We start from the raw sequence: 461373 nt of genomic DNA, 5'->3' as shown, positions 1-461373 counted from the left end.
CGGTTGATGGGATGGCCCTTGCCGATGCGGTCAAGCACGTCGGCAAGCCATTCCTGCGGATTGACGCCGTTGAGCTTGGCCGTCTCCAGCAGCGAATACATGGCGGCGGCGCGCTCCCCGCCGCAGTCGGCTCCAGCGAACAACCAATTTTTGCGGCCTATGGCTATGCTCCTCAGGGCATTCTCCGCCGGATTGTTGTCGATCTCCAGCCTTCCGTCCTCGGTATAGGCAAGCAGTTGCGACTTCAGCTTCACGGCATAGCGCAGCGCCTCGGCCAGCGGTGACCGGGCTGAAGCCCTGGACAGCACCTCGTCGGCCCAGACGAAGAAATCCAGTGCCTTGAGCTTCGAGAGCTTGCGAGCCTTGCGGCGGAAATCCGCTGGTTCACGCACGATCTGCCGCTCGACGTTGTAAAGCTCGGCGATCATCTGCAGGCCTTGGAACGCGGCCGAGTTCGGATCCGCCTTGTAGACATCGTTCAGCTTGCGCCGGGCATGCGCCCAGCAGGCGACAGGCGTAATCGCCCTCGGCTTGCGATCGGGTGCGTAGAGCTTCTCGAAACCGGCATAGGCGTCGGCCTGCAGGAATCCTGCGAAGGTCGCGAGGTGCTCGCGCGGGCGCTCGCCCTTGCGATCGGGACTATAGTGAAACAGCGCCGCCGGTTTGTCGAGCGGGCTCCATCGCCGGTTGTCGCGCAGATAGACCCATAATCGTCCGGTCTGCGTTTTGCCGGTGCCCGGCGCCAGGACCGGAACGGGCGTGTCGTCGGCATGGAGCTTGGGGCTGGCCATGACGTGATCGGCGATCCGGTCAACCAGCGGCTGCAACAGCCAGCTTACCTGGCCCAGCCAGTCGGCCATGGTCGAACGGCTGATCTCCAAGCCCTCTCGGGCATATATCTGTGACTGGCGGTAGAGCGGCAGGTGGTCGGCGAACTTGGAGACGACGACATGGGCGAGCAGGCCGGGGCCAGCACGGCCGCGCGGCACGGGAAGTGCGGGAGCTGGCGCCTGACTGATCGCATCGCAGCGATTGCAGGAAAGCTTGGGGCGGACATGGCGCACGACGCGGAAACGGCCGGGGACATACTCCAGCACTTCGGTCACGTCCTCGCCGAGCTTGCCCATCGTGCCGCCGCAGACGGAGCAATCACCGGCATCGGGGGCGGCGTGGACCACCTCATCGCGGGGCAGGTGTTCTGGCAGTGGCGCGCGGCGCGGCTTGCGGGCCGGAGCCTTGCCCGGCGCATCCTCGGGCACATTGCCCTCGATCACGCACTCGGTATGGGCCTGTTCGGCTTCCAGATCCTCCAGCGTCAGTTCGAGCTGATCGGCCTGCGAGGCAAGCCGTTCAGAGGACTGGCCGAACTTCATGCGCCGAAGACGGGCAAGCTGGACCTTGAGCTTCTCGATCTGCAGTGCGGTCAGCTTGATCGAGTTGTGGGCCGTCTCAAGCTGTTCGCGGGTCTCATCATGGGCGGCCCGCTCGGCTTCGAGCGCCTGTTCCGAGGCAGCCAGGCGCGCTTGCATCGCTTCGAAAATCGCGCGCAGTTCAGCCGGATCGGTAGGGAGTTCGAGATCGCCGGGAGACACGCTTCTCCCTAGCAGAATCGCTTCACCGCCCCTAGTAAAAAGCCCAGAATTACTCCGATTGTTGCCTCAAATCTGCACCGGCAGGCGCGGTGGTTCAGGCGCCACCGTGCGCCGCCAATCCATCGCCTCGATCAGCAACGCGAACTGCGCCGGAGTCAGCACGACACCGCCCTCCAGCAACGGCGGCCAGACGAAACGATGCCGCTCCAGGCGCTTGGCGAAAAGGCACAGGCCCGTGCCGTCCCAGTGCAGCGCCTTCAGGTAATTGCCGCTCTTGCTGCGGAACAGGAAGACGTGACCGCCGTAAGGCTCGACCGCAAACAGCGGCCGTACCAGCGCTGCCAGGCCATCGAAGCCGAGCCGCATGCTGACCGGCTTGCTCGCGAGATAAATCTTCGTCCCCGGCGCCAGCGAGATCATGAGACATCCCGCAACGCACGCAGCACGCGTGCCAGCGCCTTCTCGTTGACATAGCTGTCCACTGAAAGGCGCGTGCCCCCGGGCAGGTCGATGTCTATCGAACCGGGCCGGGCACCTGGATAGGGGCGAACAAGTTCTTCCGCAGGTGTCGGCGTCAGGGGCGATGGAGGAGGTGTCGATAACGGCGGAGCCACAGGGCTACCGGTGCCTTCGGGCACAGTGCCATAGGAAATGAACTGGACCGGTTCGCTGGCAATCTTCTCTGCCTCCCGCCGCATCCGCCTCCAACCGTGGATCAGGCTCGGTGAAATCCCCAGCAGCTTCGCAACCCCCACGATTGTCGCGCCGGGCTCATCACACTTCGCCAGGATCGCCGCTCGTTCCTTGTCCGAGTATCGCCGCTGCCGCTCAACACCCGTGATGACCTCGATCCTGTCCAACGCACTCTCCTTACGCAGTGCCGAAGGACACTCCTGATGGAAAGCTCATCGCGACCGGGCACTATCGACGCAACACGGCCCAGACCGAGCGCTTACGAACATATAGCAAGCCCCTTGCGATACCCAGGCGCCCGCGACATGGACGATCCCCTTGGCAATACGGGGGAATAAAATGAGCGACACGTGCGGGAATTGCGGCGCGGAAATCACCGACGGCGGGATCCTCAAGGGTCCAAACCGGCGCTACGGCCCCAAGCAAGTCGAGACCCTCAACTTCGTATCCGGCACCCAGTACACCGATTTCTGCGAGAAGTGCGGAAAGCGCGACTACGAGGCGGCGATCCTGGGCCTTAAGGCCGAGCGGCAGCAATGCCAGGACTACATGACGGCCAATGTCGTCGACTTTCCGATGATGACGATCTCGCAGGTTCCGCCGGGAGCTGACTGCCGGATCAAGTCGATGGTGACCGCCAACGTCACGGTCGGCACGGGCATGTTCAGCGAACTCAGCCAGGGATTTTCCGACATGTTCGGCGCAACCAATGTGAGCTCGGGCATGGCGCTCAAGGTCAATAGCGGCGAGGCGACAGCCCGCTCGATCCTCGTCACCAAGGCCGTCGCAATGGGCGCGAACTGCATCGTCGGCGTCGATGTCGACTACGGCACGACGGCGAACAATGCCGCCACCGTCAACATGCAGGGCACCGCGGTCGTCATCCGCAACCTCGATGCGATCATCGATGCGGACGTGCTCGAACGGTTCGCCCAGTTCGAAGCAAGACTGGGCCGCGCGCAGGAAATCTCGCGCTGGCTGGCGGGCGATTTCACAGCGGATTGAAGCCGCCGTGAACCGTGCCGGGGCTGGCCGAGTTTCACTTCAGCAATGCGGCGCCGATCGGCGCTGCATTTCCTCAATGGAGCGATGCGGCAACGAGCCGATCGGCGAAAAGCCGCATGTCGACAGTCACATCGGTCGACAGACGCGACCGCTCGGACAGGCGTTCGATGACGTCGGCAAGACGGCGCAATTCGCGGGCAGCGGCGATCGCATCGTCGTTCGCAAGGCGATGGGCCTCGGCATGGCCACCGGTGCAGGTCGCGATCAGGCGCATCGACGTGCCAGCCATAACCACTGCCGTGGCAAGCAACATGTCCAGGTTCATGGGGATCCTCGTAGTTCGATCAGGAGACGCGCATCCGCAAGGCGCGGCATAGGCGATTCGCATCGTGAGCAACCGTGAGATCGATCACGCGTGGAACCGATGGATTCCTCCCAGTCCGTATTCGTACCGGTTCGAAGTTGCAAAAACCTGCCCAAATCTTTTGAAATCCAGGCGCAAGCTGGGCATCAAGGCGGGCTGAGTTCACCCCATCGATTTGCCCAGGCTCCGGATTGTCCCCGACGCATAAGCAAACGATATCCGCCCGCCGCCATCGACCGCGCTTCGCGGATCAGGCGGCGGGTCCTGGATTTCAGGGAAGCCGAACCCCGCCTGGTATCGAGATCGAGTAATTCGGCCCCGAACAGCTCTGCCGTGATGGTGGTGATACTGGCGCCGCCGACAAGCGCATCGTGTACTCTAAGCGCATCGATCCAGCGTCTCATCCTCGGATCCGGCGGAAACAGCGAAGCGATAAAGCGCTTGTGACTGCAGAGCGCCAGTAACCGGCGAAGCGGCAGCATTCTCGGCTCCGCGGAATGCGTCCCTGCCAGACGGTAGTGAAGCACGACCGGCCCTTTCCTCAGCGATCCGGCCAGAACATCGAGACGAATGCGCCGGCGCCCATCGGCAAGCACGGCGTGCTCAAGGCCGTCAGGCCCCTCGACAAGTCTCAGCCAAGGGCCAAACCACGCTGGATCGATGGTGTCAGGATCGCCAGATCGCGCAGCGCAGGCATCGACCTCGAGCGCCCCGGGATCGAGCCGGGAACTCCAGATAAGATTTGCCCCGCAGGCACCGACTGCGGGGTCCTCGGCGAAAGTGCAGTCCCCATTTTAGGGCTGCCTCCCCGTCCCATCCCCCTCGCGTCGCTTCGCTCGCCTGCGCATACCACTGCGCATAACCGGGATCGCGGCGCAGCCATTCCCACATCAGGGCGGCGCGGTCGAGGCTTGCCAGCTCCCGATAACCGGCCGAATTCCGCCAGTCGATGAACGTCCTGCCATCGGTCATACGGCAAGATCCGACAACCGGGACAATAATGACAGTTGTGTGACACAGATCACATTGCCGCATAGCGGCCTATGGGTAGTAGGCGAACTACGTAGAAACGCGGATCGACAAGGGAATGAGGGCCCGAAGCGATTTCGCCTGTAAGCGGAAAGGACGGCTCGACGCGTCCTGGCGGCTTGAGACGCCGCGAAGAGCCGTGTCAGCGTATGGGCGTCAAAACTGCATATGAAAAATTCAGGGAACTGGTGCGGGCAACCAAAGATCTCGCCGACCTTGATCTTGCCCTCAACCAGATCACCCAGGCGGTCGGCTGCGACTACTATGCGATAGGTCATCACATCGACTGGGTCACCGGCAAGCCGCAGGCCTTCCGCCTGCTGAACTATCCCGCAGAGTGGATCGACTTCTACGACCGCAACGGCTTCGTCGGCCGGGATTTCGTGCACCGCGCATCCGGAAGAACGCAGAACCCGTTCCTTTGGCGGGAGGCTCACGAACTCGTGGAATACAGTGCCTACGACGAGCGCTTCCTCGATCTGGCTAGACAGCACGGCCTCTACGACGGATTCACAATTCCCTCGAATGTCCCTGGAGAATTTCTCGGATCGTGCACTTTCGCGACGGCGCCGGGCCGGCCGCTCGACGAGGACGGCCTCATTCTCGCCAGGCTCGTCGCGCCGGAAGTTTTCGCGGCAGCGCGCCGGCTGGTCGGCCTCGCCGAAGTCATGGAATGCATCGAGTCCGCCCCACTCACCAAACGCCAGCGCGAGTGCCTGATCTGGATGATGGCCGGCAAGAGCGATCGGGACACCGGGCAAATCCTCGGTATCAGCGAAGCGACAGTTCGGCGCCATGTCAACGACGCCTGCATAAAGCTCGGAGCGCTGAACAGACCATTGCTGGCTTTCCTCGCGTGTCGGAACGGAGTGATCAGTTTTCCAGAAGTTCCGGCCGGCTCCTATACACGGAACCGTGAATAGACCTGGTTCTATTCCCGAAGGCAGATTTGCGAACCTTTTCAAAGGAGGTTCGCCATGATCCACTGCCTGTCCAACACCCCTGCCGCAAACGAGCACCTCGTGCTTCGAAACATGTTCGAGGCACGAAAGCGCGTCTTCATCGACCTGCTTCGCTGGGACCTGCCACCTCTTGCCGAGCGGTTCGAACTCGACCAGTTCGACAACGAGGCGGCCATGTACATCGTGCTGTCCGACCAGCATGGCGCTCACCGCGCCTCGGCCCGCCTGCTGCCGACGACCCAGCCGCATATCCTCGATACGCTGTTTCCCGCGCTGTGCGACGAGGCAATCCCACGCGGCCCGACTACGATGGAAATCACTCGGTTCTGCCTCGAACGTCGTTCTACCGCGGCCGAGAGGCGCGAAGCGAAAAACGAACTTGTGCACGCGCTTGTCGCCTTCGCTCTCGCCAACGGCATCGAGCGGTACACCGGCGTGGCCGACCTCTCCTGGCTGCGCCAGATCCTCACGTTCGGCTGGAGATGTCGTCCACTTGGCGTGCCCAAAGCCGTGGACGGCAAGACCCTCAGCGCCATGCTCATCGAGATCGAGGAGGATACGCCAACCCTGCTCGAACGCGGCGGCGTCTGCGCGCCTGCCCCGGCGCGCGCACCATGTGGTGAGACCAATCATGTTCACTGAGCCTTTTCCCCACAAGGCAGGCCGGAGGCTGCTTTCATGAACGCCGGCACCACCGCGGAACGGGTCTACGACAGGCTGAAGCGGGCCCTCGCCAACGGCACTTTTAAGCCGGGAGCGCGGCTGGAGCCTGCGAGACTGGCCCTGGAATTCGCCAGCAGCGCAACGCCGATCCGCGATGCCCTGCACCGGCTCGCAGGAGAGCGGCTTGTCGAGACGCGCTCCAGCGAGGGCTTTCATGTCCCCGCCGTCAACGAGATCGGCCTGCGCGATCTCTACCGCTGGAACGACGAACTCGTGCGTATGGCGCTTCGCATGAGCCGCGGATCCCCCACGCCCACCGGCAACCATACCGAACCGATGGATGCAGCCGATCTGTTCTCGTACATCGCGGCGCGTTCGCGCAGCGCCGAGATCGTCGTGCAGGTCGCTTCGGCCAATTCCCGACTTGCCTACATCCGCCAGATCGAATCGGCGGTCATCGAGAACGGCATCGACGAGATTCGGGCTATCGCCGCTTCGCTAGAGCAAAGCCCAGGGTCCACCAAATTGCTCATACAAGAGTATCACAAGGAGAGATTGACGATCGTTCCAAAATTAATAATCACGGCGTTTCAAAACATCAACAAGCACAAATAACATTCGTTATATATTTTCAATATAAATTTCATATATTCTTATCGACGCCATAAAATCCTCGCTGCCGCAATGTCGCGGCGATTAACGAGGAAACTGTCATGGAACGAAATGACGACGTGATCGAACTGGGCACTGCCAGCACCGAGACCCAGGGCCTCGGGGGCAAGAACCCCGATGTGGGCATCGGCCAGGATGTCGCCGGCCTCTCCGACGACTGAGCAATGGGGATGCGCGATACATCGCGCATCCCTTTGTCTTTCCTCTACTGTCGGAACATCGCCATGGCCTATACACTGCCCGGCGGCCTGTCCTTCTGCGTTGTCGGGGACAGGCTTGTTTTCCTCGATCTGCCTTCGGATCGGTATTTCTGCCTTTCACCTCGCCGCGAGGCTGATTTTCGGGACCTCATCGAGGGGCGGACACCGAGCGGTTCGACTTCTAACGGGCTGCAATCCGGAAACCTGCTGATCGGCAATGCAAGCGCCAACGAAATTACGCGGTGCGTCGTCCCCACGGTCACCGGCGAACTCTGCGGCGAGGCAAGGAACCTGGCGGCGCTGGACGGGATGGCCGCTATCGGCTGGATTTTGAGAAGCCGAACGGAGCTGAGACTGCGGGGGCTTGCCGCGACGATCCAGCATCTGATCGATAGAAAGGCATCCATCCGAAAGCCGCACGCGATGCCTGCTGCTGACACTGCTCAAGAGCGGAAGCTCATCCGGGTCGCCGGGTCTTTTGCAAGGGCCTCCGGGATTATCGATACGCATGGCAGATGCCTGCCCTGGTCTCTTGCAATCGCGCATCGGCTGCTCTCGGTCGGGATCACCCCGCTGTTGATCCTCGGAGTCCGGCTCACTCCGTTCGCTGCCCACGCCTGGGTGCAGGTGGGCGGAACCCTGATCAACGAACACCGAGAAAGGACGGACGTGTTCACGCCGATCCTCGTCGTATGAAGAACGATCGGTTTCTCGCCGGGATCGGCCTTTCCGAAACCGACCGCGCCGAGCTGCTGGCTGCTGCAAGCCAGAACGAGCTCGCGGTCGCATACGAGACACCGGGGGTGATCGTCGCGTGCAACGATCCGGCCGCAACCCTTCGGCTGGATAACGACGGCCTCGTCATCGGGCCGGTTTATCAGTCCGGCTACGATAACCGCCTGAGCTCGCTGTCTGAAGACGCACGCCGCGCGATCCTGAAATCCGGAGGAACGCGTTTGTTCGAGACATTCTGGGGCGCCTACGTCGGCATTCTACGCACTCCGAACGGCACGTCTCTGGTTCGGGCACCTTTCGGCCGCCTGCCTTGCCTGTTTCAGCGCAAGGGTCCCGGCACCATTGCCGCGTCCGACATCGACCTCGTCCGGTCCGCAAGCGGCATCCCATTCACCCTCGATTTCGAAGAGATCACGCGGCAGCTGGTCCTTGGCGACATGCGCCTTGCGACGACGTCGCTCTTCGGGATCGGGGAACTCCGGGGCGGATCCCGGCTGCTCGTCGAGTCTGCCGGGATCCGCCTTGAGAATGTGTGGTCACCCTGGACCTTCGTCACGGCCAGGAGAACCATCGACAATGCAGAGGATGCGGTTCGCCGGCTGCGCCAACAATGCATTGCCTCGGTCGCGGCCACGACATCGCACCTTTCCCACCCACTGCTGATGCTGTCCGGGGGCCTCGATTCCTCAATCCTTGCCGCAACCCTTGCCGCAAAGGACCGCACTTTCTCGTGCCTCAATCTGGCGACCCGGGACCATGCAGGTGATGAGAGGACGTTTGCACACCGCGTCGCACAGCACGTCAAACGTCCGCTCGAGGAGCGGGCCATGGCGGTCGCGGAATACGACTTTGCGCGCATCGGCGCCGTACGCACGCCCCGGCCCGTAGCCCGAGGATACCAGCAGCTGGTTTTCGAGACGGCATCTGGGGTCGCGGAAGAATTGGGATGTGATGGCGTCGTCGATGGCGGCGGCGGCGACAATGTGTTCTGCTCGCTGCGCTCCGCCGCATTCGCCGCCGATTGCCTCATCGATCCCGACGGCATCCATCGTTTTCGGCAGGTCCGCGACGACATCGCCCATCTCGCCGGCGCGGCGCGCTGGCGGGTGAGCTGGAAGGCACGGCGGCGCGCGTGGCAGGGCGCACGCCCCTATAAGCTGCAAGTTGACACCCGCCTGCTCGCGGCGGACGCGCATCCGCTCGCCTCCAAAGCCGCTACGCATCCGTGGTTGCCGCCTCCCGAATTCGCACTGCCCGGACGCGGCGCGCACATCGCAATCCTCATCGCGGCGCAAGGCTATGTGGAAGATGGCCCGCATGGGACGAAGCCGAACTGTATCGCTCCCCTGGTTACCCAGCCCCTGATCGAGCTGTGCCTCGCCATTCCCAGCTGGCACTGGTTTGCCCGCGGCAACAATCGCGCCGCGGCAAGGACGGCGTTCGAAACCCTCCTGCCCCCGGAAATCGCATGGCGCCGGGGGAAGGGTAATCCCGAAAGCTTCCTGTTTTCACTACTCGAGCGAAACAGAGCCGCCATCACCGATCACCTCCTGGACGGCATTCTGGCGAGCGCGGGCGTCATTGACACGACCGCGCTCGCCAGGGCGCTCAGGGACACAGAGCGCCTTACGGGAACCACCTACGGCAGGATCCTGCATCTGTTGGACGCAGAAACCTGGGCGCGAGGTATCATGGCAAATTAACGGCGAGCGCCTTGTCTCGCAGCGCGCGAAGCCCATCCCACCGGGCATATTGGTCCTGCTTCGCCGGATCGGGATCGCGTGTCCCCTGAAGCCAATACGAAAACCAGTCGATGCCGCGCTGGTACACTGCAAGGCGATGCGCCGGCTGCCATTTGTCGTGGTATTCGTCAGGATAGACGAACATCTCGGTCGGCTTGCCGGCCTCTCGCAGCGCCCCGAACGCAGGAAGAGCAAGGAGGGTTTCGCGGTCGGCGAGCTGCATGAGAATGGGGGTGTCGATCTTGCGCGCGTTCACCGAAAACGAGACCGGACGCCAATAGTCGCGATCGTTATCGACCGAAGGCGGCAGCCCGATCTTGATGTTGTGCTCGCCCCACGCGAAGCCGCCGAGCACCATGGAGCTGAGCATGTCGTCGCAGCAAGTGCTCATGGCTGCCGCCGCAAAGCGCCGTGAATTGACGAGCGCGAACTCGACCGTCGAAGCGCCGTCGCTGAGCCCAGTGATGCCAATGCGCCCAGGATCGACGAAGCCCGTCGCGATAGCCGTGTCGATACCGCGATCCAGCGAGGAGAAAAGGCTCCGCCGCTCGGCCCAGTCCTTGAACTGCACCGCCAGGGCCTCATCCCAGTCGGCCACGCCGGGAGTGATCGATGAAACGGTCGGCGGCCGCTCGAAGCTCAGGACAGCGAAGCCCTTGGCGGCGAGCGGGAAGACCGGATAGTCGTCACCCGTCCCGCCCCGCAAAAAGCCCTGGCTGTGGTACTGCGTGATGACCAGAGGCAGACGCGACTTCCCATCGTATCCCGGCGGGAGCACAAGATCGCCCCAAGCCCCCAGACCACGATCGTTGGTCCAGCGCAATCGCCGGACCTTGCCCAGCCTGAATTGGTTGAATTCCGGATTGGGATCGAAGATCGTCCGGCTACGTCCCGACACAAGGTCGATGACGACAACCCGTCTGGGTGTGATCGAGTTCTCGCGGCCGCATACGAGTTGCTCCCCCGCGCGAATGCAACCGGTGAGGGCATCGAAAGTGCGAACGATGAGGGACAGCTTGTCGCTTCCCGGGGCCCATCGGTAGAGTGCCCATTCCTCCCGGTTCCATCCCTGCCTTCGCAGGAAAACAAGCGAATTGCCGGCCGCATCCCACCACGCCTGAACAATCCGGCCGGTGCACTCCGCGTGAGTGCACGCCTTTTCCCTGTTACCGGCAAGCCTGACCCAGAGACGCTGGTCAGCGTCCGGATTGACATTCAAGCGTTTGGTCAACGCCTCCGCGCCGTCAGAGGAGCGGGTTCCCAGTTCATAGAACGTCCCGGTCGGAGGCGCCGGGACGACGCGCAGGCGTTCATCCTCGGTTGCTGCCCTCGCCGCTCCCGTCGCAAGATCGACGGTGAACGCCTTGAGAGGAATGTCCTCGACCCAGGCCCGCGGATCCAGGGATTCGTTGGGGAGTACGCTCGAGTCATAGAGCCACCCGGAGCGACCAGCCTCCTCCGTCCGGCGTCTAGACTCGAGCTCTCCTGGTCTCGCGAGGTAAGTTACTTGCGACCCGTCGGGCGACCAGGAGAAATCTTCGATTTCCGTCTCGGAACGTGTGGCGGCGCCGCCTCCGCTGCCGTCCACGTTGACCCGATAAACCTGCACGACGCCGCCGACGTTCTTGCGGTAGGCGATGCTCTTGCCGTCGGGCGACCAAGCCGGTGTTATCAGCGCGGAGATACCGGATTTGATGAAAAGGCCACGATAGACGCCTCTCGAGAAGGGAAGCGCACCGCCGATATCCAGGACACGCGCCCTCCCCTTTCCCTCGACAGATTTGCCATCCAGCGGCGCGACCACAAGCGCGCTGCAGATCGTATTGTCGGTAGGCTCCGCGCGTGTGACCACGAAAGCTATGAGGCGCCCGTCCGGCGAAAACGCGAAAGGACTGACCTTACCGGAAACGACGTCCGGGAAACCAATGTCCCGCAGTCGCACCAGATCCGCTGGAGTTATATCGCGGCGCTCCTGCGCGGCTGCCATGCCCTGCTCTGGCAACACGTTGTCACAGGCAGCAATGGCAGGCTGCGCTCCCATGCACGCGACCGCAATCGCGAGCAGGCTGACCATCGTCCTTACCATTTCTTGGTCACCGACAGGCTGACGACGCGGCCGAACGGCGAGTAGTTGGTACTGTCGTAGGCTGTGTCTGTGAACGATGTCGTGGCGATCGTATCCGGCTTGTCATTGAACGCGTTCTGCAGCGAGAAAATCACATCGATGCCGCCAAGCAGGCCGCCTTCCTCACCCGTCCGGTATCTTACCGTGAAGTCGACCGGCATCATGCTGCCGACTTTCACCGGGACTGCCGCGCGCTTGTCCTCAACCGAACCGATGTAGTTCATTGCGGCAGTGAGGGTCACACCGCCCTTGGCCCAGCCGAGCTCTCCCCGGCCCCGGAAATGCGGCGGATTGAACAGGGTCCCCGCCAGCTGCGTGAATGACTGTCCCGATTGCAGCTGTTGTTCGCTGTGGAGATAGCTGCCGTTGAGCCCGGCGCTCAGACGTCCATTGGCAAGGTCGAAGCTGTAACGACCAAGCACGTCGATGCCGTAGATGTTCTGCCGCCCGGCGTTGATGTTGGAGTTGTCGACGATCGCGACCACGCTGCTCGGATCGTAGGCGGTGGTCGTCAGGTTGGTGAACGACACCATCCGATCGATCACCGAATTCTGGGTGGCTTCGTCGGGATCGAGAGTGACGTAGTCCGCGTAAGCCGGATTGGTCAGGGCCTGACGGGGATAGGCCATCGGCGTGACAATGCGGTCCCGGTAGTGGATGTTGAAATAGCTGACCTCGAGTTCGGCGCCTGCCAGCGCTGCCGGATGGAATGCCATGGTCGCCGACCAGTTGGTCGATCGTTCCGGCTTCAATTCCGGATTGCCGCCGACGACATAGATGACCGTACCCGTCGTGCCCCCGAACGTCGTCGCATTGTAGAGATAGCCAGGCATCGGCATGTACTGTTCGTAGAAGGTCGGTGCGCGGAATGACTTGCCCCAGCTTGCCTTGAGCGTGACATCGGAAACCGGCGCGTAGATGAGCCCGAACTTGGGCGTCGTCACCGACCCCACATTCGAATAGTGCTCGTAGCGCGCCGCCATGCTGAGATCGAGGCTCTTGCCGAGCGCAGATTCCTGGTCCGGTGAGATCACCGGCACGCTGAGCTCGCCGAAGGCGTAGAGGCTGTCCCTCGCCTGATCGACAAATTCCGTGAGGCCGCGGTAGGTCTGCCGATTGAACATGTCGCGGCGGAATCCACCGCCGCCGGCGATCTTGGCCGCACCGGCCGGCAGATCGATGAGCTTGCCGTTGCCGCTCAGTTCCACGTTTGCGGTCTCGTTGCGATAAAAGCCGTAACCGGCATTCGTCGCCACCGCGCCGTAAGTGGTGTCAACGCTGTAATAGACCTTATTCCAGCCATAGCTGCCGGCCAGCGAGACCTGCCAGTTGGCGGGTAGATCGAAGGTCAGCGATGGTGCGACCGCCCAGGATTCGGTCCGCTGGAACGAGTCGTATCGGCTTACCGACAGATCGCCCGCGGCGTTGAGCGGTAGGGTCTGTTCGCGGCGGCGCTTGTTGTAGATACCATCGAGATCAAGGGTCAGGCCGGGTGCCAGCTCCTGCCTGACCGTAACAGCGGCGTTATGATGGCGCATGGAGGGGTAGACCTCGACGCCCGGCGTGCGATCCTCGAGATAGGAGCGCTGGCTCGACCAGATACCGGAATTGCTTCCATATTCGGCAGAAACGAGAGCACTGCCGGAGGACCACACCTTACCAAGCGTTGCGCCGTACTGCTGCTGGAAATAGCCTCCGTCGGTCGAGCTGCCGATCCGCGCCGTCGTTTCGAGCCCATCGAATTTCCGGCGAAGAATGATATTGGCGACGCCCGCTACGGCATCCGATCCGAACAGAGCCGAAGAGCCGTCGGGAACGACGTCGATGCGCTCGATCGCACCGAAGGGAATGGCGGAAACATCGACGCTCTGAATCGCCGCGTCGAAGCTGAGGCGGCGACCGTCGAGCAGCGTCAGCGTGGCGTCGCTGCCGAGCCCGCGCAAGTTGATCGATGAGCCGCCTCCCATGTCGACGCTCTTGCCGCCCGTGACATTGGCTCCGACCCCGGGATTCTGGCCGCCCGAAAAGTTCTGCGGGATGGCGCGGATGACGTCGGCCGCGCTGGCCTGACCCGCATTCCGCATCTCTTCGCGGCCGTAGGTCAGCCGGGTCGAGGCGACCGGTGCGCCTCGAATGCGCGAGCCGGTCACGACGATGCCGCCCTCATCGGCATCACCCTGCGTCCGTTTGCTGACGACAACCCCGCCAGCGGAAGGGCTGAATTTCAATCCGGTGCCGGACAGCGCCGCCGCGACCGCCTCCTCGAAAGTCAGATTGCCATCGACCGGAGCCGCCATCCGGTCCCGGACCAACGCGTCATCGGCACCGACATTGCGGCCGAATATCCTCCCGATGTCGCGCAGCGATGCGGAAACCGGCTGCGCCGGGAGGTGCACGGCAATCCTGGCCTCATCCTTGGCTGAAGCCGGCGCACAGATCATCGTCGCGGCGGCAGCCAAGCTGCAGCACGCCAGTAGTTGGTATCGCACTTATGAACCTCCGTCCCCGAGGCCCGCTCTCAGCGGGACCTTTCGGAGACGGATCAACGTCTTTGAAAAAACACCCTACGCTGCGCGCAAATATTTTTCCCGACTGCCTAACAGGGCGCAAATCCGCGCTTTTCACCGTCGCGGCAGCAAGCCCGCCCGCCGCGACATCTGTTATGAGGGCCTGCTACTTGCCGCCCGACTTACCCAGGCGGTTCTCGCAAATCGCTTTTACTTCCGCCTCGAGCAGTTCGATCCGCTCGACGAGCCACTCGAGTTCGATATCCCGGATGACATAATGCGGAGAATATCTGCCTTTGACGTAGGCCTGATAGAGCAGCTCCCAACACCGGTTCCCGAACTTGGTGTCGCGGGGCCAGATCGGGATCAGATCGCGGGCGATGTCTTCTGCCCGACCGCGCAAATACTTCAGGTTATGCGACTTCGGGCTGTAGAGCTTCAGTACCAAAAGCACGGTATGGTAGAAGTTCTCCGTCGCCTGATGGAGCAGGAAAGCGGATTGGTTGTTCCAGCCTTGCTGCACACCCATTTTACCGAATGCAAGGAAGCGGCTGGCGCCCTCAAACCACTGGTTGAAGTGGTTCTCAGCCTCGATATGGGCCAATCCGGTATCCAGCGGCTTGGGTAATTCAAACTGCGGGGCTTCCAGTTCGTAGAGAACGACGCCCTCGCGCACGACGTCGACAAAGAACGGCCTGCCGCGCGATAACTGGAAGTTCGCGTCCGCCATCGAATGCACGGTGAGGCCAACCGGCGCCGAGATAACGTGCGTGATGTCGTAGGCGCGGTTCAGGTGGTCTTTTGCCTTGCCCCAGTACTCCGCCTCGTCTGCCAGGCGCTCGTCGTTGACGACGACGAGGATATCATAGTCCGAAAAATAGCCACCGACCTGATCGGCGACCCAGTCGCCGCGCGCATAAGAGCCGTAGAGGATCACTTTCATGATCCGTCCCTGCTTTTTCCATCCTTGCGTTGCGAGCGCCAGGACATCCGCGAACTCGGCAAAGACGATCTCCACCACGCGCTTGAGGTCCGCACGCTTCTCTTCGGGCAGGTGATCGAGATCGGTCTTCATAATCCGCTGATTCTAGACGAGTTGAGGGGCAGGACAACACTTTCATTACGCCTCGGGCCGATGTCGTGCCGGCCACTCCACCTGGCATGCCGGCCATGCCAAGCTGGGCGAAATTGTCCGCATTCAAATTCACTATTGCGAGCGCGGACCATTTACGAGCGCAAAGCTGCCATCCTCGCGCGCCTCCACTCCAAGCCCGAAAGTCGCGCCCAACTGACGCGCGAAGGCTTCGGGATCCGACCGCCTGAACGCCCCGGTCACTTTCATCACCCTGGTGGACTGCACTTCATAGAGGACAGGCGCCGGAGTGGTTCGATTGAATTCTGCGACGGCTGCACCGATTTCCACACCGTCAAGAACCAGCATGTCGTTTGGCCATTGGCTTTGGGCGACAGCTATCTTTGAGGGCTCGCCGACTGATCCCTGCTCGATTGCCGTTGCCTGCCCCGCAGCCAGTTCAAGCCGTTTGCGCCCTTGGCTCGCGCCGGCTTCGCGCACTTCCACCGCTCCCTGCAACAGAGCGACGCGTACACTGGCCTGGGTCAGTTCGACATCGAACAGGGTGCCATGGGCGATAATCCTCCCCGCTCCGGCCTCGACGATGAATGGACGGATCTCGTGTGCAACCGAAAAGCGGGCCCTGCCGACCAGTAGTCGCAGCCGGCGCTGGCTTCGATCGAACGAAACCTGCATCCGCGATCCTCTGTCCAAGATCACCGTCGATCCGTCTGGCAACGATATCCGTCTGGGCGCCTGCTCCAGCGATGCGACTTCCATTCGGGAAAGCGATTGAGGGCTGCCGGAACCACGTTCCGCAACGATGAGGACGATAGCCCCTGCCAACATCAACCCGATGGTCGCGGCCGCGTATTTCCGAAACGCAGTTTGGAAGACCCACGGCCGAGCGGCGCCCAGATTTCGGTTCCTGACCGTTGCCGTGCTGGCGAGGAACATAACGGTGTCGAACGACCTCACCCGTTCCTCGTAGGCTTCGGCATGAGCGGGAACTGCATACCATGCTTCGAACCGCGGGCGAGCCTCGATAGCACCGGGTCCGCGCATTCGAGTGAACCAGTCATCTGCGTCTTGCTCCAGACTCATTCGGTCCCCATGGCCTTTTTTATCCTCCGTCATTGCTCAAGCGGCGGGTTACGTGCCCGATCGCACGGCTCATGTGCTTTTCAACGGTCTTGACGCTAAGACCGGTACGCGTCGCAATTTCTCCATAGGTAAAGCCATCGAAGCGGTGCGCGAGGAAGATCTCTCGGGTTCGGGGCGCAAGCTCCGCCATGATTTCCTCCAACCTGACCAAAATGTCGCGGGCCTCGGAAGCTGCGACGCCGTCGACGCCCATGATCGGAACGTCATCGGAGCATACGTGCAGGTTAACACAGCGACGTCGGCCATAGCGCGCTTCGGTGCGGATCAGGTTGATCGTCGCTTGCCGCAAATAGGCATCGGGAAATTCGACAGCCAATGGATTGCCGTCTCGCCTGACTGCCAAGCGGGCGAAAAGTTGCTGCACAATATCGGGAGCGTGTTCTCGCTGGATATGCCGAGTGGCAAACCGTACGAGCTTATCGCGGTGCGACCTATAAAGTCGGTCCAGCCAATCCCCTTTGCAGATCGGAACGCGATCTTCCGGAGGCAGCGGATCACCTTCGTCAAGAACTCGAACAGCCGAAGGGTCGTCGTCGATCTTCAGGCACATGCTGGCACCCCACCTACCTGAGGAAGGGCGTGAACTACGCGCATGGCGTGCGCGCTCATCTTGCCCATGACCATGGGCTATTCTCCTGACGGAGACCGCTCGGCGAATGCCGAGCGGGACCAACCACTTGGAATCGATTACCGGCGTCTTTAGCCCGGAGGCCTGGACATTCACGCCGGCGGCCCGGATGCGTACACCGAGCGATTTTTCCTGAAAGGCGGTTGGTTCACCTTCACGCCGAATAGCGGCGTGCCAAGAGAATACGGATCAACGCACTCAAAGCAAGTGGCCGTTTCCACAAAGATGAGACGCAAAGAAGACCGGGCGTGAGGGTTACCGATGGCTTGAGCCATGGGCCGAGGCCTTTAGTCATGATCAACCTGGACATGCGCTTCAGCCACCCGGACAGTTCCAGTTCGCCGGCCACGACAAAAGCGACAACTGTTGTCGCGTCCAGTGGAAGCCGAACCATTGGTTCCGTCGCGTTAAACATCGACTGCCGGCACAATCCCGTTGCTTATGACAAAGCATTGGACCGAAGTCCCATTAAAATATGTTCAGATCGGCTCCTGCCGAAAAGAGCTGCCTTGCATTGAAATCAACGCCGTATTTTAAAAAAGCCCATTCCCCACGACAATAGGCCCGCAACTGCGATCTAACGATCCCCGCATGCCGACTAAGGTTTTGGGCCGGTCTGCACGGCTGCGAAGATTTCGGCTAATACCATCGCGGCTGCTTCTGTCACACAATTCGGCTATCCCAGGGCCCGCTTCATGCAGCTTCAGACGGTGTCGTCAAAGACAGAATCTAGGCGACAACACAATAACCCTCGTGGCGAGGAAAATAGCACGAGGCATCAAATCTCGGAACGAGAAGCATCGCTCCGCCCCCGACGCCTGAGATTTAACATACTTTGTGTTATCACTTCGAACTGCTGTTCCCGGGTGGATTCTAGAGCAAATTGCGGGACGGATGCGCCTGACTGCACGGTGTCCGCAAGCATCGAAGTGTTCACATCCCGCTGGTCAACGGTATCAAGCAACATCCGCTCGAAATCTCGCTGCGCGCCACAATTGGCCACTGGAACGGCCATCTCGTCACCTTCCGCGGCTAACCTCACCACGCTGGTCGAACGAACGAGCCGGTTTACGGGGCTTTGGCGATATTCGAACCGTGGCTCGGTTGCGATCATGGGAAGGAGTTGTGCTCAGCTCGGCTCCTTCCCTCCATACTACGCCGGACCGTCACGTGTGATCGCCGCACGGAGTTTGCAATCGTCAGGAAGCTTCTGACTGAGGTCGGAATGGACAGCTATTCCTGCGATCCGAAAGCCCGCGGGCGGAACGGCGGCGTTGAGCATTCCAACGGCGCCCTCGACATTGTGCGACATTATAACGCATAGAGTTGCAGCCAGTGCAGCTTTAGGATAGGCGAGAATTCGATGAACGACACCTTGAAGCGTAGAGATTTTCTAGGCGCCGGAGCCGCCGTATTGGCCGCATCCGCACTGCCCTCGCGTAGCGCGCAGGGTCGAGCCAGGAAATACAGCAATGACTTCCTTTTCGGGGCCGCCACGGCGGGACACCAGATCGAAGGCAACAATACGAACTCCGACATTTGGTTTCTCGAAAACATCAAACCCACCCGTTTCGGTACTCGATCGGGCGATGCGTGCGACAGCTACCATCGGTATGAAGAAGACATCAGCCTGCTAAAGTCCTTCGGGCTGGACACCTACCGCTTCTCTGTGGAATGGTCCCGCATTGAGCCGTCGCCGGGCCAATTCTCGAATGCCGAACTGGACTACTACAAGCGCGTTATCGAAGCATGCGATAAGAACGGTGTCCGCCCCGTTGTCACGTTCAATCACTTTTCCTGCCCTCAATGGTTTTCCGCTTTGGGTGGCTGGACAAAGCCGCGATCCGTCGACCTTTTCGCGCGTTATTGTGACCGTGTTGCGCGGCAACTGGCCAGCGGCATGCACATGGCAACGACGCTTAATGAACCCCAACTGCGGCGCATTCAGCACTGGATAGCCGGCCTTAACTCGGCGGCCAGTCGCGCCACGCTCGATCGCCAGCGCGAAGCCGCGCGCACCGCAAGCGGTTCGCCCGAATACATGGCCTTCCATCTTGCGGATGACGATGCGGTACAGGCCAATCTCATCAATGCCCACAAGCAAGGTTATGCTGCAATCAAGGCCGTTGCCCCCACCCTCCCGGTTGGCGTCTCTCTCGCCGTGGTCGATTATCAGGGCATCGGCGATGGAAGTCGGGTCAACGAGATTCGCGAATACGTTGATGGCGCATGGCTCCGGGCCGCGGCCGAAACCTGTGATTTCGTGGGCGTTCAGAACTACGGTCGCGACCTCGTCGGTCCAAAAGGCTTAATTCCCGCGCCTGCCTCGGCGGAGCGGAATATGCTAACGCTTGAATATTACCCCGCCGCCCTGGGAAATACGGTTCGTTACGTATTCGAGGCCACACGCAAGCCAGTGCTGGTCTCAGAAAACGGGATCGCGACCAGCGATGATGGTCAGCGAATCCGCTACATCGACGACGCGCTCGCAGGCCTACGGTCTGCAATGGATGAAGGCGTCCCTGTGCTTGGCTACATTCACTGGACACTGCTCGACAACTTTGAATGGTCGCTTGGCTACTGGCCGAAGTTCGGACTGGTTGCCGTCGATTTGAAGACCTTCGCGCGCACACCTAAGCCCAGTGCATATCATCTGGGACGACGCGCAAGAGCGTGGAAATAATCGCAGAAGTGAAACGAGGTAGTAGACCGACCACCGCCATCTGACAGTGGAAGCCCGGAATTGGCCGTCAAAATTGCCTATTATCCATGCACGCCGGTATCGGTTGATCACCAAACCAAGCCCGATAGCACCGCCATTCGGTTGAACGGGCGGAACATCGTCGCCAAATGCGCGCATTGGCGCCCGAAGATGGCGGCAGCGGGCTCGTGGAGCTCGAGGGAATGGCAACACCTGCACTAGGTTCCGAACAATGTCATCGGAACCTATGTAGCCTGCTCAAGCCGTAAGAATGCACTTTTCATGCCTCGATCGCAATGCGTCGCATGACGATGCCGCCCCGCCAATTTCGTCACCAAAATTGACGCTGAGCAGTCGCTCAGTTTCGCTGGACACGATGTGCGTCATTCTATAGCACAAGAGACAGTCTGAGGCACCAAGCACTCAGGCGTTACAGGGGAGGATTCATGATTGCATCTCGTGCTTTCGTGATTGGGGGAACGAGCCTGATCGTCCTGGCCAATTCGGTATCCGCTTACGCACAAGACAAACCCACCGAACCGTCAAGCGAACTCCGCGCAGAAGACGTGATCATCGTCGAAGCGAGACGTCGCGACGAGAACCTTCAAGACGTTCCACTGGTCGTAAATGCCGTGACGTCCGATCAGATCGACAAGCTGAACATTCGTGATTTTCGCGACATTACAGGGGTGGTGCCTGGCCTTTCCCTTACTCCGAACGCGAATGGAATCGGATCGAGCTCGTCGATGCGCGGCGTCAATCATGACGTCAACGTCAGCGGCAACAACGGCACGATTCAGTATTACTACAACGACGCGCCTGTAGCATCGAACCTTGTACTTCAAGCCATGTACGACATCGGCCAGATCGAGGTTCTGCGCGGTCCTCAGGGGACACTGCGAGGAAAAGCAACGCCATCCGGCTCGATCACAGTCGGTCTACGAAAGCCCGACCTCTCCCAGCCCGGAGCCAATGTCAGCGTTTCTGCGGGGTCTGCTTCCGCAAAGAACGTCCAGGCAGCGATAAACGTGCCGATCATTGCCGACAAACTCGGTGTTCGCATAGCCGGCCTTTACGACTACAATCGCGGAAACCGGGTCTACAGCCTTAACAACGACACCGATCCGATGCGTCGGACGCGCTCCATTCGTGCAAGCGCTCGAGCCGAGCCGACCGACTTCCTCAAATTCGACTTCGTGTATCAGGCGCTGCAGGCCAATGCCGTGCAATTTGACCAGATGGAATCGACCGATCTCTTCGATCCCTCGTCGGTCCCGTCGTCCAACGCGCAGGACTATGGTTCTATCACGCTGAAAGACCGCGCTTCAGTCATGGCCTATCCGCGCAATCTCTCCCAGAACTTCAAGTTCTACGGGTGGGATGCGCAAGCGGATCTCTTGGGGCAGAGCCTGATTTACGTTGGATCGCACCAGACAACGACGTTCCACGCGCTGACGCCGCAGGATACGACGAACTTCTTTCCCAGCCTTGCGCCGACACAGCGGACCACCACACGCAGCGATGGGACGACCCACGAAATCCGCCTGCAGAACCAGGAGCGCATCGCGGGCATTTTTGACTATGTCGTAGGATTTTTCCGAAGCGAAGGCTCCTCGAACACCGTCAACTACAGCCCGACTATCCTGCGCTATTTCGGCAGAATTCCGCCATCCACCACTTTCCCGCTACCGATTGCGCCGAGTATCAACAACACGGCGATCTATCTTCCGCCCGCAGGAGAAACGGAGAGTTCGTTCTTCGGAAACGTGACCGTGCACCTCGGTGAAGCCACGGAAGTAGCCGGAGGCCTGCGCCGCATTAAGTACGTCAACGATGCATCGGGCCTCTATATCGGTTGCACTCCCGAGACATTCGCGACCGGAACTTGCGTCCAGACGCCGGGGACCGAAAACGATGCGCGCGTCCATAAGACCATTTACAACGCGACGGTTCGGCATCGGTTCAACGACAGCCTGATGGTCTATGCCGCCACCGGATCATCATGGCGCCCACCAGTTCGTGCAATTGGTGACTTCTCTGTCGCCTATTCTCCAAACGAGATCGAGCATACGGCATTTGGATCGGAAACGTCCAAGTCGTACGAACTCGGATTCAAATCCGACTGGTTCGATCACAGCCTCGTCTTCAACGTGACCGGCTACCACCAGAAATTCAAGAATTACCCCTACCGCGCCGGGACGGGCATCTATTACATCAATGTGGATTCGACGGGCGCCCTCACCCGAGGGCAATTCAATTTCATCAGCGCAGTTCCGGTCAATGTGAACGGTGTCGAAGCCGAACTGTCATACAGGCCGTCCAGCCGCTTCAACCTTTCGACGACGCTCAACTATTCGAAGAGCAAAATCGGCAATGCCATGGTCGCCTGCACCGACGCCCTCAACAATGCGACCGGCGCAGTGGGATCGGACGGCATCCCGGATGTCGTCGTCCCGACCCTTGCGCAAATGCAGGCGGCATATGGCGCCGAACATCTTGCCGTGTGCCCCTCATCGCGAGGATCGGCAACGTTCCTTCCGCCATGGAGCGGTTCCCTCCAGGCAGAGTACACCATGCCGGTTGACCGCCGCGCGGACGGCTACTTGCGTGGTCTGCTCGCCTGGCGCGGAAAATCCCAGAATGATCCCGACAATCCTTTCGACAACGTCGGGGCTTACGGGCTGCTCAACCTCTTCGTCGGTGTGCGCGATCCAGGAGGAGCCTGGGAACTCTCCTTCTACGGAAAGAACATCACCGACATCACCAAACTTCTTTCGCGCGACAGCAGTCCGATCAGCACCGGTACCGTCGACATCCTGCTCGGCGCCCCGACATTCAGAACGCCGGTGGGAACAGCATCATCGACGTTCACCAGCCGATACACGAATGTGACCACCACCCCTGCCCGCGAATTCGGCGTGAATTTTCGCGTAGCTTTCGGCTCGAGGTGATTGGGCCGCGCCCGGGCGTCCCCACTACTGCCGGATTCTCGGGCGCGCCGCTCAATCGTTCCGCAAACCAGCCAATGAGAACCTTATGCAGATCGACAGACGAAGACTGATTTCGGGCCTGGCGCTTTCAGCATGTGCAGCAGGGCTCCCCAAGACGCTCTATGCCAGGACGAACGCCATGTTTTTCGATCGCAGCGGACCGCCGATCGGCATTCAGCTCTACTCGCTTGGCCCTGAAGCCGGCAAAGACCTCGACGCCACATTCGCGCAAATCGCCGAGATCGGATACCGCGAAATCGAACTCCCAGGCCTGTACGGCAAGACACCGGCCGCCATCAGGCAAGCAGCGCAGCGTGCCGGCCTCTCGGTAAGCAGTGTGCACCTGCCTCTCGTACCCTCAGGAGGCTCGGGATTGTCCTTGGGGAGCGATCCACAGCGCATTGCCGAGGATCTCGGTGCCATAGGAGCCCGTTGGGCAATTGCTCCTCTGCTCATGCTTCCTCAAGGGTTCAGGCCGCAACCCGGCGAGACGATGGAAAATGCGATCTCCCGCTCGGTGGTTGAAGGCGGCGCCGATGTCTGGAAAAAAACCGCCGCAGCCCTCAACGAGAAGGCCGCCGCTCTCAAGGCCACCGGAATTCAGGTCGCCTATCACAATCACAACCTCGAATTCGCTCCGATCGGGGATACCAACGGCTGGGAAATTCTCTGGCGTGAAACCCAGCCCGGCCTTGTACACTTCGAAGTCGACGTGGGCTGGGTCGCAGCGGCCGGCCTTGATCCCGTGCGGTTCCTTAATTCGGCAGCCGGTCGGGTGAGACTGATCCATCTCAAGGATGTCGCAGCCGACAATGTACCTGGCTATCGCATAACCATGAAGCCTGCGAACCTGGGCACGGGAAAGCTCGATTTTCCCGGCATTCTCGCAGCTGCACGCAAGGTGGGATGCCAACACTTCCTGTTTGAGCAGGAACCACCCTTCGCAATTCCCCGCATCGAGGCCGCACGAATTGCCTTCGCGTTTCTGAAGGGAGTGCGAGCATGAGGACAGGACGCTCTGGAGAACAGACATCGTTCCTTCTCGCAGCTTCGGAAAACCGGGCTCTCCACCTCCGCATCTTTGCTGCAGTTCTGGTCGGCGTCGCAGCACTCTCTCCGCTATCGGCGGCGCCCGTGGACGCGGTACGAATGCGGGTAGCTGGGTTTCGAGACCTAGGTGCATCCTTCAAGTCGCTCAACGACGCGCTGCGTCGAGGTGATGCCAACCCGGCCGCCATGGCGCAGGCCACACGGCGCATCCGGGAACTATCGCGCGCGCAATACGCATGGTTTCCGAAAGGCTCTGGCCCTGCCTCGGGCACCAAGACAGCGGCAAGGCCGGAGATCTGGACGGATCCTGCGAAATTCAAAAGCGCGCAGGATGCATTCGCTGCCCAGGCGCTGGCTTTGGACACCGCCGCGAGCTCCGCAGACAAGACGAACATTCAATCGCAAGCACGGCGGCTCGGCGCGACCTGCAAGGCCTGCCATGACAGTTTCCGCAATGAGGACTGAAGTCGACATCGCTGACCATTTGAACCCGCAACAACGAACCTGAGGCCCCTACCATGACGATGAGCACCAGAAGAGGCTTCGTCGGTCTGATGTCCGCCTTTGCCTGCACGTCCCTTGCCAGCAGAGGGTTGGCTCAAGCACCGGCCGTATGTTCCGATCCAGCGACACTCCCTTTGTCGCAGCGCAGCCGTCGCCGCGCGCTGGGCTACACCTCTCCGTCCAATGATCCCCAAAAGCACTGTAGTCTATGCGCCTTCTTTACCGCTGGCGCAGGCGCGTGCGGAACCTGTCAAATGCTTTCAGGTGGGGCCGTGGAAGCGACTGCGGTCTGTACATCGTTCACGAAGAAGAGCTGAGGTCCAATGAAGGCGACCGTTCGGGTTTGGGACTTCCCTACTCGCCTTGGACACTGGTCTATGGTCTGCCTGTTCGCGCTTTCCTGGTGGAGCGCGGAAAGGCGGATGATGGATTGGCACTACAGCTTCGGAGTGGGATGGGTCGCTCTTGTCAGCTTCCGACTGATCTGGGGCATCATCGGACCCAGCACCTCCCGTTTCGGCAATTTCGTTCGCGGCCCGAAAACCATCCTTGCCTATCTGCGCGGGCGAAACCATGCGCCGATCGGGCACAATCCGGCCGGAGCATACAGCGTGATCACCATGCTCCTCGCACTCGTCGTACAGATCGGCAGCGGCCTGTTCTCAACTGACACCGATGGACTGGAATCCGGCCCCCTCTCGTTCCTCATTTCATTCGATGCAGCGCGGCTCGCCGCCAGGATCCACGCATGGAGCTTCAATGTCCTGATCGGGCTGATCATGCTGCACATCGCCGCGATCGTCGCCTACCGGGTTCTTGGTGGCCGCAACCTGGTTGCCCCGATGATTTCGGGACGTACACACCCATCTCCTGGTCGCGGCGACGAGATGCTCCCTGCCGGCCTGCCGAAACTGGCACTGGCGACGCTGATCGCCGGGACGCTGGCATGGGAAATCGGACGAGGATTCGGCCTCTAGCGTCCGGGAATATTGGCCGCGAAGCCTTCGGCTGGCCTTCTGTCGGCAGGGAGGTTAACAATCGCCCGCGATGACATCGAACAGAAGAATTGGGACCGAGAGCTCCGACACGCGCCGCCAGTTGCTCATTGCAGCCGGCGAACTCATGCGCGAGGAAGGGTACGCGGAAGTAACCTCGCGCAAATTGGCGCAGCGCGCGGGACTGAAGCCACAGCTCGTCCATTACTATTTTCGTACGATGGGTGAGCTCTTCGAAGCCCTGTTCAAATTCTCGACCGAGCGATATCTCGCCCAGCTCGATCGCATTGCAACGGGTAAGGATCCTCTGGCCCGCCTGTTCGAACTGAACAGCGATCCAACTGGAGCCACAATGCAGCTCGAATTCCTCGCTCTGGCAAACCACCGCAAGGAAATGCATGAGCTGATCGCCGAATTCGGACAGGAACTTAACAACCGGGTTGCCGCCATCGTTCGCGCAGAGATGGCCGATCATGGCTTGCCCTTCCCACAGGTTTCCCCGGAGGAAATTGCAGCAATTCTCGAGGCTGTCGCCCGTGGACTAGCTTTCTCCGGGCGCTTCAACGAGGATCGCTTTGCAAGCACACGCAAAGCCATATCGACATGGCTCGAAACGATTGCGTCGAGCCGACGCACATAAGGTTTTCGCGACCCGCTTGAGATCCTAGGTCCTTCCTCAGGGCTTCTTGGGCGCCCTGTAGAGGTCGTGGCACTGTTTGCACGGCAAGGCATCGATCATCAACGCAGTCACGCCAGCCATGTCTCCGGTTTCTCCGGCTTTGGCCATGGCTTCGCTATTGCGCGCGAAATCCTCCATGCGCTTCATGAAGTCTGCATTGTTCGACCAGACTTCCGGCTTGCTGCGGCCACCTGGAACTTTCTCGCGAAAGCTGCCGAGCGAATCCCTCGCCCCATCGGCGAGCGCGCGGGTCACTTGAGGCAACTGACTTCGCGGCTGGGTTCCAGCGACAATGCTCCCCAGCGTTTCGCTGTCTTTTGCCAGTTTCTGCATGACCTGCTGCCGTTCGAAAATGATCGCCTGGGCGTCGTCGCCGGTGACAGCTGGAGTCTGGGTATCGGCCGGAGCGAAAGGCCCGCCTGCCGCTCCCTGAGCGCCCACAGCTCCCGCCAGAATTGATCCGAGCATAAGCGATGCTGCCGCGAGCAAGGCTCCGCGCGATAACGTTGGCTGCAATTTCATCCTCTTGCCCCTCCTGCAACGGGACGCATTCACCGCGCCCCTCGTGATCGCTTGACGATACCGCAATCGACGCGCTAAGCAACTGCTCAGCATTTGCAGGCACGGCATTGACTGCGCGTGTCGAAATGCTGCGCGAGCCGGCGCAACGACCGGACGTGAAATGGGAGGCCCGGCTTGAAATCAGGTCACGAAAACGGTTCCGTCAAAGGAACTCAGCGCCGACGGAATTCTCGGAAACGCCGAATGATAACCAGTTCGGCCTGGGTGACAGCGATAGCTGCAGGAGCGATCGGCACGGCCGGTCTTATGTCCGCTGAAAGAGTGACGGCACAGGCCGAAGCCGAAACGGAGGCAAGTGGAACTCAGCCCGGCTTCCGCCGCCTGAGCGAGGCTCAGTACATCCGCGCCATTGATCAGGCATTCGGCCCTGGCATCAAGGTGCCGGGCCGTTTCGAGCCGCCGCTGCGCGAAGCGGGCCTGCTCGCCGTTGGCGCCGGGCATGTTGCCGTCTCTCCATCCGGCGTGGAACAATACGAATTGAGGGCCCGGGAGATTGCCGCCCAGGTTCTTGCACCAGACCGGCACGAAACCCGTATTCCTTGCGACACCGCGGCGGCTTCCACTTTCGATCGAAACTGCGCCGCGCGCTTCTTCGCCGATTATGGACGCCAACTCTATCGCCGCCCGCTCGAAGATGGCGAAATGAACTCGTTGCTCGCACTCGCCGCCGAAGCAACCCGGATCGGCGGCAGTTTTCGTAAAGGCCTTGAAATCGGGCTGGCACGAATACTGATCTCGCCCAACTTCGTTTTCCGGGTTGAAAGAGCTCTTCCCGATCCGCGGCGGGCTGGTGCAATGCGCCTCGACGACTATTCGCTCGCTACCAGGGTGAGCTTTCTCCTGTGGGATGCCCCGCCCGACGATGCATTGCTGGATGCGGCCGGTCGCGGCGACCTCTCCAACCCCGAATTGCTCGAAAAGCAGGTCGATCGCCTGCTCGCCTCGCCACGGTTTGAAGAGGGCGTTCGCGCCTTCTTCTCCGACATGCTGGGATACGATCAGTTCCAGGGCCTTGCCAAGGACCAGGCCCTTTATCCCAAGTTCAATTCGGACCTCGCGGGCGATGCACGCGAGCAGACGCTGCGTACGATCGTACAACTCCTGATCTTGGATGACGGTGACTACCGGGATCTTTTCACGACCCGCAAGACCTTCATGAACCGCTCGCTTGGAGCGCTCTACAAGGTTCCGGTCAATGTCCAGGCTGTGGGAGGCTGGGCGCCCTACACCTTCCCCGAAACGAGCCATCGCGGCGGAATATTGAGCCTGGCCGGATTTCTCATGCTCGACCCGACCCATGAAGGCCGCAGTTCGCCCACCATTCGCGGCAAATCGATCCGTGAGCAACTGCTGTGCCAGCCGGTTCCCCAGCCGCCGCCTAATGTGGACTTCGCGATCGTCCAGGATGTGTCGAACCCGCTGTACAAAACGGCTCGCCAGCGCCTGACGGTGCACCAGGAAAATCCGGCCTGCGCAGGCTGCCATGCCCTGACCGATCCGATCGGGCTGTCGATCGAAAACTACGATGCCATCGGAAATTTCCGCAGTCACGAAAACGAGGCCCCGATCGATGCCAGCGGCACATTCGACGGGAAACCCTACGTGGGATTGGCGGGCCTTTCGCAAGCGTTGCATGACAGTCCCGACATTCCAAGCTGTCTTGTTCAGCGCGTCTACGAATACGGGGTCGGGCGCGAAGCAGCGCCGCAGGACGCATCCTGGCTGGAACAGGCAGCCACTCGCTTCAGCGCAGACCGGTACCGCCTTCCCGGCCTGATGCGTCGGATAGCGACAAGTTCGGCCCTTTCCGCAGCGAGGACCGACGCATCAGCCCCCAGCAAGGTAGCTGCACGATAGTCTGATCAAGGAAGAGGACAAACGCGATGACCGACTGGAACAGACGCACGGTCTTGAGGGGCATCCTGCGCGGCTCGGCCGTTGCTATCGGATTGCCGCTTCTGGATATTTTCCTCGACAGCAAGGGCGAGGCCCTCGCCACTGGCGCCCCGATACCGGTGCGTTTCGGGACCTGGTTCTGGGGATGCGGCGTCAACACCGCCCGGTGGTTCCCGGACAAGCTGGGCCATGGCTACGATCTCAAAGCGGAGCTCAAGCCGATTGAACCCTTTCGCGACAAGGTGAGCGTCTTCTCCAAGTTCAACTGCGTATTGGATGGAAAGCCCAACCTAGTTCACTGGTCGGGTGTCATGGGCACGCTTTCCGGCTGTGCACCGCTGAAGGGCGGCGTGTCGGGCGGGACGGCAGAGCTGCCCACTCTGGATTGCCTCGTCGCTGACCATATCGGGAAATCAACCCGGTTCCGCTCACTCGAGCTCGCATGTACCGGTCAGTCGAGTGTCAGCTACAGCATGCGCGCCGGCTCCACGGTAAACCCGAGCGAAGTCGATCCCGTCCAGTTCTATCGGCGGCTGTTCGGCCCGGAGTTCCAAGATCCCAACAAGGCAGAATTCCGGCCCGATCCCGAAATCATGCTGCGACAGAGTGTTCTGAGTTCAGTGAAGGAGGAGCGGGATGACCTCGTCAGGACGCTTGGAAGTTCTGACCGGCAGCGGGTGGACCAGTACTTCACTTCCGTGCGGCAGGTCGAGCAGCAGCTTGGACAACTCCTGCAAAAGCCGCTGCCGGCCGAAGCCTGCGTCGTGGCGGCAGAGCCCGCCAAGGGCGAGTTGGGCCCGACCTGGGATATGGCCACGCGCAGCCACGATCTGCTGGGCCAGCTTCTGGTCATGGCGCTCGCCTGCAACCAGACACGCGTTTTCAGCATGGCCCTGTCAAACGCTGGCTCCAACCTGCGCAAGGCGGGGGAGCCGGTATCCTTCCATGAACTGACCCATGAGGAGCCGGTCGACGAGAAACTCGGCTATCAGCCGCAGGCAACGTTTTTCATCGAGCGCAGCATGGACGTCTTGGCAAGCATGCTGAAAATGATGGACGGGGTGAAGGAGGGTGATGGCACCCTGCTGGACCATAGCCTGGTGCTGGCAACCTCGGAAAGCAACTTCGCGAAAATCCACTCGGTCGACAATCTTCCAATCCTCGTTGCGGGCAAGGCTGGCGGGAAGTGGAAGTCGGGCCAGCACATCAACGGAAACGGCGACCCGAGCTCGCGTGTGGGCCTCACCATTCAGCAGGTCCTGGGGATGCCGGTAACAAGTTGGGGAGACGGCGCCATGCACACCGCGACACCGATCTCGGAGGTAATGGTATGAGCATGAAGCCGATCCTTTCAGCAGCCATCGTCGTGCTGTGCGGTGCGGCGACAAGCCCCATCACCTCAAGTTCCCCAGCAGCGTCCCCCAAACCGCCGATTTCCTCCGATGCCGGGGAAGTTTCTGGAATCATGGTGGGGCCTGCCCTTTATGTCTCCGATCCAGCCGCTTCGGCCCGGTTTTATACCGAGGGCCTGGGCATGAAAGTTCGCCTGCGGTTCGGCCCCCCGGATCGCCCTGACCAACTTGTCGGTTACGGAAATGGACCTGCGCAGCCCTCGATAATGCTGCTGAGCGAGAAGGCCGGGGCAGCCGCGCGGATCGAGCATGGTCATGGCTTCGATCGTATCGCCTTCCAGATTTCGGGCCTGGAACCGCTGGAGAAACGATTGAGGGCAGCGGGCTATCAGCCCGGACCGATCGAAAAGGCCCATGGGACGATGCAAGTGATGATGGTCACCGACCCTGACGGATACCGCCTGGAACTGGTTGATCCTGCCCCGCACCCGGTATCGCCGAACAATGCGAACTCCGCGCGAAAAGAGGAGCGCTGAGCATGGGCGCGATTTCGGAGTTGGGCGGTTTCGTTCGCAGCAGAGCGTGGGCCAACGCTCTGCGCAGGCCACGCATCTATGCTGGCCTCCTCCTGGCCGGAGCTTCGCTTGGCGTTTCGCAGCCTGCCGCCGCCTACTACATCGGCCCCAGCTACCTGAAGATACCGGGTATCAAGGGCTATGCAAAATCCAGCGCCCACAAGGGCTGGATCCGGGCTGAGGCAAACTACTGGAGCGATCGGCCTGCCTTGCGCGAAATCCGGGGGATCAGCGGCAAGGAGAGCGGTCTCAAGTTCTCGGGACCAATGACGCCGGCCACCGGGCCATCGTCACTTTCGCTCGCGATCGACAAAGGCAACCCAGCCCTGCCCGGACTGATGGCGCTTTGTCATTCGAATGCCCCGATCAGGGAACTCGCATTTGCCGAGTCTTCCGAAATGGAGCGCCATCCGCAGGAGCATGGCCCCCGCCCCGGCGACGTACCGGAATTCTACGAATACACTTTGCGCGACGTAAGGCTGACCTGCCCCGTCGTCGACGGCGCACCCGAACAGGCCTTCGGACTTCATTTCCAATCAATCGAGTGGCTCAACTACAAGCCGCAACCGGCTCCACGCCCCTTGACCACGCTTCCTGCAAACCTCCCCGCTGCGCCGCGCGGCGGCCATAGCCGTGCATTCGTCATCTCATGGTTCGCGCCGATTGCGGACGCCAATGACCGTCAGTGCCCGCAGATGAACCGCAAGCCCACCCAGGACGAATACTATGCTTTGATGCCGCCGGCACGCGCAGCGCAGCAACGTGCTGCCCTATCTGGCAAGGGCGGCGCCAACACCACGGTTCTCCCCTTCAGGGGACCCGACGAGATGAATGTGACGATGCTCCCTGGAATAGTGGCCGACCCGGGCTTCATCACGCCAGCAGCCGACATCGTCAGGGGGTTCGATCTCGATGGAAACGACGGATCCGGCTCTCCTCCTTCGCGCACCCGCGCTCACCAGAACTTCACGTCGCCCGACGGCCGGAAGGGCATCGATAATCAGCTTTTCGTCGTTCAGGGCTGTATCGAGGGCTGGCGGCGAAACGGCTTTCTTCCCATGATTGGTAATGAACTGCGCCGCGCCGGCGGGCTCTCGATCCTCGTGGAAGTCAGCGGCATAGACGACGAGCAAAACGACAATGATGTGGCGGTGACCATCCTCTACAGCGCCGATCCCATGCGCCGCGATGGCACTTCGAAAACCGTCCTTCCCGACTACACATTCCGTGCCAACGACGACCCGGAGTTCACGCAGGATTTCGCACGGTTGAAGGCTCGGATTGTAAACGGCGTGGTGATCACGGACCGGCTGGACAAAATCGTCATGCACGAGGGACCCGCAACCACATGGACGCTGGCCGATGCTCGCATGCGCATCGAATTCCAGCCGGACGGAGGCATGAAGGCCACGCTGGGTGGCTACCGTGACTGGCGCGAATACCTCGCGGCCGCTTTCTTCCGCTCCTCCGACTACGAAAACACCATCGGGTTCAATTCCCCCGGCATGTACAACGCAGTCCGGCGCGCCGCGGATGGCCTCAGGGATCCTCAGACCGGCGAGTTCGACGGAATATCGGCTGCTTACGAAATGGAGGGCGTAAACGCCTATCTTCCACCCGAGCAAGAGGCACGGCTGGCCGCAGGTGGACGATTTACGAAAGATGCCGGACACCTTGCCTCGGCCCAATGAGGGCGGTCCTTGATCAGTCACGCCGCGTCGCTGGCTCGAATACCAAGGACTGCAAAACGTCCGCTATTGATGAATGCGAATGGTCCTGTGCCTGGCCAAGCCACCAGGCAAGGACATCGAAGACACCATGTGCGAGGAATGTCGTCGCCATTGCCCGCGGCAGATCGCAGCTGAATGCTCTGGCCTCGATGTCCATTGCAGCAATCGATCGGCAGAATTCACTCCGCAGGGAAGTTGCCGCCCCTCCGGTGAGCAGCAAGTTCCAAATCTCCCTCTTCTCGTCGACAAGTGCACAGAGCTCCAGCAAAGGCCCGGTTCTGTCGTCCTCTGCGATGGCCAGGCGGACATGGTCGAGCACGAGCCCTATCTCAACGTCTGCAATCTCGGAGAGCAAGGCCTCTTTGGACGAGAACTGGCGGTAAAATACAGGGACCGTCACCCGGGCTTTGCGAGCGATACCCAGTATCGAGATATGCTCCATCGGGTTCGATTTCAGGAGCTCGAGAAAGGCATCGCGCAGTGCGTGGTATGACTTCGCGACGCGCAGATCCTCAGAGCGGCTCTTTTGCACATTGCGCTGCGCCCTGGTCGCAGGCTTCCGAGAACCATCGAAGCAGCCGGTTGCCCTGATGTGCCCGTCCGAACTTGCGCGAGCCTTCACGGTACAATTGCTACCCCGTCTCCTCCTTTGCCGACTTCAAATCGCCGCAAGACCTTGCCGTTGTCCAGTTGCACCTCGGCCACGGTGTTACGGCCCGTTTCCGCCACGAGGACACGATCGTCGGAATCAGCGAAAATCGCCGTTACCTGGATGGCATCCGTTGCGCCGCTTACCGGTATTGTCCGCAAGAGTTGCCGCTGGGTAACCGAGTAGAGGCTGATCGTGCCCGCTCCGATGTTGGAACTGATCGCCATCTTGCCATTGCGGCTCATCGCGACGCGGATGGGAACCGGATCTGAAGGCAGAACAGCGACCGTCTTGCCACTTGCAAGATCCACCACGCGCACATGGGGTGCCGAATTGTCGCCAACCCACAGTTCCTTCCCATCACGGGTCAATGCAAGCCCTTCCGGATTGCCGCCCACCTGAATGTCCGAGAGCTTCTTCATCGCTCGAAGGTCAACAACACTTACCGTACCAGCAGCGACATTAGACACATAAGCGGTACGATAATCGGGGGACAGAACCACCATGTGCGAGCCGGCCTGATCGAGCGCCACCGGCTGAACGGTACCTTTGTCGACATTGACGACAACAAGGCTTCGTGACTTCTCAGCCGCTAGCAGGAGAACTTGATCCGACACCCAGGCAATCCCGTGCGGCGCCTTACCCGGCGAGATATCGATTGTCTTGATGCGTTTTGCGGTTCGCGTATCGAACAGGTCGACTGTCGATCCCCCATAGGCCGCTATTGCTGCAAGTTTGCCGTTGGGAGATACACTTACCTCGTGCGGGGAAGGGCCAGTCGCCTGCCGGGACCATTCCTTTCCCGTCTCCATTTCGATGAAGCTCGCTGTATTCTCCCCCTTGTTGGCGACAATCATCGTACGGGCGAAACCCGTCACGCTACCGGCTGCGAACGGCAAGACAAATGCAACGGCCAACAGGCGCGGTAAACATCCCAAGTTTCATCTCCGAAAGGAGGCCCCGCTCCCCTCGAGGATCGGGGCCATTGAGCATCACTTTTGGGCGGGAACCTTTGCAAGCTCTGCATCAATCTTCGCGAGGACTTCGTCCGTAACCGAATCGGAAGAGTACGACTGGATCTGTTTGAGGGTCATTCCCCGCGCCATCTCGATCTGCGGATTGCTGACGAGATCGGGGAGGTATTTTGTGAGAATGGCCTTGGTAGCAGCATTATCGAGCAAGCTGCCGATCGAGCTCGTCGAAGTGGAGTACGCTGCAGCCGGTGCCGAGGCGGTTGCCGGCTCAGCGGCGCTGACCGAAAACGGCGCGGCAACGCCGGCTGCGAAAGTTCCGACGATCAAAATCTGACGAAGCATAAATGCAATCCTCTCTTCGATGATATCGGCCTGACCTCTTGCGATCAGCCCGTTGGCCGTTCCCTTGGCCTTGAGGTTTGACCGGTACCCGCTTGCGCTGACCGGCGCTTTTGCGTCACACACGATAGGATGTCCGAGAACACTAAGCCGAATCGCACGATGGGCGATACAGTATCGCATAAAGCCGAAACTTTGGCATCATCTAGATCGACCGATGCTCGCGCTTTGCGCTCGGGCCGAGCACTGCAGGACGCCTTGCTGGAGCTGCTGCAACGCAAGCCCTTCGATCAGATCACCGTGCGCGACATCTGCTCACAAGCCAAGATTCACTACGCCACCTTCTTCCGCCATCACGAAACCAAAGAATCGCTGCTCAACGCCGTCGCGAAGGGCGAAATCGCACACCTCAACAAGTTGACGCTGTCGATCCGCGATGCGGAAAGCTACGAAGCGGGCTTCGAGGCGCTGTGCGCCTATGTCGCCGAACATCGTGTACTCTGGTCCATCCTCCTCAATGGCGGAGCGGGCGGCGCCATGCGCGAGGAATGGCTTCGGGTCTCCATGGTCGTTGCCAGAGAAGAGCGGCCGATCAATGCATGGCTTCCTACTGAGCTAGGAACGATCTGCGCGGCCTCCCTCATTGCAGAAACTCTTGCCTGGTGGGTCGGCCAACCGGAGGAAGCCTACAGCGTACCTGAAATCGCCAGCATCCTTTATCGCCTCCTGTCCACCTCCATCATGGCGCCGGACTGATCTTTTCGCCCGACAAAACCCGCAGCAATGCCGACATAGAGTTTTGATCAGGCCTGCGAGTAACGAGACGTGCGACAAACTACCGTTTGCCACCGTTCCGATCGCGTCTCGTCCAGGTCAGCTGGATCGGTCTGGACGAGGGTCAGCAACCGCTCAATCGGCCTGAGAACCCGCGTCACGGCATCACCTTGATCCGTGCAGACAGCCTGATCGATGAACGGGATCATGTATTGTGCTGCGAAAATCATGCTGAGGATGGTGAAAGCGGCAAATTTGGGAGCTCCCAGGTCGCCATTTCCATAACGCTCGGCGTCTTCAATCATGGGTAAAATGGAATCGAAAAACGGGCTCCAGACCTTTCCCAGAATATAGTCCTGTCGTTCACCGGGTTGAGACATTTCGCCTACAAAGAGCGGCGACAGTTCCGGTATCTCGATACTGAGCAAGACGAAATGGCGCAGCGCGGCGCTCGCTCTGGCTGGAAACGGCTCCTGCGATGCGTACGACGCTTTGATTGCGCAGCAAGCCTGATCGACTCTCTCTCCCAGGGTGTCGACGATCGACTTCCACAGCCCCAGTTTTGAACCATAGCGATAGAGTATCAACGTCGGCGCGATTTCAACCGATGCCGCAAGTTCGCGCAGTCCAACGCTCTCAAACCCACGACGAGAAAAGGCTGTCAATGCACACCGTTCCAACTGCTTCAGATCCGGTCCCTGCCCCTTCCATGGGCCTGAACGCCCGCGTCGGGCGACGCCCGAGAGATTCTGTCCAGTTTCCATCGCGGCTACATCCGCCACAAGCTTGTATGCCCGGCCTTCATCGACCGGCAACAATACATAGCAATCCCGAGCCGGAAGGACTGCGGTTGGGAGAAACCACAGCCCTTCCGTTCGGATTTCCTCACCGCGAGCCGAACGCTGCGCGGAAAGTCACGCCGAATTCACGCGGAGCGGTGACCGACACACCCGCATAGCGGCTGCTGTAGACTGTCGATCCGATGCCCGAGACGCTGTAGGTCGGCGGCCTGAGGTAGACATCGGTGACCGACGTGAACTGGGCCAGGTCATCCTGGCTGATCAGCTTCGTCGTATCGAAGATGTTCTTGGCGTAGACCGACACTTCCCAAGCCCCGTCCTGTGATCGCAGCCCGCCGAACAGGTTGAGTATGCCGTAAGCCTTGACGTCGTCGTAGGGATTGTTCGGATCGGTCTTGGACTTGCCCTTCCAACTGAACAGTCCGCGTACGTACCCATCCATCTTGTTGCCGACCGGCAAGGTGTACTCGGCCCTGAGCACACCTGACCACTCGGGCTGGAAGGTCGCCGATTGCCCGCCTCCCGGACACTGCGCTACGCGTTCACCGCCGTAGGCCTGCTGCATCTGTGCAAGCGTGGGTGTGATGGTATCGGGAATGCCATCCGAACCCACGGCTCCGGTCTGATTGTTGAGCGCATCCGTACAGGCCAGCAGGGCATTACCGATGCGGCTACGAGCGAAATTGACCGTTGCACCCAAGTTCCACCGCGACGTTGGCGTAAAGGCGAGTTCAGCCTCGACGCCGTTGACCTTGATCGGCACCGCGCTCACGAAATTGAAATTACCGATGGTCGGCGCACCTGCCGAGTTGATATTGATATAGGCAATGCCGGCACCGCCAGCCCGATACGGATAATTTTTGTAGTCCTGGTGATAGGCGGTGAGGTTGAACTGCAGCCGGCGGTCCAGCCAATCCGACTTCAGACCGATCTCATAGGACTTCGAGCTCTCCGAGGGCAGCGAGATATGCGCGACTTCGTTCGGCGTATAGTCAGCATGCGTAAAGTCGCCGATGGCAACGACTGGAGGACGCCACGAGCTGCCGGTCGACGCATAGACCATCAGCCCTGGCGTAAAGCGATGCTTGATGCTCGCACTGTAGATCGTCGTGTTTTCGTTGACATCCGACTGCGTGCCGTTCTGCCGCGTGCACTGACCAGCCGCATACATATCAGGCGTACAACTGATGAATAGCCCATCACGATTGTCCGTGAAGTGGATACGACGCAATCCACCTGAAAGCTCGGTGGACTCCGCAAGATGGAACGTCAGGTTGCCGAAGAACGAATCTTCCGTAGGAGTGCCTTTGGCGATGTAGATCGGCGTATCGGTGACGCTCGGTGCGGCGATAGGAATGCCGAGGCCTGCAAGGCGAAGCTGCGTAATGCTGAGGTCATGGAGATTGGTCTGCGAAGGAACCGAATAGCGGAAATATCCAACCACGTAGTCGAACATCCCGGCAACCCGATCGAGGTTTTGCAAGCGCACTTCATGGCTGCTTGTCGTCCCCTTCGTATCTGCGATCTGTGCGATTTCGAGATCCGGGAAGAAATTCGCCAGATCGCGTACACCGTCGCTGTGGTACTTTTGCGACGTCGCCGAACCTACGTAAATGAGGCGCTGCCCCAGGAAGTCGACTTCGGCATTCCAGTTGTAGAACTGGAATTTCTGCTGGGTCGTGCTTGGACGCGACTGAACCGACAACCGGTCGCTCAGACCGATATTCCCATAATCAGGCGCATTCGCGCTCGGAACATAGTCGGGGTCGTATTCGCTGACGGAGCGGACCCGGTCAAAGCGCGTCCCGTCATTCTGCATGCCTTCGTAAAGGAAGCCGAGACGAAGCCACTGTGTCGGCTCGAAGCGGACCGCTGCTCGGATGGCATTGGTCTCGTTGCGCGGTTTCTCGTCACTGTTGACGCTGGTAACACGGTTGCCGCGGTCAAAGCTGTGAATGCCCGCCACGCGAATGCCCAGCACATCCGAGATGATCGGAATGTTCAGCGCGCCGTTGAAATTGGTCGCAGCCGCCGAACCCAAAGTGCCGGCAAGATAGCCTCCCGCTTCGACAAGGTCCGGCTCCCGCGTCGTCACCGTGATCGAGCCCGAAGGTGTCGAACGACCGCGCAATGTGCCCTGAGGACCGCGCAGCACTTCGATCTGACCCACGTCGTACATCGTCTGCATGACGAAGTTTGAAGGAACCGGTGCATCGTTGCGGTAGTACTGGATCGTACCGTTTTCAGCGCTCACGTTGACGTCGTGATTGACGCCGCGGATCGAGGACGAAGTGCCGATGCCGTTCGCATTCGGCGTCATTTGAAGACCCGGCACGACCGAACTGATTTCGGTGAAATTGCGGATATTCAGTTTTGAGATCGTGTCAGAGGTAACCGCGTTCACGACCAGTGGAACGTCCTGGAGACTTTCATCACGGCGCCGGGCCTGAACGATGATTTCGTTCGTGACCGCTGCGTCCGCAGAATCTGCTGGTGTCGCCGGTTCCGCCTGTTGTGCGAGAGCAGGCGTGGTCATCGCCAGCGTGCTCGCTCCCAAAAGTATGAACGCGTTCTTTCTACGCATCGAATCCTCTTCCCTCATGCTTATTCTGTGAGAGGATTTGTGCGCCACACTATCGCAATGGTCAATCCATTTACTCTAACTGGACTGTCCATTCGCCCGGGCGATTACGGGCTCTGGCTTTTAGGATGGGCTGGCACACACGCGTCGATAGTGTGCCAGCCTGACCCTCAAATTGCCGGCCTCAAACGACCGGATTCAGTCTGCCGGCAATACGGCCAGATCCCGATCGACAGCATCGAGGGCTTCGTTCGTAAACTGGCCAGGCGCGAACTTCTGGATAGCGCGCAGGGTCATCGACTTGGCCATGCCAATACGCTTGTCGCTCGTGATGCCGGGGAAGTGCTGATCGAGCACGGCTTTGGCGCCCGGGTTCCCCAGGAGCACCGCAAGCTTGGTCCCCGCGGTCGAATATCCGGAAGCCGAGGCCGAAACCGGCGCTGCGGGAACTTCCGGCGATGGCGAAACCGCCGCCGACTTCTGGATCACCGAAGAGCCACTTGGCGACAGATCGATACCCGCGGCCGGCGTCAACTTGAGGTGAAGTTCCGCCAGACCGCGAATGATGAAGCTCGGCTCGAAATTGAGCTTGCGTGCGCCGCGCGGTCCATGAATTTCGGCATCAAGATCGATATCGGATGTGTACTTGAGCAGCTTTTCAAGAATGACCCGAACTTCCACGCGGGCAAGCGGTGCGCCCGCACAGGTGTGCGCGCTGCGTCCAAAGGCCACGTGTTCGCGGATTTTGGGACGATCCAGCTTGAATGCCTGCGGGTCTTCCCAGCGCGCCGGATCGCGGTTGGCCGCGGCAATCGACAGCATGATCTTCGTGCCCGCCGGCACCGGAATATCGCCGATTTTGGTGTCCCGCCGCGCCAGGCGAGCCGTCTGCTTGGTCGAGCCTTCGAGCCGCAGAACCTCTTCGATCAGCGCGGGAATAAGCTTGGGATCGGCGCGAAGCTTGTCCTGCAAACCCGGCTGATCGACAATGTAGCGCATGGCGTTGCCGAGAAGCTTCGCGCTGGTGTCCTGGCCTGCGCCAAACATGAACATGCCAAGCTTGACGATCGCCATTTCGTCCGGAAGCGTTCCGTCGGGATAGAGAGCATTCGCCAGTTCAGAAAGGATGTCCTCCCGCGGATTGGCACGGCGATCGGCTACATATTGGGCGAAGTAGCCGCCCATGATCATGAATGGGTGATCTTCGGCATTGAGATCCAGTTCGCCATCCAGATTGCCGGGGGGCGGTGCGTCCTGGATGATGTCCATGAACTTCTGGCGATCTTCGGCAGGAATGCCAAGGAGGTCTGCAATGACGAGCGTGACGAAAGGTGTCGCGATCGTCCTGACCAGTTCGACACTGCCATTCGCCACCGCTTCGCGCACCAACTCATCCGAAAAGGCCTGGATGAATTCCTCATTCGCCTTGAGGCGCGACGGCGTGAACAGCCGGTTGACAAGTGACCGCAATTGGAGATGCGGATTATCGTCCAGGTTGACCAGCAAGTCTCCGCCGTGGAATTCGTCACGGTGAGCTTCGATCTGCTGGGTGATGTCGGAACCGTGCGGGGTAAACGGAAGCGGAGCCGATGCGCCCTGAAGCCCGATAATCGCCGAGAAGTCTTCCGAGTTCCGCATGATTTCCAGGGTTTCCTCAAACCCCATGACCATCAGATAGTCCTTGCCCTTGGGCTGATAGACCGTGCCCTTGCCCCTCACCGCCTCGAAATAGGCGTAAGGATCGACGAGGATTTCATGGTCGGTGAAGTAATCCCGATCAGCCAGTTCAGTCATTGTTCCCACTCCTGCTCCCTGCCCCCGCCCTTGGCGGACGAAGGGATATTCGTTTCTCAGTCTTCCGGTGCGATCCTCACCCGCAGCCCGTCGAGGGCATCGGTAATCTGCAGCTGACACGATAGGCGCGACTGGCTGCCGCGATGGCTAGACGAGTCCAGAAGGTCGTTCTCGTCCTCGCTCATGCCCGCGAGCGCATGGGCAGGGCCGCCCTCGACGTGCACATGACAAGTCGCGCAAGAACAGCACCCTCCGCACAGCGCCAGCAACTCATCAAAGCCAGCGTCGCGAATGACTTCCATAACGGTTTGCCCGATGCGCGCGTCCAAAACTCTTTCCTGCCCGGACGTGCCTACCACGGTAATCGATGCCATTTTTCAGCCCTCTTTCAGCTTTCGGCCTATGTGCGTTTTTGTCCGCGAACTGCGCCAAGCATGCTTACCGCCGGTTCGGTAAGCGACAGGCCACAAGGCCGCATCGTTTTATGCGATATAATGTCGCATACGTTCATCTGCCTGCAGGCGTCAACCCAGAAGAGAGCTCGTAGGAATCTGGCCGGTATGACGTGCCAATTTGCAACCGACGCGAAACGCTTCGGCACAACCGTATTCGAATGCGATTATTTGCTTGGAACTGCGTTGGGAAACAGCCGCAGACGCCGCTGGTCCTGGCACGGTACCGCGGTGCGGCGCTCCGGCCTCATGAAGTTCGGGTGTCGCTTTTGATCGCTACAGCGTTTTTGGTAATCGGTAATGGGCCTGACCAAGACATTCGAACTATACCAAAATCCCTATCGCAGGACCGGCCTTCATACAGTTTCGCCAAATTGGTCAGACCGACTTGACACTACCGATCCGCGATTATAGGCGACATAATGTCGCACAAAGAGGCGATACACGGAGAGATGTCTGAGGCCCTTCGCGACAAGTGCCTCGACTGATGCGAACGTCGGGCGAAAGCATGTCTATGCCAAAACGAACACCCTTTCGAGCCAGCGCCGCAGTAATGAAGCTCGCTCTCTTGCTTACCGTCACAGGCCATCCAGTCCTGGCCCGGGCGGATGATAAGCAAACATTGCCCCGACAAACCTCCAGCGATCTCCAGGCCGAATTCGCCGATCCGCCAATGGATGCCCGTCCGCGCGTGTGGTGGCATTGGATCAACGGCAACATCACCGAAGACGGACTTCTCAAGGACCTTGCCTGGATGAAGCGCATGGGCATTGGCGGGGCGCAATCGTTCGACGTCAATCTCCAGAGTCCGCAAATCGTGGATCAGCGCCTGATCTACATGACCCCTGCGTGGAAATCGGCGTTCAAGGCTGCAGCGGGCGAAGCGGATCGCCTTGGGCTCGAACTGGCGATCGCGTCGTCGCCAGGCTGGTCTGAAACCGGAGGCCCATGGGTCCCGCCTGCCGATGGCATGAAAAAACTCGTCTGGAGCGAGATCACCGTTGTCGGAGGAACGCGCATTACCCGCGCCCTTCCCTCGCCACCCTCGGCTACCGGACCGTACCAGTCGATAGCTGCCACATCCGGGACCAATTCGACGATCAACGAGAAGGCGCCCGATGTCCCGGCACCGTTCTACCGTGATACCGTGGTCGTTGCAGTCCCCGCTCAGGCACACGTGCTTTCGGCCCTTGCCACATTCGCCGACGCCACAGGAAAAGCCATCGATGCCAAGGTATTGATGGATGGCAACCTTGAAACGGGCATTGACCTTTCCAAGGCGTCCAAAGGACCCACGCTTCTCGACGTGCGCTTCTCCGGCGCCCGAACGATCCGGGCACTGACCCTGTTCGTCCCGGGGGGCGCGGGCAAATTCATCGGTGCAAACCTGAAGGCAAGCCTGGAAGCCGAAGTTCCTGACGGGACGTGGAGCACCGTAACCGACATTCCGCTAGGCCGCGTGCCGACGACGCTCGGCTTCGCGCCCGTGACGGCACGGAACTTTCGCATCTCGTTCAAGGAAGTGAACAGCCTTCCCAATATCGCGCCGCCCCCTGCCGGCGTCGACCTGTCGGCGCTTGCCGCCGGCTTTTCCGGCGGCAAGCCAAGTCCATCCATTCGCATCGCCGAGTTCGATCTCACCAGCGAAGATCGGGTCAATCGTGTCGAGGCCAAGGCGGGCTTCGATGTCGTTCCCGATTACTACGCACTTGACGCTGGCCTCACCAATTCCGCCGGTGTGGCTCCGGACAAAGTCATCGACCTGACCAATCGTCTGAAGCCAGATGGGACACTGGACTGGACGCCCCCCGCCGGTCGCTGGCGCATCATTCGCTTCGGCTACTCGCTCGTCGGCACGATGAACCACCCCGCCCCGCTCGAGGCGACCGGCCTTGAAGTGGACAAGTACGATGCCGATGCGGTCCGGCGCTACATGGACCACTACCTCACGACCTACCGCCAAACGGTCGGCCCGGACCTCATGGGTGCCAAGGGTATCCGGGCCATCCTTACCGATAGCATCGAGGTCGGCGCGGCGAACTGGACGCCGCAGATGATTGCCCAGTTCAAGCGATTGCGCGGATATGATCCTGTTCCCTGGATGCCCGCGCTAACGGGGATGATTGTCGGATCGCGCCAGGATAGCGAGCGCTTCCTTTATGATTTCCGGCGGACTTTGGCCGACCTTCTGGCAAGCGAGCATTACGGTACGATAGCCAAGGCTGCGCATGACAATGGTCTGGCCGTTTATGGCGAAGCGCTCGAGGATCATCGCCCGCAGCTCGGCGATGACATGGCGATGCGGAAATGGGCGGACGTGCCGATGTCGGCCACGTGGTCGTTTCAACGCGACCGCGGCCCCAAGCCGACCTATCTGGCGGACATGAAGGGTGCAGCGTCGGTCGCGCACATTTACGGGCGCAAATATGTTGCCGCTGAATCCCTGACCTCGATGCTCTCTCCCTGGGCTTTTGCTCCCAGCGACCTCAAGCGCATGATCGATCTTGAATTCGCGAGCGGCATCAACCGCCCCATCATTCATACTTCGGTCCATGTCCCGGTCGATGACAAGAAACCGGGCCTGCGCCTTTCCATTTTCGGGCAAGACTTCAATCGCAACGAAGCCTGGGGCGAACTTGCCCGGCCGTGGGTGGACTACATTGCGCGTAATTCCCTCATGCTGCAGCAGGGAACCAACGTTGCCGACATCGCCTATTTCTACGGTGAGGAAGCGCCGTTGACGTCTCTGTTCGGAGACAAACCGGTCGCAGACGTTCCTGCCGGCAACGCATTCGATTTCGTGAATGCCGACGCCCTGTTCGACGCGCTTTCCAACGATGGACCCGATCTGGTGAGTTCCGGCGGAGCGCGTTACCGCGTGCTCTATCTCGGTGGCTCCGCCAGCCGCATGAGCCTGCGCGTACTAACCAGGATTGCCGAGCTGGCGGAGGGCGGTGCCACCATCATCGGATCCCGGCCGATCGGCGATCCAGGCCTTTCGGCAGATGCGCCCCGCTATCAGGCGCTGGTGGCAAAGCTCTGGCCCGGATCACCGCTAACCCCGATCGGGCGCGGCCACGTCATCGCGACAAGCGATCTGGCAGCGGCCCTGACCCAAGCCAAAATCGAACCAGATTTCGCCTTCGAGGGCGCGCAACAGGGTGCCGCGCTGCTCTTTGTGCATCGCAAGCTTCCGGTTGACGACGCTTACTTCGTCGCCAACCAAAAAGACCGGACCGAAACCATTCAGGCACGCTTCCGTGTATCCGGCAAGGTGCCCGAACTCTGGCACGCGGAGACGGGTCGATCGGAACCGATCAGCTTCACAATCCGGGATGGCGTGACCACCGTTCCCCTGACCCTCGGCCCCGACGAATCCGTGCATATCGTCTTCCGCAAGGATACGGCAGCGGGCGCCGGCCAAATCGCGCCTGTCGCCCTATCGGAAGTGGCGCGTCTTGCCGGACCGTGGGATGTGGCATTCGAAGCCGGCCGGGGCGCACCGCCACAAACCCGCCTCGCCGAACTGGCCCCGCTCAACGAAAACTCGGATGCCGCCGTCCGATATTTCTCAGGGATCGCAACCTACACCAAGGATTTCGCGGCTCCGCGCGGATGGAAGAAGGGCACGCCGCTGATCCTTGATCTGGGAGAGGCGCGAGAGATCGCAGAGATCCGCGTGAATGGGCAGCTGGCAGGCTATGCCTGGCACACCCCTTACCTCGTCGACATCGGGAAGCAGATGCGTGCCGGCAAAAACCGGGTCTCGATCCGGGTAGCGAACTTGTGGGTCAATCGCCTCATCGGAGACGCCCAACCTGGAGCGACAAAGGTGACTTGGACGGCCACGCCGACTTACCGAAAGGACGCCCCTTTGCGTCCGTCAGGATTGCTCGGCCCCGTGCGCCTCCTCGAACAACGATAGACCTCAAACACCATAATCGGCCCGGCACATAGCCGCGGCCAGAAGCAAGCGGGAGAGTGACGGGTGGGCGATATGAAACGGCTTCTGACGACAATGATGCTGGGCTCTGCTATCGCGGTCGCCTCATTGGCATCGCCGTCTTTCGCGGCGCCCGATCGGAACGCCACGGAGGCGATGGCCGCTCGGTCTGCCACCGACCTTTCACGCGGCTGGCGATTTCGTTTCGGGCAGGAACCCGCCGCCGTCACCGAGACCGCTTTCGACGATCGGGACTGGGAACAGGTCTCGGTCCCGCACAGCTGGAACCACATCGGCGCTTACGCGCTGACGCGTGGCAGCGAGACCGACAACAGGCAAGGGGTCGGATGGTATCGCCTCTGGGTCGACGCGCCCAAGGCGAGGCCCGGCTATCGCCAATATCTGGACTTTGCCGGAGTCGGGAAACTGGCCGAAGTCTGGGTGAATGGGCATCTTGTCGGCACGCACAAAGGGGCATTTGCCCGCTTCCGCATCGATGTGACCGACGCATGGAAGCCGGGGCAGCGCAACCTCGTGGTTGTCAGTGCCGACAACAGCAAGGTGGAACCCGGCAGCTCGACCTCCGAAGTACTGCCCCTGTCGGGCGACTTCTTCGTGCACGGCGGCATTTACCGTGAAGTTTCGCTGCTCCAGCTTCCCGACGCCTCGATCGATCCGCTCGATTACGGCGGTCCGGGAGTCTACGCCCGCGCCACGAAAATTACGCCGGAACGTGCGGCGATCGAAGTCCGCACCAAACTCCGCAATGCAAGCGCAGCGCCCCGCAACCTGACGCTAGCGACCGAGATCCGCGACGCACACGGCAAAATCGTGGCCCGTACCATCCAGCCCCTCACCCTTGCACCCGGTGCCAGCGAACAACGCGTTGAATTGAGCGTGGAGCGTCCGCACCGCTGGAACGGCCGGTCCGATCCCTATCTCTATTCGGTCACCTCCATTCTTTCAGACGCAAAAGCCACGCTTGATCGCGTGTCCCAGCCGCTAGGCCTGCGCACCTTCCGCTTCGATGCCGATGCCGGATTTTTCCTCAATGACCGCCATGTGAAGCTGCACGGTGTTTCGCGACATCAGGACGCACTTGGTTCCGGCTGGGCGCTCACGCCGCAACAGCACGCCCAGGACATGGCGCTGATCGAGGAACTGGGCGCGAACACCGTTCGCCAAGCGCACTACCAGCATGCGGATCAATGGTCCGATCTGGCCGACAACGCCGGAATGGTTGTCTGGGCCGAACTGCCTTACGTCACTACTCCGAGCGTATCCGGCGGCGAGGGGTCGCAGAGCCTGTGGCAGAACGCCGAGCAGCAACTGCGTGAGCAGATTAGGCAGAGCTACAATCATCCCTCGATCCTGATGTGGTCGGTCGGTAACGAAGTCGATTCCGCCAAGGGTTTTGGCCAGAAAGGAGCGCCGCCACGCCCCCTTGCACTACTCCAGCACCTGAACGCCATCGCCAAGCAGGAAGACCCCGATCGCCCAACCACATTCGCCGACTGCTGCGAAGGGCTGACCCTGGTTCAGACTGCCGGCGAGAAGCTGGCCGGGACGACGGACCTCATCGGTTATAACCGCTATTACGGCTGGTATTATCCCAACCCCCTCCAGGCCCGGAAAGATCTTGGAGATGCGGTCGACAAGTTCCATCGCGATCACCCCGACCTACCGTTGTCGCTGACCGAATACGGAGCGGGCGGCGCGATCAGCCAGCACAGTGACGATGTGCTGAGCGGCTTCGTCAATTTCGTCGGCCGCCCTCACCCGGAGGAGTATCAGGCCTGGGTCCACGAACAGACGTGGCCTGCCATCAACCAACGCGATTTCGTCTTCGCCAGTTGGGTCTGGGCCATGTTCGACTTCTCCAGCGACTTGCGCGACGAAGGCGACACGGTCGACCTTAACGACAAGGGGCTGATGACCGCGGACCGCAAGGAACGCAAGGACGCCTTCTGGTTCTACAAGGTCGCGTGGAGCGAGAGCCCAGCCCTGCATTTTGCCGGCAAGCGCTATGCGGATCGCGCCTATCCGGTCATGGACGTGAAGGCCTATTCCAATGCCCCATCGGCCAGCTTGACGATCAACGGGAAGCCGGTCGGTTCGACGTCTTGTGCCGATTTTGTGTGCGAATGGAAGAATGTCGCGCTGCGGCCCGGACCCAATGCGGCGGTGGTCACGGCGAACGCCGGAGGGAAGACGCTACGCGACACGGCGACCTGGAATGGGCCGGACGTCGAGCGGAACGGCCTGCGCATCAATTCGGGCAGTCTTGCCGGTCTTGATCTCGCCGGGCCTGACCTTCGCGCACGTCATTTTGGCTCGGACACTTTCGTCAAAGGCGGAAAGCCCGTCGTGCTCAACCTTGTCGGTTTCGGCGGGCGTTCGATGGCACCGATCCGACAGGTCGAGGCGGCCGATCCGGCTCTGTTCGACTATTGGCGCGATGGCGAGGCCTATACTTACGACATTCCCCTGCCGAGCGGCCGGTGGACCGTAACCCTGCATCTGTTCGAACCGCGCAAGACCTCGTCGCCCGATCAGGCACTCACTGTGAAAGCGAACGGCCAGTCCGTCATTGGCGGTCTCAACATTTTGAAGGAAGCCGGAGCACCGCTCAAGGAACTGGTCCGCAGCTTTCCCGTCACCGTCACCGATGGCCACCTGACACTCGAATTTTCGAGCGTCTCGGGCAACTCTGCGCTGGCGGGAATTGAGATTACCCGGTGAAGCGCAAAATTGCGAACCTGCGTTGGTGGATGATCGGGCTCGTTACGCTGGGCACGATCCTCAATTACCTCGCACGCTCGACCCTGTCCGTTGCCGCTCCGACGGTGAAAGCCGAATTCGGCATGACGACCGAGCAATACAGCTGGATCGTCATGGGGTTCCAGGCGGCTTACACCGTCATGCAAACCGTCGCCGGCGCAGTTCTCGATGCGCTGGGAACCCGGCTGGGCTTCTTCCTCTTCGCTCTCGCCTGGGCGCTATCCAACATGGCGCATGGCCTTGCCACCGGATGGCAGAGCCTGGCGATCTTTCGCGGATTCCTTGGCGCGTCGGAGGCGGCGGCAATCCCCGCAGGCACGAAGACGGTTTCGGAATGGTTCCCCGATCGGGAGCGGCCATTGGCAACCAGCGCGTTTCAAATGGGAACGAGCGTGGGCAACATGATCGCTCCGCCGCTTGTGGTGTTTTGCATCCTCAGTTGGGGATGGCGTTCCGCGTTCATGGTGACCGGCGTGCTAAGCCTGCTCTGGGCAGGGCTATGGTGGTTTGCCTATCGCGCGCCGGAGCAGCACCCCTGCCTTGGCGGAGGCGAGAAACGCCTGATCACAGACGGGCAGATCGGAGGCCGGCAGGCCGGCGATCGCCCCGTCGGACGACCAGCGAACCGCCGCGAAGTCCTGCGCTCACGTGAATTCTGGTCGATCGCACTGCCTCGCTTCCTCGCCGAACCCGCGTGGCAGACGTTCAACTTCTTCATTCCGATCTACCTCGTCGCGACATGGCAGCTCGATCTCAAGTCCATCGCTCTATGGGCATGGCTACCGTTTCTGGCTGCCGACTTTGGATCGCTCGCCGCTGGCCTGTTACCGCCGCTGCTCATGCGCCTCGGTGCAGGAATGGTCCCGTCCCGGAAAATTACCATGACGCTTGGCGCGCTCCTGATGGCAGGGCCCGCCTGCATAGGGCTGGCCACAACTCCAACCGCGGCGATCGCGTTGTTCTGCATCGGCGGATTTGCCCACCAGATGCTCAATGGTGCCTTGATCACGCTTTGCTCCGACCTGTTCGATAAACGCACCGTTGCCACTGCAAGCGGCATGGCGGGCTCCATCGCCTGGATCGGCGGCCTGCTCTTTACTTTCGCAATCGGTCAAAGCGCCGACATCTTCGGCTACTCCCCTCTCTTCGTCGCGCTGGCTTTGCTGGATTTCCTCGGGGCGGGTTTACTCTGGATGCTCCTTCGTCCTCGCCTTGCCGTTCATAAATCTCCTGGAGAATACCATGATTGATCGCCGCACATTTCTGGCATCGAGCGCGGCAGCAGCAGCGCTTTCGACCAAGGGCGTAAGGGCCGCCGACATCGCGAACGAAACAGTGCGGGTCGATACGCGTGCGATTACCGGCGCGTTGCCGCACGTCTGGGAAGAATGTGTCGGGTCTGACCGCGCGGCGATCACCATGCGCGAGGAATGGCGGCAGGATATGCGGATCGGCCACAACGAAGCCGGTTTCAAGCGCGCCCGCTTCCACGGTATCCTCAACGATGAACTCGGTGTCTTCGGCAAGAGCATTCTGGAAATGCGGCGTAACGGCGGGCCAAACTGGCTAAACGTCCACCGTGTCTATGACGGCCTGCTCGACATCGGAATCTCACCCTATGTCGAACTGAGCTTCATGCCGGGGAAGCTCGCTTCCGGCAAAACCCAGTTCGGATTTTACGGCGCGAATATCACGCCGCCGACATCGGACGCAGAGTTTGCCGGCTTCATCAAATCGTTCACGGCTTCCATGATCGATCGCTATGGGCTGGAAACCGTGCGCAGTTGGCCGTTCGAAGTCTGGAACGAACCCAACCTGTCGTTCTTCTGGTCTGCCGACAAGCAGCGTTATTTCGAGATGTACAAGGCCGTTGCCACAGCCATCAAATCGGTGGACCCGCGCATTCAGGTTGGTGGCCCGGCGACCTCGAAAACCGCATGGATCGGCGATTTCGGGCAGTGGTGTGCGGCTAACAACGCTCCGGTCGATTTCTTCGCCACCCATGTCTACGCTGGCGATGATCAGGATGATGTCTTCGGCAAGGGCAGTCCGCGGCGCAGCATCAACGACGTGATCCCCGATGCCTTGGCCAATGCCCGCCGCACGATCGATTCCGGCCCCTTCGCCGGCAAGCCCATGTGGCTCTCTGAGTGGTCGTCCGACAGCCCGGCAATGATTGCCCATGTTATCGCCAATGGCATGCCCCATTGCGCGGGCATGTCACAATGGACGCTCAGCGGAATGTATGAAGAACTGGGCGTCGACGATTACATGCTCAAGGAAGGCTCGATGGGCTGGAGTATGATGATCGACGGCATCGCCAAACCCTCGTTCAACACTTATCGCCTGCTCCATCGCCTGGGAACACAGCGCCTTGCCGCGCAAGGGCCGGCTCTCGCCTCACGGGACATCAACGGGCGCATTTCCGTGCTGATGTGGAATCTTGCGGAAGTCGAGCAACCGGGCGGAATTCCGGGCATGACCTCCGAACGCAAGATCCTGGGCAGCACCAAGCGGCTGACCTTGCAACTGGACGGCATCAAAGGCGGCAAGAACGCCGAAGTCCGCTTCGTCGATTGGCAGCGAGGATCCCCCATGCCCGCCTGGCGGAAGATGGGCTCCCCTCAATACCCCTCGCGTGCCCAAATCGCCCAGCTCCGCCAGGCATCTCAACCTGTGGTGGAAACACGCCGCCTGGGCGCGGACGGTACATTGACGCTAGAGCTTCCCGCCGAAGGGCTTGCGCTGGTCGAAATCGCTTGATCCGATGCAGCCCGTCGCCTGCCAATCCGGCCTTTGGCCGCGCGAGCATGGCGCCGGGCTGCCGCATCAGGCTTCACCAGTTCCACATGGTCCCGTCATCCAGGCGAGCCACCGGCAGATAAGCGGGCTTGTAGGGATATTTCGCGGCCAATGTCTCGTCGATATCGACGCCATGGCCGGGAGTTTCGCCGCAGAACAGCTCGCCTTGCGCGAAGTGATAATCATGCGGGAAAACCGCATCGGTCTCTTCGGAATGGCGCATGTATTCCTGGATGCCGAAATTCGGTACCCAAGTATCGAAATGCAGTGCCGTCCCCATGGTGACGGGCGAGAGATCGGTGGCGCCATGGCAGCCGGTGCGGATCTGGTAGAGGCCCGCAAGGTCCGCGATCCGCCGCAGATGGGTCAATCCCCCGGCGCCGACGATGGTGGCGCGGATATAGTCGATCAGCTGGTTCTGGATCAGATCCTTGGCATCCCAGATCGTGTTGAAGACCTCACCTACGGCCAGCGGCGTGGTGGTGTGCTGGCGCACCAGCCTGAACGCTTCCTGGTTTTCGGCGGGGGTGCAATCCTCCAGCCAGAACAGTTGATAGGGCTCCAGCGCCTTGCCCAGCCGCGCGGCTTCCATCGGCGTGTAGCGATGGTGCCCGTCGTGCAGCAGGTGATGATCGAACCCGTATGTCTCGCGAAGCTTTTCGAACAGCTTCGGCACATAATTCAGCGCCTTGTGCGTATCCCACCCGGTTACCGAGGGCAGCGCCGCGTCGGCGGGCTCATAGTAGAGCTTGCCCCGGCCCACGCCATAGGCATCGCGGATCCCAGGCACGCCGGTCTGCGCGCGGATCGCCTTGTAGCCCATGTCGATATACTGGCCGACCGCTTCCACCGTTTCGGCGATGTCGCTGCCGTTGGCATGGCCATAGACCATCACGCCATCGCGGCTGCGCCCGCCCAGAAGCTGGTAGAGCGGCATACCCGCCATCTTGGCCTTGATGTCCCACAAGGCCACGTCCACCGCCGCGATTGCGCGCATCGTCACGGGGCCGCGCCGCCAATAGGCACCCCGGTAGAGATATTGCCAGATATCCTCGATCCGGCGCGGGTCCATGCCGATCAGGCACGGGACGACATGGTCCTCCAGATAGGACACGACCGCTTTTTCGCGCCCGTTCAGCGTCGCGTCGCCGATGCCGTAGACACCCTGATCCGTCTCGATCTTGAGCGTGACGAAGTTCCGCCCCGGACAGGTAACGATCACTTTTGCAGATTGGATTCTCATGTTTCAGCCTCAATGGAAGGATCTTGTACGTGAAATTTGAATTACCAATTACCAATTATTGGCCTTACCAAAAAGACGAGACTTGAGGCTATGAAAAGGATCACGGGAGCGAAGGGAGCATCCGAGCTCGTTCCGCTGGCTGAAGAAGACGGCCGCCTCTACCGGCGAGTGGCGAAGGCTATGATCGCCGAAATGCATTCCGGCTCATATGCCATTGGGGACCGCATGCCGGCGGAACGCGACATAGCCGTCAAGATGGGCGTGAGCCGTCCCGTTGTGCGTGAGGCCATGCTGGCGATGGAAGTGCTCGGCCTTGTCGAGGCGCGGTTGGGCTCAGGTACGTTCGTGATCCGGCTTCCGGGCGAGACGGACGAACCGGAATTCGCAGTCAGCCCCTTCGAACTCGTGGAAGCCCGAATGTTGATCGAGGGAGAGGCTGCCGCTTTGGCGGCTCGTCATATCACCGATGACGAAATTCAGCGGCTCGCACACCTTGTCACGGCGATCCGACGAGAGAATGCTGAAGAAGGCGGGGGCGACAATGCCGACAGGGCATTTCACATGACGATCGCCAATGCCGGTCGGAATACGGCTATCTCCAAGGCCGTCGAGCAACTCTGGACCCTGCGGTCAACCTCGCCCGAATGCCGACTGCTGCTTGAAAAGGCTCGTACTGCCAACGTCAAGCCGATGGTGGAGGAGCATCGCGCAATTCTAGCTGCGCTCGAGCGGCGCGATCCTGCCGCCGCACGCGATGCCATGCATGCCCATCTCAATGCCGTGCTTCAGCATCTTCTCTTTGCGGTTGAGGAAGAAGCCGTAGCAGCCGCGCGCCAATCGGTGGCGGCTGCCCGAGAACGCTTTACACCTCTCACCGAGAAGGACTGATACGGGCAACGGTCCCTGGTTTGATATCTCCAGGGACCGCCCGTTATCAGGCTGCGATGCCTCCATCGAGCAGCAACGTGCTGCCCGTCATGAACATCGCCATGTCCGATGCACAGAAGAGAATGGCGCGGGCGATATCATCAGCAACGCCGACCCTGCCGAGACGGCTGGCGCCAATGCCAGGGATCGGGCAGCTTTTGACAGTCTCCTCATCCCAATCGGCGATGAACATGGTCTTCTCGGTGAGCGAGAAACCAGGTGCGACGCCGAGCACGCGGATGCCCTGCGAACCCAGTTCGATCGCCAGCTGCTTGGTCAAGCCGACCACACCGTGCTTCGAGCTGCAGTAGGCCGCCTGCCCTTCGGAAATTCCCATGACTCCGGCAAGCGAAGCCACGTTCACGATCGTGCCGCCCTGTCCCTTCGCAATCATCCTGCGGGCGGCTTCTCGCGCGCCTACGAAGGCACCGCGCAGATTGATCGCCAGGACGTTATCGAACTCCTCAACGTCCAGATCCAGCAAGGGCGAGAACGAGGGAATGCCTGCATTGTTGACCCAGATGTCGATCTTCCCGAACCAATTTTCAGCTAGATCGGCAATGGCCGTGATCGACGCGACATCGGCGGCATCCAGGTGCGCCGCGCTCACGTCGACAGAATACCTATCTGCCAGTTCCTTTGCCGTAGCCGTAGCCGCTTCTTCGTCGATATCGGCGATGAGAACGGCCGCGCCCGCCTCTGCAAGCCGCCTTGCCGTGGCTTTGCCAAGCCCCCAAGCCGCGCCGGTAACAACCGCGCTCCTGCCCTTGAGTGAAATTAGCTCCTCGATCGAGCGCCCCGAAACGTCCGGTACCGGCATCCCCAATTCTCCTGTTCTGTCGACCTGAACTCACTGCGTCGCCGCTCTTGTTCAAAGCGGTGGGTGCTCTGCGAATTCCGGTCGTGGATGGCATCGCGAATTCGAGTCGCAACGCCAGCTTGCCTATCTGGAGGCTGGACAGGTTGCAAGTTGCGCGCCACATTATCGCACAAACAAGTATGTGTGGTCGCCGACATGAAGGCGAAGGCAGCGGCCCACCAAACGTCACAATGGGAGAGAAGGAATGGTTGCCAATCGCGTCGTCGTCGTCACAGGCGGAGCATCGGGTATTGGGCTTGGCGTCTCAAAGATGTTCGCAGCCAAGGGGCATCCGGTTGCGGTTCTCGATGTTCAGGAAGAGGCACTCGAACGGGAAGGCGACACGCTCCGCGCACAGGGCGCTCGCATCCTGACTCGCAAGGTCGACGTTTCCGACCGCAACAGTATCGAGGCCACCTATGCCGCCGTGCGCGAGGAACTTGGCCCGATCGCCATCGTGGTCGCCAATGCCGGAATTTCGGAGGGCATCCGCTTCCAGGATGTGACCGTCGAAACCTGGCAGCGCATGGTCGACATCAATCTGACCGGTGTATTTCATACCGTCCAAGCGGCCTTGCCTGACATGATTGACGCCAACTGGGGGCGGATCATCACGATCTCGTCGCAGGCAGCGCAATCCGGCGCCGCCGATCGGGCCCACTATTCGGCTGCCAAGGCCGGCGTGATCGGGCTGACACGCGCGCTTGCTCGCGAATTCGCGGGCCAAGGCATCACCGTCAACACCATCCCCCCTTCCGTCGTCGCCACGCCGATGGCCGAAGCGGGCATCGCCGCCGGCACCTTCCCGCCGCTGGAAGTAATTGCCCAGCACATCCCGATCCCGCGTCCGGGCACGCCCGACGATATCGCAGCGGCCTGCGAATACCTTGCATCGGACGGTGCCAGCTACGTCACCGGCCAGGTTCTGGCGGTAAACGGCGGCATGTTCATCGGCTGATCGACGCCCGCCGGTTCGGGCCAGCTTTCCGCGTTTCAGGAGCAAATGCAATGACCACGCCATCAAAGGCCGGCAGGCTGCGCATCGTGCAATGGGCAACCGGCACAGTCGGCTCAGCCGCCATGCGGGCCGTCCTCACCCACCCCGACATGGAACTTGTCGGGGTGAAGGTCTACTCGCCCGGCAAGGAGGGCATGGACGCCGGGGAACTGTGCGGGATGGAGCCGACAGGCATAACTGCGGTTCGGGATCGCGAGTCCATTCTGGCGCTGAAGCCGGATTGCGTACTCTACATGCCCGAACACACAGACTACAACGATGTCTGCGCGCTTCTCGAAAACGGCATAAATATCTCATCCACAAGGGCGGAATTCTTCCATCCGGGCAGCATGGACCCGGCCATCCGGGCAAGGATCGAAGCAGCCTGCACCAAAGGCGGGGCCACGCTTCACAGCTCGGGCAGCAGTCCGGGCTTCATCACCGAAGCGCTGCCGCTGGTCCTGCTGTCGCTCGCGCGCCGCCTCGATCTGCTCACCATCGACGAATTCGCCAACTGCATCGATGGCTGCTCTGAAGAGATGCTCATAAACATCATGGGCTTCGGAGAAACACCCCAAGCCTTTGCACAGCGGCCGTTCTACGAGCGGGACGAAGTCTTCAACCACTCCTTGCGGGCTTTGGCGCAGGCACTCGGCATCGTGATCGACCGGTTCGAAGTCACCAGCGAAGTTGCGCTCGCGAGGCGACCGGTCAAGCTCCACAAAAGCACCATTCCTGCCGGCTCCGTCGCCGGGCAGCGCATGACGACCACTGGCTATTGTGACGACAGACCGGTCATGCGTTTTCGTTGCAACTGGTTCGTGACCGAAGACCTCGAGCCTGGCTGGGACCTTCGCTCCGATGGTTGGCGGGTAATGGTCGAGGGAGACACGCCGCTGGATATCAGCATAGGGTTCCCCATCCCGCAGGCCGAACGTCAGGCAACCCTTCCCAACCTAACCGCTCATCGTCCGGTTAACGCAATACCCGCCATCTGTGCAGCGCGGCCGGGAATACTTACGACGGCGGAGTTGCCGACAATATTGCCACGCCTGGACTGACGGGCTGCGCGAATACCGAACAACGCACCTCTAACGTTAGCAATGACAAAAATCCTGGAGAGAACTGAAATGCTCACCCCCGCCCTCGCGGGCCTACCTCGATGGGCCATCCACACAGCGGGCATCGCAATCGCGCTTGTCTCGCTGGGTGGAGGGATTGGATCAAACGCCACTTTTGCGGGAGCCAGACAGGACACCAGCCCGCCTGCTCCCCAACCGGAAACCGTTTCCGTATCCAGCTTGCCGCTTCCGCCAGTGGCGCCATCCGAAACACCAGGCGCGTGCACGACAACGATCAACCCCAAGGGCACCGGCTGCATGACGGCTGCAGATGATGGCATCGTCGAAGGTCCTGCCTACATGGGCGATGCCAAGCACGTCCTCTTGACTGTCCAGTTCGCCGGCGCTCCCCACGCCCCCGATCCGGCAGCCATCTATGACGGCCCGCAGGTTGTTGTCATCAAGACCGACGGCACCACTTTCCCCAACGGGGACGCCTGGAAATGCATCACTTGCGGCGTTCCCGTCGCCGCGCGCCGCGATGCCAACCCTGCATCGACGAATGAACATGGTCGCCGCGTGCCCGATGGAGCCGCGTGGCTCAGTCTTGACCACCCCCAAGCCTTCCCCGGTGATACCAGACTGATTGCCGGTACCAATGTCGTCGACTGCGGCAGCTACAAGCTGGTCGACGAACATTGCACGCCGGATCGCATTCGCATTTATCCCATCCGCTGGAATGCGACGGCCGACGGGTCAGGGCCTGGAGGCTCAATGCGCGAACTGCGCCTTAATCCCGACGGCCAGCATCTGATGTGGAGCCACATGAATGCAACCGGTGCCGATATCGATCAGCACGGTCTGGTCGGCAAACTCAGATTCAATCCAGCCCCGCGTGAGGGCCTGCCACTGGCCCCTCGCTACGAACTCGACGACGTGTGGATCCTGACCAACACCGCCTTACCGGACTTCGCGCCCTTTCGTGCGGACGCGAAAATACCGGACCGGATGATCCACAACCCGCCAAAGGGGGCTATCGGAGAGGCCCGAGGCTGGACGCGCGATGGCAGAAACGCGGTTGGCATGGGGATGCCCGAATCCGGCAATGTGGACATGTTCATCACAAGCCTGCAATCGGGCCAGTCGAGGCGGCTTACGTCGGCACCTGGCTACGCGGATCCGATCCTCATGTCCCCCGACGACCGATGGTTCGTCGTCTTCGACAATCGCACCGTCGATCGGCACATGTATTACGGCGCCATGCAGGGCATTCCGCCGTTGACCGATGAGCTTACCCGTATGGTCATGCTCAGCGCACGGTATGGCTATCGCAACGGAATGCGGCGCTTCTTCCAGCCTATCCTGATCGACAGTCGGGGTGATCGAGGCACCTATCGTGGCCAGCAGCTCAACATTGGAGATGGCGCGGCCGGAAGTCCCAGCGATCCGAACTGGAACGCCCGCGCTGATCCTGCCTGGTCGCCGGACGGAACGAATGTCGTCTATTGGCAGGCACTGGTCACCGCGCCGGATTGCGGTGGCATCACCCCCCTGCCCTGTCCCGTCTCGAACGAGCAAGGCGGCAGGCATACCCGCCTGATGATCGCGCGCCTGCCAAGCCGCGCGCCGCTGGCAATCGGACGCAAGGTTACGCCCAGCCCCATTACCGTTCCATGGGGCACGCGCTATCTTCCCGGCGCTCCGATGCCCAAACGCTACCCCTCCGCCCCTGCCGGCAAGTTCACGATGATGGGGTGGAAAGGCGGGAAGGCGGCTGTCGATATCCGCAAGGCTCCAAACGGTCGAATAACCTATGTGTCGGCGAGCTATGCCGATTTCACGGACGACGGAGCCCATGTCATAAACGGGACCGAAAGCGCCGAACTGCTGGGTGCTGGAAAGGACACACGGATCGTGTGGCATTCCGATTTGCGTTCAAGCGGTGCACAGATCGGAACAAAGAAGACCTCGGAACCGGGCGGCTTTGTCATCACCCCCCTGGGTCAGCCCCTTGAAGGGAATCTCGTCACCGTGATCGACGGCAAGGAGTACCGGCCACCACTACCGGGGAGCTGAACACGATATCCGATCTGCTTGCCCTTTCAACAGTTGGCCCGTGCTCCTGCGCGGGTCAACCATAAGTCAAGCTGACTATCTTCGTGAAGGAACACCGCCATTGCAGGTTCCGGCCAGCACTCCGGATCAAAGTTCCAGCAAGATGCCAGCGAGGTAAACTCGGCAATTCACGCTTGCACTGCCGCTTGCATCCTGCCCCAAGCAGCTCCATCCAGGACTTCAGGCCAAATCGACCACGCGCGGCCGCGCCGTCGTATCAACTACCAGAATGTCGATCAACTTGGCCACGTTGCCGGTTGGATAGTCGTCTGGCTGCTTCATCCACCAGGCGAGAATTTCAAAAATTCCGCTCGCGACAAAAGGCACCGCCAAGTCCACTGGAAGCCAGGGATTCACACGGGGATGACTGGCAGCAAACTCGCGCGAGAGACGCATGAATTCATGCCGCATGGCATCGGCGCCGCCGCCGGTTAGGAGAGTGCGCCACAATACGCGATGGGCCTCGACATATTCGCACATCCCACTGCCGGAGAAACCTCCGCCGGGTCGTTCGATGGCCGAAAAGCCAAGTGACAAAAGCCGCCGCACTTCCTCGGTGGCAATTCGGGCAAGCAGTTCCTCCTTGCCCGAGAACCGGCGATAGAACGTTGGGTAGCTGAGCCCGGCCTCATCGCATATCTCCTTGATGGAGATATCATCCAGCAAGCGCGTGTCGAGTAAAGTGAGGAACGCTGTGCGCATAGCATCAAGCGAGCGTTTTGCGCGGGCGTCTGCGGGTATACGAGGAGTAGTCGTGCGAGGTCTGGCCAAGGGTCTTCCGATCTTCGCATCTGCACTTAACGTCTAGTGCAGATGCGATCAATCGATACAGAGCTCAATCTTCGTCTTCGCACCCATCCTCGTTAGCCATCCAATGCACAAATCGGTGCAGCGGATACATGGCATCGTGCGGGTTGCCTATCGCACTGGGTCCAGCCTCCCCCAGCCGTACGACACGCTGCGCGCCGCTGCTGGCCAGACTGTTTCGCAAATCCTTCATCCGATGGAAGGGCCAGACGCCCACCGTCTGTGTGGCGACATTGACGAACTTCACCGCGTCTTCCAGCGAAGCCACGCACACGACGTTTGATGTCTTGCGCAGCGGATGGAAATCAACCGGCTCCTCCGATCGGATCGCCACGCCGCGCCCGTCGCTAGCGCCAAAAACCGCGTAATCCTCATCCATCATGCGCAGCACGTCGATCTGTTCGCGCAAATCCGCCTCCAGCGGGCGCGGTGTGCCTTCGCCCATATGATCTACGCGGATTTCGCGCGCCAGCGCTTCGCAGTAGCGATCGGCCTCTTCCGGGTTTGCCTCGATAAACGTGAAGCGGCTGCACACGCATGCTTCCTGATTGGCCATCGCCACATCGGCTGCATTGCGCCGCGCGGCCTCGTTCAACGTGTCATCGGACGCGAATGCCTCGCGCCCGACCATCGAGATCGAAGTCTTGGGGTCGAACGAGACGAGTTGGAAGCCCGGTCCGATATACTTCATGACGTTGTTGATCGCATCGCCCCCGCCCCAGGCGACCAGTTTGTCGAAGTATTGCGGGCGAAACAGCACCCGCTCGACCGTTTCATCACCGCCGCGCCAATAGACAGCAGACATCGAACGCACCACCGGGTGATCTGGATCGATATCCGCCATCGTTCGCAGGAAAGCGACCGTCGAGAAAGGATCCGCCGATGCCATCTTGAACACATTGACCGCCTTCACCAGCGCACCCTGCGCGATTGAGCGGATACCCTGCGCCGGCGCATTGCCCGGCAGAACATGGATCAGGCGCGGAGCATAAGCGCGGATGAAACTGCGGCGCCCCTGGTGGTCAGTATGGGCAATCCATTCGTCCAGAGCACGCGGATCAGGGAAGTTCTGCTCGACCACTTCGCGCAGCGACCGGCGATCGAGATACTCGGCAGCGTTGCGCATGATGTAATCGATCGCCGCGCGCGGCTGGAGACTTACCTTGGCCATGCGCTCGATACAGGCGCCGACGTAAGGGTTGTTGGGATCGACCAGCCGCTGGCCCGTTTCCGCCAGGAAATCGATGATCTCTGAGAACGGCGGAGCAATATTCGGCCACGCTAGCGGCGGGATAGTCCCGCTGCGGGCGGCGTAAAAGTCGTCCACCTTGAAGCCTTTCTGCCAAGTCAGGGAGGTGTGGGGATCTACAGCGTGGAACTTTATCTTCAGGTCCGTTTGGCTTGCGCGGATGGCATGAGCCAACGGGCGGCGGCGAAGCGTTTCAACGTGTCGCGCGATACGGTGCGCAAGATGCTGTCGTTTTCATCGCCGCCGGGTTATCGGCGTCAGTCTGTACCGCCGCGCCCGAAGCTGGACGGGTTTGTGGCGATCATCGATGGATGGCTTGAGGGGGATCGCGGCGTCCCGCGCAAACAGCGGCATACGGCGAAGCGGGTATTCGACCGCTTGCGCACCGAGCATGGTTTCACTGGCGGCTATACGATCATCAAGGATTACATCCGGGAGCGCGAGCAGCGCAGCCGGGAGATGTTCGTGCCGCTGGCGCACCCGGCGGGAGATGCGCAGGCCGATTTCGGGGAAGCGCTGGTGGAGATCGGCGGGGTGGAGCAGAAGGCCTACTTTTTCGCGCTCGATCTGCCGCACAGTGATGCCTGCTATGTGCGGGCCTATCCGGCGGCAGTGGCGGAAGCCTGGGTGGACGGACACGTTCATGCCTTTGCGTTCTTCGGCGCGGTGCCGCGCTCGATCGTCTACGACAACGATCGCTGTCTTGTGGCGAAGATCCTGCCAGACGGCACGCGTAAGCGTGCCACGCTGTTCAGCGCTTTTCTGTCGCATTACGTGATCCGCGACCGCTATGCCCGCCCGGGCAAGGGGAACGAGAAAGGCAATGTGGAAGGGCTGGTTGGTTACTGCCGCCGCAATTTCATGGTGCCGATCCCGAAGTTCCCGACCTGGGAGGCCTTCAACCTGTGGCTGGAGGAGCAATGCCGCAAGCGCCAGCAGGACAAGGTGCGCGGGGAGAGCGAGACGATCGGTGAGCGCTTGCAGCGCGATCTCGCGGCCATGCAGCCTTTGCCCGCTACACCCTTCGAGGCCTGCGATCAGACCGGTGGGCGGGTCTCCTCGCAATCCCTGGTGCGCTACAAGACCAATGATTATTCGGTTCCGGTGGCCTGGGGCCATCAGGAGGTCTGGATCAGGGCCTATGTCGATGAGGTGGTGATCGGCTGCCGCAGCGAAGTCATCGCCCGTCATCCTCGTTGTTATGCCCGCGAGGAGGTTATCTTCGACCCGCTCCATTATCTCCCGCTGATCGAGCAGAAGATCAACGCATTCGACCAGGCTGCCCCTTTGCAGGGCTGGGATTTGCCCGAAGCGTTCACGACACTGCAGCGGTTGATGGAAGGCCGTATGCACAAGCATGGCAGGCGTGAATATGTACAGGTGCTGCGCCTGTTGGAAACGTTCACCGTCGCCGATCTCCAGGCGGCGGTGGAACAGGCCATTGATCTTGGCGCCATCGGCTTCGATGCCGTCAAGCACCTCGTCCTGTGCCGGGTCGAACGCGTACCGCCCAGGCTGGACCTGGACGTATATCCCTTCCTGCCACGCACAACGGTCGAGAAGACCTTTGCCAGAGCCTATCTGAGCCTGCTCTCCGACCAGCAGGAGGCCGCATGAGCGATCAGACCCCGGAGCTTCTTCTCGCTCACAATCTCAAGGCACTCAAGCTGCCTACGTGCCTGCGAGAGCACCACAAGCTCGCCAGGCAATGTGCCGCTGAAGGCGTCGATCATATCCGCTTCCTCGCCCGCCTTGTCGAGATGGAGATGATCGACAGGGAGCGTCGTATGGTCGAGCGGCGCATCAAGGCCGCGCGCTTCCCCGCCGTCAAAAGCCTCGACAGCTTCGACTTCACCGTCATCCCCAGGCTCAACAAAATGCAGGTGCTCGAGATGGCGCGCTGCGAGTGGATCGAGCGGCGTGAGAACGCCATCGCTCTGGGGCCATCGGGCACCGGAAAGACGCACGTAGCGTTGGGGCTCGGACTGGCAGCATGCCAGAAAGGGCTGTCGGTGGGCTTCACCACTGCGGCGGCGCTGGTCAGCGAAATGATGGAGGCGCGCGACGAGCGGCGTCTCCTGCGCTTCCAGAAGCAGATGGTCGGATACAAACTGCTCATCATCGACGAACTGGGCTTCGTACCGCTCTCCAAGACCGGCGCCGAACTGCTGTTCGAGCTGATCTCCCAGCGCTACGAACGCGGCTCCACCTTGATCACCAGCAACCTGCCCTTCGACGAATGGACCGAAACCTTCGGATCCGAGCGTCTCACAGGCGCGCTCCTCGATCGCCTGACCCATCACGTCAGCATCCTCGAGATGAACGGCGAAAGCTATCGCCTCGCTCACAGCCGGGCCCGCAAGGCTAAAATCAGACCCTGAAAAGCAAGCCAATGCCGGGGGGAGTGGCCCTCGGGCTACGCCCTCACGCCACTCCCCCCGGCGTGTAACTCGATGGCCTGGTTTTACGCCGCCCCATGGCCGACTTTTGCTCCGCCGTTGACACCCTCTCGGTCAGCTTGGCAACCTGCCCCCTCGCCCACTGCTGGCGATCGCGTTTCACCTCGCAATCATTCAGCAGCCCAAATGCCTGCGCAACGGCATCCAGGAGCTTTTGGCGATCGCAAGGCTTGACGAGAAAATCGACTGCCCCCGCCTTCATCGCGCAGACCGCCAGATCGATTTCGCCGTGGCCGGTCATGACTACGACCGGAAAATCGAAGCCTTCCGCAGCCATTGTGCGCTGGACTTCGAGGCCATCGATACCCGGCATACGCACATCCATAAGCACGCACGCCGGAACATTCTTATCGGCGTTCCTTAGAAAATCCTGCCCGTCCGACCAATGCTCGACCCGATATCCTGCCGCACGCAGCAAGAAGTCCATGGAGCGTCGAATGCTCGCTTCGTCATCAACTATATGGACGACACTCCCGGACGATTGGATGTCACTCACACTGACCTCCAGAAATGATGTCAGCACCCGCGATAGCCTGCCAGAGGGTTCTCCCTCGGCTGCCACGCTTTTGCAATGATTTCCTAAGAGCCACGCCGTTTCAATGCCCTGGGTCATATACGTAGAGAAATTTTGCGCTCGAAGTCGCATTCTCCCAGAATCGATTCTGCCTTGCACGAAGGCGAGCCTGGTTGGCGTCGCAAAAAAATTCAACGCAAGGGCTTGAAATAATTGAACAATGAGAGGATCTGTCATGATTTTCGAGGATCGGGAGCGCGGAGAGGAAGAGCGGTTCCGCCTTGCTGCTCAGACCCGGTTCCGCGTTGTCGTCCATCGCGATCGCTTGATGGGCTTATGGGCGGCCGAACGAATGGGGCTTTCTCCAGCACAAGCCGAGGATTACGCCGATAAGGTCGTCATTGCCGATCTTGAAAAGCCGGGCGATGAAGATCTGCTTCATAAGGTCTCCTGCGATCTGGCCGCAGCCGGCGTCGATTGCGCGGATACAGAACTCCTAAGGGTACTGACGGCAAAGGAAGCTGAAGCCAGACTGGCTTTCACCGACGCATCCCCGGGAGCGACGCGCAGCGGCGCATAAAAATCGCCAAGATGAGAAATCCCGGAGTCTTTGTTGGAAATCCTGGGATCCTTTCACTTCACTTCCCGGCCCCATGACGATGCCCCAACACTCCGCGCATCAGGACCATACCGGGAACAAGCGGCAGCCAGAGCGTCAGGACGCGAAACATCATCGTGCCTGCAAATGCGGCCTCGAACGGAACTCCAAGCAAGTGGAGAGTCGCGGTCGAAGTGGCCTCGAAAGTCCCCAGCCCCAACGGAATAGGCCCAAGCGTCACAACGATCGACGCCATGATCACGGCAATGAAGCAGGTGGAAAACCCAGGGGAAGTCCCCAGTGCCCTGAGACAAGCGAAAAGCGTACCCGCATCCGCGAGAAAGATCATCGCGTTGCAGAAGGTAACCCGGACTAGCAGCGCATGATTGCGCAACAGATAGTCAGGCGCTTGCGCAACGGTTTCCAGCAGTTTTCGGGCGAAACCGATCTTTTCGACGATTTCGGGCGGCCTCTTGCTTCCCTTGTCCCGAAGCCAAAGCGCAAGGCCGGGAATGGCCACCGCGACGCAAAGAAACACCGTCACCAGGCCGGCCACAATCGGTGTCGCGTGGTCGTGCCGCCACAAGAGAGCGAGCATCACGACCGCGAAGAAAGCGTAGGCTGCGTAAAATCCTATCATCGAGATGAGCAGGGCCGCGACAGCCGCTCCCCGAGCCACCCCGATCCCGCGCAGCTGGTCTACCAGCAGGACGTTGCCGCCCATTCCAGCGCTGGGAAGCACTTGATCTGCGAAAAGTTTCGTAATCGCTATGCGCATCAACTCCGCCAACTTTCGCGGTGTTCCCGCTGCCGCCAGGACTTGCGACCAGCCGAGGGCAAGGCTCGCGTAAGTTGAAATCTGGAAGGCAATCGCAAGCCCGAGCCAACCGGGCCTTGCCTGATGAATCAAGGTTCCGAAGGCCGTGACCTCACCCCAGTGCGCAACCGTACCCACGAGCGCTGCGATGACAACAATCCCGAAGAACCAGCTTCGCCAGGCGCCGGCCGGACGCCCATGTTGATCCGACAAGCGCAGTCTCCCCATTTTTCGAGGCCGAACCGCCGACGATACCACGCCAGCTCAACCACTTCCTTGCCAAGCGCGAGTCGCCACGCTCGCGCACTTTGGCGATCGGAGCATCACCCATAGCGCAAATTCCCGCAGCTTGTGCCGGAGTGTCCGTGAGTTTGCACATCGCGTGTCATGGGCCACGTCACCGTTCCGAGTCGCGACTGACCTGTCAGTTGGGATTTATGACGGGGATGGATGTACCGGCACTGGGAAAGCTACGTACCATAACGGATGCGATGGCTGGCGCCCCGGGCTCAAGAAGGCAATTCAGATTCGGAGTCCAACGCGTGGCTATTCGTTATCTAGACGGCCAGACCAGTTCGCCATTGGAGTGCAGGATCGCTTCCCGCGCCAGGTTCATGAACTCCGTTTTCCTCCAGATGGCGTTCAGCGTAGGCCTTTCAGCTGTCGCAGCCTATTCATTGGTGCGCCTCCCCTCACTCGAGGATGCATTGGTCGGCCCTTCCGGTCTCACGATGGCAGGCTGGATCATTTTCCTGAGCCCGCTTGCGCTGGTTCTCCTGATAGGTGCCGGCGTGAGCCGAATGTCTGGCGGCACCGCACGCGCCTTGCTTGCACTCTACGCAGTCCTCGTGGGGTTTTCGTTGGCAACTGCCCTCTCGGGCATATCCGTCGCTGGCCTGTTTCTTGCCTTCGTTGCCTCTGCCGGTGCCTTCATCGCCTTGGCAATGCTGGGCGGCATGCTTCGGCATGATTTTTCCGGCCTTGGCAACTTTCTCATGATCGCACTGGTGGGGCTCATCGTGGCAATGACTGCCAATCTGATCATCGGCTCAAACGGATTCGACATGATGATCTCGGGCGCGGGAGTTGTGCTGTTCGCGGCGTTAACAGCCTACGATACCCAAAGACTCAAGCGAATGTTCGATAGCCAGATTCATGATCCCGACGATAGTAGCGCCAGCGTCGGTGCCCTTACGCTCTACCTCGATTTCCTAAATCTGTTCCTCTCGCTTCTTCGCTTCACAGGGCGCCGGCGGTGAAGGAGGCTACGGCCGATTTCTGGAAAAGCTCGCTCGAGGAGGTGAAGACCTCACTCGGTGCCGATAATCAAGGCCTGACGAGTGTTGAGGCTTCACGCCGTCTTGCACTGTTCGGCCCGAACAGGATCGCCCAGGCCAGACGAAAAAGCATGGTGCGCGATCTTGCTCGCCGACTGTCCAATCCCCTGGTCGCGATCCTGCTGGTAGCCTCGGCAATCGCCGGCTTCACCGGCGATATGGCCAGTTTCATCATTATCGTCACAGTCGTGTTCTTGTCGACCGGTCTGGATCTCGTCCAGGAACGCCGTGCAGAAGCGACTGCGGAGGCGCTGAAACGCTCGATTGCGCTCAGGGCCAGCGTTTTCAGAGACGGCAAAAGGACCGAACTGCCGGTCGAGGATCTGGTCCCGGGCGACGTCGTTTCGCTTACCGCAGGCGATCTTGTACCGGCCGATGGCATTGTCATCACTGCCAACTCCCTTCAAGTCAATCAGGCCGCGCTAACCGGTGAACCATATCCGGTATCCAAGGAAGCGACGGCCAGCCAAGCGGACGACATCGGCTCGGCGACCAATGCCGTGTTGCACGGCAGTTCAGTGATCGCAGGCTCTGCAACGATGCTCGTTGCGACCACAGGATCCAAAACGCAGTTCGGCCAGATCGCCGGATCACTTGCCGACAACCAACCGCCCACTGCATTCGAGCGCGGCCTCCATAGGCTGGGAATCGTAATCGTTCGGCTGACGGTATTTCTGGTCCTGTTCGTCCTGCTCACACACCTCGCTCTCGGCCGGCCACCGCTGGAATCGTTTTTGTTCGCAATGGCGCTTGCAGTCGGTCTGACACCAGAGCTTCTGCCGATGATCGTCACCGTGGCGCTCGCCCGAGGCGCCTTGCGCATGGCGAAAGCCAAAGTGGTGGTAAAGCGCCTTTCGGCGATTCACGATCTTGGCGAAATGGATGTCCTGTGCACCGACAAGACCGGAACCTTGACCCGAGCCCAGATCGCCATGGTGGCCCACCCAGGGATAGACGGACAGGACAGCGAACGCGTAGCCGAATTGGCCGCCGTCAATGCCCGTTTTGAAACCGGCCTCAAGAGCCCTCTCGACGATGCGTTACTGACCCACCTTGCAACGTATCCCTTCGATGGCTGGAGTAAGCTCGACGAGCGCCCCTTCGATTTCGAGCGCCGCAGGGTCTCGGTCCTTGCAGAGAGAGAGGGCTGCCGGATCGAGATCGTGAAAGGCGCACCGGAAACCATCCTCGCTCTGTGCACGCAGGCCGAAAATCCCGATGGAACGCTCGTTCCGATGGACGCAAAACTTGTGGAGGCCATCAAAGGTTTTCACGACAACAATGCCGCGCAAGGGTTGCGCATGCTGGGAGTGGCATGGAAGCCCGCAGCAAACCGTGAGCATATTGAGAGCGATGATGATGCAGGCCTCATTTTCGCAGGCCTTTGTGTCTTCATCGATCCCCCAAAGGAAAGCGCAACAAGCGCGATCACCAGACTTGTCTCGGCGGGGATACGTATAAAGATAATATCGGGGGACGCGGGTGTTGTGATCGACCATCTGGTGGCTCAATTGCGCTTGCCGGTATCCGGCATGCTCACCGGTGCCGAAATTGCAGGCCTCTCCGACGATGCGCTGGCCGCTCGCGTAGATGCTGTCGATCTCTACGCCAGGGTCGCTCCTGACCAGAAGCTGAGGATCGTGCGGGCATTGCAGTCGCGAGGGCATACTGTCGGGTTTGTTGGAGACGGCATCAACGATGCACCCGCCATTCGGGCTGGTGATATTGGTCTTTCCGTGGACGACGCCACCGATGTGGCGCGCGAAGCTGCCGATATGATCCTGCTTGATCAGGACCTCAATGTGCTGGCGGACGGGGTCGCCGAAGGGAGACGCACGTACGCAAACATCATGAAATACATTCGGATGGGCACCAGTTCCAACTTCGGAAACATGCTGACAATGGCGCTTGCCTCGGTATTCCTGCCCTTTCTGCCGCTGACAGCGGTGCAGGTTCTGCTCAACAACATGCTCTACGACTTGTCCCAGGTCGGCATCCCGTTTGACCGCGCCGACCCTGCGGACCTCGCCGAGCCGCATGGTTGGGATATGCGGGCGCTTGTGCGCTTCACTTTCATCATGGGGCCTCTGTCGTCTGTGTTCGATATCGCAACGATGGCTGCGCTCGTCCGATTGTTCCATGTCGATGTGCCGGATTTCCGTGCGGCTTGGTTCGTCGAGTCGATGGCAACGCAGATCCTGGTGGTATTCATCATCCGCACCAGGCAGCGGTTCTGGCAGAGCCGGCCCGATCCGGCTCTCATCATTTCAGCCAGTGCGTGCCTCTGTCTGGCGCTCACCCTACCATATCTGTCCTTTTCCGCACTGGTCGGATTCGAAGCACCGAGAGAAGCGGTGATGGCCCTCATTGCCGGGCTCGTTGGGATTTATCTCGTCTCTGCCGAGATATTGAAAAAGGACGCGATGAGATAGGAAACAATGTTCAGAACACCCAGTTTTGTTGAAACCAGATGACAGCCGAGCAGGCTCCGCTTGTACGCGTTCTGCCAATACGATTTCTGGCGCATTCCCGATCAACTCAGCTCTCAGGCAATGGGAAGAGGAGGTCTCGATGACCCGCAAACTTACACTCACGTTTAACGGGGCCGCACGGACCGTCACCGGCTCGTGCCATCTCTTTGATCTGGGAGGTCGGCGCCTCCTCGTCGATTGCGGATTATTCCAGGGTTCTCGAACGCTCGAGGGCCTCAACGCGGCGCCGCTTCCTTTCAAGCCCAAGGAGATCGATGCTGTCATCCTCACGCACGCGCACATAGACCACTCCGGTCTCCTGCCGAGGCTGGTTGCCGAAGGATTTACCGGGCCCATCTGGTGCACGGGCCCGACCGCCGACTTGCTCGAATTTATGCTCGCAGATGCCGGTCGCATTCAGGAAGCGGATACTGCGAGGCGCAACCACCGCCGCGACAGGGCAGGCGAAACGCCATTTCAGCCGCTCTACACGGAGGCCGACGGTCTTGCCGCGTGGAGCCAATGCCGAGCCGTTGAGTTGGAGACGCCATTTAGCCCTGCTCCAGGATTCAAGGCCCGCCTGTGGAACGCCGGCCATATTCTTGGATCAGCCTCGGTGGAGCTCGAGGCGGACGGCGTGCGCGTGCTGTGCTCGGGCGACATTGGGCCAGAGAACAAGGCTTTCCACGCCGATCCCGAAGGCCCATCCGGCTTCGATCATGTGCTTTGCGAAAGCACTTACGGGGACCGCCGACGGGAACCTGTAACCATTCAAGCACGGCGACATTTGCTCGCCGCCGAAATCCGTGCTGCACTCGATCGCGGCGGCAATCTGGTGATCCCGACTTTTGCGCTGGAGCGGACGCAGGAACTGCTGGCCGACATAGTCGCGCTGCTGCGCGAAGGTGCTATTCCGCGTGCCCCCGTGTTCATCGACAGTCCGTTGGCCAGCCAGGCCACGGATGTGTTCCGCCGCCACGCCGCCGAACTGGAAGACATTGCCGGCCCATCCACATTCGACGATCCGCAATTGCACTATGTGGAAAGCGTAGCGGAATCGATCCGTCTCAATTCGGTCAAGGGCGCGATCATCATGGCCGCTTCCGGCATGTGCGAAGCCGGACGCATTCGCCACCACCTGATGCACAACCTCTACCGGCGGGAAGCAACGATCATGTTTGTCGGCTTTCAGGCAGCAGGCACGCTTGGCCGGGTGATTCTCGACGGCGCGAGCCGCGTGCGCATCTCTGGCCAAGATGTAATGGTGCGGGCTGCCGTGCGCCGTATCGATTCCTATTCCGCTCATGCAGACCAGGGCGAACTGCTGGACTGGATCACCGCCCGTGCGCCAGTCCACGGCACCCTGTTCCTTGTTCACGGTGAGGACAGCGCACTGACAACGATGCGCGAATTGGCCGCTACCAGGGTGCCAGACGCGCGAATATGCATCCCCGAAATCGGCGAGCGCTGGGAATTGTCCGCCGGCGTGCCCGCCTGTCGCTTGGAGACAGGCCGCGAGGATGTCGTTCATGCGCTGGGACAGGACTGGCAGAACCATTATGCCCACCTCGTTACGGGATTGAGAAAAGACCTTGCCCGGATCGAAAGCGAAGCCGCACGCGAGGAAGCGATCGCGGCGATGCGCAAAGTGCTCGACGAATATGCAGCGCATCATGAGGCGAAACTTGGAAAGCAGCCAGCGACGTCATAGCAACCGGGACTGGTATCCTCTCGAAGCACGCCTCTGGTCTCCCGCTATCGCTCATCGGAGCTCTACAATGCGGACGAAATTGCAAACATGATCCACTAGCTGCGGCATCTCTGCTCGGCCCGGCGAAAACTGTAGCGTTCATGAAGCGCCGTATATCCCCGTCGCACCCGTAACATTGCTGATTTGCCTCATGCACCATGACGATAGTGTCACCCCCGGTGCGACCGGAGACGATAGTCATGAAGAACATTCTACTCCCCGTTCACGAAGACTCAGGTCAGGAAGCGCGACTGCTGGCGGCGCTCGCCGTAACCCGCGCGGTGGCCGGCCACCTCATGTGCCTTGATGTCATTGTCCCGCCGACGCCTCTCGGTTTTGGCCTTTTTGGCGATTACCAAGGCGCAGCCTCCATGATTGCCCTCGATAGCCAGCAACGAAGTGCAGCCAGAAATCGTGCGCGGCTCGAACCCCGCCTCGGGTACGAAGACATCGAATGGAGTTGGCAGGAAACCATGGACTTCCCTGCGCACGCGATCAGGCGTGCCGAGATGCTCGCCGACCTCGTCGTCCTTTCGGCACGACTTGACAAGGCCGGTTCCTTTGAATTGAAGCACTTGTGTCAACGATTGGCCGGTAGCACAGGCCGTGCGATCCTTGCCGTTCCGCCGCCGGCAAGAGAACTGAATCTTGCCGGAACCGTTGTGATTGCCTGGAATGGTTCTTCCGAGGTTCAGCGGGCGTTGCGGGAGGCGGTCCCGTTACTCAAGCTCGCCAGCGAGGTTGTTTTGCTCAGCATCGTTGACCCAATGGGGCCATTCGCAGCGAATGACGCTGCGACCTACTTGTCGCGCCATGGCATTCGACCCCAAATATACGCGGCAGACCGTTTGGCGGGAGAACACGTCTGTGAAGTCCTTCTCACGCATGCACAAAACCTCGGAGCATCGTACATCGTATTGGGCGCGTTTCACCATCCGCCAACACTTGAGGCACTTTGGGGCGGCGTAACTCATTCGATGCTAGCCAGTTCAGATATGCCACTGCTCTTGTCGCATTGAGTTGGTTGTCACGGTCGGGCGTGAAAGCCAGCGTCAGCGAGCCAAGACTAGTCTGAAATAGCGGTGCGGGAAGGTACTTGACCTATTCCCCATGGCATTTCTTCAATCTTCGAGATTTGCCGAGCAGGCGGGAAACCGAATATTGCGAGTATCATATCGACAACGAAGACGGCGACGGAAACCGTATGGGGTTGCAAATGAAGCCAACGCTGGCCTTGGGCACAGACCGTCCACCACCCAACCGAGCTGCAAAAGAGCGTGGGGGAGAATCGGCGACCTCGATGTCTTTTCTCTTTCTTGAGCACGGCGGGCTCAAGCGAAAATGAGATCATCCCCAAGCACGAACCAGAAGACCGTCTATCCCGCTACGAAACCTCATTTGCTTGATCTCGACCCGGTCGTTCGCAAACCCGGCCGCGAGGAAAGCGACACCTAACTGCTCGGCATCATAAAGACGATGGAGGCCCCGCTGCGCAAAGGGCCAGCCCTCCATCGTTCGCCGTTCGGTGACGTACGCCACCAGCCGCCCACCTTCACGCAGCAATCTGCGTAAAGAGCGTAACATGGCCTGTTCTGCATCGTCGAAATAGAGCACATTGAGCGCGAGCACCGCGTCCAAAGATGCCGGCGCCAACGGCACTTGCACCAGCGGTGCCACCAGGCACTCGGCTCGGTGTTGGAGGCGGCGACGGGCCACGGCGATCATTGTCGGCGAGAGGTCCACTCCAATCAGCCGGCAATCGGCGCGCCGGGATATTCTCATCATGGCCGCCCCTGTGCCGCATCCGGCATCAAGGATCACTTCGCCATCCGAGGGCGCAAGCCATTCCACGGCAAGGCTCGTAGGGCGCTTGTTTGCGAGGTCCATAACCCGGCCCAGCCAGCGCCCCGAAAGGCCGCTGGGCCGGGCCAGTTGACGGGCGAGCTTATCCGAAAGGCTCACTATTTGGCCCGGCTCTGAGCGAAATGCTTCATGCAGCCTTGGCGAGCAGGGCCTGCACTTCACGGCGCCGCCCTGCATCCCACACCGGGCGCGAGCCATCGTGCGGCGCACGCAGGGCCTTTTGCAGGTAGGCACGGGCTCCGGCCTTGTCTCCCTGCTTGAGCAGGTAATCGCCGTAAAAGTAGTTGGAATCGAGACCATTCGGATCCACGGACAAGGCTTGTTTCAGCAAGCGGCCCGCCTTCGCATCATCACCCCAAGCGAGCGGCGAGCCAGGGACCTTGTAGTAAAGCACGCCGAGACTGAGCGCCGCGCCGCCCTGCGCTGCGCGAGGGTCGATGGAGTAGGCCCGGGCGATCAGGTCTCGCGCCTGGGTGGCGAGACCAAGCTTATGGAAGAAGTTCGCGCGGTTGGCCTGTTCGCTGGTGATGATCCCCTGCCACAGCAGCGGCTCCGCCCGGCCCGGATAGCGCGCGGCGACAGTCGCCGCCTGATGTGCCAGTTGGTCGAGCGCCTTGGTTTGGGTGCTAGAGCCCCGCACTTCGTACGTGATATGGGCCCAACCATCGTTCACCGCCTTCACATCAGATGCCATGTCGGCATGGGCGGCGAAGGGCATTGCTGCGACCACGATTGGGGCGAGCAGGAAGCTCATCACGATATGCTTGCGCATCGGAACGTGTCCTTTCTTTTTTCGGATTTCAGTCAGCCGAATTCGACCCGGGCTTTGCGGATCTGGGCCGCAAGGCCGGTATCGATAAGCCTGGGAGAAATGGCATTGAGTGCGGCGTAAATGGGTTCCAGTGCGCCGATAGTTACGGTCTCCCGTTGCCTGACGATTGCCGCGACAATCCGCCGGGCCACCCATTCCGGCGCGTCCGCTTTCATCCCGGTAAGCGTGAGAAAGCGGTTCACTTCGCCATTGTTGAACGCTGTGCGCGCAGCGCGGGGATTGATGTGGGTTACCGTGACGCCACTGCCCATCAGTTCCCGCCGCAACCCCTGGCTCAGGGCAGCCAGCCCGGCCTTGCTGCTCGAATAGGCGGCAAACCATGGATAAGGTATGGCTCCCAGCACGGAGCCGATATTGACGATCTGACCCGATCCCCTCGTCCGCATGGGCATAGCGACAGCACGAGCCAGCACCGCAGGAACCAGCAGATTGACCCTGTAGCACAGCGACAACGCCTCGATCGGCTGATTCTCATGCAAGCCAAAACGCATGATGCCGGCGATATTGACCAGAATGTCGGGACAATCCGCTGCCACTTGCTCGGCCAGAACCGCTAGCGCGCCTTCGTCGGACAAGTCCGTCACGATCGAGGCATCGCAGTTCGGGCATGGCGCGCGATCAATTCCGGTGACGGTGGCTCCGAGCTCGCGCAGCAGACGCGTCACCGGCATACCGATGCCGCCCGCCGCGCCGGTAATGAGAACATGCTTTCCCTCAAGCCCTGACATGATCGTCCTCCAGTGCAATCGAGGCGAACACGGCGCCAAACAAACCGAACATGTCGCGTGCCATCGTCACGATTGCTGCGCGATCCACCTCGTCATCCAGGCCGTTCACCAGACCGGCGAAGAACGTCATATGGTCTTGATCGAGCGCGCCGTGCGAAGTGAGATAGGTGAAGGCTTCGGGCGGCAGTCCGAGATTGGCAGCAACCGCGCTGGCACCGCGCTGCGCTAGCGCCACGCTCACGCTTTCCAGCACATAGACCATCCCGAAGAAGCTTACCGGATTACCTGCGGAAATGGCGGCATAGGCATGGTCCACCATCGCCGCCGTGGCGGTATTGGCCCTGCCGGCACGCACTGCATCCGCATTCCCGCCCGCAGCTGCGATGTCGGCAAGTATCCACTCCTCGTGGCCGGTCTCCTCGTCGATGTAGCCGTCCAGCGCGCGGACAAGGCGCGGCCGCTTCAACAAGCCGGCCCGAGCTTCGCGCATCAGTGGCACAGTGTGCCGCACATGATGGTAGGCCTGTGTCAGGTAATCGATGTAGGCGCGGCGGGTAATCGTCCCTGCAAGCCCTGCCTTCACTTGCGGAATGGCCAGGAACCGCAGACGATCCCGCCAGGTAAATGCTTCGAGCTCGTCGAAAAACGCAGGCATGCGTGCGAGCCAGACTTGTGCGATCGCCTTGCGCCGAATTCTACCATGGCCGGTCAGGAGACCATTGGTCGGGGTGAATGGCGACACCTCACGCCACGACGCGATGCGCGCATAGGCAGGGAGCGTGGCATTCGCGGCGAAAACGGCCCCCGCCAGATCAGCATCGGGATGTGCGGCAACCAGCAGCGCTTCGGGCTGCGGCTTGCCCTCGCCGTGGACCATCGCCTGAGCCACGCCGCGCTGCGCCAGAAGGACATTCTCCAACCATTCGGGCGAGACATTGCGACCGAAGCTGGTGACGATGAGCGCGGACTTGCGTCCCTCTATCCAAAGCCGCCCTTTATCGTCGATCCGTCCGATATCGCCGGTCGCCAATGGTCCGGAAACGCGCGGCTCGCCGATGGTACCGAGGAAAGCATCCCCCTCCAGGATGATCTCGCCATCTGCCGCTATCGAAGCACGCACGTGGCCGAGCGGTCTTCCCGCCGACCCGGTGACTTCCTCGCTCTCCTCCTCCAGCGAAACTACTGAAGCACATTCCGTCAGGCCGTACCCCTGTCTGACGGGCAATCCCAATGCACTGGCACGACCCAACAGATCGACCGATACCCGCGCCCCTCCCACAGCTACCAGTGTCAGGTCTGGCAACGCTCGGCCGCTCGCTTCCAGTGCTGCCACCAGACCGGCGAGATACTCGGGAACCAGGATCAGCGACGTAATTCGCAACTTCGCTATCTGATCGACCATAAGCCCGAAATCCGGACGGAACGGATCTCCAAGGCCGATGTCGGCCTGCGGCGGACAGACATAAGTGCCACCCGCGATCATCGTCGCGAAATAGCCGGCGACGGTTTCAAGCAGGATGCCCGGTGGCAGTACGGCGCAATGGCGCCCCGCATGGGCATGTCCCACAGTCCCGACAACGGCCCCGGCCACTGCGAGCATATGCGGCGCCGAAAGACAGACTCCTTTGGGCCTCCCGGTTGATCCGGAGGTGAAAGTGACCCGCGCCGTCCCATGGGGCAATGGCGACGGCGCGGGCTGCGGCAAGTGGGCATTTTCGCCCTCCAAACCGCATGCGGATAGCGCATGGTCAATCTGGTCCTGCGTAAAGAACGTCGGCAGCGAAAGAACTGGAACGCCTGCTTCGAGCAGGGCCAGTTCGAGCACGGCCATGTCAACGCCGTGATCCCCTGCCATCACGTAGAGAGAGGTGGCTTGGGGACCTTCGAGAGTTGCAACCTTCGCCGCGACGAGATTGACCAGATCCGCCCAACTGAGCGGCGATGCCACGCAAGGGTCAATCGCGATCGCTTCCGGGGCGCGGACGGCGTGACCGCGCAGGATTTCGAGCAGACCACTCACAGCGCCGCCCTCCGCCGCCGGGCAAAGAAAGCGGAAATCGCCCGTTGCCCTTCCTCGATTATCCCTGCGCAAACCCAGGGATCACAATCGTAATAGCGCCCCCAGATTGCGGGATCGTCGACCCGACAGATCTTGGCTGGTGCCAGAAAGTGCAGGGGAACGCCGATTCTGACGAACATGCTGCGCAACCCCGCGGTCAGCGTCGCCACCGCCACCTCGCACTGCCCGCCTAGATCGTTAGCCACGGCTCCCCACAGCGAGATCAACGACATGGCGTCGTCCGCGGCAAGATTGCCAATCTCCAGAACCGAATCCCTGCGCACATCCTGAGCAAGGACGTCGGAAAGAACCTGCTCGATCGGAGCCTCCAGATAGCGCTCCAAAAACAGTGGCATTTCTCCGGCGCGGCGATAGCCGAGCGCGGCCTTGACCACGCCAGCGCGCGATTTTGCCATCATGTGCTCGTACGTCGGCTTTACGTGTGCCCCATGGGCCGCCAGATACTGGCGACGAACCAGTTCGGCAGGCGCTGTGTCGTTCATCGACCGCTCCTTGGTGTTCGAAATCTAGACGCCAACAGCAATCGCTATCCGCACCTGGAGGTGATTTTTTCCTACGGCTCCGGCGCGGTGCAATTTGATCGACCGCACTGCGGGCTCGACCCAACTGGTTCCAACTGCCGCCATGACCGACAAGCTTACGCTCACCCGCAACGGTACCGCGTACCGTTATCGGTTCCTGCCGTCGCTTCTCGCTGGGCACCCCGCTTCCGGTCGCTTGCGGGATGTTTCCAGGCTCCACTCGCAGGAGGGGCTGGATAACGAGCGATTTCCTTTCGATCGGCAAGCGATGGCTTCCGCCATCCTTACCCATGACCACATCAATCATTTTGGCCTGCATCCCTTGCTTAGTCGCAGAAGTCGCGGAAGGCTCAGCGGCCCGATCTGGCGTACCCGGCCAGCGGCCGACCTACTGAAGTTCATGCTCGCAGATGGGGGGCGCATTCAGGATCCTGGTGCATGGCGTGGATGGATCGCTCAGCGCCATGCGCGACCTTGCTGCCAGCCGGTCCCCGACACGCAGATCGGCCTTCCCGAGACCGGCGAGCGCTGGGAACTGCCCGCCGGCGCTCCCGTACGCAGGCTAGACACCGGGAGGACTTTGTCCGCGCAATGGGTCAGAACTGGCAAGACCAGTATGCCCGCTTCTTTACCGAGCTGAAGGAAGATCTTGCGCGTATCGAGAACCAAGCGTCACTTGACCAGGCGATCGCGGCCATGAACAAGGTGCTGGACGATTACGCCGCGCGCCGGGAAGAGCGACGAACCGGTTCAAAATGACGAACCCTGGCCTGACACGCCCAATTGCGCTTTCGAGGGGGCGCAGCCGCATCCGTGTCTGCCCCCCTCTCCCATTCCGATTGCCGTGACGCGAAACAAGTAGTTAACCTTATGCGCGGACAACGAGATGGCGAACGTGTAATTGCACTCTAAAACTGGCGAGGATCGCGATGAGCAATACAATGCAGAAAACTGCTCAACAGGGGGATGCAGTACTCTTCTTCGCTAATGACTTAACGCTGATCGGTTGCACGGAAGTTCCTCTGGGTGAGGAGCTAGCCAGGGGAGCAATTGATGCGCTCGTTCAACGCGTGCTCGACTCTGATCCCGCTGACATGTGGCGCTATACCATCGTCACTGACGGCAAAATTCTAACCGCATATCAGATTCGGCTTATTGCCGATGCTTTCGGCATCAAATGAACTCGAACCATAAGCACATTCTGCCTCGTCTCATTGCATCGCCCACTGACGGGCGTGAGCCCTCCCTTGTCTTGAACCGGTCAGCAGTTCCCGATCCGAATGTATCGATTCGGCTGCTCGGAGTTTTAGGTTTGTCGCGTTTTCAGAACCATCGGGTGATTGCACCTCATTCAGGAGGGGGCCCAGTTCTATGTGTCGGTACCGGCCCAGTTTTGCATGGCGCCTGACAAGGGTATCAGACTTGGCGATGTCTGCTAGGGCAGCTGCGCGCAATCGCGCCTATCAGTGGGTCGGCAGCCGAAACCGGTGAGGGAAAAAGCGGCCAGGGTTGCACGCCCCCTGTCCGACTACCAAGGATCAGCCGACAGCTGCTTCGATCGAAGCCCCCGTTCCTTCCCGCGCTCGCGAATGGCGAAAAAGTCGGCAGACCACGAGACCCACAAGCGGCGGCGGATGCGGCGGCGGAAGCGGCGGCGGAAGCGGCAGCGGAAGCGGCAGCGGAAGCGGCAGCAAGCAGGTCAGAACATGACATTCTAAAATCAACTTGGGTAGGGTAAGTCGGGCCGGAACCAGAAAAATGTGACGAAGCAACAGCCAACCCGAGAGGCGCTCATTTACATCGGTAATATCCGATGGAATGTTGACCAAAAGAAATGCATCGGATAATCACGATGCATGGACACTGGCGACGCCCTTTCGATTCTCTCGGCACTCGGCCATCCGACCCGGCTCGATGCCTTTCGCCTATTGATCCGCCACGAGCCTGACGGTCTACCGACCGGCTCGCTGGTTGAGGCTTCAGGGCTGACCCAGAGCACGTTTTCGACGCATCTGGCCGTGCTGGCGAAGGCTGGGCTCGTGCTGTCCGAGAAGCGCGGTCGCCATCAGATCCAGCGCGCCAACCTCGACGCGCTGCGCGGGCTGATGATCTACCTTGCTAAGGATTGTTGTGAGGGGCGCGCCGAGCTTTGCGAACCGCTCCTGGCCGAACTCACCTGCTGCTGAAGAGAGAGCAATGACCGATATCGTCATCTATCATAACCCGCAGTGCGGGACCTCTCGTAATGCCCTGGCCATGATCCGGGGCGCCGGCATCGAGCCGCATGTCATCGAGTACCTGAAGACGCCGCCGAGCCGGGCGCAGCTGACCCAGCTCATCGAGCGGGCAAGGATGACGCCGCGCGAACTGCTGCGTGAGAAGGGCACGCCTTATGCGGAACTGGGGCTTGCCGACGAGAACCTGACCGACGAGGCATTGATCGATGCGATGATGGAGCATCCCATCCTCATCAATCGCCCGCTGGTCGTGTCACCGCTGGGGGTGAAGCTCTGCCGCCCCTCCGAAGAGGTACTCGATCTCCTGCCGGCACCGCAGTCCGCCACTTTCGTGAAGGAAGATGGCGAGGTCGTGGAAGCGACACGCCGATGACGCTCACGGTCCGCCCCGCGACGCTCAAAGATGTAGGCGCGATCGCCGATATCTATGCACACCATGTCCTCCATGGCACCGCCACTTACGAGGTCGTGCCGCCGAGCCTCGCCGACACCGAGGCCAAGATCGAGGCTGTCACCGGCCGAGGCTGGCCGTTCCTTGTCGCTTGCGACGGGCTTGAAGTGGTGGGCTACGCTTACGCCACGCAGTTCCGCGATCGTCCCGCCTATGCATACGCCTGCGAGAACAGCATCTACATTGCCCATGACCGGCGCGGCGCCGGTATCGGCAAGCTGCTGCTCGTGGCCTTGCTTCAAGCAGCCGAGGCTCACGGATTCCGCCGGATGGTTGCGGTCATCGGCGGCGGAGAACCGGCATCGGTTGCCCTCCACGGCTCCTGCGGCTTCGAGCACGCCGGACGGCTGACCGGCATGGGCTGGAAAGCGGGCCAGTGGCTCGACACTGTCTACATGCAGATCGCGCTCGGAGATGGCACCGCCACTGCTCCCGACGCTCTCGGTACAGACTGAGCGCATGTCGCTGTTCGAACGCTATCTTTCGCTATGGGTTGCGCTTTGCATCGTCATCGGCATTGGGCTGGGCCACATGATGCCCGGCGCATTCGAGGCGACTGCCGCGCTTGAGGTCGCCAACGTCAACCTGGTGGTGGCCGTGCTGATCTGGCTGATGATCATCCCGATGCTGTTGCGGGTAGATTTCGGGGCACTGCACAGCCTGCGCCAGCACTGGCGGGGCATCGGCGTCACGTTGGTGGTGAACTGGGCTATCAAGCCCTTCTCGATGGCGCTGCTGGGCACGCTTTTCCTCGGCTATCTGTTCGCCCCGCTGCTGCCCTCAGGAGCGTCGTCTTCGTACATCGCAGGCCTGATCCTGCTGGCGGCTGCGCCTTGCACGGCGATGGTCTTCGTCTGGTCCAACCTTGTCGAGGGCGAGCCGAACTACACCTTGAGCCAAGTGGCGCTGAACGACCTGATCATGGTCTTTGCCTTCGCGCCGCTCGTCGGGCTGTTGCTAGGTGTGGCCTCGATCACGGTGCCGTGGAACACGCTGGCGCTATCGGTAGGCCTCTACATCGTCGTGCCGGTGGTGATCTCGCAACTGCTCCGCCGCGTACTGCTTCGTGACGGTGAGAACCGGCTTCAGCATTTCCTGTCCACCATCGGTCCGATCAGCCTATCGAGCCTGCTGCTGACGCTGGTGCTGCTGTTCGGCTTCCAGGGGGAGCAGATCATTCGGCAACCACTCATCATCGCGCTAATTGCCGTGCCGATCCTGTTTCAGGTCTACCTCAATGCGGGCATCGCCTACTGGCTCAGCCGCCGCTTCGGCGTCGCCTGGTGCGTGGCCGGTCCGTCAGCGCTAATCGGCGCTTCCAACTTCTTCGAACTGGCTGTGGCCGCCGCCATCAGCCTCTTTGGCCTCAGTTCCGGCGCCGCGCTGGCAACGGTCGTGGGCGTGCTGGTCGAAGTCCCGGTGATGCTGTCGATTGTCGCCTTGGTGAAGCGGACCCGGCCCTGGTACGAGAAAGGCATTCCAGCATGAGACTGCGCGAACTTACCGCTCCCGATCACCTCCCGGCTCTCGACAAGGCCTTTGCATTTGAGCACCCGGCAATCGGCCTTGGTGCCGATCAACCACCGCCCCGCATCCTCCTGCTCTACGGTTCGCTAAGGGAGCGATCGTTCTCGCGCCTCGCCGTTGAGGAAGCCGCGCGCATCCTGCGCTATTTCGGTGCCGAGACCCGCATCTTCGACCCAAGCGATCTGCCGCTGCCCGATCAGATCGCTGGCGACGATCACCCGGCCGTCCACGAACTGCGCGAGCATGCGCTGTGGTCGGAAGGCATGGTGTGGTGCAGCCCCGAGCGGCACGGCCAGATCAGCGGGATCATGAAAACGCAGATCGACCATCTTCCGCTCCAGATGCGCGGTCTTCGCCCCACCCAAGGGCGCACGCTTGCCGTCATGCAGGTGTCCGGCGGGTCGCAATCGTTCAACGCCGTCAATTCGCTGCGCCTGCTCGGCCGCTGGATGCGGATGTTCACGATCCCCAACCAGTCCTCGGTGGCTATGGCCTACAAGGAGTTCGATGAGGACGGGCGTATGCGGCCATCAAGCTATTACGACCGGATCGTTGACGTGATGGAGGAACTGGTCCGGTTCACGGTGCTGATGCGCCCGCATGCGGTGCAACTTGTGGATCGATATTCGGAGCGTAAGGAAGCTGGAATTCCTGTCGATGCGGCTACGGACCATTGCGCAATAGCCCTAACTTCTTCCAGCTAATCGTCGCCCGGCCCAGCGGCATTGATATCTGTTAGCCCAGACGTGCAAACGCAGCGGCTCCGGTCAAATTGTCGCGTGATGGCCGCGTTCGCCCGCCTCGCCCTTGCTCATACGGCTCGGGCATCAGCAGGAACTTGAGGCTAGCGCAAAGCGCATCCAGTGCCCCCTGATCGACGGCATAGAACACCAGGCGAGCCTCTCGCCGCGTTGCGACCAGGCCGGCCTGTCGCAGCACCGAAAGCTGCTGAGACAGCGCCGGCTGGGTGATGCCGGTCCTGGTCTCGATCTCGCCGACATTGCATTCGCTTTCGCCCAGGCAACCGAGGATTGCATAGCGCAGTGGATGGGCGATGGCCTTGAGCAGCTCGATCGGAGCCTGTTCCTGCGCACCCGGAGTCATTGCGGCATCTCATCCAGGAACCAGCTGGTTGGTTCGTCGGCCGAAAAGACGCTGTCGAGCGTGGGGGTGGGGCGTTGGAGGAGAGGCTGCCCGGGGTGCCAGCCTTCGGGCGGGAAGCCGCTTGCCGCGTCAGCGGCCTGCAGGGCGGCAACAAGGCGCAGGATCTCCTCGATCGAACGTCCGATTTCCACGGGGTAGGTGACGATCGCGCGCACGACCTGTTTTGGATCGATCACGAAGACGCTGCGCACGGCACCGGCATCATGTGCGTCAGGCGCGACCATGCCGTAAGCCTGGCCGACGACAAGGGTGGGGTCCTCGACAATCGGAAAGCGGACTTCGACGTCGAACCGGTCGCGAATCGCGCGCACCCACGCAAAGTGCGAATAAAGGCTATCTACCGAGAGCGCGAGCAAGTCGCAGTCCAGCATCGCAAAGCTTTCGGACGCCTTGGCGAAGGCAACGAATTCCGACGTGCAGACCGGCGTGAAGTCGGCCGGGTGCGAGAAGAACACCAGCCAGCGACCCGCATAAGCAGCCATTTCGACCGGCCCCGTGGTGGAGCGGGCGTGAAAGTTCGGAGCCCTGTCGCCAATGCGAAGAGATGCGCCGCTGCTGCGCGACGCGGCTGTGGGGGCGGTATCGAGATCGTCCATGCTTTCAACGTATCTGGCCGCGCGGCTTGACGCAAGAAACATTCATATTTACATAAATCGGCAATTAAGGAGGTGAGTCGTGACCGAGTCCGTCCCTGCCGATGCCGCGCTGGCGGATGCCCGTATGCTTGTCGAGGCCGCGAGGCGCGGCGATGGCATTTCTGCCGAGATCGCTGCATTCTTCGACGAATCAACGAATACCGTGACGTATGTGGTCCATGATGCCGCAACCCGCGAGGCGGCGGTGATAGATTCCGTACTGGATTTCGATGCGTCATCGGGTCGTACCCGGCATGCGTCGGCCGCGCGCGTGATCGACTATGTTACTTCTAATAATCTGAAAGTATCGTGGCTGCTGGAAACGCATGCCCATGCCGACCATATCTCGGCCGCTCCCTATCTGCAGGAACGGCTCGGCGGTCGGATCGCAATCGGTGCGCAGATCGTGCGCGTGCAGCAGGTTTTCGGCACGTTGTTCAACGCCGGCACCGACTTCGCGCGCGACGGTTCACAGTTCGACCATCTCTTCGTCGATGGCGAGCCGTTTCGGATCGGCGGACTGGAAGCGATCGCGCTCCACGTTCCGGGCCATACCCCCGCGGACATGGCCTATGTGATCGGCGATGCCGTGTTCGTCGGCGATACGCTGTTCATGCCGGACTATGGCACCGCCCGAGCCGATTTTCCCGGTGGCGACGCCGTCCAACTCTACCGCTCGATCCGGCGCCTGCTGTCGCTTCCCTCCAAGACGCGGTTGTTCCTGTGTCACGACTACAAGGCCCCGGGGCGTGACGTCTATGCCTGGGAAACCACCGTTGAAGCCCAGCGGGATAGCAATGTCCACGTTCACGACGGGGTTCCGCAGGAGGCTTTCGTCTCAATGCGCAATGCACGCGACGCCACGCTTTCAATGCCGACGCTGATCCTCCCCTCGGTGCAGGTCAATATGCGAGGCGGTCACTTTCCGGCGCCGGACGAGAACGGGATCACGTATCTCAAGCTGCCGGTCAACGCGGTCTGACATCGAACGGGGGCTGATTGGGAGAAGTGCCATGTTGTCTTCGTTTTCCGGACTTTTCCCGCATGCGGAGCCGCTTCGCGGCCTTGCGGGGGGCGCTCTGATCGGCCTTGCCGCCGCGATAATGTTACTCGGCAATGGACGGATCGCCGGGGTCAGCGGCCTGCTTGGCCGGACGCTGGGTCTCAGCGGCGGCGCGCCCTGGACGATTGCTGCACTATTCATCGCCGGATTGCCGCTGGGCGCCTTGCTGCTTTCGGTCCTTGCCGGTCCGATCCCCGCGCGTTTTGCGCCCTCTCTGGCGGTTCTGGCGGTGGCAGGGCTGATCACCGGTATCGGAACAAAGTTGGGTAGCGGTTGCACAAGCGGCCACGGGGTTTGCGGCATGTCGCGCCTTTCGCCGCGCTCGCTGGTCGCCACGGCGACGTTCATGGCCAGCGGCATGGCAACGGTTGCGCTGGTCAATGCGGCAGGAGCAGGCTGGTGACGGTACGACCGCTTCTCGCGCTGCTTTCAGGAACGATGTTCGGCGCCGGACTGGCGCTTTCCGGGATGATGGACCCGTCGCGTGTGCGCGGGTTCCTCGATATCTTCGCAGCCTGGGACCCGACGCTCGCATTTGTCATGGGCGGTGCACTAGCCGTGATGGCGCTAGCCTGGGCGCTGCAGCGGCGCATGCTGAAGCCGATGGCGGCCGAACGCTTCGAATTGCCGGGCACGCGCCTGATCGATGTCCGACTGGTCGGCGGAGCCGCGCTGTTCGGGACTGGCTGGGGGCTTGGCGGCCTTTGCCCCGGACCCGCGCTCGCCTCGCTGGCGCTGAACCCACTCCCTGCCGCCGTATTCGTGGCCGCCATGGTGCTCGGCATGATCGCGCTGCGCCTGTTCGACCGGCCCTGAAGCGCCGTTTCTACGTCAAGGAAAAAGTCCCATGCAGATCCGCAAACTGTCGCCCGACATCTCCGTCTGCGAGCAGCCCAGGGCCGAGGACATGGCACGCATCGCTGCGTTGGGTTTCCGTTCGGTCATCGGCAATCGGCCCGATGGCGAGGAAAATGGCCAACAAATGTGGGCCGAGCTTGCAGCCGCCGCCGGGCGGGCCGGTCTCGCTGCACGCCATCTGCCGATCGGTGGACAGGTGAGTGCTGCCGATCAGGCAGAGGCCTTCGCCCGCGCGCTTGCCGAAATGCCGGGGCCTGTGCTGGCCTGGTGCCGTACCGGCAACCGATCGGAGCAGGCCGCGCGGCTGGCGCTGGACGCGCGGCATGAGCGGCATCACCGCATAGTTATCGTCGGTGGCGGATCGGCAGGAATCGCTACTGCCGCCTCGTTGCTCAAGAGGCGGAAGGGGCTCGATATCGCCGTGGTGGAACCGCGCGATGTCCACTACTATCAGCCCGGATGGACGATGGTGGGCGGCGGCGTGTTCAAGCAGCGCGATACCGTCCGGCCGACCGGCAAGATCATTCCGCACGGGGCGCAATGGGTGCAGGCGGGCTGCATCGGTTTCGATCCCGACAGAAAGGCGATCCTGCTCGATGACGGCGCGCGATTGACCTATGACGTGCTGATCGTCGCCATGGGCAATCGACTGGCCTGGGATGCGGTAGAGGGCCTTGAAGCCGCGCTCGGCCAGTTCGGGGTCACGTCCAATTACCGTTACGATCTGGCACCTTATACCTGGAAGCTGGTGCAAGATATGCGCGGCGGGCGCGCCCTGTTCAGCCAGCCGCCGATGCCGATCAAGTGCGCGGGCGCACCGCAGAAGGCGATGTATCTTTCGTGTAGCGAGTGGCGGCGTCGCGGCGTGCTGGATGGTATCGAGGTGGAATTTCACAATGCCGGTACCGCGTTGTTCGGCGTTGCCGATTATGTGCCTGCGTTGATGCAAGCGGTGGAAGGTTACGGCATCGGACTGCGCTTCGGGTCCAACCTCGTCGCGGTCGACGGGCCAGCGCGGGAAGCGACGTTCCGCACCGCGGATGGCGAGGTAACGCGCCGCTTCGACATGCTCCATGCCGTGCCTCCGCAGGCCGCAAATGCGGTGGTGGCAGCCAGTCCGCTGGCGGATGCAAGCGGCTACGCCGAAGTCGATCCGGCGACCCTGCGTCATGCACGCTATCCCGACATCTTCGCGCTCGGTGACGGCTGCAATACCGGCAATGCCAAGACGGCTGCAGCTGCGCGCAAGCAGGCGCCAGTCGTGGCGGTCAATGCTCTCGCCGTACTCGACGGCAAGTCGCCGATTGCCGGATATGATGGCTATGGTTCGTGCCCGCTTACGGTTGATCGCGGGCACATCGTCCTGGCCGAATTCGCCTATGGCGGCAAACTCGCACCAACCCTGCCGACCTGGTTGATCGAGGGCAAGCGCCCCTCGCGCCTGGCCTGGCATCTCAAGGCGGATGCGCTTCCGGCAATCTACTGGCACGGCATGCTCAAGGGCCGCGAATGGCTCGTGCAGCCGGTGCCTCTCCAGTAGCAGGGGGAGCCTGCCATGTGGGACATGCTTCATCTTGCGCTTGGAATGGTGTCGGGCGCGCTGGTCGGATTCACGCTGGGCCTGGTCGGCGGGGGCGGCTCGATCCTTGCCGTCCCGCTGATGGTCTACCTTGTCGGCGTGCCCAGTCCGCACGTGGCGATCGGCACCAGCGCGCTGGCCGTGGCGGCCAATGCCGCCAGCGGTCTGCTGCAACATGCCCGGGCTGGCACCGTCAAGTGGCGTTGCGGCGGGATCTATGCAGTGGCTGGCGTGGCGGGCGCCTTTGCCGGCTCGACATTGGGAAAGGCAATCGACGGCCAGAAGCTGCTGTTTGCCTTTGCGTTGCTGATGGTGGTCGTCGGCGTGCTGATGCTTCGCGGCCGCGGCAATCCCGGCGTTCCGGGGGCCCAGTGCAACCGCGATAACGCACCCAAAGTTCTGGCTTTCGGGCTCGGAACCGGTGCCTTTTCAGGCTTCTTCGGGATCGGCGGCGGCTTTCTGATCGTGCCGGGACTGGTGGCCTCCACCCGTATGCCGATGATCAATGCCGTGGGCACAAGTCTTGTCGCGGTGACGGCGTTCGGGCTGACGACAGCTTTCAACTATGCTTTGTCCGGGCTTGTCGACTGGCCGCTCGCGGCCGTGTTCATCGCCGGCGGCTTGCTTGGCGGCCTCGGCGGCACCGTGCTCGCCCGGAGGCTCTCGGGCAGCGGTGCGCTCACGGTAGTGTTTTCAGCGCTGATCTTGATCGTAGCAGCCTACACGCTCTACAGAAGCAGTGGGTGGGCAGCATGAAGCGGGCACTTTGACTGCCAAAGAGGTGCGCCAAAGCGTGACTCGCACGCCTTGAACCAAGCGATCACATAGCCTATCCTGCTGTTTCGATTGGGAGCATACGGAGTTAAACCAGGAGGAAGAGGCAATGGCCTTGCTCCAAGTTTTTGCCGACGCAATGTGGATGGTCGGCGGCAGTCTGATTGCGGCAATAATCCTTGCGTGGCTTGGCTGGACCGCTTTCAAATGGGCGCATCACCCCGAATTCGGCGTGCCCGTGATGATGACAGTCTGCCTGGTCGCAGCACTGACTATCGCCAGTCACAGCGAATTTCTGAAGATGATACTATTCTATTCGAGCCTTTTGGCCGTCGCGCTGAGGCCTGCAGGGCGTGCCTGGCGCAAGAATCACGACCTTTGAGCGCGGTTGGGATATAGCCCTAGCCGCACGTCGCTGTCCGGCAAACCTGAGATTGTCCGCACAATCGGTCCATTCGCACCGACCAGGCGGCCGGCTTGCCCTTGCTAGACACTCGAAGGCTTCTCTGCTGGCAGAAATCGGCGCGACAGACCGTGATAGAGCTTTTCCTTGCAGATAAACTGCGCGGAAAATTCTCCTACGACTGCCGCGGCCAGAAGGGGCATCATCAGCCCCCTGCTTGCGGTGGTCTCGGAGATGATGATCACGGCGGTCAGCGGAGCGCGCACGACCCCGGTAAAGTAGGCAACCATGCCAAGCAACACCACTGCACCGGGAGGATAACCCGGCAGGATACTGCGGAGCAAATCACCGATCCCAGCGCCGATTGAAAGCGAGGGCGCGAAAATGCCTCCCGGAATACCGGAAATCGCGGTCGCAAGCGTCGATACAAACTTCGCGGCACCGAACCAGGCGGGTACGCTGCCCCCGCTTATGATGCTGTTGGCCGTATCGTATCCTGTGCCCCAGGTAAGGCCACTGAAACTACCGAGCACGGCAACCACAACACCGCAGGCGCCGGCAAACAGTAGTGGCCGGTCCCGAAGCCTTGCGAATGGTTGCCACTGGATCGTACCTGCATCCAGCATCAAACGTGAAAACAACCCACCTGCCAGCCCCCCGACAATGCCGGCTATCGGTGTCGCGATGATGGCCTGCGACAAGCCCAGTGTCTGGCGCATGGCGCCAAAATAGATGTAATCGCCAGCGACGCCGAGACTGACCATGCCGGCAATCAGGACCGCAGCCATGACCAGCAAGGTCATGCGCTGCTCATATGCTGCCGCCAGTTCCTCGATCGCGAAGGCTACTCCTGCCAGGGGTGTATTGAACGCCGCTGCAACGCCTGCCGCGCCCCCAGCGATGTAGACCGATGATCTTAGCGGAATCCGGAAAATCTTGTGTATGCGCCCCATCACGGCAGCGGCGATCTGGACAGTTGGCCCTTCTCTGCCGACCGATGCGCCAATCAACAGGGCGCCGATCGTGAGGACGAACTTTGCGATGGCCGCACGCAGCGAAACGAGCGTCGAAAGCGCCGCTTCGGGATTCTTGGTCGCTGCCATGACCTGGGGAATTCCGGAGCCTTTGGCGACAGGCGCGAACCGGTTCGTCAGCCAGACGATTGCGGCAAATCCCAACGGCGTGATCAGCAGCGGCGCCCACCACCAATGAGCATAGAGTGCCCGAAACTTCGCATTCCCCCAATCGGCCAGTTCAGCGAACAGAAGCGCAATGAGTCCGATGAGGATGGCACCCCCAACGATGGCAATACGGCGCCGCCAGACCAAAGCTTCGGGGCCGTGCCGACGAAAGATGATGCGCAAACGGCGAAGCTGAAGGTATTGAGGAGACATCGCAGGTTGGGAACTCGAGCTTCGACCGTGGGGGAGTGGCGGTTCACGCCTCATGGGGCGTCACTGGCTCCAAGTCCACCCCGTGAAGGTTACAATGCCGCGCCGCCCCGGCAAGCGCGCGAGCGCACAGGTTCGAGGGAAAACGAGTTCAGGCGGGCCCCGGAACTTCCGGCGTCAGCAACGAATCCAGTCGCTCGAGCGCGGCCAGGATCATCGCCTGCTCCCATGAGGCAAGGCCGGTAAACCCTTGGCTGAAACGCATCTGCAGCGGGAATGGCGAGGCCCTCAGCTTTTCACGGCCCAGTTCGGTGACCTGCAGCATGACCTGCCGCTTGTCGGCCAGGCCGCGGGTGCGTGTTACCAATTGTGCTGCGACCAGGCGGTCGACGATGTTGGTGATCGTCGCCTGACTAAATCCCAACGCGCTGGCAATCGTGCTCGGATTGATCGTTTCGTGGGCGCCGATTTGCCGCAAGACCAGTGCCTGCGACGAGGTAAGTCCGGTCGCGGCCGCCATTTTACGGTTCTCCAGTTCGGCAGCGTCAAGAATTTTTCGCAAGGCCAAAAGCGCTGCCGGCGTGAGATCGATTTCCATGGCTGACAGCTAGCTTTCCTGCGGGTTTGCGCCAAGCCTGAAGATACTTCGATAGTCGAATGAATTACAGTTCAATGGCCGTGCCGAACGGCACTTTTTGACTCCGCCCCGTTGCGCATCTCCTCGCAATGCCTATGGTAATGCACGAGAACCACAGATGACATGGCAACAGCCAAGCACGCGAACGTGCTTCGGAGGGTGAAGTAATATTTGATGATGATGTGAAAGAAGTCCGCTCGCGGAACGATTCCGCGAGCCAGATCAGTGCGTGCGTCACCGACGATAACGCCAGCGCAGCCATGCTCAATGCCAGTGCCGCGATCGTGTTACGCGAACCCCATGCGGAAGATGGTCCGGCGGTGTCTGCGCTGATTGCCGCGTCGCCGCCGCTCGATGCCAATTCAGCGTACTGCAATCTCCTCCAGTGCAGCGATTTTGCCGAGACCTGTGTGGTCGCTGAGAGTGATGGCCGCCTTGTCGGCTGGATCTCCGCTTATCGGCCACCTTCGCATCCTGACCGGCTTTTCGTCTGGCAGGTCGCGGTCGCAGCAGAAGCGCGCGGCCAGGGTCTGGGCGGGCGAATGCTCGATGCGCTGATTGAACGCCCCGCATTACGCGCCGTGCGCGAACTCACCACCACCATCACCGATGCCAACAAGGCTTCCTGGGCTCTCTTCGGGGCATTTGCGCGGCGCCGGGGTGCCACACTGACCCGCACCCTGCGCTTCGATCGCGAGAGGCACTTCGCCGGAGCGCACGACACCGAATGGCAGGCTTCCATCGCGCCGCTCGCATTCGCACGTTCCAACTGAACGTTCTTACCAATCAAAGAGGGGGTTTCCTCCAGATGACGACGCTTCCCACGCCGAGCGCCCATGCGCCGGACACCAGCATTTATGACCGCCGAGAATCGCAGGTCCGCAGCTATTCGCGCGCAATGCCCCGCCAGTTCGGCCGCGCCGAAGGCGTCTGGCTGCATGACAGCAAGGGCGGGCGGTACCTCGACTTTCTGTCGGGCTGCGCTTCGCTGAATTACGGCCACAACCACCCGGTACTCAAGAAGGCGCTGATCGATTACATCGCGCGCGACGGGGTGACCCACTCTCTCGATCTGCATACGGAAGCCAAGGCCCGTTTCCTGCGCACTTTCGAGGAGGTTATCCTTGAGCCGCGCGGACTTGATTACCGCGCGATGTTCACTGGTCCGACCGGAACCAACGCTGTCGAAGCGGCGATCAAGCTGGCCCGCAAGGTCACCGGGCGCGAGATGGTCATCGCCTTCACCAATGGCTTCCACGGCATGACGCTGGGGGCGCTCGCCTGCACCGGCAATGCCGGCAAGCGTAGCGGCGCCGGCGTTCCGCTCAGCCATGTCAGCCACGAACCGTTCGATGGTTACCATGGCCCAGAGGTCGATACCGCAGACCTGCTCGAACAGCGCTTGTCCGATCCGTCGAGCGGACTTGATGCGCCGGCAGCCTTCCTGGTCGAGACGGTTCAGGGTGAAGGTGGCCTCAATGCGGCTTCCCCCGAATGGCTGCGCCGCATTGCCGCGATTGCCCGCAAACATGGCGCGCTGCTGATTGTCGATGATATCCAGGCCGGCTGCGGCCGCACCGGCAGCTTCTTCAGCTTCGATGGGATGGGCTTCACGCCCGACATCGTCACGCTTGCCAAGTCGCTTTCGGGAATGGGGCTGCCTTTCGCGCTCACGCTGATGCGTCCTGAACTCGACCAGTGGGCACCGGGCGAGCACAACGGCACTTTTCGTGGCAACAACCACGCGTTCGTCACCGCAACCGCCGCGCTTCGCGAATTTTGGGCAGACCCTGCCTTCGCGGACGATATCGCCCGACGTGGCGGCATTCTGGAACGGCGCCTCGAACGCATGGCCTTGCGTCACGGCCTTTCGACACGCGGTCGGGGCATGATGCGAGGCATTGACGTAGGTAGCGGCGAAATTGCCGGGAAGATCACCTCGGCCTGCTTCGCTCAGGGGCTCATCATCGAGACCAGCGGCGCCCACGATGAAATCGTCAAGGTGCTTGCCCCCCTCGTCATTGACGATGCGGTCCTCAATGCCGGGCTGGATATCCTGGAAAAGTCCGTCGCCGACGCTTGCCCCCAGGTTTTGAAAAACAACGCCGACGATCGGCCCGGCATGCCCCTCGGCGTCGCCGCCTGAGCAGCCCCCAGCAAAAGGAATTCAAGAATGATCGTTCGCAACCTCAGCGATATCCGCCAGTCCGACCGTCACGTCGAAGGCAAGGGCTGGGTCAGCGACCGCCTGCTGCTCAAGGATGACGGGATGGGTTTCTCCTTCCACGTCACCACAATGTTCGCCGGCGAGGAACTGCACATGCATTACCAGAACCATCTGGAAGCGGTGCTCGTACTTCAGGGAACCGGCACGATCGAGGATCTGGGCACCGGCCTTACCCATGAGCTGAAACCTGGCGTCATGTATGCGCTCAATGCCCATGACCGCCATATCGTGCGGCCGACGGAAGACATCCTGTGCGCCTGCACCTTCAATCCGCCTGTCACCGGCCGCGAGGTCCACGACGAGAGCGGCGCCTATCCGGCGCTTGCGGACTGAAACGGGAGGGACAGGAACACGATGCAGGATCTCTATCCTACCCGCAGCGAAAACGAACCCAGGCTGCAACCGCGCGACGAACCCGTCGCGCGCCGGGCCTGGAACCCGCAGGCGCCGTTGAGCGCGGCGCAGATCGACCAGTTCGACCGCGACGGCTTTCTCGTATTGGAAAATGTTTTCTCGGAAGAGGAAATCGCCTTCTTGCAGGCGGAGACCGGGCGCCTTTTGGCCGATCCGGCCGGCCTCAAGGACGAGACGGTCGTGACCGAACCGGGCAGCCGCGAAATCCGCTCCATCTTCGCCATCCATATGCAGAGCGCGGCAATGGCGCGTCTGGTCGCCGACGAACGGCTGGCGGGCGTGGCCAGCTTCCTGCTCGACGATGACGTCTATCTCCATCAGTCACGGCTCAACTACAAGCCGGGCTTCGCTGGCAAGGAATTCTACTGGCATTCCGATTTCGAGACCTGGCATGCCGAAGACGGGATGCCGGCCATGCGCGCGCTCTCGATGTCGGTACTGCTGGCCGAGAACACGCCGAACAACGGGCCGCTGATGGTGGTGCCCGGTTCGCACCGCACGTTCGTTTCCTGTGTCGGCGAGACCCCGCCCGATCACTACCGTCAATCGCTGCGCCGCCAGGAATACGGCGTGCCCGACGAGATGAGCCTGGCCGAACTGGCACATCGTCATGGCATTGTCGCTCCGGTCGGCAAGCCTGGCACGGTGGTATTGTTCGACTGCAACACGATGCACGGCTCCAACGGCAACATCACGCCGTTCCCGCGCGCCAATGCCTTCCTTGTCTACAATGCCGTAAGCAACCGGCTTACCAGCCCCTTCGCGGCACCCGCCCCGCGCCCCGAGTTCATCGCAACGCGTCGCATTCGCCCGATTACACCGGTTCCCGCCGCGATCGGCTGGCCGTTCAAAGGAGGCCGCGCATGACCGAACGGCCCAGTGTCGAGAAGATCGGGGGGACGTCCATGAGCGCAACGTCCGCCGTATTCGAAAACGTGCTGATCGCGGGACGCGAGGGCGAGGATCTCTACAACCGGATCTTCGTGGTTTCGGCCTACGCCGGGATGACTGACCTGCTTTTGGAGAACAAGAAAAACGGCTCTCCGGGCGTCCATGGACATTTCGTGCGCAACGAAATGCCGGGTGCATGGCGCACTGCGCTAACCGACGTGCTCGGCGCCATGTGGGCACGCAATGCGGAAATGTTCGCCCGTCTGGAAAGTCGCGAGGAAGCCGACCGCTTTGTTGCGGGGCGGATCGCGACGCTGGATGCCTGTCTGGATGATCTTGATCGTCTGCGCAGCCGTGGCCATTTCTGCCTGCGCGAGCAGTTGAGCACGGTTCGCGAAATGCTGGCCGGTTTGGGCGAGGCTCACGCCGCGCATTCGACCGCGCTGCTATTGCGCGACCGCGGAGTGAATGCCGTCTTCGTAGACCTCTCGGTCTGGAACCATGACGATCTCGTCAGTCTGGACGAACGCATCCGCACGGCTTTCAATTCCATCGACCTTTCGCGCGAGATGCCGATCGTCACCGGTTATGCGGGCTGCGCAGGCGGCATGGTGCGCCGCTATGCGCGCGGCTATTCCGAGATGACCTTTTCGCGCATCGCCGTCCTGACCGGTGCGCGAGAAGCGATCATCCATAAGGAATTCCATCTCTCCAGCGCCGATCCCCGCCTTGTGGGCCAGGAACGTGCGCGCAAGATCGGGCGCACCAATTACGATGTCGCCGATCAACTCGCCAATCTCGGGATGGAAGCCATCCATCCGCGCGCAGGTCGGGGGCTGCGCCAGTCGGGTATTCCGCTGCGGGTTCGCAACACGTTCGAGCGGCATGACGAGGGCACCTTGATCGAGGGCGACTACATCTCGAAAGCACCGCGCGTGGAAATCGTTACCGGTCTTGCCTCGGTGCAGGCGCTGCAGTTTTTCGAACAGGACATGGTAGGGGAGAAGGGTTACGACGCGGCCATCCTCGAAACACTTGCCCGCCATGGTGCATGGATCGTCAGCAAGAGCTCCAACGCCAATACGATTACCCATTACCTCAGCGGAACCGCAGCCGGGCAGGCAGCGCAGATCGTCGATGATCTGCGCAAGCAGTGGCCCGGTGCCCAAGTGACGTCGCAGGAAGTCGCGATGGTCTCCGTCATCGGCAGCGCCTTGTCCGAACCGGCGCTGGTGCCGCGTGCGATCGCCGCGCTGGATCGGGCGGGTATCGGCCTTGTCGCGCTCCAGCACCAGATCCGCAATGTCGATGTCCAGTTCATCGTCGATGCGGCGGACTTCGAGGATGCGATCCGGGCGCTGCACGCGAAACTTGTCGAGAGCGGTGCCGCTCCCGATCGCGTCGCGGCCTGACCGGTAAGACTCCGTCGCCGTGACAAGCGACGGGGGTACCATCTCCATGCTCCAGGCCATTCTCCCTGTCCGCAGCCTGCTGGCTGCCATCTTCCTGCTGATGGCGGGTGGCGGGTTCCTCAACACGCTCGTCGCATTGCGGCTGGAGCGGGCGGGAAGCGGTGCACTCGCTATTGGCCTGGTCGGCACCGCCTATTTCGGCGGGCTTGCCCTGGACTCCCTGCGCGTTCAGGCACTGGTCGACCGGATCGGCCACATCCGCGCCTTTGCCACGTTTGTCGCGCTGCTGAGCGCGGATACCCTGGCCTATGGCCTCTATACCCAGGCGCTCTACTGGGGTGCGCTGCGCTTCATCGACGGGCTTTGCCTTGCCGGCATCTATGTCTGCGTCGAAAGCTGGCTGAACGAACGTGCTGACCCGCAGCGCAGGGGTGCGGTTCTGGCAGGCTACATGATCCTGCTCTACGGCGGCCAAGCCCTGGGGCAATTCCTGATCCGCCTGGGCGCGGGCAATCCGGCATTGCCGCTTCTGATCGGGTCGATCCTCATCTCCCTTGCGGCCATCCCGGTGCTGCTGACGCGTATCGCCGCACCCGATAGCGGCGATTTTACGCCATTGTCTTTTGGCCAACTCTACAAGACATCGCCGCTCGGCCTGGTGGGCGCCGGACTGACCGGCATGATGCTCGGCGCATTCTACGCGCTTGGCGCGGTGTTCGCTCGCCGGCTGGGCATGGATCTGGCCGCTACAACGCTTTTCATGAGCATGGTGATCCTGGGCGGGGTGATGCTGCAATGGCCGCTCGGCTGGCTGTCCGATCGCATGGACCGCAGAAAGGTGATTGTGCTCGCTCTTGCGGGGACCCTGGCCGCAGCGCTGACGATCGTCCTTACCGCAAGCGCGGGTTCGCTCCTGCTTGGTCTTGGTGCCCTGTTCGGCGGGCTGAGCTTCGCCCTCTATCCCTTGTGCGCGGCGCATACCAACGATCGCCTCGTTCCGGAGAGGCGCGTGGCGGCAAGCGGCGGCCTGGTGCTTGTCTATTCGCTTGGGGCGGCGATCGGCCCAGCGATGGGATCCGTCGCCGTGGCGCTGGCCGGTGCTTCGGGCCTGTTCCTGTTCATCGCCGCCTGCGCCAGTGCCGCACTTTCGTTCGCGCTGCTCAGACAAGCCAGATCCGCACCTGTGCCCGCCCATCTTCAGGAACACTACGTCGGCCTGCCGCGCACCTCGCCGCTGGCCGCTTCGCTCGATCCCATCGCCGCGGATGCGGCTTCCGGTGCGGAGGAAGAAACGAAAACAGGGAGCACGCCTTGAATCCGACCATAAGCCACCTTGCCGCCAGAAGTCCGGACCTTCCGATGGAACGTGCCGGGCCGCGCGCGCTGCGCCGGGCCATCGCCGCTTCCGCCATCGGCAATGCCACCGAATGGTTTGACTACGGCATCTACGCCTATGGCGTAAGCTACATCTCGGCCGCGCTGTTCCCCGGCGAGGCGGCCGACGCGACGTTGTTCGCGCTCGCCACGTTCGCGATCTCCTTCCTCGTACGCCCACTGGGCGGCCTGTTCTGGGGGCCGCTGGGGGATCGCTATGGTCGCAAGGCAGTGCTCGGACTGACGATCCTGCTCATGGCGGGGGCGACAGTGGGCGTGGGCCTGATCCCCTCCTATGCCGCCATCGGCGCCTGGGCTCCGGCCCTGCTGATCGCGATGCGCATGATCCAGGGTTTCTCGACGGGCGGCGAATATGGCGGCGCCGCCATATTCATGGCGGAGTACGCCCCTGACGAGAAGCGCGGCTTCTATGGCAGTTTCCTCGAGGTCGGCACGCTGGCGGGTTTCTGCGGCGGCGCCCTGCTGATGCTGGGCTTCTCCTTGATGCTTGGCGACGATGCCATGCGAGATTGGGCCTGGCGATTGCCGTTCCTGCTGGCAGGGCCCCTCGGCCTTGTCGGCGTCTACTTGCGTGCACGGATGGCCGAAACGCCGCTGTTTCAAGAGGCGGAGGCGCACAGGGCTGATGATCAGGGGCAGCGTCGCGGTCTCGGCTACCTGCTGTCCCATTACCACCGCCCGCTTCTGGCGATGAGCGGTCTCGTCATCGCGCTCAACGTCGTGAACTACACGCTGCTCAGTTATATGCCGACCTATCTCGAACGCAGGCTGGGCCTTGCCACCGACACCGCGCTGATGGTGCCGATCGCCGGCATGGTCTTCATGATGGTGCTGCTGCCTTGCGCCGGGGCGCTGTCGGATCGGATCGGCCGCAAGCCGCTGTGGCGCTTCTCGCTGCTAGGCCTCATTTTGCTGGTCGTTCCGCTCTACCATCTCATGGGGCTGGGTACGGCGGCAGCTGCGATCGGCTATCTCCTGCTCGGCCTGCTCTATGTGCCGCAACTCGCCACGATCTCTGCGACGTTCCCGGCCTTCTTTCCGACACCGGTACGGTTCGCGGGCTTTGCACTGGCCTATAACCTGGCAACCTCACTGTTCGGAGGCACTGCGCCAGCGTTCAATTCCTGGCTCATCGACGTGACGGGCAATCCCCTCGTCCCCGCTTACGTCATGATCGCTGGCTGTCTCTGCGGCCTACTCGCGCTGCGCTTCACGCCGGAAAGCGCCGGAAAACCCCTTCCTCGAAACTGAAGCGCCCATGCTTCCATCACCTCCATGAGGATTTTCCTTGCCTACCCCGAATTCCGCATCGACGTTTTCATTTCTCGGCATCGACATGCCCTGGGCCGGCGAACCCTGGATGCAGACATGCCTTGCCCTGATCTTCCTGGGGGCAGGTGCCTGCCTTGCGAACTGGGTGGCCAAGCGCATCGTGCTCCGGGGCGTGCTGCGCCTTTTGGGGCGCAGTCCTTTCGAGGCGGAAGTGCGGCATGTGGGCGCGATCGCAGCGCGCCTATCCAACATTCTGCCTGCGCTGATCGTCCAGACCGGGATCGCTGCGGTTCCCGGCCTGCCGGCCGAACTGGTCGGCTTCGTGCACAGCCTGTGCGCTGCGTTCATCATCCTGACCCTGGCGCTTGCCCTGACCGCGACGCTCACGCTCGGCAACGAATTGTACCAGAGGCGGCCGGATGCGGGAAATCGGCCGATCAAGGGCTATGTCCAGGTCGCCAACCTGCTGGTCTATGCCGCTGCCGCGATCCTGGTGCTGGCGGCGCTGATGAACCAGTCGCCGCTGCTGCTGCTCTCTGGGCTAGGCGCGATGGCAGCCGTGCTCCTGCTGGTATTCAAGGACACCATCCTCTCGCTGGTCGCATCGGTCCAGATCGGCTCCAACGACATGGTGCGCGTGGGCGACTGGATCGAGATGCCCAAACTCGATGCGAATGGCGACGTGATCGACATCGCGCTCCATACGGTGAAGGTCCAGAACTTCGATAAGACCATCACGACAATCCCCACGCATCGCCTGATCACCGAGAGTTTCCGGAACTGGCGGGGCATGTCGGAATCGGGTGGGCGGCGCATCATGCGTCCCCTGATGATCGACCAGAACTCGATCGGCTTCCTCGATGAAGCCGGCCTTGCCAAGCTCGCGCGTTTCGGTGTGCTCGACGGCTATCTGCGCGATCGTCAGGAGCAGGTACGCCAATGGAACAAGGTACACGCTCCTACGGAAATTCTGGACGCGCGCCGCCTCACCAACATCGGCACCTATCGGGCCTATGTCCTTGCCTATTTGAAGGCCCGGCCCGACATTGCCGACGACAAGACCTTGCTGGTGCGGCAGCTCGCACCCGGCGAGTATGGTCTGCCGCTTGAAATCTATGCTTTCACCGCAACCACCGCCTGGACTCAATACGAAGATATCCAGGCCGACATCTTCGATCACCTGATCGCGATCATGCCCGAATTCGGGCTCAGGGTGTTCCAGCGACCGACAGGATCGGATTTTGCCTTTGTCGCGAGGGGAACCGCCTGCAGCTCCGAGCGCTGAACATGTGCCCCGTCTTATGCCCACTTATGCCCACCCAGCGGAAATCCAAAACCATGCTTGCCCGTCGTTCAAACCGCCTGATTGCCCTTGCGGCCATCGTCACCTCGTTCGCGCCCGCCGGCACAATGGCGCAGGTCAGATCCCGATCGGCCGATCAGGCAACCTTCGTGGACACGGTCGAACTCTCGAAGAAGTCCGCAATGGTCGTATTGGCCCGGGTGACGCATCTGGAGCCGGTGGCCGCCTCTGCCCGAGGCTCGCTTTCGGCGACGCACCGGCGCTACTACGCGGAAGCCAGCACTCGCACGCTGCTGTACGGCCAGAACGGCATCGGCGGTTCGCTACGCTACCTCGTGGATTTGCCGGCAGGTCCGGCGTCGGGCGCAATGGATATCGAGGGAAAGCAGGTTTTCCTTTTCGCAGCTCCCGTTCCTGGCCATCCCCAGGAGATCAGACTGGTTGAACCCACCGCGCAGCAGTTCTGGTCCCCCGATAGGGAAAACCGACTGCGTTCCGTACTTCGCGCCCTGGTATCACCTCGATCGTCGGCGCCGGTAACGCGGGTAAGGGAACTCAGCTTTGTGCCTGGAAATCTCGCCGGACAAGGACGCACGCAAATATTCCTCGATACCAAGAAAGGACCGGCGACCATCGCCGTGCGCCATGTCCCGGGCGGGCCTGAGAGCTGGGGCGTCTCGTTCTCCGAATTGACGGGCGGCGATCTGCATCCACCAGCTCCGGATACGCTCGACTGGTACAATCTCGCCTGCTTCCTGCCGGCATCGCCGCCCCAAAGTGCCTACACCTCGCGTACATTCGCGGCCAAGGAACAGGCCTACGCGGACTATCGCATGGTCGTGGCTGCGCTCGGCCCATGCGAGCGCAGTTAAGGTGGGCCTTAGTGGAAGCGAATCGAAAGCAGACGATTTTCACGCAGAAACAGCATAATGTCAGGAGAGATCGCAACCAGGCCGAACAGAGTGATACGGAGAGAGAATTTGGAGCAAGCGCGCCAGCCTGAAGCGTCGGAAGAGAGCGCGCCAGCGCGCGTCCAGCACCTGGCGCTCTATCGCTGGTGGCGCCGCTCCGTTGTCGGCCGTGTCGATCACAAAGCGGTTCTCGATCGCATACAGGAGGACAGCGGTTGGTCGCCGCGATACGCCTTCATGGTGATGATGTCGGCGGGCATAGCGGTACTGGGCCTGCTCCTGTCATCGCCGGCGGTGGTCATCGGGGCGATGCTGATCTCACCATTGATGAGCCCCATTCTCGGGCTCGGCTTCAGCCTTGCCCTGTTCGATTTTTCGGAAATGCGCCGCTCGCTTACCGCGCTTGCGATCGGTGCCGTGGCCGCTGTCGTTTTCACCGCGCTGATTGTCGCGCTCTCGCCATTGCAAGCGCCGACGGCCGAAATCATCGCACGCACGCGCCCCAACCTGTTTGACCTCGCCGTGGCGCTGTTCGCGGCGCTGGCGGGGACCTTCGCCATTATCCGCGGCCGTGGAGACACGATCGTCGGCGTGGCCATTGCGACCGCCCTGATGCCGCCGCTTGCGGTTGTGGGCTATGGGCTGGCCACCTGGAACATGCCAGTCCTGGGCGGCGCCTTCGCTCTATTCGTGACCAACTTCGTCACGATCGCGCTGTCAGCGACGGTCATGGCGCGCTTCTATGGATTTGGGCACTATCTAAGCAGCCAGCAAAGCTGGGCGCAGACTTTCGTCCTGCTCTTCGTTTTCGTCGGTATGGCAATCCCCCTCGGGATCTCGCTGCGGCAGATCGCTGGAGAAACCGTTACGCTGAATCAAACGAGGACATTCCTGACCCAACGCTTCGGTGCAGACGCCCGCATTACCCAGCTCGATGTAGATTTCGATAGCAAACCCCTGGTCGTGCGCGCCGTGGTCATTGCCCCCCGCGAAAGCATGCAGAGGAGCGCCGGGTTGCAGAACGATCTGGCGCAAAGACTTGGTCGCCCGCTCAAGCTGCGGCTCGATCAGGTCATCCTCGAACCGGGAGCAGGCGCGATCGAGGCTCAGCGCGAGGAATTGCGCCAGGCCGGGGAAGCGGCCTCGATCGAAACGCAGCGTATTGCAGCGCTCTCTCAGCTACTTGCTCTCTCGGCCGGCATCGGCCCCGACAGCGTGACCATCGATCGCGATCACCATCGCGCCATGGCCACGGCCGTTCCACTGCCGGGAGCGACGCTGGCGACCTATCACATTCTCGAACAGCGTGTGGCCCAGCAGGCGGACGGATGGGATGTGGGACTGACCCCGCCCCAGATGGCCTACCCGCCAATCTCCTTCACCGGAAATGACGATCAGCTCGATGTGGTTTCCCATGCTGCGGTTCTCACCTCAGCATGGGCAGCGCAGCGCTGGAATGTTCGATCGCTTGGCGTCCCAGGGCTCCCGAAGACTTTTCCCGAAGCACCCTCTCTCTCCCAGCGCCGGGCCCTCTCGATTGCCGCACTTCTACGCGACAACGGCATCACCCCTGTACCGGCGCCGGCTGCCGGCAGTCGGTTTACGCTGCGAACAGCTGAGGCGGCTGAGGAACTGCCGTGAATCCGGCTCTCGCAAGCGCGCTAATTCTACTCGGTGCGCTCGTCCTGTTCGTTTCGGAGCGTGTGCGGCACGATCTCGTCGCGTTTTTTGCGCTTATCGCCTGCCTTATCGCCGGTCTCGTGTCGCCGGCAGAAGCTTTTGCCGGCTTTGCCGATCCGGCGGTAATTGCGGTCGCAGCCGTACTCGTCGTTGGGCGGGCCATCGAATTGAGTGGGGCGGCCTCGGTCGTGGCCGGCCGGATTATTCCTCCCGGGGCGCCATTTGCGATACGGCTCGCCAGCCTGCTTCTTGTCGGCGCGCTGCTTTCCGCATTCATGAACAATATCGCCGCGCTTGTCATTACGATGCCGATCGCGACGGAAATAGCCCGTTCTGCCAGGCGATCGCCGGCCGCCACGCTCATGCCGCTGGCATTCTCGACGATCCTGGGCGGAATGACGACGCTGATCGGAACACCTGCCAACCTCATTCTGTCCTCGGTTCGCGAGACGCGGCTCGGCGCGCCTTTCGGCTTCTTCACGATGACGCCAGCCGGCACTGCCGTTGCGCTTGTCGGCCTGGCATATCTCACGCTCCTTGGTTGGCGGCTTTTGCCGAGCCGGGGCGGCGAGGTGTCGGACGGAAAGCCTCCCTGGCGTGTCTATGAGCTCGAAATCCGCGAGGAGGTTTTTGATCTCGCCGAATTGCGCAAGCAGCTTCGTCGTTCAGGCGCGCGAATCCTTGCGACCTTTCGCGTTCTTGAGCGAATGGAGGGCATCGAGCATCTTCTGCCTCAGGACCGTCTGCTGGTGCTGTCTCGGGAGAACCAATGGTCCATCGCTGCCAAATCGGGGCTTGCCTCGGACGTGACGATTGACCGCGACCCCGATGCCGTCACTGCCAGGGTTGTGGTCGCATACGGATCGCCACTGATCGGCATGGGCTATGACGAAGTGCGCACCAAGAGCCTCCAGCAATTGCAGGTTGTGGCGGTCGGACCAAGGGTCGCCAAAGAGTGGATCCAACTTGTCGATATGCGTATCGGTCCCGGCGACCAGCTTTATATCCGGGGCTCGCAACGCGTGCTTGGCGCGTTCTGCGCAGGTGCGCGTCTGCTGGAAATCGACCGGCACGATCCGGTGCCGACCGCACGGGCGCAGGCGTCGAAGATCCTCGCCATTTTCGCCGCCGCAATCGGTGCTATCGTCGGTTTTGGGCTTTCTCCCGCCCTTGCCTTTACGGCAGCGGCAGTTCTCATAGCGGCGCTGCGCCTTTTGCCTGGCGAAGAAATTTACCGGTCAATAGACTGGAGCGTCATCGTCCTGCTTGCCGCGATGATCCCGGTCGGGCAGAGTTTCGAGCATAGCGGCGCCGCTGCCATTGCCGCGCAGTGGCTCGGACAATTGCTTGGCGGAATGCCACTGATCGCAGTGCTTGCGGTGCTGTGCGCGATGACTTTGTTCCTTTCGATTTTCCTCAACAACGTGGCGACCGCGATCATCATGGGGCCGCTTGCGATAGATGCGGCCAACCTGCTGCACGTCAGCCCGGATGCCGCATTGCTGGCGGTGCTGATTGGCGCCTCTTCCGATTTTCTGACGCCGATCGGTCACCAGAATAACCTTCTTGTCATGGGGCCGGGTGGCTACCGGTTCAGCGACTATGCCCGCATGGGCGCTCCGTTGGTCGTGATCGTGGTAGCGTGCGCAGCCTTGACGCTCTCATTGCTTTACGCTTGATCCGGCGTTTCCATCGCGCCCGTCGCAAATGAAGAACGTCTGCCAAGGGTCGAGAGCGCCGCCACGCGGTTATCGCTATGCCTCTCGGTGCGATCGCGAGCATTAACGCGCGGGCCACGGTTTGACGGGCAGGCTCAGTCTGTTACAGCGTTCGCGGGTGCACATCGCAGGAGGCGATGCAGCAGGTTGATGCGCAGGTCGGGCCGCCGCGCGGAGTAGCCATGCCCATGTCACGCGTAAATCCGCCGCGCCCGCTGCCACGTGCTCACCTGCTGACCGAACGAGCCCTCGCAACGCTCGATCGTTTTCTCCACGTCGAGGCCGTGGGCGGCATCGTCCTGCTCGTTGCGGCCGCTGCGGCGCTGACGGTGGCCAACTCACCGTTGGCTGAAAGCTTCGATCATTTCTGGCACGAAACGCTTTCGTTCGGCCTTGGGGATCTTGTTTTCGCCCGCCCCCTGCATTTCTGGGTCAACGACGCGTTCATGACGGTGTTCTTCCTGGTGGTGGGCATGGAAATCCGCCGCGAGGTTCACGAAGGCGCCCTGAGCGATCTGCGGCAGGCCGCATTGCCGGTCATTGCCGCAATTGGAGGGGTAGTCGCCCCGGCCCTGATCTTCGCCGCGATCAATCGCGGCGGTCCACAGGCCAATGGCTGGGCGGTTCCCACCGCCACCGACATTGCATTTGCGGTAGGCGTGCTCGCGCTGCTCGGCAAATCCATTCCTGGCAATATTCGGGTGTTCCTGCTCGCGCTTGCGATCATCGACGACATCATCGCGGTTCTGATCATCGCCATCTTCTATTCCGGCGGGCTCGAGTACGGCGGCTTTGCCGTTGCCGCGATCGGCGTCGTTCTGGTCCTGGCCTTTCAGCGCATGGGGATCGGTTCGGCCTACGCCTATGTCCTTCCCGGAGCCGTGATCTGGAGCGGGCTGTTGATGACCGGTGCGCACCCGACGCTTGCAGGCGTAGTGCTCGGCCTTCTGACGCCCGTTGTCCCGCGACCAATGCGCGAGGATCCGCTCCAGACCGTGTCGCGGATAGCCAACCGACTGGTCAACGATCCAGAGGCCGGCTCGATCGACCATGTTGCGGCTCCTCTCAACCAGATGCGCCGAGCTCAAAGGGACGTGCTTCCCCCGGTGGTGCGCGTCCAGGCGGCGCTGCATCCATGGGTTGCCTTCGGCATAATGCCTTTGTTCGCCTTCGCGAATGCAGGCGTGAGCATGAAGGGCGTCGATCTTGCGGATCCCATCCCGTTCTGGGTGATGGCGGGCATAGCCCTCGCTCTTGTATTCGGCAAAACCATCGGCGTTGTCTCGGCCAGTCTGCTTGCCGTTAAATCAGGCCTGTGCCGTCTGCCTCAGGGCGTGAATTGGGGCGGCGTAGTTCTCGTCGGACTGCTTGCCGGCATCGGTTTTACGATGTCGATATTCATCGCCATGCTGGCCTTCTCTGATGCGAATCTTTTGGCCTCAGCCAAGCTTGGTGTCCTTGTGGGTTCGACAACCGCAGCGTTGCTGGGGCTTGGCTGGGGCTGGCTTTACGCACACCATCGCCGATGAAGCGCCACCGACTGGTCACGCTTGGCTCTCGGCGCCGCTGACAACTTCTCAGACTGGTCCTGCAAAGACCTGTTGCGCATCGCCGCGTCCGTAAATGACGGCTTCATCCTCAGCTCATTGCCTCGACTCCGGGGCGGCTCGCGGCCCGGCACACGCTGTTTGCTGGCAGGCGTGAGAACGGCCCGCTTAGCCCGGACCTTCCCGCCGATTACTCGGTGATATCCCCGATGGAATCCCTCTGGTGCTTCGATAGCGTGACCGCTCACAGCCCTACCTGTTTGGAGCGAGGATTCAACGATGCCCAACGGAAAGCCCAATATCCTTGTCATCTGGGGTGACGACATCGGCATGTGGAATGTCGGCGCCTATACCCACGGCATGATGGGGGACACCCCGAACATCGACCGCATCGCCAAGGAAGGCATGATCTTCACCGATCACTATGGCCAGCCCAGCTGCACCGCCGGGCGCGCCGCCTTCGTCATGGGCCAGCTTCCGGTTCGCACCGGCATGACTACGATCGGCATTCCGGGATCGCCGCGCGGTATCCAGAAGGAAGATCCGACGATCGCCGAAGTGCTGAAGGTGGCGGGCTACAAGACCGGCCAGTTCGGCAAGAACCACCTGGGCGACCGCAACGACTTCCTGCCCACCGTCCATGGCTTCGACGAGTGGTTCGGCAACCTCTACCACCTCAACGCCGAGGAAGAGCCGGAGGAGCTGGACTATCCGGGCCAGAAGGATCCCGAATACAAGAAGAAGTACGGCCCGCGCGGCGTGCTTCACGCCTGGGCCACCGACACGCATGACGATACCGATGACGGCATCTTCGGCGTACGCGGCAAGCAGAAGATCGAGAACACCGGCCCGCTGACCCGCAAACGCATGGAAACCTTCGACGGCGAAGTGCTGGAAAAGACGATCGACTGGCTGGACCGCAACAAGGAAGGCCCGTTCTTCTGCTGGTTCAACACCACCGCCATCCACATCTTCTCGCACCCCCAGCAGAAGTACAAGCAGATGGCCGTGGACGAAGGCCGCGCCGAGGAAGACGTGGTCCGCGCCAAGATGATCGAGCATGACGAGCAGATCGGCGTGCTGCTGAAGTGGCTGGACGACAACAACCTGGCCGACGACACCATCGTCATCTACTCCACCGACAACGGCAACGAGATGATGCTCTGGCCGGACGGTGGCTATGCCCCGTTCCGCGGCGAAAAGGGCACCACCTGGGAAGGCGGCGTGCGCGTGCCGATGCTGGCGCGCTGGCCCGGCCATATCCCGGCCGGCAGCAAGAGCAACGCGCTGCAGAACCATGAGGACGTCTACGTCACCCTGGCCGCTGCGGCCGGCATGCCGGACATCAAGGAAAAGCTGCTGGAAGGCACCAAGCTGACCGGAGAACTGACCTACAAGGTGCACCTGGACGGGTTCAACCAGCTCGACACGTGGACCGGCAAGACCGAAAAATCGGCCCGCATGACCTACTACTACTATGACGAAACCGAACTGACCGCGGTGCGCGTGGGCAACTGGAAGATGCACATCGGCGTCAAGAAGGAAGGCTCGTGGTGGAATGCCAAGAGCTATCCCTCGGTGCCCTACATCTTCAACTTGCGCATGGACCCGATGGAGAAGATGGACCCCGAAAGCCACGAATGGGGCTACATCGGCCGCAAGTTCTTCGCCTCCAAGCTGTGGGCGCCCACCGCGGCGACGCCGTACCTGGCGGCCCACCTCAAGAGCCTGCAAGCCTATCCGCCGCGCCAGGCAGCCGATACGCTGAGCATGCACAAGGCGCTGGAAGCGGCGATGGCCAAGCTCGACAACCCGGCCGCCAGCAGCAACTGACTTCGCTACTCACATTCAGAGGGACGGACGCTTTGCGTCCGTCCCACATACCTAACGGAACACGCGTTGCCCGCCCCTCATAGAGAACGGTCGACGCCTAGACAATGCGTGCTCATTCCTCACCATGATATGCGTTTAACCGCTGCTCAGCCATGACATTTACAGCCCGGCGAACTTGATCATCTTCAACGTGGACGTAGCGCATGAATGTCGTCAGCCGTCGATGACCTGTTAATGCCATGCCAACTTTCAAGGGCACACCGGAGTTGGCAATGTCAGTCGCCGCCCGATGGCGAAGTCCGTGCGTTCCTACGCCCGGAACTTCACATTCGCTTAATATCCGCTTCCAAACGCGATGATAGGTCGCAAAATTCAGGTGTTTATTAACACACCTTCTTCCAGGAAATACGTATTTAGAACCTTCTTTGCGAGGAATACTTAATAGTAGTCCCGCGACATCAGATGAAAATGGCTTCCACATGGACCCAGTTTTACTATCCGGCCAAACCACACATTTTGATTCGAAATTGATCCAGTCCCACTCGAGCGCAATAATCTCCGATGCTCGGGCTGCGAACGCAAGCTGCAGCCTGATCGCCATGACGCAATCCGGGTATAGCAAGTTCTCCAATTCAGACTTGTCGAGATGCTCGATTACCCGTTTCATCTCCTTGGCTGTAAGCAGCCGTGTAGTCTTGCTCTGGCGATTCCGCTTGACCCCTTTGCATGGATTACTACCTTCCTCGCAAAAGCCCCATTGCTCAGCGCACGTAAACATTGATTGCATGTCATTGAGCATTGAGTTTGCGAGCGCTGGCTTGCTGCGCCATGCATCCATAAAAAGGACAATGTCCTGCCGAGAAAACTCATCAATTTTGCAATGGCCGAAGGTAGGCAAGATGGCTCGCTTAAATCGGTAGAGCCTTCCCTTTTGAGTCGATATCTTATTGTTAACCTCCACATGCCGGCTGAAGAACATTTCAGAGAACTGCAGGACAGTAGGGGAACCACGCCTCTTTTGGCGTTCAATAGAAGGATCAAGGCCACCTGCTGCCTCACTGATCCATCGTTGCGCAACAGCCCTGGCCTGATCGACCGTAAGTTGCCCGAATTGGCCTATGGCGGGCTTACGACGACGCCCTGACACGTTGCGATACTGAACCATGAACACCTTCCGGCCGGAAGGTGTTACCTTGCACAGGAAGCCCGGCACTTCGGTATCGCGCAGTTCGTAATCGGACAGCCCCGGCTGAGCAATTTCGACAACCCGTTTCGTCAGCTTCATCTTCGGCATAATTCAAAATTCCAATGCGAAATCCAGGAGCCAAATAGGAGCGGAGCGGACACAATCTGTGGCAAAGTGGGTAATGTCTGATCGCACAATACGATCATCATAACGCAATTTAAACAATGACTTGCCTTACCCCGTCGCAGTCTGGCGAGCGCTAGAGTGCAGCTTTTTTTGACCGTCACCAGCTTCATCGCCGGTGGCACCGCGGCAGGCCCGCTGGCGGTGGACAGCGTGACCGGCAAGGTATTCCAGGGGCCGGCGATCCCCTACAAGGAGGAGCGCGCCTATTCGTGGGAAGGCGGGTTGAAGGCGGACTGGCTGGGGCACCGGCTGCGCACCAACCTTGCTCTGTTCCATGTGCGCTATGCAAACCTGCAGACGCCGATCTTCGCATCGACCGGCTGCGTAACCTCCCCCAGCGGCATCTGCGAGCCGATCGTATCGTCCCAATACACCGCCAACTTCGGCAAGGCGCGCGCCTATGGCGCGGAGTTCGAGGTGACCGCCATCCCGATCGAGAACCTGACGCTGAGCGCCAGCGGCAGCGTCACCGATTTCAAGTATCTCGACATCTCGCCCGAAGTGCTGGCCAACGCCGGCGTCACCCAGGTTTCCGACTATCCGGAAACGATGCGCCCCACCTTCATGTCCAACTTCTCAGCCGAATACGTGCAGCCGCTGGATGATGGCATGCGCCTGGCCCTGCGCGTGGACGGCGCGCTGCGTTCGAAGATCGTGGTCGGCACCACCGTGTTCAGCAGCGCCGGCTTCGCGGCGGCGGGCCTGCCCTATGACAACGACTACATGAACGCGGCGAACACGCAGAAGGCCCTGCTGACGCTGAACGCGCGGCTTTCGCTGATGGACGTGCCCGTGGGACCGACGGCGGCAACCGTCTCGCTCTGGGGCCGCAACCTCACCAACAAGCAACAGATCAACATCATCTCCAGCACCGGCATCACCGCCACCGCGCTCTACGACGATCCGGTGACCTACGGCGTCGACCTTTCGGTCAAGTTCTAGGGGGAGGGAGGAACGGTACCGGCCCACTCCGCCCTATGCCGGATTTCAAACAGACCGCAGGATATGCATCCGGCCAGTGGCGATCGGGCTTTCGCGATCGCTCTGCCAGCAGGTAGCGTCCACGTTCACCACCCGCTTGCCCAGGCGCACGATGCGTGCCTGGGCATAGCTTTCCACCATCAGTCCGCCGCGCAGGAAATCGATGGTCATGTTGATCGGCCGGGGCCGTCCGGCGACCACCCCTTCCTCGCCCGACAGTGCGGCAAGGCAGGCCAGTTCCAGCAGGCTGCCGATCACCCCGCCGTAGAGGAAGCCCTCGCGCCCCTCCAGCCCGGGAGAGGCCGGCATGACGAGGCCGGCGTTGCCCGCCTCGTCGATCCATTCGCGCACGCCCAGCATCTGCGCGTAGGGGGCCCGTTCGATCATGACGCGCTCGTGAAGAAGAAGCTGGCGGCGGCGAAGGCCACCGGGTTGGCGGGATCGCCATCGTGGACATCGCAACGGGTGAAGGCCACGCGCCGCGTCACCCGGTGGCAGGTGGCGCGGGCATAGAGCGTGCACTCGGGGCGCGCGGCGCGCAGATAATCCACCCGAAGGTCCAGCGTCGCCATCGGTTCCCACCGCCGCGTGCGCGCGATGATCGCTGCCCCCGCCGCCGCGTCGATCAGCGAGATCACCGGGCCGGAGGAAACCAGTCCCACCCCGGCGTCCATCAGGAACCCTGCCGAGAAGGGGCAAGCCAGCTCCGCCCAGTCCGCCCCGTTATCGACATGGAAGATGCCCAGAAGCGCGTGATGCCCGCGCGGGGGCATGGTCTTCAACCGCTCGAAAGGGTCCTGCTCGTCCGCCATCGCCGCCCTAGGCCATCCCGCGCGGTTCGCGGGGCAGGCCAAGCCCGCGCTCGGCAATCAGGTTGCGCTGGATCTGGTTCGTGCCGCCGTAGATCGTGTCCGCACGGCTGAACAGGAACAGGTTGGGCAGCGTGTCCCACTCGTAATCCTCGTACGCGCTGACTTCGCCCGCCTGCCCCAGCACATCCATCGCCAGTTCGCCCAGACTGCGGCGCCATGTCGCCCACTGGATCTTGTAGGTCAGCGCGGCACCGTCCATGCGCGAATGATCGGTGTTGGAAAGCATCCGCAGCGCACCATAACGCATCAACCGCAACCCGATCTCCGCTTTCGCGAGCCGCTGGCGGATCAGCGGATCGCGCGCGGCGCCATTGACCTTGGCGGCAGCGATGATCTCGTCCAACTCGTTGCGGAAGCCCATCTGCTGGCCCAGCGTGGACACCCCGCGCTCGAAGGCGAGCAGGCCCATCGCGATCTTCCAGCCTTCGCCCACAGTGCCGATGTAGCTGTCCGCCGGGCAGCGGGCGTCGGTGAAGAAAGTCTCGTTGAATTCGGCATCGCCGTTGATCTGGCGGATGCCGCGAATGTCGATGCCGGGCTGGTCGATCGGCATCATCAGGAAGGTCAGGCCGCGCGGGCCCTGGCTGCCTTCCTCGGTACGCGTGACCACGAAGATCCAGTCGGAGATATGGGCAAGGCTGGTCCAGATCTTCTGGCCGTTGACCACCCAATCCTCACCTTCCAGCCGCCCCTTGGTGCGCACGCCGGCAAGGTCGGAGCCGGCATTGGGCTCCGAAAAGCCCTGGCAGAAGATCGTCTCGCCCGCCGCGATGCCGGGTAGGAAGCGTTGCTTCTGCTCTTCCGTGCCGAAGGTCAGGATCGTGGGCCCGGCCAATTCGATGCCGATGTGGTTGACGCGGCCCGGGACGCCGGCGCGGGCGTATTCCTCGGCAAAGATCACCTGCTGGGCCAGCGTGGCATTGCGCCCGCCCCATTGCTCAGGCCAGCCGATGCACGACCACTTGTGCGCGGCCAATTGCTTTTCCCATTCCTTGCGGCGTTCCGGGCTGCCGGTCAGCTTGGTGATGCCCTTGATGTCGCGGAATTCGCCCGCCATCTGGCCATTGAGCCAATCGGCGCATTCCTGGCGGAAATGCTCGTCCGCCTGCGAAAATCCCAGCTTCATGCCGCTTCTCCCAAAATCATCGCGGCAACCTGTTCGCGGTGCCAATCGCCCTTGCCCAGCAGCGTCTGGATCGAGCGTGCCCGCTTGAAGAACAGATGCGCGTCATGCTCCCAGGTGAAGCCGATGCCGCCGTGAAGCTGGATCATGTCCGCCGCGCAGCGAAAGCCGGTGTCCGCTGCGAAGGACTTGGCGGCATGGAGGGCCAGCGGCGCCTCCGCGCTGCCTTCGTCCACCGCGCAGGCCGCCCAATAGACGGCCGAACGGGCCTGCTCGATCTCCACCATCATGTCCGCCAGGCGGTGCTTGTAGGCCTGGAAAGAGCCGATCGGCCGACCGAACTGCACGCGCTCCTTCGCGTATTCCACCGTGCGGTCAAGGCTGGCCTGCGCGCCGCCCAGCGCTTCCGCGGCAAGGCCGACCAGCGCCGTGCGGTTGGCCGCGGCAAGTCCCTCGGCCGGGTCGGCCAAGGCCTCTGCGACGGCGCCGTCGAAGCGCACTTCGGCCAGCGGCCGGGTCTGGTCCATCGTGGTCTGCGCGGTGACCGAGACGCCCACCGCGTCGCGCCGCACCAGCCATGCGCCGCTGCCATCGGTCACGACGAAAAGGCCCGCCAGCGCGCCGTGGGCGACGTAGCGCGATCCGCCCGTCAGCCGCCCGTTCTGTACGATCAGCGAGGGATCCTCGACAAAGGCGGCGATCGTCGCGCCGGATAGCAAGCCCGGCAACCATTCCTCACGCTGGGTTTCATTGCCGCCAGCGGCGATCGCCGGTGCGCAGAGCATCAGGCTTCCCAGCATGGGCAGCGCCGCCACGTGCGCGCCAGCCGCTTCGGCAATGATTGCCAGTTCGACAAGGCCCAGCCCAGCGCCGCCCGCGGCCTCGGGAATGGAGATGCCGGAAAAGCCCAGTTCCTCGCAGAAATCCCGCCACAGCGCGGTATCGATCCCGTCGCCTTCCATCGCCGCGCGGGTGCGCGCGCTGGTGGCGTTTTCCGCGAAGAAGGCGCGTGCCGTCTCCGCGATCATCTGCTGCTCGTCGGTAAACGCGAATTCCATGTCTGCTCGCTTTCACGATCCCGGTCGCCTGCACGCACGCGGTTCGGCGCAGGCCCGATCATGCCGCGCCTTGCGCAACCGCCGCCAGTGCAGCGCCTGCATCCTTCCCATTGAGCAATTGGCCATGCGGCAAATTGCGTGACACGAATCACGCTATATTACGCATATCGCCTTTTCAAGCTGCAAAATGCGGATTTTATCCGTGCAAATATTCCGCATTGATCAAGGCAACGATTAGCCGTTGGTCACCGCGCTCACGCCCACCACGCCATTGGTGAACTTCACCGTCTTCACCGCGATGGAGGTTTCGACATGCTGGACGCCCTCCACCGCCAGGATCTGGCGGACGGTCACCTCGTGCAGGTCCTCGATCTCGCGATAGAAGCAGGTGGTCATGATGTTGAACGGGCCAAGCATCGTCATGATCGAATGGATCGTCGGGATCTGGCGCAACTCGCGGGCGACCTGCTTGAACCGCGCCATGTCCGCCTGAATGGAGACGAAAGCGGTCTTGGTGCTGCGATCCAGCCGGGGGCTGATGAGCGCGGTGAAGGCGATCAGGCCTTCCTGCTGCAGCCGCTTCAGCCGCAGGCGGATCGTGCCTTCGTTGACGCCCAGATCGCCAGCGATGCTGCGGTTGGAAACGCGCGCATCCTTCGAAAGGATCGCGATGATGCGATGATCGAGATCGTCGAGATCGGGCCAGCTCATTCCGCGTCCTCCACCGAATCCAGGCCGAACTTGATGATATCCAGCCCGATCGATTGCGTGATCGAGCGGATGCCCGCGACTTTCGAGAACTTCTTGGTCACGAACTGTGAAAGATCCTCGATATTGGGCAGGGCCAGCAGCACGCTCACTTCGTAGCGGCCCGTCACCAGATAAGCGGCGAAGACTTCCTCGAACTGGGCCAGTTCCTCTGCCACGTCGCCCGGGGCGCGGCCGCTGACCTCGATCCCGATGTAGATCAGCACGTGATAGCCGTGGACCGCGAAGTCCGACACGGCCACCACGCGCAGCGTGCCGGATTCCTCCATGCGCCGCATACGGGCGGAAACCGTGGTGGGCGCGATGTCGATTGCCTTGGCGATCTGCTGGTGCGTGGCGCGGCCATTGCGCCGCAACTGCTCCACAATCTTCAGGTCCGTCTCGTCGAAGTCCGCCAGATCGTCCATGCCCTCGCCCGTTTCTTTCCCATCGTTGCCGACAAGCGAAGGGTCTTGCCAGTATCGAAACGGCACGTCGAATCCAAAGCGCCTCTCCGCATTGGGAAATCCCCGGGCTTGATCAGCACTCAATCGCGTAGCAACGAGCCGCCGTTGACGTGCCAGAGCTGCCCGTTGACCCATTCGCCATCGTCGGAGGCAAGGAAGGCGACCGCGCCGGCAATGTCGTCCGGCTGGCCCAGCCGGCGATGCGGGATCGCCTCCAGCATTCCGGCCACATAGTCATCGGTCAGATGCTGGGCGACCGCCTCGGTCAGGACCACGCCGGGGCAGATGCCGTTGGCGCGAATGCCCTGCTTGCCGAACTTGCGCGCGACATGGCGCACCAGCGCGTGCAGCGCATTCTTGGTCATCGGATAGGCGACCTGCAGCGGATTGCCGGAGATCGCCGCGCCGGAAGACGTATAGATCATCGCCCCGCCGCCCCGCTCCAGCAGCACCGGCAATGCAGCCTGCGTGGCCAGGAAATGGCTCTTGGCATTGATCGCGAAGGAACGGTCCAGCACGTCCTCCGTGCAGTTGAGCACGTCGATATCGCCCTCTGTCCCGCCGGCAAGGTTGGAATGGTAGAAGTCCAGCCCGCCGAATTCGGCCAGCGCGGCCGCCACGATTTCCGCCTGGGATGCCGCGCTGGTGCCGTCCAGACGCAGGCCGATCGCCTTGCCGCCGCCTTCGCGAATGGCGCGCGCGGTATCGATCGCCCATTCCTCGACGATATCGCCGATCACCACCGCCGCGCCTTCGGCCGCCAGCCGCCGCGCGGTGGCAGCACCAATACCGCGCCCACCGCCGGCAACCACGCCGACCTTGCCGTTCAATCCGCGCATTTTCCTCATCTCCGGTATCGTCATTATCTGCGCCGCAGCGCGATCACATCTGCGAGCGCCGGTCCTTCCAGGGCGCGGCCTGTTCCAGCTGGCCAGCAAGGCGCAGCAGGCCCGCCTCGTCGCCATAACGGCCCACGAACATGACGCCGATCGGCAGCCCCGCCTTCGACATGCCCAGCGGTACCGACATTGCGGGTTGGCCAGTCATGTTCTCCACTTGCGTGAAGGGAGAGAACGCCGCCGCGCGCGCCCCCCATGCCGCGAAGTCGATGCTCGGCGTCAGGTTGATCTTCCCCAGTTCTAGCGGCGGCGCGGCCAGCGTGGGGGACAGGATCACGTCGTAGCGGGCCATGAACTGCGCCATCGTCAGCGCCGTCGCCTGCAGCGCGTTGTTGGCGCGCACATAGTCCATACCCGTGACATGCTGGCCCATTTCCACGAAGGCCAGCGTGATGGGTTCCAGCACATCCGGTCCGAGCGCAATCCCGGTCGCCTTGGCCCGGTCCAGCATATCGGCGGCGACCGAGGAGGCGATCAACGCGAACCCGGCCGCGCCGATGGCGGCGATGTCCAGCTTGGGCGCCGCTTCCTCCACCGTGTGGCCAAGGCTTTCGCACAGGCGCGCGGCGGCCAGCGTAGCCTCCCGGCATTCGGGATCGATCGGCACGCCGGAAGGCGCATCCAGCATCAGCGCGATGCGCAGCTTCCCGGGTGCCTTGGTCACTTGCGCCAGGAACGTCTCGTACGGGGTCGGCGCGGAATAGCGGCTGCCGGGCTCCACCCCATGTGTAACGTCCAAAATCGCGGCGGAATCGCGGACGCTGCGGGTCACGGCGTGGTGGACCGAAAGCCCGCCCCAGCCTTCCGTGCGCGGCGGGCCCATCGGCACCCGGCCGCGACTGGGCTTCAGGCCGAACAGCCCGCAGCAGGATGCCGGAATGCGGATCGATCCGCCGCCGTCGGTGGCATGGGCCGCCGGGATCACGCCCGATGCCACCGCCACCGCCGCACCACCGGAAGAGCCGCCGGCGATATGCGCCGGGTTCCACGGATTGCGGGTGGCGCCGGTCACCTGGTTCTCGGTCGTGCCGGTCAGTCCCAGTTCGGGCGCCGCCGTCTTGCCGAAGACCACGAAGCCCGCCTTCTCCACCCGGCGTACCAGTTCGGACGTCACATCGGGCCGGTAATCCTTGAAGAAGCGGCTGCCATTTCCGGTCGGCAGCCCGGCGATATAGGTGTTCAGGTCCTTGAGCAGCCAGGGCACGCCGCGAAACGGCCCTTGCGGAAGCCCGTTGGCGATGGCCGTGCGGGCATAGTCGTAATGCTTCTGCGCCATGAAGTGCAGGCGCGGGTCCAGCGCCTCTGCCCGGCCGATCGCCGCGTCCAGCAGTTCGCTGGGCGACACCTGCCGCGTGCGGACAAGTTCCGCCAGCCCCAGCGCGTCATGCGTATCCAGCGGGTGATCCGCACCTGCTCTTGCAGCCTTCGCCGCAAGGGCAGGTGCGGCGGCAAGCCCCCCGGCCGCCGCCGCACCTGCGATCATCGAACGGCGGGTCATGGACGTTCCTTCTCCCGACATGTTCCCCACCTTCAATCCTGCTGTGCGTAGAAGCGGGAATAGAACTTGCGGAACTGCGGGATCGGGCCATCGCCGTCGCAGATGATCGGAGAGGGTTCGAATTTCTGGCGGTCCCAGACCACCTTGTCCTGATCGAACTGCTTGCAGATGTCGCGGATCAGGCCCTTGGCCAGCCGCCCCATCGGCCCTTCGGCCTGCGCCTTGGGCTGGGTGAAGCAGAAGCGGGCGTGGACGTGATCCTCGCTCACCGGGGTAAGGCAGGCGATCATCAGGGTTTCGGAAATGCCGGTAAAGCGCGTCCAGCTCTGGCCCGGGCCCATCGTGTCGTAGCTGATCAGGCCGTCCACTTCGCCCATTGGCGTGCCCATCTTCGCCTTCACGTCCGCGCCGCGGCCCCATTCGCCCCAGCGCAGGTCGCCCTGCGGCACATCGGCGGTGCCGTGGATGTACTTGAAGTGGGCGAAGTCCACGCCGTTTTCGGCCATGTTCTGGAGAGAGCCCCAGACATTCCATTCGTGGACCTCATAGTCCGTCCAGTCCGGATCGATGGCTTCGGGCAGCGCGGTCACTTCCCACAGCGGTTCGACATCATGCGGGTGATACCAGGCCCAGATCCAGCGGTTCACCTCCACCACGTGCCAGGTGCGCACGCACTTGCGCTTCACTTGCGGCGGGATCACGCGGGCGTAGGGAATGTCCTTCACCACGCCCTCGTTGCCGTCATAGCGCCAGGCATGGAACGGGCATTCCAGCAGGTTGCCGTTGACCTTGCCGCCATGCCCCATGTGCGCACCCAGGTGGCGGCAATAGGCATCGACGATGCGCACCTGCCCGTCTTCTCCGCGCCACATCGCCAGGTCTTTTGCGAAGTAGTGCAGCGGCTTCACTTCGCCCACCGCCAGATCGGCGGAAAGGTCGATCGGATACCAGCCGAACGGAATGCCGTTGTCGAGGTTGCGCGCCTCTACGGAGGCGCGGCCCTTCACTTCGGCAAGGCGCCAGTCGGTCAGGTCCTGCCCGCGCAGTTTTTCAAGGATTTGCCAGACGGCAACGGGCGGGGTGCGCGCATCGGTCGCATTGCGCGGATCGGCTTCGGACATGGGAACCTCCCGGGTCATGACTTGAGATTGAAAACCCTGATCGCGTTTTCGCGCAGGAACTTGGGCCAGACGTCGTCCTTGAAGGGCACGTTCTCCATGTCGGAGAAAATGCGGTCCAGGCTGAGGCCCATCGGGAAATAGCCGGCGTAGAGAATCTTGTCCGCGCCGCGCGTATTGGCGTAATCGATGATCGCCTTGGGATAGTGCTTGGGCGCGAAGGCACTGGTCGAGTAATAGAGGTTCGGCCACTTCAGCATCAGCTTCACGGCCAGCGCCTCCCACGGCTCGGCCCCGTGGCGCATGACGATCTTCAGGTCCGGGAAGAACCAGCAGACCTCGTCCAGATGTTCAACCTTCTGCGTCTCCATCGGGATGCGCGGGCCGGGGATGCCGACGTTGAGCAGCACCGGCAGGCCCAGTTCTTCCGCACAGGCATAGATCGGGAACATGTACTTGTGGTTGATCGCCACCTGCGGCAGCGTTCCAGCCGGAAAGCAACTGATCGCCGAAAGGCCCACCTCGGCATGGATGCGCCGGATGCGCCGCACTTCCTCCATGCCGCGATTGGGATCGACCGGCAGATCGAAGAAGAAGCGGTCCCCGAACATCTCCTTCGCGCGGTAGGAGGTGGCGTTGTCGTTCCAGCCCACCAGCGCCCTCTCGACATTGTGGCGGTCCATCTGGGCGACGGTCCAGGCCACGAAATCGTCGACATCGCCGGTCTGCGGAATGTCCTTGAACATGTATTGTGCCGGCATCGCGAACTGCTGGATGGTCTGCTGGTCCTTGATCAGCGGACGGAACGGCGCGAACCATTCGGAACGGTCCTCCGCCTCCGGAATGCCGAGCATGCAGTCGATGATGCCGATGTCACGGGGCATGCCCATGCGGTGTTCTCCTCTCGGTTGTCGCTGTCAGCGGTTGGTGGCCAGCTCAGGCCACAGCGCGCGCAGCGCGATCTTGTCGATTTTCTGGGAATGGTTGCGCGGCAGCGGCCCCCGCGCGAAGGCGACGTGGGCGGGCGCCTTGTAACGGGCCAGTCGCCCGGCCACCCATTCCCGAACGGCCTGTTCCTCCAGCCCGTCCGCGTGGATCACGGCGACCAGCAATTCGCCCATGCGTTCATCGGCGATGCCGAAGGTCGCGCATTCCTTGACCTGGGGCAGTTCGCTGAGGACCCTTTCCACCTCGGCGCAGTAGATGTTCTCGCCACCGGAGATGACCATGTCCTTCGAACGGTCGACGATCGTGATATAGCCGCCTTCATCCCGGAACCCGATGTCTCCGGTACGCAGCCAGCCGTCGGCGGTCAGCGCGGCGGCGGTCTCTTCGGGGCGGTTCCAGTAACCGGTCATGACCATCGCGCTGCGCACCATGATCTCGCCGCTTTCGCCCACTGCGCATTCGCTGCCATCGGCGCGCAGAATCCGCAGATCGACCAGCGGCAGCACGCGCCCGGCAGAGGCGCGGGCACGCAGGAAATCCTCCCCCACCGCCTGCGCGATCGCGCCGGAGGTTTCGGTCATGCCATAGCCCGTGCCCAGCAGCGCGTGGGGGCAGAGCCGGTGCACTTCGTCCAGCAGGTTGAGCGGCAAGGCCTGCCCGCCTGAACCGATATTGCGCAAGGAAGCCAGATCGGCTTCGGCCAGCCGCGCCTTGTGCACCATGTCCCACAGCATGGTCGGCACACTGGAAAGCTGGGTGACCTGCTCCTTCGCGATCAGCCGCACCGCCTCCGCCGCGTCCCAGCGGCGCATCGTCACGATCTTGCCGCCCGACAGCATCGGCGCAAGGAAGCCCGATCCCAGCCCGGAAATGTGGAACAGCGGATAGACCAGAAGAATCGCCTGCGGCGGCACCTGCTGCATGATCGTTTCCACCGGCACGTCATGCTGGCGCGCCATGTTGTGCAGCACCATCGATCCGGTCAGTTGCGTGCCCAGCAGGCCGGTGATCAGGCTGCGGTGCGATAGCACCGCGCCCTTGCCGCGCCCGGTGGTGCCGGACGTGAACAGGATCGCGCAGGGATCGTTCGGGCCGGCAATCACGCCGTCGCCCGCCGGCATGGCCACGTCATCCAGCGGCGCGGTCAGGTCCAGCACGCGGCCCCGATAGCCGCCCTCGCGGATCGCCGCCTCACGCTCCCGATCCGCAATCACCAGCGCCGGATCGACATCCTCGATCATGGCAACGATCTCGGCACCGGCGCCGCGGCTGTTGAGCACCGCCGCCACGCCGCCCGCCTTGATGACCGCCAGGAACGCCACCATCCATTCCGCGCGGTTGCGCATGCAGATCGCCACGCGCTGGCCCCGGCGAATGCCCAGATGGCCCAGCAACCGATCGCGCCAGGCGAAGACTTCGGCATAGCTCAGCCGCCGCTCCCCCGTCGGGCCGTCGAAATCGACGATCATCGTCTGATCGCCGAACCGGCGCGCGGATTCCAGCAACTGGGCAAGGTCCGACGGCGCATTGACGAAGGTGCGCACGCCATCCCGTTCACCGATTTCAAACGGTGCACCGGGCGCGGTGACTTCCGCGAATACCGGGTCGACCGTGGCCACACCCGCAGCGTCACACTGATTCAGCACTGCCTTCCCCTCGCCGGGAGCCGCTGGTTCGTGGCGTCCGGCCATCCGCCAGGCCGCCTGTGCAGCCCCGGCTTCGCGCCCGACATCCCGTTCCCCTTTCGACTCGCATCGATCTTGTTATGGGCAGAGAATATTCCCTTACTCGCGTATTTCAAGGCAATTATTTTTACGCGCCATTCAAACATGACCACCGGCCCGACGCTCACCCTATCCGCGCCCCGCACATTAGCAAAATCGAGCATTTTTCACCTCCATCAGCCACGGAAATTCGCCATACGCCTGGATGCCCCACACAACATCCGGACATGTCCCCTTTCATTCTTTTGGCATAGATTCGTATTTTTGATGTTTACATTCTACGCATTTTGAAGAATTCAATTGCGTAACGCATCCGCTCGCGAGTTGCGCACCACGGGACAAAGGAAAGCTGGGAAAGCGATGATTCGGGATTTCGAAGGACGCGTGGCCGTGGTCACCGGCGGCAGCGACGGCATCGGACTGGCAACCGCCGCGCTGCTGGCCCGGCGCGGGGCGCGGGTGACGATCTGCGGTCGCCGGCAAGAAAAGCTGGACCAGGCGGTATCCGCGATCGCGGCCGAAGGCAGCCAGATCGACGCGGTTCGGCTGGATGTGGCAGACTTCCCCGCCCTTGCCGCGATGATCGCGGACGTTGCCGATCGCCACGGCCGGTTGGACATGTTGGTGAACAACGCGATGTCCACCCACTACGCGCCGATCGCACGCCTGACCGTGGAGCACTGGCGCAAGGATTTCACGGTCAACGCCGATGCCGCCTTCGTCGCCACCCAGGCCGCAATGAAGGCCATGACCGACGCCGGCAACGGCGGCGCCATCGTCAATGTCGCCTCCACCTGCGGAATCCGCGCCGTGGCCAACATGGCCAGTTATTCGGCCTCCAAGGCGGCGCTGGTGCACTTTACCGCGGTCGCCGCGATGGAAGGCGCACCGTTGGGAATCCGCGTCAACGCCGTGGTCCCGGGCCAGGTGCAGACCGTAGGGACGGAAGAATTCGCCGCCCGCGCCCCGCAGATCGCCGCGCGCACCACCGAAGCCATTCCGATGGGCCGGGGCGGCCATCCGGACGAATTGGCCCGCGCCATCGCCTTCCTGCTGTCGGACGATGCCAGCTACGTCACCGGCACCGCGCTGCCGGTGGACGGGGGCAAGGCCGCGCAACTCTACATGCCGTCCTGACGGCACCCTTTGCCGGCGCGCCTCCACCCGGAGGGTGCGCCTTACACCGGTTCCGATCCGGGCAGCAACGACGACGGCGGGCCGGGAAGGGCCGGACCTGTCGCGAACGAAAAGACAATCACGGGAGACAATCGATGCCGAAATGCCATCAGAGGTTCAGGGGTACCCGCTTCACCATGCACTTGCTGGCCGGGGCCAGCGGCCTTGCCCTGGCCGTGCCCGCCATGGCGCAGGACAAGCCGGCAGAGCCCGCGCAGACCGGCCTGAACGAGATCGTCGTCACCGCGCAGAAGCGCTCCGAAAACCTGCAGGACGTGCCGATCGCGATCAGCGCCATCGGCGCGGACAAGATCGAGCAGTTGGGCATCCAGGATTCGCGTGACCTCAGCGGGCTGGCGCCCAACGTCACGATCCTTCCCGGCACTGTCAGCAACAGCGCGGCCGTCTTCTCGATGCGCGGCATCTCCAACGGCGGCAGCGAAAGCTTCGGCGTCGATGCGGCCAACGGCCTCTATGTCGATGGCGTCTACATCGCCCGATCGGGCGCGATGGGGCTGGACGTGATGGACATCCAGCGCGTGGAAGTGCTGCGCGGGCCGCAGGGCACGCTGTTCGGCCGCAACACCACCGGCGGCGCCATGGCCTTCATCTCCCGCGAACCGTCGAAGACGTTCCGCCTGAAGGCAGAGGCCGGCTATGGCAATTTCGGCGCGTGGAACGGCAAGATCATCCTCGATCCCGGTGAGATCGCCGGCATCGCCACCAGCCTGTCCTACAGCCATTCGCAGCGCAACGGCGTGGTGGACAATATCCTCCAGCCCAAGGATTCGAAGGATCCCGGCGCGCGCAATTCGGATGCGTTCCGCATCGCCGCCCGCGCCGAACTGGGCGGCACCGGCAGCATCCAGTACATCTTCGACTGGAACCGCATCGACGGCAGTCCGCCGGCCTTCCAGTTGACCAACGTTTCCGACGGCACCTACCGCCCGCCGGTGGTGGTGGACGGCCAGCCGGTGATGGTCACGCAGCAGGCGCCGGTGGCCCAATACCTGGCCACCGCGACTTTCGCCGATCCCGAATGCGCGGCGCTGGCCACACCCCAGCGCAAGTACCGCAGCAAGGTCTGCAACGACATCCTGGGCAAGGCCATGGACAAGAGCTGGGGCCACAACCTGCAGGTGCAGAACGATTTCGGCGCCTTCAAGGTGAAGGCCACCACCGGCTATCGCTTCTGGAACAGCGATTCCGTCGCCGATCTGGACGGCATCGGCGCGTTCAGCGGCCCGGCCTTCACCAACGCCACGCTGTTCAACGGCATGCCCGTCTCGCTGCTGCAGTACATCCCGTCGATCCCAGCCGCCGCGCGCCCGTTCATCGCCGCCGCTTCGGTGCCGACGATTTCGCAGAACCTCTACGACATCGACAACCACCGCAAGCACAAGCAGCTGAGCCAGGAAATCGAGGTTTCCGGCGATACCGACACGCTCAACTGGGTCGTGGGCGGCTTCTATTTCTGGGAAAAGGGATCGGAAGACGGCTATCAGAACAGCGGCTACATCCTCGACACCAATTCCATTTTCCTGGCCAACTTCGGCGCGCTGGGCCCGGCCTTCGCCGCCGCCAATCCCGCGCGATACCGCATGGTGCAGACGCTGGCGCGACTGGCCTATACCGCCTCAAGCGAGAGCAAGGCGCTCTATGGCCAGTTCACTTTCTATCCCGGCGGGCGCGACAGCGGCATCCGGCTGACGGCGGGCGGTCGCTACACCTGGGATGACAAGAGCATGATCCGCCAGCAGAACGGCGCCGCTCCCGCTCCGATCCCGGAAACCGGCAGCGCGAAGTTCAGCAAGTTCACCTGGAACCTGATGGCCGGCTACGACGTGGCGCACGACATCAACCTCTATGCGCGCGCGGCGACCGGCTACCGTTCCGGCGGCTTCAACTCTCAGGATCCGGCGATCACCGGCACCACCACGCTGCCGCACTATGAGCCGGAAAGCGTCACGTCCTACGAAATCGGCGTGAAGAGCGAACTGTTCAACCGCCACCTGCGCCTGAACCTTGCCGCCTATCACAACATCTACAAGGATCTGGCGATCAACGTGCCGCTGACCAACGCGCCGGTGGGCACGTTCGCGACGCGCATCGGCAATGCCGGCAAGGTGACCTACACCGGCTTCGAAGTGGAAGCGCAGGCCGTGCTGAACGAGAACTTCTCGCTGGACGGCAACCTTGGCTACGTCGACATCAAGTACAAGGAATTCCTGGCCGGGCAGTCGACCACGGCAGGTGCGCCGCCGGTCAACATCGCCTCGATCGTGACGCCGGGCTATACTTCCCCGTTGACGGCGAATGCCGCGATCAACGCCCAGTTCCCGCTGAACTGGAGCAACGCGATGATCAAGGCGCGCGTCGGCTATACGCATGAGGACGGCAAATACAGCTTCACCAGCACCACCTCATCCCCCTTCAATGACGTACTGAAGGGTGACGATCGCGACGTGGTCAACGCGCAGTTGGGCGTGGAGAACATGCCGTTGGGCGGTGGCGAGGCTTTCGCCCGCCTCTGGGTGAAGAACCTGACCAATGCCAAGGACTTCGTTCGCGCAATCGACTTCGGGCAGCTGGGCTATGGCGGCGGTTACTACGCCGATCCGCGCACCTACGGGCTGACGGTGGGCGTTTCGTTTTAAATAGGTGCCTGAAAAATGTCCGAAAGGGCATTTTCCAGACGGCACCGACCAACTCTTGGCGCAGGTCCGCCTGCGCTGCGGGCCGGCACAGTCAGCGTGCCGGCCCGCCACTTTTCCGGATTATCCAAGGTTTCCGATCAGCCCTGCGACAGCCAGTTCCGCAGCAGGAAATTGGTCTGTTCGGGATGTTCCAGCGCGGCCATGTGCCCGCACGATCCGATCTCGTGATAGCTGGATCCGGCCACACGCTCGTGAATCTCGCGCGCGTGGTCGGGCGGCGTCACCCGGTCGCCATCGCCCACGACCACCATCGTCGGCACCGCAATGCCGCTCAGCCCGTCCAACGCATCGGGCCGCGTCATGATCGCGTGCTGCTGGCGGATGAACGCGTCGCCACCCACGCGAGCGGCCATGGCGCGCATCTCGTCCGCCACCGGACCGGAAGTGTGATCGGGGTGGACCAACTGGCTCAGCAACTTGTGGGTCACGCCCAGGAACTTGCCGCGGCGGAGCGATTCGATGCCGACCATGCGCTGCTGCCGGCGTTCCGGCGTGTCGCTGCGGGCGCTGGAATTGATCAGCGCCAGTCGCGAAATCCGCTCAGGCGCGCGGCGCATGATCTCCAGCGCGACATATCCGCCCATCGACAGACCGACGAGCGAGAAGCGCGCAGGCGCGGCAGCCAGCGTACGCTCCGCCATGGCGGCGATCGTATCGTCCAGCGTCAGGTCGGCGATCATCGGGGCCGCCACATCGGCAAGGGCATGCACCTGACCGCGCCACAGCGCCTGATCGCAGAGCAGGCCGGGCAGGAAGACCACAGGCTCAAGCGCCGGGGCCGATTGCGGCGCGGCTGCCCGCTGCCCAATCTCGCGCGGCCACAGGCTGCGTGCCTGCATCGTACCGCCCAATTCGCCCGTCGCCTGAATCGCCAAACTTGCCATATCAAATCTCCTGCGGGCGAGATGCGCTTGCACACTTCATCTGTCCAATTCATGATGAAGGCAATCTTGATATCTTTTGGGTATGATATGGAACTGCGGCACATCCGATATTTTCTCGCCGTGGCGGAGGAACGCCACTTCACCCGTGCCGCGCATCGCCTGGGAATCGGCCAGCCCCCGCTGAGCCATCAGATCAAGGATCTGGAGGCAGAGGTCGGCACGCCCCTGTTCCACCGCATCCCGCAGGGCGCGGAACTTACCGAAGCGGGCCGCGCGTTCGAGGAACGGGTGCGCCAGATCCCCGGCATCGTGGCTGAGGCGGTCACGGCCGCACAGCGCGCCGCTGCCGGGGAAACCGGCCGGATTCGGGTGGGTTTCACCGGATCGGCGGCGTTCAATCCGCGCGTACCACAGGCGATCCGCATCTATCGCCGGCGCTTTCCCGATGTGGAACTGAGCCTGGCCGAACACAATTCGAACGGTCTGGTCGAAGGACTTCGGAACGGCAGTCTGGACGCCGCGTTCCTGCGGCCCGAAGCGGTGGACAAGCACGACCTGCGGCTGTTCCATCTGGCAGATGAGCCGCTGATCGCCGCCCTCGCCTCCGCCCGCATGCCGCATGGCGAGCCGATCCGGCTGGAACAGCTGGCCAACGATCCATTCATCCTGACCCCGCGCAATCTGGGGCCGACGCTGTTCGACGCCACGCTGGACGGTTGCCGCCGCGCCGGGTTCGAGCCGGTGCTGGGCCAGTCGGCGCCGCAGGTCGCCTCCGTCCTGGCGCTGGTGGCCGCCGAACTGGGCGTGGCGCTGGTGCCGGAATCGATGCGCGACGCCTCCTTCAAGGGCGTGACCTATCACGACCTCACGGGCGGCGCCCCCACGGTTACCTTGGCGCTGGCCACCCGTGCGGACGAGCGCGCCGCCACCGTGGCCGCCTTCGTGGCGGAAGCGCGCTTCCCGTCCGAAACCGACGCCGGTTGAGCGCGCCCCACGGTCGTTCAATCGAGCGCGTCGAGCGCCCGGCGATCCTCGGCGGATACGAATTCGCAGGCGAGCAGTGTCTTGCCCTTCAGCGCCGGACCTTCGCGGGCGATCGCCGATACCAGCCCGAATTCCGGATCGGCCTGCTCGTCATCCGGCAACGCGCGCGCGAAGCCGAGGGTGGAGGCGCCGAAAAGGTGCGATTTCTCCGGTGTCAGATGGTACCGTTCGGCAGCCTGCGCGGCGACATCGCCTTCCAGCAGCACCCCCACCGACGTCCCGGCGAACACCACGTCCTGCGTGACGAAGCCGTCGCGGTGGATCGGCGCGGGCAGGTGGTAGATGGCAGCACCGAGGCCGGAGGTATCGGGCTTGGCGATTTTTTCGGCGGCTTCGTAAAGGCGGGTGGCCGTCTCCATCGAATAGGCCGGCTGGCACAGGGCGGCGGCGAAAAAGTCCGGATCGGCATCCGCGGCCGATGCCGAAGCGGCGCCGAACGCCAGCAGGATCGAGGCAGCCGCGACAGGCAAAGTCATGATTTGAAAGCGCATATGGGTGCCATGGCCCGCAAGTCCGCAGCGATCAACCGCTCTCTTTGCCTCCATGTTCCGCGGACACGCACGGCGCGGCCGCAGCCACGACAATGCCGATGACAGTAAACGGACAAGCGCGACAGCCAATCGTGCCGCAACCGGCTACATTTCCCCGCATGAGCAAGATCGAAAACACCCTCGCCCTGCCCCTGCGGCGCAATCTCAACCCGCTTCAACTGAGCGTCGGCAGCGCTGTGGCTGTGGCCGGCGTGCTATTGGCCGCCGGCCACCTGATGGTCGCCCAGAGCGTTTTCTGATCAGGTGAATCACCTGATGACTTGGAAAACGCGATAAACCAAAATCTTGGAGCAGTTGATCTGATGCAATCGGTTCGGAAGCTGCTCTAGAACAGACCGTCGTCGAAATCGTCGTCGTCATCCAGGAACAGGCCGCCCAAGCCATCGTCTTCTTCTACGGCCTCTCCGACGGCTCCTTCTCCGGCCGGCAGGAACGCGCGGTGCACCTCACGCTCGCGCGCCATGGTGTAGCGTGCGGCGATGGTGCCCAGTAGCGCGCCCAGCGCTTCAAGCCCCGGTTCCGGCATGTCCGGGCAGGCCTGCCCGAACCGCGCCAGGCAATCGGCGATCCGGGCGAGCGGACCACCTACGTCGGCCTCGCAATCGACCTTTTCCGTTGTGTCCTGCAGGATTTCGGTCACCGCCGCCGCGCCCTGATCCAGCTCGGAAAGGCCCATGCGCATGCGCTGCCCACCGTCGCGAATGCAATCGAGCGATTCGGTCAGCGCCTGCCCGGCATCCGCCGGCTCGTCCTGATCGGACCCGCGCATGACCGCCGCCGCCGCGGTGAGGCCGTCGAACGACTGGGCAATGCCGGACGCGATGCTCGCCAAGGTAACCGCAAAACCGCGAATTTCCGCCGCAACCACCGCCAGACCGCGCCCTTCGGTGCCCATGCGATAGCAGCGCAAGTCCGTATTCCAGGCCATCTGCTGCACATCGCTGGTAATGCGATGGACAGTAGCCAGGCGCTGGGCAAGGTTCTCCGCCGTGGTGGAAGCCACGCTGCTCAGCCGGTTGGAGCGGGCATCAGCCTCGCGCAGCCGCTCGGTCACGCTGGCCACATCGCCCACGCTGCGCTCCAGCATGTGCAGGAACGCACCTTCCCCGTCGCTTTCGCCCGCGTTCTCGCCTTCCCGCAGTTCCAGCAGGCTGGCGGCGCTGGGGCCGATGCCGCGCAGGCTGCTGGCCAGCAGCCGGGCCTCACTTTGGAATATCTCCAACGTGTCGGCCGCCTGCGCCGCCAGCAGGGCGATGGCGTGATCCCCGATCAGCGCGGCGACTGTGCCGTCAAGCTCGCCCGGATCGGCCAGAAAGGCCTCGATATCGCAAAGGCCGTCGGCCACATGCTCCAGCCGCTGGCGGGTGATATCGCCCACCTGCAGGGCGCCCAGCGCCGTGCCGACCTGATTGCGGATATGGCGCGCCACTTCGGCGATCCGCACCGCGCGATCCGCAAGGTCCTGCTGGTGCTGCTGCAATGCCCGCGCATCCGCGGCCAGCTTGCGCGGCACTTGGGGGATGACCTGCGTGCATTCGGCGGCAAGCTGCTGCTCCACCTCGAACATGCCCGGCACCGCTTCGGCCAGCCACGCGATCTCGCGCGCGATGCTCTCCATCTCCTGCTCGCCCAGATCCAGCTTTGCGAACATCATGTCCGCAAAGCCTGAAAAGTCGCCCGATCCCGCTGCCGCAACCTTGATGTTCAGGCCGCAGATGCGCAGAAAACTGAGCGTGCGATTCACCTGATCGATCTGGCCCGCCAGCGCCGCGCTGGCCGCCTCGATCGAACCCAACGCCTCATACCGGGTCGCCTGGATGGCGGGCAGCCGCGTCAACCGGTCCGCCGTGCGCTGCATGTTGTCGACCGCCGCCTCTGCCGCGTCGCGTTCGAAGGCATTGGTCACGCTTTCCAGCGCACCGATCAGCGTTTCCACGATCTCATAGGCGCGCGCCAGCGCCGTGCCCGCCGCCACGAAGCGCGCATCCAGCCCGCTCGCCACCGCGACCAATTGATCGCGAAGGTCCATGCGAGACAGGGCATCGGCCGAAAGATCGCCGATCGTTTCGATGTCGATGTGGATTTCGATGGCGATTTCGGGGGCGTCCGCATCCATCGGGTCGAGAGGGATCGCTTCGATATTCAGGGCATCCTCCAGGCCGGTCTTTGCCGGTTCGTCCAAGACGGGATCGGGAAAACAGAGGGTGGTCATCGCGCAGTGGCCGCCAGCACTTCGCGGGCAATGGAGCCCAGCGGGATCACCCGGTCCGCCGCGCCACGCGCGATGGCTTCCTTGGGCATGCCGAACACGATCGAGGTCGCCTCGTCCTGCGCGAACGTGCGCGCGCCCGCCTGCTGCATTTCCAGCAGCCCGCGTGCGCCATCATCCCCCATGCCGGTCATGATCACGCCCACCGCGTTCGATCCGGCGGAGCGCGCGGCGGAGCGGAACAGCACGTCCACCGAGGGGCGATGGCGCGATACCAGCGGGCCGTCCTTCACCGCCACGCAATAGCGCGCGCCCTGTCGTTCCAGCATCAGGTGCTTGCCGCCCGGCGCGATCAGCACGTGGCCGCGCAACACCGGATCGCCATCGGCGGCTTCCTTCACGTCCACCTCGCACAAACCATTGAGCCGCTTGGCGAAGGCGCGGGTGAAATTCTCCGGCATGTGCTGGACGACGACGACGCCCGGCGCGTTGGCGGGCAGCGCCTCCAGCACTTCGCGCAGCGCCTCGGTCCCGCCGGTGGAGGCGCCAAGGCAGACCACCATCTCCGTCGTGCGGCTCATCGCGCGGCCGCTGGGCGGCGGCAACACGGCATCGGCGGTCAGCTTCTTGGGCGGGCCTTCCGACTTCACTTCGCGCACCGCAGGCCGGCCGCGAACCCGCGCGCGGGATGCGCCCTTCACCACGTCGCGGATTTGCAGATTATGTTCGGCCAGATGGTCGGCCACGCCGATGCGCGGCTTCAGGATCACGTCCACCGCGCCGGCTTCCATCGCCTGCAGCAGCGTTTCGGAGCCTTCCTCGGTCAGCGAAGAGCACATGACCACGGGCACCGGGCACTGCGCCATCAGCTTGCGCAGGAAAGTTATGCCATCCATGCGCGGCATTTCGACGTCCAGCGTGATGACGTCCGGCACTTCCTCCTGAATTCGGCGCGCGGCGCTGAACGGATCGGGGGCGGCGCCGATCACCTCGATCTCCGGATCTTCCTGGAGGATCGCGGTCATCGTCTGGCGGACGCTGGCGGAATCGTCGATGACGAGGACGCGGATCTTCTTGCCCGTCAGCATCGGCTCAGCCCTTCCGGAACACGGTGTTGGCCACCTGCGTCAGCGGCAGATCGTGCCCGGTGATCGATTCCGAATGGCCCAGGAACAGGTAGCCACCCGGCTTCAGGCAATCGACCAGTTGCGAGACGACCTTGCGCTGCGTCGGCTTGTCGAAATAGATCAGCACGTTGCGGCAGAAGATCAGGTGCATCGGCTCACCCACCGGATAGTGATCGTCCATCAGGTTGAGCCGCGCGAAACCGATCGCGGCGCGCAGTTCCGGCACCATGCGCACATCGCGCCGCTTCGGATCGCGCGAGGACATGACGTATTTGCGCTGCAACGGTGCAGGCACGGGCTCCACCAATTCGGCCGGGTAGATACCGCTGCGCGCGGTTTCCAGCACATCGGTGTCGAGATCGGTGGCCAGGATGCCATAGGCCGGGCCGCCTTTGGTTTCGGCGTAATCGTCCAGCACCATGGCCAGGGTGTAAGGCTCTGGCCCGGTCGAACAGGCAGCGCTCCAGGCCCGGATGCTGCGCACGCCGCGCGCCGCCATCTCGGGCAGGATCACGTTGCTCAGGTAATCGAAATGGCCCGGTTCGCGGAAGAAATCGGTCTTGTTGGTGGTGACGGCATTGATCAGCGCCAGCCCTTCGGACGGCAGGTTCGCGTCAGTAAACAGCAGGTCGCAATAGGCATCCAGCGTGACCGCGCCCGTTGCGCGCTGGCGGCGGCGCAGGCGGCCTTCCAGCATCGTCTTCTTGCTTTCGGGCATCTTGATGCCCGATTCCTCGTAGATATAGGCCGCCAGGCGCGCGAAATTGCGCTTGCTCATGTGGTCGCCAAGAGGCTGCACGGCGGACGAACTGCGTGTGGCAAGGGCGGCTGCGGACATCGTGGCGGCTTTCGAGACAGAAGAAGGGTGGGCGCCCGCGAAGGGGCGCCCGGTTTCGCAGGGGAAATCAGGCGGGAATCGCGACGGGCGCCGCCATCGGGGCAGAAAGCCGAGCGACATCCTCGGTGGTGAAGATGCGTGCCATGTCCACCAGCACGGTGAAGCCTTCCTCCCGCTTCACCACGCCACCGATGTAGTCGGACGGCCAGCGCACGCCCACGTCAGGCGCGGCGCCGATCTGGTCGGCGCGGAAGCTGGTGACCTCGATCACGCGGTCGACCACCAGCCCCAGCACCAGCACGCGGTCTTCCAGCGGGATGTCGATCACCAGGATGCGCGTCGCCGGGGTCGGCTCCACCGCCGGCAGGCCAAGCCGCAGGCGAAAGTCGATCGTGGTGACGCCCTCCCCGCGCATGTCCGTCAGGCCGAGCAGGTAATCCGGGCCGTTGGGGATGCGGAAGGTATCCCGGTAGTCCAGGATCTCGCGGACCAGTGTTACCGGCACCGCGAAGATCTCTGCCCCCAGCCCGAAGGTTACGGCCTGGATTTCCTGCCCGCTCGTCATGCGTTCTGCATCCCGAAGGCGTCGTCGTGATCGTCCGCGCCACCCATGGCGAGATCGAGCGCGAAACCGTTCGGGCGGGCGTGGCCATTGGTGGCCGGACGCTTCGCACCGCCGTTGATCGGCGTCTTGATCGGGGCCTTCACCGCCGTCTTGACCGGGGCCGGCTTGCGCACGGCAGGCGCGGTGCGGGCCATACCGGCCGAGCGGCCCGGCTTGCCGGCATCCTCGACCTTGAAATAGGCCATGCTTGCCTGAAGCTCCTCGGCCTGCGCCGCCAGTTCTTCCGAAGTGGCAGAGATTTCCTCGGACGCGCCGGCGTTCTGCTGGGTGACCTGATCAAGCTGCTGGATCGCCTGATTGATCTGGCCCGCGCCGATATCCTGTTCGCGGCAGGCGGCGCTGATTTCGGAGATCAGTTCGGCGGTGCGGCGAATGTCGGGCACAAGGCGGGACAGCATCTCGCCCGCTTCGGTAGCGGCATCGACGGTGTTGGAGGAAACCGCGCTGATCTCTGCGGCCGCACCCTGGCTGCGTTCGGCCAACTTACGCACTTCGGAGGCGACGACCGCGAAGCCGCGACCATGCTCGCCCGCGCGCGCTGCCTCGACGGCCGCGTTCAGGGCAAGAAGGTCGGTCTGGCGGGCGATTTCCTGGACGATGCCGATCTTCTCGGCAATCGTGCGCATGGCGCCAACTGCACGGTCGACCGCAACGCCGCTGGCTTCGGCATCCTGTGCCGACTGGCGGGCGATCTTCTCGGTCTGCGCCGCGTTCTCGGCGTTCTGCTTGATGTTGGCCGACATCTCTTCCATCGACGCCGAGGCCTGCTCGGCAGCAGCCGCCTGCTCGGTGGCGCCCTGCGAAACCTGTTCGGAGGTGGAGGAGAGTTCCTGGCTGCCGCTCGCCACATTGTTGGCCGCAACGGTAGCATCGCCCACCACGCCGCGCAGACGCTCGATCATGCGAACGAGGGCATGGCCCAGCTTGTCCTCATCGGACAGCGGCTTGTGCGATACGGTCAGGTCGCCATCGGCGATCTTGTCGGCCAGGGCAGCGCTGACGCGCAAATTGGCGGTCATCTTGTTGACGGTATCGACCAGATCCTTGATCTCGTCGTTCGAGGTGACTTCCACGTCCTGATCGAGGTCGCCGATGGCCACCGCGTTGATCACCGTGCTGACGCGGCCCAGACCGCGCGAGACGATCAGCGAGATCCAGATACCGCCGGCCAGCGCGCCCAGAATGGCGATCGCAGCAACGGTCAGCAGCGTATAGCGGGCAGAGGCGTAGAGCGCGTCGGTATCCGCATCCACCTGCTTCATGTCGTCACGCGCACGGTCGACAAGCACGTCGGCCTGCTTGTTGACACGGTCCAGCACCGCACGTGCCGGGCCAAGCGCCAATCGGGCGGCCTCGTCATTCTGGTTCGCGCGCGCCAGATCGCGGATGCGCGTATCCATCGGCTTGAAGTTGTCGAGCGCGGCGCGCATGTCCCGCCAGGTCTGGCGCGTGCCGGGCGTGGCCGCCGCCTCGCCCTCTTCGACCAGACGGTCGAATTCGGTGAGGGCGCGCGTCACCTTGTCATCGAACTCTTTCATCTGCGACGGGTCGTTCGTCATCGTCATGCTGCGCTCGTTGCGCGACAGCGTGCCGAACACCACCTGCACCTGCTGCGCCCGGTCCAGACGCGCGGCGGGGCCGGCAATCAGGTCGGAGACCGCCGTGTTCAGGGTGCTGAGACGGGTAAGGCTGACGCCGACGACGACTGCCAGCAGCAGCAGGATTATGCCGAACGTGACGCCCAGCTTCATTTTTATGGTTGCACGCATGGGTAAGGTAACCTTGCAAACCCGAATGGGGGGAAACGGAAAATCGGTGCGGATCAGGCCGCGTTCGTGCTGAAGGCGTCGTCCTCGCTATCCGGACCGCCGGTAGAGAGATCGAGCGCGAAGCCACGGGCGCGGGCCTGCTGATCGGCGACGGACAGCGAACGGGCCGAGCGGACCGGCTGCGCCATCTTGCGCGCGGGAGCCGTGGCCGGGCGGGCCGCGATTGCCGGCGTCTTGCGGCGTACCGGCGCGTCGGTCACGCGGAAGTAGGCGATCGAGGCCTGAAGCTCTTCCGCCTGCGCGGCGAGTTCTTCGGAGGTTGTCGAAATCTGCTCGGAGGCGCCGGCGTTCTGCTGGGTCACCTGATCGAGCTGCTGGATCGCCTCGTTGATCTGCGAGGCGCCGATGTCCTGTTCGCGGCAGGCCACGCTGATTTCGGAGACGAGTTCGGCCGTGCGGCGAATATCGGGCACCAGCTTCGACAGCATCTCCCCCGCTTCGGCGGCGGCCTGCACCGTTTCGGTGGAGACGGCGCTGATCTCTGCCGATGCCTGCTGGCTGCGTTCGGCCAGCTTGCGCACTTCGGAAGCGACCACCGCGAAGCCACGGCCATGCTCACCCGCGCGCGCGGCTTCCACCGCCGCGTTCAGGGCCAGCAGGTCGGTCTGGCGGGCGATTTCCTGAACGATACCGATCTTCTCGGCAATCGTGCGCATCGCGCCCACCGCGCGGTCCACGGCCACGCCGCTGCTTTCGGCATCCTTGGAGGACTGGCGCGCGATCTTCTCGGTCTGCGCGGCATTGTCGGCGTTCTGCTTGATGTTGGCGGCCATCTCTTCCATCGACGCCGAAGCCTGTTCGGCAGCGGCGGCCTGCTCGGTCGCGCCTTGCGACACCTGCTCGGAATTGGCCGAAAGTTCCTGGCTGCCGGTGGACACGTTCTCCGCCGCAACGGTGGCGTCGCCCACCACGCCGCGCAGACGCTCTATCATCGTGTTCACATGACCCAGCAGATCGCTGATTTCGTCGTTCGACTTCACCTCGACCGTGCGGGTCAGGTCGCCGTCGGCCACCTGGCTCATCGCATCGCCGGCCGATTTCAGCCCGCGAGAGATCAGCAGCGCCAGATAGGCGGCCGCAGCCACCGTGATCAGGACGGCGACGACACCCATGGCGATCATCAGTGTCCGTGCGGAATCATAGGTCACTTCGGTATCATCGTCGGCCTTGGCCATGGTCTGCTGTTCGACCTGCACCAGTTCCTCGACGATCGCCGTCACCGCATGGGCACGGTCGCGCGATTCACCCATGGTCAACGTCACCGCAGCGGAACGATCCGTCGTGCTGAGCGTCGCGACTTGCGCGTTCACCGGCTTGAACGCATTCCACTGATCACGCAGCTTGGACCACGACGCACGCGTGTCGGCCGAAGCGGCGGCATTGCCCTGCTCCACGGTCTGCTCGATCTTGCCGCGCCAGGTATCGATCTCCGTTTCGAGATCGCGGCGAGTGGCGGGATCGTCCGTCAGCGTCAGGTTCTTTTCCGCACGCACCATCATGCTGACGCCGCCGTCGATGCTGCGGGCGCGGTCCAGCTGCTTGGCAGGGCCGGTGACGAGACTGCCGATGGCGTCATTAAGGATCGTCAGGCGGGAAATGCCCACCACGATCGTTGCGGTCATGATGATCAGCAGGAGCACGAAAGTGCCCCCCAGCTTCAGCTTGATGGTCGCGCGCATGATGCCCCCCGGCTCAGTGGAGTGTGGATGACTGGGCGGCGGCGGATTCCGCGCTGCCGACCAGTGAACGGAAGATCGCGGCCAGATCGGGCAGGACGACCACGCCGTCCTGCCTGCGAACCAGTTCGCGTACGAAATCACGGCGCCAGCGCATGCCGACGGCGGGCGGCTCCTCGCTGGCGGCGCGCTGTAGCGTTGCCACTTCGTGCACCTTGTCGGTGCGGATGCCGATCTGGAACGTCTCGCCTTCCGCTTCCGTCTCGATCACGACGATGCGGCTGTCGACGGTCGCCTCGGCCGCCGGCATGGCGAAAGCCAGTCGCAGGTCGGCAATCGGGATGATCTTGCCGCGAAAATTGACCACGCTGCCCAGCAGCGGCGCCGCACCGGGCACGCGGGTTTCGGGCAGCAGGTCCAGAATCTCGCGGACCAGCATGGCTTCCAGCGCGAAAGTTTCCTCACCCAGATTGAAGGTCAGCACTTCGAGATTGCCTTCGGCATCCCACTGCGTTGCGGTTGCTTGTTCGGACATCGTGCTTATCCGGCGGCGCGAAGCCGCTCCTCCTGGTTCTGGCCGAGCATGACGAGCTGCGCGACGTCGAGGATCAGCGCGACACCGCCATCACCCAGGATCGTGGCGCCGGCAAAGGTCGCGACGTCGCGGTGCAGCGGGGACATCGACTTGATGACGGTCTGGTGGCTGCCGATGATCTGGTCCACCACCAGGCCGACACGCTCCGTGCCGGTGGCGATGACGACGATCTTCTGGTGCGGATCGGGCCGCGTGCCGGTGTCGAATATCTCGCGCAGGCGCAGGAACGGCACCAGCCGATCGCGCAAGGTGATGAAGCTGCGACCGCGCGAACGCAGGTCTTCCTCAAGGCTGAGTTCGAGGCATTCCTCCACCGCGCCCAGCGGGATCACATAGCGCCCCTCACCCACGCGGACGAGCAGACCGTCGATGATCGCCAGCGTCAGCGGGATGCGCAGCACCACGGTGGAGCCTTCGCCGGGCGCCGAAGTGATGTCGATCGCGCCGCGCAGGCTTTCGATCGTGCGCTTCACCACGTCCATGCCGACGCCGCGGCCGGACAGGTTGGTGACTTGCGCCGCCGTAGAGAAGCCGGGATGGAAGATCATCTGCAGCAGGTCGTGGTCGGAAATCGACTGGCCGGGCTGGATCAGCCCCTGCGATTCCGCCTTGGCGCGCACGCGGGCGCGGTCGATGCCGCGGCCGTCGTCGCGGATGGTGATCAGCACTTCGCCACCCGCCTGATGTGCGGACAAGTGGACCTGCCCGGCGGCCGGCTTGCCGGCGGCAAGGCGATCCTCGGGCGTTTCCAGCCCGTGATCGCAGGCATTGCGGATCAGGTGGACCATCGGATCGGCCAGACGTTCGATCATGGTCTTGTCGACTTCCGTGGTCTCACCCTCAGTCGATAGTTCGATGGTCTTGCCGGTTTCGCGCGCAAGATCGTGGACCAGGCGGCGGAAGCGGCTGAACAGGCTGGCGACCGGCACCATGCGCAGCACCATCATGGTGTCGCGCAGTTCGCCCGCAAGCCGTTCGATTTCCTCGGAGATGGAGCGCAGCGCCAGTTCGCTGCCCACGGCCGAGCCATGGCCGCTGGCGAGCTGCGAAAGGCGGCTCTGCACGATCACCAGTTCACCCACGCGGTCCATCAGCTCGTCCAGCCGCTCGGCCGGAACGCGCACGCTTTCGCCGCTGGCAGGCTTGGTGCCAGAGGTAGCAGGAGCCTGATTGCCGGCAGGGGCCGACGCAGCCGGCGCCGCGGCTGGAACTTCCGCGTTCACCGGGACGGCCTCCGCCGCGGGCACCGATGCCGTATCCACGGCATCGGCTTCCAGCGGTTCGATGGTCAGTTCCATGTCGTCCATCACGAAGATGAAGACATCGTCGATATCGTCGCGCGAGATGTCGCCGCGCAATTCGACGTCCCAGCCGATGTGGCATTCGGTGGGCACAAGGTCGGTCAACGAGGGAATGCCATCGGTGCGCGCGACGACCCGGCACTCACCCAGATCGCGCAGCTCATCCAGCAGCATCAGCGGGTTGGTGCCGTTGGCCATCGCATCGGCGGGCAGGCGGAAGAACAGTCGCCAGCCCAGCGTCGATGCGGCCGGAGCGGCGGAGACGGCTGCAGGCGCAGCAACGGCAACGAGTGCGGGCGCAACGCCCCCTGCCCCGTCGATCGCGGCCTGCAGCTGTTCAAGGATAGCCGCGCCGGTGGCTTCCAGCGCCCCGCTTTGCAGATCGGCGCCGTCCCCTTCGATCAACGCGCGCATGTGATCGCGCGCGGACAGGATCACCGCCACCAATTCCTGCGTCGCCGGGGCCAACCCCTTGCGCACGCGATCAAACGCAGTCTCGCAATGGTGAGTGAACTGGGCCAGCGCGTCGAAGCCGAACATCGCACCGGAACCCTTGAGCGTGTGCAGCCCCCGGAACACTTCGTCGATCAGCGCACGGTCGTCCAGCCGGTGGCCAAGGTCGAGCAGCCCGTGCTCGATCTGGTCCAGCAGTTCGCCCGCCTCGACGCGGAACGCCGCGACCGGGTCCTGCGTGCTCACCGGCCCAGCACCTTGCGCGAAACCTTGATGAGCTGTTCGGGCACGAAGGGCTTCACCAGCCAGCCGGTCGCGCCGGCCGCCTTGGCCTGCTGCTTCATCGCGTCGTCGCTTTCGGTGGTCAGGAAGATGATCGGCACGCCGGCCTGTTCCGGCGCCTTGCGCAGTTCGCGGATCATCGTCAGCCCATCCATGTTGGGCATGTTGAGATCGGTGATGATCAGGTCGAACCGCTTCGCGCCTGCTGCGGCCAAGCCCTCAACGCCGTCGCCGGCTTCGGTCACGTCATAGCCGGCGCCGATCAGCGCGATGCGGATCGCCATGCGCAGGCTGGGGGAATCGTCGACGGTGAGGATAGAGGCATTCATTGCGGAAGTTCTCCGTGAAACCAGAATTCGGTGTCCTGGGGGGTAAGGTCCGTCAGGAAGCCCGCGCGTTCGAGCAGGGCGACAACGGAGCCTCCGGCGGGATGCGCCAGGCGCAGTTCACGGCCCGCGCGTGCCCATTGGTCGCGCGCGGCGTAAATGATTTCGACAAATGCAAGATCGACTTCGTCTAATTCAGACAAATCAAGATCAGTGTCTTGCTCCGCTTCGTACCCGGCAAGAATTGCCTGCTTGAATGCATGCGCGGAACGCACGGTTACGGAATTCGGAACAGCTATGACTTGGCGCATCGCTTCCTCTGGATTTGGGGCCGTGGGTGCGACGGGTTCGGCGCGGGGGGAGGCCTATCCAAATTCTAGAGGAATACCGGCCATTACGGATGCCGGAGCGCGATTTTTTCACGGTTTGTCGGATTGTGCACGGTTTAAGGGCGGTCCTGGCGGGACGGCCGGTGCAATCGATATCAACGACGTTAGTTCGTATATTTTATATATTTTTCAAACGATTACAGGGCCCAGCGCAGATCATGCGCGGGCCCCGTGGCAAGGCGGGCAATGGGGTAAGGGCCGGTCAGGCCGCTTCGGCGTAGGGTTCAGCGTAATCCGGCAAATCGAATGTCGCGGCCGACAGCGCCGAAGCCGGCGCGTAGTGGGCCGCGATGGCATCGAACTGATCACGCGAATAGCCGGCCAGGCGAAAGCGATAGAACTGTTCGGCCGGGAAGTGGCCGCCGCGAAGCAATACGGCGGTTACCCGCAGCACTTCCAGCTTATCGTTGGCCAGGCAGTAGTTGTATGGCTTGCCGAACACGAAGGCGCGCCAGCCGCGCGTGCGCTTCTTGTCGAACGCGATCGACCCGGCAGGGTCCCGCGCCGCCAGCGCCAATACGCTGCATTCCTGCGCGCTGAACAGGTTTGCCTGATCGTTCCGGTTGGCGTCATGCTCGGTCGCCATTGCGTGTTCCTGCATTCTCGGTTGTTGCTGCGGCGCTGCGTCTACCGGCGATCGCGTGTTCCCGTAAGCCGCGTCGCCGGCCACAGATTGTCGCCGCATCAGAGACAATGACGCCACGGCCAAACCTTGTCCCCAGTCGTGCAATTGGTCATGAGAGGCTGCCGCGCGGACGACCCGTTACTTTGCGTCACATCCGCAGCCAAACTTTCTCGTTCGGATCGGCGCCCGCATGGCGGTAGATTTGCGGCCGTTTCGCAAAGGATCGCTCCCGATGTCCCAGACTTCCAGCCGCCTTCATCCCGCATGGATCGTGGTTGCCGTCACCTTCTTCGCCCTGCTGGCCTCGGCCGGGCTGCGATCGGCCCCCGGCGTGATGATGATGCCGCTGGAACTGCACTTCGGGTGGGACCGCGCGACGATCTCTGCCGGTGCGGCGCTGGGCATCCTGCTCTACGGCCTTGTCGGCCCCTTCGCGGCGGCGCTGATGATGAGCGTGGGGATCAAGCGCACGATGCTGGCCGGACTGGCCCTGATGGCCGTGGCCACCTTCGCCAGCCGCTGGATGACCGAGCCATGGCATTACGTCTTGAGTTGGGGCGTGGTGTCGGGCGTCGGTTCGGGCGCGGTCGCTTCCGTGCTGGGCGCGGCGGTGGTCAATCGCTGGTTCGCGACGCGGCAGGGGCTGGTGATGGGCCTGCTGAGCGCCAGCACCGCCACCGGATCGTTGATCTTCCTGCCCGTGCTGGCCTGGCTGTCGCAGGGCGGCGCGTGGAAGCCGGTGGCGCTGGCGGTCAGCCTGGCCTGCGTGGCGTTGATCCCGCTGGTGGCCCTTTTCGTACCCGAACGGCCGGAAAGCCGCGGCGTACGTCGCTTCGGCGAAAGCGCCGATACGCCTCCTGCCCCGCCGATGAAGCAGGCGGCAACGCCCTGGCTGGCGATAGAGGCGCTGATGCGCGCGTCGCGCCAGCCGATGTTCTGGCTGCTGGCGGGCAGCTTCTTCGTCTGCGGCCTGACCACCAATGGCCTTGTCGGCACCCACATGATCGCCTTTTGCGGCGACCATGGCATCGCCCCGGTCGCGGCGGCCGGCGTGCTGTCGATGATGGGTTTCTTCGACCTGTTCGGCACCACCGCATCGGGCTGGCTAACCGACCGCTACGACCCGCGCCGGCTGCTGGCGGTCTATTACGGTTTGCGCGGACTTTCGCTGGTGGCGCTGCCGTTCATCGATTTCGGCGCGGTCAGCCTGACGATCTTTGCGGTGTTCTACGGGCTGGACTGGATCGCCACGGTGCCGCCGACGGTGAAGCTGGCCAACAGCACCTTCGGTGAACGCGATGGGCCGATCGTGTTCGGCTGGATTTTCGTGGCGCACCAGATCGGTGCCTCCACAGCGGCCTTTGGCGCCGGCGTGATCCGCGAGACGGCGGGAACCTATACCCCGGCCTTCATGATCGCCGGCCTGTTCGGCGTGCTGGCCGCCTTCGTCTTCATGGCCGGCTTCGGCAGGGCCCGCCCCGAGCCCTGCCCCAGCTTCAGCTAAGCGGCGCTGACTTCCACGCCCCTACTTCCAAGCAAGGCCGAGCGACTTCTGGATCGAAACGTAGTCGCCGGTCAGCGCCGCGCGGGCCTGCACCAGGTTCTGGTCCGCTGTGTTCAGGTCGTTCCGCGCGTTCAGCAGCGCGATCTTGGTCACGGTGCCCGACTGGAAGCGCTGCGCCGTCAGGCTTTCCGCCAGTGCCGCCTTCTCCCGCGTGCGGGCGAGTGCCGCCACGGTGACGCGGCGCTCGCGGAACCGCGCGAGCGAGTCTTCCGCATCGCGCAGCGCCGAAAGCACGGTGCCGCGATAGCGGGCCTCCGCCTCGTCCCGCACGGCTTCGGCCTGATGGACCTTGGCCTTGTTCCGGCCGAAATCCAGGAAGCTCCAGCTCAGCTGCGGCGCGGCCAGCGCAGTGAAATCGTCCAGCTTGCCCAGATCGCTGATCTTGGTGCCGCCGATGCCGATCAGCCCCATGAACGAAAGATGCGGGAAACGCGCCGCCTCCGACTGGCCGATCTTGGCCGTGTCCGCCGCCAAGGTGCGCTCGGCCTGCCGGATATCGGGGCGATGCGCGATCAATTGCGCCGGATCGCCCACCGGCACCGAAGCGGGCGGCAGCGGCAGTTCACCCGCCGGGGCAAGGCTGGCGTCCAGCGCGCCCGGCGCCTGCCCGGTCAGCACCGCCAGCGCGTTGAGGTAGGCGTCACGCTCGGCCGAAAGCGGGGCGATCTGCGCGCGGGTGGAGGCCAACTGCCCCTCGATCTGCGCGACTTCCATCGCCGTGGCCGTGCCGCTCTGGAACCGTTGGCGGGTCAGCGCCAGCACGTCTTCCTGCAAGGCGATCGACTGTTCGCCCAGCACGATCCGCTGCTGGCGATCGCGCAAGTTCAGGTAATTCTGCGCGACGCTGGCGGAAATGCTGACCTGCACGTCGGAAAGGCTGGCCTGCGCGCCTTCCATGGTGGCACGGGCCGCCTCGATCGCACGGCGCTGGCCGCCGAACAGGTCTATTTCCCAGCTGGCATTGACGCCGACGTTGAACAGATTGAGGTCGGTACCGCTGCTGCCGCCGCTGCTGTCCGATCCCGAACCGCTGGAATCGCTGCTGTCGCTCTGGCCGAACGCGACACCGGGCACGTGCGCGTGGGCATAGAGCGCAGAGGCGCTGGCCTTGGGCCCAAGGTTGGCCCGCTCCTCACCTAGAGTGGCCTGCGCCTGACGCAGCTTCGCCTCGCCCGCCTGAACGTCGGTATTGTCGGCCAGGGCCTTAGCGATCAGGTCATCCAGCAGCGGATCGCCCAGCGGCTTCCACCATTCGGCGACCGGCGGCGCGTTGGTGACGCTGCCTGCATCAGCGCGCACGAAGGCGGCATTGCCGTCGGCCGCGGTCTTGGGCGGGCCGGCATAGTTGGGGCCAACCGTGCAGCCTGCAAGCGCGGTGCCGGCAAGCAGGGGAAGAAGAAGGTAGGAACGCATGGTTTTCCTCAATGTCCGGTCGCCAGCGGCGCATTCTTCGGAAGCGGGCGCAGGAACAGCGTGAGCGGGATGACGAAGACGATGCCCACCGACATCATCCAGAACATGTCCGCATAAGTCATCGTCAGCGCCTGCATCTGGATCGTTGCTTCCAGCGATCGCAGCACCCCGGCGCCTTGAGCAGAGACGTAATCCTGCACGGAGACCGAGTTGGCGTTGAGCGTTTCTTCCAGCCGGCGCGCGTGCAGCCACAGGCGCTGGTCCTGGATCACCGCGATGCCGGCCAGCGCGAAAGAACCGCCCAGGTTGCGCGCCGCGTTGTAGAGGCCGGAAGCATCGCCTGCCTCTTCCTTCGGCACCGAACGGATCGCCGCCTGGTTCAGGAACATCATGCAGAACACCGTGCCCATGCCGCGCAGAAGCTGGCTGTCTACGAAGTCCTTGCCGTCCGAAAGCGGGGTGATGTCCGTTTCCAGCCAGGCGCTGAGCGCCAGGATCGAAAGGCCGAAACAGACCGAAAGGCGGATGTCGACATTGCGGATCAGCCACGGGGTAATCGGCATCATCAGCATGACGGGAATGCCCGAAAGCATCACCACCTGCCCCGATTGCAGCGAGTTGTAACCGGCGATCTGCGAAAGGAACTGCGGGATCACGTAGGACGTGCCGTAGATCACCATGCCGACCACGGTCACCATGGCGACGACGCTGCCGAACTGCCGGTCCAGCAACAGCTTCAGCTTGATCACCGGCTTCTTCGATATCACCTGCCCCAGCCCCAGCAGGACCAGACCCAGGATCGAAACCGCCGTCAGCATCAGGATCAGGTGGGAGGAGAACCACTGCTCCCGCTCGCCTTCCTCCAGCACCACGGTCAGCCCGCCAAGCCCAAGGGCAAGGCCAAGGATGCCCAGCCAGTCCGCCTCGCGGATCAGGTTCAGGTGCGCCTTCTGGTGCGGGATCGCCACCAGCAGCAGCGTCGCGAGTGCGATGCCGACCGGCAGGTTGAGGAAGAAGGCATAGTGCCAGCTGACATTCTCGGTCAGCCAGCCGCCCAGCACCGGGCCCACCACCGGCCCCAGCAGCGCGGTCGCGCCGAACAGCGCATTACCGATCGGTTGCTGCGCGCGGGGCAATCGCGTGGCCACGATGGTCATGGCTGTCGGGATCAGCGCGCCGCCGGTGAAGCCCTGCCCGATGCGGCCGATGATCATCATCGTCAGCGTCGTGGAAAGGCCGCACATCATCGAGAACAGCGTGAACAGCGCCGATGCCACCAGCAGCAGCGTGCGCAGGCCCAGCAGGCGCTCAAGCCAGCCGGACAGCGGAATGATGACGATCTCGGCCACCAGATAGGCCGTCGCGATCCAGGTGCCCTCGGTGCCGCTGGCGCCGATTTCGCCCTGGATCGTGGGGAGCGAGCTGTTGACGATGGACACGTCCAGCGTCGCCATCAGCGCGCCCAGCGTGCCGGCCGCCACGGCCAGCCACGCGGCCGCGTCGGCGGGCTTTTCCGCCGCCGCAACGGGAATTCCGGTGCTCACCGCAGGGCTTCCTGACGCGCTCACTTATCGCCCGTCCGGCGGGCCTTCTCCTGCTTGGCAATGGCCTGCTGCGATCCCTTCTCACCGATCGTGTCGACCGTGACGGTGACTGACAGGCCCGGCACCAGCACGCGGCGCGCTTCAGGGCCGGCGTCGATGGCGATGCGCACCGGCACGCGCTGCACGATCTTGGTGAAGTTGCCGGTGGCGTTCTGCGGCGGCAGCAGCGAGAACTGCGAACCGGTACCCGGCGACACGCTTTCGACGTGGCCGCGAATCTTGGTGCCGTTCAGCGCGTCCACCTCGATCATCGCCGGCTGGCCGGGGCGCATCAGACCGATCTGCGTTTCCTTGAAGTTCGCCGTGACGTAAAGCTTGGACAGCGGCACCACCGACATCAGGCGGGTGCCGGCCTGCACGAACTGTCCGGCGCGCACGGTGCGATCACCGATGCGGCCATCGACACTGGCGGTCAGCGTGGTGGACCCGACATTGACGTGGGCGGAAGCCAGTTGCGCGCGGGCGGCTTCGCCCTGCGCCTGCGCCTGCTGCACTTGTGCGTTCAACGCGGCGATGCGGCGCTGGGCGGACGTCAGCGCGGCGCGCTGGGCATCGGCCGTGGCGCGGGCCTTGGCGGCCTGATTGCGCAGTGTGGCCAGATGCTCCTTGGTTTCGGCGCCGCTGGCGGCCAGCGGGGCGTAACGGGCAGCCTCGCGCTCGGCATAGCGGGCGTCTTCCTCGGCCGAGGCAAGCTGCGCCTGCGCCTGCGCGATCGCGGCTTCCTGCTCGCCGATGCCGGCGCGCACGTTCTCGGCATTGGCCTTGGCCACGTCGATCTGCGCCTGATACTGGGCGGCCTGCGCGTTATAGTCGCGCGGGTCGATCTTCACCAGCGGCTGGCCGGCCTTCACGTCCTGGTTGTCGCCCACCAGCACGGCGTCGACATAGCCCGAAATCCGGGGCGAAACGGTAACCGCATCGGCCTGGATGAACGCGTCGTTGGTGTCTTCCAGATACTGCCCGCGCGTCACGTAATGCAGCACCCAGGCGCCCACGCCGATGACCACCACGGCCGCACCCAGAAACAGCACGCGGCGGATGCCGGGCCGCTTGAGCGCGGAAGGACGCTCTGCGCCGTCGTTCACCGGCTGACCGTCCGAATCGATTCCGTCGTTTGCCATCAATCGCTTCTCGTTGCTTGTTGCTGCGGTGCAGCTCAGACCTGTGTGCTGCATCGCAGCAGTGATGGATGCGCCCTTGCACCGCTATGCAGCATATGGCAATGGCATTTCATATGGTCCCACAATATTTCTTGCCATGACTATTCGCCTGCAATCCATGGAGCAGTTGCGCGACCTGCACTTGCGCATGCACCGGCTGTTCAACGACCGGATGCGCGCGCAGGGTGCATCGCTGGCGCAATTAAAACTGCTGCTGGCGATAGAGCGCGGCGGATCGGTGCGCTCCACCGACATTTGCGAGGTGCTGGGACAGGCGCCGCGTACGGTGACGGAAGCGATTGACGCGCTGGAGCGAGAGGGGCTGGCCGTGCGCAGCCCGGATCCGAACGATCGACGAGCCAAGCGGATCAGCCTGACGGAAGAGGGCAAGGCAGTGATCCGGGAGGTGGAACCTCACAAGAATGCCTTCATCGCGCAGTTCTTTGAGGTGCTGGACGACGAGCAACAGTCCACATTCCTGCGGACTCTCGAAATCCTGAACGACCGGCTGGTCGAAATGGGCGCCCCGCGCAGCCTGGGTGGGCCGGACGCGGCGGCGGAGAAATCAGGTCAGCAGTAGTATCGTCATCAGTGCGAATGTGCCGCTGCACGCTACCGCAGCGCACAACGTACGGAATTCGCATACGCAAAACACGGATTCCAAGCCTTCCATACTGGCTCTCCTCTCAATCCACTCTTTGGTGGTTGCTGCGAAGATACCATGTAATCGGGCCGCCCCATAGCGATCAGTCGTGGTTATCCCATCGCCGGGGCGAAGGAAGACTTGCCCGTGCAAGAACAAGTCTTGTCTGCGCAAGAAAACAACCATCCGCTCAAACCATGTGCAGCAGGTGGAGCAGGCCCAGACTGATCGCGCCCAGCCCGGCCAAGGAAAGGACGACGGCGGCCGTCACCCGGCCACCCGCCTGCGCCACCGTGCGCAAGTCCACGCCCAGCCCCAGCGCAGCCATCGACACCACTGTCAGCACCGTCGCCAACTGCGCCATCGGCGCAAGCGCCGCCTGCGGGATCAGGCCCAGCGTGCGACACAGCATCAGGGCAAGGAAGCCCAGAATGAACCACGGCACCAGATGGGCCAGCCCCGGCCGGCGTTGCGGTCCTTCTGCGTCTGCCGATCCCCGCGTCACAAGCGACAGGACAAGGCAGACCGGGCCCAGCATCAGCACGCGCACCAGCTTGACCAACGTGCCCGTCTGCACCGCGGCCGGGCCCATCGGCGCGGCGGCGGCAATGACCTGCGGCACGGCGTAGACCGTCAGCCCGGCAAAGGCGCCGAAGGCATGGCCGCCCAGCCCCAACGCCAGGCCGGCCAGCGGCAGCCCCAGCACCACCGCTACCCCCAGCACGGCCGTGAACGCGATGGAGGCGGCAACGTCGTCGCTATCGGCGCCGATCACCGGGGCGACGGCGGCGATGGCGGAATTGCCGCAGATCGCATTGCCGCAGGCCACCAGCAGCGCCATGCGCGTCGGCAAGCCGAGCAGCCTGCCCATCGCGAACCCCAGCAAGAGCGCCGCCGCGACCACCCCGGCTATGCCCGCAAGCAAGCCCGGGCCCGCCGCCAGCAGCGTCGCTCCACTGACCGAAGCGCCCAGAAGCACTACGGCGATTTCAAGTAAATATTTGGAACTAAAGACTATTCCATGATTGAATCGAGCATGTGGCGCCCACAGGCTGCGCAGCGCGGTGCCGATCAGGATCGCCAGAACCAGGCTTTCCAGCCAGGCCCGGCCCGCCAGAACCCGCTCTTCAGCTTCCAGCGCATAGGCCACGGTCGCCACGGCACAGCACAACAACACGCCCGGCAAAACGGACCGGAAGTTTTCCCGGGGAAACGCGGCGTGGTGAAAGTGGAGGATTTCAGCGGCTTTCATGGGAAAATCCTTTCTCCCCTCCGCATTACCGCCGATATTTCAATCATTCCAACGCATCGATTTTGTCATTCCAATCGTCATTACAGATTGAATGCGCTAGGATCCCGGCATGACCCTTGAACAGTTGCGCATCTTCGTCGCCGTGGCCGAGCGGGAGCATGTGACCGCGGCCGCGCGCGCCATCCATGTCACCCAATCGGCCGCCTCCGCCGCGATCGCCGCGCTGGAGGAGCGCCACGCGGTCAAGCTGTTCGACCGCGTCGGCCGGGGCGTGGTGCTGACCGAGGCGGGCCGCCTGTTCCTGATCGAGGCGCGCGGCGTTCTGGCGCGCGCCGCTGCCGCGGAAACGGTGCTGGACGAAGTGAGCGGATTGCGTCGTGGCCGCCTGCGCCTTGTCGCCAGCCAGACCACCGCCGCCTACTGGCTGCCGCCGATCCTGGCCGAATTCCAGGCCCGCCACCCGGCCCTGCGCGTGGAGCTTTCCATCGGCAACACCGATCAGGCGGCTACCCGCGTCCGCGATGGCGAGGCGGATCTTGGCGTGGTGGAGGGCCGGATCGAGGATCCTGCGCTGGCGCAATGGCCCGTGGGGGAGGATCGGCTGGTGCTGGTTTCCGCCACGCCCTTCGCCGAAACCGGGATCGACGCCCGATGGCTGCGCCGGGCGCGATGGATCATGCGAGAGCCGGGATCGGGCACGCGATCCAGCCTCGACGCGCTGCTGCGCGAACGCAGCGTCGATCCCGCCGCGCTGGACGTGGCGCTGGTGCTGCCATCGAACGAGAGCGTGCGCACGGCGGTGGAGGCCGGTGCCGGCGTCGCGGTACTGTCCTCTCTGGTGGTCGCCCCCGCGCTGGCCGCCGGCACCCTGCACGCCGCGCCGCTGGAATTTGGCCCCCGCACCTTCCACGGCCTGCGCCACCGCGAACGCTATCGCAGCCGCGCCGCCGATGCCTTGTTGCAAGTGATCGCCGCATCGCGCCCGGATCGGCCTGTTGCCGCACCATAAGTCCTTGTCAGAACGGCGGGACGCCGCCACGGTCCCGCCGATGATCGAAACCGAACGCCTGTTGCTGCGCCCGCCCGTCCTGGCCGATTTCGAACCCTCCGCCGCGATGTTCGCGGATGCCGGGGTCACCGCGCACATCGGTGGCGCCCCGCTGGCACGCGACGCCGCATGGACGCGGTTCCTGCGCGACACCGGACATTGGAGCCTCTATCCGTTCGGCCTGTTCTCGATCATCGAGCGGGCATCCGGCGCCTATGTCGGCAAGATCGGCTATGCCCATTTCCAGCGCGATCTTGGCCCGCTGTCGCAGACCGCCATCGAGATGTTCGTGGACTTTGGGCACCGGCTTTCACGGCCGGGGCTATGCGTCCGAAGCCGGGCGAGCGGCGCAGGCGTGGTTCGATGCGACGCAGGCCAAGCTTACCGCCTGCCTGATCGCACCCGCCAATATCCCCTCGCTGCGGCTGGCAGAGCGGCTGGGCTATCGCGAGGTCGACCGCTTCGTGCCACAAGGCCGCGATCCGGCCCGGAAAATCGTCGCGCTGGTCCGCGATTGCGGCGGAGCCTGACCGGAACGGGTAATTGCCGGTTGCCGCGCGGGGTGGATACGCCCACAGCAGCAGCCGACACGGGCGCGCAAAATGCGAAACGGTGCGCATGAGATCGGCACCGACTTTCGACGAGGACTATGATGGCAGGCAGAGACGGTGCGGAAAACGGCATGGAAGCCGGGGCGATCGATCGCATCCAGGTGAACCTGCTGGCGCGGGGCGAACGCCGCCTGCTCAACTGGCTCTGCGCGCGGATGCCGAACTGGGTCATGCCGGACATGCTGACCGCCGTGGGCATGGTGGGTGCGCTGATGGTCTTTGCCGGCTATTGCGCCAGCAATCTGGGCGACAACTGGCTGTGGATCTCCATCGCCGGCTATTTCGTGCAATGGTTCGGGGATTCGATGGACGGCAGCCTGGCGCGCTTCCGCAAGACCGAGCGGCCGCGCTATGGCTATTTCCTCGATCACAGTTGCGATGGGCTGGCGACGACGCTGGTGGTGGTGGGCATCGGGCTCAGCCGCTACGTCCTGCTGGAAGTCGCGCTGATCGCGCTGGTGGGATACCTGCTGCTGTCGATCCACGCCTTCCTTGCGGTGCGCGTGCTGGGCGAGATGAAGCTGTCCTACGCCTATGCCGGCCCTACCGAGCTGCGCTTCATGCTGATCGGCCTGACCTTGGCAATGGTGGCGGCGGGATCGCAGCCAGTGCTGTTCGGGGTGCTGACGTGGTTCGACGTATTCGTCGGCTCCATCGGCCTGCTGCTGATCGTGTTCTTCGTACTCCAGACGCTGCGCACCGCCCGGCGACTGGCGGTGGACGAGCCGGCGATCCGCATGCCGCGATAAAAACCGCTTCATTTTCAGGGTGATCGAAGATTTTTTCGGCGCCCATGTCACATCGCCGCGCCCCGGATCGTCATGACGGCATCGAACCCAGGAAAGGACGATGCGATGACTCCCCGTGCCGATATCTACACCGTTTCCCCCGCGCTGTTCAAAGCCTGGTACGCCTTCTCAATGCAGGTGGGCGAGTGCGGGCTTGAGAAGCCGCTGCTGGAACTCGTGAAGATCCGCGCCTCGCAGATCAACGGCTGCGCCAACTGCCTCAACATGCACACCGCTGAGGCGCGGCAGGCGGGCGAGAGCGAGCAGCGCATCCACCTGCTGGCGGCCTGGCACGAAGCGCCGTGCTATACCGACCGCGAGCGGGCCGCACTGGCCTGGACCGATCATCTGACCGAGGTTGCCACCAGGCGTGCGCCCGATGCAGTCTACGATGCGCTGGACGCGCAGTTCGACAAGGAGGAGCAGTTGAAGCTGACCATGATGATCAACGTCATCAACGGCTGGAACCGGCTGGCAGTGGGCTTCAACCTCTACGCGCCGGAACTGGGCTGGAAGTGACGGACGGCGCCGCCTCCCTTTTCGACGCGCAACGGCCCGGCCTGTTGCGCGTCGCCTACCGGATGCTCGGATCGATGGCCGATGCCGAGGATGTCTTGCAGGAAGCCTATATCCGCTGGGCGGCGGCGGATCGGACGGCGGTGGACGTACCCGCCGCCTATCTGCGCCGAGTGGTCACCCGGCTCTGCCTCGATCACCTGAAATCGGCCCGCGTGCGGCGCGAAACCTACACCGGCCCCTGGCTGCCCGAACCGGTGGTGGAGGAAGAGCCGGTGGAGGACGTGACGCTGCCTTTGCTGCTGGCGCTGGAGCGACTTTCCCCGCTGGAACGCGCGGCATTCCTGCTGCACGACGTGTTTGGCGAGAGTTTCGATGCCATCGCCCAGTCGATCGGCCGAGATCCGGCGGCGTGTCGCCAACTGGCCGCCCGCGCCCGCGCAAATGTGCGGATGGAGCGGCCGCGCTACACCGTCGACCGCGCGCATGGCATGGCGATCGCCGATGCCTTCTTCCAGGCCTCTCGCGGCGAAGGGCTGGCCAATCTGGGCGCACTGTTGGCGGCGGACGTGCGCTTTCACTCGGACGGCGGCGGCAAACGCCCCGCCGTTTCGCGCGTGCTGGAAGGCGCGGTGGAAGTGGTGCGCGCGCATCAGGCGCTGGAACGCCTGCGCCGCGCGCCTTCCACGCTGGTGCGCTATGGATTCGTCAACGGCCTCCCCGGCTTCGTCACGCGCGAGCCCGACGGCATCCTGCAGACCACGGCCCTGCTGATCGAAGCCGGCCTGATCCGCGCCATCTACGTGACCCGCAACCCGGACAAGCTGCGTCATCTGGAGAGCGCGGTGCATTGATGTGTGCGACCGGGTCGAAAATCCCATCGCCCAGATTGCGGACTATCAACACTCTGGCATTATCAATGCGATGAAGCGTCGCAGCCTCGCAATATGCACGGCCATTGGCATTGCCGGAACGGCCTGTTTCACCCTGCCGATCTGGGGCATGGCCCCTGCCGTGTTCCTGGATTCCCAGCGTACCGTTATCGCCCGAAGCATTTCCCCTGATGGGCGCCGGGTGGCGCAGGTCGAGCGTCTGGTCGTTGGCGGCGTGCCCAATATCGTCGTGATGGTTCGATCGTCGCGGGCGCCCGATTGGTATCTTGTCGGTTGTGCCGCCGCTTCGCACCATGGAGAAACCGATGCTGCTCTGCGCTGGACCTCCGGCTACACACTGGAAATCAGCCAAAGGGACCGGAAGTTCTGGCAACAGGGCTACGCGCCTTTTCACGACAAGCCTTGTCCGGCGCTGGAGGTAACCTTCCGGCCGTTCGCCGCCTAGCGTTGGCCATCGATCGGCAACGCCTTGCACACTTGGCCGTGCAAGCTGTGCGATTGGCCGACAAAGGAAAGCTTGTGCTTGACCTCCATTTCTCAACTTAATAGGTTGAGTTTACCCCGCAGGCTATCGGTGACCGACCGATTCCTGCTGTTCAAGGGGTTTTCGGTCCGCGGCTTTTGACAGGGATGCAGCTTGCTCCGCGATACCAACGGCTAAAGCGCGCGATGCTCGGGCGACCACGCCAAGCCTCGTGTTCCCCTCTCGAAACGATGAGGTGATACGATGCCGAAGACCCACACTCCCACAAGCTGACGCCTGAAGGGCTGATCGGACAGCAGGGCATACCCGCGCCGGACAACCGTGCGCGCAGCCCCCACGCCGTCCCCCATGAACGTCCCGCAACGCACTGAATCCGCGTTTTGCGAAGGACCCGTCGCGCCCGTCAGGGCCAGCTCCGGCCGCCTTGCGGCGTGGCGGCTGGAATGGCGCGCGTCCCGCCACCGTCGATGGCTGTCGCCGCCCGGCGGCCACGCCTCGCCAACAGATCCAGCACATCCAACGAAATCGCCGTCCGCAGTTTGTCGTCACGCCTGCGGGACGGATCATCAGGGAAAACTATTCGATGTTCCGCAGTCTTGCTTTCGCCGACAACTCCAACACGGGCCCGCACAAAACGAGCGCCCGATCGAGCACTTTGGCACTTGCCGCCGCGCTGGTCGCCCCAGCGCTGTTCGCCGCACCCGCCCATGCGGAGGATGATGCCACGGCCGCCCCTGCGGAAGCGGCGGTTGAAACGGGCGCGGATGGCGGCACTCCGATCATCGTCACCGCATCGCGCCGCCGTGACGAGAACGTGCAGGATGTGCCGGTGGCCATCTCGGTCGTCACTGCGGAAACGCTGGAACGCCGGGGCGACTACACGCTGGGATCGATCCAGCAGCAGGTGCCCAGCCTTCAGGTCATCACTTTCAACCCGCGCAACACCAACATCAACATTCGCGGCCTGGGATCCAACGTCTCGCTGACCAACGACGGGCTGGAAAACGGTGTCGGCTTCTACATCGACAACGTCTATTACGGCCGCGTCGGCCTGGCGCAGTTCGATCTGGTCGACCTGCAGGGCATCGAAGTGCTGCGCGGGCCGCAGGGCACGCTGTTCGGCAAGAACACCACTTCGGGCGTGATCAACGTCACCTCGCGCAAGCCGACGTTCGATCCCGAGCTTTCGGCCGAGGCCAGCATCGGCAATTACGGCTTCTATCAGGTCCGCGCCTCCGCTTCGGGCGGTCTGGTCAAGGACCTGCTGGCCGTGCGCCTGTCCGGCGCGATCAGCGAGAACGACGGCTTCCTCTGGAACAAGACCACCAACACCCGCGCGCAGAACTATTCGAACAAGAGCATTCGCGGCCAATTGCTGTTCACCCCCGATCCGGATTTCGAAGTCCGCATCATCGGTGATTACGCCCGGCAGAAGCAGGACTACGTCCTCAACGTCTTCGCCGCGCTGCATACGACCTATGCGGACGGCACGACGATCGCCGGCAATTGGGCCCAGCGCGCCGCGCGCTTCCCCGGATATACCCTGCCCAGCTTCAACGCGTTCGACCGCGTGGGCGAGGCGGACAGCCACTACCAGTCGAACATGGCCGGCTACGGCGTTTCCGGTCAGGTCGACTGGAAGCTGGGCGGCGCCTCGCTCACGTCGATCACCGCCTATCGCTGGTGGGACTGGGATCCGGCCAACGATGGAGACAGCACCTCGCTCCCCGTCGTCGTCAAGGCGCAGCAGGCCAACCGCCAGCGTCAGTTCAGTCAAGAGCTGCGCCTCGCCTCCAAGGATAATGGCACGTTCGACTGGGTAGTGGGCGCCTATTACTTCTGGCAGACCATTCGCGGCTATGGCGCCACCGGCTATGGCTCGGCCGCGCCGCTGTGGTTCCTGGGCGCCGCCAACGCCGTGAACAACGCGGCGCTCAGCGGGTACGAGGTCAATTCCTACTCCGAACCGCAAACCAAGACGATCGCCGGGTTCGGCCAGGCGGACTGGCACATCACCCCGTCCCTGACGCTGACCGGCGGCCTGCGTTTCACGCATGAGCAGAAGGACGGCGTCTACCAGCAATGGGTGGCGCAGGCGGCCGACATCTCCGGTTTCTCTGCCGTCCAGCAGGCCCAGATCCTGGCGGTTCGCGCCAGCTTCAACAAAGTGGTGCCGTTCACCGAGACCAAGTTCAGCGACAACAGCCTGTCGGGCCTGATCTCGCTGAACTGGAAGGTGGCGCAAGATGTCATGGTCTATGGCAGCTATTCGCGCGGCAACAAGTCGGGCGGGCTCAACCTCACCCAGCTCCCCTCCAGCGTCACCGACGCGACGGTCAAGCCGGAGAAGGTCGATGCCTTCGAAGTGGGTGTGAAGTCGCAGTTCCTCGACCGTCGCGCCACCTTCAACGCCGCCGGGTTCTGGACCGAGATCAGCGACTACCAGACCGCGATCACCGATCTCGACCCGTCCAATCCGCTGGTCAGCCGCCAGTACATCGCCAACATCCCCAAGGTCCGCTCACGCGGGATCGAGGGCGACCTGACGGTTACGGCCACCGACTACCTCTCGTTCAACGCGTCCGGCACCTACACCGATGCCAAATACGTCAGCTACAAGAACGCCCCGCAGGCGTTCGAGCGGCTGGACCTGGGCGCGATCCAGGACCTTTCCGGCGAACGCCTGCCCGGCGTGCCCAAGTGGGCCTGGACCGTGGGCGCGGACTTCAACCACGCGCTGGCCAACCTCGGCGGCAAGGACATCTCGGTCTACGCCCACGCGGACTACGCCTACCGGTCCAACTACAACACGTCGGCCTCGAACTCGGCCTGGGCGCAAGTGCCCGGCTACGGCCTGGCCAACGGACGCATCGGTTTCCGCACCGACGACGGCATCTGGGACTTCTCGATCTGGGCCAAGAACCTGTTCGACAAGAACTATTACGTCGCGCTGGGCGGGGCGAACACCGGCGTCGTCACCGCGCAGCTGGGTGAACCGCGCACCTTCGGCGCCACCCTGCGCACCAAGCTCTGAGGTCTGAGAGAGGAGCCCCCCGCCATGCATTATCAGTCCTTCGCCCGAAATCGACGACGCCCCCTGTCCTCCGGCAAGCTGGATGCATGGCGGCTGTTCCGCTTCACCGCGCTGTCCATCCCGATCTATGCCGCCGCCCAGCCGGTGATCGCCTTCGTCCCTGCCATCCTGGCGCGGGACTACGGCATCCCGCTGGCCGGGCTGGGGCTGGTCTACCTGATCGGGCAGATCGTCAATTCGCTGCTCGACCCGGTGATCGGTGCGCTCAGCGACCGGACGCGCAGCCGCTTCGGCCGCAGGCGGCCCTGGATCGCGGGCGGCGGCCTGCTGTTCATCGCCGGGGCCTCCATGCTGTTCTTCCCGCCGGCCGGCATCGGCCTGGGCTGGGTCGGCACGGGCGTGCTGCTTTACTACTGCGGCGCATCGGCGGCGCAGACCGCGCTGCTGGCATGGTCCGGCGAGATCAGCGGCAATTACAACGAACGCACGCGCATCGCCTCGCAATTCACACTGCTGTCGTCCAGCGCGCTGGTGCTGGCGCTGCTGCTGCCCGCCCTTGCCGATCAGGTGCGCCCCGATGACGGTCCGCTGCGGCTGACGCTGTTCGGCGTGCTGGTGCTGGTAACGGCCGTGCCCGGCCTGCTGCTGACGCTGACCGCCGTGCCCGAAGCCGAAGCATCCGCAGCGTCCGAACCGTTCGCGCTGGGCAGGACGCTGAAGGCGGTGTTCGGCAATGCCCTGCTGCTGCGCGTGCTGGCCGCCGATGCCGCCGTCACCGCAGGGCAAGGCGTGCGCACCGCGCTGCTGCTGTTCATCGTCACCATCTATTTCGGGCGGCCCGAATGGGCGGCAGGCTTCTTCCTGCTGCAATATTCGTTCGGCGTGCTGGCCGGGCCGATCTGGCGCCGCATCGGCCAGTTGCTGGGCAAGAGCCGCGCCGCCGTACTGGCCGAACTGACGCAGGCCGCGATCAATTTCGGCCTCGTGTTCCTGACGCCGGACCGCTTCGGCCTGATGATGGCCCTGGCCATCGCGCAGGGCCTCTCGCAAGGCTCCGGCAACCTGATGCTGCGTTCGATGGTGGCCGACGTGGCCGACCTTCACCGCGCCGAAACCGGCGAGGATCGCGTCGGCCTCTACTACTCAGTGTTCAGCGTATCGATGAAAGTCGGCAGCGCGCTGGCGCTGGGCATCGCCCTGCCGCTGGTCTCCGCCTTCGGTTTCGATCCCAAGGCCGCGACCAACACGCCCGAAGCGCTGAACGCCCTGCTGCTGGTCTTCGCGCTGGGCCCCACGCTGGCCCACACGCTGGCTGCCGCGCTGGTCGCCCGCTTCCCGCTGGACGCATCGCGCCACGCCGAAATCCGCCGCCAGATCCAGGCGCGCGAGGATGTCTACGCCGCCGTCCTCGTACCCGCTGAATAGCCCGCAAAAAACACCGAAATCCACGACACCCAAATCCACGACGAAGGAGTAAATGCCATGACCACGATTGCCACTTACGCCAATGCGAAGGACCCCAATTCCCCGCTCGACATCGCACCGATCACCGGCACCATCGGCGCCGAAATCCGGGGCGTGACGCTCTCGGGCGATCTCGACAGCGAAACCGTGCAGCACATCAAGGACGCGCTGGTCCGCCACAAGGTGGTGTTCTTCCGTGGCCAGCACGAGTTGACGGACGATCGCCACGAAGGCTTCGCATCGCTGTTCGGCGCGCCGGTCGCCCATCCCACGGTGCCGGTGGCGGAAGGTTCGCGCTACCTGCTCGAACTGGACAGCAAGGAAGGGTACGCCGCCTCCAGCTGGCATACCGACGTGACGTTCACCGATGCCTATCCGGCCGGATCGATCCTGCGCGCGATCACCATTCCCGAAGCGGGCGGCGACACCGTCTGGGCCAATACCGAAACCGCTTACGAAGGTCTGCCGGAAAGCCTGCGCCAGTTGGTGAACACCCTCTGGGCGGTCCACTCCAACGACTACGACTATGCGCAAGTGCTGGCCAATGCGCCCAAGGCTGACGAAGTCGCGCAGGAACGGGTGAAGTACCACAAGAACATCTTCGCCTCGACCGTCTACGAAACCGAGCATCCGCTGGTACGCGTCCACCCGGTGTCGGGCCAGCGCAGCCTGCTGCTGGGCCACTTCGTGAAGCGCATAGTCGGCCTGAACCAGGCCGATTCCGCGCGGCTGTTCGCGATCCTGCAGGATCACATCACCCGTCCCGAAAACGTCGTGCGCTGGCGCTGGCAGGCCGGTGACGTGGCATTCTGGGACAACCAGGCCACCCAGCACCGCGCCGTTGCCGACTTCGGCCTGCAGCGCCGCACCCTGCGCCGTGCGACGATCGCGGGCGAAGTGCCCGTCGCCATCGACGGCCGCAACAGCCGCACCACGCGCAAGGAAAAGGCCACCAGTTACGAACCGGCCTGATCCCTCAACCCTGTAGGGCCGTTCACTTGCCCGCGCCGCGCTACCCAGCCGCGGCGCGGGACTTTTTTGCCAGTTTTCAAGGACTTTCCATGCCCGCCAAACGTCTCTCCCACCTGTTCCTGGGCGCCACCGCTTTCACTGCGGCGCTGCTTGCCACGGCCGCAACCCCCGCCGCCGCCCAAAGCGTGCCGGCCAGTGCACCGGCGTCCGCTTCCGTTCCCACCGCGAAGGGGCCGAACTTCCTCGTCATCGTGGCGGACGACCTTGGCTGGTCGGACCTTGGCGCGTTCGGGGGAGAGATCGCCACCCCCAATCTCGACCGGCTGGCGTTGAACGGGCTGCGCCTCACCGGTTTCCACACCGCGCCCACCTGCTCTCCCACCCGCTCCATGTTGCTGTCGGGCACCGACAACCACCTTGCCGGGCTGGGCAGCATGGCCGAACTGATGGCTGCCAACCAGAAGGACAAGGAGGGTTACGAAGGCTATCTGCGCCCCGAAGTCGCCTCGCTGGCCGAACGCTTCGCCGCCGGTGGCTACCGCACGCTCATCTCGGGCAAGTGGCACCTGGGCCTGAAGCCGGAGCAGGATCCCCACGCGCGCGGCTTCCAGTACAGCTTCGCGCTGCTGCAAGGCGGCGGCAATCACTTCGGGCTGGACCAGTCAGCCGACCCCACCAAGGGCACGACCTACACGCGCGACGGCAAAGTGCTGCCCTCCCTCCCCGCCGGGTTCTATTCGTCGGACGCCTTTGCCGGCAACCTGATCGAAGAGTTGCAGCGCAGCCGCAAGGACACGCCGGGCAAGCCGTTCTTCGCCTACCTCACCTTCACCGCGCCGCACTGGCCGATCCAGGCCCCGGATGAGGACATTGCCCGCCAGCGCGGCCGCTATGACGCCGGGTTCGAGGCGATCCGCGCCGCGCGTCTGGCCCGGCAGGAGCAGCTTGGCCTCGTCGCCAAGGGCACCGTCGCCCACACGCCCCGCGCGCCGCGCGGCGGCTGGGACGGGCTTTCGGTGACCGACAAGCGCGAAGCGGCCCGCAACATGGAAATCTACGCCGCGATGGTCGCCCGCATGGACGCCAATGTCGGCCGCGTGATCGATGAACTGCGCGCCAGTGGCGAGCTGGACAACACGGTGATCGTGTTCCTGGCCGACAACGGCGCCGAAGCGCTGGACGCCAAGACCACCGGCGCCAAGATGCTGGCGCGCTACACGACGACGGCCAACAACGCCTTCGACAATCTGGGCAAGGGCACCAGCTACGCCACCTATGGCCCCGAATGGGCGCAGGCGGGTACGGCACCCTCGTGGCTGACCAAGGCCTATGCCTCCGAAGGCGGCACGCGCACGGTGGCCTTCGTCAACTGGAAGGGACTGGCCCATCCCAGGACCGTCGGCGGCGCCTATGTCAGCGTGGCCGATATCGCGCCCACCCTGCTGGATTACGCCGGTATTCCCAGCGACGGCACCACCTTCGAAGGCCGCATCGTGCTGCCGATCACCGGCAAGAGTGCGAAGCCCTGGCTGGAGGGGAAGGCCGCCGTCGTCCACGCCGCGGACGAGCCGATCGGCACCGAACTGTTCGGCAGCCGCGCGCTGCGCAAGGGCGATTGGAAGATCACCGACATCGGCGACGGCCAGTGGCGCCTCTTCGCGATCGCCAAGGACCCGGGCGAAACGCTGGACCTATCGGACAAGTATCCGGAAAAGCTGCGCGAATTGTCCGCAGACTGGGATGCCTATGCCAAGGCGAACCACGTGATCCTGCCCGATCAGGCGCCTTACCGGCCCTGACCCGGCGCATCCGGGGGCGGGTCACGGCCGCCCCCGGATGCATCCATGGCCAAGTTTTCCGCCACCGTGTCGTAATTTTCGTGCGGCGGTCGCTTGCGCCAAGCCCGTCCGGTGTCTTAGCCACCGCGCATGGTCGCAAGATTCCGTAAAGCCGCGCTCCTCGCCGGATTCGCCACATCCCTGCTCACCGTTGGCGCCCACGCCGTCGAACCGCAACGCGTGCTCTATGTCGACGCCACGGTGATCGACGGCACCGGCGCCGCGCCGCGCGCGCATCAGGACATCCTTGTCGAAGGCGAGCGCATTGTTGCCGTCGGCCCGCACGGCACGCTTGCCGCCGCACAGGCGCGCAGTGTCGACCTTGCCGGGCGCTGGGTGATCCCCGGCCTGATCGACACCCACGTCCACATGGCCACCCCGCCCAACCCTGCCCGCGCGCAGGGCGAGTTGCGCCGCATGGTCTATGGCGGCGTGACGTCCGTGCGTGACATGGCGGACGACTTGCGATCGGTCAGCGAACTGGCGCGCGCATCGCGGGTGGGCGAAATTCCGGGGCCGGACATCTATTCCGCCGCCGTGATGGCCGGGCCGCCGTTCTTCGGCGATCCGCGCGTCAACGCGGTCAGCATGGGCTACAAGGCCGGCACCGCCCCCTGGGCGCAGGCGATCGACGACAAGACCGACATTCCCACCGCCATCACCCTGGCACGCGGCACCGGCGCCACCGCGATCAAGATCTACGCGGACCTGCCCGCCAACCTGATCGCCGCGCTGACGGCAGAGGCGCACCGGCAGGGCATGATGGTCTGGGCCCACAGCGCGGTGTTCCCCACCCGCCCGGCGGACGTGATTGCCGCCGGCGTCGACGTGGTCAGCCACGCGTGCTACCTGGCCTACCAGCTGGAACCGGTGATGCTCGCCTCTTACGAGGATCACACCCCGGTCCACGAGAACCTGCTGGCGAAGAAGGGCGACGATCCCGTGATCGCCGGGCTCTACAAGGCGATGCTGGCCAAAGGCACGATCGTCGATGCCACCGGCGGCCTGTTCGTGCACTATGACAAGCTGCGCCGCGAAAAGCCCGAAACCCGTCCGCTGCGCTGCACCGGCACCACCACCGCACGGCTGGTGCGGCAGGCGTGGAAGGCCGGCGTTCCGGTTTCGGCCGGCACCGATTTCGAGGCGGAGGTATCCAGCCCCTGGCCCGCGCTTTACGATGAACTCGATTTCCTGGCGCATGACGTGGGCATGCCGCCGCTGGAAGTGATCCATTCGGCCACGCTGGTGGGCGCGCAGGCGGCCGGGCAGGCGAAGGATACCGGATCGGTTGAGGCGGGCAAGCTTGCGAACTTCGTGGTGCTCGCCGCCGATCCCACCAAGGACATCGGCAATGTGCGCAGCATCGCGATGACGGTGAAGCGCGGCAAACAATTCGCCCGCGCGGACTACAAGCCGGTGACGGTAGAGGAAATGGGGGCAGGTGATGAAGATTGATCGGCGCGCACTGATGGCAGGCGGCGCGATGATGACGGGGGCGGCGCTGGCGCCGCGCGCGATGGCGGCGGCAGTCGGTGGCGGCGACCCGCTCGCGAACGGCATCGTCATCAATGCTCTGGGCGGTCTGGGCGATCCCAACGGCCCCGAAGGCGCCGATGCCGTGCTGTTCAGCCCCCGCGTGCTGGAAGAGGCGCGCGCTTCGGGGCTTACCGCCGTCAACGTCACGCTGGGGTACGTTTCGGGGCCGCAGGATCCCTTCGAATTCAGCGTGCGCTCGATCGCCGAAACCGATGCCGCCATGCGCGCCCATCCCGATCGCCTTTTGAAGATCCACACCGCCGCCGACATCCGCCGGGCCAAGGCCGAAGGCAAAGTGGGCGTGATCTACGGCTTCCAGAACGCCGCGATGATGGGCAACGATGCCTCGCGCGTCGACATTTTCGCCAACCTGGGCGTCAAGGTGATCCAGCTGACCTACAACCCGGCGAACCAGCTGGGCGACGGATCGATGGCGCCCGAAAATCGCGGGCTGACGCCCTTCGGGCGCGAGGTCGTCGAACGGCTCAACGCCGCGAAGGTCATGGTCGACCTGTCGCACAGCGGCGAGCAGACCTGCCTTGAGGCGGCCCGCGTGTCCAAGGCGCCGATCTCGATCAACCACACCGGCTGCCGCGGCGTGACGGACCTGCCGCGTAACAAGACCGACGCCGAACTGCGGCTGGTGGCCGAAAAGGGCGGCTTCATCGGCATCTATTTCATGCCCTTCCTCAACGCATCCGGCCACGCCAGTGCCGAGGACGTGGTGCGTCACATCGACTATGCCGTGAACTTGTGCGGAGAGGACCACGTGGGCATCGGCACCGATGGCACGGTGACGCAGATCGACGATCTGAAAGCCTATCAGGCGACGCTCGCCAAGGAGATCGCCGCCCGCCGCGCCGCCGGGATCAGCGCCGCAGGCGAACGGCCGGATACCTATCCCTTCGTCGTCGACCTGCGCGGGCCGGACCAGTTCCGCAAGCTGGCGGGGCTGCTGAAGGCGAAGGGTTATTCGCAGGCGCGGATCGACAAGATCATGGGCCAGAACTTCCTGCGCTACGCCGAATCCATCTGGGCCTGAGAACCGAAAGGAAGCATGAGATGCGGCTGATCGACGCCGAGGAAGTCGCCCGCAGGCTGGATCACCGCACCGGGATCGACCTTGTGCGCGCAGCGATGATCGCGCTCTCCACCGGGGCCAGCAAGCAATTGCTGCGCGGGATCATCGATCTGGATCAGGGCAATGCCTTCGGCGTCATGCCCGGCGCGCTGGCGGGGGCGGGCTTCGGCGCCAAGATCGTCAGCGTCTTTCCCGCAATGGCGGCGCACGGGCATTCGCATCAGGGCGTGATCGTCACCTTCGATCCCACAACCGGCGCGCCTGCCGCCGTAATCGAGGCGGGCGAAGTCACCGCCATCCGCACCGGCTGCGCCACCGCCGCCGCTACCGACGCGCTGGCCCGGCCCGACGCCACCCGCCTTGCCATTCTCGGCACTGGCGATCAGGCGTGGCACCACGCGGCAGCGCTGCGCCATGTCCGCCCGTTCGCGGCGATCACCGTCTGGGGGCGCGACGCGACCAAGGCGCACGCGATGGCCGAACGGATCGAGCGCGATTTCGGCATCGCCACCAGCGCGAAAGCGACCGTCGCCGCGGCAGTGGATGGCGCGGACGTGATCTGCACCGTCAGCGCCGCTGCCGAACCGATCCTGCTGTCCGATCAGGTGGCCGATGGCGTCCACGTCAACGCGGTGGGTTCCAGCCGCGCCGGTCCGGTGGAGATCGACCCCGCGCTCGTGCGCCGCAGCCGCTTCATTCCCGACCACCGCGTCGGCGTGCTGGCCCAGGGCGCGGAATACTTGCGCGCGGTGGAAATGGGCATCGCCAGCGAGGCGGATGTCGGCCCGGAAATCGGCCGTATCCTTGCCGGGCTGGACGAAGGGCGGCAATCGCCCGCGCAAGTCACCGTCTACAAGTCGCTCGGCTCGATCGTGCAGGATCTGGCCTGCGCCGCGTTCCTGGCGGGTCCGGCAGCGGAGTAGCCCCGCTACCCGATCCCGCCCTCCAGACTGTCGCGGGCCATGCGGGCCAGCGTCGGAAAACTCTCGGCGCGGGTCGCCGCCTGCGCATTGGCAGCATTGCCGCGCAGGACGCGCCCCTTGATGCCGTGGAAGATCGCGGCAAGGCGGAACAGGTTGAAGGCGACATAGAACGCGTAATCGGGAATGCCGTCGCGCCCGGTCCGCGCGCAATAGGCGGCAACGTAGTCCTGCTCAGACGGAATGTTCAGCGCCGCAAGGTCGGCGCCGATCAGGCCCGGCACGATCTGCGGCGGCATCCGGTACATCAGCGTGTGGTAGGCGAAATCCGCCAGCGGATGGCCCAACGTCGACAGTTCCCAATCCAGCACTGCCAGCACGCGCGGCTCGGTGGGGTGGAAGATCATGTTGTCGCAGCGGCAATCGCCGTGGATCACCGAAGTCTCGTCGCCCGGCGGGATCAGGCCCGGCAGCGCTTCCACCAGCGCGTCCATGTCCGCATTGCGCCCGGCCAGTTCGTCGGCCTGATACTGCTTCGTCCAGCGGCCGATCTGGCGTGCGAAGTAATTGCCCGGCTTGCCATAGTCGCCCAGCCCCGCCTTGTCCGGATCGATCGCGTGCAGGGCCGCCATCGTCGCGTTCATCGCGTCGAAGTAGGCAGGCCGCTCCGCGCGCGAGACTTGCGGGAAGGTCGCATCCCAGAAGATGCGGCCCTCCACCATGTCCATGACGTAGAACCAGGTGCCGATCACGGCATCGTCGGTGCACAACCCGTGGATGCGCGCGACCGGAAAGCCCGCCTCGCCCAGCGCCATCTGCACCCGCGCCTCCCGATCCACCGCGTGCGCGCCGGGCAGCAGATCGCCCGGCGGCTTGCGGCGCAGGACATAGCTGCGCGACGGTGTAACCAGGCGATAGGTCGGGTTAGACTGGCCGCCCTTGAACTGCTCCACCCTGAGCGGCCCGACGAACCCCTCCACATTCTGCGCCATCCAGCGGGCCAGCGCCGCCTCGTCGAAGCGATAGCCTTCGCGGACGGGAACGGTGCCCGAATTGTCGGCAGCGAGATCGACGGACATGGCCTTACGCCGCCTGCTCTGCGCGAAAGGCTTCCTGCGCCTGCTTCCACTCGCGCTTGATCTTCTTGGCCAGCGACCATTTGTGCACCTCGGTCGGCCCGTCATAGATGCGGAAGGCGCGGATTTCGCGGAACACCTGCTCCACGATCGTGCGATCGGTCACGCCGATGCCGCCCATCACCTGCACGCAGTTGTCGGCGATCTTCATCAGTGCCTCGCTGACCGCGACTTTCGCCATGGAGCTTTCGACCGTGCCCAGCGATCCGGTGTCCAGCACATCGGCGCACCAGTCGATCATCAACCGGCTCTGCTGCAGCAGGATGCGGTTTTCGGCCAGCATGAAGCCCACGCCTTCATGATCGATCAGGGTCTTGCCGAAGGCCTCGCGGCGGCAGGCATAGTCCACCGCGATCTCGTGCGCGCGGATGCAGGCGCCCAGCCAGCGCATGCAGTGCGACAACCGCGCCGGTGAAAGGCGGACTTGCGCATATTTGAAGCCCTCCCCCGGCTGGCCCAGCATCTGGCCTGCGGGGACGCGCAATTCGCGGATCGTCACGGTGGAATGGCCGCCGGGCATCGAAGTATCGATGGTGTTCGGCACTTCGTCGATCACGATGGCGGGATCGGGCAGGTCCACCAGGAACATGCAGGCGCCGCCCTTGGTGTCCTCCTCCGCCGAAGCAGCCATGATGATGCCCACCATCGCGCCCTTGGCGCCGGTAATGAAGGTCTTGCGGCCATCAATCACCCAGTGGTCGCCATCGCGGCGGCAGGTGGTCTTCATCATCGATGGATCGGACCCGGCGCCGCCCCAGTCGGCCGGCTCGGTCATGAAGAAGGCGGAGCGGCCCCGCCCCTCGACCAGCGGCTGCAGGAAGCGCGCCTTGAGTTCGGGCGAACCGACATGGCCGATCAAGTACATATTGCCCTCGTCCGGCGCCATGGTGTTGCAGGCCAGCGGGCCCAGCGGCGAAAGGCCGGAACGGATCAGCACTTCGGCCGTCTCGCGCTGGGTCAGGTGGCTGCCGTCCGCGCGGATATGCGGGGTGAGCACGCCCGCCGCGCGCGCCTTTTCGCGCAGTTCCATGACCAGTTCGTCAGTCGGTGCGCCGTGATGATCGCGGCGCGAGTCCTGCTCGTACGGCACCACGACTTCGCGCACAAAGGTCTCCACGCGGTCGGCCATGGCCACTGCGTCCGGGGAGAGCGGCGAGGCGCTCATTGCAGCACCCGCACCGGATCGCTGCCGTCCCAATCGCGCGCGGCGGCCTTCATCATCTCGAACAGGCCTTCGGATCCGGCCATCGGCTGGAGATATTCGATCACGAAACCGGGCCCCTTGCCGGGATCGACGTAGATCACTTCGCCGTCGTCTCCCACTTTGCCTTCCACGATCACTTCGGCGCCGGCTTCGGCGCAGGCGCGCCGCGCCTCGGCAATGTCCTCCACGAAGACGCAGACATGGTGCAGCCGATCGCGCACCGCATATTCGCCGGTGTAGAGCGAAGGTGCCGTACTCTCCGTGCGAATCAGCTCGATCTGGATATCGCCCCAATAGCCGATCGCCATGGAGAAAGTCGCGTCGGTGGGCTGGCCCTTGTACTTCATCTCGCCCAGCCGCACGTCGTTCAGCACGAAGAACGGGCCGACGCCCACGGTCTCGATCCAGTAAGTGAGCGCTGCGTCGAAATCGCTGGGGAAGTAGGCCAGCTGGATCACGTCCCCCAACGCTTTGAGCGGTCCCGGTTTGGCCGGACTTGTCATGGCTTTTCCTTGTTCAAGCGAAGAGGCCCTGCGGCTCCTCGATCAATGTCTTCAGCGTCTGGAGGAACTGCGCGCCGGCAGCCCCGTCGATGGCGCGATGGTCTACCGAAAGGGTCAGGGCGATCCGCGTTTCGAACGCCAGGCCGCCAGCCGCCGTCTCCACCGGCTGGCGCTGGGCCGCGCCCACGGCCAGGATCGCGCCCTGCGGCGGGTTGATGATGGCATCGAAGTTCTCGATCCCGAACATGCCCAGGTTGGAAACGGAGAAGGTGCCGCCCTCCATGTCCTCCATGCCCAAGCCGCGACCTTGCGCCTTGTCGATCAGGCGCCGAGTCTCGGCCGCCAGCTGGTCGATCCGCATAAGGTCGGCTTGCCGCACCACCGGGGTGACAAGGCCCTTGGGCCCCGCCACCGCAATCGAGACGTCGGCATGGGGGAAGCGGTAGATATCGGTGCCGTGAACCTGCACGTTGACCTCGGGATGGCGGACCAGCGCTATGGCGCAGGCCTTGACCACCCAGTCATTCACCGAGGCCTTGCAGCCCAGCACCAGATTGGCGCTCTTGCGCAAGTCCAGCAGGGCATCGGCGCGGGCCGACAGGCGCAAGTAGAAGTGCGGGATCTCCTGCTTGGCCTGCGTCAACCGCTGGGCAACGACCTTGCGGACGCGGTCGAACGGAACGATCTCGGGCCGGTTTTCGCCCGCCACGAAAGCGGGGGTAGTGAGCGAGCCGGAGCTTGCCGGAGCAGGCACCAGCGCCAGGACGTCCGCCTTGGAAATACGGCCACGCGGCCCGGTGCCTTTCATGCCCGCCAGCGCAATCCCATGCAGCGCGGCGATCCGGCGGGCCAGCGGGGAGGCGAAGACGCTCCGGTCATCCTCAGGTAGCGCCAATGTCCCTTTCAGTGCCGGTTGGGCCGGGCCGCGCATGGCCTTGACCACGTCCTGATGGGTAATCCGCCCCAGACGGCCGGAACCCTCGATATCCGCGATATCGACGCCTTCCTCCTCAGCCAGACGCAGCGCCTCCGGGCTGATCGGGCGGTTGGTCTCGATCGGCACGCGCACCCGTTCGGGCGCCCCGACGACAGCGCCGACCGGCTCGGGAACCGCCACCTTGGCTTTCGACGCGCCTTGCGCCACGCCGCCCTCGGCCGGCGTGAAAGCGGCGATGAACGCCTCTATCTCGTCATCCGAATGCCGCCCCTCGTCGAAGACGGCCAGCAGCGCGCCCACCGGCTCCGCCTCACTGCCCCCGGAGACAAGGATGCGCCGCAAGGTAGCGTCATATTCGGCCTCCACCTCGTTGGTGATCTTGGCGGTCTCGATCAGGCACAGCGTCTGGCCGCGCGTGAACGCATCGCCTTCCTTGACCATCCATTCGGCAATGGTCCCTTCGGTCATCTCGATGCCCCACTTGGGCATCGTGAAAGCGCGGATTCTGCTCATGACTGCGCCCCCCTCACCGGTATGCCAGCGTCTTGCGGACGGCGGCAGCGACTTTTGCGGGGCTGGGCAGATAGGCCCCTTCCAGCTCGCGGGCGAAAGGCACCGGCGTGTGCGGCGCGGTGACCATCTCGATCGGCGCCTTCAGGCTGGCGAACGCCTTGTTCGCCACCAGCGCGGCGATGTCTGTCGCCAGGCTGCACCGGGGCGGCGCCTCGTCCACGATCACCAGCCGCCCGGTCGCCTCCACGGAATCGAGGATCGCTTCCTCGTCCAGCGGGGAGGTGGTGCGCAAGTCGATCACGTCGCAGCCGACGCCGTCCTGTGCCAGATCGTCGGCCGCCGTCTCGGCGTAGCCCACCATCATGCCGGAGGCGACAATCGTCACATCCTCGCCCGCCCGCGCCAGCCGTGCATGGCCGAAGGGTACGACGAAATCCGGATCGTCCGGCACTTCACCAGTCATCGCATAGAGGAACTTGTGCTCCAGGAAGACCACCGGATCATCGTCCCGGATCGCCTGCCGCAGCAAGCCGCAGGCGTCCGCCGGGGTCGCGGGCATGACGACCTTGAGGCCGGGCATGGAGGTCACGAACTGGCTGATCATCTGGCTGTGCTGCGCGGCGGCGTTGTAGCCCGCGCCGCAGGGCATGCGGATCACCGCCGGGCACACCGACTTGCCGCCGAACATGTAGCGGAACTTGGCGATCTGGTTCCACAGCTGGTCCATGCAGACGCCGATGAAATCCGCGAACATGATCTCCGCCACCGGCCGCTTGCCCGCCAGCGCCAGCCCGCCAGCCGCGCCCATGATCGCGCTTTCACTGATCGGGGTGTCGATCACCCGGTCCGGCCCGAAGGCGTCGTAGAGCCCGGTGGAAGTGGACCAGATCCCGCCGATCGCCTCCGGCCCGCCGGCCGTGCCCATGCCGCCAACCACGTCCTCGCCCAGCACGACGACGCGCGGATCGCGCTGCATTTCCTGGAATATCGTGCCGCGTATGGCGTCGCGATACATCATCTTCGTCATGTGCTTCGCTCCGCCGTCAGTAGCTGATGTAGACGTTTTCAAGGACGTTCTCGGCCGTCGGGCGGGCCGCCGCGCGCGATGCCGTCACGGCATCCTCGATCGCCTGAAGCGCATCCGCGTCCACCGCGTCGATATCCTCGTCGGTCAGCAGCTTCGCGCCGGTCACCTTCTCGCGGAACTTGCGCAGGCAGTCGCGGGTGGCGCGGATACGGTCCAGCTCTCCCTCGCCGCGATAGCGCTGGGGATCGCCCTCGAAATGGCCGAAGAAGCGCTCGGTATCGAACTCCACCGCCGCCGGGCCGTTGCCGGGCGTCCGCACGAATTCCAGCACTTCGCCGAAGGTGTCGAAGACCGAGAAGAAGTCCGTTCCGTCCGCGCGCCAGACTTTCATGCCGAAGGCTTCGGCGCGGCTGGCGATGTCCTGCGCGGTGCCTACGGCATAGGCATCGCCGGTGTGCTCGGAATAGTGGTTGTTCTCGAAGACGAAGATCGCCGGCGCCTTGGTGACGACGGCCAAGTTCATCGCCTCGAATGTGGTGCCCTGGTTGCAGGCGCCGTCGCCGGAGAACGCGATGGAGACGGCCAGCTTGCCGTTCTCGTCCGGCCCGTCGATCTTGTTCGAAAGCGCGGCGCCAACCGCGATCGGCGCGCCCGCGCCGACGATGCCGTTGGCGCCCAACATGCCCTTGTCGATATCGGCGATGTGCATGGATCCGCCCTTGCCGTTGCAGAGCCCTTCCTGGCTGCCCCAGATCTCCTTCATCATGCCGGTCACATCGCAGCCCTTGGCCAGGCAGTGCCCGTGGCCGCGATGGGTAGAGACGATCTTGTCCCGTTCCGAAAGATGCTCGCAAACGCCCACCGCCACGGCCTCCTGACCGCAATAGAGATGCGTGAAGCCTGCGATCTCGCCGGTCTGGATTTCCTCGTGAAGGCGCTCCTCGAATTCGCGGATCAGCTTCATCTGCCGATAGGCGCGGGTCAGCGCCTCGCGGTTCAGTTGCATGCCTGCTTCCTCTCCCGTTGTCGTCCGCATGTCTTCACGGTTCCTCTTCAAAGGCCCAAGACTGACTTGGCGATGATGGTGCTCTGCACCTCGTTTGTCCCGCCGAAAATCGTCCAGGCCCGGCTGTTGAGATAGCGCGCGGCAGCCACTTGCGCGGCGCGTGAGTGCAGCGGCTCAGGCGCATTGTCGCCATAGAGCGGGCGGGACATTTCCAGTTGCAGCCCGGCGATGCCGAACAGGTCCACCGCCAGAAGATCGATCTCCTGCCGCAAGTTGGACGCCAGCAGCTTGGTGAGCGAGGTCTGCGGCCCCGGCTTGCGGCCCTTGGCGATCTCCGAAATGATCTTCAGCTCGATCATCTCCAGCGCCTCTACCCCAAGGCGGGCCTTCGCCATGCGGCGACGCCAATCGATGCCGTCCGCCAGAGCCCCGCCGCGCCCATCGCTTTCCGCTTTGGCAGCAGCCTCGATCTGGGCGAGGTCGTAACCCAGTTTCGGCGCGTGGCACGATCCACCGCGCTCGTTTTCCAGCAGGAACTTGGCGATGGTCCAGCCCTCGCCCTCTGCGCCGACAAGGTTCTCCACCGGCACGCGCACGTCTTCCAGAAAGACCTGATTGACCTCATGGTCGCCCGCCGTCGTCAGGATGGGTCGCACCGAAACGCCGGGGCTGGCCAGGTCGATCAGCAGGAACGAGATGCCCGCCTGTTTCTTCACATCGGGATTGGTGCGCACCAGCGTGAACATGCCGTTGGCGTGGTGGGCATGGGTGGTCCAGATCTTCGATCCGTTGACCACGTAGTGATCGCCGTCCCGCACCGCGCGGGTCTTCAGGCTGGCAAGGTCGGACCCCGCACCGGGCTCCGAAAAGCCCTGACACCAGTAGTCTTCGCCCGAGAGGATACGCGGCAGGTAGCGAGCCTTCTGCTCCGCGCTGCCGAAGGTCCAGAGCACCGGAGCCAGCAGCTTCAGGCCCAGAACGGTCAGGTTCGGCGCGCCTGCGGCGGCGCATTCCTTCTCGAAGAGGTAGCGCTGCAGCGGCGTCCAGCCGGTGCCGCCGTGTTCGACCGGCCATTGGTAGCCCAACCAGCCCTTCTTATCGAGCACCGCGTTCCACGCCTGCCCGATCTCCGGCTCGACAAAGACCGAAGGCGTGGCGGCAGCGCCGGCCTTCACTGCGTCGGGCAAGTGATCGCGCAGGAAGGCTCGTACATCCTCGCGGAAGGCTTCGTCGGCAGGGGAAAGTTCGATATCCATGCGTTCTATCGTTCCAGAATCGTCACTGCCGATACCCCGGGTGCGCCGTAGACGTGGCTGTAGGCCGTCTTCGGGCCGCCCCCTCGCTTGTGGCCGGGCACCTGACGGCCACCACCGTCGCCGCGCAGTTGCACGACGTTTTCGTAGACCTGCCGCAGCCCCGAAGCGCCGATCGGCTCTCCGCAGGCGAGACAACCGCCATCGGTATTGACCGGCAGCGCGCCGCCGATCTCGGTCCGCCCCTCGGCCAGCCAGCGTTCCTGATCGCCATCGGCGCAGAAGCCGTTCTCGGCCATGTGCATGACCTCGGCGCCAGCCTCAGTATCCTGAAGCTGGGCCACGTCGATGTCCCCCGGTCCGATCCCGGCGAGCCGGAAGGCATCGGCGGAGGCGATGCGGGTGGCAGTGCCGCGCGGCACGCTATCATCCGCCACTACGTCTACGCTGGGCGAAAAAACCTCGAAGCTGTGCGGCGGGCGGGTGCGCATGGTCGCGGCCTTCAGGCGGACCAGCGGCTTGCCCAGTTCACGCGCCTTCTTCTCGCTGGCGAGGACAAGCGCCACGCCGCCCTCGGCGGGCGAGCAGAACATGTACTTGGTATAAGGATCGGAGACGAGCGGCGCGGCCAGGATCTCCGCGATCGGCACGGGCTGGCGGCGCCAGGCATGCGGCGCATGGGCGCCGTTGCGAAAGGCCTTTTCGGAAACGCGCGCCAGCGTCTCTTTCGAGATGCCGAACATGTGCATGTAGCGCATGATCTTCGCCGCGAAGAACTGGGTGGTGACCATGTAGCCCGCCTCTCCGTACCAGTCCGGCAGGTTGTATTCGCTGGGCAGCGCGTTGAAGGCGCCGCGCGGGTGCTTGTCGAACCCGACCGCAAGGCCAAGCTCGAACTCGCCCGACTTGATCGCCATTTGCGCCGAAAACAGCGCCGATCCGCCCGCTGCGCAGCCGTTGCGCACATTGATGAACTGCACGCCCGTCAGGCCCAGCCGGTCCACCATGGTATCCGGATTCCCGGCAGCATCCGAACTGCCATAGGCGAACTGGACTTGCGGCCAATCTACGCCCGCGTCGGCCAGCGCCTGCCGAACCGCGAAGACGCCCTGATCCACGCCCGACAGGCCATCGGTGCGCCCGAAGGGATGGATGCCGATGCCGACGATGCAGACATCACTCATGCGGGCGCTCCTTCCATCGGCGCGAAGGCGGGAATAGCGAGCGGCTCGGCCGCGTCGGGATCGAGCACCACAGGCACGAGGCGCACCGGCATCCCGATCCGCACCGCGTCTAAATCCACGTCCACGAGCCGCGCCTCAACGATCACTTCGCCCAGCAGCTCGACATAGGCGACGATCCACGGCGCAAAGGCATCCGGCCCTGCATAGGGCGGCGTCTTCGGCCGATAGCGCTGCACGGTGTAGGACCAGAGCCTGCCCTCGCGCGCCAGCGGCACCGGATCGCAGCTATCGCCGGCGGGACAGGGAAACACCACGCGCCCCGTGGCCCGTTCGCGGCCGCCCAACAACCGGGGCGGCGTCTCGTCGGTAAACAGGCCTTCGGCAATGGCGCGCATCGTTCTCCCCATCTCTCGGCTTTCGAGTCCGTTGATGTGAATGGTTTAAGCGCGCCCGCCCCGCCTTTGTGACTCATCAAAACGCTAGGGTAGCCAATGTGCCAGTTCGTGCGACGCATGACGGCGGGAGAACGAACAGATGGCAAAAGCCTGGGACTATATCATTGTCGGCGCCGGTTCGGCCGGCTGCGTCATGGCGGAACGACTCAGCGCCGACGGCCGATCGCAAGTGCTGCTGCTGGAAGCGGGCGGCAGCAACGACAGCTTCTGGGTCACCTTGCCCAAGGGCGTGGCCAAGCTGGTCAAGAAGCCCGAGCACATGTGGGCCTATCCGGTTTCCCAACCGCGCGAGGAAGGCGCGAACGAGCAGAGCGGCGGCGAAGTCTGGATCCGGGGCAAGGGCCTTGGCGGCTCATCCTCCATCAACGGCATGATCTGGAGCCGCGGCGAACCGGCGGACTATGACGCGTGGGAGAGCGAGGCCGGCGCCACCGGCTGGAACGGTGCCAGCATGACCGAGGCGTTCCTGGAACTGGAAGATCACGCCGCCGGCGCTTCGCCGATGCGCGGCAGCGGCGGCCTCGTCCATGTCGATCCGGCCTGTTTCAAATATCCGCTGGCAGAGCGCATGATCGAATCCGGCCAGGCGCTGGGACTGCAGCGCGTGGACGACCTCAACGCCGCAACCGGTCCGCGCGTTGGCTATTACAGCCACAATATCCGGGGCGGGCAGCGCGAATCCTCTGCGCGCACTTATCTGGCGGCGGCGCGCGGGCGGCCGAACCTGACGGTGGTGACCGGCGCGCTGGCGGAACGCATCGTGTTCGACGGCACCCGCGCCGTGGGGATCGACACCGTGGTCGACGGCCGCCCGCAGCGCTTCGACTGCGCAGGCGAAATAGTGGTGAGCGCCGGCGCGATGGAAAGCCCCCTACTGCTCCAACGATCCGGCATCGGCGATAGCGGACGGCTGAAAGCGGCGGGGATCGCGCCGCTCGTCCATTCCCCCGACGTGGGCGAGCGGATGATCGAGCACCTGTCGATCTCGCTTCCCTACCGGCTGGAGCACGGGCGCGGCACCAACCGCAGCTTCTTCGGTCTGGGCGCGGCCATGGCCATGCTGCGCTATCTGCTGCGCCATGACGGCGTGCTCGCCACTGGGCCGTTCGAGGTTGGCGCCTTCTGCAACGTCGCCCATCCCGATGGGCGCACCGACGCGCAGTTCTACCTTGGCGGCTACACCTTCAAGGTCGGCGACGACAAGGATCCGGTCCCGCTAGACAAGATCGACCCGCGCCCGGGCGTCACCATCTACGGCCAGCTCCTGCGCCTCACCAGCGAGAGCGCGGTGCGGGCGACCGGGCCGAACTCCGGCGACCTTGCGGACATCCGCCACAACTTCCTCTCCACCGAGCACGATCGCCGCTCCGCCGTCGCGCTGGTGCGCAAGATGCGCGCGTTCATGACGGAAGCGCCGCTGGGGCAGATGGTGGGCGCGGAACTGGTGCCCGGCGCGGAAATCGACAGCGACGCGGCCATCCTCACCGCGTTCCGCCGCCTGTCCAGTTGCGGCCTCCACGCCATCCGCTCCTGCCGCATGGGCAGCGATCCCGCCGCCGTGGTCGATCCGCGCCTGCGCGTAAACGGCGTGACCGGCGTGCGGGTAGCGGACTGCTCGGTGATGCCGGGCCACGTAACGGGCAACACCAACGCCCCCGCCATGGCGTTGGGCCTACGCGGGGCCAAGCTGATGTTGGAGGACCGGATTACATTCTAATTCGAGCCGGGCGGCATGATCAAATTCCGGCGCTGAACAAATGTCGGCTTTCCGGTGGCGTATCAATGCAGCGGAGAGCCGGCTTTTTCGGGGGAAACGGTAAATCTGAATTTGATCGACTCAGATGACGACCATTCTTGAAACGGTTCCAGAATCAATAAACTCGGCGCAAATTTCGCTTATATATTGGATGTCGCTTGTAATATTGGTAGACGGATAGCGCTCACCCATGAAGTCCATCAATTCACAATTCGCTCCATCGTTGTCGATTGATCTAACGATCACCCCATCTGGGACAATGGTCTCTAGGTACGGCATATACAGGCAGTTACTGATCTGAATTTTCAACTCCGAAATTTTTATATCTTCCTCCGAGTGTATAAGTCCAATAACACCGCAATCTCGAATGTATTTAATTGCTGCCACAACCGAACTTAAATGAGGATTTTCTCTTAAAGGCAGCTGGATTCGCGATCCATCTTGAGCATAAAACCCACCAAATCTAATCATGCGAGAACCTCGTTGAGCGCCCTTCTAATTGCTTCGTTTCCATTTCAGTGAAATGATGCTTGGGTGTATCATAGGCGCTATCTTGCTGGGCGAGCACGTCCGCTTTGTTGGCGTATCCGAAACGTCCGCTCCCGAGCTAGAATCTCGCAAAGCGGCCGTCCGAACCCGCTCAAACCGCCTTAGAGCAGCCCCTAGTTGTGCAGCGAGATATATCCCAACTGCGCTGCCTTGAAGACCGTTTGGCTGCGGTTCACCGCGTTCAGCTTGGTCGCGGCGTTGTGGATGTGGAATCGCACCGTTGCGCGGCTGCGTGACATGATCATGCTGATTTCCAGATCGGTCTTGCCGATCGCCGCCCAGCGCAGGCACTCCACCTCTCGCTTCGAAAGCCGCGATTCCGGCGGCAGCGCCTGGGTGGAACCCATCACCTGGATGTATGTCGCGATGAAGGTGCGGGCGTAGAGCCCCAGCGCGTCCGACAGGCGCAGGAAGTCTTCCGAAAGGTCGGTCCGGTCCTTGTCCAGCGGGTTGAAGCTCACTGCGCCGATCTGGCCGAAGGGAAGATGAACGGGCACGGCGATGCAGGCGCGGGTCATGGCGCGCTGTTCGAAATTGGCGATGTCGATGGATTGCAGGTAGGCATTCGGCTCGCGCGTCCGAAAACCTTGCGCATTGGCCCAGAACGGCTGGCTTTCGAAGCGACAGGCCGTCGTCAGCGGGGAATCGAGCGCGATGCGCGAATTGCGCCACCACACACGCTCGTCATCGCCCCAGCCGAACACTTCGATGGCCAGCACCTTGCCCTCTCCATCCACCGGCGTGCGCTTGTCGGCAATGTCGTGCGCGGGCGCGGCGCGGTAGCCGAGGTCGATGGCGATCTTGTGCAGAGCCTCTGCCGCGGGCCGGATACCGGCCGGGGAAGCCACGCGCACGGCGTCTATGTTTTCCTGTGACAACAGCGACATGTTTTTCCTCTCTTGGCACAGAGCGTAACGCGTCCCGCCGGGGTGCACAATTGTCCGAAAGCCCAAAAACGGCTTGTGCAGCCTAGCCTTTTGCCCAGCGGAGATGCTCCCACGGCAGGTGCTACACCCGTGTGACAGACGGGAGAGAGATGTGAATTTCGACCTCAGCGAAGACGAGGAAATGCTCAAGGCACTGACAGAGCGCTTCGTCACCAATACTTACGACCACACCACCCGCCGCGCCTTCCTGGCCGAACCGAGCGGATTTTCCAGCAAGAACTGGGCGCTTCTGGGTGAACTGGGCCTGATCGCCGCGCCGTTTCCGGAGGAACTGGGCGGCCTCAACCTCGATGCCACCGGCATCGCCACGATATTCGAGGCGCTGGGCCGCGGCATGGTGGTGGAACCGCTGGCCGAGGCTTCGGTACTGGCCGGCCGCCTGTTCGCGCGGACCGCGCCCGAGGCACTGCGCGACGAATGGCTGGACGGACTGCTCACCGGTGAAAAACGCCTCGCCCTCGCCCATGCCGAAGTGGGCGCGCGCGATGGGCTGACCTGGGTCGAAACCAAGGTAGTGGCCGACAATGGGGGGTATCGACTGGATGGCGCAAAGCCCTACTGCATCGCCGGGGGCGGTGCGGACGGCTACATCGTCTCCGCGCGCCTGACCGGTACGCCCGACGACGCGACAGGCGTGGCGCTGTTTCTGGTGCCGGCCGAGGCACCCGGCCTCTACCGCCGCGAATGGCCGATGGCCGACGGCTCCATCGCAGTCGCCCTCACCTTCGACGGCGTACAGGTTGCCGAAAGCCATCGGCTGGACGGCGGCATTGCCGCGATAGAGGAGGCGCAACAAGTTGCCGCAATCGCCCGCTGCGCCGAAGCGCTGGGCATCATGGAGCGCATGTTCCACGATACGCTGGACTATGTGCGCACCCGCGACCAGTTCGGCGCGGCGCTGGGCTCGTTCCAGGCGATCCAACACCGCATGGTCGCTCAGTACGCTGCCATCGAGCAGAGCCGGGCCCTGCTGAACCTTGCCCTGGTATCGTGGGGCGATGACCGCTTTGCCGAGGCGGTGAGCGGTGCCCGGGCCTGGATCAGCGAAGCCTCGGTCACGCTGGCGCATGAGATGGTGCAGTTCCACGGCGGCATGGGCGTTACCGACGAACTGGCGATCGGCGCCGGACACAAGCGGTTGCTGGTTCTGTCCCGCTGGCCGGAAGGGCCGCAAGCGGCGCTGGATCGGTATCTCGGGATGTTGAATTAACGGCGGGGAAAGAAGAAAGCGGGGCCCCCGCCTGCGCGGGGGCGACGGGGATTGAGTTGGCTAGGGCTAATTTCCATCTGGCGGTAACCGCCCGTCCGAAATGGACCCTACCTGACCCAACAAAGCTTCGTCGCCCCCGCGCAGGCGGGGGCCCCGCTTTCTTCCGCGCGACCTCACCCCTCGCGCTGCTTGATCCAGCTGATCCCCCGGCGCAGTAGCTCGTAGAACACCGGTAGATCCCAGGCGCAGCGGTCGACCGTCGGCCACCAATCCAGCATGGGCTGCAAGTCGTAATGTCCCCGACAGTGGCCGAGCGTGTTGTAAAGCACCGCGCCCTTGCCGTGCCTCTTGATGTACATCACCGGATGCGTGCCGATGGCGTCGGCCGCCTCGACGAAGCCGGTGCCCTCCTCGGTGCATTCGGTTTCGAGCAACACGTGCAGGTCGCCGTGCCGCTCCATGTGATAGAGTTCGTCGGTCGTGTCGAACGGCTCGATCCCCTGCACCAGCGGATGATGGGGATCGGCCACCGTCACCGTGTAAGGCGCGATCGGCGGATGGCTGACGAACTGGCTGCCCAGCAGGTCCATGAACAGCGGCGCCCAGCGTGGCGCGTCCCACAGGCCGGCATGGGGTCCGTCCGCCAGCAGGCGCAGCACGGAATTGGTGCCATGGAGCGCATACCAACGCCCGCCCGCGCTCAACCAGTCGCGCAACACCTCCTGCGCCGCCAGCGAGGGCGTGACATCGCAAGTATAGGTGATCAGCACATGGGCGGAGCGGATGGCGTCGAGGTTCTCGTAATCCTCGAACACGCGGGTCCGCACCGCCGGGTCTTCGGCCAGCAGCTTCAGCAGTTCCAGCCGGGCAAAGTCCATGTCATGCCAGACCCCGCCGCAGATCAGCACGCAGTCGACGCGCGGCGGGCGGCTTTCGGCGGCTTCGCTCATGCCTTGTAGCCACCCAGTTCGCCATTGATGTACTTCATCAGCGTATCCTGGAACTGGCGGATGCGGATTTCCTGATAGTTGCCCAGGTTCACCTTGCCGGTCTTCGAGGCATGGAGCCCCTCCTGCACGAAGGGCAGGTTGTCCATGTCCTGCTCGAACACGTCGCCCAGGATGCCCAGTTCGGGCGCTTCGGTCCACTTCTGGTCCAGCCGCAGCATCTTCAGCGGCGCGCCGCGCGGGATCGGCTGACCCTTGGGAATGCGCGCCAGCACGCGCACTTCCATCACGCAAGTGTCCGGCGTCTTTCCGGGCAGCCAGTTGTAGACGATGTTCGGCATATAGCCGCCCCAGGGCGCGAAATTGGGGAAGACGTTGTAGACCAGCGCATCCAGCAGTTCTGCATCGGTCGCCTCGGCATGGTCGTAGCCGGTGCTCTCGGTATAGGCCGCGCGCATCGCGGCACCCAGCGCGGCGCGGGCAGTGACGCCCTCCGGCACCCGGATCGCCATCGGGTTGGCGGATGCCTCACCCTCGTAATTGTCGCCCGAGCGGCCGTTGTACTTGATGAACTCGTCAACGATCCACTGCTCGCCCTGCCCTTCCTGGATATGCGGGCTCATCACGCCGAAGGGGACGAGGTTGACGTTCACGTTGTCCCCCCAGGTCCAGTAGGCGGCGTTGGAATCGCCGGTGAACGGCAGCAGCTGCGGGTGGGTGACGATGGTGTGCCAGGCCTCCATGAAGGCCTCCATCACCACTTTCCAGTTGGCCGGCACTTCCTTGGCCACGCGCATGACGCTGGCGCATTCCTCGTGCCGCCAGCGCTTGAAATGCTCGGGCAGCGGGGCAAGGAACTCTTCCAGGCTGGGCCCGCCCTTCTCCTCGCGAATGAAGACGTAGCCCGCCCAGCGGCCCACTTCGGCCTCGGGAAGATCAAGGTTCTGTTCGGCAAGGTGGGGGAAATCCCACTGGCAGGGCATGGAATCGAAGCTGCCGTCCTTCTTCCAGGCGAAGCCGTGAAACGGGCAGACGAAATTGTCGGCATGGCCTTCTTCGGTCCGCAGCTTGCGGCCGCGATGGAGGCAGACGTTGTGCATGGCCCGGATCGATCCATCGTCCTGCCGCGAAACGAGGTAGGAGCGACCGGCATTCTCGTAGACGATGAAGTCGCCGGGATCGGGCAGGTCTTCCTCGCGCGCCACGAACTGCCAGACGTAGGGCCACATCCGCTCCCGCTCCAGCTGCGCGAATTCGGCGCTGGTGTAGCGCTGCGCGGGGATCGGGTCGGACCCGCGATAGCTATAGCTCTCTTCGGTCAGGATCGCGGGAGCCGCCCGCGAATCCAGCGCCATCAGTTCGGCCCAGCTGATGCCCTCGCTGCGGTCTTCTCCCAGCGTGGAACCCAATTCGAGGTCGCGTTCGGCCATTGGTCCAAGGTCTCCCAACCTGATTTGTTTTTCCCTGTTTGGGGCATGTCTGGACCGGCGGAAAGGGGAAGTCACCTTGCTCTAATCATAGGTTGCCCCCCGGCGCGGATGGGCCATGTTCGCAACAACGAAGAAGATGGGAGAATGCCGTGAAGCGGCTTGAAGGCAAGGTGGCGCTGGTCACCGGAGGCACCTCGGGCATTGGCGCGGGCGCGGTGAAGCGGCTCTGCGCGGAAGGCGCGCGGGTGGTGTTCACCGGCTCCAACCGTGCCGCCGCCGACGCGGTCTCAACCGAGAGCGGCGCCGAATTCGTCAGCCACAACGTGCGCGACGGCGCCGCGTGGGAGGCGCTCTCCGCCCGGATCGCCAGCGACTACGGCCGGTTGGACTTCGCCTTCGCCAATGCCGGCACCGAACAGGGCGACGGCAGCGTGGAGGATATCTCGCTGGAAGGCTGGGAAAACGTCATCGGCGTCAACCAGACCGGCGCCATGCTGACCGTGCAGCACGCCATGCGCCTGATGGCCCGCAATCCCGAAGGGGCAACGGGATCGATCCTCGTCAATTCCTCGATGAACGCGCATCGGGCGATGGGCAATTTCCTTGCCTATTCGGTGTCGAAGGCGGCGGTCGTCGCGCTGGTGAAGTCGGCGGCGGTCCATGCGGGCAACCGCAAGTACCGCATCCGCGTCAACGCCGTGCTTCCGGGCGTGGTGGAGACGGCGCTGATCCGCAACCTGATCGAGACCTCCGGCGATCCCGTGGCCACCCGCGCCGCCTATGAAGGCATGTCCCCGCTCGGCCGCATGGCACGGGTGGAGGAGATCGCCGCGCTGGTCGCCTGGTTCGCCTCGGACGAATCGCAGTTCGTCTCGGGCAGCGAATACGTGATCGACGGGGCGACCACGGCAGGGATGATGGGCGTATGAACGATCTGGGTTCGCAGCGGCTGAAGGGCCGGATAGCCCTGGTTTCGGGCGGCCTGCGCGGCATCGGCCTGGCCTGCGTGGAGCGCTTCCTGGCCGAGGGCGCGGAAGTGGTGCTGACCGACCTGGAGGCACAGGACAGCGCGCTGGTGGGCGAGACGCTGGGCCGGCTGGGGCAGGCGGCCAGCTATGTGCAGGCCAATGTCACCAGCGAGGATGACTGGGCGGCCACGCGCGATGCCGTCACCCGGCGGCACGGCAAGCTGCACATCCTGATCAACAATGCCGGGATCGACCTGACCGGCCCGGTCGCCGAAACCTCGCTGGAAGGCTGGCGGCGGATCATGAGCATCAATGTCGATGGCGTGTTCCTGGGCGTGCGCACTTTCGTGCCGCTGATGGCGGCGAGCGGCGCGGACGTGACGGGCGGGGCATCGATCGTCAATGTCAGCTCGATCATGGGCCTCGTCGGCATGAGCGAGGTCTCCGGCTACAACGCCAGCAAGGGCGCGGTGCGGCTGTTCACCAAGTCCATCGCGCTGGAATTCGCCGAGAAGAAAATGCCGATCCGCGCCAATTCGCTGCATCCCGGCTTCGTCATGACGCCCTTGCTCAAGGACGGGTTCCAGCGCTGGGTGGACAAGGGTGTCGCCGAAAAGCCGCAGGATCTGGTGGACCTGATGTCGAGCAGGACCCCGATGGGCCGCCTGGCCGATCCTGCCGAACTGGCGAGCGCGGTGTTCTTCCTCGCCTCTGCCGACAGTTCCTACATGACCGGCGCCGAACTGGTCGTGGACGGCGGGTGGACCGCGCAATGAAGCGTTCCTTCGCAAGCCATTCCAATGCCTTGCATGCGGCGGCTTGCGACGGGCCGAGGCCGATTTCGGGCGCGTTCGCCTGGTTTTATGTGTCGTGTACTACCAATTCCGCAGAGGCTGTCCAAGCCCCTGCGGGCAAGGCGCCAGCAAAGACATGAAGGAAAACCCGACTATGACCCCACCATCACCCGGCGCCCTTCCCGATACCGTTGCCGTCGTCACCGGCGCTGCGGGCGGCATCGGCCGCGAGATCGTCAAGGCGCTCAAGGCCGCCGGCGCCACCGTGATCGCCACCGACCTCAAGGACCAGGCGGACGTCGAAGGCGCCGACCGCTACCTGAAGCACGACGTCACCAGCGAGGCCGACTGGCGCGCGGTGGAGGCGCTGGTGCGGGAAAACTACGGGCGGCTGGACGTGCTGGTGAACAATGCCGGCTTCTCGATCGTCACCAGGTTCGAGGAGACGCCGCTTTCCGAATTCCACCGGATCAACGCGATCAACGTCGATTCCGCGATCATCGGCACGCAAGTCCTGCTGGACCTGCTCAAGGCCGGCGGCAAGGCGCGCAAGGGCGGCGCCTCGGTGATCAACTTCTCCAGCGTCGGCGGCCTTCGCGGCGCGGCGTTCAATGCGGCCTATTGCGTCAGCAAGGCGGCGATCCGCATGCTGTCCAAGTGCCTGGGGGCCGAATTCGCCGCGCTGAAGTACAACATCCGCGTCAATTCGGTGCATCCCGGCGGGATCGAAACGCCGATGCTGGCCTCGATCATGGACCGCTACGTCGAACTCGGCGCCTCGCCCTCGCGCGAGGCTTCGCTGGCGGCAATGAACACCACCCATCCCATCGGCCGCCTCGGCAAGCCCGAGGAAATGGCAGGCGGCGTGGTCTTCCTCGCCAGCGAGGCATCGAGCTTCATGACCTGCGACGAACTGGTGATGGACGGAGGGTTCAGCCAGGTGTGACTTTCATGAGGCCCTGAAGAGGCCATCGGGAGAGAGAGAATGACCAACAAGGCATACGATCTCGTCGTGCTCGGTTCGGGCGCGGCGGGGTTGACCGCTGCCCTGACGGCTGCCGAACACGGCGCCAGGGTTCTCGTGGTCGAAAAGGGTGGGAAGCTGGGCGGGACTTCGGCCTGGTCCGGCGGGCAGATCTGGATTCCCTGCAATCCGCACCAGCAGGCATTCGGCAAGGAAGACAGCCGCGACAAGGCGCTGACCTACCTCGCCTCGATGTCGAACGGGCTGATCGAGCCGCAGATGGCCGAAGCCTACATCGACGGCGGCGTCGAGATGGTGGCCTTCCTGGAAGACCGCACCCCGGTGAAGTTCATGGTCGTGCCCGATTTTCCGGACTATCACCCCGAACAGCCCGGCGCGGCATCGCGCGGGGGGCGCACGCTGGAATGCGCGGTCTATCCCTATGGCGACCTTGGCGAATGGCGCGATCGGGTGGAAGTTTCCCCCTATTACTGGCCGCACGTCTATTTCACCGTGGGTGAAACCTCGCTGGCGCAGGCGGTGCCCGATCCGCTCGACCCCGCCGAGGCGAAACGCCGCGCCGACAATGACGAGCGCGGGCTGGGCCATGCCCTCGTCGGCCGCCTGCTGCGCGGCTGCCTGGATCGCGGCGTGGAATTCCTGCTCGGCACCGGCGGCAAGGAACTGCGGATCGAAAACGGCGTGACCCAGGGCGTGGAGCTGGACGACGGCACCGTGATCGACGCGCCCAACGTGGTGCTGGCGACCGGCGGTTTCGAGCACAACGAGGCGTTCAAGGCCGCCTTCCTGCGCGGCCCGCTGACCTCGCCGGTATCGATCCGCACCAATACCGGCGACGGCCTGCGCATGGCGATGAAGGCCGGGGCCATGCTCTCCTCCATGCGCGAGGCGTGGTGGATGCCGGTGGTGGAGGCGCCGCTCAACGAGATGGGCCGCATGCTCTTCACCGGAGAGCGCACCCTGCCCGGCACGATCATGGTCAACAGGACCGGCAAGCGCTTCACCAACGAGGCCGCCAACTACAACGCCTTCGGCGCCGCGTTCCATGTGCAGGACCTCAATTCCTGCTCCTGGGCCAACCTTCCCGCCTGGTGCCTGTTCAACCAGGCCTTCTACGACAAGTGGGGCTTCCTCGACACGCAGTTGATCGGTGTGGGCGACGGCGCACACAAGCGCGAACCCGCCGACTGGATCGCGCGCGGCGATACCCTGGCCGAACTCGCGGAAAAGCTGGGCATTCCGGCAGGGGCGCTGGAGGCCACGGTGGAACGCTGGAACGCCATGGTCGATAGCGGCAAGGACGAGGACTTCGGTCGGGGCGAAAGCTATTACGACCTCTACTGGGGCGATCCCGACAACAAGGGCCGCAAGGAAGCCACGCTGGGCAAGATCGAGGGCGGGCCCTACTATGCCGCCGAGGTCAAGTCCGGCGCGCTGGGCACCAAGGGTGGGCCCAAGACCGATACGCTGGGGCGCGTGCTGGATGTGGACCTGAAGCCGATCGACGGGCTTTACGCAGCGGGCAACGCCATGGCTTCGATGATGGGCATGACCTACGGCGGCGGGGGCGGCACGCTGGGGCCGGGCATGGTCTTCGGCTATCTGGCGGGCAAGCACGCGGCGCAGCGCAATGTCGGCGCGGAAAGCACGGTAGCGGCATGAGCGCCACTCTTCCGGGCGTGATCGGCGTCCATCACATCGGCGTTTCGGTGCCCGATCTTGCCAAGGCGCGGCACTTCTACCTCGATATCCTGGGCGCCGTGGAGGAAGTGGAGCCGCTGCGCTGGGCCGACAATCCCTTCATCGATGAGATCGTCGGCCTGGAAGGCAGCGCGGCGGAGCAGTTCTTCTGCCGCCTTGGCAACGTGCAGATCGAGTGCTTCGAGTACAGCGCCCCGCAGCAGAAGCAGCCGCAGGATCCGCGCCGGGGCGTCAACGAATATGGCTATACCCATATCGCCCTGCAGGTGAAGGATCTTGTCGCCGTTCACGAACGCATCGTGGCGGCGGGCCTTACCGTCCACGCCCCGCCCGAACTGGCAACGATCACAACCGATGCGGACGGCACCAAGCACGGTTATGCCGGTACCTACTGCCGCGATTTCTTCGGCAACGTCTTCGAAATTCTGGAAATCCACGAGACGCCGGCGATCCGGCCGATTGCCTGAAAGGACCCACACATGCGCATCATCGTGGCCGGAACCCTCCGCTTCGCCGGAGACGAAGCCCTATGCTCCGAGATCATCCGCGGTGGCGCCGAGCACATCACCGCCAGCCGCGAGGAGGAGGGCTGCGTGGCCTACAACTGGGCGGTCGATCCGCTCGATCCTGGCGTGATCCACGTCTACGAGGAATGGGAGAGCGAACGCGCCTTGCTGGGCCACTTCGCGCATTCATCCTATGCGGCGATGCGCGACCATCTGGGTGGATTCACGCTGACGGGCTTTGCAGTGCAACTCTATTCGGCCGCGGGGATCGAGCCCGTTTATGATGACGAGGGCTGGCCGCGCAGCGAGATCTTTGGCGTCACGCTCCAGAACTCGATCCACTGAGGCCGCTCGCCCCCCGCACCTCTCACCGCTCAACACGCACCTTCCCCAACCAACCCCGTCATCCCCGCGAAGGCGGGGATCCCGCTTGTTCCTGCGAGCGAGGCGCGAAGGAAGCGGGGCCCCCGCCTTCGCGGGGGCGACGAACTATTGATTGCCAGCCTTGGTGCACCGGCCACGGACCGATCGTTCGAGTGGGATTGAAGTCCTTTACCCCTCAGGCGGGATCAGGAAATCCATCGTGTAGCGCGTGGCCTTCCACCCCGTCGCCGTGCGCACCACATCAAAGTAATAGCGCCCGTGAACGGTAATCCCGCCTCCCGCCTTGTACCGGCCCATGCCGATCACGTAGGCACGGATGGAGGCGCGGTCCCCTGCGTAAGCGGTGATCGCGAAGTTGGTCAGGTAATGCGCATGGGCCGTCATCGCCGCGAACGTGTTTTCAAAAAACTGGCCGATCGCGGCGTGCCCTTCCAGATCCGGAAAGCCGATGCCGGAAAGGTCGAACACGGCATCCTCCACGAAGACGTCGAGAATCCCGTCAATGTCGTGAAGACTATCCACCGCATGGGCATAGGCGATCAGCAGGTCCTGGATCGCCAGGCGATCGTCGATGGGGCATTGCACCATGGGTTTTTGGTCCTTGAGCTGAGGTTATGCAGGAAAGCCGGGGCGTATCGGGTCGGTCTCGCCGTCCCACCCGTCTGCGGCATGGGCCACGCGACGGAAGAAATCGGACTGCGCGGGGTTTTCCTCGATCAGTTCGATCATGCAGCCGATCGCCGTGCTCGTATCGATGTAGCTGAAGCGGAACCCGCCGAAGGTGCCGTCCACCGCCGCGGCGAAGCCTTGATCGCGGTAATGCGCGTAAGCGGCATCGTAATCGTCGGCATAGATGGCAAGGTGATGGAAGCCGCCCTGCCCTTTCGCGATGGTGTCGCGATAGGCCGACGGGTTGTTGCAGTGCTGCTGCACCAGTTCCACTTGCACCCCGCCCCACTGCGCGATCGCCACCGAGAAATCGAGGCCCCCGGCCGGTTTGCCGCGATAGCGATACTCCTCCAGCACGACATGCGGCACGGTCAGGAACGGCCCGATCCCCGTGGTCCGCGTCCAGCGCACGCAGGCGGCGTGCAGATCGTCGACCAGCCACGCCACCTGCATCACGTGGCGCCCCGGCACGCCGGGCACGAAGTCGCTCATTCCTGCGGCTGCACCATGTCGTTCAGCAGTTCGTGGAACCGCTGCACGCGCTTTTCCTGGCCCGGCAGGATGCAGCCCTTGAAGCCCCGCGAGTTGAGGCCCTGCTGCTGGCTGGTGCCGATCGACAGGTCCTGATCGGCCACGAATCCCACCGAAACGCCGTCGCCATAGACCGAATGGCGCGCCACCGCGTCATGGCGCAACGGCACCGTGCCGAGCGGGGTCTCCACCTCTCGCATCCCCGCGATTGGCGGATAGAGGCACCAGTGCTGGAACACGCACTTTTCGGGGTCGGTAGGATGCGGCTCTGTACGCAGGACCTGCAACTGTTCCGGGCTCATCGTCAGCGTCAGGTTGGGGAACAGCGTGCAGTGGAAATAGTCGACCAGTTGCTGGTCGCTCATCTGGTCGTAATTGGTGAAGCCCCGCTCAGGCCCCAGCCGCCGCTTCGCCTCGATCACCGCAGCGCGAAGGTCGCCGGTATGACCGGCATAGTCCGCCGGATCGATGCCCCAGGCCCGGGCAATCTGGTCGAGCGGAGCGGGAACCTCGGTGGTGTGGTAATCGACGCGGGTGGTAGCCTGATGGCCCTTCATCCACATCGAGTTGTGGCCCGATGGGTACATCTCGAACAGCGTGTCCGGCAGCCCGTCGTTGATGAAGGTCGCCAGTTCCGGGTGGATCGTCGGCAGGTGGTAGCTCTCGTTGAAATTGTCGCGGATGATCTTCCAGTTGAATTCGCAATCGGCCGAAAGATTGAGCACGCGCACCCAGTTGTCGATGCCGTAACCGGCCAGGCGCTCGGGGAAAGGGGCCAGCCATTCGTGCAGCGGGGCGACATCATCGTCCATGCACCAGAACACGAACGGCCCCCAGGTCTCGCAGCGCAGTTCGGACAAGTGGACTTTGCCGCAGGGGCTGCCGCCCTCGAAATCGTCCGGATCCTGCACCTTGATAAGCGTGCCGTCCAAGTCGTAGGTCCAGTTGTGATAGCCGCAGGTGATGCGCGGCACGCTGGTCACGTCGGCCAGGATCAGCCGGTTTCCGCGATGCGGGCAGGAGTTGTAGAAGGCGCGGATCGATCCGTCCTCCTGCCGCACCATGATCACCGATTCCTTGGCCAGATTGTGCCGGATCACGTCGCCCGGCTCCTCCAGATCGGCCAGCACGCCGCCAAGGTGCCATACCTTGGGCCAGAGGTTCTTCATCTCGCCCGCCATCCACTCCTTGGAGATATAGCGGTCCGCCGTGATCGTGTCCCCGCGCACCGGCGGATCGAATTCCTGCGAATAGCGGGAAACCTTGCTCTGGAGGTTCATGAACGCGCTCCTATCTGGCTGGGATCGGTGCCGCGACGGCCGCCGCGCACGACGCCGGGATTGGCGGCGAAGAAATCGAGCGAGCCGGGATCGTCCTTGACCCAGTCGGTCACCAGCAGGCGCGCGGTGATGCGCCATTCGCCGTTCCGGCAGGCATATTCGTCAAGATATCGCCCGGCGACGAACAGGTCCCGCACGCCGCCGCCCTCTTCGCGCACGCCATGCCACGCCTGGAAATAGGCCTCTCCGCGCGCGGTCTCTCCGGAAACCTCGATGCGGTGCTGCCCCAGCAGGTGATGCGTCGCCTCCATGGTGCCCAGAAAGTCCTGACAGAAGGCCACGAACTCATCGACGGTGCCCTGCATCAACCCGCAGTCCACCACGGCATCGTCGTGAAAGGCCCGGCGCTGCAGCGCCGCGTCCAACCGGTCCAGCCCGCGCATGTAGCGGTGCGCGGCTTCGGCAATGTCACGCCGCGCGGCAAGATCGCGCACTTCGGCGGCGAGATCGAATTCCTGCGCCAGTTGCGCCTCGGTCATGGTCTGCCTTCCTCTCCGCCCTCCGCATGCCTTTGCGGCATGTCTTGGGGGCCCGGCGGGTCGGCCGAAATGAAACCGACTCACCTGCCGGTTTTATGGTATGACGCGGCGGTCTTCCTCACCTGCGACTAAAGCTAGGTGGCGCGAACGGCCTGAGGCAGGCAGCCTTGCCGTCAAGGAGAGGCCATGAACAGCGAGACCCTTCAGGACCGCATCCTGGGCGCCCTGGCCCCGGAAATCCATGCCGAGCCGCCGACGAAATGGCAGCAGCGCAAAAGCGCGCGGATGCGTGAACGGCTGGTCTCGGCCGCGGTCGACTGCCTTGTCGAACATGGCTATCCCGGCCTCACCACCGCCGCCGTCGCCGGCCGCTGCGATGTGTCGCGCGGGGCGATGCACCACCACTTCCCCTCGCGCATGGCGTTGGTGGCGGCGGTGCTCGACCACGCCGTCTATCACCGCATGCGCAGCTTTCTGGACGACTATCTGGACGCGCTTTCCCGCCGTTCGGGCGAACCCAGGATCGAACTGGCGTGCGAGGCACACTGGCGTTCGGTGCAGACACGCGAATATGCCGCGTGGCTGGAACTCGCCGTTGCCGCGCGGACCGATGGCGAACTGGCCACCATCTTCGTCCCGGTCGCCCGCCGCTATGACGAGATCTGGACCAACGAGATGATCGAGGCATTCCCCCAGTGGCGCGACGACTGGGCGAACCTGAAGCTGGCGCACGATTTCACCAGCGCCATGCACATGGGGATGCTGCTGCACCGCCCGATCTTCGGAGACGGCGAACAGGACGGAGAGCGGATGGACCGCCTGCGCCGTTTCGCCGCGCGCACCATGCAAGAGCTTAACGAGCGGCGATAGGCCAGCCGCTTTCTCGCACAAGTGACAGGTGCCGGGCCGCCCGTCCGACACCAGACTGGCCCGCAAACCGACGACGGGAGAGCATCGACATGAACAGGCCTGCCGAGGTCATGGCGCCGCTCGACGGTCGCGATCCCGCCAATCTGCGCGGCGATCCGATCACCGGGGACCGCTATTTCGCCCGCGATTTCGCGCAAAAGGAGTGGGACCACCTCTGGACCCGCATCTGGCATATCGCCGGGCGCCTGGCCGACATCCCGGAGCCGGGCGACTTCATGGTGCATGACTTCATGAAGGAATCGGTGATCGCGATCCGGCAGGAAGACGGCAGCGTCCGCGCCTTCTACAATTCCTGCGCCCATCGCGGAATGCGGCTGGTGCGCGGCATGTCCTCGGTCGACACGATTTCCTGCCCCTATCATGGCTGGCGCTACGCGCTGGATGGCAAGCTGATCCATGTTCAGGACGAGGGCGACTTTCCGCAGGGCAGCCCTTGCGGCAAGCTTTCGCTGAAAGAGCTGCGGTGCGAAAACTGGGGCGGCTTCGTCTGGTACACGATGGCTGCCGAAGGACCGGGCCTGCTCGAATACCTTTCCCCCCTGCCTGAAGTCTACGCGGGCTATCCGATGGAAACGGCCGTGCGCGTCGCCTGGTATCGCATCGCGCTGGACGCCAACTGGAAGTTCGTGACCGACAACTTTTCCGAAAGCTACCACACCCGCACCGCCCATCCGCAAGTGCCGCCGTGGATCGATCAGGACGTGGACACCGCCCGGCACGAAATGTGGCCGGCCGGGCACGGCCGCACGGTGCAGCCGATGCGCCCCTCGCTCTCCGACCGGCTGCCGGACGATCTGCCGCATCCCTACAAACTGATCCTCCAGCACTGGGGCATCGATCCGGACAGCTATGCCTCCTACGAGGACATGGCGATCCAGGGTTGGCTGGACCTGAAGGCCGCGAAAAAGCGCGACTGGAAGGCACGCGGCTATCTCCACTACGAACACATGGACGAGGAGGAAATCACCGACAGTCCGCATACGGTGATCTTCCCCAATGTGACGATCAGCTTCCTGCCGGACAATCTGCTGCTGTTCCGATCCGAACCCCATCCCGACGATCCGGAGAAATGCTTCTTCGACTTGTGGTGCATGGCGTTCCCGGTGGCCGGGCAGGACATGGTGGAATCGGTGATGGCCGGTCCCCGCCCACTGCGTGAGGCGGCCGCCTGCGAACATCGCATTTTCGATGGCGGGCGCGGTATTCCAGAACTGGCCGGGCAGATCGTCTATCAGGACATGGAACTGGCCGAAGGTATGCAGGCGGGAATGCATTCGCGCGGCTATACCGATGCCTACCTGCCGGCGCAGGAAACCCGCGTGCGCTTCTTCCATGAAGTGCTGAACGACTGGCTCGAAGGAAGGAAGCCCTGATGGCGAACGTGGCAATTACCGGCGCGGGGCGCGGCATCGCGCTCGAACTCGTCAAACTGCATCTGGCGAAGGGAGATCGGGTCTTCGCCCTGCTGCGCGATCCCGAAGCCGCCGCCGCGCTGAAGGAGATTGCCGCCGGGTCGGACGGCCGCGTCACCCTCCATGCGATGGATGTGGCGGACGATACCTCGGTCAAGGCAGGGGCTGCCGATACCGGCAATGCCGCCATCGACGTGCTCTACAACGTCGCGGGCGTTTCCGGCAGCACCACCTCGGAGCTGGAGAATGCCGATTTCGCGGACTGGCTGGACGTGTTCAACATCAACGTCAACGGCCCGATGCGCGTGTTCCAGGCCTTCCTGCCGCGCCTGAAACCGGGCGCGAAAGTCGTCAGCTTCGGTAGCCAGGTGGGCGCATCGACATGGCCCTATGCGGGTTACGAGGTTTATTCCGCATCCAAGGCGGCGCTGCATCGGCTGATGGTTTCGATCGCGCTGGGCACGAAGGATCGCGGGATCATCGCGATCAGCGTCCATCCCGGCTGGGTGCAAACCGACATGGGCGGCCCGCAGGCCGATCTCACCCCGCAGGAAAGCGCAGCCGGCATCGCCGAACTGACCGGGCGGCTGACGCCGGCGATGTCCGGCGGGTTCTACAAGTGGAACGGCGAACCCCACGTATATTGAAGGCAGGAGACCCGCCCATGGCCTTCACCGGACCGCTGGAAGACCGCATCCTGATCCGCGAACTGCTCGATACCTATGCCCACGGCGTGATGACGCGCGACGCCAGGACATGGGCGGGGACATGGGCAGAGGACGCCTTCTGGGCCCTGCCCGAGTTTCCCGACCTGGGCGGCTACACCGGCAAGCCCGCCATCGTCGCCGCCTGGGTGGAATCGATGAAGCGCTATGGCCTTGGCGGCGGCAGCCGACCGATGATCTACGTTGCCCATCCCGGCGAGATCCGGGTGGAGGGAGACCGGGCGACGGCCATCTCCTACACATCAGAATTGTTCGACGATCCCGCCAGCGGCAAGACCATGCGCCTGCGTGGCCGCTATGCGGACGAACTGGCGCGGATCGACGGACAGTGGCTATTCACCCGTCGCGAATACAGGACGATGGACGCGCGCGAGGATTAGGGCAGCTCCGAAGCGGCCTCGCTGACGCTGAAGGTGCGGATCCGTTCGCGGTCGAACAGCCGCTCCTCGTCCTCCGCGATCATCGCCTGCGTTTCGGGATCGGCCAGCGCCGCGAAACAGGCATCTCGGGTAGCTGTGTCGGGAAAGTCGATCTCCATCACCACATCGGCATCGCCAGACTGGTCCGTGCCGTCGAGCGGGACGAGGTAACGCCGCACGTACCGCGTGGCATAGCCGGCCAGCACGCGCTCGCCGATGCGGCGGTGGTGCGTCTCGTAATAGATGCGAAAGTCCTCGCGGCTCATGCCGTGACGGCGCTTGAGCAGGGTCACGACGGTAACGGTCACGCCAGCGTGTCCAGCCAGCCGCGTGTGGCATCGAGCACCGCCTTGGCGCGCAGGACGGGATGGCTGAACGCCTCGCGCAGCGCTGCGGAGCGTAGCTCGATCGAAAGCGGCACCTCCGGCGGCAGCGCTTCCAGCAACGCCGCAAGCGGCAGCGCGCCTTCTCCGCATTGCTCGCGCAAGTCCACGGCATCGGCAATCACGGCCGCGAAATCGCCCGGATCGGGCCGCAAAGCACGGGCGTCACAGAACTGGGCGTAAGGCAGCAGGGCCGGATCGATCGCCGCCACTTCTGCCACGGTGGTGCCGGACCGATCGACATGGATCGGATCGACCAGCACTGCCGCCAGCGGATGATCCACCTGCCGCATTACCGCCAGCGCCTGTTGCAGGTTCCGCACCTCGGTGAAAATGCCGAATTCCAGCGCCACGCGCATCCCCGAACCCTCTGCATGGCGGCAAAGCGCGGAAAGCGTGTCGGCCGTAACGCCGTGATCGGGGTGGGAAGAAACGCACAGCACATTCGCCGCGCCCAGTTCCGCCCCCACGTCAATCACCTTGCGATGATCGTCCAGCGCGGCGTCGGGCTTGATCCAGACCACCTCCACATCCAGCACGGGAATCCCGGTGCGAGCCAGTGCCGCGCGCGTTTCCCGCGTCGATTGCGGCGGCCATTCCACCGGATCGATCCAGAGGCCGACCGCGTCGAACCCCGTCGCCGCGCCAGCTTCCACAACGTCCACCGCGCCGAATTCGGGCAAGACACCCGAAGCGAGCGAAAGCTTGCGCGCCATCTGTCCCGCCCGCCTTACATCTGCGGTTCAGGAAGCGAAGCGTCGTCCTGCAAATACCAGTTCAACCACTCATGGAAGTACTGGTTGCCCCTTTCGTTGCGACCGAAGGTAAGCTCGTCATGCGCCCCGGATTCGAGGCCTTTCTGGATCTCCAGCCCGATGACGTAATCCTCCTGATAGGTCACGTCGCGGAAGAAGTTCATCGCCGCTTCCACACCCTCGCGGTCCGCCTCATCGCGCACAGGATCGCGTCGCAGATAGTTCAGCACGGTGCGGTTGCGATCCGGCGTCGGTCCCGGGAAAAGCTGGGCGACCTGGGTGATTTCCGGCGCGATGAAGATCGATACGTTGGGAAAGAAGATCCGCACGAAATCGTAGCCGTAATTCTCCTTCAGTCCCCATTCCTCACGCGGCACGTCCTTCAATTGCTCGGCGATCGAATGCTGGGGGAAACCGATGCGGATGTTCGGGCCGAAGCCTTCGTAATGCGTGCAGTTGGACGGCGTGCGCGGGAAGATCGTTTCGGGATGGAGCGACTGGAAGTGATAGCCCTCCAGATAGCCGTCGAAGGCAATCTTCCAGTTCGCACCCTCGATCGTGCGGTTGCCCAGATAAGTCCAGTCGGCGAAGTCCAGCGCGTCGAAATCCTCCAGAAAACCGCGGAAGTGATTATCGAGGTCCATCGGTGCATTGGGCGTCAGGCAGACGAAGATCATGCCGCCGCGTTCCTCGCAAGGAAGCTGGCGCAGGCCCATCTCGGTCTTGTCCACCTGCCCGAAGGTGCTCGCCTCTGAAATGCCGAGCAGACGACCGTCCGTCGCATAAGTCCAGGCGTGGTACTTGCAGGTGAAGCGCGCGCAGTTGCCATGCCCTTCGGCCGCGACGGGCGCGCCGCGGTGGGAGCAGACGTTCAGGAAAGCGCGGACCTGCCCCTCCTTGTCGCGCGTGATCAGCACCGGCAGGCCGACCGCCTCCATCGCCTTGTAATCGCCGGGATTGGGCATTTCCGCCGTGAAGGCCAGCATCAGCGGCATGCGCTTGAACACCAGCTCCATCTCGGCGTTGAACTGGTCCTTGTCGGTATAGCTCGCGGTGGGGACCTTGAACGTCCGGTCCGTCTGGAAAGTCTTCTTGTTCTCGACGTAGTCGAGCATGATCTCGGCAACGTCGCCAATCTGCTTCACGCGGTCCACTCGGTCCTCTCCCGCATCGTTATCGCCACCGATCCTGTGCTCCTGCGCGAGTGGCGGCAACCTGCGCAAGGTGATAGGTCGATGGAAATCGCGTGCCGGGTCGCTTGGCACTTTGGCCAGTTGGCCGCGATCATCGGCAGGGGCAGTCATCGGTGATGATGGAGAGGAAAGACAGCCCCTGGGCATGGCTTGAAACGCCCCCGCCGCATCTTGCCGCCTATGCCGGAACCGGTGCGTGGGACGAACGCACCATCGCGCAGCAGGCAGAGGCGATGGCCGGACGCGATCCCGATTTCGTGGCGCTGATCGACGGCCCCGTATCGGTTACCCGCGCGCAGGCTTTGGCCGATGCGGAGGCGCTTTCGGCCGCCCTCCACGCGCGCGGACTGCGACCGGGCGATGTACTGGCCTTTCAGGTGCCGAACTGGCGTGAGGCGATGGTCATCAACCTGGCTGCCGCGATGTCCGGTCTTGTGGTCAATCCGATCGTGACGATCTACCGCGACCGGGAAGTGGCGCAGATGCTGGCCGATTGCCGCGCTGTCGCCCTGTTCGTCCCCGCCACGTTCCGCAAGTTCGATTATGCCGCCATGGCCACGCGCATCGCGCCTGACCTGCCGGACTTACGCCACATCTTCACCGTACGCGGGGAAGGCGCCGACGATTACGCCGCGCTGGTCGCAGAAGGGCGCGGCACTTCCTTCGCCCGGCCCACCGTCGATCCGCTGGGCGTGAAGATGGTGCTCTACACCTCCGGCACTACCGGCAGGCCCAAGGGCGTGCTGCACAGCCACGTCTCGATCGCGCGCATCCTGCGGGCAAGCGCCGCACACTGGGGCCTTGCGCCCGGAGAGCCGACGCTGATGCCCTCCCCCGTCACCCACGTTTCGGGCTATGCTAACGGGCTGGAGGCGCCCTTCGTCTGCGGCACCCGCACCGTGCTGATGGAAAGCTGGAACGCGGACGAAGCGCTGACGCTGATCGACCGGCATGCGCTGGTCGGCACGGTCGCCGCTACGCCGTTTCTCGTCGAACTGGCAGCGGCGGCGCGCGCGGCGGACAAGCCGCTGCCCTCGTTCCGCTTCTTCGCCTGCGGCGGCGCAGCAGTACCGGCGGACCTCATTCCCGCCGCCAATGCCGCCTTCGCCCGGTGCCGCGCGTTCCGCGTGTTCGGGGCGTCCGAAGTGCCGCTGGTCACCTTCGGTTGGCCACAGGACGAGGCGCTTGCCGCCACCACTGACGGTAAGGTGGTCGATTACGAAGTGCGGATCGTCGACGCCGAGGAGCGCGATCTGCCGGACGGACAGGAGGGCGAAATCCTCGCACGCGGCCCCGGCATGTTGCTGGGCTATGCCGACGCTGGCCAAACGCGTGAGGCGATCACGGCAGACGGTTTCTTCCGCACTGGCGATCTGGGCGTGCGCTCACCCGCAGGCGCGATCACCGTGACCGGGCGCAAGAAGGACCTGATCATCCGGGGCGGCGAGAACATCTCCGCCAAGGAGATCGAGGACGTGCTCCACGCTCACCCCCATGTGCGTGAGGCGGCGGTGGTGGCCATGCCCCACGCGCGGCTGGGCGAAGGCGTCTGCGCCTATGTCATCGCGATTGGGGCGGTTTCGGGCGAAGACTTGTCCGCCCACGTCGCCGCGAGCGGGCTGGCGCGGCAGAAGATTCCGGAACGCTTCGAATTCCGCGAGGATTTCCCGCGCACCGCCTCAGGCAAGGTGCGTAAGGATCTGCTGCGGGAGGATGTGCGGGGATTGCTGGTTCCGTGAGAACCGCGCACACGGTGTGAGTTGAAGGCGACCCATCACCGTCCTACCCCGTCGCCCCCGTAAAGGCCGGGATCCCGCTTTTCTTGAGCCGCAGCGCTGTGGGTCGAAGAACAAGCGGGATCCCCGCCTTCGCGGGGATGACGGGTATTAAGATGTTGGCCCGCGCTCGGAGACCCCGCCTATTCCCCCATCGCCGCCATCACTGCCGCGTCGATCTCGCTCTTCATCGGATTGCGCCGCAAGGTCAGGCCGCCGTTCACCTGAAGGTTCTCGCCGGTCATGAAGCATTCGTCGCTGGCCAGCCAGACGGCGGCGGCGGCGATGTCGTCCGATGTGCCAATGCGGCCCAGCGGGTAACCGGCCAGAAAGGCATCGAACAACCCCGGCACCTGCTTGGCATCCGCCGTCATCGGCGTATCGGTCAACCCTGGCGAGATCGAATTGGCGCGCACGCCCTCCCTACCGAATTCGTTGGCGATACAGCGAATTACGTGATCGGTTCCGGCCTTGGTGCCCATGTAGGCGGCGTGGTCGTCCAGCATGATCGTTGCCGTGGCGGAGCTGATCTGGATGATCGATCCGCCCTGCCCGCCCCGGTTGCGTGCCATGCGGCGCAGCATCGACTGGAAGAAGTGGAACGGCCCGACGTACTGGAGCATGGTCATCGCCATCACGTCCGCGTGCGTGGTGTCCAGGAACGGCTTCAGCAGCCCCCAGCCGGTGGCGTTGAGGGCGATGTCGATACCGCCCAGCTTCGCGACGGCCGCTTCGGCCAGTGCCTCGACGCTGCCCTCATCGGTCAGGTCGCAGGTCGCCCATTCGCATCCGTTTTGCGCGGCGAAGTCGGCCAGAACCGCCTCCTTGCGGCCCGAAACCAGCACGCGCGCGCCTTCCGCCAGAAAGCGCCGGGCGATGTGCTGCCCCATATTGTCCACGCTGCTCGCGCCCAGAATCACGGCGCGCTTGCCCTGCAGTCGTCCCATCGTTCTCTCCCGTGCTTATCCGGCTGGCCTACCACGCCGGGCGATGCGCCGTTCCTGACCAAAATAGGAGTGGCCCCCGGCCCGTCGAGCAGCGACAACCCGCACAGAAAACAACGCGCGAAGGCAGAGGAACAGGCAGCCATGGATCTTGGATTGAAGGGCAAGAAGGTCATTCTCACCGGCGGCAGCCGCGGTATCGGCCGCGCCGCGCTGGAAGTCTTCGCCGCGGAGGGCTGCGACATCGCCTTCTTCTCGCGCAATGCCGAGCAAGTGGCCGAAACGGTCGAATCGCTGGCACGCCACGGTGGCATCGTGATCGGTGAGGCGCTCGACATGCTGGACCACGGCGCTTACGTCGCATGGCTGAAATCGGCCGCCGATCGGCTGGGCGGCTGCGACGTTTTCGTCCCCGGCGCCAGCGCCTCCGGCTCGGGCGCGACGGGGGACTGGGAAGCCTGCTTCGCCGCCGATATCAAGGGCACCGTACTCGGCTGCGAAACCCTTCAGCCTTATCTGGAGAAATCGGGCGCGGGCGCGATCGTCATCATGGCCTCCACCGCCGGTACCGAGACTTTCATCGTGCCCCAGGCCTTCAACGCCATGAAGGCGGCGCTGATCGCCTATTCGGGCCAACTCAGCCAGATGGTCGGCCCGATGGGCATCCGCGTGAACTGCGTCTCCCCCGGTCCCATCAAGTTCCCCGGCGGCAACTGGGAAGCGATCGGGCAGGCCATGCCCGAACTCTACCAGGCCACCGAAGCCACCTTTGCGCTGGGCCGCTGGGGCGGGCCGGAGGAAGTGGCGCGCACCATCGTCTTCCTCGCCAGCGCCGCCTCTTCCTACACCACCGGCACCAATGTGGTGGTCGACGGCGGCTACACCAAGCGCGTGCAGTTCTAAGCGTTACCCTCCAGCACGGAGCTGACGGCGGGCCGCATGGTCCGCCGTCCTTTTTTTTGCCACTAACCTTCATCATCCCCACCTGCGCGGGGGCGACGAAGCTCTTTGGTCGATCAGCTATTCATGGCCCCGCGCTCAGGCAATCCGGAGCACCAGTTTCCCAGTATTCGCCCCGGAAAACAGCCGCATGAAGGCCGCATAGGCGTTCTCCAACCCTTCCTGCACATCTTCGTCCGCGCGCAGGCACCCTTCGGCCAGCCACTGCGCCATCTGCGCGCCGCCCTCGGCAAAACGGTGGGCATAATCGGCGATCAGAAAGCCGTGCACCGTCGCCCGCCGCGTCAGCACTTGCCAGAGGTTGCGCAGACCCAGCTTTTCGGGCGCGTTGTATTCGCTGATCAACCCGCAAAGCACGATCCGCGCATGGAGCGCCAGGTTGAACACTTCTGCCTCCAGCACCGGCCCGCCGACGTTTTCGAAGACCACGTTCGCCCCATCCGGCGCCGCCTCCGCAATCGCAGCGACCAGCGCGGCGTGATCCTTGCCCTTGTAGTCGATCGCGGCATCGAAACCGTAATCCTCGATCAGGCGGCAGCACTTCTCCGCCCCGCCGGCAATGCCGACCACGCGGCACCCGGCGATCTTGCCGAGTTGCCCCACTGCCGATCCCACCGCACCCGCTGCGCCGGAGATCAGCAACGTCTCGCCGACTTGCGGCCGGGCCACTTCCATCAGGCCGAAATAGGCCGTCAGCCCTACCGCGCCGAGGGCCGAGAGATAGTTGGAGGGCGAGGCCACAGCATCGACGTCGATCGGCATGGTGAACCCACCCGGCATCGCTATCGAATAGTCCTCCAGCGCGTTCAGGCCCATCACCCATTGTCCCACGCGGAAGTCCGGATTGTCTGAGGCATGCACCACACCCACCGTCGTCGCACGCACGGCATCCCCCAGCAGGATCGGCGGCATGTAGCTGGGCGTATCGTCCATCCACCCGCGCTGCGCGGGATCGAGCGAGGCAAAGTGGTTGCGCACCACGATCCCGCCCGGCGGCGGCGCTGGCACGGCCTCCTCCACCAGAGCGAAGTCATCCGGCACGGGTTCGCCAACGGGTCTGCGGGCAAGCAGGAAGCGGCGGTTTACGGGCATGGTGGGTTCTCCTCTCGACGATCCGCTGCCTCGCCATTCGCGGCCCAGTGTGCACCTGTGCAAATTGTCAGGTCGGGCTCGGACTGAATTCGTAGCATAGTGACAGAGTAAAAACGGCTACACGAATAGTCGGGGAGAGGGAGAAAACCAATGGCATCCGCACATCGTCGCGGAGCGTTGCTTGTCGCACTATCGACAAGCGCGCTCTCCTGCATCGCGTCTCCAGCATATGCCCAAAGCGAGGCCGCCAGTACGGCCCCGCCTGAGGCAGCTGCGGCCGCTCCCCAACACGCGACGGTGGACGCCACCGAGATCATCGTCACCGCGCGCCGGCGTTCCGAAACGCTGCAATCGACGCCGGTGGCGATCACCGCGATCAACGCCGCGATGCTGGAGAACAAGGCGGCGGTGAACATCGGCGACCTGCAGGGCGCCGCGCCAGGCCTGCTGATCACGCAGCAGAATTCGGGTGCGCAGGCCGCCAACATTTCCATTCGCGGCCTGACCTATGCCGACATCGAAAAGTCCCAGACGCCCACCGTGGGCGTGGTGGTGGACGGGGTGACGATCGGCACCAGCACCGGCCAGCTTCAGGACGCGTTCGATATCGCGCAGATCGAAGTGCTACGCGGGCCGCAGGGCACGCTGTTCGGCGCCAACACCATCGGCGGCGTCATCAACATCACCCGCACCAAACCCACGATGGAGCCGGGCGTGCGGGCAGAATTCACCTATGGCCGCTGGAACACCTGGGCCGCCAAGGCCATCGCCAACTATGGTGACGGAGAGACCTGGGGCATCAAGGCCTGGTACTTCCACGACCAGACCGACGGCTTCTACCACAACGTCACCCGCGACACGAGCGACGGCTGGAGCAAGGGCGACAGCTATGGCGCCAGCCTGCTGTTCCAGCCCACCGGCTCGGGCTTCGACGCGCAATTGAGCGTGGAAAACGTGGTCCAATCCTTCAACCCGGTGGTCAGTAACCTGGCCAACAGCACCGAGGTGTTCTGCCAGTACGAGCCGGCGAACCAGTGCAACCGCAACACCACGACCGATCTCTACACCACCTTCGGCGATGCCGCGAAGAGCACCTATAACGCGCCGGACGCCACCTTGCAGATGAATTACGATCTGGGCGGCGTGAAGCTTTCCTCCATCACCGGATGGCGGCACAGCAAGGAACGCCAGACGCAGGACTTCGACGGATCGTCCACCGATCTTTATTATGTAGACCGGCGACAGCACTACACCCAGCGGAGCCAGGAACTGCGCGCCGCCGGAAATCTGTTTACCGGGTTCGACTATGTCGTGGGCGGATACTATTTCCATTCCAGCTACGACCTGATCCAGTGGACCCGCCTGTTCGGCTTCGATTCGTCCATCCCGCCGACCGAGTTCGACAAGAATCCGCAAAGCGTGGACGGCAAGACCACCAGCTATGCGTTCTTCGGCGACTTCAACTGGGCCTTTGCCGACAAATGGCGCCTCTCGTTCGGCGGTCGCTGGTCTCACGACAACAAGAAGCTGACCAACAGCTTCGCCGAGACCGGCTTGATCGGATCCGGTGATGCCAACTTCTCGAAGTTCACACCCAAGATCGGGATCGACTACCGCCCCAATTCAGACGTGATGCTCTACGCCAGCTGGTCGCGCGGCTATCGGTCGGGCGGGTTCAGCCCCCGTGCCGCCACGGCGGATACCGCCAGCACCCCGTTCCAGCCGGAAACCGTGGATGCCTACGAAATCGGCGCGAAACTTTCCGCCTTCCAGCGCAAGGTGCAGATCAACCTGGCCGGATACGTGTCCGACTACAAGAACATGCAGCAGAACCTGACGGTGCCCGGCGGCCCCACCGGCAACCAGACGATCACCGGCAACGTGCCCGGCGGCGCGCTGATCAAGGGCATCGAGATGGACGGCACCTTCCGCGTGACGCCGGACTTCACGATCACCACCTCCGCCGCCTACATGAAATCCCACTTCCGCAACTTCGTTACCGACGGCGCCTACGGCACACTGATCGTGCCGTTCGACTATTCGGCCAACCGGCTGATCTACGCCCCGAAGTTCACCGCATCGATCAACGGCGATTACACGATCCCCACCAGCTTCGGCAAAGTGGTGGCCACGGCCGGTTGGCGGCACATCAGCCCGTATGACGAGCAGATTTCGCAAGCCTCGCTTACGCCCGTACTCGATGCCAACGGCAACGTGACCAGCGTGATCGTCAACGGCAACGATCCGCGCGTGCGCACCACCACGCAGGATCTGGTCGACACCAGCCTGACCTTCAACTTCGATATCGGCGACAAGGAAGCCTACTTGCGCGTGTTCGGCCGCAACCTTCTCAACGAGAAGACGACCACGCACGCCTTCACCGTCGCCGGGCTGTGGTCGTTCGGCATGGCGCTGGAACCGCGCACTTATGGCGCCACAATCGGATTCAAGTTCTAACGGAGTACTGCAAACATGGGTCGTCTCGAAGGAAAGATTACGCTGGTTACCGGTGCCGGAAACGAACGCGGGCTGGGTGCGGCCACGGCGCGGCGCTTTGCCGAGGAAGGCGCGTTCGTCTACCTGACGGACCTTGATGCCAAGGGCGCGGAAAGCGTCGCCGCCGCCATCCGCGACGCTGGCGGACAGGCTGAAGCCTATGCACAGGACGTCACCAGCGAAGCAGCATGGGAAGATCTGTTCCAGACGATCGAGAAAGGCCATGGCCGGCTGGACGTGCTGGTCAACAATGCCGGGATCGCCGTGTTGAAACCGTTGACCTCGCTGACGGTCGCCGATTGGGAACGGCAGAACAAGGTCAACCTGGACAGCGTGTTCCTGGGCACGCGCCGCGCGGTGGAACTGATGCGCAAGACCGGCGGCGGGGGATCGATCGTCAACCTCTCGTCCATCGGCGGGCTGGTGGGCGTGCCGATGTGCGGGGCCTATGGCGCGGCCAAGGGCGGCGTGCGGATCTTCTCCAAGGTCGTCGCGATGGAATGCGCGGCTGAGGGCATCCGCTGCAATTCGGTGCATCCCGGCATGATCGAGACGGCCATGCAGGACGTGGCCCGGAACGACAATCCAGACGGCTTCAAGGAGATCGTCGCCTCCATCCCGATGAAGCGCATGGGCAGTCCGCTCGACATCGCGAACATGATCCTGTTCCTCGCCAGCGACGAGGCGAACTACGTCACCGGCGGGGAGTTCGTGGTGGATGGCGGCGTGACCGCGATGTGAAGAATGATCGGCCCGGGCTGCGCGCGAAAAGCGCTGCCCGGGCTGGTTCCTTTCACGGGGTCGGCTAACGCGAGAACGCCCGTAATCCCACTTCGTCATCCCCGCGCAGGCGGGGATCCCGCTTTTTGCTGAGCCATCCTGCTACGCCGCAGAAGGTAGCGGGGCCCCCGCCTTCGCGGGGGCGACGGGGTATTAGACGGCGAAGAATGGCGGGAATAAGTAGCTCAAGGCGCCCGCCTAAAGCAGCACGACGACCTTGCCGATGTTCTTGCCCGTCAGCATCCGCTCATAGGCGGTGAGCACGTTCTCGATCCCCCGCGTCTCGTCGAACCGCACCGTCAGCTTGCCCTCATCCAGCCACGCGCGCAGGTGCGGCAGGAATTCTGCCCCGCGTTCGAGGAAATCGGGGATGAAGAACCCCTCCACCCGCAGGCGCCGCATCAGGATCTGGTCGAAGCGCGCCGGGCCAGGCATCGGCGCCTCGCTGTCATAGCCCGCCACCATCCCGCAGATCGCCACGCGGCCATAATGCGCCATGTTGGGCAGCACGGCGTCGAGGATCGGTCCGCCCACATTGTCGAAGAAAGCATGGATCCCGCCGGGCACGCCCGCCAGCCGCGCCTCCACATCTTCCGTGCGGTAGTCGATCGCCATATCCACGCCCAGATCCTCGACCAGCCAGCGGCACTTCTCCGCCCCGCCGGCGATGCCAACCACTTTCGCGCCCAGATTGCGGCCGACCTGACAGGCCAGGCTGCCCGTCGCCCCGGCCGCTGCCGAAACCGCCAGCCATTCGCCGGGCTTGACCGCCGCCACTTCCTTGACGCCGACATAGGCCGTCCAGGCGTTCATCCCCAACGCACCGAAATGCTGGCGCGGATCGGTTAGGCTCTCATCCACCGCCTCCAACCCTGCCAGCGCAGGCGATACCACCGCCTGCTCCGCCCATTGCCCGAAGCCGCGCACCAGCGTTCCCACCGGAAAGGCCGGATCGCGCGTCTCGCTGACGCGGCCGAGCACCAGCCCCACCATCTTCGCGCCCAGCGGCAGCGGCGGCTGGTAGCCATCGGTGCGCGGGCTCATCCACATGCGGGTGCCGGCATCCATCGACAGCCACTGGACGGCGATGCGCACCTCGCCTTCGGCCAGCGGCGCCCGTTCTTCCGTGCAAAGCGATAGGAAGCGGTCGAAATCCGCATTGCCTTCAGGGTGGCGATCCAGACGCCAGAAACGGTTGCCGTTCAATGTAACTCTCCTGCCGGGTTCTTCGGCCCGAACCGTCACCGTCGCCCGCCCACGCGCGGGCGCCACCTGATCAAACAGCTAGGGCTATCCGTTTGCACAGGCCGCCGCACCGGCCCCGCAGTTCTACGAAGGGGCCAAGACACGAAAATGCGTGACAAGAAAATTGGTGGGAGGCCTGACATGCGATTCTCGAAATCCATCCTGCTCACATCGACGGTGCTGACCGTCGCACTGAGCGCCGCTGCGGCCCATGCGCAGGAGGCGCCGCCCGCGACGCCAGCCCCTGCTCCATCCCCCGCAGAAGCTCAGCCCGCCCACGCAACGGGCGGCATCCAGGAAATCATCGTCACCGCGCGCAAGCGGCAGGAAACCGCGCAGGACGTGCCGGTGGCGGTCACCGCGATCTCCGCCGAGCAGATCGTTTCGCGCGACATCACCAGCGTGGAAAAGATCGCCGCCATCGCCCCGCAGTTCAACGTCGGCCGCGCTTCCAACGGATCGGGCGCGCAGCTGACCCTGCGCGGCATCGGATCGTCCTCCACCTCGATCGGCATCGAACAGTCGGTCGCGGTGGTGGTGGACGGCGCCTATTACGGGCAGGGCCGTGTCATTCAGGAGGGCTTTTTCGATCTGGCCCGCGTGGAAGTGCTGAAGGGTCCGCAGGCGCTGTTCTTCGGCAAGAACGCCACTGCCGGCGTGATCTCCATCACCACCGCCGATCCCACGTCCACTCCCCAGTTCCAGATCAAGGGCGGGTACGAGTTCAAGAGCCAGCAATACCGCGTCGAAGGCTTCGCCTCGATGCCGATCACCGATAACTTGGGCATCCGCATCGCCGCGCGCTATTCGAAGATGGACGGCGGCTACTACCGCAACGTCGCCAATGACGTGACGTTCACGGACGTCGATTCTGTCAGCATCCTGGCCGGCGGTAACGGCGATCCCACCTCGCACATCGCCACCCCGGCGGCGCACAAGGCACCGGGAGAGGAAGAGTTCCTGGCGCGCGGCACCCTGAAGTGGGAACCGACCGACCGGCTGACCGTCAGCCTGAAGGGCAGCGTGGATCTGAACAAGGTCAACAACTCCTCCTGGAACTACGTCGCCTATGCCTGTGGCAATGGCGAAACCTCGCAGCTGAACGGCTATGCGTGTGAGAAGGACTTCGTCACCCACCAGAACAACATGCCGGCCGATGTCGCCGCCAACTATCCCTATGCCAAGAAGGACGGATCGCTCTACAACCGCTATCGATCGGCGTCCGGCACGCTAAATATGACCTACGATGCCGATGAACTGCAGCTATCCTCGGTCACCAACTATCAGTGGAACAACAACCGGTGGACTTGCGCCTGCGACTTCCAGTCCAGCGACAGCGGCTCCGGACCGGGCAGCACCTGGGCGACCGAGAATTCCTCATGGAAGGCGTTCAGCCAGGAATTCCGCGCGCTGACGCAGTTCAGCGGGCCGTTCAACATGATGGTGGGCGCCCTCTACCAGAACACCAAGCGCGATTTCGCCCAGTTCGTGATGACCGGCGGCGTTTCCAACTCCGCCGCGCCGGCCGGCTACGAATATGTCGCCAGCGCCAAGAGCAGCTTCACCAAGGGTGAGACGATGGCCGTGTTCGGCCAGCTGACCTACAAGATCGTGCCCACCGTGGAACTGGCCGGCGGCGTGCGCTATTCGGACGAGACCAAGAACAGCTTCTTCACCCAGCCCTACAACAACCCGCTGTTGACCGGCATCTTCCGCGACCAGAACGATCCCGATGGGCTTGGCGAAGTGACCGCGCGCCAGCACTTCACCAACTGGTCGCCCGAAGCCACGCTGACCTGGAAGCCGACGCAGGACCTGATGGTCTATGCCGCCTACAAGACCGCCTACAAGTCCGGCGGGTTCTCCAACGGCGGGATCAATTCGAAGCTTTCCAACGATCCCTCCGCAGACCTTACCTTCGATCCGGAAAAGGCGGAAGGTTACGAACTGGGCTTCAAGTCCACCCTCTTCAACCGCCAGCTGCGCTTCAACGTCACTGCCTTCAACTACAAGTACAAGAACCTGCAGGTGGACTTCTTCAACTCACCCATCTTCGCGTTCCAGACGCTGACCGCCGATGCCCGGACCAAGGGGATCGAAACGGAATTCCAGTTCGCGCCCAACGGCATCCCCGGCTTCGACGTGCACGGTTCGATCAACTACAACAAGGCGCGCTACACCGATTTCCCGCTGGCCCCATGCTATGCCGGCCAGACCCCGACGGAGGGCTGCAACCTTGCCGGCAACACCCGTCAGGACCTGAGCGGCGCGCCGCTTTCGGTCGCCCCGCGCTGGACCGGCAACCTGGGCGTGAATTACGAGATGTCGGTCGGGTCCTCGATGAAGCTGGGCATGAATGTCGATGCCCGATATTCGGACAGCTATCTGGCCTCCGCCTTCGGTAACCCGCTGTCTAAGCAGGACAAGTACGTCACGCTCGACGCAGGCCTGCGCTTCGGCGCGGCGGACGACAACTGGCAGATCGCGTTGATCGGCAAGAACCTGACCAATCAGTTCTACGTCACCGGCGTGGTGGACGGCCCCTCGACCGGCAGCGGCACCGGCACGGCGGCCGGCGTCCATGCCGACCAGCTGGGCTTCGGCACGCTGCCCCGCACCGTCATGGTGGAACTGACGAAGAACTTCTGAGCGCGTCTCCTCGCAAGGGAAAAGCCCGGCTTCCTGGATGGGAGCCGGGCTTTTCTTGTTTGGAAGCGCGGAGTTCGGGTAGAAAACCGCGCTGAACAGGCCTGCATACGCTGGCTTTAGCAGCCCTTCGGCGCGTGCTGGCGATGGATATTGCGGAACGTGCGGCTCTGGAACAGCCACTTGCCGTCGATTTTCGTGCAAGTGTCTTCATAGACGCCCCGATCGCGCATGGTCACGCCGTCCTGGTCGTAGATCTCCGAGGTATAGCTGCGCATGGTCGCGCTCGTCCCGCTGACCTCGATCGAGCCGGGCCACGCTTCGAACATGATGCCGGGATAGGCCTTCATCGCCTCCATCCACATGGCGACGATGGCCGCCCGCCCCTTCTGCGTGCCGAGTTCGGGGTAATCGGGCAGCGACCATTCGGCGTCTTCCGCCCATGTCGCGCCCCAGGCGTCCGCATCGCGGCGCGTCACCGCGTCGGCATAAGTTTCCAACAGTTCGCGGATGGCAAGGCGATCCTCGAAAGGTCCGGTATAGGGCATGGTTCTCTCCCGTTCAGGTATCAGCTTTCCACCGGCCGTTCGTGCGGGCCGGGCGGGGTATCGGGCACGGCCACCTCGATCATCCCGCCTTCCACGCGCAAGTCGAAGCGGCGCAGATCGGCGTAAGTCCCGCCGATGCAGCGGCCGGTCGCAACCTCGAAACGCGCACCGTGGAGCGGGCACATGATCGTCCCCCGCCGCACCTTGCCGCCGGACAGCAATGCCGCCTGATGGGTACAGCGATCGTTGACGGCGCAGAAGCCGTCCTCGGTCCGCGCCACCAGCACGCTCCACCCCGCGATCCGCGCGGCCAGCTTGCCCTCCTCGGGAAAATCGGCCTCGGCCACGATCGGGTGCCAGGTTTCACCCATGATGTCAGATCCGGACAAGAGTTTTACCGATCGTGCGGCCCGACATCAGGTCGATGAAGGCTTCGGGCAGTTTCTCGAACCCGTCGCGCACATTTGCCAGTGGCTTCAGCTTGCCTTCGGCCACCCAGCCATCGAGTTCGGCCTGCGCCTGCGCCAGCACGTCCGGATAGTCGTACGTGATGAAGCCCTGCATACGGATGCGGTTGACCACCAGTTGCCAGAGCGTGGTGACGCCGTGGGGATGGTCCGCATCGTTGTACTGGCCCACCATGCCGCACACGGCAACGCGGCCGTGCAGGCGCATCAGCGGCAGCACCGCTTCCAGCACTTCGCCGCCGACATTGTCGAAATAGACGTCCACGCCTTCCGGTGCGACCCTGGCGATCTCCGCCGCGATGTCAGGCGTGGCGCGGTAATCGATCGCCGCGTCGAAACCAAGTTCGCGGATCACCTGCGCCTTCTCCGGCGATCCAACGATGCCCACGACCTTGCAGCCCCGCGCCTTGGCGATCTGGCCCACGGTCGATCCGGTGGCGCCTGCCGCCGCGCTGACCACCACGGTCTCGCCCGCTTTCGCCTCGCCCACCGCGAACAGGCCGACCCAGGCGGTAAGCCCCACCGGCCCCAGCGCGCCCATGTAGTGGTGCAGTTCGGTATCGGGCTGGCGGTGCACCGTCTCCAATCCCCAGGCATCGCCTGACAGCACGTAGTGGTCGGACCATGTGGCGAAGGCGCGCACCAGCGTGCCCACCGGATAGTCGGAATGGTTGGAGGCGACCACTTCGCCCAGCGACATGCCGTTGATCGGCGCGCCCAGCGCCACCGGATCGATATAGCTGGGCCGATCGTCCAGAAAGCCACGGATCGCGGGATCGACCGATCCCACCCGCATCGCCACCAGGAACTCTCCCGGGCCCGGTTCCGGGCCCTCCGTCTCCACAAGTTGGAAGTCTTCCGGCACCGGCACCCCTTTGGGTCGCCGTGCCAGCACGATCTGTCTGACCTTTCCCATCCCGGCAGCTTAACCGCGCTTCTGGCGCTGGCACGCTAGTCGAAACGCTAGGTTCGGGAAAATCGCCGCTTTGACAGAGTTCGCGGAGGGAAAAAGAGGAGCAGCGCGATGACCATGAGTCCCGACCAGATGATCGATTTCGTCGACCGGCTCTATGCCGCCACCGGCGTGGGCGACTGGGACACGGCAGAGCAGATGCTGACCGACGATTTCGTCGCCTACGAAGCCCCCGGCCTGCCGATGGCGGGTGAATACCGCGGCAAGAACGGCCTGCGCGACCTCTACGCCAAAGTCATGGGCCTGTGCGACGTGGTCGGGCTGGACCGGATCGAGACGACGACGGGCAAGGACCACGCGGTCACCATCCTGTGCCTGCGGTTCGCCGATCCCTCGCTGCCCCCGGCCGAGATCTGCGAGATGTTCCGCTTCCGCGACGGCAAGTGCTGCGCGATCAAGCCCTATTACTACGATCCCGCTCCCTTCATCGTCGCCAGCAAGGCCAAGGCAGCGATCTAGGGCACGCTCACGTCCCTTATCGCGTGAATGACTTGTCTCGGCGCATTCTCCATTATACCTGTTGAACCGGCGAGTATGCGCGGCCCGGCTATCGTCGCCTCCGCGCTGTCAACGACGCACTGCACCTGAACAGGGGGGCGAATAGTGGCCGGTCGAGCAATCACCGTATCGGTCGGCCTGATCGCGACCATCCTTGTCCTGTACGTTGTTCGGCAGGCAGCCAGCGTGTTTGCGCCACTGGCTCTTGCGCTCTTCATCATCGCGCTTGTCTGGCCCTTGCAGCGTTGGTTGCAATCGCTGATGCCCCGACTGCTGGCGCTGGCCGTTACCATGGCGGCCACGGTTTCGGTGGGTCTGTGCTTCGGCGCGGCGATCGTGTGGGGGGTGGGCCATGTCTGGCGATCGCTTCTGGCCGATGCGGGGCAGTATCACGCAACCTACGAGAATGCCGTGGGCTGGCTGGAGATGCGCGGAATTTCAGTCCAAGGCCTTCTGATCGAGCATTTCGACACGGCGCGGATGCTGCGTATCGCGCAGCATGTGGGCGGGCGCCTGGATCGTCACGCTGACTTACGTGATTCTGGGCCTGCTGGAGGTTGAAGACATGCGCCGCCGGATCGGCGCGCTTGCCAATCGGGAGGCTGCCCGCATCCTGATCGACGCCAGCCGGAGCACGGCGACCCAGTTCCGCCGCTACATGCTGGTGCGCACGCTCATGAGCGCGCTGACGGGCCTGCTGGTATGGGCATTCGCCCGGATCGTCGGCCTGCCGTTCGCGGCCGAATGGGGCGTGATCGCTTTCGCGCTGAACTATATCCCTTTCGTCGGGCCTTTCATCGCGACCTTGCTGCCCACACTGCTGGCCATGTTGCAATTCGACAGCTGGCATACCGTGATCATCGTGTTCCTTTGCCTGAACGTGATCCAGTTCGTGGTTGGCAGCTATATCGAGCCGCAAGTTGCCGGCAACGTGCTGTCGATGGCGCCGCCGCTGGTGCTTTTCGCGATCTTCCTGTGGACGTTTCTATGGGGCTTACTGGGCACGTTCATCGGGGTGCCGATCACGATCGCGATCCTGACATTCTGTCGCGAACATCCGCGCAGCCGTTGGGTCAGCGATCTGCTGGGCAAAGGAGAAGGACGCGCGATCGGCGATCGGACTGCCTGAAAAAGCCGCTCACCCTACCTGCCCGCGCGCCAGTGCGGCCAGCACCGCAGCGGAAACCGTGTAGACCGCATGACGCTGGGCACCGCGATTGTGGTGATCGACGCGGTAGCCCTGATAGTGCCGTTTGACGAGGCCGGCACGGACCAGTTCGGATACCGCGCGACTGACCGCCGTCATACCGGAAATCCGCACGCGATCGGCCACCTCCATCTCCACCAGATGCTCCGCCTGCCCGGCATCCGCAGGCAGCAGGCCGCGCTGGGCCAGGTCTGCGCGCACCGCCTCGATGGTCGCCTTGCGGTAGTGGTGGCGCGCGGCGCTGGGCGCGATGGCCGCAGACAGCCATTCGCGGATCGGCACCCGTTGCTCCCCATCGCGCACCAGCGGCCCGGCCGCGCCGTCCCGCCCGGCGACGCGCGCGATCAAGTCCAGCACCATGAACGTATAGCGGGGCCGCGCCGAGTGATCGGCGATCGCACGCATGATCCCCGGCATGTCTAGCCCGCGATCGGCGACGGGCGGGCGGCTGAGCGGGAGTTCCAACATGGAACGAATCAAGCACAGACGCGAATCCAAGGGAATCCACAATCTGCATCGACGCGCGATTTCCCGGCGCTTTTTCCATCTATGTCACTTTACCCAGCGCCTCTGGTAAAGTGACATAAGTGGCACCGCACTATCCGGCCTCGCGCCCGGAACACGGCCGACCGTGGGCTATTTGAGGCGGCGCGGCATAAACCTGCGGGCAAATGCGGATCGCGCCGGAACACATTCAGGCCCGGTCGGTTTGCCTCCTGAAGGTGCGGTCGGAACACGTAGAAGGCTCACTTTCGTGCCATATTCCCCGCGTAAAGTTCCTCGCCGTCAGCGAAGGGGGAGCCGTTCATGGAAAGCCTGCCCAATCGGTTCAAATCTGCAGAATTCCCCGAAGCCCTTTCCTTGAATGCACGGTATCGCGCCACGCGCGCGTTATCGTTGCAACTGGTGGAGACGCTGAACGAGGCCGATGCCGCGGTGCAGTCCATGCCCGATGCCTCCCCCGCCAAGTGGCACCTTGCGCATACCACTTGGTTTTTCGAAACCTTCCTGCTGCGCGATCATGTTGCCGGCTATCGCCGGCATGACGAACGCTGGCCGTTCCTCTTCAACAGCTATTACGAGGCCGAAGGCGCCCGGGTGGCCCGCGCGGATCGCGGGCTGCTGACGCGCCCCACGCTGGCCGAAGTGATCGACTATCGCCGCCGCGTGGACGACGCTCTGCTGGCCGCGCTTCCCGCGCTGGAGCAGACGCACGGCGATCTGGTGGAACTGGGTATCCAGCACGAACAGCAACACCAGGAACTGTTGCTGACGGATATAAAGCACCTGTTCGCCGCCAATCCGCTAGGGCCGGTCTATCGACTGCCCGAGGCCACAACCCGCGCCATCACGCCGCCGCTGCGCTGGATAGCCGGGCGAGAGGGACGGATAGAGGCGGGCCATGAAGGCCCCGGCTTCGCGTTCGACAACGAATTGCCCCGCCATTCCACCTGGCTGGCGCCCCATGCGCTGGCGAGCCGCACGGTCACCAATGGCGAGTGGATCGAATTCATGCGCGACGGCGGCTATGCCACGCCCTCGCTCTGGCTGTCGGACGGGCTGGACTGGGTCCGCCGCGAAACCGTCGCCGCACCGCTCTACTGGCGTGAGGGCGATGGGGGGTGGGAGCAGTTTACGCTGGCCGGATGGCAGCCGGTGCAGCCGGACGATCCGGTCTGCCATGTCTCGTTCTACGAAGCGGACGCCTTTGCCGCCTGGGCGGGGTGCCGCCTGCCGACAGAGCAGGAATGGGAAGCCGCCGCGCAAGACCACGATCCGGATGGCGGCAACCAGTTGGATCGCGCCAACCCCGCCATGCCATACCCCGCCATGCCATACCCTGCCGTGCCCTGCGCAGTCGGCAGTACCGACAGCGACAGTTTCGCAGCCCTGTTCGGCGATGTGTGGGAGTGGACCGGCTCTGCCTATCGTCCCTGGCCGGGCTACCAAACAGCGCCGGGCGCAGTGGGCGAATACAACGGCAAGTTCATGTCCGGCCAGTTCGTTCTGAAAGGCGGCAGCTGCGCCACGCCGCGCGGCCACATGCGCGCATCGTACCGCAATTTCTTCCATCCCCACCAGCGCTGGCAGTTCACCGGCCTGCGCCTTGCGAGGAGCCTCTGACATGCATCTCGGAACCTTCGAAACGGCACTGGCAGACACGATCGCGGGCCCGCGTGCCCCCACCGAAATTCCGGCCGTTTCGTGCGATCCGGCATTCCGGGCGGATGTCCTGACGGGGCTGTCCCAGCCGCGCAAGACCGTTCCCGCGCGCTGGTTCTACGATCTGGAAGGTTCCCGCCTGTTCGAGGAGATCACCCATCTTCCCGAATACTACCCCACGCGCACCGAAACCGCGCTGTTGAAGACCAGCGCCGGGCAAGTGGCAACCTTGCTGGGCACCGCGCCGATGATCGTGGAGTTCGGATCGGGCAGTTCGATCAAGACGCGCATCCTGCTGGATGCCATGCCGGGTGCCACCTACGTTCCCGTGGAGATCTGCGGCGAATTCCTGATCGAAGCATCGCAGGCGCTGGCCCACGATTATCCGGGCATCGCGATCATCCCGGTTGAGGCGAACTTCATGAACCCGATCGATCTGCCGGATCGTCGCGATCCCGGCCCGGTGCTGGGTTTCTTCCCCGGCTCCACGATCGGCAATCTGGTTCCATCGGCCGCGATCGACCTGCTGCGCACGATGCGCCAGAGCCTGGGCTTCGGCAGCCTGCTGCTGATCGGCATCGATGCGGTGAAGCCGGTGGACCGGCTGCTCGCTGCCTATGACGATGCCCGAGGCGTGACGGCGCGGTTCAATCTCAATCTGCTGCACCGGATCAATCGCGAACTGGATGGAACCATCCCGGTCGGCGCATTCCGCCATCGCGCGCATTGGAACCCGGCATCAACGCGGATCGAGATGCATCTGGAGGCCATGCGCGACGTGGCCTTCGATGTCGCGGGTGAACGCTTCCGCATGGCCGAGCGTGAGACCATCCACACGGAGAACTGCCACAAGTACGATCCCGGCCAGATGCGCCTGCTGCTGCAATCGGCCGGCTGGGGGGAATTGCGCCACTGGACCGACGATGCGGGCGACTTCTCGTTGATCCTTGCGGAAGCCACGCCCGATCCGTTCGGGCCGTAAATCTGGCAGTCGGCTGGCGGCACCGTGGGGCGCCGCTGCCGAAATGCCAATCAATCCGGCAGCATGGCGCCGTGCGCGCGCAGCACTTCCAGCACCCGAGCCATGGCCAGCTCGAACGGCTGCATCTCGCCCATCAGTGCAAAGCTGCCGCCCAGCGCGAAGCTGCAATGGCCGTGGACGGTAGCGACCAGCGATCGTGACAGGCGCGGTGCTTCCGCCTCATGCGATGCCGGCAGGATCGCGGCCACTTCGCGTTCCACCACCGCCATCAAGCCACTGCGGCGGCGCGCGAAGTCTTCGGGCATCTCCATACCCTCGGGCAGGCGATGCTCATAGATGGCGGACCAGAGGTTGCGCCGCTGCGAGGCGAAGCCGAAATAGCCGTCGACCAATGCGCGGATGCGGGCGCCGCCTTCGGTCCCTTCCAGCCGGTTTTCCAGCCACTCGGCCCAGAGGATGAAGGTGCGCGTGTTGATCTCCAGCACCAGCCCGTCCACGCTGCCGAACACGTGCATCACCGTGCCCACCGAATAGCCGATGCGTTTGGCCACTTCGCGCGCGGAAAAGCGCGCAAAGCCCACCTCCTCCATCAACTGCTGCCCGGCATCGAGAATCAGCGCTTCCAGTTCGGCGCGGCTATGGTCGGATCGTCTACCCATGGCAGTTCCATACCGCGTCAATTTGACAGCGTCTAATTATAAAGGCCTGTTACGCGGGTCTGGCGTGACGGCGGCGCCTTTGTGGTCTAGATCGCGCAACTGAAAGGTGATTCCGATCCATCCGGACTGAAGCGGGGGGCGGAGCGCCACCTGTTTTCGGGAGATCGGTGTTGCGCGCGGTGGCAGAAATTCAGGGGCCGATCCCGGTCGAGGCATTCCGCGCCCGGATAGAGGCCAGCTACCAACCGGTCGTGATCCGCAACCAGATGCAGGATTGGCCCATCGTCCAACACGCGCGCCGGTCCACTGCGGCGCTGGCGAATCTGCTGGAAGCGATGGACAACGGCCGCGAACTGGCCGTGATGGTCGGCCCGCGTGAGGAAAAGGGCCGGTTCTTCTACAACGAGGGGATCACCGGCCACAATTTCCAGGTACGCAAGGGCCAGCTTACCGGCTTCCTGCGCCATCTGATCCGCGTGAGCGACAATGCCGATGCGGACAGCGCCTATGTCGGCGGCGTGCTTGCCGGGGATTACCTCCGCCAATGGAGCGAAACGCACCGCCCGCCGATCGATGTCGCCCATGCCGAACCGCGCCTGTGGATCGGCAATCGCACCCATGTGACGACGCATATGGACGAGACGTCCAACGTCGCCGCCGTGGTTGCCGGGCGGCGCAAGTTCGTGCTGTTCCCGCCCGAACAGCTGGACAACCTCTACCTTGGCCCGCTCCACTTCACCATCGCCGGGCCGCCGGTGAGCATGGTGGATCTGAACGATCCCGACCTGGAGAAATACCCCCGCTTCGCCACCGCGCTTGAACAGGCGCAAGTGGCCGAACTCGGCCCGGGCGATGTCATCTATATCCCCCCGATCTGGTGGCACAGCATCACCGCGTTGGAGAGCGTCAATGCCATGGTCAACTACTGGTGGGCGGCCGAGGGCGCGCGATCGGGCATGCGCGCGCTGTTCCAGGCGATCGCCGCTCTGCGCGACCTCGATCCGCCGCACCGCGAGGCGTGGCGGCACTGGTTCGAGCGCTTCGTCTTTGACAAGGACGCCGAACGGATGGCGGACCACCTGCCCGAGCACATCCAGGGCTTCGCCGGCCCGCCATCGGCCCAGCGCCAGGAATTCCTGAACGCGTTCTTCGGGAATTCCGGCGACTTCTGAAAAGAGGTGCGAAGCATCGCGATACGCGACTTGTGTGGCGGCGAACCGGCTGCGTCTCACGATCGCGCAGGATCGCCGTCGTCCGCAGTCGGACCGGGTTTTTCGCGGGCGAAGCCGGCAGTGTAGAGTTGGTTGAACTGGCTTGCCGTCGCCGCCAGTTCATCGGTGCGCCCGTTGAACCAACGCTCCAGAGCCACGGCAAACATCATCCCGAAACTCGCCAGGCCGAGGAATTCTGGCGAAAGGCCGTCCTTGGCCAACGGGCTGAGCACCTCACCGCGCGCACGGATCAGAGGTTCCAGTTGCTGCTGGAACACGCGGCGGCCGGATTCCAGATCTGAAAACAACGCCGTGGTCAGCAGAGGCAGAATGCGCTGCATGTCCTCCAGGTGGCGGATCGTGGACTCTCGGGCCAGTTCGCCCATCTCCGCCGGCGTCCGTGCGGTCCTGTAGGTTTCGATGCGCCCGTGCATCCCCTCCATCGCCTCTATCAGCGGCCGCATCACCGCCGCTTCGAACAGGTCCTCCTTGGTCGGGAAATGCTTGAACAGAGTTGCCTGGTTGACGCCTGCGGCATCGGCGATCTCTCGCGTCCGGGCGCCGGCGAAATTGGCGCGAATGAATTCGGCCTGCGCCGCGGCAATGATCTCGACCCGGCGTTCGGCGGCCGGGCGATAGTCGCGCCGCACGGCGTCGGCACTTTTCGAGGGGGAGGATTTTGCAGGCATACTGGTCCTGTTACGAAGGTCAGCTTGTCCTGACGAGAGGTAGCAGGCTCTGCAGCCGAAACAAGTAATCAGTTGCTTGTTTTCTTGATAGCCATGGGTCCGAAGCCAGCAAGGCACCGATCGAGCGACGGAGAGCAAGATGACCACGGCAGCGGCGGAAGCGCCCCGGAAGACCGCGATCTTTACCGGTGGAGCGCAGACGGATTGGGCCAAGGCCCGACTGGATCGCCTGATGGAGAAGGATCGCCAATTCGTCGCCGCGCTTCCTGATCCGGCGGTGGTCGCGGCCAAGCGGCAGCCCGGGCTGCGGCTGGCGCAAGTGGTGCAGACCATCTTCGAAGGCTATGCGACGCGCCCCGCCATCGGCCGCCGGGCCACCGAACTGATCCACGATCCGGTCAGCGGGCGCACCGGCCTGCGTTTGCTGGACCATTTCGAAACCAGTTCCTTCGCCGAACTCTGGGCCGACGTGCAGGCCACAACGGCCGAGTGGCACAATGATGCCGAGAACCCCGTGAAAGCGGGCGATTTCGGCGCGGTGCTGGGATTCGCCAGCGCCGGCTATGCGACCATGCAGCTGGCGAACATTCACCTTGGCGTCGTGAATGTGCCGCTTCAGGCCAATGCGCCGACCGACCAGCATGTCGCCATCCTGGCCGAAACGCAGCCGCGCATCCTGGCATGCAGCATCGAACTGCTGGATGCGGCAGTGGATGCGGTGCTTGCAGGGCCTGCGCACCCACGCCTTGTCGTGTTCGACTACGAGCCGCGCGACGACAATCAACGGGAGCGTTACGAAGCCGCACGGGCGCGACTGGAAGCCGCCACCGCGCCCGTCGCGATCGATACCCTGCAGGAGGTCACCGCGCGCGGCCGGACGTTGCCCGCCCCGCCCCCACACGTGTCGGATGATCCCGACCCGCTGGTCTGGCTGTTCTACACCTCGGGCACCACCGGCACCCCGAAAGGGGCGATGTACACCGAAGAAACGGTGCGCAACACGTTCCTCTATCACGCCGAAAAACCGGGCATCACGCTAAGCTTCATGCCGATGAGCCATGCTGTGGGCTATGGATATCTCTATCTGGCGCTGGCCAACGGCGGGTGCAGCTACTGTTCGCCCAGAAGCGATCTTTCGACGCTGTTCCAGGACTTGTCGCTGGTACGGCCGACGATGTCATCGCTGGTCCCGCGCGTTTGCGAGATGCTGTACCAGCACTATCTGGGCGAGGTGGACCGCCGCATCGCCGCAGGCGTCCGTGAGGAGGATGCGCGCGAAGCCGTCAAACTGGACATGCGGGAAAACCTGCTGGGCGGCCGCCTGCTGTCGGTCGGTTGCGGATCGGCCGTGCTTTCGCCCGAAGTGCATCAGTTCATGCTCTCGATGCTGGGCGTGCACATGGCGATCGGCTATTCTTCTACCGAGATGGCGACCGCAACGGTGACGGTGGACGGGAAAATCCAGCGTCCGCCGGTGATCGACTACCGTCTGGAAGACGTGCCGGAGCTTGGCTATTTCACCACCGACAAGCCCTATCCGCGCGGCGAATTCCTGGTGAAGATCCCGAAGTTCATGGCGGGGTACTATAAGCGCCCGGACCTGACGGCCGAGAAATTCACCGACGATGGTTTCTATCGATCCGGCGACGTGATGGCGCAGATCGGCCCCGATGAACTGGCCTACGTCGATCGCACGAACAACGTCCAGAAACTCTCTCAGGGTGAATTCGTCGCCATCGCACGGCTGGAAGCGCTCTACACGCAAAGCCCGGCCGTCCGGCAGATCTATGTATACGGCACCAGCGAAAGGGCCTTCCTTTTGGCTGTCGTCGTGCCGGCGGACGAGTTGCTGGCTGACGTTGCGCAGGGCGGCGCGGCCGCCGAACGGGCGAAGGCGGTGATCCGTCGCGGCCTGCAACGGGTGGCGGACGAGAACGGGCTGGCCAGCTACGAAATTCCGCGCGATTTCCTGATCGAGGCGGAAGGCTTTAGCCCGGAGAACGGATTGCTCACAGGCATCGGCAAATTCAGCCGCCCCAATTTCCGGGACCGCTTCGGCCCACGGCTGGAAGCCCGCTTTGCAGAAATCGCGCAGGAACAGGTCGACGAACTGCGCGCGCTGCGGCTGGGCGGTGCGGACTGCCCGGTGATCGAAACGGTGTCGCGCGCGGTCAAGGCCACGCTGGGCGTCGCGGAAACGGATATCTCGCCGCAGTCCCGCTTCACCGATCTGGGCGGGGATTCGCTTTCAGCCCTGTCGTTCTCGATGCTGCTGGAGGAAATCTTCGGCGTCGAGGTTCCGGTGGGTGTCATCATCAATCCGGCAGGCGACCTGAGCCTGGTGGCCGAATATGTCCGGGCCGCCCGGTCGGGCGACAAGCGCGCCAGCTTCGCGACGGTGCACGACGCGGACAGTACCACCGTCCATGCCGCAGACCTCAAACTGTCGAAATTCATCGATCCGCAACTCTTGGCGGCCGCCCCGAATCTTCCCCCACCGGCAGGCATGGTGAATACCGTACTGATGACCGGCGCTACCGGCTGGCTGGGCCGCTTTCAGGCGCTGGCCTGGCTGGAACGGCTGGCGGAAACGGGCGGCAAGCTGATCCTGCTGTCCCGCGGAGCCACTCCCGAACAGGCGTATCAGCGGGTGGAGCAGGCATACGCCAGCGATCCCGCGCTGCTGGATCAATTCCGCAAGCTGGCAGTCCATCATCTCGAAGTGCTGCCGGGCGACCTGGGGCTCGAAAACCTGGGCCTGGATGACGATAGCTGGAACCGTCTGGCGGGCGAGGTCGACCTGATCGTCCACCCGGGTGCCCACGTGAACCATCGACTGCCGTACATCCAGTTGTTCCGCGCCAACGTAGCCGGAACGGCCGAACTGATCAGGCTGGCGCTGACCACGCGGCGCAAGCGGTTCGACTATGTCTCGACGATGGGGGTAATGCTGTTCGGCCCGGCGGACGAGGATGGCGACATCCGGGCCATCGCCCCGTCGGCTCCGCTGGATGACAGCTATGCCAATGGCTACAACGTCTCGAAATGGGCCAGCGAGGTGTTGATGCGTGAGGCGCACGATCTTGCCGGCCTTCCCATCGGCGTGTTCCGGCCCGGGATGATCCTGGCGCACAGCCGCCATGCGGGGCAGCTCAATGTGCCAGACATGTTCACGCGCCTGCTGTTCAGCCTTGCGGTGACCGGGATCGCGCCGGCGACCTTCTATGCGCAGGACCTTTCCGATGGACGCCCAAAGGCCCGTTACGAGGGTTTCGCGGTCGATTTCCTTGCCGACGCAATCACCGGCATCAGCGCCGCGTTGCCCGATGGCTACCGCAGCTACAATCTGGCCAACCCGAGCCCGAATTTCGTCGGCTTCGACGAATTCGTCGACTGGATGATCGAGGCCGGCTGCAAGATCGAGCGGATCGCCGACTACGGCGATTGGTTCCTGCGGTTCGAGACTGCGCTGCAGGGCTTGCCGGAAGACCAGCGGGCGCACTCGCTGCTCCAGATCATGGAGCCTTACCGCCACCCGCAGCATCCCGGCATGGGCGAAGGCGTCCCTTGCCAGCGTTTCGCAAGCGATGCGCAAGCGGCGGGCTATCCGATTGCACATCTTGGTGCTGGCCTGATCCACAAGTACGTGGCCGACCTCCGGCATATCGGCCTGCTGGCGTAAGAGGGGGCCGCAGACATGACCGAAACCGTCACCTGCAGCGTAGAAGGGGGTATTTTCCGGCTGACGCTGAACCGCCCCGACAAGCTCAATGCGCTGAACCTTGCCATGTTCGAGGAAATCGCCCGCGTCCTCGACCGACTGGACCTAACGGCAGTGGCCTGCATGGTCCTGGCCGGGGCCGGGCGCAGTTTCTGCGCCGGGCACGATCTCGACGATCTGGCCTCGGATGAGGAAACCTCCGCAGCGGCCGAGAGGTTCGAGAACGGCCTTGTCGAGCGGTTGGCGACCCTGCCCTTTCCCCTAATCGCGAAAGTGCGCGGCCATTGCTACACCGGCGGACTGGAACTGGCGCTGGCTGCCGACATCATCGTCGCGGCGGAGACGAGCAAGTTCGCGGACACCCATTCGAAATTCGACCTCGTGCCGATCTGGGGCCTCTCCCAGCGCCTGCCGCGCCGTATCGGCATGTCCAGGGCCAAGGAAATGATGTTCAGCGGACGGACTTATACGGGTGTCGCGGCGGCGGCGATGGGCCTGGCCAATGCCACCGTTCCGGATGATGAACTAGACGCCTATGTCGATGCGCTGTGCGCGGACATTGCCGGCAACAGCATGCGATCCAATCGCGAGATCAAGAAACTGCTGGCCGATACCGACGGGCTGACCGTGGCGGCCGGCAACGCCTGGGAACTGCATCGCAGCGCCGGGCATGGTCCCGAATTCAAGGCCATGATCGCCGCCCGGCGACCAAGGAAATCCGCCGGATAGACAGAATCCTAAACGACGAGCCCGGTCTGCGGCTTGCCCGGTATTCCTGCGAACAGCGTGCGCGAAGTCAGGTCCGGCGCGATGGCCAAGGCTTCCGCCGCTGCGCCGGCGATGACGGCGTCCAGGCCGATCGTAGGCCGCAGATCCCGCCCTTCGTAAAGTTGGCCGGGTGCCAGTCCGGGCCAATCGGCCAGCACGCGGCCACCCTTCACCGCCCCGCCAACCAGCATCGCGACCGATCCGGTACCGTGATCGGTGCCCCCCGTGCCGTTGGTGGCGGCCGTGCGGCCGAATTCGGTGGCGATCAGCACGGTCGTATTCGCCCAGTCCGTGCCCAATCCGTCCCGCAGGGAGGAGACCAGCGTATCCAGAGCACGCAACTGCGTTGCAAGCCGCGCTTCCTGCCCGGTGTGGGTATCCCATCCGCCGGTTTCCAGCATGGCGATGCGCGGGCCATTCGGTTTGGTCAGGAAGGTTGCCGCCAGCTTTCCCAGCCCGGCCGCGTCCTGCCTTACCGCCAGGGCATCGGCGGCGGCATTGGCATCGAGCGCAGCGGACCACAGCGGATGAAGCTGCGGATCGGTCGAATAGAGTTGTCCCACCCGGCGCATCAGGTCGTCCGAAGGCTGGGAGAGGGACGACGGAGCGTAGGATTCCACCGGCACCGGCCCGCGCAGCGCGGGCGGAACGGTGGCCGCGATAGCGATCGCCCGCTCCGTCGCGCGCGGCATCAGGCCGACCAGGCGGTTAAGCCACCCGTCGCGCACAGCGTAGGGATGCGTGCCGCCGGTTTCGAGCACGTTCTGCCCATCGAAATGCGATCGGTCGCGATAAGGGGAGGCCACCGCGTGGATGAACAGCGCCTGCCCCTGCCCGTACATCTGCCCGACCTGCGCCAACGCCGGGTGAAGCGCGAAGTGGCCGTCCAGCTTCGTGGCCTTGGCCGGATCGATCGCCAGTTCCCGGCGGAGCGCCACGTAAGCGGGATCGGCATAGGGAACCACGATGTTGAGGCCATCGGCCGCCCCACGCTGGATGATGAACACGAACCTCCGCTCGCCCGGCACCGTGGCCAGCACCATTTGCGGCGCAACCAGCAAGGCCCCGGCGCCGGCGGAAAGCGTCAGAAAACGGCGGCGCGCGACGAGGGACAGATGCATCGCTATCTCCTCAGAAAATCGGGCGAGACAAGCAACAGCGCCAATGCCACTTCGGGGCTTTCGGCGCGGCCGATCTGATCGGCGGTATCGCTGGACAGCGCGGCCGGCAGCAGCTTCGGCGCCAGCGCGCGGGCATCGATCGCTCCCGCTTGCGCCGCAAGTCCCTGGGCGACCTCTACCCGGCGCATCAGCGCGTCGGAGGCTGCCCAGCTTGCGGCAATATCGTCCCAACCGGCCGGCGAACCCGGCTTCCAGATCGGCTGGCCCAGTTTCTGCTGGATATTTTCCACCTTCACCCGGCCAAGGTCCGGCTGCCCCAGTCCGCGCAGGGCGGAGACGGTCCATTCCCACGGCGTCTTGAATTTCACCGGCTGCGGCGCCCAGGCTTCCTTGCTGTCGATCAAGGTGGAGTAGAGCGCTTTCAGATCGCCGTCCGACCGCGTGAAAGTCTCCGCCAGCCGGTCAACCAGAGCCGGTGGCGGGGTGTCGCCCGCGAAGTGTCTGGCCAGCTTGGTCGCGATATGCGTCGCGGTCTGCGGTGCGCGCGCAAAGTCAGACAGGGCCGCGTGGGCCTGATCGACGCCGCGCTGCGGGTAAGTCTTGCCCAGAATGGCACGGGCGCCCGGTTCATGCGTCTGCGGACGGAACAAAAAGCCGATACTGTTCCCCGCAGCCTGCGCGCCTTGCTGATAAAGGCCGTCAACCGTCCAACCGGTCAGGGCCCGCGCAAACTCGGTCACGTCGGCCTGGCTATAGCCGGATCGCACGCCAAGCGTGTGCAATTCCATGATCTCGCGCGCCAGATTCTCGTTCAGCCCGCGTTGCTTGCCGCCCTTCTGTGCCGTGCGCTGCGCCGCCGGGCTTTCCGGTCCGATCGACTGCGACTGGTTGAGATAGATAAGCATCGCCGGGTGCTGCTCCACGGCGAACAGCATATCCGCGAACCGGCCCAATACATGCGGCCGAATGGCATCGCGCTCGAACGCGCCGCTGAGTGCGGTGACCTTGGGATCGTCCGCCGAAACGCAGAAATGGTTTGACCAGAAATGCACGAGCCGCTCGACGAAGGGTGCCTCGGTAGAGAGCGCGCTGGCCATGCGCGCCTGTGCCGCCTGCCGATAGAGGCCGCGCACGTCCTGCACGAAGTCCTTGCGCGCAGCCTGCTGATCGGGCGTGCGCCCGGCCTTGGCGGCAAGCCGGGGATTTGCCATCGCGGCCGCTGTCACCGCAGTTGGCGGCATCGGGCCCGGCGACATCGGATCCGGAGCTTGTGTCCGGATCGCCTGCCGCATGGCGCGCTGCTCCGCCTCATAGTTCTTCAGCAAGGCCCCGGCATCGGGCAATTGCATGAAGGCAGTCGGGGCCGGATCGTACCGATCGAACTGCTGTTTCAGGAAATGCCGTGGATCGCCCGAAATGGCGTCATCCGGACGTGCTCCAAGACCGAAGCGATTGAGCGCAATGGCGACGGGACCGATATCGTCGGTGGGCATGTCCGCCGTTATACACCCCCTCACCTTTCCGAATGCTGTCAGTTTCGACTTTTTCGGGCTCGGCAGCGCGGCCTACCCCGTGCAGCGGATCAGCGCCATGCCGGTCTCTTCGTCCACCAGCCGCAACCCCGGCAGGCCGGAAACGATATCCCGGAAGCTCGCCAGCCGGGGCGGCTTCAGCAGATACCCCGCCGCGCCCAGTTCGATGGATCGCTTCTGGTCGGGCTCATAGTCAGAACCGCTGCACATGATGACGCGCATGTCGTGCAGCGCCTCGTCGTCGCGGATTTGCTCCAGCAGCCGGAAGCCGTCCACATCGGGCATGTTGATATCCAGCAGGACCAGATCGACCGCGCTGTCCGGCGCGGAGAGAACGCGAAAGGCTTCGCGCCCATCGCGGACACTCTGCAGGTTGCACCGCAGCTTGGGCCGCGTGAAAAGGGCAAGCTCGGTCAGTTCGAGATCGGCCTCTCGGTCGTCCACGATCAGCACGTTGGCCACGGCCGACGATTCTTCCGCGCCATCGTCGTCCAGCAAGGCCTGCGGATCCGCTTCCGGCATGGTGAAGCGGAAGGTCGCGCCGTTTGCAGGAATACAGCCGATTTCGCCGCCGTATGTCGCGACGATGCGCTGGCATATGGCTAGGCCCAGCCCCGTCGATTCATTGTCGTGGACCAGGCGATGGAATGGCTGGAAAACCTGTTCCAACTCATCCTGCGGGATGCCGATGCCGTCATCCGCCACCGTGAAGACGCCATGCCCGTCGATGATCGCATGGCTGATCGTCACCGTGATCCCCGGTGCATTGTGGGCAATCGCGTTCGCGACAAGGTTCTGGAACAATTGCCGCATGTGGACGGGATGCGCGATCACCTCCGGCAAGGGCCCATGCACCACCGTCGCGCGGCGTTCGGCGATGATGAAGGCCAGGTTCTGTCGCACTTCGTCGATGATCTGCGAGAGATTGCACGGCGATCTCTCGGCGACGTCAGGGGCATCCAGCCGGGTGTAGTGCGAAACGGAATCGATCAGTTTTCCCATGCGGGAAGCGGATTCCCCGATGAAGCGCAGATAGGTTTCGCGCTTCCCGTCAGCCGCGGCGCCGTCGCGCAACATGTCCGAGAAGGCGATCAGGGTTCGTACCGGTTCGCGCAAGTCATGGGCCAGAGCGCGCGTGAACACGCTGAGGCTGGCATGCTGCTTGCCGATACGGACCTGCTGTTCCTGCAAGGCGCGCACCATGCCGTTCAGGCGGGTGTAGAGCGCCGCATTTTCCAGCGCGACCGAGGTCGTACGGCCAGCGCCTGAAGTATCGCCAGTTCCTCCGGCAAGGGCGTGCGACGGCTGGACCAGTAGTTGCCAATGGCGCCGATCGGCGATGTCCGGCGGATCGGCACCATCGCCAGACTTTTGACGAAAGTGGGGCGATAGGCTTCGACCGGGACGCGCGGATCCTCGTAGATATCCTCGATCACGGCGGCCTGGGCATTCAGCATGACCCACCCGCTGACGCACGCACTCATCGGAAAGCGCTTGCCCTTCCACAAGGGCGCGATGGCGTTCTCTTCCGCATAGTAGCACTGGTCACCGTCCCGCAGGACGAAGGTGGCACCGTCAGCCCCGGTCAGATCGCGGGCCGCATTGCGGATGACGGCGGTGACCGCATCCAGATCGCGCGCATGCGAAAGCTCCTGCACGGCGGCGACAAGCCCCTCCATCGCCGATACATACCACGATGTGGCCCGGAAAAAGGTGGCGTCCATCCTAAGCGCCTTCGAAATCGATGCCCGCAATCCGCAAAGGCTATCGCGGCGGAATTTCGCCCGGCTTAACCGGGTTTAGGTGATTTTCCGGGGGTGTGGACCTCGATCGCAGATGTGGCTTTTCGCGCGTTTCAACGCCTGGGTCGGGTCTCCGGCATGAGGACGAAGACCGGCAACACGAAGATCGCCACCACGGCGATCATCACGCCGGGCACGGCCTGCCATCCCGTCGCCTCCACCAACAGCTGCGCGACCAACGGTGCAAGGCCACCGAAAACTGCCGTGGCCGCCGTCGCGCCCAGGGCAAGGCCGGTCAACCGTCCCTCGCCGGGGAACTGCTCTGCCGTCGCCACTGCGCCTACGGCGCTGACCGCGCCGCCCAGCGAGGCCAAGAGCAGCGCGCCGATCAGTGCCGCGCCGTAAGATCCTTCCCCCATCGCCGCAAAAGCGGCGGCGGGCACCAGCACCGAAAGCACACCGACGCAGAGCAGCACGGTTCGCCGCCCCACGCGGTCGGACAAGGCCCCGACGAAGGGCGTGACGAAAATGACCATGAATGCCGCCGCAGTGGAAAGCCACAGCGCCTGACTTTCAGGCATCACGCCGGATTCCGTCACGAAAGCGGGAACATAGGTGATACCGACGTAGTAGGTGATGGAACCCAGCGCCGAAATGGCAAAGCCGCGCGCAATTGCCGGGCGATGTCCGGACAGAACCTGCCGCAGCGGCCGATCGGGAACGCTCTGCTGGATGACCTGTCGCTCGAAATCCGGCGATTCCTCCAGCGTCGCGCGCGCCAGCAGCACCGCGCCGGCCAGCACGGCACCGAACAGGAACGGAATGCGCCAGCCCCATTCGTCCAGCATGGCCGGCGCCAGCGCATTGACCACAAGGGCCGAGATTCCCGCCGCCAACAATCCGCCCAATTCGCTGGCCGCCGCTGCCGCAGAGGTGACGAGGCCGCGCCGCCGGCGGCTCGCGCCTTCCATCAGATAGGCGACAACGCCCGTATATTCGCCGCCTACGGAGAACGCCATCACGCAGCGCAGCGCAAGCAATAACCAGCCCGCCCCCGCACCGATCGCCGCATGGGTGGGCAACGCGGCGGTGGCCAGCATCGCTGCCGTCATCAACGCCATCGACAGCAGCATCATGCGGCGGCGGCCATAGCGGTCCCCGACGTGCCCGAAGGCCGCCGCCCCCAGCGGCCGCATCAGGTAGGCGACGGCAAAGCCGCCAAGCGTGATCGAAAGGGAATTCGCGCCGCCGCCGAAGAACACCCGCGACAACACCGTGGCAAGGTAGAGATACAGCGTGAAATCGTACCATTCGACGATCGTGGAAAAGGCCGCAATCGCCATGGAGCGCCGCGACAAGGGCTTATGCTCGAAAGCCGGTGCGACCGAACCGGTGCCGGGATCGGCTTTCATCGGCTCCCCCATCCCGTACGTCTCCCGAATGACATGACGCGCATGATAGGGGCGACGGCGAACTTCGCAAATGGTGTTGCCCCAGCCCACCCAGCAGGACTTCGGGCGTCCAATTTTCGCGTAGCCTCCCGTCATTATCCTACAATTTGACGATCTTTATAATTCGTGGGATAAATCCGCATGGTCCGCGTGCGCCCCTTCTCCGACGAACAGTCCCGCCTGCTGGTCAACTTGCGCCAGCGCTACGAGACGTGGATCGATGCGGAGCGCGATCTGGCCGCCCTGCCCTATGACTTGCGGCGCAAGACGGTAAGCGGGCGCGAATACCTTTATCGCATCTTCGACCGGGGCGGAAACGGCAAGAGCCTGGGCGCGATGACGCCCGAACGGGAAGCCCGGTTCGACAGCTATCACGCGGAGAAATCCGCGCTGAAGGATCGTATTCGCACGCTGCGCCCCGCGCTGGCGGAAGCGGCGGCGCTCTACCGCGCGCTGCGACTGCCGCTGCTTTCCTCCGACGCCGGGCCGATCCTGCGCGAATGCGACCGGCGCGACCTGCTGGGATCGCATCTGCTGGTGGTGGGCACCAATGCCATCGCCGCCTACATGATCGAGGCGAACGGCCGGATCGACCTGCCCGACGAGACCGAGGACTTCGACCTCGCCTGGGTCGCGCAGGCAGCCGAAGAGAACGAACGCCGCGTGTGGGACATGCTGAAAGCGGTCGATTCCACCTTCACCGTCAATGCGGAGCGGGACTTTCAGGCCCGCAATGCGCGCGCCTACGAAGTGGAGCTGCTGGTCGCCCCCTCACGCGCGGCGACGCTGGGCGGGCGGGATCAGCCGCGCCCGGTACCGTTGCCCGAACAGGAATGGCTGCTGCTGGGTCGCCCGGTCGATCAGGTGATTGGCTGCCGCGACGGCTCCCCCGCCCGCATCGTCGCTCCCGATCCGCGCTGGTTCGCTCTGCACAAACTATGGATGGCGGCGCAGGCCAAGCGCAACCCGCTCAAGCGCCCGAAGGACCGGACACAGGGGCTGGCACTGCTGGACGCCGTAGCGGAAGCGATGCCGCACTATCCGCTGGACGAGGGCTTCGTCGCATCGATCCCGGACGAACTGATGCCCCACTATCGCGAGTGGGAAGACGCCAGCGATGCTCGGCGCCCGGCGGCTTGGTGAAACCCACGGGCGCGCTGCCTCAGGCTTCGACCATATCCCGCGCCACGGTGAGGGCCTGACGGATCAGCGGCATGCGCTTGCGTTCGGTGCGCACCGCCAGATAGCCTTTCACCTCAATCAACGATGATGCGGTATCGAGCGGCAGCACGCGAATGCGACTGTCTGGCGGGCATTCCTTTTCGAACATCAGGCTCATGCCCAAGCCCCTTGCCACCGCCTCGCGGATCATCTCGCGCGTGTGGAGTTCCATCGTCTGGCCCGGCGCGATGCCCGCTTCGCTCAGTATGCGGTTCATCGCTGCCAGCGTGCGCGATGTGCCCTCGCGCACCAGCAGCACTTCGCCGGCCATGCGTTCCAGGGGCAGCACCGTGTGCCCCTCGTCCGGCCAGCAGGCGGGCAGAATCGCGACCAGCCGGTCCCGGTAGAGCGGCGTATAGGTGTAGTCGCTCTCGATCGGCGGCTCGCAGATGATGCCGATATCGATCTGGGCCTTCAGCAGCAGTTCGTTGGTCTGCATGGCATTGGCGATGGTCACGCGGAAGTGCGCGTTGGGCACGGCGGCCTTGAAGGCAGCCATGAATTCGGCCGCGCAGGGCGGTGAATCGGTGCCGAGGCGAAGCAGCGCGCCGGAATCGATATCGTCTTCACCGAGCAGCGCCCCGATCTCGTCCGCGATGCCGAACAGGCGCTCCGCCCTTTCGTAAAGCGCGCGCCCCGCCGTGGTGAGGGTCAGCGGCGGGCGCACCCCTTCGATCAGCTTGACCTTGTAGCGATCCTCCAACGCCTTGAGCTGCTTGGACAATGTCGGCTGCGAAATGTTCAGCCGCCGCGCCGCCTTGCTGACGCTGCGTTCGGAGGCGACCGCGTAGAACGATCGCAAGTGCAGGAAATTGACGCTCACCGGACCCTCTTTTCTTCACCCTGCGCCCCTGTCGAGTTGCCACCGTCTATGGACGCCATTCCCGATATGCATTGGCCGGAACGGCGCGGTGGGCGCACATCGCCTGTGACGCACGATTGTTACAGGACGGTCACAGCAGAGCCATGTCAGGCATTCTTGGAAATTTCGACGTCGCGGTGGTGGGCCGCGGCATAGTGGGTCTTGCCCATGCGCTGGCAGCGGCGCGGGCGGGCAAGCGCGTGGTGGTGATCGATCGCCACGCCCGCGCCACTGGCGCCAGCATCCGCAATTTCGGCTTCGTCACCGTGACCGGGCAGGAAAGGCACGACATGTGGCCACTGGCCCGCCGCGCCCGCGATGTGTGGGCCGAAGTGGCGCCGCGCGCGGGGATCGCGATCCAGCAGACCGGCCTTGTCCTGCCCGTGCGCCGTGCCGCCTCGGCCGCCGTGCTGGAGGCTTTCATGAAGACCGAGATGGGCGAGCAGTGCCGGCTGCTTTCCGACCGGGAACTGCGCGCGCTCGATCCCGAAACGCCGTTCGCCGCCAGCGCGGCCGCGCTGGTCAGCCCGCACGAATTGCGGGTGGAAGCGCGTGAGGCGGTGCCGCTGATCGCGCAGTGGCTTGAGCGTGACATGAACGTGACCTTCGCGGCACCTGCGGCGGCAATCGGCTGCGAACCGGGCCGCGTGGTGACCAGCAGCGGCGAATATCGGGCCGAGAGCATTTTCGTCTGCCCAGGCGACGACCTCAACGCCCTGTTCCCCGATGTCATGGCCGACCGCGAAGTGACGCGCTGCAAGCTGCAGATGATGCGCCTTGCCGCCCCCGGGTACCGCCTGAAGCGCCCGGTGATGAGCGACCTGGGCCTTGCCCGCTACGAAGGCTATTCGGCGCTGCCCGAGGCGCAGGCGCTGATCGAACAGCTTCGCGTGGAGCAAGGTGCGCAGTTGGATGCCGGGGTGCACCTGATCGTCGCCCAATCGGCCGATGGCTCGCTGGTCGTGGGGGACAGCCATGACTACGGCGATGCGCCCGATCCGTTCCATCACGAGGCGGTCGACCGCCTGGTCCTGGACGAATTCGAAGCCGTGCTGGGCAAGGCGCCGCCGGCGGTGGAGCGCTGGGTGGGCATCTATGCCTCATCCCCCCGGCAGAACTGGTTCACGCGAGAGGTCGCCACCGGCGTTCATGTCACGGTGGTGACGTGCGGCGCGGGCATGTCCACCGCTTTCGCCATTGGCGAGCGGGTAGTGGGCGCGGCGATCGATGCACCCCTTAAGGAGTTGGTTTGATGTCCCGTATCGTCGCAGTCTTTTTCGATTGGGCCGGAACCATGGTCGATTTCGGTTCGCGCGCGCCGGTCATGGCGATGGAGCAGGTGTTCGGCCACGCCGGCGTGCCGGTGGGGGAGGCGGTGATCCGCCGCTACATGGGGCAGGCCAAGCGCGAGCATGTGATCGCCATCCTGTCCGAGCCGGAGATCGCCGCGCGCTGGCGCGATGCCAGGGGCGCGAACTGGACCGAGGCCGATGTCGATGCGCTGATGGTGCGACTGGAACCGGCGATGCGCGAATGCGCGGGCGTGTGCCGCGATCTGGTGCCCGGCGCGGCGGGCACTGCCGCCAGCCTGCGGGCGCGCGGCATCAAGGTGGGATCGACCACCGGCTATACCCGCACGATGATGGCGGACATCATCCCCGCCGCTGCCGAGCAGGGCTATGCGCCCGACGTGATCATCTGCGCCGGGGAGACCGCGCAGGGCCGCCCGGCACCGCTGATGCTGTGGAAGGCCATGGTGGAATTGGGCACCTGGCCCGCTTCCGCCTGCGTGGCGGTTGACGATGCCCCGGTGGGGATCGAGGCTGGCCGCCATGCCGGGATGTGGACCGTGGGCCTTGCCGGATCGGGCAATGGGGTGGGCTTGCCCCATGCCCAGTTCACGGCGTTGGACCGGGCCGAGCGCGTATCGCTGATGCAGCCGGTGATCGGCGAATTCGTCGAGGCCGGGGCCGATTTCGTGATCGAGAGTGTGGCCGACCTTGACCTTGCCGTCGCCGCCATCGAGCAGGCGCTGCGCAGCGGCGCGCAGCCCGGCTCGGCGCCGACGCTGTTCCTGGGCGAGTTGGTCGCGTGAACACGCTGGCGGCGAAGAACCTGTCCGCCGTGGAGAGTGCGCGCAGGCATCGCTCTCTGCGCGAATGGCTGGCCGATGGCCATCCCTGGGCGCTGGCGCTTTATGGCGGGCTGGCCAGCTTCGCCGCCTATTTCTCCATGTACGCCTTCCGCAAGCCGTTCACGGCCGCCACTTATGCCGATGTGCCCGGCTGGGCAGGACTGGTGGATTTCAAGATCGCGCTGGTGATCGCGCAAGTGGCCGGATACGCGCTTTCGAAGTTCATCGGCGTCAAGGTCGTGTCGGAAATGGCGGCCTCTCGCCGGGGCGTGGCCATCGTCGGGCTCGTCGCCTCGTCATGGGTGGCGCTGCTGCTGTTCGCGGTCCTGCCGACCCAATGGAAAGTGCTGGCGCTGTTCCTGAACGGACTGCCGCTGGGCATGATCTGGGGGCTGGTGTTCGGCTATCTGGAAGGGCGGCGCACCAGCGAAGTGCTGGCAGCGATGCTCTGCGCCAGCTTCATCGTTTCCTCCGGCGTGGTGAAGTCGGTCGGGCTATGGCTGATGACTTCGCTGCACGTGGGCGAGTTCTGGATGCCCGCCGCCACCGGCCTCGTCTTCTTCCCGCTGCTGCTGGTGGCGGTGATCGGACTGGCGCAATTGCCGCCGCCGAGTGCCGAGGAAGAGGCGGAGCGCATGGCCCGCCCGCCGATGCCCGCCGCCGCCCGCCGTGCCTTCCTGCGCGAATACGGCCCCGGCGTCGCGCTGCTGGTCTTGGCCTATGTCCTCTTCACGGCGCTGCGCGACTTGCGCGACAACTTCGCGGCGGAGATCTGGAGCGAGCTTGGCTATGCGGGCGTTTCGGAAGTCTTCACCGCCAGCGAACTGCCGATCGCGGCGGCGACGCTGCTGATCCTGGCCAGTCTGGTGCTGATCCGCGACAACCGCCGCGCGCTGATGGCGGTGCACGCCATCGTCATGCTGGGCGCGCTGCTGATCGGGCTTTCCACGCTGGCCTTCCAGCTTTCGTGGATCGCACCGCTGCCGTGGATGATCCTGTCCGGCCTTGGCCTCTATCTTGGCTATGCCCCGTTCAACGCCATGCTGTTCGACCGGCTGGTGGCGGCGAGCCGAAGGGCGGGAACGGCGGGTTTCCTGATCTATGTGGCAGATGCCTCCGGCTATGCCGGCAGCGTGGCGCTGACGCTGCTGCGCAACGTGCCGGGAGTGGCGGTGGACTGGCTGCACTTCTTCATCTGGCTGGCCTACGCGTCGGCCGCCTTGTGCCTGACGATGATGGCGGCGTCGGCATGGTATTTCCGGGTACGACTGAAGAATGCAGAGATGAAATAGATCACGTCAAAAGACTATTCCGCTAGGAACCCCGCCGGGCTTTGGTCCGGCGGGGCTCTGTTGTTTTATTCAAAGAAGAACAATTCGCGTCTATTGCTGCGATGCATCCAATGAATTGGTCTCCGCATCACAAGTCATGTCAGGGACCGCTCCGGGAATTGGCCGGTAACGAGAGTGTTCCGGCACAGTAATCGGGGAAGCGCAATGTCCAGACTCGTTTTCATGTCCACGCTCGCCATCGGCGCAAGCCTTGGCGCTATGCTCATCGCCGGCACGGCCGGTGCCGCCGAAACCACGGCCGATATCGCCGCCGCCGATCCGACCGGCGCTGGCGACGGCGCCCCTGCGTCGGACATTGTCGTCACCGGCACCATCGTTGCCGGCGAAATGAAGTCCATCGCCCAGCAGCGCCGCGCCGACAACATCGTCAACGTGCTCAGTTCGGATGGCATCGGCCGCCTGCCGGATCGCAATGCCGCCGAAGCCGTGCAGCGCCTGCCCGGCGTCGCCATCGAGCGCGATCAGGGCGAAGGCCGCTTCGTCGCCGTGCGCGGCTTGCCGTCGCAGTGGAATTCCACCCTGATCAACGGCGATCGCCTGCCGACGGCGGAGGAAGAGACCACCAGCCGCGCCACCGCGTTCGACTTCTTCCCGTCCGAACTGATCGATCAGGTGATCGTCTCCAAGGCGGTGACGCCGGACATGGAGGGCGATGCCATCGGCGGTTCGGTGAACTTCATCACCAAGACCGCGCCGGACAAGCGCACGCTGCAACTGACCGGCGGCGTCAACTATGGAGAGAAATCGGGCAAGGCGGGCTTCCTGGCCAGCGGCGTCTATGGTGACCGCATCGGCCGCTTCGGCTTCGTTCTTTCGGGAACGTATTACAAGCGCCAGTGGGCGACCGACAACTACGAGCCGCGCCGGGGTGGCGACGGCGTGGGCATCACCCGCCTGGAACTGCGCGACTATACCGGTGTGCGGGAAACCACCGGCATCAACGCGGCGATACAGTACGATCTGGACGATGGCGGCAAGATCTATGCGCGCGGCATCTACGGTTCGCTGAACGATGACGAGACGCACTACAAGCACCGCTATCGCTTCGACAAGAACCGGATCGAGCAGCAGAGCATCTTCAATACCCTGATCACCCAGCTTTCGGGTGGCGAACTGGGCGGTGTGCACATGCTGGGCGGACTGCTGGGTGATGGCGCGCAGTTCGACTGGAAAGTGTCGCACTACGAAAACCTGTTCCGCTACGGCAATACGCCGGACCAGCAGGATCACAGCTACTTCGTGGTGCGCTTCGACCAGAACAACGTCGGCTATCAGGGGCTGGAGAACCGCGGATCGGGCAACTATGCCTACAACACCATCGATGGCGGCACCGATCCGGCCGATGCGATCAGCAACCACTTGCCCTCCGACTTTGCGATGGACCCGGCGAAGATGTCGCTGGCGAATGTGGAACTCTACAAGATCCGCGTGAAGGAAACCGATCGCATCGTGCTTCAGGGCAACCTGACGGCGCCGGCCAGCGACACGCTGACCTTCAAACTGGGCGGCAAGTACCGCGACAAGAAGCGCGAAGCCTCGTTCTCCGACCTGTTCTACACCTGGAACCCGGCGGTCGGGCCGGTGCCCACGCTGTCGCAGTTTCCGCTGATGAACCAGCCCACCCGGAACGACTATCTGGACGAACTGGCGATCGGTTCGGCTTACGCTCGCCAGTTCGGGCAAGTGGCCAGCGAGAAGGATCTGGTCGCCTGGTATCTGGCCAATCGCGGCAATCTGGTGCTGGATGAGGGCGAGAGCGCGACGATGGAGAATGGCGGTGCGCTGGGCCGCACTTTCACGCTCTATGAAAAGCAGGCGGCGGGTTACGCCATGGGCACCTGGAACCCCACGCCGGACTTCACGCTGGTGGGCGGCGTGCGGCTGGAATACACCAAGACGACCGTGGACGGTCACGTGCTGATCAACGATGCGCTGGAGCCGACGCGCAGTTCGAACGACTATCTCTCCGTCCTGCCCTCGCTCAACGCCACCTACCGCATGGGCGACACGCAGCTGCGCGCGGCCGTGACGCGCACGTTCGCGCGCCCGGACTTCGGCGATCTAGCCCCCGGCGGCGCCTTCAGTGAGGCGGATCTTGAATATCAGGGCGGCAATCCAGACCTGAAGCCGACTTATTCGTGGAACGGCGACTTGATGGTGGAGCACTACTTTGGCAACGACGGGGTGATCTCCGCCGGCGCGTTCTACAAGCGCATCTCGAACCCGATCTACGACACCCGCCGCGTCGGCACTTATCGCGGGATCGAGGGGGTGACCTTCCTGACACCGGGCAACGGCGCCACGGGTGACCTCTATGGCTTCGAATTCAACGTGCAGCGCCGGCTGAGCTTCCTGCCCGGGCTGCTCTCCAACCTGGGCGTCAATGCCAACTACACGCTGATCCGTTCCAGCTTCACCTTGCCGGACGGGCGCGACGTGCGCGTGCCGCGGCAGGCCAACAACCTGGCCAATGTGGCCGTCTATTACGACGACGGCCGCTTCTCCACCCGCCTGGCGATGAACTACAAGGGCGCCTATATCGAGGAATACGGATCGGACGCGGAGAGCGACAGCTACTACGGCGCCTATACCAGCCTCGACCTGACGATGAACTGGCAGGTGACCGACAGCGTCACCCTGTTCGGAGAGGCCAGCAACCTGACCGACCAGAAGCTGCATTACTATCTGGGCAACAACCAGCGGCCCCTGCAGGTCGAATACTATGGCCCGCGCTTCATGCTGGGCGTGAAGGCGGCGATCTTCTGATCGAAAGGGCAGCCCGGTCAGCCTGATCCACGAACTGCCTGGCATCGTCTTTGACGGTGCCAGGCAGTTCAATGGCGCCTCGGGTCACGAAGCCCGGCGATCATGGAGGTCTGCGGGTTTTCCTTTTGCAGTCATTGCAAAATCGTTGAAGCGCGGCAGGCGCAACCATGCGCCCGGCCGGCCGTTGCCTTGATAGTGTCCCCGCAATGGAACCCAATGGCGATGACCACCGTCCACCATCTGGAAAATTCGCGATCGCAGCGCGTGCTGTGGCTGCTTGAGGAGCTTGGCCTTCCCTACACGGTGAAGCGCTATGAACGGGATCCCAAAACCATGCTGGCGCCGCCGGAACTGCGCGCCGTGCATCCGCTTGGCAAATCGCCGGTTCTGGTCGACCGGGATCCCTCGGGGGCGAACCGCATCATCGTGGAGACCGGCGCGATCGTCGAATATCTGGTCGAGAAGGCGGACGGCCGACTGGGCAAGCCTTATGGCGAGGATGCGGCGATGCGCTATCGCCAGTTTCTGCACTACGCCGAAGGCTCGCTGATGCCGCCGCTGCTGATCAATCTGGTGCTGGGACGGATACCGATGCTGGGCAAAGCCGCGCAGAAGCGCCTGCAACCGATGATCGAGGTGCACCTGGATTTCGTGGAGCGCGAATTGGGCGCCCGCCCCTGGTTTGCCGGAGATACGTTCACGGCAGCCGACATCATGATGAGCTTTCCGCTCGAAGTGGCGCGGGAGCGGGGCTTCCTGGCTATCGGCCGGCCGATCACAAACATCTGGCTCGAAACGATTCAGGAAAGACCCGCCTATCAGTCCGCCTTGAACAAGGGCGGGCCTTATCAATTCGCGTCAGCTTGAAGCAGCGGGGCCGATCGCGTCACCGCAGGACGCCACCAGCTTCGGCAATCCGGCTCTTCACGGCAGCAAGGTCCGTCGCGGAATAGTGGATGCCTCCGCGTACGACCCCCGCGATCGCGTGCAGGTTTTCGACCGGGCCAAGCGGATCGGAATCCAGCAGCACCAGATCGGCTTCATAGCCGATCTCCACCAGCCCCATCTCCGCCTCCTTGTCCAGGTATTGCGCGGCATTGACGGTGGCCATCCGCAGAATGGTGAGCGATGACAGCCCCGCATCCGCCAGTTCGCGGAATTCCTGCTTCAAGGTCAAGCCCGGCCCCAGATAGGAACCGCCGTCGGTGCCGACCATCATCCGCACGCCGGCATCGCTGAACAGCTTGGCGAGTTCAAGCTGGCGGGGATAGGCCTGCCGATAGGCGGTCAGCATGTCCGATGGCAGAGCCTTGTAGCGGGCCGTCACCTCCCGCCAGTTCTGGACTGCCTTTTCCGGCATATAGGCCAGCATTTCATCGGCTTCGTATTCCGGACGGTCCGCATATTCCTGCGTCCGCAGGCGCACCAGCGTCGGCACCTGCCAACTGCCGTCCTCCCGGAACTGCGCGGCTACGGCATGGCCCTTGTCGGGATCATAGCTGTCGATCGCGCGCTTCAGCCGATCGACATCCTTCGGCTGGGCGAAGGCCGCCGGATTGATCAACATCTTGGCCAACCGCTTCATGACGATCGTTTCCAGGAACGGTATCCGGAACGGCGGCGCCTTTATGACATCGCGCCGATAGCTGTCCGCGCGCAATTCGGCTTCCTCGTCCGAACAGCAGACCCAGATGGTGCTGCCCGGCCCCAGATGCTCTACCGATCGGAAACCGGCGGCCGTGGCCTGCAAGGCGTCTGTTCCCTCCTGCAAGTGGCCGAGGATGGGGATGCCCTGCGCATTCGCCTCCTCGATCGCGGCAAAGAACACCTCCGGCGCGACCATGCCGATCTTGATGAAGTCGGCCCCCTGCGCCTTTTGCCGGCGGATTTCCGCAGCAACGGCGTCCACGGTTCCCGCATTGAACGGGGTTATCAGCGAACCGGGCGTTTCATGGAGCGCCGGCGCGATCGCGCCGATCGGCAGGGCGCCCTTGGCCCGCGCCGCCAGCAGCGCGGGAGAGCCCGACATCTGGCGGAATCCGGTAACCCCTTCGGCCAGCATCAGCGCCAGCGAACCCGAAGGATCGTCCAGTTCCAGCACGTGCGAATGCATGTCGTTGTAACCGGGAACCACGAACTTGCCACGCCCGTCGACCACCGCCACGCCGTTGGGAACGGGGCTGGTGCCTGACGGGAAGATGTCCGTGATGCGGCCCGCGTTCATGGCGATCGTCATGTTCGGCATCTTGCCGCCATCGCGCGGGTCGACGATGGTCACGCCTTCTATCCGCAGCGCGGGCGCCGGCTTGCCGGGCACAGCCGTTGCGTGGCGCGGGGCACTCCCCATGCCGGTCAGGAACCGCGTGAACGTCTGCAACGGCGTGAACGGCATCGCCGATGCGGCATGGGCATAGGCGCAGCACGGACAGGGCGCCGGGCCGGTCAGGGCGGAAAGCAACATCGCAGGTTCTCCTGTCAGTTGATGCGGAAAGGCAGGTTCACGAACCCGAACAGTCCCGCGTTCGTGCCCACGACCGGATCGCCCATGGCGAGATCGACATCCCTGTCCAGCAGCGCTTCGAGCAAGGCCTCCATCTCGATCCGGGCCAGGTTCATTCCCGCGCACATGTGCGGACCGGTGCCCCAGGCAAGATGATCGCGCGCATCGCGAAGAATGTCGAACCGATCGGGATCGTCATAGCGGCGCTCGTCCCGATTGGCACAACCATACAGCAGCATGACCCGCTCTCCCGCTGGAATCACGTAATCGCCAACGGCATAGTCCGAAGCCGCCACGCGCGAAAACCAGCGCAGCACCGAACTGTGGCGCACGCCCTCCAGCACGGCGGCGCCGACCAGTTCGCGCCGTTCCTTCAGCAATGCCCACTGGTCCGGGTTGCGGGCAAGGTTGGCCAGCAGGTGTCCCTTGGCAAGGATCGTCGTGTCCAGGCTGGGGATGACATAGGCGCTGATCGCCGCCATCACCTCCTGCATGGAGAGGCGCCCATTGGTGACGGCGCAGAACAGTTCCGCCGCCCAACTGCCTTCCCGCACCTTTTCAGGCGTCAGCGTGGACAGGAAGCCGAAAGCATCGCGCATATTGGCGATGTCTTCCGGTTCCTGCCGGGGACCGATGACGTTGAACGCGGCCCCTGCCCATTCCAGCATCCGCTCCCGCCCCGCATCCGGCAGGCCGACAAGGTGCGAGACGGCCTCCACCGGCAGGAAGGACGCAAGGGCAGGCATGGCGTCGAACCACCCCTGCCCCTTCAACGCGCCGATCCGTTCCGAGACCATCGCCTTCAAATCGGCACGCGCCTGCGACAGGCGCGCCGGGGTTAGCGGCTTGGTCACCGCGGCGCGCAGCCGCTTGTGCAGATCGCCGTCCGACTGAAGGACGTTCATGCCCTTGGGCGCGTTGAACACATCGTTGAAGCCGACGCCTTCGCCGCTGATCAACCGGTCCGCATCCCGCAAGGCCGCCTGCACATCGTGAAAGCGGCCAATCGCGTAGACGCCCGGAGTTTCGAGCCGGACGAGCGGCCCGGCATCGCGCAGCTTCCGGTAGTGAGGAAACGGGTTCTGCAGCGCCTCAACGCCGAACAGGTCGACATCCAATTCCGGGACGGCCTTCGTCATCAGAACTGATACCTCAACTTCACGCCGTAGGTGCGCGGCGCGGCGGGGATGTAACCGTCGTTGCCGCCGCCGTTGGCCCCGCTGACGAAGTAGTATTCACCGCCCAGGTTGCGACCGTAAAGCTGGACGCTGAAGCCGGTGTCCGCCGGCGTCCAGGTGATCGAGGCATTGACCACGTGATAGCTCCGCTGCTTCAGGCGATTGTCCGGCTCCCAGGCGAACGTGGACTTGTAGCCGTCGTTCGCGTTGAAATCGAAGCCGCCGATCGCCGTGTCCAGCTTGTAGGTGATGCCCAGCGAATAGGAGAATTTCGGCGCCTGCGGCAGCCGCGCACCGCTGAGATCGCAAATCGTCGTGATCGTGCCGAAGCCGCCGGGCGAAGGCGATGTGCAGACCGCGTCGGGGAAGTCATGATACTTCGCGTCCAGGAATTCCAGGCCGCCGTTGATCAGCAGGCCCTTGACCGGCGTCAGTTCGAAGTCGGCATCCAGCCCCTTAATGTGCGCTGACGCCGCGTTGTAGAGGATCGTCGAACCGGGAGGCGCCGGCGGGGCCGAAGTGCGCAGCTGGATATCCTGATAATTGTAATAGAACCCGGCCAGGTTCAGGCGCAGCACCCGGTCGAACAGTTCCGATTTCACGCCCAGCTCGTACGCGTCCAGCACTTCGGGGCGCGAGGCTGGATTGATGAAGCTGGTCGGGTTGAAGCCGCCGGACTTGAAGCCGCGGTTCATCGACACATAGGCGTGGACATCCGGCGTCAGGTCCTGCGCCAGCACGGCGCGCCAGGTCAGCTTGTCGAACTTCACGTCGGTATCGATGACGCCATCGGGCGAAGTGATGACGCTGGGCGGGAACGCCGGGATGGAATTGGGTCGTCCGGCCAGTGGCACCAGTGTTCCATCCAACTGCTTGCGATCGCTGGTATAACGCAGGCCCAGCGTAAGGTGGGTGGAATCCGTGATGTCATAGGTGCCTTCCGCATAGGCGGACAGCGATTCCGTCTTCTGGAAACCGGTAGTCCGCGAAGGCAGCAGGCGGGGATTGGGATCGCAGACATTGGCAACGCATGTGCCGTAGACGTCGGTCTGGATCATCGTCTTGTCATGATAATAGAAGGCACCGACGATCCACTGGAGCGGCGAGGACTTGTTGTTCGACGCCAGCTGCAGTTCCTGGCTGAACGTCTTGGCCGTCTGCAACCCGCCCAGGTTGATCGCGCTCTGCCCAAGCTTGGGCTGGCCAAGCACCGGGCCCTGCGTCTGCAAGGAGGGAGAGCGGTTGTCGATATAGCCGGTGATGCTGGTCAGCGTGGCGAAGCCCAGCCCCTGCTCACCCTTCAGCGATACGCTGTACATGCGCTGGGTGGCATAGGGATCGAAGCGCGTGTTGATCCGGTATTGTCCCGGATAGGTCGAACCATCGGTGCCGACTGACCCCGGGAACATGGCGACGGCGTTGCCCTGGTCGGTCTCCACCTTGTCGTAGAAGCCGCGCAGCGTGATCTTGGTATCCGGGGCGGGCTGCCAGCGGATCTTGCCCTGGAAGCCCACGTCGTGGAATTTGTAGACGTCGTTGCCGGTGAACAGGTTCTTGCCCCAGCCATCGCCCTGATCGATGTAGAGCGCCGCGAAGTTGACGGCCAAGGTATCGGAAATCGGGGTCGAACCGTAGAAATTCAGCTGGACCGTATCGTAGTTCCCATAGCTTGCCGACATGTCGACGGCGGGAACGTCCCCCGGTTCCTTGGTGATCACATGGATCAGGCCGCCGGTGGTGTTGCGGCCATAGAGCGTTCCCTGCGGGCCCTTCAGCACCTCGATCCGCTCGATATTGTTGAAAGAGAACGACGAAGCTGCCGAATTCGGAAGGTAGAGCCCGTCGATGTAAGTCGCGATGGGCGCTTCAGTGCTGTAACCCGCGCTGGTCGTGCCGACGCCGCGCAGGAAGGCATTGGTACCCACCAGCGTGCGCGTGAAGCCAAGGCCGGGCGTCAACTGGGGAAGATCGACAACACTCTTCACCCCCTGCGTCGTCAGCGCCTCCGCGCCGAAGGCGGCGATCGAGATCGGCACTTCCTGCATGTTCTGCGCGCGCTTGTTGGCGGTCACGATGATTTCGGTGACGTTGACGCCGCTGCCGTTCGCTGCCGGCGGCGTAGCTTCTGCGGGTTGCGCATCCTGCGCCTGTGCCGTCCCGCCAAAGGCCAGCAAGGCAATGGCAGCCACGGAAATCCCGAGCGTGGATTTTACTGACATCCTATTCTCCCAAGATCCGCGATCCCCAGTTTTTCTGCCGGTCATCGCCGGTCGAATCGCGTTATCGTTTCTTGTCTAAAAAATATTTTTTTTGTGGTCAAAACATTTTTCCCGTGCAAAAAGCGATTGCACGAATCAAGGAGATCCGGCGCAATCCGGACAGCGAAGGCTTGGGAGAACTGCCGTGAGCAGGATCAATATCGACGGCATTGAATCGGTGCGTTTCAGCGCGCCTGACCTGCCGCAAATGCGGGAATTCCTGATCGAATTCGGGCTTCTGGATGCCGGTGACTGTGCCGACGGTGTGCTGCGGATGCGCGGCACCGGCGATGCACCCTACCTTCATGAAACCGTGGAAGGGGCGCCCGGCTTTCAGGCGCTAAGCGTGCGCGCGGCCAACATCGGGGAACTGGAGCGGCTGGCGAAGGCGGAAGGCGTGCCTTTGCAGGACATCGCCGCGCCGGGCGGCGGCGCCATGGTGCAATTGCGCGATCCGAACGGGTTCCTGATCGAAGTCGTCGCCGGAAAGGCACCGGCATCGCCCATCCCGGACGGCGTCGCCGGGTGGAACACGCTGGCGCAAAAGCAGCGCTCGGACGCGCCGAAGCGCCTGTCCGCCGGCCCCGCCCGCGTTGCCCGGCTGGGACACGTGGTGCTGGGCGTCAACGATACGCAGGAAACCTGGGACTGGTGGCGTTCGCGCTTTGCGCTGGTGATGTCGGACGAAGTGCGGGCGCCCAACGGCGCGCTGGCCGCGGCGTTCATCCGGCTGGACCAGGGCGACGTTCCCACCGATCACCACAGCCTCAATTTCGCGGCGATTCCCGGCAAACCGCCGGTGTTCCATCATGCGGCGTTCGAAGTGCTGGATCTGGACGATCTGATGGTCGGCCATGAGCACCTCCGCCAGGCAGGCCGCAAGCATGACTGGGGGATCGGCCGCCACATCCTGGGCAGCCAGGTCTTCGACTATTGGAAGGATCCCTGGGGCCACCGTCTGGAGCACTGGACCGATGGCGATGTCTTCACGGCCGAAGCGCCGACTTCGGTTCACGACCTTTCCGTTCTGATGGGTCAGCAATGGGGCCCAGATGCCCCAGCCGATTTCGTGTGATCGCCGATTTCGTGTGATCGCCGACTTCGTGTGATCGGCAACCCAGACCAATAATAATTCAGTGATTTAAGCGGAGAGAATGCATGAAACTGGCACGGTACGCCGATGAGGCGGGCGCACATATCGGCGTCGTCGAAGGCGCCCAGATCATCCCGCTGGACGGCCTGCGCGGCGACTATCCGACGATGCTCTCGATCATCGCGGGCGGCCCATCCGCGCTCGACCGGGTGCGCAAGCATGTGGCTGCAAGCACCGATCGCGTCGCGCTGACCGACGTCAGCCTGCTGGCGCCGATCGAGCGGCCGGGCAAGTTCCTGGCCATCGGCATGAACTACCGCAAGCATGCCGAAGAAGCGCGCAAGCTGGGCGTGGCGGTCCCCGAAAAGCAATTCTGGTTCAACAAGCAGACCAGTTGCCTATCGGGTCCGTTCGATCCGATCGAACCGGGCGTTACCGAACAGCTGGACTACGAAGCCGAACTGGGCGCGATCATCGGTACCCCGGCCAAGGGCGTGAGTGAGGCGGACGCCCCCGCGCATGTCTTCGGCTATACCGTGGTCAACGACGTTTCGGCGCGCGACTGGCAAAAGCATTCGCCGACGTTCACGGTGGGCAAGTCGTTCGACACGCATGGCCCGATCGGCCCGTGGATCGTCACCGCCGACGAGATCGGCGATCCCCACGCCCTTGGCATCCGTTGCCTGGTCAATGGCGAAGTGCGGCAGGACAGCGACACCAGCCAGCTCATCCACAACATCTGGCAACAGATCAGCTACCTCTCGACCGCGTTCACGCTGGAGCCGGGCGACATTCTGGCCACCGGAACCCCCGAAGGCGTCGGGATCGCGCGCAACCCGCCGGTGTTCCTGACGTCCGGCGACGTGGTGCGGTGTGAAATCGACGGCATCGGCGCCATCGAGAACAAGGTGGCCTGATCCCATGGCAATCGAAACGGACGTCCTGATCATCGGCGCCGGCCCCACCGGCCTTGCCACGGCAATCGAACTGGGGACGCGCGGCGTGCGCGCGCTCGTGGTCGAACGCAACGAGCGCAGCGGCACCGCACCGCGCGCCAAGACCACGAACGTGCGCACGCGAACCCACCTGCGGCGCTGGGGGATAGCCGATCGGCTGGCGGAAGAATCCCCGTTCGGCATCGACTATCCGAACAACATGGTGTTCGTCACCGCGTTGGGCGGGCATGAACTGACCCGCTTCGCCAATGCCTTCAACGCATCGCCCGAACGCTCGCCGCTCTATCCGGAACATGGCCAATGGGTGCCGCAATACACCCTGGAAAAGGTGTTGCTGGAGAAGGTGCGATCGCTGCCGTCGATCGAAACGCGCTACGACACCACGTTCATCACCGCCGTTCAGGACGACGACGGCGTCACTGCCACGCTTGAGCGCGATGGCGAGCGTTTCGACGTGCGCGCCCGCTATCTGGTCGGTGCCGACGGCGCGCGCAGCAAAGTGCGCGATCTGATCGGCGCGACCATGGAAGGACGCCACGGCCTGACCCATGCCTACAACATCATCTTCCGCGCGCCGGGCCTTGCCGAGCGGCATGCGCATGGCCCTGCCGCGATCTATTGGCAGATCGGCAAGGACGGCTTCAGCGCGGTCGGCCCGATGGACCGGAACGACACCTGGTTCTTCGCGCCCGCCGGCGTTCCCGAAGGCCAGCGGATTTCGGAAGACGATGCCGCTGCCCTGATCCGCCAGCGGACCGGCATCGACACCCCGGTGGAGATCCTGAGCGCGGACACCTGGGTCGCCAGCGAACTGCTGGCCGATCGCTACGCCAGCGGCCGCATCATGCTGGCGGGCGATGCCTGCCACCTGCACCCGCCCGCCGGCGGTTACGGCATGAACATGGGCCTGGGCGACGGGGTCGATCTCGGCTGGAAGATCGCCGCCACGCTCCAGGGCTGGGGCGGATCGCACCTGCTGGCCAGCTATGAGGCGGAGCGGCGCCCCGTCCACCGCGCGGTGATCGACGAGGCTATGGCGAACTTTGCCATCTACACCGCCGCCATTCCGCCGGCGATCGAGGATGACTCGCCGGAAGGCATCGCCCTGCGCGATCGGCTGGGCCAGTCGATCCAGGCATCAAAGGGGCGCGAATTCAACACGCTGGGCACCGTATTGGGCCTCGGCTACGAGGGGTCGCCGCTGGTCGCGCAGGAACCGGGCGAACCGCCCGCGCATGACAGCCAGACTTATGTCCCTTCCGCCCGCCCCGGCTATCTGGCCCCCCACGCCTGGCTGGAAGACGGTCGTTCGCTTTACGACCTGTTCGGCCCCGGCTTCTCGCTGATCGTCTCCGCCGATGCTGACGAGACGGAAGTAAGCAAGGCCGTGTCGCAAGCCGCCGAGATGGGCGCCCCGTTGACGGTCGTTCGTCCCGAAGGCGTGCCGGTGGCAGAGCTTTACCAAGCCGATCTCAGCCTCGTCCGCCCCGACCAGCACGTCGCCTGGCGCGGCCGCGACTGGGACGGCACCGCCCTCGCCCGCGCGAGCGGCCGATAACAGGCCGCAAACATCCGGCAATGACCGATCCCAAAAGGGACGGAGGGAGAGCAAGATGACACACTATCTGCGCAACTGCTGGTACATGGCCGCATGGGCCGACGAAGTGGCCGAAAGCGGCCTCGCGCGGACGCTGCTGGAACAGCCGATTTTCCTGTTCCGCAATGGCGAGGGCATCGTGAAGGCGCTGTTCGACCGCTGCCCCCACCGCTTCGCACCGCTCAGCATGGGGCACGTAACCGACGGTGTGGTTACCTGCCGCTACCACGGGCTCGCCTTCGATGCCTCGGGCACGTGCGTACACAATCCGCACGGTCCGATCTCCCGCGCGCTGGCGACCCGCAGCTTCCCGGTGGTCGAGGCCCACCGCGCGATCTGGATCTGGATGGGCGATCCCGAAAAGGCAGATGCCGCGCAGATCCGCGACCTCGCATTTCTGGGCTCGGCTCCCGATACCGCCTTCAACAAGGGCTATGTCCTCGGCGGAGGCAACTACCAGCTGTTCGTCGACAATATCCTGGACCTCTCGCACACCGACTATCTGCATCCCGATACGCTGGGCGGCGGTTCGATCACGCGCACGCGCGCCCATGTCGAACAGCGCGACGACGGGATCATCGCGATCCAGTGGGATAGCTATGACGATGTGCCGCCGCCGCTGGTCCGCCAGAAGATGCCCGCCGGCGTCGAACGCGCCGACAGTTGGACCCATGTCGAATGGAGTGCGCCCGGGATCATGAAGCTGGTCAACGGCGCCGTGCCCACCGGCAGCCCGCGCGAAGGGGCGGGCAATTCCATCAATGTCCACATCATGACGCCCGAAACGGCGACGACCACGCACTACTTCTTTGCATCCACCCGCGATTACGCGCTGGACGATGCGGAAATGAACGCGGCGATCGGGCGGATCCGCGCGCAGATCTTCTCTACCGAGGATGAGCCGATGATCGCTGCACAACAGGCGCGCATGGGCGATCAGGGCTTCTGGGATCTGAAGCCGGCGCTGCTGCGCATCGACGAAGGCGCCGTTGCGGTGCGCCGGCGGCTCGACGCCATGATCGCGGCCGAACAGGGAGAGATGGAATGATCGCGCGTTCACTGACGTTTCTTGTGGCCGCCGTTTCGTTCGGCACGGCTGCCATGGCACAGGAACCGGTGCGCTGGACCACGCTTGGCACCAATGCCGGACCGATCCCCAATGCGCAGCGTTCGGAACCGGCGAACCTGCTGCGTATCGGCAAACACCTGGTCCTCGTGGACGTGGGTGACGGCGCGGTCGAGCAATTGGGCAAGGCCAAGATACCCTTCGAACAGGTCGATACCCTGTTCATCAGCCACAACCATTTCGATCACGTGGGCGGCCTTTTCGCGCTACTGGGGCGGCGATATCAGGTGGTCGCGCCCAATGTGCTGACGATCTACGGCCCGCCGGGAACGCGCGCGATCGTGGATGGCCTGGTTGCCGCTGTCACGTCCGCCGCCGAAGCGGGATCGGTGGTGCGCGCTCCCGGCCGCCGCGCCCCGGCAGACAGCGTGAAGGTGATCGAGATCGCCGACGGCCAGACCGTCGCGCTGGACGGGGGCCGCGTCACCGCCGTCGCCAACACGCATTACGCCACGCTCTCGGCAGGAACGAGCGGCACGCCGCCGCAATCGCTGTCGCTCCGTTTCGACCTGCCCGGTCGTGCGATCGTCTACACCGGCGACACCGGGCCCAGCGCCAAGGTGGAGCAACTGGCAGTGGGCGCCGACCTGCTGGTCAGCGAGATCATCGACCCCGACGCCGCGCTCGCCCGCATCCACAATGCCCGGCCCGATATCGATGCCGCGACGCTGAAGCTGGTCGATGCCCATTACCGGGCCGAACACCTGACCCCCGAAGCGGTGGGCGAACTGGCCGGCCGTGCCAAGGTCAAGGCGCTGGTCATCACGCACAACCCCATCGATGCCGCTGGCCTGGATGCCGCCCGCGGGAAGATCGCGGCCGCATATCATGGCCCCATCACTTTCGCGTCCGACCTCGACAGTTTTTGAGAACAGGAATCCCCATGAGCAAGGTCATCATTACCTGCGCCATCACCGGCGGCATCCACACCCCTTCCATGTCGCCCTATCTGCCGGTCACCGCGCAGGAGATCGCGGATTCCGCCGTGGAAGCGGCAGAGGCCGGCGCGGCGATCGTGCATCTGCACGCGCGCAATCCTGAAGACGGACGCCCGGATCAGCGTCCCGAAGCCTTCGAACCCTTCCTCCGCGACATCAAGCGCCGCAGCGGTGTAGTGCTGAACATCACCACCGGCGGCGCGCCGGGCATGACGGTGGAGGAACGGGTCAAGCCCGCCCAGGTCTGGAAGCCCGAAGTGGCCAGCATGAACATGGGCTCCATGAACTTCGGGCTGTTCCCGATGCTCAAGCGCTTCAAGGAATTCAAGCACGACTGGGAACCGGCCATGCTGGAGGCCAGCCATGACTACATCTTCCGCAATACCTACAGCGATATCCGATACTGTCTCGAAACCCTGAACGAGAGCGGCGCACGCTACGAATTCGAGTGCTACGACACCTCGCACCTCCACAACCTGCATTACTTCTACCGCGAAGGACTGGTGAAGGCGCCGTTGTTCATCCAGACGGTGTTCGGCCTGCTGGGCGGCATCGGCGCGCATCCGGAAGAAGTGCTGCACATGAAGCGCACGGCGGACCGCCTGTTCGGCGATGCCTACAACTGGTCGGTGCTGGGTGCCGGCGCATCGCAGATGAAGGTGGCGGCCATGGCGGCGGCGATGGGCGCCCATGTGCGCGTGGGGCTGGAGGATTCGCTCTGGCTTGGCCGTGGCCACCTGGCCAAGAGCAATGCCGAACAGGTCCGCCAGGTCCGCAAGATCATCGAAGGGCTGGGCCTGGAGATTGCCAGCCCCGCCGAAGCGCGAGAGATCCTGGCGCTGAAGGGCGGCGATCAGACCGGCTTCTGACATCGCCACGCTCTTTACAAAAAACTACACTCACTTATAAAAAATGTTTTAGTTCGAAAGGCGAGACTGGGGCAACCATGATTGGTGCCGAGGAAAATCTGGCGATCATGCCCGGCTCGCCCAAGAGCCAGACGAGCATGGCTTACGAAAGCATCCGCAATGACATCATTGCCGGTTTGCACGAGCCCGGCAAGAAACTGAAGATTCAGGATCTTGCCGCCGAACTGGGCGTGGCGCCCGGCGCGGTGCGCGAGGCGCTTTCCCGCCTCGTGCCCGAGGAACTGGTGATCTCGCGCGACCAGCGCGGCTTCGTGGTCGCTCCGCTTTCGATCGACGATCTTGTCGACCTGACCGACTTGCGCTGCGAGATAGAGGCCATCGCGCTGCGCCGGTCGGTGGCGAACGGCGATGTCGATTGGGAAGTGCGCCTGATTTCGGCGGCGCACCGGTTGCGCGCCCTGCCCCATCCCGTTCCGGGGAAGGGCATGCGGTCGGACGCGACGACCGAGTGGCTGCAACGCCATGCCGAATTTCACGCCGCCCTGGTCAGTGCCTGCGGCAGCCGCCGGCTGATGGCGCTCCACGCGCAGCTTTACGAACAATCCGAACGCTACCGGGTCATGTCCGCGCTGGTGGAAACGCACCGGAACGTCGGGGACGAGCATCAGCACCTTGTCGATCTGGCGCTTGCGCGCGACGCCGATCGCCTGGTCGAACTGATGTCGAACCATATCCGCCTGACCACCGATCTGATCGTGGAAGCCGCCAAGACCACGGCAGTTGCCTGAGCGGCGCCGCCAGCGGCGCACTCATGGGGCGTAGGCCCGCAGGAAAGCCGCCACGGCGCGCTGCGCCGATGCGAAGGCCTCCTCTATCGTCGGAACCGAAGGCAGGTTCCACAATCGTTGCATCTGCGGAAGCTGGATCATCCCGATAAATTGCTGCGCCGCCGCCTGAGGATCGACCGCCAGCAGCCTTCCCGCCGCCATTTCGGCAGCCAGGAACTGCGCCACCTTTTCAAGGACACGCTTGGGACCGCGCGCATAGAATATCTGCCCAAGCTGCGGGAAACGCGCCGATTCCGAAATGATCATGCGCTGCAACGATATCGCATCGGGCCCATTCAGCGCGGCGATCAACTGGCGGCTCCAGGCCTCCAGGGTGGCGCGCGGGCACAAGTGGCTCTGAAGGACACTGTCCAGATCGGCCTGCAACTGCCACGTCGCCTGTTCGACAACCGCCGCGAACAGCGCCTCCTTCGACGGGAAATACGACCATAGCGTCGCTTTCGATCCGCCCACGCTTTGGGCGATATCGGACATCGTCGACCCGCCATATCCGCGCTCCAGAAACGAATGTCTGGCCACGTCCAATATTCGGACGCGGCGCATTTCCCGATTCCGCTGCCGTCCTGGCGTCACTGTCCCGTCCTTCCCGGCGGAAGCCTTGGCGCGAAATGCCCAAGGTCGCGTCATTTTCTAGACTTTATTTCTTAATATATATTTTTATCTCGAAAAGAGAGTTAAATCCGACTATGCGCCGATGCAAGGGAATAAGGGGTGAGAATCGTCGTCCACAATCCTGTCCGGCCGTCGTGCCGGCCGCTTCGGACGCCCTCATCTCGGCCCGCACCATGAAAAGGGACGAGACATGCCGAGCTATTCCGCGCCGATCGCCGACTATCGTTTTATCCTGAGCGAGCTGCTCGACTTCGATGCCCAGATGGCGGAAATCGGCATGGATATCGACGTAGAGACCGCAATCGCCATTCTTGAAGAGGCGGGACGTATCGCTTCGGACCGGCTCTATCCGCTCAACCGTCACGGGGACGAGGAAGGGAGCCGGCTAATAGCCGGCAAGGTAACGACGCCCGCCGGTTTTGCCGAAGCCTATCGCGACTTCGCGGCGGGCGGATGGACCTCTCTTTCCGCGGATCCCGCGCATGGCGGACAGGGTCTGCCGTTCATGATGCAGCTGTGGCTGGATGAGATGCTCTCCGCCGCGAACTTGTCCTTCGGCCTCTTCCCCGGTCTGAGCCGAGGCGCGTACGAGGCGATCGCCGCCCATGCCAGCGAAGAGCTGAAGGCCATCTGGCTGCCCCCGCTGGTCAGCGGCGAGTGGACCGGCGCCATGGCCTTGACCGAGAGCGGCGCGGGTACCGACCTGGCGCTGCTCAAGACCAGTGCACGGCCGCAATGCGATGGCAGTTACCTCGTCAGCGGCACGAAGATCTTCATATCCTCCGGCGATCACGACTTCGGCGGCAACATCGTCCACCTGGTGCTGGCCCGTCTGCCCGACGCGCCTGCCGGCGTGAAGGGCATCAGCCTGTTCCTGGTGCCCAAATTCCTGCCCGATCAAACGGGTGCCTTCACCCGCCGCAACGCCATGTCGGTCGGCGCGCTGGAAAAGAAGATGGGCATCCATGCCCAGCCCACCTGTGTGATGAACTACGACGGGGCGACCGGCTGGCTGGTGGGAGAGCCGAACAAAGGGCTTGCCGCCATGTTCACGATGATGAACGCCGAACGGCTGATGGTGGGCATCCAGGGCCTGGGCATCGCCGGCATCGCTTATCAGCAGGCCGCCGAATATGCGCGCGAACGTTTGCAGGGCCGCAGCGCCGACGGCACGCGTGGTCCGGTCGCGATCATCGAACACGCCGATGTCCGCCGCATGCTGCTCTCCATCCGTGCCTTCGTGGAGGCGGGACGGGCGCTGGCCGCCTGGACGGCGCTGCAACTCGATCGGTCACATCACCATCCGAATTCCGACGAACGCGAAAGGGCCGGGCACTTCGTTGCGCTGTTGACGCCGGTGGTGAAGGCCGCCTTCACCGATTTCGGCTTCGAGGCCGCCGTGCAGGCGCAGCAGGTGTTCGGCGGACACGGCTATATCCGCGAATGGGGCATGGAGCAGTTCGTGCGCGACGCCCGCATCGCGCAAATCTACGAAGGCACCAACGGCGTGCAGGCAATGGACCTTGTGGGCCGCAAGCTCGCTCTGGAAGGCGGACGGGTCGTTGCGGACTTCCTCGCGATCGTCGAAGCGGACGTGCTTGTCGCCGGCGAAGTTCCCGAAGCGAGCGAGGTGGCCGCCCGCACGCTGGAAGCGCTGGTGCTGCTGCGGCGCGAAACGCACCGGCTGGACGGCGCGAACGCGGCCCATGCCAATGCCGTCGCCACCGATTACTTGCGCATGTTTGCACTGGTGGCGTTCGGCTGGATGTGGTCGCGCATGGCGGCAGCAGCAGCGCGCGGAGGAGCCGAAGCTCATCACCCGAAAATCACGGTTGCCGCATTCTTCGCCAGCCGCATGCTGCCCCAGGTTCACGGACTGGCGGCAAGCGTCGCGCAAGAGGACGGAGCGATGATGCACCTTCGAACTGACGAGTTCTAAGGTCCAAAGACGACAGGGCCCCAGCGGCGTTTGCATACGCGCAGGCCGCAGCACTTAAAAAGCCGCCTCAAGCTGACTTCGCGGCCAGCTTAGGGTGGTTTGTTCCGGTAGGTGATACAGTATCTAGATGCGTTCAACCGATCGAATTCTGGTAACTTCTGACGCTTGATCGACATGTTCTGCGTCCGTTCAGCCCCCCGGTCGCCGCTCCACAAAAAAAGGCGGGACGGCAATGCCGCCCCGCCCATGGGTTCCGGGTGATCTTGGAGGAGGGATAGATCCCCGGAGGTTATCAGTACTTCACGCGGACGCTGGCGCCGTAGAACGTGTCGTCGAGGCGGATGTCGTGCGGGAAAGAAGGACGGTCGAAGTAGCTGTGGTACTTCGAACCGTTCACGTTCACGCCATCCACGCTGACGGTGATGTTCGGGGTCACGTCATAGCCGATCGAGAAGTCGAGGCGGCCGTTGGACTTCACCTTGTTGAACTGGCTGGTGTCGCCCGGTCCCGTAAGCGTGCCGGCGCCAAACAGCGTCTCGTTGTAGCCCGAACGCCAGGTGTAGACGACGCGTGCGGTGATGCCGTACTTCTCGTAAAGCGCACCGGCGGTGTAGCTGTACTTCGAGACGCCCAGCAGTTCCTTGCCTTCCAGCGGATCGCCCGGCGTGGTCACCTCGCTGTCGGCCAGCGTGAAGGTACCCATCGCGCCAAGACCGTCGAAACCTTCGGGCAGGAAGTCGAAGAACACCTGGCCGGCGACTTCGATGCCCTTCAGGTTGGAGGAACCAACGTTGCGCGGCTGGGTGATCTGGTAGGTGTAGCCATCGATGATCTGGATCGAGGTCGACGGCGCGACGCGGTCCTTCAGCTTGCGATAGTAACCCGCCACGGTGACGTAGCTCGACCGGCCGAAGTAATATTCGGCAGTCAGGTCGAAGTTGTTCGACTGCTGAGCCTTCAGGTCGGGGTTGCCGCCCGAACCGGCCAGGATGACGTTAGGGTTGCCGCCCGGCGCCGCCAGCGAAAGACCGGGGTTCAGGTCGCCGAAGGTCGGCTGCGCCACGGTCTTGGCATAAGTGGCGCGGAACTGCAGCGACTGGGTCGCCCGGAAGCGCATGCTGGCGTTCGGCAGGACGTAGACGTCGCTGGTGTCACGCGACACCGGCTCGAACACGTCCGCCCCGCCCGGACCGGCACCGATCAGACGCGAGGTACCGTCAATCGTGCGGTTGGTACGCACGACGCGCAAGCCGACGAGCCCATCGATCGACGAAGCGCCCAGATCGACCTGATACTTGCCCTGCATGTACGCCGCGAAGTTGTTTTCGTTGGCGTCGTAGTTGCGGGTGGGATCCCAGTCCGGATCGCCTGCGGGGGCGCCGTAAAGCGCGCGCAGTTCATCGGTGTTGTTGAGCAGGTAGTCCGGGTTCGGGGTATACCAGTGCGACCCGCCGTTGATGTACGGGATCGAGTCCGGCGAACGCACCAGGAAGTCGGAAGGCAGCCCGACCGAGGATACCAGCGTGCTGCGATCCGCACCCGGGAAGGCCGGGCCGCCGGCAACGGCGCGGAACGTGCCCTTGCGGTCCGAATAGCGGGCGCCGATCTGGACTTCGCGCAGAATGTTGCTGTCGATGTCGAACGTGGAGTCCAGCTTGAACGCATACTGGCGGCTGTTGGACTTGTTGAGGTCCTGATACAGCGTGTTCGCGAAGACGAAGCCGTCCGGCGTGCTGAGCGGATCGCCCTGCATCACGGTGGTACCGTGGCCGTTGTCGTCCACCAGCACGTCCATCGCGGAATTGTGCTTGGCGATGTCGACGATGATCGTGCGGTTTGAGTTCTTCGACTGGATGTAGCTGCCGTCGAGGACGAGGTGGACGGTATCCGAATTCCACTTCACGCCGCCGCCCAGCACGTACTGGTCGGTACGCTGCTTCTTGGCCTGGGTGCTGGTGAGCGCGTCAACGCCGTTGAACGTCGCCGACTTGCCAATGCACAGATTTTCGACATTCGGGCCGGGCAGGAAGCCGGCATCGTTGACGCTGGCGGTGAAGCAATCGTCAGTGCCCACCGCATTGGTGATCGAATTGCCGGCAAAGACGTCGCCGAAGATGAAGTTGGTGGCGAAAGTCGAGCGGTAGCCGGTGTAGAGGCCGTCCAGGTAGACTTCCAGTTCCGGCGTCACCTTCCACTCGAATGCGGCGTTGACTTGCGGCCGGGTATTATAGCCGGTGTCGGTCGTGCCGCCCACGCAGGTCGGCAGGACCAGATCGGGCGCTCCCGGCGGGCCATGGTTGGTCGAGCGGGGATCGCAGTTGAACGAGACCGGCCGACTGAAGTTGTTACGGGTGTAGGAAACGTCGACCAGCAGCCCCATTTCGCCTTCGCCGGCATCCCAGCGATCGGAAACGAGCAGGCCGCCGGTGTAGCTGGTCTTGTCGGACACGGTACCGGTATAGACGCGGCCGTTGGCGGCGACGGTCAGGCCCTTGTCGAAGTTGAAGGGCTTTTGCAACTTCATGTCGATGACGCCGGCAACGCCGCCTTCGATCAGGTTGGCCGTGTTCGACTTGTAGACGTCGATGCCGCTGACGGCTTCGGCAGGCAGATCCTGGAACGAGAAGCCACGGCCCACGCCGGTGAAGATCTCGCGACCGTCAAGGGTCGTCAGGATATCGCCGATGCCGCGGATGATCGGGCTCTGGATTTCGTTGTTGAAGCCGTTCTGCACCTGCACGCCGGCCACGCGCTGCAGCGCGGAGGCGACCGAGGTGTCGGGCAGCTTGCCGATGTCTTCAGCGACGATCGAATCGACGACGTTATCGGAATTCTTCTTGATGTTGCGCGCGGCCTCCAAGCTGGCGCGCTGACCGGATACGACGATCTCGTTGCCGGCATCGTCTGCCGACGGCGAAATGCTGTCCTGCGCATAGGCGGGCGCACAGGCAACGAATGCCAGCGCCGACGACGACAGGACGAGCGAGCGGGTAAAGCGGTTCATGATCCTCCCTCACAGTAACCGGCCCCTTGAGCGAGCCTTGGCGCTGCTCATAACTCCGGAGTCGTTGTCCGACAAGACATATTTGTACGATAAATAGGTTGCCAAGAAAAATGGCCGATGGTAGCGGCATCGAAGCAACGCTCCCGCGCGGAATCGCATTGTTTGCGGCCCGCTGACGGCATCGAGCGAGATTTAAGGGAGGCGACCATTTCCGCTGAAGACGCCAGCGCCGGCATGGGCATGACCAAGGGCACCATGGCCAACGGCACGAAGCTGCGTTCGCGCGCGTGGTTCGATGATCCGACCCACCCGGACATGACCGCGCTCTACCTCGAACGCTATCTCAACTACGGCCTTTCCATCGAGGAGATGCAGTCGGGCCGCCCGATCATCGGCATCGCCCAGTCGGGCAGCGACCTGGTGCCGTGCAACCGCCACCATCTGATCCTGGCGGAGCGCATCAAGGCCGGCATTCGCGACGCCGGCGGCATTCCGATCGAGTTTCCCAGCCATCCGTTGCAGGAAACCGGCAAGCGGCCGACTGCCGGGCTGGACCGCAACCTGGCTTACATCAGCCTTGTCGAACTGCTCTACGGCTATCCGCTGGATGGCGTGGTGCTGACGATCGGGTGCGACAAGACCACCCCGTCGGCACTGATGGCGGCAGCTACGGTGAACATTCCCGCGATCGCGCTGTCCGTCGGACCGATGCTGAACGGCTGGCACGAAGGCAAGCGCACCGGCGCCGGCACCATCGTGTGGAAGGCGCGCGAAATGCTCGCCAAGGGTGAGCTGGACTATCAGGGCTTCCTGAAGCTGGTCGCATCCGGATCGCCTTCCACCGGCTATTGCAACACGATGGGCACGGCCACGACGATGAACTCGCTGGCCGAGGCGCTGGGCATGTCGCTGCCCGGCTCGGCAGCGATCCCCGCCCCCTATCGCGACCGCCAGGAATGCGCGTGGGAGACCGGCCGCGCGATCGTGGAGATGGTGGCGGCAGACCGCAAGCCGTCGGACATCCTGACGCGTTCGGCCTTCCTCAACGCCATCCGCGTGAATTCGGCGATCGGTGGTTCCACCAATGCGCCGATCCACCTCAACGCCATTGCTCGCCACATCGGCGTGGAACTGACGCTGGAAGACTGGGAGCAGAACGGCGCGAACGTGCCGCTGCTGGTCAACCTGCAACCGGCCGGCGAATATCTGGGCGAGGATTATTATCGCGCCGGCGGCGTGCCCGCCGTCATGGCCGAACTGGACAAGGCCGGTCTGATCGACGGCGCCGCCCTCACCGCCAATGGCAGGACCGTGGCTGAAAATCTTGTCGGCGCAAGGATCGTGGACGAAGACGTGATCCGCCCCTTCGCGCGCCCGCTGAAGGAGGCGGCCGGCCTCACCGTGCTGAGCGGCAACTTGTTCGAAGGCGCGGTGATGAAGCTCTCGGTGATCTCGGACGAGTTCCGCAGCCGATACCTCTCCAATCCCGAGGAACCAGACGTGTTCGTGGGCACCGTCGTCGTCTTTGACGGGCCGGAGGATTATCACCAGCGCATCGACAATGCCGACCTGGGCATCGACGAGAATACCATCCTGGTCATTCGCGGCGCCGGTCCGGTGGGCTATCCGGGCGGTGCGGAAGTCGTGAACATGCGCCCGCCCGCCGCGCTGATCCGCGCCGGCGTCCATGCCCTGCCCTGCATCGGCGATGGCCGCCAGTCCGGCACCTCGGGCAGTCCGTCGATCCTCAACGCCTCGCCCGAAGCGGCGGTCGGCGGCGGCCTTGCCCTGCTGCGCACGGGCGACCGGGTGCGGATCGACCTTGCCAACCGCAGTGCCGACATGCTGGTCGACGCGGCCGAGATCGCCCGTCGGCGTGAGGAGCTGGTCGAGATCGAACGCGCCGTCACGCCCGAATCGCAGACGCCGTGGCAGGAAATCCAGCGCGGGCTGGTGGGCCAGTTCGCCACCGGCGCCATCCTCGAAGGCTCCGAAAAGTACCAGCGCATCGCCCAGACGCGCGGTCTGCCGCGCGATAGCCACTGATGGATCCGGTTCGCATCATTGCCCGCGATCGGGCGGATGTCCTGGGCGAAGGGCTGTTCTGGTCGGTCCGCGACGGCGCCTTGCTGTGGACCGACATTCTCGGCCGCCGCATCAACCGGCTTTCGCCCACCACCGGGCAGGTGGAAAGCTGGGAGACGCCGGACGTCGTCGGCTGGATTGTCGGCACGCAGGACGGAGGCTTTCTCGCCGGAATCGGCCGGTCCATCGCGCGAGTCTCGTTCGATCCCTTCGCGTGCGAAACGCTGGCCGAGATTCCCGACCAGCCGGCGGGCAACCGCGTGAACGATGCCGCTGCCGATCCGCAGGGCCGCCTCTGGCTGGGGACTATGCCGTTTTCCTGCGACGTGCCCACCGGCGCGTTCCATCGCCTTGCAAACGGTACCGTCACCCGCGCCGATGCCACGCCCTACACGATCCCGAATGGGCCCGCGATTTCGCCGGACGGCCGGTTCCTGCTGCATACCGACAGCGCGATGGGCGTGATCTTCCGTTATGCGCTGAACGACGGCGTGCTTGGTCCGCGCGAACCCTTCATCACGTTCGTTGACGGTTGGGGTTCGCCCGATGGCATGACGTTCGACGCCGAAGGCCATCTCTGGGTCGCATGTTGGGGCGCCTCCTGCGTTACCCGGTTCGCGCCGGACGGCATACCCGTACGTCGCATTGCACTGCCGGCCAGCCAGATCAGCAATTGCGTGTTCGGCGGCCCGGACCTCGACCGGATGTACGTCACCAGCGCGGCAGACGGGGTCGAAGAGGAACATGCCGGCGCGCTGTTCGAGATCGATCCGGGCTGTCGGGGCCTGGCCCCCTTCCTGTATCAAGACTGAAGTTTCGAGAGGAGAGACGATGCTCAGGACCCTAGCCACCGCCGCCCTGCTGGGCGCGGTGTCGACATCTGCGCTGGCCGCCGAGGCAAAGCGCGAAACCTTCGGCACGATGCCCGATGGGACCGCCGTGGAGGCGGTAACCCTCAGCAATGCCAAGGGCATGTCCGTCCGCGTGATGACGCTGGGCGCGTCGATCCAGTCGGTGATGATGCCCGGCCGCGATGGCAAGACCGTGGACATCGCCGTCGGTTACGACGGCCTGGACGGCTACGTGAAGGACGGCCAGTTCTTCGGCGCCACCGTGGGCCGCGTCGCCAACCGCATCGCCAAGGGCAAGTTCACCTTCGACGGCAAGGCCTATTCGGTTCCCGTCAACAACGGGCCCAATTCGCTGCACGGCGGCACCAAGGGCTTCGACAAGGTGATCTGGGCCGTGCGCGACGTGAAGCAGGGCCAGAAAAGCGGGGGCGCGGCCAGTGTCACCATGCGCTATGTCAGTCCGGACGGCGACATGGGCTATCCTGGCACGCTGACCACCGACGCGACGTATGCGCTGGATGATCAGAACAACCTGACGATCACCTACACCGCCACCACCGACAAGCCGACCGTGGTGAACATCTCGAACCACACCTACTGGAATCTTGCCGGCCCCGGCCAGACGGCGATGAACCACGTGCTGACGATCCCGGCCGACCGCTTCACGCCCACTGACGAAACCTCGATCCCCACCGGTCAGCACCAGAGCGTGGCCGGCACGGTGTTCGATTTCCGCCAGCCCACGCCGGTAGGTGCGCGCGTGCGTGAGGGCAAGGACGCGCAGATCCGTTATGGCCGCGGCTACGATCACAACTGGGTCGTCGGCAATGCCGTTACCCCCGACCAGCACCTGATGGCCCGCGTTTCCGAACCCGGATCGGGCCGTGGCTTCGAACTCTGGTCCAACCAGCCGGGCCTGCAGTTCTATTCGGGCAACTTCATGGACGGCACCATCGTCGGCAAGTCCGGCCAAATCTACCGCGAGGGGGACTCGCTGGTATTTGAGCCGCAGCTTTTCCCGGATAGTCCGAACCAGCCGCAGTATCCGTCGGTCCGCCTCGATCCGGGCAAGACCTACCGGAACGTCATGACCTACAAATTCTTCGTCGCAGAATAAAAGGGAGGAATCCTGTGAAATCTCTATCCACCGGCCTGATGGTTTCGGCCGTCCTTGGCGCAACCGCAATGACCGCCATCCCCGCCCAGGCGCGCCCGCAGTGGACGCCCGCCGAAGCAAAGGCATGGTACGCCAAGCAGCCGTGGCTGGTCGGCTCCAACTATGCCCCCGCCAACTCCATCAACCAGCTGGAGATGTGGCAGGAAGCCACCTGGGATCCCAAGCGGATCGACTACGAACTGGGCCTGGCCGAGAATATCGGCATGAACACCATGCGTGTGTTCCTGCACGATCAGCTGTGGCAGCAAGATCCCGAAGGCTTCAAGAAGCGCATCAACGAATTCCTGGCGATCGCCGCCAAGCACAAGATCAAGCCGCTGTTCGTGCTGTTCGACAGCTGCTGGGATCCGAACCCGGTGCTGGGCCCGCAGCATCCGCCGATCCCCGGTGTCCACAACTCCGGCTGGGTACAGGCCCCCGGCCTGCCGGCGATGCGCGATCCGTCGCAGGAACCGCGCCTGAAGGCCTATGTGCAGGGCGTGATCGGCGCCTTCGCGAAGGATGACCGCATCCTCGGCTGGGACCTGTGGAACGAGCCGGACAACGGTGCCGACCAGTACAAGGGCCAGGAAGGCAAGGAACCGCTGGTCCGCGCGCTGCTGGCCAAGACCTACGACTGGGCCCGCGCGGCCGACCCCAGCCAGCCGCTGACTTCCGGCGTGTGGCAGCATGACGACTGGGCAACGGACGCCAAGCTTTCGCCCATGGAGAAGCTGCAGCTCAGCCAGTCGGACGTGATCTCGTTCCACGACTACAACTGGCCGGAAACGTTCCAGGGCCGCGTCAACCAGCTGAAGGTCTATGGTCGTCCGATCCTGTGCACCGAATTCATGGCGCGCGGCAACGGATCGACGTTCGACGGATCGCTGCCGATCGGCAAGCGCGAGAACGTGGCGATGATCAACTGGGGCTTCGTGGACGGCAAGACGCAGACCCGCATGCCGTGGGATTCGTGGAAGAAGCCCTACACGATGGACGAGCCGACCATCTGGTTCCACGAGGTGTTCCGCAACGACGGCACCCCGTATCGCCAGGCCGAAGTCGACCTGATCCGCTCGCTGGCCAAGGCGCCCAAGGGCGTCGTGCCGGCAGCCAAGAAGTAAGGCTCGACAAACAGCCGTCTAGTCGGACAAGAGAGGCGACATGCGTAACATCCGGTTTCCCGTCGCCTTTTCCGCCGCGCTCTGCGGCCTGATCCTGACCGCCCCCGCCCATGCCGCTTCGGCGTCGGTGGGGGCCTGGGCGGGGGCCTGGGGCTATGCCCCGGCCGACAGCGGCTCCGGCGATGCCGAACAGCCCGCCGGCACCTATCGCTATCGCGTGCGGCTGAGCCAGGCCGGCGATGCGCTGCAACTGACGATCAGCAATGCGGAAGGCGCAACGCCGCTTGCTGTTTCGACAGTGAGCGTGGCCAGCCCCTCGGGCGCCGCCGGCACCGATGTGGCGGCGGATTCGATCCACGCCATGAGTTTTTCCGGCAAGCCGGGCTTTGCCCTTGCCAAGGGCCAGACCTTGCTCAGCGACCCGCTGGCGGCCCCCTTCCGCGTTGGGCAGGACGTGATCGTCAGCGTCACCTTCGCCACGCCGACGCGGCCGGGCCAGACCAACCTCGGGCTTGAAATGGCCTTCGCGCCGGCCGGCACCAGCCCGGTCTTCACGCCGATCAAGGTGCGCCCATACCTTTCGCTCGTGTCGGTGCGCACGTCCCGCGCGCCCTGCACGGTCGTTGCTTTCGGGGATTCGATCACTGACGGTTTCCTTGACGCCTCACCGCAGACCCGCGGCTGGCCGGGCCGTCTGGCCGAGCGTCTGGCAGCCCTGCCCGCAGCGCAACGGTGCGGCGTGGTCAACATGGGCATCAGCGGCAACCGCGTACTGAAGCCGGGCCGCTCCACTTCCGCGCTGGACCGTTTCTGGCGCGATGTCGCCAGCGTGCCCGGCGTCACCCACGTGATCTTCCTGGAAGGGATCAACGACATCGGCAACGGCGCCGAACAGGGCCCCGACGCGCTGACCGCCGACCAGCTGATCCAGGGCTATCGCCAGTTCGTCACCCGCGCACATGCCCTGGGCATCAAGGTGATCGGCGGCACGATGACACCCGCGCTCCACGCCGGCTACATGTCCCCCGCGAAGGAGAAAACGCGGCAGGCCGTCAACACCGCGATCCGGGCCGGCAACATCTTCGACGGTGTCGTCGATTTCGAGGCGGCGGTGCGCAACCCGGCCTCACCCTCAGACTTGCGCCCCGAATTCGATCCGGGCGACCATCTGCACCCCAACGACGCGGGCCTGCGCGCGATGGGCGATGCCGTGAACCTGTCTCTGCTCAGGTAAACCTGCGCCGGATTTCCCCGAAAACAGGGGAAATCCGGCCGCAAGGCTCGGGCGCGAAGATCAGGGTTGCGGCGCTTCCACCGGTTCGCCCGCGCGTGAGGGCACCGGGAACACCGGCATGCCGTCCTTGCCCCAGTCCATCCGCTGCACGCGCGGCGACCGCGCGGCCGTGCACTTGCGGTCCGCACCGTCGTTCGCGTGGTAGACGATCCAGGTCTTCTTGCCGCCGTCGGTAGTGAAGAAGCCGTTGTGGCCGGTAGCGTAGACGTTGTTCTGCGGCGCCTTGGCCAGAACCGGGCGCGGCGACTTGGTCCAGCTTTCGGGCAGAAGCGGATCGCTGCCCGGCTTCGCATGGAGCAGGCCCAGCGCATAGTCGTCCGACCAGCAGGCGCTGGCCGAATAGGACAGGAACAGGTCGCCATTGGGACCCGCCAGGAATTCCGGCCCTTCCAGAATCTGGCGGCCACCCTGCCGCTCGAACGCCAGGTCCGGACGGGCGATCACGGTCTCGCCGGGGCCCAGCGTCCAGGGGTTGGTCATCGGCGCGATGGCCAGCACGCTGTCCGGGCCATCATAGGCGGAATAGACGAAGTAGCGCTTGCCGCCGTGCTCGAAGACAGTGCCATCCAGCCCGGTCATCCGCGTGTTGATGCGGCCCCGGTCGGTCCATTGGCCCTGCAGCGGATCGGCATTGGCGTTCTCCAGCACGAACACGCCGCGATGGGCATCGTCATCATGCCCGGCCTCGGCAGCGGTGTAGTAGACGTACCACTTGCCATCGATGCGGTGCATCTCCGGCGCCCAGATCGAGATCGCATTGAGGCCGGTGGCCGGCGGCGTCCAGATCACATGCTCGGGCGCTTCGGCCAGCTTGCCCAGATCGTTGGTCTGGCGGATCGCGATGCGATCGCCCTTGGTGCCCAGGAAATAGAAGGTGGAGCCGTAGTGGACGATCCACGGATCCGGCCCGCTCGCCAGCAGCGGGTTGGTCAGCGTAGCCTGCGTGCTTGCGGTCGTGGTTCCAGTCGTCGCGCAGCCGGCTAGCGCCAGCGCCAGCGCTGCGGAAGCAAGAACCCGGGTATTCATCTTGGCGATCATCAGCGCACCTCCATCTCTGCCCAGGCCTTCGCGAATGCGCGGGCGTTATCGGCAATCTCCTTCGTCGTCGCGCCGGCACGGTAGAGCGCGGAACCCAGGCCGAAGCCATCCGCTCCCGCCTGGCGCCACGGTCCCATGTTGTCCGGCGCGATGCCGCCAACCGCCAGCAGCGGCACGTCCTTCGGCAACACCGCGCGCTGCGCCTTGACCACGGCCGGCGTCGCCGCTTCCGCTGGGAACAGCTTGAGGCCGCTGGCCCCGGCGGCCAGCGCCGCAAATGCCTCCGTCGGCGTGAAGTAACCGGGCAGCGAAACCATGTTGCGGCGCGCGCTTTCGGCAATCACGGCAATGTCGGTGTTGGGGGAAACGATCATCGCCCCGCCCGCGTCCTGCACTTGCGCCACTTGCGCGGTGGTCAGCACCGTGCCGGCGCCGACGATCGCCGCATCGCCGACGCGACGGGCCAGCTTCTCGATGCTGGTCAGCGGATCGGGCGAATTGAGCGGAACCTCGATCAGGCGGAACCCCGCTTCGACGAGCGCGTCGGCGGCGGCCTCCACTTCTTCGGGGCGAATGCCGCGCAGGATGGCAACGAGCGGGAGTTGCGCGAGGGCAGAGGCAAGATCGATCATGGCTTGGTGTCCCAGATACGAGTGATACCGGCGACGAAGGAGGCATGGCTGTCGACGACGACGGCCTCTCCCCCGGCTAGGGCGATGGCGGTGGAATAGAGGCGGGCGAGCAGGCCGTCGGCCAGCAGGTGGACCGTCTGCCCCGGCGCGAACCGCGCGCGACAGTCGGACCCGATCAGCAGCCCGCTGACATAGGCCGCAGCCGCACCGGCGGGGCGCTTGCCCAGCACCGCGGCGGCGCGCACGCCGAACAGCGTCGCCAGCAGATCGCGGTCGGCGCTGGCCTCCACGCCCGCGCGGAAATCGTCGTCGGCATCGACCTCGCCCGCCATTTCGCTGCCGATCAGGGCATGGTCCTTCAGCAGGGCGAACATCTCGCCGGTCATCGCCGTGGTGAAATCGACCAGCGCTCCACCGCGCATCGTCGCCCACTTCGCGTGGGTGCCGGGCTGGCACAGCAGCGCGTCGGCAGGGGCAAGCCCCGCCGCAACCGCGCCCAGCAACTGCACTTCCTCGCCCCGCATCACGTCCTGCCGGCCTTCACCATCCCGGCATACACCCGGCACGATGGCCACGCCGTCCGCCGGCGAGACCAGCCGGGCGGCCAGATCGGCGATCGAGGCCGGCGCCGGAACATAGCCCGCGTCCTTCCAGCCCCGGTTCGATCCGACCATGCCGGCCAGCAGCATCGGCAATCCATCGTAGCGTGAGCGCAAGGCTGCCGCGAGTTCCGCAAATCGGCCCGACCGTACCGAAAGGATACCCAGATCGTCTCGCTCGGTGGCGACGACCTGGCCATTCTCGATCCGATAGGCGCGGCGGTTGGTGGTTCCCCAATCCACCGCGATGAAGGACGCGCCGCTCACCAGAACACCGCGTAAAGCACGCAAAGCACCAGCACGACGGCGATGGCGCCCGCATTGAACCCGGCCGAAGTGGCATAGCGCACGTCTCCGGTGGAGATCGTGTCCCGGTCACGCCGCGCCGGCGTGGCGAGCGAAACGACGATGGCCAGCGCCAGCGCCGCCAGGAACACCAGCCCCATGCGGTCCATGAAGGGAATGCCCGGCGTCCACACCTTGAACGCCCACGACAGCACCACCGATGCGATTGCGGCAGCGATCGCGCCGGGTTCGTTGGCGCGACGCCAGAACAGTCCGAGCAGGAAGATCACGGTGATGCCCGGCGTGAAGAAGCCGGTGAATTCCTGGATGAACTGGAACGCCTGCGCGCTCGATCCCACCAGCGGGCGGGCGGTCAGGATGGCCAGCACGATCGCCACGGCGGCGGCCACGCGGCCCACCAGCACCAGCTTGCGCTCCTGCGCCTCGCCGCCCTGTTCGGAGCCGCCCCGATCGGATTTGCGGAACTTGCTCCACACGTCGAGCGTGAAGATCGTCGCAATCGAATTGATCTTCGATGCGGTGGAGGCGACGATGGCCGCCACCAACGCCGCGAAGACGAGGCCGAGCAGGCCCGGCGGCAGCATCCGCATCATCGTGGGATAAGCCTCATCCGGCTTGGCAAGGTCGGGCGCGAGCATGACGGCGGCGATGCCCGGAAGGACGATGATGATCGGCATGATCAGCTTCAGGAACGCCGCGAACAGCATTCCGCGCTGCGCTTCGTCGATCGACTTGGCCGCCAGCGCGCGCTGGATGATGTACTGGTTGAACCCCCAGTAAGAGAGGTTGGCGATCCACAGGCCGCCGATCAGCACCGACAGGCCCGGCAGGTCCATGTAGTGCGGATTGCCCTTGTCCAGGATCATCTCGAAATGATCTGGCGCGCGGGCCATCAGGCGGGAGAAGCCGGCGATGATGCCGTGGCCTTCGCCGATCTTGCCCAGCGTCAGCACCGCGATGACAAGGCCACCCATGACCAGCAGCGTGACCTGCACGATGTCGGTCAGCGCCACGGCCTTCAGCCCGCCGCGCAGCTGATAGAGCAGCGCGAACACGCCCAGCCCGACCAGCGCGACGTTCTGGTCCACCCCGGCCACCTTGGTGACCGCAACCGATCCCAGCCAAATGATACTGGTCAGGTTCACGAAGACGTAGAGCACCAGCCAGAATACCGCCATCAACGTACGGATGCCGGGGCCATATCGCCGCTCCAGGAACTGCGGCATCGTGTAGATTTCGTTGCGGAGGAAGATCGGCAGGAAGAACTTGCCGACGATCAGCAGCGTAGCCGCAGCCATCCACTCGTAAGACGCGATGGCAAGCCCGATCGCATAGCCCGATCCGGACATGCCCACGATCTGTTCGGCAGAGATGTTCGCGGCGATCAGCGACGCACCGATCGCCCACCACGGCAGATTCTTCGATGCCAGGAAGTAGTCGGTCGAGTTCTTCGGCCCGGCTCCCGCCTTTTCACGGCTTACCCATTGCGCAAGCCCGAATATGCCGATCGCGTAGATCACGACCACGGTTATGTTGATCGTCGCCAGTCCCATCTCGTCTCCCCGGTCCCGGCGAAAGGTCGCCGGGGGCATCGATCCGAATCGCATGATCCGGTCTCGGCCGTTGGCCTATCCATAAAACACCTATTTATAATATCAATCTTGACAATGATGGCCAGAAGCGATCTGTTTGGGGCAACAAAGCACCAAGGGAGACGGAAATTGGTTCGGAGCAAATCGCGCTTCGCCGCCACGGCAGCGCTTGCAGCGGCATCGGCCGCCATTATGCTTTCGTTGGCTCAGACGCCGGCCGCGGCTCAGGCGCAGGGTGGCACGACCGCACCGCGCGCCGAAGTGGTGCCCGGCGCACCGGAGACGCCCTATGTCGATCCCGACAAGGCGTACCTTTTCGCGCACATGACCAAGGAGCACTACGGCGTGCTCTACTATTCGGTCAGCCGCGACGGGTTGCACTGGCAGCAGATCAACGGCGGCAAGCCGGTGTCGGCAGATTACCACGGCCACGCATCGATCGCGCGCGGTGGTGACGGGCGCTATTACCTGGTCGGCAACAAGAGCGACGACGATCCGTTCATCCGCTTCTGGGTCTCCGACGATCTCGTCAGCTGGAAGCCTTACGGCACCTATCGCCCCGACCTGCAGAACATTCCCGGCCTGCCCCACGCGCTGCAACGGATCGGCGCGCCCAAGCTGTTCTTCGACAAGCGTTCCAACCAGTTCCTGCTGACCTGGCACACCGCCACCGTTCCCGGCGTGCCCGAGGATCCGGAACGCTACTGGGCCAGCCAGCGCACGCTCTATGTCCAGTCGCCCGATCTCAAGCGGTTCGAGAAGGCCCCGCGCCGCCTGTTCGACTGGGACATGGCCACGATCGATACTTTCATCCAGCCCGAAGCCGACGGCAGCGCCTATTGCGCGGTGATCAAGGACGAACGCTACCCCAGCTACAACTGGACGACCGGCAAGACCGTGCGGATTTCCTGCGCCAAGGACCTGCTGGGCCCCTACCCGCCGCCGGGCCCGCCGATCAGCCCCAACTTCCGCGAAGCCCCCACCGTGATCCGCGCGCCGAACGGTGAGGACTGGCTGATGTATTACGAGCAGTATGCCGGCACCAGCTATGGCCTGTCCAAGGCGCCGCGCCTGTCCGGGCCGTGGTTCCAGGTTTCGGGCAACTCGGGCGTTCCGGAATGGAATCGTTACGAGATGCCGGCGGGCCTGCGGCACGGGTCCATGATCGAAATCAGCAAGGCCCAGTACGATGTGCTGGTGAAGGCGTTCCCGGGCGACAAGTAAGCGCCCCCGCCTTCTCTTGCGCTGCTTGCGGAGCCTTCGCGCCGACTTCCTGCCACGGGCGGAAGCGGCGAAGTTGGCTCCGCCGGCAGGCGATAAATTTACTGTAATCCTTCTATAGGAATTATCATATCAATTGACTTGTCGTGCGAAACCCCCTTGTCTGGACAGGCGACACCCAAACGACCCGCCCTGGCGGTCGGGCCGTTACAGTTAAGGACAGCGTTTTGGCAGGCCCCTCCCCTTTCCTCATCGACGAGCCAGTGTCGCAGCTCGGTCGCAATCTGACGTACGGACTGCTTGACAGCATCGGGCGCGCTATTGTCACGGGTCAGTTTGACAACGCTGTCTTTCCCACGGAAGCTGAGCTTGCGAAGCAGCATGGCGTTAGCCGTTCGGTCACGCGAGAGGCGGTGAAGATGCTGACCGCGAAGGGCCTACTCAGCGCGCGTCCGCGCCAGGGGACCACGGTTCAACCGACTTCCTCATGGAACCTGTTCGATACCGACGTGCTGCGCTGGATGCTGGAACGCCAGCTTTCGGTGGACCTGCTGCGCCAGTTCAACGAGCTGCGCGTCGCGGTCGAGCCCGAGGCAGCGGCACTGGCCGCGCAAGTCGCGGGCGAGGATGACATCAAGCGGATCGACGAAGGCCTCCAGCGCATGCAGGCGGCCGAACGCGGGCTGGACGAACCGCTGGATGCCGACATCGCCTTTCACGTGGCGGTCCTGCGCGCGTCGAAGAACCCCTTCTACATCCAGTTGCGCGATGTGGTGAGCACCGCGCTGCGCACTTCGATCCGTTTCACCAACCGCATCAAGGGCCGCACCGCCGACGTGGCGGAACATGCCAAGGTGCGGGACGCGATCGCCTCTCGCGATCCGGCGGCAGCACGGATCGCCATGCGCCGAATCATCGGCGACGTGCTCGACCTGATCGAGGTTCGCCTGCCTTCGGACGAGTGATTGCTTTTTCGGCGGGGCGCAGGCCCTGCCGGTTACCCATATGCAACAAGGAACTACCGTGAAGCCTGTAAGATTGGGCCTGGTGGGCATCGGCAAGATCGCCCGCGACCAGCATCTGCCCGCCATCGCCGACGACGACCGCTTCGTGCTCGCCGCCACCGCCAGCCGCCATGCGCAGCTGGAGGGGATCGACGCCCATCACGACATTGCCGACATGGTGGCCGGCCGCGCGCTGGACGCCGTATCGCTCTGCACGCCGCCGGAAGGACGCTATGAGCAGGCGCTCATCGCGATCGAGGCTGGCCTGCACGTCATGCTGGAAAAGCCGCCGGCCGTCTCGCTCTCGCACATTTCCGAACTGAAGCGCGCCGCCCGCCGCGCCGGGGTGACGCTGTTCGCCACCTGGCATTCGCGCGAAGCCGCCGGCGTCGAGCCGGCGCGGGCCTGGCTGGCCGACAGGGAAATCCGCGAAGTCCGCATCGAGTGGCGCGAGGATATCCGCCGCTGGCATCCGGGACAGGAATGGATCCTGGCGCCCGGCGGGTTCGGCGTGTTCGATCCCGGCATCAATGCCCTGTCGATCGCGACGGCCATCCTGCCCCATGCGCTGCTGCTGCAACGGGCAACGATGGACGTGCCCGAAGGCCGCGCTTCTCCGCTGGCCGTCCGGATGGACATGCATTGCGGCGCGGCGCCGGTCCACGCCCACTTCGACTTCCTGCAAACCGGTCCGCAGACCTGGACCATCGAAGTCGATACCGATGCCGGCACGCTTTCCCTGACCATGGGCGGCAGCATCGTGCAGTTCCCGGGAGAACAACCCCGGACTGAGCCGGATCGCGAATATCCGCGCCTCTATGCGCGGTTCGCCGAACTGATCGCGGCCGGCGAGAGCGACGTCGACGTGCGTCCGCTGCGCCTTGCTGCCGACGCGTTCACGATCGCTGAAAGGCGCATCATCGAACCCTTTTCATTCTAAACATTGGTTTTCCGCGCTGCCCCATCAGGTCATTCCACCTGATGGGGCAGCGCCCTGAGCGGCGCAGACACATTTCCGCCCTCATCTGGCCAGAGGCATTGCCTATGGCGCCAAGATAGAAATCGCGCCTTCTCCCGCGAACCCGCCAGCCTATCCTCCCGTCAACAGTTCGATGAGAGGATGCAGCAATGACCATCAGCCTGCTGCCGGACAATCCGGCTGCCTGGACCTATCGGCGCTTCGAGGAGCTTTATGCGATCCCGCGGGAGGAGCGCGAAAAGCTTCAGCTGGAAGCGGTACGCATCAATTTCGCGCGACTGCGCAACCGCATTCCGGCGCTGAAGAAGCTGGCCGACCGGCAGGGTGTGGATGCCATCGAACGGATCGAGGACGTGCTGCCGGTCTGCTTCGACCACCGCGTGCTCAAGAACTATCCGATCCAGATCATCGAGAACCGCGATTTCGCCAAGCTTACGGGATGGCTGGACAAGCTGACGGCGCACGACCTGACGCGCGTGGACCTGACGGGCGTGACCACGATCGAAAAGTGGCTGGCCCGGCTTGAAGCCTATGGCATGCTGGTCACCTATTCCAGCGGGACCACCGGCAAGCTTTCGTTCGTGCCGCGGTCCTATGACGAACTGGGGCCGTGGAAGTACCACTTCTTCAGCGTCAATCGCGCCTCCAGCGGCGTCGATCCCTGGACCACCAGGCTGCCGACCTTCTTCCCCGGCTATCGCGGTGGCTATCAGACGATGCTCAAGATGATGAGCCTGTTCAATGTCGAGATGGCAGGCGGCGAGGCGCACTACCACACGCTGTACGACACGCACATTCCCGCCGATCTCATGGCCCTGTCCGGCCGGCTTCAGGCCGCCGAGGACAAGGGCGAGGTGATGAGCCTGGGCCTCGATCCGGCGCTGCTCGAACAGCGCGAGCAGATGCTGCGGCAGGGCCGCAGCCGCGAGGGCGACATGGAACAATGGTTCGGCAAGCTGATCCGGGACTATCGCGGCCAGCGCGTCAAGATCGGCGGCACGTTCGCGGACCTCTACCGCGTCGCGCGCGCGGGGCTCGACAAGGGGATGACCTGCGAATTCGCACCCGGCTCGATCCTCCAGGGCGGCGGCGGCATGAAGGGGTACAAGGACGCCCCCGCCGATTGGGAGGAACAGGTGAAGGCGTTCTTCGGCGTCGAGCGCCTAGGCAACCAGTACGGCTTTTCCGAATGCATCGGCAATGCGCCGCTCTGCGAGCACGGGTACTTCCATTTCCTGCCCTACACCGTGCCCTTGCTGATGGATGCCGATGGCAAGGCTCTCCCACGTGAGGGCGTGCAGAAGGGTCGCCTGGCGCTCGTCGATCCCATTCCGACCTCGTACTGGGGCGGTTTCGTCTCGGGCGACGAAGTGACCATGCATTGGGAAGAGGACTGCCCCTGCGGCTGGGGCGGCCCCCGCGCCGCGAAATCGATCCGTCGTTTTGCCGAGAATGAAGGTGGCGACGACAAGATCACCTGCGCCGGATCGCAGGCGGCCTACAACGAGTTCATGGAATTCGTGGCGGGAGAGGCCTGATGGACCGAAACGTGCTTGAAATCCCGATCATCGCGCGTGGCCGCATCATCATGCCGGGCGAGGATGCCGTAGAGTACAAGGGGCGTGGCGGCGCCGATTTCCGCCAAGCCGATCCGCATCTCCATATCCATGATCTCGTCCTGAGCGATACTGCCAGGCTGCGCGACCTGCACGACACGCCGATGCGGGAGATCATCGACCTTTTCGCCGAACTTGGCACGCAACTGCGGCTGGACGACAACGAACTGCTCCAGCAGAGCTTCGCGCTAGCATTGCAGGCGGGTGGGCTTGCCGAACCCATCCTGCGCGGCGTGTACGACGCCCTGCCCCACATGTTCGAGCGGGCGATGATGACAGCCCTCGTCGAAAAGACCATCGGCCTCGATTACATCGACGGATGGGTGCCCGGCAGCGGCCCTTACGGCAATGTCAGCATCCGCGCGGTCGGCACTCGCCAGCTTCACATCACTGCGGGGAACGTTCCCGTGGTCGCAGCCATGACCGTCGCCCGCGCGGGCCTCACCAAATCGGACATCCTGATCAAGTCGCCGTCCAACGACCCGTTGACCGCCAATGCCATCGCCCGCACGCTGATCGACCTTGCACCCGATCATCCGGTGACGAAGCACATCGCCGTCGCCTATTGGAAGGGCGGAGATGAATTCATGGACTCCCAGATCGTGCGCACCAGCCGTATCGACAAGATCACTGCCTGGGGCGGGATGAGTTCGGTGCGCCACATCCAGAAGTTCCTGCAGCCCGGCATCGACCTTACCGCGCTCAACCCGAAGTATTCGATGTCGATGATCGGCCGCGAAACCTTCGAGAGCGAGGCCGCGATGGAAGAGGCGGCGATCGGTCTGGCCACGCTGGCCGGCTTCTACAACCAGACCGCCTGCGCGAACACGCGACTGGTCTATGTCGAAAGCGATACGGATGACGCCTCGCTGGAGCGCGTGATCGCGCTGGGCCGGCGCATGGTTGCCGCCTACGACCTGTTGCCGCCGCTGCTTTCCGTTCCCTTTACGGCGCCGAACCGTGAACTGGAGGCGGAAATGGCCGCCGTCGCGCTGGAAGACGATTTCTATCACGTGGAAGGCGACACCCTGAAAGGCGGCTTCATCGTCTCCAAATTCAACGATCGCGTGGAGTTCTTCGACAAACTGAACAACCGCGTCGTCAATTTCGTGCCGGTGGATGACCTGAGTGACGTTCTGAAGTGGTGCGATGACACCACCCAGACCGTGGGCATCTATCCCGAGTCCATCCGGCCGCGCATCCTCGATGCCTTCGCACTGGCCGGTATCCAGCGGCTGGTTTCGCTTGCGGGCGGAAACCCGATGACCGTCTATGCCAATTCGCACCACATGCCGCCGGGCTCTCCGCACGACGGCATAGAGCCGATGCGCCGGTCAGTCCGATGGGTTGTCGACATGCGGCCCGCCGAGCAGGGCGCTGCGCTCGAAATCGCCGCAGAGTAGCCACCGGGCCGATGGAAACCGCGCATCTCAAGGCATTTTTGAAGATTTCCGAACACGGTTCGATCAGCCGGGCTGCGGAATCGCTGGGAATTGCCCAGCCTTCGCTCAGCCAGCAGCTGCTGCGGCTGGAGGACGAGATCGGTTTCAGCCTGTTCGAGCGCTCCGCACGGGGCGTCGTCCTCACCGAGGCCGGGCAGGTCTTCCGGGAACGCGCGCGCCAGATACTCCAGGCGACCGAGGAGGCTATCGCCGATGGCCGCCACTTGCGAAACGATCTGCGGGGACAGGTCGTCCTCGCGGCACCGCCCTCGCTTACCCGGCTGGTGGGCGCAAGGCTGATCGGCGCGCTTACCGCGCAGTCCGCATCGGCCAGCGTCCGGCTGGTCGATGCCTATGGTGGCAGTATCAAGGGATGGTTGGAGGCCGGCAAGATCGACCTTGGCGTTCTCTACGAAGGCCAGGCCATGCGGCATCTTTCGGCACGGCTCCTGTGCCGGGAAGAGCTGTTCCTGGTCGGCCGGCCCGATCTGCTGGAAGGTCTTGGCGATGGAGAACGCGCACCGCTTGCGGTTCTGCGTGAACATCCCCTCGCCTTGCCAGGAATGCAGCACGGATTGCGCCAGTTGCTCGAAAGGGAGGCCGAGCGCGAAGGGTTCGAACTGCGGGTCCGGCATGAGGTCGACTCGCTCGACGTGACGATGTCGCTGGTCGAAGGGGGCGCGGCCTGCAGCGTCCTGCCCTGGTCGGTCGTCCACGCCGGTGTCGGCACCGGGATACTGCGCGCCATTCGTCTGGGCGGCCTCAAGCGAACGATGGTGATCGTTCGCAACCCATCGGCCGTGCTGACCCATGCCTCGGTCCGCGTCGAAACGCTGCTGCGGCAGACGCTGAAGGAGATGGCGGCCGAAGGAACGTGGCGCGGCGAGCCGATCGACGACTGATCAGGGAAAGGGAAGCGGAGATGAGAGGCGGCAATCTGGCCGGAAAGGTCGCGCTGGTTACCGGCGCAGGACGGGGGATCGGCAGGCAGATCGCGCTGCGGCTTGCAGAAGAAGGGGCCAGCATTGCGGTCCACTTCAGCGGCAGCGCAGCCGGCGCGGCAGAAACCGTCGACGCCATCGTCGCGCGCGATGGCCATGCGGTCAGCCTGCAGGCTGACATCAGCAAGCGTGCCGAAGTCGAACGACTTTTCCGCGCGATCGACGAAACTTTCGGCCGCCTCGACATCGTGGTGAACGGCGCCGGCGTCAGCGGCGGCGGGCAGCTTGCCGATCTGGACGAGGCCCAGCTGGAATGGATGCTGGGCGTCAATCTGCGCGGGCCGCTCTACGTGGCATCGGAAGCGGCAAAACGGCTGGGCGAAGGGGGACGCATCATCAATCTCTCGTCCAGCCTTGGCGAGTTTCCGATGGCAGGATCCGGGATCTATTCGGCCACGAAAGTCGCGATCAAGAGCTTCACCGAAAGCTGGGCCAAGGAACTCGGCCGCAAGGGCGTGACCGTGAATACCGTGATCCCCGGCGCCACCGCCCCCGGCATGATGGACCAGGCCCCCGCCGAAACCCGCAGGTTCTTCGAACAGGCATCGCCATTCGGACGGATCGGCACTGCAGAGGAAATCTCGGCCGTCGTCGCCTTCCTCGCCTCACCCCAGGCCAGCTGGGTGTCGGGAGCGCACATTCTGGCGAACGGGGCGGCCAGCACGTGACGACGATCGTCCTGGTTCATGGCGGCGGTCATGGCGGCTGGTGCTGGGCACCCGTTCGCAAGCTTCTCCAGGCCGCCGGGCATGAGGTTTTCGCGCCCACGCTCAGCGGCCTTGGCGACCGGGCGCACTTGCTTTCGCCGGAACTGGGGCTGGAAACCCACATCAACGATATCTGCGGCTTGCTTGCATTCGAGGATCTGACCGAGGTCGTTCTCGTCGGCCACAGTTATGGCGGAATGGTGATCACGGGGGCGGTCGACCGGGCCCATGAACGGATCGGTCACCTCGTCTATCTCGATGCCGCGATCCCCCACGACGGCGAGGCCTTGGTGGATATTTCTCCCGGTCTGCTGCAACTTGCCGGCGCGACGCGGTTCGTCAGCGGTACCAAACTGGGCTTGTGGCCGGACGAAGCGGCAAGCGCGATCTACGGGCTTGATGACTGCCCCTTCAAGGCATGGGCCATGCAGCGGCTCACGCCGCACCCCTGGAAAACGATCACCGACCGCTTGCATCTGAAGCACGCCGATCGCCTCGCACAGATCCCGCGCACGATCATCAATTGCGCCGCGACACTGGCGAAGCGGCCGCAATCTCTGCGTCACCGCTGGCAGCAGGGCCGTGTCCTGGAGATCGAAGCCGGCCATGACCTGATGCTGACGGAGCCCGCCAAGGTTTACGAAATACTCACCGAGATTGCAGACGGTTCCCATCAGCCGAGCGGACACTGCGCGGCCTGAAGCAATCCCGGTGCATTGGCGGCGTCGTCAAGCGGTGGGCAATCAAGACATCGGCAAGGACGGACACCCCAGCGCAGCGAACGCACAGCCAAACTGCGGCAAAAGTATGCGCGAAAAAGACGATTGAACCACGGCGATAGCGGGTTGAGACGCAGCCCCGGTCCTTGCGGCGGCCGAACACTCAATGCGGTTTCGGTACCTGTCGTGCTATCACAGACCGCCGATCAATCGGCCTTGGGCGTAGCGACCCCCGCTTCCGCTACCTCCCTCCACACAGGATAGGCAGCGCTGGAGACACCGCGATACGGCAGTCGTTCCTTCAGCCACGCCAGCCGCGAATCGGGGCTTGCGGCGAATACCGGGTCACTGGCGAGCCTGCGCTCGAAAGCGGCTTGGACGTTCGCATCGGATGCCAGCAGGGCGTCCAATATCGGCGCCATTACGAAGTCTTCCGTTCCGGCCGGTTTCGACAGGACTTCGGGAAACAGGCCCCAAGCCAGGAAGCTGTCCTGGCTCTCCGGTTCCAGCAGCGCTGCCGCCAACAAACCCAGCGGCTGGTCGGACGGCACCCGCACGGTCCCGGCCGGAATTGTCACCACTCCCTGCTCATGGGTGAAACGCGCTTCCAGCGGAATGCGGCCGTCGTGCGCTTTGGCCAGCTTCGCATCATGGAGACGCACCGTGTCGACCGAGAGGGGCCGTTCGGCCTCGATCGTCTCCAAGCGGATCCCATGGAGGCGCAGCTTCGCGATCACCTCGGTCTGGGCCGCCGGGATCAACCAGGCGCGCGGCAGTTGCACGAATTCGGTCGCATCCTGGCCAATGACAGGCATGGGAAACGTGATCCGTTGCCCGGTCCAGCGCTGCTCCATCCGGCCGGTCGCCGCAGACGGATAGGTTTCGAAAGCGATCCCCTTGAACTGGTCCACCCAGCCGATCGGCTTCTTCGCAGGCGTCCAGCGGGTCAGCAACTGCGCGGGTCTTTCCGCGCGGTCCAAAGCCTTGGCCTCGGCAAGCCGCCCGGCATCCCGCGCGGCGAGCTTGAGCGCGGCTTCCAGCAGGACATAAGTGCCGAGCACGCGCTGGCGATAGGGCTTGAGCATATGGTTTTCGACCAGAACGGTCGGAACCCCGATGAAATCGCCATAACCGGTCGAATAGCGCGGACCTTCCGGGCTATAGCGGATTCCTGCTTGCGGATTGCGCGTGTCGATCGGGCTGGGATAGATGATCGGCTCGTGCCCGGCCCTGGTCAGCGCGTCGTGCACGGCCGGGCCGAAGCGCTGCTCCAGCCAGAGCGCCGTCGCCCGGTGGCGCGCATATTTGCCCCAACCGGCGTAAGTGTAGGTCACATCGTACTGCATGTCGAAGCCGCCGCTGACGTGGCAATCGATGTAGAGCGCCGGGTCCAGCTGTCGCAGCAGCGCGACCATGGCCCGCACTTCGGGCGTATCGAGTTTCGCGTAATCGCGGTTGAGGTTGATGTTGCGGGCATTGCCCTCGGTGCCCTTGGCCTCTGGACCGCGCACGTGAAGGAAGTTCCATGGGCTTGCCCGCTCGTGCCCGTCGATGTTGAGGATCGGCACGAAGACAAGATCGACCTTGTGGAGCAAGTGCGCCTTGCCACGCATCGCGATGTCGCGCAGCAGCATCAGCCCGGCGTCCTTCCCGTCGATCTCGCCCGAATGGATGCCCGCCTGCACCAGCACGACGGGTTTGCCGATGCCGCCCTTGCCGATCGCCGAGTTGCTCGCGCGTACCATTAGGAGATCGCGCCCTTCCCCGGTCTTGCCGAAGCTCTCCACGCTGATAAGCGGTGAGGCCTTTTCCAGCTTCTCCAGCCAGCGGCGCACTTCGTCATAGCCCGGCGTCGTTCGGAACCCCGCCGCTTCCGCCGGGGTAATCCAGGGATCGCCGGCCGGAACAATGCGCTTTTCGCTTGCGCCTGACCACGCCAGCGCGGGCGGCAAGACCGTGGCAGGGGAAAACTCCTCCGATGCGCCAGCAGCGGCAGCGTACAAGGCAGCGGCAAGAGCGACGGCGAGAGTGCCGAACTTCAGCATCGAATTGTCCTTGAAAGGGAAATCAGAACTTGGCGCGCAAACCAACGGTGGCGGTGCGCGGCGCGCCGGGCTGCACCCAGAGCGGCGAATAGCTGTTGGCGTACCAATGCGCGTCGAACAGGTTGGTGACCGATCCGAACAGTTCGAGGTGGTCCATCAGGTCCACCTTGCCGAACAGACGGAACAGCGTGTGCGTGGGCAATGTGAAATCGGTGCCCGTCTCCCCCGAACGCTGGCCGACATATTGCATGCCCGCACCCACCTGCGCCTCGCGCTCGCCGATGGCGAACGATCGCGCGACCTGCAGGTTCAGGTTGTGCCTGGGAATGTTCACCAGCGGATCGCCCGGCAATACCTGGAATGCGGTGTTGGGATCCACCATGGTCGAACGCGCTTCGGCATCGACGAAAGCATAGCTCACCAACACGTCCCAGCCGCCCGGCAGGCGGCCGCCCAGATCGAACTCCACCCCGCGGCTGCGCGCCTTCCCGATGGCGAGCGAATAGCCCGGCGCATTGGGATCGGTGGCCAGCACGTTCGACTTGGTCAGTTGGAACGCCGCCAATGTCCCGTTCAGCACGCCTCCCAACAGGGTGATCTTCATGCCGGCCTCGACCGACTCGCTGGTCTCCGGGTCGAATATCGTGCCACTCACGTCCGTGCCCACGTTGGCGCGGAAGCCCTGCGCATAAGCGGCGTAGGCCGTCAGCGGTTTGCTCAGCTTGTAGACCGCACCCACCTGAGGGCTGAAACGGCGGTGCTGCCGGTCACTGTAGACATGGCTCAAGCGGTTGTCGGTCTCCAGCGTCAGATGATCGTAGCGGCCACCGATGCGCACTTGCAGGCGCTCGCCGATCTCGATCTGATCCTGCACATAGGCCCCGATGGAACGCTGGCGATCGACGCGGTCCATCATCGTCGAGCCCACTGGCAAGGGGAAGCGTCCATAGACCGGATCGAGAATGTCGATCACGTTGCCCTGCTGTTCGGTCGGATTGGTGCTCAGCAAGGGCGGGCGAAAGCGCAGGAAGACCTGATCATAATCGAAGCTGTCGTAATCCGCGCCGATCAACACCCGGTGGTGGAGCGAGGCGGTTTCGAATTCGCCGGCAAGCTCCGCGCGGACCACGTAGTGCCGGGCATCGTAGCGTCGCGATCGGCGCTGGCGCGAAAGCGATCGGCCGTCGGAATAGAGCGCCTGCCGCGAGGCGACCGTCTCCGCGTCCGAGGAAAAGCCGGTGAGCAGCGTATCACGCAGGCTACCACCAATCAGCAGGCTCAAGCGATCGCTGAACTCGTGCTGCAGGCGTAGCTGGTGGCCGGTGGCGCGGGCCACGGTGTCACCGTCTCCCGGCTCGCCAAGGAACCGCGAACGCGGCACCGTATCGAAGTTGTCGTTCAACACGACGATGCCGCGATCGAACGGCACCGCCACGCGCGTCTTCTCGAAGTCGTAGGTAAGGCGGATATCGGGGCCGAGTGTCAGCCCGACCGAAGGCAGGAAGCCCCAACGCGACTGGTGGACGTGATCGCGAAAGGTATCGCCATCCTCGGCATAGCCGATCAGCCGCACGGTGAGCCCTTCCGTGAGCGCAAGATTGATGTCCGCCTCGCCGCGAACCCGATCCCAGCTGCCATACTGGATCGATGCGGTGCCGAACGAGCGGCCCAGCTCCGCCTGTTTGGTCACGAGATTGATCGAGCCGCCCGGCTCCCCGCGCCCGATCAGCGCCGCAGCCGGGCCTTTCAGGACTTCGACCCGATCGATTCCGGCGGCGTCGCGCTGCCCTCCGAAACCGCGCCCCCCGTTGAAGCCGTTGACGAGGTACCCGCTCGGCATGTTCTCATCGCCGGCGAAACCACGGATCGCGAAGGAATCCCACAAGCCGCCCAGCGTGTTCTGTCGCACCACCGAGGCGTTGAGATCGAGCGCATCGGTCAGACGCTGGATGCCGTTCTGCTGCAGCGTCTCCGCCGAGATTTCCGCGATCGACTGCGGGATTTCAGAAACCGCGAAGTTCCCGCGATAGGCCTGACGCACGCCGGTGACGGTAATGGCCTCGCTGCGCTCCTCGGCGTATCCCTCCTCATCGAGCAGCGCTTCTTCGGCCAGCGCCTCGCCCGTCAGCGGGTAGGGCGCCAGGGCCAGGGCGAACGGCATGGCGCTGGCCAAAAGCCTGCGGTCCTGCGTGAAACGAAGCATGAAATCCCCACGAAGATATGTGCCAAAGAGCGCGCATCACCCTTGGTCGCGGGGGCTTCTGTCAGGGTGGTGATGATGCGTCAATGATATGTTGCATCATATCATTGTTAAGCACCGCTTTGCGCGGAATAGCAAAATTCCTTCGTTTTCCAGCAACATGACGGAAACCTATGATGCCCTTCCCGCTTCAAACATGATTGAGAATCTGGCTGCGCCTTCAGGAAGCACGCGGCGCCGATGGGCCACTGCGTAAACTCACCGTTCCGCTCGGCGGCGAACCGATGAAACGCCGGGGAAGGAAAATCGGGAATCTTCCTCGTTCGACGAGCGACTTGAATTCTCCTTTTACAGGCCATAATGACGCCTCGTCTCTGAAAAGAGACAAGATCGCGTTGGTGCTTCGAAAGAAGCTTAAAAGGGAACGCGGTGAGAGGGCTGGTCCCTTGAAGCCGAGGCTGTCCCTGCAACTGTAAGCGGTGAGCGCGATGCACATCACGCGGCGGGGCAAGGCCCCCGCACGCAGCCACTGGGCCGGACGCTAACTCCTGCGAGGCCTGGGAAGGCCGTGCATCGAGCGATGACCCGCGAGCCAGGAGACCTGCCAGCGTCCGGTCGCTCTTGCCTTGGTCCAGGGGATGGCCGCGGCACGGTGTACTCCGTCTGAGCGACGAACTTGCGGCCAGGCCGCAACGGCGGGTTTCGCCGGCCGCTCGTTCGCGCCCGGATTCCGCCGCTGCACCCGTGCGGGGGACGCCCCTCTCGCGGGACCTGTCCGTTCGACTGAGCAACGCAACGGGGGTTACATTATGAATACCATCACACTTCTTTCCGGGCTGCTGCGTGCCGGCGCATCGTTCGGCGCACTGGTGGCCGCCGCCACGTCGGCGCAGGCGCAGGACGCCGAAACGGATGCCACCGAGAGCCGCGCCGAAAGCATCGTCGTCACCGCGCGCAAGGCCGGTGTCCTGCAACTCGGCCAGACCGCCGACGCCTCCAGCCGTCTGGGGCTGACGCCCATGCAGACGCCCGCCAGCGTCGACGTCATCACCAAGGAGATGATACGCAGCCTGGGAGATCGAACCGTCGTGGCCGCCGCAGCACGCGCACCGGGCCTCATCAACAACAGTTCGGCCTTCGGCTATTCGCTCAGTTCGCGCGGCTTCACCGGGTACACGTCGGTGATGCAACTCTACGACGGGATGCGCGTCTACACGACGACCACGCAGACCTTCCCTGCCGACCCATGGATGGCCGAACGTATCGAAGTGCTGCGCGGTGCAGCCTCGGTGCTTTATGGCGAGGGCGGCATCGGCGGCGCCATCAACGTCGTGCGCAAGAAACCCAACACCGATCACTTCGAAGGCGAAGTGCGCCTCAGCGGCGGTTCCTTCGATACCTATGCGGCGGCGGGCGGCATCGGTGGACCGATCGGCGACAAGCTCTCCTACCGGGTCGACCTCAGCTACAATCGCTCTGACGGGTGGATGGAGCGCGGCCAGTCGCGCAGCCTAGCGCTTTCGGCCGCCTTGCGCTGGCAAGCGAGCGATGACCTCGTGCTGACGCTGACCCACGATCGTGCCGATCTCGACCCGACGATCTGGTACGGAACTCCGCTCCGTGACGGCAAGCTGGTGCGCGATATCCGCAAGAAGAATTACAACATCGCCGACCGTTCGCTGCGCTTCGACGATGCCTGGACCCAGGCCAAGGCCGAATGGACGCCCGCGGATGGCGTGACGATCACCAATGTCGCCTACTACCTCACAGGCTACAAGCATTGGCGCAATGCGGAAGGGTACGCCTGGTCCGGTGACCAGATCCGCCGATCCAGCTATCTGGAAATCTTCTACAAGACCAAGCAATGGGGCGATCGCTTCAACGCCGTTTTCGACCACACGCTGTTCGGGCTGGATCATCGCCTCAGCCTGGGCGGCGAATACAACACCGGCGACTTGCTGCGCACCGACAGTTCGCCGAACACCCGCTCCGATCTGATCGATCCCTATGACTTCACGCCCGGCACCTTCCTCGATGGCGCCTTCGGCACCCGGTACAAGTACAAGACCGATGTAGAGCAATGGGCGCTCTTCGGCGAAAGTCGCCTGTCGTTCTCCAGCAGGCTCTCGCTGGTATCGGGTCTTCGCTACGATCGTCCGACGACCCAGCGCCATGACGCGCTCGATCCGACGGCCGATTATACCGCGCATTATCCCAGCACCAGCTGGCGTATCGGGCTGGTCTACAACCCGATCGATACGATTTCGCTCTACGCGCAATATTCGACTGCCGCCGATCCGGTAACGGCATTCCTCACCGCCACGCTGGCACAGACGAACTTCGACGTCTCCACCGGCGAACAATGGGAGGCCGGCGCCAAGGCCACTTTCCTGGGCGGCAGGGGCGAGTTCACGCTCTCCGCCTACCGCATCGTCAAAAAGAAGATTCTGACCCGATCGGCCACCGATCCTACGATATCGGTGCAGGTTGGCCAGCAGTCGTCCTATGGCCTCGAAGCCTCGTTCGGACTGGCCGTGACGAAGGATTTCAGCATCCTTGCCAACGGCACGATCCTGTCTGCGCAGTACGACGATTTCGACGAATTGGTCGGCACCGCCCTGGTCAGCCGAAACGGCAACATGCCGATCGGTGTGGCGGACCGGGCGGCCAACTTGTGGCTCTCGTGGCGGCCACTCCAGCCGCTGCACCTGGACGCGGGCCTGCGTTACGTCGGCAAGCGGTACTCCGACGCTGCCAATACCCGGCGCATCCCCGCCTATGCACTCGTCGATGCCTCGGCCCGTTACGATCTAGGCGAGAAAACGAGCGTGACGCTCAATCTGCGCAATGTCTTCGACAAGATCTACGTCCAGAACAGCTACTCCACCTCGCAGTGGATTCTGGGTGAGCCTCGCAGCGTCGCCGCGACGTTCGAGCAGCGGTTCTGACCGTGGCGGCAAGGCAGGACGCTGATCGGCGCAGCATTGCAGCGCGCATATTGGCGGCAACCGTCGGGGCTTATGCCCTGTGTTACGTCTGGATCGCAGCAGCGGTGAGGCTCCTGCCAATGGATGCGGTGGACGCCAACATTCTCGCCACCTGCTTCGCTTTCGTATTGTTCGTGGTGGTGATCTTGCGGGCGTTTGCTCTCCGCAGCGCCCTGCGCGTGTGGCTGGAACTTCTGGCCGGAACGGCGCTGCCACTCTGCCTGATGCTGGGAGGCGTTCGGTGAAGGATACCCTGCGCCAGTCGATGGGCTGGCTTCATACCTGGTGCGGGCTGCTGTTCGGGTGGGTGCTGTTCGGGGTACTGCTGACCGGTTCGCTGGCGGTGTTCTATACCGAGATCAACCTCTGGACGACGCCCGAGCTAGGTTCTCCCGTCGCGATCGATCGCGATATCGCGGTGCGTATGGGGCGCGATTATCTCACCCGCGTCGCGCCCGATGCCCGGCAATGGCGGATCGTGATCCCCACCCCGCGCGAGCCGGTGCTGCGGCTCGTCTGGACCGACCGCGCCGGCAAGGCCACCACGCACAGGCTAAACCCGCAGACCGGCGCGCGCATCCCGCGCGATATGGACGCGGGCTTCTTCTTCATGCGCTATCACTACACGCTGGGGATCGATCGCAAGTCGAGCCAGCTTGGCTTCCTGATCGTCGGCGCCGCAGGACTGGCGATGCTGGTCGCGTCGATAAGCGGCGTCATCATCCACAAGCGCATCTTTCGGGATTTCTTCACCTTCCGGCCAAGAGCTTCGCGACAGCGGGCATGGATGGATGCGCACAACGTACTCTCAGTGCTGCCACTGCCGTTTCACGTGATGATGGCCTACACCGGCCTCGTCCTGATCTATTACGCCTATATCCCTGCCGGCATCGCCATGCTGAACGGCGGTGACGTCAAGGCCTACCAGAGCGCGGCGGCGCAATCGCTTTACGTCGACCTGGATACTCCGCCAGGACAGCCGCAGCCTACCGTGGACTTGATGCCCTTGGTGACACGCGCCGAACAAGCCTGGGGTGGCGGGCCCGCCGTGAATGTCTACGTCAGCAATCCCGACCGGGCCAACGCCGCGGTCGAAGTCTGGCGTCAACGCGACGATCGCATCGGCAACTTTCCGGATCGCGTGGACTTCGCCGGCAGCGACGGGACACTGCTGCGTGTGCTGGTCAAGCGCTCACCCGCGCGGCAGACGCAATCGTTCCTGACCGGACTGCACTTCATCGAGTGGGGCGGCACCACCGCGCGCTGGCTCTATTTCCTGACCGGCCTTGCCAGCGCCGCGATGGTCGCGGCGGGGCTGGTGCTGTTTACCGAGAAACGTGCCCGGCGGGGTTCATCGTCGTTCCATGGGTTTGCAAGCCGGATTACCGTTGCCGCAGTCGCCGGAAACATGGTTGCCAGCGCCGCCTATCTCCTTGGCGAGCAATTGCTTCCCGCCGGCATGGAAGACAGACGTGGAGTGGCAGCCTGCATCTTCTTTACGGCGTGGCTCGCGTGCCTGATCCACGCCGGCATACGGCGATGGGCGCAAGCCTGGCGTGAACAATTGCACGCTGCCGCGCTTCTTTGCCTCCTGCTTCCGGTTGCGAGCGCGGTCGCTGGCCTGCCCCTCTGGCACAAGATAGCGCAAGGCGACTGGATCAGGGCCGGCGCGGACCTTACCGCCATCGCAATCGGCATCTGCCTATGGATTGCCGCGCGCAAAGTGTCCTCCCGAACGCGGGAGCCATCATGATCCCTTTCGCGATCCTCTCGCTTGTCCTCGCAGCGGCGGGTTTCCACGCCATCCGGCGTGGCACTGAAAAGGGAACCGGGACAGTCTCACCTGTCTGGCGAACAGGTGGAGCCATTCTGCTCATACTTGCCGGGGTGGCGATGGTCGCCGGAGCCGAGACCGTTCTTATCGGCGGCATGCTATGGCTTTTTTGCATCCTTCCGCTGGCTGCGCTTCCCGAGATCTTCGGCAGTCCGATGCGCAAGTAGGGATTGCCGGAACGCTGGTGCCGAAAACACGGAAAACACCTTGCGAAGAAGAGAAGTGGGTACCCCACTTGCGCTAGTGCGTAACAACGTCCTCTAAGGTGCCAACAACTCGGTCACCCAGTCCGCAGACGGCATCGTTCTGGACGAGCAAGACATTTGGTGTTTCCGAGGACGCCAGGCTGCGCCTTGGTACCGGCGTGGTCTATACCGGCAAGCGGCGGTTGGTGGGCAGCGCCTGGACGATCAGGACGCCGGACTACACCACGGTCAACTCGCTGGCCGAGGTAACCTGGGACAAGTGGCGCTTTTCAATCAACCCGACCAACCTCCTGAACAAGCGCTACTTCGCTTCCTGCTTGGCACGTAGAGACTGCTTCATAGGCGCACCGCGCAACGTCATGGGAACGCTTGGTTTCCGGTTCTGAACCGAGGAAACAGCGAACCCCTGGCTTGCAAGAACGCAGCCGGAGGTTCGCTGGAGCGCTTTCCAATCAGGTAGAAACCTGATGACGCGGAAAACGCGGCAAACCAAACTCCACCAATCCCCCGGCTCATTCCTCCGTATCGTTCGCCAGCTTGGCCTTGTCCGGCACGGTTCCCGGGCCGTCGAAAGCATTGATGCGGAACGTGAAGCGTGTGGGCTCCAGGCGGGTGCGATATGGGCGCATGGGCTTGCCGAATTCGCTCCACTGCGTGTCGCCGCCAACGCCCCATTGCGCACCGTCGATCAGCAGAGTGCCATGGTCGTGCGGCTGGATGTCGGTGGACTTCCACGTGCCGGGCGCGTGCCTGTCCAGATCCTCGTAAGGGAAGGCCAGCGCATTCGCCATCAACGGCTCGCCCCCCTCGACGCGCAAGCCCCTGCCCGCGCCCGACACCTCGATCCAGCGCACGTCCACCTTGTTGCCCGTCTCCTGCGGCCGGATGTAGTCGTGGTTCTGCCCCGCCAAGGGCCCACGCCAGAGGCCGATCGGCGCCGATGTCTTGCGGTCGACATAGCTTTCGTGTGGCCCGCGTCCGTACCATTCGACCGTGTCCAGATCGGTCGGCAAACTGAATTCCAGCCCCACGCGAAACGGCTGCGGCAGTTGGGAATTGAGCGGTGTGAGTTCGCCCGAAACCGCGACGGAACCGTCACCCTCCATGCGGTAGCTTAGTGCGAAGCGCGCATCGCCCTTGCCGAGATCGTAAGCGATGGCGATCTCACGCGCGCCGCCGTCGAGCGCGTGCGTCGTGACGGCCGTCACCTTGCGTTCGTGGCTCATGGCCTTCCACACGGCCAACTGGCGCTCGGTTCCGATGCCGATGTCGTTGTCCGTCACCGCGCGCCAGAAGTTCGGCGTGCCTCCCGAAGCCAGCGTCTGGCCGTTCCGCGCATAGGATTTTAGCAGCCCGGTCTTGCGATCCACCGTCAGACTGACGCCGCTTGCCGAAAGTTCGACTGCGCCGCCCTTTTCCGAACTCGATACCGGCCCCGCGACGGCTGGCGCCACGGCGCGCTTTGCCGGATCGAGCGCGAACTGCTCCCAGCCGATCACTTGCCCATCTTCTACCGCCGGCACCGTCCCCGCCTTGGCCTGGGCGCGAACCGTCACGAAATACTCCGCCCCGGCGCGACGCGGGAACGTCCCGACCGGCAGCGCCAGCGTGCCCGCCTGATGCGCGGCTACGCTGGGAGCCGGCAGCACGCCTTGCGCCACGGCAATCCCGTTCTCCAGCAGTTCCCAATCGAACGTGAAGCCGGAAAGATCCAGGAAATCGTGCCTGTTGCGCACGGTGACGCGGCCAGTCGCCGGATCGAACCCATCGAACTGGATCGGCGCATAGACCTTGCGCACTTCGAACAGCGCCGGGTTCGGCGTACGGTCCGACTGCAACAGCCCGTCGCCGAATTCGATATCGCCGCCCGGATTGGGGCCGTATTCGCCGCCATCGCCCCAATATCGGCGCCCGTCCTTGGTGTATCGGTACATCGACTGATCCACCCAGTCCCAGACGAAGCCGCCTTGCAGCTTGTCCGGATAGGCGTAGATCGTGTCCCAGTATTCCTTCAGGTTACCGCCTGAATTTCCCATCATATGGGCATATTCGCACTGGATCATCGGTTGCTTGAAGTTCCAGTTCGTCGCATAGTCGACCATCTTCTCCACCGGATCGTACATCGGCGCATAGATATCCGCGTACCAGTTGGGGCGATGGTCGCTGATCCCGTCCCACGTGCCCCAGCCCAGATAGCTGACCAGCCGGTCCGGATCGCGCGCCTTTACCGCCGCTGCCGCAGCGGCGAAGTTCGGCCCGATGCCCGCCTCATTCCCCAGCGACCAGAAGATCACCGAGGGGTGGTTCTTGTCCCGCTCCACCATGTTCACCGCGCGGCTGACATGCGCGTCCTTCCACGCGGGGTCGAACCCCAGCTGGAATTCGGCACGCCTTTCCGGATGCTTGTTGGCGTAGTCCATGTAAGCATGGCTCTCCAGGTTCGCTTCGTCCATGACGTAAAGGCCATAGCGGTCGGCAAGCTCATAGAGACGCGGATCGTTGGGATAGTGCGATGTACGGATCGCATTGATATTGTTGCGCTTCATCAACTGGATGTCGCGCTCCATCGTCTCCAGCGAAACGACGTGGAAGGTTTCCGGATCATGCTCGTGCCGATTGACGCCGCGAATGGTGATCGGCTTGCCGTTCACGGTGACAAGACCGTTCCGGATCGCGACGTTGCGGAAACCAACGCGCGCATACGTCGATTGGATGATGCCGCCCTTGGCATCGTAGAGTTCGACCAGCAGGAAATAGAGATTGGGCGTTTCCGCCGTCCACGGCTTCACCCCCGGCAGGCGGCCGGTGAGCGTGACGGTACGTTCGGCATTCCCGGCCGACACCGGTTGCCTCCCTTCCAGAACCGTGCGGTCGCCGTCCATCAGCACATAGCGCGCACTCGTCGCGCCCCCGGGCGTGACCGCCATGTCGATCGCCAGAGTGCCGGTGGTAAAGCCCTCGCCGAGCCCCGCGTGGACGAAGAAGTCTCGAATGCGCGTCTTTGGCGCCGCCATCAGGAAGACCTCGCGCTCGATGCCCGACACGCGCCAGAAGTCCTGATCTTCGAGGTAGGACCCGTCCGACCAGCGGAACACCTGGATGGCCACCGTGTTGCGGCCAGGATGGACGAAGCGCGTCACATCGAATTCGGACGGCAGCTTGCTGTCTTCCGAATAGCCGACCTTCTGCCCGTTCACCCAGACATAGTAGGCCGATCCCGCCGCGCCGATGTGCAGGATCACGTCCTGCCCGCTCCATCCCGCCGGCACGTCGACGTCGCGGCGGTAGGAACCGACCGGATTGGTCGCATGCGGGATCAGCGGACGGTTGGCGGGAAAGGGATAAGTGATGTTGTTGTAGCGCGGCTGGTCGAACCCTTCGGCCTGCCAGTCGGCGGGAACCTTGATCGATTTCCAGCCCGACACATCATATTCGGGCTTTTCGAAGCCGGCCGGCAGCGCATCGGCACTGGGGGAGAGCGCGAACTTCCAGTCCCCGTTCAACAGCAGGAACCGGGACGAGTGCGTGCGATGCCCGGCAATGGCACGTTCGCGGCTTTCGAACGGAAACCCGGTCGCGCGGGGCGGCAGCTTGCCGATGGCGTTGACGGCGGGATTCTCCCAGTCCGGACGGGACGGATCGACCTGTACCGGCTGCACTTGCGGCGCCTGTGCTTGCGCCATGGTTGCAGCCGCCGATGCGATCCCGGCTGCCGCCGCGTACCATTTCCCCATGCGAGACACCCCATTCTCCCCCGTTATCGCAGCTGGCAGATGTCGAGGACGTCCATGTCCTCATAATCCAGGTTTTCGCCCGCCATGGCCCAGATGAAGCTGTAGTTCCGTGTCCCCGCACCCATGTGCACCGACCATGGGGGAGAGATCACCACATCCTCGTTCTCCATGACGATGTGGCGCAAGTCGTCCGGCTGGCCCATGTAGTGGAACACCCGATCATCCCGCTCCAGATCGAAGTAGAGGTAGATTTCGGAGCGCCGCTCATGAACGTGCGGCGGCATCGTGTTCCAAACGCTTCCCGGCTCCAGCCGGGTCAGCCCCAGGCAGATCGAGGCGCTTTGGCAGGTGTGCGGCAGGATCAGTTGATAGATCGTGCGCGCATTGGAATTCTCCAGACTGCCGCGCTGCATGACATTGGCGTCCGCCGTGCCCACCTTGCGCAAGGGAAATGCGGCATGGGCGGGCACGCTCAACAGATAGAAGCGCGCGCCCTCACCCGCGAAGCTGACCGTTTCGGTGCCCATCGGCACGTAGAGCGCTTCATACTTCGCCAGCGAAAACGCCTGCCCATCGGCGGCGACCGCCCCCTCGCCCGCGCCGATGTTGATCACCGCCAGTTCGCGGCGTTCCAGCAGCGAGTGTCCGGCCGCGCTTTCCGGTTCGGTCTGGCGGGGCAGCGCCAGCGGCTCACGCCCCGGCACGGCGCCGCCGATGATGAAGCGTTCGCCGTGCGAATAAGTCAGCACGATCTCACCCGGCCGAAACAGGCCGGAGACGAGATGCCGCTCCCGCAGGTCCGCATTGCTGGCGCCCTGCATCATGCCGGGATGGGCGCCGTAATAGGTCTTTTCGAACAAGGATCGTCTCCGTCAGCGCGGCTTGCGGTCGAGTTCCGCCACGGCCGTCGCCGCCAGCAGGAAGGCGCCGACGCCGAAGTACTGGGTGTCGCTGGGCAGAACCTGATCGGGGCGATCGCCCACTTGCTGCACCCAGCCAAGGCGGCCGTCCGGCTGAATCGCGCGTTCCAGCGCCGCCCAGCCCTTGCGTACCACCGGTTCGTACTCGGCCCTCGGCAGCAGTCCCTGATTGATGCCCCAGGCGATGCCATAGGTGTAGAACGCCGTGCCGCTGGTTTCCGGCGGGGAGTTTTCCGGTGCGAGCAGTGACGGCGCCCAGTAGCCGTCCGGCTTCTGCAGGTTCTTGATCTTGGCCGCCATGTCCTTGAACAGCGCCTCCATCCGCGTACGGTCTGCGCTGCCGGCGTCGAGTTGCGGGATCACCCGCGCCATGCCCCCGAACACCCAGCCGTTGCCCCGCGCCCAGAATACCTTGCGCCCATTGTCGCGCCGCTCGAAGAAGCGGCTGTCGCGGTAGTAGAGATGGTCTGCCGGGTCATAGAGGAAGTCCGTGGTCGCCCAAAACTCCTTCATCGCAAACGTCAGGTAGCGGTTGTCGCCAGTCTGGCGGGACAATTCCACGAAAGCGGGCGGCGCCATGAACAGCGCATCGCACCAGCACCAGCGCTTCAGGCACTCCGTAGCGCCATAACCCTCCGGCGGGATGGCGAAGGCCAGGGTCGTGATGGCAGGCTTGTTCACCACTGTGTCGAACGCGGCCCTGGTCGGCGCCAGCGCGGCCTCTCCACCGCCGTGCCCGGCAGCCCAGACATAGGCCTGCGCGATGGCCTGATCGTCGGCGAAATAGAGGTTGTCGCCCGGGCGCCATGCGTTGCGGCGGCCCATGGCCAGCACCGCTTCGGTAATGCGCGGCGGCGCGCCGGCATCGGCCAGCGCAGTCATGCCGACCCAGAACACCGCCTGTTCCCACCCACGGGTCTTGCGCGTCTCATCCGTGGCGCGGGGGATGTGCGAGAGATCGTCGAGATGGGCGAGCTGCCAGTCGGCCAACTTCACCGCTGCGGCCAGAGGCGACTTTGCAGGCTGGGCCACGGCAGCCTTTGCCGCAGCCGATTTGGGGACCGGCTCGGCAAAAGCAGGCGTCGCCATGGCCGCACAAACGATGGCGGCGGAGATCAGGTTTCGGATATTCACGAGGCAAGCTCTCCTGTCGGGGTCAGGCGGGGGCTGATGAGGTGAAGCGCCATCAGGGCAACGAGGTAGGCGCATCCGGCAACCATGAAGATCAACGCATAGCTTCCGGTCAACTGCAGAACGGTGCCGACGAACTTGGCGATCAGCATACCGCCTATCGCGCCGGCCGTTCCGCCGATGCCGACGACCGAACCCACCGCCGCGCGCGGGAACAGGTCGGACGGCAGCGTCAGGATATTGGCGGAAAAGGCCTGATGTCCAGCGGTGGCCAGGCCGATCAGCAACACCGCGACCCACAGATTGTCCACCGATTGGACCGTCATCACCGGCAAGACTGCCAATGCACAGCCCAGCAGGGCCAGCTTGCGGGCGGCATTGACGCTCCAACCCCGTGCGATCAGGCGCGAGGATATCCAGCCACCCGCCACGCTGCCCGCGTCCGACATCAGGTAGATGATAACCAGCGGCGGACCGAAGCTCTTGAGGTCCAGCCCGTACCGCTTGCCCAGAAAGTCCGGCAGCCAGAACAGGAACATCCACCAGATGGGATCGATGCAGAACTTCGGCACCGCATAGGCCCAGGTCTGGCGAACCGTGAAGAGCCGCCGCCAGGGCAGCCGCTTGGTCTGCTGGACGGGATCGCTGCGGATATAGGCCAGTTCCTCGGGCGAAACGCGCCTGTGTTCATCCGGCCGGCGATAGATCGCCAACCACGCCGCCACCCAGACCAGGCTGGCCAAGCCCGTGGCGATGAAGGCCGCCCGCCAGCCGTAGGCAAGCGTGATCGCGGGGACTATCAGCGGGGTCGCGATCGCGCCCACATTGGCACCGGCGTTGAACAGACCGATCGCAAAGGCGCGCTCACGCTGCGGGAACCAGTCTGCCACGACTTTCAGGCCCGCAGGAAAATTTCCCGCTTCGCCCACGCCCAGCGCGAACCGCACCACGATGAACTGGATGACGCTGCCGACCAGCCCATGCGCCGCGTGCGCCAGCGTCCAGAACGTGAAGGCAACCGCATAGCCGATGCGTGCGCCCGCCGCGTCGATGAAGCGGCCCATAGCCAGAAAGCCCAGCGCGTAGGCAAACTGGAACCAGAAGACGATGTCGGCATATTCGCCCTCGCTCCAACCCAGATCGGCTTGCAGTACCGGCTTCAGCACACCGATCATCTGGCGATCGACGTAGTTGATCGCCGTCGCTGCGAATAACAGCGCGCAGATCGTCCAGCGATAGCGCCCGGCCCTGTGTGTAGCCTGTTCCACGGCAGCCTGTTCCAAGATTTTCTGCGGCCTTTCCTGCATGATCATCCCCTCGCGAAAGAGAGGACGCCCGGACCGTGAGCCCGGACGCCCAGTTGGGAGTGGCTCAGAATTTGCCGCGAACGCCGAACGAGACGGTGGTGCCGTTGAAGAACGAGTTGTCGCGCCGCGACTTGCCGTTGCCCTTCGGACCGTCCGGGTCGGAATAGAAGATGTAGACGTTCTCGTTGGTGATATTCAGCGCGTCGATCCGCAGTTCGATCATGTCGTTCAGCTTGTAGCTGACCGTTCCGTCCAGGAAACCTTGCGGTGCCGTGTAAGGGATCTGGTCGTTGCCGGTGTTCTGCGAGGTAATACCGGTCTTCGCGCGATAGTTGTAGGACGCGCGCACCGCGAAGGGCCCCTTTTCATAGAAGGCGGTGGCACTGTACGAATACTTCGGCACGAACTGGATCGGCACGCGCGTGCCCTCCGTGGTGACGAAATCGTCGCCCTTCTGGTCGATCAGCGTCAGGCTTCCGGTGAAGCCCAGTCCGTCGAACGGCTTGGGCAGGAATGTGAAGTTCTGCTGATAGGCGAATTCCAGGCCCTTCAGCTTCAGTTCGCCCTGATTGACGTACTGGGTTCGGCGGATCAGGAAATCGTCGGGGATGTCGCCGTTCGGGAAGCCCAGCGACACGGCATTGAACGCGCTGTCCGGCAAGCCGAGCGAGCCGAACGTCACGAAGTCCTGCACCGCCATGGCGCGATCGACGATGTCCTTCTTGAACGCACCGATGCTCAACAGGCCACCGGGCGCGAAGTACCATTCCACGCCGGCATCGACCTGCGTCGCCATCTGCGGCTTCAGGTCGGGATTGCCCACCGTTACGTCGGCATTGAACACGTTCGGCACGATCGTGCCGCCGGCAATCGCCGTGAGCGCCGCGCGGGTGATCGTCTTGCCGGCGGAGGCGCGCACGACCACCTTGTCGGTCAGGTCGTAGGCAAGGCTGGCGGAAGGCAGCCAGTTGTCATAGCCGCCCTCGCGCCGCTGCGGCACGAACGCACCGGCGCCCGCGCTCTGATAGTTGTGAATGATCGTGGAGGTGTTGGAATAACGCATGCCGGCATTGCCGCGCAGTTCGCGCCCGAAGATCGGCAGCGTGAAGTTCGCCTCGAAGAAAGCGGTCTTGACGATTTCGTTGGCCTTGAACGCGCCGTTGAGATTGACCGGCGCCTCCGCATTCGCGGCATTGGCGTTCAGCGTGTCCATCACGAACGATCGCGGGAACGTCGCGAACTGGGATGGATAACCGGAGTTGCCGCCATCGCGGATCCGGCCGAACTGGATGTACGGGTCCATGTACGAGAAGACGTCCAGCCCGGCGAGTTGGGCCGAGGCGATGCTGCTGCCATCCTGCTGCGAGATTTCCTTGCCGGTATCGACATAGCTGCCGCCCAGCTTGAGGGCGAAGGTCCGGTCGCCATCGTCTACCGGCGTCCAGTCCAGCACCGCGCGTGCGGTCTTTTCCCTGTCGATCTCGCGGTTGAGGGAGAAGCCCAGCCCCGGCGCGGTGAAGTTGGCGGGGTCGGTGAAATCGACCGGCGAGCTGATGGTGGGATAAGTGACGTTGACCGTGGGATCGAATGTACTGGTGATCCCGTAGATATTGCTGGTGATGCGGTTGGCGGTGTAGCGGGCGTTACTGTCGCTGAGGTTGCCTTGCGCGGACAGCTTCAGATTGTCGGTAACGTCGTAGACGGCGCGCACGATGCCGTACTTGAACCGGGTGCGGGCGTTGCGGAAAAAGCTTTCCTGGATGAAGCTGGTGTTTCCGAACGTGCCGTAAAGATTGTTGAATTCATCGATATGCACGTCGAGCGGGATGATGCCCGAATTCGTGCCGACGCCGGGGGCATTGGTGGTGCCGGGCACGGTGCGCGAATTGCGCACCGCCGCGCCGAAGGTGAATTCGTCCGCCTGATCCTTCAGTTCGGAGTAAATGCCGTCGACGCTGACGTCCAGACGGTCGGTCTTGTACTGGATCGATCCGACCAGACCGATGCGTTCGCGCGTGTTGTTGGACGTGAATACGCGGTAGAAGCGCGGCAGATAGGCATTGTTGATCTCATCGCGAGTCAGATCGCCATAGTTCGCCAATGGATTGTCGAGGTCCATCTGGAACTGGAACGGGCCACCCACCGTCGTCGGCCCCTGGTAGGCCAGCGAACCGATCGCGGACGAGTTGTAGCCGCCGGTAGACTGGAAGCCCGAACGCTCGTTGACGTTCTTGGCATAGGCGGCGCCCACCAAGACGCCGAAATCGCCCCAGGTGTCGCTGAACAGCAGCGATCCGCGCGGCTGCCATTTCTTCGATTGAGTGTTGTAGTTGGCCTGCGCGGTATAACGGATCACCCGGCCCGCGCTGTCGAACGGGCGTGGCGTTTGCAGGTCGACATTGCCGCCAATGCCGCCCTCCTCAAGATTGGCCAGCGGCGACTTGTAGACGTCGACACGGCCGAACAGTTCGGACGGGAACACGTCATAATTGAAATCGCGCGTCGACGAACCGACGTTCTGCGAGGACGTCGTATGGACCGGCGCACCATTGATGGTGGTGACGGTGAATTCCGAACCCAGCCCACGGATACTGATCCGCTGTCCTTCGTTCGAGGCGCCATCGCGGGACAGGAATACGCCCGGAATGCGCTGGAGCGAGTCCGCCACGTTCGCCTCGGGGAACTTGCCGATATCCTCCGCAACGATCGAATCGCGCACGCCCACGGCTTCGCGCTTCAGTTCGATGCCTTGCTGCAAGCTCTTGCGAAAACCGGTGACGACGATGTCCTCGGTCGTCGGCGCCGATCCCAATGCTGATGCATCCGCCGATGCCCCGGCGGCCGGCTCATCCGAAGCCGTTGCCTCCTGCGCATGGGCCGCGTTGCTCGCCACCAGGATTGCCAAAGCGCTCGCCGTCAATGCTGCGGCAGTAACCACCCTCATGAACATCCTCCCTCATCCGCGATTCGCCGCGTGACGAGAAAGTTGTCATACAACCATATCTATTTGTCAATTGTCGGACTACTTAGGACCTTTCGCCCAGGTCCGCGCCGGTGATCGCATCGCTCAGTTCGGAATGGCGGATAAGGCTTTCCTGCATGTGCAGCCGCGCAGACGTGCGCGCGCCCTCGATGTCCATCCGGATGATCGCCTCCAGCAGCGCCTCGTGCTCGTCACGCACTTTGCCGACATAGGCCTGATGCGCATCCTCGGACTGGTCCCGCAGATAGAGGCTGCGCGGCGGAACCAGCCGCACACCCAGGAACTGTATGAATCTTACGAAATAATCGTTTTGCGTGGCGCGCGCGATCGCCAGATGGAACTCGCTGTCGGCCTGCGCGGACGCCGTGGGATCATCCCCCACGTCGCGCATGCGGCGCAGCGCGGCGCGCATTTCGGTGATATCGGCCTGGGTGCGCCGGGCCGCCGCCAGACCGGCCATTTCCGCCTCGATCGCCTGCCGCATTTCCAGCAGCTTGATCACGTCGGAAAGCTCCGTAAGCTCTTCCCTCGTCACCTGAAAGGCGCGGTATTGGGCATTTTCGGACACATAGACGCCCGAGCCCTGACGGGCCACCGCAAAGCCCTGCGCCTCAAGCCGCGCCACCGCCTCTCGTACCACGGTCCGGCTCACTTCCTCGCGCTCGGCAATATCCTTCTGCGATGGCAGCTTGGATCCCGCAGGGATGACCCCGGAGATGATCTCCTGTTCCAATTTCGCATAGAGGATATCGGCCAGGGAGGCGGCTTTTACCATGGGCAGTCTTTCGTCACCGGCGGGAGAAGAACCTTCCGCACGATCCATTCCTACACGAAGCGCTTGGCAAACGACAGATAGCAATTTATCAGGTTGGCATACAACTTTGGCACATAGTCTTGGAGAGGACATGCGGCAAATTCGAAGATCGGCGCACACCCTGATCGTAGCGGCCATGGCCTGTGTGCCAGGCGGCGTGCTCGCCCAGCAGCAGGGCGACACGCAACTGAAGATGGACAAGCCGCTTCCCGCGCCTGAGAGCAAGACGCCGGCAGCCGTGGCCCAGTTCGCCCCCTATCGCTATGACGACCTGCTCTGGGAAAACGACAAGACCGCGCACCGTATCTATGGCCGTGCGCTGGAAGCGGCGGAGCCGCCGTCCGGATCGGGCATCGACAGTTGGGGCAAGAATGTGTCCTGGCCCTTCGCAGACCGGCAACTGCGCAGCGGCGACCAGCACGGCTATCACGGCGAGGGGCTGGATTTCTATAACGTCGGCACTGCGCGCGGCGCTGGTGGGCTGGGGATCTGGCAGGACAACAAGCTGTGGACCTCTCGCAATTACGTGCGTGCGCGCATCCTGAAGTCCGGCGGGAAAGCGGCGGATTTCAGCGTGGACTACGCGCCATGGCCCGTCGACGTGAATCGCAAGGTCTGGGAAACGCGACGTTTCACGCTGCCGCTCGGCACGCATTTCACGCGGCTGGTATCGACACTGCAATCGGACTCCCCCGCGCCGCTGGTGGTCGGGATCGGTGTCGGCAAGCGCACGACCGGCGCGCGTGACGGTGAAGTAACCGTCGATCGCGCCAAGGGCCTGATTTCCTGGTGGGGCCCGGAAGACGGCGCGCACGGCCGCATGGCGATCGCAGTGCGCGTCGACCCCGCCATGATCGCCGAGATCAGGCAGGATGCGGACAATTATCTCGTCCTGCTCAACGTTCAGCCCGGCAAGCCCTTCGTCTACTATTCGGGCAGCGCGTGGAGCAAAGGGCAGGACACTTTCACGACGCGCCAGGCGTGGGACGCCTACGCCGCCTCCCAGACGCTCGATTTCTCGATCCCGAAGGACTGAACATGACCATAAATCTGGATCGCCGGGCAATGCTGGCCGGCGCCGTGGCCGGGACCGCCGCGCTTTCGACCGGCGCGGCGACGGCCCGCGCCACTGCCCGCGTCGCAGGGCAAAAGCCGCTCGGCCAGGCCGGCCTCCATACCGGCGCGGAAGATCGCGCCTATATGCTGGGCCTGCTGGAACGCATGGCAACGCCGGTCCTGTCACGCATGGCACAGGGGCGGCTTCAACAGGAGTGGGCGCCGGAACTCAGCCCTATCTGGGACGGCCGCAATCCCAAGGTTGCCTATCTGGAGGCGTTTGGCCGGTTGATCGACGGGCTTGCCCCGTGGCTTGCCCTGCCGGACGATGGCAGCGCGGAATCGCGTCTGCGCGCCGGATTGCGTGAACAGGCGCTGGCCAGCTATGTCCACAGTGTCGACCCCAAGAGCCCGGACTACCTCCTGTGGAGCGCCGAAGGCCAGCCGCTGGTTGATTCCGCCTACTTCACCAGCGCCCTGCTGCGCGCGCCGCAGACGCTGTGGGAGCCGCTGGACGCCACCACCAAGGCGCGGATCATTGCCGAAATCCAGGGCTTGCGGCGTGTGACGCCGCCCTATTCGAACTGGCTGCTGTTCGCCGCCATGAACGAGGCGTTTCTGTTGTCGGTCGGCGCGCAGTGGGACCCCATCCGGATCGACCTTGCCATCCGCAAGTTCGGCGAATGGTACGTTGGCGATGGCTGGTACGGCGATGGCGAGCATTTCCATTTCGACATGTACAACAGCTATGTCATCCACCCGATGCTGACGCAGATTCTGGAGGTTCTCGTCCGCACCGGGGTCAAGTTCAACAAGCTGGATCCCGCGGACCGGCTGGCAACGCAAATCAAACGGATGCAGCGCTTCGGCGAGGTGCTGGAACGCATGATCGGTCCGGACGGCGCGTTCCCACCGGTGGGCCGCTCGCTGACCTACCGCACCGCGGTTCATCAGCCGCTAGCCTATCTGGCCTGGAAGAAGCTGCTTCATGCCAAACTGCCCGAGGGTCAGGTGCGGGCAGCCACGCTGGCCACCCAGCGCCGGATATTCGCTGACCCCAGCAACTTCGACGGCAAGGGTTTCCTGACGATCGGCTTTGCGCGGCACCAACCCAGCTTGGGCGACGTCTATTCGAACGCCGGCAGCATGTATATCGCCGCCGAAAGCCTTCTGTCGCTTGGCCTGCCGTCCAGCGACAGCTATTGGCGGACCGAAGGGCAATTCTGGACCATGCGCAAAGCCTATGGCGGCTTGGACTTCCCGAAAGACTATTACGTCGAATTTTAGACCTGCAAGCGGTCGAGTATTTACTGCCTGTCACGCCTGAAACGTGGCAGGCAGGAGTATTCCTGCAGAGATCCTATTTTGACTCAAAGACCTGATCGCACCCCGTTGGTCACCGCAGAGGCCAGCGGACGTTCACGGCGCCGACCGACCCGTTCCAAAGCTTACGATCATTCATCGTCCCCGTGCCCAGCTTCTGGCACCTTTACTCGGGCGCATTGACGGCTCGAATTGCTCACGACCGACCATCAGGTGCTTTTTCGCCCAGTTGTGCGTTCCACCAATGGCGGACATCCTCCGTTCGCCAAGGGAACCGTTCCAATGGTCGACTCGATCACAACCCGTGAGTTGAAGCACCGCCTGGCTGCGGCCGAAAATCGCGCAGCGGCGGCAGAGGCCGTTCTGCGCGAGAATTGAGACCCGACATCGCCTGCTGATCGAAAGCTGGGCTCAGGCGGTGTGGGAGATCGATGCCGCCGGCGTCGTCGTCGCCTACAGCCCGCGATGGCGGCTGCGCTGGACCAACGTCCTCGCTGCCCCGATGCTCGATGCGGCGGGCAGAATTCCCTACGAACTCAGCGGGCGCGGCAAGGTGTGGATCGAGGAAGGCGGAGCGCAGTACCACCTGGAATTCCCGCTGACGGCAGGCGCCAGCATTCTCGAAACCAGCGCGCCGCAGCAGGCCAAGGTGTTCGGAGGGGCAATCGATATGACCGGGCAAGCCGACCTTACCGGGCAGCGCATTCTGGTGGTCGAAGACGACTATTACCTGGCGAGCGACACCGCGCGAGCCCTTCAGGGAGCCGGTGCCGAGGTCCTGGGGCCATACGCTACCGAAGAAGCTGCGCGCTCGGAGATTGCCATCACCCCTCCGACCGGCGCCGTGCTCGACATCAGCTTGCGCGGCGGGCGGTCATTCGAACTGGCAGGCGATTTCAAACGTGACGGCATGCCGTTCGTGTTCATCACCGGCTACGATCAGGACGTGATTCCCCAACAATTCTAGGCTTTTGCCAAACTGCAGAAGCCGGTGGAATTTCGCCATATAATCGATGCCCTGGCTGCAGCGCTTGGACTTCGGAATTAGGCATGTCGGCGGGCAGAGCAGTCGCCGCCTCACGCCATGATCGCCTCCAAGCTGCGCTGCAAATCCCGAAAGGCTGAGGGTTTCCCACAAAGCGGTATCTGCCCGAAGCGCTCGGGTATGGATGTTTTATCGCAGCCCGTGGCGAAGATGAAAGGGACGCCCCGATCATGAAGCACATCGGCGAGGGAAAACGCCATCTCGCCCGCAAGGTTGATATCGACGACCGCGCCGTCGATAGCACCGGAATTGTGAATCAGTTCCATGGCGGAAACTACGGAAGCAGCTGGGCCCACGACATTCACGCCCGCTTCGCAAAGCTCCGCTTCCAGATCGAGGGCGATGAAATATTCGTCCTCGACCACCAGAATGGTTCGGCCTTCAAGCAGGGAGTCTGCCATCCTTGTTCTCCCATATAGATCGGTCGCGTTTCGAGACTCGGCGAACCCGGCTTCCGTCACTCGCGGAAATCTAGCCCCTTCGAAAGGATGATCCAGTTTAATCGGACGATCATCCGTAAATTGAGAGGCATCTTACCGTGGCGACATCCTATCCGGACAAAGATTTCGTCGCAGGCGAAGGGAAGATCGGGTCGTCTTGATGGATAACTGAAGACCATCTAAACATTCTTCAATGCGCTTTTACAAGCTTGCCCTTGCATGTCGCCGTGTTAAGTTTCGGAAAGCCCGGCCCAGCCCTCGCCAGAGGGCCAGTTGAACCGTTGGAATGTGGTGGAAAATTCTCTTCAAGTATCAAGGATACCGTACATCGCCTGCGATCGTTCGGCCTTGACCGCAATCGGTTGATTGCAGCCAAATGAGTATCGGCGCGTCGACCGAGCTTCCCGGGATTCTCGATGCCCGTGACGACGACAGAATTGTGCGAGCGCGGATCGTAACCTCCGGCATCACCGTCGAACTTTGCGATTTCCCACGCGTGCGCCGCGAAAATCTCGTAACTTGCACCAGCGAGACTGTGGTCAGCCTGGGCCTGTCTCCATTGCTTCCGGGCGCCTCGGGACGGTATGGCTCGGGCCCCTACAGCCGATTTGCGCAACTGGGCGCTCTGGTCCTGCGCCCGGCGGGCATACCACTCGAATTCCGTCATGCCGGTGGTGAATTTACCAGCATCCGCTGTCGATTTGCCTCGTCGGAATTGCTGAAAGCACCTGATGCGGTCTGGACGGATGCCGAACTGGAAGCATGCCTGCAGGTCAACGATCCAAGAGCCGAATATACGATGCTGCGCCTTGCCGAGGAATGCGATCGAATGGACGAATATAGTCCGCGCATCGTGGCAGCGCTCGCCGAAACCCTGTTGACGGACCTTGCTCGCTATCTGGACGCGGTGCGTGCCCGAGCCAGCTATCGACGTGGCGGTCTTCCGGCCAGCCAATTGCGCCGCATCGCCGAATATGTCGAAAACAGTGCCTCAGCGCCGAGCGTTTCCGAACTGGCATCGCTGTGCGGACTCAGCCCCACCCATTTGATGCGCGCCTTCCGGCAGAGTACCGGAAAAAGCGTGGCCAAGTATGTGGAAGGCAATCGGATTTCAAAAGCCAAGGCCCTGCTTGCCGAAACCACATTGCCCATAAGCGTTATCGCCACGCGACTGGGATTTTCCTCAGCCACGGCATTTTCGCAGATTTTCCGAAGGGCAACAGGGCAAACGCCGCGCCATTATCGTAACTGGATCGGCTGATCACAGCTCTGCCATCGCAGCCATCGTTCCTGCAAAAATCAATCGAATTATCGGCACATTACAGCACCATCGACAAACATGGTGTCGCCGGAAATGTAGGCGCCTTCGGCAGACGCCAGAAATGCCACTGCGCGGGCAATATCGATCGGTTGCCCCATATGACCCATCGGAATTCCTGCGACCGTTGCAGACTTCGCCTCGGGACTATCGATGAAGCGCCCCAATTGGGGAGTGTCGATGAAGCCCGGACATATGGCGTTCACGCGAATGCCGCGCGCCGCATATTCCTTCGCGGCAGCCTTGGTCAGCCCTAATACCCCATGCTTGGCAGCGGTATAGTGCGGCAGGCCGGGAGCCGCGATGACCCCGGCGCCCGAGCAGTTATTCACGATCGATCCGCCGCCGGATTCCAGCATCGCTGAAATTTCGTACTTCATGCAAAGGAACACGGATGTGAGATTGGTGCGAATGACCTCATCCCAATCATCCAGCGATTGCTCGTGGAAAGGGGCAACGGCGCCGGTCATGCCGGCGTTGTTGAAGGCAATGTCGAGCCTGCCAAACCGGCGAACCGTCCATTCGACCATCGTCGCAATGTCGGAAGGATTTTCAACGTCGGCGTGAATGAATGCGGCATTTCCGCCATTCGCGACAATAGTCTCGACCGTCTCTCGTCCGCGCGCGTCATTGCGCGCCGCCACTGCTACGGCCGCTCCACGCTCCGCCAGATATTCCGCGGTTGCCCGGCCGATGCCGCTACTGGCACCGGTAACCAGGGCGACCCGCCCCGCAAGATCCAGCGGAGTGGCCATTACCTGGCTCCACCAAGCGGGGCGGGATCCTTCCAGCCGTCTGCTCGATACGCGCTGGTGATCATCACCGCCACATTGGGCAGGTCGAGGAAGCGGGCGACATTGGCCATTTCACGCTCGAAATTCGCCTGGCGGATCTCCTCCGATCCGTTGGCCTTCCAGAATACCAGAGGATCCGTCATGGCTTCGATCGGATAGCATTCCTCGACGATGCCGTCCCAGGCGGGTGCGCCCGGCGTGAGCATACGCGTGATGACGTTCTGGCAATAATAGAACGTGTCCTGCGTTTCCACGCCGACGCGGGTCTGGTCCCGCATCCAGATTTCCATGAAGCCTTCGCGCGTAATCTCAGGGAGTTTGAACAGGAATGCGAGCTGCGAGAAGCCGCGCACGCGACCGTTGGGATCGGGATCTTCGGTGTTGGGGAGAACGGTGGATTCAGCGACCGCGTATCCGGCGATGCGCGGGGCCACGGTATTGAGTATCGCCTCTACCGAAGAACGTTCATGCGCCGCGTTCAGCCAGAAGGATATCATTGCCGATGGCATTGGCCGGATCGGCTCTGCCCGCAAAGGGGCTCCAGGCGCCACGATATCGTCGACAACATTCAATTGAAGTTTTTTTACGGGCAGATCCAGCAGTTTGGATCGAATATCGCCCAGCAAAAGGCGATTGAATTCTTCGGAATCCTGGATTTCATTCTTCCACAGAACATATATGATCTTTTCCAAGAACTCTCTCTTCCCCAAAAACCCCGGTGATTCTTGAACAGATCACCTATATGGCCCAATTTTCGACCGGCTTTTAGCAATCGTCCGGGTTCTGGTCATCCGCATCCAGCATCGACAATGTTCCATAAATCGCAAAAATATCGAAAAACGACCAATAATGGCAGGATTCCGCCAGACCGGGCTTGTCGCCAAATCGCCCCGCTGCAACCACCAGTGGCGCCCGATCTCGATCAGGCCGGCAGCCGCTGGTGGCGTGTTCGCCCCCCTGATAGAGACACGATGTCAACAGTGCCTGCCGCAAGGTTCGCCTTGGAAGGCTCGGCGATAATACGAAGAAGAACAACGGGAAGAAGCTGATGGGTCGGATGCAGGACAAGGTTGCCATCATCACGGGTGGAGCGCGCGGGATGGGCGCAGCAACGGCACGCATGTTTGCTCGCGAAGGTGCGACAGTGATAATCGCCGACCTGCTGGATGAAGAGGGACAGGCCCTCGCCGCCGAGCTTGGGTGGCGACGCGCGATTTGTTCACTTCAACGTGGCCAGGGAATCCGATTGGTCGCAACTCGTCGGCGAATTGATGGCAACGCACGGCCGGATCGATGCACTGGTTGCGAATGCCGGCGTGGTGAGCTTCGGCTTGCTGACAGATGCCGAAGAGAGCGAATTTGACAGGGTCTATTCGGTCAACGTCAAGGGCACCTTTCTGGGCCTCAAGCATGTTGGACAAGTCATGCGCGAAGCCGGACGCGGATCGATCGTTAATATCGCCTCGCTTGACGGGCTGCGCGGCGCCAATGCGTTGGGCATCTATTCGTCAAGCAAATGGGCTGTGCGGGGCATCACCAAGACTGCGGCACTGGAACTTGGCCCGCATGGCGTGCGCGTCAATTCGGTGCATCCCGGCGGCGTCAACACGGCAATGGCAAACCCGGACGGGTCGCAGACCTTGGAAGAAATGAATCATGCGCACCGTCGCGTTCCGCTGCAGAGAATCGGCGAACCGGACGAGGTGGCTGCGGCCAGCCTCTTTCTCTGCTCGGATGAAGCGTCCTACATCAGCGGAGCGGAACTGGCGGTCGACGGCGGCTGGACCGCCGGCTACTACCACGAAATTCTTCCCGGAGCGCCAGCATCGCTTGCCTGAACACCTGAGGCTGCTCACGGTCCTACGGCGCGGCAATGCATGCTCGACCTGCATGCCTTGACGTTCTACCTGCAAGGCCATGCTGCATGTCGTCCATCATCCCGGTTACGTGGTCGAAACCGAGCGCACGGGCACTTTCCCGCATGACAAGTATGCGCTGGTCATGCGGGCGCTGGGCCAAAGCGGCGTAGCAATGACGGTCCATGCGCCCGAAGTCATGCCGCGCGAATGGCTCGAAGCTGTTCACGATCCCGCCTATGTCGACGAAGTCATCGGTTGCTCGGTGCCAGCGGCCAAGCAGCGCCGGATCGGTTTTGCGATCGATGAGCGGATTTCCCGACGATCGCAGCTTTCCCCCGGCGGAACATGGCTGGCGGCGAAGCTGGCGCTGCAACACGGGTATGCTGCCAATTCCGCTGGCGGCAGCCATCACGCCATGGCCGATTCCGGCGCGGGCTATTGCGTGTTCAATGATCTGGCACTCGCCGCCAACAGACTGATCGAGGAGGATGACGTCTCACGCATCCTGATCCTCGATCTCGACGTGCACCAGGGTGATGGCACCGCAGCCCTGACCGCCGGGCGCAGCGACATCTTCACGCTTTCCATTCATGCCGAGAAGAATTTCCCCACACGCAAGGCGCGCTCTTCACTGGATGTCGGACTACCCGATGGAACGGGCGACCCGGGCTATCTGGCGGCTCTGGCCGGATCGCTGCCCATGGTCCTCGATCATTTCGTGCCGGAACTGATCCTGCTGCAGGCAGGCGTCGATGCCCATACGGACGACAAGCTTGGCCGCCTGTCCCTGACCGACGAAGGCCTCGCGGACCGCGATCGCTTTGTGGCGACGGAGGCGAAGCGGCGCGGCATTCCCTTGGCGAGCACGCTGGGCGGTGGTTATGGCGCGGACCGCGAGGCCGTGGCCTTGCGGCACGCACGCACGATCCTCGCCCTTTCCGCCACGATCGGCGCGAGGGATGCCGCCTGAGTGCGCGGGCTTACTGGGCCGCCTTCCTCTCGGCATTGAGCCGTTCGACAAGTTTCGCGATCTCGTCGGGATTCAGAATCCAAGTGCGGGTCTTGCGGCCCTCGCGGAACACGGGGCGCGTCAGCAGGATGCGTGCCTGCTCCTTGGCAAAAGGCTTGAAGAGCGCGAAGTGCATCACGCATTCGAGCATCGATCCGATCACCGGCGTCTTGCCATCCAGATCGATCAGCGTTGCGGGCTGGTCCCAGGGAATGTTCATCATGACGCGCGCCTATCGCGGGTTATGGCGAATGCAAAGGCGGAATGTTTTCATCCGAACACGCCGCCATCCGTAGTTTGTTGCTGGCAAGCGGTGCGAACAAACCAGCTCACGATTTCAACTGGCTTCGGCTGAACCATGACTGGCCAAGCCGCCGCTCCGCCCTCCAATTCCTATACCCATCGCTCCCGATGCTTCCTGCGTCGATCCGAGCGAGGAGGAACGCCGGACACGGCAGGTGCGCACTTTCGGGCGCAACCTGCCGTAAGGTTCGGACTTCAAGGCACCCTTCTGCCCCGGCCGAAAAAGAAGCCAAGGACAAGAATTACGACCGCCACCAGCAGGAAGACCTTGGCAAGGCTGGCGGAAAGGCCTGCTACGCCGCCAAAGCCCAAAAGCGCCGCGATCAATGCGACGACGGCAAAAATAATCGCCCAGCGAAACATGAGGGCTCTCCCTTATACAAACGCTGCGTCGACCTTTTCGAGCAGCTCGATTCAAGAACTTTCGGTCTGCCCCAATGTTCCGCGCGATGCTGCGAGCCCTTACCCCAGGCTCACATGGCCTGCTGTTTAGCGAAAGCTAGGCCCGCTTCCACCCCATGTGACAGTCTGGCAAGCACCATGCTCTGGTCGGGGATCATGTATTCAGGCCGCGCTGGCGAGCATCGCTTGGGAACAATTCCCCCTACCACTCGTCAACAGACGATGAACCACGCCGCCGCGATACCCATTATTCGGAAGATTTCTGTCGCTGCATTGGCCGTGCTCATCTGCCTGTTTCTGTTGATTGCCTTATTTCCCGTGTCCTGGCTCAAGAATTCCATCGAGGATCGGCTGGGGGACAGGATCGGGAGCCCGGTCACGATCGCGTCGATGGATCGCGAAACCTATTTTTCGTTGAACCCGGTAATCCGGGTGGCGGATGTTCGCGTCGCTCAGGCCCCATGGGCGGGGCCGGGCAATATGGCAACGATCGGCCTGCTGCGGCTGAAACTGCATGCCATTTCCCTGCTATCCGGGGCGATGGACGCCCAGATACTCTCCGCGCGCGGGATCAGGCTGAATCTGGCGCGTGACGCGGAAGGGCGAAAGAACTGGGCGAGGCCGGGATCGGAGCGTGAGCCAGGAAATGGCGCGGGGATGGCCATAGCGAGCATTGACGATGCGGCAATCTCCTATCGCGATGCCCTTCAGAAGCACAGCTTTTCGATCTCCGTCCAGGTTACGCCCGAAAAGGGGCTCACAGCAAACGGCACCGGGCAAGTGGACGGCGCGCCGGTGCAAGTGGCGATCAAGGGCGGCGTGATGGCAACCGCGCAGCCCTGGCCCTTCGATGCCAGGATCGAGGGGCCGGCACTTGGCGTCCATGCCGCAGGCCGGATGGCCGGGCCGCTCCGCTTCGACGACATGGAATTTCGCATGACCGCGCGCGCGGACGATCTGAAGCGGATCGACCGGATCATCGAGGCCGGGCTGTTCGGAACGCAACCCGTCGATCTTGCCGCGCAAGTCACGCATCGGGACTCCACCTGGTCGGTCCACGCGCTGCACGGAACCATCGGCAACAGCACGCTCGCCGGGTCTGTAACCGCGCGCAAGCAGGGCGAACGGACCAAGCTGGATGGGCAAGTGCGGTTCGCCCGCCTCGATTTCGACGACCTGGCCAGCGATGCGGGCAACGCGCGAGCACTCCAGCTTGAACAGGCGCAGGGGCTGCGGCTGGTTCCGAACACGCGGATCAACATCCGGAAAATCGACAAGACTGACGGCCGCATCGCCGTCACCATCGATCATGTCGTCGGCGGACGGCGCCCCTCCTCGATTACCGATCTTTCGGCGGTGCTGAGGCTGGAAAACAGGGTTTTGACGGTCGATCCGCTGCGGATCGGCCTGAAAGCCGGGGTGATAACGGGGAAGGCCGTCGTCGATCAGAGGAACGGCCAGGCGGCCCCACGCGTGACGATCGCCCTCGACATGAAGCACAGCGACATCCCCGCGCTCGCGGGCGGCGGCAGCGCCGAGGTGACCGGCCGGATAGACGGACGGCTCAGGCTGGCGGGCACCGGCAGCACGATCCGCGAAGTGATAGGCAATGCGGATGGCTCGATCGGGCTGGTGGCGCAACAGGGATCGCTTCCCACCAGGATAGCCGCACTGATCGGGTTCGACATCGGCAAGGGATTGCTGGGAGACGATGCCGGCCGATCGACGCTGCGCTGTGGTATTCTGAAACTGGACATGCGCGGCGGCCGGGGAACCGTCGATCCCTTGCTGATCGATACGAGCGAAAGCCAATCGCGCGGAACCGGCACGGTTACCTTTCCCGATGAGCAACTGGCCCTCACCTTGAATGGGATGCCCAAGGCCGATGCCGCGCTGCGCCTTCCGGGCCCCATCAGTGTAAGCGGCACGATCCGCAATCCCGCGATCGTGGTGCCCAGGCAGTCCAAATCGGTGGGTGCGATCGTCAAGATGATCGGCCGCGCGATCACGGGGAAATCGGGGCCGGTCGCGACGGATGCCGATTGCGCCGGCCTGATCCGCGCTACGCTGGGAACTTAGAGCAGTTCCGATCCCATTGCATCGGATCAACTGCTCTAAGAATTTGGTTTATCGCGTTTTCCGAGTCATCAGGTGATTCCACCTGATTAGAAAACGCTCTAGACGAACAACCGCAGCCCGCCCCACGGCCGCACCTCAGTTCGCCAAGGCGTAGACCCGACAATGCTCAAGATAGCCCGCCTCATGCCGAGCGGCGAGATCGACAACCGAACGCCAGAGCCATGACGGTGCATCAAGGCCCGAGAAGCGGCCCTTTCGCAAGGCATGCAGCCAATCGCGGCGCGTCGCATCGTCCATCTGGCGCGCGTGGGCCTTGCCCACTACATGCGCTAGGAAGCGCGCCGCCTTCTGCGCCTCGCCTTGCGAGAACTGCTCGACCTCGATCTTGAGGTCCTGCGGCATCAACTCCCTGACGAACATCGAATGTCCGAGCACGCGCGCCGTCGCCATCCGCTCGCCAAGATTGGGAGAAAGCGCAAGGGCGGCGGCCAGCACGCGCTCGGCCGGCTCGCTCGGCATCCTTGCGCCCAGCGCGGCAGGAGCGATCGGATCGACCGCTTCCTTGAGGTCGATCAGCGAATAGTCGACGGTATCGCGGCCTTTCAGCCCGACGATCGCAGCAAACCGAAGCAGGCCGAGCGAACTGCACCCCTTCATCCAGTAAGCCGCATCCGCCATGAACGGCTTGCGATCCTCTCCCTTGCGGTCGAGCGAGAGGATCATGCGGCTGACGGGCGGGTGAATCACGATTTCGCGCAATGCGTCCCGCTCGTCGGTGTCCAGCGGCCAGAAACGCTTGCCGATCGGAATGGCCGGCTCGACATCTTCCAACCGCTCTTTCGCAAGGTGTCGCCACTTCCGGCCGAGAGCACGCCGGCGTACCGTGCGGACGACGTCAGGCTCCTCCTCGCGCTCCATTTCCTCATCGTCAAGCGAAACGAAGGCGCGTTCGTAGCCCTCGATCATTTCCTCCATCATCCGTGCCGTGACCACGCCCGGCAGGTCCGACCCGCGTGCGGCAGTTGCCAGCGAGAGGCCCAGACGGATCAGATCGTGCGCGGGATTGCCGATCACCGCCTGATCAAGGTCGCGGATCTGGATGGCGACCTTGCCGGTGCCATCCGCGATCGGGCCGAGATTGCCGAGGTGGCAGTCGCCACAGATCCATACCGCCGGTCCTTCCGGAATGACCCGCGCGGCTGCGGAATCCGCCAGCCATTCGTAGAACCGCAGCGTATTTCCCCGCACGTAAGCGTGTGCGGAGCGCGCCATCTTCAGATCCCTGCGCGTGTGCAGGATGGAAAGGCGTTCGGCTGGATTGAAGAATTTCATACAGCAATGAACGAGCAACAAAATCGCTGGTTCCGCTTGCCCGGTGGGCGGGAAAATCGTTGAAAACGCATGCAACCCGGCTGCGACCTTCCAAGCTCATCCGGTTCAAACAGACTGCGCGCGATCCTGCGGCTCGCGGGCGCGTTCTCCGAGCCCGTCATGCATGCCGCTTGCGCCTCAGGGTGGAAGCTGCGGCGAGAGCCAGGGCCGTCAGCACGCATATCCATGCGAATGCGTCACCAATCCTTGCGTAGAGCGTATCTCCGCCGCGATCGTGGATCGGCAGGTCGCCAACAAGCGTGGTGGGGCCCGCACCGACCGGCTTCTCCGCCACCAACCGGCCAAAACGATCGTTGAGCGTCAACAATCCGTCCCGCGCACTTCGCGCGAGTGGTGTTCCTGTCTCGATCGAGCGCAGGATGGCGGGGCGAGCATGCGACCAACCATCGGCCCCGAAGTCCCAGGCAGGCACCGCGAACATCCGTGGGCGATTGGCCGCAGCGTCACGGCGGATGGTGGCGGGAAAGTCCATGTCCTTGCAGATTTCAGGTTCGACGCCGTTGGCCAGAATGACCGGATCATTGCCGGGCGAGAAAAATCGGGTCTCCAGACCAACGACCAAGTGCCGCTTGGCATAAGTCGCCCTGTCGCCATGCGGTCCAAGTGTCGTGGCCAGATTCCGCCGAGCGCCGGAGAACTCGCCATTGTAGCCGACTACAACGGTCGCACCGATTTCGCGTGCCGCAGCGGCCAGCGGTGCGAGGGCCCTTTCACCCCATGCGGGGGCGAGGCGTCCGCTGTTCTCGGGCAGTACGACAACTGTGACGTGCTGGCCGGCCAGAGCGCGCACACCTGCCGCATAAGTGGCGAGGATCTGCGTCGTGTGCGCTTCCTCGAAATCGCCTGTATTGCCGACCAGATCATTGCCGCCAATCAGCGCGACGCGGCTCGTACTCTCGCCGAGCCTCGACATGCGCAACGCCCCGAAGCCGAAAACGATGGCAATCACGCCCACCGCGGCGAGCAGCCATGTCGAGCTGCGCCGCCGAGCGGCTTCGGCGATGAGCGCGGCGACCAGACCGATCAGGAATGTAACGGCAGCGAACCCTCCAAGCGCGGCGGCTTGCGCCATGACCGGCATGTCTACCTGGGAATTGGCGGGCGACGTCGCGGCACCTCCGGCCGGCATGAAGGACACGAGGAAATCGGCGCCGGCGAACCCGGCAGCAAAGGCAAGCACGCCTGCAACCGAACCAAGCCGAGCATGGACGTAACGGGCCATCACGACCGTCAGCGCAAAGACGAGCGCAGGACCGCACAAAAGCTGCGCCAGCACCGCCATCGGCATGATCGATCCATAGGCGGGAAGAAAGTTGGTCGCACCCAGCGTATAGCTGGCGAAAGCAGCCACAAAGCTGGGCCCAGCCCGCCCTCGCGAAAAGGCGTACCAGAGCACCGGAGCCGGTGCGAACCAGGCCAGGTACCATTGGGTACCAAGGCCCAGCGACAGGAAGAAGCCCAAGCCTGACAACAGGGTCGCTGCAAGCCAGGCGATCACGGCGTCACCTCCTGTGCGAAGCTCTCAACGTAGTGATGCATCGTTTTTCGATAGAGCAATTTGAAGCCCTCCTCGTCGCCGGCCACGCGTCCGGCACGGTAAAGTGACACCAGGCCCTGGCCCAGTGCGACGATTGTCACCATGATGTCGCCAGCGCGCGCGGCCCCCACGAATTCCGCGATCAGCCGCATCTGCAAGGATACTGCGGGCGAGCCGCCTGCCAGAAAATCGTCCGGATATTTGAGGCTGGTTTCGGAATACGTCAGGAAAGCAGCGTCGAAACGCGCTGGCGCCTCGATCGCATAAGTCAGGTAAGCCTCGCCGATAGCCTTGATCCAATCGAGCGCAGACCGTTCGCCAATCTGCCCCACCCTGAGCCGCCATTCGCCGATCGCTTCGGCAACGAGTGCGTCAATAAGCGCCTGTCGGTTCGCGAAGTGCCGGTAGATTGCCATGGGTGTGATCCCCACATCGCCGGCGATTTTGCGAAGCGAAACGCCAGCCTCTCCATCCGCTTCGAAATGGCGCCACGCCGCGTCCAGAATCTGGGATCTCGTATCCATGTATACGGTGTATACTTGAATATCGTCAGAGCGCAACGCGATCTCGAAGAGCCGGAACACGGCAACGGAAAGGACGGCGCGGGACCGAAGAAACCTTCGTAAGATGGGCGATGGGACCACGGGCGTGGACGATCGCGAGCCGCGCCCGATCATGATCCACCTTCACACTGAAGTAGGCGGCGGCGCTTAAAGCGCCATCCCCGCCTCGCGCTCCTTAACCCATCGCCTGTTCGATCGCGCGTTCCAGCATCATCTGATCGAATGGCTTGCCAAGCCTGACGATCCGGCTTTGCGCACCATCTGGAAGTTCGGCATAGCCACTGGCCAGGATGATGGGGAGAGCAGGCCGGGTTTCCGAAGCGATGTCAGCCAGTTGCGTGCCGGTCATCTGCGGCATCGCCTGATCGGTGATAAGCAGATCCACGTCCGCCTCCCGCTCCAGGATCGCCAGCGCGCCCTGTCCGGAATAGGCCTCCAAAACCCGATGCCCCAGATCTTCCAGCATGGCGGAGGTATTCATCAGGATCAGGCCATCATCGTCGACCGCCACGATCTTGAGGCTCCGTCGCACGTCGCCTGGCGTCCCGGATCGACCGGTTGTCGGCTCCATCGCCGGCATGGCCGGCACCACCGAAGATTCTGCCGCCACATCTGCAACCGGCAGCCAAAGGGTTGCGGTGGTTCCCTGCCGTGGCTGGCTTTCCAGCACGAAACCGCCGCCCAGTTGCTTGGCAAGGCCGTGGATCATCGAAAGACCAAGCCCAGTGCCCTTGCCCACCCCCTTGGTCGTGAAGAACGGTTCCGTTGCGCGGGCAAGCGTTTCCGCATCCATGCCCTCACCAGTATCGGCAACCGAAAGGCCGATATAGGGGCCGGCGATGAGGTCGCCCGGCTCGGCATCGTTCACGGTTCTGCAGACGGCCGCAATCGTCACGGCCCCGCCTTCAGGCATCGCGTCCCGCGCATTCACCGCAAGGTTGAGCAAGGCCATTTCAAGCTGGTTCGCATCGCCCATGACCGCCGGCAAGCTGGACGGGATCGACAGGGCAAGCGACCACGAAGGCCCCAGCGTCCGCTCCACGAGTTCACGCATCCCGTAGACAAGGTCGAACAGATGGACGCGTTCGGTCGTCAGGTCCTGGCGGCGCGCGAAAGCCAGCATGCGCTGCGTCAGCGCGGCACCACGGCGTGCGCCCTGCAAGGCGTTGTCAATCAGGCGGGCAGTGCCGGGATCGGGCGCGATGCGCTTCTGCAGCAGATTGAGGCTGCTCATGATAGCCATCAGCAGGTTATTGAAATCATGGGCGATCCCACCGGTCAGCTGACCGATCGCCTCCATCTTCTGCGCCTGTCGCAATGCCTCCTCTGCCCGGCGGCGGGTGGCCACTTCCTGCTCGACACGGCTTTCCAGCGTGTTGTTGAGTTCGCGCAGCTCCGCTTCCTGCTGCTTCGAGGAAGAAACGTCGTAGATCACGCCAACCATGCGGAACCCCGATCCTTCGGGGAAGACCTCTCCGCGGCGCGCGATCCAGCGCTGCCGGCCGTCATCCGGGCGCACGATCCGGAACTCGGCATCAAGCCCGTCCGGATCGATGGATTCACCCAAGCCGGGAATGAGGCGAGCGTCCGCATCCAGCAGGATGCTGTTGATCGTCTGGATCGGCAGGACGGAGGCCGGGTGCAGCCCGAGCAACCGGCAGAATTCGGCAGAGACGGTGGCCGTGGCATAGCCGTCCATGTATTCGAACGTGCCGATGCCGCCTGCGGACTGCGCCACGCGCAGCCGTTCCTCGGTCCGCTTGCGTTCGGTGACGTCCACCAGCAGGCCGGTGAAACGGCCGGGCTGATCGTTCTCGTCAAGGTGGCCCTGCCCGCGCGCGTGCATCCAGAATGTCGCGCCGCCCGGCGCCACGACGCGGAACTCCTTCGAGAACAGCTCGGCCCCTGCCAATATGCCGGCAACCGCGATGCGCACGCGGGCCCGATCCGCCGGGTGGACCGCCTTGAAGAACAGGTCGGTCGGCAAGATTCCTGCGGCGTCTCGCGGATCGATGCCGTAGAGTTCCGCAAAGCGGGCATCCACCCGCAGCGTATCGGCGGCAATGTCCCAGTCCCACGTGCCGCTAGCGCCGGATGCGGCCAGGTTAGGGCCAAGATGGTCGGGCACGATCATTCCGCTCAGAGATCCTCGCCAACGACACGGACAATGAACTCGCCAAGCAATTCCTTCAAAGTCGCCAGCGAAGGCAGATCCATGATCATGGCGATATACCCACGGATGTCGCGGCTGCGGACGGCGAAATCGATATAGAGAAACAGGACCAGGCCATCCCCGGCCCCTTCGCCATCGGCCTCGAAAAGGCTGGCACCGGATCCCCGCAGCACTTCGGGAATGGTCATCGACAGGGACCGTTTCAACATGTTCGCCATCGTCGCCAGACAGGAATTGAGGATGATGTTGCCGGTTTCCGCCAGCGCCTCATGCTCCATTTCCACCACGTCATCCGCCGACAGTTCCCCGCCGGTGACGGCCCGCACCAGTTCGAGGCTGTTGGTTTCCGGAAAGATCAGCAGTGCCCGGCCGGAAAAGGGCCCGGTAAAATCCTGCCGCACCGCGACCAGATCGCTCGCCTCCCGCTCGCTGATCAAACGCGCCGCGCGCCTTTGGCTCACCACCTCGATCGACGGGACGGAAAGGAGAACCTGATCGCCGATCATCTTGCGCAAGCTCGAGGCGGCGCGGCTTACCCCGATATTGACGATCTCGGTCAGCGCATCGCGCTCAAGCTCTTCGAGAACGAGGGTTTCCGGGCCCATCAGCGTCCCGATCGCAAGCGCAGGGCGGCACCGGACACAAACGGTTCCAGCGCGTCCGCGGTTACCGGCTTGGGCACGAAGGCAGCGCCGATCTCCCTCGCCCGCGCGACGATCTCGTCCTGGATATTGGCGGTGATGATGGCGATCGGCATTTCAGGCAACATAACGCGCAACTCACCCGCCAGTTCTAGGCCATCCTTTTCCGTCATGTTGAAATCCACCAGCGCGACGTCCGGCGCCTGCCCTTGCACGATCTCCAGCGCCTGCGCCGCGCTGCCCGCCTCCACCTTTTCCCATTCGGGCTGGAGTTCGGCCAGCGCCTTGGCGGCGACAATGCGCGCAAGCTTGCTGTCATCAACGATAAGTACGGTAACGGGCATAGTGAACTCCGGGCAGCCGTGGATAACCGGCTGGGCTGAAAACGGTGTTAGGAAGTTTCGGTTTCAATGTCGCCCTTCGATATCAGCCGGCGCAGCAGATTTGCCGATGCGGACGGCTCTTCGGGGACGGCGACGATCTTCGGGGCCAATGCGTAGAGAACCTGAATTACGGCCGTGTGCGCTCGCCTGATCGCCGATCCGTCGACCAGGGCATCCGGCTGGGCATGGAGCGCGGACAGCAGATCGTCCGCATCCTCGGCCGGGCATCGCCCCTCCAGCACGATGCGATTTCCCTCCACCCGGACGGTCATGCCACCAGCTCCGGAATGTCCAGGACGATCAGCACGCCGCCATCGGCGGTGACGGCAGAGCCCATCACCCCCCGCATCGATGCCAGCATACCCCGCGGCGGCCGCACCACGGTTTCGATACGTTCGGCGAACCCGTCCACCTCCAGCGCGACCGGTTAGCCCTGCAACGACGTGATGACAAGCCTCGCGTGCGGCCCCTGCCGCGCCTCGATAGCGAGCAACGCCGCCAGGTCGAGCACGGGAATGGTGCGTTCGCGCATCACACAGGCGACGCCGCTGCCGAGAGGCAACAGGGCACTGCGTTTCAGGCGGACGGTTTCGACCACCTGATCCAGCGAAATGCCATAGCGTTCCTCCGCCACGGAAACGACCAGCAGCGCGGTGGTGAGGGCATTGGCAGGAACGTCGATCCGAAAAGAGGTGCCGCTTCCCGGCGCGCTCTGGATCGCGATCGTGCCGCGCATGGCCTCAACGGCGGTGCGGACCGCGTCCATGCCCACGCCTCGCCCGGAAACCTGCGAAACGGCGCGCGCCGTGGTGAAGCCGGGCTGGAAAATCAGCCCCAGCGCCTGATCGTCGTCCAGTGCCTGGGCCGCTTCGGCCGAGAGCATCCCACGCTCCATCGCGGCCTGGCGGATCTGCGCCGCACTCATGCCCGCGCCATCATCGCGCAGGGTCGCCACGATCCGGCCGCCCTGCCTCTGGAAGTACAGATCGATCCGGCCTTCGGCATCCTTGGCCAGCGCCCGGCGCGCATCGGGAGCCTCGATCCCGTGGTCGATGGCGTTGCGCAGCAGGTGCAGCAACGGTTCGAACAGGCCCTCGGCAATCTGCTTGTCCACTTCCAGCGCGGCGCCGCTGACGGTGAGGCGCACCTTCTTGCCCAGGCTATCGGCAATCTCCCGCGCCAATCGGGGAAGGCGGCGCAGCAAGGATTCCAGCGGAATCCGCCGCACCGCAGCCAGATCGCGGTGCATCCGATCCGCCGCCCGCTCGATCGCCCCGTGCGCGCCGCGCAGCCGGGCCGCCAGTGCCGGATCGCGCGCGGCCACTTCGGCAATGACAGGCGCGAGACCGTTGATCGCGACAACAAGGTCGCCCAAGCCATCAGCCAGTCCGTCAAGCCGCTCCGCAGGCACCCGCAACATGCGCGCCGCCGGCCGTGCCGATCCGGTCTCATCCTCATCGTCGTTCGGGGCAAGAACCGCGACCTTCAGCGTTCCCGACGCCAACCGGAACGCCGCGCGAACTTCCGCCTCCGACGCGGTACTCAGTCCTTCGAAGTAGCTGAAGCAGGAAAAGGGTTCGAGCGATTGTGCGTCCGGCCATCGCCCATCGCGCGGCTCCATGGACAGCGCGATCAGATCCGGCACCCCTTCCATCGCTGCCAGCGGGTCTTCCCCGCGAAAGAAGCAGTCCTCATCCGGAAGATAGCGAAACGCGGTGAGTATGCCCCCGACGCGCGCGATTGCCCGGGCCTCCCGGTGCCGCAGCGCCTCCAGCCACCCCTCGGCCGGGGCTGCCGGTGCGGACGCGACGATTGCATGGGTATCCACCTCCACCGTGGCCGGCAGAGTTGCGATCGTCCTCTCGCCCACCTCCAGCGCATCAGGCGGAAGAAAACCGTCGCGCTCCATGGCATCGATCCAGCGGTCGGTCTGGTCGATGCAGGCGATCAGGCCCGCGATTGCCTGTGGATCAAGCACGCAGCCCCCCCTGCGCGCGCGATCCAGAATGTCTTCCGCTGCATGCAGCACACGCTCGGCCGGTAGCAGGGCGAATACCGTGACCGATCCCTTAAGCGTGTGAATAGCGCGAAAGGCGCTGTCGATGGCGGCACGGTCGGTCGGGTCCTGCGAAAGCAGCTCGAAATCGCTGCTGGCCTGCGCCACCAGGTCTCGCCCTTCGAGCAGGAACTGTTCGAGCATGTCGTCCATCACGGGCGACGATAGACGATTGCGTCGGGAAGACGAACAAGCGTGAAGCGATCGGTTATCCGCGCCATGGACTCGCTGTGGCCAAGGCAAAGATAACCGCCAGGGTTCAGCGCATCATAGATGTGGCCCGCCGCCGTCAGCCGGGCCGCATCGTCGAAATAGATCAGCAGGTTACGGCACAGGATCACGTCGAAAAGCCCCATTCGGGCCATGTTCGCCGGGTCGACCACGTTGGCGGCCACGAACTGCACGGATTCGCGGATATCCTGGATGATCCGCCGTCGGTGCCCCTTTTCCGCCTCGAAGTAGGCGTCCTTTACCCGTTCTGGCATTCGCGCAAGCGAGCGGGCCGCGAAATAGCCATTCTCCGCCCGGGCAAGCGCATCGGTATCGATGTCCGACCCGACGATCTCGACATTGTAGGCATCCACCAGCGGCCAGTTTTCCAGAAGCCAGATCGCGATCGAATAGGGCTCCTCTCCCGTCGAGCAGGGCAACGACCAGATCCGCACCAGATCGCCCGGTCGCTTGGTCCGCACGATATCGGGCAGGATATCTTGGGACAGCGCGGCAAGCTGATGCTCCTCCCGATAGAAATAGGTTTCGTTGATCGTAAACGCATTGATCAGCGCCGCGCGCTCTTCCATGTGGCTGCCCAGCATGACGATGTAGGCGCCGGTACTGGCAACCCGGGTCTGCTTTATCCGTTCGGCCACGCGCCTTTCGATGAAGAAGCGCTTGTTCTCTCCAAAGACCATTCCGGTCCAGCGATAGAGAAGCTCTCCGATCTTGCGGATTTCGGCATCGGTCAACACCGGGATGCCCGGCGCGGGGGCGGCCTCTTCGGTCATGACGCGAAACGTCGGGCAAGTTCGGGAGCGATATCGTCCAGCGGCAGAATGATCGAGGCACCGCCCAGGGCGACCAGCGCGCCGGGCATTCCCCAGATGACTGCGGTGCTTTCCGCCTCCGCGATAGTGACGCCTCCTGCCTCACGCAATCGGTTCATCGCCGCCGCCCCATCGGTGCCCATACCGGTCATCAACACGCCGATCAGGCATTCGGGTGCAACCACGCGCATTGCGCTTTCGACCAGCCGATCGACACTGGGATGCCAATGGTGCGTCGGGCTGCTGGGCGCCGGCAGCGCGACGAGTTCACCCCCTCGCCGCGAGATCAGCAGGTCGGCATCCCCCTTGCCGATATAGACGTTGCCCGGCTGCAAGCGGGTGGTGCGGGTCACTTCGTTCACGCCCAGAGGACTGACCCGATCCAGCCGCCCGGCAAGCGGGCCGGTGAAGCTGGCGGGCATGTGCTGCGCCACCACTACTGGCCAGGGCAGATCCGCCGGCAAGGCCCCCAGCACGGCATCGAGCGCAGGCGGCCCGCCGGTGGAACATCCCACCAGGACGATGCCGTCCGCCCCTTTGGACGGCGCCAGCGCTGCCGGAGCCACCCGGTCTCGATGGGTGCGGACATGCGATCCGCTGGCCAATGCCCGCACCCGCTCCCGCAGGCGCGCGGTACGCGGCACATGCGCCTTCGCGGCCGCACGCACCTTGTCGACGAGTTCGGGCGCGATCCGATCGATCTCCAGCGACACAGCGCCACGCGGCTTGGCCACGAAATCCACCGCGCCAAGGCTCATCGCCTCCAGCGTTTCCTCCGCTCCCTCGCTGGTGAGGGAGGATACCATGACCACCGGGCACGGCCGCAGAACCATGATCCGGTCCAGGCAGGTCAGCCCGTCCATGTCATGCATATGGATGTCCAGCGTGATGACGTCGGGCGCGAAGTCGGCAAGCATCGCCAGCGCCTCCGTGCCGCCGCGCGCGCAAGCGATCTCGAAATCGCCCGCCGCGCCGAACACGTCCGCCAGCAATCGCCGCATCAGCGCGGAATCGTCGACAATCAGCAGCTTCGTCATGACTGCGGCTTTGCGGCCGATCCATTCACGCTCGCCAGCAGATCGCGTTCGGCGCGATCGAGCAGTTCCTGCGGGTCGACGACAAGGACAATCTCGTCACCAAGGCTGGCCACGCGGTCGAACACGCGCGTTTCACCGGTACCCAGATCGGGCGCCTTGCCGATGCAATCGTCCGGGATCGGAACCACTTCGGACACGGTATCGACCACGAAGCCGGCCGTGATTTCGCCGATGCGCACGACGATGACGCGTGGCTTGCCCCCCGCGACAGGCGTACCGTTGAACCGGCGCGCCTGATCGATCACGGGAATGACCTCCCCCCGCACGGTCATCACGCCCTGCACGAAATCGGGTGCTTTGGGCAGGGGTGTCAGGCGCTCCGGCAGCAACGCGATCTCCTGGACTTCGGATACGGGCAGCGCGTATCGCTCACCCGAAATCCGAAAAAGCACGAAGCGCTCACCTTGTTGCATGGCGGAATCGTCCGTTGTGTCTTCGCTGCCTTCGGCCCCATCAAGCAGCCGGGCAGTCAGGTCTTCGCGCAGCAGTTGGTCGCACGACAGGACAGACAGCAGTCTTTCGCCGTCGCCGATCCGACAGATCGCCTGAATCCGCGCTTCGCCGCCACGGTTGAGGGCCTCGGGTACCGGATCGATCCGGATTTCCGCCACGCGCTCCACCGAACGGATACCATCGACGACCAGCCCCACCCGGTGGCGGCCGATCCGCACCATGACGATACGGGAACGGCGCGTCGGCAGAAGCCCCGGCAATCCCAGCAGGCCGGCCAGCGACAGCAGCGGCACCACTTGCGAACGGATCGCCACCGTGCCGATCACCACCGCGTCGGCGTGAGGAACGATTGCGATCTCCTCAGGCAGACGACGGATTTCGTCGACATCATCGAGTGCAAAGGCAAATTCCTGCGCGCCAACATCCAGCGAAACGAATGCCCGTTCCGCAATCGCGGCCGCTTCGGCATTCTGTTGGGGCTCGGCCGACATCCGGACGGGCGCGCGCCGTTCCGGCATGGCGCGGGCGATCAATTGCCCAATATCCATGCATGAGATGTCGGATCCGTCGGTTTCCCCGGCCATGCGCGAAACCGCGCTGACCGCCAGTCCCACCGGGCCGTCCAGATCCGCAACGATCACACGGCCGATATCGGCATCCGCCTCACCGATCAGCCGGGCAACGGAAAGGATCGGCACGGCATGGCCGCGCACATTGGCGAGGCCCAGCAACGCCGCGGGCGCATGGGGAACGCGCGACATGCGGGGCACCGGCACGATCTCCCGCACCAGTGCGGCGGGGAGGCCCAGCAGCCGATCCCCCACGCGAAAAGCGAGCACCCTGTCGGCAAGGCCGGTCGCGCCTGACACGCGATCAGTCCTCCGCGACCGCCAGCACGCCTGCGATGGAGGCGATCTCCTCGATCGACGCGGCCAGGCTTTCCGCGCCCTGCGCCTGCTGCCGTGCCGCCGTCCCTGCCTCCCGCGCGGCGCCGGCCGCCATGTCCGCAGCTTCGGCGATCTGGTTCGTACCGCTCTTCACCTCGCGGACGGCGCGCAACATGTCCTGCGATGTGGTCAGGATCGCGCCGTTGACCTGCCGCACGTTCTCCACTTCGGCCACGACGTGGACGAACCGGTCGACCATCGCCCGGTTGCGGCCGATCTCGGCCTCGGAGGCGCCAACGATCCGTTCAAGGTCGCGCTGGACGATCGCGATCTGGTCATGGATCTGGCGAACCGTGCCCTTCGCGTGTTCGGCGCTTTCGCTCGCCTCCCGCGAAAGCTTGCGAATGTCGGCCGACACTGTCGCGAATCCGCGGCCGGCATCGCCGGATCGCGTGGCTTCCACCGCGCCGCTGACAGCCAGCATGCTGGTCTGCACCGCGACAAGGGCAAGATTGTCGGCAATGCTCTCAATCCGGCGCGTGCTCTCGCTCATCGCGGAATAGAGGCCCAGCACCGCGCTCACGTCGGCCAGCGCGGCCCCGACGCCCGACACCAGCTTGTCGGTCAATGCCTTGCTTTCTCTGACGGACTGCGTGATCGCGTCGATCACGCCATCGGCGCTCTCCGCACGCGTCTGGGCCACGTCTGCAGACCGTTCGATCTGGGCCATGGCGACATTGGCCTGCACAGTCGCGGATGCCTGGACATGGGCACCACGGCCGATCTGCTCCAGCGCGACCAGGATTTGCCCGGATGCGCCGGACAACTCCTGGATCGTGGCCGACAATTGCTCCGCCGCCGCCGCCACATCGACCGCCACGGCGCGCGTGTCGGCCTGCTGCAACCGGGCGGTAAGGTCGCCCAGCGATTCCGCCGTCTGCTGGCTCTCGTCCAAGGAAATGCTCTGCTGCTCGACCGCCTGCTGCGCCTCTGCCACGGCGGCCGCCTGTTCCTCGGCCGTCTGGGCGATCTGCTCCGCCCCGCGCTCCGCTTCGCGCGACGCGCGCTCCGCCTCGACCGCGCTTTCCAGGATTTCCAGCGCACCGTGCGCCAGCGACACCAGATCCTCGCTGGCAGATTTCAGCCGGCTGACGACTTCGTGCCCTGCCTTCGCCTCGTTCGACGCGACGCTGGAGGCCGTCCTCACCCTATCCGCAATCTCGACGATACCCTGCCCTATGTCCGCCGCCAGACTGCGAATCTGGCTGGCGCCGGTCTCCGAACTTTCAGCCAGGGAGCGCACTTCATCGGCAACCACGGAAAAGCCGGCGCCATGCTCGCCCGCGCGGGCCGCCTCGATCGTCGCGTTCAGCGCCAAGAGGCTGGTCTGATCCGCAACGTCGATCACGTTGGCACCGATGTCGCGAATGCGGCTGGCCGCTTCTTCCAGCGCGGTCATCGCCGCTGCCGTGGCGAGTTGGCGCTGCGCATTCAGCTCGATCGCCGCCACCGACGCATCGATCTGGGCGCTGATATCGGCAAAGCTGGACAGTACCGCTTCCGCAGCACGACGAGAATCCTCTGCCCGCACGCGCGCTTCGCGAAAATTGCTTCCCAGCACGGCGATCAGGCCCAGCGACTCCTGCGCGGCGCCTGCGGCTTCCTCTGCCCCGCTTGAAATCTGGTCCATTGCCCTTTGCAGCTCTGCTGCGGCGGCAGAGGCCTCACCCAGCGCGCTGGCCAGCTCCTGTGTCGCCTCATCCAACCGTTCGCCCGGCGTAACCGAACGGGCGCGATTTCCCACGCGGCGACGCGGAGCCGGCTGATCGACTATGGCCTGCGCCGCCTTCGTGGCGGCGGGTTTGGCGCGCGATCCAAGTGCCGATTTCTTGACCAGCGCCATTTTTTGTTCTCAATTCGTTGACAAGGAAGGAATGGCTTACGCCAAGGGAGAGAATACGCCTAGGAAACATAGTTCAATGCGTAGTCTCAATCCCCTGCAGCGTTGCGATCTGCCTAAACAGAGATACGCCGGGCAGTTCCCCGGCGAATGGAACGTGCCTGGCCAATGCCGGCAGCTCTATCGGTCATTGATCTGCAAGAAGGCGCAATCAGTTCCGCACTTTTGCGGCCTTGTCGACAGTCGCGTGCAGCGCTGCACGCAATTGCAAAGGTGAACTGGGCTTGGGGCAGAACTGCGCATCGGGGTAGCGTTGCTTCAGCGCGCTCTCGTTTGCGTGACCGGAATGAAAAATCAGCGGAACACCCAGCTCGCGCAAACGATCGGCAGCCGGATACACCTCCCCGTCCGGAAGCCTGACATCGAGAATTGCGCAAAAGGGCTGCTGGCGTTCAATCGCCTTCAACGTGGCCGACACGGTGCCGCAGTGGGCGGCGACGACGAAGCCTTCCTCCGCAATCAAGTCTTCCAGATCCAGTATGACAAACAGTTCGTCTTCGACGATAAGAACCGGCCTTCTCATGAGCTGGCCATGCTGCGTGACGGTTGCAGACGCATGACGACGCAACTGCCCACCGAAATCTTCAACACCATCTATCCTGTCCTCACCGGCATTCCATCCAGCGCCAATCGACCGTACCCACGCTCAAATGTCCGAACCTCTCGACGGGTTCCCCGGCGCGGGCCTATTCATCGCAAAAGCGCCGCCCCGGCCTGAGGCCGGCGGCAGCGCCTCTGGCTGGCCGTTCGCATACCGACGACCAGCATCGAACTTTCAGGCTCAGTGCTTTTCGGAACCCGGGGCACCCTTCTTGGGAGCCTTGCCGTCCTCGATCCGCCCTTCGTTGCGCAGATCGCGGCCTTCCTGAGCCTTCTGCTGGCTCTTGGCAGACTTGCCGTGCTCGTAAGCTTCTTCCTTCACGTAGCCGGCCGCTTCCTTGATTTCGCCCTTGACGCTCATCGAACTCTCCTGTGATTTTGCCACTTCTGGCTTACGGAAAGAAAGCGCACGAAAGCGGGATTGGCTCCCGATCTCGGCCGATTTCAGCGGGCCGGCGGGATGAAGCGTTGCCCGGGCAAGGCATGGTGCGGCAGGCATTCATGAGAGGGGGATCGCCGATTTCGCCACCAGCCGCGCTACGTAATCCAGCTTGCGAACGATCCCGGCGGAAAGGTGAAACGGATAGAAATCCGGCTGCCCCATCGCCCGGTTCATGGCATTCATGCTGAACGACAGTGGCGCCATCATCTCGGCAAGCTGTGCCGGGTCGGCCGTGTAGGGGTCGAAGCCCGGCGGCGGGGATCGGTCTGCCCATTCGACGATCGAGGGCAAGGAAAGCCCAAAACCTCCCGCCGTGGCCAGTACATCCACAATGTGAAGGTAGTGGGCAAAGGTTTCGGCGAAATCCTCCCACGGGTGCGACGTCGCGTAATAGCTGACGAAGTCATCGGTCCAGACTTTCCCGCCGCCTTCGGCATAGTGGGCCTGAAGGCTGGCCTGATAATCGATCGTCTCGTCCCCGAAAATCGCCCGGCAGGCCTCGATTTCGGCCGGGTCGCTGCCGACCAGGCGGGACCAGAAATGGTGCCCCACTTCATGCCGGAAATGCCCCAGCAGCGTGCGATAGGGTTCGCCCATCGCGTGACGGATGCGCTCACGCTCGGCATCGTCTGCCTCCACCAGGTTGAGCGTGATCACACCGCCATCGTGGCCGGTCAGAACCTCCGGCGTTCCCGCCTCTTCGGCGGCGCGATCGAACAGGAAATCGAAGGCCAGCCCCTGCCCATCCTGCGGCACCTCAGCCTTCGTTTCCAGGGGCAATCGCAGTTTCAGCAGGGTATGGAACAACCGCCGCTTCGCCGCCTCTATCCTTGCCCATCGCGGTGGCACCGAAGGCTCGGAGAGATCGGGGATCGTGCGATTATGGCGACATGCCCGGCAGAGGACCGCCGGCTCTTCCCGCTCCACCAGCCAGTTGCAGATCTGGAAGTCATCGTTGTTGCCACAGACCACGACATCGGCTGCAAACCCGCGCCCGTCGCGCCAGCACGTGGCATTGTCGGTGAGGAAACGGAAGGCATCCACCGCTGGATCATATCCCAGCGTGGCCGAACATTCCGGGCAAATCCGCGCCTCGAAATGCAGCAGGCGATTGCAGTTCGGACAAGGAAATGCGCGCATCCCAATAGACCCGGTTGGCAAATTCCAGACAGATTGCGGCGTTCAGCCGTTGACGATTATCCCGCCATTGGGATGGAGCACCTGCCCGCTCATGTAGCTGGCATCATCGCACGCCAGAAACAGGAACGAAGGCGCCACCTCGTTCGGTTGGCCGGGCCGTCCCATCGGGGTGCCTTCGCCGAAATGCGCCAGCTTTTCCTTGCTGGCGCCCCCGCAAGGATTGAGCGGCGTCCATATCGGCCCCGGCGCCACGGCGTTCACGCGGATGCCCTCGCTGACCAGATTCTCAGACAGGGAGCGTGTGAAAGCCGTGATCGCTCCTTTGGTAGAGCTGTAGTCCAGCAATTCCTTGCTGCCCTTGTACATGGTGACGCTGGTGCAATTGATGATCGCGCTGCCGGGTGCCAGGTGGGGCCGAACGGCCTGCACCATGAAGAACATTCCAAAAATGTTGGTCTGGAAGGTTCGCCGAAGCTGCGCTTCGGTAATATCGGTGATGTCCTCATCCGGATGCTGTTCGCCCGCGTTGTTCACCAGCAGGTCGATCCGGCCAAAAGCCTTCAAGGTCTCACGCGCGACCAGTTCGCAGTTTTCCGACGACCCGACATCCGCGCGCACGGTAATGGCGCGCCGGCCTTCCCGCTCCACTATGTTCCGGGTTTCTTCGGCGTCCCCGTCTTCCGAGAGATAGACGATCGCGATGTCGGCACCTTCGCGGGCAAAAAGGGCGGCAACGGCGCGGCCGATGCCGCTGTCGGCACCGGTAACGATCGCCACCTTGCCCGCCAGCCGCCCGGACCCGGCATAGCGCGGCTGCCATTCGGGCTTAGGCTCCAACCTGCTTTCCTGTCCCGGAAGGGCGTCTTCATGGATCATCGGGGCGGGCTTGGTCATGATCGTCTCCTTGATGGGAACAAGCGAATCCATCCGGGTGTGGTTCCCGAAACGCTTGCCCTTTGTGACGCCCGCATCGCGCCGTCTGCCGCCGTTCGCCGCATTTCTGCTTGCTATGCACGCGGCCAAGGAACTGCAGGGATCGGCCCGCCGTTAAGGGGAAAGCAGACAGCCGAAGGAACCGAATTCGTCCATGAATGGAATCACGGAAGTCGACCGCGAAGCGGCAAAAGTTCTACGCGAAAGCCTGGCCGACATATGCGGGTTCTGGCATCGAATTGATGACGAAGGGCCGCTCTGTCAGGCCCTCGCCGCGCATCGCATCGAAGCCGAGCGGCGGCTTGCCCTGAAGCTAGCGCCATTTCTGATAGTACCTAGGTCCGAACCAGGCGTCTTGAATGGCCCTGTACGAAGCCAATGTGCTGTCGATCAGCAGCAACTGACATGAAGGTATCCAGATAAATTCCGCAAAAATACGGCCTTCAACCGGCATTATTCCAGTACATTGCCCTTTATCTCAAAAAAAGCCCCGGCGGCCGCTTGATATCGGCCGCGGGGCAAGGTTGGATCGCATCCTGGCTCCTCCATGAGGGCAGAGGAGCCGCGACATGTGGATATATCCTGAGGGCAACGGAGGTTCCGGACGGAAAATCTCTAACGCGCCGCAAGCCAAATATCGGGCGTATAACCGACGGAAACCGATAATCTCTTCTCCAGTTGCAGAATAACTTACTTTATTTACGGACTTATAAACCGGTCTAAACCGGTGAAGCGCTGCAACTATAAACCTCTAGGCTCGTTACCGCAGCAGAGAGGAGATAATCACATGAAACTCATCCTTGTTGCGGCTTCAGCCGCCATCCTCGCTGCGTCTTCGGTCGGCGCGCAATCGCACAATCCGGCAGTCAAGGACCCGACGGTCGCAACGACGAAGGCCACGGCGAAGGGGCACAACTCCTTTACCGAAAGCCAGGCACGCGGGCGCATCGCCAAGGCCGGCTACACGAATATCGGCAAGCTGACGCAAAATGAAAATGGCGTCTGGCAAGGCCAGGCCATCAAAGCTGGCAAGACGGTCACCGTCGCTCTCGACTACAAGGGCAACATTTCCGTTCATTGAACCGGCCCATGCGGAGAAATTCCATGACGAAAACCATTACCCGCCTCTTTGACAACTATGCCGATGCCGCACAGGCCATTCACGAGCTGGAGAGCATTGGAGTTCCACGCGATGATATCAGCGTCATCGCCAACGATGCCTACGGAAAGCATTCCGCAGCCCATGAAGGCGTGAACAGCGACGGCGAAGTCACTGCCGGAACCTCCGCCGGCGCCGTCCTGGGTGGCGCGGGCGGATTGCTCGCCGGTCTGGGAATGCTGGCGATTCCGGGGCTTGGTCCCATCGTCGCCGCCGGCTGGCTGGCCGCTGCCGCGGTTGGTGTCGGCGTCGGCGCCATCGGCGGCGCGGCGGCAGGCGGTCTGGTAGGCGCCCTCAGGCACGCGGGCCACTCGGAAGAAGATGCCAACGTCTATTCCGAAGGCGTGCGGCGTGGTGGCGTACTGCTGAGCGCCAAGGTAGACGATGCCGAAGTGGCGCGCGCCAACGCCGCCGTGGATACGGCGCAGGCCGTCGATATCACGGCGCGAGGCGCGGAATACCGGAAGGAAGGATGGACCCGGTTCGACGAGACCGCCGCTCCCTACTCCACGCAAGACATCGAACGGGATCGCGCACGATACGGCACGCTCCCCCGCAACTGACGAATAACGGGAAACCGTTCAATTTGGCGACCGGATCCCCGCGCGGAACCGGTCGCCAAAGCTTCGTCCGCCGCCCGGCGTCGGTCGTTCAATGGCTCAATCCGAAGCCGCCATGCGCAAGTCCTTCACGAACCGATCGTGTTCGCTCGTTCTCGCGTCGGCATCGGGAATGCGCAGCAGATAGCTGGGATGCACGGTGGCGACCAGCCGCCGCCCTTCCCACTCGCGCGCTTCGCCCCGCAAGGTGGCCAACGTCGTGCGTTTTCCCGTCACGGCCTGAAGCGCGATCGCACCCAACGTGACGACAGTGGGCGGATCGACCAGCCGGATTTCTTCCGCCAGCCACCAGCGGTAATGCACGATCTCGTCCGTCTTCGGTCGTTGATGCAGCCGCCGTTTGCCACGCTGGACGAACTTGAAGCGCTTCACGGCATTGGTGACGAAAGTATGGGACCGAACGATCCCTGCTTCCCCCAGGCATTCGTCCAGCAGCTGCCCTGCGGGACCGACGAAGGGATGCCCGCTCAGGTCCTCCCGATCGCCGGGCTGCTCGCCTATCAGCATGAGTTGGGCATGGGCAGGGCCTGCGCCGGGAACGATCCGATGGGAAAACTCGGGCGAAGGCGCGACGTCCTCTTTGGCCAACGCGCGATAGAGGGCGCCAAGATCGTCGAAATGCCGATCCGGAAGCGCCCTCGCCGTTCGCGTCACGATCCGTCCTTGACCTCGCGGATATTGCCCGGAGGGGCAGCGCCACGGGAACGATCCGCGCGCTTCCCGTCCTGCTCTCCCTTCGGGTCCGTCGCCGATCTTGGGGGCTTTCCGGGTGAGACGGGTGGGCGGATCATCTCGTCTTCCACCTCCCGGTTCTTCGGGCGCGGCTTGTTCGCGGTCATGGCAGTTCTCCTTCCATGGGCATCGTGCCTTACCCTAGGCTAACCGGCGGAATGCCCGCCGCGTTCCCTCGCACGGGAATTGCGGCACCCAGTCGTCGTGGCGCCATGGCACCTCGCCCGTTCTGAGATCGCGTGATCCCGTAAGCGGTATCGCCCGCTCGGCTTCGCTCACGCCAAGTCACGCACTTTGGGTTCGCGGGCCCAATGCCGCTTCCTGCCGACCTTGGCGAAATCCTCCACGGGCACCACGCCTTCGTCCTTTTCCACCCCGGCCTTGTCCAGGATCACTTGCGTGCCGGGGCAGTGGGCGATGGTCTTGCAATGGCCGAATGCATCCATGAACCACTGGACCGCGGCGCCTTGCATCGCCAGCTTCTCCGCCGCTTCGGGCATCAGGATCGAGGCGACGGCATCGAACAAGATGGAAGGAGAGCCGGCAAGCTGACCGTCCGCCTCCAGCGTGCCGCCCTTCACGGCGATCCCGCCCACTTTCGGCGCGACCAGAAACGGCGTTCCGCCCGCGCCCTCGATCTCCTTGCGCAGCTTGTCGATCGCGGCCTTGTCCGATCCTTCGGCAAACAGGATGCCGATCTTTCGCCCGGTCAGCGTATCGACGGCCTTCTTCTGGATCGACAGGGCATCGGAAGGCGCCATCTGGACCGGCGTGCGGGCGGCCTTGGCCTTTTCGGGCATGTCGATCGCCAGCCCGGCGGCCACGCGCTTCGCCAATCCCTCATCGACATTCCGCAGGCGCGAGACGACCCGCTCGCGCACATGCTTCAGCGCCACTTTCGACAGTTCGAAGACGATGGCAGAGGCGATGTGCGCCTGTTCGCTGTCCGTCTGGGAGTGATAGAACAGCGCCGCCTGGCTGTAGTGATCGGCGAAAAGTTCCGCCCTGATCCGCAGCTTTTCCCCCGGATCGTTGCGTTCGGAATTTTCCGGGAAAGTGGTGAACCCCGTCTCCGGGCAGGCGCGCGGGCCGTTGCTCTCCCCGGCTTCGGCAAGGCTGTTCGGCTCATAGTTGGCGCGCCCGGTGGGCACCAGCGTCTGCATCAGGCCGTCGCGCTGGAAGTTGTGAAACGGGCACTTCGGCGCATTGATCGGGATCTGGTGGAAGTTGGTGGTGCCAAGCCGCGACTTCTGCGTGTCCAGATAGGAGAACAGGCGGCCTTGCAGCAGCGGGTCGTTGGTGAAATCGATGCCGGGGATCACGTTGCTGGGCAGGAAGGCCACCTGCTCGGTTTCCGCGAAGAAGTTGTCGACATTGCGGTTGAGCGTCAGGCGGCCGACGATATCGAGCGGGATCTCTTCCTCGGGGATCAGCTTGGTTGCGTCCAGCACATCGTAGGGTTGCTTTGCCGCCCATGCCTCATCGAAAATCTGTACGCCAAGATCCCAGGCAGGGAAGTCGCCGGCGGCAATCGCCTCGAACAGGTCGCGCCGGTGAAAGTCCGGATCCGCGCCGGCGATCTTCACCGCCTCGTCCCAGATCAGCGATTCCATGCCCAGCACCGGACGCCAGTGGAACTTGACGAACTTGCCCTCGCCCGCCTTGTTGACCAAGCGGAAGGTGTGGACGCCGAAGCCTTCCATCATCCGGAAGGAGCGCGGGATCGCCCGGTCGGACATAGCCCACATGATCATGTGCAGCGTTTCCGGCATCAGCGACACGAAATCCCAGAAGGTATCATGGGCAGAGGCCGCCTGCGGATAGCCGCGATCCGCCTCCATCTTCACGGAGTGAACCAGGTCCGGAAACTTCATCGCATCCTGGATGAAGAAGACCGGGATATTGTTGCCGACGAGATCCCAGTTGCCCGCCTCGGTATAGAACTTCACCGCAAAGCCCCGCACATCGCGCGGGGTATCCACCGATCCGGCGCCGCCCGCCACGGTGGAGAAACGGACGAAGGCGGGGCAGGTCTTGCCCGCTTCCTGGAAGATCGCCGCCTTCGTCAGTTCCGGTATCGCCTTCGTGCATTCGAACACGCCGTGCGCGCCCGAGCCCCGGGCATGGACGATCCGTTCGGGAATGCGTTCATGGTCGAAATGGAAGATCTTCTCGCGCAGAACGAAGTCTTCCAGCAGTGTTGGTCCGCGTTCACCCGCCTTCAAGCTGTTCTGATTATCGGCAATACGATGGCCGAAATTGTCGGTCAGGAAAGCATCCGGCGCGGGCGCCTTGCCCCCCACGTCCTGATGAAGTTCGCCACCGTTGCCGGGGTGGTCCTTGGCGTCCGTCTTGCCGGCGCCGGGGCTGATTTCGCCCAGGGCGTTGTTGGTGGCCGGGCTGCGATCGTCTTGACGGGTTTCCTTGGGGGACGGCATCGGGAAGTCTCCTGGCAATGGATAAGCGGGGCACGGCAGCCTCGCGCTTGCCAATCAAATCCGCAGTGCCGGGTGCCCGTTCCCCGCCGTGCCCTCGCCTCGTCGCGCCATCGGGGGCATTGGGCGCTCGATCTCATGAGGGGGCATCGTCGATATCGACGCCAAGATACCGCATGGATGCGGGCCGGAACGATCTGCCCTCCTGCAAATTGGACTTTCCAGCTTCAGACCGTAAGCGCTGTGTCGGCCTCCGCAGCCTCCTGGATCAATCCCTTCAATCGAACGGCGGTTTCCGCCGTCGCCGGATTGTAGACCATCATGGTAAGATCGGGACGCCCCTCCACCGCGAAAGTGGAGAATTCCAGCTCGATCGGTCCGATCCGGTGATGGGCCAGCCGTTTGACGCCATCGCCATGGCCAACCACCTCGTTATCGCGCCAGAGCGCCGCGAATTCGGGGCTCTGATGGGACAGTTCCTCGACCAGTTGCGCGATCTCCGCCCCTGCCCCGGCGCGTGCGGCATCTGCACGGAACGCGCCCACGACGTAGCGCGCCACCGTTCGCCAGTCTTTCTGCGCCGCCTGAATGCGTTCGTTCGAGAACATCAGGCGCAGGATATTGCGGCCTTCGCGGGGGAGCGTGGAATAGTCCGTGAGCACGGCCGCTGCCGCCGTGTTCCAGGCCAGTACGTCCCAGGTCGCAGTGCGGATGATCGCCGGGCTGAAGGGAAAGGCGTCCAGCACGCGCTGCAGCCGCGGCGTAATCCCTTCCGCCTGGCGATAGCGCGCTTCCGGCGGGTGGCCGAAGGCAAGGATGTAGAGGTGTTCGCGCTCCGGCTCGGTCAACATCATGCCGGCGGCAAGCCGGTCCAGTACATCGGCGGAAGGCGCCCCGCCGCGCCCCTGTTCCAGCCAGGTGTACCACGTGGCGCTGATGTTGGAACGCTGGGCCACTTCCTCACGCCGAAGCCCCGGCGTTCGCCGCCGCTCTGCCGGAAAGCCGAAAGTCGCGGGGTCAAGGCGCATCCGTCGATCGCGCAGGAAAGTGCCGAGGGCATTGTCTTCGGACGCGGCGAGGGACTTTTGCGGCACGGATGATCCTGTTGACGGCTATACCATGATAAGGTCACTACTTTAACAGGAAGCCGCATGGGCCGAAAGAGCGACTCCCCAATCGGAGTTTTCATTCATGCGCGTATTCCTGACAGGCGCCACCGGCTTCATCGGTTCCCGCATCGTGCCCGAACTGCTGGCCGCCGGGCACCAGGTCATTGGCCTTACCCGATCGGATCCGGGCACCGACTGGTTGCTGGCCGCCGGTGCCGAGGTGCATCGCGGCTCGCTGGAAGATCCGGCGGGCCTTGCCGCAGGCGCGGCCGATGCCGATGCGGTGATCCACACGGCATTCGATCATGACTTTTCCAACTTCGTGGCCAATTGCGAGAAGGATGCGCGGGTGATCGCCGCGCTCGGCGCCGTGCTGAAGGGATCCGATCGCCCGCTTCTCATCACCTCCGGCACCGCCATGGGCTCACTGCCCGGAGGTGGACTGGCGCGGGAGGATGCGCTTGATCTGAACCATCCCAATCCCCGCATGCTGTCGGAACGGACTGGACAGGACCTGCTCGATGGCGGCGTAAACGTCTCGGTCATGCGGCTGCCGCAGGTGCACGACCCGGTGCGTCAGGGGCTGATCTCTCCTTACATCGACATCGCCCGCGACAAGGGCGTCGTCGCTTATGTTGGCGAAGGCGCGAACCGCTGGCCGGCGGCCCATGTGCTGGACGTGGCGAAGCTTTACGTCTCGGCCGTGGAACGTGGCGCGCCGGGCGCCCGCTACCACGCCGTGGCCGAGGAAGGCGTGTCCGCACGCGCCATTGCCGAAGTGGTCGCAGCAGGGCTGAACCTGCCGCTCGTATCGCTGAAGCCGGACGAAACGGCCGCGCATTTTGGCTGGTTCGCGATGTTCGCCAGCCTCGACATGCCGGCGTCCAGCGCCTGGACCCGCAAGGTGCTGGACTGGCAGCCCGGCGGCCCGGACCTGCTCACCGACCTGCGAGCCATGGACTATTCGCTGGTTGGGTGACCGGTGACCTTCATGGGGGCTGTTGCGCAGCCGCGTCAGACCGGCGATCAACTTGATCGCGGCTTGATTGCGATGAACAGCAGCCACCCTGCCAGACCAGCCAGCACATCCAGCGCTCCGCCAAGGATGTAGGCCTGGGTGGCGCCATGCGGTGCGAACAGCCAGCCGGTCATATAGCCCAAGATGCTGGCGCTGCTCGTTCCCGCGCTATAGCTCGCGGCGACCTTGCCGGCGCGCCGTTCCGTGTTTGACGGCGTGGCGATGACTGCGGCGCACGGGCGACGATCCGTTGCGCCGCGCGCGCAACCCGCGTTAGCTCGGCGTCATGACCGAGACGACCATCCTGAACTGGGTGCAAGGCGATACGTTTGGCATCGCGTCTCCCGCCCACCCCGGCGCTCTGAAAGCCGGTGGTCCCGAATTCCTGACGCGCGCTTTCCGCGCAAGCGGCGTGCTGGAAGAGGATAACAGCGTCACGCAGATCACCGGCCTTGAGGAATGGACGCTGGGTGGTACCGGCACAAAGGCGCTGCTGTCGGTTGCCTATCAGCGCGATGGGGCGGATTTACCTCGTGATCTCTTCGTCAAGTTCTCGCGCAATTTCGAGGACAAGGTACGAGACAGCGGCCGCTATCACATGCCGCCCGAAGTGCGCCTGGCGAACTTGTCCCGCGCTCCGGATTTCCCGGTCGCGGTGCCGAAATGCCTCTACGCCGACATCCACCAGGACACGCTGACCGGGATCATCATTACCGAACGCATCGCCTACGGCCAGGATCCTATCGAGCCGCACTACCCCAAATGCATGGATCATGCCCTGCCAGAGCCGCTTGCGCACTATCGTGCCCTGGTGTCGAACCTGGCGCGACTGTCCGGCGCGCATAGATCGGGGCGACTTGGCGATGCTGTGGAGTGCCAGTTCCCACTCGATATCGACACCTTGATTTTGCGCCGAACCCAGTCCGATCCGGCCCTGCTCGCCAAGCGGATCAACCGCCTCGCGGAATTCCTGCTGCACTATCCCCATCTGGCGCCGGCACACATTGCCGAACCCACATTCCTGGAACGCTTCTGCGCCGAGGCTCTGCTCGCGGCTCAGCAGCAGCAGGACATCTGGCGCTTTCTCTATTCCCGGCCCGAGATGATCGCGCTCTGCCATATGAACGCGAACATCGACAACGCCTGGTTCTGGCGCGCGCGGGACGGCTCTCTCCAATCCGGTCTGATCGATTGGGGCAGTGTCGGGCAGATGTCGGTGGCGGCCTCGATCTGGGGCTGCATCGGCGCTGCGGAACTTGAAACGCACGATCGCCACCTCGACGAACTGCTAGACCTGTTCATCGCCGAATATGCCCACGCCGGGGGGCCCCTTCTCGATCGGCGCGAACTCACGACGCATCTGGAATTGCACGTGATGATGTCGGCCCTGCACATGACCACCGCCCCGCCCGCCATCCTGAGAGAGATACCGGATCCGGCCGCCGTGGCCGACCGTTACGATCCGGTCTTCGCCCGGAATGAAACGGCACGCGTACAGTTGAAGATCACACTGTCGATCCTGAACATGTGGCAGCGGCGGGACTTCGGTCGGCACCTGCAATCGGACGAGCCTTGGCGCCGTTAAGAGATGGGGGGCGGATCATTCGTTTCGGCGTTGCCGTCTCCGGCGTAAAAAGCGCTCTTTCCGCGGGCATCGTCGCGATGCGGATCGGCACGCGAGATCCAGGCCGGGGGCAAACGTCAGTCGATCAACGAAACGCACGCCCAAATGGCGGCGGCAACCATCATCCAGAGCAATGCGGTAAGGCCAACGATTGTCACAAGATCGAGACGCTTTCGCTCGCCCCCTTCCTCAAGCGCGTTGCCCCCGCGCCCCGTTTTCGACGGGAACGGTATGACGTTGCGGGCATCCGCGCCCGCCGCCGTCACCGTGCCGTCTGTCTCTACGCCTTCCCGGCGTTCCTTCGTGCTGTGCGCGCTGTTTCGCATGGCCCTCCTTATAATCAAGGAGGGGGAATTAGCCACGTGAACTAACCGCAACCTTTCAACGCGCGCGCAGTATCTCGTTAGGCACGCTGGACAGGTTGAGGTGCGTCACCGTTGATCGCTTCGGGACACCGAAATCCGATCTCAGGACAGATAAGCAAGACGCCCGCTCCACCACGACAGTGGACGTTCAGCCGCGTTGCCCCAGCGCGACCAGCGCGCTCAAAACGATCCTGCGCTTCTGAACCCGATCGGTGAGGCCGATCGGGTAAACCTCCCGCCGAATCCGCTTGGCGATATGCGCAAGTTCGGTGAGAGTGGGCGCGCGGTCTTCTCCCATGCAGGCGACGATCACCGGATAACGCGTGCCATCCCCTCTCGTATCCTCATCCCGGTGTTCCATCTTATCGCTTCCCGCCAACACCACGAGGATAGTGGTCGTGGAACCATGCACGCCCGGCCGGCCACAACCCAACCTCGCCAAGCACGGCATAAAAGGCCATCATCTGTAGAAAGCTGTCTCTCACGAAGTGTTCGTGGAACAGCAGCAGCACGGCCGCCAGCAAGATGGGAACGCCGAGTTCCGGGTGATGGAACTGCTTGAAAATGGTCCACGCCACCCAGCTGAACAGGATTGCTGCCAGCAGACTTCCACCGACAACCCAGATCGCTTCCAGCAAGACTTGGAGCAACGCCATTACGCCCTCCTCTCCATTCGGCATATCGCTTCACACCACGATTGCCCGTTTCAGAAAATATATGTCGTACTACGATATAAATCAAGAGCGTGGCCGAAGTTCCATCGCGATATTCTTGCGCTGGTTGTGCTGGAATGCAGCCGGCCCCAGCAAGCGTCTGTCCCTGCAAAACTTAGCCGTTGCGCTAACTATTGGTCGACGCTATACTTAGCCACATGGCTAAGCAATCCTTCGATCTGGATGCCGTGTTTCACGCCCTTGGGGATCCTACCCGCAGGGCGGTCATCAGTCGGCTGGCGGCAGCGCCGGCCACCGTCAGCGAACTGGCAGAGCCTTTCGATATGGCGCTGCCATCGTTCATGAAGCACATCGGCGTGCTGGAACGATCGCGTCTGGTCACCACCACGAAGACCGGGCGGGTGCGCGAGTGCGCTCTCGACCGGGAAAGCCTGATCTCTGCCGAAATCTGGTTCCGCGAGCAGCATCTGCTCTGGCGGAAACGCTACGCCAATCTCGACGAACTTTTGACGAAAATGGAGGGAAGAGACGATGAAGCCTGACCTGAAGTTCGAATTCGTCGCCGACAGGGCGAACCATACGCTTACCATATCGCGGGAATTTGCCGCGCCCCGCCAGCTCGTGTGGGATTGCCACACCCGCAGCGAACTGCTGGACCGCTGGTTCGCGCCGAAGCCGTTGAGTACCCGGACCGCGCACATGGACTTTCGCGACGGCGGCTATTGGCACTATGCGATGGTGATGCCGGATGGTGAGGCTTTCTGGAGCCGGCTCGACTACCTGAAGATCGATCCGATCGACGGCTACACCGCGCTGGACGGGTTCTGCGACGAGACCGGCACGGTCAATCCCGATATGCCGCGGTCCAACTGGAAAGTGACCTTCGCCGATGTGTCGGACCGGACGCTGGTGACGACCGTGGTACTCTTTGCTTCGCCGGAGGATCTGCAGAAGACCATCGACATGGGCATGGAAGCCGGCATGGCATCGACGCTGGAGCGGCTGGACGAACTGCTCCCGCTCCTGATGTCCGAAGCCGAGTAAACGGGCAAAGGGGATCGGATAACGCTCACCGGAAGCGCGCCAGCGGCTGCCGTTCCTGCCGCGCTTCCGGTGAAGCGTTATCCACCTATCGTTCCGAAGAAGGCAGCGGATCAGCGCCGCTCAACCCAGCCCTTCATCGGCCAAGGCCTTGCGAATGCCTTCCCGGGCGGAAAGCCGTCCGTAATAGGCGGAAAGGTTGGGCGGCAGATCCACCCCTGCCTTGGTCTGGGCCCACAGCAACATCACGAAGAGATAGCAGTCCGCGACGGTGAAACTGTCGCCCACCGCAAAGCGCTGCTTGGCAAGCCTGTCGTCGAAAAGCGCGAAACGCCTGGAAAGCGCCTCTCGCGCCCGCGCCTTGTCATCTTCGGACGCACCGCTGAAGAACGGCTTGAAGCCCTTGTGCAATTCCGTGGACATATAGGCGAGTGCTTCCAGCACCCTGAATTTGCCCATTTCGCCCGGAAGCCCAAGATCGCGCGCCTGCTCTGCGATATAGCTGAGGATCGCGACGTTCTCGGTCAGCACGGACCCATCGTCCAGCCCAAGAACCGGCACGTAGCCCTTGGGATTGATCGCGTTGAAATCGCCGCCGTCTTCGGTGGTCTTCGCCTTCAGGTCGACATTGATCGCCTCGAAAGGCAACCCGCCTTCGATAAGCGCGATATGGTCGGCAAGGCTGCAGGCACCCGGTGAGTAGTAGAGCTTCATCGGTCTCTCCCTAGCTTATCTGCTGGCTGTCCCGTTGCTGCGATTTTCGTTCGGCCCCGGCCTCCATTGGCCGAAGCTTGCTTACCGGCGTGGCAACAACGGCGATCGGCCCTTCTTGCCCGCGAACTTTCGCCATAGGCAACCGACCGACTGGCGCGCGGTTCCCGATCGCGGCAAGGTCAGGCGAGCGATCCGCCGGCGCCGGGAAGGGCAACCTCTCCCTCGTCCTCGCCATCCCAGTAATGCGCCCGCTCGCCAGCCACCTGGATCAGCACGATCCCGGGCGTATCGATGCCTTGCGGCCACCAGCGCTCCAGCCCTTTGGTCCAGTGCTCGGCAAAGCGGGTCTTGTCGCGCACCAGCATCGCACGGCCCTCCACCGCCAGGAAGAACGGCCGCATACCCAGCAAACCGGACTTGCCCTGATAGCTCAGGGTCACGCGGGGATCGGCATCGATATCCGACACCATCAGCGCGGAATCGTTGGCGAAGAACCAGGCCTCCCCATCATAATCGACCTCCCGATTGTTGCTCATCGGCCTTGCCGCGATGGCACCGCCGGCGGTGTGGGTGGCGAGCATCGCGAAATCGATGTCCTTCATCTTTTCCGAAATCTGCTCGATCGTCATCGTCATGGCATCCTCCTTGATCGTTGCCCTGACGAAACGCCCGAGCCGGCGATTTCGCTCACCCCGTGTCGATCGGTCCACGCGGCGCCGGCGCCCGGTTCATCGCAAAGTCGCACGCTTTCATCCACTCTCAGTTCCAGGCTTTCTGCCTGGCCCGCTCGCGCATGGCGTCGATGAAGGCGCGAACAGAGGGCATCGCCGCGCGGCCGGCATCGTAGAGCAGATTCACCGGCATCGGCGGCGGTGCATGGTCTGCCAGCACCCGGACCAGACGCCCGGCGGCAATGGCCTCGGCCGACTGATAGCTCAGCACATTGGCCAGCCCCAGCCCGCCTTCGGCCGCCTCGATCGCCGCATCGACGGTGTTGACGGTCAGTCGAGGGACGACTTCGACCCCGGCATCGCCCTTCCCGCCGAACGGCCAGACGCTGCCCACCCGCACGCCGCTTCCCACGATGCAGTTGTGGCCCTTCAGATCGCCCGGCGACAGCGGAATGCCGCGGTCCGCCAGATAGGCCGGACTGGCCACGATCGTCTGCTGCACCGATCCGATCGCCACGACGCGCAGCGCGCTGTCCACAAGCGCGCCGATCCGGACGGCCACGTCGATCCCTTCTTCGATGATGCGCACGTTCCGGTCCAACAGCATCATGCGCGCAGTCAGCCCATCATGCTGCGCCAGCAGCGCACCGACCACCGGCATCACATGCATCCGCCCGAACATCACCGGCGCAGTGATGTAAAGCTGACCGCGCGGCGCGGACCGACCGCCCATGGCCACCTGCTCCGCCTCGCGCAGATCGGCGAGTATCCTGCGCGCACGGTCGAGAAACGCCGCGCCTTCGTCGGTCAGCGACACCGCGCGGGTCGATCGGTGGAACAAGGTCACGCCCAGGTGCCGTTCAAGTGCCGCTACGGCACGGGTAACGACGGGTGGAGAAACCCCCAGAGCCCGCGCCGCCGCCGCAAAACCGCGCCGATCGGCAACCGTGACGAAAGCGGTCAAAGTCTCGAACCGGTCCATTATTCTCCAAACGGTAATAGTGAACGCCGATCGGCGCGAATTATCATTCCAATGGCAATATATTAAATCCACGGACATGGCACAGACATTCCTCCACACCATGTTCGGTCCCGGCTCCCGCGCCTTGCAGGAAGCTGTCGGATCGCGCTCTTCCTACGCACGGATGGAAGCCCAGGCGGGCGAGATGGACGTCCTCACCGAACGGGAACTGGATTTCATCGCCGCGCGCGACAGTTTCTACATGGCCAGCATCAGCGAGGACGGTTGGCCATATATCCAGCATCGCGGCGGCCCGGCCGGATTTCTGCGCCGGATTTCCGGAAACCGCCTGGGATTTGCCGACTATCGGGGCAACCGGCAGTACCTTTCGACCGCGAACCTTGCCGCCGACGATCGGGTGTCGCTGTTCCTGATGGACTATCCCGCCCGGCGCCGCCTCAAGATGATAGGCCACGCCCGCACCAGCAACGACCCGGCCGACATCGCCGCGCTGATGGCGTCGGACTACGATGCCGAGCCCGAGCGCGCCTTCCTGTTCGACATCGTCGGGTTCGACTGGAACTGCCCCCAACACATCACTCCGCGCTTTACCGAGGCGCAGATCGCGCTGGCCACCCGCCCCCTGCTGGACGAGCTTGCCCGGCTGCGCGCCCGCGTCTCCGAACTGGAAGGAATGCAATCATGACCGATAAACTGACTTGCGGCGTCCATCACGTGGGCCTGACCGTCCCCGATCTGGAGCAGGCGCGCAGTTTCTTCTGCGATGTGCTGGGCTTCGAGGTTGTCGGCGGCGTGCCGGACTATCCCTCGGTCTTCGTATCGGACGGCAAGGTGCTGCTGACCCTCTGGCGCGCAGCCGATCCGATGACCGCGCGCGCTTTCGATCGCCGTGCCAATATCGGGCTGCATCATCTGTCGCTGGCCGTTGCGAACAATGATGCCCTGGAAGAAGCATGGAAGAGGGTAAGCGCCCATCCGGAGGTCATTGTCGACGTCGCGCCCAGCCCTATCCTCCCGGGATCGTCGACACGTCACTTCCTGGTATTCATCCCCGGTGGCATCCGTCTGGAATTGACCACGCCCTTTGCCTGACGCTGAAAGGACAGACCCGATGTCTCGACCACCGCTGCCGCCATTCACCCAGGAGTCCGCCCTCCAGAAAGTGCGCGCCGCCGAAGACGGCTGGAATACCCGCGATCCATCGCGCGTGGCGCTTGCCTATACGCCGGACAGCGTGTGGCGAAACCGCTCGGAATTCCTGCAAGGACGCGACGCGATTGTCGCCTTCCTCACCGGCAAATGGCAGCGCGAGCATGAGTATCGGCTGGTGAAGGGCCTGTGGGTTCATGACGGCAACCGGATTGCGGTGCGCTTTGCCTACGAATGGCATGATGACGGCGGGAATTGGTTCCGTTCCTATGGAAACGAGAATTGGGAATTTGCCGCCGACGGGCTGATGGCGCGCCGGATCGCAAGCATCAACGATGTGGCGATCGCGGAAAGCGAGCGGCTGCTTCGCTGGCCGCTCGGTCCACGACCGCAAGACCACCCGGAACTGGAGGAATTGGGGCTCTGAGCGCGATCTCTCTTCACACGGGAAGAAATCCGCTGCTCACGCTGTTCTGAAGCCTTCGCGTTCATGTGTTCGGGCATATGTTCGGGACACGCGGTTTGGGTCTGCCCCAATGTTGCCAACCACCCAGGCCGCGCCCGTCCAGCACCCCATTCTCAACTTCGATCGCGCCGCAACGACCGCCAGAATACGCATCTGCAACCGCTATCGGCCTTTCCCCCGCGAATCCCGTCCCACTGCATCGGATCGATGGCTCCAAGATTTTGGTTTGCCGCATTTTCCTCTAGCCTTGGCAGCGAAGGTTTCGCGAAAGGGCACGCACATGGATCGGCTGGATTCAATCAGAACCCTGCTCGCAGCTGTTGACGGCGGCAGCATGTCCGCGGCCGGCCGCGCGTTGAACATGCCGCTTCCCACGGTGAGCAGGAAGATTTCGGATCTCGAAGAACATCTCGGCGCGAAGCTGCTTGTTCGCTCTACCCGCGGCCTCCGCCTCACCGATGCCGGCGCCGGTTTCGTGACCGCGGCGCGCAGCGCTCTCGACCAACTGGCCGAAGCCGAGCGTGCCGCTGCGGGTGAATACGCGGTACCTCGCGGCGAACTTGTCGTCACCGCGCCGGTGATGCTGGGGCGTATGCACGTTCTTCCGGTGATTGCCGAATTCCTTGCCGCTCATCCGCAAGTCGACATTCGCCTTGTGCTGGCAGATCGACATGCCCATCTGATCGACGAGCATGTCGACGTTGCGGTCCGCATCGGCGCTTTGCCGGACAGCACGATGATGGCCACGCGGATTGGAGAGGTCCGTCCGGTGATATGCGCCAGCCCTTCACTGCTTGCGCAACTGGGCGAACCCGAACGGCCCGATGCGCTGCCGGAATACCCCTGCATTGCTTATGAAGGGCCGGGCGCGGATTTGTTCTGGAATTTCCGCGATGGCGGATACAGCCACGCGAAGCGTCAGCCCGCCCGCAGACGCCTGACCGTGACTAGCACCGACGCTGCGATCGACGCTGCGATAACCGGGATCGGCCTGGTCAGCGTGCTTTCCTACCAGGCGATGCCCGCTATCCGGGAAGGCCGGTTGCAGGTGGTTCTCGAGAAATTCGAGACGACACCGATCCCGGTCCACATTGTGCATCCCGGGCAGGGGTTGGTCCCTGCCAAAACGCGCACCTTCATAGATTTCGCATCAGGCCGATTACGCCAGTTGCTTGCCAGGGCTTGAGGATCGTCATCGCGCGGCACTTCGATCTTGCGGGCCCGTAATTCCAGTTGCAGGGGCTGGCAGTAGCTTTCGAGCGGTGTCGACCAGGATCAGCCACGCGCCGGCCATGATCGCCACGTCCTTGAGCACCAGTCTGCCGGCCCCAGACAGGAACGGGAATCCGTGCTGCGCATCGCCCAAAGCCGGAACCCAGGCTTCCGGTGTCGTCACAAGGAATGAAAGCGTCACGAATGTCGTCGCCAGCGCAAGCGCTGCCCCGAGGAATCCGGCCCGGCGCGAGACGAGACCGGCCATGACAAGTCCGCCGATAAGCAATTCGACCATCCCTAGCCTCGTCGAAAAGCCATAGGTGTCGTTCCGAAGCTGCCAGGCCCTTTCCACGGGCTTCAATTCTCCCTCATGGGTCATGTGCAACTTGTAGTCTTCAGGATGCGCATAGAAGAACGACATCGCCGGACTGTTTGCGACGAAGGGCGTGATGCTATCCGCCTCGTAAGGCACGAATTTCAGCGCGCCGATCCAGAGGAAGATGACAGCGATGGCGATCTTCATCGCGGTGATGCCGAGATTCCCCGAGCGGGGCTGGGCAATTGCACCCAGCCCCCGATTGATTGTCTGGTTCATGGCGCTTTTCCTACCGACAGCGTCAGGCGTCGGTGCCGAAAGCGTCCAGCGTGCGGACCGAATAGACGAGCGCGGCACCCGCATTGATGCTGATGGCGACGCCGAGTGCCTCGGCAATTTCCTCGCGGCTGATGCCCAGCTTACGCGCGGCGGCGGTATGCACGGCGATACAGCCATCGCAGCGCAGCGAAACCGCGGCCGCCAAGGCAATCAGTTCGCGGGTGCGCTCGTCAAGGTGGCCGGTCTTTGCGCCAGCACCGCCCAGTGCCATGTAACCGCGTACGGTTTCGGGGCTGAGCTTGCCGAGATCGCCGACACCGGCGATGAGTTCGTTACGATATGTATTCCAGTCGAGCATGGGATGGACCTCCATTGGTTGATGAGCGAGATTTAGAGCCGTTCCCAAACCTTCGGGATGGCCGCACGGCGCAGCGCGATGGCCGCGCGGATCAATCGACGACGGCCGGGGCGGATCGGCTTGATGCAGATGCGTTGAGCGCGCTGGCGCCGCTACTCCGCGTGCGGCCAATGCTGGAGGACTTGTGCCATTTCGGCGGGGACTGGGCCGCCCCCCATGCCGCCGACCCGGCAGGCTGGGCGCAATTCCACCTCGTCTTGCGCGGGACGTGCACGATCGAACGCGACGGCGTTCCCCCGATCGTGATGGCCGCCGGCGACATCCTGCTTCTGCCCCGCGGCGATGCCCATGTCGTGCGCGCCCGGTTGGGCGGGGCACGCGGCGCGAACCGGATCGCGGTGGAATATCGAAGCGCTATCCGCTTCAAGACGAATGTCGATGGGCCCGCCGACACAGAGCTTGTCTGCGGGCGATTGGAATTCGAGGCCGCCAGCGAAGCCTTGGTCACGGGGATCTTGCCGCCCACCATAGTGCTGCGCGCCAACGACTGGCCCAATCGAACTCTGCTGGACACTCTGCTCGCCGCCATCCGCGACGAACTGGATGGCGGAGCGCCGGGGGCAATCGCGATAGCGACCGATCTCGGTAGTGCGCTCTTCGTGATGCTAATCCGTACCCACCTGGCCACGGAAGGAACAAATTCGCAGACGATGCGCCTGTTTGCACGACCGGCAACGCGGCGTGTCGCGCTTGCGATGCTGCGCGGGCCGGCGACGGAATGGACTTTGGATGCCCTGGTGCAAATCGCGGCGATGTCCCGCGCGACGCTGGTTCGCGCATTTCGCGACGCCGCCGGCATGGCGCCACTGGAGTTTCTGACCGATCTGCGCCTTGGCCTTGCACGTCAGCGACTGGCCAGATCAAACGATCCCATCGCCATCATCGCTGCTGACGTGGGATACCGGTCCGAAGCGACCTTCAGCCGCGCATTCCTTCGCAAATACGGCTTACGCCCTGGGGCGTTGCGCGGCCGTTGAACGGTCACGCAACGCCCCAGGGCGCAGTGGCGGGATATTTGGAAAAAGATCTCAGGCGATGATGTCGACAACGACCTTGCCGCGTGTTGAGCCCAAGCGCACGGCCGCATGTGCGGCGTCTACTGTTGCAAGGTCATAATGTTCCGCGACCAGTTCCGGACGAAGCTTGCCAGCCTCCACCAAAGCCGCAACGCGCCCCAGGATGGCCCCGTGCGCCTGGCGACGGCGGCCCGTCAGCAGGGGCGCCAGCGTGAACACGCCGGAATAGGAGCCTCCCTTGAAAGAGAGCGGAGCAAGCGCATGCGTGCCCCAACCGAGGGCGCTGGCCACATGGCCGAACTCGCGCACGGCGACGAACGAAGCGTCGAGAGCGGCACCGCCCGCCGTATCGAACACGAAATCGAACCCTTCGCCGTCGGTGTGTTCAGCGACGGCATCGGCAATCGGCGCGTGCCGATCGATAAACGTCGCGCCAAGCCGTTCAATCAGCGCGCGGCTTTCGGTGCTGCCGGTCGCATAGACCGACGCGCCGAAGCTGCGAGCCAGCTGCACCGCGACATGGCCCACGCCGCCGGCGCCACCCTGTATCAGAACGGTCGATCCGGGCGAGATACGCATACGGTCGACCAGCCCTTCCCAGGCCGTGATGGATATGAGCGGCAGTGCGGCCGCCTCCCGCATCGAGAGATTTGCAGGCTTGTGAGCCAGAAGATCGGCATCGACAGCGGCATATTCAGCCAACGTGCCCTGGATACCGCCGACGCCACCAACCATCCCAAACACTTCATCACCGACCTGAAACCTCGCGACGCCGGGGCCGACAGCCTCCACCGTGCCGGCAAGATCGAGGCCCAGAACGGCAGGAAGCGGATGACGGGCGTGCGCGGCGGCGGCATCATGGATTTTGGTATCGAGCGGATTGACACCACTTGCCGCGATACGAACCAGCACTTCGCCAGGCCCAGGAACCGGAACCGGTTGCGTACGGATTTCAAATGCTGCGCCAGGCGCCACGGCCACTGCTGCTTGCATGATCTGCGTCATAAATCCTCCAGATGTCATCCAGCAGCCAATCGCCGGATTGCGTGAAGAGGTTTACCATTTCCGAATTTTGGGAGTTATAGCCGAAACGGTAATGGTTATTTGCAAATTTCGGAATTTTGATAATCAAGCATCCGGGCCTTGCTGGCTCGCTCTCCCGGAACGCGCGTCTTGAAGTGCCTATGCAACCGGCATGACTTCGCCGCCATCGCGCCGGATTGTCTGCCGCACGACGAAATATTTCACGACTTTTGCCTGTGAAATCAAATCGCAATCAAAGTTAAGTCAAACCGCCACAGTGCTTGGCTACCGACCGTGCCGCACGGTGAACGCACCGCTCGCAAGGTTTGGGGAACGCAATCACATGACGGCAATTCGATCGGCGGCCAAGGCCGCGCGCTGGGCTATGCTCGCTGGCACCGCGCTTACTCTGTGCTCCGCGACGCAAGCGATGGCTGCCGAGGCCGCTGCCGACGAAGCCACTCCTGCGGACAGCAATGCCGTCGATGGCAACGGTTCGATCATCGTCACCGGCGCTAAATCGACACGATCGGCCACGGCGCTCTCCGACGTCGAAATCCAGAAGATCCTGCCCGGCGTTTCGCCCCTGAAGGCGATCCAGACCCTGCCCGGCGTCCTCTACATCACCGCCGATCCCTGGGGAAATAACGAACAGAACGCGCAGATGTTCATTCATGGGTTTGCCAGCAACCAGCTCGGCTACACCATGGACGGCATCCCCCTGGGCGATCAAAGCTATGGCAACTACAACGGCCTTTCGCCGCAGCGCGCCGTCATTTCGGAGAACGTGGCGCGCGTTGTCGTAGCCACCGGCGCCGGTGACCTGGCAACGCCTTCGAACAGCAACCTTGGCGGTACGGTAGAGACTTTCTCCTCCGACCCGCAGAAAGAGTTCGGCGTCCGCGCCGCCCAGACCGTGGGCAGCTACAGCACATCGCGGACGTATGTGCGCATCGATAGCGGTGACATCGGCGGCGGGAATTCGGCGTATATCTCCGGCGTACGCCAAAGAGCCCGCGCCTGGGACTTCAACGGTATCCAGAAGGGCTGGCAGGCCAACGCGAAATTCGTGCACGACAGCGATGCCGGCAAGCTGACGCTCTATTTCGACTATAACGACATGACGCAGCCGAACGAGGACGCCACTGTCTTCTACAAGCCGTCCGCCGGCGGCACCGCCACCCCGGCGCAGCTCTATACGCCTTACACCAAGCCGTTCTTCTATCCCGACTTCGATGGTTACCGCACGGACTACCTGACTCCGCTCGGGAACACGCCGGCAGCCGAAGGCAGCAACTATCGCAATTACTATTCCGACGCGCAGCGTACCGACTATCTCGGCTATGCGCGCTACGATGCCCGTCTGACCGACAAGATCACCTGGTCGACCACGGGTTACTACCACCACAATGATGGCGCCGGCGTCGTCGCCGGACCGCTCGGCCAGTCGATCACCACGGCGCAGGCCTATCTCGATCCCAACTATGCGAACCTGCCTGCCAATTGCCGCTTTGCCGCCAATGGCAACGGGATCCGTCCGTCCGCCTGTACGGCCCTGACCGCGGCTCAGGCCGCTGCCTCGGGTGCCGCACTGGTGGCTGCCACCGGCGGTTCCGGGATGATCACCCGCACCACCGAATATCGCATCGATCGCGTCGGCGTGATCTCGGCAGCAAGCATCGAACTGGCCAACCACAAGATCGAATTCGGCGGCTGGTTCGAACACAACAGCACCACGCAATGGCGCCGCTGGTATGCCGTGCCGGTTTCCGATCCTTCGCTGAGCACCCCCTACGTCCGCCCCCGTGATGTCATGGATCCGCTGTTCACCCAGTATCAGGGCGAGGCGCGGATCAAGCAGTTGCAGCTCCATATCCAGGACACCTGGCAGGTGACCGACCAGTTGCTCGTCCAGGGCGGCGTCAAGACCAGCGCCCAGTGGGCAAACGGGTGGTACCCGGTACAGCCGCGCGTCGGCTCGCTGGGCGGCACGACGGCGCTCCCCGAAGGCAAGATCAACACCAGGAACTGGTTCCTGCCCGCGTTCGGCGCGACCTATGACTTCAACGGGCATGAGCAGGTCTACTTCAACGTCCAGAAGAACCTGCGTCAGTATCAGGCCTATCTTGCCGGCGGAGGCGGCCCGTGGTTCACTGGCAGCCAGGCGGCATTCGACGCCTTCGCCGATGAGGGCAAACCGGAGACGAGCTGGACTTACGAGGCCGGCCTGCGCACGAACCGCACGTTTTCCAATGGCCTGGCGATCCAGGCGCAGATCAACTACTACCACGTCGACTTCAGCAACCGCCTGCTGGCAATCCCCACCAACCCGGGTGGCATTGCGGGAAGCGGCATCACCGGCGGCACCTCGACGCTGGTGAACGTCGGGGACGTGAAAACCAATGGCGTCGACGCCGCCATCACGTTGAGCGTCGGGCGGACCTTCTCGCTCTACAATGCCGTCTCCTACAATCTCTCCAAATACCAGAACGACTATACCTCCACGGCACTGGGCATTGGCGCGGCCACGGACACCTGCATTGGCGGCTACGTTGTCACCGGCGGTATCGTGCCGACTTGCGGCAAACAGTTGCCCGGTACGCCCAAGTGGATGAACAAGACCGTCGCAACGCTGAACGTGGGCCCGATCGAAGTCCAGGCGATCGGCGATTACGTCGGTAGCCGGTTCGCCACATTCACCAACGATGCCAGTGTCTCTTCCTACTTCCTCACCTCGCTGCGCGTCGCCGGACGGGTGCCTGAGGGTGTCTTGCCGCTGCAAAAGGTGGAACTTGCCCTCAACGTGACCAACCTCACCGACAAGAAGGGTGTTTCGACGCTTTCGATCGGATCGGCCACGAACAGCTATTCGGCCTATCCCATTGCCCCTCGTCAGTGGTTTCTGACGTTGTCGGCGGCGTATTGAGCAACGAAGTATAAGCAAAAACAATGAGCGGCGGCGCAATCCCATTCTGCGCCGCCGCACGCCCTGACATGCTGCGCGGGAACACGGTGAAATCGACGCAGCAAGCCCGGTAACGCAAAATCGCCCTGTGACCGGATCGGGGCTTCGAGTTCTACGCCACCCAGTGCGATCAGATCAGACTTGCGCTTTGTCGCTCCGCGGCTGATCCTCGAACCCTTCCTTTGATCCATCAAGCCACGTGCGAAGCTCTGCTTGATTACCCACCGACAACGGCTAAGCGATGGGCATGACGGCATCCGACCTCGAACTTCTGCTTATCGCCCGCCTTATCCGGGAGAGAGGCGGCACGTCGCAGACATGGCGGCGGGCGCTTGGCAAGGTCATCGTGCGCGACACGAAGACGCATGCTCATTGCAATTGGGATGTCAGGCTTGGTGGCACCGATACGCAGCGCGCTGCGATCGAACGACTGCTCGACGACGTGCGACTGGAATATTCGATCGTGGAAGCCGGTTGAGCCCCCAACAGGAAGCGGCCGCCGGGAGAGCCGCCACTTAGACGACAAACCGGGGTCAGCTCAGATTCGTCCGATCACCGCGCGTCGAAGGGCTTGAGGTCACGAGGAAGCGGACTTCGGCCGAACTGTCGTTGCGCGCCTGGTGAACCTTGCCTGGGACTACCTCTATGCCCGACATGGCGGGCAAGACGTGCCTTTGCCCTTCGATCTCCATCACCAGTTCGCCCGCCAAGACATAGAAGAACTGGCGAGCACGCGTGTGGAAATGCCGCGTCTCGGCGGTTCCGGAGGGCATGCGTTCTTCGATGACCATCATCTCCGGCGACGGTGCGAGTATCCATCCATCGCAGTCCGCACCCCACGTGTAGTGCTCCGAATTTGCAGCGTTTCTGATCAATTGCAGGGTTTCCGATATGCAGGACTATTCTTGCGCAGGCTTGGGTGCGCGCGTGAGGGCAAGGTGTTGGAGCAGGACGACAGTCTTCGCATCGCAGATTTCGCCGCGACCAATCATGTGCAGGGCATCGTCGAATGGCACGTGCAGCACCTCGATGTCCTCCCCTTCCTCGATCTTGCCGCCGCCCTGCCCCATCCGGTCCGAAGCGGAATAGGTGCCGACGAAGAAGGCCAGATACTCGGTCACCGATCCGGGGCTCATGTAGAGGTCGTACAGGTGAGTGAGCCTGTCGATCCGATAGCCTGTCTCTTCTATCAATTCCGCTCGCATCCGCTCGGCCGCTTCGGCACCGTCGAGCAATCCGGCCGGCGTTTCGACGAGCGCGGCAGCACCACCGTTCAGGTAGACCGGCAACCGGAATTGCCGCGTCAGCAGAACGGTATCGTTGACGGGATCGTGCAACAGGCACGTGGCGCCGTTGCCGCGATCGTAGACTTCCCGCGCCTGCCGTTGGCGGTTGCCGTCGCGGCGCAGGAGGTCGAAATCATACTTCGTAAGCTTGCCCCAATCGTCGGAAAGTACGCGGCTGTTCAAGATGCTGATCGTGTCTGCGGACACCCGTCCTATCCTTTCGCTGTCCATGCCGTTTCGCGAAAACGCGATAAACCAAAATTTTAGAGCAGCGCGCGATAGCGCTGGCCAGAGACGTTGCCGCCCGTCACGACTGCCACGACGTTGCGGCCCGCAAGTTGCGCCGCGTAGCGGCCGATGCCGGCCACGGCAGCGATGCCGGATGGTTCGACGACCTGCCGATGATGATCGAGCATCCAGCCCATGGCCGCCGCGATCTCTGCATCCGATACCGGCAGAACCCGATCCACCAGATCGCGCACAATCGGCCATGTCATGGTTTCGGGCTCGATCGGTCCGCTGATGCCCTCGGCAATGGAAGTGGACAGGTCGACGGCAACCGGAACGCCGGCCTCGCGCCAGCGAATGAAGGTGGGGCTTGCCTCGCTCTGTATGCCCCATATCTCGATTTCGGGATTGATCGCCTTCGCCACCATCGCGATCCCGGAGGCGAGTCCGCCGCCGCCAAGGCAGACCAGAATGACTTCGGCGTCGATCCACTCGGCCAGGATTTCGAGGCCGACCGTGCCGCCGCCGGCAATCATGAAGGGGTTGTTATAGGCCGAGACGAAGGTTGCGCCGGTTTCTGCCGCCATCGCCGTTGCCGCCTGCCGTGCCTTTTCGACGTCGGGGAAAAATGCAATCGCCGCGCCGCTTGCCTTCATCGCCGCGATCTTCATCGGGTCCGCCGTTTCCGGCAGGCAGATCGTCACCGGCACGCCCGCCGCCTGCCCGGCATGGGCAAGCGCCAGACCGTGATTGCCGGCGGTCGGTGCGATCACACCGCTTTCGCGCTGGCTTTCGCTCAGGTTCGCAATGACATTGCTCGCGCCGCGCAGCTTGAAGCTGCCGGTGACCTGCTGGTTTTCGAGTTTGAGCCGGACCTTCGCACCAGAAGCGGACGACAGCGCGGGGGCGTGCTCCAGCGGGGTGCTGCGGATCAGCGGGCCGATGCATTCCGCGGCCTTGAAAACATCTTTCGCCGAGACGCTGCGATCGGCCCTTTTGTTCTTGTCCATGATGCCCTACCAAGATCACATAGCCACAAGGCTATATAGAGGTTTGGCTATATGGATTCGTCACGCTCGTCAACGGCGGACTTGCTGCGCGCCCTGGGAAACGAACATCGGCTCACAATCCTGGACTGGTTATCGGATCCACGATCGCATTTTCCCGAGCAGCGGGACGGCGATTTGGTGGAGGATGGTGTCTGCGTCGGCTTCATCACAGACAAGATCGGCCTCAGCCAGCCAACGGTGACCAATCACCTGCAATACCTCTCAAAAGTCGGAATCGTGACTTCCAAGCGCATCAAGAACTGGGCCTTCTACAAGCTTGTGCCGGGCCGGATCGAAGATGCAAGATCCGCACTGGCTGGATTCAGCAGGTCGACTTCCTGAGCCTCTGGCTACGGACGGTTTGCCGCGTTTTTCGAATCATCCGGTGTCCACCTGATTGGAAAACGCCCCAGCCTGCGGAATGACGGTCACACCGCACGATAGGCATACATGCTGGTCTCATAGGGAAAGGCGATCTCGCGGTGTCCCATGAGTTCGGGGGTCCGCGCGATCAAATCCCGCACCTCGCGCTCGACATCGGCGCGTTCTTCGGAAGGCAAGCCCGCGATAAAGCTGACGGACATCGTGCGCTTCAGCACAACCTGTTCGGCCGTCCCGACATGCGCGTTTCGGACGTGCCGTTCGTCCACCAGTTCGAAGCCCGGCGCCGGGAAGGCATTTCGCCAGGCGCCTGTGCGATAGCGCGGGGTGTCGCCCTCACGCCGATCGGTAATCTCCGACAGGGTCGCGACCCAGGGCACGTTTTCGTCGCGGCCATTCCAGATAAGGCCCAGCACGCCGGCCGGCTTCAGCACGCGCCGCATCTCCGCCACGGCCTCGGGGGTGGCGAACCAATGGAAGGCCTGGGCGCAGACGACAGCGTCCACCGAAGCGTCGGCCAGCGGAATTGCGTCCGCGCTGCCCGCAAGCGCCATGACGTCCGGAAAGGCGCTCTGCAACTGCTCTCGCATCTCGGCAATCGGCTCGACCGCGATGATATCGCCGCCCGCAGCCTGCAGCGTGGGAACGAATTTCCCGGTGCCAGCGCCGACTTCCAGAATGCGAGCGCCCGGCCGGACACCGATGACGTCGCGAAGCCAATCCACGGCTTCGGGAGGATAGCCCGGGCGGCCGACGACATAATCGCTTGCGCCCCGGTGATAGCCTTTCGACTGCTCATGAACCTGCAAGATCCGAACTCCGGCAACAGTGGAATGCGCAAGACGGCACCCTACCCCTGATGGCGACTGCAAGCCACCGCCAGGACACCCGCACACCCCGATCTGCACCGCTGCGATCCGCGATTGACCTTGGCGGAAGACGGGCCGCCTTTGTCTGACCTGAAGCGGCGCCCATGCCGATCTTGCTTGATAGGTCCGTCAGCCTTCGGCGATCCCACCTGTGCGAGGAAGCTTCTTGCAGGATTCCGGCTTTGGAGGGTGAATTGGACAGGCTTGGGCAGCTTGAAGCAATCGCGGAAATCCGCAATCTCAAAGCCAAGTACTTTCGCTTCATGGACTGCAAGCTGTGGGATGAGCTTCCCTCCGTCTTCACGGAAGATATGCGGGTCGTAACGCCCGAAGGCGCAATTTATTCCGAAGGCGCCCATTACGCCGCAAGCTTGCGGCACAGCCTGGAAGCATCCATTTCGTGCCATCAGGGCCTGACAAGCGAGATCGAAATCCTGGATGCGGATAGCGCCAAAGGGGTCTGGGCCATGCAGGACCTGATCACCTGGCACGACCGACATCCCAGGCAAGGGTGGAAAAGCATCGTCGGCCAAGGGCACTATCACGAGACCTACAAGCGGGAACACGGTGCCTGGCGCATTGATACGCTGACCCTGACCCGGCTGCGATTGGACATAGAGTGGCCGGCTGACGATCCACGATCGCAGCCGTGATTTGAGAGGCCCAGCCCCTTCCCTCAAAGTTTCACGACGCCGTCGGCACTGTGGAGGCTGGCGCGTCTTGTGCCCGCCGGTCGGGTGGGCTCCCCCAATTCGAACCGTCGGAGAAGACCATGGCTGAATTACCGCGCGCGGACTGCTTCGCTGGTGATCGCACAGACAATCCTTACTGGAACGAGAACGTCTGGTTTTCGCTGTCGATTCCCGAGAAGCGCCTGCACGGGATCATTCAATACTGCTTCCGCCACAATATGGGCCTTCAGATCGGCGGACCGATCTTCTGGACGCCTTCAGGACGCTATCAATGGAATTGTCTCCATTACGATTGGAGCCACCTTCAGGCGATCCCCGACGATGCCGCCAAATACGATGTGACCTTGCGCAACTCCCTTTCGATCAAGGTCCTGGAGCCAATGCAGCGCTATCGGATCACATACGACAAGGATGGCACGACCATGGATCTGCTGTGGGAGGCCATAGCTCCTGCCCACCTGATGGAAAGCGATGATCCGACGCAGCAAGCGGCCGCGGCATTCCACTACGAACAGCCGGGGCGCATGCGCGGAACCATACGCTGCAAGGAAGAGACGCTGGCGGTCGATTGCTGGTCGATGCGTGACGGATCCTCTGGGCCGTACGACACCGAAATCTGGCCGACCGGCGGGTACTTCTGGGGGATAGGCGAAGGGGCGAGTTTTCTTGCGCTTTGCATCGGCAGTGCCCGCGAGGCGGCCACCGTGGGCGGCTTCCTGATGTTCGACGACGTCGCATCCTCCATCGCGGCAGGGAGGCGCACAGTGCTTGAATACGGCGAACACGGCCCCTCACATGTGCTGTTCGAGGCGACAGACAAGCTCGGTCGCTCCATCAAGGCAACAGGCCGGATCGATCCCGGCCTGATCTTCACGGGCTATACCGACCACACCGTAATCTGGTCCCTTCTCGAATGGGAGGTCGCGGGCAAACCCTTCTGGGGTGACAATCAGGAGTTCTATTCCGCCAAAACCTTGCGCCAGATTGCGCGCGGCGAAATCCGGCTCGGCGAAGCCTGAGTGATCAGATGATGATGAGCAAGCGACAAGTCGACTGGTCTGGGCCGTGAAGAGGGGCAAGCGGGATGCCGCGCGCCCTCTCACCCCGTGCTGTCGCGATGTGGCGGTTGCCAAGGGCAACCACCGGGCTATGACGGCGCATGCCCCGGCGGAAGGACATCTGGCACTGCGGAATCGTGCGGCGCCCCATCGAACGCGTGCTTGCTGGCGACTACGGCGCGCAAGACGTGGTCTGGTTCCCGCGTGAGCCGGAATTCACCTTCCTGGCAGATCCGTTCGGGCATGACGATGGCACGCATCTGCACGTCTTCGCCGAACAATACGATTACCGCACCCGCCACGGCGTCATCGAACGGCTGACCTTCGATCGCGGCCACAGCCTCGTCGATCGACGACTGGTGCTGAAAGAGCCTTGGCACTTGTCCTACCCGCAGGTCTTTCGCGGCGAGGGAGAGGTCTGGATGCTGCCCGAAGCACATCGTTCCGGCGGCCTTACCCTCTATCGCGGCGATGCCACGCTGGATCGCTGGACGCCCGAATGCCGCATCGAACTGGACAGCGTGCCGGTCGACGCTTCGATACTGCATCATGACGGCCGCTGGTGGCTGTTCTATTCCTCTGGCGAAAACCGCGCGACCAAGCTGGGATCGCTGCGCGTGGCCTGGGCGGAGCGGCTTGCCGGCCCGTGGACTGCGCTTCCCGGCAATCCCGTGCGCCTGGATCGCCAATCCGCGCGGCCCGGCGGAACGCCGGTGGTGATCGACGGCCGGATCATGCTGCCGACGCAGGACTGTTCGTCTACCTACGGCGGCGCGATCCGTCCCTTGTGGATCACGCGGCTGGATACCACCGGGTTCACGGCGGAGGCGGGCGACCCACTGGCCCTTCCGCCAAGCGCACCGCGCGGATGTGAGGGGATGCACACGCTGTCGGCCTGTGGTGATGTGACCTTGTTCGATGTGAAGACGATCGACCGATCGTTCTCCGGCCTCCTGCTCGAACTCAGGCGGATGCTCGGGCGATACGCTCAAGAATAGCGGTTCCGGTCTGTGCGAACCGCTGCTGGGAGAATTTCTCCAGCATGTCGCCCCGCGCCACCCGACCCATTTCGGCAAGGCGATGCGGGTTGCTCAGCGCGTGATGCAGGCACTCGGCAAGCGTAGCGGGACTATCGGGCGAGCAGAGCCATCCGCTTTCGAACGGCCGGATCGAATGCTGCAGTTCACCCACGCGAGAGGCGATAACGGGCAGCGCAGCGGTCAATGCCTCATGCGCGGCGATGCAGAACCCTTCGGAGCGTGAGGGCTGCAGATAGAGATGGCGGGTGCCCAGGAACCGTCGCGGATCCTCGACATATCCGGGAAAGACGACCTGGCTCACCCCGGCTTGCCGCGCCAGCGCTTCCAACCTGTCCCGCTCGTCGCCCTCCCCGGCGATATCGACGCGCCAAGGGACGGCGGGAGCGGTAAAGCCATTGCGCTGCAACCGGGAAAGCGCATCGATCAGAACGTCGTACCCTTTCACCGGGTGCAGACGACCCAGGCTGCCCATGCGCAGGGTCTCACCCGGCTGCCACGGACGCGCGATCGGCATCCGGGGATCCACCGCGTAGATCGGCCAGGTTGCCAGTCGGCGTTGCGGCACCCCCAACCTTGCCGAGGCGAACTGCGCGACCGTACCGGAATCCGCCACCCACAGCGTGGCGCGCCCCTGCATCAGACGCAGCAACCGCTGGTTCCAGGGCTTGAGAAAGGCCGCATGTTGCCACGAGATCACCGGCAGCCCCAGCATCGGCCCTGCGGCCAGCCCCAGCAGGGTTGCCCGGCTCAACGACGTCCAGATATGCGTCGCCTTCCAGGCCCGCACTTCGCGGACCAGCCATCGCAGCGCCGCCGCGTGATCGCGCAGCCCACCATCGCGAACGCTGGGATCGAGCCCCGCCTCCTCCATGGCAGGCAGCGCCCGCCCGTCGCGGCGGGTCAGCGCGAAGACGCGCACTTCGGCGCCGGCCTCTTCCAGAACCCGCGCGATCGAGGGTACCGGCAGCGCGGCGCCGCCACCCTCCACGGAGTTGATCACATAAGCGATGCGCATCGGTTTCATCGCGCGAGACTGCTGCGCCAAACCAGGAAGACGAGCAGGCCGCTGGCAAAGACCGCCTGCCCCAAGGCCTGAATGCCCGCGCCCATCAGCCCGAAACGGACCAGCAGCCAGGGCATGGCGGACAGGCACATGAAGCTGGCCACAAGGTTCGCCATCATCGAGCGTCCCGGATGCCCGAGCGCGGAAATCGCCGAGCTGCACGGCGGGCCGATCAACGCGATCGCACGCGCCAGCACCAGCACGATCATGACGGTGGCCGCCTCGGTATAGGCCTTGCCCGCCAGCAGGTGCAGGATCTGGTGCGGGAACAGCGCCACCACCAGTACCACGGGCGTTGCCGCAACCAGGCTGATGACCACGATCTTGCGCAGGATCTTGCGAAGCGCCTGGCCGCCGCGCCCTTCGGCAACGATATGCGCCAGCTCCGCATAGGCCGTATTGCCCAGGATCTGCGCGGGTTGCGCGATGATCACGGTCGCCCGCTGGGCCACCGAATAGAGCCCGGCCATCGCCGGGCCCAGTACCCAGCCCACCACCAGCGGCGCCGCCCGGCCAGCCAGTTCGCTAAGCGTGATGTCGGCGTTGCTGGCGACAAGGAAGCGCCAGATGCCAGGGTTTTCGCGGGCCACATCCCCCGGATCCGGGCTCCAGAGTGCGGAACCCAAGTTGCGCGCCGCCAGCCAGATGCCCATCGCCCAGAGCACCGCGAACTCGGCCAGAGCGGCGATCAGCCACGCCAGCAAGAAGGATCGGATGCCCCAACCGCAGGCGATGACGATCAGCGCACCGCCAAGGCGAACCAGCGGCTGCACCAGATTATGCAGGCCCAGTAGGTCGAAACGGCCGCACAATTGCAGATATCCGGCCGGAGTGGATCGCACCGAACCCAGCACGGCCAGGGCGTAGAAAGGCGCAAAGGCCATGGCCTTGGGCGGCCAGTCCAGATGCGGGCCCACCAGCGGAACCAGCAGCACCGCCGCCACGATCGCCAGCAGGCCGCCGATCAGTTCCACTTTGGCACCGAAGCGCAGCAGGCGGCCCAGCCGATGCCGCTCATCCTGCCGCTGCGCTTCCGCGCCGTAGCGGACGATGGCCTGCCAGGACGGGAATTCGATGATCCCGCACACGGTCGTGACATAGGCATGGACCAGCACGAGCACGCCGTATTCGGTCGGCCCCAGGAACCGCGTCGCCAGCAGCAGATAGGCCAGGCTGATCAGCCCTGCCCCGGCTTTCCCGCCCATGACCATGCCGAGCGAGGTGAAGATGCGGCCCACGTTCCGGCGCGAGCCTTGCGCGCGTTGCTGTGCGGGTTCCGGCTGGTCCGGCTTTGTCTTGCGGTTCTGATAACGGGCAGCAAACACTGTATTCTGCCTCATGCCGCGGCAAGCGTCCGCGTTGTTACCATGCCGGATCGACGCTCCACGAAGGCGGCGATGGCCTCCGCCGCGCGAACCGAAGATGGCGTCGTAGTCAGATCGAAGCTGCGTGCAAACAGATCTTCCTGCACCTGCCGATAATGCCGCGCATGCAACGCGCCCGCACGTTCGATGGCCGCCGGCAGTTCGTCGGGACTGCCAATCACTTCTCCCGCGTTCCAGTGGAGGAAGTTCGGATCGTTGCGCCACGCATGTCCGTGGCTGTTGAGGAATATGCAGGGTCGTGGCCGCAGCAGGAATTCATAGATCTGGCTGCTGGCGTCGCCCAGATAGATATCGGCCGCCAGCGTATAGCTCATGTCCGTGGAGGCGCGACTGCCGAGGTCGATCTTGATGTTTTCGCCGCGCAGGAAGCGCGGCGGAATGGCGCCCGGCTTGTCGATCCGCAGCCGGTCGATAGTGAAGACAAGGTCGCGCTGGAACAGCATGACGTGCGGCGCGAACAGCAGGCCGACCTTCTGGTCGCCCAGGAAATGTTCGAAGACGTCATGCCCGTGCCGGTACCACGACGACAAGTGCGGCGAGCAATGTGGATTGTAGAGGACGACCTTTTCGGCCGCCGGCAGAAACCGCTTGGGTTCCCTGTCCCGCACGACATCGAACTTGGGATAACCCACCACGCTGATGCGGGCGGGATCCAGCCCCGCCTCCGCCACCAGCCTGTCCCTGATCTTGCCGCCCGAACAAAGCACGTGATCGAAACCGGCGCTGGCCTTGTCGAAGCCGATGGCGCGATCCCCGGCACCGTGGCGGGTGTGAATGAAGGCCAGATTGGTCAGCCCATAGCGCTTGCGCAGGATGAGCGAGGTCTTCTCGGCAACGACCAGCACGTCAAGACTGCGAAAAAAACCGAGATTATCACGATATATGAGAAGCTTGGCAGCTGGAACCACTTTTCCCAGAACGGCATCCATGCTGCGCGACAGCGCCGATGGAGCCAGTTCGACGTGCTGGATCGTCGTGCCGATATGCGCCCCGCCCAGCCTGCGCACTTCCTGCGCCAGCGCCGGTGTCGTCGTCGCGACGATCAGGTCACCGGGATACCCCCGCTCCGCCATTGCCAAGGCGATCGGCAGGCTGTGGGCGACCTGGTGAATCTGGTCGTGGTTGAAGAGAAATCCGATGCGCATGATGCATGGACTCCATGCCCCGACAATACCCACACCTGGGGCCGCCATTTTTATTGGCGCCTTCGTGTCGACACTGTGCCGCCATTGCCGCGACACGCCCCGTCAGGGCCGCGCAACCTCAAGAGAATCGCGGCTTTGCACCTGCCGGGCGTCGGCAATGGTCGCCTGCATGATGCGCAGATAGGATTGCGCCGCGTTCTCCAACGTAAATCGCGCGGCGAAACCACGGGACGCCGCATCCAGCACCGGCAGCCGTTCAGGGCGGGAAATCGCCGCAGCCAGCGCATCGACGTCGTTCACCGGCACCAGCATGCCACGTGCGCCATGACCCAGCAGCATGGGCATGGAAACCGCGCAGTTGGTGGCGACGATCGGCAATCCGGCTGCGATCGCCTCGATCACGACGGCGGGCACACCTTCGAAACGTGACGCAAGCAGGAGGCAGTCGGCATCCCGATAATGGCCATCCGGCGAAGCGACATGCCCGGTGAAGACCACCCGGCCCTGGAGGGAAAGCCGCTCCACCTCCGCCTCCAGCGCCGCGCGGCCGCAGCCGCCGCCCACGATGGTCAGGCGGTCTGCCGGGCGCGAACCGGCGGCGAAGGCGCGCAGCAGCATGGCGAAGTTCTTCTGGGTCGCAAGCCTGCCAACCGCAAGGTAGCGCATCGGGCGATCCAGCGGCGCTTCACGGTCCAGCGCCAGCAGCCGGTCCAGCCGATCCGTATCGAGCGCCGGGTCATGCACGGTGGCAACCCGGTGCGCGGCCACTTCCATCCGTTCCGCGATCTCGCCGGCCATCGGCTCGGCCAGCGCGACGAAGCGGTCCAGGGCAAAACCGTTCACTTTCAGCCACTTCCCATACCACATCCGGCGCAACGGAGACTTGTCCGCGCGGACAAGATCGTTGCTTACCTTGACGACGACCGGCGGGCATCGACGGCCGAACACCAGCTTCATCAGCACGCATACGACCGTGTAGGTATTGCCCGGGCAGAAGATCACGTCCGCCCTTTCGCGCAAGAGGATGCGGAACATGCTCCACATCATCCAGATCGTTTCGAACCGCGCCGTGGGGACGAAGCTGCGAAAGCGGCGGTAATTCAGCGTATCCGGCGCATTTTCGCGGTCCAACCCTTCATCGCGCCCCAGGACGATGAGCACATCGTGCCCGATCTCATGCCATTTCCGGGCGAGCCCAAGGGCCACTCGTTCGACCCCGCCGGGTTCGAAACTGTGTATGGGAATCACGATCCTGAGAGCATCCGTCATGGCGATTAGACACCATGGCCGGCACATAACCGCACATTGACGGTACATTGGCGGCACATTGCCGCACCTGGGCCGTCAGAAGGCCGCGTCGAACCCGATCCGTAGCGAGCGGGGCCGCATCGGCGTCTGCTGAAGGCCATCGGCAACCGTGAACGGGTTGCCGAACGCGAAAGTATTGCCCCGATCGTTCAGTGCATTGTCGACATCCATCGAGAACCCGAAAGTGCCGAAGCCCAGCCGGAAGCCCGCCGTCAAGTCATAGTATCGCCCCTGCCCCAGGGCGAAGGGTGCCAGGATCGCCAGCTTCGAATGGCCCACGTAGCGCAGCGCGCTGTCCGCCGTCAGATCTGCCCAGCCGAGGTCGCGCGTGTACTTCGCGGCAACCCGCCAGCCTTCGTCGGCAATGTTGGGCAGGTCCCGGTCGTCGATGTTGTCGTAGCCCGGTGCCGGATCGGAGAGGCTGCTGGACGCCAGGAATCCCGCCGCTTCCAGCGAGAGCGCGTCCACGGGATGCCAGGCGAGGGAAACCGCGATGTTGCGCACGCGACCCGAACCGATGTTGGCCACATAGGGAAGCCCATCCATGTCGATGAGATCGGCCTGGATGTCACGCCAGCGGGCGGTGGAGGCGGCGATGCTGCCGCTGAGGCGCGCGCCCTTTTCCATTCCGAACCGCAGGCCCAGCTCGAACGTCTCGATCCGGTCGGACACGAAGCGATCGGCGCTGGGCGCGCTGGCCGATCCGGTCACCTGCAGTCCGCCCGGTCGATAGCCCTGCTGGTAGCGGGCATAGAGCAGCGCGCCCGTCATAGGTTTCCAGGCCAGGGCCGCCGAAGGCAGGAAGCGGTGCTGGCTTCGCTCCGGCTCATAGTCGAGGTCTTCCTCGTCCAGGAACTTGCTGGTCTGGCGCACGTAGCTGAACCGGCCGCCCAGCGTCAGCATCAGCCGGTCGAGCAGCGGCACGCCAAGTTCGCCGAAAACGGCGGCATCCGTGGTGGAGGTCGATATGTCGGTCAGCCGCGCCGGATCGTCCGGGTCCCCCAGTTCGCGTTCTGCATGGTCGACGTTGTGGACGAAGCCGATGCCCGCCAGCCACGTGCCCCCGGCACCCCAGCGGCCGGTCAGCCGCGTCTCGTGCGAGATCAGCCTGACCGAAACCTCTTCCTCGTATTCACGCGGGGCGGTGTCGTCGGGCTCGGTCGCATCGAACACCGTGTCGATATTCTGGTGGGCGTAGCCGGTGGCCGAAACCAGCTCCATGCCGGAGGCCCAGCTGCGCGAGACGGTAAGGCCGACAAGGCGATAGTCGTTGTCGAACGGCTGCGCGATCGTTGCGGAGCGCGTCAGATCGGGATCGCCCTTCAGGGTATATTGCCCATCGCGCGACACCAGATCCTGTTGGACCACGGTGGCATCCACCTTCCACGCGGCATCGGGCGCCCAGCGCAGCGTGGCGCGAAAGCCGGTGACCAGATTGCGGTTCACGTCCTTCAGCCCACGGGCGGTATCGTCGATGTAACCGCCCTCCACCGATCGATAGACGACCGCGCGCAGGCCCAGCCGATCGGCGATCAGCGGCACGTTGCCCATCACCGCGCCGTCGCCGCCCGGCGCGCCGTCCTGCGTCAGCCTGCCGCCCAGCGATGCTTCCACGCCGATCTTGTCGAGATCGGGCGGGGTGGGAACCAGGCGGATGATGCCCCCCAGCGTGCCCGCGCCGTACAAGGTGCCCTGCGGCCCCTCCAGCACTTCCACTTGCGCGATGTCGTAGGGGGCCAGATCGGGATCCGGCGCGCTGTAGATCAGGCGCATGTCGCCCAGATACTGGCTGATGGTGGCCTGGCTGGTGCCGTTGAAACTGCTGTCCGCAATCCCGCGGATGAAGATCTTGTTCCGTCCACGGCCCAGGTTGGTGGATGACAGTTCGGGCAGCTTGCCCAGGATATAGCCGGTGCCCCGCGCGCCGGCGCGCGCAAGCTCCTCCCGCTCAGGCTTCACGACCGACAGGCTGGCGGGATAGTCGCCCAGCCCGAGGTGCTGCTTGGTTGCGGTCACCACGATATCGGGGCCGACGCTCTCTTCCACCGGTGCGGGACGGGGCGGCCTGGCCGGCGCCCGGCGCGGCCGCGCCTCCACCGGGCGGCGGACCAGCCGGACCGTCCGCGCATCGACGAGGACGAAGTCGTAGCCGCTGCCCTTCAGCAGCCGGCGCAAGGCTTCGGTCGGCTCCAGCCGACCGGACACGCCCGGCGTGCGGACGGCGCCAACGCCCGGATCGGTGATCGCGATCGAGATGCCGGCCTGCTGCGCCCACGCCAGCAGCGCGTCCGAAAGGCTGCCGCCCGGGACCGAGAAAGATCGGGTCTCCCGTGCATGGGCGGGAGCGATGTTCAGGCAATTGACCATGACCGCGACAAGCGCGGGAACGAACCAATTAGGGCGTGATCGACCAGCCATCCCCGGTTTCGGTTACCTTCGCACCAATCAGGGCCTCGACACGTTTGCGCAGGGCGGCATTGTCGCCGTCCAGCTGTATCACCCCCGTGAATTTCGTCTGCGATAGGTCCGAACCCAGTTCGATGGCAATCCCCCGTGCTCTGGTAATGTCTCCCACCACTTCGACCAGCGGGGCATCGCGATAGACCAGCTTGCCCCGCGTCCAGGCACCGATATCGGCCGGCGATCGCCGGTCCTCCACCAGTCGGTCGCCGCTGGCGCGCAAGGTGTCGCCCGCGTTCAGCCGCAGACGGATGGCGCCATCCTCATACCGCACGGCGCCTTCGGCCACTTCCACCTGCAGGCCCAGCGCGCCGGATCGCACGTTGAACACCGTGCCCACATCGACGACGCGCTGGTTGCCCACCGTCAGCGTGAACGGGCGCCCTGCGTCATGGTGCACGGAAAACTGCGCCTCGCCCGATCGCAGTTCGGCCACGCGCGGGTCCGACTTCCGCAGGACCAGTTCGGTGCCGCCGTTCAGCATGATCCTGCTGCCGTCCGCCAGTGCCACCGACCGCGTCTCTCCCGGCGCGGTAACGATGGAGTACTGTTGCCCCATGCCGGCCACCACCACCCAGGTTCCCACCGCCGCCAGCGCCAGCGATGCGGCCATCGCCGGCCACATCCAGCGCCGACGCGCCGGTGGCTCGATCACGTAAGTACCGCTGCGACGCTCCGCCCCGCCGCCCTGCCCCGCTGCGGAGGCATCGCCCAGCAAGGCCCGCGCAAGGCTGTCCTGCCGCGCAACCGCGATCGCCGGATTCAACGCCAGATCGGCATCGTGCACCGCCTCGTAGGCCGCATTGTGCCGGGGATCGGCAGCCAGCCATAGGGCGAATTCGTCCCAGGCCGCTTCGTCTTCATCGTCCAGCCGCAGATGCCACGCGATGGCCTGGGCCTGGATGTCCTCCTTATCGGGATAGGTCATCGAACCCTCCTTTCGTGTCACCACCATGCTCGTGCGGCTTCGGGTTGCCCGTCATCTGGCCTCCAAGCCTGCCGCGAATGTCCAGGATCGCGCGATAGGCGCGTTGCAGATGCTTCTCCACCGCGCTCAGGCTGATCCCCAGATCCAGTGCAATCGCCTTTTGCGATGCGCCCTCGATCCGGAACTGCCGGAACACGTGCGCGGTGCGTTCGGGCAGGCGATCCAGTTGTTCCTCCACCCGCGCCAACTGGTCGCGGGCCAGTGTCACCACCTCCGGATCCGGAGCATCGTCGATCCGTTCATCACCGTCCTCTGGCCCGATCCAGCTTGCATCGCGGGCCTGACGCCGGCTTTCGGCGCGCCGCAGCGTGTGCGCCATGTTGTTCGCCATCTGGTAGAGATAGGCGCGCGGCGATCGGATCGGCCCGGTTTCCGCGCTTTGCAGGCGGATGAACATGTCCTGCAACACGTCCTCCGCATCCGCCTCACCCACGCCGCGTGCCATCAGGAAGCGGCGCAGTTCCGCCCTCATTTCCAGCGAAAGCTGCCGCAACCCGCCGTCGGCCGGCACTTCCCGCCCTTGCGAGGTCATAGCCCGTCCCTCATGCGCAAAGGTTCCCCCATCGATCGAGCAAAGCAAATGTTCGGGCGTTCGGCCAGCGATTGTCATGGCACCCTCAGAAATTGTCCGTCAGCACCAGGCTGACGTCGCTGCAATGGCGCATGGCCTGGCCGACCCCGGCGGCGCGGCTGCCGGTATGCGCGTCGATGCCTAGCCACGACGATCGGCCATCCGGCCCCGATCCATCCTCCGCCAGCGCGAACCGCCAGACCGCGTGGGCGCCCTTCGCCGCTGCCGGTTCGCCATTGTCGAGATGGACCACATCGGTTGCAAGCGAACGGCCGCCCCATCCGCCCTGATGGTAGTATCCGGCCGACAGGATCCAGTCCCGGCCATGTTCCCAGGCAAGGTCGGCCGCTGCGTAACCCGTGCGGGTCTTGGTCGGCAAAATCAGCGAATGGGCGGCACGCCGACTGACCCGGCCGCCGGTTGCCGTCAGGCGGACGAGATCGTCGGCCCCCAGTTTGTGCCACGCGCCGATACCCATGCTCTTGCCGCGAAACCGCGACCCGTCGGGATCGCCGGCCAGTTCCATCGGCTCCAGCGAGCGGACCGCGCGAAAGTCCATCGTCCATCCCGCATCGCCGGAATCGCCGTCGAACCGGACGACCTTGGCCTGATCGGGGCGGGACAGGTCCGAAAGCGACCAGTCCACGGCATCCGGCAGATAGGCGAACCCCGCAGCGCCCTGCATCTTCTGCGATCGCGCGTCCGCCGGCACCGGAGCAAGCAGGAACAATACACACATCAGGCCAGTGGTCTTAAGCCAGTCATCCTGGAGTCCCATCGGTACAACTCCGCTCCGGATCCCGCCGTAATGCCGGGATATCGATAGGACTCCGGAAAGGGGCGCGACCCGCATCACGAAAAATCCGGTGCGGGTCGGGCAGCGATGCGCCGTCTAGCGGGCATCGCTGCCGGAGTTTCGCGCGTGACCCGAATTCCCCTTGTCGTGACTGCAATACTGGCCACTCTGGCGGCGGCGAACGTCGCCCGCCCGCTGCCTGCGGCGGAGCCGACGGCACGCTTCATGCCGCCGCCCGGCCCGCGATCCAGCCTCTCCCTGATGACCTACAACGTGAAGGGATTGCCGTTCCCGGCAGCCTTCAACCGCGCCGCCGCGCTCGCCAAAATCGGGAAAAATCTGGAAGCGCTGGGCCGCACGGGCCATCGGCCGGACATCGTGGCCCTGCAGGAAGCCTTCATTCCGGAGGCCAAGGCCATCGCGAAGCAGGCCGGCTATCGCTACATCGCCATCGGCCCCCAGGCGGCCGACGCACCGGCCGCGCCCGTCGATGCCGCTGGCTTGCGGTTCACTGGCAAGGCATCGTGGATGAAGGGCGAGACCGAGGGCAAATGGGTGGACAGCGGGCTGGTCATCATGTCCGACTATCCGATCGTCGCCACCCGGAAGATGGCCTTTGCCCGCGATGCATGCGCCGGTTTCGACTGCCTGGCCGCGAAAGGGGCGCTGATCGCCTGGGTCCGGATTCCCGGGCAGCCGCAACCCGTGGCGATCGCCGACACGCATCTCAACGCGCGCAAGGCATCCGGCGTACCCGTGGAAAGGGCGAATGCGGCCTACCGGCTGCAGCTTTCCGCGCTTCGGACATTCATCGGCCGGCAGGTCGATCCGCAGACCAGCCTGATCTTTGCCGGCGATTTCAACGTCGGCCACGATGCCGATCGCGTGGCGGCGGCACGCCTGGTGATGGAAACCGCCTCCGGAGCGACCGAAGCGACGGAAGTGGCCGCCACCATCCCCTTTCCGTCCAACGACCTTTCCGCCGTCCTGGCGCGGGCCAAGGACAAGCAGTATTTCCGTGCAGGCCAGGGCCAGATGCTGCGCTATGCCGGGATCGAAGTGCCGTTCGGCCTGGCCGGCAAGGCCAGCGCGCTATCCGATCATCTGGGCTACGTCGTCCGATATGCGTTCGAATGACGCCGACATGGCCGGTGCGGTTTCACCGGCCATGTCAGGATCGTAGGAATCGGCGTTCGGAAGCGCCTAGAGCAGTTGATCCGATTACATCGGATCAACTGCTCTAGGATTTTGGTTTATCGCGTTTTCCGAGTCATCAGGTGGTTCCACCTGATTAGAAAACTAGAAGCTGGTCGACAGGCTGAGCTTCACGGTTGCCGGCAGACCCTGCGCCAGCAGGCTCGATCCGGTCGACGCCCAGTACCGCTTGCCGGTGACGTTCTCGCCATAGACGCGCACGGTCGTGCGGGCGCCCGCCAGATCGAAGGCGTAGCTGGCGCCAAGGTCGAACGTCTCGTAGCCGGGCACGAATGCCTGGTTCAGCGCATTGACCGCGCGCCGGCCGACATGGAACATGCCGGCGGAAACGCGCAGCCCCTCGATCGCCGCAACCCGGTATTCGGCAAAGATCGATCCGGAGAACTTGGATACGTTCTCGATCAGCTTGCCCACCACGGCGGCATTGCCGGACTGCTGCTTGGCATCCAGCGTCATCGCGCTGGCCGAAAGCGACAGGCGGGGCAGGACTTCGCCGACCACGCTGAACTCGCCGCCCTGATAGACCGCCTCTGCGTCCTGAACGTAGTAGTTCGCGCTGTTCAGATAGGCCGAGGGCCGCTTGATGTGGAAATAGGCCGCCGTGATCAGCACGCCGCGCAGCGGCTCGATCTTGACCCCCGCCTCCGTCTGCTTGCTGACCGCCGCCGGCAGGATTTCGCCGGCGTTGTTGGCGATCTGCTGGGCGATCGGCCCCGGCTCCAACCCTTCGATATAGTTGGCGTAGATGTTCGCCCATACCACCGGCTTCACCATCAGGCCGTAGGACCAGGTACCCGGCTTGATCTTGTAGGAGGATGTGAGGCTGACGTCCTTGTAATCCGTCTTGCGATAGCCGACCGTCGCCTGCAGCCAGTCGCCCAGCGAGGCGCGATCGAAGATGTAGACGCCAAGATCTTCCACCCGCGACGGGTTCGGAATGATGCGCGGCGGCACCGGCTGTTCGGGGATCAGCACCGGGTTGTAGAGGTTCTGCGCGAAGGTGTAGCGCACGGCGGTCGGCACGTTGCTGTCGCGCGTGTAGTACGACACGCCCAGCATCAGGTTGTGCTGGACCGGGCCGGTCGTGAACGAGCCCGAAAGATCGCCGCGATAGATGTTGTTCTTGTAATCGTTGCCGGCCGTCATGGCGACGGTGAGCTTGCCGTCTCCGGTGACAAGGTCATAGCCGCTGAACGAGGAATAGTCCCGGCTGCGCGTCAGGTACGATTGCCCGACCGCGACCGCGAGGCGCCAGTTGGTCGCGAAGTCGTAGTTCACGCGTGCCAGCAGGTTGGTCGAGCGCCCCCGGCCCTGCATCCACGCCGCGCCAAGGTTCTTCGACGAAGGCTGCAACGGCGGCAGCGCGATCACCCCGTTCACCGCCGCAGGCAGGCTGAATTCGGTGGGTTCGGTCACGTTCTTGTAGTTGTATTCGGCGTCCAGCAGCACTTCCAGCCCATCCAGCGGCCGCCAGTCGAACGCCCCCGAAATGAAACGCCGCGCACCATAAGTCCGGTCGATGCCGGTTTCGACGGTGGATGCCCCCGCGTTCACGCGCAGCCCGGCATTGCCGAAACTGCGCCCGACATCGAAGCTGGCGCCCATCGATCCGTTCGTATCGCCCTGGAAATCGACGCGGCTGATCGGGCTTTCGGTGGGGCGTTCGGTCACCAGATTGATGATGCCGGAAGGGGTGGCAAAGCCGTAGTAGAGGCCGGCCGCGCCCTTCAGCACCTCTATGCGGTCCTTGCTCTCGATCGGCTGCTCGATCAGGTTGACGATCGGCAGCACGCCGTTCCAGCGGACATTGGTGAAGTTGTTGAGCGTGATGCCCCGGATTGCGAGGTTGCTGTAGATCGCACTGTTGATCTGGGCCTGCGTCACCCCCGGCGTATTGCGCACGGCATCGATCACGGAACGCGCCTGCTGCGCCTCCAGCAGGTCCTTCGTCATCACCGCGATGGTCAGCGGCGTATCGCGCAGGCGCGCGTCGCGGAAGGTGCCCGCCTGCACATAGTCCGCGCTGAAGGAATCGCGACGGTCGGCGGTCACCACGATGTCTTCGGCAACCGGCGTGGCGGCATTGGTCGCGCTCTGCGCGAAAGCCGGCATCGGCAATGCCGCAATGATTCCCGCCTGAATGGAAACGCCGGCAAGTGCCCTGCCGAAGCGACGACGCGATGCTGATTTCGTCTGCAATTGAACCCCCGTGAAAACACGGCGGGCCAATACGCTATTGCGCATCGTTTGCAATAACAAAGACACAATCGCGCGAAACACGCTGGGACGCCCAGCCGTGGTGATGGGAACGGGACATGTGATCGCGAAGCGCTTCGCGGTCGCATCGGATTGCGATCTGGTCGCATCGACTATGAAAGGCTTCTTCGCCAGCAAGCCCGCCAAGGGCATCATCGTCATTGCCTGAGGGATATTATACGATATACCTATCTCCATTCGACGGAGATGAGCCTTGGACAGTGCTGACGATGATGTACTCAACCGATCGCCTGAAAGCCGCTCCATCCCACGCCGCCAGCTCCGCACCAAGCCGCATGGCCCGCTTGATCGACGGGGGTTGATCCGCGCGGGACTGGCGGGCGTATTCCTACCCGTGCTACAGACGCCGCTGCTGGCTGCATCGTCGCCTCCGCTTGCGGCGAGGAAGGTCAGCTCCATACTCGCAGGCCCGGGAAAGCCCTTCAGGCTGGGCTTCGATGGCGGCCGCGTGACGAGCCTTTCTGCCGACGCGAAGGTCGTACCGGGAGATTTCATCCATGCGGGCGCCGCTGTGGGCAATGCTTCCGGAACCTATCGCATCGCCGATGGCCCGTGGCAGCGCTTCGAAACGCGTACGCAGGCGCCCGAGCATGTCAGGCAGACCGCGAATGGGCTGGAGGCGCGCTATCTCCTGGCTTCGGGCATCTTCGTCACTTGCGGTTTCGCGCTTGAAGCCGACGGGCTACACCTCACCCTGACGCTTTCCAACGAGACGACCTTGCCGATCGAATTCGGCGATCTTGCCCTGCCGCTGCCGATCAACATGATCCACGCGGCGAAAGACGATCCCAACGCCGTTCTCAAGCACAGCTTCATTTCCGGACGCAGTTCGCACATTTTCTGGCAGCGCCGGGACAGCCTGACACCGTGGCTGGCCATGCTCCCGGAGAAAGGGGCCGCGCTTGAATACTGGGACGCGCCCAAGGATTCGCCGGACCTCTACCGGGTCTTTTTCCACGCCGCCGCCGAAGTCACCGCCGTCAGGGCGGCCGGATCGCGCTGGCGCCTGCCTGCCACCAGCCTTACCCTGGCACCAGGGAAAACCGCCGAAAGAGGCGTTCGTTTTCTGCTCGTGGACGGTTACGCCGCAATGCGCCGGACCATCGCGGAGCACGGGCTGATCGACGTCGAAGTCGTGCCGGGCATGACCGTACCTACCGATCTGGACGTGACGCTTTCGCTGGGTTCGAGCGTATCGGTCGTCCGGCTGGAGCCCGAACACCCCGCGGAAACCCAATTGACACCGCTCGGCGAACGCGCCGGGCGGACGCTCTTTCGCCTGCGCTTCGCCCGCCTCGGCGAAAACCACGTCACGCTGCATCAGGCGGACGGGGGACGGACCACGCTGGAATTCTTCGTGACCGAACCGGTCGAGACGATGATCGCCAAGCGCGGGGCCTTCATCGCCGCGCACCGTCATCGCGATCCGGCGAAGTGGTACGACGGCCTGCTGGCCGAGTGGAACATGGAGAGCGAAACCCTTCTCGGCCCGGACAATTACGACCGGATCAAGGGCTGGCGCATCTACGAAGTGACCTGCGATGACCCGGGCCTCTCCAAGCCCGCCTTCCTTGCCGCCAAGAACGCGGAATATCCGGTACAGGCGGAAATCGACGCGTTGGACGATTATGTCGAACACTTCGTCTGGGGCGGGCTTCAGCGCACGACCGAAGAGCCATGGCCTTACGCGCTCTACGGCATTCCAGACTGGAAGCGGAACCGCGACAGTGCCGATCCGGGTGACAAGGGCCAAAAGCACTTCTGGCGGCCTTACGACTACCCGCACATCACGCTGATGTATTTCGCGCTCTATCGCATCGCGCGCGACCGGCACGGCTTCCACACACGCCTGACCGCGGCCGACTATCTCGAACGCGCCTTCGGCACTGCGCGGGCCATGTTCGTGATCCCCAAGGAGATCGTCGGCTGGGAAGCGGATTCCACCGGATTCTACAACGAACTGGTCATTCCCGACGTGATCGAGGCCCTGCGCCGCGAAGGCCGTATGGCGCAGGCAGACGAACTGGCCGGGCACTGGGAGCACAAGGTCGCCCACTTCGTGAACGAGGTCGAAGATCTCTTCGCCTCGGAATATGCATTCGATTCCACCGGCTTCGAATCGACGCAGGCGATCTCCCGCTATGCACTGGATCGGCCGGACCGCTTCCCACGCGAACGGGCGCGCGCTTTCGCCAAGCGTCAAATGGATGCCAACCTGTTCTGCCGGGGATGGCTGCAACCCGCGTACTACACCCTGGGTAGCGATTACCGGGCGCAGGCAGGCGATGCCTATACGCTAAGCTACATGGCGCAGATGGGCGGTTGGGCCATTCTCGATTATGCACTGAACGATACCTCCGGCGACCGTCCGCTGCTGCGGCTCGGTCACGCTTCGGCGTTGAGCAGCTGGGCGTTACTGAATAGCGGCACGCCGGAAAGCGGCTATGGTTACTGGTATCCCGGAAAGGCCAACGACGGCGGCGCGGGCGGCGGCTTCGAACCTGCGGCATTGGCCGAGACATGGCTCGACCAGCCCAATCGGCATGGATCGTGGTACTATTCCTGCGAGATCGACCTTGGCTTCTGCGGTGCCCTGCGTGCGGCGGCCACCACGCTGGTCGATGACGACCTGTTCGGCCGTATCGCTCTTTCCGGCGTGCTGGAAGAGCGCGGTGGCCACCTTCTGATCCATCCCCGCGACGGTGTGCGCCGGCGCTTTCATGCGCGGCTTGGAGAGCGCGCGCTTGATATCCAGTTGCTGGACGACGCCCGGTTCGCGGCGGATACGCCGATCCGGGTCAATTCTCGGCTCGACCAATTCGCGTTCGAGATCGAGCACTCCGCCGGTCCAGCCCGTACCTTGAGGATCCGCATCTCGGACAGGAACGGGCTGCGCTGGAAGTTGCCAGAATTGAAGCAGTCTCACGTTGCCGGAGAGGTTGCCAGAGAGTACGTCATCGCCGTGAAAGAAGGCTCTCAGCGCACCAGCCTGAAGGCTCGATCCGGGTAAGCCGAGCAGGGCGACCGGTCTTCTGCCGCATCACGATTGCCCGCGTTCGGATTTGGCCGCGCGGCCGACTTCGCGCACTTGACACCTGTGCCGGCGAGGCAGATTGTTCACCACATGGTGAAGTTTCAGGACTCGAGTCTCGACCGCACCTTCGCGGCGCTGGTCGATCCCACCCGCCGGGCGATCCTGACGCGGCTGGAAGGGCATGACGGCCTGTCCGTCAGCCAGCTGGCCGAACCGTTCGCGATCAAGCTGCCGGCGGTGATGAAGCACCTCGACGTCCTGAGCGATGCCGGCCTGATCACACGGACGAAGCAAGGGCGCACGGTATCGGTCCGGCTGGCGCCCGAACCGATGGAGGAAGCGATGAACTGGTTGCGCCGGTACGAACGCTTCTGGTCGGCCAGCCTCGACCGTCTGGCCGCCTATGCCGAAGCCGAAGAGGCCAAGGCGCGTGAAATCGAAACGAAGGGAAAAGGTCGATGACTTCGCTGACCCTCGTCCGCCGCATCGCGGCGCGACCCTCGATCGTGTTCGATGCCATGACCCGGCCCGAAGGCATCGCGGCGTGGTGGGGGCCGGACGATGGCCCCGTGCTGCTGGCGCGAACCGACGTGCGGGTCGGCGGGCGATGCCGGGTGCGCTTCCGCATGCTGGACGGCACCGAGCACGAAAGCGACGGCGAGTACCTGGAAGTGGAACGCCCTGTTCGCCTGGTGATGAGCTTTCGCTGGACCACCGGCGGCGAACCCGAGGAAGACGGCGCGGTTTCGCGGATCGAGATCGATCTGCGGCCGATAGAAACCGGCACCGAACTGACTTTCACCCATGCCCGATTGAAGAACGAGGTGTCGCGCGACAGCCACGCAGAGGGCTGGAGCGGCTCGCTCGACAAACTGGTGCGCCATTTTGCGCAAGTCGTGGAGACGGACGATGAAGCATGAAATCGTATCGCAAGCCGAATGGATCGAAGCCTCGCGCGCGTTGCTGGCCGAAGAAAAGGCCTGGACGCGCGAGCGTGATCGACTGACGGAAAAGCGCCGCGCACTGCCTTGGGTGCGGATCGAGAAGGACTACGTCTTCGAAGGACGGCATGGTCCGGTCACCCTGGCCGAACTGTTCGACGGCCGCAGCCAGCTGATCATCTATCACTTCATGTTCGGGCCAGACTGGAACGAGGGCTGCACCGGCTGTTCCTTCCTCTCGGACCAGGTGGACGGTGCGCGCCGCCATTTCGAGCATAACGATCTCAGCTGGGTCGCCGTATCTCGCGCGCCGATCGAAAAGCTGGAAGCCTATCGCCGGCGCATGGGCTGGGATTTCGATTGGGTTTCGTCCGGCGGGAACACGTTCAATCACGACTTCCACGTCTCTTTCACCGAAGAAGAACGGCGGAACGGCGTATTCTACAATTTCCAGCAGCAGCCCGATCCCGAAATCGGCGAACTGCCCGGTGCCAGCGCATTCCTGCGCGACGAGGACGGGGCGATCTATCACACCTATTCCAGTTACGCGCGCGGCAACGAAACCACCCTGCCCGCCTACGGCTGGCTGGACATGGCGCCCAAGGGCCGCAACGAACCGGAAGGCGGCAATCTGGGCGACTGGGTGAAGCGGCACGACAGCTATCCCGACGACGGCCGCACCCGCGCGGTCGCTACCGCAAGGGCCTGACGATGTTGTGCTGCGGCCTTGTGGCATTCACCGTGGCGGCTGTCGTCGCATGGTGGAGACGGTTGCGGCGCGGATTGCGGCAGGGCTTGGGCGGACATCCCAAGCTCATCCTGATCGGCTGCTGCGCGGTGCTGCTCTCGCTTCCCGTCGCAGTGCTGGCGACGGGCTGGCCGACGACGCAGCAGCGGCTGGACCGCGGCAATATCGTCATCATGGCCATGCGCTCGCTCTGCTGAGAGACTCCGCAAATGCGCCTTCAGCGAATTTCCAAACGCGCTGCAAGGCTCATCGCTGAACGCGCACCAGCATCAATTCCACCGCCTGCCCTGGCGCCGGCAGGGATGTGTGCGTGTCAGTTATCCAGACAAGCTGGCCCGCGCCATCAGTGATCCGGGCCGATACGGCATAGCGTCCACGCGGATCGATCTTCGACGCGTCGTAGTCCAGCGTGAAGGCCAACGGCACTTGCCACCCCTCGGTGGCGAACTCGGTCGAGGCGATCACCGGCGCGGCGGTGTCCATCCGGCTGACGTCGGCGATCGCGACCGACAGACGGGCGTCGGGCGGCAGCGCGATCCGTTCGCGGTAGGTGGCATGTCCGGTCAGCGTGACCATCCCTTTCGTCGCCTCCGTTTCGCCGGAGCCCCCAGGAGTTGAACTTTGCGGGCCTGAACCTTGCGGCGCGGACGGGGTCTGGCAGGCGGCCAATGCGGCGGCCAGGGGCAGAAGAAAATGGGCCCTCTTCATGACGCTCCCTTCATGTCGGCATTCGAAATGTATGGCGGCGACGGCCATCGTTGGCAACGATGGCACCGCGCCGAGCGGCCAGCGATCTTGATGAAGACCTAGTAAACCATTCCGAACCGCAGGCAGACACCGCTACGCACGCAGACACGTTACCTAAATCGACATACAATACACAATAGATCGTTCCAGAAAATTTGAACATCTCGTCGATATTTCATTGAATATCATATCGTTTTATTCACATAGAGAGCGGTGATCGACTCAGGGCGATCCCATGCGGCATTTCCGATGTTAATCGCAGGAGGCAACGTGGCCGAATCGATTTCACATTCGACGGGTCAAGGCCGAACTCTACGTGCGCGGCCATCCGCGCCGGAACCCATTTGCAATTCACGTCAGAGCTTTCGGCGCGCCCTGCTCGGCGCTGCCGCCACGACGGTGCTTCTGCCCTGCGCGGCGCACGAGGCCCGGGCGCAGCAATGCGTGCTGGATGCGTCGGGCGTCGTGACATGCTCAGGCTTCGTCAACGGCGGGTATTCGTCCAGCAACGTCGACGCGATCGAGGAGATCGAGGCCGGCGCCACGCTGAACGGCCCGCTACAGGCGCTGGGCAGCGGCGATGTGCTGATCCACAATGCCGGATCGATCCAGAACTTTCCCGATGCCGTCACGCTGGACGGCACTGCCGGTTTCACCAAGACGCTGAACAACGACGGCGTCATCAACGGCAACCTGATCGGCGCCGGTGCGGGCCGCATCGTATTCTATCAGAACGGTAACATGAACGGGTCGGTGCAGATCAACGGCACCGGCATCAACGACATCTCGATCGGTAGCGGCCGCAGCATCCAGTCGGTCAATATCGTCGGCAGCGACAATTCGCTGGACAATTCCGGCGTCATCAACGGCCAACTGCTGCTGAACGGCACCAGCGCGAACTTCGTCGTCAACCGGTCCGTGCTCAATGCGGTAGAGATCGATGGCGATGGGCAGAACACGCTGTTCAATGTCGCCACGATCAACGGCAACGTGAATTTCAACAGCAACGGCAACGTGTTCGTCCAGAATACCGGACTGATTTCCAACAGCATACGCAGCACCGGCGCGTCGGCGGATTTCATCGACAATGCCGGGAACATCAGCGGCGCCGTGGACACGGGGGACGGCAACGATGTGGTGATCAACCGCGTGGGGAGCGTCAACACTCTGCTGGGCCCGCAACGGGGCATCAGCACCGGCGTCAACACCGGCAACGGCAACGACGTGTTCATGATGCTGGGGGGAGAGATCAACGGCAACGTGATGCTGGGGGCCGGGCAGGATTTCGCCGTGATGTCCGGCGGCACGCTGACCAATCCGCTGCAGACGCAGGATGGCAACGACCTGCTTTACTGGTCGGGCGGGACGATGAATGCGATCGACATGGGCAATGACGATGACACGGCCCTGTTCTTCCAGCTCACGCCATCCAACATGGCCAACAACATGTTCGATCGACGGTGGCCTGGGTGACGATCGACTGATTTTCTACCAGACGGCAGGCGACAGCGTTTCCCGCTTCTACAACTGGGAAGAGATCGACCTGATCAGCGGATCCTCGCTGACCTTTTCCAACTACGCGACATTGCGGCTGGGCGATTCCGGCACCGGTACCGGGCGGCTCACCATCGATGGCACCAGCACCGTCTACGCGGGCGGCGGCACGCACAGCGTGATGGCCAGCCAGTCGCAGAGCCTGGTGACGGTTGCCAACTACGGCCTGATCGACCTGACGAACGCCGGTGACAGCGTGACCGACCGTTTTGCGGTTTACGGCAATTACTATGGCGGCGGAGGCCGGCTGGCGCTGCAGACGCAGCTGGGGGACGACAATTCGCCCTCCGACCGGCTGGTGATCAGCGGCGCGGGCGCGCAAGGCTATGGCACGACGGCCATCAGCATCACCAATGTCAACGGAATGGGCGATCTGACGACGGCGGATGGCATCCGGGTGGTCGACGCCGCCAATGGCGCCCAGACCGCAACCGGCGCCTTCTCACTGGCAGGACCGGTGGCGGCGGGCGTCTACGAATACGAGCTTTACCGTGGCGGCGTGACGGCCGGCACCGAGGACAGCTGGTTCCTCCGCTCCGAGATCATTACCGCCCCGACGCCAACGCCTGTACCGGTGCCGACACCAACGCCCGTGCCAGTCCCAACACCAACGCCCGTGCCGGTTCCGACACCAACGCCCGTGCCGGTGCCGACACCAACGCCCGTGCCGGTGCCGACACCAACGCCCGTGCCGGTGCCGACACCAACGCCCGTGCCAGTCCCGACACCAACTCCGGTGCCGGTTCCGACGCCAACGCCCGTGCCGGTTCCGACACCAACGCCCGTGCCAGTCCCGACACCAACGCCCGTGCCAGTCCCGACACCAACTCCGGTGCCGGTTCCGACGCCAACGCCCGTGCCAGTCCCGACACCAACTCCGGTGCCGGTTCCGACGCCAACGCCCGTGCCAGTCCCGACGCCAACGCCAACGCCAACGCCTACCCCCACGCCCGTACCCGTTCCTACGCCGACACCCACACCAACGCCCACGCCGCCGCCAACCCCCACCCCGACTCCGGTTCCCACGCCCACTCCAACGCCACCTCCCACACCAACGCCAACGCCCGTTCCAACGCCCGTACCCACACCGATTCCAACCATCCGGCCGGAGATCCCCTCCTATTCGCTGGTCCCGGCTATCGCGCAGGAACTGGGCCTGGGCGTGCTGGGAACCTTCCATGAGCGACAGGGCGACCAGCTGATCAAATCGGGCGACGGCATTGCTCCGTCGGTCTGGGGACGCCTCTATGGAGACAGTCGCAAGCAGACCGCCGACCAGACCGTCGTGCGGGCTGATTACCAGCTGGCGCCGACGTTCGACGGCCATGTCTGGGGCATCCAGGCAGGCTTCGACATCTATTCGCGCAACTACGACGATGGCCGGCAAGTGCGCTTCGGCGCGTTCTATGCCCACAGCGAAGCGTCGGGCACCACGCGCGGCAATGTGCTGGGCGTGCAGGACGCGGTGGCCGGCAGCATGAACCTGAAATCGGAGAATGCCGGCGGCTATGCCACTTATATCGGCAGCAACCAGTGGTACGTGGACCTTGTCGGCATGTATTCCTGGCTGTCCGGCCGTGGCGGTTCCTATCGCGATGTGAATGCGCGGTTCAACGGCCACTCCTACCTGTTCTCCGCAGAGGCGGGCTATCCGATCAGGCTGGCGGACGACTGGACGCTGGAAACGCAGGGCCAGTTCATCGTCCAGAACGTATCGCTGGATCCCACTGCGGACCTCTACGCGACCATCAATTTCGACGACGTCACCACCTATACCGGCCGCCTCACCGCGCGGATCGAACATGTGGCGACCACGGAAACGGCATTTTTCCAGCCCTTCCTCCACGTCGACCTCTGGCACAACTTCGCAGGGAGAAACGACATCCTGTTCAACACCAATGTCGTGGAACTGCAGAGCGAGAGCACGACGCTGAAACTGGGAACCGGCTTCACCACCATGCTCCGGCCCGGCATCGGACTTCACGCCGGGGTCGATTGGGCCAAGGGACTGGCACAAGGGAAGTACGACGCCATCGGCGGCAATATCGGGCTGCGCATCGTCTGGTAGGGGGCAAGGGGACAGGGCCCTTCCGTTTGCCGCTTTCCGGATTACCATGGTGCTGCCTGAACGCGCCGCCATCAGGGGGTCATCGCCTGCAATGAAGCTAACCTGCTACGTCTATTCGGGATGGAAGCCGCGCATCCGCGCCGCTTCGCAGACGCGCGGCTGGATGGATGCCACGCCGGAACGCTTCGCCTATCGCTGCCTGCCGCTGGACATCGCCAATTCGCACGGGTGGGAAATCCTGAGCCCGGTCGGCTTCGAAGCCGAATGGAACGGCGGCAGCGCGCCCGAAGACGTTCTCATTCGCCCCGATGCCGGACATGCGCGGGAGTCATTGCCGGTGGCCCTGTTCGGGGCAGGCGTGCTGACCTTCCATGTCGAGGGGCTGTTCCGCACCGAACCGGGCATCAACCTCTGGGCCGGCGGGCCGCCCAATGCCGCCAAGGACGGGATCGCGCCGCTTTCCGGCCTGATCGAGACCGATTGGTCGCCCTACAGCTTCACGATGAACTGGCGCTTCACCCGCCCCAACCACGTGATCCGCTTTGAAGAGAACGAACCGTTCTGCTTCCTCTTCCCGATCGGCCGCACCATGATCGAACACGTGGTGCCGGAGATCCGCCCGATCGAGGAAGCGCCCGAACTCAAGGCGCAGTTCGAGGCGTGGAGCGCCGGCCGCGATGCCTTTCACGCCCGGATGGCGGCCGATCCACCGTCGGCACCGGCGGACAAGTGGCAGAAGTACTACTTTCGCGGCACCTATTCCTCCGGCGCGCGCGGCCCTGCCGATCACCGGACCAAGTTGCGGCTTGCCGAATTCAAGGGGGCGGAGGCCTTCCATTCAGGCCCTGCCCATGCCGACACCGCGCCGCCGCCTTCGGCATGCCCGCACGCCGGCGCCGCGCGCGCCAATGCCGGGCGGCAGGTATCGCAACCACCGTCCGGCAAGCTTGAATGGATCATGCAATCCGTCCAGCGGCTGGGCACGCTGTCCCACAACCGTCAGATCCCTCGCTACGAAGCGATCGACCAGCAGGCGTTCCTCGATCGCCACTATGCAGCCAACTGGCCGGCGCTGATCACCGGCGAATTGGACGATTGGCCGGCCCTGCACCGCTGGACGCCGGAATATCTGAAGGCGAAGATCGGTCCCGCTCCGGTGGAAGTGCAGGCGGGACGCAGCGGCAATCCGGATTTCGAACGCAAGATGGATGCCCACACCACCGCCATGCCCTTCGATGCCTTCATCGATCGCATCTGCGCGCCCGGCGCCGGCAACGATCTCTACCTCACTGCCTACAATGCCGGGGCGAACGCCGAAGCGCTGGCGCCGCTGAACGCGGATCTGGGCTTTCTGGACAAGTTCCTGACGCGCGAAACCGATCGCCCGCACGGCATGACATGGATCGGGCCGCTGGGCACGTTCACCCCGCTACACCACGATCTGACCAACAACCTTCTGCTGCAACTGGCCGGCAGCAAACGGATTCTGCTGGCCAGCCCGCTGGAAACCCCGCGCATTCACAATGACTTTCACGTCTATAGCGAAATCAGGGACCTGGCCGAGCCGGACCTGACCATGCGCTTTCCCTCGTTGAAAGGAATGCGCGTGCATCAGGTCGACCTGATGGCGGGCGAGGCGCTGTTCATCCCGCTGGGCTGGTGGCACCAGGTCACCTCCACCGATTTCAGCGTGACGATCACGCATACCAATTTTCACTGGCCGAACGATTTCCATCGGGATTACCCGCAGGGTTAGTTAACCGCTCCACGATTTTGTTTGGCGCGCCCAGCGTCGTTTTGGAAATTCGCTGAAAGCGAATTTCGCGGCACCGGCCCGCTCCCCCACCCGACCGCCCAACGGTAGTATCCTGTGGGTGGTCGGGTGGGGGAGCGGGCCGGTGCCGCCAAGAAAATGCCCCCCAGGGCATTTTCCAAACAGCTTCTCAGCAGCAGCGTCCGCCGTTCTTGCCGCCATAGCGCGCCTCCTGCCGATCGCGGAAGAACGCAACGCGGTCCATCACCGGCCGCTCGGGATGATGCGCGCGCATGTGGGCGAGGTAATCCTCGTAATCGGGCAGGCCGACCATCAAATGCAGCGACCGGCGTAGCGTGGTGAACAGCCCGCTCATGCCGTCACCGCCGTTCCCACCACTTCGCTGGTGGTCGGCACCGCACTGCGTCGGGAGGCGATGCAGGTACGCAGGCTGAACACCAGCAGCGCCAGCACCACCGCCAGGAATACCGCGACGAGCGCGGCGTCGATGCGGTCGTTGAAGATGACCTGCCGCATTTCGGCAAGCGACTTGGCTGGCGCCAGCACTTGCCCCGCATCGGCAGCCGTCTGGAACTTCGCGGCGTGGGCAAGGAAGCCGACTTTCGGATCGGCCGCGAACAGCTTCAGCCATCCGGCGGTGCCGGTGCACAGCAGCAGCCATGCCGCCGGCAGAGCCGTCACCCAGACGTAGCGGTCCTGCTTCATGCGGAACAGCACCACCGTCCCCAGCATCAGCGCGATCGCCGCGAGCATCTGGTTGGCGATACCGAACACCGGCCACAGCGTGTTCACCCCGCCCAGCGGATCGGACACGCCTTGATGCAGGAAAAAGCCCCAGGCCGCGACGCACAGGCCCGTGGCGACAAGGCCTGGGACCATGCCCTCATTCTTGCCGAAACGCGGCGCGGCGATGGCGATCAGGTCCTGCAGCATGAACCGCCCGGCGCGTGTACCGGCATCGACCGCGGTGAGGATGAACAGCGCCTCGAACAGGATGGCGAAGTGGTACCAGAACGCCTTCATCGCCGGGCCGCCGACCACGTGCGAGAAGATTTCGGCCATGGCGACGGCCAAAGTGGGCGCACCGCCCGCGCGCGAGATGATCGTGTGCTCGCCCAGATCGCGCGCGGTCTGCACCAGCGTGTCGGCCGACAGTGGATAGCCCATGGCGGTGACCGCCTGCGCCACCTGATGCGGCTCCGTGCCGATCACGGCGGCCGGGCTGTTCATGGCGAAATAGATACCGGGATCAAGGATGGAGGCACCGATCAGCGCCATGATCGCCACGAAGGCTTCCATCAGCATCGCGCCATAACCGATCATCGGCGCATCCGCCTCGGTGGCGATCAGCTTCGGCGTGGTGCCGCTGGCGATCAGGGCGTGAAAGCCGGAAACCGCGCCGCAAGCGATGGTGATGAACAGGAACGGAAACAGCGCGCCGGACCACACCGGTCCGCCATGGGCGGCGAACGCGGTCAGCGCGGGCATCCGCAGCGGCGGCGCCATGATGACGATGCCGACAGCCAGCGCGCAGATCGCGCCGATCTTCAGGAACGTCGAAAGATAGTCGCGCGGGGCCAGCAGCAGCCAGACCGGCAGTACCGAAGCAATCGCGCCGTACCCGATGAGAATCCAGCAGAGCTGGATCGGCGTCAGCGTGAACAGCGGGCCCCAGAACGGCGACTGCGCCACCCACTGCCCGCAGATCAGCGCAAATATCAGCCCGATCAGCCCCAGTATCGAGACTTCGCCGATCCGCCCCGGCCGGACCCAGCGCGTATAACCGCCCATCAGCAGCGCCAACGGCACTGTCGCGGCCACGGTGAACAGGCCCCACGGGCTGGCCGCCAGCGCCTTGACGACGATCAGCGCCAGCACCGCAAGGATGATGATCATGATCAGGAACGCGCCGAACAGCGCGATGACGCCCGCCGCCTGGCCCATTTCCATCCGCACGAGTTCGCCCAGCGAGCGCCCGTCGCGCCGCATGGAGACGAACAGCACCATGAAATCCTGCACCGCGCCGGCCAGCACCACGCCCACGATGATCCACAAGGTGCCCGGCAGATAGCCCATCTGCGCGGCCAGCACTGGCCCCACCAGCGGGCCAGCTCCGGCAATGGCGGCAAAGTGGTGCCCGAACAGCACGCGCCGGTCGGTCGCCACATAGTCCAGCCCGTCCGCGCGGTAGATCGCCGGAGTTGGTCGCGCGGGGTCGAGCCGCATGACCCGGCTGGCGATGAAGCGTGCATAGAAGCGGTAGGCGACCAGGAAGGAACAGACGGCCGCGATCAGGATCCACAAGGCATTGATCGGCTCCCCGCGCGATAGCGCGACGACTGCCAGCGAAACCGTGGCCACCAGGGCCATGACCATCCAGCCGATCCTATGCACGGCGCTTTCCTCTTCCCTTGCCTCTTGGACTTTGGGTTTGCGCAGGAATGCGCCGCACCTGCAAGTGCTTGTGACGCGGAACGGCCCGTTCATCCGTCCATGCGCGCGAAGATCGTCTCACCAGTTCCGCACGCCGTCACGCAACAGGATTACAATCCTTTGCAGGTTGCAGACATGATCGCAACGATGGCGAAACCTGCTTGACACAAACTGATTTAAGATATCGTATACCGTGTACTACATGGGGCAACCATGTAGAACAGGGAGCAACATCAATGACATTTCAGAGGTCCTCCGCGGCCCGCCTGCGCACGCTTTTGATGCTGAGCAGTTTCGGCATCAGCACGGCGGCATTCGCCCAGACACTTCCCGCCGACCCCGATGACCAGCCTGCCGCAGCGCGGGCGGACGATATCGTCGTCACCGGTTCGCGCATTCGCCGCGCCGCCGCGGACAGCCCATCGCCGATCGCGGTAGTCGATGCCGGGCAGATCAAGGCCGCCGGCACGCAGAACATTGCCGATGTGGTCAACCAGCTTCCGGCACTGTCCATCACGCAGACCAACCAGACCAGCAACCTTGCCGGCAATGCCGGCGTCAACGCACTCGACTTGCGCGGCATGGGCACGCAGCGCACGCTGGTGCTGGTGGATGGGCGCCGCCAGGTTGCCGCGATTCCCGGTACTTCGGCGGTCGACCTCAGCAATATTCCCTCCAGCCTTGTCCAGCGCGTGGAAGTGATCACCGGCGGCGCATCGGCGCTCTACGGCGCGGATGCTGTGGCCGGCGTTGCCAACTTCATCCTGAAGAAGGACTTCTCCGGGATCGAGGCGAACACCCGCTACAGCGCATCGACGCGCGGCGACATGGACACCTATGGGTTCGACATGCTGGCCGGCGCCAATTTCGCGGACAATCGCGGCAACGTGACGGTCTACGGCTTCTTCGAGAACACGCCCGGCACCGTCAGCGGATCCGACCGGCCGTGGACAGCGGACGGATACCCGATCTACGCCCGCACCAGCAGCAGCACCCCCTATTTCGTGCAGGACCACGTCCGCAACATCAACAGCGCGGACGCGGCGCAGCTGGTGCTGGGCGGCAAGCTCTATTCGGTAGACCGCGCCACCGGCGCGCTGCGCGATCCGATCCTTGGCCCCGGCGGCTTCGTCAATGCCGTTCCCACCAACCTCGACACCGCAACCGATCCGCTGGGCACCCTGCTGACCGACGGCGGCGAGTACAATGGCCGCTATGACGGCTGGTTCCTCTCCGTCCCCTCGCAGCGCATCAACACTCGCGCCTCCGCCAGTTTCGAGGTGAGCGACGCGCTCAAGCTCTATGCCAACGCCACCTATGCGCACAACACGTCGCAGGCGGGCTTCCTGCAGATGACGGCTTTCGGCACCGACGTGGTGCCGGCGGACAGCCCCTACATCACCGACGAGATCCGCGCCGCCAGCGGCGGCTCCGTGCCCGACGGCGGCGTCCAGTTCGCCCGCCGCTTCATGGAACTGCCGGCACCGCGCACCGATTACGACCGCACGCTGTTCCAGGCCGTGGCCGGCGCGGACGGCGATTTCACGCTGTTCAACAAGCCGTGGAACTATTCGACCTACTATTCCTACGGCAAGACCAGTCAGCGCGTGCGCGACGTGAACTCCACCGCCTATGACCGCTGGTACATGGGGCTGGACAGCACGACCGACGCCAACGGCAACGCCATCTGCCGCAGCACGCTGGACGATCCGGGCAACGGCTGCGTGCCGATCAATCCGCTGGTCACGCTGACGCCGCAGATGATCGACTACATCACCTATACCTCCCACTGGTCGAAATCGACGCTGACCCAGCAGGTGCTTTCGGGCTACGTCTCGGGCGGTCTGTTCGATCTGCCGGGCGGCGCGGTGCAGATGGTGCTGGGTGCGGAATACCGCAAGGAACGCAACGATATCGGCGCGATCCCCGAATACAATCCCGACAGCCCGCTCTACGATCCCTCGATCGGCACCACCGCCAGCACGCTGGTCGGCAAGTATTCGGTCAAGGAAGTCTACGGCGAACTCCACGTGCCGATCCTGAAGGCCGTGCCGTTCTTCGAAACGCTGTCGGTCGACGGCGCGCTGCGTCTGTCGGATTACAGCACCGCCGGTTCGACCACGACCTGGAAGTTCGGCGGCGAATGGGCGCCCATTCGCGATATCCGCTTCCGCGCCACCTATGGCCAGGCCGTGCGCGCGCCGAACATCGGTGAGCTTTATACCGCCAACAGCATCTCGGGCCTGTGGGTTACCGATCCCTGCAACACCTACAATCTGGCGAACCGCGCCACCCGTACCCAGTACACCGCCGCCAACTGCGCGGCGATCCATCCGGCCGATACCGCCAGCTACTGGCTCTATCGCGACATCATTTCGAGCGGCAACCTCGACCTGAAGCCGGAAACCGCCAAGACGCTGACCCTGGGCGCGGTGTTCCAGCCGCGCTTCGTGCCGGGCTTCTCGTTCACGGTGGACTACTACAATATCGACCTGCGCAACGCGATCGACGCCTTCGGCGCGCAGACCCTGATCGAGAAGTGCGTGGACCAGCCCACGCTGGACAACATCTTCTGCCCGCTGATCCAGCGCGATGCCAACGGCAATCTGGAATCGGTGAAAACGCAAAAGCTGAATCTGGCGCAGTACCTGACGCGCGGCATCGATTTCGGCCTGGCCTATTCGCTGCCGCTGGAACGCATCGGCCTTGGCGCCAATGCGGGCACGCTGTCGATCGATGCGAACTACACGCGCCTGCTCAATCGCCGCTACACGCTGGACCCGGCCGATCCGAACTCGATCACCGAATATGCCGGCGTGTTCGGCTCGCCCAAGTGGAAGGGCGTGGTGCGCACGAACTATTCGCGTGAAGGGTTCAACTTCACGTGGACGCTGCGCCACTTCTCGCCGATGAAGGCCAGCACCTCGATCACGTCCGACAAGTACAGCCAGGTCTGGACGCCGAACGTCTTCTACAACGACTTCTCGGCCTCTGTCCCGCTGACAAACTTCCTTGAACTGTCGGGTGGCCTCAACAACGCGTTCGACCGCAAGCCCCCACGCATTCCGGGTGCCGAGGCCGGCGGCGCGAACTTCGAGTTGAGCTACCAGTCGGGCGTCTACGACGTGATCGGGCGGACGTTCTTCCTCAGCCTGCGCTTCCACCGCTGACAGCGGCGGGACGCAATGATCGAGCCCCGGATCCGCCTCTGCGGATCCGGGGCTTCCCCTTTTTACCGAAAGTCCCCCGCATGATCGCCAGACCTGCACGGCGCCTTGTACTGACGCTTTCGATCTGGGCCCTGTCCGCCGCTGCCGCCCCGGTGCAAAAGGCCGATGCCGTTCCCGGTGATGCGGTCGGCCCGGTTCCGGCTTCGCTGGGGCTTGATCCCTTCTACCGCAAGTTCCTGGACGCGGATGGCATCCCCGTCGTCTCCTCCGCCAAAGTGCCGGACAAGGCATTGCGAATTGCGCGCGATATCGTGCTGGCCGAAACCAGCGAACGTCCCGATATCCGCCGCGAACTGGTCCGCAGCGGCGCGCGCGTCGGCGTGATGGCGATCGACGAAGGCACCATGGACCTGCCGGAACAGCGGGACTGGAAGAAGCCGGCGATCGACGACGAACGGCTCACCCCCTGCGAGCGCAAGAACTACGCCCAGATCGCCGCCATGACCGATGCGGAATACTGGAATAGCCGCGCACGCGGAATGGGCGGGCTCTATACGACGGGGGCGGCCGAAAACCTCCTCGCGATTCCGGGAACGCGCTATTTCGGCGAGAACATCCTGGTGCACGAATTCTCCCACAACATACTTTCCGCGATCGAGACGGTCGATCCGGCGCTCTATGCGCGGGTTCAGGCAGCCTATCGTCATGCGCTGGATCAGGGACTGTGGAAGGATGACTATGCATCGGTAACGGCGCAGGAATACTGGGCCGAAGGCACGCAATTCTGGTTCAATTCCAACAAAGCCTATCGGACCGGCAACAAAATCGTCGTCTCGGCGGCAGATTTGCAGGATCATGACCCGCAGCTCTATGCGGTATTGGCGGAAGTCTATTCACCCAGCCATCGGATCGCGGCCGATGCATTCTACGATCATCCCGCAAGGCTGACGCTGCCGCCGAAGACGCCGAAAAAGGCGTGTTGAAGCGTCTGCAAGTCCTGGACTGAACACGACAATCCCGCCTCATCGTCGTGCGACGAGGCGGGATTGCCATTTATCAATCAGATATTCGCGCCCACTTCATCGAAGAACAGGCAGAGCGCCGCGATCCTGCCGTCGCGAACCACGATGACGTCGGTTCCCGCATAAGCCGGGGCCGCTCCGACCGGTCCCGCCACCCACTGGATGCGACCCGCCGCTGCCCCCAACACATCCGGTTCGCGCAGCGGCGTGTATTGGAAGTGGGGATGCGTGGCGCGGATTTCGCCGGCGATCCGGTTGATGGCGTCACGTCCGCGCCAGATGCCGGCCGGTTCGTGAAACTCGGCATCTTGCGTGAAGAGTTCCTCCACCGCCGCCTTGCGGCGGATCAGATCGCCTTCGCCGAAAACCTCGTGCAGGTTTCGCAGAAGGAGCTGCCGGACGATATCGGTCATTGCCTGTCTCCTGAAGAATTGGCCGATCAGATCTGCACCTGCCCGCCGTCCACGAAGAGTTCGACGCCGTTGACGAAGCTGGCATCATCGGAGGCGAGGAACAGCACGGCCTTGGCGATTTCCTCGGGCTGACCGATGCGGCCGGCCGGGATCAGGCTGGCAAGGTAGTCCCTGGTGCCCTGTGCCGCCTCGCCGCTGCCGAACAGATGGTCCACACCCGGCGTATCGGTAACCCCCGGGCTGACCGCATTCACGCGGATGCGCCGGTCCTTGAGGTCGAGGATCCAGTTGCGGGCAAAGCTGCGGACGGCCGCCTTGGTCGCGCTGTAGACGCTGAACGCCGGGGTGCCCGAAAGGCTGGTGGTGGAAGAGGTCAGCACCACCGCAGCCCCATCGCGCAGCAGTGGCAGCGCCTTCTGCACGGTGAACAGCACGCCCTTCACATTGGTATCGAAGGTGCTTTCATAGTGCTCCTCGGTGATCGCGCCCAATGCCGCGAATTCACCGCCGCCCGCATTGGCGAAGACCACGTCGATCGCGGCGTGCTGCTGCTGCACGGCATCGTAGAGCCGATCGATATCGGCAAGCTTGCCCATGTCGCCCCGAACGCCGGTGACCTTTCCGCCGATTTCCTTGACCGCCGCGTCCAGCGCCTCCTGACGGCGGCCGGTGATGAATACCGAGGCGCCTTCGGCGATGAAGGCCTTGGCGGCGGCAAGACCGATACCGGTCGTTCCGCCGGTGACGACCACGACCTTGTTTTCGAACCTGTTAGCCATTTTCATTCTCCTGTTGAGGACGGCGATCCGTTCGCCGCTGAAAAGGAGATGCATCCAGAACGATATTGGCTGTAGTCGGCAAATTCGCTACTCATCGTTGCACTGATGGAACGATGAGATTGCCCGATGCCCGACATGAACGACTATGCCTACTATGCCGAAGTGGTGAAGCATGGCGGCTTCGCGCCGGCAGGGCGGGCCTTGCGGGTTCCGAAATCGAAGCTCAGCCGCCGCATCGCTGCCCTGGAGGAGCGCCTGGGCACGCGGCTGATAGAGCGGTCCTCCCGCCGGTTCCGCGTGACCGAGGTGGGCCAGGCCTTCTACACGCGTTGCCGGGCCATGCTGGAAGAGGCGGAGCAGGCCGAAGCCCTGGTGGCGCAGGCCCACAGCGAACCGCAGGGCCGCGTGCGCTTCAGTTGCCCGCGCGGAATGGTCGAAGTTCTGTCACCGGGCCTTCCGGACTTTCTGGCCCGATTTCCCAAGGTGACGCTGCAACTCATCGCCACCGACCGCCCCGTCGACCTCATTGCCGAACACATCGACCTGGCCCTGCGCGTGCGCGTCTCGCTCGATACCGATGCATCGCTGACCATGCGCACGCTCGGCCGGTCGCGCCGCATACTCGTGGCCGGGCCGCAGGTCGCCGCGCCCCTGCTGGCTGGACAACGGACCGAAGCCGGCGTGGACGCCCTCCAGCACATGCAGACGCTGGCCTCCACCGACGACAGCGGAGAGGTGGCCTGGCACTTGTCCGGCCCCAACGGCGCACTGGCCGTCCACCGCCATCAACCACGCATGACGTGCGAGGATTTTGCCGCCCTGCGCACGGCGGTGGCGGGCAATCTGGGAGTGGCGCTCTTGCCCGATCATATTTGCCAACAGGACATCGCGGCCGGAAGGATGGTACAGATCCTGCCCGAATGGGGCGGGCAGATCGGCATCGTCCACCTCGTCTTCACGACGCGGCGCGGGTTGCCGCCGGCGGTGCGCGCCCTGATCGATCATCTGGCGGCGACGTTTCGCACGCTCGATGATCCGAAATGACCGTAAGCGCTGGACCGGCGGAGCTGTTCGCTGCCACGTAAATGCCCGGATTCCACAGACAGGCGCGCAATCGCCACGGTTCGGCCAGCATGGGTCTTCCACGTTTCGCCATCGGCGCGGTATACGCGCGGCGATGGCGGAGCTTTCGGCAAACCCACAGCTCCGGGCCGGGGGGCTGTTGGCGCCGCTTCTGCTCGGATTGCTACCCGGGTCCTCGGCATTGAGCGGGGCGGTGGGCAGAGATTTGGCCGCGACCACCGGCCCGGCCGCCCCCATCGCCCATATGATCGCAGGGATGACCGGGGGCTGGCAGGCCTTCGCCCTCCCCTCCCCCACGATGCCGCCGCCCGTCCTGCCCGTGGCGTTTCCGGCCGGGCTGCCGGACGATGCGGCGCGTGAAGCGGCCCAGCGGATCAATGCCGCCATCCCCTTTGCCAGCGTGCGCGATACGGCGGCCGCGCCGTTCCGCTTTGCCGGTTCGTCCGAAGACCGCCTGCGCGCGATCGACTGCATCGCCAACGCCGCCTATTACGAAGCGGGCGGCGATCTGGACGGGCAGCGGGCCGTCGCGCAAGTCGTCCTGAACCGGATGCGCCATCCGGCCTTCCCGGCAAGCGCCTGCGGCGTGGTGTTCCAGGGTTCCGAGCGCGTGACCGGTTGCCAGTTCACTTTCACTTGCGACGGCGCCATGGCGCGGCGGCCGATGCCCTGGCTGTGGGACAAGGCGCGCGCGATCGCGGCCAAGGCGCTGGACGGCGCCGTCTACGCGCCGGTCGGCCATGCCACCCATTACCACACCGATTGGGTCGCCCCGCCATGGAGCGGCGAGCTGGACAAGATCGCCCGGGTGGGGCCGCACTTGTTCTTCCGCTGGCGCGGCGGCTGGGGCAGTGCCGCCATCTTCCGCCAGCGCACCGATCCCGGAGAACCTTCGATTGTGCCCGCCGGGCGGGTTACCGGCAGTCTGCAACCGGCTCCGCTTGCCGCCGATGCCGCCCCCCAACTGATCCCGGCAGTGGCGACAATCCCGCCGGACCTGCCGGACGCCACGTCTCCGGACATCATGACGGTGGACCTCCACGGCGCCCGCGTGAAACTGCTGAAACCGACCGGCGATGGCTTCGGCCTGCTGCTGCCGCGCACCGCGCCGGGCTCGTTCGGATCGCTCGCCCTCGATCTCTGTCGCGGGCGCAGTTTCTGCGAGGTTGCCGGCTGGATCGACAGCGCCGACATCCCGCGAAGCTATCCGATCCCCGTCGGCGCCCGGCGGTCCATGGCCTTTCTCTATCTGCGGGATCAGTCCAGCCACCGCGAGATGATCGCCTGGGATTGCAAGATCTTCCCCCGGAACGACCCCGCCGAATGCCTGCGCAAGCTGAACGCGCCCAAGACCGGGCCCGCCAGTGCCAGTGCCAGTGCCAGTGCCAGCGCCGCTCCCGTGAAATCCGACACACCGGCCACGCTGCAATAGGCTGTCCACGACAGCGGACAGAAGGCACTTTCGCTCCCAATTGCATTCACTTGCGACGATGGCGTAGGCTCCCCGCCATAAATAATCGTCGGAGCTTTCATGATCGACCGTCGCCATTTCCTTTCGACCGCATCGGCGGGTGCCGCCGTTGTCGCGGCCGGGCCCACGCTTGCACGCGCTTCCGCGTCCACCAGCGGTTCCAACCCTGCGCTTGCCGCCTTCATGGACAAGTACTTCAATGCCCAGGTGGACGCATCGCCCGAAACGGCGACGCAGCTGGGGCTGGACACCGGCGCGCGCGCCGGCCTGAAATCGCACCTGACCATCCCCACGCGGGAGGAAGAGGAAAAGAGCCGCAATCTCGTTCGCACCGCACGCGCGCAGCTTAACGCCGTCAACCGCGCCGGGCTGAACACGCAGGATGCGATCTATTACGATACCATCGCGGCGAACCTCGATGCCGTGATCCGGACATTCGCCATCCCTTATGGCCAGGGTGGCTGGCCGCAGGTCTATCGCGTCAGCCAAGGCGGCGGCGCCTATCTGAACACGGGGGACTTCCTCGACAACCAGCACACCATCAAGACCGCCGCCGATGCCGAGGCTTATGTTTCGCGCGTGAACGACTTCGCGGCCGTGCTGGATGCGGAGACCGACCGCACGCGCGAGGATTATGCCCTTGGCGTGATCCCGCCCGATTTCATCCTGAACAAGACCATCGCCCTGCAGGCGGGAATGCTGGGCACGGCCGCCGGCGAATCCACTCTCGTCAAGTCGATCGTCCGCCGCACGCAGGAGAAATCCATCCCCGGCGATTGGGCCGCGCGGGTCGAAAAGCTGGTGGCGGAACGGGTCTATCCCGCGTTGCAGCGCCAGAACGACGTGCTGAAGGCGGCACTGCCGAAGGCCGGGCACGATGCCTCCGTCTCGCGCCTGCCGCAGGGGGCGCAATACTACGCCAACAGCCTGAACTACATCACCACCACCAAGATGACCGCCGAAGAAATCCACCGCATCGGGCTGGAGCAGGTTGCCGACCTGACCGCCCGATCGGACGCCTTGCTGAAGGCGCAAGGGTACACGCAGGGCACCGTGGGTGAGCGCATGGCCGCGCTGATCGCCAATCCCGCCAACGTCTATCCCAACACCGATGCCGCCAAGGTCGAACTGGTCGCGCATCTGAACAAGCAGATGGCGGCGATGCAGGCGCTGCTGCCCAAGGCTTTCGGCCGCCTTCCCAAGGCGGGCGTGGAAATCAAGCGCGTGCCGCCCGAAATCCAGGAAGGCGCATCGCAGGGCTACTACAACTCGCCCAGCCTTGATGGCACCCGGCCGGGCATCTACTGGATCAACCTGACCGACACCGCCAACTGGCCCAAGTTCGGCCTGCCGACGCTGACCTATCATGAGGCGATTCCGGGCCACCACCTGCAAATCGCGCTGCAGCAGGAAAGCGCCGCCGCGCCTAAGCTGATGAACCTGCTGTTCTTCTCGGCCTATTCCGAAGGCTGGGGCCTCTATGCCGAACAACTGGCCGACGAACTGGGCGCTTACGACAACGACCCGCTGGGCCGCGTGGGCTTCTACCAGAGCCTGCTGTTCCGCGCGGTGCGTCTTGTCGTCGATACCGGCATCCACGCCAAGGGCTGGAGCCGCGAACAGGCGATCCGCTACTTCCTGGACAACACCGGCCGCGCCGAAGGCGGCGCGACTTCAGAAGTCGATCGCTATTGCAGCTGGCCGGGTCAGGCCTGCGCCTACAAGGTCGGCCACAACGAATGGGTTCGCCTGCGTGAGAAGGCACGGGCGGCGCTGGGCGACCGCTTCGACATTCGCGGCTTCCACGATACCGCGCTGGCCGGTGGCGGCATGCCGTTGACGGTGCTGGAACGCGTAGTCAACGACTGGGTGGCCAGCCGCAAGTCAGCCGCCTGATGGTAAACTTGGCGATGGGGATCGTTTCGCGTCCCCATCGCCATGTTTTGTACGACGAGAGCGTTTTCTAATCAGGTGGAATCACCTGATGACTCGGAAAACGCGATAAACCAAAATCTTAGAGCAGTTGATCCGATGCAGTCGGATCAACTGCTCTAGAGTTCACCGGGCGCGAAGCGCAGCACGTCCAGCAGCGCGGCACGCGCGGAGCGGCAGCGATGCCACAGGTCCGGCTCGCCCAGATCGTCGGGCGCGATGCGTTCGGGCCATTCGCGTTCGATCACCGCCTCGATCCGGTCGCAGACCTTCTCGTCCAGCAGGAAGCGCGGATCGATCGCGGCGTGGGCTTCCGCGCTGACGGCAACGCGCAGGCGCAGGCAGGCGGGGCCGCCGCCGTTGCGCATCGATTCCCGCACGTCCACCACTTCCAGTCTGGTGATCGGGTTGTCCCCCTCGCGCACTTCCTCCAGCCAGGCCCAGACTTCCGGCGCCTCGCGCGCTTCGTGCGGCAAGATCAGAGCCATGCCGCCTTCCGGCAGCGTGACCAGTTGCGAATTGAACAGGTAGGATCGGATGGCCAGATCCAGCCCGATCCGCGCGGCCGGCGCCTCGACGATGACCGCGCCGGGCACGCGCTCCATCACCATGCGATGCACGGCCTCACGGTCGGCAAAGGCTTGTTCGTGCGTGAAAAGAACCTGCTCGTTGGCGACGGCGACCACATCGTTGTGGAACGCTCCGGCGGCAATCGCCGCGTCGTTCTGGCGCACAAGCGCCGGATCCGCCAGCCCGTGCAGCCGCGCTACGGCAGCACTGGCGGCGCGATGCTGCCGCGCGGGAAAGGCTGCTCCCGCCACCCGCTCGCCATGGACGAACAGTTCCAGCCCGCGCACGCCATGGCTGGGGCCGAGCCGCATGAAATTCGCCGCACCTTCGTCGCCCAAGCCTGCCGGAAGCGCGGCATGCACGGCGAAGTAACGCTCATCCGCGAAGGCAAGGCGCAGCTGGCGCAAGGTCTGCTCATGCTCGATGCTGCGGTGGAGCATCGTCGACAAGTTGGCGACGGTGAAGTGGCAGCGGGCGTCCGCCGTATCGGGCGCGGGCGAGACGGTGGCGGCATTGGCCGTCCACATCGCCGAGGCGGAGAACGCATTGCGCAAAAGCGCCGGTTCCTGCCGCCATGCCGCACGCAGCACGGCATCGTCGTCCCCGGCGAAGCCCAGCCCGCGCAGCCAGCCTGCATCCGGGCGGTGGTGCGGCAGCAGCAGGCCCTGCGGCAGACCCAGCGCCATCATCCGCCGCATCTTGCCAAGCCCCTGCAGCGCCGCACGGCGCGGGGCGGAAACCGCGCCGGCATTGTTGGCCGAGGCGATATTGCCCAGCGAGAGGCCCGAATAGTTGTGGCTGGGCCCGATCAGCCCGTCGAAATTGATTTCGTGATATTGCCCCTGCCGGCTCACGATACCTGCTCCTCGGCCAAGTCGACGATGCCTTTCATGTCGCCGGTCAGATCCGCCAGCACGCCCGCCTCGAAACCGGCGACCGGATAGGCGCAATAGTCGGCGGCGTAGTAAGCGCTGGGGCGGTGATTGCCAGAGGCACCCAGTCCGCCGAACGGCATTCCCCCGCTGGCGCCGGTGGTGGGGCGATTGCGGTTGACGATCCCGGCGCGCACCAGTGCCAGGAAGCGGCGCCACAAGTCCTCGCTTTCGGAAACGAGGCCGGCAGAAAGGCCGAAGGCCGTGGCGTTCGCCGCATCGATGGCGGCATCGAAGTCCGCCACGCGCAGCACTTGCAGCACCGGTGCGAAAATCTCGCGGTCGGCGGCGGCGATGCCGGTCATGTCCAGCATCGTCGGCGCAACGAAAGCCGACGACAAGCCGGAAAGGTCGCGCACCGGCAGCAGAGGCCGCGCACCCAGCGCCAGAAGTCGCGCAATTTCGGCACGTGCCTTGTCCGCTGCGGCGACCGAGACGAGCGGGCCGATGGCGGGCTCGGGCACGGCATTCCATGCGCCGATCCGCATCCGCCCGGCCAGCGCCGCCACGGCTGCGACGATGCGATCGCCGACCGGGCCTTCGGGAACGATCAGCCGCCGCGCGCAGGAGCAGCGCTGCCCAGCGGTCGCAAAGGCCGATTGCACGACGATCGAGGCGACGGCATCGGGATCGCCATCCCAGGCAACGACGGGATTGTTGCCGCCCAGTTCCAGCGCCAGGATCACGTTGGGCCGGTCCACCATCGCCCGGCGCAGGATCATGCCAGTCTCGGCCGAGCCGGTGAACAGCAACCCGTCGATATCGCCCGCGATCAGCGCAGCCCCCGTCTCGCGCCCGCCCTGCACCAGCACGAGCACGCCATCAGGCAGACCAGCCTCTCGCAACAGCATGGCCATCAGTTCGCCGGTCGCCGGCGTCTCTTCGGAGGGCTTGAACACCACGCTGTTGCCCGCCAGCAGCGCCGGCACGATGTGGCCGTTCGGCAAGTGGCCGGGGAAGTTGTATGGCCCCAGCACCGCCATGACGCCGTGGGGATGATGGCGCAGCACCGCCTGACCGAAGCCCTGCCCTTCCGCGCGATAGCCCGCGCGTTCGGCCTGGGCGCGGATCGAGATATCGACCTTGCCGATCATCGAGGCGACTTCCTGCTGCGCTTCCCATAGCGGCTTTCCCGTCTCCCGCGCGATCGTTGCCGCCATGTCGACCGCCGACGCCGAAAGCAGTTCGGCATAGCGGCGCAGCACCGCCTTGCGCGCATCCAGATCGGTGGCCGCCCAGCGCGCGAACGCGGCGCGCGCCTGACCGAGCGCGCGGGTAACGTCAGCCGCCTCGTCCGCGCGCCCTTCCCAGATCAGCTCTCCCGTCGCCGGGCAGTTCGATCGCAACATGGTCGCCATGCCCTCAGGCCGGAACCGTAGCGGCCGAGGCTTCGGCGCGCAGTACGGTTTCGCAAGCGGCGGCGAAGCGAGCGATCGCCTCGTCCACTTCCTCTGCCGAGATGATCAGCGCGGGCAGCATCCGCACGCAGTTGTCGCCGCCGCCCGCCAGCAGCAGGCGGTGTTCGCGCGCCGTCGCGATGAACGCCTTGTTGGGCGTTGCCATGCGCACGCCGACCAGCAGGCCCTTGCCGCGCACTTCCTCCACCACTTGCGGATAGCGGGCGCAGAGGGCGTTCAGTCCATCCCGCAGACGCTGCGACATGGCGCGCACGTGTTCCAGCAGTTCGGGCCTGGCGATCTCGTCGAACGCGGCCAGCGCCACGGCCATGGCCAGCGGGTTGCCGCCGAAAGTGCTGCCATGCGTGCCGAAGGTCATCCCCGCCGCCGCTTCACGCGTGGCAAGGCAGGCGCCCACCGGAAAGCCGCCGCCCAGCGCCTTGGCCAGCGCCATGATGTCCGGCGCCGCGCCATCGACCCATTGATGCGCGAACAGGCGGCCGGTGCGGCCCATGCCGCTCTGCACTTCGTCATGGATCAGCAGGATGCCATTCCGCCGCGTCACGTCGCGCAGGCGCAGCAGGTCGGCTTCCGAAAGCGCGCGCGCGCCTCCTTCGCCCTGCACCGGTTCGATGATCACGGCGGCTGCCGTGGGGCTGGCCGCCGCCCGCTCCAGCGCCGCGTGATCGTCCAGCGAGAGGTGGACATAGCCCGGCAGGCGCGGCCCGAACCCGTCGAGATGCGCCGGATTGCCACCTGCGTTCAGGCCCGCATAGGTCCGCCCGTGGAAGCTGCCGGCAAAGCCGATCACGTCGATGCGCGCGGAATCGCCGCGATGGGCGTGATAGTGACGCGCCATCTTGATCGCGCATTCCACCGTTTCCGCGCCGCTGTTGGTGAAGAAGGCCAGATCGCCGAAACACGCCGACGCCAGCCGCTCGGCCAGCATGGCCTGCCCGGGAATGGAAAGTGCGTTGGACACGTGCCAGAGCTTGTCCGCCTGATCGCGCAACGCGGCCACCAGCCGGGGATGGCAATGGCCCAGCGCATTGGTGGCGATGCCGCCGATGCAGTCCAGCCAGTCCTGCCCTTCCTCATCGTAAAGCCAGACGCCGCGTCCGCGAGCGAGGTTGACCGGCGCGGGGGCGTAAACGGGCAGAACGTGGTCGGACACTGGGCAACTCCTCATGCTGATTGCGCATGATTTCCGATATGGATCGGCCTATAAAGCCATCTATTGCGCATGAGCTTATGAGTTTTTGGAATGAACCATGACGATCGTCGTCGCCTGCCGCCCATGTCCATGCTGCATTGTTTCGAGGCGGCGGCCCGCCTTGGATCGTTCTCCCGCGCGGCGGAGGCGCTGCGGCTGACGCAGAGCGCGGTGAGCCGCCATATCTCCAATCTGGAACAATGGCTGGGGGCGGCGCTGTTTGACCGGAACGGCCGCCGGGTGGCCCTGAACGATACCGGACGGCAGTTCATGGAGGAGATTGCCCCGGCGCTGGCGGCAATCCGGCGCGCGACCGGCCGATTGATGGATCCGGAGCCCGAACATGTGCTGGAACTGGCGGTGCTGCCGGGCTTCGGGATGCGCTGGCTGGCGCCGCGCCTGCCGCGCCTGACGCAGTTGCACCCCGATCTCGTGGTCAACATCGCCGCGCGCGTGGACGTTTTCGATTTCGCGCGGGAGCCGTTCCACGCCGCCATCCACGTTGGCGGCGCGCCCGATTGGCCGGGGGCGCAGCATGACATGCTGTTCCACGAACATGTCGTGCCGGTGATCTCCCCCGAATTGCAGGCGGAGCACGGCATCACGACGGCGGCGGACCTGCTGCGCGTGCCCCTGCTGGTGCAGTCCTCCCGCCGCGATGCATGGACGCGCTGGTTCGCGCTGTTCGGCATGAGTGGCCCCGATGCGCAGTCCCTGCCGGGCGTCAGCCACTTCCTGATGCTGGCGCAGGCAGTGAAGGCAGGCGGCGGCGCGGCGCTGATCCCCTCATTCCTGATCGCGCCGGAACTGGAGGCGGGCGAGCTGGTGATTCCGGTGGATCGGGCGCTTGGCGAGGATCGCAGCTACTGGCTGGCCTATCCGCCGGCCCGAAAGCGGACGAAGGCGCTGGCCCTGTTCCGCGAATGGCTGGCCGGCGAATGCGCGCCCGTTTGAACGGTCAGGCGGACGAACCGGCCCCCGCCAGCGCGCGCCATGCTGCCATCGGCGCTGTCGGGTCCAGACCCTGCCCGGTGATCGCCTGTATGCAAACGTGATCCGCCCCGGCGGCCCAGTGCTCATCCAGCCGCGCGGTGATGGCGGCGGCATCGCCCCAGGCGAACAGGCTGTCCACCAGACGATCGCTCATCGCGTCGATCTCCTCCACATCGAACCCAAGCCGGATCCAGCTGTTCCGGTAATTGGGATACTGGAGATAGTGCGACAACGCACCGCGCGCCTTTTCGCGCGCGGTTGCGGGATCGCTATCTAGCACCACGCCCTGTTCCGGTGCCAGCAGCTTGCCCGGCCCTAGAACCGCGCGCGCGGATTGCGTGTGCTCGGGCGAGATGAGGTAGGGATGGATGCCGCAGGACCGTTCGCGCGCCAAGGCCTGCATCTTCGGCCCCAATGCCGCCAGACAGCGGGCTTCCGCCGGCAGCCCTTCGGCATCAAGGCGATCGAGATAGGCCTCCATGGCGGCAAGTGGCTTTGCGTAAGCCTCCCCCACGATATGCGCGTGGCTTACGCCGAGACCCAGCAGCACGCGCCGCTGCCGCGCATCGGGCAGCGCCTTCCACCACGATGCGATCTCCGCCGGATCGTGCATCCAGATGTTGAGGATGCCGGTGGCAATCGTGGCGTGGGTGGTGGCATCCAGCAGCCGGTCGATATCGCCCGTGATATCGCCGCCCATTCCGCCCGGAATCCACAGCGCGCGATAGCCCAGCTCGTCCAGTTCGGCCGCCGAACGGGCCGCCGCCTGCGGGTCTCCGAACCGCAATTCCATCGACCATATGCCGATCCGTCCCAGCGCAGGCATCCGCGTTCTCCCCAAGCACGTCTTTGCGGCGATCATAGGGTCGGTCGCGTCCTGCGCGAAAGCCGCTCGCCCAACGCCCCGGCGATACCCCGACGCGCCGGCCGAGCGATCAGAACACCCGTTCCACCGCGATCCGGAACGGAAACCGCCGCACCACGCGCGCCTTTGCGGGATCGAGCCCCGCCCGCGCCAGTTCGGCAGGCCACTCACCGGGGCGGAGCGATCGCGCGATGGACAGTTGCCCATCCTCGCGCACGATCCGGTGCACGCCCATGAACCGCGCCAGCAACGGGAAGCCGTGATAGGAAAACACGTGGCGGTTCAGGTCGCAGATCAGCCAGCCGCGCCGCGCGTCATGCTCCATGAACCGCAGGAACCGCGTCAATTGCGCATCGTCCATGTGGTGCGCGACCTGGCTGCTGATGATGAAATCGAAGCGTTCGGGCTGGTCGGCATAGTCGCCCGTCCGGTACTCGATCGGCAGGTCGGCAGGCGTTGCCCCCTCGGCCAGCGCGCGGCTCGCCGGATTGAGGTCCACGCCCACCAACCGCGCCTCGATCCCGCGCCGCGCCGCCCATGCCGCGACCGCCCGCAACATGTCGCCATAACCGAAGCCAACATCCATCAGCGTGAAGCGCGGGGCATCGCCCACCGCGCGCGCGAGATAGGCCAGCGCCGCATGATGGGTGAAGGTCCAGCGGTTGACCCGCCCCAGATCGCGCAGCACCTGTTCATAGATGCGCGGGTCCAGATCCGGCGCATCCATCTGCTCTTCCTGCCGCATCCTGACCGGCAGCAGCATCATCGGCAGCCTCCCAACCCAGCGTCCATCCGGCCCTTCGCCATCGTCCGCGATTCGCCCTTCGCGAGCCCGATCGCAAATGGAGCCGTGCCGCGGACTATGGCACGGACGGCCCGCCGATTTAAAGCATTCTCATCCCTCCGGCTCCCTTGCGGCCGGGCCTGAAATGGCGCACTATTCGGCAATAAAATCAAGCCGGGATGCCGCGATGAAGGGCATGTGCACAAGAACGGCTCCAGCGCTTTCGGCATGGGCCGTGGCCGTGCCTGCATTTGCTCCCCGCATTTGCCCAAGGTCCAGAGGCCTGTCGCAACAGCACCCGTCCGGATGGCGCGTTGGACGCAACGGGATGCGCGCCGATGCTGTACCGCACCCGACACCGAACCCGCAGTACCCAGGAGAAGAGCCGATGACCTACGAGGAAGTGATCGCGCTGATCGCGAAGGAAACCGGCCTTCCCCCGGAGCGTCTGGAACCCGATGCCACGCTGGCGACGCTGGACATCTCATCCATCGACATCGTCAGCATGCTGTTCGAACTGGAGGACAGGTTCGGCGTCGAAGTGCAGCCCGAAGAACTCTCGCGCGAGACGACGATGCGCCAGTTGCTGGAACGCATCGGCGTGCCGGCACCGCAATGAGAAAGCGCGTCGTCATCACCGGCATGGGCTGCGTCAGCGGCCTTGGCCGTGGGGTCGAGGTAAGCTGGGCCCGCACGCGGGACGGCAACGGCGCAATCCGCCCGCTTCCCGAAGACAGACTGGCGGAAAGCGGAAAGGGCGGGATCGCCGCATGGGTGGATCCACCCGCCGGGGAGAATGGCGCGCTCGCCCATGTCGACCAAGAGCGCCTGCGCCGGCTTGGCAAGCTGGACCCGCTCTCCTCCTTCGCGATCGAGGCCGCGCTGGAGGCGGTGACAAGTGCCGGCCTACTGGGCCATCCCTCGCTGGACCACCGCACCGCGATCATGCTCGGCTGCGGCAGCGGCGGCAACCAGACCCGCGAAGTGGCCTATGAACGGCTGTTCGCCAAGGGCCAGCCCAGGGCCCATCCGCAGACCATTCCCAGTTCGATGATCACCGCCCCCGCCGCGCAGATCGCGATCCTGCTGGGCGCGCATGGCCCGGTCTTCACGCTGTCCAGCGCCTGCGCCTCCTCCGCCCACGCTTTGGGAGAGGCGATGCACATGATCCGTTCCGGCCGCGTCGACGTTGCGCTGGCGGGCGGGGCGGAGGCGTGCCTGACGCGGGGATCGCTGGCCGGCTGGAATTCGCTGGGCGTGCTGGCGCCCGACGCCTGCCGCCCGTTCTCCCGCGATCGGCGCGGCATGGTGCTGGGCGAAGGCGCGGCGGTGCTCGTGCTGGAAAGCGAGGCCCATGCCCTGGCCCGGCGTGCACCGATCCTGGCCGAACTGGCCGGCTACGGCCAATCGAGCGATGCTGCGCAGATGACCGCGCCCGATCTTGGCGGCATAACCATGGCGATGCGCGCCGCGCTCGATGACGCCGGGATTGCCGGGCATGAGCCGATGCTGGTTTCCACGCACGGCACCGGTACCGCGCTCAACGATCCGACCGAGGCTGCCGCCCTCCGCGCCGTCTGTGGCGACGGGCTGGACCGCCATCGCGTGATCGCCACCAAGTCCGCGCACGGCCACATGATCGGCGCGGCAGGCGCCATGGAATTCCTGATCGGCCTTGCCGCCCTGATCGAAGGGACCGCACCGCCGATCCTGAACTTCCTTGGCCCCGATCCCGCCTGCGACCTGCCACTGGTTCTGGAGCGGGAGGCCTTCGCCCCGCACGTGCTGCTGTCGAACAGTTTCGCGTTCGGCGGTCTCAACGCCGTACTGGTGGGCCGGCTTCCGTGAGTGCGACGATCGCCCACATCAACCGGATCGGCACGGCCAACCCGCCGTTTCAGGTGCACGACGCCTTCGTCCGCTACGTCGCCGGCGAGCTGGAGGATCCGCGCACCCGCCGCCTGTTCGAACGGATGGTCGCGCGATCCGGCATCGCCCGGCGCTATTCCTATCTGGAGCCCACCGTCCTGCCCGATGGCACGATCCGGGATACCGACGGGTTCTACGGCGGGGCCGCATGGCCCACCACCGGCGCGCGCATGGTCCGCTACGAACGCGATGCGCCACACCTGGCGCTCTCCGCCATCGATGCGCTGGGCATCGATGCGGGTGAGAGGGTGGGGCTGACCCATCTGATCGTCGCCTCCTGCACGGGATTCATGGCGCCGGGGCTGGATCAGGTGATCATGGCGTCCGCCGGGCTTTCGCCCGATGTGGAGCGCACTGTGGTGGGGTTCATGGGCTGCTACGCGGCGGTCAATTCGCTGCGACTGGCGCATCACATCGTCCGCTCCGATCCCGCCGCGCGCGTGCTGGTCGTCACGCTGGAGCTGTGCACGATCCACTTCCAGCGCAATCTCGATGTCGCCAGCCTGCTGGCGATGCTGCTGTTCGGAGACGGCGCCGCCGCCGCGCTGGTGACGGCCGATCCGCACGGCATTGCCATCAAGGATTTTCGCGCAGCAACAATCCCCGGAACCGGCGATGCGATCACCTGGAACATCCGCGATCAGGGCTTCGACATGCACCTAGGCGGCGAAGTGCCCGCGCGCATTGCCGAGGCGCTGGCGGTCGAGGCCCAGCGCACCGACGGCGGCGGGTTGCTGCGCGATGCGGCGGTGGGGGACTTTGGGCTCTGGGCCGTCCACGCCGGCGGGCGCACCATTCTGGACGCGGTGGAGCATGGCTTCGCGCTGGACGACACGGCGCTGGCGGCTTCGCGCGCGGTGCTGCACGATCATGGCAACATGTCCTCCGCCACACTGATGTTCATCCTGGCGCGGGTGTTGGCCGGCAAGCAGCAGGGCCTGGCCAGTGAGCGGGGCAGTGAGCAAGGATTGGGTATGGCGCTGGCCTTCGGCCCCGGCATGGCGGCCGAAAGCTTTCGCTTCGCGCTGGACGCGTGACATGGCCCCGCACCCGCCAAGCGCGCTGGTCATCGGCGGTGGGCTGGCCGGCAGTGCGGCGGCCTGCCTGCTCTCCCGCGCCGGGCACAGCGTCCATCTGATCGAGAAGGAATCGGGGCCGCATCACAAGGTCTGCGGGGAGTTCCTGTCGATCGAGGCGGCAGCACACTTGCAAGAGCTCGGCGTCGATCCGCTGGCGCTGGGCGGCGTGCCGATCGAGCGGATCCGGCTGGTTCGCGCCGGATCCGCCCGGGTTGCGGAGGCGGCACTGCCGTTCGGGGCGCTCGGCCTGAGCCGCCATGTTCTGGACGAGGCGCTGATTGCCCGTGCGCAGGCGGCCGGTGCGCGTGTGGAACGCGGCCTGCGCGTGTCCCGCCTGGAGGGGACGCGCGCCGTGACCAGTCTGGGCGAAGCGACGGGCGAGATGGTCCTGCTGGCCACTGGAAAGCTGCCGATCCGGGAGGGCACCACGCCGCCCCCGCGCCCGCCCGACGCGTTCGTCGGGTTCAAGATGCACTATCGCCTCGCCCCCACCGCGATGCGGCGACTGCGCGGCGTGATCCTGCTGGCCCTTCTGAGCGGCGGCTATGCGGGATTGCAGATGGTGGAGGATGGGCGGGCCAACCTCTGCCTGGTGATCCGCCAGTCCCGCCTTGCCGATCTTGGCGGCAACTGGGAGGGCCTGCGCGAATGGCTTTGCGAAGCGCCCGAGATGGCGGCCTTGCTGCACGACGCGGAACCGCTGTTCGCGCGGCCGGTGTCGATCGGCAATCTTGCCTATGGAACGCTGGCCGGGCAGCCGATGGACGAGCGCGTGCTGCGGCTGGGCGACCGCTGGGCCATGACCGCCTCTCTGACGGGCGACGGCATGGCCATTGCCCTGCGCAGCGCCTTCGTGGCCGCGCGCTGCGTGGATGCCGGGCGCGGCGCCAGCGCCTACCACGCCGAACTCACCCGCCACGCCGGCGGCCAGATCCGCCGCGCCATGGCCATGCAGAACCTGCTGGCGGCGCCGGGAATAGGCGCCCTCGCCTGCCGGATTGCGGCCGCCTTTCCTGCCGGCCTGCGCCTGGCCGCACGGGCGACGCGTCTGCCTGAGTGGCAGGCGGAATATCTGGCGGAATATCAGGTCGGGCGTCACCCCGAATTAGCCGAACCAGGCTACGATACGCAAAGGCGTTGACGCCGCCCTCGCCGCGCGCAACTTTGCCGCCAACAGGCAAGAGGGGCAATCATGCGTAAAGGCAAGTTTCTGAAAGATGCGGCAAAGTTCGCGTGCGGCGCGCTGGTCGCTGCGGCGATGCCATTCACCGCGGCTGCAGCGAAAGACGTCGTGATCCACGCCGGCAGCTTTATCGACGGCACCGGCGCGGCGCCCCGGCACAACGTGTCGATCCTCATCACCGACCAGCGCATCACCGCGATCCAGGCGGGATTCGTGACCCCACAAGGCGCCGAGGTGGTCGATCTGGCGGACAAGACCGTGCTGCCCGGCCTGATCGACGCGCACGATCACATCACCGCAGGCTGGCACGCCGGTGATCCCATCCGCAACAGCGTGACCCGCAGCGATTTCGAGGACGCGATCGAGGCGACCGGATTCACTCGCAACACCCTGCTGGCGGGCTTCACCTCGGTCCGCGATTGCGGCGCCAATACGCAAGTCGTCGTCGCCCTGAAGAAGTCGATCGACGGCGGCGTAGTGCCCGGCCCGCGCATGTGGGTGGCCGGCACGCCGCTGGGGCCCACCGGCGGCCACGGCGATTCGACCAACGGGCTGCGCGTGGAATTCGCGGACATCCCGCATATCAGCGACAATGTGATCGACAGCCCGGAAGCCGCGCGGATCGCCGTGCGGCGGCTGAAGCGCGAAGGCGTGGACTTCATCAAGATCATGCCGTCGGGCGGCGTGATGTCGATCGGCGACGATCCCAAGCATCAGTTGATGGCCGATGACGAGATCAAGGCCGTGATCGACACCGCCCACGCATTGGGCATGAAAGTGGCCGCGCACGCCCACGGCAAGGAAGCGATCGATCACACCATCGCACTGGGCGTCGATTCCATCGAGCATGGCTCTTACGCCGACGCCGCCAGCTACAAGCTGTTCAAGCAGTACGGCGCCTATCTGGTGCCGACGATGCTGGTGGGTGAGCGGGTCTACCAGCGCGCCCAGGAACATCCCGAGCAGCTGAACCCGTCAACCGCCGAAAAGGCGCTGGCGATCGCCCCGCTGCTGCGCCGCAACCTGCACGATGCCTATGCCGCCGGCGTGAAGATCGCCTTCGGCACGGACACTTTCGGCCTTTCCCGCCATGGCGAGAATGCGCAGGAATTCGCGCTGATGGTGGGCGCGGGCATGACTCCGATGGACGCCATCAAGGCCGCCACCGGCAATGCGGCGGACCTGCTGGGCAGCCCCGATATCGGCACGCTGCAACCGGGCCGCTATGCCGATGTCATCGCCGTGGAGGGCGATCCGCTCAAGGATGTCAAAGTGCTGGAAAACGTCAGCTTCGTGATGAAGGGCGGCACCGTGGTCAAGGCCGGCGGAAAGCCGCTGATCTGACAGGCGGAACCGCGGCCCCTCGCCCTCAGGAAGCGGGGGCGGGGCCGCTGCTTTCCCGGCAGATCAGTTCGAAACGGAATACCGGCGCCTCGTCCGGCTCCGCCACCAGCGCGTCCACCACCGCGCGACCCATTTCCTCCAGCGGCTGACGCACGGTGGTAAGCGGTGGCCACGCGGTGGCGCTGGCCGGGGTATCGTCGAACCCGACGACCGAAAGATCGTCCGGCACGCTCAGCCCCTGGCGATGCGCGAATGTCAGCACGCCCAGCGCCATCGCGTCGTTCGTCGCAAAAATGGCGGTGGGCGGCGCATCGCGCTTCAGCAGCGCTTCGCCCACTTCCAGGCCCGACGCGAAATCGAAACCGCCGCGGACGAACATATCGTTCCCCACCGGAAGCCCGGCAGCCGCCAGCCCGTCCTTGAAGCCTTCGACACGGGCCAGCGCGGCGCGGTGGTCCGCCGGCGGGGTGATGACGCCAATGCGGCGATGGCCCAGACCGATCAGGTGATCGGCAATCATGCGCCCCGCTGCCCGTTCCGGCGTCGGGATATTGAAGCTTTCCGCCACGATCGAGCCGGCCAGCCGCGCACAGGGCAGCTTGAATTCCGCCAGCTTCTGCAACAGCGCCTTGTCGTCGGACAGCGGAGGCGCGACGAACACGCCATCGGGGCGCAGGGCCGCCACCAGCCGGTCGAGAATCTCGAAGCGCGCCTCGCCCGAAAGCGGCATCGGTTCCACCACGAGATGATAACCAAGATCGCGGCAGCGATTGGCGGCACCGATCTGCAGCGCCGCCGTATAGCCCGGCGTGGGGTTGTTGTAGAGAAACGCCAGCATGAACGACCGGCCGCCCGCCAGCCGCCGTGCGGATTGGTTGGGCCGATAGCCTAGCTTGCTGATCGCGGCGGACACGCGCTCACGCACGGTTTCGCTGACATTCGGCGCCTTGTTGACAACGCGAGACACCGTTTTGATGGATACGCCGGCCACAGCGGCGACGTCACGAATGCTGGTCATCTGAAGCCTTTGCCACACAAGACGCGCGTTGAGAACGGTCTTGCAAATGTCTTTCGGATGGTGCCCGCCGCCACGCCCTTTTTCGCGGCCGGTTGATGGGGATTGCAAGATCGACTTGATCCGACTGCCAATGCACGCTAAACGGCCGGTACAACGTTGTCATCTCCTCCTAAAGCGACAGCGCTGCGCATCCCGGGTGTGGGCGGATTGATCTCAGCTCTTTCCCTTGCACCCGGGATGTCACCAAAAAACAAAAAACATCGTGGGAGATTTCCGGTGCCCTTCAACGCCAGCGTCATCCGTCGGGATTGACCACTTGCGGATTGCTTCCGTCATCCGCGCGTAAGGGCTTACGAAACCTTCATTTCATTCCGGATCGACGCATTCCATTGCGTCATGCAGCGCAGGTCAAGCACATCATGGCCATTACGTCCGCAATACCGAATCCCGGCATCAGCGCCGAAACGAGTGAAGAAGTCCCCGGCGGCTATGTCGATGCGCCCGAACTGCGCTACTTCGTCATGGCGCTGTTCTTCATCTTCGGCGGCATCACCAGCCTGAACGACGTCATCATCCCGAAGCTGAAGGAGCTGTTCACGCTCAGCTACACGCAGGCGATGCTGGTGCAGTTCTGCTTCTTCACCGCCTATGCCATCATCGGCATTCCCGGCGCGATGCTGGTGCGCAAGGTGGGCTACATGCGCGGCGCCGCCGCCGGGTTGGTGATCATGATCGTCGGCTGCCTGGCCTTCATTCCGGCCTCGCAAACCGCGACGTACTGGCTGTTCCTGGCCGCCTACTTCGTGCTGGCGGCGGGCGTGGTGATCGTGCAGGTGGTTGCCAACCCGCTGATCAGCCTGCTGGGCAAGCCGGCAACGACCAGTTCGCGCCTCACCTTCGCGCAGGCGTTCAACTCGCTGGGCACCACGATCTTCCCGATCGCCGGCTCCGTGCTGATCCTGGGCAGCCTGGCCAAAGTCTCCGCACACGAGCTGACCGGACCGGCGCTGGACGCCTATCGCAGCAACGAAAGCCAGGCCATCGTCCACGGCTACCTCGGCATTGCCGTCGCCCTGGCGCTTGTGGCCGCGGCAGTCTGGAAGTTCCGCAATCGCCTGCCCCCCGAACAGCATGGCGAAGACAGCGGTTTCGCCGGGTTCGACCTGCTGAAGCGCGCCCGCTTCGGTTATGGCGCGCTTTGCATCTTCCTCTACGTCGGCGCCGAAGTCTCGATCGGTTCCCTGATCGTCAGCTATCTGATGCAGGATCACGTCCTGGCCCTGCCCGAGCAGTCCGCCGGCAAGCTGATCGGCCTTTACTGGGGGGGCGCGATGGTGGGCCGCTTCATCGGATCGGCCGTGCTGCGCGTGCTGAATCCCGGCCTCGTCCTGGCCTTCAACGCCTGCGCCGCCATCGCCCTGCTGGGCATCTCGATGTCGAGCGTGGGCACTCTCGCCGGCTATTCGCTGCTGGCAGTCGGCCTGATGAACTCGGTCATGTTCCCCACGATTTTCAGCCTTGCCTGCGAGAAGCTGGGCGCGCGGGCGGCGGACGGTTCGGGTATCATCAACGTGGCCATCTGCGGCGGCGCACTGGTGCCGCTGGCCACCGGCGCGCTGGCCGATCTGACGGGCGGCAATCTTGAGATCGCCCTTGTCCTGCCGGCCATCTGCTATGCCGTGATTGCCGGCTTCGGCCTTTACGCCCGCCGGCCGGCCCAAGCCTTGCACGGCTGACAAAGCGAACCCCCTACCCAAGCACGGCCGCCCATCGGCGCGCTGGGGTAGGGGTTTCCTTTCAAGGCGATCAGGGCCCGCAAAGCGCAAGCCCGCCGATCACTTCACGACGATACGCACCCGCGCCAGGTTCTGGATCCGCGCGAACGGCGTTTTCCTGTCGCCCTCTCGCTGCGATGCCGTGCGAAGCACGGCAAAGTAGGTTCCCGGCCGATCATAGGCGTGATCCGCCGTCAGCGTGGCCGTCGCCTTGTTGCCGGCCGGGATCGCGACAGGCGTTTCGAATGTGCCGTCGCCATCGAAGTCCCACTCGGCCGCGACCACCGATCCGGTACCCGGCGGCACATCGATCTTCGCCTTGAAGGCGACCCGGCTGCCAGCCGCGACTTTCGCGACAGCGCCACCATTGGCCGTCAGCGCCACGACCGGTTGCACGCCCTTGCGCGCGGCCGCATCGGCGGGAACCACTACCTGACCGTCATCGATACGATAGGCGGTGGAGGCAGGCGGCACCTTGCCCTGTTCCACCCAGGCCGAAAGATCGCGCAGGGCCTGCTGCAGCACGCCAATGTAGGAGACCACGCGGGCCGGATCGTCCTGCTGGCTCTGATCGCCATGCAGGGCGCGATCGGTGTACCAGATGCGGAAGCGATCGTCCGCCGCCGCCCCCGCATTCGCCTTCACGCGCGAACGGTACCAGTCGCCCTGCCATGGCAGCGCCTCGCGATCCCACAGGTTCTCGACCAGGATGACCTTGCCGTCGAACTTGCCGGTCGGCACCGAACCGGCGGCGTTCTTGGTGAACAGCGGGCCCAGCAACATGCGGCGCTGCGCGTGGAGCGGCTTGCCCTGCGCGTCGGCAAACTGCTTCCACACCGGGTATTCGGCAAGGTCCGGCACCTGATGGCGGTGGTAGTACTGCACCGCCAGGATATCGCTGTTGTCCAGCCGCACGGCATCGCCCACCTTGATCGTGGCAAGCAGCCGCGGATCGTTGATCCCCAGCATCGCCAGATCGCCATGCACGTCCGAAAGCACCACCTTCTTGCCCGAAGGCAGCACCAGATCGGACAGCAGCAGGGCGTGGGAGGTCGAGCTATCCGCCAGCCGCACCGCAACCGGCATTTCGCCCGCCGAATGCAGGCCCATCGCCTGCCAGGCAAGGTCCGCCGTACCCTTGGCCGTGCCCGGCGTATGGCCAAGATCGATGCCGAGCGACTTGGCCTTGTCCGCGCTGATCACCTCTGCCACGCGGGTATCCAACTGGACGCGATCGGCCTTCAGAAGATCGGGGCTATCATGCCCTTCATATCCCGGCTGGGTCCAGAAATCGGTGAAATAGGACGAATCCGCCATGCGGATGCCGCCGAAAAGCAGCGCGAAGGCATGCGGCCCCATCGTGCGCCAGGCGTACCAGGATTGCGGTTGGAAGCCCATCGCGGTCACTTCGCGCAGCGCCGCCATCTGCTGGTCCGACAGTCCGGCGTAAGGATCGCCGCTGCCGCCGGCATCCAGCGCATCGACCACACCGTCCAGCTTGTCCCCCAGCACGCGCATCGCCATCAGCCGCACCGTGAACATGCTGGGAATCGCCATGGGTGAACCCAGCACGTAAGGCACCGCGCCGTCCCAGACGCCCTTGGTATTCTCCAGCGATCCCAGCGTGCGATAGGCGCCGCCGCTGCCGCCATAGGCATAGCCATAGACATGCGGCCGCGCCGGATAGACTTGCCCCGCCACGAAGCGCGAAAACCGGGCGACCGCCGCATTGGCGCGGAAGGCGCCGACCGTCAGGTCTCCGCCGCCCATCGGATCGGCCGCCTTGGGCCCGCCACCGTTGGTTTCGATGAAGTAGGCGCCGGCGGCCATGGCGGCACCGATGCGATCCTCTTCGCCGGTCAACCCTTGCGACAGCGTCTCACTGTCCGGCACGGGGGTGATGTACTGGAAGAAGCGCCCCTGCCACGCCTTGGCGACCGGGAAGTAGAACGAAAAGCGCGTGTCCGTGCCCTCGAACCCGCCGTGGACGTAGCGATAGGCAGTGCCGTTGTTCGTGCGCGGCTCATCCCGATCGATGAAGGGGCGAGCGAAAAGCGCGTCGTCGTCCGTGTATCCTTGGGTGGCGAGTGTGGCCGATGCGGTCTGGGCGGTGGGACTATCGGCCATCGCGGCCCCCGAAGCCAAGAGCGTCGCCGCCAGAATTGCCGTACCTGCCGCCCATTTTCCTGTTGCCTTTCGCAAGGTCACCGTCCTTCATCCCTTCGATCGATCCGCCGCTGATCCGGGCGCTGAAGGGAACTGTGTGGCACGGCACCGGCCGATATGCAGGCCCCAGCCCATCGCCGGACCGATCTTCCAACTTGCCTGCCGTCGGCACCTGCGGCAAACGCAGGGCGTCATGCCAAGCCGCAGAGTAAAAGTGTTTTTCGACGGCGGCTGCCGCCCCAATCCCGGCCCCATCGAAGTGGCCGTGGCCCTTCGCGGGGAGGTCCAGGTGTTCGAAGGGCTCGGCCCCGGCACCAACAGCGACGCCGAATGGCTGGCCCTGATCCACGCGCTGGAACTGGCGCAATCGCTGGGGCTGGCCGATGTCGAACTGATCGGAGACGCGCGGGAGATCGTGACGCAGGCGAACATGGCGTTGAAAAGCGGACAGGCTGCACCGGGCCATCCCGCGGCGTTCCTGGCCCTGGCCGCAAAAGCCCCGCCCGCCCGCATCCGCTGGATCAAGCGCGAACAGAACCTGGCCGGCATCGCGCTGGCAGCCAGGCACCCCCGATAGAGCGCCGCCGCCGGTTCGGCCTATCTGCAAGCCTCCACAGCGGCGGTAGGCTCGGCGGCGGACTCGGCGGCAACGGGCTCGATGGAAATGGGCCCGATGGAAATGGGCCCGATGGAAATGGGCCCGATGGAAATGGGAATGCCGGAATAGCGCACCATCCCGGTCAGCGCATCGACGGATTCCACGCTGGTGAGCAGGTTGACGTTGGCGATTTCATGGCCATGCGGGATCGAGGCGACACCCGGGCGGATCGCCTCATCCACGCAGGCCGTCAGCACGATGGCGCCGCGCGGCGTGCTGACCCGAACCGGCGCGCCATGGTCCACGCCGTTGCGGGCCGCGTCTTGCGGATTGAGGATGATGTCGGCCGGGCTGCCCAGAAACGAAAGGGACGCATTCAGTTTGCGGCGTTGCCGGCGCGGAATGAACGAGAGCGGCGGCATCACTGCATCACGATCTCGCGCGCGCATCTCGCGCCACGATTGCAGCAAGGCATCGGGCGCCAGAAACCAGCCGCCGATCCGTTCGATATGATCGTCCACCCACTTGCCGGGAAATTCCAGCGGCCTGGAGACGGTGCCAGCGTCCCGCAGTTCCTCGAAAGTGCAGCGCGCCGCCGCCATCTGCCGCGCGAGCATGGCATCGTCCGCACCGGGATCGAGATCGCTTGGCGGCAGGCCGTCCGGCACCGGCAGGTCCATGCGCTGCATGAGCCGGGAAATGATCCACCACGCCGAACGCCGCTGCCCCATCGGTTCAACCACCGCAGGCGAATAGAGCATCGACAGGCTGCCGCTCAGTGTATCCCAGAACGAGATGTCGGGCCGCTCCAGCTGGTCCTTGGTCGGCAGGACATGCGATGACAGGGCCGTAGTCTCGTTCCGCAGGATTTCGAAGGAAACGAAAGTATCCAGCTTGCGCAGCGCCGGAACCAGCCGGTTGGCATCCGGAAAGGAACGGACCAGGCTTCCCCCCAGATTGACCAGCGCGCGGATGTTTCCGGCCTCGATCTCGCCCGGAAGCGCGGCGCAGGGCCAGTCACCGATCAGGCCGGAGGCGTGCGGCATCGTCGGCGCGCCCGGCGTGAAGGGGTTGTTCATCAGCGGCAATTCGAACCCGTCGAACTGCATCAGGAAGCCCGGATGGAACCATACGCCGCCCTTGCGGTTCATCCGGCCGGTCAGGATGTTCAGCAGCCAGGCGAACCACTGGGTGATATTGGCGCTTTCCGCCATGGTAACGCCGGTGCCGGTTTCGACGGTAACACCGCCGTGCCGGCGAACGGCCGCGAGCAAGTCGTCCAGATCGTCCTCGCTGACGCCGGACACGCGCGATGCTGTGGCCCGATCGTAGCCATCAAGCGCGGAACGCAGGCTGTCCAAGCCCTGGACCGGCTGCGCCGGTGTCAACGGTCCGCCATCGATCACCTCGCGCACCAGCCAGCCGAGCACCGCATAGTCCTTGCCGGGCCATGGCTGCAGATGGCGGGTCGAAAAGCCTGCCGTTTCCGTACGCAACGGGTCGATCGTCCAAACCTCGCCCCGCGATGCCACCGAGCGAATCGGCCCGGCGGGATTGAACATGCCGGTGTTGTGCCCGTGGCTGACCATCGGATTGACGCCGACGTAGAGCAGCATGTCCACATTGTCGTTGTCGGTCTTGCCCGAAAGGCCGGGAAACCCGCCGACCAGACTGGAAACCAGCACTTTCGCGGTGCCATCGATGGTGAGCGGGGAGAACTTGGGCGGCGTGCCCAGCGCGTTGTAGAATGCCTCTCCCATGCGATAGCCAGCGGCATCCATGCCAAGGCCGCTACCGAAATAAAACGCCACCGCGTTCGGCCCGTGCTCTTCCATCACACGGCGCAGGCGGGCGGCCAGATCGTCGATGCAGTCGTCCCAGCCGGCCGGCTCCAACCGGTCTCCACGCCGCATCAGGGGAGTTTCGATGGCATCCGGATGATGGTGCAGGCGCCCCAGCGCGCGCCCCTTCGGGCATGTGTAGCCCTTGCTCAGCGGATGGTCGAAATCGCCCTTGATCCGGCCAATGGCCTTATCCTCCACCTGCACCGCGATACCGCACTGGTTGGTACAGATCCGGCAATGGGTGCGGACGAATTCCGGCATGACAGGCTCTCCCCGGCCCCTCTCCCAAGGCCGTTTTCCTGCCGACTCGTATAATTGAACAACCGCTCAATTGTAAGTGATCCATTGTTCACTTGGCTTGTCCGCCGCTGAAACTGCCCCTACACCTCCTCTCATGGCAAGCATTGCGAAAGTAAGGCGCAGGGACCCGGTGAAGACCCGGGCGGAAATCCTGCAGGCCGCGGTGGAGGTGTTTGGGGAGCTTGGCTATGCGCAAGCGGGCCTGCGCGACATTGCAGCCAAGGCGGGCACTGCGTCTTCGCTGCCTGTCCGCTATTTCGGCACCAAGGCGGCGCTGTTCGAGGCTGCGCTGATCGAAACGATCCGCCAAAATTCGGTTTTCGCCTGGGACAAGGCCCGGTTCGGCGAGACGATGGCGCGGCTGATCCATGATCGCAGCAATGTGACGATCAGCGTGATGCTGATTCAGGCGCTGTCCGAACCGGAATCGCGCGCGGTGGCGGCGAAAGTCTGGCGAACGCATATGATCGCGCCGCTGGAAGAATGGTTGGGGCCGCCTGGCGCGCAGGCGCGGGCCAACAATCTCTTCGCGATGCTGACCGGGGTAACGTTGCAGGTCCATGGCCTGGCGTCCGGGCAGGCATCGCCCGAACAGATGCGATGGGTGGCGGAAACGCTGCAATCCATCGTCGACGCAGACTGTCCAGACGCGCAGGCCTGAAGGCCGGATCTGCAACGACCGGCTTACCGCAAGCATATCCACGGCCCGCCGATGCGGGCCATGAAATGCGTCAAACCTGAAAAATCAGCGTGCGCTGGCGAGTTGAACTTGCGGCGCGCGGGCCGCGTCAGCGGTGCGCGCTTCGATCCGTGCGCGAATGTCCGACTTCACGGCCGCCTGGCATTCCTGTGCCTTCTGCTCAACTGCGAGGTGCACGGTCGCCAACTGGTCGCCACAAACGGCACGGGCGGCCGCATCCATGCGAATGGCCAGACGCTGCTGCCCATCGGGGGTGGCAAGGTCGAGATCGTTGATCTGCATGACCACCTTGTCGCGCGCGAACGGGCTTTCGCTGGTGGTTGCAGATGCCGCAGTGGCAAAGGCGACGGTGACAGAGGCCAGGGCCACAAGTCCAATTTTCATCATCTTCTCCTGCACACAAACTCAAGCAGCCACTCTGCGGCGGCTGCCTTCGTCATAGCGTTCGGCAGGAGAACTTACAATCGATGCTTACGGCCCAAATGCGGTGGACCACCTGGCGTGCTTAGGGGCTGCGGATCTCCAACATGGCAAGATCGGTAACGTGGCCCAGCAGTCCGATCGGCAGGCGGGCCTGCACCGTGGCCTGCGTGCCCGTCTCCGGATCAAGCAGGGCGATATCTACCGCCCGCGCCAGCGGGGCGGACCAGGCGCGCACGGTGTCGACCGGCAGGCGGACCTTCCAGCCCTTCCCGCCCTCCACCGGCACCGCATGGCCATTGATGCGCACTTCGGAAGCGGCATGGTCACGATGGCCGGATATCAGCAGGCAGTTGCCCGCGCCGCAGGAAACCAGCCGGGTTTCCGGCTTCGAAGCCGCCATCGCGTTCGGCGCCACCCCGGCGGAGAAGGCCGCGAACCCCAGCGCCAATGCGGTGAACCGGCGGCGCGGCATGGCGGTCAGTTGAGGTCCGTTCGCGCGGAAGAGCCGTCCACGGCCTGCGCGCGCGCCTCGATCCCTTCGCGGATCGCCTTCAGCGCCAGTGCGCCGGCGGCCGAGACGCCCCTGGTCAGCCCGGTACGGCCCATGAATTGGAAGATCGCACTGGCGCCCATTCCCGTTTTCCCTCTTGTCCTGGCACCTTGAGAGTGCGCGGGGTCAGGTCATCGAGGCAGGGGCAAATTTGCGATGGAAGCCATAGATTGCAGTTATGCCCTGGACAGGGCGCGGATGCGGCGGAACACTTCGTCGATGAAAAGCTGGGTTGCAGTGTCGCGCGCCGTTTCCAGCCGCGCGAGCAGGAAAATGTCGTAGCTCGGCTCGAAACTGGGATGAAGCAGCGGCCATAGCCTGCCGCTCTCCACTTCCCCCCGCGCGGCGGATACCGGGAGAAAGCCGATGCCGACACCGCAGGCGATCAGGCGCCGGGCTTCATTGATATCCTCCGCCAGTCCGGTCGTGCGCGTGCCCAGCCGGTACCGGCGGCGCAAGTGGGTGATGGCCTCCACCTCATCCTCGCCAGTGAGCACGAAGGCCTCGTCCTTCAGTTCCTTCAGCTGGCTGACACGATAGCCGAACATCGGATGGCTGCGGGCGCAATAGAGCTGCTGCCGTTCCACGAAGAGCGGTTCGTAGAGAAGGCCGCCGCGCACGTTGCTGTCGTACCCGATCCCCACTTCCACTTCGCCGCGTTCCAGCGCGTCCAGCACCTGCCGCCAGGGCGAAACGCGAATCTCGATATGGATGTTGGGATTGCGCCGGTGAAAACTGGCAATCGCCTCGTCGAACTCGATGGAGAACACCGCCGAGACGATCTGGATGCGCACGATGCCTTCCACATGCCGCGTCGCCTGCGCGATCTGGTGCGGCATCATCCGGGCCGATTCCAGCATATCCTCGCACAGGGCCATCATTGCCTTGCCGGCAGCGGTCATCTCCACACCGCTGGCGGATCGGATCAGCAGCGCCGCGCCGACATGATCTTCCAGCCGCTTGAGCGCGGCGCTGATGCTGGGCTGCTGCTTGTTGAGCTGGCGCGCCGCCGCGCCGATTCCCCCGGCGCGAACGATGTCCACGAAGGTGCGCATCAGGTTCCAGTCGACCCGGCTGGCGAACTTCTGGTCGATCAGCGGCGTCCGGTCGTTCATCCCTGATGCGTCCCCTCATGCCGCCTGAAATCGGCGGTCTTCCTGATCGATAACCCATCTTCGACCGGGAGTCATAGATGGAAATTATGTGAGCCATTAAACAAAAGGGTCTGTCGCTATGCCCTGACGGTTTTACGCATATCTACACAGGTAATGAGAGGCACGAAGCCCTCGGGTCGCAACCGGACGGTCAAATAGAAAAGGGGGGCCAAACGCCCCCCTTTCCTTTAGAAACGCATTTCCCGCCTGCACAAATGCCCTCTTAGGGCTTGGCCATCAGCACGGCGGGCGGCCACCAGGTCAGCGTATGCTCGTCATGCGCGGTGGTCCACAGGCCATAGTCGGTGAAGCGCAGCGCGCCGCTGCCCGCCGCCTTGCCGACGCGCTCCTCGATCTTCAGGCCCTTTATCACCACGAAGACCTGATCGTCGGTCGTCCGCAGCCAGACCTTGTTGTGGCCAACGTCGATATCGCCCCACTTCAGGTTATCGCCCACCTTGACGCGGCCGGTGACCTTGCCGCTATCGGGATCGACGCGGGCGACCGTGCCGTCCGCCTGCTCCTGCACCCAGACCCCGCCCGCACCGGCGGCAAGGAAGCCGGGTTCCTTGCCCAGCGGCGTCTTGCCGACAACGGAATTGGTGGCCGGATCGATGCGCTGGAGCGTCTGTTGCGATGCGCTGACCGCCCACACCGATCCGAAGCCGAACGCCATGTACCACGTGCCGGGATCGACCGGGATGGAGGCGATCACGCTGTTGGTGGCCGGATCGACGCGGGAGACCACGCCCTTGGCATCGCTGGCAACCCAGATCGATCCGGCGCCGGCCACGACGTTCAACTCACCCTGCGGATTGGCAATGCCGGTAGGGATGGACGCGATCAGCTTCGACGTCGCGATGTCGATCCGGTTGAGCGTGCCTTCCTGGCAGTCCGCAACCCAAAGGGAACCATGCTCGATCGCCATCGCGCCGCAGGGGTGGGTCATGAGCACTTCGCCCAGCTTGCCGTCCCGCGACCAGTGCTCCACCTTGCCCTTGTTCGTGGCCCAGACGGTCAGCCCGTCTGCGGCCAGGAAGTCGGCAAAGCCCGGCACCGTCATGACCTTCTCGCCTTCGGCGAAGGCCATCGACGGCAGCATGGCGGCCGTCAAAGTGGCAGCCAGAACCATCCGTTTCAACGTGCGCATGTTTCCCCCCTTGGGATTTGCGTGAAGCGTGCTCTCGATCGTCAGGCGCGGCTGGCGATATAGGCGCGCCATCCGCCAAGGCCGGTAATGTCTTCGGCACCCGTCATCGCGCGCGGTTCGGCCACGAAGCCCTTGACGCTGCTGCCATCGGCCAGCGTCACCGTGCCGATGGCAAGCGGTGCAGGCACTTCTACCACGAAGCTGCCGAATTCGGCGACACCCAGTTCGTATACCTCGACCGCGATCGAACTGCCGTCTTCACTGTGCACCAGCGCCGGCTTGGGTGGCACGCTGTCGGCCATGGCATAGAGCTTGTAGCTGGGCGCGGTTTCATAGGCGCCCACGAACGTCGCCTCTCGCGACGTGAGCTGCCAGTGGAGGGGCATGTCCTTCAGGTGGGCGCCGACGACGGCGAGTTTCACTGTCTGCATTTTTCCCTCAAGATCGAGTGTTGGAAGCGATGGAAGATCGGCCGCGGAAAGGTACGCATTCGCGGTATCGAGCAGGGCACGGTCGCTGTCGGCCGGGCCGATCAGGGTGATCCCGAAGCCGGTGGCGTTCGCGCGGATCCCCGCCGGCACCGCCAGCGCGGCCATGTCCAGCAGGTTCACGAAATTGGTGTAGAAACCCAGGTTGCTGTTGAGCGCGACGGGCGCGGCCGCCAGTTCCGCCACGCGATAGGCCGTGCCGGTCGTGGGGAAGGCGAACATGTCGACCGAGGTCCACAACGTGTCCGCATGCCGCTTCAGATCGGCCAACCGGTAGATACCGTTGAACAGCGCCACCGCGCCAACATCCGCGCCGGGTTCGACGACGGTGCGAACCGTCGGATCGATGGCATCGGGATCGTTGGCCAGGATATCCGCCATGGCGGCGGTACGCTCGGCAACCCACGGGCCGCCATAGAGCAGCAGCGCCGCCTCCTGGAACGGGGCAAGGTCGATCTCCACGATCTCCCCCAGCGTCGCCAGCCTCTCCAGCGCGCGGTCGTAAAGAAATTCGGATTCGGCATCGCCGAACCAGTTGCGCTGGTCGCGGCGCGGCACGCCGATGCGCGCATGGCCGCGCGGCCGGTCCGCCAGTGGCTTCGAATAGGCATCGGCCGGATCGAAACCAGCCACCACCTGATCGACCAGCCGCGCGTCGGTGGTGTCATCGGTGAACACGGTAATGCAGTCGAGCGTGCGGCAGGCCGGAACAAGGCCGCGCGTGGACCAGCGGCCCTTGCTGGGCTTGAACCCGATCAGGTGGTTGAAGGCAGCCGGTACGCGGCCCGAACCGGCGGTATCGGTGCCCAGGGCAAAGGCGACCAGCCCCGCCGCCACGGCAACGGACGATCCCGAACTCGATCCGCCGCTGACATAGGCGAGGTTATAGGCATTGCGCGGTATGCCATAGGGGCTGCGCGTGCCGACCAGCCCGGTGGCGAACTGGTCGAGGTTGGTCTTGCCGACGCAAAGCGCGCCGGCTGCCGTCAATCGCTCGATCACATCGGACGAGGTTTCCGGTCTATAGGCGAAGGCCGGGCAGGCCGCCGTGGTCTCGAACCCGGCAACATCGATATTGTCCTTCACCGCGAAGGGCACTCCGGCCAGCGGCAGGTCCTCCCCGGCGGCCACGCGGGCATCGATGGCGCGGGCGGCGGCCAGCAGGTCTTCCCGCGTTGCCCGGCTGATCCAGATCTGCGGCTGGATCGCGTCATAGGCGATGACGCGGGCCAGCGTCTCTTCCGCCACCTCGACCGCAGTCGTCCGGCCATCGTTGACGGCGGCGGCGATTGCAGTGGCGCTGCGGCGGCCAAGGTCGGCCGCACTGCGGCGATCCAGCACGGTCATGCGTGCCTCCGCAGGGCCAGCATCGGCGCGCCGGGTTCCAGCGCCTGTCCTTCACGCATGTAGAGGGCCTCGATCGTGCCCCGGCCGGGGCTTTCCACTGGACATTCCATTTTCATGGCCTCGATAATGGCGATCCTGTCGCCTGCCTCCACCACGTCGCCAGGGGAGACCAGCAAGGTCGAAACGCTGCCGCCGTAGGGCGCTTCGACAAGGTCTGAACCGGCAGGAAGTTCGATGACATCGGCCGTCGGCACATCGCGCTCGTTCAGTTCGGCAACCTGATCGAACTCGCCCCGGCGCTGCCATTCGTCGCGCTCGGCATCGAAAGCGGCCTGCCGCGTTCGCTCGAATTCGGCGATTCCTTCCGCATTCTCGGCCAGGAAGGCGCGATAGTCGGCAAGGCGGAATTCCGATTCCTCGATCCGGATCGAGCGCCGGCCGGTCGGAAACTCGCGGCGCCAGTCGGCCAGTTCTTCGGCGCTTACCGGATAGAAGCGGATCTGGTCGAAGAAGCGCAGCAGCCAGGGTTTGCCATCGGTGAAGGCATCTGTTTGGCGGTAGGTGTTCCACACTTGGATGGTCCGGCCGAACAGCTGATACCCGCCCGGCCCCTCCATGCCATAGATGCACATGTAGGCCCCGCCGATGCCCACGACGTTGGGCGGCGTCCAGGTGCGCGCCGGGTTGTATTTCGTGGTAACGAGCCGGTGTCGGGGATCCACCGGCGTCGCCACCGGCGCGCCCAGATAGACATCGCCAAGACCCATGACGAGGTAGTTCGCCTCGAAGATCAGGTTCTCCACCGCGGCCTGATCGGTGAGGCCGTTGATGCGGCGGATGAACTCGATGTTGTCCGGGCACCACGGCGCATCGGCGCGGACGGTGGCCATGTACTTCTCGATCGTCTCGATGGTCGCCGGATCGCGCCAGCTGAGCGGCAGGTGGACGATGCGCGAGGGGATCGTGAAGTCCTCAAGATCGCCAAGTCGCTCTTCGGCCGCTTTCAGTGCCGTCAAGGCCGCGTTCTGGTCCATCGCAGCGCCATCGAAATGCAGCTGGAGCGAGCGAATGCCGGGCACGATGTCGATCACGCCGGGCAGAGCCAGCCGCTCCAGTTCGGTCATCAGCGCATGGACGCGGATGCGCAGTTCGATGTCGAGCACGATCGGCCCGTATTCAACCAGGATGTTGCGGTCGCCCTGCTGGCGATAGACGGTGCGCGGACGCCCCGGCCCCTCGGCAATCTCGCCAAGGATGGGGGACAGCGTTTCCACCGCCCGCGCAGGGGAAGCTTCCGGCGCGGTGCCGTTACCGACAAGCGCGCGCTGCATCGCTTCGGCCTCGGCCGCATCGGCAATGGTCACCGGCGCGAAGCGCAGTTTGTCACCGGGCGTCAGCTGGCCGATCTTCCAGCGATCCGCCGCGATCACCACGAAGGGGCAGACGAATCCGCCGAGCGAGGGGCCGTCCGGGCCCAGGATGATCGGCATGTCGCCGGTGAAGTCCACCGCGCCGATGGCATAGGGATTGTCGTGGATGTTGGAGGGGTGCAGCCCCGCCTCGCCACCGTCCGTACGCGCCCAACGGGGCTTGGGCCCGATCAGGCGGACGCCGGTGCGGTTGCTGTTGTAGTGCACCTTCCATTCGGCGGCGAGCACTGATTGCACGTCCTCGTCCGTGAAGAAGTCCGGCGCACCGTGCGGGCCATAGAGCACCCGCAAGGTCCATTCGGTGGAGATTTCCGGCAGGGCAGCGGTGGGAAGCGGGGCTTCGGTCGCCTCACCCGCCAAGTGCAGCGTGTCACCCGCCAACAGGCGGCGTGCGGCATGGCCGCCGAACTGGCCAAGTTCGAACGTGCTGCGGCTGCCCAGATAAGGCGCGATATCCAGCCCGCCGGCGAACAGGATATAGCCGCGCATACCGCCCGAAGAGGCTCGCGCCATCGACAGGGTCTGGCCGGCCGCAATGTCCAGCGGCACCCCGCGCGGGATCGCCACGCCGTCCAGCATCGCGCCGAAATCGGCACCCGTCACGCAGATCCGCGCCGGTGCGACGAAGGCCAAGGTTGGCCCGGTGACGGTCACTTCCAGACCGGCCGTGCCTTCCGGATTGCCGAGCAGGCGGTTGCCGAGACGGAACGACTGGTCGTCCATCGGACCCGAAGGCGGAACCCCCACGGCCCAGAAGTGCTGACGGCCCGGCCAGTCCTGTACGGTGGTCGCCGTGCCGCCGCTGACCACGCGGATCGAGCGCGGCTCGTACGCGATGCTGTCCAACACGCGGGTGGAAACTTCGCCGCTGACGAAGGCGGGCGTGCGGACAACCTCGCGCAGCCAGCGCAAGTTCGTCTCGATGCCATCGGCGCGGCTCTTGTCCAGCGCGGCCTGCGCAGCCTCGACCGCTTCCGCGCGGGTCGGCGCGTGGACGATCAGCTTCGCCAGCATCGGATCGTACCAGGCGCTGACCGTGCTGCCCGAAGCGCACCAGGTTTCCACGCGGATATCGTCCGGGAATTCCAGCGCGGTCAACGTGCCGGAAGTGGGGCGATAATCGAGCGAGGGGTCCTCCGCATAGAGGCGCATCTGCACCGAATGGCCCTGCGGCTTCGGCGTCTCACGGTCGAGGAAGCTGTAGTCGCCGGCCGCGCCGCGTACCATCCATTCGACCAGATCGATGCCCATGACCATCTCGGTCACGCCGTGCTCGACCTGCAGGCGCGTGTTCATCTCCAGGAAGAAGAATTCCGCGCGGTCGGCATCGTAGAGGTATTCGACCGTTCCTGCCGACCGATAGTTCGCCGCCTCGCCCAGACGGATGGCCGATGCGATCAGTTCGCTGCGCACCGCTTCCGGCAGCAGCGGCGCGGGCGCTTCCTCCACCACTTTCTGGTTGCGTCGCTGCAGCGAGCAATCGCGTTCGCCCAGCGCCATGACGCGGCCCTGCCCGTCGCCGAACAACTGCACCTCGATATGGCGGGCCCGGCGGATGTAGCGTTCCAGGAAGACTCCGGCATCGCCGAAATTGCTCATGCCCTGGCGCGCCACGGCTGCGAAGCCTTCACGCAAGTCCGCCTCGTTCTCGCAGACGCGCATGCCGATGCCGCCGCCGCCGGCCGTGGCCTTCAGCATGACCGGGAAACCGATCTCCTGCGCGGCCGCAACCGCCTCTTCCTCGTCGGTCAGCAGGTTGGTGCCGGGGGCCAGCGGCACCTTGTGCGCCGCCGCCAGCGCACGGGCGCTGTGCTTCAGGCCGAAGGTGCGGATATTGTCGGTGGTGGGGCCGATGAAGACGATGCCGGCAGCGGCACACGCCTCCGCAAACTCCACGTTTTCGGCCAGGAAGCCGTAGCCGGGATGGATCGCCCCTGCCCCGGTCTTGCGCGCGGCATCCAGGATCGCCGGGATGTTGAGGTAGCTGTCCGACGCCTTGGCCGGGCCGATCAGCACGGCCTCGTCGGCCAGGGATACATGGTCGGAGCCTTCGTCCGCCTCTGAATAGACCGCGACGGAGCGCAGGCCCATGCGTCGCAGCGTGCGGATGATGCGGGTGGCGATCGCGCCTCGGTTGGCGATCAGGACCGTGTCGAAGCTCATGCGGTGACAATCATCCGGACGGGGGTGGGGTTGAAACCGTTGCAGGGGTTGTTGACCTGCGGGCAGTTGGAGACGACGACGACGACGTCCATTTCCGCCCGCAGGTCCACAGTCAGGCCCGGCGCGGATATTCCGTCGACGATGCCCAGCGACCCGTCCGGCTCGACCGGTACGTTCATGAAGAAGTTGATGTTGGAGACGATATCGCGCTTGTTGCGTCCCTCGGTCAGGTTCGCCTCAAGGAAATTCTCCACGCAGGCGTGTTCGGCCTTGGTGTGGTGGCCATAACGCAGCGTGTTGGATTCGCACGAGCAGGCGCCGCCGATGGTGTCGTGATAGTCCACCGCGCTGGCGGCGATGGTCATCATCGGCCGTCCTTCGTTGGAACGCAGCACGGTGCCGGTGCGCAGGAACAGGTTGCCCTGCGCCGCCACGGTATCCTGCGCGCTGTAGCGTTCGGCATCGTCGGCAGCGGAATAGAGCAGGAAATCGACGGCCTGATTGCCTTCCAGATCGACGATGCGCAGCGTCTGGCCGGCCGCGATATGGTGCAGCCACGGCGCACGGGCGGGCACGATTTCGTCATGGATGACGGCACCGGCCAGGCCGGAGAGGTGAGTATCGGTCATAGTAGCCTGCCCCTCGTTCAGCGGCGGAAGTAGTCTTCGACGTTCTTGAAGGCGCGCAGCCCTTCCGGCGTGGCCGTGCGGACGGCGTCATCCTCGGCGGTGATGGGGCCGCGCCAGGCGGTCGCGCGCAGCGGCGTCACCGTCCATTCGGGTCGGGGATCAAGGACATGGGGGCAATTCGCGATCACCACGATCACATCCATCTCTGCGCGCATCACCACGCTGCGGCCCGGCACGAAGGGGCCAACCTCGGGCGTGATCGTGCCGTCAGGCTCGATATGCGTACCCTTGAACAGCGTGACGCAGGGATGCACGTCCCGGCGCCCCAGGCCATGCTTGGCCGCGCCCAACAGGAAACGATCACGACCATTGGGATGAGGACCGCTATTGCTGCCATCCCCATACCTGGCTGCATTGGTCATCGCATTGGATGTGCCGGCAAAGGTATCGTGCGTGCCGGCATCGTCTTCCAGAATGCTCAGCAACACACGGCCCATATCCGAAAGCAGCAGCTTGCCCGCGCCCAGATAGGCGTTCCACTGCACTTTCACGGTATCGGCCACGTTCAGCCGCTCGGTCGGCATTTCGGCGTTGAACACCAGCAGCGATGCGCAGGCGTCGCCCTTCAGGTCGATCAGCCGCAGCCGCGATCCGCGCGTCAGCCGGCGCGTGGCATAGCCGCCGGCGGCGATCGTCTCTTCCCACAGCAGGTCTTCGGCGCCCACATCGACCGGCAGGTCGTCCGCAACCGGCGGCAGCACCGGCATGGTTTCGATCACCGTACCTTCCATGCTGCGTGCATGGTCCCGCGCGGCCAGGGGATTGGCCAGAATCTCGGTCATCAGATGGCTCCGATCGGTTTGATGTTGCGGGCATCCTGCTCGTAGAGTGGCGGCAGGAGCGAGGTTGTGGTGACAAGGCCCAGCTGCTGCACCCCGCGCACCCGCCGAATGGCGTCGCACAGTTCCTTCAGCCGCACGGCCGGGCCCTGCACCAGCAGAACTTCCAGCGATTGATCGTCTTCCAGCACGACATGCTGGGAAGAGATCACTTCCTTCAAATAGTGCGCCTGCGTCTGCGAAAGCTGGTGGCGCACGCGGCCCCGTTCGCTTCGGTAGACCAGGGTAATCGTGCCGGCGAGCATCTCGTCCGGCCGTGTCAGCGATTCATGCTCTGCAAGAGCATGGCGGATCAGTTCGGCGATCAGCTGGGAACGGGACGGCAATCCGCGTTCCTCCACCATCGTGTCGAGCTGTCTGAAGAGGTCTGCCGGAAGGCTCATGCTGAGTCTTGCCAGGCTTGAGGAATCGGAGCCCATGCCCAGAGCCTCTCAGTTATTACCTATCTCGTCAATGGTAATACTTCGATTTTTTCTACGGTTTCCTCATTCCGCTCGCGCAGGGCCAGGTCGTAGACGACGGTGGCACCGAAACGATGCGGGGCGTGCGGATCGTGGCGGCGCTTGTCGAAAGCCAACACGCGGGTTCCCAGCGTGAAAGCCTCGCGAATGTCGTGCGTCACCATCACGATGGTCAGCGCATATTCGCTCCACAGGCGCCGTATCAGCAGATGCATGTCCGCCCGGATGCCGGGGTCCAGCGCGCCGAACGGCTCATCCAGCAGCAGGATACGCGGTCGTTTGACCAGGGCCTGCGCGATCGCCAGACGCTGCTGCATCCCGCCGGACATCTGCGCGGGGTAGAGGTGCATGCTGTCGCCCAGCCCCACCGCCTTCAGCATCCCGGCAGCCTCCTCTTCCGCCGCACGGCGTTTCGCGCCGAACAATCGGCCGGACAGCGGCGCCTGCGCGCATTCCATGCCGAGCACGACGTTGCGCAGCGCCGACAGGTGCGGAAATACCGAATAGCGCTGGAACACCACCCCGCGATCGGGGCCACATTCGGGTACGAGCGGCTCCCCATCGAGCGTTATTTTCCCGCGCATGGGGGCTTCCTGCCCCAGGATCAGGCGCAGGAAACTGCTCTTGCCCGCGCCCGAAGGCCCGACCACCGAGACGAAGGAATGGGCCTGAATGTCGAGGTCCAGCTTCTCGATGACGATCTTGTCGCCATATTCGACCCAGACGTCGCGAAGGCTCAGCAGCGCGCTCAATGGCTCTCTCCATGCGCCCAGGGGAACATTCGCCGGCTCAGGAATGCCAGTGCCACATCCATCACGATCGCCAGCAAGGCGATCCACGCGACGTAAGGCAGGATGACGTCCATCGAGAGGTAACGGCGAACCAGGAAGATGCGGTAACCAAGGCCAACGTCGGACGCGATCGCCTCTGCAGAGATCAGGAAGACCCACGCCGGACCGAGCGCCAGCCGCATGGCCTGCAGCAGGCGCGGCATGGCCTGCGGCAGCGCCACGCGGATCATCACCTGCCAGCTGCTGGCGCCCAAGGTCTGCGCCTTGACGATCTGCTCCCTTGGCAGCGCGGTGACATGCGCCGCGATGTCGCGGATCATCACCGGCGCAATGCCGATGACGATCAGCGCCACCTTGGCGGTCTCCCCCAACCCCAGCGCAATGAACAGGATCGGCAGCAGCGCGATCGGCGGAATGACGGCTATGCCGGTTACCAGCGGCCCGAACGTGGCCCGCACCGGTGGCAGCACGCCGAGGGCAAGGCCCACGACCAACGCCATCAGCGTGGAGATGCCAAGGCCGATGCCCAACCGTTCCAGGCTTGCCAGCGTGTCCGACCAGAACACCAGTTGCCCGGTCAACGGATCCGGCTGGGCTATCAGCGCGGACATGGCCTGCACCATCCCGGCGGGCAGCGGCAATATCTTGTCGGCTGGATTGGCGGCATGGCGGCTTGCCGCCAGCACCAGATAGACAAGGACCAGCAGCAGGATCGGCGCGGCGCCGAGCAGCAGACGATCGCTTCGCCGAACTTGACGATTCATCCAACGCATTGTCGTCATTTCACCTTGAGGAAGCGGTGTCGAAGCGGGTCAGAGCTTGCCGTCGGCTGCCATCTTCATGAAGCTGTCGTCGAAGCGCAGCGTCACGTGCTGCGGATCGCCGAGGGTCTTGCCGCCCGGGAAGGCCATGCCCACCGCGTCGGCCGAAGTGGCGCCCTTGAACAGCCCCTTGGAGAAGCTGAAGTCGCGCACGCGGGTCATCGTGGTGATCAGCGCGGGCGAATCCGTTGCCGCCACGGCCGCCTTGGGATCCGAATAGAGGTAGGTGGTGGTCAACTGCCCGTCGAACGCTTCGGGCGTCGATCCAGCCAGCTTCGCCATGGCCGCACGGGCCGCCTTGCCCTCGGCATCCTGACGCTTCATCAGCGCCACCGTTTCGTACCAGATGCCCGCCAGCGCCTTGCCCAGCTTCGGATTGGCCTTCAGCGTGGCGGTATCGACTGCCAGAAGGTCGAGAATTTCGCCCGGAATATTGGCGGAGCTGAACACTTCCTTCGCGCCCGGCTGCGCCTTCATCACCGAAAGCTGCGGGTTCCAGGCGACGGCCGCGGTAACATCGGGGCTGGCGAAGGCACCGACGATGTCCGCATCAGTGGTGTTGATGGTCTTGACGTCGGTAAGCGACATCCCTGCCGAGCTGAGCCCCCGTGCGAGCAGGTAGTGCGACACCGAAAGCTCGACCAGGTTGATCTGCTTGCCCTTCAGCGACTTCAGATCGCCGCCGCCCTTCAGCATGATACCGTCGTTGCCGTTGGAATAGTCGCCGACGATGATGGCGCTGGTGTCCTTACCGCCGGCGGCGGGGATTGTCAGGGCATCCATGTTGGCCAAGGTCACGCCGTCCAGCTTGCCGGCAGTGTACTGGTTCACCGATTCGACGTAGTCGTTCACCTGGACGATATTGATCTTGAGGCCGTACTTGTCCGCCCATTTCTTCACGATGCCGGCCTGCTGCGCATAGGGCCACGGCATCCAGCCGGCGTAGATCGACCATCCAATATTGAATTCGGTCCGCGGCTTCGCCGCGTCGCTCGAATTCTGGGAGCAGGCGGTTGTTGCAAGCAACCCCGCAAGCATTGCGATCTTGGCTAGCCTACGCATCGGTGCAATCATGAATCGGACCCCTTTCGCAATGCAGCATTGCCGCGTTTGAAAGGGTTGTCCATCACAAAATATTACGCAACGGAGACTCTGTAATACTGAGGCGCAAAATCCCCGCTCGCTCGGTCAGGCAGCGGGCTCTTTTGCCGGGCTCTTGCGCGGCCGGGCAGTTCCATCCGACTTCCCGATTGCGGCGGCCCCCTCCTGCTCATGCAGCGGCGGCAGCAGGGCGGTGGTGGTGACCAGCTGCAGTTGATGCACGCCGCGAATCGCGCGCAAGGCGTCGCACAACTCGTTCAGGCGCGCGGCCGGCCCCTGCACCAGCAGCACTTCCATCGACTGGTCATCCTCAAGGAAGACGTGCTGAGAGGAGATGACTTCCTTCAGGTATTCCGCCTGGCTTTCCGCCAACTGGTGGCGCACGCGCCCGCGATCGCCGCGATAGACCAGCGTGATCGTGCCCGCCAACATCTCCTCCGGCCGGGTCACCGCTTCATGCTCTGCCAGCGCGTGACGGATCAGTTCGGCGATCAGTTGCGAGCGCGAAGGCAGGCCGCGTTCTTCCACCATCATGTCCAGCTGGCGGAACAGGTCGGCCGGCAGGCTCATGCTGAGCCGGGCAAGGCTGGCGGGGTCGGTGCTCAAGCGGCAATCCTCTCAATCGACATCACGGCAACGCGGCGGGCGCGCGGCAAATCCGGGCGGGACGCAACGGCGGTCCGCCCCCTTGCCCCTATATCAGGCTTTCCGCCGATGCCAGTTGCTGTTTCCCGCCAGACCAACGTTCGTTGCGGCCCGAATCAGCGGTTTCCCTGCAATTCCGACCGGGTGGGCGCGCTCCCCGCCGCGATCCCAACCCTTTGCATCGCCGCAGGACGTGTGCGGCGCCACGCGATAAAACCGCGGAAATTTCGTCGTTTCGATCATTTCGCCTTTGCCGCGAACCGTCCGAAAATAATACTCTTGACGGGAAAAGTAATATCCATACCGTGTATCCAGTCGCCGATGAGAGCGAAAGCAAGCGGGAGAGAGAGACTGTAGCACTGGGCCGGATTTCCGGCCTTGATGGGGGATTTTCGATGGAGCAGTTGCCGACCAGCAATGCAGTCCTTTCGGGCGACGGGCGATCCGGCATCGCTTTTGCCGAAACGAATGCGCCATCCGCTTCCCCGTATGTCTCTCCCGCAGCCGATGGGGTGGATATCCGCGCCGGCCTGAAAAACACCATTTTCAACTTCATCCCGCCGGCCATGATCGTCGCGGTCGTGCTGTTCTGGGCCTATGGCCCCCGGTCGTGGATCGAAAGCCCGTGGTCGATCGTGGTTACCTCCGCAGTAATCAGCCTCTTCGTGCAGGGCCTGGAATACGTCAACGAACGCCATGCCGGCTGGCGCCTCAACGGGCGTGAGTTGGCGACGGACCTGTTCTACGTGATCCTGGGCGCCACCGCGATCGCCTGGTGCACCACCAAGCTGGCGGACGATCCGCTGCGGTCCATGAAGCAATCGCTGGGCATCACCACCGATTGGGCGATGCACCTGCCGTTCGTCGCGCAAGTCGCGCTGGTGGTGTTCCTGATCGAATTCGGCCAGTACTGGATGCATCGCGCGATGCACAACTGGACGCCGCTGTGGCTGACGCACGCGCCGCACCACCACATCACCCAGTTGAACGCGATGAAGGGCTATGTCGGCAACCCGATCGAACTGTTCCTGATCAGCCTGAGTGTCGTGGCGCTGTTCGATCTGCCCGATGCGGCGGTATTCTGCGCGCTGAACGTGCTGAACGTGATCTCCACTTTCGCCCATGCCAATGTGCGGTCGGATCCACCGAAGTTCTATTCGCTGTTCTTCACGACGATCCAGAACCACAGCCTGCACCATTCGGTGGGCTATGAAGAAACACGCTGCAATTACGCCAATTCGTTGATCCTGATCGATCGCGTGTTCGGCACCTACCGCGACGGCGAATCCGCCGTGGTCGGCCAGGACGAGCGCAAGCGACTGTCGATCCCGCAGCAATTCCTGTTTCCGTTCCAACCCGTATTCGCACGGTTCAGAACAAAACCCGCGACCAGTTGAACCGCACCAAAACCCAATAATAACAAGCATACCTCGACCGTCATTCGACCACGTCGAGACCCAGAGGCGCGCCGACACAACATCCGCAAAGCGATGGCCGGCCCGCCAATTCCAACAAAAAGCAACGGCCATAGAGTTCTGGCAGGAGCAGGCCACGGCGCAACGACAACGACCAGATAACAGGGAAGCCTATGTCACATCGCGCAAAAATGAGGGCGGCGCTTCTGTCCGCGACCGTATTCACGACCATGACGCTCGCCGTACCGGCATTAGCCCAGAGTTCCGCGGACCAGACTGCTGCCCCGCAGGACTCGGCCGCCACTGAACAGGGCGGCGCCATCATCGTCACCGGCACCCGCCGCAGCACCACGATCATGGATACGCCGATCAACATTTCGGCGATCGGTTCGGAAGAGCTCGCCCGCCAGCGTATCAACGACGTGCGCGATCTTGCCGATTTCACCCCCGGCATGACGATTTCGGACACCGGCCCCGGATCGACCGGATCGATCGTGCTGCGCGGCCTGAATGCCTCCGACGTCGGCTCCGACGGCGCCAACTACGACGATTCACTGGGCGTCTATCTGGGTGAAGTCCCGCTTTATTACGACTTCAAGCTGCTCGACATCCAGCGCGTGGAAACGCTGCTTGGCCCGCAAGGGACGCTGTACGGCCTGGGCACCCTGGCCGGTGCGATCCGCTACATCCCCAACCGCCCCGATGTCTCGAACTTCGAAGGCCAGGTGCACGGCCGCTTCTACGACAAGGCCCACGCCAGCGATCCCGGCTATCAGCTGGACGGGATGATCAACATCCCGATCGTGAAGGACCACATCGCCTTCCGCTCATCGACCGGGTACTACTATGACCCGGGCTTCATCGACTATCCGCTGATCCTGCAGCAGCCCGGCGTTTCGCTGCCCCAGCCCAGCGGCACCACCGGTGTCACCCCCGAAGACTACCGCGAGAACCTGACCAGCCGCCGCGACCTGAATTTCGAGCGGACATTCACCACCCGCAACCAGTTGCTGCTGCAGGCCAGCGAAGACCTGAAGGCGATCTTCACGTATGCGTTCCAGCGCACGCGGTCTGACGGTGCGCAGTCGAACAGCGCGGGTGTACTCGGCACCGGCAAGTACGAAAACGCCAGCCGCTACAAGGAGCCGACCAACCGCCGCGCGCACCTGGCCAGCATGGAGATCAACGCGAACATCGCGGACATCGCCGACCTGGTCTCGACCACGGCCTACACCAACGTCCGCGTGAAGAGCCAGAGCGACAACACCGACCTGCTGCTCGATCTGGACTACGATTACGAACTGTTCCCGGCCTTTTCCAGCTGGAACGAATCCGACAACAGCCGCAAGCAGTTCAACCAGGAAATCCGCCTGGTTTCGCGCCATGGCGGGCCGTTCAACTGGGTGCTCGGCGGGTTCTACAACCAGCAGAAGATGCACAACGATTATGCCGAACATGTGCCCGGCCTGTCCGACTTCTACGGCGTCACCGGCAATCCGGACGATCTTGAATACGTCAGCTACACCAAGTCGAAAGTCACCGAAAAGGCGATCTTCGGCGAAGGCACCTTCCACATCACCCCGAAATGGCAGGTGACGGGCGGCGCGCGCTATTTCAAATACACCTCTGACATCCAGGGCGCGCTGGTGCTGCCGCTGCTGGGCGATCCGCTCAGCCCCTATGACGTCGATCCGGCGGGCGGCCACGCGAAACAGGACGGCTGGGTGTGGAAGTTCAACACATCCTACAACTTCACCCCGGACTTCATGCTCTACGGCACCTACAGCAAGGGCTATCGCATCGGCGGACCGAACAGGGTTGCCCCGTGCCCCGATCCGGTGCCGGCCAACCAGCAGAATGCCTGCGCGCTGCCGAATGAACTTCAGTATGGACCGGACAAGACCCGCAACGCCGAAATCGGCATGCGCATGCAGCTGTTCGATCGCAAGCTGAGCTTCAATTTCGACGTGTTCCACATCAAGTGGGACGGCATCCAGGTCGATTCCGCCACGCTCTACGGCGCCACCGGCATCACCGTGAACGGCGGCTCCGCCAAGTCGCAGGGCTTCGAAACCTCGTTCCAGCTCCGGCCCGTGCCGCAACTGGCGATCCAGGGCACCTATTCCTACACCGATGCCAAGCTGACCGAGGACATTCCGGGCATCATCACCATTCGTACGACGCCGAACGACTATGACGCGCGGCCGAAGTTCACGCAGCTTGACGCGCTTTCGGGCGATCGCCTGCCGGGTTCCGCAAAGAATTCGGGCAGCCTGGGCGCCACCTACACCGCACCGATGAAGGACGGCAGCCTGATCGCCAACTGGACGGCGACCTATCGCGGCAACGTGGTCTCCCGCCTGGGCTGGGATCGCGGATATGGCGACAAGATCCCGAGCTACGTGCTGCACCGCGCCTCGCTGACCTATGAGACCGACAAGTACAGCGTCAGCCTGTTCGCCAACAATATCTTCGACAAGTACGCCGTGGTCTCGGTCGGTTCGGACCGCTCGCGCATCGGCGTCAACGACGGTGTCGTCGTGCGCTACTACCGCCAGACCGTGCTCAATCCCCGCACGATCGGCATCGAGGCCAGCATCAAGTACTGATGTTCGTCTGAAACGATTGAGGCGCTTTCCCCAAAAACCGGGAAAGCGCCTCAATTTCATGGGACTGAACCGGTCGTTAGGTCAGAATAAATCGCTATTCGACCGCGATCCCCTGCGCGTGCAGCCACGCGCGCGCCGGTTCGAGCGCGGCCGCGTGCGCGCGCCATTTTCCCAGCCCATCGGCATTGATCGGTCGGCGCACCTGCGCTGCGCTGGGCGTGGCGACCGCGGCGGCGTTCTCGTGGAAGGACAGGCACGCATCGTTCCATTCAAGGCCGCAATAATCCACCAGCCGCCGCGCCTGCCCTTCGAAATCGGCGACCAGCGCTTCGTAGGACAAGTGCAGCACTCGCCCCGGCCACAGACGCTGCCAAAGCGCCATGAGCCCATCGAAACGGGCGAAATACCGTGCCGTGTCCATCAGGTCGTAGGAATAGGCGTAGTAGGCGGACTGGCTGGCGAACAGGTTCTTGTAGTTGCTCCAGATCGTATCCATCGGATGGCGCCGCAGGCAAACGATCCGGGCCCGGGGGAACGCCCGCAGGATATGCCCGATATAGAGGAAATTGGCCGGCAGCTTGTCCGTGAAGCGCGGCTTTTCCGTGCGGCGATGATGGGCGGCGCGCGCCAGGTAGGCTTCGGCCACGGCGGCAGGATCAAGCTTGCCACTCGCCGCAACGGTTTCCGGGTCGATGATCCGTCGCGACGATGTTCCGGACAATTGCTTGATCGCCAATGGCATGGCCTGAAGTTCGCCAGCAGCCTCCACATCCGGGTGCGACGACAGGATGCGGTCGACCAGCGTCGTTCCCGTGCGCGGCATCCCGACCACGAAGATGGGGGCTTCCCCGACAGTGCTTCCTGAACCACCATCCAGAACACCGCCAAACAACGCCTCTATCGCATCGAAGATCGCGCGGTCCTGCCCGAAGTCATACCCCAGCGCGCGCTTCTGCTGGGCGTTCGCGACGGACAGATGCTGGTAGGATCCGGCTGTATCGCCAATGTCCTCCATTTCCTTCGCCAGGGCATAGCGGATGCGCAGCGTATGGTCCGGATCGCTGGTGACGGCCAGCGCGCCTTCCAGGCGAGGCACATGGTTCTTCTGAGCCGTCTGGCGCGACAGGATTGCCATTGCATAGTGCACGCGCCCATTGCCCGGATCAGCGGCCAGGATCGTTTCGTAGTGCCGGCGCGCCTCTTCCACCCGGCCGGTAAAGCCGCTGGCGGCGGCCAGATTGTAGCGATACTCGGCATTGTGCGGCTCTGCCGTCACCGCTGCCGCGAATGGCGCGATCGCGGCTTCGTGATCGCCCAGCCGGGTCAGCACGCAGCCGATGGTATCCAGCGTCAGCGCATCGTCTGGCGAGAGGGCCAATGCCGCCCGCGCCGCTTCACCCGCCTCGCCCTCGCGCCGTAGCAGTACCAACAGCCTGGCCAGTTGAGCCAGATGCTCCGGATCGGGTCCCCGCTCTACCGCCGCCTTGATCAAGGGGATAGCCTGCGCCAATTGCCGCGCCTCCGCAGCGGCCATGCCCAGCAGGAAAAAGCCTTCGGGCCGTTCCGGACTCGCCTGAACCAGCGCCTTCGCGGCGACGGCAGCGGCGGGCAAGTCTCCGCGCAGCAAGGCAGCCCGTGCTTCCGCCTCCAGCGTCATGCGCGCCGCATTCGCCCGGCCGTTGAGATGGAATTGAATATCGACAGGATCATTCCGCCCGAGCATGCCCCAAGGCGCTGCCGCCTTCCTTGAGCATCGAGCCTAACCACTCGATCCGTTCATGGCAATTGCCGCATGGGCACCTAAACCGCCCTTCGTTACCCGTGCACTCGTGTCCGCGCGAAAGCCGATCCGGTTCAATTCACCGCATGGATCGCTGGCGTGTCCGAGCGCTGCACCGGGGCTTCCGCATTTTCTCGTCCGTGGGCGGAAGCCACGATCGCATCGTGTTCGGCAAAGACGCGCTCGATCTCCGCCCGCTTGTCGAAGATCATCCGCGCGACGCCCGCCGTCATGCCACCTTCATCCCCAACGCGCCCCAACACGCCGGCAAGGTCTTCAAGCGTGGCTTTCTCGGCGCTGCCATGAAGGCCGCCCTTCGAATCCCGATAGGCGATGCATTCGTTTGCCATGCGCAATCTCCTTACTTGCCTTCCTGAAAATGCGCGGGCGGCCTTCGGGTTGCAATTGCGCTATCGAGGTAGGGGAGAAGACCGATTGACCGACTTTTATCTGGCAACTGCGATCCATCCGGACGACTTCACGCTCTGGGATTCGTTCACCCGCGACGACAACCCACTGTATAAAGGCTGATATTCTTGACCGTATTCGGAGAACATCGTCCCAAATATTACTTATTTCATCGACCACCAAGAACGCACCTCTGACGCAAAACCTGCACCGCGCGCCGACTTTTCCACACCTATTCTGATCCCACCGCCGTTCGCAAGAAAGAGGCCCGCCATTTCCAGCCTCGACATGCCCGCAGTACTCGGCCCCTATTTGCCACCATTGCCGCTTGGTGCCGCGCCCGTACTATTCCGGTGGGTCCCACCCCCGAAGGTGGCCGCTTCCCCGTGCCGCGGAGTGAGGATGCATGACGACGATGCGCCAGCGCGATGCCGTTGCCAACGGACCGCAGGACATGCTCGACGGGTTGCAAGCGCTGCGCGGCATTGCCGCCGTGATGGTGGTGATCGATCACGCCATGCTGGCCGTAATCCCTTACGATCCGCATTTCGCTCCATTGGGCGACTTCGCGGGGACGATCGGGAAGATGGGGGTGAACCTGTTCTTCGTGATCAGCGGCTTCATCATGATGTACACGACGGAACCGACCCGAACCTATGCCCCCTCGCACAGGTTCAGCGATTTCGCCTGGAAGCGGCTGACCCGGCTGGTGCCGCTCTATTGGCTGGCCACGCTGTTGACGATCGCCGTCGGTGCGATCGAAGGGTTTCACTACACCAGCGGCCATATCCTCACATCCTTCACGTTCCTGCCGAACTTCGAAGATGCGGTGGACCCGCGCATGACGCCGATCGTCGGCGTCGGCTGGACGATCACGTACGAAATGCTGTTCTACAGCCTGTTCGCGCTGTGCCTGCTGTTCCCCCGGCAGATCGGGCCGGCAGCGTGCATGGCGATCATCGTCGGCATGGTCGTCTGCGGGGCCGTCGCCGCCGGGCATGTGCAGGACCCGGAACTGCGCCGGATCGTCGCATTCTATTCCTACAAGAACATGCTGTTCTTTACCGTTGGCATCGCGATCGCCATCGGCTTTCGCCGAATGCCGCAAGTGGCCGGCCCCATCGCGATCGGCGGATCGCTGACACTGATGGTGGCAGCGCTGACGTCCTATTGGGAATTCAGGCTGCAGAACGGGGGGCTGGTCTGGCAGGTAGTCTCGTTCCTGACCTGCACCTGCGTGGGCCTGCTGGCGGCGGGCAACGCGCGGCGCAGCGACATCCCGGCGCGGCGCCTGTTGCTTCACATCGGCAATGCCTCTTTCAGCACATACCTGTTCCACGCCCCGATCCTGCATTTCCTGGCCAGCCTGTCCGCGCCATGGCTGGTCAGGGGGTATGGGAGCGCCTTCATCATCGTGGCGGCGCTCCCCTGCCTGGTGGCCGGATCGCTGATCCACACCGGGATAGAGCTTCCGATTACCCGTGCCGTCAGGTCCATCCGCCGCAGGCATCGCAGCGCGCGCGTCCCGGTCGGGCGGGATTTTCCCCAGCCGCAGGCCACCGCCGCAATCGAAGCGCCGCGCTGAGCGGCAGTCGATTTGGTATTAAGCCCATTCCTCCCTTGCCCTGTGCCGCGTCCGACGCGCAGCCTTGCGCCATCGAGGCTGAACGGGCGGGGCAGGACCTGGGCATTCACGCGGCCGGAGCGCGGGAATTCGGGCGGCCATGGTTCGCATCCAGCCGGCATTCTGGACCCGCGATCTTGATGTCGAAGGCACGATCCGCTGCTTGGCCGCCGTTCTGGCCGCTCTCGAGGCCCGCCCCTCGCTCCGGACCGAGATTCACCGGACGCCCGACATTGCCGAACCGCATCAGCCAGGCCGATCCCGAAATGCTGATCGCCGCGGCACGGCTGCTGGCCTCAAGCCTGTCGCTCGTCGCCGTCTATCTCGATCCCACCACCCCGCGGGCCAACGTGACCGAGACCTACGGTGTGCTGGGCGGCTACGTCCTTGTCAGCATTGTCTTTCTGGTGGTTCCCGCACCGCCGCGCTGGCGCGAAACCTCCCGCATCGTGCAGACCGGCATCGACATCGTCACACTGGGCGTGCTGGCCCACTATTCGGACGATCTGCAGAGCCCGTTCTTCGTCTTCTTCACTTTCGCCCTGATCAGCGCGACGATGCGCTGGGGCTGGCGCGGGGTGCTGGCAACCGCCATCCTGCTGCAGTTGCTGCTTGTGGCCGTTACCATTTCCGATATCCGCGAAGGCAGCGACTGGGCGATGAACGTCCTGCTCATGCGCTTCGTCTATGCCTGGGTGGCCGCCCTCATGCTGGGATTTTTCGGCGGCTATCGCGCCCGTAACGAGCGGCGCCTGCAGGAACTGGCGGCGTGGCCGATCCACGTCATGCCCGATGACGACCGGCCGTGGCTTGCCGAAGCCTTGCAACATGCCGCCAGAGTGCTGGGCACCGATCGCATCGCGGTGGTCTGGCAGGATGAGGAAGACGGGCGGCCGACGATCGCATTCTGGACCGGCAGCCGTTGCGAATTCATCGACCGGGTGGCCTTCGCGATTCCGCTGTCCGATATCAAGGCCATGGCGGCGGCCGACCCCCACGGCATGTTGGGATGGCTGGGTTCCCAAGCCGACAACGCGGCCTGGACCGATCTGCTGGGCGCGGCGCGGCAATCGCTGCACCTGGCCGAGTTCCAGGGCATTCGCTACCACGGCTTGGTAATCGTCATCGACCCCGCGTTTCGCGAGGAGAACGTGGAGGCGTTCACCCGCATCATCGGCGCCCGGATCGCACTGGCGCTGGAGCAATTCTCGATAGCGGCCAGCCTGGTCGCCAGCGCCAGCCTGAAGGAACGCGTGCGCGTGATGCGCGACGTGCACGACAGCCTGCTGCAGGATCTGACGGCGGCACTGTGGCAGATCGATTCCACCGTATCCAGATTGCCGCCGGACGCGCAGGCGACGATGCAACGGGTCCGCAAGCTGCTGCGACAACAGCACGCGCGCCTGCGCACGCTAGTCAACGGCGCCCGCGCCAACCCGGTCGAGCCCGGTTCGCTGAAGCGCCAGTTGCTGACGCTGGCCGAACCGCTGGCGTCGCAATGGGCGTGCCGGCTGGACGTATCCGTCGAACCCGAAGGCCTGCAGGTTAGTGACGAGACTGCCGCCGAACTGTGCCTGGCCCTGTCGGAAGCGACCGCCAACGCCGTACGCCACGGATCGGCCGGCGCATTGCGGGTCGACGTCAGCACCCGCCATGGCGACCTTCATGTGGAGATCGAAGATGACGGCTGCGGCCTGGAAGGACGCGCGGCCTTGCCCCAGTCGCTCTGCGAGCGGATGGCGGACCTTGGCGGCGCGCTTGCCGCCACCGACAGTCCGCGCGGCTATCGCCTGCATCTGACGTTACCGGTAGGAGCGGGGACGGGGTCGGGGGAGGCGGACGGCTGATGGTCGATATTGTCGTCTGCGACGATCATCACCTGATCCTGAGCGGGATACAGACCCTGCTCAGCGACGATGCGGACCTGAACGTGGTTGCCACCGCGCGCGATGGCGAAACGGCCCTGCGCCACATCCAGCACCATCGGCCCGACATCGCGCTGGTGGACGTCAGCATGCCCGGGCTGGACGGGCTGGGGGTGCTGGCGCGGATCAACCAGCATGGCTGGCCCGTCCGGGTCGTGCTGCTGAGCGCGACGATTTCCGACAGCCAGATAGTGGAAGCCATCGCCGGCGGCGTGGCCGGCATCGTCCTCAAGGACATGGCCTCCACCACCCTGATCGAATGCCTTCGGAAAGTCGCCCGCGGTGGCCGTTGGCTGCCCCAGCATCTGGTTGCCTCGGCAGTCAGCCGCCGCCGGGTGGAAGAGCGTGAGATTTCTCCGTTCGACAGCCTGACGCGGCGCGAATGGGAAGTCACCCGTTTGCTGGCCGAAGGCAAGGCCAATCGCGACATTGCCGCCGAACTGGCGATCAGCCCGGGTACCGTGAAGATCCACCTGCACAGCATCTATTCGAAACTGGGTGCGGACAACCGCACGGCCGTTGCCCTGATGGTCGCGCGGCATGGCAGCGCCGGCTCGTCTTCCGACGGCTGAGACCACGTTTCGTATGCTCAAACGAGACCGGATTACTCTAGAGAGCTATATCCCCCGATAGATGACCGGCCAGGCGCAAGAGTATATTAACCATTGCACGTTCCGGCGTTCACGCGGCGGAACCGTCTCGCTCAAGTGGCACAGGGATACGGCGATGGACGACCAAGGCCCCGATCTGTTCGGTGAATCGCACCGGAGGAACTTCCTCAAGACGGCTGGACGCTTTGCGCTCACTGTGCCGCCGACCTTGACGGTACTTCTTTCCACCTCGCTTTCATCCCCGGCAATTGCCGCTTCGGGCGGCGGAGGAGGTGGCGGGGGCAGTTCCGGTGGCGGCAGCTCCGGTGGTGGTGACACCGGCGGCGGAGGCGGCGGCGACATGGGCGGTGGCGGCTTCGGCGATACTGGTGGAGGCGGCGTTGGCGACGGTGGCGGCGGCGGCGGAGGTGGCGACACCGGCGGCGGTCACGGCGGTGATACCGGCGGCAGCCGCGGCGGCGACGGCGGTGGCCGATCCAGTGGCGGCCGTGACAGCGGCGTAAGGCACGAAAAAGGCTGATCGAACCAGCGGTGCGGGACGACCATTCCACCGGTATCCACCCGGCACCCTTTCCGGCTCATGACCTGACATCGGCATCGGCCGGCATCCATGATGACCGGCCGAACCCGTCTCAGGAATCCTCTCATACGACGGCCGGTCCGAGGCTGGCCCCAACACGGGCCTCAACACTGCGATGGCAACTGGCGCCCGGCGTCAGCCTGATTGCCTTTCCCGGGCGTGAGGCGCTGTTCTGCGAAGCCGCGCAGGAACTTTACGCGATCGATCCGCTGGGCGCGCTGATTGCCCACGGCCTCGCCGCGCAGGCCACGGCCGTGGATGGCCTTGTTCAGCACTGCGTCGACCACGGCGTGGATGCGGGCGCGGCGCCGGATGCAGTCGCCGCGCTGATGCGGTTGTGGTCCGATGCGGGGCTGCTTGCAGCCATCCCCGAGGCGAACGGCGAAACCGCCCGCCGCTTGCGCTTCCGCCTTGCCGACCAGTCGATCGACGTGACCATCGACGCGCCGTGTCCACCAATCGTCCTTCCGGTTCCTGCAGTGGAAAAGGCGGCGCCATCATCCGTGCCCTGCTGGCATCTCCTTTCCGAAACCTCGGGATCGGACATCATCCTTGCACGCGCGGGCCGCCCTGCCCGCATCGTCACGCCCGAACAGGCCGTACCGACGCTGAAGGCGCGACTGGTGGAAGACGCGCTCGCCGCCAGCGGACGCATTGCGCTTCATGCCGCATCGCTGGTGCGGCAGGGTCGCGCCCTGTTGCTCTGTGGCGATCCGGGCGCGGGCAAGAGCACGCTCTGCGTCGCGCTGACCGGGGCGGGATACGGCTATGCCGCCGATGACGTGACCCTGATCGACGCCGATGGCGCGGCGCAAGGGTTGTGCTTCTTTCCGACGCTGAAGGCCGGTTCATGGAACCTTGTGCCGCATTGTTGCACCGCCCTGGAACGGGCGCCGGTGCACCGCCGATTGGACGGCGCGCTCTTGCGTTACGTGCCGATGCCCGAACCGCAGACCGGCCGCTACCCGGTCGGTTGGATCGTGCTGCTGGACAGGCGTGACGATGTGCCGGCCAAGCTCGATCCGGTCGATCCGGTAACCGCGCTCCAGACCCTGTTCCGTGGCGCCTATTCCAGCAAAGGGCGATCGAGCGCCGCGGATGTGCGGATGATGGGCGAACTCGTGGCCGGTGCCCAATGCCTGCGGCTTACCTACTCCAGCTTGCCCGAAGCCGTGGATCTGCTGGATCGCGCCGGGCAGGCAGGATGACAGCACCGATGGGCGTGCGCGAACTCGCAGCCGCGCTGGACGGCCGGATCGGCTGTCCGGGCGGCGACGACTGGGAACGCCTGATCGGCCAGGCCAACCGGACGATGACGATTGCAAGCCTTGGTGCCGGCCTTGCTGCCAACTCCGCTCAGCGGAACGGCCCCGTTCCCGAAGACGCCAACGCCTATCTGACTTGCGTGGTGGAGGCGAACCGGGAACGGAACCGGCGACTCATGGCGCTGCTGGAAGAAGTGCTGGACGTGCTTGCGCAGATCGGTGTGATGCCGATCCTGCTGAAAGGCGCGGCCCTGCTGGTTGCACTGGGCGAGCCCGCCATGCGCGGCCGCATCATGGGCGATCTGGACCTTATGCTCCCTGCCGGCACCACTCGCGAGGCATGCAACCGCCTGAGAGAATACGGTTTCGAGGTCTATGCCGACAGCGGGCTGGACGATGCGCCGATCGTGCTGTTTCGCGATAGCGATGTCGGCATGGTCGATCTCCACGGCCGCATGAAAGGCAGCAATCCCCGTTTCGACCATGCGCTGCTGGCACCGCATTGCCGGACCGTCCGGATCGGCGGGCAGGAAGCACTTCTGCCGTCGCCCGCCGCCCAGGCCGCACTGCTGACATCGCACGATCAGCTTCAGGAACTCGATTACTGGCGCGGCCTGATCGACATGCGCCACCTCCACGATCTGGCGCAACTGGCCCGGTCGGCGGACGGGATCGACTGGCAGGTCCTCGACGGCCTGTTCACTACCCGGCAGGCACAGCGCGCCCTTCGTACTCAGCTGCTGGCACTGAAGGCGCTGTTCCGCGTACCGGTCCCCCGCCGCTATTCCAGCGGGCTATGGCCACGCATCCAGCATCGCCGTCAACTGCTGCAGGCCGACCGGCCGCGGTTGCGCTGGCCGCTGACACTGGTCACGCTGGCACTGGAATGGCCGCGCGGGGTCAGGGACGATCTTTCCGCCGCATCGCAATCGCGCCGGCACCTCGTTCCCGCGCCATTCCTTCGCGGCAAGAACATGGCCCGCAAGGCCATCCGCTCCCCCGGCCCCGGCAAGTTCTGCTGAAGGGGCCATTCCAGCTTTCACAAATCGGCCATAAATCGTCGCGGCGCGTGCGATAGGCCTTTCCACAAGGCACCCGAGCGCCTAGACGGCGGCTACCCCGGGGGGCCGCTGACGCGCGGCTGAGAGGTGGTCAGCAGACCACGACCCGCTGAACCTGATCCGGCTGACACCGGCGTAGGGAGGGCCGGCGGCAGATCCGTTGTCCCTCCAGTGGAGTGGACGCGTAAGAATGCCTTTTCATTACAGATATTTGAATGGCGCCATGCTGGTGCCGGCGCTGCTGGCCGGATCGGCGACCGCCGCCTTTGCCGATGACGCCGCCCCTGCCGACATCAAGGTGATCGGCCATCCCGATCCCGAAGGGTTGCTGCCGGACCAGACCGCGCCCAAGGCGGTCAGCGCAATCTCCGCCGATTTCATCGTCAAGCAGGCGCCGACGCTGAACGCGTTCCAGCTGGTGAACCTGCTGCCCGGCGCCAATGTCTCCTCCAGCGATCCCTATGGTCTGTCCACCAGTTCCAGCCTGACGCTGCGCGGTCTGGGGCAAGACCAGATCGGCGTGCTGATGGAAGGCGCGCCGCAGAACGACATCGGCTATTACTACGCCTACCCCTCGCAATTCGCCGATGCCGAGAATGTCCGGCAGGTCACGCTGGCGCAGGCCGCGGCCGATATCGACGCGCCGGTGGTGGCGGCCGCCGGTGGCGTGCTCTCGCTCTCTCTGGACGATCCGAAGGCGGAGATGGGCGGCCTCGTCAATCTCTCGCTCGGTTCCTACAGCGAACGGCGCGCTTTCGTGCGGTTCGATACCGGCACGATCGGGAAGACCGGGCTGAAAGCCTTCGTCTCCTATTCCAACAACCGGGCGGACAACTGGCGCGGCGCCGGCTTCGATACGCGCCAGCACGTCGATGCCAAGCTGCTGAACGAATGGGGCGACGGCAATCGGGCCAGCATCTCGGTCTCGTTCAACGAAGCCAAGACCTCCACCTACCCCAGCCCCACGCTGGCGGACTGGCAGGCCTATGGCCGCGATTTCAATTACGACAAGCATTACAGCGAGGGCGATGCCAATTACTGGCGGCTCTACCGCGCGCCGTTCCGCAACGTCTACATCGCCGCACCGCTGCACCTGAAGCTGAATGACCGACTTGCCTTCGACAGCACCGGCTACCTGCAATTCGGTTACGGCAACGCCCCCTATGGCACGCAGCTCACCGAAACTGGCAACTTCCTGGGCACCGAGGAATTGACCCAGCCGATCGCCCTGCCCGGTGCCGTGGACGGCGTGGCCACCGTGCTGGGCAACTGGACCGGCAAGCAGATGCGCGTGGGCGATGTCAGCAAGCTGAGCTTGCAAGCCGGCGCGCATCGGATCACTGCCGGGCTCTGGTTCGATTACGGTACGGACCGCGTCACGCAGTCCTACACCTCGATCGATGCCGACGGACATCCCATGGACCAGTGGGGCCATCAGAGCCAGGCCATCCACACCGCCGACGGCCGTCTGCTCGCCTATGAGAATGCACGCACCGAAACCGTCACCAAGGGCTTCTTCCTGGCCGATAGCATTCAGGTTACCCCGCGCCTTGGCGTCGACATCGGCTTCAAGGGCGTGAACGTGCTGCGCAACGGCGACAATTACCTGCCGGGCCCGCAATCGACGGTGCGATCCAGCAGTTCGGCCGCCCTGCCCCGCGCGGCAGTGCATTACCAGTTGGACGATCGCCAGCAGATCTTTGCCAACGTGACCACCAACTTCCGCACCCCGAACGAGTTCGCGCTCTACAACAGCTATTACGGCGGCGAAGTGGTCAGCCAGGGGGCGGACAACCTCAAGAACGAATATTCGGTCTCCGAAGAGCTGGGCTATCGCTATATCGGCCCCAGCCTGTCGTTCTCGCTGACCGGGTTCCACTACCACTTCCGCAACCGCCAGGTGGCGACGGTGATCGACAGCGGCGGTGCGCTGGTCAATTCGACGGTCAACGCCGGCAGCCAGACCTCCTACGGGCTGGACGGAGAGATCGACTATCGCCCGGCCAAGGGCGTCAGCGTCTATCTTTCCGGCGAATACCTGCACACGCGCCAGGACGATGATCTGGCCATCGGAGGCGATTACCTGCCCACCAGGGGCAAGCGCGCCGTATCCAGCCCGAAAGTGCAGTTCGCCATGGGCAGCACATATGACGATGGCCGCCTGTTCGGCAGCACCGCGCTGAAGTACGTCGGCCGCCAATATGCCACGTTCATGAATGACGAGAGCATCAAGGGCTACGCCACGCTCGACCTGTCGGTAGGCGTGCACCTTGCCGGGTTGATCGATGCCCAGCGCATGGACCTGCGCCTGAACGCGATCAACGTCACCAATCCGCATGTCCTGTCCGGCGTGCAGGCGATCAGCAGCAATGCGCTGGATACGGTGGGCCGCAACGGCACCGTGATCGCCGGCTCCGCACCGACGTACTATGTGGGAAGCGGGCGCGCCTTCGTGGTGTCGCTCAGCCGGGCCTTCTGACGATGATCGGCGCCGCCTCCGATCCTGGGCCGCATCGCGTGCACGGCATGGGCACGGCACTGGAGGCGCCGGTCTGGCCGGCAATCACCGCGCAGGAGGCCGAGGCGGTGCTGGCCCGGTTCCCTGCCGCAGGCACGCTGGCAGGGCTGCGATGGCATTCGCCGCGTCCGTTCTCGGCAGCGACGCTGCTGGAAACGGATCGAGGCGCGTTCTTCCTCAAGCGCCATCACCTCCGACTGCGCAGCCCGGCCACGCTGGCGGAGGAACATGCGTTCATGGCGCATCTGCGCGCGGCGGGGCTGACCGTTCCCGACGTTCTGACCACCGCAGACGGAGCCGGGGCCATCGCCAGCGGCGAATGGAGCTACGAACTCCAAAGCCGCGCGCCCGGCAACGATCTCTACCGCGATCGGCAATCGTGGACGCCGTTCCTCTCGCACGACCATGCCCATGAAGCGGGCGTCGCACTGGCCCGGCTGCATCGCGCAGTACGCGACTTCGCGGCGCCCGCCCGCATCGGCCAACCGCTGGTGTCCAGCTTCACCATCCTGCCCGCACGCGACCCGCTGGCAGTTGTGGCAGCATACGTGGCGGCCCGGCCGGCGCTGGCCGGCTTTCTGGCCGACAAGCCCTGGCGGCAGGAACTGAAGCGCCTGATCGCGGCATTGGCCGACGGGCTGGCGGAACGCCTGCAAACCCAGCCGCCACTCTGGACGCACAACGATTGGCACCCCTCCAATCTGCTCTGGTCGCCGGAAGGGACGGTCAGCGCCGTGTTCGACTTCGGACTGGCCACGCAGACCTGCGCGCTGCACGACATCGCCACCGCCATCGAGCGCACGGCAATCCCGTGGCTGGAAATGGACGCCGGCGCGCCCGATGCCGGCGCAGCGCTGGCGCTGCTTGCCGGTTACCGGACCGTCCTGCCGCTCACCCGTACGGATATCGACACCCTCAGCCGATTACTGCCGCTGGTCCATATCGAATTTGCGCTGTCCGAAGCCGATTACTTCGCCGGCATCCTTGCCGATCGCGATCAGGCGATGATGGCCTGGCAGGACTATCTGATCGATCATGCGGACTGGTTTCTTTCCCCGCCCGGGCAGGACTTTCTGCAAGACCTTCGGAATGGAAAGGCAGGCTGATGTCGGCGCTTGAGATCGTGGCCGTGGTGGTCAGCTTCCTGGGAATCTGGCTGACGGCAAAGCGGTGGCTGCTGTGCTGGCCGGTCAGCCTTCTGGCCTGTGCGCTGTACTTCAAGCTGTTCCTCGACGTGCGGCTCTATTCCGACATGATGTTGCAGGCGCTGTTTGGCGTCGCCATCCTCTACGGCTGGATCGTCTGGGCACGCGGGAAGGATCGGGAAGGCGAAGTGATCGTCAGCCCCCTGCAGCCCGCGAAGGCGTGGGCGGGCCTTGCTGCGGGCGCCGTCGGCGCGGTCGCGATCGGGTGGTTCACCAGCCACTACACGAACGCTGCGCTGCCCTGGATGGATTCGGGGCTGAGCAGCTTCAGCCTTGTCGCCCAATACTGGACTGCGCGGCGCCATGCGGCCAGCTGGCTGCTGTGGATCGCGGTGGACGTTCTCTACGTCGGCATGTTCACCTTCAAGGGCCTGTGGCTAACGGGCGGGCTCTACGCGGCGATGGTCGGGCTGGCAGTGCTGGGCTATGTCCGTTGGCGGCAGGCCGCGCGCTCCGATGCGCCCGAAATGCCCCGCATGGCCTGAGCGGACGCTGCGCAACGGAATAGGCGCTGGCGGGGCACCCACAGGCGTCGCACCGCGATCCGCAAGCACCACAGTCCGTTAGCGGCAGGCCGTGCCGTTAGTCAGACAGGTATCCGGATTACCCCTCAATAGCGCTGCCCCGTCGCCCGCGTTCGGGCGACTATGGTGGCAATTATCGGGAGGAAGCCGATGCTCGAGGGTGCAAATGCCGAGCTGTTTTCCGAACTGATCGTCACATGCGACGGGATGCTGTCGCCACAAGTCTATGCGCGGGTTTACGAGACCGCCCAACGCGGCGGGGTGATCGTGGAAGTCGGCACCGCGTTGGGGGCCGCCACGGTGGCCCTGGCGCTGGGGCTGCAAAGTTCCGGCAAACCGGGGCACGTGTTCACGTTCGATCCGATGACCGGCGGCCCCCGCCGGTCGATCAAGACGGCGGAACAGCGCATCGCCCGGATCGAGAAGAGCCTTGCCCACTACGGCGTGGCGGACCGGGTGACCATCACTCCGCAGGATCTGGTCAGCGGCCTGGCCGCGTTGCCCAAGGGGGAGGACGTATCGGTGCTGATGCTGGACGCGGACGGCCGGATCGACCGCGACCTTCAGGTCCTGCACGGCCGCTGCGCTTCGGACTGTTCGATGATCATCGATGACGTGGCGGACCGGGTGCGCGTGAAACGCAGGGGGGCGACGTACCGGATCGACAGCAAGATGCGCCTGTCCTGGCTGCTGACGAACATGCTGATCTCTTCCGGCAAGCTCAGCAGCGGACAGCGGCTGGTGGACACCTATTTCGGCGAACTGACCTGCGATCCCCTGCAAATCATCGAACCGGGCGATGCACTGGCCGTCTATCGGCAACTGGTATTCCAGTCGGCCTCGGCCAACCGGATCCAGCGGCTGCGGTCCCGCGTGCTGGAGTGGGGGCAGGATCTGGCCCCCGACCTCGCCGCCCGCTGCCGCAGGGTCTATCGCCATGTGAAATATGGGCCCGCCCACAGCGAACCGGCGGCAGAGGACGGCGACCAGGCGTTGGAGGATGAGGTCAGAAGGCAGGTCGCCACCTATCACTGACCGCCCGCAAACGATCGCGACATGCCGCGAAGTCCATGACCTCGCGGCATGTCTGCCTTCAATCAGAACGTGTAGCGCGCGCCGATCTTGAACGTGCGCGGTTCGATCACGCGGCTGAGACGCCCGTCCGCCGGGCCATCGGCATCGAACGCGGGAATGTAGGATTCGTAGTAATAGGCGATGTCCTTGTCCCGACTGTCGAAGATGTTCAGGACTTCGCCGTAGATCTCGATCTTCCTGCCCTTCCACGCGGCACGGGCATTGAACACCGTGCTGCCCTTGTCACGCACGCTGTTGTCCTCGACCAGCGGATAGGGGCCAAGGTGGCGGACACGGATGCTGGCCTCCCACGGATCCAGCACGATGGCCGCGCCGGCCGACGCCGCATTCTCGAACGCGTTCGGGATGCGATCGCCATTGTCGTAGCGTGAGTGATTCCAGGTATAGTTGCCGTCCAGCGCCAGCCAAGGCAGCGGGCGCCAGAAAGCGACGACCTCGTAACCATGGCGCTTGCTGGCGCCGGTCGGTTCCACCGCGTTGGAATCGCCCACGAAGCGCAGTTCGCTGTCGACATCCAGCCACCAGTAGGTCCCGGTCAGCGAGAAAGTGCCGGACTGGAAGCGCCCGCCCAGTTCCTTGCCCGTACCGCGCACCAGCACCGGCACCGGCGTATCCACGTTGACCGCGCCGCGCACGTCGTTGGAATGGAAGCCGCGACCCCAGTTGGCGTAGACTTCGAACTGCGGCATCACCTCGTAAGCGGCGGAGAACTTGGGCGAAACGATGGAGTCGTGCCCGCTGCCCTGCCCCAGTTCGGCGGCAGCCTCATCCCGCGCGCGCACCGAATAGTGATAGTAGTCACCGCGCAGGCCGCCGGTCAGCCGCAAACCGGGCAGCGGCTTCCACGTCGCCTCTCCATAGAGCGCACCGGAAAGCTCCTCCACATGGTAGCGACCTAGCGAATAGAGGAACTGCCGGTCGGCCGTGCGGTTCACCCCGACGCTGCCGATGTGATCGTAGCGGTTTTCCGTGCCGATGCTCAGTTCCAGACTGTCGGCCACTTGCCATTGCTTGCGCGCGGTAAGCCCGGTCACCCAGCGCTTGTCGTACTGGTCGATCTGCGCGCTGGTGCCATCGGGATCGGCGTAGGTGGGGTTCGAATACATGTTCCAGTCGTAGTACTGGGCATAGACGTTCGCGCTCCACGTCCTCTGGGTAACGCCGATATTGCCGACGAAGCGCGTCGTGCGGCCGCGTGCCGAGGGATCGGGCGAGCAGAACACATCCTCGCAGACGTCCGAACCTATGATCCTTTCGGGGATCTGCTCGGTCGGCCGCCAGGTCGCGTGATAGGCGTGGAGGGAGGCCTGAAGCGTACCTTCGCCCAAGGGCATCGCATATTTCGCGAAGCCGGCGTAGTGGCGCAGGTGTTCGGCTTCCTCCCAGGGCCCGTCATAGCGCTTGGCCTGACCGACCAGCGTAAGGTCGCCGCCGCCCAGGTCCTTGATCGTGCCGCCGGCGGCAAGACGGCCGGAATTGTACGATCCGCCTTCCACCGAAAGCCACGGGCGCTCGAACCCGTCGATCGTGGTCATGTAGGCCGCGCCGGCCAATGCGAAATCGCCGCCGTCTGCGCGGTACGGCCCCTTTCGGAAATCCTCGCGCGCGACGATCTCCGGAATCAGACCATTGAGGTCGAGGTAACCCTGCCCGTGGCCGTGGGTGCGCAGGTTCATCTGCACGCCATCGATATAAGTCGTGAAGTCGGTGCCGTGATCTAGGTTGAAGCCGCGCAGGAAGTACTGGTTGGCCTTGCCGCTGCCGGAGTGCTGTGCGGCAACCATGCCCGGCACCGCTTCCAGCAGCTCTGCCACACGCAGCAGCGGGCGGACCAGCAGGTCCGATCCGCCTACCGTTCCCTCACTGGCGGCGTGGGCCGTGCCGATCTTGGCTTCGCCACGCCCGAAGACGAGGATTTCGGCGGCCTCACCGGTTCCCGCGCCACTGGCGGCGGCTGGCGCCGCAGGCGCATCTTCGGCATGGGCCGCCGCAGCGGTAAAGGCGGCGCCCACCAATAAGCCTGCGCGCAGCGCATTCATGTAGAAAGTCATTCGTATTCCCCCGGCGTCTGCGACTGGGGGCGAAGGCGTGCCGTCTGCGACGGTCGGCGCGCGTCAACGGCCGGACGCCCGGGGCGACCGTCACGCGAACCGATGCGGCCTTCACCGCTCATTCGTCGCTCAGACGGAAAGATACCGGGCCCTGGCCATCCCCTGGACCAAAGCGAGAGCGACCAGACGCCGGCAGGTCTCCTGGCTCACGGGTCATCGCTTGATGCACGGCCTTCCCAGGCCCCGCATGATTTAGCGTCCGGCCCAGTGGCTGCGGCAGGCGTCCTTGCCCTGCCGCGATATGCATCGCGCTCACCGCTTACAGTTGCAGGGACAGCCTCGGATTCGAAGGGAAAACCCTTCTCACCGCGTTCCCTATTAAGCCTCTTTCGAGGCACCGGCGCGATCTTGCCCGCCCATATCGATTATGGACGAACCGCGGCTGGCTACAGCGCGGGACACCGCAAGGCAAGCGCGGATGAAGGCGAACGCGGGAGCAATTCGGCATGCGCAGGCGTTGTGACCGGCAGGAGAAGGAGCCCATCCGATGTCGCGTGCCACCCAGTTTGCCGCCGCCGCCCGCCGCGAAATCCTGACCCGGCCGGTCCTGTCGCTCGTGCAATCGGCGCTTCCCGCGCTGTCCGCCACCGAGAACGAGGCGATCGACGCCGGCAACACCTGGTGGGACGCCGCGCTGTTCACCGGTAATCCGGACTGGGAGCAGCTTCTGGCCGTTCCGCCCGCCACGCTGACGGAGGAAGAGTGCGCCTTCATGGACGGCCCGGTCGACACACTCTGCGCGATGATCGACGACTGGCGGATGACTTGGGAAACCCGCGACCTTCCGCCCGAAGCGTGGGATTTCCTGAAGCGCGAGAAGTTCTTCGGAATCATCATCCCGAAGGAGCACGGCGGCCTGGGCTTCTCGAACTTCGCGCATAGCGAAATCGTGCGCAAGATCGCCAGCCGCTCGGTCTCCACGGCCGTGACGACGATGGTGCCCAACTCGCTGGGGCCGGGCGAACTGATCCTGCGCTTCGGCACCCCGGAACAGCAGGAATACTGGCTGCCGCGCCTAGCCGATGGGCGCGAGGTGCCCGCTTTCGGCCTCACCAGCCCCGAGGCCGGCTCGGACGCGGCCTCAATGATCGACGAAGGCGTGGTCTGCCGGGGCGAATGGAACGGCGAAGAGGTGATCGGCATCCGCCTCAACTGGCACAAGCGCTACATCACGCTGGGCCCGGTGGCGACGATCCTTGGCCTGGCCTTCAAGCTGCACGACCCCGATCGCCTGCTGGGCGGAACGGACGATATCGGCATAACCGTGGCGCTTGTCCCCACCGATTTGCCCGGCGTCACCATCGGCCGCCGTCACGTGCCTTCCATGCAGACCTTCCAGAACGGCCCGAACGAGGGGCACGACGTGTTCATCCCGCTGGACAACGTGATCGGCGGACCGGACCGCGTGGGCCAGGGCTGGAAGATGCTGATGAGCGCGCTGGCCGCCGGGCGCGGGATCTCGCTGCCCTCACTCTCGGCCGCGGCAGCTGCCTTCGCGGCGCATACGACCGGTGCCTATGCCCGCGTGCGATCGCAATTCAACCTGCCGATCGGCAAGTTCGAAGGCATCCAGGAACGCCTCGCCCGGATCGCCGGCAATGCCTACCTGCTGGATGGCGCGCGACGGCTTACTTGCGCCGGGCTGGACCAGGGCAACCATCCGGCCGTGATATCCTCAATCCTCAAGCTCCACGCCACCGAACGCATGCGCGTGGTCATCAACGACGCCATGGACGTTCACGGTGGCAAGGCGATCATCGAGGGGCCGCGCAATTACCTCGGCAGCCAGTACCGCGCGATTCCCGTGGGCATCACGGTGGAGGGCGCCAATATCCTCACCCGCAGCCTGATGGTTTTCGGACAGGGCGCGATCCGGTCGCACCCCTATCTGCTGGAGGAAATCCGTGCGGTAGGCGAGACAGACCGCAGCCGGGCACTGGCCAGTTTCGACCGGGTGCTGTGGAAGCATGTCGGCCACGCCTTGAAGACGGCGATCCGTGCCTTCGTCCGCAACTGGAGCGGCGGCATGTTCGCCCCAGCACCAAAGGCCGGCAAGGCGACACGCTATTACCGGCAGATGAGCCGCTATGCCGCGGCCTTCGCCTTCGTTTCGGACATCGCGTTCCTGACCCTCGGCGGCGAGCTGAAGCGGCGCGAGCTGCTCTCGGCCCGGCTGGGCGACGTGCTTTCCGAACTCTACCTGCTGTCCGGCGCGCTGAAGCGGTGGGAGGATGAGGGCCGGCAGGACGACGACCTGCCGCTGCTGGCCTGGTGCATGGAAAGCGGCTTCGCCACCATCGAGCAGCGCTTTGCCGAAATCATCGCCAATTTCCCGGCCCGGCCCGTAGGCTGGATGCTGCGCCTGTTCATCCAACCGTTCGGCCGCCGCCGCAACGGCCCCTCCGACCGCGTGATCCGCCAGTGCGCCGATATCATTCTGGAACCCTGTCCCGCGCGCGACCGTCTGGTGGAAAACGTCTATATCGGCGGCGCGGACGAAGCGGTCGGTCGCCTGACCGAGGCGTTCCGCCAGACGGTTGCGACCCAGCCCGTCCACGACCGCCTGCGCAAGGCACGCGTCCGCGATCTCGACAAGGCCCACGGGCAAGGCCTTATCACCGACGAGGAACTTGAAAGCCTGCGCGCCGCCGATGCGGCCGTGGCGGAGGTGATCGCGGTGGACGACTTCGCGGCCGACGAACTGGGGCCCACCTCTCCGGAAAGCACGGCCAGCCGCATCCCCGCCCCGGCCGAATAGCGGCACGGCGCGAAAAAGCCGCATGACCATCGGCCATGCGGCTTTTTCAATCCTGGCAGAGCCTGTGCCCCGGGGGCACAACCTCGCTGCTTACAGGGCCTTGGCCATGTTCAGATGCGCGGTGACGATGGGTACCAGGGCCTTCGCGAAATCCTTCAGCGGGGCCGGCGCATCAGCGCTGGCGGCATAGGCCTTCACCGCGTCGAGCGTCGTCTGGTGCGCGTCCACTTGCGCCTTGGCATAGGCCTTGTCAAAATCCGCACCCTTCAGGTCCTTCAGGGCGTCACGCGTCTGCTTCTGCGCATCGCTCAGGCTGGCGTCCGGCGTGATGGCCGGCGAAACCTTGCCCGCGGCCAGCTTCAGCTTTTCGGTGGATTGGGTGTGCGCGTCGATCATCTTGTTGGCAAAGCGCTTCACCGCCGCCGACTGGCCATTGGCGATGGCAAGCTTGGAAATCTCGATCTCGAAAGCGTCACCCGCGGCCGCGGCGTTGGCGAAAGTTTGCGCCGGATCCAGCGTGGCGGCAGGCGCAGGCGTTTCGACGCCCGGCACCATTCCCGGCACCACCGGTGTAGCGGGCGCCGTCGTCGCCGCGTCATTGGCAGCAGGCGCCTCCTTCTTGCACCCGGCCAAAGCCAGCGCCGCGAACGAAACGGTCCAAAGTACCCGAAGCCTCATGTTGAATTCCTCTTCCAGTCCATTGCTGCTTCGTGAACCAACGGCCCGGCCTTGCGTTCCCACGACAGGACATTTGCCGTTCCGTCGCCCGTCCTCCAGCAAAGCAATGGCACGACGATCGCCCTTGCCCATTGGCCCAGGTCGTTACCTTCGGTGCCACTCACAGTGTAGCCAACCGCGCAAAGGGTGGATGTCGGCGGCAATCCGCATTTCCGACAGCACGATTCGCAACAATTAGATGGTTTCAACGTGTAGCCCCAACTTTACCACATGGCTATAATCGACAATATAAACGAAATAATATCGAAATTATCAAGTAATAAGATTTACTGCAGTTGCACAAAGGCATCACTACTCGGATTTTACTTTTCCCATTGGCTAACTCTGCAGCAGATGTCTCGACACTGTCATATTCAAACGATTAAGGCTTCGGCAGCAGCGATGCTCAGGCTGCCTGAAGACGACCGTTGGCGGACGATTGTGCTTCCGGGGGCCAGGAGACGCACGCTGCAGCCATGATGCCCTTCGCGGGCACCGCAATTGAGGTCGTACATCCAATGCAGAAACGTTCCGTTCTTGCCGCATCCGCGGCAGGCTTCGCTGTGGCCTGCGCGCTCGGTTCCGCCCCGGCCCGCGCCCAGTCGACCGGCTCGCTCGATTTCGAGAAGTCGGAAATCACCGTCACCGGCACCGCCCCGGGCGATATTGCCGGCGTGGAAATCCCCAACACCCCCAAGGCCAAGCAGGTCCTGACCAAGGAAGTCATCGGCCGCGAGACGCCGGGCCAGTCCATCGACGAAATCATCAACCTGATCCCGGGCGTCAGCTTCCAGAGCTATGACGGCTACGGCTCCTCGGGCGGCAGCCTGATGATCCGCGGCTTCGACGATACCCGCATTTCGCAGACGTTCGACGGCATTCCGCTGAACGACACCGGCAACTACGCGCTCTACACCAATCAGCAACTCGATCCCGAACTGATCGAACAGGTGAACGTCAACCTCGGCACCACCGATGTGGATTCCCCCACGGCGGCCGCCTCGGGCTCCACCGTGAACTACCGCTCGATCGACCCCGGCCACGAATTCGGCGCACGCATGGTCGGCACCATCGGCGATTACGGCAAGATGCGCGTGTTCGGCCTGATCAACACCGGCGACCTCAACGCATCTGGCACCCGTGCGTGGTTCTCTGCCTCCAAGGACACTTACGATGCGCTCTACGGCGGCGTGGGAGAGATCAACAAGACGCAGTTCAACGCCAAGGTCTACCAGCCGCTGGGCAGCAACGGCGATTTCATTGCGATCTCGGGCCACTACAACGTCAACCACAACACGATGGCATCGGACTGGGCGCTGACCAACACCAGCGGCATCCCCACCAACGCCGACGAGCGTGACGCCTACACCGTCGCCCGCTGCACGATCCCGGCCGGCACCGACGGCGTGGCGGACGCCGCCAGTTCCTGCGGATCGGCCTGGGAATATCGCTACAACCCGTCGAAGACCGCGAACATCCGCATCAATTCGCGCTTCACGCTGAGCGACAAACTGACGCTGACGGTCGATCCCTACTTCCAGTACACCTCCGCCAACGGCGGCGGCACGGTAGTGGCCAAGGAAGGCAGCTACAGCAGCACGATCGCCAGCGGCTACATCAACGGCACGCCCTACTTCGGCGGGGTGGACCTGAACGGTGACGGCGATACCCTGGATTCGGTGCGCCTCTCGGCCCCCAGCCAGACCGAAACCTACCGCATCGGCGTGATCGCCTCGCTCCGTTACGACCTTTCGGACAACCAGCGCGTGCGCGTGGCCTATACCTACGATCGCGGCCGCCATCGCCAGACCGGCGAACTGGGCACGCTCGATTCCAACGGCTTCGCATCGAACTACTTCAACACCGGCGATGCGCTGACCGATGTGAACGGCAATGTCCTGCAAAAGCGCGATCGGCTGTCCTACGCGATCCTGAACCAGGTTTCGGGCGAGTATTCGGGCGATTTCGTCAACAATGCGCTGCATGTCGTCGCCGGCGTGCGCGTGCCGTTCTTCCGCCGCAACCTGACGCAGAACTGCGTGACCTACAACAGCAGCGGCTCGGTCAACTGCCTTGCCGATGCGGACAGCCTGGCTGCTTACGAGGCGAGCCTGACCACGACTTACGCAGCGCCCCAGAACAAGGTGTTCGACTATAGCCGCGTGCTGCCGAACGTGGGCTTCACGTACGACTTCACGCCGTCGCTGTCGATGAATGCCAACTATTCGAAGGGCTTGCAGGTTCCGGGTACGGACAACCTCTATACCAACGCCTTCTACTATTCGGACGGTTCCGCCGATCCCAAGCCGGAAACCACCGACAACTTCGACGTGGGCCTGCGCTATCGTTCCGGAATGTTCCAGGCATCGCTCGCGGGCTGGTACACGATCTTCTCCAACCGCCTGTCTTCGGCCTACAACCCCGATACGCAGACCTCCACGTACACCAACCTCGGCACCGTGGACCGCTACGGGATCGACGGCAGTGTCTCGTTCCGGCCCGACAAGCACGTTTCCGCCTATCTGTTCGGGTCCTACCTCTGGTCGAACATCCGCGACGACGTGCAAACCGGCGCGTCCACTTACGCAGCCACTTCGGGCAAGATGGAAGGCGGCGTGCCGCACTACAGCTTCGGCGGCCGCGTGGAAGGCAATGCCGGCCCGGCATCGCTGGGCGTGGAGGTCAAGAAGACCGGATCGCGCTACTACAACAGCCTCAACACCGCCGTGGTCGACAGCTCAGGCAACGCGCTGTGGGCAGCCAAGGTCCCGGCCTATACCGTCGTCAACCTCGACGCGCGGCTGAACCTCGGCTTCCTGGGCCTGAACGACAAGACCTTCGTGCAGGTGAACGTCACCAACCTGTTCGACAAGTTCTACTACGGCGCCTTCGACGACGCGGGCATCACCAATACCGCGACGACATATGCCTACATCGGTGCCCCGCGCACCGTCTCGGCATCGATCAACGTCCAGTTCTGACGCAGTTGCACGGGGTCGGGGGCGATTTCGCCCTCGGCCCCGTCATCATGCGGGGTTTCCATCCCGGCCCAGCGGCCACGGACCGCAATTATGCCAAGCACGGCATCGACGGCGCGCCTTCTGCCCGCTAGAGCGGCTGCATGACTGCACAGATCACGATCCGCCGCCCCGACGATTGGCATGTCCACCTTCGCGATGGCGCGATGCTGAAAGCGGTTGCCGGCCACACCGCGCGCCAGTTCGCGCGGGCTATCGTGATGCCCAACCTGACGCCGCCGGTCACCACCGTCGCCGCTGCGGAGGCCTATCGGCAGCGAATCCTCGACGCTTTGTCGGAGGGTTCAGACTTCACGCCACTGATGACCTGCTATCTGACCGACGGCGCCGATCCGGCGGAAATCGAACGCGGCTTTGAGCAGGGCGTGTTCGCCGCCTGCAAGCTCTACCCCGCCCACGCCACCACCAATTCCGCGCACGGCGTCACCGATATCCGCAAGATGACGCAAGTGCTGGAAACCATGCAGCGGATCGGCATGCCGCTGCTGGTCCATGGCGAGGTCACCAGCCGCGACGTCGACATTTTCGACCGCGAAGCGGTGTTCATCGACCGCATCCTGACGCCGCTGGTGAAGGACATGCCGGAACTGAAGATCGTGCTGGAACACATCACCACGGCAGAAGCCGCCGAGTTCGTGGCAGCGAGCGGCCCCAAGATAGCGGCAACGATCACCCCGCAGCACCTGATCATCAACCGCAACGCGATGTTCGATGGCGGCATCCGCCCCCATGCCTATTGCCTGCCCGTCGCCAAGCGGGAACAGCACCGTCTGGCAGTGCGCAAGGCCGCCGTTTCGGGATCGCCCAAGTTCTTCCTGGGCACCGACAGTGCGCCCCACGAAATCCACCGCAAGGAATCGGCCTGCGGATGCGCCGGTATCTTCAACGCGCCCTTCGCGCTGGAAAGCTATGCCCAGGTGTTCGAGGACGAAGGCGTGCTCGACCGGCTGGAGGGTTTTGCTTCCGAGCATGGCCCCAATTTCTACGGCCTCCCACTGAACGAAGGCACGGTGACGCTGAAGCGTGAGGAGGTGACCGTGCCGGAAACGATGGGAGAGGCGGATATCCGGCTGGTTCCCTATCATGCCGGCGAAACGCTGCGGTGGCGCTTCGTCGATTGAACACATCCAGCGCGGCACGTTGACCGCGACATCCCAGGGAGGACGACAATGGACCAGAAAGCACGCGCGACCGGCTTTGCCGCCCTGCACGAACGGTCGGGCCAACCCCTTGTCCTGACCAATGTATGGGATGCCGGCAGCGCGAAGGCGGTGACCGAGGCAGGCGCGGAAGCCATCGCGACAAGCAGCTGGGCCATTGCCGCCTCACTCGGCCACGCCGATGGTGAACTGCTGACGTTCGACACGCTCGCCGTGACCGTGCGCCAGATCACCGCCACTGCCTCCGCGCCGGTAACGGTGGACTTCGAACGCGGCTATGCCGAGAGTTCGGCGCTCGCGGCCGACAATCTGGACCGGCTGCTGGAAGCAGGCATCGTCGGCATCAATGTGGAAGACGGCCTGCCCGGCACCACCGCATGCCGCCCTTCGGCCGACCAGTCCCAGCGCATCGCCGCCTTGCGAAGCCGCGCCGAGCAGCGTGGCATACCGCTGTTCATCAATGCACGGACCGATCTGTTCCTGAACAGCGACAGCGCCGCGCATCCGGGCTTCATCGCCGAAGCCAAGGATCGTGCGCGCGACTACAAGGCGGCGGGTGCATCCGGCCTGTTCGTACCCGGCCTGCTCGATCCCGAACTGATCGCCGACATTTGCGGTGCGGTGGGCCTGCCGGTCAACATCATGGTCACCGACCTGCAGGCATCGCTGACGCCCTTCGCGCAAAGCGGCGTCCGGCGCATCAGCCGGGGGCCGGCCCCCTATCTGGCCGCAATGAGCCATCTGGGCCGCATCGCCCAGACCTGATCGCGCCCTGGCCCAGCCCCGCTCATCCGCCGCACGTCAGACGAGCGGGACGGCGGCCACGCTTTCCGAAGAGGTGAAGAACAGCGTCTTGCCATTCTGCCCCAGCGCGGAATTGGAAACGGCCTTGCCGGTCTCGATCACGCCCAGCACCTGCCCCGATGGGGTGCAGACATGGATGCCGCCGGGGCCGGTGGCGAAAACATGCCCGGCCGGGCCCACCTTGATGCCGTCGGGCAGGCCCGGGCGCCCCGCCGCCAGTTCGGCGCGCAAGTCCAGAAAACGGCGCCGATCGGTAGGCATTCCGCTTTCATCAAGGCTGTAGGCCAGGACTTCGGGCTGCACTTCGTCCGACAGCGAGAGGTAGAGCGTGCGCCCATCGGGCGACAGCGCAACGCCATTGGGCCGCCGATGGTCGCGGTCCAGCACCGCCACCTTGCCGTCCGGCGAGAGGCGGTAGAGGCCGCACCAGGGCACTTCGCGCAGCGAGGAATCGTCGCCTTCGGCCAGTCCATACGTGGGATCGGTGAAATAGATCGCGCCCGATGCCGCGATGGAGAGGTCGTTGGGGCTGTTGAAACGCTTGCCCTCATACCGGTCCACCAGCGTTTCGCGCCGGCGAGTGCCAAGGTCGATCCGCACGAGCGCGCGCGATCCGCTGTCCGCCGCGATCAGCGCGCCACGGGCGTCCAGCGCAAGGCCGTTGAGGCCCGGCTCCCGAATGCTGGCCGGAACCGGCGTCTGCAGCCCCGATGGGCGCAGGAAGACCTCCACGCCCTTGCACGCGCTCCAGCGATGCACCGTATTCGCGGGCGGATCGGTGAACAGCAGGCAATTTTCGCGCGGAATCCACACCGGCCCCTCAGTCCACTGGAACCCGGTGGCGAGACGGCGGATCTGCGCGCCGGGCGCGATGACCTTGTCCAGACCGGGATCGATACGGCGGACATTGCCGAAACCGGCATCCTTCGCGGCCAGTAGAGGCGCGGCATCCAGCACGGATGCGGCAGCCATTCCCGCCAGAAGATTGCGACGATTCATCATGTCCTTCACCCCAATTCCGTCAACACGACGTGGCGGCGTTCCGCCATCGCGCGATAGATCGCCTCGATAATCCGCATATCCTGCAAGCCTTCCTCGCCGCCGACGATCGGCGTCGTCCCAGTCAGGATGCATTCGGCCAGATGGTCCAGTTGCGCCGCAAACTGGTTGCGCGCAGGCGGCGGCAGCACTCTGGACGCCGTCGTTCCGCCCTTGTTGATCGTCATCACCTGCCCCGAATAGGACGTGGCTGGCTCCAGCGCGATCCAGCCCTGCGTACCCGTCACGCGGTAGCCGTTGTGCGCGGAGCTGTAGCTGGAAATGCAAGTGGCCTGGATGCCCGAGGGGAAGCGCAGCACGAAGCTGACCCTGTCCTCCACCTGGCGAAAGCGCGGATCGGACCGGTCGGTCGATTCCACCGCGCTCACCTCCACCGGCTCCTCTCCGGTGAGATAGCGCGCGGCATTCAGGCTGTAGATGCCGATATCCATCATCGATCCGCCGCCGGACATGGCGCGATCCAGCCGCCACTGGTTCGGCTGGATGGGGAAGCCATGCTCTGCGGCGACCAGCCGCGTCGGGCCGACATGGCCGCCGCGCGCCAGTTCGATCGCCAGCCGGTTGTAAGGCTCGAACCGCGAACGATAGCCGATCATCAGCTTGGTCCCCGCCTTGCGGCAAGCGGCGATCATGGCCTGACATTCCGCCACCGAAGTCGCCATCGGCTTTTCGCACATGACATGCTTGCCTGCGCGGGCCGCGCGCACGGTATATTCGGCATGAAGGCTGTTGGGCAGGACGACGTAGACCACGTCGATATCCGGATTGTCGCGGATGCGATCGAAATCGGCATAGCTGTAGCGATGCGACGGCGGGATACCGTATTGTGCGCTGTACTGTTCCAGCTTCGCCGGCGTTCCGCTGACCAGAGCGACCAGCCGGGCATGTTCGCAACCCGCGAAGTTCGGCATGATCTGGCGGGTTGCGTAGTAGCCCAGGCCGACCACGGCATAGCCGATCTTGCGCGTTCCGGCGATGGCCGGGGGCACGCGCAAGCCTGCGGCCAGGCCGCCCCCCAGACCAGCGATCGCCAGCCCTGCCCCCATGCCGCTCAGCACCTCGCGCCGGGATCCCACGATCATGCGCCTTGTCCCCTGCGGATCAGAATGCCGAAGACGCCAGCCGCCCCGCGGCAATGGCCACCTGGGTGCGGTTGCGCACGTTCAGCTTGCGCATCAGCGCGGTCATATGAACTTTCACCGTAGCCTCCGCCATGCCCAGTTCGTAGGCGATCTGCTTGTTCAGCAAACCGGACAGCACGCAGCGCAGGACCTTCAGCTGGGTCGGGGTGAAATGGGGCGGCTCGGCCGAGGCCTCGCGCATGGCGACTTCCCGGTTCGCGGGAACCGTGCGCGGATCTGCAGCGTGGTGCATCGCCTTCTCTCCCTTGAACCCATTGCCGCCGCGGTGTCGCAAAGATCCGCGTGCCGTCGTTCCTTGAACGCCGTGATACGGGAATCAGTCTGACAGGTTCAAGCAGATTCTTCCATATAACGCGAAATCATGTGGAATATGCGTGCCCAGTCGCTATAACCTGTCCAACAGATTTTGCCGGGGCCACACCCGTCGAACGCAAACAACAAAGGGAGAGGCGGGGAATGACGCCGGAAGACGTAAGGCTGGTCCTTTCCGCCATTGCCGGCATCGCGCTATCCATCGCGCTTATCGTTCGCGGCCGCCTGCACCCCTTCGTCGGGCTGCTCTGCGGCGCCTTCACAGTGGGAGTTCTGGCCGGAATTCCGCTGGAAGAGACCGTAAAGGCAGTGGAAAAAGGCGCCGGCACGATCCTTGGCGGCACCGGACTGGTGGTGGCGCTGGGGCTGGGGCTGGGTGCCATGCTGCAACTGTCCAACGGCGCAGCCGGGCTGGCGCGCGCCGCGCTGGGCGTCTCGGGCGTCAAGCGCGCACCGTGGGCCAGCCTTTTCACCGCGCTGCTGATCGGCCTGCCGCTGTTCTTCGAAACCGGGCTGGTGCTGCTGCTGCCGATCGTCGCCTCCGCTGCGGCCGCGCTGCCCAAGGGGCAGGACGACGATGACGCCAAGCTGCGGCTGATGCTGCCCGCACTGGCCGGCCTTACCGTCATTCACGCGCTGGTGCCCCCGCACCCGGGGCCGCTGCTGGCGGTCAACGCGCTGGGCGCGAACCTGGGCCTTACACTCGCCTATGGCCTGCTTGTGGGCATTCCCACCGCGATTATCGCCGGCCCGGTGCTGGCGCGCTTCACGGCGCGCGGCGTCCGCCTCAGCCCGCCATTGCTGGCGCCCGCGACCATCGACGTCGCAACTCCGTCGGTCGGCCGCGCGCTGGCGGCGGTACTGCTGCCAGTGCTGCTGATCGCCGCCGGACAGGCGCTCGCCCTCGCCCCGCAGGCCGTTGCATCGCGGCTGGCATGGCTGGCCTGGACGGGCGACCCGGTCGTTGCCCTGCTGCTGGCCAACCTTTTCGCACTGCCCCTGCTGTTCGGCCGGCGACTGGGCGAACGCCATATTCAGGAATCGATCTGGGCGGAGGCGATGAAGCCGGCCGGTGGCATCCTGCTGGCCATCGGCGCCGGCGGCGCGCTCAAGCAAGTGCTAGTCAGCGCCGGACTTTCGGACATGCTGGTGCGCCTTGCCGGCGGCGGCGCGATTTCGCCGTTGCTGCTGGCCTGGGGCATTGCCGTGTGCATCCGCCTTGCCACCGGATCGGCTACCGTCGCCACGATCACCACGGCAGGCGTGATGGAAGGGCTGGTCGCCAGTTCGGGCGTCGCGCCGGAATGGATGGTGCTGGCCATCGGCGCCGGTTCGGTGTTCTTCTCCCACGTCAACGATCCCGGTTTCTGGCTGGTGAAGAGCTACCTCGGCACCGACATGCCCGGCACGTTCCGCACTTGGTCGATCATGGAAACCGTCGTCGCGGTGGTGGGCCTGCTGCTGGTGCTTGCCGGCAGCAGTCTGTTCTAACAAGGGAACGGCAATGGCGGTCAGACAGGAGCTTCGATGAACCAGCCGCGGCTTTCCGACCATGCCTATGCGGGCATTGTTGAGATCATCAAGACCGGGAACCTTGAGGTAGGCGCGCGCCTGCCCTCCGAAGCGCAACTGGCGGAACGGTTCGGCGTATCGCGCGCCATCGTGCGCGAGGCGTTGGTGCGTCTGGCCTCCGACGGAATTACGGAGGCGCGGCGCGGTGCCGGCTCCTTCGTCAAGAGCCGCCCTTCAGACCGCCTGGCGGCGTTCATGCCGATGACCGAACTGCCCGCTACGCTGGGCAGTTACGAGGTCCGCTTCGTGCTGGAGGCGGAAGCAGCGCGCCTGGCCGCGACCCGGCGCACGTCGCTGGAAATGGCCCATGTCGAGGAAGGGCTTGAACAATTGCGTTCCGCCCTGCTGTCGAACGCGCCGGCCCATGTCGAGGATCGGGAACTGCATCGTCGCATTGCCGCGGCAACGGGCAATCCCGCCTTCCTGATCGCCTTCGACGCGCTCTGGTCCGATGTCGAGAAGATCATGCGCGCCGGCGTGGACATCTCTCGCTCCCGCTCACCGGACGTGATCGCCACGATGCTGCGCGAGCATGAGGTGATAGTGGCGGCGATCCGCGCGCAGGATGCCGAAGGCGCTGCACTGGCGATGCGCTGGCACTTGTGGGAAGGCCGCCGGCGCCTGATGCCTTAAAACGCGGCAAACCAAAATCCTTTGGAATTTCGCTGAAGACTGATTTCGCGGCACCAGCCCGCTCACGAATGCCCCTCAAGCTATGCGAAGGCCGCGCAGCACCCGGTCGCGTAGGATTTCAGGCGGCTGCTCGCTATCCAGTATCAGTGCTTGCTCGCGATCCAGCGGATATTCCAGCGTGGCCAACTGGCTGTCGAGCAGGCTTGCTGGCATGTAATGGCCGGGACGGTTCTCCATCCGCGCGACCAGCTTTTCACGATCGGTTTCCAGCAGCACGAAGTGGACCGGGCCGTCGATCGCCGCGCGCAGGCGGTCGCGATAGGCCAGGCGCAGCGCGGAACACGCAATCACCGCCCGGCCGCGCTGCGCAACCGCCTTGACCGCCGCCTCTCCCAATCGGTCCAGCCAGGGCCAGCGATCCTCGTCCGTCAGAGGCTGGCCGGCCCGCATCTTCTCCACGGCATCGGCCGAATGGAACGTATCGCCTTCAAGGAATGCGCAGTCCAGCGCCTCCGCCAGCATCGCGCCCAGCGTCGATTTTCCGCAACCGCTGACGCCCATGACGATCAGGGCGCCGCTTGGCTGGCTGGAGTTTACGGAAGATCTTGGCAAAATGCGGTCCTTGCTGTCCGAACACACCCGGTGGCGCATCGCTTCTGTCGCGATCCAAGCTATAGGACCGCGCCGCGCCGCCGAAAACTACGACCTTGGTCGCAGGTGCTTCGGCCGCCCAAAACACCTAACAGAGCCGCCAAGACCATAGCCCATGAAGCCGGAGAGAATTGACATGAAGCGCGGACCGTTTGGAGCCTCCCTGGCCGTACTGGCCTGCATGACGGTCATCCAGCCCGCCCTTGCCAATTCCGGCACCTCCCCTTCCGTCTACGCCACCGCGCCCGACGAGCCCAATGCCGTAACCGTCGCCGGCAAGGGCGACGGCCGCGCCGACGATACCGCCGCAATCCAGCAGGCCATCGACACGGCGGCCGACAGGAACAACGGCGGCGGTGGCATCGTCTTCCTGCCTGCCGGCACCTATCGCATCACCCGCACCGTGTTCCTCTGGCCCGGCGTGCGCCTTTTCGGAACTGGCGAGAAACGGCCCGTCATCCTGCTGGGGCCCCGCACCCCCGGATTCCAGCGCGGCGTCGCCCACATGGTGATGTTCGCCGGCGCGCGGCGCCAACACGATGGCAAGGTCGCCTTCGCTCCGCCGGGCAGCGTGCCGTTCGACAAGGACGTGCCGGACGCCAATCCCGGCACGTTCTATTCCGCGCTCGGCAACATCGATTTCCGGATCATGGAGGGCAATCCCGCCGCCACCGCCATCCGCTTCCATTCGGCCCAGCACAGCTTCGTCAGCCATGTCGATTTCGACATCGGCTCCGGCCTCGCAGGGCTCTATCACGTCGCCAACGAGGCGGAAGACCTGCACTTTCACGGTGGCCGTTACGGTATTCTGGCGGAAAAGCCCTCCCCCGCCTGGCCCTTCTCGCTGGTGGATTCCACATTCGATGGCCAGCGCGATGCCGCAATCCGGGAGCATGAGGCCGGGCTGACGCTGCTGAACGTCGCGATCCGCGATACGCCGGTCGGCATCGATATCGATCGCGGCTACGGCGATTGGCTGTGGGGGCAGGACGTGCGGTTCGAGAATATCTCGAAGGCCGGCGTGGTGATCTCCAACGAGAACAACGTCTACACGCAGATCGGCTTCCAGAATGCCGTGGCCTCGCACACCCCCGTCTTCGCGCGCTTTCGCGAGAGTGGGCGAACAGTGGGCGGCAAGGGAGAGAGCTACCGCGTCGCCGCGTTCACCCACGGCTTGACGCTGCCCGCATTCGGCCGAATGGGCGCGTATCAGACGCAAGTCGATGCCGAACCGCTTACCACCCTGCCCGCACCGGCCGCGCCCGCCATCCGCGCGCTGCCGCCCGTCTCCGAATGGGTGAACGCCTGCAGCCTGGGCGCAAAGGGTGACAACGTCAGCGATGACACGGCCGCGCTGCAAAACGCCATCGACACGCACCGCGTGGTCTATCTGCCGTCCGGCTTCTACAAGGTTAGCGACACGCTGCGCCTGCGGCCTGACAGCGTGCTGGTCGGCCTGCATCCCAGCCTGACCCAGATCGTCCTGCCCGATGGCACATCCGCATACGCCGGGGTCGGCGCGCCGAAAGCGCTGGTGGAAAGCGCCAGCGGCGGCGAGGCCATGGTCGCCGGGATCGGCCTCAACACCAACGGCAACAATCCCCGCGCCACCGCCCTGCTGTGGAAGGCCGGCGCCCGTTCGATGGTGAACGACGTCAAGTTCCAGGGCGGCCACGGCACCAACCGTTTCGACGGCACGCGGATCGATCCCTATAACAACAATGCCACGGCCGATCCGGACGCCGCGCGGCGGTGGGATGGCCAGTATGCCAGCCTCTGGGTCACGCAAGGTGGGGGCGGCACGTTCGCCAATATCTGGAGCCCCAGCACGTTCGCTCACCCGGGCATTCTGGTATCCGACACCAGCACGCCCGGCCGCATCATCCAGCCCTCCGTCGAGCATCACGTCCGCACGGAAATCGGCCTCAACCGCGTATCCAACTGGGAACTGCTGGCGCCGCAGACCGAGGGCGAGGCGGGCGAAAGCGGCGATGCCGTCTCTATGGAAATCCGCGATTCCAGCCATATCCTGATCGCCAACCTGCACGCCTATCGCGTAACGCGCACCCGCAAGGCCGCGCCCGCCGCCGTCACGCTCTACAATTCGCGCGACATCCGCTTCCGCAACGTCCACGTGAACGGCGAAAGTGGGCTTGGCACCTGCGACGAGAATGGCTGCGCCACGTTCCTGCGCCTGACCAAGTTCCCGTTCGAGAATGCCCTGCGCGATGTGACGCATGGGCTGGACGTGCGCGAACGCGAATTCGCCGTGCTCGACGTGAAGGCCGCACCCGATGCCGCACCCGCCGCGACCTTCGAAGGCGCGCGGATCGAGAAACTGGCCGATGGCTTCCATTCCATCGGCGGCGCCGCGGTGGATGCGCAGGGCAAGCTCTACTTCATCGATCGGCAGTTCCAGCGGATCTGGGGGTGGTCCGATGAGCGCCGACTGGAACTGGTGCGCGATGCCGCGCTGGATCCCGTGAATCTGGCTGTCGACCGTTCAGGCGACCTGTTGGTGCTGTCCTCGTTCGGGCGCAATGGTACGGTCTACAGCCTCAAGCCCGGTTCGCCCGATACCGAACTGACAGTGATTGCACCGCGCCCGACTGGCCGCCCTGCTGAACCTGCAGGCAGGGTGGCAACGGTGCTGCCGGTCAACTGGTGGATCAACGGCGAGTTCAAGGACCAGATCGACCCGAAGACCTACACATTCCCCACCTTGGCGGAGATGTTCACGCGGGAGATGGCACAGCCGCAGGCGCAGGAATATGCCTCGCCGGACGGCAGTCTGGTGCTGCCGGCCTGGCGGGTTTTCCAGCAGGGCCCGGCCGACCATCGCGGCCTGCGCTTCTCGAACGCACTGGACAGCTATGGCTTCATCCAGGCCGCGCCGGGTGAACGGGTCTACGTGACCAACGCTTCGGAAAACCGCACCTACAGCGGCGTGGCCGGCGCGGGCGGCACGATCACGGACCTCAAGCCCTTTGCCCAACGCGGCGGCGAAGGCGTCGCCAGCGATGCGCAGGGCCGCGTCTATGTCGCCAACGGGCAGGTCTTCGTCTATGCCCCCGATGGGCGCGAGATCGGCCGGATCGACGTGCCGGACCGGCCGCTGCAACTGCTGTTCGGCGGCCCCGATCACAGGACGATGTACATCCTGACGCATCACGCGCTCTATGCGGCGCGGTTCGGAATGGCCTCGTCTGGTTCGACTCCCAGCCCGAAGTAAAGGGTTTGAACGCAAGGATCGGAGCGCTGGCGATCATCGCCTGCCTTATGACGCAAGGCAGGTGATGAAGGACGAAGATCATGAATACCGCGAGCGAGACCTTCCATTATGCGATCGGAACGGCCCGGCTGGGCACGCTGATCGTCGCGACAAGTACGGCAGGCGTCGCCGCCATCCTGATGGCCGATGACGCGGATCGGGCATTGCGTGACTTGCGCGCCGCCTTTCCCGGTTCCGTGCTGATCGCCGACGCGGAAAAGGCTGGCTCGGCGCTGGCCGCCGCCATCGCGCTGGTCGATGCCCCGCAAGGCGCTTTCCCGCTGCCGCTGGATTTGCGCGGGAATGGGCAGGAACTGGCGGTGTGGCAGGCGCTGCGGGCGATCCCGCCCGGCGAAACGCGCAGTTACGGCGCGCTGGCGAAAACGCTCGACATGCAGATCACCGCGCAGGAAGTAGGCGCGGCCTGCGCCGCCAATCGCATTGCCGTTGCCGTGCCCTGCCACCGGGTAGTCAAGGCCGACGGCGGTATTTCCGGATATCGCTGGGGCGTCCACCGCAAGCGCAAGCTCATCAATATGGAAGCGGTTGCATGAAGGACGGCACGGACCTGCTGGAAACACGCATTGCCGGCTATGACTGGCAGGCCGTGGCTGCCGACCTCGATCGCGACGGCTGGGCCGTACTGCGGCGTCTGCTGGACGGCGCGGAATGCGATGCGATGGCGGATCTCTATGGGCCTACCACGGCCTTTCGCAGCCACATCCACATGGCGCGCCACGGTTTCGGCTTGGGCGAGTACCGCTATTTCGCCTATCCGCTGCCTCCACTGGTTCAGGCGGCACGAACGGCTCTCTACCCGCGCATTGCCCCGATCGCGAACCACTGGCACGAACGGATGGGGATCGACGCGCGCTTCCCCGCCGATCACGCGGAATTCCTCGAACGGTGCCACGCTGTTGGCCAGCGTCGCCCCACGCCGCTGCTGCTGCAATACGGCCGGGGCGACTACAACTGTCTGCATCAGGATCTCTATGGCGAGCATGTGTTTCCCCTTCAGGTCGCCGTGCTGCTCTCCGCACCGGGCGCGGATTTCACCGGCGGCGAATTCGTGCTGACCGAACAGCGCCCGCGCATGCAGTCGCGTGCCACGGTGGTGCCGCTGGGCAAGGGTGACGGGGTGCTGTTCGCGGTCAACATGCGCCCGCAACGCGGCACGCGCGGCGACTATCGTGTCGCCCTGCGCCATGGCGTCAGCACGCTGCGCTCAGGCAAACGACATGCCCTGGGGATCATCTTCCACGATGCTGCCTGACTTGTTCGCCGACGAACGGCGCGACGCCACGCTGGGCCCCGATGCGGGGATTCTCGGCGGCTTCGCGCTGGATATCGCCGATGCGCTGATCGCGGAAATCCGGCGGATGAACGCCGATACGCCCTTCCGCCACATGGAGACGCGCGGTGGCCGGCGGCTGTCCGTGGCGATGTTCAATTGCGGCGCGCTGGGCTGGATATCCGATCAGTCCGGCTATCGTTACACCGCGATCGATCCGGAAACGGATGCCCCCTGGCCCGCGCTGCCGCCGCTGTTCCGCGACCTTGCCGGACGGGCCGCCGCCGCGCTGGGTTTTGACGGCTTCGTGCCCGATGCCTGCCTGGTCAACCGATACCAGCCCGGAACGCGCCTGTCGCTGCATCAGGACATGGATGAGCGGGACAAGACCGCGCCCATCGTCTCGGTTTCCCTCGGCCTGCCCGCCACGTTCCTCTGGGGCGGTTTCCAGCGTGGCGACCGCGCGGCCCGGCATCGTCTGGTTCACGGAGACGTCACCGTCTGGGGCGGCCGTTCCCGCATGATCTTCCATGGTATCGACGCCTTGAAGGACGGATTCCACCCGGCGACCGGCGCGCTTCGCTACAACCTCACCTTCCGGAAGGCGCGGTGATCGGCGCTCGCTGCTGAAGCACCGCGGCGATCACGCCCAATGCGTGATCGCTGGTCTGCGCGACGTTCAGGCGCACGAAGGCCGCCGCGCTCTGGCTGGGACTGAACACGTTGCCCGGGGCCAGGACGACCTCGCGCGACAGGCAGTCATGAGCCAGGGCCGCGCTGTCCACGCCATCGGGCAGTCGGCACCACAGGGTGAAACCGCCAACGGGATTGCCTTGCGGAACGATGCCCATGGGCTCCAGCTTGTCCGCCAGCGCCTTGCGCGCCCGCGCCAGCTTGCGCCGCAAATTCTCCATGTGGCGGCGATAACCGCCCCCGGCCAGCACGCGGCTTATGGCCGCGGTGGCAATGGGGCTGGGTCCGCCGAAGCCGGTCGCCAGTTGCAGGTCGGTCAGCGCCTCGATCCATTCGGGACGCGCCGCGATGTAGCCACAGCGCAGCGCGGCCGACAACGTCTTGGAAAAGCTGCCGATGCGGATCACCCCCGAAAGGCCGTCCAGCGCGGCCATGGTCGGCGCGCCAAGGGCGAAATCGGCAAAGATATCGTCTTCCACGATCACCATGCCATGCGCGGCGGCGATGCCGGGAAGGCGGTGCGCGGTGACCAGGCTGAGGCTGCAACCGGTGGGATTGTGCAGGTTCGAATTCGTGATGTAGAGGCGTGGCCGCTCAGCGGTGACGATCGCCTCGAACACGGCCGGATCCGGGCCGCTTGGCGTGAACGGTACGCTGACCGCGCGCACGTTGTGGGCAGCGATCAGCGCCTGGTAATTGAAGTAGCACGGATCATCCAGCAGCACGGTGTCCCCCGGCTTCAGCAACAGCCGGCAGATCAGATCGAGCGCCTGCGATCCCGAGTGAGTCAACAGAATCCGGTCCGGATCGCATTCCAGCCCTTCGCCGGCAAAGCGCAGCGCGATCTGGCGGCGCAGGGCAGGATCGCCTGCCGTCGTGCCGTAGTGCACCAGCAACTCGGGATCCCTGCTGGCCTCTCGCAACGCCTTCTGCAGGGCAGTCTGGGGCATCCAGTCGGCCGGCAACCAGCCACATCCCGGCTTGTCCCTTGCCTGCGTGAAATCCAGCGACTGGCGCGATACCCAGAAGGGATCGATGGCATGTTCGCGCTGCGGCGCACGCGCGGCGGGGCTCTGCGGGGCACCGGCAAGAGGGCTGACGTAAAAGCCCGAACGGGGCACCGCCTCGATCAATCCCTCGGCAACAAGCCGGTCGTAAGCCTCCACCACGGTCGCGGGCGAGACATCGAAGCTGGCCGCGCTGGCGCGCACGGAGGGCAAACGGTCGCCCGAACACAGCAGGCGCGCGGCGATGCGGCAGCGGATGCCCTCCATCACGCGTCCGGTCTGCGTCTCCTTCGCCATCTGTGCCGCCTTATATATCAATACAGAAAGCCCGTACTGTATCGCTCTGTAGCTGGCCACGCCAGCCCCTTCGACTAGATCCGTGCCGGTCAAATCTCGAAGGGACGTTCATGCAGGGCGGTAACAAAAGCGTGGGATATGGTTGGGGCAATGGTTGGGGGAGCGGCCTTCTTGCCGTGGTCATTTTCAGCGGATCGATGCCGGCAACCCGGCTTGCCGTCCTGGGCATCGCCCCGCTTCTTCTGACCAGTGCGCGGGCGCTGATCGCAGGCACACTGGCGTTCACATTGCTCGCCGGCCGGCGCCAGCCCCTTCCCCTGCGCGACCGCTGGCCGAAGCTGGCGGTTGTCGCGGGCTGCTGCGTGATCGGCTTCCCCCTGCTTTCGGCGCTGGCCCTGCAGCACATGTCGTCGGCGCGTTCGCTGGTCTTCATGGGCCTGCTGCCCCTCAGCACCGCCATCTTCGGGGTGATACGCGGTGGTGAGCGCCCGTCCGGCGCGTTCTGGGCCTTTGCACTGATCGGCGCGCTGGCGGTCGCCTCCTTTGCCCTGATGAGGGGTGGCGACTCCTCCTCGCTGGGCGACGGCCTGATGATCCTGTCCGTGATCGTCTGCGGACTGGGCTATGCCGAAGGCGCGGTGCTCAGCCGCGAACTGGGCGGATGGCAGGTCATCAGCTGGGCCCTTGTACTCAGCGTTCCACTGGCCGTCGGCGGCACGATCGCGTTCTGGCCACCGGAGGGCATAGCCGGCATTCCCGGCTCAAGCTGGCTGGGGCTGGCTTATGTCTCGGTCTTTTCCATGCTTGTCGGCTTCATCTTCTGGTACCGCGGGCTCAGCATCGGCGGGATCGCCAAGGTGGGCCAGTTGCAGCTCCTTCAGCCCTTTCTGGGTCTTGGGCTGGCGGCCTTCCTCTTGCGCGAACATGTTGCCCCGGCGATGCTGGGCGCTACCCTGGTCGTGGTCGCCTGCGTGGCCGGCGCGAAGCGTTTCGCATAGCGCCGGCAAGGCGACGAGAGCGTTTTCTAATGAGGTGGAATCACCTGATGACTCGGAAAACGCTATAAACCAAAATCTTAGATCGGTTGATCCGATGCAATCGGATCGGCAGCTGCTCTAGTCCTGATCGCCGCTGTCGTCCGGCTCGAATGCCTGCGCCTCCGACGCGGTTGCATTCTCAGCACCGGCCGCGTGCAGGCCATAGGCGGCGTAATCCCGATCGATCATCGGCCGGATTTTCCGGGCGGAGGCAATATCCGCCGCGCCGCCCGCCTCGTCCCCGCTGGCGACGCGCGCCAGCCCGCGCGTAAACAGTGCGGCGGCCAGTTGCGGGCTCTTCGCGAGCGCCGCCGTCTCATCCGCGATCGCCGAGGCATAGTCCTGGCGCCGATAGTAAATCAGGGCACGGGTATCGAGCATCATCGGACGGGATCCGGCCTTGCGCAGGGCCAGATTGATGTCCTTCAGCGCCTGATCCAGATCGGCATTGGCAAGCCCGCGATTCCAGCTGCGCGCGTTGAGCAACGTCGGATAGCTGACGTCGTTTCGGTGAAGATCGATGACGGGATCGATCAAGGCCAGACCGCGATCCGCCATGCCCAACCGCTCGTAGAGGGTGACCACGGCCATCACATCCAGCGATCCCTTCGGCGTATCGACTGCCGCCGCGTCGGTATCGGCCAGCGCCTTTGCGCGATCGCCCTTGTTCAGCTCGATCTGTGCGCGGCGGATACGCAATCGGTGATCATGCGGGGCAATCGCCAAGGCGGCATCGACGTCCTTCGCCGCCAGATCGAACCGTCCGCTGCGCGCATAGGCCGTGGCACGGTGCGAAAGTAGATCCGACCGTTCCGGCGCCAGCTTGATCGCGCTGGTGAAGTCGGTGACGGCCCCCGATGCATCGCCGCTGGTCAACCGCGCGGATGCGCGGCCGGCGAATTCGTCGGCGGTCTTGGGGTCAGTGGTCTTCTCGGTCTCACCCAGGTTTTCGCCCCGCGTGATGCTCTGGTGCCCGGTTTCCTGATCGGTCGTAGCGGAAAAGATCGGGCCGCCGTTATACGTCAGATACAGCCGCTGCTGCGGCCTCGACACGATGACGTGATGCGCCATCAGGAAATCCATGCCGAGCAGCATGTCATGGTCCCAATTGTCGCCCGCATCATCGATCACGCGGATCGGGCTGTGGGCGATATTCTCCCCACCGATCGTTATCGACTCCGTGCGGGCGATCCAGCTTTCCCGTTGGTGCGTGCCGAAGCCCGCCATGGAGTGTGAGGCGATAACCTTCGGCGAGTCGAGATCGATCCCCGCATTTTCCGCAGCATGACGGCCGATGATCGAGGTCGGCGCCCCGGTATCCAGCAAGGCGCGAAGCGGATGTCCGTTGACGAAGACCTCCACATAGATGTGGTAGTCGCCGGGATAGTTGCCATTGAGCAGCTTGGCATCGCCCACCGCCATGCCCGCGCTCCAGTACGCCATGTTCGTCTGGCTGCACCCGCTCTCCTTGAACAGGTTGACCACGCCCTTTCCCAGATCGAATTCCGTGTCCCACACGCCCAGCAGGTTGGCGCCAAGGAAGCCATTGCCGCTATCGCTGCCGCCGACGATGAACTGCATGTTATGTAGGGTGGCGCCCAGGATGCCGAAATCGCGCACCCGCGTCAGCATCGGAGTGAACCCGCCACCGATCCCGTTCACGCGAAACCCGACCGGCAAGGCTTCCATCGTCAGGCCCAGTTCGGCCGCCTTGGCCCTGGGCATGATGTTGAAGAAAGCCCCGCTATCCAGCCAGACGCGGCTTTCCTTGCCATTGAAAGTCACCGGCACGCTGGCGCGCGGCCCTTCCATGACCACCGGCAGCTTGGCGACCAGTTCAACCTTGCACTTGGAGGCATTGGCCAAAGCCGGCTGGGACAGGGCGGCGAGAAAGACCGTAGCGAGGAGCGAGCAGAAGCGATGGCGGGCGTTCATCACGGATCCATGGCCGATGTGAAGGTGGCGGAATTACATCTGCAATTTACGGCAACCCAATTACATTGCTGTCATCCGATGGCCAAACTTTCCGCCATATCAACGTCCTGACGCGCTCTTCCCGGCTCAAACCAGTTTGCTTGCTCCCGGCACGATTAGAACATATAAAGAACATATGTCCCAAATCGCGACCAAGGCCCAGCTGTCGATCAAGGAACGCCTCGAAATCCTCGCCGATGCGGCCAAGTACGATGCGTCATGCGCCTCATCCGGAACTGCCAAGCGTGACAGTCGCGATGGACGCGGTCTCGGTTCTACCGAGGGGATGGGAATCTGCCACGCCTATGCGCCGGATGGGCGCTGCATCTCTTTGCTCAAGCTGCTGCTGACCAACCACTGCATCTTCGACTGCCATTACTGCATCAACCGGAAAAGCTCGAACGTGCGCCGCGCGCGGTTCACGCCGCAGGAAGTCGTGGACCTCACCCTCTCGTTCTACCGCCGCAATTATATCGAGGGGCTGTTCCTGTCCTCCGGCATCGTCAAATCCTCCAGCCACACGATGGAGCAGCTTATCGAAGTTGCGCGAATTCTGCGGGAGGAGCACGATTTTCGCGGATATATCCATCTGAAGACCATCCCGGAGGCGGACGCAGAACTGCTCGCGCAAGCCGGATTGTGGGCGGATCGAGTCTCGATCAATGTGGAACTGCCGACGCGAGACGGTCTCGCCCGCCTTGCCCCCGACAAGAACGACGCCGTGATCGAAGGCGCGATGGGCACGCTCTCCGGCGCGATAGTCGAAGCGCAAGACGCAGGCAGGCGCTTTACCAAAGCGCCGCAGTTCGCGCCGGCCGGACAGTCAACCCAGATGATCGTCGGCGCCGATGGTGCCAGCGATGCCCAGATCGTCGGCAAGGCCAGCACGCTATACGATCGCTTCGCGCTCAAGCGGGTCTACTATTCCGCCTTCAGCCCGATCCCGGAAGCGAGTGCCGTACTGCCGCTGACACGGCCGCCCC

415 protein-coding genes, 3 pseudogenes and 3 riboswitches (2 of these 421 cut by a window edge) are annotated in these 461373 nt (G+C 63.9%); of the genes and pseudogenes, 212 read left to right on the top strand and 206 right to left on the bottom strand.

Annotated elements, in window-relative coordinates:
• From tnpC to tnpA, 3 genes are all read right to left on the bottom strand, one after another.
• Positions 1-1529, bottom strand: the 5' portion of a protein-coding gene (gene tnpC, locus WBP06_RS20660) for an IS66 family transposase (protein ID WP_395337545.1). The gene continues 52 nt to the left of window position 1, outside the view; only the first 1529 of its 1581 coding nucleotides appear in the window; the start codon lies at positions 1527-1529; its stop codon lies off the left edge, out of view.
• 129 nt (positions 1530-1658) lie between these two features.
• Positions 1659-2012, bottom strand: coding sequence for an IS66 family insertion sequence element accessory protein TnpB (gene tnpB, locus WBP06_RS20655; RefSeq protein WP_395335103.1), 354 nt, complete (start codon positions 2010-2012; stop codon positions 1659-1661).
• The gene (gene tnpA / locus WBP06_RS20650) at positions 2009-2452 is read right to left on the bottom strand and encodes an IS66-like element accessory protein TnpA (RefSeq protein WP_395335101.1); all 444 of its coding nucleotides are present in this window, start codon (positions 2450-2452) and stop codon (positions 2009-2011) included. Before tnpA ends, tnpB begins: the two co-directional genes overlap by 4 nt.
• Positions 2453-2624: 172 nt before the next feature.
• Here tnpA and WBP06_RS20645 point away from each other — a divergent pair, with 172 nt between their 5' ends.
• The gene (locus WBP06_RS20645) at positions 2625-3290 is read left to right on the top strand and encodes a heavy metal-binding domain-containing protein (RefSeq protein WP_395336785.1); all 666 of its coding nucleotides are present in this window, start codon (positions 2625-2627) and stop codon (positions 3288-3290) included.
• 73 nt (positions 3291-3363) lie between these two features.
• On the opposite strand, the gene WBP06_RS20640 is transcribed toward WBP06_RS20645, so the two are convergent.
• The 3 genes from WBP06_RS20640 to WBP06_RS20630 form a co-directional block, all read right to left on the bottom strand.
• Positions 3364-3615 carry a hypothetical protein gene (locus tag WBP06_RS20640; RefSeq protein ID WP_395336783.1) on the bottom strand — a complete coding sequence of 84 codons (252 nt, stop codon included), beginning with the start codon at positions 3613-3615 and terminating at the stop codon, positions 3364-3366.
• A 185-nt stretch (positions 3616-3800) separates the two neighbouring features.
• Positions 3801-4136, bottom strand: a complete 336-nt coding sequence (locus WBP06_RS20635) for a DNA -binding domain-containing protein (RefSeq protein WP_395336781.1) — start codon at positions 4134-4136, stop codon at positions 3801-3803.
• Between the two features lie 184 nt (positions 4137-4320).
• On the bottom strand, positions 4321-4626 hold the full coding sequence (locus tag WBP06_RS20630) for a transcriptional regulator domain-containing protein (RefSeq protein WP_395336779.1): 306 nt from the start codon (positions 4624-4626) through the stop codon (positions 4321-4323).
• 206 nt (positions 4627-4832) lie between these two features.
• Between WBP06_RS20630 and WBP06_RS20625 the strand changes: the two genes are divergently transcribed.
• The 6 genes from WBP06_RS20625 to WBP06_RS20600 all read left to right on the top strand — a co-directional run bounded on the left by WBP06_RS20625 (position 4833) and on the right by WBP06_RS20600 (position 9618).
• A complete protein-coding gene (locus WBP06_RS20625) occupies positions 4833-5606 on the top strand; it encodes an autoinducer binding domain-containing protein (RefSeq protein ID WP_395336777.1) in 774 nt (257 codons plus the stop codon).
• A gap of 54 nt (positions 5607-5660) precedes the next feature.
• Positions 5661-6287: an acyl-homoserine-lactone synthase gene (locus WBP06_RS20620; RefSeq protein WP_395336775.1), complete on the top strand. Its 627-nt coding sequence runs from the start codon at positions 5661-5663 to the stop codon at positions 6285-6287.
• Between the two features lie 36 nt (positions 6288-6323).
• Positions 6324-6923 carry a GntR family transcriptional regulator gene (locus WBP06_RS20615; protein WP_395336773.1) on the top strand — a complete coding sequence of 200 codons (600 nt, stop codon included), beginning with the start codon at positions 6324-6326 and terminating at the stop codon, positions 6921-6923.
• A 98-nt stretch (positions 6924-7021) separates the two neighbouring features.
• Positions 7022-7141, top strand: a complete 120-nt coding sequence (locus WBP06_RS20610) for a benenodin family lasso peptide (protein WP_395336771.1) — start codon at positions 7022-7024, stop codon at positions 7139-7141.
• 63 nt (positions 7142-7204) lie between these two features.
• Positions 7205-7876, top strand: a complete 672-nt coding sequence (locus WBP06_RS20605) for a lasso peptide biosynthesis B2 protein (protein WP_395336769.1) — start codon at positions 7205-7207, stop codon at positions 7874-7876.
• Positions 7873-9618 (top strand): asparagine synthase-related protein, encoded by a 1746-nt coding sequence (locus tag WBP06_RS20600; RefSeq protein ID WP_395336767.1) that lies wholly within the window; start codon positions 7873-7875, stop codon positions 9616-9618. The genes WBP06_RS20605 and WBP06_RS20600 overlap by 4 nt, the downstream gene beginning before the upstream one ends.
• On the opposite strand, the gene WBP06_RS20595 is transcribed toward WBP06_RS20600, so the two are convergent.
• The 6 genes from WBP06_RS20595 to WBP06_RS20570 all read right to left on the bottom strand — a co-directional run bounded on the left by WBP06_RS20595 (position 9605) and on the right by WBP06_RS20570 (position 18267).
• The gene (locus WBP06_RS20595) at positions 9605-11731 is read right to left on the bottom strand and encodes an Atxe2 family lasso peptide isopeptidase (protein WP_395336765.1); all 2127 of its coding nucleotides are present in this window, start codon (positions 11729-11731) and stop codon (positions 9605-9607) included. The genes WBP06_RS20600 and WBP06_RS20595 overlap by 14 nt on opposite strands.
• Before the next feature lie 5 nt (positions 11732-11736).
• On the bottom strand, positions 11737-14223 hold the full coding sequence (locus tag WBP06_RS20590) for a TonB-dependent receptor domain-containing protein (protein ID WP_395337544.1): 2487 nt from the start codon (positions 14221-14223) through the stop codon (positions 11737-11739).
• Positions 14224-14455: 232 nt separating this feature from the next.
• Positions 14456-15364, bottom strand: a complete 909-nt coding sequence (locus WBP06_RS20585) for a HEPN domain-containing protein (protein WP_395336763.1) — start codon at positions 15362-15364, stop codon at positions 14456-14458.
• A gap of 132 nt (positions 15365-15496) precedes the next feature.
• Positions 15497-16465, bottom strand: coding sequence for a FecR family protein (locus WBP06_RS20580; protein WP_395336761.1), 969 nt, complete (start codon positions 16463-16465; stop codon positions 15497-15499).
• Positions 16466-16484: 19 nt separating this feature from the next.
• Positions 16485-17075 (bottom strand): RNA polymerase sigma factor, encoded by a 591-nt coding sequence (locus tag WBP06_RS20575; RefSeq protein ID WP_395336759.1) that lies wholly within the window; start codon positions 17073-17075, stop codon positions 16485-16487.
• A gap of 856 nt (positions 17076-17931) precedes the next feature.
• The gene (locus WBP06_RS20570) at positions 17932-18267 is read right to left on the bottom strand and encodes a hypothetical protein (protein ID WP_395336758.1); all 336 of its coding nucleotides are present in this window, start codon (positions 18265-18267) and stop codon (positions 17932-17934) included.
• A 249-nt stretch (positions 18268-18516) separates the two neighbouring features.
• Between WBP06_RS20570 and WBP06_RS20565 the strand changes: the two genes are divergently transcribed.
• From WBP06_RS20565 to WBP06_RS20535, 7 genes are all read left to right on the top strand, one after another.
• A complete protein-coding gene (locus WBP06_RS20565) occupies positions 18517-19836 on the top strand; it encodes a glycoside hydrolase family 1 protein (protein ID WP_395336755.1) in 1320 nt (439 codons plus the stop codon).
• A 464-nt stretch (positions 19837-20300) separates the two neighbouring features.
• Positions 20301-22805 carry a TonB-dependent receptor gene (locus WBP06_RS20560; protein ID WP_395336753.1) on the top strand — a complete coding sequence of 835 codons (2505 nt, stop codon included), beginning with the start codon at positions 20301-20303 and terminating at the stop codon, positions 22803-22805.
• Between the two features lie 85 nt (positions 22806-22890).
• Positions 22891-23850 (top strand): sugar phosphate isomerase/epimerase family protein, encoded by a 960-nt coding sequence (locus tag WBP06_RS20555; RefSeq protein WP_395336750.1) that lies wholly within the window; start codon positions 22891-22893, stop codon positions 23848-23850.
• On the top strand, positions 23847-24359 hold the full coding sequence (locus WBP06_RS20550) for a c-type cytochrome (RefSeq protein WP_395336748.1): 513 nt from the start codon (positions 23847-23849) through the stop codon (positions 24357-24359). Before WBP06_RS20555 ends, WBP06_RS20550 begins: the two co-directional genes overlap by 4 nt.
• Before the next feature lie 53 nt (positions 24360-24412).
• Entirely contained in the window at positions 24413-24715 is a 303-nt protein-coding gene (locus WBP06_RS20545) for a high-potential iron-sulfur protein (protein WP_395336746.1), read from the top strand.
• A 6-nt stretch (positions 24716-24721) separates the two neighbouring features.
• Positions 24722-25375 (top strand): cytochrome b/b6 domain-containing protein, encoded by a 654-nt coding sequence (locus WBP06_RS20540; RefSeq protein WP_395336744.1) that lies wholly within the window; start codon positions 24722-24724, stop codon positions 25373-25375.
• A gap of 70 nt (positions 25376-25445) precedes the next feature.
• Positions 25446-26033 (top strand): TetR/AcrR family transcriptional regulator, encoded by a 588-nt coding sequence (locus WBP06_RS20535; protein WP_395336742.1) that lies wholly within the window; start codon positions 25446-25448, stop codon positions 26031-26033.
• A 36-nt stretch (positions 26034-26069) separates the two neighbouring features.
• On the opposite strand, the gene WBP06_RS20530 is transcribed toward WBP06_RS20535, so the two are convergent.
• A complete protein-coding gene (locus WBP06_RS20530) occupies positions 26070-26594 on the bottom strand; it encodes a c-type cytochrome (protein ID WP_395336740.1) in 525 nt (174 codons plus the stop codon).
• A gap of 243 nt (positions 26595-26837) precedes the next feature.
• Here WBP06_RS20530 and WBP06_RS20525 point away from each other — a divergent pair, with 243 nt between their 5' ends.
• Genes WBP06_RS20525 through WBP06_RS20510 form a run of 4 tightly spaced genes read left to right on the top strand, consistent with a single transcriptional unit; the run spans position 26838 to position 32168 of the window.
• Positions 26838-28511, top strand: a complete 1674-nt coding sequence (locus tag WBP06_RS20525) for a DUF1592 domain-containing protein (RefSeq protein ID WP_395336738.1) — start codon at positions 26838-26840, stop codon at positions 28509-28511.
• 26 nt (positions 28512-28537) lie between these two features.
• Positions 28538-29884, top strand: a complete 1347-nt coding sequence (locus tag WBP06_RS20520; RefSeq protein WP_395336736.1) for a DUF1552 domain-containing protein — start codon at positions 28538-28540, stop codon at positions 29882-29884.
• The gene (locus WBP06_RS20515) at positions 29881-30438 is read left to right on the top strand and encodes a VOC family protein (protein WP_395336734.1); all 558 of its coding nucleotides are present in this window, start codon (positions 29881-29883) and stop codon (positions 30436-30438) included. Before WBP06_RS20520 ends, WBP06_RS20515 begins: the two co-directional genes overlap by 4 nt.
• Positions 30439-30440: 2 nt before the next feature.
• Positions 30441-32168 (top strand): hypothetical protein, encoded by a 1728-nt coding sequence (locus WBP06_RS20510; protein WP_395336732.1) that lies wholly within the window; start codon positions 30441-30443, stop codon positions 32166-32168.
• A 13-nt stretch (positions 32169-32181) separates the two neighbouring features.
• Here the strand turns inward: WBP06_RS20510 and WBP06_RS20505 are convergent, their stop codons facing one another.
• From WBP06_RS20505 to WBP06_RS20495, 3 genes are all read right to left on the bottom strand, one after another.
• Positions 32182-32829, bottom strand: a complete 648-nt coding sequence (locus WBP06_RS20505) for a TetR/AcrR family transcriptional regulator (RefSeq protein WP_395336730.1) — start codon at positions 32827-32829, stop codon at positions 32182-32184.
• On the bottom strand, positions 32826-33734 hold the full coding sequence (locus tag WBP06_RS20500; RefSeq protein ID WP_395336728.1) for a YncE family protein: 909 nt from the start codon (positions 33732-33734) through the stop codon (positions 32826-32828). The genes WBP06_RS20505 and WBP06_RS20500 overlap by 4 nt, the downstream gene beginning before the upstream one ends.
• A gap of 114 nt (positions 33735-33848) precedes the next feature.
• Positions 33849-34295 carry a hypothetical protein gene (locus WBP06_RS20495; protein ID WP_395336726.1) on the bottom strand — a complete coding sequence of 149 codons (447 nt, stop codon included), beginning with the start codon at positions 34293-34295 and terminating at the stop codon, positions 33849-33851.
• Positions 34296-34301: 6 nt separating this feature from the next.
• Here WBP06_RS20495 and WBP06_RS20490 point away from each other — a divergent pair, with 6 nt between their 5' ends.
• Positions 34302-34925, top strand: a complete 624-nt coding sequence (locus WBP06_RS20490; protein ID WP_395336723.1) for a TetR/AcrR family transcriptional regulator — start codon at positions 34302-34304, stop codon at positions 34923-34925.
• Between the two features lie 47 nt (positions 34926-34972).
• Here WBP06_RS20490 and WBP06_RS20485 read toward each other — a convergent pair whose 3' ends face one another.
• From WBP06_RS20485 to WBP06_RS20470, 4 genes are all read right to left on the bottom strand, one after another.
• The gene (locus tag WBP06_RS20485; protein WP_395336721.1) at positions 34973-35761 is read right to left on the bottom strand and encodes a TetR/AcrR family transcriptional regulator; all 789 of its coding nucleotides are present in this window, start codon (positions 35759-35761) and stop codon (positions 34973-34975) included.
• A 67-nt stretch (positions 35762-35828) separates the two neighbouring features.
• On the bottom strand, positions 35829-38327 hold the full coding sequence (locus WBP06_RS20480) for a TonB-dependent receptor (protein ID WP_395336719.1): 2499 nt from the start codon (positions 38325-38327) through the stop codon (positions 35829-35831).
• Between the two features lie 195 nt (positions 38328-38522).
• Positions 38523-39830: a cytochrome P450 gene (locus WBP06_RS20475; RefSeq protein ID WP_395336717.1), complete on the bottom strand. Its 1308-nt coding sequence runs from the start codon at positions 39828-39830 to the stop codon at positions 38523-38525.
• Between the two features lie 344 nt (positions 39831-40174).
• Positions 40175-40492 carry a 2Fe-2S iron-sulfur cluster-binding protein gene (locus WBP06_RS20470; protein WP_395336715.1) on the bottom strand — a complete coding sequence of 106 codons (318 nt, stop codon included), beginning with the start codon at positions 40490-40492 and terminating at the stop codon, positions 40175-40177.
• A gap of 631 nt (positions 40493-41123) precedes the next feature.
• On the opposite strand from WBP06_RS20470, the gene WBP06_RS20465 reads away from it, so the two are divergent.
• The 4 genes from WBP06_RS20465 (at position 41124) to WBP06_RS20450 (ending at position 50057) form a co-directional block, all read left to right on the top strand.
• A complete protein-coding gene (locus tag WBP06_RS20465) occupies positions 41124-44495 on the top strand; it encodes a glycosyl hydrolase (protein WP_395336713.1) in 3372 nt (1123 codons plus the stop codon).
• 72 nt (positions 44496-44567) lie between these two features.
• Positions 44568-47255, top strand: a complete 2688-nt coding sequence (locus tag WBP06_RS20460) for a glycoside hydrolase family 2 TIM barrel-domain containing protein (RefSeq protein ID WP_395336710.1) — start codon at positions 44568-44570, stop codon at positions 47253-47255.
• Between the two features lie 29 nt (positions 47256-47284).
• Positions 47285-48544, top strand: a complete 1260-nt coding sequence (locus tag WBP06_RS20455) for an MFS transporter (protein ID WP_395337543.1) — start codon at positions 47285-47287, stop codon at positions 48542-48544.
• Positions 48537-50057: a hypothetical protein gene (locus tag WBP06_RS20450; RefSeq protein WP_395337542.1), complete on the top strand. Its 1521-nt coding sequence runs from the start codon at positions 48537-48539 to the stop codon at positions 50055-50057. The genes WBP06_RS20455 and WBP06_RS20450 overlap by 8 nt, the downstream gene beginning before the upstream one ends.
• Before the next feature lie 73 nt (positions 50058-50130).
• Here the strand turns inward: WBP06_RS20450 and manD are convergent, their stop codons facing one another.
• On the bottom strand, positions 50131-51339 hold the full coding sequence (manD, locus tag WBP06_RS20445) for a D-mannonate dehydratase ManD (protein ID WP_395336708.1): 1209 nt from the start codon (positions 51337-51339) through the stop codon (positions 50131-50133).
• Positions 51340-51429: 90 nt separating this feature from the next.
• Between manD and WBP06_RS20440 the strand changes: the two genes are divergently transcribed.
• On the top strand, positions 51430-52227 hold the full coding sequence (locus tag WBP06_RS20440; protein WP_395336705.1) for a FadR/GntR family transcriptional regulator: 798 nt from the start codon (positions 51430-51432) through the stop codon (positions 52225-52227).
• Between the two features lie 46 nt (positions 52228-52273).
• On the opposite strand, the gene WBP06_RS20435 is transcribed toward WBP06_RS20440, so the two are convergent.
• Positions 52274-53086 carry an SDR family NAD(P)-dependent oxidoreductase gene (locus WBP06_RS20435; protein ID WP_395336703.1) on the bottom strand — a complete coding sequence of 271 codons (813 nt, stop codon included), beginning with the start codon at positions 53084-53086 and terminating at the stop codon, positions 52274-52276.
• A 244-nt stretch (positions 53087-53330) separates the two neighbouring features.
• On the opposite strand from WBP06_RS20435, the gene WBP06_RS20430 reads away from it, so the two are divergent.
• The 3 genes from WBP06_RS20430 to WBP06_RS20420 all read left to right on the top strand — a co-directional run bounded on the left by WBP06_RS20430 (position 53331) and on the right by WBP06_RS20420 (position 57259).
• Positions 53331-54083: an SDR family NAD(P)-dependent oxidoreductase gene (locus tag WBP06_RS20430; RefSeq protein ID WP_395336700.1), complete on the top strand. Its 753-nt coding sequence runs from the start codon at positions 53331-53333 to the stop codon at positions 54081-54083.
• A gap of 50 nt (positions 54084-54133) precedes the next feature.
• On the top strand, positions 54134-55183 hold the full coding sequence (locus tag WBP06_RS20425; protein ID WP_395336698.1) for a dihydrodipicolinate reductase: 1050 nt from the start codon (positions 54134-54136) through the stop codon (positions 55181-55183).
• A 318-nt stretch (positions 55184-55501) separates the two neighbouring features.
• Positions 55502-57259 (top strand): hypothetical protein, encoded by a 1758-nt coding sequence (locus tag WBP06_RS20420; protein ID WP_395336696.1) that lies wholly within the window; start codon positions 55502-55504, stop codon positions 57257-57259.
• Positions 57260-57478: 219 nt separating this feature from the next.
• On the opposite strand, the gene WBP06_RS20415 is transcribed toward WBP06_RS20420, so the two are convergent.
• A complete protein-coding gene (locus WBP06_RS20415; protein ID WP_395336693.1) occupies positions 57479-58000 on the bottom strand; it encodes a TetR/AcrR family transcriptional regulator in 522 nt (173 codons plus the stop codon).
• A 133-nt stretch (positions 58001-58133) separates the two neighbouring features.
• Positions 58134-59528, bottom strand: a complete 1395-nt coding sequence (locus WBP06_RS20410; protein ID WP_395336691.1) for an acyl-CoA reductase — start codon at positions 59526-59528, stop codon at positions 58134-58136.
• Here WBP06_RS20410 and istA point away from each other — a divergent pair.
• Together istA and istB are read left to right on the top strand one after the other, a co-directional pair.
• Entirely contained in the window at positions 59520-60971 is a 1452-nt protein-coding gene (gene istA / locus WBP06_RS20405) for an IS21 family transposase (RefSeq protein WP_395337541.1), read from the top strand. The two genes, WBP06_RS20410 and istA, sit on opposite strands and share 9 nt — an antisense overlap.
• A complete protein-coding gene (istB, locus tag WBP06_RS20400) occupies positions 60968-61735 on the top strand; it encodes an IS21-like element helper ATPase IstB (RefSeq protein ID WP_213500153.1) in 768 nt (255 codons plus the stop codon). Before istA ends, istB begins: the two co-directional genes overlap by 4 nt.
• Before the next feature lie 43 nt (positions 61736-61778).
• Here the strand turns inward: istB and WBP06_RS20395 are convergent, their stop codons facing one another.
• Complete coding sequence (locus WBP06_RS20395) at positions 61779-62564, bottom strand: response regulator transcription factor (protein WP_395336689.1); 786 nt, start codon at positions 62562-62564, stop codon at positions 61779-61781.
• Between WBP06_RS20395 and WBP06_RS20390 the strand changes: the two genes are divergently transcribed.
• The gene (locus WBP06_RS20390) at positions 62563-62907 is read left to right on the top strand and encodes a DUF1476 domain-containing protein (RefSeq protein WP_395336687.1); all 345 of its coding nucleotides are present in this window, start codon (positions 62563-62565) and stop codon (positions 62905-62907) included. The genes WBP06_RS20395 and WBP06_RS20390 overlap by 2 nt on opposite strands.
• A 58-nt stretch (positions 62908-62965) precedes the next feature.
• Here the strand turns inward: WBP06_RS20390 and WBP06_RS20385 are convergent, their stop codons facing one another.
• Positions 62966-63955: a YbhN family protein gene (locus tag WBP06_RS20385; protein WP_395336685.1), complete on the bottom strand. Its 990-nt coding sequence runs from the start codon at positions 63953-63955 to the stop codon at positions 62966-62968.
• A gap of 329 nt (positions 63956-64284) precedes the next feature.
• Here WBP06_RS20385 and WBP06_RS20380 point away from each other — a divergent pair, with 329 nt between their 5' ends.
• From WBP06_RS20380 to WBP06_RS20360, 5 genes are all read left to right on the top strand, one after another.
• Positions 64285-65001 (top strand): Bax inhibitor-1 family protein, encoded by a 717-nt coding sequence (locus tag WBP06_RS20380; RefSeq protein WP_395336683.1) that lies wholly within the window; start codon positions 64285-64287, stop codon positions 64999-65001.
• Positions 64998-67511 carry a magnesium-translocating P-type ATPase gene (mgtA, locus tag WBP06_RS20375; RefSeq protein WP_395336681.1) on the top strand — a complete coding sequence of 838 codons (2514 nt, stop codon included), beginning with the start codon at positions 64998-65000 and terminating at the stop codon, positions 67509-67511. The genes WBP06_RS20380 and mgtA overlap by 4 nt, the downstream gene beginning before the upstream one ends.
• 139 nt (positions 67512-67650) lie before the next feature.
• On the top strand, positions 67651-69261 hold the full coding sequence (locus WBP06_RS20370) for an MBL fold metallo-hydrolase (RefSeq protein ID WP_395336678.1): 1611 nt from the start codon (positions 67651-67653) through the stop codon (positions 69259-69261).
• A 239-nt stretch (positions 69262-69500) separates the two neighbouring features.
• Positions 69501-70319, top strand: a complete 819-nt coding sequence (locus WBP06_RS20365; RefSeq protein WP_395336676.1) for a universal stress protein — start codon at positions 69501-69503, stop codon at positions 70317-70319.
• Between the two features lie 77 nt (positions 70320-70396).
• Positions 70397-70645 (top strand): hypothetical protein, encoded by a 249-nt coding sequence (locus WBP06_RS20360; RefSeq protein WP_395336674.1) that lies wholly within the window; start codon positions 70397-70399, stop codon positions 70643-70645.
• Between the two features lie 2 nt (positions 70646-70647).
• On the opposite strand, the gene WBP06_RS20355 is transcribed toward WBP06_RS20360, so the two are convergent.
• The 5 genes from WBP06_RS20355 to WBP06_RS20335 form a co-directional block, all read right to left on the bottom strand.
• Positions 70648-71262, bottom strand: a complete 615-nt coding sequence (locus WBP06_RS20355) for a class I SAM-dependent methyltransferase (protein WP_395336672.1) — start codon at positions 71260-71262, stop codon at positions 70648-70650.
• 28 nt (positions 71263-71290) lie between these two features.
• Positions 71291-71935 (bottom strand): tetratricopeptide repeat protein, encoded by a 645-nt coding sequence (locus WBP06_RS20350; RefSeq protein ID WP_395336670.1) that lies wholly within the window; start codon positions 71933-71935, stop codon positions 71291-71293.
• 32 nt (positions 71936-71967) lie between these two features.
• Positions 71968-72723: an SDR family NAD(P)-dependent oxidoreductase gene (locus WBP06_RS20345; protein WP_395336668.1), complete on the bottom strand. Its 756-nt coding sequence runs from the start codon at positions 72721-72723 to the stop codon at positions 71968-71970.
• Complete coding sequence (locus WBP06_RS20340) at positions 72710-74671, bottom strand: AMP-binding protein (protein ID WP_395336666.1); 1962 nt, start codon at positions 74669-74671, stop codon at positions 72710-72712. The genes WBP06_RS20345 and WBP06_RS20340 overlap by 14 nt, the downstream gene beginning before the upstream one ends.
• 68 nt (positions 74672-74739) lie before the next feature.
• A complete protein-coding gene (locus tag WBP06_RS20335) occupies positions 74740-75285 on the bottom strand; it encodes a thermostable hemolysin (protein ID WP_395336664.1) in 546 nt (181 codons plus the stop codon).
• A 630-nt stretch (positions 75286-75915) separates the two neighbouring features.
• Between WBP06_RS20335 and WBP06_RS20330 the strand changes: the two genes are divergently transcribed.
• The 7 genes from WBP06_RS20330 to arsH all read left to right on the top strand — a co-directional run bounded on the left by WBP06_RS20330 (position 75916) and on the right by arsH (position 80243).
• A complete protein-coding gene (locus WBP06_RS20330) occupies positions 75916-76083 on the top strand; it encodes a hypothetical protein (RefSeq protein ID WP_395336663.1) in 168 nt (55 codons plus the stop codon).
• 170 nt (positions 76084-76253) lie between these two features.
• On the top strand, positions 76254-76505 hold the full coding sequence (locus WBP06_RS20325) for a hypothetical protein (protein WP_395336661.1): 252 nt from the start codon (positions 76254-76256) through the stop codon (positions 76503-76505).
• 675 nt (positions 76506-77180) lie between these two features.
• Entirely contained in the window at positions 77181-77510 is a 330-nt protein-coding gene (locus tag WBP06_RS20320) for an ArsR/SmtB family transcription factor (protein ID WP_395336659.1), read from the top strand.
• 10 nt (positions 77511-77520) lie between these two features.
• Positions 77521-77934, top strand: coding sequence for an arsenate reductase (glutaredoxin) (gene arsC, locus WBP06_RS20315; RefSeq protein WP_395336656.1), 414 nt, complete (start codon positions 77521-77523; stop codon positions 77932-77934).
• Positions 77931-78467 (top strand): GNAT family N-acetyltransferase, encoded by a 537-nt coding sequence (locus tag WBP06_RS20310; protein WP_395336653.1) that lies wholly within the window; start codon positions 77931-77933, stop codon positions 78465-78467. Before arsC ends, WBP06_RS20310 begins: the two co-directional genes overlap by 4 nt.
• A gap of 4 nt (positions 78468-78471) precedes the next feature.
• Complete coding sequence (gene arsB / locus WBP06_RS20305) at positions 78472-79500, top strand: ACR3 family arsenite efflux transporter (RefSeq protein WP_395337540.1); 1029 nt, start codon at positions 78472-78474, stop codon at positions 79498-79500.
• Positions 79497-80243 (top strand): arsenical resistance protein ArsH, encoded by a 747-nt coding sequence (arsH, locus tag WBP06_RS20300; RefSeq protein ID WP_395336651.1) that lies wholly within the window; start codon positions 79497-79499, stop codon positions 80241-80243. The genes arsB and arsH overlap by 4 nt, the downstream gene beginning before the upstream one ends.
• A 31-nt stretch (positions 80244-80274) precedes the next feature.
• Here arsH and WBP06_RS20295 read toward each other — a convergent pair whose 3' ends face one another.
• Both WBP06_RS20295 and WBP06_RS20290 read right to left on the bottom strand, forming a co-directional pair.
• Positions 80275-80643 carry an ArsR/SmtB family transcription factor gene (locus WBP06_RS20295; RefSeq protein ID WP_395336649.1) on the bottom strand — a complete coding sequence of 123 codons (369 nt, stop codon included), beginning with the start codon at positions 80641-80643 and terminating at the stop codon, positions 80275-80277.
• Positions 80640-81299 (bottom strand): peroxiredoxin, encoded by a 660-nt coding sequence (locus WBP06_RS20290; RefSeq protein ID WP_395336646.1) that lies wholly within the window; start codon positions 81297-81299, stop codon positions 80640-80642. The genes WBP06_RS20295 and WBP06_RS20290 overlap by 4 nt, the downstream gene beginning before the upstream one ends.
• A gap of 124 nt (positions 81300-81423) precedes the next feature.
• Between WBP06_RS20290 and WBP06_RS20285 the strand changes: the two genes are divergently transcribed.
• The 6 genes from WBP06_RS20285 (at position 81424) to WBP06_RS20260 (ending at position 85994) form a co-directional block, all read left to right on the top strand.
• Entirely contained in the window at positions 81424-82320 is an 897-nt protein-coding gene (locus WBP06_RS20285; protein WP_395337538.1) for an MBL fold metallo-hydrolase, read from the top strand.
• Positions 82321-82351: 31 nt separating this feature from the next.
• Positions 82352-82804, top strand: coding sequence for a YeeE/YedE family protein (locus WBP06_RS20280; protein WP_395336644.1), 453 nt, complete (start codon positions 82352-82354; stop codon positions 82802-82804).
• Positions 82798-83217 carry a DUF6691 family protein gene (locus tag WBP06_RS20275; protein WP_395337537.1) on the top strand — a complete coding sequence of 140 codons (420 nt, stop codon included), beginning with the start codon at positions 82798-82800 and terminating at the stop codon, positions 83215-83217. The genes WBP06_RS20280 and WBP06_RS20275 overlap by 7 nt, the downstream gene beginning before the upstream one ends.
• A gap of 31 nt (positions 83218-83248) precedes the next feature.
• Positions 83249-84799 carry a TIGR01244 family sulfur transferase gene (locus tag WBP06_RS20270; protein ID WP_395336642.1) on the top strand — a complete coding sequence of 517 codons (1551 nt, stop codon included), beginning with the start codon at positions 83249-83251 and terminating at the stop codon, positions 84797-84799.
• 15 nt (positions 84800-84814) lie between these two features.
• Positions 84815-85594 (top strand): sulfite exporter TauE/SafE family protein, encoded by a 780-nt coding sequence (locus WBP06_RS20265; protein WP_395336640.1) that lies wholly within the window; start codon positions 84815-84817, stop codon positions 85592-85594.
• 127 nt (positions 85595-85721) lie between these two features.
• Entirely contained in the window at positions 85722-85994 is a 273-nt protein-coding gene (locus WBP06_RS20260; RefSeq protein ID WP_395336638.1) for a hypothetical protein, read from the top strand.
• Between the two features lie 104 nt (positions 85995-86098).
• Here WBP06_RS20260 and WBP06_RS20255 read toward each other — a convergent pair whose 3' ends face one another.
• A complete protein-coding gene (locus WBP06_RS20255) occupies positions 86099-87409 on the bottom strand; it encodes a chloride channel protein (protein WP_395336636.1) in 1311 nt (436 codons plus the stop codon).
• Between the two features lie 148 nt (positions 87410-87557).
• Positions 87558-88004 carry a MarR family winged helix-turn-helix transcriptional regulator gene (locus WBP06_RS20250; RefSeq protein ID WP_395336634.1) on the bottom strand — a complete coding sequence of 149 codons (447 nt, stop codon included), beginning with the start codon at positions 88002-88004 and terminating at the stop codon, positions 87558-87560.
• A gap of 323 nt (positions 88005-88327) precedes the next feature.
• Here WBP06_RS20250 and ectA point away from each other — a divergent pair, with 323 nt between their 5' ends.
• From ectA to WBP06_RS20185, 13 genes are all read left to right on the top strand, one after another.
• Positions 88328-88816, top strand: a complete 489-nt coding sequence (gene ectA, locus WBP06_RS20245; protein ID WP_395337536.1) for a diaminobutyrate acetyltransferase — start codon at positions 88328-88330, stop codon at positions 88814-88816.
• A 35-nt stretch (positions 88817-88851) separates the two neighbouring features.
• Complete coding sequence (gene ectB / locus WBP06_RS20240; protein WP_395336632.1) at positions 88852-90189, top strand: diaminobutyrate--2-oxoglutarate transaminase; 1338 nt, start codon at positions 88852-88854, stop codon at positions 90187-90189.
• A 27-nt stretch (positions 90190-90216) separates the two neighbouring features.
• Positions 90217-90603: an ectoine synthase gene (locus WBP06_RS20235; protein ID WP_395336630.1), complete on the top strand. Its 387-nt coding sequence runs from the start codon at positions 90217-90219 to the stop codon at positions 90601-90603.
• 21 nt (positions 90604-90624) lie between these two features.
• The gene (gene thpD, locus WBP06_RS20230; protein ID WP_395336628.1) at positions 90625-91551 is read left to right on the top strand and encodes an ectoine hydroxylase; all 927 of its coding nucleotides are present in this window, start codon (positions 90625-90627) and stop codon (positions 91549-91551) included.
• Entirely contained in the window at positions 91548-92987 is a 1440-nt protein-coding gene (locus tag WBP06_RS20225; RefSeq protein WP_395336626.1) for an aspartate kinase, read from the top strand. Before thpD ends, WBP06_RS20225 begins: the two co-directional genes overlap by 4 nt.
• 46 nt (positions 92988-93033) lie before the next feature.
• Complete coding sequence (locus WBP06_RS20220) at positions 93034-94302, top strand: MFS transporter (protein ID WP_395336623.1); 1269 nt, start codon at positions 93034-93036, stop codon at positions 94300-94302.
• 44 nt (positions 94303-94346) lie between these two features.
• On the top strand, positions 94347-95633 hold the full coding sequence (locus tag WBP06_RS20215; protein WP_395337535.1) for an MFS transporter: 1287 nt from the start codon (positions 94347-94349) through the stop codon (positions 95631-95633).
• An 85-nt stretch (positions 95634-95718) separates the two neighbouring features.
• A complete protein-coding gene (locus WBP06_RS20210; RefSeq protein WP_395337534.1) occupies positions 95719-96939 on the top strand; it encodes a mechanosensitive ion channel family protein in 1221 nt (406 codons plus the stop codon).
• Positions 96940-96965: 26 nt separating this feature from the next.
• On the top strand, positions 96966-97829 hold the full coding sequence (locus tag WBP06_RS20205) for a hypothetical protein (RefSeq protein ID WP_395336620.1): 864 nt from the start codon (positions 96966-96968) through the stop codon (positions 97827-97829).
• A gap of 108 nt (positions 97830-97937) precedes the next feature.
• Entirely contained in the window at positions 97938-99509 is a 1572-nt protein-coding gene (locus tag WBP06_RS20200; RefSeq protein ID WP_395336618.1) for a DUF389 domain-containing protein, read from the top strand.
• Positions 99506-101227 carry an SLC13 family permease gene (locus WBP06_RS20195; protein WP_395336615.1) on the top strand — a complete coding sequence of 574 codons (1722 nt, stop codon included), beginning with the start codon at positions 99506-99508 and terminating at the stop codon, positions 101225-101227. The genes WBP06_RS20200 and WBP06_RS20195 overlap by 4 nt, the downstream gene beginning before the upstream one ends.
• Before the next feature lie 176 nt (positions 101228-101403).
• Positions 101404-102795: a Na+/H+ antiporter NhaA gene (gene nhaA / locus WBP06_RS20190; RefSeq protein ID WP_395336613.1), complete on the top strand. Its 1392-nt coding sequence runs from the start codon at positions 101404-101406 to the stop codon at positions 102793-102795.
• Positions 102796-103092: 297 nt separating this feature from the next.
• The gene (locus WBP06_RS20185; protein ID WP_395331494.1) at positions 103093-104646 is read left to right on the top strand and encodes an arylsulfatase; all 1554 of its coding nucleotides are present in this window, start codon (positions 103093-103095) and stop codon (positions 104644-104646) included.
• Between the two features lie 112 nt (positions 104647-104758).
• Here WBP06_RS20185 and WBP06_RS20180 read toward each other — a convergent pair whose 3' ends face one another.
• Positions 104759-105940, bottom strand: coding sequence for a tyrosine-type recombinase/integrase (locus WBP06_RS20180; protein ID WP_395336611.1), 1182 nt, complete (start codon positions 105938-105940; stop codon positions 104759-104761).
• A gap of 156 nt (positions 105941-106096) precedes the next feature.
• Between WBP06_RS20180 and WBP06_RS20175 the strand changes: the two genes are divergently transcribed.
• The gene (locus WBP06_RS20175) at positions 106097-106960 is read left to right on the top strand and encodes a TonB-dependent receptor domain-containing protein (RefSeq protein ID WP_395336609.1); all 864 of its coding nucleotides are present in this window, start codon (positions 106097-106099) and stop codon (positions 106958-106960) included.
• 45 nt (positions 106961-107005) lie between these two features.
• Here WBP06_RS20175 and WBP06_RS20170 read toward each other — a convergent pair whose 3' ends face one another.
• The 11 genes from WBP06_RS20170 to WBP06_RS20120 all read right to left on the bottom strand — a co-directional run bounded on the left by WBP06_RS20170 (position 107006) and on the right by WBP06_RS20120 (position 117375).
• On the bottom strand, positions 107006-107386 hold the full coding sequence (locus WBP06_RS20170; RefSeq protein ID WP_395336607.1) for a PaaI family thioesterase: 381 nt from the start codon (positions 107384-107386) through the stop codon (positions 107006-107008).
• Positions 107383-107811: a PaaI family thioesterase gene (locus WBP06_RS20165; protein WP_395336605.1), complete on the bottom strand. Its 429-nt coding sequence runs from the start codon at positions 107809-107811 to the stop codon at positions 107383-107385. The genes WBP06_RS20170 and WBP06_RS20165 overlap by 4 nt, the downstream gene beginning before the upstream one ends.
• 7 nt (positions 107812-107818) lie before the next feature.
• Positions 107819-108997: an acyl-CoA dehydrogenase family protein gene (locus WBP06_RS20160; RefSeq protein WP_395336603.1), complete on the bottom strand. Its 1179-nt coding sequence runs from the start codon at positions 108995-108997 to the stop codon at positions 107819-107821.
• Complete coding sequence (locus WBP06_RS20155; RefSeq protein WP_395336601.1) at positions 108994-110052, bottom strand: acyl-CoA dehydrogenase family protein; 1059 nt, start codon at positions 110050-110052, stop codon at positions 108994-108996. Before WBP06_RS20155 ends, WBP06_RS20160 begins: the two co-directional genes overlap by 4 nt.
• A 234-nt stretch (positions 110053-110286) precedes the next feature.
• Positions 110287-110763, bottom strand: coding sequence for an Lrp/AsnC family transcriptional regulator (locus tag WBP06_RS20150; RefSeq protein ID WP_395336598.1), 477 nt, complete (start codon positions 110761-110763; stop codon positions 110287-110289).
• The gene (locus tag WBP06_RS20145; protein WP_395336596.1) at positions 110760-111227 is read right to left on the bottom strand and encodes an Lrp/AsnC family transcriptional regulator; all 468 of its coding nucleotides are present in this window, start codon (positions 111225-111227) and stop codon (positions 110760-110762) included. The genes WBP06_RS20150 and WBP06_RS20145 overlap by 4 nt, the downstream gene beginning before the upstream one ends.
• A 119-nt stretch (positions 111228-111346) precedes the next feature.
• Positions 111347-112105 carry an SDR family NAD(P)-dependent oxidoreductase gene (locus WBP06_RS20140; protein ID WP_395336594.1) on the bottom strand — a complete coding sequence of 253 codons (759 nt, stop codon included), beginning with the start codon at positions 112103-112105 and terminating at the stop codon, positions 111347-111349.
• 43 nt (positions 112106-112148) lie between these two features.
• Positions 112149-113663 (bottom strand): amidase, encoded by a 1515-nt coding sequence (locus WBP06_RS20135; RefSeq protein WP_395336592.1) that lies wholly within the window; start codon positions 113661-113663, stop codon positions 112149-112151.
• 32 nt (positions 113664-113695) lie between these two features.
• Positions 113696-114784, bottom strand: a complete 1089-nt coding sequence (locus tag WBP06_RS20130) for a Rieske 2Fe-2S domain-containing protein (protein ID WP_395336590.1) — start codon at positions 114782-114784, stop codon at positions 113696-113698.
• A 14-nt stretch (positions 114785-114798) separates the two neighbouring features.
• A complete protein-coding gene (locus tag WBP06_RS20125) occupies positions 114799-115671 on the bottom strand; it encodes an amidohydrolase family protein (protein WP_395336588.1) in 873 nt (290 codons plus the stop codon).
• Positions 115672-115698: 27 nt separating this feature from the next.
• Positions 115699-117375 carry a class I adenylate-forming enzyme family protein gene (locus tag WBP06_RS20120; RefSeq protein WP_395336586.1) on the bottom strand — a complete coding sequence of 559 codons (1677 nt, stop codon included), beginning with the start codon at positions 117373-117375 and terminating at the stop codon, positions 115699-115701.
• A gap of 438 nt (positions 117376-117813) precedes the next feature.
• Between WBP06_RS20120 and WBP06_RS20115 the strand changes: the two genes are divergently transcribed.
• The gene (locus WBP06_RS20115; protein ID WP_395336585.1) at positions 117814-118590 is read left to right on the top strand and encodes an SDR family NAD(P)-dependent oxidoreductase; all 777 of its coding nucleotides are present in this window, start codon (positions 117814-117816) and stop codon (positions 118588-118590) included.
• A gap of 134 nt (positions 118591-118724) precedes the next feature.
• A complete protein-coding gene (locus WBP06_RS20110; RefSeq protein WP_395336582.1) occupies positions 118725-121286 on the top strand; it encodes a TonB-dependent receptor in 2562 nt (853 codons plus the stop codon).
• 137 nt (positions 121287-121423) lie between these two features.
• Here WBP06_RS20110 and WBP06_RS20105 read toward each other — a convergent pair whose 3' ends face one another.
• A complete protein-coding gene (locus WBP06_RS20105; RefSeq protein ID WP_395336580.1) occupies positions 121424-122230 on the bottom strand; it encodes an alpha/beta fold hydrolase in 807 nt (268 codons plus the stop codon).
• An 87-nt stretch (positions 122231-122317) separates the two neighbouring features.
• Here WBP06_RS20105 and WBP06_RS20100 point away from each other — a divergent pair, with 87 nt between their 5' ends.
• Positions 122318-123214, top strand: coding sequence for a LysR family transcriptional regulator (locus WBP06_RS20100; RefSeq protein ID WP_395336578.1), 897 nt, complete (start codon positions 122318-122320; stop codon positions 123212-123214).
• A 17-nt stretch (positions 123215-123231) separates the two neighbouring features.
• Here the strand turns inward: WBP06_RS20100 and WBP06_RS20095 are convergent, their stop codons facing one another.
• Positions 123232-123750 carry a hypothetical protein gene (locus WBP06_RS20095; RefSeq protein WP_395336576.1) on the bottom strand — a complete coding sequence of 173 codons (519 nt, stop codon included), beginning with the start codon at positions 123748-123750 and terminating at the stop codon, positions 123232-123234.
• A 173-nt stretch (positions 123751-123923) separates the two neighbouring features.
• Between WBP06_RS20095 and WBP06_RS20090 the strand changes: the two genes are divergently transcribed.
• A complete protein-coding gene (locus WBP06_RS20090; protein WP_395336573.1) occupies positions 123924-124064 on the top strand; it encodes a hypothetical protein in 141 nt (46 codons plus the stop codon).
• Positions 124065-124150: 86 nt separating this feature from the next.
• On the opposite strand, the gene WBP06_RS20085 is transcribed toward WBP06_RS20090, so the two are convergent.
• The 11 genes from WBP06_RS20085 to WBP06_RS20035 all read right to left on the bottom strand — a co-directional run bounded on the left by WBP06_RS20085 (position 124151) and on the right by WBP06_RS20035 (position 136061).
• Positions 124151-126037, bottom strand: coding sequence for a hypothetical protein (locus tag WBP06_RS20085; protein WP_395336570.1), 1887 nt, complete (start codon positions 126035-126037; stop codon positions 124151-124153).
• Positions 126034-127122, bottom strand: coding sequence for a chemotaxis response regulator protein-glutamate methylesterase (locus WBP06_RS20080; protein WP_395336568.1), 1089 nt, complete (start codon positions 127120-127122; stop codon positions 126034-126036). Before WBP06_RS20080 ends, WBP06_RS20085 begins: the two co-directional genes overlap by 4 nt.
• A 4-nt stretch (positions 127123-127126) precedes the next feature.
• The gene (locus WBP06_RS20075) at positions 127127-127939 is read right to left on the bottom strand and encodes a CheR family methyltransferase (protein WP_395337533.1); all 813 of its coding nucleotides are present in this window, start codon (positions 127937-127939) and stop codon (positions 127127-127129) included.
• 127 nt (positions 127940-128066) lie between these two features.
• Positions 128067-128564 (bottom strand): chemotaxis protein CheW, encoded by a 498-nt coding sequence (locus tag WBP06_RS20070; protein ID WP_395336565.1) that lies wholly within the window; start codon positions 128562-128564, stop codon positions 128067-128069.
• A complete protein-coding gene (locus WBP06_RS20065) occupies positions 128561-130393 on the bottom strand; it encodes a methyl-accepting chemotaxis protein (protein ID WP_395336562.1) in 1833 nt (610 codons plus the stop codon). The genes WBP06_RS20070 and WBP06_RS20065 overlap by 4 nt, the downstream gene beginning before the upstream one ends.
• Before the next feature lie 53 nt (positions 130394-130446).
• Positions 130447-132132 (bottom strand): methyl-accepting chemotaxis protein, encoded by a 1686-nt coding sequence (locus tag WBP06_RS20060; protein ID WP_395336559.1) that lies wholly within the window; start codon positions 132130-132132, stop codon positions 130447-130449.
• A 13-nt stretch (positions 132133-132145) separates the two neighbouring features.
• Complete coding sequence (locus WBP06_RS20055) at positions 132146-132664, bottom strand: chemotaxis protein CheW (RefSeq protein WP_395336556.1); 519 nt, start codon at positions 132662-132664, stop codon at positions 132146-132148.
• Positions 132665-132669: 5 nt separating this feature from the next.
• Entirely contained in the window at positions 132670-134724 is a 2055-nt protein-coding gene (locus WBP06_RS20050; protein ID WP_395336553.1) for a chemotaxis protein CheA, read from the bottom strand.
• Positions 134721-135089, bottom strand: a complete 369-nt coding sequence (locus tag WBP06_RS20045) for a response regulator (RefSeq protein WP_395336550.1) — start codon at positions 135087-135089, stop codon at positions 134721-134723. Before WBP06_RS20045 ends, WBP06_RS20050 begins: the two co-directional genes overlap by 4 nt.
• Positions 135086-135397, bottom strand: a complete 312-nt coding sequence (locus WBP06_RS20040) for an STAS domain-containing protein (protein ID WP_395336548.1) — start codon at positions 135395-135397, stop codon at positions 135086-135088. The genes WBP06_RS20045 and WBP06_RS20040 overlap by 4 nt, the downstream gene beginning before the upstream one ends.
• Positions 135398-135677: 280 nt before the next feature.
• On the bottom strand, positions 135678-136061 hold the full coding sequence (locus WBP06_RS20035; RefSeq protein ID WP_395336546.1) for a hypothetical protein: 384 nt from the start codon (positions 136059-136061) through the stop codon (positions 135678-135680).
• 271 nt (positions 136062-136332) lie between these two features.
• Here WBP06_RS20035 and WBP06_RS20030 point away from each other — a divergent pair, with 271 nt between their 5' ends.
• Positions 136333-137604, top strand: a complete 1272-nt coding sequence (locus WBP06_RS20030) for an MFS transporter (protein ID WP_395336544.1) — start codon at positions 136333-136335, stop codon at positions 137602-137604.
• 21 nt (positions 137605-137625) lie between these two features.
• On the opposite strand, the gene WBP06_RS20025 is transcribed toward WBP06_RS20030, so the two are convergent.
• Genes WBP06_RS20025 through WBP06_RS20015 form a run of 3 tightly spaced genes read right to left on the bottom strand, consistent with a single transcriptional unit; the run spans position 137626 to position 141802 of the window.
• On the bottom strand, positions 137626-139077 hold the full coding sequence (locus WBP06_RS20025; RefSeq protein WP_395336542.1) for an efflux transporter outer membrane subunit: 1452 nt from the start codon (positions 139075-139077) through the stop codon (positions 137626-137628).
• An 8-nt stretch (positions 139078-139085) separates the two neighbouring features.
• Entirely contained in the window at positions 139086-140621 is a 1536-nt protein-coding gene (locus tag WBP06_RS20020; RefSeq protein ID WP_395336540.1) for an MDR family MFS transporter, read from the bottom strand.
• Between the two features lie 20 nt (positions 140622-140641).
• On the bottom strand, positions 140642-141802 hold the full coding sequence (locus WBP06_RS20015; RefSeq protein ID WP_395336538.1) for an HlyD family secretion protein: 1161 nt from the start codon (positions 141800-141802) through the stop codon (positions 140642-140644).
• A 64-nt stretch (positions 141803-141866) separates the two neighbouring features.
• On the opposite strand from WBP06_RS20015, the gene WBP06_RS20010 reads away from it, so the two are divergent.
• The gene (locus WBP06_RS20010) at positions 141867-142421 is read left to right on the top strand and encodes a MarR family winged helix-turn-helix transcriptional regulator (RefSeq protein WP_395337529.1); all 555 of its coding nucleotides are present in this window, start codon (positions 141867-141869) and stop codon (positions 142419-142421) included.
• A gap of 253 nt (positions 142422-142674) precedes the next feature.
• Here the strand turns inward: WBP06_RS20010 and WBP06_RS20005 are convergent, their stop codons facing one another.
• Positions 142675-143736 carry a YeiH family protein gene (locus tag WBP06_RS20005; protein WP_395336536.1) on the bottom strand — a complete coding sequence of 354 codons (1062 nt, stop codon included), beginning with the start codon at positions 143734-143736 and terminating at the stop codon, positions 142675-142677.
• Positions 143737-143845: 109 nt separating this feature from the next.
• On the opposite strand from WBP06_RS20005, the gene WBP06_RS20000 reads away from it, so the two are divergent.
• From WBP06_RS20000 to WBP06_RS19935, 14 genes and pseudogenes are all read left to right on the top strand, one after another.
• Positions 143846-144745, top strand: coding sequence for a LysR substrate-binding domain-containing protein (locus WBP06_RS20000; RefSeq protein ID WP_395336534.1), 900 nt, complete (start codon positions 143846-143848; stop codon positions 144743-144745).
• A 40-nt stretch (positions 144746-144785) separates the two neighbouring features.
• Positions 144786-144986 (top strand): annotated as a pseudogene (locus tag WBP06_RS19995) (GNAT family N-acetyltransferase); the annotation flags it as partial.
• A 94-nt stretch (positions 144987-145080) separates the two neighbouring features.
• Positions 145081-145314 carry a GNAT family N-acetyltransferase gene (locus tag WBP06_RS19990; protein ID WP_395336532.1) on the top strand — a complete coding sequence of 78 codons (234 nt, stop codon included), beginning with the start codon at positions 145081-145083 and terminating at the stop codon, positions 145312-145314.
• Between the two features lie 122 nt (positions 145315-145436).
• Positions 145437-146144 (top strand): CDP-alcohol phosphatidyltransferase family protein, encoded by a 708-nt coding sequence (locus WBP06_RS19985; RefSeq protein WP_395336530.1) that lies wholly within the window; start codon positions 145437-145439, stop codon positions 146142-146144.
• A 105-nt stretch (positions 146145-146249) separates the two neighbouring features.
• Complete coding sequence (locus tag WBP06_RS19980) at positions 146250-146702, top strand: carboxymuconolactone decarboxylase family protein (RefSeq protein ID WP_395336528.1); 453 nt, start codon at positions 146250-146252, stop codon at positions 146700-146702.
• Entirely contained in the window at positions 146699-147553 is an 855-nt protein-coding gene (sigJ, locus tag WBP06_RS19975; RefSeq protein ID WP_395336526.1) for an RNA polymerase sigma factor SigJ, read from the top strand. The genes WBP06_RS19980 and sigJ overlap by 4 nt, the downstream gene beginning before the upstream one ends.
• A 1-nt stretch (position 147554) precedes the next feature.
• Positions 147555-148037 (top strand): hypothetical protein, encoded by a 483-nt coding sequence (locus WBP06_RS19970; RefSeq protein ID WP_395336524.1) that lies wholly within the window; start codon positions 147555-147557, stop codon positions 148035-148037.
• Positions 148038-148659: 622 nt separating this feature from the next.
• The gene (locus WBP06_RS19965) at positions 148660-151110 is read left to right on the top strand and encodes a TonB-dependent receptor (protein WP_395336521.1); all 2451 of its coding nucleotides are present in this window, start codon (positions 148660-148662) and stop codon (positions 151108-151110) included.
• Between the two features lie 24 nt (positions 151111-151134).
• Positions 151135-152535: an MFS transporter gene (locus WBP06_RS19960; RefSeq protein ID WP_395336519.1), complete on the top strand. Its 1401-nt coding sequence runs from the start codon at positions 151135-151137 to the stop codon at positions 152533-152535.
• A gap of 57 nt (positions 152536-152592) precedes the next feature.
• Positions 152593-153546: a TauD/TfdA dioxygenase family protein gene (locus WBP06_RS19955; protein ID WP_395336518.1), complete on the top strand. Its 954-nt coding sequence runs from the start codon at positions 152593-152595 to the stop codon at positions 153544-153546.
• An 89-nt stretch (positions 153547-153635) separates the two neighbouring features.
• Positions 153636-155345, top strand: coding sequence for an arylsulfatase (locus WBP06_RS19950; protein ID WP_395336517.1), 1710 nt, complete (start codon positions 153636-153638; stop codon positions 155343-155345).
• Between the two features lie 129 nt (positions 155346-155474).
• Positions 155475-156839 carry an amidohydrolase family protein gene (locus WBP06_RS19945; RefSeq protein ID WP_395336515.1) on the top strand — a complete coding sequence of 455 codons (1365 nt, stop codon included), beginning with the start codon at positions 155475-155477 and terminating at the stop codon, positions 156837-156839.
• A complete protein-coding gene (locus WBP06_RS19940) occupies positions 156829-157962 on the top strand; it encodes a dipeptidase (RefSeq protein ID WP_395337528.1) in 1134 nt (377 codons plus the stop codon). The genes WBP06_RS19945 and WBP06_RS19940 overlap by 11 nt, the downstream gene beginning before the upstream one ends.
• A 20-nt stretch (positions 157963-157982) precedes the next feature.
• The gene (locus WBP06_RS19935; RefSeq protein ID WP_395336512.1) at positions 157983-158924 is read left to right on the top strand and encodes an ornithine cyclodeaminase family protein; all 942 of its coding nucleotides are present in this window, start codon (positions 157983-157985) and stop codon (positions 158922-158924) included.
• A 5-nt stretch (positions 158925-158929) separates the two neighbouring features.
• Here WBP06_RS19935 and WBP06_RS19930 read toward each other — a convergent pair whose 3' ends face one another.
• From WBP06_RS19930 to WBP06_RS19890, 9 genes are read right to left on the bottom strand one after another with little or no spacing between them, the layout of a single operon-like run.
• Complete coding sequence (locus WBP06_RS19930; RefSeq protein WP_395336510.1) at positions 158930-160000, bottom strand: phosphotransferase; 1071 nt, start codon at positions 159998-160000, stop codon at positions 158930-158932.
• 4 nt (positions 160001-160004) lie between these two features.
• The gene (locus tag WBP06_RS19925) at positions 160005-161222 is read right to left on the bottom strand and encodes an acyl-CoA dehydrogenase family protein (protein WP_395336508.1); all 1218 of its coding nucleotides are present in this window, start codon (positions 161220-161222) and stop codon (positions 160005-160007) included.
• On the bottom strand, positions 161219-161764 hold the full coding sequence (locus WBP06_RS19920) for a VOC family protein (RefSeq protein WP_395336506.1): 546 nt from the start codon (positions 161762-161764) through the stop codon (positions 161219-161221). The genes WBP06_RS19925 and WBP06_RS19920 overlap by 4 nt, the downstream gene beginning before the upstream one ends.
• A 13-nt stretch (positions 161765-161777) precedes the next feature.
• Positions 161778-163214, bottom strand: a complete 1437-nt coding sequence (locus tag WBP06_RS19915) for a 2-oxo acid dehydrogenase subunit E2 (protein WP_395336504.1) — start codon at positions 163212-163214, stop codon at positions 161778-161780.
• A 13-nt stretch (positions 163215-163227) separates the two neighbouring features.
• Positions 163228-164241, bottom strand: coding sequence for an alpha-ketoacid dehydrogenase subunit beta (locus WBP06_RS19910; RefSeq protein ID WP_395336502.1), 1014 nt, complete (start codon positions 164239-164241; stop codon positions 163228-163230).
• Between the two features lie 16 nt (positions 164242-164257).
• A complete protein-coding gene (locus WBP06_RS19905; RefSeq protein WP_395336500.1) occupies positions 164258-165247 on the bottom strand; it encodes a thiamine pyrophosphate-dependent dehydrogenase E1 component subunit alpha in 990 nt (329 codons plus the stop codon).
• Between the two features lie 47 nt (positions 165248-165294).
• Positions 165295-166503 (bottom strand): acyl-CoA dehydrogenase family protein, encoded by a 1209-nt coding sequence (locus WBP06_RS19900; protein ID WP_395336498.1) that lies wholly within the window; start codon positions 166501-166503, stop codon positions 165295-165297.
• Positions 166504-166508: 5 nt separating this feature from the next.
• Positions 166509-167684: a thiolase family protein gene (locus tag WBP06_RS19895; protein WP_395336496.1), complete on the bottom strand. Its 1176-nt coding sequence runs from the start codon at positions 167682-167684 to the stop codon at positions 166509-166511.
• On the bottom strand, positions 167681-168079 hold the full coding sequence (locus WBP06_RS19890; protein ID WP_395336494.1) for a Zn-ribbon domain-containing OB-fold protein: 399 nt from the start codon (positions 168077-168079) through the stop codon (positions 167681-167683). The genes WBP06_RS19895 and WBP06_RS19890 overlap by 4 nt, the downstream gene beginning before the upstream one ends.
• 139 nt (positions 168080-168218) lie before the next feature.
• Here WBP06_RS19890 and WBP06_RS19885 point away from each other — a divergent pair, with 139 nt between their 5' ends.
• Positions 168219-169856 carry a GMC family oxidoreductase gene (locus WBP06_RS19885; protein ID WP_395336492.1) on the top strand — a complete coding sequence of 546 codons (1638 nt, stop codon included), beginning with the start codon at positions 168219-168221 and terminating at the stop codon, positions 169854-169856.
• Between the two features lie 120 nt (positions 169857-169976).
• Here the strand turns inward: WBP06_RS19885 and WBP06_RS19880 are convergent, their stop codons facing one another.
• Both WBP06_RS19880 and WBP06_RS19875 read right to left on the bottom strand, forming a co-directional pair.
• A complete protein-coding gene (locus tag WBP06_RS19880) occupies positions 169977-170366 on the bottom strand; it encodes a DUF6911 family protein (protein ID WP_395336490.1) in 390 nt (129 codons plus the stop codon).
• A gap of 191 nt (positions 170367-170557) precedes the next feature.
• The gene (locus WBP06_RS19875; RefSeq protein ID WP_395336488.1) at positions 170558-171331 is read right to left on the bottom strand and encodes a LuxR C-terminal-related transcriptional regulator; all 774 of its coding nucleotides are present in this window, start codon (positions 171329-171331) and stop codon (positions 170558-170560) included.
• 151 nt (positions 171332-171482) lie between these two features.
• Between WBP06_RS19875 and WBP06_RS19870 the strand changes: the two genes are divergently transcribed.
• Entirely contained in the window at positions 171483-172601 is a 1119-nt protein-coding gene (locus WBP06_RS19870; RefSeq protein ID WP_395336486.1) for an acyl-CoA dehydrogenase family protein, read from the top strand.
• A gap of 173 nt (positions 172602-172774) precedes the next feature.
• Here the strand turns inward: WBP06_RS19870 and WBP06_RS19865 are convergent, their stop codons facing one another.
• Together WBP06_RS19865 and WBP06_RS19860 are read right to left on the bottom strand one after the other, a co-directional pair.
• The gene (locus WBP06_RS19865; RefSeq protein ID WP_395336484.1) at positions 172775-173551 is read right to left on the bottom strand and encodes a ThuA domain-containing protein; all 777 of its coding nucleotides are present in this window, start codon (positions 173549-173551) and stop codon (positions 172775-172777) included.
• Positions 173548-174978: an SRPBCC family protein gene (locus WBP06_RS19860; protein ID WP_395336482.1), complete on the bottom strand. Its 1431-nt coding sequence runs from the start codon at positions 174976-174978 to the stop codon at positions 173548-173550. The genes WBP06_RS19865 and WBP06_RS19860 overlap by 4 nt, the downstream gene beginning before the upstream one ends.
• A gap of 149 nt (positions 174979-175127) precedes the next feature.
• Between WBP06_RS19860 and WBP06_RS19855 the strand changes: the two genes are divergently transcribed.
• From WBP06_RS19855 to WBP06_RS19830, 6 genes are all read left to right on the top strand, one after another.
• Positions 175128-175907 carry an SDR family NAD(P)-dependent oxidoreductase gene (locus WBP06_RS19855; protein WP_395336480.1) on the top strand — a complete coding sequence of 260 codons (780 nt, stop codon included), beginning with the start codon at positions 175128-175130 and terminating at the stop codon, positions 175905-175907.
• Positions 175904-176722, top strand: coding sequence for an SDR family NAD(P)-dependent oxidoreductase (locus WBP06_RS19850; protein ID WP_395336478.1), 819 nt, complete (start codon positions 175904-175906; stop codon positions 176720-176722). The genes WBP06_RS19855 and WBP06_RS19850 overlap by 4 nt, the downstream gene beginning before the upstream one ends.
• A 172-nt stretch (positions 176723-176894) precedes the next feature.
• Positions 176895-177686 (top strand): SDR family oxidoreductase, encoded by a 792-nt coding sequence (locus WBP06_RS19845; RefSeq protein ID WP_395336476.1) that lies wholly within the window; start codon positions 176895-176897, stop codon positions 177684-177686.
• 39 nt (positions 177687-177725) lie between these two features.
• A complete protein-coding gene (locus WBP06_RS19840) occupies positions 177726-179387 on the top strand; it encodes an FAD-dependent oxidoreductase (RefSeq protein WP_395336474.1) in 1662 nt (553 codons plus the stop codon).
• Positions 179384-179893, top strand: a complete 510-nt coding sequence (locus tag WBP06_RS19835) for a VOC family protein (RefSeq protein ID WP_395336472.1) — start codon at positions 179384-179386, stop codon at positions 179891-179893. The genes WBP06_RS19840 and WBP06_RS19835 overlap by 4 nt, the downstream gene beginning before the upstream one ends.
• A gap of 12 nt (positions 179894-179905) precedes the next feature.
• Positions 179906-180277 (top strand): putative quinol monooxygenase, encoded by a 372-nt coding sequence (locus WBP06_RS19830; RefSeq protein ID WP_395336470.1) that lies wholly within the window; start codon positions 179906-179908, stop codon positions 180275-180277.
• Between the two features lie 207 nt (positions 180278-180484).
• On the opposite strand, the gene WBP06_RS19825 is transcribed toward WBP06_RS19830, so the two are convergent.
• From WBP06_RS19825 to WBP06_RS19810, 4 genes are read right to left on the bottom strand one after another with little or no spacing between them, the layout of a single operon-like run.
• Positions 180485-180904, bottom strand: a complete 420-nt coding sequence (locus WBP06_RS19825) for a nuclear transport factor 2 family protein (protein WP_395336468.1) — start codon at positions 180902-180904, stop codon at positions 180485-180487.
• A gap of 24 nt (positions 180905-180928) precedes the next feature.
• Positions 180929-181477 (bottom strand): VOC family protein, encoded by a 549-nt coding sequence (locus WBP06_RS19820; protein WP_395336466.1) that lies wholly within the window; start codon positions 181475-181477, stop codon positions 180929-180931.
• A complete protein-coding gene (locus WBP06_RS19815) occupies positions 181474-182796 on the bottom strand; it encodes an SRPBCC family protein (RefSeq protein ID WP_395336464.1) in 1323 nt (440 codons plus the stop codon). Before WBP06_RS19815 ends, WBP06_RS19820 begins: the two co-directional genes overlap by 4 nt.
• On the bottom strand, positions 182793-183335 hold the full coding sequence (locus tag WBP06_RS19810; RefSeq protein WP_395336462.1) for a nuclear transport factor 2 family protein: 543 nt from the start codon (positions 183333-183335) through the stop codon (positions 182793-182795). Before WBP06_RS19810 ends, WBP06_RS19815 begins: the two co-directional genes overlap by 4 nt.
• A gap of 186 nt (positions 183336-183521) precedes the next feature.
• Here WBP06_RS19810 and WBP06_RS19805 point away from each other — a divergent pair, with 186 nt between their 5' ends.
• The 4 genes from WBP06_RS19805 (at position 183522) to WBP06_RS19790 (ending at position 186782) form a co-directional block, all read left to right on the top strand.
• On the top strand, positions 183522-184205 hold the full coding sequence (locus tag WBP06_RS19805) for a TetR/AcrR family transcriptional regulator (RefSeq protein WP_395336460.1): 684 nt from the start codon (positions 183522-183524) through the stop codon (positions 184203-184205).
• 89 nt (positions 184206-184294) lie between these two features.
• Complete coding sequence (locus WBP06_RS19800) at positions 184295-185638, top strand: SRPBCC family protein (RefSeq protein ID WP_395336458.1); 1344 nt, start codon at positions 184295-184297, stop codon at positions 185636-185638.
• Positions 185638-186324, top strand: a complete 687-nt coding sequence (locus tag WBP06_RS19795) for an SDR family oxidoreductase (RefSeq protein WP_395336456.1) — start codon at positions 185638-185640, stop codon at positions 186322-186324. The genes WBP06_RS19800 and WBP06_RS19795 overlap by 1 nt, the downstream gene beginning before the upstream one ends.
• Positions 186325-186341: 17 nt before the next feature.
• Complete coding sequence (locus WBP06_RS19790; protein WP_395336454.1) at positions 186342-186782, top strand: nuclear transport factor 2 family protein; 441 nt, start codon at positions 186342-186344, stop codon at positions 186780-186782.
• On the opposite strand, the gene WBP06_RS19785 is transcribed toward WBP06_RS19790, so the two are convergent.
• The 3 genes from WBP06_RS19785 to WBP06_RS19775 are packed head-to-tail and all read right to left on the bottom strand — an operon-like array spanning position 186779 to position 189113.
• Positions 186779-187129 carry an EthD domain-containing protein gene (locus WBP06_RS19785; RefSeq protein WP_395336452.1) on the bottom strand — a complete coding sequence of 117 codons (351 nt, stop codon included), beginning with the start codon at positions 187127-187129 and terminating at the stop codon, positions 186779-186781. The two genes, WBP06_RS19790 and WBP06_RS19785, sit on opposite strands and share 4 nt — an antisense overlap.
• Positions 187126-187920: a sugar phosphate isomerase/epimerase family protein gene (locus WBP06_RS19780; protein WP_395336450.1), complete on the bottom strand. Its 795-nt coding sequence runs from the start codon at positions 187918-187920 to the stop codon at positions 187126-187128. The genes WBP06_RS19785 and WBP06_RS19780 overlap by 4 nt, the downstream gene beginning before the upstream one ends.
• Before the next feature lie 14 nt (positions 187921-187934).
• Positions 187935-189113 (bottom strand): aromatic ring-hydroxylating dioxygenase subunit alpha, encoded by a 1179-nt coding sequence (locus WBP06_RS19775; RefSeq protein ID WP_395337527.1) that lies wholly within the window; start codon positions 189111-189113, stop codon positions 187935-187937.
• A gap of 155 nt (positions 189114-189268) precedes the next feature.
• On the opposite strand from WBP06_RS19775, the gene WBP06_RS19770 reads away from it, so the two are divergent.
• The gene (locus WBP06_RS19770) at positions 189269-190891 is read left to right on the top strand and encodes an AMP-binding protein (protein WP_395336448.1); all 1623 of its coding nucleotides are present in this window, start codon (positions 189269-189271) and stop codon (positions 190889-190891) included.
• A 179-nt stretch (positions 190892-191070) separates the two neighbouring features.
• Here the strand turns inward: WBP06_RS19770 and WBP06_RS19765 are convergent, their stop codons facing one another.
• Positions 191071-191874, bottom strand: coding sequence for an SDR family NAD(P)-dependent oxidoreductase (locus WBP06_RS19765; protein ID WP_395336446.1), 804 nt, complete (start codon positions 191872-191874; stop codon positions 191071-191073).
• A 141-nt stretch (positions 191875-192015) separates the two neighbouring features.
• On the opposite strand from WBP06_RS19765, the gene WBP06_RS19760 reads away from it, so the two are divergent.
• Positions 192016-192774, top strand: a complete 759-nt coding sequence (locus WBP06_RS19760) for an SDR family NAD(P)-dependent oxidoreductase (protein ID WP_395336444.1) — start codon at positions 192016-192018, stop codon at positions 192772-192774.
• 135 nt (positions 192775-192909) lie between these two features.
• Here WBP06_RS19760 and WBP06_RS19755 read toward each other — a convergent pair whose 3' ends face one another.
• Positions 192910-193923: an NADP-dependent oxidoreductase gene (locus WBP06_RS19755; protein WP_395336442.1), complete on the bottom strand. Its 1014-nt coding sequence runs from the start codon at positions 193921-193923 to the stop codon at positions 192910-192912.
• 150 nt (positions 193924-194073) lie between these two features.
• On the opposite strand from WBP06_RS19755, the gene WBP06_RS19750 reads away from it, so the two are divergent.
• Both WBP06_RS19750 and WBP06_RS19745 read left to right on the top strand, forming a co-directional pair.
• The gene (locus WBP06_RS19750; RefSeq protein WP_395336440.1) at positions 194074-196380 is read left to right on the top strand and encodes a TonB-dependent receptor; all 2307 of its coding nucleotides are present in this window, start codon (positions 194074-194076) and stop codon (positions 196378-196380) included.
• Positions 196381-196395: 15 nt separating this feature from the next.
• Positions 196396-197160: an SDR family NAD(P)-dependent oxidoreductase gene (locus tag WBP06_RS19745; RefSeq protein WP_395336438.1), complete on the top strand. Its 765-nt coding sequence runs from the start codon at positions 196396-196398 to the stop codon at positions 197158-197160.
• Positions 197161-197397: 237 nt separating this feature from the next.
• On the opposite strand, the gene WBP06_RS19740 is transcribed toward WBP06_RS19745, so the two are convergent.
• The gene (locus tag WBP06_RS19740; protein ID WP_395336436.1) at positions 197398-198405 is read right to left on the bottom strand and encodes an NADP-dependent oxidoreductase; all 1008 of its coding nucleotides are present in this window, start codon (positions 198403-198405) and stop codon (positions 197398-197400) included.
• A 180-nt stretch (positions 198406-198585) separates the two neighbouring features.
• Between WBP06_RS19740 and WBP06_RS19735 the strand changes: the two genes are divergently transcribed.
• Entirely contained in the window at positions 198586-201093 is a 2508-nt protein-coding gene (locus tag WBP06_RS19735) for a TonB-dependent receptor (RefSeq protein WP_395336433.1), read from the top strand.
• Positions 201094-201209: 116 nt separating this feature from the next.
• On the opposite strand, the gene WBP06_RS19730 is transcribed toward WBP06_RS19735, so the two are convergent.
• The 3 genes from WBP06_RS19730 to WBP06_RS19720 are packed head-to-tail and all read right to left on the bottom strand — an operon-like array spanning position 201210 to position 203021.
• Complete coding sequence (locus WBP06_RS19730) at positions 201210-201638, bottom strand: nuclear transport factor 2 family protein (RefSeq protein ID WP_395336431.1); 429 nt, start codon at positions 201636-201638, stop codon at positions 201210-201212.
• Positions 201639-201658: 20 nt separating this feature from the next.
• Complete coding sequence (locus tag WBP06_RS19725; protein ID WP_395336429.1) at positions 201659-202009, bottom strand: Rieske (2Fe-2S) protein; 351 nt, start codon at positions 202007-202009, stop codon at positions 201659-201661.
• Positions 202010-202013: 4 nt separating this feature from the next.
• Positions 202014-203021 (bottom strand): NADP-dependent oxidoreductase, encoded by a 1008-nt coding sequence (locus tag WBP06_RS19720; RefSeq protein WP_395336427.1) that lies wholly within the window; start codon positions 203019-203021, stop codon positions 202014-202016.
• A 108-nt stretch (positions 203022-203129) separates the two neighbouring features.
• On the opposite strand from WBP06_RS19720, the gene WBP06_RS19715 reads away from it, so the two are divergent.
• The 3 genes from WBP06_RS19715 (at position 203130) to WBP06_RS19705 (ending at position 204705) form a co-directional block, all read left to right on the top strand.
• Complete coding sequence (locus WBP06_RS19715; protein WP_395336425.1) at positions 203130-203537, top strand: nuclear transport factor 2 family protein; 408 nt, start codon at positions 203130-203132, stop codon at positions 203535-203537.
• A 144-nt stretch (positions 203538-203681) separates the two neighbouring features.
• Positions 203682-204137, top strand: coding sequence for an AI-2E family transporter (locus WBP06_RS19710; protein WP_395336423.1), 456 nt, complete (start codon positions 203682-203684; stop codon positions 204135-204137).
• Positions 204076-204705 (top strand): AI-2E family transporter, encoded by a 630-nt coding sequence (locus tag WBP06_RS19705; protein WP_395336421.1) that lies wholly within the window; start codon positions 204076-204078, stop codon positions 204703-204705. Before WBP06_RS19710 ends, WBP06_RS19705 begins: the two co-directional genes overlap by 62 nt.
• 9 nt (positions 204706-204714) lie before the next feature.
• Here WBP06_RS19705 and WBP06_RS19700 read toward each other — a convergent pair whose 3' ends face one another.
• Complete coding sequence (locus WBP06_RS19700) at positions 204715-205251, bottom strand: hypothetical protein (protein WP_395336418.1); 537 nt, start codon at positions 205249-205251, stop codon at positions 204715-204717.
• A 339-nt stretch (positions 205252-205590) separates the two neighbouring features.
• On the opposite strand from WBP06_RS19700, the gene egtB reads away from it, so the two are divergent.
• Complete coding sequence (egtB, locus tag WBP06_RS19695) at positions 205591-206907, top strand: ergothioneine biosynthesis protein EgtB (RefSeq protein ID WP_395336416.1); 1317 nt, start codon at positions 205591-205593, stop codon at positions 206905-206907.
• A gap of 1 nt (position 206908) precedes the next feature.
• A complete protein-coding gene (gene egtD / locus WBP06_RS19690) occupies positions 206909-207928 on the top strand; it encodes an L-histidine N(alpha)-methyltransferase (RefSeq protein ID WP_395336414.1) in 1020 nt (339 codons plus the stop codon).
• Positions 207929-207978: 50 nt separating this feature from the next.
• Here egtD and WBP06_RS19685 read toward each other — a convergent pair whose 3' ends face one another.
• The gene (locus WBP06_RS19685; RefSeq protein ID WP_395336412.1) at positions 207979-208587 is read right to left on the bottom strand and encodes a TetR/AcrR family transcriptional regulator; all 609 of its coding nucleotides are present in this window, start codon (positions 208585-208587) and stop codon (positions 207979-207981) included.
• Positions 208588-208766: 179 nt separating this feature from the next.
• On the opposite strand from WBP06_RS19685, the gene WBP06_RS19680 reads away from it, so the two are divergent.
• The gene (locus tag WBP06_RS19680) at positions 208767-209759 is read left to right on the top strand and encodes a cupin-like domain-containing protein (protein ID WP_395337526.1); all 993 of its coding nucleotides are present in this window, start codon (positions 208767-208769) and stop codon (positions 209757-209759) included.
• 56 nt (positions 209760-209815) lie between these two features.
• Here the strand turns inward: WBP06_RS19680 and WBP06_RS19675 are convergent, their stop codons facing one another.
• Positions 209816-210634, bottom strand: a complete 819-nt coding sequence (locus WBP06_RS19675; protein WP_395336410.1) for a TetR/AcrR family transcriptional regulator — start codon at positions 210632-210634, stop codon at positions 209816-209818.
• On the opposite strand from WBP06_RS19675, the gene car reads away from it, so the two are divergent.
• Both car and WBP06_RS19665 read left to right on the top strand, forming a co-directional pair.
• Positions 210627-214169, top strand: a complete 3543-nt coding sequence (car, locus tag WBP06_RS19670; RefSeq protein ID WP_395336408.1) for a carboxylic acid reductase — start codon at positions 210627-210629, stop codon at positions 214167-214169. The two genes, WBP06_RS19675 and car, sit on opposite strands and share 8 nt — an antisense overlap.
• 15 nt (positions 214170-214184) lie before the next feature.
• A complete protein-coding gene (locus tag WBP06_RS19665; RefSeq protein WP_395336406.1) occupies positions 214185-214937 on the top strand; it encodes an enoyl-CoA hydratase/isomerase family protein in 753 nt (250 codons plus the stop codon).
• 8 nt (positions 214938-214945) lie between these two features.
• Here the strand turns inward: WBP06_RS19665 and WBP06_RS19660 are convergent, their stop codons facing one another.
• From WBP06_RS19660 to WBP06_RS19640, 5 genes are all read right to left on the bottom strand, one after another.
• The gene (locus WBP06_RS19660) at positions 214946-216097 is read right to left on the bottom strand and encodes a DUF1501 domain-containing protein (protein ID WP_395336404.1); all 1152 of its coding nucleotides are present in this window, start codon (positions 216095-216097) and stop codon (positions 214946-214948) included.
• Positions 216098-216099: 2 nt separating this feature from the next.
• On the bottom strand, positions 216100-217590 hold the full coding sequence (locus tag WBP06_RS19655; RefSeq protein ID WP_395336403.1) for a DUF1800 family protein: 1491 nt from the start codon (positions 217588-217590) through the stop codon (positions 216100-216102).
• A 72-nt stretch (positions 217591-217662) separates the two neighbouring features.
• Complete coding sequence (locus WBP06_RS19650; protein WP_395336401.1) at positions 217663-218832, bottom strand: ATP-binding protein; 1170 nt, start codon at positions 218830-218832, stop codon at positions 217663-217665.
• Positions 218833-218837: 5 nt separating this feature from the next.
• Complete coding sequence (locus WBP06_RS19645) at positions 218838-219353, bottom strand: GAF domain-containing protein (protein WP_395336399.1); 516 nt, start codon at positions 219351-219353, stop codon at positions 218838-218840.
• 131 nt (positions 219354-219484) lie between these two features.
• Positions 219485-220783, bottom strand: a complete 1299-nt coding sequence (locus tag WBP06_RS19640) for an MFS transporter (protein ID WP_395336397.1) — start codon at positions 220781-220783, stop codon at positions 219485-219487.
• 180 nt (positions 220784-220963) lie between these two features.
• Here WBP06_RS19640 and WBP06_RS19635 point away from each other — a divergent pair, with 180 nt between their 5' ends.
• Positions 220964-221965 (top strand): GSU2403 family nucleotidyltransferase fold protein, encoded by a 1002-nt coding sequence (locus WBP06_RS19635; RefSeq protein ID WP_395336395.1) that lies wholly within the window; start codon positions 220964-220966, stop codon positions 221963-221965.
• A 19-nt stretch (positions 221966-221984) separates the two neighbouring features.
• On the opposite strand, the gene WBP06_RS19630 is transcribed toward WBP06_RS19635, so the two are convergent.
• On the bottom strand, positions 221985-222866 hold the full coding sequence (locus WBP06_RS19630) for a LysR family transcriptional regulator (RefSeq protein WP_395336393.1): 882 nt from the start codon (positions 222864-222866) through the stop codon (positions 221985-221987).
• A gap of 143 nt (positions 222867-223009) precedes the next feature.
• Here WBP06_RS19630 and WBP06_RS19625 point away from each other — a divergent pair, with 143 nt between their 5' ends.
• The 5 genes from WBP06_RS19625 (at position 223010) to WBP06_RS19605 (ending at position 230024) form a co-directional block, all read left to right on the top strand.
• On the top strand, positions 223010-224158 hold the full coding sequence (locus WBP06_RS19625) for a TIGR03364 family FAD-dependent oxidoreductase (RefSeq protein ID WP_395336391.1): 1149 nt from the start codon (positions 223010-223012) through the stop codon (positions 224156-224158).
• A complete protein-coding gene (gene phnX, locus WBP06_RS19620; protein ID WP_395336389.1) occupies positions 224158-225000 on the top strand; it encodes a phosphonoacetaldehyde hydrolase in 843 nt (280 codons plus the stop codon). Before WBP06_RS19625 ends, phnX begins: the two co-directional genes overlap by 1 nt.
• Positions 224997-226331 carry a DUF5690 family protein gene (locus WBP06_RS19615; RefSeq protein ID WP_395336387.1) on the top strand — a complete coding sequence of 445 codons (1335 nt, stop codon included), beginning with the start codon at positions 224997-224999 and terminating at the stop codon, positions 226329-226331. Before phnX ends, WBP06_RS19615 begins: the two co-directional genes overlap by 4 nt.
• A 204-nt stretch (positions 226332-226535) precedes the next feature.
• A complete protein-coding gene (locus tag WBP06_RS19610) occupies positions 226536-229157 on the top strand; it encodes a TonB-dependent receptor (protein ID WP_395336385.1) in 2622 nt (873 codons plus the stop codon).
• A 222-nt stretch (positions 229158-229379) separates the two neighbouring features.
• Entirely contained in the window at positions 229380-230024 is a 645-nt protein-coding gene (locus tag WBP06_RS19605; RefSeq protein ID WP_395337525.1) for a glutathione S-transferase family protein, read from the top strand.
• Positions 230025-230043: 19 nt separating this feature from the next.
• On the opposite strand, the gene WBP06_RS19600 is transcribed toward WBP06_RS19605, so the two are convergent.
• Genes WBP06_RS19600 through WBP06_RS19590 form a run of 3 tightly spaced genes read right to left on the bottom strand, consistent with a single transcriptional unit; the run spans position 230044 to position 235054 of the window.
• On the bottom strand, positions 230044-231618 hold the full coding sequence (locus WBP06_RS19600; protein WP_395336383.1) for an amidohydrolase family protein: 1575 nt from the start codon (positions 231616-231618) through the stop codon (positions 230044-230046).
• 14 nt (positions 231619-231632) lie between these two features.
• On the bottom strand, positions 231633-232796 hold the full coding sequence (locus WBP06_RS19595; RefSeq protein WP_395336381.1) for a cytochrome P450: 1164 nt from the start codon (positions 232794-232796) through the stop codon (positions 231633-231635).
• Positions 232796-235054, bottom strand: coding sequence for a TonB-dependent receptor (locus WBP06_RS19590; RefSeq protein ID WP_395336379.1), 2259 nt, complete (start codon positions 235052-235054; stop codon positions 232796-232798). The genes WBP06_RS19595 and WBP06_RS19590 overlap by 1 nt, the downstream gene beginning before the upstream one ends.
• A gap of 184 nt (positions 235055-235238) precedes the next feature.
• Between WBP06_RS19590 and WBP06_RS19585 the strand changes: the two genes are divergently transcribed.
• The 7 genes from WBP06_RS19585 (at position 235239) to WBP06_RS19555 (ending at position 242460) form a co-directional block, all read left to right on the top strand.
• Positions 235239-236168 (top strand): VOC family protein, encoded by a 930-nt coding sequence (locus tag WBP06_RS19585; RefSeq protein ID WP_395336377.1) that lies wholly within the window; start codon positions 235239-235241, stop codon positions 236166-236168.
• An 83-nt stretch (positions 236169-236251) separates the two neighbouring features.
• Entirely contained in the window at positions 236252-237103 is an 852-nt protein-coding gene (locus WBP06_RS19580; RefSeq protein WP_395336375.1) for a fumarylacetoacetate hydrolase family protein, read from the top strand.
• Between the two features lie 4 nt (positions 237104-237107).
• The gene (locus tag WBP06_RS19575; protein WP_395336372.1) at positions 237108-238700 is read left to right on the top strand and encodes an FAD-dependent oxidoreductase; all 1593 of its coding nucleotides are present in this window, start codon (positions 237108-237110) and stop codon (positions 238698-238700) included.
• Between the two features lie 55 nt (positions 238701-238755).
• Entirely contained in the window at positions 238756-239787 is a 1032-nt protein-coding gene (locus WBP06_RS19570) for a Rieske 2Fe-2S domain-containing protein (protein ID WP_395336369.1), read from the top strand.
• Positions 239784-240734, top strand: coding sequence for an MBL fold metallo-hydrolase (locus WBP06_RS19565; protein WP_395336367.1), 951 nt, complete (start codon positions 239784-239786; stop codon positions 240732-240734). Before WBP06_RS19570 ends, WBP06_RS19565 begins: the two co-directional genes overlap by 4 nt.
• Before the next feature lie 14 nt (positions 240735-240748).
• Positions 240749-241672, top strand: a complete 924-nt coding sequence (locus WBP06_RS19560; protein ID WP_395336365.1) for a 3-keto-5-aminohexanoate cleavage protein — start codon at positions 240749-240751, stop codon at positions 241670-241672.
• Between the two features lie 77 nt (positions 241673-241749).
• Entirely contained in the window at positions 241750-242460 is a 711-nt protein-coding gene (locus WBP06_RS19555) for a GntR family transcriptional regulator (RefSeq protein WP_395336363.1), read from the top strand.
• 21 nt (positions 242461-242481) lie between these two features.
• On the opposite strand, the gene WBP06_RS19550 is transcribed toward WBP06_RS19555, so the two are convergent.
• On the bottom strand, positions 242482-243063 hold the full coding sequence (locus tag WBP06_RS19550; RefSeq protein WP_395336361.1) for a TetR/AcrR family transcriptional regulator: 582 nt from the start codon (positions 243061-243063) through the stop codon (positions 242482-242484).
• Between the two features lie 259 nt (positions 243064-243322).
• Here WBP06_RS19550 and WBP06_RS19545 point away from each other — a divergent pair, with 259 nt between their 5' ends.
• Positions 243323-245071 (top strand): acyl-CoA dehydrogenase family protein, encoded by a 1749-nt coding sequence (locus tag WBP06_RS19545; RefSeq protein ID WP_395336359.1) that lies wholly within the window; start codon positions 243323-243325, stop codon positions 245069-245071.
• 292 nt (positions 245072-245363) lie between these two features.
• Here the strand turns inward: WBP06_RS19545 and WBP06_RS19540 are convergent, their stop codons facing one another.
• Positions 245364-248075, bottom strand: coding sequence for a TonB-dependent receptor (locus tag WBP06_RS19540; protein ID WP_395336357.1), 2712 nt, complete (start codon positions 248073-248075; stop codon positions 245364-245366).
• Between the two features lie 240 nt (positions 248076-248315).
• Between WBP06_RS19540 and WBP06_RS19535 the strand changes: the two genes are divergently transcribed.
• Genes WBP06_RS19535 through WBP06_RS19515 form a run of 5 tightly spaced genes read left to right on the top strand, consistent with a single transcriptional unit; the run spans position 248316 to position 254525 of the window.
• Complete coding sequence (locus tag WBP06_RS19535; RefSeq protein WP_395336354.1) at positions 248316-250121, top strand: IlvD/Edd family dehydratase; 1806 nt, start codon at positions 248316-248318, stop codon at positions 250119-250121.
• A complete protein-coding gene (locus WBP06_RS19530) occupies positions 250121-250972 on the top strand; it encodes an SMP-30/gluconolactonase/LRE family protein (RefSeq protein ID WP_395336352.1) in 852 nt (283 codons plus the stop codon). Before WBP06_RS19535 ends, WBP06_RS19530 begins: the two co-directional genes overlap by 1 nt.
• 19 nt (positions 250973-250991) lie before the next feature.
• Positions 250992-252128 carry an aldose epimerase family protein gene (locus tag WBP06_RS19525; protein WP_395336350.1) on the top strand — a complete coding sequence of 379 codons (1137 nt, stop codon included), beginning with the start codon at positions 250992-250994 and terminating at the stop codon, positions 252126-252128.
• A gap of 38 nt (positions 252129-252166) precedes the next feature.
• Positions 252167-253291: a cellulase family glycosylhydrolase gene (locus WBP06_RS19520; protein WP_395337524.1), complete on the top strand. Its 1125-nt coding sequence runs from the start codon at positions 252167-252169 to the stop codon at positions 253289-253291.
• A gap of 40 nt (positions 253292-253331) precedes the next feature.
• On the top strand, positions 253332-254525 hold the full coding sequence (locus tag WBP06_RS19515; RefSeq protein ID WP_395336348.1) for an SGNH/GDSL hydrolase family protein: 1194 nt from the start codon (positions 253332-253334) through the stop codon (positions 254523-254525).
• Positions 254526-254585: 60 nt separating this feature from the next.
• Here the strand turns inward: WBP06_RS19515 and WBP06_RS19510 are convergent, their stop codons facing one another.
• Genes WBP06_RS19510 through WBP06_RS19495 form a run of 4 tightly spaced genes read right to left on the bottom strand, consistent with a single transcriptional unit; the run spans position 254586 to position 258713 of the window.
• On the bottom strand, positions 254586-255623 hold the full coding sequence (locus tag WBP06_RS19510; protein ID WP_395336345.1) for a family 43 glycosylhydrolase: 1038 nt from the start codon (positions 255621-255623) through the stop codon (positions 254586-254588).
• Positions 255623-256255, bottom strand: a complete 633-nt coding sequence (locus tag WBP06_RS19505; RefSeq protein ID WP_395336343.1) for a 2-dehydro-3-deoxy-6-phosphogalactonate aldolase — start codon at positions 256253-256255, stop codon at positions 255623-255625. The genes WBP06_RS19510 and WBP06_RS19505 overlap by 1 nt, the downstream gene beginning before the upstream one ends.
• On the bottom strand, positions 256252-257121 hold the full coding sequence (locus WBP06_RS19500; RefSeq protein ID WP_395336341.1) for a 2-dehydro-3-deoxygalactonokinase: 870 nt from the start codon (positions 257119-257121) through the stop codon (positions 256252-256254). Before WBP06_RS19500 ends, WBP06_RS19505 begins: the two co-directional genes overlap by 4 nt.
• Positions 257118-258713, bottom strand: a complete 1596-nt coding sequence (locus WBP06_RS19495) for a sodium/sugar symporter (protein WP_395336339.1) — start codon at positions 258711-258713, stop codon at positions 257118-257120. Before WBP06_RS19495 ends, WBP06_RS19500 begins: the two co-directional genes overlap by 4 nt.
• A gap of 168 nt (positions 258714-258881) precedes the next feature.
• On the opposite strand from WBP06_RS19495, the gene WBP06_RS19490 reads away from it, so the two are divergent.
• The 8 genes from WBP06_RS19490 to WBP06_RS19455 all read left to right on the top strand — a co-directional run bounded on the left by WBP06_RS19490 (position 258882) and on the right by WBP06_RS19455 (position 267423).
• Positions 258882-259976 carry a family 43 glycosylhydrolase gene (locus WBP06_RS19490; protein ID WP_395336337.1) on the top strand — a complete coding sequence of 365 codons (1095 nt, stop codon included), beginning with the start codon at positions 258882-258884 and terminating at the stop codon, positions 259974-259976.
• A gap of 224 nt (positions 259977-260200) precedes the next feature.
• The gene (locus WBP06_RS19485; protein WP_395336335.1) at positions 260201-260938 is read left to right on the top strand and encodes a FadR/GntR family transcriptional regulator; all 738 of its coding nucleotides are present in this window, start codon (positions 260201-260203) and stop codon (positions 260936-260938) included.
• Between the two features lie 40 nt (positions 260939-260978).
• A complete protein-coding gene (locus WBP06_RS19480) occupies positions 260979-261917 on the top strand; it encodes a Gfo/Idh/MocA family protein (RefSeq protein WP_395336332.1) in 939 nt (312 codons plus the stop codon).
• A gap of 188 nt (positions 261918-262105) precedes the next feature.
• A complete protein-coding gene (locus tag WBP06_RS19475) occupies positions 262106-263494 on the top strand; it encodes a hypothetical protein (protein WP_395336329.1) in 1389 nt (462 codons plus the stop codon).
• On the top strand, positions 263494-264975 hold the full coding sequence (locus WBP06_RS19470; protein WP_395336327.1) for an acyl-CoA reductase: 1482 nt from the start codon (positions 263494-263496) through the stop codon (positions 264973-264975). Before WBP06_RS19475 ends, WBP06_RS19470 begins: the two co-directional genes overlap by 1 nt.
• 11 nt (positions 264976-264986) lie before the next feature.
• On the top strand, positions 264987-265916 hold the full coding sequence (locus WBP06_RS19465) for a LysR family transcriptional regulator (protein ID WP_395336326.1): 930 nt from the start codon (positions 264987-264989) through the stop codon (positions 265914-265916).
• 20 nt (positions 265917-265936) lie between these two features.
• Positions 265937-266683 carry an SDR family oxidoreductase gene (locus WBP06_RS19460; RefSeq protein WP_395336324.1) on the top strand — a complete coding sequence of 249 codons (747 nt, stop codon included), beginning with the start codon at positions 265937-265939 and terminating at the stop codon, positions 266681-266683.
• A complete protein-coding gene (locus WBP06_RS19455) occupies positions 266680-267423 on the top strand; it encodes an alpha/beta fold hydrolase (RefSeq protein ID WP_395336321.1) in 744 nt (247 codons plus the stop codon). The genes WBP06_RS19460 and WBP06_RS19455 overlap by 4 nt, the downstream gene beginning before the upstream one ends.
• A 224-nt stretch (positions 267424-267647) precedes the next feature.
• On the opposite strand, the gene WBP06_RS19450 is transcribed toward WBP06_RS19455, so the two are convergent.
• On the bottom strand, positions 267648-269486 hold the full coding sequence (locus tag WBP06_RS19450) for a M14 family metallopeptidase (protein ID WP_395336319.1): 1839 nt from the start codon (positions 269484-269486) through the stop codon (positions 267648-267650).
• A 22-nt stretch (positions 269487-269508) separates the two neighbouring features.
• Positions 269509-271689: a TonB-dependent siderophore receptor gene (locus WBP06_RS19445; RefSeq protein ID WP_395336317.1), complete on the bottom strand. Its 2181-nt coding sequence runs from the start codon at positions 271687-271689 to the stop codon at positions 269509-269511.
• A 376-nt stretch (positions 271690-272065) separates the two neighbouring features.
• A riboswitch (cobalamin riboswitch) is annotated at positions 272066-272310 on the top strand.
• 185 nt (positions 272311-272495) lie between these two features.
• Between WBP06_RS19445 and WBP06_RS19440 the strand changes: the two genes are divergently transcribed.
• The 5 genes from WBP06_RS19440 to WBP06_RS19420 all read left to right on the top strand — a co-directional run bounded on the left by WBP06_RS19440 (position 272496) and on the right by WBP06_RS19420 (position 277099).
• Entirely contained in the window at positions 272496-274634 is a 2139-nt protein-coding gene (locus WBP06_RS19440; RefSeq protein WP_395336314.1) for a TonB-dependent receptor, read from the top strand.
• Positions 274635-274738: 104 nt separating this feature from the next.
• Positions 274739-274918 (top strand): hypothetical protein, encoded by a 180-nt coding sequence (locus tag WBP06_RS19435; protein ID WP_395336312.1) that lies wholly within the window; start codon positions 274739-274741, stop codon positions 274916-274918.
• Positions 274915-276426 carry a PepSY-associated TM helix domain-containing protein gene (locus WBP06_RS19430; RefSeq protein ID WP_395336310.1) on the top strand — a complete coding sequence of 504 codons (1512 nt, stop codon included), beginning with the start codon at positions 274915-274917 and terminating at the stop codon, positions 276424-276426. Before WBP06_RS19435 ends, WBP06_RS19430 begins: the two co-directional genes overlap by 4 nt.
• On the top strand, positions 276423-276674 hold the full coding sequence (locus WBP06_RS19425) for a hypothetical protein (RefSeq protein WP_395336308.1): 252 nt from the start codon (positions 276423-276425) through the stop codon (positions 276672-276674). Before WBP06_RS19430 ends, WBP06_RS19425 begins: the two co-directional genes overlap by 4 nt.
• Before the next feature lie 98 nt (positions 276675-276772).
• Positions 276773-277099, top strand: a complete 327-nt coding sequence (locus WBP06_RS19420; protein ID WP_395336306.1) for a hypothetical protein — start codon at positions 276773-276775, stop codon at positions 277097-277099.
• A gap of 126 nt (positions 277100-277225) precedes the next feature.
• Here the strand turns inward: WBP06_RS19420 and WBP06_RS19415 are convergent, their stop codons facing one another.
• The 6 genes from WBP06_RS19415 to WBP06_RS19390 form a co-directional block, all read right to left on the bottom strand.
• The gene (locus WBP06_RS19415) at positions 277226-280447 is read right to left on the bottom strand and encodes a glycoside hydrolase family 2 TIM barrel-domain containing protein (RefSeq protein WP_395337523.1); all 3222 of its coding nucleotides are present in this window, start codon (positions 280445-280447) and stop codon (positions 277226-277228) included.
• A gap of 23 nt (positions 280448-280470) precedes the next feature.
• The gene (gene kduI / locus WBP06_RS19410) at positions 280471-281307 is read right to left on the bottom strand and encodes a 5-dehydro-4-deoxy-D-glucuronate isomerase (RefSeq protein WP_395336304.1); all 837 of its coding nucleotides are present in this window, start codon (positions 281305-281307) and stop codon (positions 280471-280473) included.
• A 12-nt stretch (positions 281308-281319) separates the two neighbouring features.
• The gene (locus tag WBP06_RS19405) at positions 281320-282456 is read right to left on the bottom strand and encodes a glycoside hydrolase family 105 protein (protein WP_395337521.1); all 1137 of its coding nucleotides are present in this window, start codon (positions 282454-282456) and stop codon (positions 281320-281322) included.
• A gap of 41 nt (positions 282457-282497) precedes the next feature.
• On the bottom strand, positions 282498-283805 hold the full coding sequence (locus WBP06_RS19400; RefSeq protein ID WP_395336302.1) for an MFS transporter: 1308 nt from the start codon (positions 283803-283805) through the stop codon (positions 282498-282500).
• Between the two features lie 64 nt (positions 283806-283869).
• Positions 283870-286749 carry a TonB-dependent receptor gene (locus tag WBP06_RS19395; RefSeq protein WP_395336300.1) on the bottom strand — a complete coding sequence of 960 codons (2880 nt, stop codon included), beginning with the start codon at positions 286747-286749 and terminating at the stop codon, positions 283870-283872.
• Positions 286750-286831: 82 nt separating this feature from the next.
• Positions 286832-287563, bottom strand: coding sequence for a FadR/GntR family transcriptional regulator (locus WBP06_RS19390; protein ID WP_395336298.1), 732 nt, complete (start codon positions 287561-287563; stop codon positions 286832-286834).
• 130 nt (positions 287564-287693) lie between these two features.
• Between WBP06_RS19390 and WBP06_RS19385 the strand changes: the two genes are divergently transcribed.
• The 3 genes from WBP06_RS19385 to WBP06_RS19375 all read left to right on the top strand — a co-directional run bounded on the left by WBP06_RS19385 (position 287694) and on the right by WBP06_RS19375 (position 290948).
• The gene (locus tag WBP06_RS19385; RefSeq protein WP_395336296.1) at positions 287694-288638 is read left to right on the top strand and encodes a DUF4861 family protein; all 945 of its coding nucleotides are present in this window, start codon (positions 287694-287696) and stop codon (positions 288636-288638) included.
• 2 nt (positions 288639-288640) lie between these two features.
• On the top strand, positions 288641-289945 hold the full coding sequence (locus WBP06_RS19380; protein ID WP_395336293.1) for a DUF2264 domain-containing protein: 1305 nt from the start codon (positions 288641-288643) through the stop codon (positions 289943-289945).
• A gap of 454 nt (positions 289946-290399) precedes the next feature.
• A complete protein-coding gene (locus tag WBP06_RS19375) occupies positions 290400-290948 on the top strand; it encodes a hypothetical protein (protein WP_395336291.1) in 549 nt (182 codons plus the stop codon).
• 110 nt (positions 290949-291058) lie between these two features.
• Here the strand turns inward: WBP06_RS19375 and WBP06_RS19370 are convergent, their stop codons facing one another.
• Positions 291059-291427: a response regulator gene (locus tag WBP06_RS19370; RefSeq protein WP_395336289.1), complete on the bottom strand. Its 369-nt coding sequence runs from the start codon at positions 291425-291427 to the stop codon at positions 291059-291061.
• A 415-nt stretch (positions 291428-291842) separates the two neighbouring features.
• On the opposite strand from WBP06_RS19370, the gene WBP06_RS19365 reads away from it, so the two are divergent.
• Complete coding sequence (locus WBP06_RS19365) at positions 291843-292727, top strand: helix-turn-helix domain-containing protein (protein ID WP_395336286.1); 885 nt, start codon at positions 291843-291845, stop codon at positions 292725-292727.
• 47 nt (positions 292728-292774) lie between these two features.
• Here the strand turns inward: WBP06_RS19365 and WBP06_RS19360 are convergent, their stop codons facing one another.
• The 3 genes from WBP06_RS19360 to WBP06_RS19350 all read right to left on the bottom strand — a co-directional run bounded on the left by WBP06_RS19360 (position 292775) and on the right by WBP06_RS19350 (position 294700).
• Entirely contained in the window at positions 292775-293539 is a 765-nt protein-coding gene (locus WBP06_RS19360) for an SDR family NAD(P)-dependent oxidoreductase (protein WP_395336284.1), read from the bottom strand.
• Complete coding sequence (locus tag WBP06_RS19355; RefSeq protein ID WP_395336281.1) at positions 293539-294270, bottom strand: hypothetical protein; 732 nt, start codon at positions 294268-294270, stop codon at positions 293539-293541. Before WBP06_RS19355 ends, WBP06_RS19360 begins: the two co-directional genes overlap by 1 nt.
• Before the next feature lie 73 nt (positions 294271-294343).
• A complete protein-coding gene (locus WBP06_RS19350; RefSeq protein WP_395337598.1) occupies positions 294344-294700 on the bottom strand; it encodes a hypothetical protein in 357 nt (118 codons plus the stop codon).
• On the opposite strand from WBP06_RS19350, the pseudogene WBP06_RS19345 reads away from it, so the two are divergent.
• Positions 294627-295416 (top strand): annotated as a pseudogene (locus WBP06_RS19345) (SDR family NAD(P)-dependent oxidoreductase). The gene WBP06_RS19350 and the pseudogene WBP06_RS19345 overlap by 74 nt on opposite strands.
• A 79-nt stretch (positions 295417-295495) precedes the next feature.
• Positions 295496-296407, top strand: coding sequence for a histone deacetylase (locus tag WBP06_RS19340; protein WP_395336279.1), 912 nt, complete (start codon positions 295496-295498; stop codon positions 296405-296407).
• Between the two features lie 10 nt (positions 296408-296417).
• Here the strand turns inward: WBP06_RS19340 and WBP06_RS19335 are convergent, their stop codons facing one another.
• On the bottom strand, positions 296418-296669 hold the full coding sequence (locus WBP06_RS19335) for a hypothetical protein (protein ID WP_395336277.1): 252 nt from the start codon (positions 296667-296669) through the stop codon (positions 296418-296420).
• Between the two features lie 275 nt (positions 296670-296944).
• On the bottom strand, positions 296945-297112 hold the full coding sequence (locus WBP06_RS19330) for a DUF1328 domain-containing protein (RefSeq protein WP_207080913.1): 168 nt from the start codon (positions 297110-297112) through the stop codon (positions 296945-296947).
• 114 nt (positions 297113-297226) lie between these two features.
• Between WBP06_RS19330 and WBP06_RS19325 the strand changes: the two genes are divergently transcribed.
• Positions 297227-299230 carry an AsmA family protein gene (locus WBP06_RS19325; RefSeq protein WP_395336275.1) on the top strand — a complete coding sequence of 668 codons (2004 nt, stop codon included), beginning with the start codon at positions 297227-297229 and terminating at the stop codon, positions 299228-299230.
• A gap of 135 nt (positions 299231-299365) precedes the next feature.
• On the opposite strand, the gene WBP06_RS19320 is transcribed toward WBP06_RS19325, so the two are convergent.
• The 17 genes from WBP06_RS19320 to WBP06_RS19240 form a co-directional block, all read right to left on the bottom strand.
• A complete protein-coding gene (locus WBP06_RS19320) occupies positions 299366-300562 on the bottom strand; it encodes a DUF2252 family protein (RefSeq protein WP_395336273.1) in 1197 nt (398 codons plus the stop codon).
• 157 nt (positions 300563-300719) lie between these two features.
• Positions 300720-302120, bottom strand: coding sequence for a nitrilase-related carbon-nitrogen hydrolase (locus WBP06_RS19315; RefSeq protein WP_395336271.1), 1401 nt, complete (start codon positions 302118-302120; stop codon positions 300720-300722).
• The gene (locus WBP06_RS19310; protein WP_395336269.1) at positions 302117-302836 is read right to left on the bottom strand and encodes a TetR/AcrR family transcriptional regulator; all 720 of its coding nucleotides are present in this window, start codon (positions 302834-302836) and stop codon (positions 302117-302119) included. The genes WBP06_RS19315 and WBP06_RS19310 overlap by 4 nt, the downstream gene beginning before the upstream one ends.
• Positions 302837-302897: 61 nt before the next feature.
• Positions 302898-304856: a PAS domain-containing protein gene (locus tag WBP06_RS19305; RefSeq protein ID WP_395336267.1), complete on the bottom strand. Its 1959-nt coding sequence runs from the start codon at positions 304854-304856 to the stop codon at positions 302898-302900.
• Between the two features lie 5 nt (positions 304857-304861).
• Positions 304862-305500, bottom strand: a complete 639-nt coding sequence (locus tag WBP06_RS19300) for a chemotaxis protein CheX (RefSeq protein WP_395336265.1) — start codon at positions 305498-305500, stop codon at positions 304862-304864.
• The gene (locus tag WBP06_RS19295) at positions 305500-305880 is read right to left on the bottom strand and encodes a response regulator transcription factor (RefSeq protein ID WP_395336263.1); all 381 of its coding nucleotides are present in this window, start codon (positions 305878-305880) and stop codon (positions 305500-305502) included. Before WBP06_RS19295 ends, WBP06_RS19300 begins: the two co-directional genes overlap by 1 nt.
• A gap of 47 nt (positions 305881-305927) precedes the next feature.
• Entirely contained in the window at positions 305928-306191 is a 264-nt protein-coding gene (locus WBP06_RS19290; protein WP_395336261.1) for a hypothetical protein, read from the bottom strand.
• A complete protein-coding gene (locus WBP06_RS19285; protein WP_395336259.1) occupies positions 306188-306331 on the bottom strand; it encodes a hypothetical protein in 144 nt (47 codons plus the stop codon). Before WBP06_RS19285 ends, WBP06_RS19290 begins: the two co-directional genes overlap by 4 nt.
• A gap of 15 nt (positions 306332-306346) precedes the next feature.
• Positions 306347-308119: a chemotaxis protein CheA gene (locus WBP06_RS19280; RefSeq protein WP_395336258.1), complete on the bottom strand. Its 1773-nt coding sequence runs from the start codon at positions 308117-308119 to the stop codon at positions 306347-306349.
• An 8-nt stretch (positions 308120-308127) separates the two neighbouring features.
• Entirely contained in the window at positions 308128-308979 is an 852-nt protein-coding gene (locus WBP06_RS19275; protein WP_395336256.1) for a CheR family methyltransferase, read from the bottom strand.
• Positions 308976-310055 (bottom strand): chemotaxis-specific protein-glutamate methyltransferase CheB, encoded by a 1080-nt coding sequence (cheB, locus tag WBP06_RS19270; RefSeq protein WP_395336253.1) that lies wholly within the window; start codon positions 310053-310055, stop codon positions 308976-308978. The genes WBP06_RS19275 and cheB overlap by 4 nt, the downstream gene beginning before the upstream one ends.
• Complete coding sequence (locus tag WBP06_RS19265) at positions 310052-311437, bottom strand: chemotaxis protein CheW (RefSeq protein ID WP_395336251.1); 1386 nt, start codon at positions 311435-311437, stop codon at positions 310052-310054. Before WBP06_RS19265 ends, cheB begins: the two co-directional genes overlap by 4 nt.
• 4 nt (positions 311438-311441) lie before the next feature.
• Positions 311442-313358 carry a methyl-accepting chemotaxis protein gene (locus WBP06_RS19260; RefSeq protein ID WP_395336248.1) on the bottom strand — a complete coding sequence of 639 codons (1917 nt, stop codon included), beginning with the start codon at positions 313356-313358 and terminating at the stop codon, positions 311442-311444.
• Between the two features lie 208 nt (positions 313359-313566).
• Positions 313567-313983: a response regulator gene (locus WBP06_RS19255; protein WP_395336246.1), complete on the bottom strand. Its 417-nt coding sequence runs from the start codon at positions 313981-313983 to the stop codon at positions 313567-313569.
• A gap of 213 nt (positions 313984-314196) precedes the next feature.
• Positions 314197-314376 carry a hypothetical protein gene (locus tag WBP06_RS19250; RefSeq protein WP_395336244.1) on the bottom strand — a complete coding sequence of 60 codons (180 nt, stop codon included), beginning with the start codon at positions 314374-314376 and terminating at the stop codon, positions 314197-314199.
• Positions 314377-314514: 138 nt separating this feature from the next.
• Positions 314515-315597, bottom strand: coding sequence for a putative zinc-binding metallopeptidase (locus tag WBP06_RS19245; protein WP_395336242.1), 1083 nt, complete (start codon positions 315595-315597; stop codon positions 314515-314517).
• A gap of 42 nt (positions 315598-315639) precedes the next feature.
• Complete coding sequence (locus WBP06_RS19240) at positions 315640-316491, bottom strand: SDR family oxidoreductase (protein ID WP_395336240.1); 852 nt, start codon at positions 316489-316491, stop codon at positions 315640-315642.
• On the opposite strand from WBP06_RS19240, the gene WBP06_RS19235 reads away from it, so the two are divergent.
• From WBP06_RS19235 to WBP06_RS19225, 3 genes are all read left to right on the top strand, one after another.
• Positions 316490-316648, top strand: coding sequence for a hypothetical protein (locus tag WBP06_RS19235; protein WP_395336238.1), 159 nt, complete (start codon positions 316490-316492; stop codon positions 316646-316648). The genes WBP06_RS19240 and WBP06_RS19235 overlap by 2 nt on opposite strands.
• 669 nt (positions 316649-317317) lie before the next feature.
• The gene (locus tag WBP06_RS19230; RefSeq protein WP_395336236.1) at positions 317318-317611 is read left to right on the top strand and encodes a hypothetical protein; all 294 of its coding nucleotides are present in this window, start codon (positions 317318-317320) and stop codon (positions 317609-317611) included.
• Between the two features lie 23 nt (positions 317612-317634).
• Positions 317635-318252 carry a hypothetical protein gene (locus tag WBP06_RS19225; protein WP_395336235.1) on the top strand — a complete coding sequence of 206 codons (618 nt, stop codon included), beginning with the start codon at positions 317635-317637 and terminating at the stop codon, positions 318250-318252.
• A gap of 96 nt (positions 318253-318348) precedes the next feature.
• Here WBP06_RS19225 and WBP06_RS19220 read toward each other — a convergent pair whose 3' ends face one another.
• The 4 genes from WBP06_RS19220 to WBP06_RS19205 all read right to left on the bottom strand — a co-directional run bounded on the left by WBP06_RS19220 (position 318349) and on the right by WBP06_RS19205 (position 322570).
• Complete coding sequence (locus tag WBP06_RS19220; RefSeq protein ID WP_395336233.1) at positions 318349-318963, bottom strand: UdgX family uracil-DNA binding protein; 615 nt, start codon at positions 318961-318963, stop codon at positions 318349-318351.
• Entirely contained in the window at positions 318960-319148 is a 189-nt protein-coding gene (locus tag WBP06_RS19215; RefSeq protein ID WP_395336231.1) for a hypothetical protein, read from the bottom strand. The genes WBP06_RS19220 and WBP06_RS19215 overlap by 4 nt, the downstream gene beginning before the upstream one ends.
• A 168-nt stretch (positions 319149-319316) precedes the next feature.
• Entirely contained in the window at positions 319317-321479 is a 2163-nt protein-coding gene (locus tag WBP06_RS19210) for a catalase (protein WP_395336229.1), read from the bottom strand.
• A 224-nt stretch (positions 321480-321703) separates the two neighbouring features.
• Entirely contained in the window at positions 321704-322570 is an 867-nt protein-coding gene (locus WBP06_RS19205) for a helix-turn-helix transcriptional regulator (RefSeq protein ID WP_395336227.1), read from the bottom strand.
• A 97-nt stretch (positions 322571-322667) separates the two neighbouring features.
• Between WBP06_RS19205 and WBP06_RS19200 the strand changes: the two genes are divergently transcribed.
• Entirely contained in the window at positions 322668-323564 is an 897-nt protein-coding gene (locus WBP06_RS19200; protein WP_395336225.1) for an SDR family oxidoreductase, read from the top strand.
• Positions 323565-323611: 47 nt separating this feature from the next.
• On the opposite strand, the gene WBP06_RS19195 is transcribed toward WBP06_RS19200, so the two are convergent.
• A complete protein-coding gene (locus tag WBP06_RS19195) occupies positions 323612-323746 on the bottom strand; it encodes a hypothetical protein (RefSeq protein ID WP_395336223.1) in 135 nt (44 codons plus the stop codon).
• Positions 323747-323889: 143 nt separating this feature from the next.
• On the opposite strand from WBP06_RS19195, the gene WBP06_RS19190 reads away from it, so the two are divergent.
• Positions 323890-325188, top strand: coding sequence for a hypothetical protein (locus WBP06_RS19190; RefSeq protein ID WP_395336221.1), 1299 nt, complete (start codon positions 323890-323892; stop codon positions 325186-325188).
• Positions 325189-325304: 116 nt separating this feature from the next.
• On the opposite strand, the gene WBP06_RS19185 is transcribed toward WBP06_RS19190, so the two are convergent.
• The 3 genes from WBP06_RS19185 to WBP06_RS19175 all read right to left on the bottom strand — a co-directional run bounded on the left by WBP06_RS19185 (position 325305) and on the right by WBP06_RS19175 (position 326248).
• Positions 325305-325553 (bottom strand): hypothetical protein, encoded by a 249-nt coding sequence (locus tag WBP06_RS19185; protein WP_395336218.1) that lies wholly within the window; start codon positions 325551-325553, stop codon positions 325305-325307.
• A gap of 187 nt (positions 325554-325740) precedes the next feature.
• Positions 325741-325953, bottom strand: a complete 213-nt coding sequence (locus WBP06_RS19180; protein ID WP_395336216.1) for a hypothetical protein — start codon at positions 325951-325953, stop codon at positions 325741-325743.
• 1 nt (position 325954) lies between these two features.
• Complete coding sequence (locus WBP06_RS19175) at positions 325955-326248, bottom strand: hypothetical protein (protein WP_395336214.1); 294 nt, start codon at positions 326246-326248, stop codon at positions 325955-325957.
• A gap of 215 nt (positions 326249-326463) precedes the next feature.
• Here WBP06_RS19175 and WBP06_RS19170 point away from each other — a divergent pair, with 215 nt between their 5' ends.
• Both WBP06_RS19170 and WBP06_RS19165 read left to right on the top strand, forming a co-directional pair.
• Positions 326464-326808, top strand: a complete 345-nt coding sequence (locus WBP06_RS19170) for an ArsR/SmtB family transcription factor (RefSeq protein ID WP_395336211.1) — start codon at positions 326464-326466, stop codon at positions 326806-326808.
• On the top strand, positions 326798-327310 hold the full coding sequence (locus tag WBP06_RS19165) for an SRPBCC domain-containing protein (RefSeq protein WP_395336208.1): 513 nt from the start codon (positions 326798-326800) through the stop codon (positions 327308-327310). Before WBP06_RS19170 ends, WBP06_RS19165 begins: the two co-directional genes overlap by 11 nt.
• A 120-nt stretch (positions 327311-327430) precedes the next feature.
• Here the strand turns inward: WBP06_RS19165 and WBP06_RS19160 are convergent, their stop codons facing one another.
• The 3 genes from WBP06_RS19160 to WBP06_RS19150 form a co-directional block, all read right to left on the bottom strand.
• Positions 327431-328021 (bottom strand): glutathione binding-like protein, encoded by a 591-nt coding sequence (locus WBP06_RS19160; protein WP_395336206.1) that lies wholly within the window; start codon positions 328019-328021, stop codon positions 327431-327433.
• Positions 328022-328200: 179 nt separating this feature from the next.
• Complete coding sequence (locus tag WBP06_RS19155; RefSeq protein WP_395336204.1) at positions 328201-328656, bottom strand: pyridoxamine 5'-phosphate oxidase family protein; 456 nt, start codon at positions 328654-328656, stop codon at positions 328201-328203.
• 124 nt (positions 328657-328780) lie between these two features.
• Positions 328781-329674 (bottom strand): LysR family transcriptional regulator, encoded by an 894-nt coding sequence (locus tag WBP06_RS19150; protein ID WP_395336202.1) that lies wholly within the window; start codon positions 329672-329674, stop codon positions 328781-328783.
• A 76-nt stretch (positions 329675-329750) separates the two neighbouring features.
• Here WBP06_RS19150 and WBP06_RS19145 point away from each other — a divergent pair, with 76 nt between their 5' ends.
• From WBP06_RS19145 to WBP06_RS19130, 4 genes are all read left to right on the top strand, one after another.
• Positions 329751-330359 carry a pyridoxamine 5'-phosphate oxidase family protein gene (locus WBP06_RS19145; RefSeq protein WP_395336200.1) on the top strand — a complete coding sequence of 203 codons (609 nt, stop codon included), beginning with the start codon at positions 329751-329753 and terminating at the stop codon, positions 330357-330359.
• Entirely contained in the window at positions 330356-330766 is a 411-nt protein-coding gene (locus tag WBP06_RS19140) for a VOC family protein (RefSeq protein ID WP_395336198.1), read from the top strand. The genes WBP06_RS19145 and WBP06_RS19140 overlap by 4 nt, the downstream gene beginning before the upstream one ends.
• Positions 330767-330785: 19 nt before the next feature.
• Positions 330786-331250: a DUF1348 family protein gene (locus WBP06_RS19135; protein ID WP_395337520.1), complete on the top strand. Its 465-nt coding sequence runs from the start codon at positions 330786-330788 to the stop codon at positions 331248-331250.
• A 109-nt stretch (positions 331251-331359) separates the two neighbouring features.
• Positions 331360-332475, top strand: coding sequence for a LysR family transcriptional regulator (locus WBP06_RS19130; RefSeq protein ID WP_395336196.1), 1116 nt, complete (start codon positions 331360-331362; stop codon positions 332473-332475).
• Positions 332476-332481: 6 nt separating this feature from the next.
• Here WBP06_RS19130 and rclC read toward each other — a convergent pair whose 3' ends face one another.
• Together rclC and WBP06_RS19120 are read right to left on the bottom strand one after the other, a co-directional pair.
• Positions 332482-333099 (bottom strand): reactive chlorine resistance membrane protein RclC, encoded by a 618-nt coding sequence (gene rclC / locus WBP06_RS19125; protein WP_395336194.1) that lies wholly within the window; start codon positions 333097-333099, stop codon positions 332482-332484.
• 22 nt (positions 333100-333121) lie between these two features.
• Positions 333122-333457 (bottom strand): carboxymuconolactone decarboxylase family protein, encoded by a 336-nt coding sequence (locus WBP06_RS19120; protein ID WP_395336192.1) that lies wholly within the window; start codon positions 333455-333457, stop codon positions 333122-333124.
• A gap of 134 nt (positions 333458-333591) precedes the next feature.
• Between WBP06_RS19120 and WBP06_RS19115 the strand changes: the two genes are divergently transcribed.
• Positions 333592-334494 (top strand): AraC family transcriptional regulator, encoded by a 903-nt coding sequence (locus tag WBP06_RS19115; protein ID WP_395336190.1) that lies wholly within the window; start codon positions 333592-333594, stop codon positions 334492-334494.
• A 51-nt stretch (positions 334495-334545) separates the two neighbouring features.
• Here the strand turns inward: WBP06_RS19115 and WBP06_RS19110 are convergent, their stop codons facing one another.
• The gene (locus tag WBP06_RS19110; protein ID WP_395337519.1) at positions 334546-335175 is read right to left on the bottom strand and encodes a zinc-binding dehydrogenase; all 630 of its coding nucleotides are present in this window, start codon (positions 335173-335175) and stop codon (positions 334546-334548) included.
• Between the two features lie 72 nt (positions 335176-335247).
• Positions 335248-335526: pseudogene (locus WBP06_RS19105) on the bottom strand (alcohol dehydrogenase catalytic domain-containing protein); the annotation flags it as partial.
• A gap of 373 nt (positions 335527-335899) precedes the next feature.
• Between WBP06_RS19105 and WBP06_RS19100 the strand changes: the two are divergent.
• Entirely contained in the window at positions 335900-338482 is a 2583-nt protein-coding gene (locus tag WBP06_RS19100) for a TonB-dependent receptor (RefSeq protein WP_395336188.1), read from the top strand.
• A gap of 286 nt (positions 338483-338768) precedes the next feature.
• Positions 338769-338999, top strand: coding sequence for a hypothetical protein (locus WBP06_RS19095; protein ID WP_395336186.1), 231 nt, complete (start codon positions 338769-338771; stop codon positions 338997-338999).
• A gap of 55 nt (positions 339000-339054) precedes the next feature.
• On the opposite strand, the gene WBP06_RS19090 is transcribed toward WBP06_RS19095, so the two are convergent.
• The 3 genes from WBP06_RS19090 to WBP06_RS19080 are packed head-to-tail and all read right to left on the bottom strand — an operon-like array spanning position 339055 to position 341045.
• Positions 339055-339396, bottom strand: a complete 342-nt coding sequence (locus tag WBP06_RS19090) for a cupin domain-containing protein (protein ID WP_395336184.1) — start codon at positions 339394-339396, stop codon at positions 339055-339057.
• A 24-nt stretch (positions 339397-339420) separates the two neighbouring features.
• Positions 339421-340014, bottom strand: a complete 594-nt coding sequence (locus WBP06_RS19085; RefSeq protein WP_395336182.1) for an NUDIX domain-containing protein — start codon at positions 340012-340014, stop codon at positions 339421-339423.
• A gap of 56 nt (positions 340015-340070) precedes the next feature.
• Positions 340071-341045: a threonine/serine dehydratase gene (locus tag WBP06_RS19080; protein ID WP_395336180.1), complete on the bottom strand. Its 975-nt coding sequence runs from the start codon at positions 341043-341045 to the stop codon at positions 340071-340073.
• A gap of 51 nt (positions 341046-341096) precedes the next feature.
• On the opposite strand from WBP06_RS19080, the gene WBP06_RS19075 reads away from it, so the two are divergent.
• A complete protein-coding gene (locus WBP06_RS19075) occupies positions 341097-341426 on the top strand; it encodes an ArsR/SmtB family transcription factor (RefSeq protein ID WP_395336178.1) in 330 nt (109 codons plus the stop codon).
• Positions 341427-341512: 86 nt separating this feature from the next.
• Here the strand turns inward: WBP06_RS19075 and WBP06_RS19070 are convergent, their stop codons facing one another.
• Entirely contained in the window at positions 341513-342274 is a 762-nt protein-coding gene (locus tag WBP06_RS19070; protein WP_395336176.1) for a class I SAM-dependent methyltransferase, read from the bottom strand.
• Positions 342275-342528: 254 nt separating this feature from the next.
• On the opposite strand from WBP06_RS19070, the gene WBP06_RS19065 reads away from it, so the two are divergent.
• The 3 genes from WBP06_RS19065 to WBP06_RS19055 all read left to right on the top strand — a co-directional run bounded on the left by WBP06_RS19065 (position 342529) and on the right by WBP06_RS19055 (position 345082).
• Positions 342529-342987, top strand: coding sequence for a nuclear transport factor 2 family protein (locus WBP06_RS19065; protein ID WP_395336174.1), 459 nt, complete (start codon positions 342529-342531; stop codon positions 342985-342987).
• A gap of 50 nt (positions 342988-343037) precedes the next feature.
• Positions 343038-344045: a hypothetical protein gene (locus WBP06_RS19060; protein ID WP_395336172.1), complete on the top strand. Its 1008-nt coding sequence runs from the start codon at positions 343038-343040 to the stop codon at positions 344043-344045.
• 140 nt (positions 344046-344185) lie between these two features.
• Positions 344186-345082, top strand: a complete 897-nt coding sequence (locus WBP06_RS19055) for a formyl transferase (RefSeq protein ID WP_395336170.1) — start codon at positions 344186-344188, stop codon at positions 345080-345082.
• On the opposite strand, the gene WBP06_RS19050 is transcribed toward WBP06_RS19055, so the two are convergent.
• From WBP06_RS19050 to WBP06_RS19015, 8 genes are all read right to left on the bottom strand, one after another.
• The gene (locus tag WBP06_RS19050) at positions 345048-346148 is read right to left on the bottom strand and encodes a glycosyltransferase family 4 protein (RefSeq protein WP_395336168.1); all 1101 of its coding nucleotides are present in this window, start codon (positions 346146-346148) and stop codon (positions 345048-345050) included. The two genes, WBP06_RS19055 and WBP06_RS19050, sit on opposite strands and share 35 nt — an antisense overlap.
• Complete coding sequence (locus WBP06_RS19045) at positions 346145-347527, bottom strand: lipopolysaccharide biosynthesis protein (RefSeq protein WP_395336167.1); 1383 nt, start codon at positions 347525-347527, stop codon at positions 346145-346147. The genes WBP06_RS19050 and WBP06_RS19045 overlap by 4 nt, the downstream gene beginning before the upstream one ends.
• Positions 347524-348717 (bottom strand): hypothetical protein, encoded by a 1194-nt coding sequence (locus WBP06_RS19040; protein WP_395336165.1) that lies wholly within the window; start codon positions 348715-348717, stop codon positions 347524-347526. Before WBP06_RS19040 ends, WBP06_RS19045 begins: the two co-directional genes overlap by 4 nt.
• Positions 348718-348819: 102 nt before the next feature.
• A complete protein-coding gene (locus WBP06_RS19035) occupies positions 348820-349986 on the bottom strand; it encodes a glycosyltransferase (protein WP_395336163.1) in 1167 nt (388 codons plus the stop codon).
• 75 nt (positions 349987-350061) lie between these two features.
• Complete coding sequence (locus tag WBP06_RS19030) at positions 350062-352443, bottom strand: TonB-dependent receptor domain-containing protein (RefSeq protein ID WP_395336161.1); 2382 nt, start codon at positions 352441-352443, stop codon at positions 350062-350064.
• Positions 352421-353413, bottom strand: coding sequence for a FecR family protein (locus WBP06_RS19025; RefSeq protein ID WP_395336159.1), 993 nt, complete (start codon positions 353411-353413; stop codon positions 352421-352423). Before WBP06_RS19025 ends, WBP06_RS19030 begins: the two co-directional genes overlap by 23 nt.
• Positions 353397-354005 (bottom strand): RNA polymerase sigma factor, encoded by a 609-nt coding sequence (locus WBP06_RS19020; RefSeq protein ID WP_395336157.1) that lies wholly within the window; start codon positions 354003-354005, stop codon positions 353397-353399. The genes WBP06_RS19025 and WBP06_RS19020 overlap by 17 nt, the downstream gene beginning before the upstream one ends.
• Before the next feature lie 85 nt (positions 354006-354090).
• Entirely contained in the window at positions 354091-354822 is a 732-nt protein-coding gene (locus WBP06_RS19015; protein WP_395336155.1) for a hypothetical protein, read from the bottom strand.
• A 144-nt stretch (positions 354823-354966) separates the two neighbouring features.
• Here WBP06_RS19015 and WBP06_RS19010 point away from each other — a divergent pair, with 144 nt between their 5' ends.
• The gene (locus WBP06_RS19010) at positions 354967-355977 is read left to right on the top strand and encodes an endonuclease/exonuclease/phosphatase family protein (RefSeq protein WP_395336153.1); all 1011 of its coding nucleotides are present in this window, start codon (positions 354967-354969) and stop codon (positions 355975-355977) included.
• Between the two features lie 162 nt (positions 355978-356139).
• Here WBP06_RS19010 and WBP06_RS19005 read toward each other — a convergent pair whose 3' ends face one another.
• Positions 356140-358254: a TonB-dependent siderophore receptor gene (locus WBP06_RS19005; protein WP_395336151.1), complete on the bottom strand. Its 2115-nt coding sequence runs from the start codon at positions 358252-358254 to the stop codon at positions 356140-356142.
• Between the two features lie 10 nt (positions 358255-358264).
• On the opposite strand from WBP06_RS19005, the gene WBP06_RS19000 reads away from it, so the two are divergent.
• The 6 genes from WBP06_RS19000 to WBP06_RS18975 all read left to right on the top strand — a co-directional run bounded on the left by WBP06_RS19000 (position 358265) and on the right by WBP06_RS18975 (position 363252).
• Positions 358265-358480, top strand: coding sequence for a hypothetical protein (locus tag WBP06_RS19000; RefSeq protein ID WP_395336149.1), 216 nt, complete (start codon positions 358265-358267; stop codon positions 358478-358480).
• Positions 358481-358525: 45 nt separating this feature from the next.
• Positions 358526-361342, top strand: coding sequence for a DUF5695 domain-containing protein (locus WBP06_RS18995; protein ID WP_395336147.1), 2817 nt, complete (start codon positions 358526-358528; stop codon positions 361340-361342).
• A 114-nt stretch (positions 361343-361456) separates the two neighbouring features.
• The gene (locus WBP06_RS18990; protein ID WP_395336144.1) at positions 361457-361828 is read left to right on the top strand and encodes an ArsR/SmtB family transcription factor; all 372 of its coding nucleotides are present in this window, start codon (positions 361457-361459) and stop codon (positions 361826-361828) included.
• The gene (locus WBP06_RS18985) at positions 361825-362286 is read left to right on the top strand and encodes an SRPBCC domain-containing protein (RefSeq protein ID WP_395336142.1); all 462 of its coding nucleotides are present in this window, start codon (positions 361825-361827) and stop codon (positions 362284-362286) included. The genes WBP06_RS18990 and WBP06_RS18985 overlap by 4 nt, the downstream gene beginning before the upstream one ends.
• The gene (locus WBP06_RS18980; RefSeq protein WP_395336140.1) at positions 362276-363016 is read left to right on the top strand and encodes a DUF899 domain-containing protein; all 741 of its coding nucleotides are present in this window, start codon (positions 362276-362278) and stop codon (positions 363014-363016) included. The genes WBP06_RS18985 and WBP06_RS18980 overlap by 11 nt, the downstream gene beginning before the upstream one ends.
• A 32-nt stretch (positions 363017-363048) precedes the next feature.
• Positions 363049-363252, top strand: a complete 204-nt coding sequence (locus WBP06_RS18975) for a hypothetical protein (protein ID WP_395336138.1) — start codon at positions 363049-363051, stop codon at positions 363250-363252.
• A 49-nt stretch (positions 363253-363301) separates the two neighbouring features.
• Here the strand turns inward: WBP06_RS18975 and WBP06_RS18970 are convergent, their stop codons facing one another.
• A complete protein-coding gene (locus tag WBP06_RS18970; RefSeq protein WP_395336136.1) occupies positions 363302-363631 on the bottom strand; it encodes a YbaY family lipoprotein in 330 nt (109 codons plus the stop codon).
• A gap of 615 nt (positions 363632-364246) precedes the next feature.
• Between WBP06_RS18970 and WBP06_RS18965 the strand changes: the two genes are divergently transcribed.
• The 3 genes from WBP06_RS18965 (at position 364247) to WBP06_RS18955 (ending at position 369180) form a co-directional block, all read left to right on the top strand.
• Positions 364247-365275 (top strand): hypothetical protein, encoded by a 1029-nt coding sequence (locus tag WBP06_RS18965; RefSeq protein ID WP_395336134.1) that lies wholly within the window; start codon positions 364247-364249, stop codon positions 365273-365275.
• Positions 365199-367424 (top strand): autotransporter outer membrane beta-barrel domain-containing protein, encoded by a 2226-nt coding sequence (locus WBP06_RS18960; RefSeq protein ID WP_395336131.1) that lies wholly within the window; start codon positions 365199-365201, stop codon positions 367422-367424. The genes WBP06_RS18965 and WBP06_RS18960 overlap by 77 nt, the downstream gene beginning before the upstream one ends.
• A 91-nt stretch (positions 367425-367515) precedes the next feature.
• On the top strand, positions 367516-369180 hold the full coding sequence (locus WBP06_RS18955; RefSeq protein WP_395336129.1) for a DUF6065 family protein: 1665 nt from the start codon (positions 367516-367518) through the stop codon (positions 369178-369180).
• A 187-nt stretch (positions 369181-369367) separates the two neighbouring features.
• On the opposite strand, the gene WBP06_RS18950 is transcribed toward WBP06_RS18955, so the two are convergent.
• Both WBP06_RS18950 and WBP06_RS18945 read right to left on the bottom strand, forming a co-directional pair.
• Positions 369368-369553 carry a YbdD/YjiX family protein gene (locus WBP06_RS18950; protein ID WP_395336127.1) on the bottom strand — a complete coding sequence of 62 codons (186 nt, stop codon included), beginning with the start codon at positions 369551-369553 and terminating at the stop codon, positions 369368-369370.
• Positions 369550-371574, bottom strand: a complete 2025-nt coding sequence (locus WBP06_RS18945) for a carbon starvation CstA family protein (RefSeq protein WP_395337518.1) — start codon at positions 371572-371574, stop codon at positions 369550-369552. The genes WBP06_RS18950 and WBP06_RS18945 overlap by 4 nt, the downstream gene beginning before the upstream one ends.
• 293 nt (positions 371575-371867) lie before the next feature.
• Between WBP06_RS18945 and WBP06_RS18940 the strand changes: the two genes are divergently transcribed.
• Positions 371868-374801, top strand: coding sequence for a TonB-dependent receptor plug domain-containing protein (locus WBP06_RS18940; protein WP_395336125.1), 2934 nt, complete (start codon positions 371868-371870; stop codon positions 374799-374801).
• Between the two features lie 80 nt (positions 374802-374881).
• Positions 374882-375784 (top strand): glycoside hydrolase, encoded by a 903-nt coding sequence (locus WBP06_RS18935; RefSeq protein ID WP_395336123.1) that lies wholly within the window; start codon positions 374882-374884, stop codon positions 375782-375784.
• A 77-nt stretch (positions 375785-375861) separates the two neighbouring features.
• Here WBP06_RS18935 and WBP06_RS18930 read toward each other — a convergent pair whose 3' ends face one another.
• Both WBP06_RS18930 and WBP06_RS18925 read right to left on the bottom strand, forming a co-directional pair.
• The gene (locus WBP06_RS18930) at positions 375862-376236 is read right to left on the bottom strand and encodes a nuclear transport factor 2 family protein (RefSeq protein ID WP_395336121.1); all 375 of its coding nucleotides are present in this window, start codon (positions 376234-376236) and stop codon (positions 375862-375864) included.
• Positions 376237-376262: 26 nt separating this feature from the next.
• Positions 376263-377015 (bottom strand): SDR family oxidoreductase, encoded by a 753-nt coding sequence (locus WBP06_RS18925; protein ID WP_395336118.1) that lies wholly within the window; start codon positions 377013-377015, stop codon positions 376263-376265.
• Positions 377016-377141: 126 nt separating this feature from the next.
• Between WBP06_RS18925 and WBP06_RS18920 the strand changes: the two genes are divergently transcribed.
• The 3 genes from WBP06_RS18920 (at position 377142) to WBP06_RS18910 (ending at position 381465) form a co-directional block, all read left to right on the top strand.
• Positions 377142-378059, top strand: a complete 918-nt coding sequence (locus WBP06_RS18920) for a LysR substrate-binding domain-containing protein (protein ID WP_395336116.1) — start codon at positions 377142-377144, stop codon at positions 378057-378059.
• 232 nt (positions 378060-378291) lie between these two features.
• Positions 378292-379530: a cell wall hydrolase gene (locus tag WBP06_RS18915; RefSeq protein ID WP_395336113.1), complete on the top strand. Its 1239-nt coding sequence runs from the start codon at positions 378292-378294 to the stop codon at positions 379528-379530.
• A 99-nt stretch (positions 379531-379629) separates the two neighbouring features.
• The gene (locus tag WBP06_RS18910; RefSeq protein ID WP_395336110.1) at positions 379630-381465 is read left to right on the top strand and encodes a DUF885 domain-containing protein; all 1836 of its coding nucleotides are present in this window, start codon (positions 379630-379632) and stop codon (positions 381463-381465) included.
• Positions 381466-381620: 155 nt separating this feature from the next.
• Here the strand turns inward: WBP06_RS18910 and WBP06_RS18905 are convergent, their stop codons facing one another.
• From WBP06_RS18905 to WBP06_RS18895, 3 genes are read right to left on the bottom strand one after another with little or no spacing between them, the layout of a single operon-like run.
• Entirely contained in the window at positions 381621-382925 is a 1305-nt protein-coding gene (locus WBP06_RS18905; protein ID WP_395336107.1) for an N-succinylarginine dihydrolase, read from the bottom strand.
• Positions 382922-384352 (bottom strand): succinylglutamate-semialdehyde dehydrogenase, encoded by a 1431-nt coding sequence (astD, locus tag WBP06_RS18900; RefSeq protein WP_395337517.1) that lies wholly within the window; start codon positions 384350-384352, stop codon positions 382922-382924. Before astD ends, WBP06_RS18905 begins: the two co-directional genes overlap by 4 nt.
• Positions 384353-384365: 13 nt before the next feature.
• Positions 384366-385574 (bottom strand): aspartate aminotransferase family protein, encoded by a 1209-nt coding sequence (locus WBP06_RS18895; RefSeq protein ID WP_395336105.1) that lies wholly within the window; start codon positions 385572-385574, stop codon positions 384366-384368.
• Between the two features lie 90 nt (positions 385575-385664).
• On the opposite strand from WBP06_RS18895, the gene WBP06_RS18890 reads away from it, so the two are divergent.
• On the top strand, positions 385665-386567 hold the full coding sequence (locus tag WBP06_RS18890; protein ID WP_395336103.1) for a LysR substrate-binding domain-containing protein: 903 nt from the start codon (positions 385665-385667) through the stop codon (positions 386565-386567).
• A 4-nt stretch (positions 386568-386571) separates the two neighbouring features.
• On the opposite strand, the gene WBP06_RS18885 is transcribed toward WBP06_RS18890, so the two are convergent.
• Positions 386572-387432 (bottom strand): TIGR03620 family F420-dependent LLM class oxidoreductase, encoded by an 861-nt coding sequence (locus WBP06_RS18885; protein WP_395336101.1) that lies wholly within the window; start codon positions 387430-387432, stop codon positions 386572-386574.
• A gap of 109 nt (positions 387433-387541) precedes the next feature.
• Positions 387542-388237, bottom strand: a complete 696-nt coding sequence (locus tag WBP06_RS18880; protein ID WP_395336099.1) for a methyltransferase domain-containing protein — start codon at positions 388235-388237, stop codon at positions 387542-387544.
• A gap of 406 nt (positions 388238-388643) precedes the next feature.
• Between WBP06_RS18880 and WBP06_RS18875 the strand changes: the two genes are divergently transcribed.
• From WBP06_RS18875 to WBP06_RS18855, 5 genes are read left to right on the top strand one after another with little or no spacing between them, the layout of a single operon-like run.
• Positions 388644-388874, top strand: a complete 231-nt coding sequence (locus WBP06_RS18875) for an acyl carrier protein (protein ID WP_395336097.1) — start codon at positions 388644-388646, stop codon at positions 388872-388874.
• The gene (locus WBP06_RS18870; protein WP_395336095.1) at positions 388871-390103 is read left to right on the top strand and encodes a beta-ketoacyl-[acyl-carrier-protein] synthase family protein; all 1233 of its coding nucleotides are present in this window, start codon (positions 388871-388873) and stop codon (positions 390101-390103) included. The genes WBP06_RS18875 and WBP06_RS18870 overlap by 4 nt, the downstream gene beginning before the upstream one ends.
• Positions 390100-391221, top strand: coding sequence for a type III polyketide synthase (locus WBP06_RS18865; RefSeq protein WP_395336093.1), 1122 nt, complete (start codon positions 390100-390102; stop codon positions 391219-391221). The genes WBP06_RS18870 and WBP06_RS18865 overlap by 4 nt, the downstream gene beginning before the upstream one ends.
• A 1-nt stretch (position 391222) precedes the next feature.
• Positions 391223-392404 carry an NAD(P)/FAD-dependent oxidoreductase gene (locus WBP06_RS18860; protein ID WP_395336090.1) on the top strand — a complete coding sequence of 394 codons (1182 nt, stop codon included), beginning with the start codon at positions 391223-391225 and terminating at the stop codon, positions 392402-392404.
• Positions 392405-392455: 51 nt separating this feature from the next.
• On the top strand, positions 392456-393790 hold the full coding sequence (locus WBP06_RS18855; protein ID WP_395336088.1) for an amidohydrolase family protein: 1335 nt from the start codon (positions 392456-392458) through the stop codon (positions 393788-393790).
• Between the two features lie 25 nt (positions 393791-393815).
• Here the strand turns inward: WBP06_RS18855 and WBP06_RS18850 are convergent, their stop codons facing one another.
• Positions 393816-394808, bottom strand: a complete 993-nt coding sequence (locus WBP06_RS18850; RefSeq protein WP_395336086.1) for a LacI family DNA-binding transcriptional regulator — start codon at positions 394806-394808, stop codon at positions 393816-393818.
• 419 nt (positions 394809-395227) lie between these two features.
• On the opposite strand from WBP06_RS18850, the gene WBP06_RS18845 reads away from it, so the two are divergent.
• Positions 395228-396544 carry a sugar MFS transporter gene (locus WBP06_RS18845; protein WP_395336083.1) on the top strand — a complete coding sequence of 439 codons (1317 nt, stop codon included), beginning with the start codon at positions 395228-395230 and terminating at the stop codon, positions 396542-396544.
• A 99-nt stretch (positions 396545-396643) separates the two neighbouring features.
• Here WBP06_RS18845 and WBP06_RS18840 read toward each other — a convergent pair whose 3' ends face one another.
• Positions 396644-398710: a hypothetical protein gene (locus tag WBP06_RS18840; protein ID WP_395336081.1), complete on the bottom strand. Its 2067-nt coding sequence runs from the start codon at positions 398708-398710 to the stop codon at positions 396644-396646.
• A gap of 232 nt (positions 398711-398942) precedes the next feature.
• Here WBP06_RS18840 and WBP06_RS18835 point away from each other — a divergent pair, with 232 nt between their 5' ends.
• Entirely contained in the window at positions 398943-399326 is a 384-nt protein-coding gene (locus WBP06_RS18835; RefSeq protein WP_395336078.1) for a ribonuclease HI, read from the top strand.
• Positions 399327-399346: 20 nt separating this feature from the next.
• Here WBP06_RS18835 and WBP06_RS18830 read toward each other — a convergent pair whose 3' ends face one another.
• Positions 399347-401452, bottom strand: a complete 2106-nt coding sequence (locus tag WBP06_RS18830) for a molybdopterin-dependent oxidoreductase (RefSeq protein WP_395336076.1) — start codon at positions 401450-401452, stop codon at positions 399347-399349.
• A gap of 169 nt (positions 401453-401621) precedes the next feature.
• Here WBP06_RS18830 and WBP06_RS18825 point away from each other — a divergent pair, with 169 nt between their 5' ends.
• Positions 401622-402152, top strand: a complete 531-nt coding sequence (locus tag WBP06_RS18825; RefSeq protein WP_395336073.1) for a TetR/AcrR family transcriptional regulator — start codon at positions 401622-401624, stop codon at positions 402150-402152.
• Between the two features lie 84 nt (positions 402153-402236).
• Here the strand turns inward: WBP06_RS18825 and WBP06_RS18820 are convergent, their stop codons facing one another.
• The 15 genes from WBP06_RS18820 to WBP06_RS18750 form a co-directional block, all read right to left on the bottom strand.
• A complete protein-coding gene (locus WBP06_RS18820; RefSeq protein WP_395336070.1) occupies positions 402237-402575 on the bottom strand; it encodes a UrcA family protein in 339 nt (112 codons plus the stop codon).
• 121 nt (positions 402576-402696) lie between these two features.
• On the bottom strand, positions 402697-403086 hold the full coding sequence (locus tag WBP06_RS18815) for a hypothetical protein (protein WP_395336068.1): 390 nt from the start codon (positions 403084-403086) through the stop codon (positions 402697-402699).
• Positions 403087-403091: 5 nt separating this feature from the next.
• Positions 403092-403247, bottom strand: coding sequence for a hypothetical protein (locus WBP06_RS18810; RefSeq protein ID WP_395336066.1), 156 nt, complete (start codon positions 403245-403247; stop codon positions 403092-403094).
• 93 nt (positions 403248-403340) lie between these two features.
• Complete coding sequence (locus WBP06_RS18805) at positions 403341-404279, bottom strand: LysR family transcriptional regulator (protein WP_395336063.1); 939 nt, start codon at positions 404277-404279, stop codon at positions 403341-403343.
• Between the two features lie 262 nt (positions 404280-404541).
• Complete coding sequence (locus WBP06_RS18800; RefSeq protein WP_395336061.1) at positions 404542-405468, bottom strand: YncE family protein; 927 nt, start codon at positions 405466-405468, stop codon at positions 404542-404544.
• Positions 405469-405509: 41 nt separating this feature from the next.
• Positions 405510-407303, bottom strand: coding sequence for an allophanate hydrolase (atzF, locus tag WBP06_RS18795; RefSeq protein WP_395336059.1), 1794 nt, complete (start codon positions 407301-407303; stop codon positions 405510-405512).
• A complete protein-coding gene (uca, locus tag WBP06_RS18790) occupies positions 407300-410896 on the bottom strand; it encodes an urea carboxylase (protein ID WP_395336056.1) in 3597 nt (1198 codons plus the stop codon). Before uca ends, atzF begins: the two co-directional genes overlap by 4 nt.
• The gene (locus tag WBP06_RS18785; protein WP_395336054.1) at positions 410893-411525 is read right to left on the bottom strand and encodes an urea amidolyase associated protein UAAP2; all 633 of its coding nucleotides are present in this window, start codon (positions 411523-411525) and stop codon (positions 410893-410895) included. The genes uca and WBP06_RS18785 overlap by 4 nt, the downstream gene beginning before the upstream one ends.
• A gap of 17 nt (positions 411526-411542) precedes the next feature.
• Positions 411543-412367 carry an urea amidolyase associated protein UAAP1 gene (locus WBP06_RS18780; RefSeq protein ID WP_395336052.1) on the bottom strand — a complete coding sequence of 275 codons (825 nt, stop codon included), beginning with the start codon at positions 412365-412367 and terminating at the stop codon, positions 411543-411545.
• Positions 412367-412843, bottom strand: a complete 477-nt coding sequence (locus WBP06_RS18775; protein WP_395336050.1) for a CopG family ribbon-helix-helix protein — start codon at positions 412841-412843, stop codon at positions 412367-412369. The genes WBP06_RS18780 and WBP06_RS18775 overlap by 1 nt, the downstream gene beginning before the upstream one ends.
• A 23-nt stretch (positions 412844-412866) precedes the next feature.
• A complete protein-coding gene (locus WBP06_RS18770; protein ID WP_395336048.1) occupies positions 412867-413637 on the bottom strand; it encodes an ATP-binding cassette domain-containing protein in 771 nt (256 codons plus the stop codon).
• Positions 413634-414449, bottom strand: a complete 816-nt coding sequence (locus WBP06_RS18765; protein WP_395336046.1) for an ABC transporter permease — start codon at positions 414447-414449, stop codon at positions 413634-413636. The genes WBP06_RS18770 and WBP06_RS18765 overlap by 4 nt, the downstream gene beginning before the upstream one ends.
• 39 nt (positions 414450-414488) lie before the next feature.
• Complete coding sequence (locus tag WBP06_RS18760) at positions 414489-415535, bottom strand: putative urea ABC transporter substrate-binding protein (RefSeq protein ID WP_395337516.1); 1047 nt, start codon at positions 415533-415535, stop codon at positions 414489-414491.
• A 150-nt stretch (positions 415536-415685) separates the two neighbouring features.
• On the bottom strand, positions 415686-416168 hold the full coding sequence (locus WBP06_RS18755; RefSeq protein ID WP_395337515.1) for a CopG family ribbon-helix-helix protein: 483 nt from the start codon (positions 416166-416168) through the stop codon (positions 415686-415688).
• A gap of 129 nt (positions 416169-416297) precedes the next feature.
• A complete protein-coding gene (locus WBP06_RS18750) occupies positions 416298-416486 on the bottom strand; it encodes a hypothetical protein (protein ID WP_395336044.1) in 189 nt (62 codons plus the stop codon).
• A 152-nt stretch (positions 416487-416638) separates the two neighbouring features.
• Here WBP06_RS18750 and WBP06_RS18745 point away from each other — a divergent pair, with 152 nt between their 5' ends.
• Positions 416639-417640 carry a sterol desaturase family protein gene (locus tag WBP06_RS18745; RefSeq protein ID WP_395336042.1) on the top strand — a complete coding sequence of 334 codons (1002 nt, stop codon included), beginning with the start codon at positions 416639-416641 and terminating at the stop codon, positions 417638-417640.
• Between the two features lie 191 nt (positions 417641-417831).
• Complete coding sequence (locus tag WBP06_RS18740) at positions 417832-420267, top strand: TonB-dependent receptor (protein ID WP_395336040.1); 2436 nt, start codon at positions 417832-417834, stop codon at positions 420265-420267.
• 94 nt (positions 420268-420361) lie between these two features.
• Here WBP06_RS18740 and WBP06_RS18735 read toward each other — a convergent pair whose 3' ends face one another.
• On the bottom strand, positions 420362-421924 hold the full coding sequence (locus tag WBP06_RS18735; protein WP_395337514.1) for a sulfotransferase: 1563 nt from the start codon (positions 421922-421924) through the stop codon (positions 420362-420364).
• Between the two features lie 197 nt (positions 421925-422121).
• Entirely contained in the window at positions 422122-422397 is a 276-nt protein-coding gene (locus WBP06_RS18730) for a hypothetical protein (RefSeq protein ID WP_395336038.1), read from the bottom strand.
• On the opposite strand from WBP06_RS18730, the gene WBP06_RS18725 reads away from it, so the two are divergent.
• The 4 genes from WBP06_RS18725 to WBP06_RS18710 all read left to right on the top strand — a co-directional run bounded on the left by WBP06_RS18725 (position 422396) and on the right by WBP06_RS18710 (position 426576).
• A complete protein-coding gene (locus tag WBP06_RS18725) occupies positions 422396-422578 on the top strand; it encodes a hypothetical protein (protein WP_395336036.1) in 183 nt (60 codons plus the stop codon). The genes WBP06_RS18730 and WBP06_RS18725 overlap by 2 nt on opposite strands.
• A 283-nt stretch (positions 422579-422861) precedes the next feature.
• Complete coding sequence (locus tag WBP06_RS18720) at positions 422862-424040, top strand: acyltransferase family protein (protein ID WP_395336034.1); 1179 nt, start codon at positions 422862-422864, stop codon at positions 424038-424040.
• 272 nt (positions 424041-424312) lie between these two features.
• The gene (locus WBP06_RS18715) at positions 424313-425926 is read left to right on the top strand and encodes a sensor histidine kinase (protein ID WP_395336032.1); all 1614 of its coding nucleotides are present in this window, start codon (positions 424313-424315) and stop codon (positions 425924-425926) included.
• Positions 425926-426576, top strand: coding sequence for a response regulator (locus tag WBP06_RS18710; protein ID WP_395336029.1), 651 nt, complete (start codon positions 425926-425928; stop codon positions 426574-426576). Before WBP06_RS18715 ends, WBP06_RS18710 begins: the two co-directional genes overlap by 1 nt.
• A 274-nt stretch (positions 426577-426850) precedes the next feature.
• Here the strand turns inward: WBP06_RS18710 and WBP06_RS18705 are convergent, their stop codons facing one another.
• Positions 426851-427123 (bottom strand): hypothetical protein, encoded by a 273-nt coding sequence (locus tag WBP06_RS18705; protein WP_395336027.1) that lies wholly within the window; start codon positions 427121-427123, stop codon positions 426851-426853.
• Positions 427124-427146: 23 nt separating this feature from the next.
• Here WBP06_RS18705 and WBP06_RS18700 point away from each other — a divergent pair, with 23 nt between their 5' ends.
• From WBP06_RS18700 to WBP06_RS18675, 6 genes are all read left to right on the top strand, one after another.
• A complete protein-coding gene (locus WBP06_RS18700) occupies positions 427147-428403 on the top strand; it encodes a hypothetical protein (protein WP_395336025.1) in 1257 nt (418 codons plus the stop codon).
• A complete protein-coding gene (locus WBP06_RS18695; protein WP_395336022.1) occupies positions 428400-429482 on the top strand; it encodes a nucleotidyltransferase family protein in 1083 nt (360 codons plus the stop codon). Before WBP06_RS18700 ends, WBP06_RS18695 begins: the two co-directional genes overlap by 4 nt.
• 95 nt (positions 429483-429577) lie before the next feature.
• Positions 429578-429666, top strand: a riboswitch (TPP riboswitch).
• A 78-nt stretch (positions 429667-429744) separates the two neighbouring features.
• On the top strand, positions 429745-432000 hold the full coding sequence (locus WBP06_RS18690) for a TonB-dependent receptor (RefSeq protein WP_395336019.1): 2256 nt from the start codon (positions 429745-429747) through the stop codon (positions 431998-432000).
• Between the two features lie 2 nt (positions 432001-432002).
• Complete coding sequence (locus WBP06_RS18685; protein ID WP_395336017.1) at positions 432003-433145, top strand: phosphotransferase enzyme family protein; 1143 nt, start codon at positions 432003-432005, stop codon at positions 433143-433145.
• Positions 433145-433729, top strand: coding sequence for a nicotinamide riboside transporter PnuC (gene pnuC, locus WBP06_RS18680; RefSeq protein ID WP_395336014.1), 585 nt, complete (start codon positions 433145-433147; stop codon positions 433727-433729). Before WBP06_RS18685 ends, pnuC begins: the two co-directional genes overlap by 1 nt.
• A gap of 189 nt (positions 433730-433918) precedes the next feature.
• Complete coding sequence (locus WBP06_RS18675; RefSeq protein WP_395336011.1) at positions 433919-434803, top strand: class I SAM-dependent methyltransferase; 885 nt, start codon at positions 433919-433921, stop codon at positions 434801-434803.
• 62 nt (positions 434804-434865) lie between these two features.
• Here WBP06_RS18675 and WBP06_RS18670 read toward each other — a convergent pair whose 3' ends face one another.
• Entirely contained in the window at positions 434866-436914 is a 2049-nt protein-coding gene (locus WBP06_RS18670) for a TonB-dependent receptor (protein ID WP_395336009.1), read from the bottom strand.
• A gap of 173 nt (positions 436915-437087) precedes the next feature.
• Positions 437088-437331: riboswitch (cobalamin riboswitch) on the bottom strand.
• A 130-nt stretch (positions 437332-437461) separates the two neighbouring features.
• Here WBP06_RS18670 and WBP06_RS18665 point away from each other — a divergent pair.
• The gene (locus tag WBP06_RS18665) at positions 437462-439732 is read left to right on the top strand and encodes an acyl-CoA dehydrogenase (RefSeq protein WP_395336007.1); all 2271 of its coding nucleotides are present in this window, start codon (positions 437462-437464) and stop codon (positions 439730-439732) included.
• Positions 439733-439822: 90 nt separating this feature from the next.
• Here the strand turns inward: WBP06_RS18665 and WBP06_RS18660 are convergent, their stop codons facing one another.
• Positions 439823-440410, bottom strand: a complete 588-nt coding sequence (locus WBP06_RS18660; protein WP_395336004.1) for a DUF4142 domain-containing protein — start codon at positions 440408-440410, stop codon at positions 439823-439825.
• Positions 440411-440967: 557 nt separating this feature from the next.
• Here WBP06_RS18660 and WBP06_RS18655 point away from each other — a divergent pair.
• The 3 genes from WBP06_RS18655 (at position 440968) to WBP06_RS18645 (ending at position 445412) form a co-directional block, all read left to right on the top strand.
• Positions 440968-443430 carry a TonB-dependent receptor gene (locus WBP06_RS18655; protein ID WP_395336001.1) on the top strand — a complete coding sequence of 821 codons (2463 nt, stop codon included), beginning with the start codon at positions 440968-440970 and terminating at the stop codon, positions 443428-443430.
• Between the two features lie 140 nt (positions 443431-443570).
• Complete coding sequence (gene pyrC, locus WBP06_RS18650; RefSeq protein WP_395335998.1) at positions 443571-444608, top strand: dihydroorotase; 1038 nt, start codon at positions 443571-443573, stop codon at positions 444606-444608.
• Positions 444609-444656: 48 nt separating this feature from the next.
• Positions 444657-445412: an isocitrate lyase/phosphoenolpyruvate mutase family protein gene (locus WBP06_RS18645; RefSeq protein ID WP_395335996.1), complete on the top strand. Its 756-nt coding sequence runs from the start codon at positions 444657-444659 to the stop codon at positions 445410-445412.
• 36 nt (positions 445413-445448) lie between these two features.
• On the opposite strand, the gene WBP06_RS18640 is transcribed toward WBP06_RS18645, so the two are convergent.
• The 3 genes from WBP06_RS18640 to WBP06_RS18630 are packed head-to-tail and all read right to left on the bottom strand — an operon-like array spanning position 445449 to position 447833.
• Positions 445449-446453 carry an SMP-30/gluconolactonase/LRE family protein gene (locus tag WBP06_RS18640; protein WP_395335994.1) on the bottom strand — a complete coding sequence of 335 codons (1005 nt, stop codon included), beginning with the start codon at positions 446451-446453 and terminating at the stop codon, positions 445449-445451.
• Positions 446454-446458: 5 nt separating this feature from the next.
• Positions 446459-447592 carry a Gfo/Idh/MocA family protein gene (locus tag WBP06_RS18635; protein WP_395335992.1) on the bottom strand — a complete coding sequence of 378 codons (1134 nt, stop codon included), beginning with the start codon at positions 447590-447592 and terminating at the stop codon, positions 446459-446461.
• Between the two features lie 19 nt (positions 447593-447611).
• Complete coding sequence (locus tag WBP06_RS18630; protein WP_395337513.1) at positions 447612-447833, bottom strand: helix-turn-helix transcriptional regulator; 222 nt, start codon at positions 447831-447833, stop codon at positions 447612-447614.
• Positions 447834-448108: 275 nt separating this feature from the next.
• Here WBP06_RS18630 and WBP06_RS18625 point away from each other — a divergent pair, with 275 nt between their 5' ends.
• Positions 448109-449455 (top strand): GntP family permease, encoded by a 1347-nt coding sequence (locus WBP06_RS18625; protein ID WP_395335990.1) that lies wholly within the window; start codon positions 448109-448111, stop codon positions 449453-449455.
• Positions 449456-449491: 36 nt separating this feature from the next.
• Positions 449492-450169: a FadR/GntR family transcriptional regulator gene (locus tag WBP06_RS18620; protein ID WP_395335988.1), complete on the top strand. Its 678-nt coding sequence runs from the start codon at positions 449492-449494 to the stop codon at positions 450167-450169.
• A gap of 75 nt (positions 450170-450244) precedes the next feature.
• Here WBP06_RS18620 and WBP06_RS18615 read toward each other — a convergent pair whose 3' ends face one another.
• Positions 450245-450730: a gluconokinase gene (locus WBP06_RS18615; protein ID WP_395337512.1), complete on the bottom strand. Its 486-nt coding sequence runs from the start codon at positions 450728-450730 to the stop codon at positions 450245-450247.
• A gap of 226 nt (positions 450731-450956) precedes the next feature.
• Between WBP06_RS18615 and WBP06_RS18610 the strand changes: the two genes are divergently transcribed.
• The 4 genes from WBP06_RS18610 to alkB all read left to right on the top strand — a co-directional run bounded on the left by WBP06_RS18610 (position 450957) and on the right by alkB (position 455995).
• Positions 450957-454052 (top strand): glycosyl hydrolase family 28-related protein, encoded by a 3096-nt coding sequence (locus tag WBP06_RS18610; RefSeq protein WP_395335986.1) that lies wholly within the window; start codon positions 450957-450959, stop codon positions 454050-454052.
• A gap of 80 nt (positions 454053-454132) precedes the next feature.
• Positions 454133-454645: a methylated-DNA--[protein]-cysteine S-methyltransferase gene (locus tag WBP06_RS18605; RefSeq protein WP_395335984.1), complete on the top strand. Its 513-nt coding sequence runs from the start codon at positions 454133-454135 to the stop codon at positions 454643-454645.
• Positions 454642-455364: a 2OG-Fe(II) oxygenase gene (locus WBP06_RS18600; RefSeq protein ID WP_395335981.1), complete on the top strand. Its 723-nt coding sequence runs from the start codon at positions 454642-454644 to the stop codon at positions 455362-455364. Before WBP06_RS18605 ends, WBP06_RS18600 begins: the two co-directional genes overlap by 4 nt.
• Entirely contained in the window at positions 455354-455995 is a 642-nt protein-coding gene (gene alkB, locus WBP06_RS18595; RefSeq protein ID WP_395335978.1) for a DNA oxidative demethylase AlkB, read from the top strand. The genes WBP06_RS18600 and alkB overlap by 11 nt, the downstream gene beginning before the upstream one ends.
• Here the strand turns inward: alkB and WBP06_RS18590 are convergent.
• Positions 455973-457379 (bottom strand): PLP-dependent aminotransferase family protein, encoded by a 1407-nt coding sequence (locus tag WBP06_RS18590; protein ID WP_395335976.1) that lies wholly within the window; start codon positions 457377-457379, stop codon positions 455973-455975. The two genes, alkB and WBP06_RS18590, sit on opposite strands and share 23 nt — an antisense overlap.
• A gap of 110 nt (positions 457380-457489) precedes the next feature.
• On the opposite strand from WBP06_RS18590, the gene WBP06_RS18585 reads away from it, so the two are divergent.
• The gene (locus tag WBP06_RS18585; protein WP_395335974.1) at positions 457490-458377 is read left to right on the top strand and encodes a DMT family transporter; all 888 of its coding nucleotides are present in this window, start codon (positions 457490-457492) and stop codon (positions 458375-458377) included.
• A gap of 117 nt (positions 458378-458494) precedes the next feature.
• Here the strand turns inward: WBP06_RS18585 and WBP06_RS18580 are convergent, their stop codons facing one another.
• Entirely contained in the window at positions 458495-460351 is a 1857-nt protein-coding gene (locus WBP06_RS18580; RefSeq protein WP_395335972.1) for an aspartyl protease family protein, read from the bottom strand.
• A gap of 175 nt (positions 460352-460526) precedes the next feature.
• Between WBP06_RS18580 and WBP06_RS18575 the strand changes: the two genes are divergently transcribed.
• Positions 460527-461373, top strand: the 5' portion of a protein-coding gene (locus WBP06_RS18575) for a putative DNA modification/repair radical SAM protein (protein WP_395335970.1). 413 nt of this gene lie beyond the right edge of the window; 847 of the gene's 1260 nt are visible here — the first part of the coding sequence; its start codon is at positions 460527-460529; its stop codon lies beyond the right edge, outside the window.

The organism is Novosphingobium mississippiense (assembly GCF_044029535.1).
Taxonomy (GTDB): domain Bacteria; phylum Pseudomonadota; class Alphaproteobacteria; order Sphingomonadales; family Sphingomonadaceae; genus Novosphingobium.
Note: the sequence above shows the minus strand (reverse complement) of the source record. Positions and strands in the feature narration are given on the sequence as shown.

Excerpts from the sequence above, each read along its gene's own strand:
- tnpB (WP_395335103.1), bottom strand. The coding sequence starts at position 2,012 with ATGATCTCGCTGGCGCCGGGGACGAAGATTTATCTCGCGAGCAAGCCG.
- WBP06_RS20645 (WP_395336785.1), top strand. The coding sequence starts at position 2,625 with ATGAGCGACACGTGCGGGAATTGCGGCGCGGAAATCACCGACGGCGGG.
- WBP06_RS20640 (WP_395336783.1), bottom strand. The coding sequence starts at position 3,615 with ATGAACCTGGACATGTTGCTTGCCACGGCAGTGGTTATGGCTGGCACG.
- WBP06_RS20635 (WP_395336781.1), bottom strand. The coding sequence starts at position 4,136 with ATGCTGCCGCTTCGCCGGTTACTGGCGCTCTGCAGTCACAAGCGCTTT.
- WBP06_RS20630 (WP_395336779.1), bottom strand. The coding sequence starts at position 4,626 with ATGACCGATGGCAGGACGTTCATCGACTGGCGGAATTCGGCCGGTTAT.
- WBP06_RS20625 (WP_395336777.1), top strand. The coding sequence starts at position 4,833 with ATGGGCGTCAAAACTGCATATGAAAAATTCAGGGAACTGGTGCGGGCA.
- WBP06_RS20620 (WP_395336775.1), top strand. The coding sequence starts at position 5,661 with ATGATCCACTGCCTGTCCAACACCCCTGCCGCAAACGAGCACCTCGTG.
- WBP06_RS20615 (WP_395336773.1), top strand. The coding sequence starts at position 6,324 with ATGAACGCCGGCACCACCGCGGAACGGGTCTACGACAGGCTGAAGCGG.
- WBP06_RS20610 (WP_395336771.1), top strand. The coding sequence starts at position 7,022 with ATGGAACGAAATGACGACGTGATCGAACTGGGCACTGCCAGCACCGAG.
- WBP06_RS20605 (WP_395336769.1), top strand. The coding sequence starts at position 7,205 with ATGGCCTATACACTGCCCGGCGGCCTGTCCTTCTGCGTTGTCGGGGAC.
- WBP06_RS20600 (WP_395336767.1), top strand. The coding sequence starts at position 7,873 with ATGAAGAACGATCGGTTTCTCGCCGGGATCGGCCTTTCCGAAACCGAC.
- WBP06_RS20595 (WP_395336765.1), bottom strand. The coding sequence starts at position 11,731 with ATGGTCAGCCTGCTCGCGATTGCGGTCGCGTGCATGGGAGCGCAGCCT.
- WBP06_RS20590 (WP_395337544.1), bottom strand. The coding sequence starts at position 14,223 with ATGATCTGTGCGCCGGCTTCAGCCAAGGATGAGGCCAGGATTGCCGTG.
- WBP06_RS20585 (WP_395336763.1), bottom strand. The coding sequence starts at position 15,364 with ATGAAGACCGATCTCGATCACCTGCCCGAAGAGAAGCGTGCGGACCTC.
- WBP06_RS20580 (WP_395336761.1), bottom strand. The coding sequence starts at position 16,465 with ATGAGTCTGGAGCAAGACGCAGATGACTGGTTCACTCGAATGCGCGGA.
- WBP06_RS20575 (WP_395336759.1), bottom strand. The coding sequence starts at position 17,075 with ATGTGCCTGAAGATCGACGACGACCCTTCGGCTGTTCGAGTTCTTGAC.
- WBP06_RS20570 (WP_395336758.1), bottom strand. The coding sequence starts at position 18,267 with ATGATCGCAACCGAGCCACGGTTCGAATATCGCCAAAGCCCCGTAAAC.
- WBP06_RS20565 (WP_395336755.1), top strand. The coding sequence starts at position 18,517 with ATGAACGACACCTTGAAGCGTAGAGATTTTCTAGGCGCCGGAGCCGCC.
- WBP06_RS20560 (WP_395336753.1), top strand. The coding sequence starts at position 20,301 with ATGATTGCATCTCGTGCTTTCGTGATTGGGGGAACGAGCCTGATCGTC.
- WBP06_RS20555 (WP_395336750.1), top strand. The coding sequence starts at position 22,891 with ATGCAGATCGACAGACGAAGACTGATTTCGGGCCTGGCGCTTTCAGCA.
- WBP06_RS20550 (WP_395336748.1), top strand. The coding sequence starts at position 23,847 with ATGAGGACAGGACGCTCTGGAGAACAGACATCGTTCCTTCTCGCAGCT.
- WBP06_RS20545 (WP_395336746.1), top strand. The coding sequence starts at position 24,413 with ATGACGATGAGCACCAGAAGAGGCTTCGTCGGTCTGATGTCCGCCTTT.
- WBP06_RS20540 (WP_395336744.1), top strand. The coding sequence starts at position 24,722 with ATGAAGGCGACCGTTCGGGTTTGGGACTTCCCTACTCGCCTTGGACAC.
- WBP06_RS20535 (WP_395336742.1), top strand. The coding sequence starts at position 25,446 with ATGACATCGAACAGAAGAATTGGGACCGAGAGCTCCGACACGCGCCGC.
- WBP06_RS20530 (WP_395336740.1), bottom strand. The coding sequence starts at position 26,594 with ATGAAATTGCAGCCAACGTTATCGCGCGGAGCCTTGCTCGCGGCAGCA.
- WBP06_RS20525 (WP_395336738.1), top strand. The coding sequence starts at position 26,838 with ATGATAACCAGTTCGGCCTGGGTGACAGCGATAGCTGCAGGAGCGATC.
- WBP06_RS20520 (WP_395336736.1), top strand. The coding sequence starts at position 28,538 with ATGACCGACTGGAACAGACGCACGGTCTTGAGGGGCATCCTGCGCGGC.
- WBP06_RS20515 (WP_395336734.1), top strand. The coding sequence starts at position 29,881 with ATGAGCATGAAGCCGATCCTTTCAGCAGCCATCGTCGTGCTGTGCGGT.
- WBP06_RS20510 (WP_395336732.1), top strand. The coding sequence starts at position 30,441 with ATGGGCGCGATTTCGGAGTTGGGCGGTTTCGTTCGCAGCAGAGCGTGG.
- WBP06_RS20490 (WP_395336723.1), top strand. The coding sequence starts at position 34,302 with ATGTCCGAGAACACTAAGCCGAATCGCACGATGGGCGATACAGTATCG.
- WBP06_RS20480 (WP_395336719.1), bottom strand. The coding sequence starts at position 38,327 with ATGCGTAGAAAGAACGCGTTCATACTTTTGGGAGCGAGCACGCTGGCG.
- WBP06_RS20470 (WP_395336715.1), bottom strand. The coding sequence starts at position 40,492 with ATGGCATCGATTACCGTGGTAGGCACGTCCGGGCAGGAAAGAGTTTTG.
- WBP06_RS20465 (WP_395336713.1), top strand. The coding sequence starts at position 41,124 with ATGAAGCTCGCTCTCTTGCTTACCGTCACAGGCCATCCAGTCCTGGCC.
- WBP06_RS20460 (WP_395336710.1), top strand. The coding sequence starts at position 44,568 with ATGAAACGGCTTCTGACGACAATGATGCTGGGCTCTGCTATCGCGGTC.
- WBP06_RS20455 (WP_395337543.1), top strand. The coding sequence starts at position 47,285 with ATGATCGGGCTCGTTACGCTGGGCACGATCCTCAATTACCTCGCACGC.
- WBP06_RS20450 (WP_395337542.1), top strand. The coding sequence starts at position 48,537 with ATGATTGATCGCCGCACATTTCTGGCATCGAGCGCGGCAGCAGCAGCG.
- manD (WP_395336708.1), bottom strand. The coding sequence starts at position 51,339 with ATGAGAATCCAATCTGCAAAAGTGATCGTTACCTGTCCGGGGCGGAAC.
- WBP06_RS20440 (WP_395336705.1), top strand. The coding sequence starts at position 51,430 with ATGAAAAGGATCACGGGAGCGAAGGGAGCATCCGAGCTCGTTCCGCTG.
- WBP06_RS20435 (WP_395336703.1), bottom strand. The coding sequence starts at position 53,086 with ATGCCGGTACCGGACGTTTCGGGGCGCTCGATCGAGGAGCTAATTTCA.
- WBP06_RS20430 (WP_395336700.1), top strand. The coding sequence starts at position 53,331 with ATGGTTGCCAATCGCGTCGTCGTCGTCACAGGCGGAGCATCGGGTATT.
- WBP06_RS20425 (WP_395336698.1), top strand. The coding sequence starts at position 54,134 with ATGACCACGCCATCAAAGGCCGGCAGGCTGCGCATCGTGCAATGGGCA.
- WBP06_RS20420 (WP_395336696.1), top strand. The coding sequence starts at position 55,502 with ATGACGGCTGCAGATGATGGCATCGTCGAAGGTCCTGCCTACATGGGC.
- WBP06_RS20415 (WP_395336693.1), bottom strand. The coding sequence starts at position 58,000 with ATGCGCACAGCGTTCCTCACTTTACTCGACACGCGCTTGCTGGATGAT.
- istA (WP_395337541.1), top strand. The coding sequence starts at position 59,520 with ATGAGCCAACGGGCGGCGGCGAAGCGTTTCAACGTGTCGCGCGATACG.
- istB (WP_213500153.1), top strand. The coding sequence starts at position 60,968 with ATGAGCGATCAGACCCCGGAGCTTCTTCTCGCTCACAATCTCAAGGCA.
- WBP06_RS20390 (WP_395336687.1), top strand. The coding sequence starts at position 62,563 with ATGATTTTCGAGGATCGGGAGCGCGGAGAGGAAGAGCGGTTCCGCCTT.
- WBP06_RS20395 (WP_395336689.1), bottom strand. The coding sequence starts at position 62,564 with ATGACAGATCCTCTCATTGTTCAATTATTTCAAGCCCTTGCGTTGAAT.
- WBP06_RS20370 (WP_395336678.1), top strand. The coding sequence starts at position 67,651 with ATGACCCGCAAACTTACACTCACGTTTAACGGGGCCGCACGGACCGTC.
- WBP06_RS20365 (WP_395336676.1), top strand. The coding sequence starts at position 69,501 with ATGAAGAACATTCTACTCCCCGTTCACGAAGACTCAGGTCAGGAAGCG.
- WBP06_RS20350 (WP_395336670.1), bottom strand. The coding sequence starts at position 71,935 with ATGCGCAAGCATATCGTGATGAGCTTCCTGCTCGCCCCAATCGTGGTC.
- WBP06_RS20345 (WP_395336668.1), bottom strand. The coding sequence starts at position 72,723 with ATGTCAGGGCTTGAGGGAAAGCATGTTCTCATTACCGGCGCGGCGGGC.
- WBP06_RS20335 (WP_395336664.1), bottom strand. The coding sequence starts at position 75,285 with ATGAACGACACAGCGCCTGCCGAACTGGTTCGTCGCCAGTATCTGGCG.
- WBP06_RS20330 (WP_395336663.1), top strand. The coding sequence starts at position 75,916 with ATGGGTCAGAACTGGCAAGACCAGTATGCCCGCTTCTTTACCGAGCTG.
- WBP06_RS20325 (WP_395336661.1), top strand. The coding sequence starts at position 76,254 with ATGAGCAATACAATGCAGAAAACTGCTCAACAGGGGGATGCAGTACTC.
- WBP06_RS20320 (WP_395336659.1), top strand. The coding sequence starts at position 77,181 with ATGGACACTGGCGACGCCCTTTCGATTCTCTCGGCACTCGGCCATCCG.
- arsC (WP_395336656.1), top strand. The coding sequence starts at position 77,521 with ATGACCGATATCGTCATCTATCATAACCCGCAGTGCGGGACCTCTCGT.
- WBP06_RS20310 (WP_395336653.1), top strand. The coding sequence starts at position 77,931 with ATGACGCTCACGGTCCGCCCCGCGACGCTCAAAGATGTAGGCGCGATC.
- arsB (WP_395337540.1), top strand. The coding sequence starts at position 78,472 with ATGTCGCTGTTCGAACGCTATCTTTCGCTATGGGTTGCGCTTTGCATC.
- arsH (WP_395336651.1), top strand. The coding sequence starts at position 79,497 with ATGAGACTGCGCGAACTTACCGCTCCCGATCACCTCCCGGCTCTCGAC.
- WBP06_RS20295 (WP_395336649.1), bottom strand. The coding sequence starts at position 80,643 with ATGACTCCGGGTGCGCAGGAACAGGCTCCGATCGAGCTGCTCAAGGCC.
- WBP06_RS20290 (WP_395336646.1), bottom strand. The coding sequence starts at position 81,299 with ATGGACGATCTCGATACCGCCCCCACAGCCGCGTCGCGCAGCAGCGGC.
- WBP06_RS20285 (WP_395337538.1), top strand. The coding sequence starts at position 81,424 with ATGCTTGTCGAGGCCGCGAGGCGCGGCGATGGCATTTCTGCCGAGATC.
- WBP06_RS20280 (WP_395336644.1), top strand. The coding sequence starts at position 82,352 with ATGTTGTCTTCGTTTTCCGGACTTTTCCCGCATGCGGAGCCGCTTCGC.
- WBP06_RS20270 (WP_395336642.1), top strand. The coding sequence starts at position 83,249 with ATGCAGATCCGCAAACTGTCGCCCGACATCTCCGTCTGCGAGCAGCCC.
- WBP06_RS20265 (WP_395336640.1), top strand. The coding sequence starts at position 84,815 with ATGTGGGACATGCTTCATCTTGCGCTTGGAATGGTGTCGGGCGCGCTG.
- WBP06_RS20260 (WP_395336638.1), top strand. The coding sequence starts at position 85,722 with ATGGCCTTGCTCCAAGTTTTTGCCGACGCAATGTGGATGGTCGGCGGC.
- WBP06_RS20255 (WP_395336636.1), bottom strand. The coding sequence starts at position 87,409 with ATGTCTCCTCAATACCTTCAGCTTCGCCGTTTGCGCATCATCTTTCGT.
- WBP06_RS20250 (WP_395336634.1), bottom strand. The coding sequence starts at position 88,004 with ATGGAAATCGATCTCACGCCGGCAGCGCTTTTGGCCTTGCGAAAAATT.
- ectB (WP_395336632.1), top strand. The coding sequence starts at position 88,852 with ATGACGACGCTTCCCACGCCGAGCGCCCATGCGCCGGACACCAGCATT.
- WBP06_RS20235 (WP_395336630.1), top strand. The coding sequence starts at position 90,217 with ATGATCGTTCGCAACCTCAGCGATATCCGCCAGTCCGACCGTCACGTC.
- thpD (WP_395336628.1), top strand. The coding sequence starts at position 90,625 with ATGCAGGATCTCTATCCTACCCGCAGCGAAAACGAACCCAGGCTGCAA.
- WBP06_RS20225 (WP_395336626.1), top strand. The coding sequence starts at position 91,548 with ATGACCGAACGGCCCAGTGTCGAGAAGATCGGGGGGACGTCCATGAGC.
- WBP06_RS20220 (WP_395336623.1), top strand. The coding sequence starts at position 93,034 with ATGCTCCAGGCCATTCTCCCTGTCCGCAGCCTGCTGGCTGCCATCTTC.
- WBP06_RS20215 (WP_395337535.1), top strand. The coding sequence starts at position 94,347 with ATGGAACGTGCCGGGCCGCGCGCGCTGCGCCGGGCCATCGCCGCTTCC.
- WBP06_RS20210 (WP_395337534.1), top strand. The coding sequence starts at position 95,719 with ATGCCCTGGGCCGGCGAACCCTGGATGCAGACATGCCTTGCCCTGATC.
- WBP06_RS20205 (WP_395336620.1), top strand. The coding sequence starts at position 96,966 with ATGCCCACCCAGCGGAAATCCAAAACCATGCTTGCCCGTCGTTCAAAC.
- nhaA (WP_395336613.1), top strand. The coding sequence starts at position 101,404 with ATGCAGCAGGTTGATGCGCAGGTCGGGCCGCCGCGCGGAGTAGCCATG.
- WBP06_RS20185 (WP_395331494.1), top strand. The coding sequence starts at position 103,093 with ATGCCCAACGGAAAGCCCAATATCCTTGTCATCTGGGGTGACGACATC.
- WBP06_RS20180 (WP_395336611.1), bottom strand. The coding sequence starts at position 105,940 with ATGCCGAAGATGAAGCTGACGAAACGGGTTGTCGAAATTGCTCAGCCG.
- WBP06_RS20170 (WP_395336607.1), bottom strand. The coding sequence starts at position 107,386 with ATGATCGAACGGGCCCCCTACGCGCAGATGCTGGGCGTGCGCGAATGG.
- WBP06_RS20165 (WP_395336605.1), bottom strand. The coding sequence starts at position 107,811 with ATGGCGGACGAGCAGGACCCTTTCGAGCGGTTGAAGACCATGCCCCCG.
- WBP06_RS20160 (WP_395336603.1), bottom strand. The coding sequence starts at position 108,997 with ATGAAGCTGGGATTTTCGCAGGCGGACGAGCATTTCCGCCAGGAATGC.
- WBP06_RS20155 (WP_395336601.1), bottom strand. The coding sequence starts at position 110,052 with ATGGAATTCGCGTTTACCGACGAGCAGCAGATGATCGCGGAGACGGCA.
- WBP06_RS20150 (WP_395336598.1), bottom strand. The coding sequence starts at position 110,763 with ATGAGCTGGCCCGATCTCGACGATCTCGATCATCGCATCATCGCGATC.
- WBP06_RS20145 (WP_395336596.1), bottom strand. The coding sequence starts at position 111,227 with ATGGACGATCTGGCGGACTTCGACGAGACGGACCTGAAGATTGTGGAG.
- WBP06_RS20140 (WP_395336594.1), bottom strand. The coding sequence starts at position 112,105 with ATGCGCGGATTGAACGGCAAGGTCGGCGTGGTTGCCGGCGGTGGGCGC.
- WBP06_RS20135 (WP_395336592.1), bottom strand. The coding sequence starts at position 113,663 with ATGACCCGCCGTTCGATGATCGCAGGTGCGGCGGCGGCCGGGGGGCTT.
- WBP06_RS20130 (WP_395336590.1), bottom strand. The coding sequence starts at position 114,784 with ATGTCCGAAGCCGATCCGCGCAATGCGACCGATGCGCGCACCCCGCCC.
- WBP06_RS20125 (WP_395336588.1), bottom strand. The coding sequence starts at position 115,671 with ATGGGCATGCCCCGTGACATCGGCATCATCGACTGCATGCTCGGCATT.
- WBP06_RS20115 (WP_395336585.1), top strand. The coding sequence starts at position 117,814 with ATGATTCGGGATTTCGAAGGACGCGTGGCCGTGGTCACCGGCGGCAGC.
- WBP06_RS20110 (WP_395336582.1), top strand. The coding sequence starts at position 118,725 with ATGCCGAAATGCCATCAGAGGTTCAGGGGTACCCGCTTCACCATGCAC.
- WBP06_RS20105 (WP_395336580.1), bottom strand. The coding sequence starts at position 122,230 with ATGGCAAGTTTGGCGATTCAGGCGACGGGCGAATTGGGCGGTACGATG.
- WBP06_RS20100 (WP_395336578.1), top strand. The coding sequence starts at position 122,318 with ATGGAACTGCGGCACATCCGATATTTTCTCGCCGTGGCGGAGGAACGC.
- WBP06_RS20095 (WP_395336576.1), bottom strand. The coding sequence starts at position 123,750 with ATGACTTTGCCTGTCGCGGCTGCCTCGATCCTGCTGGCGTTCGGCGCC.
- WBP06_RS20090 (WP_395336573.1), top strand. The coding sequence starts at position 123,924 with ATGAGCAAGATCGAAAACACCCTCGCCCTGCCCCTGCGGCGCAATCTC.
- WBP06_RS20085 (WP_395336570.1), bottom strand. The coding sequence starts at position 126,037 with ATGACCACCCTCTGTTTTCCCGATCCCGTCTTGGACGAACCGGCAAAG.
- WBP06_RS20080 (WP_395336568.1), bottom strand. The coding sequence starts at position 127,122 with ATGCTGACGGGCAAGAAGATCCGCGTCCTCGTCATCGACGATTCCGCC.
- WBP06_RS20075 (WP_395337533.1), bottom strand. The coding sequence starts at position 127,939 with ATGAGCAAGCGCAATTTCGCGCGCCTGGCGGCCTATATCTACGAGGAA.
- WBP06_RS20070 (WP_395336565.1), bottom strand. The coding sequence starts at position 128,564 with ATGACGAGCGGGCAGGAAATCCAGGCCGTAACCTTCGGGCTGGGGGCA.
- WBP06_RS20065 (WP_395336562.1), bottom strand. The coding sequence starts at position 130,393 with ATGCGTGCAACCATAAAAATGAAGCTGGGCGTCACGTTCGGCATAATC.
- WBP06_RS20060 (WP_395336559.1), bottom strand. The coding sequence starts at position 132,132 with ATGCGCGCGACCATCAAGCTGAAGCTGGGGGGCACTTTCGTGCTCCTG.
- WBP06_RS20055 (WP_395336556.1), bottom strand. The coding sequence starts at position 132,664 with ATGTCCGAACAAGCAACCGCAACGCAGTGGGATGCCGAAGGCAATCTC.
- WBP06_RS20045 (WP_395336550.1), bottom strand. The coding sequence starts at position 135,089 with ATGAATGCCTCTATCCTCACCGTCGACGATTCCCCCAGCCTGCGCATG.
- WBP06_RS20040 (WP_395336548.1), bottom strand. The coding sequence starts at position 135,397 with ATGCGCCAAGTCATAGCTGTTCCGAATTCCGTAACCGTGCGTTCCGCG.
- WBP06_RS20035 (WP_395336546.1), bottom strand. The coding sequence starts at position 136,061 with ATGGCGACCGAGCATGACGCCAACCGGAACGATCAGGCAAACCTGTTC.
- WBP06_RS20030 (WP_395336544.1), top strand. The coding sequence starts at position 136,333 with ATGTCCCAGACTTCCAGCCGCCTTCATCCCGCATGGATCGTGGTTGCC.
- WBP06_RS20025 (WP_395336542.1), bottom strand. The coding sequence starts at position 139,077 with ATGCGTTCCTACCTTCTTCTTCCCCTGCTTGCCGGCACCGCGCTTGCA.
- WBP06_RS20015 (WP_395336538.1), bottom strand. The coding sequence starts at position 141,802 with ATGGCAAACGACGGAATCGATTCGGACGGTCAGCCGGTGAACGACGGC.
- WBP06_RS20010 (WP_395337529.1), top strand. The coding sequence starts at position 141,867 with ATGGATGCGCCCTTGCACCGCTATGCAGCATATGGCAATGGCATTTCA.
- WBP06_RS20005 (WP_395336536.1), bottom strand. The coding sequence starts at position 143,736 with ATGAAAGCCGCTGAAATCCTCCACTTTCACCACGCCGCGTTTCCCCGG.
- WBP06_RS20000 (WP_395336534.1), top strand. The coding sequence starts at position 143,846 with ATGACCCTTGAACAGTTGCGCATCTTCGTCGCCGTGGCCGAGCGGGAG.
- WBP06_RS19985 (WP_395336530.1), top strand. The coding sequence starts at position 145,437 with ATGGCAGGCAGAGACGGTGCGGAAAACGGCATGGAAGCCGGGGCGATC.
- WBP06_RS19980 (WP_395336528.1), top strand. The coding sequence starts at position 146,250 with ATGACTCCCCGTGCCGATATCTACACCGTTTCCCCCGCGCTGTTCAAA.
- WBP06_RS19965 (WP_395336521.1), top strand. The coding sequence starts at position 148,660 with ATGTTCCGCAGTCTTGCTTTCGCCGACAACTCCAACACGGGCCCGCAC.
- WBP06_RS19960 (WP_395336519.1), top strand. The coding sequence starts at position 151,135 with ATGCATTATCAGTCCTTCGCCCGAAATCGACGACGCCCCCTGTCCTCC.
- WBP06_RS19955 (WP_395336518.1), top strand. The coding sequence starts at position 152,593 with ATGACCACGATTGCCACTTACGCCAATGCGAAGGACCCCAATTCCCCG.
- WBP06_RS19950 (WP_395336517.1), top strand. The coding sequence starts at position 153,636 with ATGCCCGCCAAACGTCTCTCCCACCTGTTCCTGGGCGCCACCGCTTTC.
- WBP06_RS19945 (WP_395336515.1), top strand. The coding sequence starts at position 155,475 with ATGGTCGCAAGATTCCGTAAAGCCGCGCTCCTCGCCGGATTCGCCACA.
- WBP06_RS19940 (WP_395337528.1), top strand. The coding sequence starts at position 156,829 with ATGAAGATTGATCGGCGCGCACTGATGGCAGGCGGCGCGATGATGACG.
- WBP06_RS19935 (WP_395336512.1), top strand. The coding sequence starts at position 157,983 with ATGCGGCTGATCGACGCCGAGGAAGTCGCCCGCAGGCTGGATCACCGC.
- WBP06_RS19930 (WP_395336510.1), bottom strand. The coding sequence starts at position 160,000 with ATGTCCGTCGATCTCGCTGCCGACAATTCGGGCACCGTTCCCGTCCGC.
- WBP06_RS19925 (WP_395336508.1), bottom strand. The coding sequence starts at position 161,222 with ATGAGCGCCTCGCCGCTCTCCCCGGACGCAGTGGCCATGGCCGACCGC.
- WBP06_RS19920 (WP_395336506.1), bottom strand. The coding sequence starts at position 161,764 with ATGACAAGTCCGGCCAAACCGGGACCGCTCAAAGCGTTGGGGGACGTG.
- WBP06_RS19915 (WP_395336504.1), bottom strand. The coding sequence starts at position 163,214 with ATGAGCAGAATCCGCGCTTTCACGATGCCCAAGTGGGGCATCGAGATG.
- WBP06_RS19910 (WP_395336502.1), bottom strand. The coding sequence starts at position 164,241 with ATGACGAAGATGATGTATCGCGACGCCATACGCGGCACGATATTCCAG.
- WBP06_RS19905 (WP_395336500.1), bottom strand. The coding sequence starts at position 165,247 with ATGCAACTGAACCGCGAGGCGCTGACCCGCGCCTATCGGCAGATGAAG.
- WBP06_RS19900 (WP_395336498.1), bottom strand. The coding sequence starts at position 166,503 with ATGGATATCGAACTTTCCCCTGCCGACGAAGCCTTCCGCGAGGATGTA.
- WBP06_RS19895 (WP_395336496.1), bottom strand. The coding sequence starts at position 167,684 with ATGAGTGATGTCTGCATCGTCGGCATCGGCATCCATCCCTTCGGGCGC.
- WBP06_RS19890 (WP_395336494.1), bottom strand. The coding sequence starts at position 168,079 with ATGCGCGCCATTGCCGAAGGCCTGTTTACCGACGAGACGCCGCCCCGG.
- WBP06_RS19885 (WP_395336492.1), top strand. The coding sequence starts at position 168,219 with ATGGCAAAAGCCTGGGACTATATCATTGTCGGCGCCGGTTCGGCCGGC.
- WBP06_RS19880 (WP_395336490.1), bottom strand. The coding sequence starts at position 170,366 with ATGATTAGATTTGGTGGGTTTTATGCTCAAGATGGATCGCGAATCCAG.
- WBP06_RS19875 (WP_395336488.1), bottom strand. The coding sequence starts at position 171,331 with ATGTCGCTGTTGTCACAGGAAAACATAGACGCCGTGCGCGTGGCTTCC.
- WBP06_RS19865 (WP_395336484.1), bottom strand. The coding sequence starts at position 173,551 with ATGAGCGAAGCCGCCGAAAGCCGCCCGCCGCGCGTCGACTGCGTGCTG.
- WBP06_RS19860 (WP_395336482.1), bottom strand. The coding sequence starts at position 174,978 with ATGGCCGAACGCGACCTCGAATTGGGTTCCACGCTGGGAGAAGACCGC.
- WBP06_RS19850 (WP_395336478.1), top strand. The coding sequence starts at position 175,904 with ATGAACGATCTGGGTTCGCAGCGGCTGAAGGGCCGGATAGCCCTGGTT.
- WBP06_RS19845 (WP_395336476.1), top strand. The coding sequence starts at position 176,895 with ATGACCCCACCATCACCCGGCGCCCTTCCCGATACCGTTGCCGTCGTC.
- WBP06_RS19840 (WP_395336474.1), top strand. The coding sequence starts at position 177,726 with ATGACCAACAAGGCATACGATCTCGTCGTGCTCGGTTCGGGCGCGGCG.
- WBP06_RS19835 (WP_395336472.1), top strand. The coding sequence starts at position 179,384 with ATGAGCGCCACTCTTCCGGGCGTGATCGGCGTCCATCACATCGGCGTT.
- WBP06_RS19830 (WP_395336470.1), top strand. The coding sequence starts at position 179,906 with ATGCGCATCATCGTGGCCGGAACCCTCCGCTTCGCCGGAGACGAAGCC.
- WBP06_RS19825 (WP_395336468.1), bottom strand. The coding sequence starts at position 180,904 with ATGGTGCAATGCCCCATCGACGATCGCCTGGCGATCCAGGACCTGCTG.
- WBP06_RS19820 (WP_395336466.1), bottom strand. The coding sequence starts at position 181,477 with ATGAGCGACTTCGTGCCCGGCGTGCCGGGGCGCCACGTGATGCAGGTG.
- WBP06_RS19815 (WP_395336464.1), bottom strand. The coding sequence starts at position 182,796 with ATGAACCTCCAGAGCAAGGTTTCCCGCTATTCGCAGGAATTCGATCCG.
- WBP06_RS19810 (WP_395336462.1), bottom strand. The coding sequence starts at position 183,335 with ATGACCGAGGCGCAACTGGCGCAGGAATTCGATCTCGCCGCCGAAGTG.
- WBP06_RS19805 (WP_395336460.1), top strand. The coding sequence starts at position 183,522 with ATGAACAGCGAGACCCTTCAGGACCGCATCCTGGGCGCCCTGGCCCCG.
- WBP06_RS19800 (WP_395336458.1), top strand. The coding sequence starts at position 184,295 with ATGAACAGGCCTGCCGAGGTCATGGCGCCGCTCGACGGTCGCGATCCC.
- WBP06_RS19795 (WP_395336456.1), top strand. The coding sequence starts at position 185,638 with ATGGCGAACGTGGCAATTACCGGCGCGGGGCGCGGCATCGCGCTCGAA.
- WBP06_RS19790 (WP_395336454.1), top strand. The coding sequence starts at position 186,342 with ATGGCCTTCACCGGACCGCTGGAAGACCGCATCCTGATCCGCGAACTG.
- WBP06_RS19780 (WP_395336450.1), bottom strand. The coding sequence starts at position 187,920 with ATGGCGCGCAAGCTTTCGCTCGCTTCGGGTGTCTTGCCCGAATTCGGC.
- WBP06_RS19770 (WP_395336448.1), top strand. The coding sequence starts at position 189,269 with ATGATGGAGAGGAAAGACAGCCCCTGGGCATGGCTTGAAACGCCCCCG.
- WBP06_RS19765 (WP_395336446.1), bottom strand. The coding sequence starts at position 191,874 with ATGGGACGACTGCAGGGCAAGCGCGCCGTGATTCTGGGCGCGAGCAGC.
- WBP06_RS19760 (WP_395336444.1), top strand. The coding sequence starts at position 192,016 with ATGGATCTTGGATTGAAGGGCAAGAAGGTCATTCTCACCGGCGGCAGC.
- WBP06_RS19755 (WP_395336442.1), bottom strand. The coding sequence starts at position 193,923 with ATGCCCGTAAACCGCCGCTTCCTGCTTGCCCGCAGACCCGTTGGCGAA.
- WBP06_RS19750 (WP_395336440.1), top strand. The coding sequence starts at position 194,074 with ATGGCATCCGCACATCGTCGCGGAGCGTTGCTTGTCGCACTATCGACA.
- WBP06_RS19745 (WP_395336438.1), top strand. The coding sequence starts at position 196,396 with ATGGGTCGTCTCGAAGGAAAGATTACGCTGGTTACCGGTGCCGGAAAC.
- WBP06_RS19735 (WP_395336433.1), top strand. The coding sequence starts at position 198,586 with ATGCGATTCTCGAAATCCATCCTGCTCACATCGACGGTGCTGACCGTC.
- WBP06_RS19730 (WP_395336431.1), bottom strand. The coding sequence starts at position 201,638 with ATGCCCTATACCGGACCTTTCGAGGATCGCCTTGCCATCCGCGAACTG.
- WBP06_RS19725 (WP_395336429.1), bottom strand. The coding sequence starts at position 202,009 with ATGGGTGAAACCTGGCACCCGATCGTGGCCGAGGCCGATTTTCCCGAG.
- WBP06_RS19720 (WP_395336427.1), bottom strand. The coding sequence starts at position 203,021 with ATGGGAAAGGTCAGACAGATCGTGCTGGCACGGCGACCCAAAGGGGTG.
- WBP06_RS19715 (WP_395336425.1), top strand. The coding sequence starts at position 203,130 with ATGACCATGAGTCCCGACCAGATGATCGATTTCGTCGACCGGCTCTAT.
- WBP06_RS19705 (WP_395336421.1), top strand. The coding sequence starts at position 204,076 with ATGTGGGCGGGCGCCTGGATCGTCACGCTGACTTACGTGATTCTGGGC.
- WBP06_RS19700 (WP_395336418.1), bottom strand. The coding sequence starts at position 205,251 with ATGTTGGAACTCCCGCTCAGCCGCCCGCCCGTCGCCGATCGCGGGCTA.
- egtB (WP_395336416.1), top strand. The coding sequence starts at position 205,591 with ATGGAAAGCCTGCCCAATCGGTTCAAATCTGCAGAATTCCCCGAAGCC.
- egtD (WP_395336414.1), top strand. The coding sequence starts at position 206,909 with ATGCATCTCGGAACCTTCGAAACGGCACTGGCAGACACGATCGCGGGC.
- WBP06_RS19685 (WP_395336412.1), bottom strand. The coding sequence starts at position 208,587 with ATGGGTAGACGATCCGACCATAGCCGCGCCGAACTGGAAGCGCTGATT.
- car (WP_395336408.1), top strand. The coding sequence starts at position 210,627 with ATGACCACGGCAGCGGCGGAAGCGCCCCGGAAGACCGCGATCTTTACC.
- WBP06_RS19665 (WP_395336406.1), top strand. The coding sequence starts at position 214,185 with ATGACCGAAACCGTCACCTGCAGCGTAGAAGGGGGTATTTTCCGGCTG.
- WBP06_RS19660 (WP_395336404.1), bottom strand. The coding sequence starts at position 216,097 with ATGCATCTGTCCCTCGTCGCGCGCCGCCGTTTTCTGACGCTTTCCGCC.
- WBP06_RS19655 (WP_395336403.1), bottom strand. The coding sequence starts at position 217,590 with ATGCCCACCGACGATATCGGTCCCGTCGCCATTGCGCTCAATCGCTTC.
- WBP06_RS19650 (WP_395336401.1), bottom strand. The coding sequence starts at position 218,832 with ATGGTGCGCGCCTTGCAGGAACAGCAGGTCCGTATCGGCAAGCAGCAT.
- WBP06_RS19645 (WP_395336399.1), bottom strand. The coding sequence starts at position 219,353 with ATGGACGCCACCTTTTTCCGGGCCACATCGTGGTATGTATCGGCGATG.
- WBP06_RS19640 (WP_395336397.1), bottom strand. The coding sequence starts at position 220,783 with ATGAAAGCCGATCCCGGCACCGGTTCGGTCGCACCGGCTTTCGAGCAT.
- WBP06_RS19635 (WP_395336395.1), top strand. The coding sequence starts at position 220,964 with ATGGTCCGCGTGCGCCCCTTCTCCGACGAACAGTCCCGCCTGCTGGTC.
- WBP06_RS19625 (WP_395336391.1), top strand. The coding sequence starts at position 223,010 with ATGTCAGGCATTCTTGGAAATTTCGACGTCGCGGTGGTGGGCCGCGGC.
- phnX (WP_395336389.1), top strand. The coding sequence starts at position 224,158 with ATGTCCCGTATCGTCGCAGTCTTTTTCGATTGGGCCGGAACCATGGTC.
- WBP06_RS19610 (WP_395336385.1), top strand. The coding sequence starts at position 226,536 with ATGTCCAGACTCGTTTTCATGTCCACGCTCGCCATCGGCGCAAGCCTT.
- WBP06_RS19605 (WP_395337525.1), top strand. The coding sequence starts at position 229,380 with ATGACCACCGTCCACCATCTGGAAAATTCGCGATCGCAGCGCGTGCTG.
- WBP06_RS19600 (WP_395336383.1), bottom strand. The coding sequence starts at position 231,618 with ATGTTGCTTTCCGCCCTGACCGGCCCGGCGCCCTGTCCGTGCTGCGCC.
- WBP06_RS19595 (WP_395336381.1), bottom strand. The coding sequence starts at position 232,796 with ATGACGAAGGCCGTCCCGGAATTGGATGTCGACCTGTTCGGCGTTGAG.
- WBP06_RS19590 (WP_395336379.1), bottom strand. The coding sequence starts at position 235,054 with ATGTCAGTAAAATCCACGCTCGGGATTTCCGTGGCTGCCATTGCCTTG.
- WBP06_RS19580 (WP_395336375.1), top strand. The coding sequence starts at position 236,252 with ATGAAACTGGCACGGTACGCCGATGAGGCGGGCGCACATATCGGCGTC.
- WBP06_RS19575 (WP_395336372.1), top strand. The coding sequence starts at position 237,108 with ATGGCAATCGAAACGGACGTCCTGATCATCGGCGCCGGCCCCACCGGC.
- WBP06_RS19570 (WP_395336369.1), top strand. The coding sequence starts at position 238,756 with ATGACACACTATCTGCGCAACTGCTGGTACATGGCCGCATGGGCCGAC.
- WBP06_RS19565 (WP_395336367.1), top strand. The coding sequence starts at position 239,784 with ATGATCGCGCGTTCACTGACGTTTCTTGTGGCCGCCGTTTCGTTCGGC.
- WBP06_RS19560 (WP_395336365.1), top strand. The coding sequence starts at position 240,749 with ATGAGCAAGGTCATCATTACCTGCGCCATCACCGGCGGCATCCACACC.
- WBP06_RS19555 (WP_395336363.1), top strand. The coding sequence starts at position 241,750 with ATGATTGGTGCCGAGGAAAATCTGGCGATCATGCCCGGCTCGCCCAAG.
- WBP06_RS19550 (WP_395336361.1), bottom strand. The coding sequence starts at position 243,063 with ATGCGCCGCGTCCGAATATTGGACGTGGCCAGACATTCGTTTCTGGAG.
- WBP06_RS19545 (WP_395336359.1), top strand. The coding sequence starts at position 243,323 with ATGCCGAGCTATTCCGCGCCGATCGCCGACTATCGTTTTATCCTGAGC.
- WBP06_RS19540 (WP_395336357.1), bottom strand. The coding sequence starts at position 248,075 with ATGAACCGCTTTACCCGCTCGCTCGTCCTGTCGTCGTCGGCGCTGGCA.
- WBP06_RS19535 (WP_395336354.1), top strand. The coding sequence starts at position 248,316 with ATGACCAAGGGCACCATGGCCAACGGCACGAAGCTGCGTTCGCGCGCG.
- WBP06_RS19530 (WP_395336352.1), top strand. The coding sequence starts at position 250,121 with ATGGATCCGGTTCGCATCATTGCCCGCGATCGGGCGGATGTCCTGGGC.
- WBP06_RS19525 (WP_395336350.1), top strand. The coding sequence starts at position 250,992 with ATGCTCAGGACCCTAGCCACCGCCGCCCTGCTGGGCGCGGTGTCGACA.
- WBP06_RS19520 (WP_395337524.1), top strand. The coding sequence starts at position 252,167 with ATGGTTTCGGCCGTCCTTGGCGCAACCGCAATGACCGCCATCCCCGCC.
- WBP06_RS19515 (WP_395336348.1), top strand. The coding sequence starts at position 253,332 with ATGCGTAACATCCGGTTTCCCGTCGCCTTTTCCGCCGCGCTCTGCGGC.
- WBP06_RS19510 (WP_395336345.1), bottom strand. The coding sequence starts at position 255,623 with ATGATCGCCAAGATGAATACCCGGGTTCTTGCTTCCGCAGCGCTGGCG.
- WBP06_RS19505 (WP_395336343.1), bottom strand. The coding sequence starts at position 256,255 with ATGATCGATCTTGCCTCTGCCCTCGCGCAACTCCCGCTCGTTGCCATC.
- WBP06_RS19495 (WP_395336339.1), bottom strand. The coding sequence starts at position 258,713 with ATGGGACTGGCGACGATCAACATAACCGTGGTCGTGATCTACGCGATC.
- WBP06_RS19480 (WP_395336332.1), top strand. The coding sequence starts at position 260,979 with ATGCAACAAGGAACTACCGTGAAGCCTGTAAGATTGGGCCTGGTGGGC.
- WBP06_RS19475 (WP_395336329.1), top strand. The coding sequence starts at position 262,106 with ATGACCATCAGCCTGCTGCCGGACAATCCGGCTGCCTGGACCTATCGG.
- WBP06_RS19470 (WP_395336327.1), top strand. The coding sequence starts at position 263,494 with ATGGACCGAAACGTGCTTGAAATCCCGATCATCGCGCGTGGCCGCATC.
- WBP06_RS19465 (WP_395336326.1), top strand. The coding sequence starts at position 264,987 with ATGGAAACCGCGCATCTCAAGGCATTTTTGAAGATTTCCGAACACGGT.
- WBP06_RS19460 (WP_395336324.1), top strand. The coding sequence starts at position 265,937 with ATGAGAGGCGGCAATCTGGCCGGAAAGGTCGCGCTGGTTACCGGCGCA.
- WBP06_RS19450 (WP_395336319.1), bottom strand. The coding sequence starts at position 269,486 with ATGCTGAAGTTCGGCACTCTCGCCGTCGCTCTTGCCGCTGCCTTGTAC.
- WBP06_RS19445 (WP_395336317.1), bottom strand. The coding sequence starts at position 271,689 with ATGCTTCGTTTCACGCAGGACCGCAGGCTTTTGGCCAGCGCCATGCCG.
- WBP06_RS19440 (WP_395336314.1), top strand. The coding sequence starts at position 272,496 with ATGAATACCATCACACTTCTTTCCGGGCTGCTGCGTGCCGGCGCATCG.
- WBP06_RS19425 (WP_395336308.1), top strand. The coding sequence starts at position 276,423 with ATGATCCCTTTCGCGATCCTCTCGCTTGTCCTCGCAGCGGCGGGTTTC.
- WBP06_RS19415 (WP_395337523.1), bottom strand. The coding sequence starts at position 280,447 with ATGGGGAAATGGTACGCGGCGGCAGCCGGGATCGCATCGGCGGCTGCA.
- WBP06_RS19405 (WP_395337521.1), bottom strand. The coding sequence starts at position 282,456 with ATGGCGACGCCTGCTTTTGCCGAGCCGGTCCCCAAATCGGCTGCGGCA.
- WBP06_RS19400 (WP_395336302.1), bottom strand. The coding sequence starts at position 283,805 with ATGCAGGAAAGGCCGCAGAAAATCTTGGAACAGGCTGCCGTGGAACAG.
- WBP06_RS19395 (WP_395336300.1), bottom strand. The coding sequence starts at position 286,749 with ATGAGGGTGGTTACTGCCGCAGCATTGACGGCGAGCGCTTTGGCAATC.
- WBP06_RS19390 (WP_395336298.1), bottom strand. The coding sequence starts at position 287,563 with ATGGTAAAAGCCGCCTCCCTGGCCGATATCCTCTATGCGAAATTGGAA.
- WBP06_RS19385 (WP_395336296.1), top strand. The coding sequence starts at position 287,694 with ATGCGGCAAATTCGAAGATCGGCGCACACCCTGATCGTAGCGGCCATG.
- WBP06_RS19380 (WP_395336293.1), top strand. The coding sequence starts at position 288,641 with ATGACCATAAATCTGGATCGCCGGGCAATGCTGGCCGGCGCCGTGGCC.
- WBP06_RS19370 (WP_395336289.1), bottom strand. The coding sequence starts at position 291,427 with ATGGCAGACTCCCTGCTTGAAGGCCGAACCATTCTGGTGGTCGAGGAC.
- WBP06_RS19365 (WP_395336286.1), top strand. The coding sequence starts at position 291,843 with ATGAGTATCGGCGCGTCGACCGAGCTTCCCGGGATTCTCGATGCCCGT.
- WBP06_RS19360 (WP_395336284.1), bottom strand. The coding sequence starts at position 293,539 with ATGGCCACTCCGCTGGATCTTGCGGGGCGGGTCGCCCTGGTTACCGGT.
- WBP06_RS19350 (WP_395337598.1), bottom strand. The coding sequence starts at position 294,700 with ATGCGTGCCGTTGCTGCGCCCATCCCGCGCGCTCCACCCGTGATGATG.
- WBP06_RS19340 (WP_395336279.1), top strand. The coding sequence starts at position 295,496 with ATGCTGCATGTCGTCCATCATCCCGGTTACGTGGTCGAAACCGAGCGC.
- WBP06_RS19335 (WP_395336277.1), bottom strand. The coding sequence starts at position 296,669 with ATGATGAACATTCCCTGGGACCAGCCCGCAACGCTGATCGATCTGGAT.
- WBP06_RS19330 (WP_207080913.1), bottom strand. The coding sequence starts at position 297,112 with ATGTTTCGCTGGGCGATTATTTTTGCCGTCGTCGCATTGATCGCGGCG.
- WBP06_RS19325 (WP_395336275.1), top strand. The coding sequence starts at position 297,227 with ATGGCCTGCTGTTTAGCGAAAGCTAGGCCCGCTTCCACCCCATGTGAC.
- WBP06_RS19320 (WP_395336273.1), bottom strand. The coding sequence starts at position 300,562 with ATGAAATTCTTCAATCCAGCCGAACGCCTTTCCATCCTGCACACGCGC.
- WBP06_RS19310 (WP_395336269.1), bottom strand. The coding sequence starts at position 302,836 with ATGATCGGGCGCGGCTCGCGATCGTCCACGCCCGTGGTCCCATCGCCC.
- WBP06_RS19305 (WP_395336267.1), bottom strand. The coding sequence starts at position 304,856 with ATGATCGTGCCCGACCATCTTGGCCCTAACCTGGCCGCATCCGGCGCT.
- WBP06_RS19300 (WP_395336265.1), bottom strand. The coding sequence starts at position 305,500 with ATGGGCCCGGAAACCCTCGTTCTCGAAGAGCTTGAGCGCGATGCGCTG.
- WBP06_RS19295 (WP_395336263.1), bottom strand. The coding sequence starts at position 305,880 with ATGCCCGTTACCGTACTTATCGTTGATGACAGCAAGCTTGCGCGCATT.
- WBP06_RS19290 (WP_395336261.1), bottom strand. The coding sequence starts at position 306,191 with ATGACCGTCCGGGTGGAGGGAAATCGCATCGTGCTGGAGGGGCGATGC.
- WBP06_RS19280 (WP_395336258.1), bottom strand. The coding sequence starts at position 308,119 with ATGCTCGAACAGTTCCTGCTCGAAGGGCGAGACCTGGTGGCGCAGGCC.
- WBP06_RS19275 (WP_395336256.1), bottom strand. The coding sequence starts at position 308,979 with ATGACCGAAGAGGCCGCCCCCGCGCCGGGCATCCCGGTGTTGACCGAT.
- cheB (WP_395336253.1), bottom strand. The coding sequence starts at position 310,055 with ATGACGAAGCTGCTGATTGTCGACGATTCCGCGCTGATGCGGCGATTG.
- WBP06_RS19260 (WP_395336248.1), bottom strand. The coding sequence starts at position 313,358 with ATGGCGCTGGTCAAGAAATCGGCACTTGGATCGCGCGCCAAACCCGCC.
- WBP06_RS19250 (WP_395336244.1), bottom strand. The coding sequence starts at position 314,376 with ATGAGCGTCAAGGGCGAAATCAAGGAAGCGGCCGGCTACGTGAAGGAA.
- WBP06_RS19245 (WP_395336242.1), bottom strand. The coding sequence starts at position 315,597 with ATGCGCGCATTTCCTTGTCCGAACTGCAATCGCCTGCTGCATTTCGAG.
- WBP06_RS19235 (WP_395336238.1), top strand. The coding sequence starts at position 316,490 with ATGATCGTCTCCTTGATGGGAACAAGCGAATCCATCCGGGTGTGGTTC.
- WBP06_RS19240 (WP_395336240.1), bottom strand. The coding sequence starts at position 316,491 with ATGACCAAGCCCGCCCCGATGATCCATGAAGACGCCCTTCCGGGACAG.
- WBP06_RS19230 (WP_395336236.1), top strand. The coding sequence starts at position 317,318 with ATGAAACTCATCCTTGTTGCGGCTTCAGCCGCCATCCTCGCTGCGTCT.
- WBP06_RS19225 (WP_395336235.1), top strand. The coding sequence starts at position 317,635 with ATGACGAAAACCATTACCCGCCTCTTTGACAACTATGCCGATGCCGCA.
- WBP06_RS19215 (WP_395336231.1), bottom strand. The coding sequence starts at position 319,148 with ATGACCGCGAACAAGCCGCGCCCGAAGAACCGGGAGGTGGAAGACGAG.
- WBP06_RS19210 (WP_395336229.1), bottom strand. The coding sequence starts at position 321,479 with ATGCCGTCCCCCAAGGAAACCCGTCAAGACGATCGCAGCCCGGCCACC.
- WBP06_RS19200 (WP_395336225.1), top strand. The coding sequence starts at position 322,668 with ATGCGCGTATTCCTGACAGGCGCCACCGGCTTCATCGGTTCCCGCATC.
- WBP06_RS19190 (WP_395336221.1), top strand. The coding sequence starts at position 323,890 with ATGACCGAGACGACCATCCTGAACTGGGTGCAAGGCGATACGTTTGGC.
- WBP06_RS19185 (WP_395336218.1), bottom strand. The coding sequence starts at position 325,553 with ATGCGAAACAGCGCGCACAGCACGAAGGAACGCCGGGAAGGCGTAGAG.
- WBP06_RS19180 (WP_395336216.1), bottom strand. The coding sequence starts at position 325,953 with ATGGAACACCGGGATGAGGATACGAGAGGGGATGGCACGCGTTATCCG.
- WBP06_RS19175 (WP_395336214.1), bottom strand. The coding sequence starts at position 326,248 with ATGGCGTTGCTCCAAGTCTTGCTGGAAGCGATCTGGGTTGTCGGTGGA.
- WBP06_RS19170 (WP_395336211.1), top strand. The coding sequence starts at position 326,464 with ATGGCTAAGCAATCCTTCGATCTGGATGCCGTGTTTCACGCCCTTGGG.
- WBP06_RS19165 (WP_395336208.1), top strand. The coding sequence starts at position 326,798 with ATGAAGCCTGACCTGAAGTTCGAATTCGTCGCCGACAGGGCGAACCAT.
- WBP06_RS19160 (WP_395336206.1), bottom strand. The coding sequence starts at position 328,021 with ATGAAGCTCTACTACTCACCGGGTGCCTGCAGCCTTGCCGACCATATC.
- WBP06_RS19155 (WP_395336204.1), bottom strand. The coding sequence starts at position 328,656 with ATGACGATGACGATCGAGCAGATTTCGGAAAAGATGAAGGACATCGAT.
- WBP06_RS19150 (WP_395336202.1), bottom strand. The coding sequence starts at position 329,674 with ATGGACCGGTTCGAGACTTTGACCGCTTTCGTCACGGTTGCCGATCGG.
- WBP06_RS19145 (WP_395336200.1), top strand. The coding sequence starts at position 329,751 with ATGGCACAGACATTCCTCCACACCATGTTCGGTCCCGGCTCCCGCGCC.
- WBP06_RS19140 (WP_395336198.1), top strand. The coding sequence starts at position 330,356 with ATGACCGATAAACTGACTTGCGGCGTCCATCACGTGGGCCTGACCGTC.
- WBP06_RS19135 (WP_395337520.1), top strand. The coding sequence starts at position 330,786 with ATGTCTCGACCACCGCTGCCGCCATTCACCCAGGAGTCCGCCCTCCAG.
- WBP06_RS19130 (WP_395336196.1), top strand. The coding sequence starts at position 331,360 with ATGTTGCCAACCACCCAGGCCGCGCCCGTCCAGCACCCCATTCTCAAC.
- rclC (WP_395336194.1), bottom strand. The coding sequence starts at position 333,099 with ATGAACCAGACAATCAATCGGGGGCTGGGTGCAATTGCCCAGCCCCGC.
- WBP06_RS19120 (WP_395336192.1), bottom strand. The coding sequence starts at position 333,457 with ATGCTCGACTGGAATACATATCGTAACGAACTCATCGCCGGTGTCGGC.
- WBP06_RS19110 (WP_395337519.1), bottom strand. The coding sequence starts at position 335,175 with ATGCGGGAGGCGGCCGCACTGCCGCTCATATCCATCACGGCCTGGGAA.
- WBP06_RS19100 (WP_395336188.1), top strand. The coding sequence starts at position 335,900 with ATGACGGCAATTCGATCGGCGGCCAAGGCCGCGCGCTGGGCTATGCTC.
- WBP06_RS19095 (WP_395336186.1), top strand. The coding sequence starts at position 338,769 with ATGACGGCATCCGACCTCGAACTTCTGCTTATCGCCCGCCTTATCCGG.
- WBP06_RS19080 (WP_395336180.1), bottom strand. The coding sequence starts at position 341,045 with ATGGACAAGAACAAAAGGGCCGATCGCAGCGTCTCGGCGAAAGATGTT.
- WBP06_RS19075 (WP_395336178.1), top strand. The coding sequence starts at position 341,097 with ATGGATTCGTCACGCTCGTCAACGGCGGACTTGCTGCGCGCCCTGGGA.
- WBP06_RS19055 (WP_395336170.1), top strand. The coding sequence starts at position 344,186 with ATGCCCCGGCGGAAGGACATCTGGCACTGCGGAATCGTGCGGCGCCCC.
- WBP06_RS19050 (WP_395336168.1), bottom strand. The coding sequence starts at position 346,148 with ATGAAACCGATGCGCATCGCTTATGTGATCAACTCCGTGGAGGGTGGC.
- WBP06_RS19045 (WP_395336167.1), bottom strand. The coding sequence starts at position 347,527 with ATGAGGCAGAATACAGTGTTTGCTGCCCGTTATCAGAACCGCAAGACA.
- WBP06_RS19040 (WP_395336165.1), bottom strand. The coding sequence starts at position 348,717 with ATGCGCATCGGATTTCTCTTCAACCACGACCAGATTCACCAGGTCGCC.
- WBP06_RS19035 (WP_395336163.1), bottom strand. The coding sequence starts at position 349,986 with ATGACGGATGCTCTCAGGATCGTGATTCCCATACACAGTTTCGAACCC.
- WBP06_RS19030 (WP_395336161.1), bottom strand. The coding sequence starts at position 352,443 with ATGGCTGGTCGATCACGCCCTAATTGGTTCGTTCCCGCGCTTGTCGCG.
- WBP06_RS19025 (WP_395336159.1), bottom strand. The coding sequence starts at position 353,413 with ATGACCTATCCCGATAAGGAGGACATCCAGGCCCAGGCCATCGCGTGG.
- WBP06_RS19020 (WP_395336157.1), bottom strand. The coding sequence starts at position 354,005 with ATGACCTCGCAAGGGCGGGAAGTGCCGGCCGACGGCGGGTTGCGGCAG.
- WBP06_RS19015 (WP_395336155.1), bottom strand. The coding sequence starts at position 354,822 with ATGGGACTCCAGGATGACTGGCTTAAGACCACTGGCCTGATGTGTGTA.
- WBP06_RS18990 (WP_395336144.1), top strand. The coding sequence starts at position 361,457 with ATGGTGAAGTTTCAGGACTCGAGTCTCGACCGCACCTTCGCGGCGCTG.
- WBP06_RS18985 (WP_395336142.1), top strand. The coding sequence starts at position 361,825 with ATGACTTCGCTGACCCTCGTCCGCCGCATCGCGGCGCGACCCTCGATC.
- WBP06_RS18980 (WP_395336140.1), top strand. The coding sequence starts at position 362,276 with ATGAAGCATGAAATCGTATCGCAAGCCGAATGGATCGAAGCCTCGCGC.
- WBP06_RS18970 (WP_395336136.1), bottom strand. The coding sequence starts at position 363,631 with ATGGTCACGCTGACCGGACATGCCACCTACCGCGAACGGATCGCGCTG.
- WBP06_RS18960 (WP_395336131.1), top strand. The coding sequence starts at position 365,199 with ATGACACGGCCCTGTTCTTCCAGCTCACGCCATCCAACATGGCCAACA.
- WBP06_RS18955 (WP_395336129.1), top strand. The coding sequence starts at position 367,516 with ATGAAGCTAACCTGCTACGTCTATTCGGGATGGAAGCCGCGCATCCGC.
- WBP06_RS18950 (WP_395336127.1), bottom strand. The coding sequence starts at position 369,553 with ATGAGCGGGCTGTTCACCACGCTACGCCGGTCGCTGCATTTGATGGTC.
- WBP06_RS18945 (WP_395337518.1), bottom strand. The coding sequence starts at position 371,574 with ATGGTCATGGCCCTGGTGGCCACGGTTTCGCTGGCAGTCGTCGCGCTA.
- WBP06_RS18940 (WP_395336125.1), top strand. The coding sequence starts at position 371,868 with ATGACATTTCAGAGGTCCTCCGCGGCCCGCCTGCGCACGCTTTTGATG.
- WBP06_RS18935 (WP_395336123.1), top strand. The coding sequence starts at position 374,882 with ATGATCGCCAGACCTGCACGGCGCCTTGTACTGACGCTTTCGATCTGG.
- WBP06_RS18930 (WP_395336121.1), bottom strand. The coding sequence starts at position 376,236 with ATGACCGATATCGTCCGGCAGCTCCTTCTGCGAAACCTGCACGAGGTT.
- WBP06_RS18925 (WP_395336118.1), bottom strand. The coding sequence starts at position 377,015 with ATGGCTAACAGGTTCGAAAACAAGGTCGTGGTCGTCACCGGCGGAACG.
- WBP06_RS18920 (WP_395336116.1), top strand. The coding sequence starts at position 377,142 with ATGCCCGACATGAACGACTATGCCTACTATGCCGAAGTGGTGAAGCAT.
- WBP06_RS18910 (WP_395336110.1), top strand. The coding sequence starts at position 379,630 with ATGATCGACCGTCGCCATTTCCTTTCGACCGCATCGGCGGGTGCCGCC.
- astD (WP_395337517.1), bottom strand. The coding sequence starts at position 384,352 with ATGTTGCGATCGAACTGCCCGGCGACGGGAGAGCTGATCTGGGAAGGG.
- WBP06_RS18890 (WP_395336103.1), top strand. The coding sequence starts at position 385,665 with ATGAACCATGACGATCGTCGTCGCCTGCCGCCCATGTCCATGCTGCAT.
- WBP06_RS18885 (WP_395336101.1), bottom strand. The coding sequence starts at position 387,432 with ATGCCTGCGCTGGGACGGATCGGCATATGGTCGATGGAATTGCGGTTC.
- WBP06_RS18880 (WP_395336099.1), bottom strand. The coding sequence starts at position 388,237 with ATGATGCTGCTGCCGGTCAGGATGCGGCAGGAAGAGCAGATGGATGCG.
- WBP06_RS18875 (WP_395336097.1), top strand. The coding sequence starts at position 388,644 with ATGACCTACGAGGAAGTGATCGCGCTGATCGCGAAGGAAACCGGCCTT.
- WBP06_RS18870 (WP_395336095.1), top strand. The coding sequence starts at position 388,871 with ATGAGAAAGCGCGTCGTCATCACCGGCATGGGCTGCGTCAGCGGCCTT.
- WBP06_RS18860 (WP_395336090.1), top strand. The coding sequence starts at position 391,223 with ATGGCCCCGCACCCGCCAAGCGCGCTGGTCATCGGCGGTGGGCTGGCC.
- WBP06_RS18855 (WP_395336088.1), top strand. The coding sequence starts at position 392,456 with ATGCGTAAAGGCAAGTTTCTGAAAGATGCGGCAAAGTTCGCGTGCGGC.
- WBP06_RS18850 (WP_395336086.1), bottom strand. The coding sequence starts at position 394,808 with ATGACCAGCATTCGTGACGTCGCCGCTGTGGCCGGCGTATCCATCAAA.
- WBP06_RS18845 (WP_395336083.1), top strand. The coding sequence starts at position 395,228 with ATGGCCATTACGTCCGCAATACCGAATCCCGGCATCAGCGCCGAAACG.
- WBP06_RS18840 (WP_395336081.1), bottom strand. The coding sequence starts at position 398,710 with ATGGCCGATAGTCCCACCGCCCAGACCGCATCGGCCACACTCGCCACC.
- WBP06_RS18835 (WP_395336078.1), top strand. The coding sequence starts at position 398,943 with ATGCCAAGCCGCAGAGTAAAAGTGTTTTTCGACGGCGGCTGCCGCCCC.
- WBP06_RS18830 (WP_395336076.1), bottom strand. The coding sequence starts at position 401,452 with ATGCCGGAATTCGTCCGCACCCATTGCCGGATCTGTACCAACCAGTGC.
- WBP06_RS18820 (WP_395336070.1), bottom strand. The coding sequence starts at position 402,575 with ATGAAAATTGGACTTGTGGCCCTGGCCTCTGTCACCGTCGCCTTTGCC.
- WBP06_RS18815 (WP_395336068.1), bottom strand. The coding sequence starts at position 403,086 with ATGCCGCGCCGCCGGTTCACCGCATTGGCGCTGGGGTTCGCGGCCTTC.
- WBP06_RS18810 (WP_395336066.1), bottom strand. The coding sequence starts at position 403,247 with ATGGGCGCCAGTGCGATCTTCCAATTCATGGGCCGTACCGGGCTGACC.
- WBP06_RS18805 (WP_395336063.1), bottom strand. The coding sequence starts at position 404,279 with ATGAACGACCGGACGCCGCTGATCGACCAGAAGTTCGCCAGCCGGGTC.
- WBP06_RS18800 (WP_395336061.1), bottom strand. The coding sequence starts at position 405,468 with ATGCGCACGTTGAAACGGATGGTTCTGGCTGCCACTTTGACGGCCGCC.
- atzF (WP_395336059.1), bottom strand. The coding sequence starts at position 407,303 with ATGACCGTGCTGGATCGCCGCAGTGCGGCCGACCTTGGCCGCCGCAGC.
- uca (WP_395336056.1), bottom strand. The coding sequence starts at position 410,896 with ATGAGCTTCGACACGGTCCTGATCGCCAACCGAGGCGCGATCGCCACC.
- WBP06_RS18785 (WP_395336054.1), bottom strand. The coding sequence starts at position 411,525 with ATGACCGATACTCACCTCTCCGGCCTGGCCGGTGCCGTCATCCATGAC.
- WBP06_RS18780 (WP_395336052.1), bottom strand. The coding sequence starts at position 412,367 with ATGACCGAGATTCTGGCCAATCCCCTGGCCGCGCGGGACCATGCACGC.
- WBP06_RS18775 (WP_395336050.1), bottom strand. The coding sequence starts at position 412,843 with ATGGGCTCCGATTCCTCAAGCCTGGCAAGACTCAGCATGAGCCTTCCG.
- WBP06_RS18765 (WP_395336046.1), bottom strand. The coding sequence starts at position 414,449 with ATGCGTTGGATGAATCGTCAAGTTCGGCGAAGCGATCGTCTGCTGCTC.
- WBP06_RS18760 (WP_395337516.1), bottom strand. The coding sequence starts at position 415,535 with ATGCTTGCGGGGTTGCTTGCAACAACCGCCTGCTCCCAGAATTCGAGC.
- WBP06_RS18755 (WP_395337515.1), bottom strand. The coding sequence starts at position 416,168 with ATGAGCCTGCCGGCCGACCTGTTCCGCCAGCTGGACATGATGGTGGAA.
- WBP06_RS18750 (WP_395336044.1), bottom strand. The coding sequence starts at position 416,486 with ATGATCGAAACGACGAAATTTCCGCGGTTTTATCGCGTGGCGCCGCAC.
- WBP06_RS18745 (WP_395336042.1), top strand. The coding sequence starts at position 416,639 with ATGGAGCAGTTGCCGACCAGCAATGCAGTCCTTTCGGGCGACGGGCGA.
- WBP06_RS18740 (WP_395336040.1), top strand. The coding sequence starts at position 417,832 with ATGTCACATCGCGCAAAAATGAGGGCGGCGCTTCTGTCCGCGACCGTA.
- WBP06_RS18735 (WP_395337514.1), bottom strand. The coding sequence starts at position 421,924 with ATGACGCTGGAGGCGGAAGCACGGGCTGCCTTGCTGCGCGGAGACTTG.
- WBP06_RS18725 (WP_395336036.1), top strand. The coding sequence starts at position 422,396 with ATGCGCAATCTCCTTACTTGCCTTCCTGAAAATGCGCGGGCGGCCTTC.
- WBP06_RS18730 (WP_395336038.1), bottom strand. The coding sequence starts at position 422,397 with ATGGCAAACGAATGCATCGCCTATCGGGATTCGAAGGGCGGCCTTCAT.
- WBP06_RS18720 (WP_395336034.1), top strand. The coding sequence starts at position 422,862 with ATGACGACGATGCGCCAGCGCGATGCCGTTGCCAACGGACCGCAGGAC.
- WBP06_RS18710 (WP_395336029.1), top strand. The coding sequence starts at position 425,926 with ATGGTCGATATTGTCGTCTGCGACGATCATCACCTGATCCTGAGCGGG.
- WBP06_RS18695 (WP_395336022.1), top strand. The coding sequence starts at position 428,400 with ATGACAGCACCGATGGGCGTGCGCGAACTCGCAGCCGCGCTGGACGGC.
- WBP06_RS18690 (WP_395336019.1), top strand. The coding sequence starts at position 429,745 with ATGCTGGTGCCGGCGCTGCTGGCCGGATCGGCGACCGCCGCCTTTGCC.
- WBP06_RS18685 (WP_395336017.1), top strand. The coding sequence starts at position 432,003 with ATGATCGGCGCCGCCTCCGATCCTGGGCCGCATCGCGTGCACGGCATG.
- pnuC (WP_395336014.1), top strand. The coding sequence starts at position 433,145 with ATGTCGGCGCTTGAGATCGTGGCCGTGGTGGTCAGCTTCCTGGGAATC.
- WBP06_RS18675 (WP_395336011.1), top strand. The coding sequence starts at position 433,919 with ATGCTCGAGGGTGCAAATGCCGAGCTGTTTTCCGAACTGATCGTCACA.
- WBP06_RS18670 (WP_395336009.1), bottom strand. The coding sequence starts at position 436,914 with ATGACTTTCTACATGAATGCGCTGCGCGCAGGCTTATTGGTGGGCGCC.
- WBP06_RS18665 (WP_395336007.1), top strand. The coding sequence starts at position 437,462 with ATGTCGCGTGCCACCCAGTTTGCCGCCGCCGCCCGCCGCGAAATCCTG.
- WBP06_RS18660 (WP_395336004.1), bottom strand. The coding sequence starts at position 440,410 with ATGAGGCTTCGGGTACTTTGGACCGTTTCGTTCGCGGCGCTGGCTTTG.
- WBP06_RS18655 (WP_395336001.1), top strand. The coding sequence starts at position 440,968 with ATGCAGAAACGTTCCGTTCTTGCCGCATCCGCGGCAGGCTTCGCTGTG.
- pyrC (WP_395335998.1), top strand. The coding sequence starts at position 443,571 with ATGACTGCACAGATCACGATCCGCCGCCCCGACGATTGGCATGTCCAC.
- WBP06_RS18645 (WP_395335996.1), top strand. The coding sequence starts at position 444,657 with ATGGACCAGAAAGCACGCGCGACCGGCTTTGCCGCCCTGCACGAACGG.
- WBP06_RS18640 (WP_395335994.1), bottom strand. The coding sequence starts at position 446,453 with ATGATGAATCGTCGCAATCTTCTGGCGGGAATGGCTGCCGCATCCGTG.
- WBP06_RS18635 (WP_395335992.1), bottom strand. The coding sequence starts at position 447,592 with ATGATCGTGGGATCCCGGCGCGAGGTGCTGAGCGGCATGGGGGCAGGG.
- WBP06_RS18630 (WP_395337513.1), bottom strand. The coding sequence starts at position 447,833 with ATGCGCGAGGCCTCGGCCGAGCCGCCCCATTTCACCCCGACCCAGCTG.
- WBP06_RS18625 (WP_395335990.1), top strand. The coding sequence starts at position 448,109 with ATGACGCCGGAAGACGTAAGGCTGGTCCTTTCCGCCATTGCCGGCATC.
- WBP06_RS18620 (WP_395335988.1), top strand. The coding sequence starts at position 449,492 with ATGAACCAGCCGCGGCTTTCCGACCATGCCTATGCGGGCATTGTTGAG.
- WBP06_RS18615 (WP_395337512.1), bottom strand. The coding sequence starts at position 450,730 with ATGGGCGTCAGCGGTTGCGGAAAATCGACGCTGGGCGCGATGCTGGCG.
- WBP06_RS18610 (WP_395335986.1), top strand. The coding sequence starts at position 450,957 with ATGAAGCGCGGACCGTTTGGAGCCTCCCTGGCCGTACTGGCCTGCATG.
- WBP06_RS18605 (WP_395335984.1), top strand. The coding sequence starts at position 454,133 with ATGAATACCGCGAGCGAGACCTTCCATTATGCGATCGGAACGGCCCGG.
- WBP06_RS18600 (WP_395335981.1), top strand. The coding sequence starts at position 454,642 with ATGAAGGACGGCACGGACCTGCTGGAAACACGCATTGCCGGCTATGAC.
- alkB (WP_395335978.1), top strand. The coding sequence starts at position 455,354 with ATGCTGCCTGACTTGTTCGCCGACGAACGGCGCGACGCCACGCTGGGC.
- WBP06_RS18590 (WP_395335976.1), bottom strand. The coding sequence starts at position 457,379 with ATGGCGAAGGAGACGCAGACCGGACGCGTGATGGAGGGCATCCGCTGC.
- WBP06_RS18585 (WP_395335974.1), top strand. The coding sequence starts at position 457,490 with ATGCAGGGCGGTAACAAAAGCGTGGGATATGGTTGGGGCAATGGTTGG.
- WBP06_RS18580 (WP_395335972.1), bottom strand. The coding sequence starts at position 460,351 with ATGAACGCCCGCCATCGCTTCTGCTCGCTCCTCGCTACGGTCTTTCTC.